Annotated in this window: 472 protein-coding genes, 10 tRNA genes, 1 pseudogene and 2 riboswitches (1 of these 485 running past the window's edge); of the genes and pseudogenes, 180 read left to right on the forward strand and 303 right to left on the reverse strand. The window is 60.6% G+C overall.

Annotation, left to right across the window (positions count from 1 at the left end):
- The first annotated feature begins 412 nt into the window (after positions 1-412).
- Positions 413-1597 carry a type III PLP-dependent enzyme domain-containing protein gene (locus VW35_RS00515; protein ID WP_046141085.1) on the forward strand — a complete coding sequence of 395 codons (1185 nt, stop codon included), beginning with the start codon at positions 413-415 and terminating at the stop codon, positions 1595-1597.
- A 277-nt stretch (positions 1598-1874) separates the two neighbouring features.
- On the forward strand, positions 1875-2426 hold the full coding sequence (locus VW35_RS00520) for a P-loop NTPase family protein (protein ID WP_046141086.1): 552 nt from the start codon (positions 1875-1877) through the stop codon (positions 2424-2426).
- Here the strand turns inward: VW35_RS00520 and VW35_RS00525 are convergent.
- From VW35_RS00525 to rpsL, 32 genes are all read right to left on the reverse strand, one after another.
- Positions 2401-3438, reverse strand: coding sequence for an NAD-dependent epimerase/dehydratase family protein (locus tag VW35_RS00525; protein ID WP_046141087.1), 1038 nt, complete (start codon positions 3436-3438; stop codon positions 2401-2403). The genes VW35_RS00520 and VW35_RS00525 overlap by 26 nt on opposite strands.
- A gap of 149 nt (positions 3439-3587) precedes the next feature.
- Positions 3588-4010 carry a 50S ribosomal protein L17 gene (gene rplQ / locus VW35_RS00530; RefSeq protein WP_046141088.1) on the reverse strand — a complete coding sequence of 141 codons (423 nt, stop codon included), beginning with the start codon at positions 4008-4010 and terminating at the stop codon, positions 3588-3590.
- 31 nt (positions 4011-4041) lie between these two features.
- Entirely contained in the window at positions 4042-5061 is a 1020-nt protein-coding gene (locus tag VW35_RS00535) for a DNA-directed RNA polymerase subunit alpha (protein WP_046141089.1), read from the reverse strand.
- Positions 5062-5161: 100 nt separating this feature from the next.
- Complete coding sequence (rpsK, locus tag VW35_RS00540; protein ID WP_046141090.1) at positions 5162-5554, reverse strand: 30S ribosomal protein S11; 393 nt, start codon at positions 5552-5554, stop codon at positions 5162-5164.
- Positions 5555-5680: 126 nt separating this feature from the next.
- On the reverse strand, positions 5681-6049 hold the full coding sequence (gene rpsM / locus VW35_RS00545) for a 30S ribosomal protein S13 (protein WP_046141091.1): 369 nt from the start codon (positions 6047-6049) through the stop codon (positions 5681-5683).
- 175 nt (positions 6050-6224) lie between these two features.
- Positions 6225-6788, reverse strand: a complete 564-nt coding sequence (locus tag VW35_RS00550; RefSeq protein ID WP_046141092.1) for an adenylate kinase — start codon at positions 6786-6788, stop codon at positions 6225-6227.
- A complete protein-coding gene (secY, locus tag VW35_RS00555) occupies positions 6785-8122 on the reverse strand; it encodes a preprotein translocase subunit SecY (RefSeq protein ID WP_046141093.1) in 1338 nt (445 codons plus the stop codon). The genes VW35_RS00550 and secY overlap by 4 nt, the downstream gene beginning before the upstream one ends.
- 228 nt (positions 8123-8350) lie before the next feature.
- Positions 8351-8854 (reverse strand): 50S ribosomal protein L15, encoded by a 504-nt coding sequence (gene rplO / locus VW35_RS00560; protein ID WP_046141094.1) that lies wholly within the window; start codon positions 8852-8854, stop codon positions 8351-8353.
- A 15-nt stretch (positions 8855-8869) separates the two neighbouring features.
- Positions 8870-9058 carry a 50S ribosomal protein L30 gene (gene rpmD, locus VW35_RS00565; protein WP_046141095.1) on the reverse strand — a complete coding sequence of 63 codons (189 nt, stop codon included), beginning with the start codon at positions 9056-9058 and terminating at the stop codon, positions 8870-8872.
- Positions 9059-9077: 19 nt separating this feature from the next.
- Positions 9078-9611, reverse strand: a complete 534-nt coding sequence (rpsE, locus tag VW35_RS00570; protein ID WP_046141096.1) for a 30S ribosomal protein S5 — start codon at positions 9609-9611, stop codon at positions 9078-9080.
- 21 nt (positions 9612-9632) lie between these two features.
- The gene (gene rplR / locus VW35_RS00575) at positions 9633-9995 is read right to left on the reverse strand and encodes a 50S ribosomal protein L18 (RefSeq protein WP_046141097.1); all 363 of its coding nucleotides are present in this window, start codon (positions 9993-9995) and stop codon (positions 9633-9635) included.
- A 12-nt stretch (positions 9996-10007) separates the two neighbouring features.
- Positions 10008-10541 carry a 50S ribosomal protein L6 gene (gene rplF / locus VW35_RS00580; RefSeq protein WP_046141098.1) on the reverse strand — a complete coding sequence of 178 codons (534 nt, stop codon included), beginning with the start codon at positions 10539-10541 and terminating at the stop codon, positions 10008-10010.
- A gap of 184 nt (positions 10542-10725) precedes the next feature.
- On the reverse strand, positions 10726-11124 hold the full coding sequence (gene rpsH, locus VW35_RS00585) for a 30S ribosomal protein S8 (RefSeq protein WP_046141099.1): 399 nt from the start codon (positions 11122-11124) through the stop codon (positions 10726-10728).
- 13 nt (positions 11125-11137) lie between these two features.
- Positions 11138-11443 carry a 30S ribosomal protein S14 gene (rpsN, locus tag VW35_RS00590; RefSeq protein WP_046141100.1) on the reverse strand — a complete coding sequence of 102 codons (306 nt, stop codon included), beginning with the start codon at positions 11441-11443 and terminating at the stop codon, positions 11138-11140.
- A 30-nt stretch (positions 11444-11473) separates the two neighbouring features.
- The gene (gene rplE, locus VW35_RS00595) at positions 11474-12031 is read right to left on the reverse strand and encodes a 50S ribosomal protein L5 (RefSeq protein WP_046141101.1); all 558 of its coding nucleotides are present in this window, start codon (positions 12029-12031) and stop codon (positions 11474-11476) included.
- A complete protein-coding gene (gene rplX, locus VW35_RS00600; protein WP_046141102.1) occupies positions 12024-12335 on the reverse strand; it encodes a 50S ribosomal protein L24 in 312 nt (103 codons plus the stop codon). Before rplX ends, rplE begins: the two co-directional genes overlap by 8 nt.
- Positions 12335-12703 (reverse strand): 50S ribosomal protein L14, encoded by a 369-nt coding sequence (rplN, locus tag VW35_RS00605; protein ID WP_035080843.1) that lies wholly within the window; start codon positions 12701-12703, stop codon positions 12335-12337. Before rplN ends, rplX begins: the two co-directional genes overlap by 1 nt.
- A gap of 67 nt (positions 12704-12770) precedes the next feature.
- Positions 12771-13004 carry a 30S ribosomal protein S17 gene (gene rpsQ / locus VW35_RS00610; protein WP_035080842.1) on the reverse strand — a complete coding sequence of 78 codons (234 nt, stop codon included), beginning with the start codon at positions 13002-13004 and terminating at the stop codon, positions 12771-12773.
- A 12-nt stretch (positions 13005-13016) separates the two neighbouring features.
- Positions 13017-13211: a 50S ribosomal protein L29 gene (gene rpmC, locus VW35_RS00615; protein WP_046141103.1), complete on the reverse strand. Its 195-nt coding sequence runs from the start codon at positions 13209-13211 to the stop codon at positions 13017-13019.
- Positions 13212-13222: 11 nt separating this feature from the next.
- Entirely contained in the window at positions 13223-13636 is a 414-nt protein-coding gene (gene rplP, locus VW35_RS00620; RefSeq protein WP_046141104.1) for a 50S ribosomal protein L16, read from the reverse strand.
- A gap of 15 nt (positions 13637-13651) precedes the next feature.
- Positions 13652-14398, reverse strand: a complete 747-nt coding sequence (gene rpsC / locus VW35_RS00625) for a 30S ribosomal protein S3 (RefSeq protein WP_046141105.1) — start codon at positions 14396-14398, stop codon at positions 13652-13654.
- Entirely contained in the window at positions 14398-14778 is a 381-nt protein-coding gene (gene rplV, locus VW35_RS00630; protein WP_046141106.1) for a 50S ribosomal protein L22, read from the reverse strand. The genes rpsC and rplV overlap by 1 nt, the downstream gene beginning before the upstream one ends.
- Before the next feature lies 1 nt (position 14779).
- Entirely contained in the window at positions 14780-15058 is a 279-nt protein-coding gene (gene rpsS / locus VW35_RS00635) for a 30S ribosomal protein S19 (protein WP_046141107.1), read from the reverse strand.
- Positions 15059-15062: 4 nt separating this feature from the next.
- Entirely contained in the window at positions 15063-15902 is an 840-nt protein-coding gene (rplB, locus tag VW35_RS00640) for a 50S ribosomal protein L2 (protein ID WP_046141108.1), read from the reverse strand.
- A gap of 18 nt (positions 15903-15920) precedes the next feature.
- Positions 15921-16214: a 50S ribosomal protein L23 gene (locus tag VW35_RS00645; protein WP_046141109.1), complete on the reverse strand. Its 294-nt coding sequence runs from the start codon at positions 16212-16214 to the stop codon at positions 15921-15923.
- Positions 16211-16831, reverse strand: a complete 621-nt coding sequence (gene rplD / locus VW35_RS00650) for a 50S ribosomal protein L4 (protein WP_046141110.1) — start codon at positions 16829-16831, stop codon at positions 16211-16213. Before rplD ends, VW35_RS00645 begins: the two co-directional genes overlap by 4 nt.
- Entirely contained in the window at positions 16832-17527 is a 696-nt protein-coding gene (gene rplC, locus VW35_RS00655) for a 50S ribosomal protein L3 (RefSeq protein WP_046141626.1), read from the reverse strand.
- A gap of 82 nt (positions 17528-17609) precedes the next feature.
- Complete coding sequence (gene rpsJ, locus VW35_RS00660; RefSeq protein WP_035080820.1) at positions 17610-17918, reverse strand: 30S ribosomal protein S10; 309 nt, start codon at positions 17916-17918, stop codon at positions 17610-17612.
- A 69-nt stretch (positions 17919-17987) separates the two neighbouring features.
- Entirely contained in the window at positions 17988-19178 is a 1191-nt protein-coding gene (gene tuf / locus VW35_RS00665) for an elongation factor Tu (protein WP_046141111.1), read from the reverse strand.
- Between the two features lie 67 nt (positions 19179-19245).
- Positions 19246-21336 (reverse strand): elongation factor G, encoded by a 2091-nt coding sequence (gene fusA, locus VW35_RS00670; RefSeq protein ID WP_046141112.1) that lies wholly within the window; start codon positions 21334-21336, stop codon positions 19246-19248.
- A gap of 12 nt (positions 21337-21348) precedes the next feature.
- Positions 21349-21819 carry a 30S ribosomal protein S7 gene (gene rpsG, locus VW35_RS00675; RefSeq protein ID WP_046141113.1) on the reverse strand — a complete coding sequence of 157 codons (471 nt, stop codon included), beginning with the start codon at positions 21817-21819 and terminating at the stop codon, positions 21349-21351.
- A gap of 14 nt (positions 21820-21833) precedes the next feature.
- Positions 21834-22205, reverse strand: coding sequence for a 30S ribosomal protein S12 (gene rpsL, locus VW35_RS00680; RefSeq protein WP_035080811.1), 372 nt, complete (start codon positions 22203-22205; stop codon positions 21834-21836).
- Between the two features lie 497 nt (positions 22206-22702).
- Between rpsL and VW35_RS00685 the strand changes: the two genes are divergently transcribed.
- Positions 22703-23824 carry an NAD(P)-binding domain-containing protein gene (locus VW35_RS00685; protein WP_342016357.1) on the forward strand — a complete coding sequence of 374 codons (1122 nt, stop codon included), beginning with the start codon at positions 22703-22705 and terminating at the stop codon, positions 23822-23824.
- Between the two features lie 93 nt (positions 23825-23917).
- On the forward strand, positions 23918-24760 hold the full coding sequence (locus tag VW35_RS00690; protein ID WP_046141115.1) for an aldo/keto reductase: 843 nt from the start codon (positions 23918-23920) through the stop codon (positions 24758-24760).
- Positions 24761-24826: 66 nt separating this feature from the next.
- On the opposite strand, the gene rpoC is transcribed toward VW35_RS00690, so the two are convergent.
- From rpoC to secE, 8 genes are all read right to left on the reverse strand, one after another.
- Complete coding sequence (rpoC, locus tag VW35_RS00695; protein WP_046141116.1) at positions 24827-29011, reverse strand: DNA-directed RNA polymerase subunit beta'; 4185 nt, start codon at positions 29009-29011, stop codon at positions 24827-24829.
- A 79-nt stretch (positions 29012-29090) separates the two neighbouring features.
- On the reverse strand, positions 29091-33224 hold the full coding sequence (gene rpoB, locus VW35_RS00700; RefSeq protein ID WP_046141117.1) for a DNA-directed RNA polymerase subunit beta: 4134 nt from the start codon (positions 33222-33224) through the stop codon (positions 29091-29093).
- A gap of 419 nt (positions 33225-33643) precedes the next feature.
- Positions 33644-34021 (reverse strand): 50S ribosomal protein L7/L12, encoded by a 378-nt coding sequence (gene rplL, locus VW35_RS00705; protein ID WP_046141118.1) that lies wholly within the window; start codon positions 34019-34021, stop codon positions 33644-33646.
- 57 nt (positions 34022-34078) lie between these two features.
- Positions 34079-34597 carry a 50S ribosomal protein L10 gene (gene rplJ, locus VW35_RS00710; protein ID WP_046141119.1) on the reverse strand — a complete coding sequence of 173 codons (519 nt, stop codon included), beginning with the start codon at positions 34595-34597 and terminating at the stop codon, positions 34079-34081.
- 298 nt (positions 34598-34895) lie between these two features.
- Positions 34896-35588: a 50S ribosomal protein L1 gene (gene rplA / locus VW35_RS00715; RefSeq protein ID WP_046141120.1), complete on the reverse strand. Its 693-nt coding sequence runs from the start codon at positions 35586-35588 to the stop codon at positions 34896-34898.
- Positions 35589-35593: 5 nt separating this feature from the next.
- Positions 35594-36022 carry a 50S ribosomal protein L11 gene (rplK, locus tag VW35_RS00720; RefSeq protein ID WP_046141121.1) on the reverse strand — a complete coding sequence of 143 codons (429 nt, stop codon included), beginning with the start codon at positions 36020-36022 and terminating at the stop codon, positions 35594-35596.
- A 111-nt stretch (positions 36023-36133) separates the two neighbouring features.
- The gene (nusG, locus tag VW35_RS00725; protein ID WP_035080778.1) at positions 36134-36664 is read right to left on the reverse strand and encodes a transcription termination/antitermination protein NusG; all 531 of its coding nucleotides are present in this window, start codon (positions 36662-36664) and stop codon (positions 36134-36136) included.
- A gap of 36 nt (positions 36665-36700) precedes the next feature.
- Positions 36701-36895, reverse strand: coding sequence for a preprotein translocase subunit SecE (gene secE / locus VW35_RS00730; protein ID WP_046141122.1), 195 nt, complete (start codon positions 36893-36895; stop codon positions 36701-36703).
- 220 nt (positions 36896-37115) lie between these two features.
- Here secE and VW35_RS00735 point away from each other — a divergent pair, with 220 nt between their 5' ends.
- Together VW35_RS00735 and VW35_RS00740 are read left to right on the forward strand one after the other, a co-directional pair.
- Positions 37116-37418: a hypothetical protein gene (locus tag VW35_RS00735; protein ID WP_152662422.1), complete on the forward strand. Its 303-nt coding sequence runs from the start codon at positions 37116-37118 to the stop codon at positions 37416-37418.
- A gap of 77 nt (positions 37419-37495) precedes the next feature.
- A tRNA-Trp gene (locus VW35_RS00740) sits at positions 37496-37571 on the forward strand.
- A gap of 471 nt (positions 37572-38042) precedes the next feature.
- Here VW35_RS00740 and VW35_RS00745 read toward each other — a convergent pair.
- From VW35_RS00745 to VW35_RS00760, 5 genes are read right to left on the reverse strand one after another with little or no spacing between them, the layout of a single operon-like run.
- Positions 38043-38432 (reverse strand): hypothetical protein, encoded by a 390-nt coding sequence (locus VW35_RS00745; protein ID WP_046141124.1) that lies wholly within the window; start codon positions 38430-38432, stop codon positions 38043-38045.
- On the reverse strand, positions 38425-38601 hold the full coding sequence (locus VW35_RS21450) for a hypothetical protein (protein ID WP_161796832.1): 177 nt from the start codon (positions 38599-38601) through the stop codon (positions 38425-38427). The genes VW35_RS00745 and VW35_RS21450 overlap by 8 nt, the downstream gene beginning before the upstream one ends.
- Position 38602: 1 nt before the next feature.
- Positions 38603-38869 carry a hypothetical protein gene (locus VW35_RS00750; protein WP_046141125.1) on the reverse strand — a complete coding sequence of 89 codons (267 nt, stop codon included), beginning with the start codon at positions 38867-38869 and terminating at the stop codon, positions 38603-38605.
- Positions 38870-38875: 6 nt separating this feature from the next.
- Positions 38876-39406 carry a hypothetical protein gene (locus tag VW35_RS00755; RefSeq protein WP_046141126.1) on the reverse strand — a complete coding sequence of 177 codons (531 nt, stop codon included), beginning with the start codon at positions 39404-39406 and terminating at the stop codon, positions 38876-38878.
- Positions 39403-40332, reverse strand: a complete 930-nt coding sequence (locus tag VW35_RS00760; RefSeq protein WP_052954045.1) for a glycoside hydrolase family protein — start codon at positions 40330-40332, stop codon at positions 39403-39405. Before VW35_RS00760 ends, VW35_RS00755 begins: the two co-directional genes overlap by 4 nt.
- Before the next feature lie 114 nt (positions 40333-40446).
- Here VW35_RS00760 and VW35_RS00765 point away from each other — a divergent pair, with 114 nt between their 5' ends.
- Positions 40447-42474 (forward strand): acyltransferase family protein, encoded by a 2028-nt coding sequence (locus tag VW35_RS00765; RefSeq protein WP_052954044.1) that lies wholly within the window; start codon positions 40447-40449, stop codon positions 42472-42474.
- Here the strand turns inward: VW35_RS00765 and VW35_RS00770 are convergent.
- From VW35_RS00770 to VW35_RS00840, 15 genes are all read right to left on the reverse strand, one after another.
- On the reverse strand, positions 42427-43647 hold the full coding sequence (locus VW35_RS00770) for a hypothetical protein (RefSeq protein ID WP_046141127.1): 1221 nt from the start codon (positions 43645-43647) through the stop codon (positions 42427-42429). The genes VW35_RS00765 and VW35_RS00770 overlap by 48 nt on opposite strands.
- Before the next feature lie 24 nt (positions 43648-43671).
- A complete protein-coding gene (locus VW35_RS00775; protein ID WP_046141128.1) occupies positions 43672-45726 on the reverse strand; it encodes a phage tail protein in 2055 nt (684 codons plus the stop codon).
- On the reverse strand, positions 45727-46224 hold the full coding sequence (locus VW35_RS00780; RefSeq protein WP_161796833.1) for a DUF6950 family protein: 498 nt from the start codon (positions 46222-46224) through the stop codon (positions 45727-45729).
- A gap of 32 nt (positions 46225-46256) precedes the next feature.
- The gene (locus VW35_RS00785; RefSeq protein WP_046141129.1) at positions 46257-46826 is read right to left on the reverse strand and encodes a hypothetical protein; all 570 of its coding nucleotides are present in this window, start codon (positions 46824-46826) and stop codon (positions 46257-46259) included.
- Positions 46826-47539, reverse strand: coding sequence for a hypothetical protein (locus VW35_RS00790; protein WP_046141130.1), 714 nt, complete (start codon positions 47537-47539; stop codon positions 46826-46828). The genes VW35_RS00785 and VW35_RS00790 overlap by 1 nt, the downstream gene beginning before the upstream one ends.
- Complete coding sequence (locus tag VW35_RS20325; RefSeq protein WP_244465816.1) at positions 47532-49205, reverse strand: phage tail length tape measure family protein; 1674 nt, start codon at positions 49203-49205, stop codon at positions 47532-47534. Before VW35_RS20325 ends, VW35_RS00790 begins: the two co-directional genes overlap by 8 nt.
- Before the next feature lie 41 nt (positions 49206-49246).
- Positions 49247-49654: a phage tail assembly chaperone gene (locus VW35_RS22235; protein ID WP_425283732.1), complete on the reverse strand. Its 408-nt coding sequence runs from the start codon at positions 49652-49654 to the stop codon at positions 49247-49249.
- Positions 49594-49977: a hypothetical protein gene (locus VW35_RS00805; RefSeq protein WP_046141132.1), complete on the reverse strand. Its 384-nt coding sequence runs from the start codon at positions 49975-49977 to the stop codon at positions 49594-49596. Before VW35_RS00805 ends, VW35_RS22235 begins: the two co-directional genes overlap by 61 nt.
- Before the next feature lie 3 nt (positions 49978-49980).
- Positions 49981-50163, reverse strand: coding sequence for a hypothetical protein (locus VW35_RS00810; protein WP_046141133.1), 183 nt, complete (start codon positions 50161-50163; stop codon positions 49981-49983).
- Between the two features lie 9 nt (positions 50164-50172).
- Positions 50173-50904 carry a hypothetical protein gene (locus VW35_RS00815; RefSeq protein ID WP_046141134.1) on the reverse strand — a complete coding sequence of 244 codons (732 nt, stop codon included), beginning with the start codon at positions 50902-50904 and terminating at the stop codon, positions 50173-50175.
- Between the two features lie 23 nt (positions 50905-50927).
- Positions 50928-51353: a phage tail terminator-like protein gene (locus VW35_RS00820; RefSeq protein WP_046141135.1), complete on the reverse strand. Its 426-nt coding sequence runs from the start codon at positions 51351-51353 to the stop codon at positions 50928-50930.
- A gap of 185 nt (positions 51354-51538) precedes the next feature.
- Positions 51539-51994, reverse strand: coding sequence for a hypothetical protein (locus VW35_RS00825; RefSeq protein WP_046141136.1), 456 nt, complete (start codon positions 51992-51994; stop codon positions 51539-51541).
- Positions 51991-53043: a hypothetical protein gene (locus VW35_RS00830; RefSeq protein ID WP_046141137.1), complete on the reverse strand. Its 1053-nt coding sequence runs from the start codon at positions 53041-53043 to the stop codon at positions 51991-51993. The genes VW35_RS00825 and VW35_RS00830 overlap by 4 nt, the downstream gene beginning before the upstream one ends.
- On the reverse strand, positions 53043-53468 hold the full coding sequence (locus VW35_RS00835) for a hypothetical protein (RefSeq protein ID WP_046141138.1): 426 nt from the start codon (positions 53466-53468) through the stop codon (positions 53043-53045). Before VW35_RS00835 ends, VW35_RS00830 begins: the two co-directional genes overlap by 1 nt.
- Entirely contained in the window at positions 53468-53929 is a 462-nt protein-coding gene (locus VW35_RS00840) for a hypothetical protein (protein WP_152662423.1), read from the reverse strand. Before VW35_RS00840 ends, VW35_RS00835 begins: the two co-directional genes overlap by 1 nt.
- A 156-nt stretch (positions 53930-54085) precedes the next feature.
- Here VW35_RS00840 and VW35_RS00845 point away from each other — a divergent pair, with 156 nt between their 5' ends.
- Positions 54086-54952, forward strand: a complete 867-nt coding sequence (locus VW35_RS00845) for a tyrosine-type recombinase/integrase (protein ID WP_052951406.1) — start codon at positions 54086-54088, stop codon at positions 54950-54952.
- 57 nt (positions 54953-55009) lie between these two features.
- Here the strand turns inward: VW35_RS00845 and VW35_RS00850 are convergent, their stop codons facing one another.
- From VW35_RS00850 to VW35_RS00975, 24 genes are all read right to left on the reverse strand, one after another.
- Entirely contained in the window at positions 55010-56341 is a 1332-nt protein-coding gene (locus VW35_RS00850) for a hypothetical protein (RefSeq protein WP_046141140.1), read from the reverse strand.
- 5 nt (positions 56342-56346) lie between these two features.
- Positions 56347-57843, reverse strand: coding sequence for a heparin lyase I family protein (locus VW35_RS00855; protein WP_046141141.1), 1497 nt, complete (start codon positions 57841-57843; stop codon positions 56347-56349).
- The gene (locus tag VW35_RS00860; RefSeq protein ID WP_046141142.1) at positions 57840-58145 is read right to left on the reverse strand and encodes a hypothetical protein; all 306 of its coding nucleotides are present in this window, start codon (positions 58143-58145) and stop codon (positions 57840-57842) included. Before VW35_RS00860 ends, VW35_RS00855 begins: the two co-directional genes overlap by 4 nt.
- 15 nt (positions 58146-58160) lie before the next feature.
- Complete coding sequence (locus VW35_RS00865; protein ID WP_046141143.1) at positions 58161-59735, reverse strand: terminase family protein; 1575 nt, start codon at positions 59733-59735, stop codon at positions 58161-58163.
- Complete coding sequence (locus VW35_RS00870; protein ID WP_046141144.1) at positions 59735-60217, reverse strand: terminase small subunit-like protein; 483 nt, start codon at positions 60215-60217, stop codon at positions 59735-59737. Before VW35_RS00870 ends, VW35_RS00865 begins: the two co-directional genes overlap by 1 nt.
- Positions 60217-60489: a hypothetical protein gene (locus VW35_RS00875; RefSeq protein WP_046141145.1), complete on the reverse strand. Its 273-nt coding sequence runs from the start codon at positions 60487-60489 to the stop codon at positions 60217-60219. Before VW35_RS00875 ends, VW35_RS00870 begins: the two co-directional genes overlap by 1 nt.
- The gene (locus tag VW35_RS00880; protein WP_046141146.1) at positions 60479-61222 is read right to left on the reverse strand and encodes a Rieske (2Fe-2S) protein; all 744 of its coding nucleotides are present in this window, start codon (positions 61220-61222) and stop codon (positions 60479-60481) included. The genes VW35_RS00875 and VW35_RS00880 overlap by 11 nt, the downstream gene beginning before the upstream one ends.
- A 2-nt stretch (positions 61223-61224) precedes the next feature.
- A complete protein-coding gene (locus VW35_RS00885) occupies positions 61225-61737 on the reverse strand; it encodes a hypothetical protein (RefSeq protein WP_046141147.1) in 513 nt (170 codons plus the stop codon).
- A 71-nt stretch (positions 61738-61808) separates the two neighbouring features.
- Positions 61809-62021 carry a hypothetical protein gene (locus tag VW35_RS00890; RefSeq protein ID WP_046141148.1) on the reverse strand — a complete coding sequence of 71 codons (213 nt, stop codon included), beginning with the start codon at positions 62019-62021 and terminating at the stop codon, positions 61809-61811.
- A gap of 438 nt (positions 62022-62459) precedes the next feature.
- Positions 62460-62972: a hypothetical protein gene (locus VW35_RS00895; RefSeq protein WP_046141149.1), complete on the reverse strand. Its 513-nt coding sequence runs from the start codon at positions 62970-62972 to the stop codon at positions 62460-62462.
- 666 nt (positions 62973-63638) lie between these two features.
- Positions 63639-63959, reverse strand: coding sequence for a hypothetical protein (locus tag VW35_RS00905; protein WP_046141151.1), 321 nt, complete (start codon positions 63957-63959; stop codon positions 63639-63641).
- Entirely contained in the window at positions 63956-64144 is a 189-nt protein-coding gene (locus VW35_RS00910; RefSeq protein WP_046141152.1) for a hypothetical protein, read from the reverse strand. Before VW35_RS00910 ends, VW35_RS00905 begins: the two co-directional genes overlap by 4 nt.
- Positions 64141-64686, reverse strand: coding sequence for a hypothetical protein (locus tag VW35_RS00915; protein WP_046141153.1), 546 nt, complete (start codon positions 64684-64686; stop codon positions 64141-64143). The genes VW35_RS00910 and VW35_RS00915 overlap by 4 nt, the downstream gene beginning before the upstream one ends.
- 576 nt (positions 64687-65262) lie before the next feature.
- Positions 65263-65646, reverse strand: coding sequence for a hypothetical protein (locus tag VW35_RS00920; RefSeq protein ID WP_046141154.1), 384 nt, complete (start codon positions 65644-65646; stop codon positions 65263-65265).
- Positions 65643-65837, reverse strand: coding sequence for a hypothetical protein (locus VW35_RS00925; RefSeq protein ID WP_046141155.1), 195 nt, complete (start codon positions 65835-65837; stop codon positions 65643-65645). Before VW35_RS00925 ends, VW35_RS00920 begins: the two co-directional genes overlap by 4 nt.
- Positions 65834-66043, reverse strand: coding sequence for a helix-turn-helix domain-containing protein (locus VW35_RS00930; protein ID WP_046141156.1), 210 nt, complete (start codon positions 66041-66043; stop codon positions 65834-65836). Before VW35_RS00930 ends, VW35_RS00925 begins: the two co-directional genes overlap by 4 nt.
- A gap of 100 nt (positions 66044-66143) precedes the next feature.
- Positions 66144-67130 (reverse strand): DNA-methyltransferase, encoded by a 987-nt coding sequence (locus VW35_RS00935; RefSeq protein ID WP_046141157.1) that lies wholly within the window; start codon positions 67128-67130, stop codon positions 66144-66146.
- Positions 67127-68512: a DEAD/DEAH box helicase gene (locus tag VW35_RS00940; protein WP_046141158.1), complete on the reverse strand. Its 1386-nt coding sequence runs from the start codon at positions 68510-68512 to the stop codon at positions 67127-67129. Before VW35_RS00940 ends, VW35_RS00935 begins: the two co-directional genes overlap by 4 nt.
- A 362-nt stretch (positions 68513-68874) precedes the next feature.
- Positions 68875-69318, reverse strand: a complete 444-nt coding sequence (locus VW35_RS00950; protein ID WP_046870499.1) for a hypothetical protein — start codon at positions 69316-69318, stop codon at positions 68875-68877.
- Between the two features lie 492 nt (positions 69319-69810).
- A complete protein-coding gene (locus tag VW35_RS00960) occupies positions 69811-70137 on the reverse strand; it encodes a hypothetical protein (RefSeq protein ID WP_046141162.1) in 327 nt (108 codons plus the stop codon).
- Positions 70134-70262 carry a hypothetical protein gene (locus VW35_RS22095; protein WP_280136750.1) on the reverse strand — a complete coding sequence of 43 codons (129 nt, stop codon included), beginning with the start codon at positions 70260-70262 and terminating at the stop codon, positions 70134-70136. Before VW35_RS22095 ends, VW35_RS00960 begins: the two co-directional genes overlap by 4 nt.
- The gene (locus VW35_RS00965) at positions 70259-70516 is read right to left on the reverse strand and encodes a DUF2312 domain-containing protein (protein ID WP_046141163.1); all 258 of its coding nucleotides are present in this window, start codon (positions 70514-70516) and stop codon (positions 70259-70261) included. The genes VW35_RS22095 and VW35_RS00965 overlap by 4 nt, the downstream gene beginning before the upstream one ends.
- A complete protein-coding gene (locus VW35_RS00970) occupies positions 70517-70801 on the reverse strand; it encodes a hypothetical protein (protein ID WP_046141164.1) in 285 nt (94 codons plus the stop codon).
- Positions 70798-70998 (reverse strand): hypothetical protein, encoded by a 201-nt coding sequence (locus VW35_RS00975; protein WP_046141165.1) that lies wholly within the window; start codon positions 70996-70998, stop codon positions 70798-70800. Before VW35_RS00975 ends, VW35_RS00970 begins: the two co-directional genes overlap by 4 nt.
- Before the next feature lie 169 nt (positions 70999-71167).
- Here VW35_RS00975 and VW35_RS00980 point away from each other — a divergent pair, with 169 nt between their 5' ends.
- Positions 71168-71749 carry a S24 family peptidase gene (locus VW35_RS00980; protein WP_161796835.1) on the forward strand — a complete coding sequence of 194 codons (582 nt, stop codon included), beginning with the start codon at positions 71168-71170 and terminating at the stop codon, positions 71747-71749.
- Here VW35_RS00980 and VW35_RS00985 read toward each other — a convergent pair.
- Entirely contained in the window at positions 71746-72144 is a 399-nt protein-coding gene (locus tag VW35_RS00985) for a hypothetical protein (RefSeq protein WP_152662426.1), read from the reverse strand. The genes VW35_RS00980 and VW35_RS00985 overlap by 4 nt on opposite strands.
- A gap of 46 nt (positions 72145-72190) precedes the next feature.
- Between VW35_RS00985 and VW35_RS00990 the strand changes: the two genes are divergently transcribed.
- The 16 genes from VW35_RS00990 (at position 72191) to VW35_RS01075 (ending at position 80549) form a co-directional block, all read left to right on the forward strand.
- Complete coding sequence (locus tag VW35_RS00990; RefSeq protein WP_046141167.1) at positions 72191-72598, forward strand: hypothetical protein; 408 nt, start codon at positions 72191-72193, stop codon at positions 72596-72598.
- The gene (locus VW35_RS00995) at positions 72595-72798 is read left to right on the forward strand and encodes a hypothetical protein (protein ID WP_046141168.1); all 204 of its coding nucleotides are present in this window, start codon (positions 72595-72597) and stop codon (positions 72796-72798) included. The genes VW35_RS00990 and VW35_RS00995 overlap by 4 nt, the downstream gene beginning before the upstream one ends.
- A gap of 103 nt (positions 72799-72901) precedes the next feature.
- The gene (locus tag VW35_RS01000; protein WP_046141169.1) at positions 72902-73213 is read left to right on the forward strand and encodes a hypothetical protein; all 312 of its coding nucleotides are present in this window, start codon (positions 72902-72904) and stop codon (positions 73211-73213) included.
- Positions 73214-73312: 99 nt separating this feature from the next.
- Positions 73313-74035, forward strand: coding sequence for an ERF family protein (locus tag VW35_RS01005; RefSeq protein ID WP_052951408.1), 723 nt, complete (start codon positions 73313-73315; stop codon positions 74033-74035).
- Positions 74032-74673, forward strand: a complete 642-nt coding sequence (locus tag VW35_RS01010; RefSeq protein WP_046141170.1) for a lambda exonuclease family protein — start codon at positions 74032-74034, stop codon at positions 74671-74673. The genes VW35_RS01005 and VW35_RS01010 overlap by 4 nt, the downstream gene beginning before the upstream one ends.
- A gap of 454 nt (positions 74674-75127) precedes the next feature.
- Positions 75128-75337 carry a hypothetical protein gene (locus tag VW35_RS01020; protein ID WP_046141172.1) on the forward strand — a complete coding sequence of 70 codons (210 nt, stop codon included), beginning with the start codon at positions 75128-75130 and terminating at the stop codon, positions 75335-75337.
- Positions 75337-75780: a recombination protein NinB gene (locus tag VW35_RS01025; RefSeq protein ID WP_046141173.1), complete on the forward strand. Its 444-nt coding sequence runs from the start codon at positions 75337-75339 to the stop codon at positions 75778-75780. The genes VW35_RS01020 and VW35_RS01025 overlap by 1 nt, the downstream gene beginning before the upstream one ends.
- On the forward strand, positions 75780-76040 hold the full coding sequence (locus VW35_RS01030; RefSeq protein ID WP_046141174.1) for a hypothetical protein: 261 nt from the start codon (positions 75780-75782) through the stop codon (positions 76038-76040). Before VW35_RS01025 ends, VW35_RS01030 begins: the two co-directional genes overlap by 1 nt.
- On the forward strand, positions 76037-76696 hold the full coding sequence (locus tag VW35_RS01035) for an HNH endonuclease (RefSeq protein ID WP_046141175.1): 660 nt from the start codon (positions 76037-76039) through the stop codon (positions 76694-76696). The genes VW35_RS01030 and VW35_RS01035 overlap by 4 nt, the downstream gene beginning before the upstream one ends.
- 201 nt (positions 76697-76897) lie before the next feature.
- Positions 76898-77122: a hypothetical protein gene (locus tag VW35_RS01045; RefSeq protein WP_046141177.1), complete on the forward strand. Its 225-nt coding sequence runs from the start codon at positions 76898-76900 to the stop codon at positions 77120-77122.
- Complete coding sequence (locus VW35_RS01050) at positions 77109-77510, forward strand: HNH endonuclease (protein ID WP_046141178.1); 402 nt, start codon at positions 77109-77111, stop codon at positions 77508-77510. The genes VW35_RS01045 and VW35_RS01050 overlap by 14 nt, the downstream gene beginning before the upstream one ends.
- Before the next feature lie 20 nt (positions 77511-77530).
- Positions 77531-78331 (forward strand): hypothetical protein, encoded by an 801-nt coding sequence (locus tag VW35_RS01055; RefSeq protein WP_046141179.1) that lies wholly within the window; start codon positions 77531-77533, stop codon positions 78329-78331.
- Positions 78332-78334: 3 nt separating this feature from the next.
- On the forward strand, positions 78335-78571 hold the full coding sequence (locus VW35_RS01060) for a hypothetical protein (protein WP_046141180.1): 237 nt from the start codon (positions 78335-78337) through the stop codon (positions 78569-78571).
- Positions 78564-79322 carry a hypothetical protein gene (locus VW35_RS01065; protein ID WP_046141181.1) on the forward strand — a complete coding sequence of 253 codons (759 nt, stop codon included), beginning with the start codon at positions 78564-78566 and terminating at the stop codon, positions 79320-79322. The genes VW35_RS01060 and VW35_RS01065 overlap by 8 nt, the downstream gene beginning before the upstream one ends.
- Complete coding sequence (locus VW35_RS21200) at positions 79319-79531, forward strand: hypothetical protein (protein WP_046141182.1); 213 nt, start codon at positions 79319-79321, stop codon at positions 79529-79531. Before VW35_RS01065 ends, VW35_RS21200 begins: the two co-directional genes overlap by 4 nt.
- Entirely contained in the window at positions 79494-80549 is a 1056-nt protein-coding gene (locus VW35_RS01075; protein WP_046141183.1) for a tyrosine-type recombinase/integrase, read from the forward strand. The genes VW35_RS21200 and VW35_RS01075 overlap by 38 nt, the downstream gene beginning before the upstream one ends.
- A 65-nt stretch (positions 80550-80614) precedes the next feature.
- Here VW35_RS01075 and VW35_RS01080 read toward each other — a convergent pair.
- From VW35_RS01080 to VW35_RS01120, 10 genes are all read right to left on the reverse strand, one after another.
- Positions 80615-80699: transfer RNA gene (locus VW35_RS01080), tRNA-Tyr, on the reverse strand.
- Positions 80700-80920: 221 nt separating this feature from the next.
- Positions 80921-81124: a hypothetical protein gene (locus VW35_RS01085; protein WP_046141184.1), complete on the reverse strand. Its 204-nt coding sequence runs from the start codon at positions 81122-81124 to the stop codon at positions 80921-80923.
- Between the two features lie 160 nt (positions 81125-81284).
- Positions 81285-82754, reverse strand: coding sequence for a DUF6600 domain-containing protein (locus VW35_RS21455; protein ID WP_052951409.1), 1470 nt, complete (start codon positions 82752-82754; stop codon positions 81285-81287).
- Between the two features lie 61 nt (positions 82755-82815).
- On the reverse strand, positions 82816-83262 hold the full coding sequence (locus VW35_RS01100) for a DUF1236 domain-containing protein (RefSeq protein ID WP_052951410.1): 447 nt from the start codon (positions 83260-83262) through the stop codon (positions 82816-82818).
- 130 nt (positions 83263-83392) lie between these two features.
- Positions 83393-84730: a sensor histidine kinase gene (locus VW35_RS01105; RefSeq protein WP_046141185.1), complete on the reverse strand. Its 1338-nt coding sequence runs from the start codon at positions 84728-84730 to the stop codon at positions 83393-83395.
- The gene (locus VW35_RS01110; protein WP_046141186.1) at positions 84727-85389 is read right to left on the reverse strand and encodes a response regulator transcription factor; all 663 of its coding nucleotides are present in this window, start codon (positions 85387-85389) and stop codon (positions 84727-84729) included. The genes VW35_RS01105 and VW35_RS01110 overlap by 4 nt, the downstream gene beginning before the upstream one ends.
- Positions 85386-86129, reverse strand: a complete 744-nt coding sequence (locus VW35_RS20335) for a PepSY domain-containing protein (protein WP_152662427.1) — start codon at positions 86127-86129, stop codon at positions 85386-85388. Before VW35_RS20335 ends, VW35_RS01110 begins: the two co-directional genes overlap by 4 nt.
- 228 nt (positions 86130-86357) lie before the next feature.
- Positions 86358-86480: a hypothetical protein gene (locus VW35_RS22100; RefSeq protein WP_280136751.1), complete on the reverse strand. Its 123-nt coding sequence runs from the start codon at positions 86478-86480 to the stop codon at positions 86358-86360.
- 12 nt (positions 86481-86492) lie between these two features.
- Positions 86493-86651: a DUF3309 family protein gene (locus VW35_RS20850; protein ID WP_083982287.1), complete on the reverse strand. Its 159-nt coding sequence runs from the start codon at positions 86649-86651 to the stop codon at positions 86493-86495.
- 55 nt (positions 86652-86706) lie between these two features.
- Complete coding sequence (locus VW35_RS01120; RefSeq protein ID WP_052951412.1) at positions 86707-87318, reverse strand: DUF1236 domain-containing protein; 612 nt, start codon at positions 87316-87318, stop codon at positions 86707-86709.
- A gap of 283 nt (positions 87319-87601) precedes the next feature.
- On the opposite strand from VW35_RS01120, the gene VW35_RS01125 reads away from it, so the two are divergent.
- The 4 genes from VW35_RS01125 (at position 87602) to VW35_RS01140 (ending at position 89637) form a co-directional block, all read left to right on the forward strand.
- A tRNA-Gly gene (locus VW35_RS01125) sits at positions 87602-87675 on the forward strand.
- 23 nt (positions 87676-87698) lie between these two features.
- The gene (locus VW35_RS01130; protein WP_046141187.1) at positions 87699-88445 is read left to right on the forward strand and encodes a DUF72 domain-containing protein; all 747 of its coding nucleotides are present in this window, start codon (positions 87699-87701) and stop codon (positions 88443-88445) included.
- A gap of 47 nt (positions 88446-88492) precedes the next feature.
- Positions 88493-89248, forward strand: a complete 756-nt coding sequence (gene rlmB / locus VW35_RS01135) for a 23S rRNA (guanosine(2251)-2'-O)-methyltransferase RlmB (RefSeq protein ID WP_046141188.1) — start codon at positions 88493-88495, stop codon at positions 89246-89248.
- Positions 89245-89637 carry a hypothetical protein gene (locus VW35_RS01140; protein ID WP_046141189.1) on the forward strand — a complete coding sequence of 131 codons (393 nt, stop codon included), beginning with the start codon at positions 89245-89247 and terminating at the stop codon, positions 89635-89637. Before rlmB ends, VW35_RS01140 begins: the two co-directional genes overlap by 4 nt.
- Positions 89638-89875: 238 nt before the next feature.
- Here the strand turns inward: VW35_RS01140 and VW35_RS01145 are convergent, their stop codons facing one another.
- Genes VW35_RS01145 through VW35_RS01155 form a run of 3 tightly spaced genes read right to left on the reverse strand, consistent with a single transcriptional unit; the run spans position 89876 to position 93080 of the window.
- A complete protein-coding gene (locus VW35_RS01145) occupies positions 89876-90916 on the reverse strand; it encodes a response regulator (protein ID WP_046141190.1) in 1041 nt (346 codons plus the stop codon).
- The gene (locus tag VW35_RS01150) at positions 90913-92574 is read right to left on the reverse strand and encodes a sensor histidine kinase (RefSeq protein ID WP_046141191.1); all 1662 of its coding nucleotides are present in this window, start codon (positions 92572-92574) and stop codon (positions 90913-90915) included. The genes VW35_RS01145 and VW35_RS01150 overlap by 4 nt, the downstream gene beginning before the upstream one ends.
- A complete protein-coding gene (locus VW35_RS01155; RefSeq protein WP_161796837.1) occupies positions 92571-93080 on the reverse strand; it encodes a putative pterin-binding protein in 510 nt (169 codons plus the stop codon). Before VW35_RS01155 ends, VW35_RS01150 begins: the two co-directional genes overlap by 4 nt.
- Before the next feature lie 323 nt (positions 93081-93403).
- On the opposite strand from VW35_RS01155, the gene VW35_RS01160 reads away from it, so the two are divergent.
- The 3 genes from VW35_RS01160 (at position 93404) to VW35_RS01170 (ending at position 99351) form a co-directional block, all read left to right on the forward strand.
- Positions 93404-97246 carry an autotransporter domain-containing protein gene (locus tag VW35_RS01160; RefSeq protein WP_046141192.1) on the forward strand — a complete coding sequence of 1281 codons (3843 nt, stop codon included), beginning with the start codon at positions 93404-93406 and terminating at the stop codon, positions 97244-97246.
- A 54-nt stretch (positions 97247-97300) separates the two neighbouring features.
- Positions 97301-97669 (forward strand): DoxX family protein, encoded by a 369-nt coding sequence (locus VW35_RS01165; RefSeq protein WP_046141193.1) that lies wholly within the window; start codon positions 97301-97303, stop codon positions 97667-97669.
- 83 nt (positions 97670-97752) lie between these two features.
- Positions 97753-99351 (forward strand): peptide ABC transporter substrate-binding protein, encoded by a 1599-nt coding sequence (locus VW35_RS01170; protein ID WP_046141194.1) that lies wholly within the window; start codon positions 97753-97755, stop codon positions 99349-99351.
- 222 nt (positions 99352-99573) lie between these two features.
- Here the strand turns inward: VW35_RS01170 and VW35_RS01175 are convergent, their stop codons facing one another.
- Complete coding sequence (locus VW35_RS01175; RefSeq protein ID WP_046141195.1) at positions 99574-101340, reverse strand: SLC13 family permease; 1767 nt, start codon at positions 101338-101340, stop codon at positions 99574-99576.
- A gap of 153 nt (positions 101341-101493) precedes the next feature.
- Here VW35_RS01175 and VW35_RS01180 point away from each other — a divergent pair, with 153 nt between their 5' ends.
- Complete coding sequence (locus tag VW35_RS01180) at positions 101494-102063, forward strand: TetR/AcrR family transcriptional regulator (RefSeq protein WP_046141196.1); 570 nt, start codon at positions 101494-101496, stop codon at positions 102061-102063.
- A 19-nt stretch (positions 102064-102082) separates the two neighbouring features.
- Entirely contained in the window at positions 102083-103120 is a 1038-nt protein-coding gene (locus VW35_RS01185) for an NAD-dependent epimerase/dehydratase family protein (protein WP_083982291.1), read from the forward strand.
- Here the strand turns inward: VW35_RS01185 and VW35_RS01190 are convergent.
- Positions 103107-104459 carry an aminotransferase class I/II-fold pyridoxal phosphate-dependent enzyme gene (locus VW35_RS01190; protein ID WP_210165908.1) on the reverse strand — a complete coding sequence of 451 codons (1353 nt, stop codon included), beginning with the start codon at positions 104457-104459 and terminating at the stop codon, positions 103107-103109. The genes VW35_RS01185 and VW35_RS01190 overlap by 14 nt on opposite strands.
- 159 nt (positions 104460-104618) lie before the next feature.
- Here VW35_RS01190 and VW35_RS01195 point away from each other — a divergent pair, with 159 nt between their 5' ends.
- The 5 genes from VW35_RS01195 (at position 104619) to VW35_RS01215 (ending at position 111799) form a co-directional block, all read left to right on the forward strand.
- The gene (locus VW35_RS01195) at positions 104619-106265 is read left to right on the forward strand and encodes an ABC transporter family substrate-binding protein (RefSeq protein ID WP_046141198.1); all 1647 of its coding nucleotides are present in this window, start codon (positions 104619-104621) and stop codon (positions 106263-106265) included.
- 61 nt (positions 106266-106326) lie between these two features.
- Positions 106327-107820 carry an ABC transporter substrate-binding protein gene (locus tag VW35_RS01200; protein WP_046141199.1) on the forward strand — a complete coding sequence of 498 codons (1494 nt, stop codon included), beginning with the start codon at positions 106327-106329 and terminating at the stop codon, positions 107818-107820.
- A 28-nt stretch (positions 107821-107848) separates the two neighbouring features.
- Entirely contained in the window at positions 107849-108835 is a 987-nt protein-coding gene (locus VW35_RS01205) for an ABC transporter permease (protein ID WP_046141200.1), read from the forward strand.
- Positions 108822-111446: an ABC transporter ATP-binding protein/permease gene (locus VW35_RS01210; RefSeq protein WP_052951414.1), complete on the forward strand. Its 2625-nt coding sequence runs from the start codon at positions 108822-108824 to the stop codon at positions 111444-111446. Before VW35_RS01205 ends, VW35_RS01210 begins: the two co-directional genes overlap by 14 nt.
- Positions 111443-111799 (forward strand): RidA family protein, encoded by a 357-nt coding sequence (locus VW35_RS01215; protein ID WP_046141201.1) that lies wholly within the window; start codon positions 111443-111445, stop codon positions 111797-111799. The genes VW35_RS01210 and VW35_RS01215 overlap by 4 nt, the downstream gene beginning before the upstream one ends.
- 5 nt (positions 111800-111804) lie before the next feature.
- Here the strand turns inward: VW35_RS01215 and VW35_RS01220 are convergent, their stop codons facing one another.
- The 7 genes from VW35_RS01220 to VW35_RS01250 all read right to left on the reverse strand — a co-directional run bounded on the left by VW35_RS01220 (position 111805) and on the right by VW35_RS01250 (position 118698).
- Positions 111805-112743, reverse strand: a complete 939-nt coding sequence (locus VW35_RS01220) for an N-acetylglucosamine kinase (protein ID WP_046141202.1) — start codon at positions 112741-112743, stop codon at positions 111805-111807.
- Positions 112740-113411, reverse strand: a complete 672-nt coding sequence (locus VW35_RS01225) for an N-acetylmannosamine-6-phosphate 2-epimerase (RefSeq protein ID WP_046141203.1) — start codon at positions 113409-113411, stop codon at positions 112740-112742. Before VW35_RS01225 ends, VW35_RS01220 begins: the two co-directional genes overlap by 4 nt.
- Positions 113408-114271, reverse strand: coding sequence for a carbohydrate ABC transporter permease (locus tag VW35_RS01230; protein ID WP_046141204.1), 864 nt, complete (start codon positions 114269-114271; stop codon positions 113408-113410). The genes VW35_RS01225 and VW35_RS01230 overlap by 4 nt, the downstream gene beginning before the upstream one ends.
- Positions 114268-115188: a carbohydrate ABC transporter permease gene (locus VW35_RS01235; protein WP_046141205.1), complete on the reverse strand. Its 921-nt coding sequence runs from the start codon at positions 115186-115188 to the stop codon at positions 114268-114270. Before VW35_RS01235 ends, VW35_RS01230 begins: the two co-directional genes overlap by 4 nt.
- Positions 115189-115378: 190 nt before the next feature.
- Positions 115379-116620 carry an extracellular solute-binding protein gene (locus tag VW35_RS01240; protein ID WP_046141206.1) on the reverse strand — a complete coding sequence of 414 codons (1242 nt, stop codon included), beginning with the start codon at positions 116618-116620 and terminating at the stop codon, positions 115379-115381.
- Positions 116621-116668: 48 nt separating this feature from the next.
- Positions 116669-117733 carry an ABC transporter ATP-binding protein gene (locus VW35_RS01245; RefSeq protein ID WP_046141207.1) on the reverse strand — a complete coding sequence of 355 codons (1065 nt, stop codon included), beginning with the start codon at positions 117731-117733 and terminating at the stop codon, positions 116669-116671.
- A gap of 116 nt (positions 117734-117849) precedes the next feature.
- The gene (locus VW35_RS01250; protein WP_046141208.1) at positions 117850-118698 is read right to left on the reverse strand and encodes a MurR/RpiR family transcriptional regulator; all 849 of its coding nucleotides are present in this window, start codon (positions 118696-118698) and stop codon (positions 117850-117852) included.
- Between the two features lie 108 nt (positions 118699-118806).
- Between VW35_RS01250 and murQ the strand changes: the two genes are divergently transcribed.
- Both murQ and VW35_RS01260 read left to right on the forward strand, forming a co-directional pair.
- Positions 118807-119742, forward strand: coding sequence for an N-acetylmuramic acid 6-phosphate etherase (murQ, locus tag VW35_RS01255; protein ID WP_046141209.1), 936 nt, complete (start codon positions 118807-118809; stop codon positions 119740-119742).
- Between the two features lie 3 nt (positions 119743-119745).
- Positions 119746-120762 carry a serine hydrolase domain-containing protein gene (locus VW35_RS01260; RefSeq protein WP_046141210.1) on the forward strand — a complete coding sequence of 339 codons (1017 nt, stop codon included), beginning with the start codon at positions 119746-119748 and terminating at the stop codon, positions 120760-120762.
- Between the two features lie 19 nt (positions 120763-120781).
- Here the strand turns inward: VW35_RS01260 and VW35_RS01265 are convergent, their stop codons facing one another.
- The 15 genes from VW35_RS01265 to VW35_RS01335 all read right to left on the reverse strand — a co-directional run bounded on the left by VW35_RS01265 (position 120782) and on the right by VW35_RS01335 (position 136257).
- Positions 120782-121846 carry a Gfo/Idh/MocA family protein gene (locus tag VW35_RS01265; RefSeq protein ID WP_046141211.1) on the reverse strand — a complete coding sequence of 355 codons (1065 nt, stop codon included), beginning with the start codon at positions 121844-121846 and terminating at the stop codon, positions 120782-120784.
- A gap of 21 nt (positions 121847-121867) precedes the next feature.
- Positions 121868-122791, reverse strand: a complete 924-nt coding sequence (locus VW35_RS01270) for an ABC transporter permease (protein ID WP_046141212.1) — start codon at positions 122789-122791, stop codon at positions 121868-121870.
- A 9-nt stretch (positions 122792-122800) separates the two neighbouring features.
- Positions 122801-123775 (reverse strand): ABC transporter permease, encoded by a 975-nt coding sequence (locus VW35_RS01275; protein WP_046141213.1) that lies wholly within the window; start codon positions 123773-123775, stop codon positions 122801-122803.
- 67 nt (positions 123776-123842) lie between these two features.
- Positions 123843-125399 (reverse strand): ABC transporter substrate-binding protein, encoded by a 1557-nt coding sequence (locus tag VW35_RS01280; RefSeq protein WP_046141214.1) that lies wholly within the window; start codon positions 125397-125399, stop codon positions 123843-123845.
- A 102-nt stretch (positions 125400-125501) separates the two neighbouring features.
- Positions 125502-127061, reverse strand: a complete 1560-nt coding sequence (locus VW35_RS01285; protein WP_046141215.1) for an ABC transporter substrate-binding protein — start codon at positions 127059-127061, stop codon at positions 125502-125504.
- A complete protein-coding gene (locus tag VW35_RS01290) occupies positions 127058-128134 on the reverse strand; it encodes a Gfo/Idh/MocA family protein (protein ID WP_046141216.1) in 1077 nt (358 codons plus the stop codon). The genes VW35_RS01285 and VW35_RS01290 overlap by 4 nt, the downstream gene beginning before the upstream one ends.
- Positions 128131-129036 (reverse strand): NAD-dependent epimerase/dehydratase family protein, encoded by a 906-nt coding sequence (locus VW35_RS01295; protein ID WP_046141217.1) that lies wholly within the window; start codon positions 129034-129036, stop codon positions 128131-128133. The genes VW35_RS01290 and VW35_RS01295 overlap by 4 nt, the downstream gene beginning before the upstream one ends.
- Complete coding sequence (locus VW35_RS01300; RefSeq protein ID WP_046141218.1) at positions 129033-129710, reverse strand: GntR family transcriptional regulator; 678 nt, start codon at positions 129708-129710, stop codon at positions 129033-129035. The genes VW35_RS01295 and VW35_RS01300 overlap by 4 nt, the downstream gene beginning before the upstream one ends.
- Positions 129707-130606 (reverse strand): dihydrodipicolinate synthase family protein, encoded by a 900-nt coding sequence (locus tag VW35_RS01305; RefSeq protein ID WP_046141219.1) that lies wholly within the window; start codon positions 130604-130606, stop codon positions 129707-129709. The genes VW35_RS01300 and VW35_RS01305 overlap by 4 nt, the downstream gene beginning before the upstream one ends.
- Positions 130603-131085, reverse strand: a complete 483-nt coding sequence (locus VW35_RS01310) for an ureidoglycolate lyase (RefSeq protein WP_052951415.1) — start codon at positions 131083-131085, stop codon at positions 130603-130605. The genes VW35_RS01305 and VW35_RS01310 overlap by 4 nt, the downstream gene beginning before the upstream one ends.
- The gene (locus VW35_RS01315) at positions 131085-131993 is read right to left on the reverse strand and encodes a polysaccharide deacetylase family protein (protein WP_046141220.1); all 909 of its coding nucleotides are present in this window, start codon (positions 131991-131993) and stop codon (positions 131085-131087) included. Before VW35_RS01315 ends, VW35_RS01310 begins: the two co-directional genes overlap by 1 nt.
- A 24-nt stretch (positions 131994-132017) precedes the next feature.
- Complete coding sequence (locus VW35_RS01320) at positions 132018-133019, reverse strand: succinylglutamate desuccinylase/aspartoacylase family protein (RefSeq protein ID WP_046141221.1); 1002 nt, start codon at positions 133017-133019, stop codon at positions 132018-132020.
- Between the two features lie 5 nt (positions 133020-133024).
- Positions 133025-133510: a VOC family protein gene (locus VW35_RS01325; RefSeq protein WP_046141643.1), complete on the reverse strand. Its 486-nt coding sequence runs from the start codon at positions 133508-133510 to the stop codon at positions 133025-133027.
- A gap of 9 nt (positions 133511-133519) precedes the next feature.
- Positions 133520-134725 carry a pyridoxal phosphate-dependent aminotransferase gene (locus VW35_RS01330; RefSeq protein WP_052951416.1) on the reverse strand — a complete coding sequence of 402 codons (1206 nt, stop codon included), beginning with the start codon at positions 134723-134725 and terminating at the stop codon, positions 133520-133522.
- A gap of 11 nt (positions 134726-134736) precedes the next feature.
- Complete coding sequence (locus VW35_RS01335; protein ID WP_046141222.1) at positions 134737-136257, reverse strand: carboxypeptidase M32; 1521 nt, start codon at positions 136255-136257, stop codon at positions 134737-134739.
- 191 nt (positions 136258-136448) lie between these two features.
- Here VW35_RS01335 and VW35_RS01340 point away from each other — a divergent pair, with 191 nt between their 5' ends.
- The 11 genes from VW35_RS01340 to VW35_RS01390 are packed head-to-tail and all read left to right on the forward strand — an operon-like array spanning position 136449 to position 149475.
- On the forward strand, positions 136449-137330 hold the full coding sequence (locus tag VW35_RS01340; RefSeq protein WP_046141223.1) for a DUF4438 domain-containing protein: 882 nt from the start codon (positions 136449-136451) through the stop codon (positions 137328-137330).
- Positions 137327-138205: a DUF4438 domain-containing protein gene (locus tag VW35_RS01345; protein ID WP_046141224.1), complete on the forward strand. Its 879-nt coding sequence runs from the start codon at positions 137327-137329 to the stop codon at positions 138203-138205. Before VW35_RS01340 ends, VW35_RS01345 begins: the two co-directional genes overlap by 4 nt.
- 2 nt (positions 138206-138207) lie before the next feature.
- Positions 138208-139290 (forward strand): Ldh family oxidoreductase, encoded by a 1083-nt coding sequence (locus VW35_RS01350; protein WP_046141225.1) that lies wholly within the window; start codon positions 138208-138210, stop codon positions 139288-139290.
- A gap of 59 nt (positions 139291-139349) precedes the next feature.
- Positions 139350-140468, forward strand: a complete 1119-nt coding sequence (locus VW35_RS01355; protein WP_244465803.1) for a M24 family metallopeptidase — start codon at positions 139350-139352, stop codon at positions 140466-140468.
- 9 nt (positions 140469-140477) lie between these two features.
- Positions 140478-141707: an amidohydrolase family protein gene (locus VW35_RS01360; protein WP_046141227.1), complete on the forward strand. Its 1230-nt coding sequence runs from the start codon at positions 140478-140480 to the stop codon at positions 141705-141707.
- The gene (locus tag VW35_RS01365) at positions 141707-142888 is read left to right on the forward strand and encodes a pyridoxal phosphate-dependent aminotransferase (RefSeq protein ID WP_046141228.1); all 1182 of its coding nucleotides are present in this window, start codon (positions 141707-141709) and stop codon (positions 142886-142888) included. The genes VW35_RS01360 and VW35_RS01365 overlap by 1 nt, the downstream gene beginning before the upstream one ends.
- The gene (locus VW35_RS01370) at positions 142885-144312 is read left to right on the forward strand and encodes a hypothetical protein (RefSeq protein ID WP_046141229.1); all 1428 of its coding nucleotides are present in this window, start codon (positions 142885-142887) and stop codon (positions 144310-144312) included. The genes VW35_RS01365 and VW35_RS01370 overlap by 4 nt, the downstream gene beginning before the upstream one ends.
- Complete coding sequence (locus VW35_RS01375) at positions 144312-145715, forward strand: dihydroorotase (protein ID WP_046141230.1); 1404 nt, start codon at positions 144312-144314, stop codon at positions 145713-145715. Before VW35_RS01370 ends, VW35_RS01375 begins: the two co-directional genes overlap by 1 nt.
- Positions 145716-145718: 3 nt before the next feature.
- A complete protein-coding gene (locus VW35_RS01380; protein WP_046141231.1) occupies positions 145719-146765 on the forward strand; it encodes an ABC transporter ATP-binding protein in 1047 nt (348 codons plus the stop codon).
- Positions 146762-147805: an ABC transporter ATP-binding protein gene (locus VW35_RS01385; protein WP_046141232.1), complete on the forward strand. Its 1044-nt coding sequence runs from the start codon at positions 146762-146764 to the stop codon at positions 147803-147805. Before VW35_RS01380 ends, VW35_RS01385 begins: the two co-directional genes overlap by 4 nt.
- Positions 147802-149475, forward strand: a complete 1674-nt coding sequence (locus VW35_RS01390) for a M14 family metallopeptidase (protein ID WP_046141233.1) — start codon at positions 147802-147804, stop codon at positions 149473-149475. Before VW35_RS01385 ends, VW35_RS01390 begins: the two co-directional genes overlap by 4 nt.
- 47 nt (positions 149476-149522) lie before the next feature.
- Here VW35_RS01390 and VW35_RS01395 read toward each other — a convergent pair whose 3' ends face one another.
- Both VW35_RS01395 and VW35_RS01400 read right to left on the reverse strand, forming a co-directional pair.
- On the reverse strand, positions 149523-150248 hold the full coding sequence (locus tag VW35_RS01395; protein ID WP_046141234.1) for an SDR family NAD(P)-dependent oxidoreductase: 726 nt from the start codon (positions 150246-150248) through the stop codon (positions 149523-149525).
- Entirely contained in the window at positions 150245-151009 is a 765-nt protein-coding gene (locus tag VW35_RS01400) for an SDR family NAD(P)-dependent oxidoreductase (RefSeq protein ID WP_152662428.1), read from the reverse strand. Before VW35_RS01400 ends, VW35_RS01395 begins: the two co-directional genes overlap by 4 nt.
- 91 nt (positions 151010-151100) lie before the next feature.
- On the opposite strand from VW35_RS01400, the gene VW35_RS01405 reads away from it, so the two are divergent.
- Positions 151101-151493, forward strand: a complete 393-nt coding sequence (locus tag VW35_RS01405; RefSeq protein WP_161796838.1) for a RidA family protein — start codon at positions 151101-151103, stop codon at positions 151491-151493.
- 3 nt (positions 151494-151496) lie between these two features.
- Here VW35_RS01405 and VW35_RS01410 read toward each other — a convergent pair whose 3' ends face one another.
- The 4 genes from VW35_RS01410 to VW35_RS01425 all read right to left on the reverse strand — a co-directional run bounded on the left by VW35_RS01410 (position 151497) and on the right by VW35_RS01425 (position 157113).
- Positions 151497-153212: a hydantoinase B/oxoprolinase family protein gene (locus tag VW35_RS01410; protein ID WP_046141236.1), complete on the reverse strand. Its 1716-nt coding sequence runs from the start codon at positions 153210-153212 to the stop codon at positions 151497-151499.
- Complete coding sequence (locus VW35_RS01415; protein ID WP_046141237.1) at positions 153209-155254, reverse strand: hydantoinase/oxoprolinase family protein; 2046 nt, start codon at positions 155252-155254, stop codon at positions 153209-153211. Before VW35_RS01415 ends, VW35_RS01410 begins: the two co-directional genes overlap by 4 nt.
- Before the next feature lie 92 nt (positions 155255-155346).
- Positions 155347-156054, reverse strand: a complete 708-nt coding sequence (locus VW35_RS01420) for a GntR family transcriptional regulator (protein ID WP_046141238.1) — start codon at positions 156052-156054, stop codon at positions 155347-155349.
- A gap of 120 nt (positions 156055-156174) precedes the next feature.
- Positions 156175-157113 (reverse strand): isoaspartyl peptidase/L-asparaginase family protein, encoded by a 939-nt coding sequence (locus VW35_RS01425; protein WP_425283734.1) that lies wholly within the window; start codon positions 157111-157113, stop codon positions 156175-156177.
- Positions 157114-157230: 117 nt separating this feature from the next.
- Between VW35_RS01425 and VW35_RS01430 the strand changes: the two genes are divergently transcribed.
- Both VW35_RS01430 and VW35_RS01435 read left to right on the forward strand, forming a co-directional pair.
- Complete coding sequence (locus VW35_RS01430) at positions 157231-157932, forward strand: creatininase family protein (protein ID WP_046141239.1); 702 nt, start codon at positions 157231-157233, stop codon at positions 157930-157932.
- Positions 157933-157936: 4 nt separating this feature from the next.
- A complete protein-coding gene (locus VW35_RS01435; RefSeq protein ID WP_046141240.1) occupies positions 157937-158692 on the forward strand; it encodes an SDR family NAD(P)-dependent oxidoreductase in 756 nt (251 codons plus the stop codon).
- Between the two features lie 15 nt (positions 158693-158707).
- On the opposite strand, the gene VW35_RS01440 is transcribed toward VW35_RS01435, so the two are convergent.
- Together VW35_RS01440 and VW35_RS01445 are read right to left on the reverse strand one after the other, a co-directional pair.
- A complete protein-coding gene (locus tag VW35_RS01440) occupies positions 158708-160060 on the reverse strand; it encodes a sigma-54-dependent transcriptional regulator (RefSeq protein WP_280136753.1) in 1353 nt (450 codons plus the stop codon).
- Positions 160053-161912 (reverse strand): ATP-binding protein, encoded by a 1860-nt coding sequence (locus VW35_RS01445; protein ID WP_046141241.1) that lies wholly within the window; start codon positions 161910-161912, stop codon positions 160053-160055. The genes VW35_RS01440 and VW35_RS01445 overlap by 8 nt, the downstream gene beginning before the upstream one ends.
- Before the next feature lie 184 nt (positions 161913-162096).
- On the opposite strand from VW35_RS01445, the gene VW35_RS01450 reads away from it, so the two are divergent.
- The 3 genes from VW35_RS01450 to VW35_RS01460 all read left to right on the forward strand — a co-directional run bounded on the left by VW35_RS01450 (position 162097) and on the right by VW35_RS01460 (position 165115).
- A complete protein-coding gene (locus VW35_RS01450; RefSeq protein WP_046141242.1) occupies positions 162097-163065 on the forward strand; it encodes a tripartite tricarboxylate transporter substrate-binding protein in 969 nt (322 codons plus the stop codon).
- A gap of 73 nt (positions 163066-163138) precedes the next feature.
- Positions 163139-163600, forward strand: coding sequence for a tripartite tricarboxylate transporter TctB family protein (locus VW35_RS01455; RefSeq protein WP_046141243.1), 462 nt, complete (start codon positions 163139-163141; stop codon positions 163598-163600).
- 9 nt (positions 163601-163609) lie between these two features.
- Positions 163610-165115, forward strand: a complete 1506-nt coding sequence (locus VW35_RS01460; RefSeq protein WP_046141244.1) for a tripartite tricarboxylate transporter permease — start codon at positions 163610-163612, stop codon at positions 165113-165115.
- Positions 165116-165264: 149 nt separating this feature from the next.
- On the opposite strand, the gene VW35_RS01465 is transcribed toward VW35_RS01460, so the two are convergent.
- Positions 165265-165951, reverse strand: coding sequence for a polysaccharide deacetylase family protein (locus VW35_RS01465; RefSeq protein WP_244465804.1), 687 nt, complete (start codon positions 165949-165951; stop codon positions 165265-165267).
- Positions 165952-166353: 402 nt separating this feature from the next.
- Between VW35_RS01465 and VW35_RS01470 the strand changes: the two genes are divergently transcribed.
- From VW35_RS01470 to VW35_RS01500, 7 genes are all read left to right on the forward strand, one after another.
- Complete coding sequence (locus VW35_RS01470) at positions 166354-167550, forward strand: benzoate/H(+) symporter BenE family transporter (RefSeq protein WP_046141649.1); 1197 nt, start codon at positions 166354-166356, stop codon at positions 167548-167550.
- The gene (gene mobA, locus VW35_RS20340; protein ID WP_161796839.1) at positions 167547-168161 is read left to right on the forward strand and encodes a molybdenum cofactor guanylyltransferase; all 615 of its coding nucleotides are present in this window, start codon (positions 167547-167549) and stop codon (positions 168159-168161) included. The genes VW35_RS01470 and mobA overlap by 4 nt, the downstream gene beginning before the upstream one ends.
- Positions 168162-168257: 96 nt before the next feature.
- A tRNA-Asn gene (locus VW35_RS01480) sits at positions 168258-168333 on the forward strand.
- A 112-nt stretch (positions 168334-168445) separates the two neighbouring features.
- Positions 168446-169675 (forward strand): MFS transporter, encoded by a 1230-nt coding sequence (locus VW35_RS01485; RefSeq protein ID WP_046141245.1) that lies wholly within the window; start codon positions 168446-168448, stop codon positions 169673-169675.
- On the forward strand, positions 169672-170133 hold the full coding sequence (locus VW35_RS01490) for an SRPBCC family protein (RefSeq protein WP_046141246.1): 462 nt from the start codon (positions 169672-169674) through the stop codon (positions 170131-170133). The genes VW35_RS01485 and VW35_RS01490 overlap by 4 nt, the downstream gene beginning before the upstream one ends.
- A 49-nt stretch (positions 170134-170182) precedes the next feature.
- A complete protein-coding gene (locus VW35_RS01495; protein WP_046141247.1) occupies positions 170183-171595 on the forward strand; it encodes a cryptochrome/photolyase family protein in 1413 nt (470 codons plus the stop codon).
- 148 nt (positions 171596-171743) lie between these two features.
- A complete protein-coding gene (locus VW35_RS01500) occupies positions 171744-172793 on the forward strand; it encodes a cysteine synthase A (RefSeq protein ID WP_046141248.1) in 1050 nt (349 codons plus the stop codon).
- A 14-nt stretch (positions 172794-172807) separates the two neighbouring features.
- Here VW35_RS01500 and VW35_RS21895 read toward each other — a convergent pair whose 3' ends face one another.
- Complete coding sequence (locus tag VW35_RS21895) at positions 172808-173497, reverse strand: glyoxalase superfamily protein (RefSeq protein WP_052951420.1); 690 nt, start codon at positions 173495-173497, stop codon at positions 172808-172810.
- A 234-nt stretch (positions 173498-173731) separates the two neighbouring features.
- Between VW35_RS21895 and cls the strand changes: the two genes are divergently transcribed.
- Positions 173732-175183: a cardiolipin synthase gene (cls, locus tag VW35_RS01510; RefSeq protein ID WP_244465805.1), complete on the forward strand. Its 1452-nt coding sequence runs from the start codon at positions 173732-173734 to the stop codon at positions 175181-175183.
- An 11-nt stretch (positions 175184-175194) separates the two neighbouring features.
- The gene (locus tag VW35_RS01515; protein WP_046141250.1) at positions 175195-175908 is read left to right on the forward strand and encodes an alanyl-tRNA editing protein; all 714 of its coding nucleotides are present in this window, start codon (positions 175195-175197) and stop codon (positions 175906-175908) included.
- Here VW35_RS01515 and VW35_RS01520 read toward each other — a convergent pair.
- From VW35_RS01520 to VW35_RS01540, 5 genes are all read right to left on the reverse strand, one after another.
- Positions 175905-176927: an amino acid ABC transporter substrate-binding protein gene (locus VW35_RS01520; RefSeq protein ID WP_161796840.1), complete on the reverse strand. Its 1023-nt coding sequence runs from the start codon at positions 176925-176927 to the stop codon at positions 175905-175907. The genes VW35_RS01515 and VW35_RS01520 overlap by 4 nt on opposite strands.
- Positions 176928-177017: 90 nt before the next feature.
- Positions 177018-177767, reverse strand: a complete 750-nt coding sequence (locus VW35_RS01525; protein WP_046141251.1) for an amino acid ABC transporter ATP-binding protein — start codon at positions 177765-177767, stop codon at positions 177018-177020.
- Positions 177768-177823: 56 nt separating this feature from the next.
- A complete protein-coding gene (locus VW35_RS01530; RefSeq protein ID WP_046141252.1) occupies positions 177824-178951 on the reverse strand; it encodes an amino acid ABC transporter permease in 1128 nt (375 codons plus the stop codon).
- A gap of 9 nt (positions 178952-178960) precedes the next feature.
- The gene (locus tag VW35_RS01535) at positions 178961-180151 is read right to left on the reverse strand and encodes an amino acid ABC transporter permease (RefSeq protein ID WP_046141253.1); all 1191 of its coding nucleotides are present in this window, start codon (positions 180149-180151) and stop codon (positions 178961-178963) included.
- 111 nt (positions 180152-180262) lie between these two features.
- Positions 180263-181279, reverse strand: a complete 1017-nt coding sequence (locus tag VW35_RS01540) for an amino acid ABC transporter substrate-binding protein (protein ID WP_046141254.1) — start codon at positions 181277-181279, stop codon at positions 180263-180265.
- A gap of 225 nt (positions 181280-181504) precedes the next feature.
- On the opposite strand from VW35_RS01540, the gene metC reads away from it, so the two are divergent.
- Positions 181505-182683: a cystathionine beta-lyase gene (gene metC, locus VW35_RS01545; RefSeq protein WP_046141255.1), complete on the forward strand. Its 1179-nt coding sequence runs from the start codon at positions 181505-181507 to the stop codon at positions 182681-182683.
- Here metC and VW35_RS20345 read toward each other — a convergent pair.
- Positions 182665-183408, reverse strand: coding sequence for a phosphatase PAP2 family protein (locus VW35_RS20345; protein WP_052951422.1), 744 nt, complete (start codon positions 183406-183408; stop codon positions 182665-182667). The genes metC and VW35_RS20345 overlap by 19 nt on opposite strands.
- A 100-nt stretch (positions 183409-183508) precedes the next feature.
- Here VW35_RS20345 and VW35_RS01555 point away from each other — a divergent pair.
- The 3 genes from VW35_RS01555 (at position 183509) to VW35_RS01565 (ending at position 184906) form a co-directional block, all read left to right on the forward strand.
- Positions 183509-183585 (forward strand) — tRNA-Pro (locus VW35_RS01555).
- A gap of 27 nt (positions 183586-183612) precedes the next feature.
- Positions 183613-183918, forward strand: coding sequence for an ETC complex I subunit (locus tag VW35_RS01560; RefSeq protein WP_046141256.1), 306 nt, complete (start codon positions 183613-183615; stop codon positions 183916-183918).
- Positions 183919-184039: 121 nt separating this feature from the next.
- On the forward strand, positions 184040-184906 hold the full coding sequence (locus VW35_RS01565; RefSeq protein ID WP_161796841.1) for a TraB/GumN family protein: 867 nt from the start codon (positions 184040-184042) through the stop codon (positions 184904-184906).
- 33 nt (positions 184907-184939) lie between these two features.
- Here the strand turns inward: VW35_RS01565 and VW35_RS01570 are convergent, their stop codons facing one another.
- From VW35_RS01570 to VW35_RS01605, 8 genes are all read right to left on the reverse strand, one after another.
- A complete protein-coding gene (locus VW35_RS01570) occupies positions 184940-186091 on the reverse strand; it encodes a Gfo/Idh/MocA family protein (protein WP_046141258.1) in 1152 nt (383 codons plus the stop codon).
- A gap of 79 nt (positions 186092-186170) precedes the next feature.
- The gene (locus VW35_RS01575) at positions 186171-187229 is read right to left on the reverse strand and encodes a sugar phosphate isomerase/epimerase family protein (RefSeq protein ID WP_046141259.1); all 1059 of its coding nucleotides are present in this window, start codon (positions 187227-187229) and stop codon (positions 186171-186173) included.
- A gap of 268 nt (positions 187230-187497) precedes the next feature.
- Positions 187498-188640, reverse strand: a complete 1143-nt coding sequence (locus tag VW35_RS01580; RefSeq protein ID WP_046141260.1) for a Gfo/Idh/MocA family protein — start codon at positions 188638-188640, stop codon at positions 187498-187500.
- Between the two features lies 1 nt (position 188641).
- The gene (locus VW35_RS01585; protein ID WP_046141261.1) at positions 188642-189391 is read right to left on the reverse strand and encodes a sugar phosphate isomerase/epimerase family protein; all 750 of its coding nucleotides are present in this window, start codon (positions 189389-189391) and stop codon (positions 188642-188644) included.
- A 158-nt stretch (positions 189392-189549) separates the two neighbouring features.
- A complete protein-coding gene (locus VW35_RS01590; RefSeq protein ID WP_046141262.1) occupies positions 189550-190632 on the reverse strand; it encodes an ABC transporter ATP-binding protein in 1083 nt (360 codons plus the stop codon).
- Between the two features lie 4 nt (positions 190633-190636).
- Positions 190637-191554 carry a carbohydrate ABC transporter permease gene (locus VW35_RS01595; RefSeq protein ID WP_046141654.1) on the reverse strand — a complete coding sequence of 306 codons (918 nt, stop codon included), beginning with the start codon at positions 191552-191554 and terminating at the stop codon, positions 190637-190639.
- 14 nt (positions 191555-191568) lie between these two features.
- The gene (locus VW35_RS01600; protein ID WP_083982305.1) at positions 191569-192507 is read right to left on the reverse strand and encodes a carbohydrate ABC transporter permease; all 939 of its coding nucleotides are present in this window, start codon (positions 192505-192507) and stop codon (positions 191569-191571) included.
- 109 nt (positions 192508-192616) lie between these two features.
- Positions 192617-193858 (reverse strand): ABC transporter substrate-binding protein, encoded by a 1242-nt coding sequence (locus tag VW35_RS01605; RefSeq protein ID WP_046141264.1) that lies wholly within the window; start codon positions 193856-193858, stop codon positions 192617-192619.
- A 228-nt stretch (positions 193859-194086) separates the two neighbouring features.
- On the opposite strand from VW35_RS01605, the gene VW35_RS01610 reads away from it, so the two are divergent.
- Both VW35_RS01610 and VW35_RS01615 read left to right on the forward strand, forming a co-directional pair.
- Positions 194087-195166: a LacI family DNA-binding transcriptional regulator gene (locus VW35_RS01610; protein WP_083982307.1), complete on the forward strand. Its 1080-nt coding sequence runs from the start codon at positions 194087-194089 to the stop codon at positions 195164-195166.
- A gap of 43 nt (positions 195167-195209) precedes the next feature.
- Positions 195210-195286, forward strand: a tRNA-Arg gene (locus tag VW35_RS01615).
- Positions 195287-195316: 30 nt separating this feature from the next.
- On the opposite strand, the gene VW35_RS01620 is transcribed toward VW35_RS01615, so the two are convergent.
- A complete protein-coding gene (locus VW35_RS01620; protein ID WP_046141656.1) occupies positions 195317-195859 on the reverse strand; it encodes a cytochrome b in 543 nt (180 codons plus the stop codon).
- 143 nt (positions 195860-196002) lie between these two features.
- Here VW35_RS01620 and VW35_RS01625 point away from each other — a divergent pair, with 143 nt between their 5' ends.
- Genes VW35_RS01625 through VW35_RS01655 form a run of 7 tightly spaced genes read left to right on the forward strand, consistent with a single transcriptional unit; the run spans position 196003 to position 203654 of the window.
- Positions 196003-196713: a CDP-alcohol phosphatidyltransferase family protein gene (locus tag VW35_RS01625; RefSeq protein ID WP_083982309.1), complete on the forward strand. Its 711-nt coding sequence runs from the start codon at positions 196003-196005 to the stop codon at positions 196711-196713.
- Positions 196710-198335 carry a sulfatase-like hydrolase/transferase gene (locus tag VW35_RS01630; RefSeq protein WP_210165909.1) on the forward strand — a complete coding sequence of 542 codons (1626 nt, stop codon included), beginning with the start codon at positions 196710-196712 and terminating at the stop codon, positions 198333-198335. The genes VW35_RS01625 and VW35_RS01630 overlap by 4 nt, the downstream gene beginning before the upstream one ends.
- On the forward strand, positions 198332-199288 hold the full coding sequence (locus VW35_RS01635; RefSeq protein WP_083982311.1) for a lysylphosphatidylglycerol synthase transmembrane domain-containing protein: 957 nt from the start codon (positions 198332-198334) through the stop codon (positions 199286-199288). The genes VW35_RS01630 and VW35_RS01635 overlap by 4 nt, the downstream gene beginning before the upstream one ends.
- Positions 199285-200277: an ABC transporter substrate-binding protein gene (locus VW35_RS01640; RefSeq protein WP_046141265.1), complete on the forward strand. Its 993-nt coding sequence runs from the start codon at positions 199285-199287 to the stop codon at positions 200275-200277. Before VW35_RS01635 ends, VW35_RS01640 begins: the two co-directional genes overlap by 4 nt.
- Positions 200270-201040: an ABC transporter ATP-binding protein gene (locus VW35_RS01645; protein ID WP_052951425.1), complete on the forward strand. Its 771-nt coding sequence runs from the start codon at positions 200270-200272 to the stop codon at positions 201038-201040. Before VW35_RS01640 ends, VW35_RS01645 begins: the two co-directional genes overlap by 8 nt.
- On the forward strand, positions 201037-202599 hold the full coding sequence (locus tag VW35_RS01650) for an ABC transporter permease (protein WP_200896854.1): 1563 nt from the start codon (positions 201037-201039) through the stop codon (positions 202597-202599). Before VW35_RS01645 ends, VW35_RS01650 begins: the two co-directional genes overlap by 4 nt.
- The gene (locus VW35_RS01655; RefSeq protein WP_046141266.1) at positions 202596-203654 is read left to right on the forward strand and encodes a glycosyltransferase family 4 protein; all 1059 of its coding nucleotides are present in this window, start codon (positions 202596-202598) and stop codon (positions 203652-203654) included. The genes VW35_RS01650 and VW35_RS01655 overlap by 4 nt, the downstream gene beginning before the upstream one ends.
- A gap of 3 nt (positions 203655-203657) precedes the next feature.
- Here the strand turns inward: VW35_RS01655 and VW35_RS01660 are convergent, their stop codons facing one another.
- The 11 genes from VW35_RS01660 to VW35_RS01710 are packed head-to-tail and all read right to left on the reverse strand — an operon-like array spanning position 203658 to position 214701.
- On the reverse strand, positions 203658-204371 hold the full coding sequence (locus VW35_RS01660; RefSeq protein WP_046141267.1) for an LrgB family protein: 714 nt from the start codon (positions 204369-204371) through the stop codon (positions 203658-203660).
- The gene (locus VW35_RS01665; protein ID WP_046141268.1) at positions 204368-204775 is read right to left on the reverse strand and encodes a CidA/LrgA family protein; all 408 of its coding nucleotides are present in this window, start codon (positions 204773-204775) and stop codon (positions 204368-204370) included. Before VW35_RS01665 ends, VW35_RS01660 begins: the two co-directional genes overlap by 4 nt.
- A 26-nt stretch (positions 204776-204801) precedes the next feature.
- Entirely contained in the window at positions 204802-206037 is a 1236-nt protein-coding gene (locus VW35_RS01670) for a metal-dependent hydrolase family protein (RefSeq protein WP_046141269.1), read from the reverse strand.
- A 9-nt stretch (positions 206038-206046) separates the two neighbouring features.
- Positions 206047-207021 (reverse strand): ABC transporter ATP-binding protein, encoded by a 975-nt coding sequence (locus tag VW35_RS01675; RefSeq protein ID WP_046141270.1) that lies wholly within the window; start codon positions 207019-207021, stop codon positions 206047-206049.
- Positions 207011-208015: an ABC transporter ATP-binding protein gene (locus VW35_RS01680; protein WP_425283735.1), complete on the reverse strand. Its 1005-nt coding sequence runs from the start codon at positions 208013-208015 to the stop codon at positions 207011-207013. The genes VW35_RS01675 and VW35_RS01680 overlap by 11 nt, the downstream gene beginning before the upstream one ends.
- 53 nt (positions 208016-208068) lie before the next feature.
- Positions 208069-209013: a succinylglutamate desuccinylase/aspartoacylase family protein gene (locus VW35_RS01685; RefSeq protein WP_046141271.1), complete on the reverse strand. Its 945-nt coding sequence runs from the start codon at positions 209011-209013 to the stop codon at positions 208069-208071.
- Between the two features lie 16 nt (positions 209014-209029).
- Entirely contained in the window at positions 209030-209884 is an 855-nt protein-coding gene (locus VW35_RS01690; RefSeq protein ID WP_052951481.1) for an ABC transporter permease, read from the reverse strand.
- A gap of 5 nt (positions 209885-209889) precedes the next feature.
- Entirely contained in the window at positions 209890-210870 is a 981-nt protein-coding gene (locus VW35_RS01695; RefSeq protein ID WP_046141273.1) for an ABC transporter permease, read from the reverse strand.
- 30 nt (positions 210871-210900) lie between these two features.
- Positions 210901-212073: a M24 family metallopeptidase gene (locus VW35_RS01700; RefSeq protein WP_046141663.1), complete on the reverse strand. Its 1173-nt coding sequence runs from the start codon at positions 212071-212073 to the stop codon at positions 210901-210903.
- Between the two features lie 60 nt (positions 212074-212133).
- Complete coding sequence (locus tag VW35_RS01705; protein WP_046141274.1) at positions 212134-213672, reverse strand: ABC transporter substrate-binding protein; 1539 nt, start codon at positions 213670-213672, stop codon at positions 212134-212136.
- Positions 213673-213696: 24 nt separating this feature from the next.
- The gene (locus VW35_RS01710; RefSeq protein WP_046141275.1) at positions 213697-214701 is read right to left on the reverse strand and encodes a GntR family transcriptional regulator; all 1005 of its coding nucleotides are present in this window, start codon (positions 214699-214701) and stop codon (positions 213697-213699) included.
- A gap of 192 nt (positions 214702-214893) precedes the next feature.
- Between VW35_RS01710 and VW35_RS01715 the strand changes: the two genes are divergently transcribed.
- Both VW35_RS01715 and VW35_RS01720 read left to right on the forward strand, forming a co-directional pair.
- On the forward strand, positions 214894-215865 hold the full coding sequence (locus VW35_RS01715) for an aldo/keto reductase (protein WP_046141276.1): 972 nt from the start codon (positions 214894-214896) through the stop codon (positions 215863-215865).
- Between the two features lie 10 nt (positions 215866-215875).
- Positions 215876-217045 carry a hypothetical protein gene (locus VW35_RS01720; protein ID WP_046141277.1) on the forward strand — a complete coding sequence of 390 codons (1170 nt, stop codon included), beginning with the start codon at positions 215876-215878 and terminating at the stop codon, positions 217043-217045.
- Positions 217046-217255: 210 nt separating this feature from the next.
- Here VW35_RS01720 and VW35_RS01725 read toward each other — a convergent pair whose 3' ends face one another.
- The 4 genes from VW35_RS01725 to VW35_RS01740 form a co-directional block, all read right to left on the reverse strand.
- On the reverse strand, positions 217256-220324 hold the full coding sequence (locus VW35_RS01725; RefSeq protein ID WP_046141278.1) for an efflux RND transporter permease subunit: 3069 nt from the start codon (positions 220322-220324) through the stop codon (positions 217256-217258).
- Complete coding sequence (locus VW35_RS01730) at positions 220321-221394, reverse strand: efflux RND transporter periplasmic adaptor subunit (protein ID WP_046141279.1); 1074 nt, start codon at positions 221392-221394, stop codon at positions 220321-220323. The genes VW35_RS01725 and VW35_RS01730 overlap by 4 nt, the downstream gene beginning before the upstream one ends.
- Positions 221394-222476, reverse strand: coding sequence for an efflux RND transporter periplasmic adaptor subunit (locus VW35_RS01735; protein ID WP_046141664.1), 1083 nt, complete (start codon positions 222474-222476; stop codon positions 221394-221396). Before VW35_RS01735 ends, VW35_RS01730 begins: the two co-directional genes overlap by 1 nt.
- Positions 222477-222629: 153 nt before the next feature.
- On the reverse strand, positions 222630-223106 hold the full coding sequence (locus VW35_RS01740; RefSeq protein WP_046141280.1) for an Lrp/AsnC family transcriptional regulator: 477 nt from the start codon (positions 223104-223106) through the stop codon (positions 222630-222632).
- 188 nt (positions 223107-223294) lie between these two features.
- Between VW35_RS01740 and VW35_RS01745 the strand changes: the two genes are divergently transcribed.
- From VW35_RS01745 to VW35_RS01780, 8 genes are all read left to right on the forward strand, one after another.
- Positions 223295-225592 (forward strand): transketolase-like TK C-terminal-containing protein, encoded by a 2298-nt coding sequence (locus tag VW35_RS01745; protein ID WP_244465819.1) that lies wholly within the window; start codon positions 223295-223297, stop codon positions 225590-225592.
- A 228-nt stretch (positions 225593-225820) separates the two neighbouring features.
- Positions 225821-227425, forward strand: coding sequence for a peptide ABC transporter substrate-binding protein (locus tag VW35_RS01750; protein ID WP_046141282.1), 1605 nt, complete (start codon positions 225821-225823; stop codon positions 227423-227425).
- Positions 227426-227486: 61 nt separating this feature from the next.
- Positions 227487-229244 carry an ABC transporter ATP-binding protein gene (locus VW35_RS01755; RefSeq protein WP_046141283.1) on the forward strand — a complete coding sequence of 586 codons (1758 nt, stop codon included), beginning with the start codon at positions 227487-227489 and terminating at the stop codon, positions 229242-229244.
- Positions 229245-229254: 10 nt separating this feature from the next.
- Positions 229255-230184, forward strand: a complete 930-nt coding sequence (locus VW35_RS01760) for an ABC transporter permease (RefSeq protein ID WP_046141284.1) — start codon at positions 229255-229257, stop codon at positions 230182-230184.
- The gene (locus VW35_RS01765; protein ID WP_052951427.1) at positions 230181-231065 is read left to right on the forward strand and encodes an ABC transporter permease; all 885 of its coding nucleotides are present in this window, start codon (positions 230181-230183) and stop codon (positions 231063-231065) included. Before VW35_RS01760 ends, VW35_RS01765 begins: the two co-directional genes overlap by 4 nt.
- Before the next feature lie 2 nt (positions 231066-231067).
- Positions 231068-232273: an aminotransferase class V-fold PLP-dependent enzyme gene (locus VW35_RS01770; RefSeq protein WP_046141285.1), complete on the forward strand. Its 1206-nt coding sequence runs from the start codon at positions 231068-231070 to the stop codon at positions 232271-232273.
- A gap of 56 nt (positions 232274-232329) precedes the next feature.
- Positions 232330-233055 (forward strand): FadR/GntR family transcriptional regulator, encoded by a 726-nt coding sequence (locus VW35_RS01775; RefSeq protein ID WP_046141286.1) that lies wholly within the window; start codon positions 232330-232332, stop codon positions 233053-233055.
- A 107-nt stretch (positions 233056-233162) separates the two neighbouring features.
- Positions 233163-233399 (forward strand): DUF6894 family protein, encoded by a 237-nt coding sequence (locus tag VW35_RS01780; RefSeq protein WP_046141287.1) that lies wholly within the window; start codon positions 233163-233165, stop codon positions 233397-233399.
- On the opposite strand, the gene VW35_RS01785 is transcribed toward VW35_RS01780, so the two are convergent.
- The gene (locus VW35_RS01785) at positions 233396-235192 is read right to left on the reverse strand and encodes a diguanylate cyclase (RefSeq protein WP_046141288.1); all 1797 of its coding nucleotides are present in this window, start codon (positions 235190-235192) and stop codon (positions 233396-233398) included. The two genes, VW35_RS01780 and VW35_RS01785, sit on opposite strands and share 4 nt — an antisense overlap.
- A gap of 389 nt (positions 235193-235581) precedes the next feature.
- Between VW35_RS01785 and VW35_RS01790 the strand changes: the two genes are divergently transcribed.
- Complete coding sequence (locus VW35_RS01790; RefSeq protein ID WP_161796842.1) at positions 235582-236277, forward strand: HAD-IA family hydrolase; 696 nt, start codon at positions 235582-235584, stop codon at positions 236275-236277.
- On the opposite strand, the gene VW35_RS01795 is transcribed toward VW35_RS01790, so the two are convergent.
- On the reverse strand, positions 236274-236696 hold the full coding sequence (locus VW35_RS01795; protein WP_046141289.1) for an ArsR/SmtB family transcription factor: 423 nt from the start codon (positions 236694-236696) through the stop codon (positions 236274-236276). The genes VW35_RS01790 and VW35_RS01795 overlap by 4 nt on opposite strands.
- 161 nt (positions 236697-236857) lie before the next feature.
- On the opposite strand from VW35_RS01795, the gene trhA reads away from it, so the two are divergent.
- On the forward strand, positions 236858-237547 hold the full coding sequence (gene trhA / locus VW35_RS01800; protein ID WP_046141290.1) for a PAQR family membrane homeostasis protein TrhA: 690 nt from the start codon (positions 236858-236860) through the stop codon (positions 237545-237547).
- 1 nt (position 237548) lies between these two features.
- On the opposite strand, the gene VW35_RS01805 is transcribed toward trhA, so the two are convergent.
- Complete coding sequence (locus VW35_RS01805) at positions 237549-238007, reverse strand: DUF192 domain-containing protein (RefSeq protein WP_046141291.1); 459 nt, start codon at positions 238005-238007, stop codon at positions 237549-237551.
- A 38-nt stretch (positions 238008-238045) separates the two neighbouring features.
- The gene (locus VW35_RS01810) at positions 238046-238666 is read right to left on the reverse strand and encodes a cold-shock protein (protein WP_152662429.1); all 621 of its coding nucleotides are present in this window, start codon (positions 238664-238666) and stop codon (positions 238046-238048) included.
- Between the two features lie 191 nt (positions 238667-238857).
- On the opposite strand from VW35_RS01810, the gene VW35_RS01815 reads away from it, so the two are divergent.
- The 5 genes from VW35_RS01815 to VW35_RS01835 all read left to right on the forward strand — a co-directional run bounded on the left by VW35_RS01815 (position 238858) and on the right by VW35_RS01835 (position 241209).
- Complete coding sequence (locus VW35_RS01815; protein ID WP_046141292.1) at positions 238858-239274, forward strand: VOC family protein; 417 nt, start codon at positions 238858-238860, stop codon at positions 239272-239274.
- 130 nt (positions 239275-239404) lie between these two features.
- Positions 239405-239881 carry a YcbK family protein gene (locus VW35_RS01820; RefSeq protein ID WP_046141293.1) on the forward strand — a complete coding sequence of 159 codons (477 nt, stop codon included), beginning with the start codon at positions 239405-239407 and terminating at the stop codon, positions 239879-239881.
- A 91-nt stretch (positions 239882-239972) separates the two neighbouring features.
- A tRNA-Glu gene (locus VW35_RS01825) sits at positions 239973-240047 on the forward strand.
- A gap of 55 nt (positions 240048-240102) precedes the next feature.
- A tRNA-Glu gene (locus VW35_RS01830) sits at positions 240103-240177 on the forward strand.
- Positions 240178-240402: 225 nt separating this feature from the next.
- Positions 240403-241209 (forward strand): alpha/beta hydrolase, encoded by an 807-nt coding sequence (locus tag VW35_RS01835; protein ID WP_046141294.1) that lies wholly within the window; start codon positions 240403-240405, stop codon positions 241207-241209.
- Between the two features lie 84 nt (positions 241210-241293).
- On the opposite strand, the gene VW35_RS01840 is transcribed toward VW35_RS01835, so the two are convergent.
- From VW35_RS01840 to VW35_RS01880, 9 genes are all read right to left on the reverse strand, one after another.
- Complete coding sequence (locus tag VW35_RS01840) at positions 241294-242148, reverse strand: 2-hydroxy-3-oxopropionate reductase (protein ID WP_046141295.1); 855 nt, start codon at positions 242146-242148, stop codon at positions 241294-241296.
- Positions 242145-242930, reverse strand: a complete 786-nt coding sequence (otnI, locus tag VW35_RS01845; RefSeq protein WP_046141296.1) for a 2-oxo-tetronate isomerase — start codon at positions 242928-242930, stop codon at positions 242145-242147. The genes VW35_RS01840 and otnI overlap by 4 nt, the downstream gene beginning before the upstream one ends.
- 3 nt (positions 242931-242933) lie before the next feature.
- On the reverse strand, positions 242934-243848 hold the full coding sequence (locus VW35_RS01850; RefSeq protein WP_046141297.1) for a sugar phosphate isomerase/epimerase family protein: 915 nt from the start codon (positions 243846-243848) through the stop codon (positions 242934-242936).
- A gap of 10 nt (positions 243849-243858) precedes the next feature.
- Positions 243859-244890 carry a Gfo/Idh/MocA family protein gene (locus VW35_RS01855; RefSeq protein WP_046141298.1) on the reverse strand — a complete coding sequence of 344 codons (1032 nt, stop codon included), beginning with the start codon at positions 244888-244890 and terminating at the stop codon, positions 243859-243861.
- Between the two features lie 10 nt (positions 244891-244900).
- On the reverse strand, positions 244901-246604 hold the full coding sequence (locus VW35_RS01860; protein WP_083982323.1) for an ABC transporter ATP-binding protein: 1704 nt from the start codon (positions 246602-246604) through the stop codon (positions 244901-244903).
- Positions 246605-246617: 13 nt separating this feature from the next.
- Positions 246618-247784 (reverse strand): ABC transporter permease, encoded by a 1167-nt coding sequence (locus tag VW35_RS01865; RefSeq protein ID WP_046141299.1) that lies wholly within the window; start codon positions 247782-247784, stop codon positions 246618-246620.
- Between the two features lie 9 nt (positions 247785-247793).
- Positions 247794-248780, reverse strand: a complete 987-nt coding sequence (locus tag VW35_RS01870) for an ABC transporter permease (protein ID WP_046141300.1) — start codon at positions 248778-248780, stop codon at positions 247794-247796.
- A 197-nt stretch (positions 248781-248977) separates the two neighbouring features.
- Positions 248978-251089: a family 10 glycosylhydrolase gene (locus VW35_RS01875; RefSeq protein ID WP_046141301.1), complete on the reverse strand. Its 2112-nt coding sequence runs from the start codon at positions 251087-251089 to the stop codon at positions 248978-248980.
- Positions 251090-251170: 81 nt separating this feature from the next.
- Positions 251171-253099, reverse strand: a complete 1929-nt coding sequence (locus tag VW35_RS01880) for an ABC transporter substrate-binding protein (RefSeq protein ID WP_046141302.1) — start codon at positions 253097-253099, stop codon at positions 251171-251173.
- A gap of 128 nt (positions 253100-253227) precedes the next feature.
- On the opposite strand from VW35_RS01880, the gene VW35_RS01885 reads away from it, so the two are divergent.
- Positions 253228-254343, forward strand: a complete 1116-nt coding sequence (locus VW35_RS01885; protein ID WP_244465806.1) for a LacI family DNA-binding transcriptional regulator — start codon at positions 253228-253230, stop codon at positions 254341-254343.
- An 11-nt stretch (positions 254344-254354) separates the two neighbouring features.
- Here the strand turns inward: VW35_RS01885 and VW35_RS01890 are convergent, their stop codons facing one another.
- From VW35_RS01890 to VW35_RS01920, 6 genes are all read right to left on the reverse strand, one after another.
- Entirely contained in the window at positions 254355-254798 is a 444-nt protein-coding gene (locus VW35_RS01890; protein ID WP_046141303.1) for a BLUF domain-containing protein, read from the reverse strand.
- Positions 254791-256395 carry a sensor domain-containing protein gene (locus VW35_RS01895; RefSeq protein ID WP_052951429.1) on the reverse strand — a complete coding sequence of 535 codons (1605 nt, stop codon included), beginning with the start codon at positions 256393-256395 and terminating at the stop codon, positions 254791-254793. The genes VW35_RS01890 and VW35_RS01895 overlap by 8 nt, the downstream gene beginning before the upstream one ends.
- Before the next feature lie 165 nt (positions 256396-256560).
- Positions 256561-256635, reverse strand: a tRNA-Gln gene (locus VW35_RS01900).
- 89 nt (positions 256636-256724) lie between these two features.
- The gene (locus tag VW35_RS01905; protein WP_052951430.1) at positions 256725-257078 is read right to left on the reverse strand and encodes a PRC-barrel domain-containing protein; all 354 of its coding nucleotides are present in this window, start codon (positions 257076-257078) and stop codon (positions 256725-256727) included.
- 185 nt (positions 257079-257263) lie between these two features.
- The gene (gene treZ / locus VW35_RS01915) at positions 257264-259102 is read right to left on the reverse strand and encodes a malto-oligosyltrehalose trehalohydrolase (RefSeq protein ID WP_046141306.1); all 1839 of its coding nucleotides are present in this window, start codon (positions 259100-259102) and stop codon (positions 257264-257266) included.
- 11 nt (positions 259103-259113) lie between these two features.
- On the reverse strand, positions 259114-259785 hold the full coding sequence (locus VW35_RS01920; RefSeq protein WP_046141307.1) for a DUF6766 family protein: 672 nt from the start codon (positions 259783-259785) through the stop codon (positions 259114-259116).
- Positions 259786-259999: 214 nt separating this feature from the next.
- Between VW35_RS01920 and xth the strand changes: the two genes are divergently transcribed.
- Positions 260000-260779: an exodeoxyribonuclease III gene (gene xth / locus VW35_RS01925; protein ID WP_046141308.1), complete on the forward strand. Its 780-nt coding sequence runs from the start codon at positions 260000-260002 to the stop codon at positions 260777-260779.
- Here the strand turns inward: xth and VW35_RS01930 are convergent.
- Positions 260776-261015 carry a hypothetical protein gene (locus VW35_RS01930; protein ID WP_046141309.1) on the reverse strand — a complete coding sequence of 80 codons (240 nt, stop codon included), beginning with the start codon at positions 261013-261015 and terminating at the stop codon, positions 260776-260778. The genes xth and VW35_RS01930 overlap by 4 nt on opposite strands.
- A gap of 138 nt (positions 261016-261153) precedes the next feature.
- Here VW35_RS01930 and VW35_RS01935 point away from each other — a divergent pair, with 138 nt between their 5' ends.
- The 3 genes from VW35_RS01935 to VW35_RS01945 all read left to right on the forward strand — a co-directional run bounded on the left by VW35_RS01935 (position 261154) and on the right by VW35_RS01945 (position 262942).
- The gene (locus tag VW35_RS01935) at positions 261154-261336 is read left to right on the forward strand and encodes a DUF3606 domain-containing protein (protein WP_046141310.1); all 183 of its coding nucleotides are present in this window, start codon (positions 261154-261156) and stop codon (positions 261334-261336) included.
- A 54-nt stretch (positions 261337-261390) separates the two neighbouring features.
- Complete coding sequence (locus VW35_RS01940; protein WP_083982327.1) at positions 261391-261630, forward strand: DUF2934 domain-containing protein; 240 nt, start codon at positions 261391-261393, stop codon at positions 261628-261630.
- Between the two features lie 160 nt (positions 261631-261790).
- Positions 261791-262942: a M20 aminoacylase family protein gene (locus VW35_RS01945; protein WP_046141312.1), complete on the forward strand. Its 1152-nt coding sequence runs from the start codon at positions 261791-261793 to the stop codon at positions 262940-262942.
- On the opposite strand, the gene VW35_RS01950 is transcribed toward VW35_RS01945, so the two are convergent.
- Genes VW35_RS01950 through VW35_RS01960 form a run of 3 tightly spaced genes read right to left on the reverse strand, consistent with a single transcriptional unit; the run spans position 262939 to position 265353 of the window.
- Positions 262939-263694 (reverse strand): amino acid ABC transporter ATP-binding protein, encoded by a 756-nt coding sequence (locus VW35_RS01950; protein ID WP_046141313.1) that lies wholly within the window; start codon positions 263692-263694, stop codon positions 262939-262941. The genes VW35_RS01945 and VW35_RS01950 overlap by 4 nt on opposite strands.
- 1 nt (position 263695) lies before the next feature.
- Complete coding sequence (locus VW35_RS01955; protein WP_046141314.1) at positions 263696-264532, reverse strand: amino acid ABC transporter permease; 837 nt, start codon at positions 264530-264532, stop codon at positions 263696-263698.
- Positions 264529-265353 carry an ABC transporter substrate-binding protein gene (locus VW35_RS01960; protein WP_046141315.1) on the reverse strand — a complete coding sequence of 275 codons (825 nt, stop codon included), beginning with the start codon at positions 265351-265353 and terminating at the stop codon, positions 264529-264531. Before VW35_RS01960 ends, VW35_RS01955 begins: the two co-directional genes overlap by 4 nt.
- 368 nt (positions 265354-265721) lie before the next feature.
- Between VW35_RS01960 and VW35_RS01965 the strand changes: the two genes are divergently transcribed.
- The 6 genes from VW35_RS01965 to VW35_RS01990 are packed head-to-tail and all read left to right on the forward strand — an operon-like array spanning position 265722 to position 271806.
- Complete coding sequence (locus tag VW35_RS01965; protein ID WP_046141671.1) at positions 265722-266678, forward strand: Bug family tripartite tricarboxylate transporter substrate binding protein; 957 nt, start codon at positions 265722-265724, stop codon at positions 266676-266678.
- Complete coding sequence (locus tag VW35_RS01970; RefSeq protein WP_083982329.1) at positions 266668-267192, forward strand: tripartite tricarboxylate transporter TctB family protein; 525 nt, start codon at positions 266668-266670, stop codon at positions 267190-267192. Before VW35_RS01965 ends, VW35_RS01970 begins: the two co-directional genes overlap by 11 nt.
- 3 nt (positions 267193-267195) lie before the next feature.
- Positions 267196-268683: a tripartite tricarboxylate transporter permease gene (locus VW35_RS01975; RefSeq protein ID WP_046141316.1), complete on the forward strand. Its 1488-nt coding sequence runs from the start codon at positions 267196-267198 to the stop codon at positions 268681-268683.
- A gap of 26 nt (positions 268684-268709) precedes the next feature.
- Positions 268710-270233 carry an MmgE/PrpD family protein gene (locus VW35_RS01980; protein ID WP_046141317.1) on the forward strand — a complete coding sequence of 508 codons (1524 nt, stop codon included), beginning with the start codon at positions 268710-268712 and terminating at the stop codon, positions 270231-270233.
- A gap of 6 nt (positions 270234-270239) precedes the next feature.
- Complete coding sequence (locus VW35_RS01985) at positions 270240-271118, forward strand: isocitrate lyase/PEP mutase family protein (protein ID WP_046141318.1); 879 nt, start codon at positions 270240-270242, stop codon at positions 271116-271118.
- Position 271119: 1 nt separating this feature from the next.
- Positions 271120-271806 (forward strand): GntR family transcriptional regulator, encoded by a 687-nt coding sequence (locus VW35_RS01990; protein WP_046141319.1) that lies wholly within the window; start codon positions 271120-271122, stop codon positions 271804-271806.
- Here the strand turns inward: VW35_RS01990 and VW35_RS01995 are convergent.
- The 8 genes from VW35_RS01995 to VW35_RS02030 all read right to left on the reverse strand — a co-directional run bounded on the left by VW35_RS01995 (position 271803) and on the right by VW35_RS02030 (position 281662).
- Positions 271803-273914, reverse strand: coding sequence for a putative bifunctional diguanylate cyclase/phosphodiesterase (locus VW35_RS01995; RefSeq protein WP_052951431.1), 2112 nt, complete (start codon positions 273912-273914; stop codon positions 271803-271805). The two genes, VW35_RS01990 and VW35_RS01995, sit on opposite strands and share 4 nt — an antisense overlap.
- Positions 273915-274115: 201 nt before the next feature.
- A complete protein-coding gene (locus tag VW35_RS02000) occupies positions 274116-274637 on the reverse strand; it encodes a peptidylprolyl isomerase (RefSeq protein WP_046141320.1) in 522 nt (173 codons plus the stop codon).
- A 160-nt stretch (positions 274638-274797) separates the two neighbouring features.
- Positions 274798-275658 carry an SMP-30/gluconolactonase/LRE family protein gene (locus VW35_RS02005; RefSeq protein WP_046141321.1) on the reverse strand — a complete coding sequence of 287 codons (861 nt, stop codon included), beginning with the start codon at positions 275656-275658 and terminating at the stop codon, positions 274798-274800.
- Positions 275658-277721 carry an ATP-dependent helicase gene (locus VW35_RS02010; RefSeq protein ID WP_046141322.1) on the reverse strand — a complete coding sequence of 688 codons (2064 nt, stop codon included), beginning with the start codon at positions 277719-277721 and terminating at the stop codon, positions 275658-275660. Before VW35_RS02010 ends, VW35_RS02005 begins: the two co-directional genes overlap by 1 nt.
- Positions 277722-277802: 81 nt before the next feature.
- Positions 277803-278615: an ABC transporter ATP-binding protein gene (locus tag VW35_RS02015; protein ID WP_046141674.1), complete on the reverse strand. Its 813-nt coding sequence runs from the start codon at positions 278613-278615 to the stop codon at positions 277803-277805.
- Between the two features lie 13 nt (positions 278616-278628).
- Positions 278629-279678, reverse strand: coding sequence for a FecCD family ABC transporter permease (locus VW35_RS21210; RefSeq protein ID WP_052951432.1), 1050 nt, complete (start codon positions 279676-279678; stop codon positions 278629-278631).
- Positions 279678-280709, reverse strand: coding sequence for a FecCD family ABC transporter permease (locus VW35_RS02025; RefSeq protein WP_046141323.1), 1032 nt, complete (start codon positions 280707-280709; stop codon positions 279678-279680). The genes VW35_RS21210 and VW35_RS02025 overlap by 1 nt, the downstream gene beginning before the upstream one ends.
- Positions 280709-281662, reverse strand: a complete 954-nt coding sequence (locus VW35_RS02030) for an ABC transporter substrate-binding protein (RefSeq protein ID WP_046141324.1) — start codon at positions 281660-281662, stop codon at positions 280709-280711. The genes VW35_RS02025 and VW35_RS02030 overlap by 1 nt, the downstream gene beginning before the upstream one ends.
- A gap of 123 nt (positions 281663-281785) precedes the next feature.
- On the opposite strand from VW35_RS02030, the gene VW35_RS02035 reads away from it, so the two are divergent.
- Genes VW35_RS02035 through VW35_RS02045 form a run of 3 tightly spaced genes read left to right on the forward strand, consistent with a single transcriptional unit; the run spans position 281786 to position 283779 of the window.
- Positions 281786-282385, forward strand: coding sequence for a sigma-70 family RNA polymerase sigma factor (locus tag VW35_RS02035; protein WP_052951433.1), 600 nt, complete (start codon positions 281786-281788; stop codon positions 282383-282385).
- Positions 282382-283023, forward strand: a complete 642-nt coding sequence (locus VW35_RS02040; RefSeq protein WP_046141325.1) for a ChrR family anti-sigma-E factor — start codon at positions 282382-282384, stop codon at positions 283021-283023. Before VW35_RS02035 ends, VW35_RS02040 begins: the two co-directional genes overlap by 4 nt.
- A gap of 3 nt (positions 283024-283026) precedes the next feature.
- Complete coding sequence (locus VW35_RS02045; RefSeq protein ID WP_046141326.1) at positions 283027-283779, forward strand: SDR family NAD(P)-dependent oxidoreductase; 753 nt, start codon at positions 283027-283029, stop codon at positions 283777-283779.
- An 83-nt stretch (positions 283780-283862) separates the two neighbouring features.
- Here VW35_RS02045 and VW35_RS02050 read toward each other — a convergent pair whose 3' ends face one another.
- From VW35_RS02050 to VW35_RS02100, 10 genes are all read right to left on the reverse strand, one after another.
- Positions 283863-285098: an SAM-dependent methyltransferase gene (locus VW35_RS02050; RefSeq protein ID WP_083982335.1), complete on the reverse strand. Its 1236-nt coding sequence runs from the start codon at positions 285096-285098 to the stop codon at positions 283863-283865.
- A 16-nt stretch (positions 285099-285114) separates the two neighbouring features.
- Entirely contained in the window at positions 285115-285891 is a 777-nt protein-coding gene (locus tag VW35_RS02055) for a DUF1365 domain-containing protein (protein ID WP_052951434.1), read from the reverse strand.
- A complete protein-coding gene (locus tag VW35_RS02060; RefSeq protein WP_046141327.1) occupies positions 285891-287225 on the reverse strand; it encodes an NAD(P)/FAD-dependent oxidoreductase in 1335 nt (444 codons plus the stop codon). The genes VW35_RS02055 and VW35_RS02060 overlap by 1 nt, the downstream gene beginning before the upstream one ends.
- A gap of 74 nt (positions 287226-287299) precedes the next feature.
- Positions 287300-289090, reverse strand: coding sequence for a single-stranded-DNA-specific exonuclease RecJ (recJ, locus tag VW35_RS02065; protein ID WP_046141328.1), 1791 nt, complete (start codon positions 289088-289090; stop codon positions 287300-287302).
- 494 nt (positions 289091-289584) lie between these two features.
- Positions 289585-289959: a VOC family protein gene (locus VW35_RS02075; protein WP_046141330.1), complete on the reverse strand. Its 375-nt coding sequence runs from the start codon at positions 289957-289959 to the stop codon at positions 289585-289587.
- A gap of 36 nt (positions 289960-289995) precedes the next feature.
- Positions 289996-290982 (reverse strand): class II fructose-bisphosphatase, encoded by a 987-nt coding sequence (gene glpX / locus VW35_RS02080; RefSeq protein ID WP_046141331.1) that lies wholly within the window; start codon positions 290980-290982, stop codon positions 289996-289998.
- 24 nt (positions 290983-291006) lie between these two features.
- Positions 291007-292347, reverse strand: a complete 1341-nt coding sequence (locus tag VW35_RS02085; RefSeq protein ID WP_046141679.1) for a homoserine dehydrogenase — start codon at positions 292345-292347, stop codon at positions 291007-291009.
- A gap of 239 nt (positions 292348-292586) precedes the next feature.
- Positions 292587-293564, reverse strand: a complete 978-nt coding sequence (locus tag VW35_RS02090; protein ID WP_046141332.1) for an ABC transporter substrate-binding protein — start codon at positions 293562-293564, stop codon at positions 292587-292589.
- A gap of 55 nt (positions 293565-293619) precedes the next feature.
- Entirely contained in the window at positions 293620-294786 is a 1167-nt protein-coding gene (locus VW35_RS02095) for a methyltransferase domain-containing protein (protein WP_200896855.1), read from the reverse strand.
- Between the two features lie 149 nt (positions 294787-294935).
- Positions 294936-296159, reverse strand: coding sequence for an LL-diaminopimelate aminotransferase (locus tag VW35_RS02100; protein ID WP_046141334.1), 1224 nt, complete (start codon positions 296157-296159; stop codon positions 294936-294938).
- 413 nt (positions 296160-296572) lie between these two features.
- Here VW35_RS02100 and VW35_RS02105 point away from each other — a divergent pair, with 413 nt between their 5' ends.
- Positions 296573-297898, forward strand: a complete 1326-nt coding sequence (locus VW35_RS02105; RefSeq protein WP_052951435.1) for a glycosyltransferase — start codon at positions 296573-296575, stop codon at positions 297896-297898.
- A 1-nt stretch (position 297899) separates the two neighbouring features.
- Here VW35_RS02105 and VW35_RS02110 read toward each other — a convergent pair whose 3' ends face one another.
- The 5 genes from VW35_RS02110 to VW35_RS02130 form a co-directional block, all read right to left on the reverse strand.
- The gene (locus VW35_RS02110) at positions 297900-298259 is read right to left on the reverse strand and encodes a hypothetical protein (protein WP_046141335.1); all 360 of its coding nucleotides are present in this window, start codon (positions 298257-298259) and stop codon (positions 297900-297902) included.
- A gap of 148 nt (positions 298260-298407) precedes the next feature.
- Complete coding sequence (locus VW35_RS02115) at positions 298408-299046, reverse strand: SdpI family protein (protein ID WP_046141336.1); 639 nt, start codon at positions 299044-299046, stop codon at positions 298408-298410.
- 80 nt (positions 299047-299126) lie between these two features.
- Positions 299127-299609, reverse strand: a complete 483-nt coding sequence (gene rpsI, locus VW35_RS02120) for a 30S ribosomal protein S9 (RefSeq protein ID WP_046141337.1) — start codon at positions 299607-299609, stop codon at positions 299127-299129.
- A gap of 1 nt (position 299610) precedes the next feature.
- Positions 299611-300075 (reverse strand): 50S ribosomal protein L13, encoded by a 465-nt coding sequence (gene rplM, locus VW35_RS02125; protein WP_046141338.1) that lies wholly within the window; start codon positions 300073-300075, stop codon positions 299611-299613.
- A 174-nt stretch (positions 300076-300249) separates the two neighbouring features.
- Positions 300250-301311, reverse strand: coding sequence for a COX15/CtaA family protein (locus VW35_RS02130; protein WP_046141339.1), 1062 nt, complete (start codon positions 301309-301311; stop codon positions 300250-300252).
- A gap of 78 nt (positions 301312-301389) precedes the next feature.
- On the opposite strand from VW35_RS02130, the gene VW35_RS02135 reads away from it, so the two are divergent.
- A complete protein-coding gene (locus VW35_RS02135; protein WP_046141681.1) occupies positions 301390-301602 on the forward strand; it encodes a DUF2842 domain-containing protein in 213 nt (70 codons plus the stop codon).
- 3 nt (positions 301603-301605) lie between these two features.
- On the opposite strand, the gene VW35_RS02140 is transcribed toward VW35_RS02135, so the two are convergent.
- Together VW35_RS02140 and VW35_RS02145 are read right to left on the reverse strand one after the other, a co-directional pair.
- A complete protein-coding gene (locus VW35_RS02140; protein WP_046141340.1) occupies positions 301606-302646 on the reverse strand; it encodes a polysaccharide deacetylase family protein in 1041 nt (346 codons plus the stop codon).
- A gap of 18 nt (positions 302647-302664) precedes the next feature.
- Complete coding sequence (locus VW35_RS02145) at positions 302665-305028, reverse strand: GumC family protein (RefSeq protein WP_152662431.1); 2364 nt, start codon at positions 305026-305028, stop codon at positions 302665-302667.
- 150 nt (positions 305029-305178) lie between these two features.
- On the opposite strand from VW35_RS02145, the gene VW35_RS02150 reads away from it, so the two are divergent.
- The 6 genes from VW35_RS02150 to VW35_RS02175 all read left to right on the forward strand — a co-directional run bounded on the left by VW35_RS02150 (position 305179) and on the right by VW35_RS02175 (position 310285).
- Positions 305179-305730, forward strand: coding sequence for a polysaccharide biosynthesis/export family protein (locus VW35_RS02150; RefSeq protein ID WP_046141342.1), 552 nt, complete (start codon positions 305179-305181; stop codon positions 305728-305730).
- 5 nt (positions 305731-305735) lie between these two features.
- A complete protein-coding gene (locus VW35_RS02155; protein ID WP_046141343.1) occupies positions 305736-306863 on the forward strand; it encodes a glycosyltransferase family 4 protein in 1128 nt (375 codons plus the stop codon).
- Positions 306864-306940: 77 nt separating this feature from the next.
- Positions 306941-308464, forward strand: a complete 1524-nt coding sequence (locus VW35_RS02160) for an undecaprenyl-phosphate glucose phosphotransferase (protein ID WP_046141344.1) — start codon at positions 306941-306943, stop codon at positions 308462-308464.
- Entirely contained in the window at positions 308461-309741 is a 1281-nt protein-coding gene (locus VW35_RS02165) for an O-antigen ligase family protein (protein ID WP_046141345.1), read from the forward strand. Before VW35_RS02160 ends, VW35_RS02165 begins: the two co-directional genes overlap by 4 nt.
- 86 nt (positions 309742-309827) lie before the next feature.
- Positions 309828-309904: transfer RNA gene (locus VW35_RS02170), tRNA-Pro, on the forward strand.
- Positions 309905-310057: 153 nt separating this feature from the next.
- Entirely contained in the window at positions 310058-310285 is a 228-nt protein-coding gene (locus tag VW35_RS02175) for a hypothetical protein (RefSeq protein ID WP_152662432.1), read from the forward strand.
- Between the two features lie 122 nt (positions 310286-310407).
- Here VW35_RS02175 and VW35_RS21840 read toward each other — a convergent pair whose 3' ends face one another.
- Positions 310408-310641, reverse strand: coding sequence for a hypothetical protein (locus VW35_RS21840; RefSeq protein WP_152662433.1), 234 nt, complete (start codon positions 310639-310641; stop codon positions 310408-310410).
- A 43-nt stretch (positions 310642-310684) separates the two neighbouring features.
- Here VW35_RS21840 and VW35_RS02180 point away from each other — a divergent pair, with 43 nt between their 5' ends.
- From VW35_RS02180 to VW35_RS02190, 3 genes are all read left to right on the forward strand, one after another.
- Positions 310685-311014 (forward strand): hypothetical protein, encoded by a 330-nt coding sequence (locus VW35_RS02180; protein ID WP_046141347.1) that lies wholly within the window; start codon positions 310685-310687, stop codon positions 311012-311014.
- A complete protein-coding gene (locus VW35_RS02185) occupies positions 311014-311697 on the forward strand; it encodes an SOS response-associated peptidase (protein WP_046141348.1) in 684 nt (227 codons plus the stop codon). The genes VW35_RS02180 and VW35_RS02185 overlap by 1 nt, the downstream gene beginning before the upstream one ends.
- A 316-nt stretch (positions 311698-312013) precedes the next feature.
- Entirely contained in the window at positions 312014-312781 is a 768-nt protein-coding gene (locus VW35_RS02190; protein ID WP_046141349.1) for a KilA-N domain-containing protein, read from the forward strand.
- 47 nt (positions 312782-312828) lie between these two features.
- On the opposite strand, the gene VW35_RS02195 is transcribed toward VW35_RS02190, so the two are convergent.
- Genes VW35_RS02195 through VW35_RS02210 form a run of 4 tightly spaced genes read right to left on the reverse strand, consistent with a single transcriptional unit; the run spans position 312829 to position 314774 of the window.
- Positions 312829-313314, reverse strand: coding sequence for a hypothetical protein (locus VW35_RS02195; protein WP_046141350.1), 486 nt, complete (start codon positions 313312-313314; stop codon positions 312829-312831).
- Positions 313311-313589, reverse strand: coding sequence for a hypothetical protein (locus tag VW35_RS02200; RefSeq protein ID WP_046141351.1), 279 nt, complete (start codon positions 313587-313589; stop codon positions 313311-313313). The genes VW35_RS02195 and VW35_RS02200 overlap by 4 nt, the downstream gene beginning before the upstream one ends.
- A gap of 27 nt (positions 313590-313616) precedes the next feature.
- Positions 313617-313970, reverse strand: a complete 354-nt coding sequence (locus tag VW35_RS02205; protein WP_046141352.1) for a hypothetical protein — start codon at positions 313968-313970, stop codon at positions 313617-313619.
- Positions 313971-313973: 3 nt separating this feature from the next.
- A complete protein-coding gene (locus VW35_RS02210; protein WP_152662434.1) occupies positions 313974-314774 on the reverse strand; it encodes a phage tail tip lysozyme in 801 nt (266 codons plus the stop codon).
- A 687-nt stretch (positions 314775-315461) separates the two neighbouring features.
- On the opposite strand from VW35_RS02210, the gene VW35_RS21460 reads away from it, so the two are divergent.
- Complete coding sequence (locus VW35_RS21460) at positions 315462-316373, forward strand: hypothetical protein (RefSeq protein ID WP_046141354.1); 912 nt, start codon at positions 315462-315464, stop codon at positions 316371-316373.
- A gap of 18 nt (positions 316374-316391) precedes the next feature.
- Here VW35_RS21460 and VW35_RS02225 read toward each other — a convergent pair whose 3' ends face one another.
- The 25 genes from VW35_RS02225 to VW35_RS02345 form a co-directional block, all read right to left on the reverse strand.
- Positions 316392-317687, reverse strand: coding sequence for a hypothetical protein (locus VW35_RS02225; RefSeq protein ID WP_046141355.1), 1296 nt, complete (start codon positions 317685-317687; stop codon positions 316392-316394).
- Positions 317688-317839: 152 nt separating this feature from the next.
- Complete coding sequence (locus VW35_RS02230; protein ID WP_046141356.1) at positions 317840-319153, reverse strand: SEL1-like repeat protein; 1314 nt, start codon at positions 319151-319153, stop codon at positions 317840-317842.
- Positions 319154-319427: 274 nt separating this feature from the next.
- Positions 319428-322151: a hypothetical protein gene (locus VW35_RS02235; protein WP_046141357.1), complete on the reverse strand. Its 2724-nt coding sequence runs from the start codon at positions 322149-322151 to the stop codon at positions 319428-319430.
- Positions 322152-322216: 65 nt separating this feature from the next.
- On the reverse strand, positions 322217-322714 hold the full coding sequence (locus tag VW35_RS02240) for a hypothetical protein (protein WP_046141358.1): 498 nt from the start codon (positions 322712-322714) through the stop codon (positions 322217-322219).
- Positions 322714-324807 carry a phage tail protein gene (locus VW35_RS02245; protein ID WP_046141359.1) on the reverse strand — a complete coding sequence of 698 codons (2094 nt, stop codon included), beginning with the start codon at positions 324805-324807 and terminating at the stop codon, positions 322714-322716. Before VW35_RS02245 ends, VW35_RS02240 begins: the two co-directional genes overlap by 1 nt.
- A complete protein-coding gene (locus VW35_RS02250) occupies positions 324807-325229 on the reverse strand; it encodes a GNAT family N-acetyltransferase (RefSeq protein ID WP_046141360.1) in 423 nt (140 codons plus the stop codon). The genes VW35_RS02245 and VW35_RS02250 overlap by 1 nt, the downstream gene beginning before the upstream one ends.
- Positions 325230-325820 carry a hypothetical protein gene (locus VW35_RS20350; protein ID WP_052951439.1) on the reverse strand — a complete coding sequence of 197 codons (591 nt, stop codon included), beginning with the start codon at positions 325818-325820 and terminating at the stop codon, positions 325230-325232.
- Positions 325820-326497 (reverse strand): hypothetical protein, encoded by a 678-nt coding sequence (locus VW35_RS02260; protein ID WP_210165910.1) that lies wholly within the window; start codon positions 326495-326497, stop codon positions 325820-325822. Before VW35_RS02260 ends, VW35_RS20350 begins: the two co-directional genes overlap by 1 nt.
- A gap of 26 nt (positions 326498-326523) precedes the next feature.
- Complete coding sequence (locus VW35_RS02265; RefSeq protein WP_046141362.1) at positions 326524-328794, reverse strand: tape measure protein; 2271 nt, start codon at positions 328792-328794, stop codon at positions 326524-326526.
- 1 nt (position 328795) lies between these two features.
- Entirely contained in the window at positions 328796-329041 is a 246-nt protein-coding gene (locus VW35_RS21740) for a hypothetical protein (protein ID WP_046141363.1), read from the reverse strand.
- Between the two features lie 20 nt (positions 329042-329061).
- The gene (locus VW35_RS02275) at positions 329062-329457 is read right to left on the reverse strand and encodes a gene transfer agent family protein (protein WP_046141364.1); all 396 of its coding nucleotides are present in this window, start codon (positions 329455-329457) and stop codon (positions 329062-329064) included.
- On the reverse strand, positions 329457-329906 hold the full coding sequence (locus VW35_RS02280; protein ID WP_046141365.1) for a phage tail tube protein: 450 nt from the start codon (positions 329904-329906) through the stop codon (positions 329457-329459). Before VW35_RS02280 ends, VW35_RS02275 begins: the two co-directional genes overlap by 1 nt.
- A 13-nt stretch (positions 329907-329919) precedes the next feature.
- Positions 329920-330360, reverse strand: a complete 441-nt coding sequence (locus tag VW35_RS02285) for a DUF3168 domain-containing protein (RefSeq protein ID WP_046141366.1) — start codon at positions 330358-330360, stop codon at positions 329920-329922.
- 1 nt (position 330361) lies between these two features.
- Positions 330362-330829, reverse strand: coding sequence for an HK97-gp10 family putative phage morphogenesis protein (locus VW35_RS02290; protein WP_046141367.1), 468 nt, complete (start codon positions 330827-330829; stop codon positions 330362-330364).
- Positions 330830-331192, reverse strand: coding sequence for a head-tail adaptor protein (locus VW35_RS02295; protein WP_046141368.1), 363 nt, complete (start codon positions 331190-331192; stop codon positions 330830-330832).
- Positions 331185-331391, reverse strand: a complete 207-nt coding sequence (locus tag VW35_RS02300) for a hypothetical protein (protein ID WP_046141369.1) — start codon at positions 331389-331391, stop codon at positions 331185-331187. Before VW35_RS02300 ends, VW35_RS02295 begins: the two co-directional genes overlap by 8 nt.
- A gap of 11 nt (positions 331392-331402) precedes the next feature.
- Positions 331403-331705, reverse strand: coding sequence for a head-tail connector protein (locus VW35_RS02305; RefSeq protein WP_046141370.1), 303 nt, complete (start codon positions 331703-331705; stop codon positions 331403-331405).
- Between the two features lie 4 nt (positions 331706-331709).
- On the reverse strand, positions 331710-332060 hold the full coding sequence (locus VW35_RS02310; RefSeq protein WP_052951440.1) for a hypothetical protein: 351 nt from the start codon (positions 332058-332060) through the stop codon (positions 331710-331712).
- Between the two features lie 67 nt (positions 332061-332127).
- Positions 332128-333405 carry a phage major capsid protein gene (locus tag VW35_RS02315; RefSeq protein ID WP_046141371.1) on the reverse strand — a complete coding sequence of 426 codons (1278 nt, stop codon included), beginning with the start codon at positions 333403-333405 and terminating at the stop codon, positions 332128-332130.
- Positions 333406-333415: 10 nt separating this feature from the next.
- A complete protein-coding gene (locus tag VW35_RS02320) occupies positions 333416-334294 on the reverse strand; it encodes a head maturation protease, ClpP-related (protein ID WP_052951441.1) in 879 nt (292 codons plus the stop codon).
- The gene (locus tag VW35_RS02325) at positions 334284-334556 is read right to left on the reverse strand and encodes a hypothetical protein (protein WP_046141372.1); all 273 of its coding nucleotides are present in this window, start codon (positions 334554-334556) and stop codon (positions 334284-334286) included. The genes VW35_RS02320 and VW35_RS02325 overlap by 11 nt, the downstream gene beginning before the upstream one ends.
- Positions 334553-335821 (reverse strand): phage portal protein, encoded by a 1269-nt coding sequence (locus VW35_RS02330; protein ID WP_046141373.1) that lies wholly within the window; start codon positions 335819-335821, stop codon positions 334553-334555. Before VW35_RS02330 ends, VW35_RS02325 begins: the two co-directional genes overlap by 4 nt.
- A 3-nt stretch (positions 335822-335824) precedes the next feature.
- Positions 335825-337519 (reverse strand): terminase large subunit, encoded by a 1695-nt coding sequence (locus VW35_RS02335; protein WP_046141374.1) that lies wholly within the window; start codon positions 337517-337519, stop codon positions 335825-335827.
- Entirely contained in the window at positions 337516-338085 is a 570-nt protein-coding gene (locus VW35_RS20355) for a hypothetical protein (protein ID WP_052951442.1), read from the reverse strand. The genes VW35_RS02335 and VW35_RS20355 overlap by 4 nt, the downstream gene beginning before the upstream one ends.
- A 345-nt stretch (positions 338086-338430) precedes the next feature.
- A complete protein-coding gene (locus VW35_RS02345; protein WP_244465807.1) occupies positions 338431-338682 on the reverse strand; it encodes an HNH endonuclease in 252 nt (83 codons plus the stop codon).
- 115 nt (positions 338683-338797) lie between these two features.
- On the opposite strand from VW35_RS02345, the gene VW35_RS02350 reads away from it, so the two are divergent.
- The gene (locus tag VW35_RS02350; protein ID WP_046141376.1) at positions 338798-339067 is read left to right on the forward strand and encodes a hypothetical protein; all 270 of its coding nucleotides are present in this window, start codon (positions 338798-338800) and stop codon (positions 339065-339067) included.
- Positions 339068-339147: 80 nt separating this feature from the next.
- Here VW35_RS02350 and VW35_RS02355 read toward each other — a convergent pair whose 3' ends face one another.
- Positions 339148-339735, reverse strand: coding sequence for a hypothetical protein (locus VW35_RS02355; protein WP_152662436.1), 588 nt, complete (start codon positions 339733-339735; stop codon positions 339148-339150).
- An 80-nt stretch (positions 339736-339815) separates the two neighbouring features.
- On the opposite strand from VW35_RS02355, the gene VW35_RS22240 reads away from it, so the two are divergent.
- Positions 339816-340067, forward strand: a complete 252-nt coding sequence (locus VW35_RS22240) for an adenylyl-sulfate kinase (RefSeq protein ID WP_425283737.1) — start codon at positions 339816-339818, stop codon at positions 340065-340067.
- Positions 340068-340092: 25 nt separating this feature from the next.
- On the opposite strand, the gene VW35_RS20855 is transcribed toward VW35_RS22240, so the two are convergent.
- The 7 genes from VW35_RS20855 to VW35_RS02395 form a co-directional block, all read right to left on the reverse strand.
- Complete coding sequence (locus VW35_RS20855) at positions 340093-340965, reverse strand: helix-turn-helix domain-containing protein (protein ID WP_083982342.1); 873 nt, start codon at positions 340963-340965, stop codon at positions 340093-340095.
- Entirely contained in the window at positions 340962-341651 is a 690-nt protein-coding gene (locus tag VW35_RS20860; protein ID WP_083982344.1) for a helix-turn-helix domain-containing protein, read from the reverse strand. The genes VW35_RS20855 and VW35_RS20860 overlap by 4 nt, the downstream gene beginning before the upstream one ends.
- Positions 341648-341872 (reverse strand): helix-turn-helix domain-containing protein, encoded by a 225-nt coding sequence (locus tag VW35_RS02375; RefSeq protein WP_046141380.1) that lies wholly within the window; start codon positions 341870-341872, stop codon positions 341648-341650. The genes VW35_RS20860 and VW35_RS02375 overlap by 4 nt, the downstream gene beginning before the upstream one ends.
- A 106-nt stretch (positions 341873-341978) precedes the next feature.
- Positions 341979-342974, reverse strand: coding sequence for a DNA-methyltransferase (locus VW35_RS02380; RefSeq protein WP_046141381.1), 996 nt, complete (start codon positions 342972-342974; stop codon positions 341979-341981).
- Complete coding sequence (locus VW35_RS02385; protein ID WP_046141382.1) at positions 342971-344353, reverse strand: DEAD/DEAH box helicase; 1383 nt, start codon at positions 344351-344353, stop codon at positions 342971-342973. The genes VW35_RS02380 and VW35_RS02385 overlap by 4 nt, the downstream gene beginning before the upstream one ends.
- Positions 344350-344571 carry a hypothetical protein gene (locus tag VW35_RS02390; protein WP_046141383.1) on the reverse strand — a complete coding sequence of 74 codons (222 nt, stop codon included), beginning with the start codon at positions 344569-344571 and terminating at the stop codon, positions 344350-344352. Before VW35_RS02390 ends, VW35_RS02385 begins: the two co-directional genes overlap by 4 nt.
- A 212-nt stretch (positions 344572-344783) precedes the next feature.
- Positions 344784-345212, reverse strand: a complete 429-nt coding sequence (locus tag VW35_RS02395) for a hypothetical protein (protein ID WP_152662437.1) — start codon at positions 345210-345212, stop codon at positions 344784-344786.
- On the opposite strand from VW35_RS02395, the gene VW35_RS21225 reads away from it, so the two are divergent.
- The gene (locus VW35_RS21225; protein WP_152662438.1) at positions 345196-345600 is read left to right on the forward strand and encodes a hypothetical protein; all 405 of its coding nucleotides are present in this window, start codon (positions 345196-345198) and stop codon (positions 345598-345600) included. The genes VW35_RS02395 and VW35_RS21225 overlap by 17 nt on opposite strands.
- Before the next feature lie 2 nt (positions 345601-345602).
- On the opposite strand, the gene VW35_RS02405 is transcribed toward VW35_RS21225, so the two are convergent.
- Genes VW35_RS02405 through VW35_RS02420 form a run of 4 tightly spaced genes read right to left on the reverse strand, consistent with a single transcriptional unit; the run spans position 345603 to position 347460 of the window.
- Positions 345603-345794 carry a hypothetical protein gene (locus VW35_RS02405; RefSeq protein WP_046141386.1) on the reverse strand — a complete coding sequence of 64 codons (192 nt, stop codon included), beginning with the start codon at positions 345792-345794 and terminating at the stop codon, positions 345603-345605.
- A complete protein-coding gene (locus VW35_RS20865; protein ID WP_083982346.1) occupies positions 345791-346906 on the reverse strand; it encodes a DUF2312 domain-containing protein in 1116 nt (371 codons plus the stop codon). Before VW35_RS20865 ends, VW35_RS02405 begins: the two co-directional genes overlap by 4 nt.
- Positions 346907-346909: 3 nt before the next feature.
- Complete coding sequence (locus VW35_RS02415) at positions 346910-347263, reverse strand: LexA family protein (RefSeq protein ID WP_046141387.1); 354 nt, start codon at positions 347261-347263, stop codon at positions 346910-346912.
- A complete protein-coding gene (locus tag VW35_RS02420; protein ID WP_046141388.1) occupies positions 347260-347460 on the reverse strand; it encodes a helix-turn-helix domain-containing protein in 201 nt (66 codons plus the stop codon). Before VW35_RS02420 ends, VW35_RS02415 begins: the two co-directional genes overlap by 4 nt.
- Before the next feature lie 94 nt (positions 347461-347554).
- On the opposite strand from VW35_RS02420, the gene VW35_RS02425 reads away from it, so the two are divergent.
- From VW35_RS02425 to VW35_RS02440, 4 genes are all read left to right on the forward strand, one after another.
- Complete coding sequence (locus VW35_RS02425; protein ID WP_046141389.1) at positions 347555-348277, forward strand: LexA family protein; 723 nt, start codon at positions 347555-347557, stop codon at positions 348275-348277.
- A gap of 148 nt (positions 348278-348425) precedes the next feature.
- Complete coding sequence (locus VW35_RS02430; protein WP_046141390.1) at positions 348426-348860, forward strand: hypothetical protein; 435 nt, start codon at positions 348426-348428, stop codon at positions 348858-348860.
- A complete protein-coding gene (locus tag VW35_RS02435; protein WP_152662439.1) occupies positions 348826-349269 on the forward strand; it encodes a helix-turn-helix domain-containing protein in 444 nt (147 codons plus the stop codon). The genes VW35_RS02430 and VW35_RS02435 overlap by 35 nt, the downstream gene beginning before the upstream one ends.
- A complete protein-coding gene (locus tag VW35_RS02440; RefSeq protein ID WP_046141392.1) occupies positions 349266-349658 on the forward strand; it encodes a DUF6941 family protein in 393 nt (130 codons plus the stop codon). The genes VW35_RS02435 and VW35_RS02440 overlap by 4 nt, the downstream gene beginning before the upstream one ends.
- Before the next feature lie 30 nt (positions 349659-349688).
- On the opposite strand, the gene VW35_RS22105 is transcribed toward VW35_RS02440, so the two are convergent.
- Entirely contained in the window at positions 349689-349817 is a 129-nt protein-coding gene (locus VW35_RS22105) for a hypothetical protein (RefSeq protein WP_280136754.1), read from the reverse strand.
- 127 nt (positions 349818-349944) lie between these two features.
- Positions 349945-350256, reverse strand: coding sequence for a hypothetical protein (locus VW35_RS02450; RefSeq protein WP_152662440.1), 312 nt, complete (start codon positions 350254-350256; stop codon positions 349945-349947).
- Positions 350257-350660: 404 nt separating this feature from the next.
- Between VW35_RS02450 and VW35_RS02455 the strand changes: the two genes are divergently transcribed.
- The 13 genes from VW35_RS02455 (at position 350661) to VW35_RS02510 (ending at position 358635) form a co-directional block, all read left to right on the forward strand.
- Complete coding sequence (locus tag VW35_RS02455) at positions 350661-350963, forward strand: hypothetical protein (protein ID WP_152662441.1); 303 nt, start codon at positions 350661-350663, stop codon at positions 350961-350963.
- A 56-nt stretch (positions 350964-351019) separates the two neighbouring features.
- Positions 351020-351289: a hypothetical protein gene (locus VW35_RS02460; protein WP_152662442.1), complete on the forward strand. Its 270-nt coding sequence runs from the start codon at positions 351020-351022 to the stop codon at positions 351287-351289.
- A gap of 100 nt (positions 351290-351389) precedes the next feature.
- Complete coding sequence (locus tag VW35_RS02465; RefSeq protein WP_046141396.1) at positions 351390-351941, forward strand: DUF1281 family ferredoxin-like fold protein; 552 nt, start codon at positions 351390-351392, stop codon at positions 351939-351941.
- 169 nt (positions 351942-352110) lie between these two features.
- Positions 352111-352413, forward strand: coding sequence for a hypothetical protein (locus VW35_RS02470; RefSeq protein WP_152662443.1), 303 nt, complete (start codon positions 352111-352113; stop codon positions 352411-352413).
- A 136-nt stretch (positions 352414-352549) separates the two neighbouring features.
- On the forward strand, positions 352550-353155 hold the full coding sequence (locus VW35_RS02475; protein WP_046141398.1) for a DUF1643 domain-containing protein: 606 nt from the start codon (positions 352550-352552) through the stop codon (positions 353153-353155).
- 201 nt (positions 353156-353356) lie between these two features.
- Positions 353357-353581 carry a hypothetical protein gene (locus VW35_RS02485; RefSeq protein WP_046141400.1) on the forward strand — a complete coding sequence of 75 codons (225 nt, stop codon included), beginning with the start codon at positions 353357-353359 and terminating at the stop codon, positions 353579-353581.
- Positions 353568-353969 carry an HNH endonuclease gene (locus VW35_RS02490; protein WP_046141401.1) on the forward strand — a complete coding sequence of 134 codons (402 nt, stop codon included), beginning with the start codon at positions 353568-353570 and terminating at the stop codon, positions 353967-353969. The genes VW35_RS02485 and VW35_RS02490 overlap by 14 nt, the downstream gene beginning before the upstream one ends.
- Before the next feature lie 20 nt (positions 353970-353989).
- Positions 353990-354634, forward strand: a complete 645-nt coding sequence (locus VW35_RS02495; protein ID WP_046141402.1) for a hypothetical protein — start codon at positions 353990-353992, stop codon at positions 354632-354634.
- Between the two features lie 3 nt (positions 354635-354637).
- Positions 354638-355090, forward strand: a complete 453-nt coding sequence (locus VW35_RS02500) for a hypothetical protein (protein ID WP_046141403.1) — start codon at positions 354638-354640, stop codon at positions 355088-355090.
- Entirely contained in the window at positions 355087-355326 is a 240-nt protein-coding gene (locus VW35_RS21230; RefSeq protein WP_152662444.1) for a hypothetical protein, read from the forward strand. The genes VW35_RS02500 and VW35_RS21230 overlap by 4 nt, the downstream gene beginning before the upstream one ends.
- 88 nt (positions 355327-355414) lie before the next feature.
- Positions 355415-355708, forward strand: a complete 294-nt coding sequence (locus VW35_RS22245) for a helix-turn-helix domain-containing protein (RefSeq protein ID WP_083982397.1) — start codon at positions 355415-355417, stop codon at positions 355706-355708.
- On the forward strand, positions 355594-356754 hold the full coding sequence (locus VW35_RS02505) for a tyrosine-type recombinase/integrase (RefSeq protein ID WP_052951445.1): 1161 nt from the start codon (positions 355594-355596) through the stop codon (positions 356752-356754). Before VW35_RS22245 ends, VW35_RS02505 begins: the two co-directional genes overlap by 115 nt.
- Before the next feature lie 246 nt (positions 356755-357000).
- On the forward strand, positions 357001-358635 hold the full coding sequence (locus VW35_RS02510; protein WP_244465808.1) for an ATP-binding protein: 1635 nt from the start codon (positions 357001-357003) through the stop codon (positions 358633-358635).
- On the opposite strand, the gene dinB is transcribed toward VW35_RS02510, so the two are convergent.
- From dinB to VW35_RS02525, 3 genes are all read right to left on the reverse strand, one after another.
- Positions 358632-359888 (reverse strand): DNA polymerase IV, encoded by a 1257-nt coding sequence (gene dinB / locus VW35_RS02515; protein WP_046141404.1) that lies wholly within the window; start codon positions 359886-359888, stop codon positions 358632-358634. The two genes, VW35_RS02510 and dinB, sit on opposite strands and share 4 nt — an antisense overlap.
- Positions 359889-360035: 147 nt before the next feature.
- Entirely contained in the window at positions 360036-360377 is a 342-nt protein-coding gene (locus VW35_RS02520) for a nucleotidyl cyclase domain-containing protein (protein ID WP_046141405.1), read from the reverse strand.
- A gap of 60 nt (positions 360378-360437) precedes the next feature.
- Positions 360438-361352: a helix-turn-helix domain-containing protein gene (locus tag VW35_RS02525; RefSeq protein ID WP_046141692.1), complete on the reverse strand. Its 915-nt coding sequence runs from the start codon at positions 361350-361352 to the stop codon at positions 360438-360440.
- A 214-nt stretch (positions 361353-361566) separates the two neighbouring features.
- Between VW35_RS02525 and VW35_RS02530 the strand changes: the two genes are divergently transcribed.
- The 8 genes from VW35_RS02530 (at position 361567) to iolB (ending at position 372212) form a co-directional block, all read left to right on the forward strand.
- Positions 361567-363570 carry an aldo/keto reductase gene (locus VW35_RS02530; protein ID WP_046141406.1) on the forward strand — a complete coding sequence of 668 codons (2004 nt, stop codon included), beginning with the start codon at positions 361567-361569 and terminating at the stop codon, positions 363568-363570.
- Between the two features lie 284 nt (positions 363571-363854).
- Positions 363855-364001: riboswitch (FMN riboswitch) on the forward strand.
- A gap of 96 nt (positions 364002-364097) precedes the next feature.
- A complete protein-coding gene (locus tag VW35_RS02535) occupies positions 364098-365069 on the forward strand; it encodes a DMT family transporter (protein ID WP_046141407.1) in 972 nt (323 codons plus the stop codon).
- Between the two features lie 80 nt (positions 365070-365149).
- Complete coding sequence (locus VW35_RS02540) at positions 365150-365989, forward strand: MurR/RpiR family transcriptional regulator (protein WP_046141408.1); 840 nt, start codon at positions 365150-365152, stop codon at positions 365987-365989.
- Between the two features lie 92 nt (positions 365990-366081).
- Positions 366082-367980: a bifunctional 5-dehydro-2-deoxygluconokinase/5-dehydro-2-deoxyphosphogluconate aldolase gene (locus VW35_RS02545; RefSeq protein ID WP_244465809.1), complete on the forward strand. Its 1899-nt coding sequence runs from the start codon at positions 366082-366084 to the stop codon at positions 367978-367980.
- Between the two features lie 220 nt (positions 367981-368200).
- The gene (gene iolD, locus VW35_RS02550; protein ID WP_046141409.1) at positions 368201-370048 is read left to right on the forward strand and encodes a 3D-(3,5/4)-trihydroxycyclohexane-1,2-dione acylhydrolase (decyclizing); all 1848 of its coding nucleotides are present in this window, start codon (positions 368201-368203) and stop codon (positions 370046-370048) included.
- A gap of 210 nt (positions 370049-370258) precedes the next feature.
- Entirely contained in the window at positions 370259-371176 is a 918-nt protein-coding gene (gene iolE, locus VW35_RS02555; protein WP_046141410.1) for a myo-inosose-2 dehydratase, read from the forward strand.
- Between the two features lie 39 nt (positions 371177-371215).
- The gene (locus VW35_RS02560) at positions 371216-371467 is read left to right on the forward strand and encodes a hypothetical protein (protein WP_046141411.1); all 252 of its coding nucleotides are present in this window, start codon (positions 371216-371218) and stop codon (positions 371465-371467) included.
- Positions 371412-372212: a 5-deoxy-glucuronate isomerase gene (iolB, locus tag VW35_RS02565; RefSeq protein ID WP_046141412.1), complete on the forward strand. Its 801-nt coding sequence runs from the start codon at positions 371412-371414 to the stop codon at positions 372210-372212. Before VW35_RS02560 ends, iolB begins: the two co-directional genes overlap by 56 nt.
- 128 nt (positions 372213-372340) lie before the next feature.
- Here iolB and VW35_RS02570 read toward each other — a convergent pair whose 3' ends face one another.
- The 8 genes from VW35_RS02570 to VW35_RS02605 form a co-directional block, all read right to left on the reverse strand.
- Positions 372341-372808: a hypothetical protein gene (locus VW35_RS02570; RefSeq protein ID WP_046141413.1), complete on the reverse strand. Its 468-nt coding sequence runs from the start codon at positions 372806-372808 to the stop codon at positions 372341-372343.
- 157 nt (positions 372809-372965) lie between these two features.
- On the reverse strand, positions 372966-374003 hold the full coding sequence (iolG, locus tag VW35_RS02575; protein WP_046141414.1) for an inositol 2-dehydrogenase: 1038 nt from the start codon (positions 374001-374003) through the stop codon (positions 372966-372968).
- Positions 374004-374267: 264 nt separating this feature from the next.
- A complete protein-coding gene (locus VW35_RS02580; RefSeq protein ID WP_046141415.1) occupies positions 374268-374723 on the reverse strand; it encodes a MerR family transcriptional regulator in 456 nt (151 codons plus the stop codon).
- Between the two features lie 27 nt (positions 374724-374750).
- Positions 374751-375062 (reverse strand): integration host factor subunit alpha, encoded by a 312-nt coding sequence (locus VW35_RS02585; RefSeq protein ID WP_046141416.1) that lies wholly within the window; start codon positions 375060-375062, stop codon positions 374751-374753.
- Positions 375063-375269: 207 nt separating this feature from the next.
- On the reverse strand, positions 375270-376247 hold the full coding sequence (locus tag VW35_RS02590) for a beta-ketoacyl-ACP synthase III (protein ID WP_046141417.1): 978 nt from the start codon (positions 376245-376247) through the stop codon (positions 375270-375272).
- Positions 376244-377314, reverse strand: a complete 1071-nt coding sequence (gene plsX / locus VW35_RS02595) for a phosphate acyltransferase PlsX (protein ID WP_046141694.1) — start codon at positions 377312-377314, stop codon at positions 376244-376246. The genes VW35_RS02590 and plsX overlap by 4 nt, the downstream gene beginning before the upstream one ends.
- 82 nt (positions 377315-377396) lie before the next feature.
- Complete coding sequence (locus VW35_RS02600; protein WP_046141418.1) at positions 377397-377942, reverse strand: YceD family protein; 546 nt, start codon at positions 377940-377942, stop codon at positions 377397-377399.
- Positions 377939-378502 carry a ubiquinol-cytochrome C chaperone family protein gene (locus tag VW35_RS02605; protein WP_152662445.1) on the reverse strand — a complete coding sequence of 188 codons (564 nt, stop codon included), beginning with the start codon at positions 378500-378502 and terminating at the stop codon, positions 377939-377941. Before VW35_RS02605 ends, VW35_RS02600 begins: the two co-directional genes overlap by 4 nt.
- Before the next feature lie 125 nt (positions 378503-378627).
- On the opposite strand from VW35_RS02605, the gene VW35_RS02610 reads away from it, so the two are divergent.
- Entirely contained in the window at positions 378628-379077 is a 450-nt protein-coding gene (locus VW35_RS02610) for an outer membrane protein assembly factor BamE (protein WP_046141419.1), read from the forward strand.
- 179 nt (positions 379078-379256) lie between these two features.
- Positions 379257-379574 carry a hypothetical protein gene (locus VW35_RS02615; RefSeq protein WP_046141420.1) on the forward strand — a complete coding sequence of 106 codons (318 nt, stop codon included), beginning with the start codon at positions 379257-379259 and terminating at the stop codon, positions 379572-379574.
- Positions 379575-379619: 45 nt separating this feature from the next.
- Here VW35_RS02615 and nusB read toward each other — a convergent pair whose 3' ends face one another.
- From nusB to glyA, 4 genes are all read right to left on the reverse strand, one after another.
- Positions 379620-380114: a transcription antitermination factor NusB gene (gene nusB / locus VW35_RS02620; RefSeq protein WP_046141421.1), complete on the reverse strand. Its 495-nt coding sequence runs from the start codon at positions 380112-380114 to the stop codon at positions 379620-379622.
- Positions 380115-380588 (reverse strand): 6,7-dimethyl-8-ribityllumazine synthase, encoded by a 474-nt coding sequence (gene ribH, locus VW35_RS02625; RefSeq protein WP_046141696.1) that lies wholly within the window; start codon positions 380586-380588, stop codon positions 380115-380117.
- Between the two features lie 116 nt (positions 380589-380704).
- On the reverse strand, positions 380705-381184 hold the full coding sequence (gene nrdR, locus VW35_RS02630) for a transcriptional regulator NrdR (protein ID WP_046141422.1): 480 nt from the start codon (positions 381182-381184) through the stop codon (positions 380705-380707).
- 14 nt (positions 381185-381198) lie between these two features.
- Positions 381199-382497, reverse strand: a complete 1299-nt coding sequence (gene glyA / locus VW35_RS02635; RefSeq protein WP_046141423.1) for a serine hydroxymethyltransferase — start codon at positions 382495-382497, stop codon at positions 381199-381201.
- 120 nt (positions 382498-382617) lie between these two features.
- Positions 382618-382701, reverse strand: a riboswitch (ZMP/ZTP riboswitch).
- A gap of 114 nt (positions 382702-382815) precedes the next feature.
- Here glyA and VW35_RS20360 point away from each other — a divergent pair.
- Complete coding sequence (locus tag VW35_RS20360; RefSeq protein ID WP_052951446.1) at positions 382816-383268, forward strand: BA14K family protein; 453 nt, start codon at positions 382816-382818, stop codon at positions 383266-383268.
- Here VW35_RS20360 and VW35_RS02650 read toward each other — a convergent pair.
- The 4 genes from VW35_RS02650 to VW35_RS02665 all read right to left on the reverse strand — a co-directional run bounded on the left by VW35_RS02650 (position 383265) and on the right by VW35_RS02665 (position 386369).
- Positions 383265-383477 (reverse strand): DUF6898 family protein, encoded by a 213-nt coding sequence (locus VW35_RS02650; RefSeq protein ID WP_046141425.1) that lies wholly within the window; start codon positions 383475-383477, stop codon positions 383265-383267. The two genes, VW35_RS20360 and VW35_RS02650, sit on opposite strands and share 4 nt — an antisense overlap.
- A 190-nt stretch (positions 383478-383667) precedes the next feature.
- A complete protein-coding gene (locus tag VW35_RS02655; protein WP_161796845.1) occupies positions 383668-384981 on the reverse strand; it encodes a L,D-transpeptidase family protein in 1314 nt (437 codons plus the stop codon).
- A gap of 267 nt (positions 384982-385248) precedes the next feature.
- Complete coding sequence (gene ldtR / locus VW35_RS02660) at positions 385249-385758, reverse strand: transcriptional regulator LdtR (protein ID WP_046141426.1); 510 nt, start codon at positions 385756-385758, stop codon at positions 385249-385251.
- 224 nt (positions 385759-385982) lie between these two features.
- Positions 385983-386369, reverse strand: coding sequence for a DUF6163 family protein (locus tag VW35_RS02665; RefSeq protein WP_046141427.1), 387 nt, complete (start codon positions 386367-386369; stop codon positions 385983-385985).
- A 173-nt stretch (positions 386370-386542) separates the two neighbouring features.
- On the opposite strand from VW35_RS02665, the gene hemB reads away from it, so the two are divergent.
- Positions 386543-387556 carry a porphobilinogen synthase gene (gene hemB / locus VW35_RS02670; RefSeq protein WP_046141428.1) on the forward strand — a complete coding sequence of 338 codons (1014 nt, stop codon included), beginning with the start codon at positions 386543-386545 and terminating at the stop codon, positions 387554-387556.
- Here the strand turns inward: hemB and VW35_RS02675 are convergent.
- Both VW35_RS02675 and VW35_RS02680 read right to left on the reverse strand, forming a co-directional pair.
- Complete coding sequence (locus tag VW35_RS02675) at positions 387553-388491, reverse strand: DMT family transporter (RefSeq protein WP_046141699.1); 939 nt, start codon at positions 388489-388491, stop codon at positions 387553-387555. The two genes, hemB and VW35_RS02675, sit on opposite strands and share 4 nt — an antisense overlap.
- A gap of 104 nt (positions 388492-388595) precedes the next feature.
- Positions 388596-389393: pseudogene (locus VW35_RS02680) on the reverse strand (class I SAM-dependent methyltransferase).
- A gap of 94 nt (positions 389394-389487) precedes the next feature.
- Here VW35_RS02680 and VW35_RS02685 point away from each other — a divergent pair.
- Together VW35_RS02685 and VW35_RS02690 are read left to right on the forward strand one after the other, a co-directional pair.
- Entirely contained in the window at positions 389488-390033 is a 546-nt protein-coding gene (locus VW35_RS02685; RefSeq protein WP_052951447.1) for an RDD family protein, read from the forward strand.
- A 59-nt stretch (positions 390034-390092) separates the two neighbouring features.
- Complete coding sequence (locus VW35_RS02690) at positions 390093-390824, forward strand: arginyltransferase (protein WP_046141429.1); 732 nt, start codon at positions 390093-390095, stop codon at positions 390822-390824.
- Positions 390825-390843: 19 nt separating this feature from the next.
- On the opposite strand, the gene VW35_RS02695 is transcribed toward VW35_RS02690, so the two are convergent.
- The 11 genes from VW35_RS02695 to rpoZ all read right to left on the reverse strand — a co-directional run bounded on the left by VW35_RS02695 (position 390844) and on the right by rpoZ (position 401459).
- A complete protein-coding gene (locus VW35_RS02695; RefSeq protein WP_046141430.1) occupies positions 390844-391152 on the reverse strand; it encodes a Dabb family protein in 309 nt (102 codons plus the stop codon).
- A gap of 219 nt (positions 391153-391371) precedes the next feature.
- On the reverse strand, positions 391372-393672 hold the full coding sequence (gene parC, locus VW35_RS02700) for a DNA topoisomerase IV subunit A (protein WP_046141431.1): 2301 nt from the start codon (positions 393670-393672) through the stop codon (positions 391372-391374).
- 97 nt (positions 393673-393769) lie between these two features.
- Entirely contained in the window at positions 393770-394480 is a 711-nt protein-coding gene (gene recO, locus VW35_RS02705) for a DNA repair protein RecO (RefSeq protein ID WP_046141432.1), read from the reverse strand.
- A gap of 3 nt (positions 394481-394483) precedes the next feature.
- Positions 394484-394864 (reverse strand): YkvA family protein, encoded by a 381-nt coding sequence (locus VW35_RS02710; protein ID WP_046141433.1) that lies wholly within the window; start codon positions 394862-394864, stop codon positions 394484-394486.
- Complete coding sequence (gene era / locus VW35_RS02715) at positions 394861-395793, reverse strand: GTPase Era (protein ID WP_046141434.1); 933 nt, start codon at positions 395791-395793, stop codon at positions 394861-394863. Before era ends, VW35_RS02710 begins: the two co-directional genes overlap by 4 nt.
- The gene (gene rnc / locus VW35_RS02720) at positions 395790-396497 is read right to left on the reverse strand and encodes a ribonuclease III (protein ID WP_046141435.1); all 708 of its coding nucleotides are present in this window, start codon (positions 396495-396497) and stop codon (positions 395790-395792) included. Before rnc ends, era begins: the two co-directional genes overlap by 4 nt.
- Positions 396494-397318 (reverse strand): signal peptidase I, encoded by an 825-nt coding sequence (lepB, locus tag VW35_RS02725; RefSeq protein WP_046141436.1) that lies wholly within the window; start codon positions 397316-397318, stop codon positions 396494-396496. The genes rnc and lepB overlap by 4 nt, the downstream gene beginning before the upstream one ends.
- Positions 397319-397348: 30 nt before the next feature.
- Positions 397349-397768 (reverse strand): holo-ACP synthase, encoded by a 420-nt coding sequence (gene acpS / locus VW35_RS02730; protein ID WP_046141437.1) that lies wholly within the window; start codon positions 397766-397768, stop codon positions 397349-397351.
- Between the two features lie 140 nt (positions 397769-397908).
- Positions 397909-398499, reverse strand: coding sequence for an orotate phosphoribosyltransferase (pyrE, locus tag VW35_RS02735; protein WP_046141701.1), 591 nt, complete (start codon positions 398497-398499; stop codon positions 397909-397911).
- The gene (locus tag VW35_RS02740) at positions 398489-400771 is read right to left on the reverse strand and encodes a RelA/SpoT family protein (protein WP_046141438.1); all 2283 of its coding nucleotides are present in this window, start codon (positions 400769-400771) and stop codon (positions 398489-398491) included. Before VW35_RS02740 ends, pyrE begins: the two co-directional genes overlap by 11 nt.
- A 319-nt stretch (positions 400772-401090) precedes the next feature.
- Positions 401091-401459 carry a DNA-directed RNA polymerase subunit omega gene (rpoZ, locus tag VW35_RS02745; protein WP_046141702.1) on the reverse strand — a complete coding sequence of 123 codons (369 nt, stop codon included), beginning with the start codon at positions 401457-401459 and terminating at the stop codon, positions 401091-401093.
- A 231-nt stretch (positions 401460-401690) separates the two neighbouring features.
- Between rpoZ and VW35_RS02750 the strand changes: the two genes are divergently transcribed.
- Entirely contained in the window at positions 401691-402242 is a 552-nt protein-coding gene (locus tag VW35_RS02750; RefSeq protein ID WP_046141439.1) for a LabA-like NYN domain-containing protein, read from the forward strand.
- Positions 402243-402445: 203 nt separating this feature from the next.
- On the opposite strand, the gene smpB is transcribed toward VW35_RS02750, so the two are convergent.
- Together smpB and dapA are read right to left on the reverse strand one after the other, a co-directional pair.
- Positions 402446-402946, reverse strand: a complete 501-nt coding sequence (smpB, locus tag VW35_RS02755) for an SsrA-binding protein SmpB (protein WP_046141440.1) — start codon at positions 402944-402946, stop codon at positions 402446-402448.
- A gap of 5 nt (positions 402947-402951) precedes the next feature.
- Positions 402952-403827, reverse strand: a complete 876-nt coding sequence (gene dapA, locus VW35_RS02760) for a 4-hydroxy-tetrahydrodipicolinate synthase (protein WP_046141441.1) — start codon at positions 403825-403827, stop codon at positions 402952-402954.
- A 189-nt stretch (positions 403828-404016) separates the two neighbouring features.
- Between dapA and VW35_RS02765 the strand changes: the two genes are divergently transcribed.
- The gene (locus VW35_RS02765; protein ID WP_152662446.1) at positions 404017-404958 is read left to right on the forward strand and encodes an alpha/beta fold hydrolase; all 942 of its coding nucleotides are present in this window, start codon (positions 404017-404019) and stop codon (positions 404956-404958) included.
- Here the strand turns inward: VW35_RS02765 and VW35_RS20365 are convergent, their stop codons facing one another.
- The gene (locus VW35_RS20365; RefSeq protein WP_083982354.1) at positions 404959-406791 is read right to left on the reverse strand and encodes an OmpA family protein; all 1833 of its coding nucleotides are present in this window, start codon (positions 406789-406791) and stop codon (positions 404959-404961) included.
- A gap of 142 nt (positions 406792-406933) precedes the next feature.
- Complete coding sequence (locus VW35_RS02775; RefSeq protein ID WP_046141443.1) at positions 406934-408361, reverse strand: hypothetical protein; 1428 nt, start codon at positions 408359-408361, stop codon at positions 406934-406936.
- A gap of 402 nt (positions 408362-408763) precedes the next feature.
- Between VW35_RS02775 and VW35_RS02780 the strand changes: the two genes are divergently transcribed.
- A complete protein-coding gene (locus VW35_RS02780) occupies positions 408764-409504 on the forward strand; it encodes an SDR family oxidoreductase (protein ID WP_046141444.1) in 741 nt (246 codons plus the stop codon).
- On the opposite strand, the gene nagA is transcribed toward VW35_RS02780, so the two are convergent.
- The 3 genes from nagA to VW35_RS02795 are packed head-to-tail and all read right to left on the reverse strand — an operon-like array spanning position 409486 to position 412477.
- A complete protein-coding gene (gene nagA, locus VW35_RS02785; RefSeq protein WP_046141445.1) occupies positions 409486-410667 on the reverse strand; it encodes an N-acetylglucosamine-6-phosphate deacetylase in 1182 nt (393 codons plus the stop codon). The two genes, VW35_RS02780 and nagA, sit on opposite strands and share 19 nt — an antisense overlap.
- Positions 410664-411692 (reverse strand): SIS domain-containing protein, encoded by a 1029-nt coding sequence (locus VW35_RS02790; RefSeq protein ID WP_046141446.1) that lies wholly within the window; start codon positions 411690-411692, stop codon positions 410664-410666. Before VW35_RS02790 ends, nagA begins: the two co-directional genes overlap by 4 nt.
- Positions 411689-412477, reverse strand: a complete 789-nt coding sequence (locus tag VW35_RS02795) for a GntR family transcriptional regulator (RefSeq protein ID WP_046141447.1) — start codon at positions 412475-412477, stop codon at positions 411689-411691. Before VW35_RS02795 ends, VW35_RS02790 begins: the two co-directional genes overlap by 4 nt.
- 230 nt (positions 412478-412707) lie before the next feature.
- Between VW35_RS02795 and VW35_RS02800 the strand changes: the two genes are divergently transcribed.
- Both VW35_RS02800 and VW35_RS02805 read left to right on the forward strand, forming a co-directional pair.
- A complete protein-coding gene (locus VW35_RS02800; protein WP_046141704.1) occupies positions 412708-413604 on the forward strand; it encodes an N-acetylmuramic acid 6-phosphate etherase in 897 nt (298 codons plus the stop codon).
- A gap of 94 nt (positions 413605-413698) precedes the next feature.
- Positions 413699-414175 (forward strand): SRPBCC family protein, encoded by a 477-nt coding sequence (locus tag VW35_RS02805; RefSeq protein ID WP_046141448.1) that lies wholly within the window; start codon positions 413699-413701, stop codon positions 414173-414175.
- A gap of 148 nt (positions 414176-414323) precedes the next feature.
- On the opposite strand, the gene VW35_RS02810 is transcribed toward VW35_RS02805, so the two are convergent.
- From VW35_RS02810 to VW35_RS02820, 3 genes are all read right to left on the reverse strand, one after another.
- The gene (locus VW35_RS02810; protein ID WP_046141705.1) at positions 414324-415424 is read right to left on the reverse strand and encodes a M24 family metallopeptidase; all 1101 of its coding nucleotides are present in this window, start codon (positions 415422-415424) and stop codon (positions 414324-414326) included.
- Positions 415425-415653: 229 nt separating this feature from the next.
- Positions 415654-417237, reverse strand: coding sequence for an ABC transporter substrate-binding protein (locus tag VW35_RS02815; protein WP_046141449.1), 1584 nt, complete (start codon positions 417235-417237; stop codon positions 415654-415656).
- A complete protein-coding gene (locus VW35_RS02820; protein ID WP_046141450.1) occupies positions 417234-417908 on the reverse strand; it encodes a helix-turn-helix domain-containing protein in 675 nt (224 codons plus the stop codon). Before VW35_RS02820 ends, VW35_RS02815 begins: the two co-directional genes overlap by 4 nt.
- Positions 417909-418112: 204 nt before the next feature.
- Between VW35_RS02820 and VW35_RS02825 the strand changes: the two genes are divergently transcribed.
- Genes VW35_RS02825 through VW35_RS02845 form a run of 5 tightly spaced genes read left to right on the forward strand, consistent with a single transcriptional unit; the run spans position 418113 to position 422093 of the window.
- Positions 418113-419111 carry an ABC transporter permease gene (locus VW35_RS02825; RefSeq protein WP_244465822.1) on the forward strand — a complete coding sequence of 333 codons (999 nt, stop codon included), beginning with the start codon at positions 418113-418115 and terminating at the stop codon, positions 419109-419111.
- Complete coding sequence (locus VW35_RS02830) at positions 419111-420013, forward strand: ABC transporter permease (RefSeq protein ID WP_200896856.1); 903 nt, start codon at positions 419111-419113, stop codon at positions 420011-420013. The genes VW35_RS02825 and VW35_RS02830 overlap by 1 nt, the downstream gene beginning before the upstream one ends.
- Positions 420010-420846 carry an ABC transporter ATP-binding protein gene (locus VW35_RS02835; RefSeq protein ID WP_046141453.1) on the forward strand — a complete coding sequence of 279 codons (837 nt, stop codon included), beginning with the start codon at positions 420010-420012 and terminating at the stop codon, positions 420844-420846. Before VW35_RS02830 ends, VW35_RS02835 begins: the two co-directional genes overlap by 4 nt.
- On the forward strand, positions 420843-421574 hold the full coding sequence (locus VW35_RS02840; protein WP_046141706.1) for an ABC transporter ATP-binding protein: 732 nt from the start codon (positions 420843-420845) through the stop codon (positions 421572-421574). Before VW35_RS02835 ends, VW35_RS02840 begins: the two co-directional genes overlap by 4 nt.
- Positions 421575-421601: 27 nt before the next feature.
- A complete protein-coding gene (locus VW35_RS02845; RefSeq protein WP_046141454.1) occupies positions 421602-422093 on the forward strand; it encodes a GAF domain-containing protein in 492 nt (163 codons plus the stop codon).
- Between the two features lie 59 nt (positions 422094-422152).
- Here VW35_RS02845 and putA read toward each other — a convergent pair whose 3' ends face one another.
- Positions 422153-425524, reverse strand: a complete 3372-nt coding sequence (putA, locus tag VW35_RS02850) for a bifunctional proline dehydrogenase/L-glutamate gamma-semialdehyde dehydrogenase PutA (RefSeq protein WP_046141455.1) — start codon at positions 425522-425524, stop codon at positions 422153-422155.
- Positions 425525-425644: 120 nt separating this feature from the next.
- On the opposite strand from putA, the gene VW35_RS02855 reads away from it, so the two are divergent.
- The 7 genes from VW35_RS02855 to VW35_RS02885 all read left to right on the forward strand — a co-directional run bounded on the left by VW35_RS02855 (position 425645) and on the right by VW35_RS02885 (position 432603).
- Positions 425645-426112: an Lrp/AsnC family transcriptional regulator gene (locus VW35_RS02855; RefSeq protein ID WP_046141456.1), complete on the forward strand. Its 468-nt coding sequence runs from the start codon at positions 425645-425647 to the stop codon at positions 426110-426112.
- Positions 426113-426229: 117 nt separating this feature from the next.
- A complete protein-coding gene (locus VW35_RS02860) occupies positions 426230-427264 on the forward strand; it encodes an ABC transporter substrate-binding protein (protein ID WP_046141457.1) in 1035 nt (344 codons plus the stop codon).
- Between the two features lie 152 nt (positions 427265-427416).
- A complete protein-coding gene (locus VW35_RS02865; protein WP_046141458.1) occupies positions 427417-428241 on the forward strand; it encodes an ABC transporter permease in 825 nt (274 codons plus the stop codon).
- Positions 428238-429029, forward strand: a complete 792-nt coding sequence (locus tag VW35_RS02870; protein ID WP_046141459.1) for an ABC transporter permease — start codon at positions 428238-428240, stop codon at positions 429027-429029. The genes VW35_RS02865 and VW35_RS02870 overlap by 4 nt, the downstream gene beginning before the upstream one ends.
- 7 nt (positions 429030-429036) lie before the next feature.
- Entirely contained in the window at positions 429037-430098 is a 1062-nt protein-coding gene (locus VW35_RS02875) for an ABC transporter ATP-binding protein (protein ID WP_046141460.1), read from the forward strand.
- 208 nt (positions 430099-430306) lie between these two features.
- Positions 430307-431626 carry an amidohydrolase family protein gene (locus tag VW35_RS02880; RefSeq protein ID WP_046141461.1) on the forward strand — a complete coding sequence of 440 codons (1320 nt, stop codon included), beginning with the start codon at positions 430307-430309 and terminating at the stop codon, positions 431624-431626.
- Between the two features lie 77 nt (positions 431627-431703).
- Positions 431704-432603, forward strand: coding sequence for a nucleoside hydrolase (locus VW35_RS02885; RefSeq protein WP_152662448.1), 900 nt, complete (start codon positions 431704-431706; stop codon positions 432601-432603).
- On the opposite strand, the gene VW35_RS02890 is transcribed toward VW35_RS02885, so the two are convergent.
- Positions 432604-433773, reverse strand: coding sequence for a M20 aminoacylase family protein (locus tag VW35_RS02890; protein ID WP_046141463.1), 1170 nt, complete (start codon positions 433771-433773; stop codon positions 432604-432606). It abuts the gene before it with no gap.
- A 43-nt stretch (positions 433774-433816) separates the two neighbouring features.
- On the opposite strand from VW35_RS02890, the gene VW35_RS02895 reads away from it, so the two are divergent.
- The 6 genes from VW35_RS02895 (at position 433817) to VW35_RS02920 (ending at position 440716) form a co-directional block, all read left to right on the forward strand.
- Positions 433817-434530, forward strand: coding sequence for a phosphoribosyltransferase (locus VW35_RS02895; RefSeq protein WP_046141464.1), 714 nt, complete (start codon positions 433817-433819; stop codon positions 434528-434530).
- 108 nt (positions 434531-434638) lie between these two features.
- On the forward strand, positions 434639-435634 hold the full coding sequence (locus VW35_RS02900; RefSeq protein ID WP_046141465.1) for a BMP family protein: 996 nt from the start codon (positions 434639-434641) through the stop codon (positions 435632-435634).
- A 122-nt stretch (positions 435635-435756) separates the two neighbouring features.
- Positions 435757-437298 carry an ABC transporter ATP-binding protein gene (locus VW35_RS02905; RefSeq protein WP_046141707.1) on the forward strand — a complete coding sequence of 514 codons (1542 nt, stop codon included), beginning with the start codon at positions 435757-435759 and terminating at the stop codon, positions 437296-437298.
- A complete protein-coding gene (locus VW35_RS02910) occupies positions 437295-438368 on the forward strand; it encodes an ABC transporter permease (RefSeq protein WP_046141466.1) in 1074 nt (357 codons plus the stop codon). The genes VW35_RS02905 and VW35_RS02910 overlap by 4 nt, the downstream gene beginning before the upstream one ends.
- Before the next feature lies 1 nt (position 438369).
- Positions 438370-439317: an ABC transporter permease gene (locus VW35_RS02915; RefSeq protein ID WP_046141467.1), complete on the forward strand. Its 948-nt coding sequence runs from the start codon at positions 438370-438372 to the stop codon at positions 439315-439317.
- Positions 439318-439420: 103 nt separating this feature from the next.
- Positions 439421-440716, forward strand: coding sequence for an amidohydrolase family protein (locus VW35_RS02920; RefSeq protein WP_046141468.1), 1296 nt, complete (start codon positions 439421-439423; stop codon positions 440714-440716).
- An 8-nt stretch (positions 440717-440724) separates the two neighbouring features.
- On the opposite strand, the gene VW35_RS02925 is transcribed toward VW35_RS02920, so the two are convergent.
- The 5 genes from VW35_RS02925 to VW35_RS02945 form a co-directional block, all read right to left on the reverse strand.
- Positions 440725-441534, reverse strand: coding sequence for an inositol monophosphatase family protein (locus VW35_RS02925; RefSeq protein WP_046141469.1), 810 nt, complete (start codon positions 441532-441534; stop codon positions 440725-440727).
- A complete protein-coding gene (locus VW35_RS02930; protein ID WP_046141470.1) occupies positions 441531-442367 on the reverse strand; it encodes a glycerophosphodiester phosphodiesterase in 837 nt (278 codons plus the stop codon). The genes VW35_RS02925 and VW35_RS02930 overlap by 4 nt, the downstream gene beginning before the upstream one ends.
- Positions 442364-443404, reverse strand: coding sequence for an ABC transporter ATP-binding protein (locus VW35_RS02935; protein WP_046141471.1), 1041 nt, complete (start codon positions 443402-443404; stop codon positions 442364-442366). The genes VW35_RS02930 and VW35_RS02935 overlap by 4 nt, the downstream gene beginning before the upstream one ends.
- Before the next feature lie 308 nt (positions 443405-443712).
- The gene (locus VW35_RS02940) at positions 443713-444540 is read right to left on the reverse strand and encodes an ABC transporter permease (RefSeq protein WP_046141472.1); all 828 of its coding nucleotides are present in this window, start codon (positions 444538-444540) and stop codon (positions 443713-443715) included.
- A 1-nt stretch (position 444541) separates the two neighbouring features.
- On the reverse strand, positions 444542-444950 hold the 3' end of the coding sequence (locus VW35_RS02945) for an ABC transporter permease (protein ID WP_046141473.1). 470 nt of this gene lie beyond the right edge of the window; the window shows 409 of its 879 coding nt (coding positions 471-879); its start codon lies off the right edge, out of view; the stop codon is at positions 444542-444544.

Here is a 444950-nt window from a genome sequence, read left to right on the forward strand (position 1 = left end):
GGGCGGTGTCCGGGATCGCGTCGGTCGCGGGGGGCGGCGTGGCGGCTTGTGCCTCAAGCTGTTGAACCTGCGCCTGCCCCGGAGCGTTCCAAGGGGAGAAGGCAAGTGTGCCGCCGATGGCGATGACCGCCACGGCGAGACCCGAAAAAACGAGCGATCGCAAAGACATGGGTAAACCTTCAGCTGCGGATTTCTGGCCCGCTGGCCTTCCGCTTGCACAGCGACGAAAGCGCCGGGATTCTGTCATGAAAATGACGCGGCAACATTGTTGTTTCGCAAGGCAAATAAACGTTTGCGCGAGGGGTCACACGGCCCTATATGCAGCGCTCGATTTCGCGATGTTTACGAAACGGAAACACTTGAGCACCGCGAATTTCCCTGACCTCTCCAGCCCCGAAAGGCCTGTTGTCCAATGACTGACGAGCCGAAGACCGTTTACGCCAATACGTCCGCCCTGATCGCGGCCGAGGCGCCGGACTTTCCTTCCTTCCTTTTCTCGGAAAAGGAATTCCATAGGGCTGTTAAGGTCTTCAGGAAGGGTTTTGACGGGCTTCTTACATATGCCGTGAAATGCAACCCCTCGCCGCACATCATTGCGCAGCTGCACCGCGAAGGTCTCAAGGCGTTTGACGTCGCGTCGAACACCGAAATGGAACTGGTGCGCGACCATGCGCCGGGCGCGGTGATGCACTACAACAACCCGATCAAGAACAAGCGCGAAATCGAGCGCGCTTATGAAGAGTTCGGCGTTCGCTCCTTCACCATCGACCACCCGCAGCAGCTCGACCAGCTCGCCGCCGTCGTCTCGCCGTCGCGCGATGTGGAAGTCACGACGCGCTTCAAGGCGGGCAAGGCGCTCAAGAGCTATGATTTCGGCATCAAGTTCGGCGTGATGGAACAGGGTGCAGCGGAAATCGTGCAGGCCGTCGAGAAGATGGGCTATACTCCGAGCCTCTGCTTCCACGTCGGTTCGCAGTGCGAAGACGCCTATGCCTATGAGCGGCATATCGCGGCAGCGGCACGTATCGTCGAGGAATCGGGGATCGAGCTCAAGCGCCTCAATATCGGAGGAGGCTATCCGGCCCCCTACCCGACCAGCGAAGCGCCGCCGATGGACTATTATTTCGAGACCATCAGCCAGGCAGTTTCCGACCATTTCGGCGACAAGAACAAGCCCGAGCTGATCATCGAACCAGGGCGCGCGCTCGTGACCTCGTCGACCTCGCTGCTGCTGCGCGTCAAGCACCAGCGCGGTGGGCAGTCGGTCTATGTGAATGACGGCGCTTATGGTTCGCTGATGGAAGTCAAGTTCATGCACTTCACCCCGCCGGTGCGCGTCTGGCGCGGGCCGCGCGTGCACGACAACGATCAGGAATTTTCCGAATTCACCATCTGGGGCCCGACGTGCGACAGCTACGACGTGCTGCCGCAGGTGTTCACCCTGCCGGCCGATATCGATGAAGACGACTGGATCGAGTTCGGCCTGATGGGTGCTTACACCCAGGCCTCGCTGACGCCGTTCAATGGCTTTGATCGCCGCGACCAGTATTGGGTCGATGAGGTTTATACGGGCAAGGACATGGCGCCGGCCGAGTAACGCTTTGAGGTTTTGATAAACCCGCCCCGGCAGATGCTTGGGCGGGTCTTTTTTTTGGCAAGGGTAGGCTGCGAAGGTTTCACATCCCCTTGGCTTCCCCCGGACTTGATTCGAGGGTCAGCACGTGAGCCACAAACTTCGCGGGCCCAGGAAGTGACCCTCGGGTCAAACCAGAGGGAAGCGCGGTGGGGGTTAGAAATTCGAGGTACGCCGAAATAAGTTGAGTAGCTAAGGGCGCTTAGTGGCGTTCGTTCCACATTTGATTCAGGGGGAGTTGATGGCAGCGATACCGGACATTTCCATTTTCGGCCAACGGATCCTGATCCTAGGGCCGAGCAATGCGGGGAAGTCGACGCTGGCGGTGGCGCTCGGGGAGCGACTTGGGGTGCCGGTGGTGCATCTTGATCGGCTGCGCCATTTGCCCAATACCAATTGGGAAGTGCGGAATGATGACGACTTCGCGCAACTCCATGACGAGGCGATCCTGCCGCCGGGCTGGGTGATCGAAGGGAATTACTCTCACCTCCTGCCGCAGCGGTTCAGGCGGGCGACAGGTGCGCTGGTAATCAGCGATGGACTGGTGAAGCGCTATCGGCGGTATTTTCAGCGGACGCTGTTTCAGCGCCAGCGTGCCGGCGCGCTCGAAGGTGGGCAGGACAGGGTCAACCGCATGATGCTCGGCTGGCTCTGGAAGACGCGGCATTCGGTCGGGAAGTACCAGGCGCTGGTTCTGGAGGCCGGTCTGCCACATCTCTTCGTCAATGATCAGCGAGCGCTGGACGGGCTCTATAACGCCTGGGCGCTCAGCCTGCCCGCTTCCCTGGCTTGACGAGACCGAAGCGGATGAGGCTTTCGGCGGCGCTGAGGACGGCATCCTCGTTGCTGTGATAGGGCCGGCCGAGCAGCCGCTCGCCCTTCGAGCCGTCGAAGTGCTTTTGATTGCCGATATCGTTGATGATCTGCCGGACTGGTCCGCCCATCAGCGCGACGCCACGCATGATCCAATCCGGAACGCTTTTGAGGGTGATTGGGTAATCCGGATAGTGCCGGCGTAGAACGGCGGCGAGGTCTTCGAAAGTCATGTAGGGCCCGGTGCAGAGATAGCGCTGCCCGATGCTTTCCGGGTCTTTCAGGGCGGCGAGGTGCATGGCGGCGACATCGCGCACGTCGCTGATGGCAAAGCCGATACGCGGCATGGCTGGCGTTGAGCCATCGAGAAGCCCGCCGACAAGGCCGAGGGAGATGCTGGTTTCGGGATCTGTGGCGGGGCCGAGAATGGCGCCGGGGTGTATTGTGGTCAGCTGCATGCTCTGGCCGCTGGCAAGGGCCCAGGCGGCCTGCTCGGCGCGCGTCTTACCGATGCAATAGGCCCAGGGACGGCGCATGTTTGTGAGGTCCGTGAAATCGGCCTCGGTATATGTGCGTGGGCCTTTGTCGTGACCATGGCCATAGCCGACCGTGGCGATCGACGATGTCATGATGACGCGCTCGATGCCCTCTGCGTGGGCAAAGCGCAGGACGCGCTCGGTGCCTTCGACGGCGGGACGGATGACGACGGACGGATCTTTGGGTTCTTCGGCAACGATGGCGGCGGCAACATGGATGACCGCCTGGACGTCATGCGTGGCGGCGGCCCAGCCAGTATCATCGAGCAGATCAGCTTCGACGATTTCGAGGCGGGTTTCAAAGCCGGATGCCAGAAGATTCATCGCAGCTTGGACGCTGCGCAGCTTTACACGGTTTCGGAGCGTGCCGCGGACGATGTAGCCGGCCCGAAGGAGCTCGCCGATGACATGCTTGGCAACGAAACCCGATGCTCCGGTGACGAGAATACGGTCCATATTTGCTCCCCGCGTTGCACCCTGCCCTACACGCTCGTATCTACGCGCGGAAGAGGATTTTATAGCGTGTGGAGCAATGACATCCGCAGCAGCCGAAAACAGAAAGGGCGACCCGGAGGCCGCCCTTTCGATAAACTGCTGAAGCGCTCTTACGCGGCTTCGGCTTCGTTTTCGTCGTACTGGACCGGACCCGAATCCTGACCCTTGGCATCGACGTCGCGATCGACGAATTCGATTACGGCCAGCGGGGCGTTGTCGCCATAGCGGAAGCCGGCCTTAAGAATACGGATGTAGCCGCCCTGACGTTCAGCATAGCGCGGGCCGAGCACGGCGAAGAGCTTTGCAACTTGGGCTTCGTCGCGGATCTGCGCAATAGCCTGGCGGCGAGCGTGCAGGTCGCCGCGCTTGCCGAGGGTGATGAGCTTCTCAACGATCGGACGGAGGTCCTTGGCCTTGGGAAGGGTGGTGACGATCTGTTCGTGCTTGATCAGCGCGGCGGACATGTTGGCGAACATGGCCTTGCGGTGAGAAGCGGTACGGCTGAGTTTGCGGCCGCGATTACCGTGTCGCATGGGTATCTCCTAAAATCTTGGCAGCGCCGGATCAGTAATGATCTTCGTAGCGCTTGGCGAGGTCATCGATATTCTCGGGCGGCCAATTGGCCACGTCCATCCCGAGATGAAGCCCCATCTGTGCCAGGACTTCCTTGATTTCATTAAGCGACTTGCGGCCGAAGTTCGGGGTCCGCAGCATCTCGGCTTCCGTCTTCTGGATGAGGTCGCCGATGTAGACGATGTTGTCGTTCTTGAGGCAGTTGGCCGAACGCACGGACAGTTCGAGCTCGTCGACCTTCTTGAGCAGCGCAGGGTTGAAGGCGAGTTCCGGAACGGAGTCCTGGGCCTTTTCCTTGGTGGGCTCTTCGAAGTTGACGAAAACCGACAGCTGGTCCTGGAGAATACGCGCTGCATAAGCCACGGCATCTTCCGGCGACACGCCGCCATTGGTTTCGACTGACAGGGTCAGCTTGTCCTTGTCGAGGCTTTCACCGGCACGGGTCGCATCAACCTTGTAGCTGACGCGGCGCACTGGCGAGAACAGGGCGTCGACGGGAATGTACCCGATGGGGGCATCTTCCGGACGGTTCTTGTCGGCCGGGACATAGCCCTTGCCGGAATTGACGGTGAACTCGATGTTGATCTCGGCGCCATCGTCGAGGTGGCAGATCACGAGTTCGGGGTTCAGGACTTCGATATCGCCGGAGACCTTGATGTCACCAGCGGTCACGGCACCCGGACCCTGCTTGGAGAGAGTAAGACGCTTCGGGCCTTCGCCACCCATCTTGATGGCGATTTCCTTGACGTTCAGCACGAGGTCGGTGATGTCTTCCCGAACGCCGGGAAGCGACGAGAATTCGTGCAGAATGCCGTCGATCTGGATAGCGGTTACTGCTGCGCCCTGGAGCGAAGACAGCAAGACGCGACGCAGGGCATTGCCCAGGGTAAGGCCGTAGCCGCGTTCAAGCGGCTCGGCAATAACCGAGGCGTGACGCGAGTCAGCGCCATCCGAAACAATCTCCAGCTTGGTCGGCTTGATGAGTTCCTGCCAGTTCCTCTGGATCGTCACGGTATTGTCCTTTCAAATTCGCGGCTCCGAGAGCCGCACCGCCGCAAACACAATAGAACCCCTGGCCCCGCGGCCAGGAGTTTACCAAGTGGTCTAGTCTTTAGACGCGGCGCCGCTTGCGCGGACGGCAACCGTTGTGCGGGATCGAAGTCACGTCGCGGATGGAGGTGACGTTGAAGCCAGCAGCCTGAAGAGCGCGGAGCGCAGATTCACGGCCCGAACCGGGACCACGCACTTCGACCTCGAGGGTCTTCATGCCATGTTCCTGAGCCTTCTTGGCGGCATCTTCGGCAGCAACCTGGGCGGCATAGGGTGTCGACTTGCGCGAGCCCTTGAAGCCCATAACGCCAGACGAGGACCACGAAATCGTGTTGCCCTGCATGTCGGCGATGGTGATCATGGTGTTGTTGAAGGAGGCGTTCACGTGTGCAACGCCCGAAGTGATATTCTTGCGCTCCTTGCGGCGGACGCGCGTCGTGTCAGTCTTAGCCATTCAGGTCCTCTAGGGTATCGGCGCTGCCGTAGTTCCAGCAGCTCCACCATGGAAGAGACGGGTCAGGCCCGAGAGCCTGCCCGCCTTCCAATCAAACAACTGCCCCGCAAGATCGCGGGCGCAGAATTACTTCTTCTTGCCGGCGATCGGCTTGGCCGGACCCTTGCGGGTGCGGGCATTGGTGTGGGTGCGCTGACCGCGGACCGGAAGGCCACGACGGTGGCGCAGGCCACGATAGTTGCCGAGGTCCATCAAGCGCTTGATGTTCATCGCAACGTTACGGCGAAGATCGCCTTCGACGACATAGTCCTTGTCGATCGCTTCACGGATCTGGATAACTTCCGCGTCGGTCAGTTCATTGACGCGACGATCAGCCGGAATACCGACCTTGGTCGTGATATCATTGGCGAACTTTTCGCCGATCCCGTGAATGTACTGCAGCGCGATAACCACGCGCTTGTTCGTCGGGATATTGACGCCAGCAATACGAGCCACGTCTGCTCTCCTTCATTCAACACGCGCCATCGCGGCGGATGTCTTTAAACAACAAGGGACCGGATTTCGACCCCCAACCACTGTGGAGAACCGAATCCAGCCCAATAATCCATGAGACTGGTGCGGTTCTTTAAGGATTCGAAGGGACAGAGTCAACAGTCTCCGCCCATCCAAATTATTTGCCGAGCGCCGTCTTGATGGCGGACGTCACGCTCTCGACCGGCGCCATGCCGTCCACCGTCTTCACCAGACCCTGCTGACCGTAGTAATCGACCAGAGGTGCGGTGCTGGTGGTGTAGACATCCAGCCGTTTGCGGATCACGTCCGGATTGTCATCGGGACGATTGCTATCCTTGGAACGCTGAATCACCCGGCGCACGAGTTCGTCGGCATCTGCCGTGAGCTCGATGACGGCGTCAAGCTTGAGACCCTTCTCGGCCAGCATTTTGTCGAGGGCCTGGGCCTGCGCGATGGTGCGCGGGAAGCCATCGAGGATGAAGCCGGGCCGGCAATCCTCGGCATCGATGCGCTCAGAGACGATGCCGTTGACGATGGCGTCGGAGACGAGGTCGCCCCGGTCCATGATCGCCTTGGCTTCGAGCCCAAGCGGGGTCTGGTCGGCGATGGCGGCCCGCAGGATGTCGCCGGTGGACAATTGCGGGATGCCGAAGGCCTCAACCAAAATCTTAGCCTGCGTCCCCTTCCCCGCCCCCGGCGGTCCCAACAGGATTAACCTCATCGACGCTTGCCCCCTCCAAGGCGGGATTTCTTCAACAGGCCCTCATATTGCTGAGCGACCAGGTGGCTCTGGATCTGGCTGACCGTATCAAGGGTCACCGTGACCATGATCAGCAGCGAGGTGCCGCCGATAAACTGTGCAACCGCAAGCTGGCTAAACATCAGTTCCGGGATCAGCGCAATCACCGTGAGGTAGAGGGCACCGATGACGGTGATGCGCGTCAACACATAGTCGATGTGCTGGGCAGTGCGCTCACCCGGACGGATACCAGGAATGAAGCCGCCGGAGCGCTTGAGATTGTCTGCCGTCTCGGTCGGATTGAAGACAATGGCCGTATAGAAGAAGGCAAAGAAGATGATGAAGAAGGCAAACAGCACCATGTGCAGCGGCTGGCCGCGGCCAAGCAGCGCCGTAACGGTAGTGAGCCAGCCCATGCCGCTGTTTTGCGCGGCAAAGGACGCGATCGTTGCTGGCAAGAGCAACAGCGAAGAGCCGAAGATCACCGGGATGACACCAGAAGTATTGAGCTTGAGCGGCAGATGCGAGCTTTCGCCTTGGAACATCTTATTGCCGACCTGCCGCTTCGGATACTGGATCAGAAGACGGCGCTGGGCGCGCTCGAAGAAGACGATGATGGCAATAACGACGAGCGCCAGGGCGATCATGCCGAAGCCGGCAAAGGCAGGAATTGCGCCCGTGCGGCTCAATTCAAGCGTCTGGACGACGGTCGAGGGCAGATTGGCTACGATGCCGGCGAAAATGATCAGCGAGATGCCGTTGCCGACGCCGCGCGAGGTAATCTGTTCACCCAGCCACATCAGGAACATGGTGCCGCCGACGAGCGTGATCACGGTCGAGAGGCGGAAGAACCAGCCTGGATTGAGCACGACGCCCTGACTGCCTTCGAGACCAACCGCGATGCCATAGGCCTGGACGGCACAGAACACGACCGCCAGATAACGCGTATACTGGTTCATCTTGCGGCGGCCGGCCTCACCCTCCTTCTTGAGGGCTTCAAGCCGCGGCGAAGCCGTGGCGATCACCTGCACGACGATCGAGGCCGTGATGTAGGGAATGAGGTTGAGAGCAAAGATGGCCATACGTTCCACGGCGCCACCGGAGAACATGTTGAACATGCCGATGATGCCCTGCTGGCTCTGCTCGAAGGTCGCGCGAAACGCATCGGGGTCGATGCCCGGGACCGGAATGAAGGTGCCCAAACGATAAACAAGCAGCGCGCCCAGAGTGAACCAGATGCGCTGCTGAAGGGCTTTTGCCTTTGAAAAGGTCGAGAAACTGAGATTGCGAGCAAGTTGCTCGGCTGCGGACGCCATACTTCGCTCCCTAGAGCCGTGGGCAATGGACCAAAGACGGCATTGCTGACTCTAAAATTTGTTGTCGCAAGGCACGATGCGGAAAACCGCTGCGCACTTTTCCGCGCCCTGCTCTATGGCTGCAAGCCACAGGCGCTCGAAGCGCCAGGGGAGCATATAGGAGTGCAGCCCCGGCGCAACAAACCAAAAAAGCGCACCCGAGCACAAGCCGGGTGCGCCGATGCCAAACTACTTGGCGGCGTACGGGGTCTTCTTCCAGGTTTCCTTGACCTCGATGAGGTCTACCTTACCGCCGGCAGCTTCAATCGCTGCGGCAGCACCCTTGGAAACATGATCCACCTTGAAGGTCACCTTCTTGGCGGTGAAGCCTTCGGCACCGATCAGGCGGACGCCATCCTTGGGACGACGGATGACGCCTGCAGCAACGAGCGCTGCAGCATCCACGACGCCCTTAGCATCGAGCTTGCCCGAGTCGATATAGGCCTGGATGCGGTCGATGCGGACCTGGTTCCAATCCTTGGGGTTCCAAGCATTGAAGCCACGCTTCGGCATACGCATGTGAAGGGGCATCTGGCCGCCTTCGAAGCCGTTGATCGCGACACCGGCGCGAGCCGTCTGGCCCTTGCCGCCGCGGCCGCCGGTCTTGCCAACGCCGGAGCCGATACCACGGCCCACGCGAACGCGAGTCTTGTTGGCGCCGTCGTTGTCGCGAAGTTCGTTCAAACGAGTCATCTGTCGAGCTCCCTATTACTCGCCGACAACGCGGACGAGGTGCGGGACCTTGTTGATCATGCCACGGACTTCGGGCGTATCAATCAGCTCGCGCTCTTTGTTCATCTTGTTCAGCCCGAGACCGATCAGGGTCGCGCGCTGGCTCTTTTCGCGGCGGATCGGCGAACCGATCTGCTTGACGGTGATGGTTTTCTGTTCAGCCATTTTGCTCAGTCCTTACGGATCAGGCTTCGACTGCAGTCTCGCCGCGGCGAGCTTGCAGTTCGGAGACCTTGAGGCCACGGCGGGACGCCACGGCACGGGGGCTGTCGACGCGCTTGAGCGCATCGAAGGTGGCACGGACCATGTTGTATGGGTTCGAGGTGCCCGTCGACTTGGCAACGATGTCGTTGATGCCAAGCGTTTCGAAGACGGCGCGCATCGGACCACCGGCGATGATACCGGTACCCGGGACGGCTGCACGCAGCACAACCTTGCCGGCGCCATGGCGGCCGGTGATGTCGTGGTGAAGCGTACGGGCATCGCGCAGCGGCACGCGGATCATCTGGCGCTTGGCCTGTTCCGTTGCCTTGCGGATTGCCTCGGGAACCTCACGGGCCTTGCCGTGACCGAAACCGACGCGACCCTTCTGGTCACCCACAACGACGAGGGCTGCGAAACCGAAGCGCTTGCCGCCCTTCACAACCTTGGCCACACGGTTGATGTGGACCAGGCGATCGACGAACTCGCTTTCGCGCTCTTGAACGTCTCTGCTCATAATGTTCTTTCCTCGCCGCTGTTAGAACTGCAGACCGCCCTCACGGGCAGCATCTGCAAGGGCCTTAACACGGCCGTGATAGAGATAGGAGCCGCGGTCGAAAATGACCTCGGCGACGCCAGCCTTCACACCGCGCTCGGCGATCAGCTTGCCGATGGCAGCTGCCGCTTCGGAGGTCGCGCCGTTCTTGAGGGAAGCGCGTACGTCCTTTTCGAGGGTGGAAGCCGCAGCCAGCGTACGACCGTTGGCGTCGTCGATGATCTGGGCGTAGATGTTCTTGTCCGAGCGGAACACGCTGAGACGGGCGCGACCGAAGGCACGAGCCTTGAGCGCCTTGCGGATACGAGCCTTGCGGCGGTCCGCACCTTTTGCACTGATAGCCATAGGTGGCGCTCCTTACTTCTTCTTGCCTTCTTTGCGGAAGACCTGCTCGTTGGCGTAACGCACGCCCTTGCCCTTGTAGGGCTCGGGGGGACGCCAGCCGCGGATCTCAGCCGCAACTTGGCCGACCTGCTGCTTGTCGATGCCCGTAACGACGATCTCGGTCGGGGTCGGCACGGCAAGGGTGATGCCCTTGGGGGCCGCGTAGATCACTTCGTGGCTGAAACCGAGCGAGAGCTTGACGTCCTTGCCCTGCATGGCGGCGCGGTAACCCACGCCCTGGATGCCCAGCTTCTTCTCAAAACCGGCGCTCACCCCGGTGACCATGTTCTGGATCAGCGCGCGGGTGGTGCCCCAGGCTGCACGAGCCTCACGGGTGTCGTTTGCCGGGGTGATGACAATGCCATCCGAACCCTGCTCGACGTTGACGATATCCATGAGCGTGAGGCTCAGTTCGCCCTTCGGGCCCTTGGCGGAAACGTCACGACCATTGATCGTGACCGTAACGCCATTAACCGGGGCCACCGGTTTCTTGCCAGTACGTGACATTCTATATCCTTGAGTAATCGTCTTGCCGCGCATCCAATGCGCTTGAAGGTGCTCGAAAACGGAGCCGATCAGCGTTTCCGAGAAACGTTGACCGCGCTCCTATCAGTTTTTGCAGCACTTACAACCGGAAAGTGGAAACCACTTTGCCCAAAGTGCCTCACTGCGCTTTCGAGACCGACACGCCTTAGAAGACGCGGCAGAGTACCTCGCCACCAACATTGGCAGCCTTGGCTTCGTGATCGGCCATCACACCCTTGGGGGTGGAGAGGATCGAAACACCCAGGCCATTGGCCACCTGAGGAATATTCTTGACCGACGCGTAAACGCGGCGGCCGGGACGGGAAACGCGCTCGATGGTGCGGATCACGCCCTGGTTGTCCGAATACTTGAGTTCGATTTCGTATTCGGCAGCGCCGTTTTCGAACTTCGTTTCCGAGTAGCCGCGGATGAAACCCTCGGACTGGAGAACGTCGAGCACGCGACCGCGAAGGGTCGAGGCCGGAGTCGAAACGGTATTCTTGCGACGCTCCTGAGCGTTGCGGATGCGAGTCAGCATATCGCCGATGGGATCGGAAAAGCTCATCTTATGTCTCTCCTTACCAGCTCGACTTCACCAGACCCGGGATCTGACCCAGGTTGCCCAACTGACGCAGGGCGATACGGCTCATCTTGAGCTTGCGATAGTAGCCACGCGGACGGCCCGACACTTCGCAACGGTTGCGAACGCGAACCTTAGCCGAGTTGCGCGGCAGTTCGGCCAGCTTGAGGGTGGCCTTGAAGCGCTCTTCGATCGACAAGGTCTGATCCTTGACGGTCGCCTTGAGAGCAGTACGCTTCTCGGCATACTGCTTGGCGAGCTTGGCGCGCTTGTTGTTCTTCTCGATGGAACTGGTCTTTGCCATGTTCTGATCCTTTATCCCTTCCCTGCCCGCTTACTGGCGGAACGGGAAGTTGAAAGCGCGCAGCAGTGCCCGAGCTTCATCATCCGACTTGGCCGTCGTGGCAATCACGATATCCATACCCCAGACCTGATCGATCTGATCATAGTTGATCTCGGGGAAAATGATGTGTTCCTTGATGCCCATGGCATAGTTGCCACGACCATCGAAGGCGTTCGGGTTGAGGCCACGGAAGTCGCGGACACGCGGCAGTGCGATATTCACCAGGCGATCCAGGAATTCGTACATACGCGTCTTGCGCAGGGTGACCTTGACGCCGAGCGGCATCTCTTCACGGACCTTGAAGCCGGCGATCGACTTGCGGGCATGGGTGATGACCGGCTTCTGGCCAGCGATCTTTTCCATTTCCGCAGCAGCCGACTTCACCTTCTTGGTGTCGTTGACAGCTTCACCGACGCCCATGTTCAGGACGATCTTGTCGAGGCGCGGCAGCTCCATGACGTTCTTGTAGTTGAACTGCTTGTTCAGTTCAGCCTTGACGGTCTCGTCATAGAAGGTGCGCAGACGCGGCACATAAACGGTCTCAGCCATCGATCTGGCCTCCGGTCGTCTTGGCGACGCGAGTCTTCACGCCGTCCTTGATCTGGAACCCGACACGGGTGGGCTTGCCATTTGCGTCGGCGACGGCCAGGTTGGACAGGTGGATCGGCGCTTCCTTGGTGAAGATGCCGGCGTCCTGCGAGGCAGTCTGCTTCTGGTGCTTGCGGACCAGGTTAATACCCTGGACGACAGCTTTGGTTTCGGCGGGGATGACCGACAGGACCTGACCGGTCTTGCCCTTGTCCTTGCCAGCCAGGACGACGACTTTATCGCCCTTCTTGATCTTGGAGGCCATTACAGCACCTCTGGGGCGAGCGAGATGATCTTCATGTGGTTACGGGCGCGGAGTTCGCGCGGAACCGGTCCGAAGATACGGGTGCCGATCGGCTCTTTCTGATTGTTGATCAGAACCGCGGCGTTCTTGTCAAAACGAATGACGGTGCCATCGGGGCGACGGATGTCAGTCGCGGTGCGAACCACCACGGCCTTCATTACCTGGCCCTTCTTAACGCGACCACGCGGAATAGCGTCCTTGACCGAAACGACGATGATGTCGCCGACCGAGGCGTATTTGCGATGAGAGCCGCCCAGCACCTTGATGCACATGACACGACGAGCGCCGGAATTATCCGCGACGTCGAGATTGGACTGCATCTGGATCATAACTGGATGCCTTCTAGTTAACCGGCTCTACCGTCATCCGGCTCGCCGACCTAATTCAAAAATTCTCTTACGCAGACGGAACAAGCGTCCAGCGCTTGTTCTTGCTGATCGGCGCGGTCTCTTCGATCCACACCACGTCACCGACCTTTGCCACATTGGCTTCATCGTGAGCGTGGTACTTCTTGGAGCGACGCACTGTCTTCTTCAGAAGGGGGTGCGTAAAACGGCGCTCGACGCGGACGACAATCGTCTTTTCGTTAGCGTCGGAGACAACAGTCCCCTGCAAAACGCGCTTTGGCATGGGTTTTATTCCTTACTTAGCTGCGTTCTTTTCGCCGAGGATCGTCTTGATCCGCGCGATATCGCGGCGGACCTGTTTGACCTGGGCGGGCTTTTCCAACTGCTGGGTAGCGCGCTGGAAACGCAGATTGAACTGTTCTTTCTTGAGGTCGACGAGCTGATCTTTCAGTTCGTCTGCGGTTTTGCTCCGCACATCACTGGCTTTCATGCTCGTGGTCCTTAGTCGACAATGCGCGTAACGATGCGCGTGGTGATCGGCAACTTCATTGCTCCGAGGCGAAGGGCCTCCTTTGCAACGTCTTCGGGCACGCCGTCAATCTCAAAAACGATGCGACCCGGCTTTACGCGCGCTGCCCAGTATTCCACGGAGCCCTTACCCTTACCCATACGGACTTCGGTCGGCTTCTTGGAGACGGGGAGATCCGGGAAAATCCGGATCCAGACACGGCCCTGACGCTTCATTTCACGCGTGATCGCGCGGCGGGCCGCTTCGATCTGGCGGGCAGTGACGCGTTCGGGCTCGGTGGCCTTGAGAGCGTACTGGCCGAATGCCAGATCGGTACCACCCTTGGCCAGGCCATGGATGCGGCCCTTGTGGGCCTTGCGGAACTTAGTACGTTTCGGTTGCAGCATAGTCGTTCAACCTTCTTATGCGCGTTCGCGGTCGCGGTCGCCGCGCTCACGGCGCGGTTCGCGTTCGCCACGTTCGCTACGCTGACCACCTTCGCTACCTTCGGTAGCGCGGCGCTCGTGAGCGGACGGATCGTGCTCAAGGACTTCGCCCTTGAAGACCCAGACCTTGATGCCGATGATACCGTAGGTGGTTTCGGCTTCAGCCGTACCATAGTCGATATCGGCGCGCAGGGTGTGCAGCGGCACGCGGCCTTCGCGATACCATTCGGTACGAGCGATATCGGCACCACCGAGACGACCACCAACGTTGACGCGGATGCCGCCGGCGCCCATGCGGATTGCAGTCTGGACTGCACGCTTCATGGCACGACGGAAGGCAACGCGGCGTTCGAGCTGCTGGGCAATGCCCTGGGCAACGAGGGTCGCATCGGTTTCGGGCTTGCGCACTTCAACGATGTTGATGTGCACTTCGGAGTCGGTGAACTTCTTGACCTTGGCGCGGATCTTGTCGATGTCAGCGCCCTTCTTGCCGATCACGATGCCCGGACGAGCAGTGTGGATCGACACGCGGCACTTGCGGTGCGGACGCTCGATGACAATCTTGGAGACCGCAGCAGCCTTGAGATCCTTCATCAGCATGGTGCGGATCTTGAGGTCTTCCTGGAGCAGCGTGCCGTATTCGCCCTTGTTGGCGAACCAGCGGCTGTCCCAGGTGCGGTTGATGCCCAGGCGGAAGCCAATGGGATTGATCTTCTGGCCCATTATGCGGCCTCCTCAACTTGCCGGACGACGATCGTCAGATGCGAGAACGGCTTCTCGACGCGAGCCGAACGGCCGCGACCGCGAGCGGTAAAGCGCTTCATGACGAGCGAGTTGCCCACATAGGCTTCGGCAACGACGAGAGCGTCGGTATCGAGACCATGGTTGTTTTCGGCATTGGCGATGGCGCTCTCGAGCACCTTCTTCACCTGGCCAGAGATGCGCTTGTGGCTGAATTCGAGATCGGCCAGGGCCTTCTCCACCTTCTTGCCACGGATCAACTGCGCGACGAGGTTCAGCTTCTGAGGGCTGATGCGCAGCATGCGCAGCACAGCCTTAGCCTCGTTATCCTTGAGAGCGCGCTCAGTCTTCGGCTTGCTCATCTTACTTCCTCTTGGCCTTCTTGTCGGCCGCGTGACCGTAATAGGTACGGGTCGGGGCGAACTCGCCAAACTTATGACCGATCATGTCTTCGGTGACGTTCACCGGAACATGCTTCTGGCCGTTGTGCACGCCGAACGTGATGCCGACAAACTGCGGCAGGATGGTCGAGCGACGCGACCAGATCTTGACCACATCGTTGCGGCCAGAGGTCTGGGCCTTCTCGGCCTTCTTGAGCAGATAGCCGTCGACGAACGGCCCCTTCCAAACTGAACGGGTCATGTGTTTACCTGCCCTTCTTCACGTGGCGGCTGCGAACGATGAACTGGTCCGTAGCCTTGTTAGAACGCGTACGCTTGCCCTTGGTCGGCTTGCCCCACGGGGAAACCGGGTGACGGCCACCAGAGGTACGGCCTTCACCACCACCATGGGGGTGGTCGACCGGGTTCATGGTCACACCGCGGTTGACCGGCTTCTTGCCGAGCCAGCGGTTGCGACCGGCCTTACCGAGCGAGGTATTGGCGTGGTCCTGGTTGGACACTGCACCCACGGTAGCAAGACAGGTGCCGTGGACGCGGCGCTGTTCACCCGAGTTGAGGCGAAGGATCGCCCAACCGGAGTCACGACCGACATATTGGGCATAGGCGCCTGCAGAACGCGCGATCTGGCCACCCTTGCGGGGCTTGAGTTCGACGTTGTGCACAATGGTGCCGACCGGCATGCGCTCAAGCGGCATGGCATTGCCCGGCTTTACGTCGACAGTGTTCATCGAGGAGATGACCTTGTCGCCAGCGCCAAGACGCTGCGGAGCAACGATATAGGCCTGCTCGCCGTCTTCATATTTCACGAGAGCGATCCAGGCGGTGCGGTTCGGATCGTATTCGAGACGTTCGATCGTCCCGACCACGTCGAACTTCACGCGCTTGAAGTCGATCATGCGGTAAGAGCGCTTGTGACCGCCACCACGGTGGTAGGCAGTGATGCGGCCGGTATTGTTGCGGCCGCCGCTCTTGTTGAGGCCTTCGGTCAACGCCTTGACCGGCTTGCCCTTCCAGAGTTCCGAACGGTCGGTCGTAACGAGGGTACGACGGCCTTCGGAGGTCGGATTGTAAGTCTTTAGAGCCATTTTGCTGTCTCTTATCCCTTAGAGGCCGGTCGAAATATCGATCGACTGGCCGTCGACGAGGGTCACGATGGCCTTCTTGACGTCGTTGCGGACACCAATCTTGCCACGGAAGCGCTTCACCTTGCCCTTGCGGACGAGGGTATTCACTGCCTTGACCTTGACCGAAAAGAGCTGCTCGACGGCGGCCTTGATCTCGGTCTTGCTGGCATCAATCGCCACGTCGAAAACGACCTGGTTGTATTCCGAAGCCATCGTCGACTTTTCGGTCACGACGGGGTTACGGACGATATCGTAAGCGGCAAGCTTGTTCATGCGAACCTCGCTTCGAGCGCTTCGAGCGCTGCCTTGGTCAGGACGAGCTTGTCGCGCTTCAGGATCGAAACAACGTTGATCCCCTGGATCGGCAGCACGTCGATGTTCGGGATATTGCGGGCGGCCAGAGCGAAGTTCTGGTCGACTGCGGCGCCATCAATGATCAGCGCGCTTGCCCATTCGAGCTTACCAAAGGTGGTGCGCAGCGCAGCGGTCTTGGCTTCAGCCTGGGCAACGCTGTCGATGACGATCAGCGAACCAGTCTTGGCCTTGGACGAGAGAGCATGCTTGAGCGCGAGAACCCGAACCTTCTTGGGAAGGTCGATGGCATGGCTGCGCGGGGTCGGACCGAATGCACGGCCACCACCACGGAACTGGGGAGCCTTGCGATCGCCGTGACGAGCGCCGCCCGAACCCTTCTGCTTCACGAACTTCTTGCCCGTGCGTACGCCTTCCGACCGGTTCTTCACGTCATGCGTGCCGGCCATGGCCTTGAGCTGCTGGTAGCGAACCATGCGGTGGAGAATGTCCGGACGGACTTCAAGACCGAACACATCGTCCTTGAGATCGACCGTACCGGCGGACTTACCGTCGAGAGTGGTTACGTTCAGTTCCATTTACTTCGCTTCTCCCGCAGCAGCGGCCTCGAACGAGCCCGGCAGGGCAACATTCGCGGGAGCCGGCTTCTTGACGGCATCCTTGACCATGATCCAGGCGCCCTTGGCACCCGGGACCGAGCCCTGGATGAGGATCAGACCGCGCTCGACGTCGGTCTTGACGACCTTGACGTTCTGCGTGGTGATGCGACGGTCACCCATGTGGCCAGGCATCTTCTTGTTCTTGAAGGTCTTACCCGGGTCCTGACGGCCACCGGTGGAACCGATGGAACGGTGGGACACAGACACACCGTGGGAAGCACGCAGACCACCGAAGTTCCAGCGCTTCATACCACCGGCAAAACCCTTACCGATCGACGTACCCGTGACGTCGACAAGCTGGCCCTCGGCGAAGTGGTCCGCCTTGAGGGTGGCGCCAACCTCGATGAGGTTATCGGCATCGACGCGGAACTCAGCCACGTGACGCTTCGGCTCGACCTTGGCGACGGCGTACTGGCCGCGCTCAGCTTTCGAGACATTCTTGGCCTTGGCCTGGCCTGCGCCAAGCTGCAGAGCAACATAGCCGTCCTTCTCGACGGTACGCTGACCCACGACCTGGCAATTCTGCAGAGCCAGCACCGTGACCGGAACGTGCGAGCCGTCCTCGGCGAAGATGCGGGTCATCCCCAGCTTCTGTGCGATCAATCCAGAACGCATCGGTTTTACCTTCTTGTTGGCGCTCTGCCGGGTCATGGTTTCAGAGGACCCTTTTGGCGGCAGGCGCGGAATCTTTGTTTTCTTAGAGCTTGATTTCGACGTCGACGCCGGCGGCGAGATCGAGCTTCATCAGCGCATCAACCGTCTGAGGAGTCGGGTCCACAATGTCGAGGAGACGCTTGTGAGTCCGGATCTCGAACTGCTCACGCGCCTTCTTGTCGATGTGCGGCGAGCGGTTGACGGTGAACTTGTCGATGCGGGTCGGCAGCGGGATCGGACCGCGAACCTGAGCACCCGTGCGCTTGGCGGTATTGACGATTTCGCGGGTCGAGGTGTCGAGCACGCGATGGTCAAACGCCTTGAGGCGGATGCGAATATTCTGACCGTTCATCTTCTCAAATCCTGACGGAAAAAGATCGCGGCGCGCTTAATCGCGCGCCGCGAATTGTCTCGAATAGACTTACTTCAGGATCGTGGCGACGACGCCCGAACCAACCGTACGGCCGCCTTCGCGGATAGCGAAGCGGAGCTTTTCTTCCATGGCGATCGGCACGATCAGCTGAACGTTGATGTTCAGGTTGTCGCCCGGCATTACCATTTCAGTGCCTTCCGGCAGCGACACGATACCGGTCACGTCGGTGGTGCGGAAGTAGAACTGCGGACGGTAGTTGCCGAAGAACGGGGTGTGACGGCCACCTTCTTCCTTGGTGAGGATGTAAACCTCAGCCGTGAAGTCGGTGTGCGGGGTCACGGAACCGGGCTTGCAGAGAACCTGGCCGCGTTCCACCTGGGTGCGGTCGATACCACGGATCAGAGCGCCGATGTTGTCGCCAGCTTCACCCGAATCGAGCAGCTTGCGGAACATTTCGACACCGGTAACGGTGGTCTTCTGGGTTGCCTTGATGCCGACGATTTCGACTTCTTCGCCAACCTTGACGATACCGCGTTCGACACGGCCGGTGACCACGGTACCACGACCCGAGATCGAGAACACGTCTTCGATCGGCATCAGGAAGGGCTGGTCAACCGGACGTTCCGGCTGCGGGATGTATTCGTCAACGGCAGCCATCAGCTCGAGGATGGCGTCGTGGCCGAGCTTCTGGTCAGAGTTTTCGAGAGCGGCAAGAGCCGAGCCCTTGATGATCGGAATGTCGTCGCCCGGGAATTCGTACGAAGACAGAAGTTCACGAACTTCGAGTTCGACGAGCTCGAGCAGTTCCGGATCGTCGACCATGTCGCACTTGTTCAGGAACACGACGAGAGCCGGCACACCGACCTGACGAGCGAGCAGGATGTGCTCACGGGTCTGCGGCATCGGGCCGTCAGCAGCCGACACGACGAGGATCGCGCCGTCCATCTGGGCAGCACCGGTGATCATGTTCTTCACATAGTCAGCGTGGCCGGGGCAGTCGACGTGAGCGTAGTGACGCTTGGAGGTCTCGTACTCGACGTGGGCGGTGTTGATGGTGATGCCGCGGGCCTTTTCTTCAGGGGCCGCGTCGATCTGATCGTACGCCTTGAAGGTCGCGCCGCCGGTCTCAGCCAGCACCTTGGTGATCGCTGCGGTCAGCGAGGTCTTGCCATGGTCAACGTGACCGATGGTGCCGATGTTGCAGTGCGGCTTGGAGCGGGAAAATTTTTCCTTACCCATAGCTTTTCTCCAATTTGGTCAGCGCAAAGGCCGACATTCGTTAGGTTTATTACTAGCTTGCGCTGGTTTAGGCGTACTTGGCCTGGACTTCGTCGGCGACAGCCTGCGGGACCTGTTCGTAGTGATCGAACACCATGGAGTACTGTGCACGACCCTGGCTCATGGAGCGCAGCGAGTTCACGTATCCGAACATGTTTGCAAGCGGCACGAACGCATTCACGACCTGGACCACACCACGGCTTTCAGTGCCCTGGATCTGTCCACGACGCGAGTTGAGGTCGCCGATGACGTCGCCCATGTAATCTTCCGGCGTGACAACTTCAACCTTCATGATCGGTTCGAGGATCTTCGGACCAGCTTCACGCAGGGCTTCACGGAAGCCTGCACGGCCGGCGATTTCGAACGCGAGCACAGAGGAGTCAACGTCGTGGTAGGCGCCGTCGGTCAGAGTGACCTTCACGTCAACCACGGGGAAGCCGATCAACGGGCCTGCGCCCATGACCGATTCGACACCCTTGAGAACGCCAGGGACGTATTCGCGAGGAACAGCGCCGCCGACGATGGCATTGACGAATTCGAGGCCCTTGCCGACTTCGCCGGGTTCGACCGTGATCTTGATGCGCGCGAACTGACCCGAACCACCCGACTGCTTCTTGTGGGTATAGTCCTTCTCGGTCTTGCGCGTGATCGTCTCGCGGTAGGCCACCTGCGGCTGGCCGATATTGGCTTCGACCTTGAACTCGCGACGCATGCGGTCGACGATGATGTCGAGGTGAAGTTCGCCCATGCCCGAGATGATGGTCTGGCCCGATTCTTCGTCGGTCTTGACGCGGAACGACGGATCTTCGGCAGCAAGGCGATTGAGCGCGAGGCCCATCTTTTCCTGGTCGGCCTTGGACTTCGGTTCGACCGAGATGTCGATAACCGGATCCGGGAAGATCATGCGCTCGAGGATAACCTGCGAGTTGGCCGGAGCAAGCGTGTCACCGGTCGTGGTATCCTTGAGGCCGACGATGGCGACGATGTCACCGGCGAAGGCTTCAGTGATTTGCTCGCGCGAGTTGGCGTGCATCTGGAACATGCGGCCAACGCGTTCGCGCTTGCCCTTGACGGTATTTTCGAGGCTGACGCCAGCTTCGAGGTGACCCGAATAGATGCGGCAGAAGGTCAGCGAGCCCATGTGCGGGTCGTTGGCAATCTTGAAGGCCAGCATCGAGAGCGGTTCGCTGTCATCGGCATGACGTTCGATCGGCTGCTCGGTCTTTGCGTCGATGCCCTGGATAGCCGGGACGTCGATCGGGGACGGCAGGAAGTCGATAACGCCATCGAGCAGGGGCTGCACGCCCTTGTTCTTGAACGCCGAGCCAGCAAAGACCAGGAAGAACTTCGCGCCAATGGCACCAATGCGGAGCAGACGACGGATGGTGTCGTTGTTCGGCACTTCGCCGTTGAGGTACGATTCCATCGCAGCGTCGTCCATTTCGACGGCAGCTTCGATCATGGCTTCGCGGTACTTGGCGGCCTTGTCCTTGAGATCGGCAGGGATCTCGACGACGTCCCACTGGGCACCGAGTTCTTCGTTGCGCCAGACCAGAGCGTTCATCTCGATCAGGTCGACGATGCCCTTGAACTCGTTCTCAGCGCCGATCGGCAGCTGGACGGGAACGGCACGGGCGCCGAGGCGCGAACCGATCATCTCGACGCAGCGGTAGAAGTCAGCGCCGGTCTTGTCCATCTTGTTGACGAAGATGAGACGCGGAACGTGATACTTGTCAGCCTGACGCCACACGGTTTCGGTCTGCGGTTCAACGCCAGCGTTGGCGTCGAGCAGAGCGACGGCACCGTCGAGCACGCGGAGCGAACGTTCGACTTCGATGGTGAAGTCCACGTGGCCGGGCGTGTCGATGATGTTGAAGCGGTGCTGGGTACCGTTACGGTCCTTCCAGAACGTGGTCGTAGCGGCCGACGTAATGGTGATGCCGCGTTCCTGTTCCTGCTCCATCCAGTCCATGGTCGCGGCGCCGTCGTGGACTTCGCCGATCTTGTGGGACTTGCCGGTGTAGTAAAGGATACGTTCGGTCGTGGTCGTCTTGCCAGCATCGATGTGAGCCATGATGCCGAAGTTACGATAGAGATTAATCGGGTATTCGCGTGCCATGGGGCGCTCCTACTACCAGCGGTAGTGCGAGAAGGCACGGTTGGCATCAGCCATACGGTGCGTGTCTTCGCGTTTCTTGACGGCCTGGCCGCGACCATTCATGGCGTCCATGAGTTCGCCCGAAAGGCGTTCACGCATGGTGTTCTCACCGCGCTTGCGAGCGGATTCGATCAGCCAACGGATGGCGAGAGCCTGCTGACGGTCGGTGCGGACTTCGACCGGAACCTGGTACGTGGCACCACCAACGCGGCGCGAACGGACTTCAACGGCCGGACGGATGTTGTCCAGGGCGTTGTGGAACACGGTGATCGGGTCCTGCTTGGTCTTGGATTCGACGATGTCGAAGGCACCATAGACGATGGACTCGGCGACGGACTTCTTGCCGTCTTCCATGAGCGAGTTCATGAACTTGGAAACGACGATATCACCGAACTTGGGATCGGGAATAACGTCTCGTTTTTCGGCGCGGTGGCGACGGGACATGACTCAAATTCTCCTTACTTCGGACGCTTCGCGCCGTACTTGGACCGGCGTTGCTTGCGGTCCTTCACGCTCTGCGTGTCGAGCACGCCGCGCAGCACGTGGTAGCGAACGCCCGGCAAGTCGCGCACGCGACCGCCACGGATGAGCACAACAGAGTGCTCCTGCAGATTGTGACCTTCACCAGGGATGTAGGAGATCACTTCGCGCTGGTTGGTCAGGCGAACCTTGGCCACCTTACGCAGAGCCGAGTTCGGCTTCTTCGGGGTCGTCGTGTACACACGGGAGCAAACGCCACGCTTCTGCGGGTTGGCTTCCATGGCGGGAACTTTGTTCCGCTTTGGCTTGCTGGCGCGTGGTTTGCGGATCAGCTGATTAATGGTGGGCATTGCGCTCTTTCCATCGTCCAAAAATTCTAGTTCGGTCTACACAAGCAAACCAAAGTGGCGCTCATCCGAACCCTTCCGGGAATCGGCGGCGCCCCAATTTGCAGCGGACCATCCCATCGAAATGGGCAGTCATGCGCACAGGAATTGCTTCGTCTAGTTACCCGACAGTGTGTTTGATCGTCATGGATTCCCGCGCTAGGCGGCAGGGACCCGGTGTGACAATCACGACCGACCGCTAAGGTAGGCGCTGTTTAGAACCGTTGACTCGCCCCGTCAAGGATTCTTTCGTGAAAATATCTGCGAGGAAGCTATGCATTCCGGGAGGTTCGGCCCTCCCAGCCCCTCACGAGGCGACGGGACGATTTGGCGTAAAGCCGTACGGCATAGGTTAACAGAGTCTCATTTTGAGTCACGCAGGGCACCCCTGCCCGCTGTCCGGCGCTTGTTCGCGACAATGGCGGAACATAGGTATGGGCGAGCCATCGGAGTTTGATCAAGTGACCGAAGAGACGCTGCGCGCCGCACTCAAAGTCGACATCGTCATCATCGGCGCGGGACAGGCCGGATTAAGTTCGGCCTATCATCTCAAGTCACTCGGACTTACCCCTGGCCGCGGTTTCGTCGTGCTGGACCAGGCTCCGCAGCCTGGCGGCGCCTGGCAATATCGATGGCCGTCGCTGACCTTGAGTACGGTCAACAGGGTCCACGATCTGCCGGGGCTCGGCTTTGCAGAATATGCGGGAGGCGATGCGAGCGTGAAAGCGTCCGTCGCCGTGCCGCATTATTTTGCAGAATATGAGGAGCATTTCGGTCTTCAGGTCATACGGCCGGCGCGTGTGAGTGTCGTATGCCCTCGTGGCGAACGTCTTCGAGTGGAGAGCGATCGCGGGCTTTTTTCCGCGCGCGGCATCATCAACGCCACTGGAACGTGGGAGAAGCCCTATATCCCAGATTATCCCGGAGCCGAGAGTTTTGGCGGACAGCAGCTCCATACGCGGGATTATCGGACTGCCGAACAGTTTGCCGGAAAGCATGTGCTCGTCGTGGGTGGCGGCATTTCCGCTATCCAGCTACTGGATGAAATCTCCAAGGTAACCAGAACCACCTGGGTGACGAGGACGCCGCCGCGGTTTCGCGAAGGCCCGTTCGATGAAGATGCAGGACGCAAGGCTGTGGCCATGGTGGAAGAACGCGTGCGGGCCGGACTGCCGCCGCGGGCCGTCGTATCGGTGACGGGGCTGCCCGTCACGCCAGCAATCGAGGCGATGCGCCAGCGGGGCGTCCTCGATCGGCAGCCGATGTTTTCCGAGATTACCTCTACCGGCGTGCACTGGGACGATGGCCGGACCCTCGATGTCGATGTTATCCTCTGGTGCACGGGGTTCAGAAGCGCGCTCGATCATCTGGCGCCGCTGCAGCTGCGCGAGGAGAGCGGCGGGATAATCATGACGGGGCGTCTCGCGACGCAAGTGGAGAAAGATCCGCGCGTGCATCTGGTTGGCTATGGGCCATCGGCTTCCACCATTGGGGCGAACAGGGCCGGAGGCGCGGCAGCACGGGAGCTGATGGCTTACCTCGGCCTTGAAGAGAAACGACGCTCCGGCCAGGCGAAGGGGTAACGTTTCATGCCGGCATGAGGTGCCTGCGGCTTGTGAGGGAGCCACTCGGGTGCTGGCCCGTTAGGCAGCAAACCCTATACGAGGAGCAAAGACGTGCACGAAACCCCTGCCCTTCCCCTCAACGACGGCAATCGAATTCCCCAAATCGGCTTCGGCGTCTGGCGGCTCGAAGAAGACAAGGCACCAGAGGTCGTTGGCGCAGCGATTAAGGCCGGCTATCGGCATATCGACACGGCCCAGGGCTATGAGAATGAAGCTGGCGTTGGTGAGGCGATCGCTCAGGCAAGCATCGACCGCGGCGAGCTTTTCATTACCTCCAAGCTGCGCAACGGGCACCAAGGATATGACAGCGCGTTGCGTTCGCTCGATGAATCGCTCGCACGGCTCAAGCTCGATCATCTCGATCTTTTCCTCATCCACTGGCCCGCGCCGGCGCATGATCGATATGTCGATACCTGGAAGGCGCTGGTTGAAGCGCAAAAGAATGGGAAGGTGAAATCGATCGGCGTCTCGAACTTCCTGCCCGAACATATTCAGCGGATCGTCGACGCCACGGGTGTCGTTCCCGCGGTCAACCAGATCGAGCTGCACGCCGCTTACCAGCAGCGCGCTATCCGCGAATGGTTGCAGGAGCATGAGATCCAGATCGAATGCTATTCCCCGCTTGGCGGCCAGGGAAGCCAGCTGCTTGAAGACGATGCCATCAAGGACATCGCCGAGGCGCATGGGAAATCGCCGGCGCAGGTGATCATTCGCTGGCATTTGCAGCAGAACCTGATCGTATTGCCCAAGAGCAGCAAGCCAGAGCGCGCCAGGGATAATTTCGATGTCTGGGATTTCACCCTGACCCGCGAGGACCTTGACCGGATCGATGCGCTCGATCGTCCGGATGGCAAGACGCTGCCCGAGCCGAACGAGAATAATGAGATGTTCTGATCGATCTCTCTGCCAACAAAAAAAGGGGCCCTTGCGGGCCCCTTTTCGTATCTGGCGATCTCGACCTTACTCGGCCGCAGGCGCAGAGAGGCGGGTCGTTTCGGCTTGGCGGCGGCGTTCCTCGAGGATGAGGTCGTCGCGCTTGGCCGCGATGAGCTTAGCCTTGGTCTGGCCCGCACCGGTACCGGCCGGGATGAGACGGCCGACGATGACGTTTTCCTTGAGGCCTTCGAGAAGGTCAGCCTTGCCGGAGACGGCAGCTTCGGTAAGGACGCGCGTGGTTTCCTGGAAGGAAGCCGCGGACACGAAGGAGCGGGTCTGCAGCGACGCCTTGGTAATGCCGAGCAGGACCGGGTTAGCGGTTGCAGGCTTCTTGCCTTCGGCGACGAGCGCGTCGTTGAGTTCGTCGAAGTCGAGCTTATCCAGCTGCTCGTCCTTGAGCAGGCCAGAGTCACCGGGTTCCACGATTTCGACCTTCTGCAGCATCTGGCGAACGATCACCTCGATGTGCTTGTCGTTAATCAACACGCCCTGCAGACGGTAAACTTCCTGGATCTCGTTGACGAGATAGCGTGCCAGTTCCTCGACACCCTTGATGGCAAGGATGTCGTGCGGAGCGGGATTGCCGTCCAGGATGTATTCGCCCTTCTCGATGGTGTCGCCTTCCTGGAGGTGGAACGGCTTGCCCTTCGGGATCAGGTATTCGACCGGATCTGCACCAGCTTCAGTCGGCTCGATGATGACGCGACGCTTGTTCTTGTAGTCGCGGCCGAAGCGGATGGTACCATCGATCTCAGCGATGATGGCATGATCCTTCGGACGACGCGCTTCGAAGAGTTCAGCAACACGCGGCAGACCGCCGGTGATGTCCTTGGTCTTGGCACTTTCGAGCGGGATACGCGCGAGAATGTCACCAGGAACGACCTTCTCGCCCGGCTCGACGTTGATAACCGCGTCGACGGAGAGCAGGTACCGGGCGTCGCCACCACGATCGACCTTGGCAACCGTACCGCCGCGGGCAATGGCGAGTGCGGGCTTGAGGCCCTCACCACGCTGGTTGCCGCGCCAGTCGATGACCACGCGCTTGGTGAAGCCGGTGGCTTCGTCGGTGTTTTCCGCAACGGAAGCACCGTCGACCAGATCCTCGAACAGGACCTCGCCTTCGACTTCGGCCAGGATCGGACGGGTGTACGGATCCCATTCGGCCAGACGCTGGCCACGGCGAACGGTATCGCCTGCCTTGACGAGCAGCTTGGAGCCGTAGGTCACCTTATGCGTCGCGCGCTCCTTGCCTTCGCCATCGAGAATGGCGAGCGACACGTTACGGGCCATGACGACCTGCTTGCCGTCTTCGATGTTGGCAAGGTTGGGGTTGCGAACTTCGATCTTGCCTTCGGCACCGGCTTCGAGGAACGAGGAGTCGACCACCTGAGCCGTGCCACCGATGTGGAACGTACGCATGGTGAGCTGGGTACCGGGTTCACCGATCGACTGAGCGGCGATAACGCCGACAGCTTCACCGATATTGACCGGAGTACCACGAGCAAGGTCGCGACCATAGCACGCGGCGCAGCAGCCCTGGCGGAGATCGCAGGTGAGCGGCGAACGGATGCGGATCGACTGGATGCGCGCTTCCTCGATGACGTCGACATGCTTCTCTTCGAGCAGCGTGCCCTTGGGGGCGATCAAGTCGCCAGTCAGCGGATGGAAGACGTCATCGGCAGTGGTGCGGCCAAGAACGCGCTGGCCGAGCGAAGCCACGATCTGTCCAGCGTCGACGATCGGTTCCATGGTCAGGCCACGATCGGTACCGCAATCATTTTCGATGATGATCGCATCCTGAGCGACGTCGACGAGACGACGGGTCAGGTAGCCCGAGTTAGCGGTCTTCAGAGCGGTATCGGCCAGACCCTTACGGGCACCGTGCGTCGAGTTGAAGTACTCGAGAACGTTGAGGCCTTCCTTGAAGTTCGCGGTGATCGGCGTTTCGATGATCGAGCCGTCGGGCTTGGCCATAAGGCCGCGCATGCCGGCGAGCTGCTTCATCTGGGCCGGTGAACCACGAGCACCGGAGTGGCTCATCATATAGACCGAGTTGATCGGCTTCTGACGACCCGTTTCCTTGTCGAACTGAACGGCAGCGATGCCCTTCATCATTTCTTCGGCGATCTTGTCACCGCACTTGGCCCAGGCGTCGACGACCTTATTGTACTTTTCGCCCTGAGTGATCAGGCCGTCATTGTACTGCTGTTCGAACTCTTCGACCTGCTTACGGGTCTGTTCGACAATCGTGTACTTGGACTGCGGAATGACCATGTCATCCTTGCCGAACGAGATGCCGGCGTCGCAAGCGTTCTTGAAGCCAAGCTGCATGACGCGGTCACAGAAAATGACCGTCTCCTTCTGACCGCAACCGCGATAAACGGTGTCGATCATCTTGGAGATCATCTTCTTGGTCATGAGCTGGTTCGCGGTGGCGAACGGCACAGCCGGATTCTTGGGCAGAATCTGGCCAATCAGCATGCGGCCCGGCGTCGTGTCGACGATCTGGGTCGTTTCCTTGCCATTCTCATCCCAAGCCGGCACGCGGGCCTTAATCTTGGTGTGGAGCGTGACGACCTTAGTGTCGAGCGCGTGTTCGAGCTCGGCATAGGACCCAAAGGCCATGCCTTCGCCCGGCTCACCCTCTGCCACGATCGACAGATAGTAGAGACCGAGAACGATGTCCTGGCTCGGCACGATGATCGGCTGACCGTTCGCGGGATGCAGGATGTTGTTGGTCGACATCATCAGGACGCGCGCCTCGAGCTGCGCTTCGAGCGACAGCGGCACGTGAACCGCCATCTGGTCACCGTCGAAGTCGGCATTGAACGCCGAGCAGACGAGCGGGTGCAGACGGATGGCCTTGCCTTCGATGAGGATCGGTTCGAAAGCCTGGATACCGAGACGGTGCAGCGTGGGCGCACGGTTCAGCAGAACCGGGTGCTCGCGAATGACTTCGTCGAGGATATCCCAGACCTCGGGCTTTTCTTTTTCAACCAGCTTCTTGGCCTGCTTGACGGTCGAGGACAGACCCTTGGCTTCAAGGCGCGAATAGATGAACGGCTTGAAGAGCTCGAGCGCCATCTTCTTGGGAAGACCGCACTGATGCAGCTTGAGGTAGGGGCCAACGGTGATGACCGAACGGCCGGAATAGTCGACGCGCTTGCCGAGAAGGTTCTGACGGAAGCGGCCCTGCTTGCCCTTGAGCATATCGGACAGCGACTTGAGCGGACGCTTGTTGGCACCGGTGATGGTGCGGCCACGGCGGCCGTTATCGAAGAGCGCGTCCACAGCTTCCTGCAGCATGCGCTTTTCGTTGCGGATGATGATGTCCGGGGCGCGGAGCTCGATCAGGCGCTTGAGGCGGTTGTTACGGTTGATCACACGACGATAGAGGTCGTTGAGATCGGACGTCGCGAAGCGGCCGCCGTCCAGCGGGACGAGCGGTCGGAGTTCGGGCGGAATGACCGGGATGACGGTCATGATCATCCATTCGGGCTTGTTGCCCGAAACAATGAACTGCTCGACGATCTTGAGGCGCTTGGCCAGCTTCTTGGGCTTCAGCTCGGTGGTCGACTCGGCGATTTCGACGCGCAGGTCAGCCGCAATCTTCTCGAGATCGAGGTTGAGCAGGATATCGCGAATGGCTTCGGCGCCGATCTTGGCGGTGAAGCTGTCCGCACCGTACTCGTCCTGTGCATCCAGATACTGTTCTTCAGTAAGAAGTTCGTTCTGAGTGAACGGGGTCAGACCGGGATCGAGAACGACGTAGTTCTCAAAATAGAGGATGCGCTCGATATCCTTGAGGGTCATGTCGAGCAGCAAGGCGATACGGCTCGGCAGCGACTTCAGGAACCAGATGTGAGCGACGGGAGCGGCCAGTTCGATGTGGCCCATGCGCTCGCGGCGAACGCGGCTGAGGGTAACTTCAACACCGCACTTTTCGCAGATGACGCCCTTGAACTTCATGCGCTTGTACTTGCCGCAAAGACATTCGTAGTCCTTCACGGGGCCAAAGATACGCGCGCAGAAGAGACCGTCACGCTCAGGCTTGAACGTACGGTAGTTGATGGTCTCGGGCTTTTTGATTTCGCCATAGGACCAGGACAGGATCTTTTCCGGCGAGGCGATGGAGATCTTCATCTGGTCGAAGGTCTGCACCGGGAGGGCCGGGTTGAACGGGTCCATGACGTGGGAATGATGGTTCATCAATTCTCTCCTCTATCCGCCCCGACCGCAGCCAAGCTGACGGTCGGTTTGGAAGGTGAATGGGGGTGGAAGTGCCGGATTATTCCGCCGCTTCCTGAGGAGGTGCGAGCTCCGCCTGATTGGGGTCTTCCACTTCGCGCATGTCGAGTTCGACATTGAGACCGAGCGAACGGATTTCCTTGACCAGAACGTTAAAGCTCTCGGGGATGCCCGCTTCGAAGGTATCGTCGCCACGGACGATCGCTTCGTAGACCTTGGTACGACCTGCCACGTCGTCCGACTTGATGGTGAGCATTTCCTGCAGCGTATAGGCGGCGCCATACGCTTCGAGGGCCCACACTTCCATCTCGCCGAAACGCTGACCGCCGAACTGCGCCTTGCCACCGAGCGGCTGCTGGGTAACGAGCGAGTAAGGACCGATCGAACGGGCGTGGATCTTGTTGTCCACGAGGTGGTCGAGCTTGAGCATGTAGATATAGCCAACCGTCACCTGACGATCGAACTGCTCACCGGTACGGCCGTCATAAACGGTCGACTGGCCCGAAGCCTTGAGGCCTGCCTTTTCGAGCAGAACCACGATGTCGGCTTCCTTGGCACCGTCGAAAACCGGCGTCGCGATCGGAACACCCTTGGAGAGGTGCTCGCCAAGACGCACCATGCCATCGTCATCGAGATCGGTGATGGCGGTATCGCCAGCAAAGAGCTCCTGAACTTCAGTCCGCAGCGGCTTCAAATCGCCGTTGCGCTGATAGGCGCGGACCATCTGGTCGATCTTCTTGCCCATGCCGGCGCAGGCCCAACCCAAGTGGGTTTCAAGGATCTGGCCAACATTCATGCGCGATGGCACGCCGAGCGGGTTGAGCACGATGTCCACCGAAGTACCGTCTTCGAGATACGGCATGTCTTCGACGGGAACGATGCGGGAAACCACACCCTTGTTGCCGTGACGGCCGGCCATCTTGTCGCCTGGCTGGATCTTGCGCTTGGTGGCGATGAAGACCTTGACCATCTTCATCACGCCCGGCGGAAGTTCGTCACCACGCTGGAGCTTGTCGACCTTATCGATGAAGCGCTGTTCGAGGAGACGCCGGCTTTCTTCATACTGAGCATGAAGGGCTTCCATCTCGGTCATGACCTTGTCGTCTTCGACCGCGAACTGCCACCACTTGGAACGCGGCTGCGCTTCGAAGATGGAGTCGTTGAGCTTAGTGCCGACGACGTAGCCCTTCGGACCTGCGGTTGCGGCCTTGCCGAACAGCATTTCCTTGAGACGGGCATAGACGTTACGGTCGAGGATCGACTGTTCGTCGTCACGGTCCTTGGCGAGACGCTCGATTTCTTCGCGCTCGATGGCCATGGCGCGCTCGTCCTTGTCGATGCCGTGGCGATTGAAAACGCGCACTTCAACAACGGTACCAGCATCGCCCGGCGGAACGCGGAGCGAGGTATCGCGAACGTCCGAAGCCTTTTCACCGAAGATGGCGCGGAGGAGCTTTTCTTCCGGCGTCATCGGGCTTTCGCCCTTGGGGGTAATCTTGCCGACGAGGATATCGCCCGGCTGCACTTCGGCACCGATGTGAACGATACCGGCTTCGTCGAGGTTCTTCAGCGCTTCTTCCGAAACGTTCGGAATGTCACGCGTGATTTCTTCAGGACCAAGCTTGGTGTCGCGGGCCATCACTTCATATTCCTCGATGTGGATCGAGGTGAAGACGTCCTGCATCGCGATCTTCTCGCTCAGCAGGATGGAGTCTTCGAAGTTGTACCCGTTCCAGGGCATGAAGGCGACGAGCACGTTTCGGCCGAGGGCGAGATCGCCCAGTTCGGTCGATGGACCGTCAGCAATGATGTCGCCGGCGTTGACGTGGTCACCCACAACGACCAGCGGGCGCTGATTGATACAAGTGGACTGGTTCGAACGCTGGAACTTCATCAGGTTATAGATGTCGACACCCGACTTCGACGCATCGGTTTCTTCCGTTGCGCGAATAACGATACGGGTCGCGTCCACCTGGTCGACGACACCCTTGCGCTTGGCAACGATGGCAGCGCCGGAGTCACGGGCCACGACTGGCTCCATGCCGGTGCCCACGAACGGGGCTTCGGCGCGCAGCAACGGCACAGCCTGACGCTGCATGTTCGAGCCCATGAGGGCACGGTTGGCGTCGTCGTTTTCGAGGAACGGGATCAGCGAAGCGGCGACCGACACCATCTGCTTGGGGGAAACGTCCATGAGGTCGACGTTTTCCTTGGGCGTCAGGCCGTTGTCACCGGCGTGGCGAGCCACGACCAGATCATCGGTCAGCGTGCCGTCGGCGTTCATCTTGACGTTGGCCTGGGCAACGTAGTGCTTGGCCTCTTCCATGGCGGAGAGGTAGACGACTTCGTCAGTCACCTTGCCATCGACAATCTTGCGGTACGGAGTTTCGATGAAACCGTACTTGTTGACGCGGGCGAAGGTGGAGAGCGAATTGATCAGACCGATGTTCGGGCCTTCCGGCGTCTCGATCGGGCAGATACGGCCGTAGTGGGTCGGATGCACGTCGCGGACTTCAAAGCCTGCGCGCTCGCGGGTGAGACCGCCCGGCCCAAGAGCCGAAAGACGGCGCTTGTGGGTGATTTCGGAGAGCGGGTTGGTCTGGTCCATGAACTGCGAAAGCTGGGACGAGCCGAAGAACTCGCGCACAGCGGCGGCAGCCGGCTTGGCATTGATCAGATCCTGCGGCATGACCGTGTCGATTTCGACCGAGCTCATGCGCTCCTTGATGGCGCGCTCCATGCGGAGCAGGCCAAGGCGATAGGAGTTTTCCATGAGTTCGCCGACGGAGCGAACGCGGCGGTTGCCGAGATTGTCGATGTCGTCGACTTCGCCACGACCGTCGCGCAGGTTGACCAGCGTGCGGACGACTTCGACGATGTCTTCCTTGCGCAGGGTGCGCATGGTGTCCGGCGCATCGAGTTCGAGACGCATGTTCATCTTGACGCGGCCGACGGCGGACAGGTCATAGCGCTCGCTGTCGAAGAACAGCGACTGGAACATGGCTTCGGCGGTTTCGACGGTCGGCGGTTCACCCGGACGCATCACGCGGTAGATATCGAAAAGCGCGTCTTCACGGCTTTCGTTCTTGTCCACGGCGAGCGTGTTGCGGATGTAGGGCCCGATGGTGATGTGGTCGATGTCGAGGATCGGCAGCTCGTCAAAGCCGAGGTCGACCAGCTTGGTCAGCAGCTTTTCGTCGAGCTCGTCGCCGGCTTCGGCGTAGATCTCACCGGTCTTGAGGTTGACGATGTCCTCGGCGATGTAGGCGCCGAAGAGATCAGCATCGGTCGCAAGCAGGTGCGTCAGACCGTTTTCAGCCAACTTCTTGGCCTGGCGGGCCGAAAGCTTCTTGCCACCTTCATGGACGACGTCGCCGGTCTTGGCGTCGATGAGGTCGTGGCTTGGCTTCGCGCCCTTCCACTTTTCCGCATCGTAGGGCACGCGCCAGCCGTTGTCGGTCTTTTCGTAGTTCAGCGTCGTGTAGTAGGTGTCGAGGATTTCCTCGGCATCCATGCCCAGCGCCTTGAGGAGCGAGGTGACCGGAATCTTGCGGCGACGGTCGATACGCGCATAGACGATGTCCTTGGCGTCGAATTCGATATCGAGCCAGGATCCGCGGTACGGGATGATGCGGCCAGCGAACAGGAGCTTGCCCGAGGAGTGGGTCTTGCCCTTGTCGTGATCGAAGAACACGCCCGGAGAGCGGTGCATCTGCGAGACGATGACACGCTCGGTGCCGTTGACGATGAAGGTGCCGTTCGACGTCATGAAGGGCATGTCGCCCATGTAGACGTCCTGCTCCTTGATGTCCTTGACCGAACGGGCGCCGGTTTCTTCGTCCACTTCGAACACGATCAGGCGCAGCGTGACCTTGAGCGGGGCAGCGAAGGTGATATCGCGCGCGCGGCACTCGTCGATGTCATACTTGGGCTGTTCGAATTCGTAGCGCACGAATTCAAGCGAAGCGGTGTTGGAGAAGTCGGTGATCGGGAACACCGACCGGAAGACGGACTGAAGCCCTTCATCGGCACGACCGCCCTTGGGCTCGTCGACCATGAGGAACTGATCATATGAAGCCTTCTGGACTTCGATCAGGTTGGGCATCTCCGTGACTTCGCGGATGGAACCGAAGGACTTGCGTACCTTACGGCGGCCGTTGAACGTGGTAGCCATGAAGCTCCTACTTTCTTTTGTCGCGCTTTCGACGCCGGAAGGGCAACCTTCCTCTAAGCGCTCCGTTTCTTGCTTTGTCTCGGAGGCAGATATCCAAAGACCCGACTATCAGCCGTCGGCGCTCGGGATATATGCCTGGTAGTCATTACACTGGTCCGGACGATGCCGTTTTCATCGTATCCGCGAACCACCGGACACGATCACAGGTGCGTGTTAAGCGGCTAAAGCCTCGCGTCGGGCCGTGCCCAAGGCGAGGTCAACATAGGCTTTCGCGTGCCTGCGACATCAAAAATCGTCATCAATTTCCGCAAATTGGCGCCAGACCCATCCAATCGGCCCGACGAATCGTCCTGTAGAAAACAGAACAGCGAGATGGCACATATAGCGCCACCTCGCCGATTTCAAGTGCTAAAGCGAACTTACTTGAGTTCGACCTTGGCGCCAGCGTCTTCAAGCTTCTTCTTGATGTCTTCAGCTTCAGCCTTCGAAGCGCCTTCCTTGACGGCCTTCGGAGCGCCTTCAACGAGAGCCTTGGCTTCGCCGAGACCCAGACCGGTGATGGCACGGACTTCCTTGATGACGTTGATCTTGTTGTCGCCGAAGGAGGCGAGGATCACGTCGAATTCAGTCTTTTCTTCAGCGGCCGGAGCGGCAGCACCGCCACCAGCGGCAGCAGCGACAGCAACCGGAGCGGCGGCGGAAACGCCCCACTTTTCTTCCAGCATCTTGGACAGTTCGGAAGCTTCCAGAACGGTCAGGGCAGAGAGATCATCAACGAGCTTGGCGAGATCGGCCATTTTATACTCTTTCCAGATAGGGTTTCAGTTCGAACAGGTTTGTTTGGTCGGAACGGCTTATGCCGCTTCGCTCTTTTCGGCGTGCGCTGCGAGGACGCGAGCAATGCCCGCACCCGGCTGCACGAGAATGGAAGCGATGTTCTGTGCCGGCTGCTTGACCAGACCTGCGAGCTTGGCGCGCAGTTCGTCGAGCGAGGGCAGAGTTGCCAGGGTCTTGACGCCGTCGACGTCAAGCGCAGTCGCACCCATTGCGCCACCGAGAATGACGAACTTTTGGTTCTTCTCGGCAAAAGCCGCTGCGATTTTCGGCGCAACGATCGGGTCTTCAGCGTAGGCAATCACGGTCGGGCCGGTGAACAGGCCCGAGATGTCCGCGACATCGGTTTCCTTCAGAGCGAGCTTGGCAAGGCGGTTCTTGGCGACCTTGACCTTGCCGCCTGCCTTCTTGACCTGCACGCGCAGATCAGTGAACGCAGCAACGGAAAGACCAACGTTCTGCGCGATGACGATCGATCCAGCGCCCGCGAGGGCTTCCTGGAGCGAAGCGACGACTTCGCGCTTTTCCGCTTTTTCCATGCTAGTCTCCAATTAGACTAGGCCCAGTATGCCTGAAGGCATGCAGGGACCATTGCCATTTGCTGCCTCATCCCCTTGCGGAGCGGAGAGCAACGGTTAGGTGCCTGCCAACCGAGCGCCCGGACGGGCCACTGGTTTAGGTTCGAACCGAAATCGAAATTTCGGTGTCTCACCCCGTCTATTGCTGGCTCCGGATGGAATTAACGACCCAAAGGATCGACCGGCAGTCTCGGACAGGACTTCTGCCCCTCTATTCGAGAGGCGACACCGGGCGGCGTGAACCGCCCGGAATTCTTTATTAGAGCGCGGTACCCGGCTCGACGTGGACGCCAGCGCCCATAGTCGAGGAAACGGCAACCTTCTTGACGTAGGTGCCCTTGGCGCCAGCCGGCTTGGACTTCACGACAGCGTCGGTGAAGGCCTTGATGTTCTGGAGAAGCGCTTCTTCCGAGAACGAAACCTTGCCGATACCGGCGTGGATAATGCCGGCCTTTTCGACGCGGTACTCGACAGCGCCGCCCTTGGCAGCGCCGACAGCGCCCTTGACGTCCATAGTAACGGTGCCGACCTTGGGGTTCGGCATCAGGTTGCGCGGCCCGAGGATCTTACCGAGACGGCCGACGAGCGGCATCATGTCCGGGGTGGCGATGCAGCGATCGAAATCGAGCTTGCCGCCCTGGATGGTTTCGAGAAGATCTTCCGCACCGACGATGTCAGCGCCGGCAGCCTTGGCCTCGTCAGCCTTGGCGCCACGGGCGAACACGGCGACGCGAACGGTCTTGCCGGTGCCGTTGGGAAGATTGACGACGCCACGAACCATCTGGTCGGCGTGACGCGGGTCGACGCCCAGGTTCATCGCGATCTCGACGGTTTCGTCGAACTTGGCCGAAGCCTTCGACTTGACGAACTTCACCGCTTCTTCGAGCGAGTAGAGCTTGGTGCGGTCCAGGCCTTCACGACCAGCGGCGACCTTCTTTGCGATCTTTGCCATTGTTATCAGCCCTCGACCTGGATGCCCATGGAACGGGCGGAGCCGGCGATCATCGAGATTGCAGCCTCGACGTTGTCGGCGTTGAGATCAACCATCTTCTTCTCGGCGATTTCACGCAGCTGAGCCGTCGTGATCGTGCCAGCCGAATCCTTGCCCGGAAGCTTGGAACCGGACTTTAGGTTCACGGCCTTCTTGATGAAGTAGGTCACCGGCGGCTGCTTCATCACGAAGGTGAAGCTCTTGTCGGCATAAGCGGTGATCACGACCGGAATCGGAGCACCCTTTTCGATCTCCTGCGTGGCCGCGTTGAAGGCCTTGCAGAATTCCATGATGTTAAGGCCGCGCTGACCGAGCGCGGGGCCGATCGGCGGGGATGGGGTTGCCGAACCAGCGGCAACCTGCAGCTTTAAGTAGCCAACGACTTTCTTCGCCATTTTCTATCCTCTTAGTGCCGAAGCCGGCAGTTGAGCCGTGGTGCGGTTTCCTGACGCCGGCAAGCGCCATCCCCTTCCACGGGTTTTACGCAGCCGAAGCTACGTAGGGGGTCAGACCTTTTCGACCTGACCGTATTCGAGCTCCACAGGTGTGGGGCGCCCGAAAATCGAAACTTCCACCTTGAGGCGGGAGCGCTCTTCGTCGACTTCTTCCACGATGCCATTGAAGCTGGCAAAGGGACCGTCGGACACGCGAACGCTTTCGCCAACCTCGAAGCTGACGGAAGGCTTTGGATGCTCGACGCCTTCCTGCACTTGCTGCAGGATCGACATGGCTTCCTTTTCGGAGATCGGCATGGGCTTGTTATCAGCACCCAAAAAGCCGGTCACCTTCGGCGTATTTTTGATCAGATGGAAAGTCTGATCGGTCAGATCCATCTTCACGAGCACGTAGCCCGGGAAAAACTTGCGTTCCGTATCGACCTTGCGGCCACGACGGATCTCGACGACCTTTTCGGTCGGCACGATGACGTCGTCGAACAGATGCTCGAGCTTGGTCTGGGCGACCTTTTCCTTGATCGCGTCAGCCACTTTGCGCTCGAAGTTCGAGTACGCCTGAACAATGTACCAGCGCTTGGCCATGCCGCCTCGCCGCTCCTCGTTAGTCGCCCGGTCCGCTTAGCGGATCGAAAGCATCAAAGACACCAGCCACGAGATCACCTGATCGGCGACCAGGAAGAAGATGCTCGCAAAGATCACCAGAACCAAAACCATAATGGTCGAAATGATAACTTCATTCCGTCCCGGCCAAGTGACCTTCGATACTTCCGTGCGAACCTGCTGGAAGAAGGTGATCGGATTGGTACGGGCCATTGGTGGTCGATTCCGGTTGTCTTGGTGCAAAACCAAAGGCCGCGCAGGACTCCCGCACGGCCGGATTGGGGCTATCTAATTAATCTTGGGTGCAATTGCAACCGCCAATCGCGCCGCCCCTCGCGAGAGGGACGACGCAAAGCTACAACAGCCGTAAAGCATAGTTGCAGAAAACTGTGGAAGTCTCTTGCGTCCGGCAATGCTTTGGAATTGGATCAAAATGCGGCCAAAAGGTGGCATCGAGGGATACGCCGTCATGTCGTTCGAGATCAAGTCCTGTCAGCTTCTGCACTTCGGGCCGCACACCGCGATTCCCGGTCGCGTCACGGGCGTCGTGCGTGTGCGCATCAGCGAGGAATTTCTCGCGACACGCACCGAATATACCCTCGACCTCAAGGTGAAGGCCGATATCGGCGCGGCGAGCTCGGAAACGGTGCGGCACGCCCTCCTCGCGCATGCGGCCCGCCAACTGAACAAGCTCAAGACGCGGCATCAGCAGCGTGTCACCGTGGCGGCTGAATAGAGCTCGAAGTTTTGTGCAACTTGGCCACGACCCACTTGCGCGTGGCCGTCTTTGCCGTTAGACACTGCCTCGCCTGAAGGGGTTTAGCTCAGTTGGTAGAGCATCGGTCTCCAAAACCGAGGGTCGTGGGTTCGAGTCCCCCAGCCCCTGCCAGGCATAAGTAACTGAAACCGTTGAGATTTTCTCCGGTCGACATTCAGAACAGAATGGAACAGGTAGACACCTTTCACCGAAGGGTAGTCACTTCTGTTCCTGCTTCGCTCCATCGTCGCGACTGTAAATCTGCTCCCGCCACTTCCACACAGTGAGCGCCGAGGGCCGGCATATCATCTAGCCAGTATGCGGAAAGCCATAGCCATGCCGAGTCGGGCGCCCGCATTTCGAGCATGTCGTGAATAGCCGGTGCGGGCTCGCGCTATCGCCATAGACCTTCGCCAGATCCGCCGCGAGAAACGTCCTGGTGCGCCAACATGAATTGCACCGGACGATCAGCGTTCGATTGTCGATCGCCATTCCACCAAGGGTCATTGCCTCGATGGTGCGACGACTCGGTGTCATGGACATGGTGGGCCTCGATATGCACGAGGGGCCGAGTCCTATAACGGGAACGTAAGCGGAACAAGATCAATCCCGATCACCTTTGGTGGCGGCCACGAGAAGGGTCACGGCACACAGCAAAAGGTACATGAAGAATGGCGACCAGTAGCTGTCCACGAGCCACTGCGGACGATCAAGCTGCCGGAACACGATCCCATAGACCCGGCCAGCAAAGATGCTCACAAGCACCAGACATAGGCCAAGAATGCCCCAATCTTCCGTCCGTTGAGCGCCGCGCCAGAACACTCGCCAGCCTGTTGGCGCCCAGCGCCAGAGGCCGGCGACGCAGGCGGCAATCATGACGACGGCTGTCGCGTCCGCCATCTGGTCGGGCGTGAAAAAGAGCGTGGAGACGCCAAACACTGCCGCCCCACCCAGACCAACAAGGAGAGCCCAATTCTTCAGGAAGTCAGGCATTCCGCTCCTCCAGCATGCGACGCATCAGGTGTTCGATATTGTTGCGCCGATGATCAAGCGCGTTGATGCCGGCCTGGAGCTCGGCGCGTTCGAGCCGCCGCAATTGCTCTGCCTCTATCCGCTGCCGACGGCGATCCATGTGTTTGGTCAAGTTAAGCCAGCCGAACATCTCAGCGCCTCCCTTGGTCCATGACAAAGGCTTCGGCTTTCTCCAGCGCGGCGACTGCCGTCGTGACGCTGACAAGCGAAGTCCGGAGGTCATCGCGCCATCCCTTCTCGAGCTCAGCTATGCGCTTGTCCTTGCCATCGATGACACGCCAGCCAAAAATTACGACTGCGACGAGTGTGAGAGCTAGTGCGACCACCGTCGCGCCAAGCGTGCCGGATTGAAGGAACGGCTCTGCGGTCTTGGCCGCGAGATCGGTGGCGGTCTCCATTTGGGCTTAGCTCACCCCCGCTTTCTTTTCTTCGCTCCGCTGGTAGATCTGGACACCAAGAACGGCACAGCCCGCGATAAACATGAAGGTGAGGAATGTGGTCACTTCGCCCAGCTGCTGCAGTGTACCAAGTTGCCGCGTCCACATAAGCCAGCAGATCGTGACGCCGACCATGCCAAACATCACCGTAAAGACGATGGCGAAAAGCGGACGCCACAGCTTCGACAGGATGCCTTCTTGGTTCGCGTCAAGCATAAGCACCTGATGATAGCTCACCATGGCATCTCGGTTCGCCTCGGCAATACGCGCCATGTCCTGGACGAATTGTTGTTCAACACGCTGAACGACGACTGCCGACGACGGATCGGCATCAATCTTCTCGGCGATCGCTTCGCCAGTCGCCTCGGTGCCGAGCGCTTCGGCCAAGCTATCGATGGCGGCGCCGGCGATCTTTCCGCCAACACCGCCGATCTGCTGCTCGACGACAGATTTAAGAACGGGCGCGCCGGCCCGAATGAGAGCGTCAGTCCAGCTCATGCGAGCCTCCGAAGTGTTGCATTGATTTCGTCGCGGTAGCGCCAGGCGAGCCAGATCAAGCCGATGACGACGATCGACACGCCGCCCCACAGCAGCCAGTCGCCAACGCCGTCGGGCACGTTCTGCAGGCCATCAGCGGCGCCAGTAGCGTTCTCGGTAGCACCGGCACCGGCAGTCGTGCCGCCGGCCGCCACGGTTCCGCCGGCCTTCTTGCGAAGATCGATCGTGCGCTGGAGCGCCGCTAGCGTCGCAGGCCCAATGACGCCATCGACCTTTAGGGCGCCGTGATCTTGCTGGAAACGAAGCGTTGCGGCCTTGGTTCGCTGTCCAGGCACGCCGTCTGCCGGCCCCGGCTCATAACCTAGCGCCTTCAGCCAAAGCTGAGCCTGACGAACATTCTCTGATGGCGTATGCGTCGCCGGCGCGACATCACCCTGCCCCAGCCACGACGGCCAGCGATTGAACTCAGCAATGTCGGCTTCTTCGTTCCGGCGTCGCGCGATGCCCGGAAGCCACTTGCCCTTGGCAGTGACAGCCGTCTTGCGCCACAGGGCAGCGGCGCCCTTGATATCGCCGCGGATGAGCGCTTGAAACCACTTCCATTTTAGCGACCCGGCGCCGGCGTTGTAGACCATCGAGTAGGACGCATCGCGGACATTCGCCTTGGCAGATGCAATCTTGGCATCCACCGGCGGCGCGGCCTCGGTCTCGATGATCAGCTTCAGGATGCTATGGGCGTCTGCCTGGCTGATGGTATCGCCCCGTTGGAACTTGCGACCATAGCGGGTCTGCCACCAGTTGCGGAAAACCGCAGAGCCCCAAGTGAAGCCGTAGCCGATCGTCGGCACATGTACCGGGTCGAGATAGTAGGTGGACACGAAACCTTCATGGCCGCCGATGAACTGGGTGATCTTAGTGGATGCCATGATCAACCTCGCAGACGTGCAGAAGCGCGCGGTCAAAGCCGCGTTCATTGGCCATAAAGGCCTCCTGTGGTGATTGGTGTTGAAGGAGGGTTAGAGCCGTGGCAATGAGCGGCTATGAGCACAAAGCCAGCCTATCGCCCTGATATCGACGGACTTCGCGCGGTCGCGGTACTTTCGGTTGTCCTTTACCACTACGGGGCGACTTGGTTGCCCGGTGGATTTACCGGCGTTGATATGTTCTTCGTCATCAGCGGCTTCGTCATAACTGCGAAGCTCAGAAAAGATATTGCTGCCGGCGAGTTCTCCATCCTCGGCTTCTATGACGGCCGAGTGCGCCGCATATTCCCTGCTTTACTAACGATGCTTGCCGTCACCATGGCGGCTGGCTGGTTCATCCTAGCTCCGGGTGATTATGCCGATCTCGGTGAGAGCGCCGCTTACGCTGCATTCGGTCTCGGCAACCTGTTCTTTTTCTGGAACACTGGATACTTCGACCAGGCATCTGAGCTGCAGCCCTTGCTCCACACCTGGTCGCTCGGTGTCGAAGAGCAGTTCTATGTCGTGTGGCCCGCCGTTCTTTGGCTGGCGATGTCGTTTGTTCGCTCACGACTGGCACTTGCTGCCGTGTTCGTGGTCATTGTGGCGGCCGGGCTCGTCTATGCCCAGGCTCTGCTCGGCACCGACCCCAAGGCAGCCTTCTACCTCCCACACCCGCGCGCATGGGAATTGGCCATTGGCGCAGTATTAGTTTTCCTCCCTGCAATTACGAGTCGTGTCATCAGCCAACTTATGGCAGCAATCGGCGTTGCGCTGATCGGCTACAGCCTTCTCGCCATCCACGCCCAGGATGCCTTTCCGGGCTTGAATGCCGCTTACGGCTGCATAGGCGCTGCACTTCTGATCTGGCCCAAGGAACATTCCTTTTTCGCGGCGGGACTATCGCTGCGGCCCGTCGTGTTCATCGGACTGATCAGCTACAGCTTATATCTCTGGCACTGGCCGGTGCTGGTGCTGTATCGGCACTATCTGAATGGGGCAATGCCTAGCCCCGCGGAATCAATCTCGCTCGGGGTGCTATCCTTGGCAATCGCGTGTGGTTCCTGGCGCTGGATTGAAAGGCCGTTTAGGCGGCCATCCATCGCCGTCGTTCGCTGGAGAATGGTTTCCGCTGGCATGCTGTCTTCAGCAGTGGTTGCCTTGACAGGATATTTCATCCTCGCGAACGACGGTGCCACATTGCGCATTCCAGATAAGGCAATGCAATTGAGCGGGCTTGACAGGATGTGGCATTGGGATTGCCCCGAGACTATCACTCTGCCAGGTTTATCGTTTCCTAGCTGCGTGCTCGGCCGTCCGTGGGAGACATCGACGCGGAAGGCCATCCTGTGGGGAGATAGCCACGCGGAACACCTTGCGCCGTACATGCATCAAACTGCGCTTGCAGAAGATAGTTCAGTCCTTCTGGTGAAAGAAACTCTCGCAGCGGGATGCCCCGCAATTCTCGATGGCGCAACGGTTCTACGCGATAACCCAGACGACCCAAACTATGACGCGAACTGCATGGCCCAGAACAAATCTGTTAGGGCATGGCTCAGAACGAATAGAGATGTGCGTCTGGTTATCCTGTCCAGCTCATGGCCTAACTTGAGCAGGGTTATTCACAGCCCCGGATCGTCCCAAACAAATGGCCCACAGCTGATTGGCGAAGGGATAAGCCGATTGGCCGCTGAGTTTCCCGACCGTCAGTTCGTATTGCTAAGTGACGTTCCCCAGTGGCGGCAAGATCCCACACCGTGTGCATTTGCCAGGGCAGCAGGCCTTCTCCGAACCGACTGTGACATCGATGAACTACAGGTTTCTATGCTAACCGAGGCCCAGTTCACCACCACCGCTGCAATCAAATCTGCTGCGGCAGCGGCTCCCAATGCCCACTTCGTTGATGTAATTGATCGATGGTGTTCTTCTGGGGAGTGCCCAGCATTCGTTTTGGGAGACTTTCTCTTCCGCGATGACGGACATCTTAGGCGTAACGTCAGTGATGCAGTTGCGTCCGAGGCGGCTTACCTAATGAGCCTTGAGAAGGCATTTCAGCCGCTAGACAATTTGGTTCGTGGCGTTGCCGCTGTTGTTGATCGGCGATAGGCCGCCAGCTACAATGTTGCCGATAACTTTACAGTACTGCGCTCCAGCGCCGAGCGTTAGCCCTGCAGCACAATGGTTGAGAGCAAAAGTGTGCTCGATACCGAATATCAGCGTGCCAGCTGGATCAGCGTTTCGACAATTTGTGATTTTGGTGCGACCTGTGGTCGTATTTCCGAAATTTATCCCAGCAAATACGCATCCATCAAGTATCGTATAGTCCCCGTTTCGAAGATCGATAAATGGCGTCCCGCCCGTGTGGACACCTGTGAAATGTCGGTATCCGGTGGTGGTGGCTTCCGTCGCCGGCATGCGCACGGCGTATCCGGATGCACTTTGGATTAGGCCCCCATTCATATGGAAACGAATACCTTTGCCGCCGGTCGGGAACTCCAGGCAATAACTTGCCATGTCGATCATATAGGGGTCGTCAATAACTTGATCGGACCCTGTATCAATCACGACCCCCCGCCCTGACCAATTTGCTGAATTGCCTCTCAACGCAGGGCTGACGAGCTTGGCGCCGTCGCCCATGATTATCATGTCGCCGTTGAACACCTTGTCCAGGATCCGGTCGTTTGAGGCATAGCCTCGCTTCGCCCATTCCACAGTAACAAAATCAGGGACCACCAGACCTGAGGTTAGCAAATGGCCCGCAGCGATGTAGCCTTTTGTAGCCTTGGCACCGCAATAATTCAGCATAGCCTGGATGGCAGCTGTCTGCTGGGCATTGGTTCGCGACGCCACCCCGCCAAACATGAGCTCGTTTGGAAATGCCTCATCCACATCCCACCAGCCGCCATTCGATCCATCCGTTGAACCATTGGGAAGGAACCGATCGATCGAGCGGATGCCGGCGCCATGGGTCGGTGCTGACGCGACGCGTTTCCACTGAGCCGAGCCGCCGTCACCAGGAACGGCATAGCCAGCCACTCGCAAAACCTTGGTACCAGCCCGGATTGTCGCGGCCTGCACCGTGGCAGTGCTGAGATAAACTGGGACAAAGCTATCGCTAAGAGCGTTGAGGTCAACTAGGCCATCGGCGAGACCTCCGGCCGACCCAAACAACTGGCTCAGCAGCTGGATCACCTCGTCTTTATCAACCTGATGCTTACCGCTGTCCGGCACGCCATCAGTCTCATAGCGGCGGAAGACCTGCGCAGGGGTCAGGGTCATGACGTTCCTCGATCTTTGGAAATATTAGGAGACCGTGACGGCTCCAGTGGGAACTGGCGTCGCTTCGACACCAGATCCATTAATGGCAACGACAAAGCCGTAATAGGTATCGGCAGCGAGACCGGTTACAGTTCGCCCATCGGCCGAGCTGGGTGCGCCAAACTCCGTGGCACGCAGAGTCGCCCCGGTCATCGTGTTGGTGGTATTGGTGTAGAGCCGCGACCCGACATAGTTGGCGCTGTTCGGCGCGGTCCATGAGAAGGCGATTTGGCCTGTCCCGCCGGTGGCAGCTACCCCCGTAACGGCGCCTGGCGCGACCGGATCAGCAGTTGTCGTAAGAACCTGGTAATCAGTCCACGCCGACGAGGCGCCGACCGACCAGGTCCGAGACCGGAACTTGTATTGCACACCATCAGCTAGATATCCGGTTCGCACGGTTGTCGCCCCGGCAGCGCCCATCACGCTCTGCGTCGTGCCTCCCGCAGTTGGCACCCATTGCAGCTCATATTGGAACGTTGAGCTCTGCCCCGTGAAAGTTGCCCTGGCATAGGCGGCACTTGCCCCGCCGCCGACATCTTCGGTCTGGATCGTGACGTCAAAGCCCAGCGGCAGCGGCACCTCCTGCCGTTCCACCGGAACGATATTAGATCCTGGCACACCCTCCTGCGTCGCAGAATTAAACGCATAGAGCAGCTCGCCGGGGATGACGATTCCCTCGAATTCATAGGTCAGGGCACGCAACGACAGAACCGGGCGGCCAGTAATCTCGACTACGGCTTCCGTCATCTTGGGAGGATAATGCACGGTTACAAACCGGCGATACGGCACATCGCGCGCAGGCTCATAATGGGCCACGATTTTTACACGCGGCGCATTGGCCCGGATGTAGGCGATGGCTTGCAGCCGAGCCATATGATTGTGCGACTGCACCGCCTGGTTCTCAACCGTCTTGGTGCGCTCGTCATCGCTGGGATACGGTACGCCATAGATTGCAGCATCGGCTGTGTTGTAACCCTTGGCCGGGTCGGTATAGCGGCCGCGCACGGCTAGCACATTTGTCGACCGGCGCTTGTTGGGATCAAAGTTGACCGAAATCAGATCGTCGGCCGTCAAGCGCACATCGGGCGCGACGAATGTCCCGGCGTGAACGCCAACCTTTCCGTCTGGGCGCTCGTAAAGCACCAGCTCCGCCGCCTGGTCCATGAGCCGACCAATCTGCACCGGATCATTATTAGCGCGGAACCATAGCCCCCCATGGTAACGCTTTTCCGTGCCCCCTGAGCGGTTGACCACGGTCTGGTCGCAGACGTCGGCGGCATGTGCCCAATCAGGGGTGTAAAGATCGTCACGTGTCAGTTTGCCACCAACAGGGTGGGTCAGGTGCCAGTAGCGGAAAATAGCGAGGTTGGTGCTATAGCCGGCCAGGCCGGTGCGCGGGTCGATTAGCCTGTCGTGACCGTCGATGATCGCTTGCAGTTGCGGCATGCCAGAAGGGTAGACGCGCTGAAGGTCTTCAGCAGGAACCGACTCGACCCGCAAGAATGTGGTGGCCAACCCATCGCCCCGATGATCCGGACCCCAGATTGCTGGAAAATAGGCGATGATGTTGGGATAAGCCGTCGACGCGTTGTCACCAAGCCGGGTCTCGATAGCGACATTGTCTTCGAAATGGCTTGGCGAGGTTACGATCCCGCTGCTGACCGTGACTGCTTCGTCGTGCAGAAAATGCTGCACGTAACCTTTGATGTGGTGGGCCGCCTGAACCGTGACGTGAAACGCCACGCCCTGCGTTTCTTCGAGGAAGGCATAGTCTCCCGCCTTCTTGACCCTACCCAGCACATAGACCAGCGGCGGGACGCTCTGCTTCAGGTTGAACTTGCCGTCTTCGGGCTTCGGTGCTTCCGGCTTCTGCGGCGCAAACGCCTGCGACACCAGGAAAGCGGCGCCGGCTAGCAATAGGTAGGAAGCCCCCAGCGCGATCGTGCCGACCGCGGCGCCAAAGGCCAGGCTTGGAAGGCCGATAGCGATCAAGGTGTTGGAAATCCAAGGAACCAGCACCGTTGCAAGAGCTTGAGGCATCTAGACCCGCCATAAGGAAAGAGGTTTTGCCGCGAATAGGGCCCAGGTTGGGCGACCGTCCTTGGCCAGCCAGCGCACAAGCCATTTGTGGCCCTGCCAGATCGCGCCCCATTGTCTTGCCGAGTTAGTCGCCGAGCCGATGACCGCTACAGCACCAAATTCGGGCTCGTGCAGAGGCTTGAGACCAATGGATGCGGCACATGCCTGGACAACATTGGGAAGACCTCCAGCGGCCGCTAGAATCGCCCGGCATCCATCTTCGGTGTCATATTGCCCGCGAAGATGAGGTGCCGGATCCGAATGGCCGCAAGCAATCGCCCAATCGGCTAACAAAAGAGCGCAATCGGTCTGGCCCCAGACGAAGCCTACGGTCTGCTGATCAATGAATCCCTCGAACCGAGCCATCCGCTCGACAAGGTTAGGTTCGCCATGATGGCGACGGATCGCCTTTACCGCGCCGATGGATACGCACGGCTTCTCGCCCGCTGCCTCGATCAAGGCGCGGGTATCGTAACGGGTCCAGTTAGTCATCAGCTAAACCGCGGCCAGACGATCTGTTTGTCGACCAGGCCGGGGATGCGCTCGGCGAAACGATCGGCTGGCGCCCCAGGGTTCAAAACCTTCGACCGAGCTCGTTGGTCCACATCCGACAGCACTGCACCACTGACCAGTGTGCGCAAGTCAAACCGATTGCGCACCTCGAGCACGAGGGTCGAAACCACTTGGTCGCCACTCACCGAATCGTCGCTGGGCATGTTGTCCACGAAGCCGGTGAACTTGACTTCTGGATCACCCACCGGCTGGTCCCACTCATCACAGGGCTGGATCAGCAGCTGCACTTTGGCGTCGATGACTTCACCTGCCTCCATATCCTCGTAGGCGAGATCGGAGACGGCTTGGTCAACGCCAGACATGGAAAGCATCAGCGTGGATGCCTCCCCGTTCATGGCGCTCTCGATCTGGTCGAGACCTTCAGTCAGCCGCGCACCCACCCAAATGTCCCCATTGGCGTCTAGGTATGGCCCAGCCCCGTCCCACATGCGAAAAGTCTTGGACGGGAACTCAATGCGGCAAAGAACGCGCAGGCTCTTGATTGCCATCACGCCACTCCGAGCGCCAAGTCGTTCCAATAATCCACCGCTTCGACAAATTCGACCGAAGCGACGTCGATCTCAGTGTTGTTCAGAGGCAGGTCCATGCCTCGATCGTCAGACAAATGGCAGAGGCAGGTGGGAGCATCGCATTCGAGCTGCGCCCCTGCAGGAATGGCCTGGCGAATGGCCGGAAACACCGGCACTTGGAACGTCGTCTCACTCGGCTGAGCCAGTACCCGTCCGGTCTGGTAGAGCGCGTCCTGATAGCTGAAGCGAATGCCCGCTGCGGCGGCGGCGTTGATAAGTCGAACGGTGATCACCGTTGCCCCCAGCGGGGCATAGGTGGCCATCTCGACATTGATTGATCCTTGGATGAACGCGGAGTCGTCATCGAAGCCGGTGTCATCGTCGAACGTCACTAACGCTTCCCGCTCGCGCTCGCCTGAAGGGTATGGAGCACTATCGAACGCCCAAACCGGAACGGCCACTAGACCCGCCTTCCCGGCAAGGTCGGTGGCGATGGTATTCCAAACCCGCCGCATGGCGCGTGTCCGAACAGATACGTCCGTCATCGACACACGCCAGAATCCTCGATCGGTGCGGATGTTGCGCTCGATCCCGCCCAGCGACTTGCCGCCGCCTCGCGAGAACGCGACCTGAGAAGCCATGGCACGGGCGGGAACAAGCAGCTTTGCTGGCCAGCGGATGATATTAGCCAAGGCGGTAATCCGATCCTGCTTGCTGGACTTGGTAGCGAGACATGGCTGACGGTGCGTCTTTTGCTGCGCCAGCTCTCGCCGTGGCAACAATGGACGGCGCCGCCTGTGTGACGGTGGACTGCGATACGCTTTGGACGAACGGCAGAATGTTGCCGTTCCCATCAGCAGCAACACCGACAGTGACGTGCACAGACTGCTGGTCTTGATTTGCGGCGGAGACGCCGAGCCGTCCATCAGGCCCGCGGCGCAGCGGCATGATGGCTTCCGGCCCAGCCTCACCCATCAGCCCTGCCCCGCTTGCCATGGGGAAAAGTGTCGGTCGAGAAACGATGCCGCCGTTGGCGAATGGCTGCACATGGCCACCACTGAAGACTCCGCCATTCGCGAAGCCGCCGCCAAACAGTCCGGAGAGGATGCTGCCGAGGAAGCCGAAACCTCCCCCCATGCCGCCGAAGATGCTGGATGCCTGCTGGAGCGCGTACTGGGCCACATTGCCAAGGACATCCAGCATCACTTGGCCGAAGTCCTTGGCGCCGCTGATCAGATCCTTTAGCGCCCCGCCGATCGACTTGCCGAGATTGTTGGCGAACTCCTGAGCGCGTTCAGCAGCAGCCTTCAGACCATCGTTTGCTAGGTTCTTGACGTTGTCGTTTGCCGCCGAGGCGGCCCCGCCTAGCGCTTCCGTTTCCTTGCGCGTGCGGGCAATGTCCTGGGCTCGCTTGGACCAAGCGTCTCCAAGTCCGCCGAGATAGTCTGTCCCGAAAGCGTTCGCCCCTGCATCACCAATGTTCGAGCCGAGTTGGCCCGCTGCTCCAGCAAACGGATTATCGAAGCCACTGATCTGTGGCATTCCGAAGGTTGGGATGTTCAGTCCGAATTGCCCAAGTCCATCGTTGGCCGTCGTGATGAGGCTGTTGATGAGCTCGGTCGCGCGTTGAATTGACCACTCGATGCCTTTGATGACGATGTTGGCGGTCTGGATCGTAACGTCGCCGATGGCCGCCGGCAGACCAGACCACAGTGCGCCTATGGCCTGCACGGCAAAAGAGAACGAGCCGATGATCGTGTTTGCCATACCCTTGATGATGGGCGCGATCTGATCCCAGACCCACTGCAGCGCAGAGACGATGCCGCCCCAGACCGGAGCCAGGATCGAGCCGATCATCTCGGCGAACATCTGCCAGCCGGCCAAAGCCACGTCGAAAAAGCTAACCTGCACGTCGGCGGTTTTGTTGAACTCGTAGGTGAGCCCGCCGATGGCGGCGGCAACGACGCCGATAACAGCGGCCAGCGGCCAGAATTTCGCAATCAGGCCTGTTGTCAGGTCCGAGATCGTGCGAAGTGCGGGAGCAAAACCGCCCTGGAATATCTGCGATCCCTGCTGAATGGCCACCATCGCGGGGTTCATGCCCGACGCAAGCGAAACGACCACGTCATTGAGCTGGTAGATCATCATCGTGCGTTGCTGCATCGAGGAACGGATGATGCCGTTCTGAGCCATCAGAGCAGCGTTGTGGGCTTGGGCTGCAGCAGTAGCCGCCTTCTGCCCTGCCGCTTCAGCCTGTGAGGCCCCAGCAAGCCGCTGGGCGGCCGCAGAAGCCTGCCCCGCCGCCCCTGTAAGCTGATGGAGCGAGACCGTGCCCTTCTCGACCTGCGAGGAGTCCACGGCCAAGCCGAGGCGAGCAACATCGGGCATAGGTCACCTCATCAGAAAATGGCGTCAAAGAGTTCCGGCGTCATGGTGCGCTCGGAGATTGTGTTTGGATTGCCGCCTTCAGCTTGCTCGCGACCGGCGACTTCACGGCAGACAGCTAGATAGGCCGTGTCCATGGCACGGAGGGCTCGCCATTCCATTGTGGAGGGCGCAGAGCCGGTCAGGGACGCCCATTCCGCCATTTCCCGCCATGACAGCGCCTGTGGCCCGGAAAAGCCGTCCTGACGCCCCTGATGGAGTTCTATGAACCAGTGCCAGAGGTATTCCTGCCCCCATGGTATGTCTGGCTCATAGCTCGGCGCGAGAACAGCCGAGCGAACGATCTGACAGAAATCGTCCGTCAGCTCTTGGTAAAATTTGCGATCTTGCGCGCGGCCTCCACGACCTGCGCATAAAGCCATGTTTCTTTGGTTAGGATGGCCTTGATCGTTGCGGGATCGCTGCTGGGTACAGCGCCGTCATAGGTGTTGCCACCCCAATCCCAAGAGGCAACATAGGAAACGGCCTGATCGATTTCGTTTTGCTCAACTGTGTCTGCATCGATCAGCTTGCGCTTCTGCTGCTTGGCAAGGATGGCATCGGTCTGCTTTCGCACAACCGCCATTGCCGCTTCCGAGCCAGCCGAGCGCACCATGATCTTGATGCCCATCGGCTCGCCGGTCGCAGGGTGCTCGACGTCGAGTTCGAACAGCTGCTCGGTTGAAACGAGGCCAGAGATTTCCATCCGCTATTCCTTCGACTTGGGAGCAGGCTTGGCGGGTTCGCCGGTGACTTCGAAGCCCAGGCCTTCGAAAGCCTTGGCCTCGTCCTTGGTCAGCTCGACATCAAGAGCGGAGCCGGGGAGCAACGGCACGTCGATGCCGTCGCGGGAAATGGTGCGGGCATCCTGCCCAATGTTCTTGATCTGCATGATAGCTCCTTAGCCGAGCGGCGCGACGCGCACGGTATTGCTGTTCACTTCGACAGTGCATTGCAGCTGCCGCACATTGTTTGGGCCGCCAAAGCCTTCAGTGGCGCCGGCAACGAGTCCCACGAAATATCGCTTTGATGGGACGGGCACGGTCGATGCCGTATGCACGCCCGACTGTGTGCCGGTGGTGGTGATCGCCGCGCCGCCTGGCGTTGCTGAAACACTGAAAGCGCCTGTGGTGAGCCCAGCAGCTGCCACATAGTAGGTGGTGCCGGCAGTGAGGCCGGTGGGCAGGGCTCCAGTGGTCGTGAACTTGATCGGCGTACCGGCTGAAAGACCGTGATTTGCCCAAGTGATGACGCCGGGCGCTGCGATCGTCATTGTCACGACCGACGACTTGACGATGGGGTCATCGTTTAGGTCGACGCGGAATGGGTAGTTGTAATCGGTGCGCTCAGCTGCCAGCATCGCAATCTGGCCGGCGTCCGTTGCGGAAACGGCAAAATTGTCCTGTCGAGAAGGCGCATTGCGCGTGCCCTTCTGCTTGACGTCACGGCCGCGATCAATAAGGGGCGTGGTGATCAGCGCAGCAGCATCGCCGAGCGATCCTGCTTCCATGTAATTCTTGACCTCAGTCCAGACGACCGAGGCAAAATCTGCTTCCGTGACATCGACGTCGGGAAGCTCCATGGCAGGGCCGATATAATACCGGCATCCGGCTACTGGATAGAGCGTGGCCATGTGGCCCTCCTATGGTTGAATGATCAGGCCCAACATTCGAAGGGCACTAGGACAGGCACGAGCACGCCAGGAGGCGTCGTCTCGACCAGCATTGAGCCGACTTCGGCGTCTGCTGTGATGCGGACGATGAGCCCGAGAGCGTGGCTAAGCTTCAAATCGGCATGGAAATGCGCAGCGACAGCGCCTGCGATGTCGGTGATGCGCGTGCCCTTGTTCAGCCCGTCGCGCACATTGACCTGCAGAAAGCCGATGCGCTGGTGTGGGCCATCGCTATCGATCAGCACGCGGTTGGCCGCATTCGGAGCGAAGATCGCCTCGAGATAGCGATTGTCGTTTGGCTTGGTGAAATTTAGGTTCGGCCAAGCGACAGGGTGGGCCGGCGAGAGAACCAGTGTCGCGAGCCGCGCCAAAAGCGCCTCTTCGATAGCACCTTCCGTGGTCGTGGCCATTGTGCGATACCTCTGGCCCATGGCCGATGATTTAAGCAACGAACAGGTCTGGAACCGCATTCAGGTCGCCAGAGATGCCCTTGGGCAGGAGAAAGGCGCGTCCGTGGCCGGGAACACAGCCATTGAGGCTGCGCGCCGCTCCCTGCTCTTGCTGCAGATGGGCGTGCTGAAAGCGTCTGAGGACGCTAAAGACCGAGCCGAGCCCTCACCCGAGCCGCGACCTGATCCACGATCATAGGCCAGCGTTGACCTGCCATGGTTACCCATGGACGGCCCGCCTCACCATTCGCTGAATAGTGGACATACCCCGCATAATTGGCCGTGTAGCCAAGGTAGATCGTCTCACCGAGATCACTGCCGCTGATCACCAGCATGACATCGCCGAGATCAGCAGGAACCGGCACGCCGGGATTGTCCCTGGTCAGCAGCGGCATGGCCGTCTGCGATGCCACCAGCGAAGCCCGTAGAAAGCCTGTTCGCTTGTAGCCGCTCGGCGCCGGTGGAGCGTCATAGACCGTCTGCACCAGCAGCAGATCCATTTGCTCGACCAGTTCTTGCACGCTCTCCCGGAATACCACCTCGAGCGCGCCTTCGACCGACTGCGCCCAGTCTGCGACCTGCGCTTCGAAAGAGAGGGTCATGCCAACTGCCGGCGACGGATCAGCGCGGCGGTGTAGTCGATCTTGTACGTCACTGGGCAGTTACACCCGACTGTGTGCCGAGCAGGAAGGCCGGGCGCATGCGGATACGGGATCAGCGTACCGTCAGGAGCCACAAAAGGCTGGTCGTATGGCACAGTTTGCCCCACCATGGCCTTGTGCTGCGACCGCGGATGCTCGCTGATGGTGCGCCCCCAGGTCTTTGTCACGTCGCGCGGATCGATCTTGCCGCTCTCGATGCCCTGGCGAATGCCCTCGTTCTTTGCCATGGCCAATGCGGCGCGCGTCTCGTTGAGCGCGATGACATCGGCGCGGAACTTCAGCTGCTTGTCATTTAGGCGGCCGACGATGCGATCGACATCCTGACGAAACAGCGCTTTTCCTTCGCTGATCGCTTTCGCCACCATCCGGTCGAACCGTTTGTCGCGCTGCTTGAGCTGCAGATAATCTCGCATGCCCTCTGGATCGCCAGAAATGAGCGAGGAGCGGGCTTTAGCCTGCGTCCGCTCCTGAGGCCCGCTAAGACCGATATAGCCGCCCTCGCGTTTCCCTGTGGCTCTATTGACCCTGCCGACTGCCTCTAGCGCCGTCTTGGTCGGATTGTCGCCACGTGCCAAGCCTTCGGTGAGCGCAATGCGGAGCAACTGCTTGGCCTGCTCTGTCTCGCGCGTCACGAGTTGCGCACTGAGATCGCGAAGCAGCGCCTCGGCGATCAGGTTGCGGACACCGAACGAGAGGGCGACGCGTGTGCCGGCTGGATCGCGCACGATGACATCTGCCGCCATGGCTATGCCGCCACGATTGAATGCATCCGCAATGGCGAGGTCGAGGCCGCCGAATGCTGCTCGATCGATGCCCAGAAGATCGATAGCCGCTTCGATGTTGCCGCGATCGATCTCAGCCACGATCCTCTTGAGCATGGCAGGTGTCACGCCGGCCTTGATGCGATCATAGGCTTCCAGGAACGCGGCGCGCACCTCCGGCGAGAACTTATCGACGAGCTGATCGAACGGTGTCCGGTTGGAAGCCATCAGAGAGCAAGGTCCAGGTCATAGAGAACAGCGATTCCAGCCGGCGAGAGAGCCCGCACGGCCTGTATTTCTTCCCAGGCATGTGTGGCATCGTCCGCCGCATCCGCGAACGTCAGCGCCTCGCCCAAGAGGATGGTATCATCATCTGTCGGGGCTATGCCCGCAGCGCCGGAGATCGTCACCGTGCGTTTGGTCATGCCGATCAACGTGCCGTTTATGTCTCGCAGTTCCTTGTCGGACTGCAGGGCAATGACAGGGGTGTAGGTGATCGTTGGCTCGGTAGGAATCCATGGGGTCGATGGATCAGGCGTGCCGGGAACGACGCGGCGGATCGTGGCCGGATAGCCGTTGGGCTGGGACACGTCGCCGATAGAGGCGAGAGCGGCTTCGACTTCCTGAGCGACTTTCGACCAATCCTCGGCCATCAGATGTTCTCCGAGATCGGCCCGATGGAGCCAAAGAAAAAGCCCATGGCGTTGCGGTCAAGAATATAGGGCTCGAACAGCGCCTCGATCAGTGTGCTCACCGGCATAGCGGCATAGATGCCAGAGGCGTTTCCTGTGACCTGCCAGCGGATTTTGTCGACCTGCACAAGGCTCTTCTGCTCGCTTGCGGTGTAGGTCTTGCTGAAGAACCCGGGGGTCGTTAGCTCGATATAGGCGGCGATGTAGGCCGCTTCAGTCGTCAAGGGCAGGTCTGCCTCATCTGGGGTGAAATCGACGCTGTAGCCCGCCGCCAAGAGGTTTGGCGCGTATCTCATCCGAACCATGTCTGACGCTCTGGTCAGGGCAGCAGTTGCAGCCTGATCCGTTGCTTCTGTCGGAGCTTGATCGCCTCGAACGCTGGCATACTGACGCCAGCCGTCTATCGTGCCGTATGTGGCCATGGTGGCGCCTCATGAAAAAGCCCCGCGGATGCGAGGCTGTTAATCTTGATTGCCAGCAACGCTATGCCGGCGCTTGGCCTGATGTTCAAATGCGAACGCGCCGTGGCCCTGGCAGGCCACGACGCGCTCTAACCAACCGAACCTCAGGAGTTCAGGATGGCTCAGGCTGTCACATCATTTTTCCCGCGCGCCCGCAATGGGCAAACCTTCGAAGCAGCAGCGGCGAGCTATATTCGCCATGGCGGCTCTAATCGATTCCTCGACCGCGTGATGCCGCACCTCGGCAGCATTCCCGTCGACGAGATTGTGCCATTCGACATCAAGAGCTTGGCGCAAACATTGCTGCCCGACCAAGGAGGAGCGACACGCAATCGCCAGGTCATCACTCCGATCCGCGCCGTCCTTCTGCACGCCTATGAGCGCGGCTGGTGCGCGCCCATTCGCCTGCGACGCTTCAAAGAGGACCCGCCGGCAAAGAAAAGCCCTGCCTCGCCGATCTGGCTGCATCTGTTCGTGCGCCAGTGCGATCAAGACGGCGGGCTCGATCACCTTGCCGCCCTGGTCATGTTCATGAGCCACACAGGCGCGCGAGTTACCGAATCCATCAATCTTCGCGTCGGCGATGTTGACCTAGCGGGTCGTCGCGCAATGTTGGTTCGGACGAAAACCGACCGCCATTCAGAGCGCGCCCTCACCGATGCCCTGGCAAGGCGCATGGCACCGCTTCTACTGGGCAGAGACGGCGATGAGCGGGTTTTCCGCTATGTCTCCCGCTTCGGCGTTAATGACAGGATCGAGGCGGTGTGTCGCCGCGCAGGGATCGAATACAAGTCGTCCCATGCATGCGGCCGCCACTCGTTTGCCACGAACGCCATCGCCATGGGCGCAGACGTCAAGAGCACCATGGTCGCAGGCGGATGGAAAACGACGTCGATTTTTCTGAACACCTATGTGCACCGAAAGGACGCCGGCCGCCTGGTCGCCGATCGCTTCAATTCCTTTCAATATTCCACCGAGGTTTGACGCTTAGGGTGTCGAGCGATGCTCGGCACCCCCTCCGTTGATGTGAGGGTGTGTGGGTTAGGACGGGAACTCAGGGATCAGCGAAGTAGCACTCACACCCAGATTTGCGGCGAGCCATACTGTCGTCAACTGTGATGGATGGGTGAAGTCAACCGTTGAGGCACCACCAACCAGCGTGTCCAGATCGCTGCGCCATTTCCATGTGTCCACTGGATCACGCAGAACAGCATTGGCATCAATCACTGACGCGCAGCCCCACGTCGCCACAGCGCTGGTGCGCACCCGCGCGGCCCAGTCTACGATCATATCGGACTTGGCGTGCTTGGTTTGGACAGCCAGGGTGCTGGTAGAGTCTGCGATGGGAAACGGCGTTACCGCATGAACACGGATGCCGATGCCCTTGAGCTTGTTGACGAAGGCGCGGAACAGGACTTCGTATTGATCCACAGTGATCGTGCCGAAGTCATTCACCTCAAGCTGCACGATGGCATCGGTAAAGCCGAGGGACAACAAGGCGAAGCGTTGCGCTGCGTAGTTAGCCGCAAGAGCATTGGCGTTGTTTACACCCATCCACGTGCGCAGCTCGTCGCCCGGTATGGTAAAGGCGCTGAACGGTCGTTGCGATGCGATCCAACGCTCAATCCAACCGATATTCCCGTCATTGTCTCCAGTATCGCGACTGAGCAGCCCGCCACCTGAAACCTGACCGTAGGCAATGGAGTGGCCAATGATCGCCACGGACGAGCGCCGAATGCCGTCTGCTGTGCGGCCAAGAATTACAGCTGGGACAATACAAGCGCGGGCATTGCTGTCATTCGCCGGCCAGCCTGACTGCACCAGCGAAAGGTCGCTAGTGGATGCGTATAGGCGAGCGAACTCTTCGCCCCATGTCTTAGAGCGGGCGGTTTCTCGGCTCCCGGCCAAGGGGTTTGTTGTTGAACCTACAGCATAGAACTGCAGGCCGATGGCCGTCCCGGCCGCGATATCAACTCCGATGGGATCGCATACGGAGAACTCGCCCGCAGGGATCGTCATGTTGAACTTGCCCTGCCGAGTAACGCGGCGGATGGCATTCACATCGTAAGCGTTGCCAGCAGCCGCGCCCCAGGCAGGGGCTAATCCGACATGGACACCGGAGAAGCCAGCACTTTCCTGTTCGGCCAAAGCCCCATGCCCGCCCACATACACTGGAGCGATCTGGCTCGCGCCGTAGGGCAACACATGGCGACTGCGGCTCAAATAGGCCGGGAGAGCATCTGTGGTGATGTTCCGGTTGTAGTTGTAGCCAGCACGGCACCCAATCGGAAACATCGACTTGTCGGCGCTATCGCGTAGCGCACGCAGGGCGGCCAAATTGGCAGATGCACGGTTTGCGAGGTTATTTGCCATGGCCCTTATGCCCTATATTCATAAGCTGTATCGCCAAAGGTGTAGGGCGAACCATTGAAGGTGAAGGTATTCGCATAGGAGTCGGGAACTGTGATTTCCGGGGTCCGATACCGAACAGCCAATGTTTCAGCCGCTGCCTTGCGGTAGATGCCGTATTTGAAATAGCTGGGGTTCTGATCGTTGTTCCCGATAGCGGTGGCCTGGTCATACTTGACGTCACCATCAAGTACGAACTTCAGGTACCCAGCCGAAGGGCCATGCCGCAGGTCGATCGCGACATCATGGTAAACACCACGAGTAATTGGGGACGGAGAAGTCCAAGCCACGTTTATCGGCGCTGTGCCGTCTGATATGGCATTCGGGTCAGCAATAATGTTCAGTTCTAGTCGCTCATCGGGGCGCATATTGACCGCCAACCAGGGACGCTGGTGGCTTTCACCTGCATCTTCCGTCTGGTGTATCTGGCCAAGGATAGCGAAGGCGCTCGTGAGCGGAGCGCCGGCCTCAACTAGGAACGACCAGCGCAACTGAACCAAGCTTCCGTCCACGGCGATAGGCGACATCGAAGCAGGTATGGACAGTTCAGAACGTTCGTTGCCGTTGGTTACGTCTGCGCTCAGAGGCTGATCGCCCGAACGAACCTCAAACCGCTGTTCAGAGCGATTGTTTAGGTTTTGGAACGAGTAATCGTTGCCGCGCACGTAATGGCGCTCATATTGGCGCCAGCGCAGGTTCTCCAGATAGCGGCGTAGTTGGGCGGCCTTCCCGCCCGACAGCGGCTTAGTCACAAGAATGCAGAGTATCTTGCCGCGCCAAAATTCAGTTGGGGTTGATGCCGAACTCGCCCCAATGCGAGACCGTGTTGTTGCCGTTGCCGGGACCGCTGCACTTGGCGTGGACGCAATACCCTCAATCTCAGAATACATGTTCGCTCCGTCAAATATCGAGCGCACCACGTGACAATCATTGAATTTGGTGTCGGTCTGGTAGTTCGTCAGTCCTGTGGTCCCGTTTCCGGCCAACGACTGGTAGCGATTAAGGCCCGATAGCTGGGCGCGGGCTAAACGCCTGGACGTAGACGACGCGTTACCATACATCATCAGGGTGCCGTTCACGGCGTCGGTCGTCGGCTTGTCCTGCTGCACAACTGCCCAGACTTCGCTTGGCGCCGAGCCAGATGGGAACGGCACCGACGACAGCAGAAGGCAATCGTCTACGCCGTCGAAATAGAGGCAGTCTAGCCCGTCAAAGCCGCCCGCCTTGAACGTTGGGCGGGATGCAGCCGTAGCTTGCGCCATGTCATAGCCGGCAATGACATCGCGGAAACTCGACACCGCGCCGCTGGAGGTTGTGATGGTCTCTGGGCGCCGCGCATCGAAGTAACCAACCAAATCTGTGCCCAGGCCTTTGACCGGCTCCCACCCCCCGCCCTTTGTTGGGGCGAGCGCTCCCAGCTTCAGCGTGCCGAGCTGGCGGATAGAGCCAAGGCCAAGCTGGCTCATGCCGTAACCCACGAAATAGTGGCCTTGCTCGGGATGAAGATGTCGATCGGCGTATCAGCCGCGAGATAGCCGCGAGGATTGGTATTGGCCGCCTTATTGACCGCATAGAAGCCCGCCTCGGACGAATGAAGGTGCGCCACGAGCGTTCCGTTCACAGCATTGCCGCCGGGGCCGGGTTCAGTCTGCTGGCCATTCGTGATGGTCTGCGACTGGACAGGCTCGCCCTTGAGCGCACTGGTCACGCGTTCATCGCCAGGACCAACGGCGTAACTGAATTCAACATGGAGACCGGAAAGGGCCATCTGGATTTCCTTCTGCTACGCCCTGCGGCGTGACTTCATACTGGCATGCCCAAGATTGACCTTGGGACCACCGTTGCGACTGCGGCTGCTTGCCGTTCGAATGCGGGCGCTCACAGAGCTCTCGCCGTATGACCAGGCATTGATCACGGCGTCGCCCTTGTCCGGCGATCGACCGAGGCGTTTCTTGATGTCGGTCTTTTCCTCGATGAGGATGCCCCGCGGCGTGAGCTTCCATGTCACGGCCGCAAGATCTGCAGCCAATTCAGGATCTGGTGGCAAGGCAACCGGCTCGCCCAAATTAGGCTCCAGTGCCTCGCGAAACTTCCAGTGAACCTCTGCCCGCTTGTTGGCGAACTTGAGCTTGCCGTCTCGCGTCCGCTTGCTCGATTTCTCAGCGCCATTGTGCGCGTGAAGCGTCAGGCCTTGGACGTTGTTCTTCAGGTGCGAATAGACGCCGGATCCATAGCCGCCGCCCATATCGATGACGATCTCTGCACCGTCTCGCATTGTGGCGACAACCTTGGCAGCAAGATCGAGCGGATCGACCTTGCCCTTCAGCGTCTCCGACTTAACCTCGTCGTACCAGTGGCCATACCGAGCGGCCAATGTGTTCGCATCGCCGCCGCCAAGCGCCACGTCATTGGAGAGCACCGACATGCCGACGCCTTCTGGCCGAGTTGGAGTCCATCGCGCCTGCGCGGCCTTGATCCATTCGGTTGGAAAGGCCTGAAACTCGTTGTCCTTGACCTCGGCATCGAAGCGCCCGTCGCGAAGACGGATGCGAAGCTCTTCCGGCATGGCCTCGAGCACCGAAGCATAGCCCGTTGCCATCAGGTCCGGATTGTCTTCCAGCTTGGCCGGAATAAACGTCCGCGATCGCGGCTGCACCATGCGGCCATTGACTTCGACTTGATCTGGCCCTTCACACTCGACATCTTCGCCGTTGATCGTCGTGAACCAGCGAAGCTCGCCGGGCTTTGCCGGGTTCGGATGCTTTGGATCGAGCCAAGGCGCCCAATACTTGACCACCCAATAGCCTTCCGGCGTAACCGGCGGGTTGCCGGTTGCGATAACCCGGCTGCGCTGCCCCGGCGTTGTTGAGCGGTTCCAACCGATCAGGAAGCGGTACATCGCCTCGCTGAAGTGGGTGATCTCGTCAAAGCCCTTCAGCGCATGTGGGCGACCCTGATACTTCTCGACGTCGCTCTCGTGCGGGACTGAGCCGAACTCAAGGATGTTGCCGTTCGGCAGGCGCCAGAGCTTGTCCTGCGAGTTATATCCCTGCCGGCCACCGATCAGCCCGGCAACCTCGTCCTCAAGCCCCTTGATCTGCGGATACTCGCGGCGGAAAATGATCGAGCGATCGAAGTCATCGACCGCAGTGCCGCAGAGAAGCGCCGACTTGCCGCCGCCCGCCGAGCCACCGAAGAACGTTTCATCCGCCAGGCTTTGCAGGCAGTCCGTTTGCGGGCCGGGATTTGGGATGAAGTAGCGGCCCTTTGTAGCCTCTATCGCATCCTTCTTGATTTGCTCCTGTGTTTCCTTTGGCAGCGCTTCGAAGCGGGCCAGGATGTCGTCAAGCAGACCCATTATTTCCCGCCGGACAGGGCGAAGGCAATCTTTCGAGCCAAGTCATAGCTACCCAGATCTTCTATCTGCACCGGGCCTTCACCATCCGCGCCGGTCAGTTGCGTCTTCTCGCCATACTTCTTCGGCGCCAGCTTGCCGGCCATCCACTTCCGCGCCTCGACGCGAAGCTGCGAGCGGCGCAATGCTTCACCATTCTCGCGCCAGCCAATATTCTCGCCGTCGCTGTTGGTGCGCTCTATCCAATCGTTCGAGCCATCGTCGGCAATTTCGAGGATGTCATCGAAGATCGCATCCGCCTGCGCCGTTCGAGCGCGCGCGTATTGGTCCGAAAAGCCAGCGCTCTCACCCAACCATTTGAACACCGACGATCGCGCTGGCATGCCGTCTTCGGAACAAATCGTGCGCAGACTCTCGCCATCTGCCAGGCGTTCACAGATCTTGTCGGCAAGCTCTTGCGTGAAGATCGTTGGACGACCAGTCATCAGTACTGCCCATCACAGAGAACAATCGCAACTGGCTCGCCCTGCCCTATTTCCTTGAGGGTGTAAGGCTCATTGGGGTTGAGGCCGTGGGCGCGAAGCTCCGCATCCAGAAGACCGCGCGCTTGCTCTTCGGAGAGGGCGACGACAACCGATGCGCAACCTACAGGCCAATGGCTCGCATGATCAGTCGAGACAAAGACCCTCTTTCCATCTGGCAGAATGCCCGGCGCTGGCGGCGGGGTATAGAACGGCTGGCGCTTCTCATCGGTCATAGACGTACCCCAGAGCGTAGAGCATGAGATTGCCAGAAAGGACGGCGCCGAGAATGTTGCCCAGAAGGCCGGCGCTGGTGAGGATCAATGTGAGTTGCTGCGTATCGGTCAGCATCACATCGCCAATGGGACAGGCGTTCGGGCCCGCCATGATCTGAAAGTTCGATGCGCTTGGCGCGGGCATGCCGGGCCGGGAAATGAAGGCAATTCGGTTGGAGAGATTGGCAACCTGGATGATTGCCTGCTTTGCCGTCACCGGAATGATTGGATTGAGCGATACCGTTTGAACCGTTGCGGCGGTCAAGGCGCTGAGAAGCGTATTGGGCGCGCTGCCGGCAATGCTCGTGGCGTCGAATAGAATGCGGTTGCCGACATCGCCTGTGACGATATGGCGGAATGGTCGGATCTTCCCGTCTGTCCCGACATACATTGAACCCAGATAGCGCCGGCTGGCGTCGCCCGTCTTGGTTCTTGCCGTGCCTTGGTAGGGTGTGTCGGGCGCAGTGGTGACAACCTCGAGCCCGAGATCGCCATTGGCCTTCTGATACCCGTAGGCATGATACCAGGTGCTCACCGTTGGATTGGAGAGCGCGACGGTTTCCGTGCCGTCGCTGATCAGCCGGCCCGTGTTGGGCACATAGCAGACGCCGGGTCCAACTGAGACCGTGAGGCCATCGAGCGCAACAGCAAGCTGCAGCCGGCGAATGATGCTATTGCCAGGGTTTTGCGCCATGGCTAGTTCGCTATGCTTCGGTCAGAGATGCGGCGCCAGTTGGTTCCGTCGCTGAAACAGAACTCCGCGCCGCCATTGAGATCGCTGACATAGATAAACGATCGGGCATAGGTTGAGACACTTGGCAATGCCGCCTTGAGATAGGTCGGCATGACCAAAGGCCCCGTCATCGTATCGCCGGCCTTGGCGACCTTCGCTGCCGCGACGTCGGACAACCCCTGCAATGCAGAGGAAAGCCCGGTGATGTCATTGATCGAATGCCCATGAACCAGCGCCGCCTTCATTGCGAGGGCAGCGGTAATGGTTTGGTTCAATGCCGAGATGGCCGATGCAATTGCCGCGGCCTGCGCTGTGCTGACCGGCTTATTCTGATCGCTGGTGTTGTTGACATTGCCGAGACCGACATCGGCTGGCGTCAGACTTTCCATGCTTCGGCGCTGGCGGCGTTCCGCAAGCGAAACTTCAAGCGCCGTATTCAATCGATCGACGCGGCTTACTGATTGGCTATTGGCCATTCAAGCCTCCGATCTATTACCCGGCTTTCCACCAGGATCGGCGTGAGAGAACCGCGCGCTACGGAAAGGGGTTAGGCTGAGGCCTCTGAAGCGACAGCCTGGGCAAGGTTAGCCCAATCATCTGGTGGCAGAACGATTTCCTCGGTGCCACTGGTGCCGTTCGGCCAAATCGCGCCGCGCACGACCACACGCACCGCGCCATCTGGCATACGGGAAATGTTGATGTAAGGCGGCGCATCTGCACCAGGCAGAGTGAACGCGTGAATGAGCTTGTTCTCTGGCATTCTACTCTCCGATGAAAGGGTACGAGCGGGCGATCTATGGTGCAATGAAGCGATGAGGGTGTGTATCGCCGCGCTCGATGGGAATGTCAGCCGGCCCCCATACGATGAACCTTTGGATATCCGCCGCCAATTCGAGGCAATGCGGAGCTGACTTGGAGCGATAAACGCTCGATGGGGATTGAGGCGCGAGCTAACCGAGCAGAGGATCAAACGCCACCGGGCTTGTCTTAATCCGCACCCTCGCGCAGTACGGAAGCATTCGCAGTAACCTGACCCGCACACCGCCTGCGACTGCAGGAATGCGGCAAGAGTTTCGAGGCGACTGCATCTCAGCAGCACCGGAACGCCTCTGAATCAAAAAGGGCCGCCGAAGCGAGCCCTAAAATCCAGCGCGATATGCGCTAGCATATCGACTTGTGCCTGATCCGTGCCCCGCCGTCAAGCGGCTCGTTTTGTTGTCAGCTTGAAATACACAGCCAGGTCATCAAGGGCGGCGAAAAGCTCGTCCTTCGCTCGTGATCGAGCTCGCGCACCCATGCCACGGTGCGTCAGGCTCTGGTCGTGGCACACAACGCGCTCAACGATCGAGGAGCGCATCATGCCAAGGCAGCGTACCGCCTGCTTGTAGTTCTCCAGATCATCCACCATGCGTCCGCTGAGCACGTCCTCGCGCGGGCCCGACGTGTCCACCTTGACCGCGGCATAGTCCACTGCCCGAGCGCCGCCGATCTGCGCACGGTCATAGGCCATGCGATACTTTGCGGCCGCCATGATCTGCATTTCGCTTGCGCCCTGAAGCCGCGATAGGCCCCCGACATACTCCACCATGTTCATGGCGACATAGACCTTGCCGACATGAGGGCCGGATTTGGTCTGGCGCTGGTGGTAATATTCCGCATCGGTGATGCCGGGATCCTGCACCAGGCGATGTTCGATGATCCGCTTTGTCATATCAGGCTTCCTTGCGGGAACGGATGGCGGCTTGTTTGTGATGTTCTGCGTGGTGCATCTTGCAAAGCCATCGCACTTCAAGCGGCTTTGAATAGTCGTCATGGTGCGCTTCGGCCGGCAGCTCCCCGCATACCTCACAGGGATTCTGAACCAGAGTGCCGTTCAAGATCGCTTTCCACGTCTTGTTGCGCGCCCTCCGCTTGTGAGGGTCTTTAGCATCGTTGCGCCTTGTCATTTCAGTAGAAATGCCAGGGTGCGCCGCGCGATATTTGCGGTTGGCAACACGAGCCTCTTCTCGATGCGCGGATCGATACTGAGCCTTCGCCGCCTTTGCCTCTGGGGTTTTTGCCCTCTCGCGAGCTCGAAGATTATAACATGCTCGGCACGGCTGTCGGACGCCGCCACGCCGGTGGTCTTGATTGAAGGCGCTCGCTGGTAAGGTTTCGGAGCATGCACAGCAGACGATATCTTCTGGCTTTGTCATGGTGCTGTTCTCTGGGGGTTAGGAGGATCGGCGGGGCTGGTTCGCAGGCGGCGACAGTTCCTTGCCGCAGCGTTTGCAGATGGCCACGGCGCACATGCCGCGCTTCATGTGCCCCGTCATCTTGAAGCGATGGTTGAGAAAGAAGCGAACCTGCACATCATGACCGAATAGGCATCGAAGGCTCATTTCGTCTTCCCATTCATCTCGTGTTCAAAGGCCGGGGAGTGGTGGTTTATGTCCACGGTAACCGTCGTGTCGTCGCCACTGATCAGCATCGATGTCAGCTTGGCCGCTGTGTGCTCTGTGGCCTTCGCCTCGGCACGTGCTGCCGCCAGGTCGAGCCCCCATGCGAAGCAGAGACCGGCAATGACCATGGCAGCTATCCCGCCGAGTTCATCATGAGCCATTAGGACAAGCCCGCCGACGAAACACACGAGGAACGGATATAGGCTGCGCAGATACGCATGGAGCCACTTCGGCACGTCTTGGATGACCTTGATCACCGCGCTCTCTCCATCTGCTCGATCTCGTGTTCAAAGGCTTGATAGGCGTAGAGGCTGATCACAATCGCCTCTCGGGCATGGAGCCTGGGCAGTATCTCCGGCTTGTCCTTGACCATCTCTGCTGCCTGATCTCGGTTTCGTTCTGCTTCTGCTATTTGGTCTGAGAGAGGGATGCGGAGGGTCATGCCACCCTCTCGCCTCCCATGTCGTGATTGTCGTCGTCGGCCGCGTTGAAGGTCTTGGCTCCAACGAGCGCTCCGACACGCACAGCGTTGACCTGCATCTGAGCTTCAGAAACAGGAGGCGGCAGTGCGACAAGCCTAGCCTCGGCAACCTTCGCATTTGGGAGCCACCAGCCTTCTTTTCCGCTGCTGCTGGACACCGGCGGTTCGCGGCCATCCATGAGTGCAACCTGGCGCCAAAGATCCGAGCCGACGGGCACGAATGTATTGGCCTGCTGAAACTGCTCCCAGGCTAAGGCGTCATTGAAGCCCTTGACCACTTGAGCAAGTTTGGCGGTCGAAGGGGCGAAGTCGGGGTTATGTCCCTCTACCTGTCCGCGTACGAAAGCGCGGCAAGCGCGGCGAACAGCCTCCAGCGAGAACTCTTCGACGGCGAAGGCGTAGACCCTAGGCGTTTCGGCGGTAATGCTCGATGCTGAGGACGGGAACGCCCGCAACATCATCCCAATCGCCTTGATTGCCTCTGCTGTTTCCTGCTCGTCCATGTCTCAGTTCCTCAGCGAAATTGTCGAAGTGGTCGGCGCCTTTGGGTTGCTGCCTTTGGCTCGGTGGAGACTGCGCCCGCTTCGGCAGTTTTTCGGCAGCGCCCTTGGCCCAATTGCGCCAAGCCGCACGCCAGTTGAGCTTTGCGCCGCTCGGAGCCGACAGTGACCAATCCCGCATCCGTTCGGCTTCCGAGGCGATGCGGTCCTCCGGCAATCCAGCGTTGATCGCATCCTGACGCCACTCGAACGGCAAAACCCAATCAGCCGGCAGGCGCGAAGCGCGTGTTTTTGAGGAACCGTTAGGTTCCGTGCTGGAAGGGGTAGTTTTTTCTTTAGGGGGTGTGGGGGAGTTTTCTTTTTTAGGGGAAACCGCTGCGTTACCGTCATGTGACGGTGGCGTGTCTGTAACGTTACCGTCACGCTTGGCTCTGCTGCGGCGAGTACGATCGCGCTGAGCGGCCTTGCGCGCTTCCTCAACTTCCTGTTGCTCGGCAAGAAGCTCCAACACCCCGGCCATTTGGTCAGGGTCCAAACGAAGCTCAGCAAGCTTTCGAAGGGTCGAGGAAGATACGGACACTAAACCTGCCCCTTCTGAAAATCGCGGAACGACCGAATGCCAATCGTGACCGTGGCGTGATCCACGCCGAAAATGCGGGCGATGTTGGCAACCGGATGCCCCCCATCGAGCATCACAGTCCAAAGCATGTGCCTGGCCGCTACGGCCGCGCTATAAGTGCTGTTGAGGATCTGATCTGGCGTGACCTGCTGATCTTCGCAGACGAGACGCATCGCATAGACAAAATCGACTGCAGGGCGCTCAGTGCGCCGGAATTGTGCTGTACCGTTGCGCGGCATGTTGGCGCCAGGGCGAGCGCCGGGCCGTCCCCAGAGGCGGTTTCTAGCGGCAACACCGATCTCATGCTGCCGGCGAAGCTCCGGGCCTATCGATGGCATGTTCATCTGGCCACCACATCGAAATAGAGCGATTGCTGGACGACGGAGACAGGCACTTCCAAAGCTTGCGCAATCTCGCGCATGGTACGCTCTTTCCGCTGTAGCAAACGGGCGTCCTCGCACTCCATCCGTGTCAGGCGTACAGCCTGGCGGAAGCTTCGATAGACCTGCGCGGCCTCCTGATGGATTGTGCTCATTTATCCACCCTTGGCTTTGGCGCGTTCTTCTCCATCATCCGCTGAAGCGTGCGACGATGAATGCCCATGCGGCGAGCCGCGGCAGAGATGGATCCCTTCTCCGCAGCCAGAACAGCGCGTGCATAGTGGAACTGGACGGCCTGAGGCGGCATGTTCATCGAGGCAATGCCAGCCTGCAGTTGTTCAAGGTGAGACAGAGGTTTCATTTACCCTTGCCCTTCTTCTTTGCGATTTCACGAAGGATGGATTTCTGAGAGGGAGCCGGCTTGTGGCCTTCCCATACTCGGGGAGTCTTGGAGGTGGATTTCATGCGACTTCCTCGTGGAAGAGGCTGTCGGTCTTGGCGCGCTCGAGGTCTTCGAGATTGCGCACCGCCTGCCGGAAGTACGAGGCCTTGAGCTCGAAGCCGATGCCCTTGCGACCCATTTCGACCGCGCTGAAAACCTCGCTGCCGATGCCCAAGAACGGTGTCAGGACCGTTTCATTGGGCAATGACCACAGATCAATGCAGCGCTCGATCACGTCGAGCTGGAGCGGCGAGATATGAACCTCGTCCTTCTCGTCACGGGCGTTGCGATATTGGAGCGTGCGCGTCTGGTTGATATCCATCCACACCGGCGAGGCGTAGCGCTGCCAAACCAGAATGGACTTCCACTTGTCATAAGGCCATGGCTCACGGCCTTCAGCGCGGAACGCGGCTGCCTCTCGATCGTATGCCTCGCGGCTCACGTCCACCTCGGTGCCAATATAGCGATCGAACGGCCCACTCACGGGCTCGGCGTTTTCGCCGGGCTTGCGAAAGGTGACGATGTAATCCGCAAGCCCCTGCCCGCTGATCGTGCTGTCCTTGAGGATTTGAGCATGGAGCAGGCGAATGGATTTGGTGCGCTGCTGCGCCACTACGGGGTCCTTCCAAATGCAGACCTCGGAATGGAAAATCCAGCCTGCATCGACATAGGCGCTAATCACCTCACCCCTGAAGTCGCGCATGCCAATGAAGCCGTCGCGCGTCTTGCTGGTCGGCAACTGCATGCAATGCACCGAGTGCAGCCGGCCGGGCTTGGTGACGCGCAAAAGCTCCTGGATCAGGAATGCGTAGTGCGTCCAGAATCCCTGCTTGTCATTGTTAGAAATGTCGCGGTCAGAGTTGCTGAACCGGTACAACCCTTCGAACGGCGGGGAGTGGATGCCGAAGTCGATGCTGTCACCAGGCACGGCGCGAATGAGTTCGCAACTGTCGCCCTGATAGATGGCATATCGCTCGGTAACGACCTGTTCGATCGCGTTGATCATGCTGCGGCTCCGATCCAGTTTGGGAGCGTCATGGGCACCGTCGGCGCGTAGTCTGCACGGGTGCGGGCCATGCCGCGAATGTTCTCAGCCGATAGGTCGGCCATGTGCTCTACGAGCGCCGCGGCCATGCGCTCGGCGTCGGCTTCTTTTCGGCGGAGGTTCGCCACAACAGCACCCTCAGTCTCGGCGCTGATGAAATGGACGGTGACGGGCTTGTTCTGCCCGAAGCGCCAGAACCGGCGCTCCGCCTGGTAAATCTGCTCGAAGCTGTCATTGAGCCCGACAAAGCCGGTGTCGGCGCAGTGCTGCCAGTTCATGCCGAAACCGGCTATCGATGGCTTGGTGATCAGGACGCGGATTTCGCCGGCTGTGAACGCCTTGAGCTTCTGTTCCTTGGTGTCGTCGCTGTCGGCACCGGAAACCTGCACAGCGCCTTCTATGGCGGACCCAAGGGCCTCGCTCTCGCTGTTGAGATTGCACCACCAGACGAAAGGGCGATCTTTCGGGGTGATGGACGCTGCCAATTCGACGCGTTCGGCAACCGTGTCCCGGCGGGCAGATATGCGCTCCTGCATGGTGCGCGCTTCCATCGGGAACAGGAGCCCTGTGTCCATGCTCGGAGCATATTCGGCAGAGACTACGTGCTGTTGTCGCTTCAATGGCGGAAGGTCATAGCCTTCGTCTGAATAACCCAGGTCGGAAGGCTTGCGGAGCATCACGGCCCACGACGCCATCCACTTCCAGAACTCGTTTTCAGCATGGCCCTTGAGGCGCCACTTCTGCGTGTCGCCGCCGTCATGCGTGAAGAACGTCGCCAGCATGTCGGTATAGGACATGGCGCCGATGAACTCGGCATGGTTGCCCAATTCCATGAAATCGTTCGGAGCCGGGGTCGCGGTCGCTGCTAGACGGAAAGGCACGTCGCGGCAATCGTTGATCAGCTTCGTGCGATACTTGCCGTCCGTGCTCTTGAGGATTGAGCTTTCATCGAGGGCAACGCCGCCCAGCTCACGAAGAGCGAAGCGATCGAGCTTCTGATAGTTGGTGACTTCGATCACACCATCTGACTGCGCCGAAACAACGCGTGCCGGAATGCCGAAGCTGCCAGCCTCCCGTTCGTGCTGATGCGAAACGGCCAACGGCGCCAGCAAGAGCACCGGCTTGCGGGTATAGCGCGAGACCTCATGCGCCCATACGAGCTCCATGAGCGTCTTGCCGAGGCCCGTGCCAGCGAAGATAGCGGCGCGGCCGCGGCGCAATGACCACTGCGTAATGTCAGCCTGGTGAGGGAACAGATAGGACGGGAGCTCGACGCGTTCCGTGATCCCTGTTTCGGGGTCCATCATCTGCTTGCTGGCGATGAAGTCGGTGTATTGCATCATCCCTTCACGCTCCCCAGTTCCTTCGCCTTCTTGAGAGAGGCAATTAGGGATGCATTGGTCTTGGCGGACTTCGTAGGAAGCCGGGTTGTCATGTAACCAGGCTTGGGAGTGACGAGCTTCTGAAGCATCTGTTCGGAGAGGGTCATTTCCGCGCCTTTGCTTCTCGGCGCTCGCGAGCCCGGCGAACCTGCCGGCTCTCCACAACAGGCTCTTCAGGCTGGGCAGCGACGGTGATGGCGGACTGTTCTTTGCGTTCGTCCAGCATGGCGGCCAAGACGCGACCTTGGATCAAAGACAGGCCTGCTATTGATGCGATCATCTTATGACTCGGGATCATTCAGTCCTCCACACGCGGGATTGGGTTAGTGGCCCCAGTCCGTGGACTGGTCGGCTCGCTCGTCGGCGTCTGTGAAGGCGGCATCGGGATTTCCCAGGGGGCGATCCAGTACGCCAATTCGAGAGAGGACGCGCTCAACCGCAGCAAGGTCCGCGCGATCCATGTCCGAACCGGCTTCTTCGGCTTGGCTCCGAATGCTTTGAAGCCATGCGACGTGCTGCAGGGCCTGTCGTTCGCGCTCAAGGCGCTTGAGTTCTTGGAGCTTTGCTCGTGCAAGATCCTTCTCCCATGAGTCGATGCGGCGTGCCTTGCCTTTCAAAAATTCAAACGCTCTGTTCCAAGTCACTTTGGCCTTAAGTGCCTCGTAGATCGCCGTGACGCGATCCTTGTCCGAAGATGAAGTCGCGAGCCGCCCTGCGATCTGCTCGCAAAGGCTCTTCATCTCGTAAATGTCGTCAGCAGCCGACATTGGGGAATTCTCCCTTCGATCTGTGGAGTTCTCCGTAGGGATTGGGGACACGTCCATTTCCTTTCGCGCCATGTTGGGGCATCGACGCGATGGAATTTGAAAGGACTTGTTTATGGAGCGCATTGGCAGCAGACTTTACGAGACGCTGATGCGCAGTGGTGTGCAGGCAGGGACGGCGGGAACCGTTCGAGCCAGCGGAAAGAAAAAGCGGCCGGCGGCTATGGAAAGCGCCGGGCCGCAGTTGCTGCCGCGAGGGGAGGTCTTTCGGCAGGGTAAGGGTGCCGAGCGCGCACAGGGAGAAGAAGCGCGCCCGGCTTGCAGTCCAGAGGGGGACGACAGACTGCAAATGCTTATGAAAATAGGGCGTGTGGTGCGAACACGTCCTATTCTGATCAGCATTCGAGGTGGCAAAGCGTGAGCGGCACGTATCCTTGGCCTTGGAAAAGGCCGATGCCGTCTCGCCAGAACTGGTTTGAACAGGTGCGGATACCATCACGCCGCCGCCTCGGTGGGAATGATGGTGGCCAGCCGATAGCCGACAGTCTTGCGGCTGAAAATGCGATAGCCGAACGGGGCAATCTTGGCATTGGTTTTGGTCATGATGACCGCAATGACGGCGCGCGGATCGTCAGGCCCGCCGTTCGGGTCGAGCCCATACAAGGCGTTCACGACGACTTCCCGAAGCACGGATCCGCCGAAGCCATTCGCAACGGTGAGGAATAGCTCGCGCTCTTTCATCGAAAGGCTGGCTTCGTCCGCAACCTGCTCAAAGGCGCTGATAAGCGGACGGTGGCAGCAAGGGCAAACATTGACGCTCATGGCTGCACACCCATGACAAGCACGATTGCCGCCAAAGCGCAGTACGCAGCAAACACAAGCGACCAGCCTGCAAAGGCATAGACGGCTATGATGACAAGGCGCGGATATGTGTGAACCTTGGTCATTCGTCTTCACCCGGCGGCAACATACCCAGATGGGACATGTAGAGGTCGAGAAGAGCGTCTTGCTCCATGCGCTCGTTCTCATCCATGCGGCGCAGACGCAGGATCATGTTGATGATCCGAACATCAAACCCGCGAGATTTGGCTTCAGCCTTCACTTCCTTGATGTCGTCGGAGATTGCCTTCCGCTCCTCATCAAGTCGCTCGCATCTCTCAATGAATTGGCGCAGTTCCTCGCCTGCGACGTTGTCGCTCATTCAAGCCTCGCGATTTTTGGAATTGTAAGCAGCGTTCACTTCGGTCTTGCGAGAGCGGGTTTTGGCAGCCTTGCGCCGGCCCTCTTCGCGACGAGCAAGATTGGCTTCGCGCTCGGCACGATGCTTTTCCCATTCAGCAAGTGCAGCGTCGGAGGCGGCGTCTTCGGTCGCGCCCTGGAAGCGAACTGGCAGGTATTCGCCGTTCGGCATGGTAAGGAAGGCGATCCATTCCTTGCCGGCGTCAGCATTGGTGCTCTGGTACGTGACGACGCGAATGTCGGTCATGCTGCCACCCGCGCCGGTTTACGCTTCATAAAGGCGGTGACCTTGTGAAGCGTCTTGAGCTGAATGGTTTTTCCTGCACGGAGCCGGGCGACGAACTTGCCGTCATTGACGGCGCGAAGACCAAATGTGGTCTCCTCGATCTCGTGTCGCTGGCAGTAGGCTTCGATCTGTTTGAGAAGGGCGCTAATTTCAACCATGCGCCAATACTGGTGGGCTTCTGCCCATTTGTCAATGGGCTATTACCCAAGTGCTATGGGCTGCCCATTCTGAAATGCTGCGCCCATGGCAAGTGAGCATATCGAACGCGTGAAAACGCTTGTGACAGAGCACAAACTCAACATGAAAGCCGTCTCATTGGCGGCTGGATTGGGCGAGACGTTTGTGCGCGATATGATCAAGCGTGAGCGTGAGCCATCGAAAGAGAACTTCGATAAGGTCATGGATGCCATTGCCAGGATCATCGGACGCATTCCGCTCGATCCCGTCCGCGAGGTGTCGCCGGCGGACGTTGACCCGATCAACCGCCCTACCCTTGCCCGCGATATAGACGTTGTTGCAGCGGTTGCCGGCTCGGATCATGGCCGCGGTTCGTTCAAATTCTCAATGGATCCGATCGACAAAGTGGCCCGGCCGCCTGGGCTAGTTGGCGTGAAGGGCGTCTATTCCGCCTATGTCGAAAACGACAGCATGTCCCCGATGTACAATTCGGGCGACCTAGTCTTTGTGTCGAGCATTCGCCCTCCGCGGCCGGGTGACGCTGTGGTCATTCAGAACCCCGGGGATGTTGAGGGTGACGAGCCAGCAGGCTTTATCAAAATCCTCGTGCGCCGCAGCGCCGAGTGGATTGAATGCAAGCAGTTCAACCCGCCGGGCCCAATCAAATTCCGCAACCGGCCCGATCTGATCATGCACCGCGTCTACACGAATAACGAGCTGTTCGGAATTTAGTGCAGGGTCTGCCCTGGGGCGAAAGCCTCAAGGACCATCTTGATCTCTGCCAGCACGACTAGGTCGGGAATCTCGAGATCTACATCATCGCCCGTTGATCCGACCACTGGCACAACCACAAAATCCATTCCCTCGCTTTCGCGCACAGCTAGGCTGAACTTGCAGCTGGGGAAATAGCTGGCCAGGTACGCACGCAGCTCTGCGCGAAGTCGCACCAGATTGTCATGTACTAATGGACCGCTCAGGATCACGTACTCTGCAACGCCAGCCATCTCGTTCCCTTTCTGTTCTTGCCATTGATTCCAGAGAACGCCCGAAGAGTCGAGTCGGTCGTTAATATTTTGCCTGCCCATTTTGTTGGTCAGTTGCCCATTGACTGATGGGCAGAAGCCCATTATGGTACCTTCATCAACGACGCACCGCGTCAGATGGAGCCGACAGATGTCAGACCCGATCACCGCCCACCACAAGAGCCGCATCAGCGCCCTGATCGAAGCCACCAACACCTATGGCTGGGAAGATGATGCGATTGCCAATCTGAAGGCTCGCAAGCCTGCCTTCTGGTCGATGTGCGGCAACTCCAACCAGTTCGATGGCCTGCTTTTCAGCGCTGCCAATCGGCATGGTGCGATCGAGGCGGCGCAGGACGAATACGAAGGCATCTTCTCTCGTCGCAACATGGACGTGCGTGGTGAGAAGCATCTCGACAAGCTTCTGCCTCTGAACCACGCGGCGGTCATGGACCTTATGCGCGCCTATCAGGCGGTCGGCACTTTCCGCACTCCGGAAGAACTCTATGCGCGGACTGAGCGGTTTGAGCGCTCGGAAGCGATGGAGGCGGCGGAATGAACGACACCCGCAAGATCGTGACAAGCTATGTCAACCCGCCCATTCCGACGCGGCAGTTCGACTGGTGCGCTCACTACGATGGAGATGAAGAAGCTGGCGGGTACGGCTACGGCGCGACTGAGGTCGAAGCCATCCAGGATTTCATCGACAACCGCGACGAGGGCGACGCCCTATCCAACTCCGAAAGGACGGATGGATGAGTAACTTCCTCTCCCACCACCCTGCCCTGTCCTTCTGGACCCTATCCCTAATCCTATGTGCGGCAATCGTGGTGTTGCTGCCTGAAAACGGAGGCGCATTCTGATGACGACCGTGAAGGAGCGCGAATGGCATGTCGTTGACGCCGTGCCGGAAGAGATAACGGGGGTTCGTCGCGAGCTTCTGGAAATGCTTCTGCTGAGCACTACGCGCAAGACAGCGCAGTGGTCCGGACCAAGCCCGCGCCGGTGGAAATTCGTGTTCCCCGACAGCGGAGGTTGGTCAACGGTTGAGGAAATACGCCAAGACCAGATCACGCCAAGTAGGGTCGCGGCTATCTTGAGCGGGGAAGCCTTCGCTGCTGAAAAGTACGAAGCCGAGGTGCTGAACGTACTTCGACGGTTGGTGTCGAGATGACCAAGTGGACCATCATTGACGGCGCCTGGACCCAAATCCCCGCCCCTCCCAAAGACCTCCCCTACTTCACTCGCCCGACCGCAAAGAAGGAACAGACGAATGAGCGCGCTTGAAAAGCACCAGGACAATCCGGCGCCGGTCGCCATTGCCCAGACTTCCAATCCAGTCATGGACATGATCCGCCAGGCTGTTGCCGCCGGCCAGCCGCTCGACGTGATCCGCGAGCTGAAGAACATGGCAACTGAGCTTGCCGCCGAAGAAGCGCAACGGGCTTTCGACAAGGCCATTGCTGCAGCGAAAGCGGAGATCAAGCCGGTTGTGCGCACCGAGAAGGGTCACAACGGGAAGTATGCGGACCTTGCTGCGATTGCCGATGCGGTCGATCCAATCCTCTCGCGCCATGGCCTCAACTACCGGCACCGGACGGCGCAGGCCAATGGCGCCATTACGATCACCTGCATTCTGTCCCACGAGCTGGGGCACCGCGAGGAAACGTCCATCACGGCCGGCGCCGATACGTCTGGCAACAAGAACAGCATCCAAGCGCTCGGGTCCACCCAAACCTATCTGATGCGCTACACGCTGGTTGCCGCACTTGGCCTGTCCACGACGAAGGACGACGATGGCAATGCCGGCGGTGCTGGCGAATTGGTCAGCATCGAGCAGATCGAGCAGCTACAGGCCCTTTTGACCGAGACCAATTCGGACGTTGCCAAGTTCTGCCAGGTCATGCGGGTCGAAAGCCTTGCTGGCATTCCAGCAAAGCGCTTCTCCGACGCCGTTGCCAAGCTCAACGCCAAGAAGGCGAGGGCTGCAGCATGAGCGATTTCGAACAAGGATCGGCGGACTGGTTCGCAGCCCGCCTTGGCAAGGTGACTGCGTCCCGCGTGGCCGATGTCATTGCCAAGACCAAGACCGGCTATTCAACGTCGCGCGCCAACTACGCGGCCCAGCTCATTGCTGAGCGACTGACAGGCACTGTTGCGGAAAGCTATTCGAATGCGGCCATGCAGTGGGGCACCGAGCAGGAACCAGAAGCTCGGCTCGCGTATGAGTTCGGTCACGACGCCGATGTCGTCCAGGTCGCCTTTGTTGAGCACCCGACCATTGGAATGAGCGGTGCGAGCCCTGATGGCCTTATTGGCGATGACGGCTTGGTCGAGATCAAGTGCCCTATCACCGCGACCCACTTGGACACGCTGCGGGACGAAAAAATCCCCGGCAAATACGAGACGCAGATGCTCTGGCAAATGGCGTGCACTGGCCGGCAGTGGTGCGACTTTGTCTCGTTCGATCCGCGTCTGCCCGAGAACATGCGTCTGTTCGTGAAGCGCTTGCATCGCGACGACGCGCGGATCGCTGAACTGGAAGCCGAAGTGTCGGAGTTCCTCACCGAAATTGATGCCACGGTTGCCGAGCTGATCCGCAAATACGGACTGCCCGGCGCCTTGGCCGCCTAATTCCCAACCTGACAGGGACCCCGGTTGCTCATCTGAGCACGCAAGTCGCAAGAGCCGGGAGCAGTTCAATGACCACACCAGTTTCGCAGATGACAGCATGGCAGGGCGGGAAGTGCCGCGTCCCAATGTGGATGGGAGGATCGCCCTCGGGCCATTGCGACAACATAGCTTTTGGTCCGCAGTACCCACGCGAATATCTGGCGGAACTTAACGTCCGCTACCTGCTCGACAGGCCTGCCTACTGCTTTGGACCGTGCTGTCCAAACCATGGAGGCCCAGCCGAAGGCGCGGCGATCATCTTCCAGGACGGTTACACGGAGCAAGGGCGACCGATGTACTGCGCGGTCATGCCTGATTTCATCAATCTGCAGGAGAGCCCAGCGGGGTTCAGCGGAGATGCGCGAAGGGCGGTTGCGAACCTGAAGACGGCACTTGCTGCCGCAGCAGGTGCAGCATGACCATTGAAGCCCAAGCCGACTTCATCACCGAAGTGCAGCGCGCCTGCCGAAAGGCAAAGGACAGCCGCAAGGAAAACGACCTGCGTCTGGCAAAGAACCTCATCGATGATCCCCGCTTCTCTGCCCTTGGCGAAAGCGAGCAAGAAGATCTGATGGAGGCTTATGGCCGCGCGCATCTGTTCGTATCGGGCGGAGGGATTGGCTAGTGGCGCGCTATTTTACGATCCGCAATCCGGCCATCCTGCGCAACTGCTTCGAAGCGATCCGCGAAATGGGCCTCAACGCCCGCGTGACAATCGCACCAGAGCAGCGCAGCAGCGATCAGAACGCGTTCTTTCATTCGATCTGCAGCGACCTTGCCAAATCGGAATTGAAGTTCGCCGGCAAGCGCCGATCGCTCGAGGAATGGAAAGTGCTGCTGGTGTCCGGCCATGCCGTTGCTACCGGCACTCAGGGCGAGGTCATACCCGGCATTGAGGGTGAGTTTGTAGCCATCCGCGAGAGCACCGCCAAGATGAGCGTGGCCCGCGCGTCGAGCCTCATCGAGTACGCCTTGGCCTATTGCGCCATGAACGGCGTGGAAATCACGGAAACACGAAAGGGCGGCTTTCTTTCTGACCGTGCTGTTGAACCGAGAAAGGCAGCGTGATGAAAAACAAGCTCTCCGATTTGAACGATCACCTGTTTGCCCAGCTTGAGCGCCTGTCCGATGAAGATTTGACGCCCGAGCAGATCGAAGTCGAATCCAAGCGCGGCGAAGCCTTGGTCAACGTCGCTGACCAGATCATTCGCAACGCCGAGCTGACCTTCAAGGCATCCACCTTTGTCGCCCAGCATGGCGACCGCTTCCGCCCTGCGCTGTCTGGGCTGATCGGAAAGTCCGTAACGGTGGAGACAAGCGACGAATGAAGGGGCAACAACTCAAATACAGCGCCGAGGAGTTGGCTTGGATCGAAGCCAGAGCGAAAACGCCTCGTAAGGAGCTCCACGCGCAGTTTGTGGAGGCGTTCGGGCGGGGTGATGTGTCAGCGGATAACTTCAAGGCTCTTTGTACTCGCAAAGGCTGGAAGACCGGACGGACTGGTTGCTTTGTCAAAGGAGCCGCACCGGTCAACAAGGGAGTGCCCTGCCCTCCTGGCAAAGGCGGCAGACATCCGAATGCCAGAAAAACGCAATTCAAAAAGGGCAGCGTCTCGCACACGTATCGCGGCCATGGACATGAGCGCATCGACAGCAAGGATGGCTATGTCGTCATGATCGTCGAGGAGACGAATCCATGGACCGGGGCCAAGACTAGGCCAGTGCATAAGCATGTCTATCTCTGGGAGAAGGCCAACGGCCCGGTGCCCGAGGGCTTCTGCCTGAAATGCGTGGACAGCAACAAGCTGAACACCGATCCGTCGAATTGGGAGTTGATCCCGCGCAGCATCCTCCCTCGCCTCAATGGCGGTAAGGCCTCCCGAACAATCGCCTATGACAGCGCCCCGGCAGAGTTGAAGCCCGCGATCCTGGCAGTGGCGAAGATCGATCACGCCATCAGGCAGAAGCGAAAGTCGGCGGTATGAGAAAGCTCACCGACCAAGAGCGCCAGCTATTGCAGCTCATCTCCAGCGCCGGCGGGTCCATCTGCCCGGGCATCGATGTTTCCATCCCTCGTGAAGGCCACAAGTCTCTTCGTAGGATGGAAAGGGCTGGGCTGCTGAGGGTGGAAGAGACGGATGATGGGCCGAGGTTTCATCTGACATCGAGTGGGATGGAGGAAGCCAATGGCTGAGAAGTTTGCCCTGTTGGCCATCCGCAAAGGCGAAGTGCGTGGCATGTGCGGGATTGTCGAGGACGCCGCGTTGAAAGAATGTGTGTCCGAATGGGCGCTCGACCCAACCGTTGACTGCATGATCCGCGTGCCGATCGAAATTGCGAGGAAGAGCTTCGACGCGACCGAACAACAGGTTCGGGAATGGCTTAAGGAGATGGCCGATGCCCCGGCATAACTTCTCCACCAAGGTGAAACGACAGGCTCGGGAGCGCTCCGGCGGCTTCTGCGAGGCCGTTGGTGAAGTCTACGGCTTGGAGCCCGGCCAGCGCTGCAATGCGCCTCTGACAGGCAAGCGCGTCGAGATAGACCACTATCCAATTCCCGCGACGGACGAAGGCAGCGATATGCTCGAAAATGCCGTCACCTGCTGCACCGACTGCCACGGTTTTAAGACCCGGACCTACGACGTGCCGATGCAGGCGAAGGGTAAGCGGGTAGCCGCGCGCAATCTCGGTATTTCTCAGCCAGGTACCCTGCCCGGCGCCCGCATCAAGTATTCCCGAGCTCGAGGTGTCTGGATCGACCGCGCCACCGGCCAAATCGTGGAGAACCCTACGACATGACCTCCCCAACGAGCGTACCAATGTCCAGTGAAACAGTGAGCAATGAGCGGCTGGCAGAGATGCTTGAAGCGTTCACCGAGCCTGCAAAACGGTTCGGTGCAAATAACCCCGAGTACGATCTCGCACTCGCCCTCCGCGAGCTTCAATCCCTCCGCTCCAAGCCTGTGGCAAGCGGGGTAGAGGTGAAGCCGCTGGAATGGGAGCAGGTAGGGCGGCGCGGAAAGCGCGTATATCGAGCGGAAACCGCTTTCGCTGATTACCAAGTTGATTGTTACGAGGATAGCGACGGCCCTGGCTGGGAAGCCTTTTATGGTGACGTCCATGAGCTTGGCTGTTTCGCAACTGAACAGGAAGCCAAAGCCGCCGCCGAAGCCGACTACCGCAACCGCATTATGTCGGTGCTCGAACCAGCCACAGCGCCAGTGGGGTGGCAACCGCGTCGAAAGCAGGCTGTCCGCCTTGCGATGCCTACCGCCAGTGAGTTTGTTTTCGCTCTTCACCCTACTGAAGACGATGCGCTTATGGACGCTGATGAGTGTCGTCCTCTCTACGCCTCTCCCCAGCCCCAGCCAAAGGCGGTGACAGATGGGTGGCAAACGATGGACACCGCCCCACTCGACGGGAAACATTGTATTTTGGCCGTGAAAGAGCCGGGAGGGTTTGTTTACTCCGTGCAGGGTGCCTTCCAAGCAGGGCAATGGAGCGCCGTCCATCGCGATAACGTCGATCCGATTTTCTGGAAACCGAACGTTCGGCTCCCGGAAGGATGGGAGAGCGCAAAGCCGTTTTCCGCTCTCGAAGCCGCCATGAAGGAGGCTTGAGGAATGGCAACGCAGTACGGGCGTCCAGCCATCATTGAGAAGCATGGCCGCTGCGGCACATGTCTTTTTGCCGATCTGGAGAACGCTGGCACGGTGGAATGCCGGCGCTTCCCGCCCGCCCCATATTTTGAACCGACAGGCAGGGTTTCGAACATACGACCGCGCGTCGGCGCCTATTACTGGTGCGGCGAATTCACGCTGGACGAAGATAAAGCCGCCCTGGAGCCCAGCAATGGTTGAGCCGCTGAACACGAAGGCTTGGGTGATGGTGCCGGTAGAGCCGACACAAGCGATGGTGACCGCTGCAACGCAAATTGACTTCGATAACGAGGATGAGGCTGGAATGGCCATCAACCTCTGGCAAGCCATGGTCTCAACCTCTCCTGCTCTCCCTGCAGTTGATGGAGGGGAAATAGTGGAGCGCCTGCTCGAACCATGTCGAGACTACACCGGCGAAATGATCGTTCGTCACAGCACGCCTCGATACGAGGTCCACTGCGAAGTTCTCTACGACGCCGCCACCCTCATCAGCACCCAGCAGCAGGAGATCGAGAGGCTTCGTGGGCTTCAGCCAGAATTTCCGCCTTACCCACCAGAGGGTGACGGATTGCCCCGTTTCGGGCTTCGTTGGAATGGACCTTCGCAACCATTGACGGTTCCGATGGAGGACGGGTACTGGACACCTTATCACCTCGCATCCCTCTACCGCAGCCATGTCAACGCTGCTGAACGGGAGCTTTCCGAAGTTTCCAGAGCGATCGGTTCCGTCCGATGGATGGACCCGCCAGATGGTGGCGACGTATCTCTGGGCGAACAAGTCAGCCGTATGCGTGCAGATCTCGAAGCCGCAGAATCCCGCGTCCAATCCCTAGAGGAAGAGGTGAAGAGGCTTAGGGAATCCCTCACGAAGATCTCGTCGCCGTCGCAATCTGACGGCCTCCTCTGGTGGCAAATTGAAACCCGCGCCGCTCTCAAGGAGAACGGGCAATGACCAAGGCAGCGATGTTCACTCAGGGCGATATTTCAAAGCTGCTGAAGGGCGCTAAGGCGGCCGGCATGACGGTGAAGCGCGTCGTTATCGATCGATCCGGCAGGATTGTTGCAGACTTAGGCGGTGAAGCAGATGATGCCCCGCCATCGAACGAATGGGACGTGGTTTTCAATGCCCAAGAAAAGCGGCCTACCAAAGGGCGTCACTGAGTTCAAAGATCGCCATGATAAATGGCATCTGCGCTATCGCGCCAAGGGCAAGGCCACCTACTATTTCAAAACGCGCCCTGGGCAAGACGGCTGGCGAGAGGAGCTTGAGCAGGCACGTGAAGGCGCGGTCGACGCTCCTAAGGTCCGCACCAGCCTTCGCACCAAGCCAGGCAGCATTTCGGCGCTGATCGCTGTCTATTATGGCACCCCTGAATTCACGGGCCTGGCGACGAGCTCGCAGAAAACCTATCGCAATATGCTTGAGCGCTTCCGCGACGCGCATGGCGACAAACAGGTCGCCACGCTGACCCGAGCCCATATCAAAGCCTTGATAGGCAGCATGCACGCGACGCCGGCCGCCGCCAACAATCTGCTCGATCGCCTGCGCGTTCTCATGAAGATCGCGATCGATGATGAATGGCGGCATGACGACCCGACTTACCGCGTCAAAGGCTTCGACATCGAGGGAAGCGGTTTCCACACTTGGACAGACGAGGAAATCGAGAAGTTCGAAGAGCGGCATCCGGCGGGATCAAAGCCGCGCCGCGCGCTCTATCTGCTCCTCTACACGACCCAGCGCCGCGGCGACGTCGTTGGGCTTGGAAAGCAGCATCGCACCGGCGATCGATTTGACTTGGTTCAGCAGAAAACAGGCGTCTCTTTGTCGCTGCCTATCCATCCTGATTTGGCGGCAGAGCTCGATTTGGCGCCAGAAGGCGACATGCTCTACCTCACGACCGAACACGGAAAGCCATATACCAGCGCCGGATTCGGCAATTGGTTTCGCCGGCAGTGCGATGCTGCCGGGCTTCCTCAATGCAGCGCCCACGGCCTGCGAAAGGCCGCCGCTCGCCGTATGGCAGAGGGCGGAAAGTCTCATGCGGAGATTAAGTCGGTCACGGGTCATGTCACGGATAAAGAGGTGACCAGGTACACGAGAGCGGCGGACCAAAGGCGGCTCTCGGACAGAGCAATAGACGCTCTGAGCGGCACGAAGCCGAAACATAAGAATGGCTAACCTCGAAATCGGTTAGCCAAAAACAGGCAAATTATTTTGATAAATCAATGGCCATCAGGGCCGGGTGGTGGAGGGGACTGGATTCGAACCAGTGTAGCCTAAGGCGTCAGATTTACAGTCTGATGGATTTAACCACTCTCCCACCCCTCCACATCTATTCGGGTGAGAAACGATCCGCTTTGCGTTTCGTCGGGGCGGGTTATGGTCGGCTGTCGCAAGAGTGTCAACACCCTTCCTGAACGGCGGCCAAGAAATCTTCTGATAGATGAATTTTCCCCAGCTATCCCACGACAAGCGCTTGCCTTGTGGCGAAAAGCAAAAGGGACCGGCCAGAGCCGATCCCGCTTCGTCGACCATCAGGAAACAGTCGATCAGTTGCTAACCGTCACATTGGGCAGGTCGACATTGACGCTGTCGCCACTGGTCGAAATGCCGCCATTGACGAGCCAGACGATCAGGAGCACGGCGACAACCGCTGCAATGATGCCAGCGATGATGCCGAAGGGGCTGCCGCCACCGGTAACGATGGTTTCGCTGGCAGGACGTTCGATGATGGTTTCGCGTTCGATTGGCATGTTTGCCTCCAGATTTTGATGAAGACCAAACGCTTGGCGCGTGACCCAGTTTCAACAACGCATTGATTTTATTATGATAATGACATTTCACCTGATGTAAGCGAAATGTCAGTTTGCTGATGAGCGAGAGGGGCGGTTCTGACCGTCCCTCTTTCAAGCGCTATTGTGCTGCAGGCGGGCACTTGCCGTCGACCTGCACCTCAGGCGGGCATGGCAGCTGATTCTGCTGCTGCCCTTCAGGGGCTGGTGCAGCTTCTTCTGCTGGTGCTTCCGGAGCAGGAGCGGTCTCTGGAGCGGGAGCAGCTTCCGGAGCGGGAGCGGCTTCCGGCGCCGGGGCGGCCTCGTGAGCAGGCTCGGCAGGTGCAGCTTCCGGAGCGGGGGCAGCAGGCTCTTCAGCAGGCGCTGCGTCCGGAGCCGGGGCCGGCTCTTCGGCAGGCGCCGCCTCGGGGGCAGCAGCAGGTTCAGCGGGTTGCTCGGCAGGGGCTGCAGCAGGCGCCGGCGGTTCGGCAGGTGCCGGAGCGGCGTCAGCTGGCTGTTCGGCTTCCGAAGCCGGCGGGGCCTCGGGGGCAACGGGCGGCTCGGTCGCATCAGCCGGTGCAGGCTGTGCCTCAGGGGCAGGCGTGGCGTCCGGTGCTGGCGCAGCGGCATCAGCGGCCGGGGCGGCAGCGTCTGGAGCCGGTACAGCCTCGCCTTCTGCGGTGGGAGCTGCGGGCTGATCTTCGCCGGCGGCAGGCTGAACATCGGCTTCCGCAGCGATTTCAGCGGTCGCCCCGGCAGTGCCGCCAGCCGCTTCGATCGCTTGGGGCGCTTCAGCCTCGTCCACGGCTTCCGGCGGAGCTGCTTCGGTATCGGGCGCAGCGATATCCTGATCGAACACCGCTATGGCCTGGGTCTCGACAGCAACCGACTGATCGGCCGGGCTCGCAGCTTCCTGCGGCTGATAGACGATCACCTGCTGGTTGATGTTCTGCTCGATATAGGTCACGTCGATGACGTTGTTGACGACGACGTCGCCTTCCACCACCACAGGTCCAAGGAACTGGGTCTGGGTGTAATATTCGGGCTGCTGCGTGCCGATGACGATGTTGACCGATAGGTCGGGCTCGATGAAGCGCTCGGTGGGCACGTAAACCCAGTAGCCTTGAGGAAGATCGCGCTCACGCACCACCACGCTGACAGCAAAGCCATCTTCTTCAGGCGGGAGCGGAGCCCAACCGACGACATTGTCGCTGCGGCGCCAGCTTACCCATGCGGGAGCCCACTTGGTGCCAGGAACCCAGCACCAGCCGAGGTCGCGATCAGGAAACCAGCGGCCATAGTGATAGGTAGCCCAGGCAAAGGGTTCGTCGGACGCGAAATACCAGCCGCGACCTTCGACATAAAGCCAACGGCCCTCGGTATATGGCCGCCAGCTGGCATCGACGCCAGTGGGACAGAAAACATATTGATACTTTGCGTGCCGAACCCAGACGCCATGCGGCTGAAGCTGATCAAAGAAAAGCTGGAAGCTGACACTAGCACTCTGGGCATGGGCGGCCGTGGCCGAAAGCGGCAAGCCGGGCGCGAGCGTGACGAGGGGCAGGCTCAGCACGGCAAGGGCAACGCCGGCGAGCAAACGCGACTTAAGCATGGTCGTCCTCTTGAAATGAATGGAGTGGCAGCGGCCACCCGAAGATGGCCGCCATGCTCAATCAGTTTGCCTGGACGGCAACGACGGTGCCGGGCGAATAGACGACAGTGCGATTGGAAAGATCGACGAAGTAGGCGCGGTCGTTGGTGTAGAAATAGCCATATTTGCTATCGCCATCGATCGTGTGCAGTTCGACCGTGTCTGGCACGACATAGCCAACATCGACCGAGCCATCGATGACGACTGGGTCTGTTGGGTTGAGGCGAACGTAATCGACGGAAGAAGCTTCGACACCGCCAGCCGCGCCAATGGTAGCGCCGGTGAAGCCGCCGATAGCTGCGCCGATCGGGCCAAAGATGAGCCCGCCAACGATTGCGCCGGTAGCACCGCCGGCAGCGCCGCCAACGGCGGCATTGGCGTCGGTATCGCTCTTGATGATCTGGGCATGGGCAACGGCCGGCATGCCGAGAAGGGCAACTGCGATGACGCCGGAAATGATCTTCTTCATCTTATCCTCACTCAATTGATGGAGATGCGGATAAAACTCGATACCTCGTCAACCGTTCCAGGAAAGATTAATAAATTCAATACCTTACGATGCACTAACGGGGTGCGTAATCGTCTTGTAAGGCGCCGAACTAGCGCCGGGCGAGCGGCAGGCGCAGGGTAACCGCCAGCCCACCGCGCGGCGCTTCCGCATAGGTGATGCTTCCCGCATTAAGATCGAGAATTTCGGTGGCGATGGCAAGGCCAAGGCCTGTGCCAGGAACATTTTCATCGAGGCGCGCACCCCGTCGGCCGAGCTTCTGGATTTCCTTTGGCGGAATGCCCGGTCCATCGTCGATGATCTTGAGGAGAGCCACGTCTGCTTCCCGGAATATCTGCACGACGACTGCGCTGCGGGCCCATTTGCAAGCGTTTTCAAGCGTGACGCCTACCAGTTCCATCAGGTCCTGGCGGTGGATATCGACATGGACTTCGTCTCCGAGCTCCACCATCCAATGCAGCTGCTCGCCGCTTTCGGTCTTTCGCAAAACGGTGACTGTGCGCAGGATAGCGGTGTTGAGCGAGCTGCTTTCGTGGTGTTCGCCCGTACGCGTGCGCAGCGAGGCGAGACGCATCTGGTAGTCGACGCGGCTCGACATTTCGAGGGCAAGCTCGTCGATCGAAGTCGCCTCCGCCTCGTCCCCCCGATCACGGAGACGCATGGCGATGCCATGCAAGGCAGCCAACGGCGTTTTGAGGCCATGCGCGAGATCTGAGGCGCGCCGGCGGCCGCGCTGGGCCAAGGTCTCGCGTTCGGCGAGAAGACCGTTCACCTCGTCCACCAGCGGTTCGATCTCGGACGGAAACTTGCCTTCCAGACGCGCTACCTCGCCGCGGCGGACATCGTCGACCGCGTTGCGGAGGCGATCAAGCGGACGGAGGACGAGGCGCAACTGGGCCCAGGCGGCGCCTACGATGACAATGCCGAGAAGGCTGAAGAGCTTTGCGATGTCCCAGCCATATTGCATCCCGGCCTGGTGAATACGGTCGTGATCTTCGCCGACAGTGACGCGAAAACGTTTATTCACAATCTCGACAGTACGGCTGACGAGAATGAGATGAAGGCCTTCGCCGTTGATCCAGTGAAAGGCGTTGCCATCAGGCGCTTGCGCCGTGTCGATCTGCTGATCGAACAAAGAGCGGGAACGGGCAACGCCTTCGCCATCGAGCGCTTCGATCTGCCAATAGCGGCCACCCATGGGGACTTCGTAACGTGGGTCCGGCAATGGCGCGAGAATGGTCGGATCGGCGCGATCCGGATCGATCAAGGCAACGAGACGCGTCAACGCGGCGTCGAGGTCGTTGCGGACACTGCGCTCTAGATTATCGACGAACAGGGTCTGCAGGATGACCCCAGCCATGATCAGCGAGATGGTGACCATGATAAACGCCAGACCCATCAGGCGCAGGCCCAGCGAATTGGTTTTCAATAATCGTCTCCAAGCGTATAGCCGAAGCCCCGGCGGGTCTTGACGACGTCATGGCCGAGACGCTTTCGCAGGCGCGCGACGAGAACCTCGACGGCGTTGGAATCGCGCTCAAAATCCTGTCGGTAAATGTGCTCGGTGATTTCAAGCTGCGAAACAGTCCGGCCGCGATTGTGCAGCAGATAGGCCATCAGCCGGAATTCCTGCGGCGTCAAATCCATCGGAATACCGTCTTCGGTAACCTGCATGGTGCGCATATCAAGCTCGTACTTGCCGAAAGTAATGCGCGGCGACGCAACGCCCTTCGACCGGCGGATGAGAGCGCGGATGCGTGCCACGATTTCGAGCGCGTGAAACGGCTTGACGACATAATCGTCGGCGCCTGCCTCGATGCCTTCGACGCGCTCTTCCCATTGTCCACGCGCGGTCAGGATGAGCACGGGCGTTGCCAGTCCGCCGCGCCGCCAGCGCTTCAGTACCGTCAGGCCATCCATTTGCGGGAGCCCAAGATCGAGAATGATAGCGTCGAAATCCTCCGTGTCGGCGCGATACCAGGCGGTTTCGCCATCCTGCTCGCGATGGACTTCGAAGCCGGAGCGGCTAAGGGCCGAATCGAGAACCTCGGCGATACGGTCATCGTCCTCGGCGACCAGTATCTTCATGGCTCGCTCCCGATAAAGCGTCCCGATTGGGCGTAGTAATATTCAAGTGTCACGCGACCATCCGCGCGCAAGACCTTGACGGCATAAACCAATATGCTTTGCACACGTAGTAGCTCCGCGTCGATGACATTGCCAACGACACGCTGCTGGATGTCGGGCAAGAGGCTCGCAAGGCTGACCGCCCTGCCCGCGTTTACCGCGTCGCGCGCGTCATCCTGCGAATAGTGCACAGTGCCATTGGCGTCCGTTACCGGCGATGCTGCGGCATCAGGCCGTCCGATACTGCCGTTGCCCGGCGCGCCCTGCCCGTTTGCGGACGGGGTGGATTGGCTGTTGCCCGAATTGCTGCCTTGGCTGGCGCCAGAGTTGCCGCCCTCGTTGGCGCCAGAGCTGTTGCCGCCGCTCTGGCCATTACCGGAGCTGTCCGCACCAGTGCCGGAGTTGGCGGAGGCGTTGTTGCCCGTGCTCCCGCTGCGCTGACCACTGTTGGAAGAACTGGACCCGCCATTGCCATTGCTGGAAGAATTGCCTCCCGCATTGCCATTGCTCGAGCCGCCACTGTTGCCGTTGCCGTTGTTGGAACCGCTGTCGCCGGAGTTGCCGTTCCCGTTGCCTTGGCCGCCGCCGCTATTGCCGTTCCCGTTGCCGCCGCCATTGTCCTGGCCATTGGCGTTGCCGTTTTCCTGGCCATTGCCATTACCGTTGCCTTGGGCAAGGGCGGGCGAAATGGCCAGAAGCAAGATTGGCACTATGAGAAACGAAAACCGCATGGATCAGACATAACCCGATCAAGCTGACAAAACCCTTACAGCCGGGCTCATGGATGCGTCACCGCCCCTGTGCCAAGCTCTCAATTGTTGACGCCGTCCCATGCTGGCATGCCGTCAAACCTGTCGCCGGAGGCCGGTCGAGGTTCGCCCGCCCCCCAAACTTGACGGCCGGATCGGCCTTCGGCGCATTTTCCCCGATCAGACCGCAGTTTCCTGCGACGGCGCCGTGACCTGCGGTTCGACGCCTTCGGCGCTGGCAATGAGGCCAGCCGCTGCCGCGCATGCGACGAAAATGATGCCGATGAACATCAATACAACCATCTCGGCTTCCTCCTAGACGCGACCGCTGAGCATCAGAATGATGACGACAATCAGCAAAACGCCGAGAATGCCGGATGGAAAGTAACCGAACCCGCGCGAATAGTTCCATGTCGGCAAAGCGCCGAGCAGCAGCAGGATCAATAAGATGATCAGAATGGTACCCAAGCCCATCAATATTCTCCGTAATTAACTAGCTTTGGGCCCGGACCTGCCGGGCCCAGAGTGTTTAGGCGTTGATGATCAGGACGATCTGCAGGCTGTTCGGGTCAACAATGACGATGCGGCCGTCATTGAGCTTGAAGAACATGTAGCCCTGGTACTGTGGAACGACCTCGACGACACGAACCGGGAGCGGCTTGAGCACGATGGTCTTCGGCACGGCGACACCGACGGTGACATCGAAATCGATATCGGCGCTGGCGACCGGATCGGCGTCGACCTCGGTCACGAAGGTGCGGATTTCAGCTTGCTGCTCGGTCGAAACTTCGACCTTGGCACTGGCTTCCCCACTTGCCGTCGCGGCAGAAGTGTCGGTCGCGGCGGTGCCGCCGGCCTGAGTACCGGAATTGGTCTCCGTTCCGGTCGTGGCGCCAGTGCTGCCATCGGTCGACGTGCCGGTGCTGCCATCACTGGTCGTCGCGCCACCCGAGGCATCAGTCGAAACCTCGCCGCCCGCTGTGGCGGAGCCATCGGTCGTCGTCGTGCCGCCAGAAGTGGTGGCAGAGCCATCGGCGCTGGCACCAGCCCCTGCGGTGGTACCGGTGCTGGTCGTCTGGGCCATAACGCTCGGCACGCCGAGAGCCAGGATGAGAGCTAAAGCAGTGGAAAGTTTGGTCATGTCGTTGCGGCCTGTTTCAGGTCGCCTCCTCATTAATCCAACGCTCGCACAACTGACACCAGCGCTTTCCGTTCCCATATAAGTCATTGATTTATATATGAAATTATCTTTTCTCGTCGTGTCAGGTCGCTGTAATGTTGTAAAAACCGGATGGTCGAGAAGACCGGGCGCCGTCGCAAAAAAGAGCGAATGCGCGCGCCCTGCTCTGAAGCTGAGCATGCGGGTCTTGCGATGTCGCGCGGCCCGTAGTATCTCGCAAATGGCTACGGTGATCCTGGCGCAAGCGGGTATAGCTCAATGGTAGAGCAGCAGCCTTCCAAGCTGAATACGCGGGTTCGATTCCCGCTACCCGCTCCATTTCTCCCCTCGCATCTTTAGATATGACCGGTCGCACGCCGACTCTGCGCGTCGGTACGGCGGGCTGGAGCATCGCTCGCGGTCTCGCCGATCACTTCGCGCCGGACGGAACCGCGCTCGAGCGCTACGCCTCGACCTTCGATTGCGTCGAGATCAATTCGAGCTTCTATCGGCCACACAAGCCCGAGACGTATGCGCGTTGGGCAGCGTCAGTGCCAAAGACGTTTCGCTTCTCGGTCAAACTGCCCAAGATCATTTCGCATGAGACAAAGCTCGCGCTCGAGGACGGTGAACTGCAGCGCTTTGCCGAGGCCATTGGCATGCTGGGCGAGACGCTGGGGGCCGTGCTTGTGCAACTGGCGCCAAACCATGCTTTTGCGCCAACGATCGCCGAGCCGTTCTTGGCTGCGTGTAAGGCGCATTGGCGGGCGCACACCGCAATCGAGCCACGGCATGCATCCTGGTTCGAGAGCGATGCCCGCGCTCTGCTGGCAAAATACGATATCGCTGTGGTCGGAGCCGACCCTGCCCGGCCGCTGGCGGCGAGCCAGCCTCTCGCGAGCAACGGACTTGGCTATTGGCGCCTCCATGGTTCGCCGAAAATCTACTATTCGGACTACGATGACGCGACGATCGCCGACTATGCAGCACGCATGCGGAACCTGGTCGCAGAGGAAGTCTGGTGCATCTTCGACAATACGGCCGCTGGGGCGGCGCTGAAAAATGCGCTGACATTGCAAAAGCTTCTGCAAGGGAAGACAGTTCGATGAACAGGCCTGCGCTTGCGGCCCGATCAGAAAGGCGCTAGGCGCATTCCATGAGCCGCAACAAATTTCCGCCCAAACCCAAATACGATCCTGATACAGGACCGGTTTATCTTTATGGCATTCATACGGTGCGCGCGGCGCTCGATAATCCGCGCCGCCTGAAGAAGGAGCTGTTGGCAACGCCAAACGGGCTTAATCGCCTCAAGGAAGCGGGCGACATCGGCAAAGTCAGCGTCAAGGAAACGACGCCGAAGGACCTTGACCGGTTGCTTGGCGGCGAGGCAGTGCACCAGGGCGTCGCGCTGGAAGTCGACCCCGTGAGCCGCTTCGGTCTGTCGGATATCGAACCATTGCGCCTTGTCGTGGTGCTCGATCAACTGACCGATCCTCATAATGTCGGGGCCATCCTGCGCACCGCCTGTGCCTTTGGGGCCGATGCCGTCATCACCACCGCCCGTCATTCGCCGCGGGAAACCGGCGTCATGGCGAAATCGGCTTCGGGCGCTCTCGACCTCGTCCCGATGATTGAAGTCCGAAACCTTGCCGACGCGCTCGAAACGCTCAAGGAGCGGGGTTTGACCGTGCTTGGTTTTGACTCCGAGGCCCCTGCCCCGTTGCGTCCGCGCACCGATGACCGGCCAATGGCTGTCGTACTCGGCGCCGAGGGCAAAGGCCTGCGCCAGCGTACGCGCGAACTGTGCGACGAAATGGTGCGGCTCGACATGCCGGGGCCGATCAAGTCGCTCAACGTGTCCAACGCGGCGGCTATCGCCCTTTTTGCCGCCACTGCGGGAAGAAGCGCATGAGCACCTTCGAGCCTTTTGCCGTAGTTCTGCGTTTGTCCGGCCTGACAATCCCGCAAAACGAAGCGGAAACAGCGCTCAAGCAATTGCTTGTACGCCACGAGCCCGAGGATGCCGAAGGCAGTTTCTATGGCCAGATCGACGTGCCGGTCAGCAATCCCATTCGCGCTATTCTGGATCTCGCAGATCGATCCGGCCCCACGATCGAAGCCATGCTGTCCGACCGCCGCCTCGGCCGCGCCGTCCTCGACATCGCCTTCGATTATCCTGAGCACGGCGAATCCATGTCCGCCCGCATCCCCGCCCACGCAGCAGCCGCCATCGCCAAGCATGGCATCGATATCGAGTTTTCGGTGTACCTGACCGATGTCGAGGATGACGACGACTACTGAGGTCGAGTGTAGCGAGCAAATCGGATTTGGGGCTCAGGAGCGCGCCGCGGTCCAGTTTGTTGGCAAATCTGCTGGATTCGACGTGCCGAATAGTGTTGAACCGTTTTGGCACGCTCGCCAGACTCAGAAGCCAGAAGACTGGTTTGGGAAGCTTTCAAGAGTAGGCTCGGGCTGCTGATGCAGACTTGGTCAATGGTTGAACCGTAAGTGTTTCTGGCCCGTGGCCAATATGGCTCTGTTAGCTGGGCGCCTTGCCGAGCAGCGCGCTGCGAAAGATCAGAGCCATCAGATCCTGCTGGCGGCCGACGCCGGCCTTGCGGAAGATGTTGCGCATATGGAAGGCGAGCGTGGTCGCCGTTACGCCCATGTCCGCGGCGATTTCCTCAGTGCGAAGGCCGCGAGCAATGGCGGCCGCGACACGGGCTTCCGTAGGTGTAAGGGCAAAAAGCTTCGCGGCAAGTTGCTCCGAAATGGCTGGCGGCGCCTCGGTATCGAGAAGCAACATGGCGGCCCGCGCGCCACTTCCCCGCGCCAGCGCGACGAACTGGACAAGGAGCGGGTGGCGACCCTCTTGGTTGACCGCGATGAGTTCGGAATTTTCACCCCGCTCGATCGCGTCGTCGAGCGCTGCCCGCAACTGGCTGGAAACCTGGGCATTTTGAGCCGACAGCCGGCCATTGGCATGGGAGATGAGATCGCCCAGCACTGCCTCGGCCTCGCCATTCCTGCGCAGGATTTCGCGCCTGGAATCAAACAGCACGGCGCCGAGCGTAACGTGGTCGAGCGTGCGCGCCAGATCATCGAGGCTCCGCTCGGCGGCAGCATCGAGCGCGGCCCGGCGCTGCAGGTCGGCACTGGCGCTCAGGCCTGCTTCGATCCGCACCACTTGGTCGAGGCGGGCACGGATGGTCGCGAGCATCAGGTCGAAGTCGATCGGCTTGGCGAGATAATCGTCCGCGCCTGCCGTCTTGCCCTCGATGACTGCCAGCCGGTCAGAAAGGGCCGTGAGAAAGACGAATGGCACGCTGGCCATTGGAGAACCAGACGCACGCACCGACCGGAGCAGCTCAAAGCCGCCCATGCGCGGCATGGTGATGTCGCAAAGGATCAAGTCCGGCATTTGATCGGCAAGCAAGGCCAGCGCCGCTACCCCGTCTTCGGCGCCGATAGCGCGAAAACCGGCATCGAGGATTTCCTCGACTATATTGCCCAACAGGCTCGGTTCGTCCTCGACGCAGAGGATCAGAAACTCTTGGGGATGGCTCAGGGCGCGGCTCATCGTGCCTCCATCTGCTTTGGTAGGCTCATGGTGAAGGTCGTTTCGCCGGGGCTTGAAGCGACGGTAATGTCGCCGCCATGGAGCCGCGCGATCTGCCGGGCGGTATAAAGCCCGATACCGCTGCCCTTGACTGTCGTCGCATTGCTCGCGCGGAAGAACCGCTCGAAGACGCGCCCCTGCTCGGAAACTGGAATGCCGACGCCATAGTCGGTTACGGCGATGCTCACAGTCCGGTCGTTCTCGCTGATGCGGATGCTGACGGATTTCTCGGGCGGGGAGTATTTGAGTGCATTGCCGAGGAGGTTACCCAGCGCCTGATCGAGCAGCACCTGGTCGCATGAAAGCAGCGCCAACCCGTCGGCCTCAAGCGTAATCGTGCGCTCCGGCGCAAGGTCCACGAAACGCGCGCGGATGTCCGACAGAAGCTGCATCAGGTCGGTTTCGCGCAGCCTGAGCTCCATCTGTCCCGCATCGATGCGCTCGGCCGTCAGGGTGCTGTCCATCAGCCGCGAAAGCCCCGAGACAGCGCCCCGGATGGTCATCGCACGGGTGTTGATTTCGGGCCCATCCATCAACGCGCCGCGCCGCATCATCCGGTGAACGGTTGAATCGATCACGGCCAGCGGCGTACGGAACTGATGCGAGACCATGGTGACGAAATCGCGGTAGACTTCCCGCAATTGCCGCTCGCGCTGGGCGTTGTGCCGCTCGGTAACGTCACGCAACACGAGGATGCCGCCAGTGATCGATCCGTTGTGGCGGATGGGAAACGCGAGATGCTCGAGATAGCGACCTTCCTCCCTCGCGTCCGGCACGGCGTAGACTTCTTCGCCGAGAAGAACACGCCGAAGCGTCGTCTCATCAAAGAGCGGGTCGAGCGCCGGCAGCTTCCGGCCCAGCCGCTCGCCGGCTGAAACGCCGAGCAACTCGGTCATCCGCTCGTTCCAATGGGTACAGACCAAAGCGCGATCGAAAGCCGCTATCCCCTCACCGCTCGCGTTCATCACACGGTCGAGGAAGCTTTTTTCCTGCCGGACCTGAGCTTCCGCTGCTGCTGCGTCCCCAAGGCTGCGCACAAGGCGAAAAATCAGGAAGCCGCCGGTGACCATGATGCCGAGGATCGAGACGATAACCTGCACGATGCTGGCATTGTAGCTGCTGCGCCGTTCACCCTCGGCGACGCGGTTTGCGATCATCAGGTCGTTGGCAATGGTGCCGAGAGGCTCGAGGAACTGCCCCATGGTGCGTGAGAGGCGGGCGCTGTAGCGCGCGACATCGGGTCCCGAACCTGCGATCAGCGGTTCTAGCTGCAGCAAGGCGGTACGCGCCCGGGTGATGACGCTCGCGCGGCCGGCAGCGGCAAGCTGAGCCGCCATCGGGCCGTTTTCGAGAAGATCGAGACGGCTTAAGACAACGTCGAACCGAAGCGAAATCTCCTCCGCGCTCGCCGGCCGGCTCAATGTCGTGGCGAGAATCAACCTATGGATCTCATATTGAGCCTGGCTCAGCGCCCAGATGATGCCCTCGCCCGAGCTTGCATGCGTGTTGCGCTCGATCTCAACAAGCCGGGCCAGAGAAAAAGTCAGGAGAACGACGAAGGCGAGGACGGCAATGCCGACCGCGATAACCTCGCGCCGGTATCCGCCTGGCGTCTTCAAGGGAAAATAAGCCGGTTGAGCTGCCACACCCAGCGGTTCTCGTATCGCTCTTCGCGCAATTGCGGCACCGCGTCGCGCGGGTAAACGATCCAAAGCGGCCCTTTGTCTCGCCGCGTCAGCATCTGTCCGTTCATACTCCAGGCGAAAATCACGTCGAACTCGTGGAAATCGCTGAGTGGGATATCGGTGCGATAGTCATTGAGCGCCAGCGCCGTAACCCGGTCGGAACCGATTGGGCCCAGGGTGTCTATGACGGTGCGGGCGAGCACGCCTTCGAATTCAGGCGTCCCGTCCGTCCAGGCCGTGCTGGTGACGAGCCGCGTCGCGCCCAGCGCCTGAAGATCGGCCAGGGTAAAGGTACGGCTGGCTTTGAGCTGGCCGCTGACTTCGAGCACGGCACGGTCCGATTGCGCAAGAATCGGGTGCGACAGAGCGGACCCGGCCACGGCAGCGGCCACTTTCAAGAAATGCCGCCGCTCCATCGCCTGGTCCACCCTGTCGCTCAATCGCGCTGCGCTCATCAATAGCCAAGCCACATGGCGACGGGCAACGCTGAACCAGCCTAATGGGCAAAAAATCGGGCCGCCCCGTTTGCTTAGACGGGGCGCCGTCTTTGCGCTCCGCCTAATCGTTTGCCTGCCGAAGAGGGAGGGACATCCGTCGCGGCACGAGGCGGCTCGCATCTGCAGGGCGAGCTGCCTTCAAGGCCAAACGCGCACAACCTCGGGGCGTCGACGGCCACACACCGAAATTCTTTGACCGTTCGGATGCCCTGCGCATCCGTCGCCGGCAACGCTTTGCGTGCGGCTGGCTTTGCTTGGAGACAGACATGGCGCAACGCCCATTCGGCCAACTTTATTCCACCCTGCACCAGCGGCGGCGACGCACGAAGACTTGGCTGCTCCTCGGCGCTTCCGCTGCGGTTCTCGCCATGGTCCTGCCAGCGCGCGCCCAGGTTGACACCGTCACCTACACCGACGGAGAAACGCGTAGCACGTCGATCGTCATGACCCGCCAAACGGTGGGCACTGTCGCGACAGACGAATTTGCGACGCAGTCAGGCGCCATTTCAGGCGCCTACAAATTCAGCAAGGCGGGCTATGGTATTCTGAGGCTATCCGGCAGCAACTCCTTCTCTGGCGGGCTCGACGTCAATATGGGAACTATCGCGCTAGCCAACGCCAATGCGGCCGGCACGGGGCCGATTTCGATGCTGGACGGTACCCGGCTGCGTTTCGACATCGATAACTTCGTCCTCGCCAACCAGGTCAACATCACGGGTGCCGCAGAATTCGGCGGCAACCAGCGCGTGCGGCATACCGGGCTCCTCTCCGGCGACGGACGGCTGGTGGTCAATGCCAGCCTGACGCTCGAAGGCGATAACACTTATTCGGGCGGGACCGACCTCGTCTCAGGCTCCCTGACACCGCTCCACGAGAATGCTCTCGGCGCCGGCGCCGTCACCATGAGCAGCTATACCTATTTCAACAGTCCGCTCGGCCGTGCGCTCGCGCTTGAGAACGATTTTGTGCTCTTTGGCAGCTCGGGCAATCAGTATTTCCAGATCTACAACGACCTGACGCTCAATGGCCTCATCTCGGGCGCGGGCGAGATTATCAAGACCGGCGCCGGCACGCTGACCCTGACCAATGCCAATACTTTTGCGGGCGGGATTGCCCTCCAAAACGGCGTCATCGTCGCGCTCGACAACGCCGCTCTGGGTTTTGGCGATGTCTACTTCCAAGGCGGCACTTTGCGATTAGGCGATGGGGTCACGCTCGCCAACACATTGCAGACGGGCAGCGGAAGCTCGTCGGTGGTCGATGTCGCAGGCGGAAGCGCCACGCTGTCGGGCAATATTGCGGGGTCGTCGTTTGGTGGCGGCTACACCAAGACGGGCGCTGGCGAGCTGATCGTCTCCGGCTATGCCGGCTATGGCGGCAATACCAACATCGTCGGCGGCACCCTGACGGCGGACATGGAGAATGCGTTGGCGCAGAATTCTCTGCACATCCTCAATGCCAATACCCGCCTTAATATCTTCGCTGACCAGCAGATCGCCGGACTTTCGGCCAACAGCACGAGCACCACTGCCCTAAACGATTACACCTTGACGCTCAACCCGCAGGCAACGACGTCGACGTTCCAGGGCCAGCTCACAGGCTCAGCCGATTCTGGGATCGTGATGATCGGCTCGCGCCTCCTGACCCTCGATGGCGATAATGAGGGTTATGGTGGCACCCTTCGCATCGAGAGCGGTCCGGTCCGCGTCGCCAATGATTTCGGCAGCATGCGCACCATTCTCAATGGCGGTACACTGGCTGGTGATGGCCGCTTGGGCGATGTCACCGTCAATGGCGGAACATTAGCTGGCTACGATGGAACCCGTCTGACCATGAGCAATCTTGTCCTCGGCGCCGATGCCCGCATCCTAGCCGAATTCGGCGCCCTGAGCACTGACGAACTGTTCTATGTCCGGGACGATCTAACGCTCGATGGAACGCTCGATATCGTCGATGTCGGCGGCTTCGATCCTGGTATCTATCGTCTCTTCAGCTATGGCGGCACCCTGATCGACAACGGGCTCGATATCGGCAGCCTCCCAGCCGGCTTCGGACCTGGCGATCTCGACATCCAGACAAGCGTGGCAGGTCAGGTCAATGTTACCCGTCACGTCGCGGCGGCAGGCGACACGCTCTTCTGGGACGGCAGCGATGCTGCGCTGTGGGAGAATGGCACCATCGACGGCGGCAATGGCGTTTGGGGGGCGACTACTGAAAGCTTCACCAGCGCCGATGGTCTCACCAACGGGCCGCAATCGCCAACGCCAGGCTTCGTTGTCTTTACAGGAAATGCCGGCGAGGTGGAGGTTGACGGCACGGTCGCCGTCACCGGCATGCAGTTTGCGACGAGTGGTTATGACATCCATGGCGGGAGGATCGAACTGGTCGACGGAGACCGGATCGTCCGCGTTGGCGACGGAACTGCTGCCGGCGAAGACCACGTTGCCTTTATCGACTCGAACCTCACCGGCTCCGGGCGACTTGTCAAAACCGACAGGGGAATGTTGGTGCTCAATAGCCATGGCAACAGCCATGGCGGTGGCACCGAAGTGCGCGGCGGTACCCTTGAGGTCAACGGCATTATCGGGAGTGTCACCGTCAGCGAGGACGGACGGCTTCAGGGCTCAGGCGCTATCGGCAACGCCGACGTCGCCGGCACTATAGCCGCCGGTAGCGCCTTCCCGCTTCCCGAAACGCGGGCTGCATCGAGCTTTGGTCGACTCTCAATCGCGGGCGATCTTTACATGCTCGACACCGCCACGATGGAGATCAAGGTCGACGACCAAGGCAATTCCGATCTTTTCGAGGTCGACGGCACCGCCCATCTCGGTGGCGAGGTGGTGGCGCTGGCAAGCGGCGGCGATTATTCTGCCGGCGTCGAATATACCTTCCTCCGTGCCGAAGGTGGCGTTGACGGGCAATTCGACGGCGTCAGCGCCAACCTTGCGTTTCTTGAAGCAAGCCTGGCGTACAATGCCAACGACGTGCGCCTTCTCCTGACGCGCAATCAGGTCCAGTTTGCCGATATCGCCAGCACCGCCAATCAGCGCGCCAGTGCCGGTGCTCTCGATACGCTTGGGCCAGGCAATTTGCTTTACGATCGCGTCCTTACCCTTGGCGCCGACGACGCTCGCGCAAGCTTCGATCAGCTTTCGGGCGAGGTATATGCTTCGACGCAAAGCGCCCTCCTCGCCGCCGGACAGGACGTTGGCGCGGCGATGGAAGACCGCGTCGCTGCAGCCTTTCCCCAGCTTGGCGCAGCCAAAACCAATGATAAGGCTGTCGGCATAAACCTCTGGAGCCGTGCGAGCGGTCACCTCGGCGTGCTCGACGCCAACGGCAATGCAGCGCGCACCGGCTTCAGCGCAGGCAATCTGTTCGTCGGCGCCGACGCAACCTTCAACCAGGATTGGATGCTGGGCGCCATGCTCGGTTTCGGTCAGTCGGGTGTCAATGTGGGCGATCGCGGATCGACAGCCACGGCGAACAATTACCACGCCGGTATTTACGGCGGCGGAGAGATCGACAATCTGACACTCAAGTTCGGTGCAGCTTATTCACAGCACGAGATAAAAACCAACCGTACCGTCTCAATTCCCGGTTTCACCGACGCTCTCTTCAGCTCCCGCCTTGGCGGCACCGGGCAGGTCTTCGGCGAGATCGGCTACAAGTTCGAATTCGACAGCGGGCTGATCGTCGAGCCATTCGTCAATCTGGCGCATGCAAGCCTCTACACCGGTGGATTTGCCGAACAAGGCGGCCCGGCAGCGCTTTCCGGCGGCAGCGCCTATGCCAGCACGACGCACCTGACGTTGGGTCTGCGCGGCGAGACCAGCTTCGCGATCGGTGAAATGCAGGCCACAGCCCATGGAATGATCGGCTGGCGCCATGAACTGGGGGGCGTCGACCCCAACTCGACCCACGCATTCGGCACAGGCTCGTCTTTCACCGTCGCCGGCAGCTCGCCAGCTTCAGACGCCGCCGTTATCGAAGCCGGTCTGGATTTCAACATCAGCCCAAATGTCGATCTCGGCTTTTCCTACGGCGGCCATTTGAGCCCGAGCCTGCAGCAGCATGGCGTCAAGGCGAACCTCGCCGTTCAGTTCTGATCCCTCCGCGGCGGGACAACCCGCCGCACACTCTCCTCTTCACTAGGTCTTGTCATGATTTTCGGTTTTCACTGGGCACTCATACTTGTCGGCGTGCTGTCCATCTTCTTTATCGGCGATGCTGTCGTTAGCGCCATCGGCCCCAAGCCCATGCGCGAAAGCTTTGTGAAATGGGGCTTTCCGGGCTGGTGGCATCTCGTCAATGCCGCGGTCTGCCTCGCGGTGGGCCTGCTGCTTCTCGTCCCTACCCTGCGTCCCTTCGGGCTGCTTCTGGGAGCGCTCGAATGCCTTGCGATCTTTGCAACGCTCATTCGTGCCCGGGAGCCCGGTCATCTTCCGCCGAGCGTCTTTCTGCTTGGGCTCATCTGCGTTGCCTATTGGGGCCTTTATGGTTTTGCCCTGCCCAGCGTTGCAGCAATCTGAAATGCCGCAAAGTCCTTCCCTTGCTGGAGAAAATAGGAAACAACTGGTTCTGGGAACAGAAAACAGACCGGCGGTAAGCTGCATTGACCTCTTTAGTCCGGGCCGCACTGCTCGCCCTGGGATGCTTCAGCTCAGCCGCTGATCCCGCGCTTGCCGTCTCGCTGACCCTAGCGCACACGCCCGAAACCATCTCCGTTTATCCAACGGCCTTCGGACCCATCGACCCGCTTGCCCTGGTCGATTGCTTCGAGGGCCTGGTCGCATCCGACGCTCGCGGCGAAGCCATCCCCGGCCAGGCCGCATCCTGGACAATTTCGCCCGATGGCACCGTCTATACCTTCACGCTGCGCGACGAGGCCCGATGGTCCGATGGCAGCCCGGTGATTGCCGACGATTTTCTTGCCGCCTTTCAATGGCTTTTCGATCCGGCCAACGCCTTCGAGTTTGCCTATCTCCAGTTTCCCATCCGCCATGCAGCGGCGATTGCGGCGGGCACCATGCCAATGGCCGATCTCGGCGTCCGGGTGCTGGGCGAGAAGCGCGTCGAGATCACGCTTGAGCACGCCGCTCCGTTCTTCCTCCAGACGCTGACGCATTCGACCGCCTATCCCGTGCCCAGCGCGGTTCTCGCCGCCCGCGGCCGTGCCGGTCTCAAGCCGGAGGACCTTCGCTGCAACGGCCCATTTACGATCACAAAACGCGAAGGCGAACGGACCACTGCGGTCAAATCCGAGCACTACTATGCAAGCGCCGATGTCGCAGTCGAAGAGGTGAACTATCTTGCCGTCAGCGACGTGCCGTCGGCCTTGGAGCAATTCAAGAATGGCGAGATCGACATGTTCTACGATCTACCTGTCAGCGCCAATGCCTGGATCGATGCCAATGCGGCCGTTCAAAGCCAGGTCGTGCCTTTCCTTGGCCTTGCCTATCTTGCGCTCAATCTCGACAAGCCGCCCTTTGATCAAAAAGCACTGCGCCGGGCGCTATCCATGGCCATTGATCGCGGAGCGCTCGACCCGCAAGGGGTCCATTCCCCGCGCACTGCCGCCTACGGCATCGTGCCTGAAGGCACTGCGAACTATGAGGGTGTGGAGCCTTTCAGACCCGAGTGGGCAGACTGGCCGCTTGAGCGCCGCGTGGTCGAGGCAAGTACGACGATGGCTTCGCTCGGATATACGGTTGATAAGCCGCTTAACGTTCAAATCCGCTACATCGGCACATCGAGCGACGTGCACCAGAAGGTTGCCCAGCAGATTGCCGAGATGTGGTGTCCGATCGGGGTGGATGTCGAACTCTTCAGCGCCTCCGCCGACGATCACTATAGGGCGCTAAAAGCTGGCGACTTCGATATTGGACGCCTCTCCTGGATTCTCGATGTCTCCGACCCGGCCAATATTCTGGAGCTGATGAGCAGCACGTCCGAATTCAATTCTGGGCGCTACAGCGACGGTGGAGTCGATGCGCTGCTCGCCGAAGCCAATGGGCAAACTGATTTTGCAGAACGCGCTCGCATTCTGGCGCGCGTTGAAGCCCGTCTCGTCGATGACACTGCCATCATTCCACTTCACTGGATCGTCGTGCGCAATCTCGTCGGCCCGGGCCTGTCGGGCATCGAGGATAACGCGAAAAACATTCACCCCACCCGTTGGGTCAGCAAAGCGCCTGCCCACGCCTCCAATTGATCGCGCGCCGTGCTCATGACCCGGTGTCCACCCCCCTACATGCGCACCGTTTTCGGGATGACGCCAACTTAGGACTCTATCGAAGCGCCGATGCATCACCGATGCCGAGTTTGTTATGTCATCCAAGGCTGCGTTCCAGCACGCAGCTTCGAGCTTACACGAGGGCCGCCTGTCCGCCGATGCAATCGATCGCAATGAACGAAAATTGAGGTAGTCGTCCGCCTAAAGAGCCCAGACAAGCAACAGCATGGGCACAGAGACTATGATGACGATCAGGGATAGCGGCAGACCCAGACGCCAATAGTCTCCAAAACGATAGCCCCCCGGTCCCATCACCAGCGTGTTGCACTGGTGCCCGATGGGCGTGAGGAAGTCAGACCCGGCCCCGATCGCTACGGCCATAAGGAAGGCTTCGGGCTGATAACCGAGATCCGCTGCGAAAGTCGCCGCGATCGGCGCCATCACGAGAACCGTCGCCGCATTGTTGAGGAAGGGTGTCACTGCCATTGCAACGACCAGGATCAGCGCCAGCGCCCCATAGGCAGGCAGGCCCGCGGCTGTACCAGAAAGCCAGTTCGCGATCAGATCCGTTGCGCCTGTGGTTCTGAGGGAATCGCTGACCGGAATGAGCGCTGCCAACATGACGAGGATCGGCGCGTCGATGTGATTATAGACATCACGCAGTGGAACGGTGCGGGTCACGACCATGGCGACGGCCGCTGCAAAGAAGGCGATGGGTACGGAGACAAGACCAAGCGCCGTGCTTCCCATTGCGAGAATGAGGATCAACACCGGGATCAATCCGTTGCGGATGGTGCCGATGGTAAGATTCCGCTCGACAAGCGGGAGGCAATCCCACTCCCGGAGGCGCTCGGGCAGTGTATCGAGATCACCCTGCAGCACCAGCACGTCGCCTGTCTTGAACCGGATGTCGCCAAGCCGCTCTGTCAGCCTTTTTTGGCGCCGGCTGACAGCAAGGAGGTTGAGGCCTTCCGTATCGAACAGCGCCAGTTCCTTGGCGCTGCGGCCAACGAGCGACGAATTGTCACCGACGACGGCTTCGACGACACCGACCTCGCGCGTCGAGGCGGCCTGGTCGCGCCTTTCGGAAAAGGCAAGCTTGCCTTGCGAGACAATGCGATCGAGCGCTTCAGGCTCACCTTCGACGATCAGCAGTTCGCCGGCATGAACGATGGAATCGGGCAAGGGCAAGCGGCGCTTTCCATTGGCGGCTATAATGCCGGTAATCATGGCCTGGCCACCGCCAAGACGCTGGATAGCGCCCACTGTCTCGCCGATGCTGGGCGATTCAGCCGGTACGCGCACTTCGGTCGTGTAATTTTTTATGACGATCGCCTGCTCCATCGAACTCGTGGCCGGCGCACGTTCGGGCAGCAGGCGATAGCAGAGGGCGAGAAAGATGACACCGACCACAGCCAGCGTCGCGCCGACCGGGGTGAAATCGAACATATGAAACGGGGTACCCGTCAGCTCTTCACGAACGCGGGAAACGATGACGTTGGGCGAAGTGCCGATCTGCGTCATCAGGCCACCAAGGAGCGAACCAAACGACATCGGCATCAGAAAGAGCGAGGGCGACACGCCGGATTTTCGCGCCATCTGAAAGGCGATCGGCATCATGATGGCGAGGGCGCCGATATTCTTGATGAAGGCCGAGAGCAAAGTAACGGTCAGCACGAGCACGATGAGCTGGACCCGGGGCGAACCCAGATTCGGCGCAAAGCGCCTCACCGCCACCTCCATGACGCCGGAGCGCGCTACTGCCGCGCTGACGACCAGAGCGCTGCCGACGATCACGACGATATCGTCCGATAGTCCCGAAAACGCATCTTCGGGCGCGACGATGCCGACGGCGACCGAAGCTAGCAGAGCGCCGACTGCGACGAGATCATAACGCCACCTGCCCCAGACGAAGGCCCCCATCATCAGAACGATGACGGAGAAGGCGAAAATCTGCGGCATGGACATCGAATGTGCTCCTAGAGATGGCGCAACGGACGGAGAGCCTTTTAGTCGATGGCCCCGTGATAATTTTTCCTAGCGGGCAAAAGTGATGCTTCGGTTGACAACATCGCGGGCAGCTATTTATAACCGAATGGTCGGAAATAAATTGGTGCAGTGATGGGTAGACGGCGCGCAATTGACCAGGACGGGGTTCTCGATGCGGCAGAGCGGGTTGTCGCCCGAAATGGCGCGGCCAATCTTACCGTTGAAGCGGTAGCAAAAGAGGCGGGCATCACCAAAGCCAGTGTCCTTTACGACCACAAGTCTAAGCAGGCCCTGATCGAAGCTGTTGTCGATCGCGCCTTTCGCCGCGATGACGCACTCCATGCACAGTGCGAGGCAACGGTTGAGAGCGAGGCCGACCTCGCGATCAAAGGCCGGCTCCTGGCTGCTGCCGAACCACCGGCGGAAGAATTCCGCGCAGCCGCCCTCAATCTCAGTGCGGCTTTGACGCTCGATCCCTCGCTGCGTAAGAAAATGCAGGAGAGCCAGGCATCGGTCGTTTCACGCTTGCTGGAAACCTCGACATCGCCGCGCGGTGCTCTCCTTGCTTATCTGGCGCTGGAGGGCCTCAAGTTTCTTGAGCATCTCGATTTCCACCACTTCCCCCTCGAGGAGCGCTCACGGCTCCTGCGGGAAATCCATGGCTTGAGCCAAACCCTGCCGAGGGAAGTCGAACTCCCCTAAACCTCTTTCAGGATTATCCATGCATCGCCAACCTATCGCCGCCAACGGAGCGGCCACCCTCTCGCACGCGCAGATTGAGCGTGTTTTCATCACCGGTGCTGCTGGCTATGTGGGCAGAAATCTTGCGCGGCATTTCCTCGAAAACGGCGTCGCGGTCGTGGCCATGGTGCGCTCCGAGACCTCGGCAGAGAGATTGAAACAATTGGGTGCCGAGATCTTCGTCGGCGATATCCTTCACGCCGAGATGGCTGGGGCGATGTCCGGCTGCGATGGACTCGTGCACGCGGCAGCCGACACCGATCATGGGGTGGCCACCGCCCGCCAGACCGCGATCAATGTCGAAGGTACCCGTCGCGTCATCGCCGCGGCGCGCCAAGCCAGCGTCCGCCGTGTCGTGCATCTGAGCAGCGACTCTGTCCTCGCCGATGGCAGTCCGCTCATCAATGTCGACGAGACAATTCCCATGCCCCGCCGGCCCGCGGGCCATTATTCCCGAACAAAGGCACAAGCCGAAACAATCGCTCTCTCGGCCGCCACTTCCGATTTTGCCGTGATAGCCCTAAGGCCGCGAATGGTCTGGGGGCGCGATGACACAACTGGTCTTCGCATGCTGGTCGACATGGCCCAATTGGGAAAGCTGGCCTGGATCGGTGGCGGGACCTATTTGACCTCGACAACTCATATCGCCAATCTCTGCCACGCAGTCGAATATGCGCTTCGCCGCGGGACCAGCGCCGAGGTCTATTTCGTCAGTGACGGGGCGCCCGTCCAGTTTCGCGCCTTTGTTTCGGCCCTGCTCGAAACCCAAGGCATTGCGCCGCCGACAAAAACTGTCCCGCGCGCCATCATTCGTACCATGGCCGTGACTGGGGAGTTGCTCCACACCGCAACCGCGGGTCGGATTGCTCCACCGCTGACCCTGCAGGCATTTGCCGCGTCAGCCATCGAAAACACCGTAAACATCCGCAAGGCCGAAAGGGACTTGGCTTACCGCCCGATAGTGTCTCGAGAAGAAGGTTTGGCGGAACTTCGAGCGCTGACATTCAGAGGTCAATAATCTCGGAAGAACGTCGGAACATACCTGAAATAATCGACCCGATAGCCTCCGCCACCATGTCATGACCGCCGCCCAACGCCGCGCCATTGATGAGGACATGATCGGAGGCAAGCGGAGCGGGCGAAAAATAGCTGCCCGGATGAACGACGATGCCTCGGCTCGAGAGCTGGTTGGTCACCACATATTCGTCGGGGACCGGCAGCCAGATCGTCGGTCCGTCGGTCCTCGGCAGAGTGAACCCAACGCGTCCAAGGCTATCGAGCATAGTGCCGTGGCGCTGGCGACAGGTTTCGACATAGGTGCGCAGTGAATTCAGAGCGCCCGGATCGGTTAGTTGGAACGCCAGTGCGTTTTGCAGGATTCGGCTAACCCAACCGGATGAGAAGGTCAGCTTCTGCCACATCCGATCGATGTAGTAATCGCTGCCGCCCACTACACCGACTCGCAGATCGGTGCCCGTAAAGAAGTTATACGCGTGTACGTGGACCACGATCCGCGGCAATCGTGTGCCCAGCGACAGCCACGGTTGGGCATGCATCAAAGGCGCCTGGACGAGTTCGATGATGGGCATATGCGCCTCAGCCAGCAGATCGGCAGCCTGCCTGATCCAATCGGGCGTCACCGACCATCCCGTCGGATGATTGCCGACCGGCTGATAGACAAAGGCAGCCGGCCGCATCGCGAGGGCCTTCCTAAGTTCGCCCAAATCTGGACCACCCTCCCGATAGGTCACCGGCACAGCGCGTGCACCAAGCGATTCAAGGATGTCGAGTATCCGCGACACGGTCGGGGAATCGACGATGACACGATCGCCAGGACGCACCGAAGTCTGTAAGGCCAGCTCCGCTGCAGCTATCCCCCCATGGGTTGCCATCATGAAACCAGGCTGGAAAGGCCAGTTCGGCTCGACGGCTTCGCGTAGCATTTCGCTGATCGGCGCGGGGGCTGCGTCATGGACGCGCGCATCCCTAAGTGCTGCGGCAAAAGCGCGATCGAGGGGGGGCAGAATGGATTTGTCCGGCGTCAGGTGTCCGAGGTTGAGCGGAATGCCTTCGGAGGCTTTCATCATCACATCGTAGCGTGTCGCGCGCCGCGGCAACGCTGGCCCCAACACTGTCGTACCGCCGCGCCGTTTCGTTTCGAGGACGCGCCAATCCACGAGCTCGCGCCACGCTGCCGCGACACCCGCGGGGCTCATGCCGAGAGCCCCCGCGACCTCACGCACAGTCGGCATGCGCATGCCCTGCGACAGCTCGCCCTCGGCAACCATCTCCATGATAGTTCGGCTCAGGGCCCTCGGGTTGCGCATGGGTACACGCTTGACGATCCGTTCCAGCATATCCCCACCTTCGTCAGACATTTATGTTTATGAACATAGTTATATTGACCAAAACAAAAGCGCGGGTCTAGCCTCAATTCGCGCTGAGGGGCCGAGGATTGCGGCCTTGAGCCGCCTGTTCCACTGCATTTCCCAGCCTTCTGGGGAAAGGAAGCTCCGTTGTCGTATGCCCGTTCAACCTGCTCGCTGGCTGTCTTGACGCTGGCTCTGGCGGCTCTTGCCACACCGGCATCTGCTCAGCCGGTCGCCGTATCCGACGGCGGTGAGTTCATAATCGCCTCGACCAATTCTCCGCCGAACTGGAACCCCGTTTCTGCGACTGGTGATATCACTACCAATCGCCAGCAGCAGTGGCCGCTCTATCCACATCCGTTTCTGACCGCGACTGACGCGAGTGTCACGCTCAATAGCCAGTTCCTGGTTTCGGCCGACGTGGTCAGCACCGATCCGATGGTCGTGGAATATGTGATCCGTGACGAAGCTGTCTGGTCGGACGGCACGCCGATCACGGTAGAGGATTTCCGCTACACTCAGCAGGTGCAGGATCCGCGTGCTTGTGCCGATTGCTCGGCGGCTTTCACCCAGGGTTATGACCTCGTCTCCTCGATCGAGAGCAATGACAGCGGCAAGCTCGTTCGCGTCACGTTCGAGACGCCCTTCGCACCGTGGAAGACACTTTTTCCCTTTATTCTTCCGGCGCATGTCGCCAAGACCTACGGGGATTTGGCAACCTCGTTCAATGTCGGGCTTTCGGAAAACGTGCCAACCGTTTCAGGCGGTCCTTATATGGTTGAGAGCTATGAGGACGGGGTGGTGATGAACCTCGTCAAGAACCCGGCCTGGTATGGCAATCCCACACATCTCGATACCATCCGCTTCCGCTATATTTCGACCATCGGCGAGCAGATCACTGCGCTCGAAAACGGCGAAATCAACGCAGTCTATGGGGGTGCGACACTCGACACGGTCGAGCAGGTCAACCAGATGTTTGGCGTCAATGTCGAGATCGGACCCACGCTGACCTACTACCATTTCAGCTTGAAGGCCGATGGCGATGTCATGGCCGATAAGGTCTTGCGACAGGCGATGACCAAAGCGCTCGATATTGCCGACATGACCAACCGTACGGTGGGCCAATTTGTCGATGGTGCCGTGCCGATGACCAGCTCGGCCTATATTCCGGGGCAAGCTGAACTCGAAGATAATACGGGCGCCACTGGCGTAGGCACGGGCGACATCGAGGGTGCAATGGGATTGCTTGAAGGTGCCGGCTACACCCTTATAGATGGCAAGCTGACAAAGCCCGATGGCACGCCGCTGCGCGACCTCGAAATCCTCACCTATTCGACGGACCCGATCCGCGTGCAGCTCGCAGAGCTCGCGCAGTCCCAGCTTGCCAAGCTCGGCATCACGGCAACGATCGATGCTGCGGATCGCTCGCGCTACACACCGGAAGCACAGGCTGGCAACTTCGACATCTACACGACGGCCACGGCGCTCGACCTCGGGGCCCTGTCTCTTGCTCAATGGTATCAAACGGGCGCCGCACGCAATTACTTCGGCTATTCCTCTGAAACGGTGGATGACCTGATCAAGCAGATCTCGGTCACCCTCGACGACACCGAAACGGCGCGTCTTACAAACGAACTCGACCGTGCCCTTCTGGCCGACGGTATCGTCGTGCCGCTCTTTCCGATCACCAACATGGCCGTCTTTTCCGACAGCTATGCCAATATCTTCGTCAATCCCTCCAAGTACGGCACGACGATGAATATCGAGGAATGGGGCCTAAAGGCCGCCAACTAATCCTGACCTGGGAGCGGGCATAGTCCTGCTCCCACTTTTTCCCTCAGTCCATGAGCTTTCAATGACCATCGACTTCGTCGTGGCGACGCCCCATGACGCCGTGCATTTCAATGACGTGCACCGCAACTACACCGCCACCGCCGGCTACCTCGTCTGCAACAACATCTATAATCGTATGGTGCTGACCGAGTGGTACAACTTCAACGGCTCCTATCCCGACCTCGCGACCCATTGGGAAATGCTCGACGGCGCCCGCCGCTGGCGCTTCCATCTCAATCAGGCCGCGCGCTGGCAGGATGGCGTGCCGATGACAGCGCATGACGTGGTCTATACCCACCTCCATGCCAAGAAGATGGGCTATACCGGCGCCATGTTCCTCACCGACGTTGAGGACATCGTGGCCGTAAATGACTACACGGTAGATTATCACCTGACGGGACCGAACTCCGGGTTCCTGGTCCAGCTCGGCAACTTCATCTTCTCCCACATCCTGCCCCGCCACCTTTATGAGGGCACGGATTGGGACACCAATCCATATAATCTCAAGCCCGTCGGGTCAGGTCCCTTCCGCCTCGTTGAATGGGAGAAGGGCAAGCAGATCATCCTTGAAAAGGTGAAGAACCACTGGGGTCCTCAGCCCGAGATCGACCGACTGATCCTCAAGATCGAGCCCGATCGCGACGAATGCGTGAAAATGGTGGTGCGCGGCGAAGCCGACTTCTTCCCGCAAGATACCCTCACCTTTGATCGCCTGCACCTCGTCGAGGGCGCCGACAATGTCGAAGTCATGAAGGGCAAGGGCCCCGGCATGGCTCTCCTCGACTTCAACCATGGCAGCGAACTCTGGGCCGACCAGCGTCGCCGCGAGGCCATTGCGCGCGCCGTCAACCGCGCAGATATCGCCAAGATCACCGATCCCGGCGTCAGCTTCGCATGGGATCACTATCTTCTGGGCAGCGTCGAATGGGCCTTTAACCCGAACGCCAAGGCCCCGGGGCATGACCTCGCTGAAGCCAATCGCCTGCTCGATGAAAGCGGCCTCAAGCGCGACGCAACCGGCTCACGCGGTACCCTGCGCATGTTCTACATGGACACGTTCTACGGTCACAAGAAGCTGGCCGAAATCGTCAGCAACAACCTCGCAGAAGTCGGTTTTGCGGTCGAATATGCAGGGCTTTCCTCCATCGAATGGTCCAAGCGCATTCGCCGCGAGCATGACTTCGACCTCTATATCGTTGGTGGCACCATGTCCCCGGACATCGAGATCACGGCAACGAAATACTCGTCGACTGGGCTCAACAATATGGGCCTCCATCACAATAAGGATGTCGACGCAGCCTATGAACAGGGCCGCACGGCGCTGACCCGCGAAGATCGTGGCGCAGCCTACAAGGAACTGCAGGCCATTTGGCAGCGTGACTGTGAGTTCGTGCCGCTGCTGTGGTACGGCACCTACTATGCCCGCTCCAAGCGCTTCTTCGGTTGGGCCGACCAGCTCGATTACTCCATCCCGTGGTGGCATTGGGGCCGCATCCGCCCGATCGAAGCCGTCTGACACAAGACCCGATGACGAGGAGACAAAAATGCTTGCCCTGATCGGCCGAAGGCTCGTCAACAGCCTGGCCATTCTCCTCGTCTCGACCTTCGTGGTTTTTACGCTGGTCGCCCTGGCGGGCGACCCGCTGGGCGAACTCCGCGACCGGCAGCCGCCGGTTCCGGACAACGTCATCGCCGCCGAAGAGGCGCGTCTCGGCCTCGACCAGCCCATTCCCGTGCGCTATCTCACCTGGCTGACCGGCGTGGTCCAGGGCGACTTCGGACCTTCGGTAAAGCCAAACCAGAATATTGGCGCCGAACTGGCGCCGCGGGTTGGCGTGACGCTGCGCCTCGTCACCACTGCCATCGTGATCGCGACGCTTCTCGCGCTCATCGCCGGCACGGTTGCCGCCCTCTACCGCAATCGCAGCGCCGACCACCTGATCTCGACTTCAGCCTTTATCCTCATCGCCCTGCCCTCCTTCTGGCTCGCGGTTCTCCTCAAGCAGGGAGGCATCGTGCTCAACAAGACGGCCAATGCGCGCATCCTCTTCACCGTGGGGGACGTCTCCGTGCCCGCGCCAAAGGAGTTTCTGCCGCTGATGCTGGACATGGCGGGGCACCTGATCCTGCCAACCATCGTCCTGACCATGATTCACTTTGCCAGCTGGAGCCGTTATCAACGCACGGCGGTGGTTGAATCGCTTTCGAGCGATCATGTCCGCTTTGCCGTGCTTCGCGGGCTATCCCGCAATCGGATCGTCGGCGCTCATGTCATGCGGCCGGCGCTCATTCCGATCGTCACCGTGGTGGCGCTAGACCTACCGGCCCTCCTTTCGGGCGCGGTCATCACCGAAACGGTGTTTCAGTGGCGCGGGATGGGCGGGTTCCTCCTTGAATCCATTGCCAATCGCGATGCCAATGCGGTCATGGCCTGGCTGCTCGTCGCGGCCGTCGCTGTGGTTTTCTTCAATCTCCTGGCGGACATCGTCTATGCCGTCATCGATCCAAGGGTGCGCTATGGCCAAGCCTGAAACTGCGCCCCGCTCGCGTTCGCGTTTTGCCATGGCGTTGCGCCGCTTTCGCGCCAATCCCATGGCCATGATCGGGCTTACCGTTCTCCTGGCCTTGGTCGCGGTCGCGATTTTCGGCCCGATGCTCTGGGTCTATGGCTATGCCGAGATCACGCCCGATCTCTCCCAGCCGCCATCCTGGGCGCATCCGCTTGGCACAGACACGCTGGGGCGCGACATGCTGGCCATGGCCATGCGCGGTCTGCAGCAGTCCCTTCTTATTGCGGGAACGGTCGCCTTGATCGCGAGCCTGATCGGCACCGTCCTGGGTGTGATCTCCGGCTATATCGGTGGCCTCGTCGACGCCTCGATCATGCGGCTTGTCGATCTGGTGCTGACCATTCCCACCATCGCGCTAGCTGCCTTCCTCGGCAATGCCATGAGCAATTCCGGCGTCTCATGGCTCGGTCTATCGCTCGTTTTGGGCGCTCTGTTCTGGACCTCGGTGGCGCGCCTCGTTCGCGGAGTTTCCCTCTCGCTGCGTGAAATGCCGTTCATCAAGGCAGCCAAGGTGATGGGCGCGGGACCCGTTCGCATCATGGCGCGCCACATGATCCCCAATGTTGCCGACCACATCATCGTCTCGACGGCTTTGCTGGTTGGCGTCGCGATCCTTTCGGAAACCGGGCTTTCCTTCCTCGGCTTCGGCGTCAGGCCCCCGGATACATCGCTTGGCCTTCTGATTTCCAATGCCCAGACGGCTGTGCTAACCCGCCCGTGGCTCTTTTATGCGCCGGGCGTGTTGATCATCCTCATTGTCCTTTCCATCAACTATCTTGGTGAAGGCCTCCGCGATTCCTTCAACCCCAAGGCGGCGCCAACCAATCCGCTGGTCGCTCACCGCACGAGGCTGCGCCATGTGGCGGCTCCGGTGGCAGAACACCCTGGCGCCGTGGTCGAGCTTTCAGATTTTCGGGTCACCTTCCCGAATGCGGACCGCCCCGCCGTCGATGGCATCGATCTTCACGTTGGGCGTGGCGAAGTGCTTGCGCTCGTCGGGGAGTCAGGCTCGGGCAAATCCCTGACCTCGCTTGCCATTGCAGGGCTCCTGCCCGTGGGTGCCAAAGCAAGTGGCTCGGTGCTGATCAATGGAAAGGACGTAACCGGGCTCAATTTCGCGGAATGGCGCCACTATCGCGGCCGCCGCATTGCCACTATCCTGCAAGACCCGTCGACGAGCCTCAATCCGGTCCTGACCATCGGCGCCCAGTTTCAAGAGACCATGGCTGTCGCGGGTCCTATCACACGCGCCGAAAGCCGTCGGAGAGCGATCGAACTGATGGCCCTGATGGCCATTCGCGATCCGGAAAGCCGCCTCGACCAGTATCCGCACCAGATGTCGGGCGGCATTCGTCAGCGCGTCGTCATCGCCATGGCCATGATCCACAAGCCCGAGCTGATCATCGCCGACGAGCCGACCACCGCGCTGGACGTCACCGTCCAGGCTCAGGTCCTTGATAGCCTACGTGTCGCTCGGGAGCAGACGGGCGCCGCCATGCTCTTCATCACGCATGACTTGGCGCTCGTTGCGGGCGTGGCTGACCGGGTCGTCGTCATGCGCGAGGGTCGGGTCGTGGAGCAGAAGCTGGTCGGCGCGCTTTTTGCAGCACCCGAGCATGATTATACCAAGCGCTTGCTCAGCCTTGCCCCGCGGCTCGATCAAGTCGCCAAGAAGGATGAGCCTTTCCTTCGAGAAGGCGAGCCGCTCCTGCGCCTTGAGGGCCTGTCTCGCCACTTCCTCCGTCCCCGCAGCAAGACGCTCTCGGAAAGCGAGCGCGTCATCCACGCGCTCTGCAACGTTTCCTTTGATCTCATGCCTGGCGAGACGCTGGGGATCGTAGGCGAGTCGGGTTCGGGTAAGACCACACTGCTCAACACGGTTCTTGGCCTTCTGACGCCAAGCGCCGGCCGCGTGATTTTCGAGGGCCAGGATCTTGAGACGCCCAAAGCAAGGTTGAGGGCCAGCCGCGACATGTCGGTCGTCTTCCAGGATCCGTATGCCTCACTCGACCCACGCATGACGGTGAGCGAGCTTTTGGCCGAACCGGCCCAAATTCATGGCGGGCGCGACGTCGCCCAGCGCGCGCGCCGCGTGCTTGATCAGGTCCGGCTTCCGGCATCGTCGCTCGACCGCTTTCCGCATGAATTTTCGGGCGGGCAGCGCCAGCGTATCGCGATCGCCCGGGCTCTGATGCTCGAGCCGCGGCTGGTGGTGCTCGACGAGCCGGTTTCGGCGCTCGATGTCTCCATCCAGCGCGACATCATGGCCCTGCTTGGTGAGCTGAAGCGAGAGCTTCGCGTCGCCTATCTTCTGGTCGCCCACGATATCGCCGTGGTTGCTGAACTCAGCGACCGTATCGGCGTCATGTATGGCGGCCAGATGCTCGAATTGGGCGAGACCGCACAGGTGATCGGCGCGCCGCGCCACGCCTATACCAAGGTTCTCCTCGACGCCGTCCCGGTTCCGGACCCCATTGCAGAACGTGCGCGTCGCGACCGTGGCCGCGTGGCGCGCTGGCCGACCCCATCCGATCCCCTTCCCGCCTGCACCGTTTCAGGAATTCACAAATGAGTATTCAACGCATTCATTCCGGCCCTCGCATGAGCGACATCGTCATCAACGGCAACAATGTCCACCTCTCGGGCATGACCGCAGCCAAGCGCGAAGGACGCTCCGTCGCCGATCAGACCAGCGATATCCTCAAGCGCATCGATGAGCTCTTGGCGGATGCCGGGACAAGCAAGGAACACCTCATCCAAGTCAATATCTGGCTCAGCGACATCACGACCTTCAATGAAATGAACGAAGTCTGGGATGCCTGGGTGCTGCCCGGTCATACCCCTGCCCGCGCCACGGTAGAGGCTCGCCTGGCGCTGCCGGATATTAAAGTGGAGATTCAAGTTTTGGCGGCATTGCCTGGCTAGAGCAGCTATTTGAGACCGCGATTGTTCTTAAGGACCGCGAGCCAGTCTTCCTTTTGTCCGGTCTGCATTTGTGCAGCAGCAAGGGCGGCGTCGGTTTGAGGGAAGCGAAGGTCTTTTCCGGGCAAGGCGGCTTCGATGGCCGGGCGGATACGAGAGAGCATCAAAACCCCGCCGATGAATCCCACAGGTTTTGGACCGACGCGGTTGGTCAAGGCTTCGGCCATCCGAACCAGTTCCCGGCCAGCGTCTTCCAGGATCGACGCCGCAGTCGGATCGCCCCGATCGGCCGCTTTGCCCACTGCCGTCGAGAGCGTGCCGATGCGTCCGCGATCGCCGCCATAGACGAATTCGCGGACGACATGCCAATCGATACCGCCGAGCATTTTGGAAAGTTCATCGGCCAGAATGCTGACGCCGTCGATCGAACCATTGTGATCGAGATGGCGGAAGAGCGTGTCGAGCGCTTTGAGCGCGATCCAACTGCCGGATCCGGCGTCGTCGATTAGAATGCCTCGGCCACCGACGCGGACATAGGTGTCGCCATGGCCTATATGGAGGCCGATCGATCCAGTGCCGGACGAGATGAGGTGCCCCTCTCCCGGCGCGAAGATCGAAGCGTAAGCCAGTGTCATGTCATCGACGGTGATGCAGTCGGCTCGTGACACGGCATACGCGTCGCCAAGCAAATCTAGCAGGGTATTGGCGACGACAGAGCCAAAGCCTGTGAGGCCAGTTGTGACGGTTTTGGGCACAAGGTCCTGGGCAAGGAGGTTGTGGCCGATGTTGGCGAGCGAAAGCTTGAGCCGATCCTTTTCCGCAGGATTGAAAAGGTGGCCCGTGGCGCCAGAGGTGGAACCGCGCGCCACGATAATCCCCGCATCGTTGCAAGCGACCCAGCGGCTGGCCGTGCCACCCACGTCGATGCCGAGATGGATCGCAGTCATGCCCGAACGCCGTTCTGCACGAACATGCGGGTGATCTCGCGGGGATTGGTGATCATCGTCCCTACGACGATGGCGTGAGCGCCAGCGTCAAACCCTCGCCGAATCCAGTCGGGGGTATTGAAACGCCCCTCACCTACGACCGGGACGCTCAGGCGCGTGGAGAGCGCTTCCAAGAGCGCCAGATCAGGGTGATCGGGTTTCGGCTCCGTATATTCGGTGTAGCCCGAAAGCGTCGTCGCGACATAGGTCGCGCCCCAGTCGGCGGCAGCTAGCCCTTCGTCGAGGGTCGAGATGTCGGCGAAGACCTCGGCATGGAGTTCGTCAAGAATACGCCGAATGAGTATCTGGGGATGTTCGCCTCGACGCGGGCGCGGGGTGCAATCGAGGGCGACGATAGCGGCTCCGGCCTCGACGATGGCGGCAGCCGCGTCAAAGTCGGGGGTTATGTAGACGGGGTGCTCGTCCGAAAAAACCTTATGGATGCCGATGACCGGCAAGCCGGCCGCAGCGACCGCACGGATATCCTCGGGACTATTGGCCCGAATGCCCCTGGCGCCGCCGTCCCGTGCTGCAAGCGCCATGGCGCCCATGAACATTGGTCCATGAAGAGGATTGTCGGCCCGCGCTTGGCACGACACGATAAGGCCCTTGGGCAGCGCCTGGGTCATTTGACGGCTCCCGAAGTCATGCCCGCGATGAACTGCTTGGAGAGCAGGATATAGATCAGAATGATCGGAGCCGCTGACAGGGTGAGCCCCGAGAAGAGAACGCCCCAATCGGTGGTGTACTCGCCCATGAAGGTCGTCAGGCCTTGCGGCAGGGTTTTCAGGCTATCGTTCTGAATAAAGACCAAGGGGAAAAAGAAGTCATTCCAGATCGGCACGACGTTCTGGATGCCGGCGATCACGAGCGCGGGTCGCACCAGCGGAAGCATGATGGACCACATGATGCGCGCTTCGCTCGCGCCATCCATACGGGCGGCATCTTCGAGTTCATTGGGCAGGCTGCGTATGAAGCCGGTCATTATGAAGACCGTCGTGGGCAGGCCCATGGCGGTATAGACGAAGATCAGCGAGAGCTGATTGTTGAGGATCGACAAATCCCGCATCAGCATGAAGAGCGGAATGATGGCGAGCTTGAGCGGCAGCGTCAGCCCGGCCAGGAAGAACATCAGGATGAAGTTGGCTCCGGTGAAGGCATAGCGTCCGATGGCATAGGCGGCCATGGTGCCGAGCGTCAGGATCAGGACCATCGAGGCCCCAGTGACGACGAAGGAATTAAGCAGATAACGCAGGAAGTTAGTTTCGCTCCAGATGCGCGCAAAGTTGGCCCATTGGGTGAAATCGGGGATGGCGAAGGGCGCTTTGAAGATTTCTGGCGTCGTCTTGAAGGCCGAAAAGACCATGATGACGATGGGCGTCAGCATCAAGATGGTGTTGGCGATCAGGATGATCTGGAGCAGGCCATCGCGACCCAGCGTCGCGAGAATGCCCTTGCGATCGTAGTAGCTGTTTGCCGCAAGACTCATAGCTGAATCTCCCGGGCGCGAAGGCGCGTGGTGATGACGCCAGCAACGAGTGCGATGAAGATAAAGATCAGCACCGCCAGCGCAGAACCCAAGCCGAAATCCTGCTGGCCGGATGAAACATTGCCGAAAGCAGTGCGATAGAAATAGAGGCCGAGCACGTCGGTGGAGCCGAAGGGCGAACCATCGAGACCGCCCATAATGTAGGGCAGTTCAAACCAGTTGAAAGCGCCGACAAACAGCAGCGTGAAAACGATGGTGGCGCTGGGCGCGACGAGCGGCCAGACAATCTTGGTGATTTTCACCCACTCGCTCTCGGTTTCCATGCGCACGGCGTCGAGGATTTCGCCTGGGATGCGCTGCATGCCGGCGAGGAAGACCAAAGTCGGGAAGCCGACCATGTGCCAGGCCTGAGCAACGATGATGCTCCACAGCGCCGTGCCGCTCTGGCCGAGCCATGGTTGCGCGAGAAACCCGAGGCCGAGGCCCTTAAGGCTGATGTTCACGACGCCAAAAAGCGGATGATAGAAGAGCTTGAACAGGTAGGCCACGATGATGGTGGACAACACCACCGGCAGGAAGACCGCGATGCGGTGGAAGCGCGCGCCGGGCAGCTCGCGCCAGAGCGCATAGGCGAGAATGAAGCCGAGGCCGTTTTGCAGCACCATCAGCGCGAAAAAGACGATGACATTGTTCTTGAAGGCATTGAGCGTCCAGCTCCGATAGGGCTCGACGAACAGGACCGTATGGAAGTTTTCGAGCCCGACGAAGTCGAGGCGCCGCAGGCCCTGCCAATCGAAAAAGGCATAAGCGAAGGCTGAAACGATCGGATAGACGATGAACAGCGCCACGAAAGCCAGTGGCGGTACGATGAGCGCGGTGATCCAGAGGCCGCGGCCTGTCATCCTGAGGTGTGGCATTTTCTCAAGGCTTTCGGGCTAGAAGCTGGCAACTGAGTCAACAGCCGCATTGGGGCGCGCAAATACTTCTTGCGCCGTAATTGCCCGGCTAGGCTAGGCAATCCATCTCGCCTTCGCCTAGGCCACCCGGACAAGCCGGGTGGTGACGACAGCGGATATCGAGGAGATTGGGGCCCGGCCCCAAACCGGCTTACTTCTTGAACGGCTCGTACCAGGCGGCAAGACCGGTGGTGAGCGCTTCGCCGATAGCTTCCGGCGTGGTTTCGCCTGCGAACAGCTTTTGCATCTCAGCCTGGATCATCACCGAGCCCGATGGTTCGCCGTATCGGAAGTGAGCGAGCATCAGATAGGGGATCGAGGACTTATTGAGGTCGTTGACCTCGGCAAGAAGTGGGTCGTTGAAGGTCACGCCGGGAATGGTCGAGATATTGCTCAGCGTATCGGCAAAAGCTTGGCCGAATTCCTTGCTCGCCAGATAGTTCAGGAACTTAATGGAGGCTTCCTTGTTGGCGCCAGCTGCGTTGGCCGCATAGCCGCCGTCGAAGTAAAGCGCCACAAGCTTGGCATCGTCAGCGTTTTCGCCTGGAGCAGCAAAGACGCCCATTTCGATGTCGAGGTTCTGCGCCTTGAAAGTCGCCAGCTCATAAGAGCCGCCGATGAACATGCCGGCCATGCCCGAGGAAAAGAGTTGCTGGGCTGATGGGTAATCGAGACCGATAAAGCCATCGGGGAAATATTCCGCCGCGACTTCCGCGACCTGGCCGAGCGCTCCAGTAAAGCGGGTATCGGTGAAGTCGGTCGTGCCGGCCATTAGTTCGTCGTAGAAATCCTTGCCCATCAGCGACGAGCCGAGCCCGAAGGTCACGGTTTCATTCTGCCAGGCAGTCGCAGTGCCGTTGGCAAATGGAATGACGCCAGCGTCCTTGAGCTTCTGAGCTGCAGCTTTCAGCTCTTCCCACGTCTGTGGCTCTTCGATGCCGTTCGCATCGAAAAGGGCCTTGTTGTAGATGACGAGCTGGGTCTGGCTGGCGAAGGGAACGGCGTAAATCGCGCCATCGGACCGCATGCTTTCGGCCGCAATGGCCGGCGCGGCAAAGTCGGCAAGGGCGGGCACCGTCTCGGTCGTCAGCGGCTCGAGATATCCGGCCGCGGCGACGTTTTCCAAGCCACCATAGGCGCGGACCATCATGACGTCAGGCCCGGTGCCGCCGGCGAGAGCGGTCGAGAGAATGGTATTGTAATTGGCGGCTTCGAAGGTTTCGAAGGTTACCGTGATGCCCGGATTGGCGGCCTCGAATGTCTCGATGAATTTTTCATAGGCGGCGCGGTCTTCCTGGCGCCAGCTCCAGAACGTCAGATCCTGGGCGAATGCCGGAGCGGCTACGAGCACGCCTGCCAGCACGGCGCCGGTACGGATGATGGACTTCCTCATTATGTTCCCTTCCCTTGTTACTTCTTCAGAATGGAGTGTGCCGGTGCCCTAAAGCGCCAGCCGCCGACCATCCTCGGCGGAAAAATAGTGCGCCGAGCTGGGCTCGACCGTCACGGTCACGGCCTCGTCCGGCGCATAAAGATCGTTCGGCGTGGTGCGGGCAGCCAGCAGTGTTCCGTCCGCGAGACGCGAATAGACGTAAGCGTTATCGCCAAGATATTCGGTGTAAACGACCGTGGCCCAGAGCCCATCCTCGAAGTGTCCGCGCGTCAGGCGTACGGCATCCGGACGCAGTCCGAGCTTGAGGCTCGGGGCGCTTGGCAGGGGTCCGGTTGCGACGCTGCCGCCATTGGCCAACGAAAGCCGTGCGCCATCTGAAGCGACATCGATCAGCGTCATCCGTGGAGAACCGATAAATGTCGCGACGAACGTATTCGCCGGAGTCTCGTAGAGTTCACGGGGCGAGCCAACCTGCTCGATGCGGCCTGCGTTCATGACGACGATCTTGTCGGCGAGCGTCATGGCTTCGACCTGATCATGAGTCACATAGACCATGGTGCCGCCGATATCGCGATGGAGCTTGGCGATCTCGAGACGAACCTCCGAGCGCAGAGCAGCGTCGAGATTGGACAGCGGCTCGTCGAGGAGAAAAACTTCCGGCTTGCGGACCAGCGCGCGGCCGATCGCGACCCGCTGGCGCTGACCCCCGGACAATTCCCGCGGCTTGCGCTTGAGCAGCGCTTCAAGCCGAAGCATGCGCGCGGTGTCGGCGATGCGGCCTTCGACTTCCTGCTTGCTCAACCCCATGAGCCTGGCGCCGAAAGCCATGTTTTCGTAAACGTCCATATGCGGATAGAGCGCATAGGACTGAAACACCATGGCGATGCCGCGCCGCGAAGGCGGCACGTCGTTCATGCGCTGATCGTTGAGGAAGAATTCGCCCTCGGTAATTGGGTCGAGACCGGCGATGAGGCGTAGTAGCGTGGATTTTCCGCAGCCGGATGGGCCGACGAAAACGGCAAATTCCCGGTCACCGATTTCGAGATCGATGCCATGCAGCACATCGGCGGTCCGGAAGCGCTTCTTGATGCCGCGCAGCGATAGTCGAGCCACTGGAGGTTCTCCGCCTGTTCCAGCAACACTCCCCTCGCGAGTGCCGCAGCTTGGAATACTAAATTCCTACTTTTTGTTGTGTCAAGAATATAAAATTACACAGCTCAGTAAGGCCATCACACTTTGAGCACGGTGACGGCCGTCTCGCTGCGATGGATATAATCATAGGCGTCAGCCTGGCGGCGCAGCAGCAGGATGAAAAGCATGTCCATCAGCATGAGCTGGGCGTCGCGCGAGGTGATGGCGGACGAGCGCACGCGCTCTTCGTCGGCGACCGTGAAAAGGCTGATATCGGCAAGCTCGAGCAGCGGGTTTGGCTGCAATCCGGTCACAGACAGGAGCTTCGCCCCGCGCGCCTTGGCGATCTCTGCAATGCGCAGCGTTTCGACGCTCCGGCCCGAATGCGACAGCGCGACGATGAGATCCTCTCCATTGAGCGCCGACGCGTTGGAGATTTGGATATGGCTGTCGCTGTCGACCAATACCGTGCGGCCGAGCTTGAGCAGCTTATAGGAGAAATCTCGCGCAACGAGTGAAGACGCCCCTACGCCTGCCAGCTGTATCCGGCGAGCGCTCATCAGCGCGTCGAGGGCGAGGTCGATCTTCTCCTCGGTATTGACCGCAGTTGTCTCGCGCATGGAGAGGAGTTTTGAGCCGATCAGCTTCTGCAGGATTGTCAGGTAGCTGTCGCTCGCGTCTATGCTGCCGTGGATAACACCGGCCGGTGCGTGAAATTCCTGCGCCTTGGCCTTGTTCACATCGAGCTTGAGCTGCTGATACCCTTCGTAGCCGAGCTTCTGACTGAACTTGACGACACTCGATTGGCTACGACCCGTTGCTTCGGCCAGAGCCGCGGATGACATCGTCAGCATTTGTTCGGGATGGTCGAGGATGAAGCGGGCGATTTGTTGATCGGCCTGCGTCATCGCGTCGATCTTGGCGCTCAAAATCTTGAGGATGGACAAGCTCGGCTCCTCCGCTCGACATTTTCATGATTGGAATATTCTATTCCTCGTTTCGTTGACAAGTGGAATATTCGCTCCTAGCATTTGGCCAAATGCAAGGTGAGACGCATGGCAAAACGCGCCCTGATGGCTGAACTCGAAACGCTGGTTTCGGAAGCGCGCAACCCGAACACGGTCGATATCGACCTGATGTCGACGCGCGAAATCCTCTTCTCCATGAACCGCGAGGACCAGAACGCGCCCCTGGCGGTCCAGAAGGTGATCCCTGAAATCGCGCAGGCCGTTGACCGCATTGTCGATGCCTTTCGCATGGGTGGCAGATTGATTTATTTCGGCGCGGGAACCAGCGGCCGGCTCGGCGTGCTCGACGCGTCCGAGTGTCCACCCACATTTGGCGTGCCTCCAGAGATGGTGGTCGGTATCATTGCCGGCGGGGATCGTGCCCTTCGCCACCCGATCGAAGGGGCAGAAGACTCGCCCGAAGAGGGTCGCAGGGACCTTGAGCGCGTTAATCTCGAGGCGCGCGATGTGGCAGTCGGCATAGCCGTCAGCGGACGCACGCCCTACGTGATCGGTGGGTTGGATTATGCAAAGTCGATTGGCGCAACGACGGTGGCGCTGTCCTGCAATCCAGATTCGACCATCGCGCGGCAAGCCGATATCGCCATTTCGCCAGTGGTAGGGCCAGAGGCCGTGACCGGATCGACGCGTCTTAAGTCCGGGACAGCGCAAAAGCTCGTCCTCAACATGCTGACCACTGCCAGCATGATCCGGATAGGCAAGACCTTTCAAAACCTGATGGTTGACCTCTCGGTCTCAAACCAGAAGCTCGAAGCGCGCGCCGTTCGTATTCTTGTCGAAGTATCCGGATGCACGCCCGAAGACGCCGAGCGCTATCTTGCGGCGAGCGGCAACAGCGTCAAGCTCGCCATTCTGATGGCACTGACCGGAATGGATAAGGGCGCGGCGGAGCGGTCCTTGGCAGGGGCAAATGGTTTCCTTCGACGCGCTGCCAATCTGGACGTGCCGCGCGCGGCGGGTTGATCGATGGCAACCGAGGCGCCAGATCCGGCGCTCGATCAGGTTTTCGAAACCGCCTTTTCTCCGGTGCGCCGGGCGATTGAGGATAAGCGCATCCCGGGCGCCGTGTTCGGCGTGGTGGACCTGAAACGGGGCCGGCGCGCTTCAGCGGCAGGCCTTGCGCAGATCGTACCCGATAAGCGAGAAATGACGCTCGACACCTGGTTTGACCTCGCGTCGCTGACCAAGGTATTGTTCACAACGCCCCGCATTCTCCAATTGGCGGAAGAGGGTCGGATCGATCTCGATGCGCCGCTTACCTCTGTCATTCCAGATTTTCGCCAGTATGAACCCGGCGCCTGGGAACGAAAGGTGACTTTCCGTCAGTGCCTGGGACATCAGACGGCGTTTCCGGCATCGGTGCCGATCTTCACCTATGGAGACAATCCAAAGCTGCTTCGGCATTTCGTGCTACAGCATCCATGGATTGCGGGCCCGTCGGCCTATTCGGATATCAATTTCATCCTTTTGGGCATTGCCCTGGAGCGGCTCGAGGGCAGGTCTATCCGCGAGATGGATGCTGGTGAAGGTTTTGCCTTCGCCGGTCCTCGGGACCGGACCGCTGCAACCGAGAATTGTCCTTGGCGCGGCCGCGTCCTGGTAGGCGAAGTTCACGACGAAAACTGTTTTGCGCTGGAAGGGGCCGGCAATGCCGGACTATTCGGCACAGCTACTGCCCTGTTGGACCGCGCATTAGAGCTTTTGGAAACGAAGAATCAGCCGGTGGTCCAGCTGATGCGGACGCGGCTCGCCGCGCACCGCACTCATGGCTGGGAGTGCGCCAACCTGGGCTGGTCGGGCGGAGACACGGCAAACGCCGAGACGATCGGGCATACGGGCTTTACGGGCACGGGCCTGTGGATCGATTTTGCACGCGACCGGGCTTGGACCCTTCTCACCAATCGCGTGCATCCGAGCCGGTGGAAAGACAGCGGTATTTTTGCGCTGCGCCGCCAGGTGGCCGATATCATCAACGCAGCCTGAGTTTCCCTGAGCCTCAGGCTCAGGGCAGATCGACCCAGGCTCGCGTTTGCGTTGACGTCTTTACCGCATCAAGCACCTGTTGGTTTTTGAGGCCATCGTGGAAGGTTGCGCCACGACCAAGGGCCCTGCCCTCGCGAATAGCTGCCGTCAGTTCGCGCAGCGCCGCGACGACTGACACATTCCATATTCCCTTGTTGAGGCCTGGAAGTTGCGCATTGGGATCATCGACGGTGATGTCCTTGAAACTTTCCCCTGCCTTGGCAAACATCAGGCGTTCGGTGTCATTGTCGAGCAAGATCGTGCCCTTAGAGCCGAAAACCTGCGTCAGGTTGCCGATATTGTTTGCAGCGACGCCGGACATGAAGACCTGCGCCAGCGCGCCGTTTGCCATCTCGAGGGTGAAATAGGCGAGATCGTCCGCAGTTGCCGTCCACGCCTCGCCGGTTTTTTTGTCAATGCGATCCGGGATGACCGTCAGCGCCTGGCCAACGACCGATCGCACAGGGCCGAGCCACCAGCGCAGCATGTCGACCTGATGGCTGCCATTCGCGCCTAGCCGGCCACCACCCTGTTCGGCAAGGCTCCACCAGTCCCCTTTCGGTCGGCTGGCAGGATTGGCCCAGGATGCGCCGATATTGGCAATGTTGACGTGACGGACATCGCCGAGTTCGCCCGAGGCTATGAGCTCGGCAACGCGAGCGCGATTAGGGTTGAAACGCAGCTCGTGGTCGATCATGTGGACGCGGCCAAGCGCCTCGGCCTTTTCGAGCATGGTCTTGGCTTCTGTTGCGTCCATGGCCGTCGGCTTCTCGCAGAGCACATGAGCGCCGCGCTCGAGTGCGGCCAGCGTGATGGGCGCATGCAGGTCGGTGGGCGTTGCGATCAGGACGAGGTCGAGCTGGTGGTTGTCGAGCATCGTCTGCCAGTCGTCATAAGCAGCGCCGACGCCGAATTCGGACGCAGCCGATTGGGCGCTTTCGAGGCGGCTGGAGGCAATGGCGACGACTTCCGTCCCCTCAACATGGCGTAGGGCGGGCAAGTAGGCAGCGCGGGCAAAGCTTGCCCCGACAATTCCGATTTTCATTTTGTCTTTCCGGTTTCGGGGTCAGGCCATCGTCTTGAGGCGCGGATCGAGGAAATCGCGCAGCCAATCGCCGAGTATGTTGAAGGACAGCACGGTCAGGACAATCGCCATGCCGGGGAAGAAGGCTAGCCACCACTTATTGGCCATCAGCTGATCGCGGCTATCGGCAAGCATCGCGCCCCAGGTCGGCACATCGGGCGGAACGCCGAGACCGAGGAAGGAGAGTGAGGCTTCCGAGAGGATCACCGAAGCGACGTTGAACGAGGCGATGACGGTGAGTGGGGCGATGATATTGGGCAGGATGGTGCGGAAGATGATGAGGAAGGTCGGATCGCCCAGGGCACGAGCGGCCTCCACATACTCCTTCTCGCGGATGGAGAGCGTCTGGGCTCGGACGATGCGGGCATAAGTGACCCATTGGCCGACACCCAGCACGATAATGATGTTCATCACGCCCGGCCCGAGGATCACGAGGAACATGATGGCGAGGAGGATGAAAGGGAAAGCGAGCTGAATGTCGCCTAGACGCATGATGACGTCATCGATCCAGCCGCCGAAATAGCCGGCGAGAAGGCCGGCGATGACGCCGATGGTGCCGCCTACGAGAATTGCGCAGATGCCGACGAGGAGCGAAACGCGGGCGCCATAAAGGAGGCGTGAGAGCACATCACGGCCAAGACCGTCCGTACCAAGGAGGAAAAAGGCGTTGCGCCGGCCCTCGGTCAGCGGATCGGCAAGCCGCATCATGATGTCCTGCCGATTGGGATCGAGTGGCGAAATCCACGGCCCGAAGATGGCGGCGATGGCAACACAGATGAGGATGAGCGCAGCCACGACCGGCCATTTGGCTTGGACCATGGAGCGGATGGCGCGGCGGAATTCGCGCCGCCGATGCGACATGGGTCGCGTAACGATGACGGGGCGCCCTGCAGTTTCGACCGACATTGGGGCCTCCTAGAGTTTCACGCGGGGGTCGATCCGGGCATAGACCAGATCGACGATGAGATTGAGAGCAATAAACACCAGCGCCAGCGTAACGACGGCGGCCTGAACCACGGGAATGTCGCGCTGATTGATGGCGTTGAAGACGAGCCGGCCGATGCCGGGCCAGGAAAAGACCATTTCCACCACGACAACGCCGCCGATCAGGAAGCCGAATTCGAGGCCGATCATGGTGACGACGGGAAGCCAGGCATTGCGCAGGGCGTGGCGGATAACCACGGCGCGCTCGCTGATGCCCTTGGAGCGCGCGGTGCGGACAAAATCCTGTCCCAGCACTTCGAGCATGGAGGAGCGCACAAGTCGCGCATTGCGCGAGATCGAATAAAACGCCACCGCGAAGCCGGGCATGATCAGGTAGTAGAGCGTCTGCGGCAGGTTGGTGAAAGCGCGAACGAAGTCACCCTGGATCAGCGGCATGATGAAGGGCACATGCCCGGAGATCGGCAAGATGCGCAACTGCAGGCCGAAGAACATGATCATCATGATGCCGAGCCAGAAACTCGGGATCGACTGACCCAGCATGCCCATGGTCATGATCGAGCCATCCACAGCACTTCCGCGATTGAGCGAGGCCAGAACCCCGAGCGGGATTGCGACCACGATCGCCAGGAACATGGCAAACAGCGTCAGTTCCAGCGTTGCCGGCAGGGCCTCCATCACCGCTTCGATGGCGGGGCGCTTGTACGACAAGGAATTGCCGAAATCGCCACGGGCGAGATTGCCGAGGAAATTGATATATTGCTCAGGCAAGGACTTATCGAAGCCCAGCGCCTCTCGGGTGCGCTGGATTTCAGCTTCGGTCGCGCGTTCGCTGACATAGAGATAAGTGGGATCGCCGCTCATCTGCAGGGCGGTGAAGGTAATCAGCGTTACCCCGATGATGACGATGGCGCTTTGCAAAAGCCGCCTGACGATAAATGTCCACATACGCGGTCAACCGATCTTGGAGAGGCAGGGGATGCGCCGCGCTTCGGCGCATCCGGTTGGTTTGAGGCTACTGCTTGAGTGCCGCGGCAAAAAGCTCGATTTCTTCATCGCGCCGGGGCGTCCAGTCGATGCGATTGGAGACGCCGTAGAAGTCGGGCTGGAAGTAAAGCTGCAGCCATGGGCCTTCGTCGTAAAAGAGCTTGAGCATGCGATTGATGATCGGCCGCGCCTCTTCCACCGTGTCGGCGGCAAGAGCCAATTTCCAGTCATCGAACCAGCGCGGGTCCTTCCAGCTCTGGTAGTTCGTGGCGGCGTCAGGCGTCGAAAAGAGGCTCATGTCGTAGAGCGGGTTCCAGGTGACACCACCCTGCCCGAGGAAAAAGAGCGGTCCCATCTCCTTGGTGCGGAGGAGCGGTGAATAGACCGAAGCCCATTCGAGGAGTTCTACCTCGGTCTCGACCCCGATATCACTGAGATACTGGCCGATGGCCTGGACGACATTGGCGTCGTTGAGATACCGGCCGCGCGGCCCCTGAAGGCGAATGTTGAAGCGAACGCCGTTCTCGCCGCGAGGATAGCCAGCCTCATCGAGGAGCTTTTCGGCCATGTCCGGATCGTAGGGGACAGGCTTGAGGTCCGGATTGCCATTGGGCGGATTGACGAGGCTCGTCATGCGCTCGCATTCGGTGCCGAGAAGCTGGGTGCAGATGCTCGGAACATCGACGGCATATTGCAGCGCCCAGCGAACCTTTGGGTCCTGGATTTCCTTGGCGCCCGGCATGCCGGCAACGCCTTCGCCGAGGTTGAACCCAACCTGCATGCGGCGTGTACCGCTGACCTTCTCGACAACAGCCGTGCCCGAGGCATCGATTGCCTCGATCTGATCCGGCGCGACATTGGTGATGATATCGACATTGCCAGCGATCAGTTCGGCGGTGCGGGTCGACGCTTCGGGGATAACGCGCCAGACAATGGTATCGAAGGTGCCTGGGTCCTTGACCTTTTCAAGCACGATCTGCGAGCCGCGATCCCAGGACGCCAGGCGATAGGAACCCGAGCCGATGGGGTTTGCCGCCGCTTCCTCGAGCGTCATCTTCTCGTAGCTGTCTTTGCAGTGGATATAGACCTGCGCCATCATCCCCAGAGCGAGCGTCGTCTTGGCACTGAGATTGATCTTGACGTCGAGATCGTCGACGACCTCAGCGGATTTGAACCCTAGCGTCGTATAGACAAAGCCTGGCGTATTGCCGGTGAAGGCATTGGCCGGATCAGCTGCCCGATTGAACGAATAGGCGACGTCTTCCGCGGTCAGCGGTTCGCCATCGTCGCAGGTGAGGCCATCCTTGATCTTGAATGTATAGGCGAGCCCGTCGTCGCTGACCTTGGTATCCTCAACGAGGTAAGGCTCGACTTCGCCCTCGAAGGTGACGCGGAACAGCGTCGCGAAAATATGCTTGGCGATATTGGAATTGTCGCGGCTCGAAATCTGGGCCGGATCGAAAGTGGACGCGTCGGCGCTCAATCCCACGACAATCGTATTGTCGGGGGGAGCCGCCAAGGCTGTGGTCGAAAGCGCGGCGCCCAACAAGGCGGCGACGGCACCAAAGCGAAACAGTGTTCTCATTGTCATTCCCTCATTGACCTCCCGGATGCGCGTTCACGCCGGCTATGCTGCCGACCTGTGCCGGCACGCAGGGCTTCTCCTGACCCTGCGTGCCGAAATGCGTCACTGTGCGAGAGCGGTGTCGAACAGGTAGACCTTTTCGTCGCGGCGCGGTTCGAAGGTGACCCGCTTGGACACGCCGTAGAAGTCCGGCTGGAAGTAGAGCATCAGCCACGGCGGATCGTTGTAGAAGACCTCGAGCATGCGATCGATAACGGCGCGCTGCTCTTCGTCGGTCTTTGCTGCGGCGATTTCCGGCCAGCCATCGAACCAGGCCGGGTTCTTCCATTCGGTATAGTTGGTGCCCGCATCGACAGCCGAAAGGTCGGCCATGTCATAAAGGGCGCTCCAGGTGCCGCCACCCGAACCGAGGAGGAACATCGGGCCGACATCATGCTTCTGGATCAGCGGCACATAGACCGAGGCCCATTCCATCAGCTCGACATTGGTCTTGACGCCGATGTCATTGAGATACTGGCCGATGGCGAGAGCGACGTTGGCGTCGTTGAGATAGCGGCCGCGGGGCGCCTGGAAGGTGATTTCAAAGCGCGTACCGTCTTCACCGCGCGGATAGCCGGCGGCATCGAGCAGTTCTTCAGCCTTGTCCGGATCATAGGGATAAGGCGTGAGGCTCTTGTTGTCGTTGGGTGGATTGACGAGGCCAGTGGCACGCGTGCATTCGAAATTGAGGAGCTGCTTGCAGATGGCTTCGACGTCGACGGCATATTGCAGCGCCACGCGCACATCGGTCTTCTGGATAGCTTCACCGCCCGGCGAACCGGTGGCGAACGAATCCTTCATGTTGAAGCCGACATAGATACGGCGCGTGCCCTGGACGGATTTGACTTCCGCCGTACCGGAATTGTTGACGGCGTCGATCTGGTCGGGGGCGACATTGGTGATGATGTCGACATTGCCCGCGATCAGTTCGGCTGAGCGGGTCGAGGCTTCCGGAATGATGCGCCAGACGATGTTCTGGAAGCTGCCCGGATCCTTGATCTTTTCAAGAACGACCTGCGAGCCGCGGTCCCAGGAAGCGAGACGATAGGACCCCGAAGCGATCGGCTTGGCCGCCGCGTCTTCAAGGCTCATCTTCTCGTAGCTGTCCTTGCAGTGGATGAACACTTCCGCGATGAGCCCGAACGAAACGGGGTTCTTCTTGTCGAGGTTGATCTTGACCTCACGGTCGCTGACCACCTCGGCGCCGGCAAAGCCGATAGAGGAATAAACAAAGCCCGGGGTATTGCCGGTAAACGCATTGGCCGGATCAGCAGCGCGATTGAACGAATAGGCGACGTCTTCCGCAGTCAGTGCTTCGCCGTCTTCGCAGGTCAGGTCAGGCTTGAGCGTATAGGTGTAGCTTTTGCCATCTTCTGATTCCACGTACGATTCCGCCATCTGCGGGACGATCTGGCCTTCAGGGTCCACTTCGTAAAGGGTCCCGAAGATGTGCTTGGCGATATTGGAGTTGTCGCGGCTCGAAATATTGGCCGGATCGAAGGTCGAGGCATCTGCGGAGATGCCCACGACCAGGGTATCTGCAGGTGGGGCGGCATGGGCGGAAGCAAACGGCAGAATAAGCGCCGCCGTGCCTGCCATGAGAAGATATCTCACGGTGTTCATTGGGACGTCCTTTGCTGGAGTGCAGAGTGGTGAGTGGAGTGACCGATCTCTCGCTTCGCATTCGTATCGAGATCGGCCGGATTGATCGCTTGGCCCTGTTGTGAGGAGAGGATGCAGGCTTGAACCATGCGAAGCGAATTGAGGTGGTCGCGCCCGGTGCACGGCAGATCAGCCGTACCGCGCATGGCGGCGACGAAAGCGGCGAGGAGGGATTTGGCGTCGTTGATCCACTGCTCATATGGCGGGAGCGTAACCGGCGTTAGCTCGCTGTCGGCGTGGAGCGCATAGTTGAGCTCGCCGAACTGATCGTTTTGGACGACGACCCCGTTCCTGCACTCGCTGCGCCACTGAAAGCCCGGCTTTTGCCAATTGGACTGCCAGAGACCCTGATAATTGACCTCTACGCCGTTGGCGAAGCGGATGAGCGCGCTGACATTGGCGTCGTCGCGATACATCGACCAGCTCGGGTTGAAGGTCGAGCCGAAGACTGACACGGGTTCCGAGCGATAGACGTAGCGCATCAGGTCGAAGTGGTGGATCGACTGTTCCCAGAGCATGGGCTGATCCATGGTCAGGGGATATTTGTTGAAGTTTGGCCGCCAGCCATCGCGCCAGCGCTCATAGGTGAAGCGGCCGAATTCCGGCGCACCCACCGTCTCGTCAAAAAGGCGCAGCGTCTCCTGGGTGACGGGCAGGAAGCGGAAATTGAGCCCAACGGCGAGCGGCACGCCGGCATCTTCGGCCATCTCGACATAGCGCGCGGCGAGTTCAACGCTGTCGGCTAATGGCTTTTCCGCGAGAATGGCAATGCCGGCTTTGCATGCCAGCTCCATCTGCCTTTCTCGCCCACCAGGCGGGGTGGCGAGTAGCACGAAATCGGCATCCACCGTCGTGATGAGATCGAGGTCGGCGCTGGCAGCGGCTTCAGGCCATTGAGCAAGGGCGCGGGTCCGGGCCTCGTCCGAAGGATCGATCAGGCCGACGATGGTGCAGTCCGGATTTTCGCGAATGACGCGCATCCAGAATTGGGCCCGGGCACCAAGACCGACGAGGATGATGCGGAGCGGGCTCATGTGCGAGCCTCCGCAGCAAGAATCCGTGCAAGACCAGTGGGCAAAGCCGTCCACTCATAGAGCGCCGCAAGATCGAGCCGATCGCTACCCATGGGGAGGCGTTCAATGCGCGTGGTGTCGCCGATAACGATCTGCGCTTCGGGAATGAGGTCAGCAATCATCCGGGCAAGGTCGATATTGGCGATCGACTGGCCCGAAGTGAGATGAAAGACGCCGCGAAGAGGCGGTTGCTGACGCAACAGGGCGTCGAGCGCAAATGGGAGATCGGGAGCGAAAGTCCAGTCGCGGCGCTCGGCGGGCATGTCGACGATGATAGGTTCGTCCGAAAGCGCCATATTGAGCCAACGCCTCATGGGCGAAACCACGGTGCGGGTGTCACGGGGGCGTTCGTCCGGTCCGTAGATCGGTCCGAGGCGAATGGAGATCGCGCGCAGTTCGGTTGCGGCGGCAACGACGTCTTCCCCGGCGCGCTTCGCATTTGCATAAGGCAGGTCAGCGGTTGCGGCCGTGCTTTCAAGGTGAACGCCATCCCCATCCGTCGCGCTGAAGACACCTGACGAGGAGATGAAGACGAAGTCTTTGGCACCGCTCTCGCTTGCGTGGCGGAGGACCCGGTTCGTCAACGCGGTATTGGTAGAAAGAAGCACGTGCTCGGCTGCTGTACCGCCCTTCGCCGGAGTGGTGATCGCCGCACCGTGAATGACGAGGTCTGCGGGTGGCAGAGCCATTTCGTCAGAAAGGAGATCGCCCTCAATTAGGTCGATGTCCGCCAGGCGTTGACGCGTAGTTGGATCGAACAGCCGATCGACGGCAAACACTGCGTCGCCCAATGCCTTGAAACCTGCGGCGAGGTGCGAGCCGACAAAGCCACCAGCCCCAGTGATCAAGACGCGCCGCGTCATGGTGCGATCCCCAGTTCTTCCGGAGCGATCTGGGAGGCAGAACGGGTGTGATCCGAAATCAACGAAATGGCGCGGATCATGTCGCGGTTTTCGATCGCCTCGATGATCGGCGGATGATTGCGCGCGACCGCGCGAAGATCGCGATTGGCGCTGTTGCGAAGGGCCATGATCTGGCGGATACGGAGATAGAGATTGTCCCAGAAGCCGAGCATCAGGTCGTGGTCGGCGAGCCGGATCAGCGTGCGGTGGAAGGCTTCGTCGGCAGTATTGAGGGCCGCGAAATCACCACGCTCGGCTGCTTCGAACATCGCATCTGAGTGACGGCGCAATTCGGAAACATCGACCTGCCGTTCGACGATCCGACGAATGGCAAAGGCTTCGAACTGTTCTCGAAGACTGTAGAGCTCTTCTACCTCCTTGAGCGTGAGCGGTTTGACCCGCTTGCCCTTATAGGGCTCGCTTTCGATGAGGCCATCGGCCTCGAGGATCTGGATCGCCTCGCGCACGGGCGCACGGGAAACCTGCAACTGCTCGGCCAGCGCCATTTCGACGACGGGTGTGCCGGGCTTCATCGTGCCATTGAGGATGGCTTGGCGGATGATGTCGGCGACCGAAACGCGAAGCGGCACGTTCTCGATGCGGCTGATGTCGCCATTCGGTTCTGCCATAATCATGCTGCCTCGCCCTGTGCGATGGCTACAGCGCGGCTCAACGCCTCATTGTGCTCGACGCCGAGACGGACAAAGGGCGGCCGAACGACCGCATAGGCCTCGTCGCCATGGCGCAGGGCCGTGGCGGCCTTGATCGCCGGAATAAGCGGCAGGCTTTCGAAGATCTTGCGGACCGCCGTGACACCTCTCGCAATCTCGGCTTCTTCGGGTGTTCCGAGGGCGTGCATCAGGGCGACGATATTGCGCGCATTGACGTTTGCGGAGGCGCTGATGCAGCCAGCGCCTCCGGCCGCGACGTTTTGCGGGATCAGCGCTTCGGAAGCGGAATAGCTTTCAAGCTCTGGAAAAGCCTCGATCGCCGACCGGGTGTTTTCCCAATTGCCCGAGGAGTCCTTCAAGCCGACAAAAATGCCGGGATGCTTCTTGAGCAGCATCTCGATCAGGTTGAGCGTGATCGGCACGCCGGTCATCTGCGGGATATGGTAGAGGTAGATGCGGAGCGCGCTATTCGCCACACCATCTATGATCGCAGAATAGCTGTCGATCAGGCCCTGGTCCGTCACGCCCTTATAGTAGAACGGGGGCAGCATGAGCGTCCCAAGGCAACCGCGCCCAGTGGCGTGGCGCGTCAGCGCAATCGTATCGGTCAAAGCTGAGCAGCCCGTTCCTGGGATGAGGCGCTTGGGGTCGATGCCGCCTTCGATCAGGGCATCAAGCGCGTCGATGCGCTCGGAGACACTCATGGAATTGGCTTCGCTGGTCGTGCCGAAAGGTGCGAGCCCATCAGCGCCGTCTTCGAGCAAGGCCTTGGAATTGGTCACGAAGCGGGCAACGTCGACTTGAAGGTCGGCGGCAAAGGGCGTGATGGCGGGAACGTAGAGTTTTGGGGTCCGGGTCAAGCCTGAACCTCCTCGGATACGAGTTGAAGCGGAGAGATTTCGGTAAAGACGTCGTCATCATTGGCGCCGCGCCACATCAGGACGGCGAAGGCCCCTTCCCGGTCGATGACGCTGATGCCGGCATGCCAAACGCCCGGCGCATAGATAACGCCCAGGGTACCGGGAACGATAAAGGTCTCGACCTGATCCAGATCGGGCGTGCCATCGGCCAGCGAGGGCGCGACAGTGACGAGATAGCGGCTGACATCGAGCGGCACGAAGCACTGTGCGGCATGCGGGTGCCGCTCCAGCCGATCGACCACCGCCGGCACAGCAGTCATCGGCACCTTGTTGACGTGGAAGACTGGCGCAAGGCCATCCCCGCCAAGCCAGCGAGAATAAAAGGCGCGTTCGCCGAACTGAGCGGGGCGATCGATGATGGCGCCATAAGCAGCAAAACGATCGTGAGAAATGCTCGGTTGGATGGCGACCGACTGCATTACGCCACCTTCCCTTCCGGCGGCATGACGGCGCGCCAGTGATCGGCAATGTCGGCCCGACGGGCAATCCAGACGTCCTGGCTGGCAGCGACATGATCGAGAAATTTGACAAGGCCGGCAAAACGGCCGGGATGGCCGACCACGCGGGGATGAAGACCGATCGACATCATGCGCGGGGTCTGGCGACCTTCGGCGCGCAGCACCTCAAACGTGTCGATCAGGAACTGCGCATAATCGCCCGCCGTTTCGATGCCACCGCCCGCCAGGAGCTTGGCGTCATTGGTCACGAGCGAATAGGGCAGGACCAGATGCTGCTTACCCTCGACGCTGAGCCAATAGGGTACTTCGTCGTTGTAGGCGTCGCTATCATAGCTATAGCCGCCATGCTCGACGACGAGGCGCCTTGTGTGCGCACTTGGGCTATAACGGCAATACCAACCCTCCGGCGCTCGTCCGACCGAGTTAAGAATGCTGGCATGAGCCTTTGCGATGTGCTGGCGCTCGGTCGCCTCATCGAGATTGTAGTGCTCGATCCAGCGATATCCGTGCGCGACAATGTCCCAATCGGTCTCGGCGATGGCCTTGGCGACATCGCCATTGCGCTCGAGCGCGAGAGCTGCCGCGAAAATGGTCAGCGGCAGGTTGCGTTCGCGGAACAGGCGGTAGACGCGCCAGAAGCCAACGCGTGCACCATATTCATACATGCTTTCAGACGCGAAATCGCGGTCGCCGGTCTTGACCCGAACGGCATTGACCTCGATGAGCGCCCCTTCGGACCGCCCATCGCCGTCACCGAGGGAATATTCCGACCCTTCTTCGTAATTGAGCACGAAGTTGACCGCTACGCCGGCATTGCCGGGCCATCTTACGGTCGGTGGTCGATTGGCGTAACCGATGAAGTCGCGCATGCTGATGCCCCCTGCCCGGCCGCCTCAAGGCGTCCAGTCGCGCGGTCCTTCGACCTTGTTGAAGAAGCAGCACCAGTCGCCGGTGTTGACGTTCGGCAAAGCCCGCAATCCGAAGAACATGCCGTCCGCCGGAGCGACGAGATGGGCCAGTTCGTCGCCAAAGATGTTGATGATCTTGGCGAGACTATCGCCCTTCTTCATCGGCTTGAGGAAATCGACGCCCGGCGTCGGCACGAAAATGCCGGAGGCAGGCGCCAGGAGCGCTTCTTGCTGGCCCCTGGTTGCATCCGTCGGGTACGTCGCCTGGCCCGGATACATCTTATAATGCCGCAGGATGTTGATGATCGAATTGGCCAGGTGCCGCGAGATTTCGGCAAATTTCTCAGGCGAGGTCGCCGAGCGGCCACCGAGCTCTACCGTGATCCCGGTCTTGCCGATTTCCTTCATCTGCGCCATCGGCGAACCCTTGGGCAGGAAGTTGGACATGATGCAGCCCCAGCCCTCGCCCATCGCCATGGCGAGCTCGACAGAAGCCGGCGTCTCATCGACGAAAATGGCCTTGGCGAGGAACGAATGCGCGCCGCCCGAATGGATGGAAATCTCGAAATCAGCGACCTTGCTCATCCATTCCGAATGCGCCCAGGCGACACGTTCGCTGAGATAGCCATTGGCCTTGCCCGGATAGATGCGGTTCATGTCGAACGAGAAGGTATCGAGCGGATTGCCGCGATTGGCATTCTCGAAGGCCATGACGTTCATCACGGGCACCATGACGAGCGTGCCGGAAAGCTGGGCCGGATCGACTTCGCGCAGCGCAATCGCACAGGCCATCGGGCCTTCGGGCTCATCGCCATGGATGGCGCCATCGACCCAGAAGACCGGGCCGGGCTTGGTGCCATTGACGATCACCAATGGGATCTCAACCTTTGTGCCGCCGGCCAGCTCGGTGACCGGGATGACGCCGCGGACAACTTCACCGGGCTTGGCAACTGCAGTGCCGACTGTGATGGTTTTTGCTTCGGACACGGTCGTCAGATTCCCTTGAAGGCGTTGTACTTTTCGAGTTCTTCAGGCGTGTAGACCTGCATGAATTCGATCTCGATGCCGCCGGCATCATTGTCGAGGAAGGCCACGAAACCCTCCGGATGCGGGTGGCTGCCATAGACGCCGCAGGCCTGGCAGATGCGCAGTTCCGCGCCCTGCGCCTTGGCGTGATCGAGCGCTTTGTCGATATTATCGACGGCATAGCAGATGTGATGGAGCCCTTCGGCGCCACCGCGCTGCTTCATCCAGGCATCAAACCGCCCGCCCTCTTCAAGCGACTGGCAAAGCTGATATTCGATGCCGCCCAACTGGAAGAGCGCAACGCGGTTCTTGGATTTGGGATAGTCGATGATCGCCGTATCGGTCGGCACGTCGAGAAACTTCGAATACGCGTCGAGCGCCTTTTTCGCATCCTTGACGCCAAAAGCCATGTGCTTGATCGAGAGAACGTTTGGATTGGTAGAAACGGACATATTCACTCCTTAGGCTGCCGGCGCTTTGCGCTCGGCGCGGATGGTGTCGACCACGGCCTTCATGCGGCCGATGGCTTCCTCGATGCGGGGGACGGGCTGGGTCAGGGACATGCGGACATAGTCGTCGACATAGTCGCCATAGATGGTGCCCGGGTAGATCATCACCTTGCCCTCGGCGAGCAGGCGCTCGCAGAACTGGCTGGCGGGAATGCCGGTCGCGGCAGCGACATCGGCATAGACATAGAACGCGCCCTGCGGCTCGGCATAGCGAATGCCCATGGCATCGAGCCCTGCGCACAACGCCTTGCGCCGCTCGTCATAGGTCTTTCGCATCTCTTCCACACACTCCTGCGGCCCGGTGAGCGCGGCCAGCGCGGCGTGCTGGCTGACCGAGGCGACGGAAATGGCAAAGGCATGGTTGACCTCGGCCATGGCGACGATCAGCTCACGAGGCCCGGCAAAGTAGCCGACGCGCCAACCGGTCATCGCATAGGCTTTCGAGAAGCCCGACAGAGTAATCGTCCGCTCACGCATGCCGGGCAGCGACGCCACTGGCTGGATGCGCTGATTACCATAAGTCAGACGCGCGTATATTTCGTCGGAGATAACGATCAGATCGTGCTCGATGGCAAGTTTGGCGATCTTTTCCACCTCATCCGGCGCAGTGACCGTACCGGTGGGATTGTTGGGATTGATCAGCACCAAGACGCGCGATTTCGGCGTAATATGCTTGGCGACCATCTCGGCAGTGAGCGTGAAATTGGTTTCCATGCTCATGCGCACCGGAACCACCGTCGCGTCCGACAGCTCCGCCGCCTGCGAATAGGGATTGTACCCGGGGCACGGTACGATGATCTCATCGCCCGGATTAAGCAGTGACAGCGCAATCACGAACATCGCATGCTGACCGCCGGGGGTGACGACAATCTCATCCGGCGAATAGTCGGCGCCGCCATGCGCCTTGATGTTTTCCGCAATCGCCTTGCGCAGGGCCGGCAGGCCAAGTGGGTGCCCGTAATGGGTCTCGCCACGCCCCAGCGCATCCTGCCCCGCCTTGACGATATGGGCGGGCGTGTCGAGGTCGGGGTCGCCGCGGCCGAGCTTGATGACGTCGGTCAGCCCTTCCGCAATATTGGCCATCCGCGTGATGATATGCTCATCCTTGAGCTTGATGCGGTTTGCCAGGCGATTGGCGTGGAGTTCGCTCATCTGCATGGTTCCCTCCCTCAGAGACCGTAGAGTTCGCTATATTTGCTGGTGAGGTGCGCGATGTAGGGCTCGGGATCGAGACGGCGTCCGGTTGCTTTGATCAGCAGTTCGTCGCGCCCATAGCGGCGGCCATGCTGGTGGATGTTTTCCACCATGAAGAGACGCAGTGGCTCATAGTCGCCACGCGCCAAGCCATCGGCGATGTTACCATCCTGCTTGGCCGTCTCGAACAACTGCCCGGCCATGACATTGCCGATGGTGTAGTTGCAGAAGGTGCCGATCTGGCCTGAGGACCAGTGCACGTCCTGCAGCACTCCCTGCGCATCATTCGGCACGTCGAGGCCGAGATATTCCTTTATTTTTGCGTTCCAGGCTTCCGGCAGGTCCTTGACGGCCAGCGAACCATCGATCAGCGCCGCCTCGATATCGGTGCGCAGCATGACGTGGAAATCATAGGTCAGCTCGTCGGCTTCGACGCGAATGAAGCCTGGCTTGCAGCGGTTGACGGCGCGGAAGAATTCTTCCGCGGTCACATCGGCCAGCTGCTCGGGATAAAAATTCTGCGCTTCGGCAAAATTGACCTGCCAGAATTCCCGGCTGCGGCCGACATGGTTTTCCCAAAGACGCGATTGCGACTCGTGCGCACCAAAGCTGACGCCGCCGACAGCATAAAGCCCAACGAGGTCGGTCGCGAACGGGGTGCGCGTATAGGCCGGATCGACGCCCTGCTCGTAAAGCCCGTGGCCGGCTTCATGCAGCGCGCCAAAGAGGCTCGCGGCCATGTAATTGGGATTGAAGCGCGTGGTGATACGGACATCGTTGCGAGTAAAGGACACCTCGAACGGGTGCAGCGTCGTATCGAGCCGGCCGCGATGCAGATCGTAGCCAACCTTTTGCGCCATGGCCAAGGCAAAGGCGTGCTGCTTTTCGACCGGATAGTGTCGTTCGAGAAAGTCGAAACGTGGCTGCTGCTTTTCACCGATCGCCTTGACCAGAGGCTGCAGCCCTTCGCGAAGGCGGTTGAAGAGCGGCTTGAGCGTGGCAACGGTTTCACCAGGCTCGAAGCGATACATCAGCGCGTCATAGGGGTGTTCGGAATAGCCGATCGCCTCGGCCATTTCGCGATTGAGCGCCACCGTCTGCTCGAGGATCGGAGCAAACTGCTTGAAATCGCTTTCGGCGCGCGCCTTGGCCCAGACGGCATGGCCCAGCGACCCGAGTTCGGCACGACGGCGTGTTAGGTCCGCGGGAATGGCGAGATGGTAATCGATGGCTTCGCGCACCTGCGCCACCATGACTTTTTCCACAGACCCATCGGCAAAGTTGGCTACTTCGGCTTCTGCCGCGTCGAGTCGGCGGCGCGTTTCGGCTGAAACCAAGAGGTCGCGCGTCAACACCGACAGCGTTGCCAACTGTTTGCCACGCGTTTCATGCCCGCCTTCGGGCATCATCGTACGCGCATCCCAATTGAGGATGGACTGCGTGTTTAGCAGGTCGTTCACCTGCCCCATGGCTTCCATAAGCTGCGCGTAACCCATTGCCCCGCCTGACTAATCTTTTGATCGCAGCATTTTTGCTGCTTTTCTGATCGAACGCTTGACGACGCCCGATCTGTGTGCACTTCTTTGATCGTCTGATTGTCGACAATCTGATGATCTAATGGTGGACAGGGTTTCGACGGGTTGTCAAGCGATGCAAATAAGCCAGCGAAAAAATGTGGAGAGACAGCATGAGTGCTGAACTCGGAGGGCTCACCTCCAATGCGGAAAGCCTCGTAGCCATGGCCGTCTGCGGCTATGTCTCAAGCCCCTCGCTCCGCCCCGGCCACTACACGCACTATCCAGATGGCAAGGGTGTCATCCTGCCCGGCATGTTCGGGGTGACCTATAATGCGTCCGTCGGAGACCGGGCTTTCGGCTGGGCCGGCGACCATGTCGAACCCGGCGTGTCGATCGCCCACCCCGACGAAAAGAGCGACATGGCGCTCCATTATTTGAGCTGCGTCGGCAATGAAGCGACCGTCATGTCCGGCCTGGCCAAGGGCGCCAAGGGCACGGTTACCGGCGAGCACGCTCGCCTCCTCGTCGCCTTCCCTGACGAGGTCAACGATCTCCTCAATATCGGCGACCAGATCCAGATCGAGGCTATCGGCCGTGGGATCGCGCTCAACGAGTTCCCCAAGATCGAATTCAAGAAAACGAGCCCGAAGCTGCTCGCCTCTCTGGGCCTAACCCGCGCCGGCAATGGCGCGCTCAAACTGCCGGTCGCCATCGAATTGCCCATCGAGATCATGGGCTCGGGCGCCGAACTGAATTCCGAATATGTCGACCAGGACCTGATGAGCGGTGATCGCACGCTTATGGCCGATCTCGGGATCGACCAGATGCGGTTGGGCGACATCATCGCCATCCGCCACGCCGACCACCATTTCGGCCGCTCCTATCGCGAAGGCGCCGTCTCCATCGCCATCTGTATCCATGGCGACTCGATCATGACCGGCCATGGCCCCGGCATCATGACGCTGATGACCTGCCACGAGGGTGGCATCGAATTCGAAGTCGATCCGTCCGCCAACATCGCCAACTATTTCCGCATTGGAGCCGGCAAATGACCGTCACCTTCAACGAAGCCGACCTCGTTGCCGTCTCGGTTGGCGGCGTGATCGCCCATCCCGGTTTCCCCGGCCTTCCCGCCGAGCCCTATCGCCTCGCCGCGGACGGCACGCCGTTCCTGCTGCCCGCTTGGGGCGGCATCGTCTACAACGTTTCGGTGGGCGACAAGGCTTTCGGATGGGCCGCCGACTGCATTCATCCCGGCGTTTCCATCCGCGGCACCGATGACGGACGCAATCGCGGCCTCAACGTCTTTTCCTGCCTCGGCAACACCGCCACCGTCATGACCGGCCAGGCCCAGGGTTCCAAGGGTGTCGTCACCGGCAAGTCCGGCCGCTTTTCCGAGCAGGTCATCATCCACTTCCCCAAGGAAGTGCGTAAAAAAATGGCCGTCGGCGACCAGATTCTCGTCAAGTCCTACGGCACCGGCATCGTCATCGAGGGCCACGAGAACATCGCCTGCAAGGGCCTCTCGCCGGACCTGCTGAAGGTCCTGCCGAGCAAAGTCGAAGACGGCATCCTCAAGTTCGGTACTGTCGCCACCGTTCCGGCCTTCCTGGTCGGTGCAGGTGCAGGTCTCACCAGCGAAGGCGGCAGCCTTCACATGCAGTCGACCGATAAGGCCGCGCTCGCCGAAGCGGGTCTTGACCAGCTCAAGCTCGGCGATGTCGTCGCCATCGAAAACACCGATAGCCGCTATAATCACGGTTATCTGCGCGGCGCCATGAGCATCGGCGTCGTCGGCCAGACCGATGGCCCGCGCTCCGGCTACGGCCCCGGCATGACTGTGATCATGACCGCGCCAAAAGGCGAACTCGGCACCTATCGCGATGCCTCCGCCAACATCGCCTCGCTTCTCAAACTCGAGGCCTGACCGTGTCGATCACTCTCACCAGCGTCGACAAGCCGAGCCTCGAGCGCTTTATGGCCGAGGGGTTCGAAGCGCTCGGGCTGACGCCTGAAGACGCCCGCATCTTTGCCGATGCGCTGATCTTTTCTGAACTGCGCTTCCACCCCGGCCACGGCCAGGGCGTTCGCCGCCTCCGTCGCTATCAGGAACGGATCGGCGAAAAGCTCGTCGACCCTCGCGCGCCTTGGCAGCTGGTCAAGGAAAGCCCGGCCCTCGCCCTCGTCGATGCTCACAACGGCATCGGCACCGTCGCAGCTGCCAAGGCAATGAAGCTCGCGATCGAGAAGGCAAAAGTCTGCGGCGTCGGCCAGGTCATCGTCCGCAATTCGACCCACTATGGCTCCTCCGCCGTCCATGCCTGCCAGGCCATGGAAGCCGGTTGCATCGGCATCGCCTATACCAATGCCGGCCCTGAAATGGCGCCCTGGGGCGCACGCGAAGGCGCCGTCGGCACCAATCCCTGGGGCATTGCTGCCCCGACCAATCTCGGCTTCCCCGCCGTCATGGATTTTGCCCTGACCACCGCCGGCAAGGGCATGATGCAGTGGCATTCGCGCGAGGGCAAAAAGATGCCGCTCGACTGGGCCCTGACACCTGCGGGCGAAGTCACCGACGATCCCGATGCCGCCATGAAGGGCCCCCTCCTCGCGATCGGCGAATACAAAGGCTATGGCCTTGCCTTCATGACCGATGTTTTGACCGGCGTCATTGGCGGCGGCGGCTTTGGCCTTAAGCCCTATGCCGACCCGGCCAAACTCGACGTCTCGCATAGCCTCACGGCCATCGATATCGAATGGTTCATGCCGCTCGACGAGTTCAAGGCGCGCATGGGCGAGTTCGCCCAAATGGTCAAGTCCCGCCAGACCCGCCCCGGCTTTTCCGAGGTCCTCATCCCAGGCGAGCAGGAAGCACGCCGCGTCGCGAAGAAATCCCAGGCCGGCGTCCCGCTCGACGATGAAGTGCTGGCCGATCTCGTCGCTCTCGGCAAGGAACTCGGCCTCAAATCCGAAATCCAGGCGATTGGCCCCTACAACGAGGCCCGACTGTGAACCTGCAGGCGCCCCCCATTAAACCAGTCCAACCACTTGGCCAGGCCTTCCGGCAGGACGTGCAGGCCCGCCTTCGTGTCGCCGCTGAGTGGCGCGGCGTCGATGGCGTGCTGCTGCTCTCGCCGGCCAATGTCTTTTATGCCTGCGGCTTCAACTTCTCGGTCAACGAACGCCCGATCGGGCTCTATGTGCCCGTCGATGGCCCGGTGCTTCTCTTCGTGCCCTTGCTCGAACTTGAAAATGCCGAGCCAGTCGAAGGCGTGGAACTCGCGACATACGAAGAATTCCCCGGCCTCGTTCATCCGATCGCCTGGATGCTCTGCCAATCCAAGGCCCGTCGTATCGCCATCGACACTCTAGACGCCCGCCTTCTCGCAACGCTCAATACCCTTGCCGACGCGATTGTCCTCGAAGACCTCGCCGCTCCGCTGCGCTTCATCAAGACGGCCGAAGAACTCGAACTCACCCGCATCGCCGCAGGCTATGCCGACCTCTGCCTCTTCCGCCTTGCCAGCGAAGCCGGCACCATAATCCGCAATGGCGGCAGCGAACTCGATCTCCTCGCCGACTGCACCGGCTTTGCCCTCGCGGCCCTGAAGCGCGACTACGGCGCCGCCTTTGCCGGCACCAAGCTCGGCATTACCGCCTCGGTCCATTCCGGCCCCCGCGCCGCCTTGCCCCATGGCTCGACCAGCCACCGCGTCCCCGAATATGGCGACACGATCATCTCCGGCATCGGCGCCAGTCTCGGCGGCTATCATGCCGAAAGTGGCATCACGCTCGTCGTCGGCGAAATGAGCGCCGACCAGCGCCATGTCATGACCGCCATGGCCAACTGCAATGATGCCGCCGTTTCGGCGCTAAAGCCGGGTCAACGTTGCCAGGATGTTAACGAAGCCGCCCTCGATGCGCTCAAATCGGCAGGGCTTGGAGACACCATCCGCCATCGCATCGGTCACGGCATGGGGCTCGAAGGCCACGAGGCGCCCTGGCTCGCACCGGGCGATATGACCACCATCGAAACCGGGATGGTCTTCTCCAACGAACCCGGCGTCTACCGCCCCGGCCGCGACGGCTACCGCACCATCAACACCATGATTGTCCACGACAATCACGTCGAAATCCCCTCGCGCCTGCTCGCGACCCTTCCCATCGACCAGCGCGTCATTCCGCTTTGAGGACCTGAAATGCCCGAACCCGCCTCCTGGCATTACACCAAAATCACCAAGCCCATGTTCGACCTCAAGCCGGTCGATCAGGTGCTGAAGGGCCGCATCATCACCGCTGTCGGCGACGAAATCATCGAAGACGGTTTCGTCGAAATCCGCGGCGGCAAAATCACCCGCGTCGGCACGGCTTCCGAGCTCGGCAACACCGATCTCGCAGTCGTCGACACTGGCGGCAAGACGATCATGCCCGGCCTGATCCAGTCCCACGGCCACCTGTCCTGGGATGGTGTGCATGAGCTGTCCTTCCAGTCCATGTACGATAGTCCCGAAATCCGCGCCTATAAGGCCGCCGGCAACATGCTGAAATCGCTCCGCGCCGGCGTGACGCTGGTGCGCGATCTTGGCGTCCACAATGCCAATCTCTTTGCCAAACAGGCCGTCGCCCAAGGCTTTTTCCCCGGGCCGCGCCTGCTTGTTTCGGGTGAGTCAATCATCCAGACCGGCGGCCATACCTATTGGGTGTGCCGCGAAGCCTCGGGCGCCGATGAAATGCGCCGCGCCGTGCGCGATCAGGTCAAAGGCGGCGCCGATCTCATAAAAATCATGGCCTGCCACGACACGCTGGAATTCACCGATGCCGAACTCGAAGCCGTTATCGACGAAGCCCATCGCAACCGCTTGCCGATCACGGCGCATGCCACCTATGACGCCTGTATCCGTCGCGTCGCCGAATTTGGCGTCGATTGCGTCGAGCATGGCGGCTCGATGAGCGACGAGACGATCCAGATCCTCCTCGACAAGAAGATTCCGATCGTCACCACCTTCTCGGCCCTCGTCATGCAGGCCAAGCCCGACATTGCCAAGGCTTTCGGCATTCCCGAGTGGAAAGTGCTCGAGCGCCAGAAGGCGGTCGGCGACAAGACGCGTTTCGATGGCCTCGTGCGCGCCGCCAAGGCCGGTGTGCCGATCGTCTTCGGCACAGATGCCGGCAGCCCCGCTGTCGAGCACGATGTCATCGCGCCGGAACTCGCCTTCATGGTCGAGGTCGGCGTCTGCCCCAACAATCTCGACGCGTTGCGCGCCATCACCATTCGAGGCGCGCAACTTTCGAAAATGGACAAGAAGATCGGCACTGTCGAAGTCGGCAAGGAAGCCGATCTCATCGTCGTCGACGGAAAACCCGACGAGGATCTCTATGCGCTCGAACGCGTCGAGATGACCTTGATCGCCGGCAAGAGGATGCACTGATGAGCTTTCTGAACGACCATATGGCCACACGCATCACCGAGGACGACGGCTCGTTCCGGACCAAGATGCTCGCCATTGCCGCCGGCATGACCAATGTCATCGCCATGGGTCGCGGCGATCCCGATTTCCATACGCCAGCCCATATCGTCGAAGCCGGCAAGAAGGCACTCGACGAAAACCAGCATCACTATACCGGTCCGCACGGCATCCCCCCGCTCCGCGACGCTATCGCCAAGCATCTCAACGCGGAATATGGCCTCGACTATGCCGCCGACGACATCGCCGTGACAGCAGGCGTCCAGGAATCCATCACCCTGATCATGCTAGCTTTGATCCAGCCTGGCGACGAGGTGCTGATCACCTCCCCGCGCTTCACCACCTATGACATGGCGGTGAACCTTGCAGGCGGTGTGCCGGTGCCGGTGCCGACCTTCCAGAAGGACGACTTCGCACTCGACCTCACCGAGATCGAAAAGCGCATCACGCCGAAAACCAAGATGTTCGTGCTGGTCTCGCCCAACAATCCGACCGGCGCCGTCACTCCGCCCAACGTCATCCGCGGCATCGCCGATCTCGCGATCAAGCATGACCTCGTCATCGTTTCCGACGAGATCTACGCCAAGATCATCTACGACGGCTACGAGCACCTTTCCATTGCCTCGATCAAGGGCATGAAGGACCGCACCATCACGCTCAACGGCTTCTCCAAGACCTATGCGATGACCGGCTGGCGCGTCGGCTACATGGCCGCCCCTGCCGACTTCATCTCGCGCATCACCGACACCCGCCACACGCTCTCGATCAACACCTCGACCATCAGCCAATATGCAGCCCTCGCCGCCCTGACCGGCCCGCAGGAGCCAATTGATGCGATGATCGAGGAATACAAGGCGCGCCGCGATTATCTCCTGCCCGCGCTCGACGAAATGGGCCTCACCTACGGCAAGCCCGGCGGCGCCTTCTACGTCTATATCAACGTTGCTGGCACTGGCATGTCGACGCCCGAATTCTGCGAAAAGCTCTTGCGCGAAACCGGCGTCATGCTCTTCCCAGGCACCATGTTCGGCGATCATGACCCGAGCTATATCCGCATGTCGTTCCTGCAGCCGCTCGACAAGATCAAGGATGCGGTCGAGCGCATGAAGGGCTTCATCGCCAAGCACGCGAAAGCCGCCGCATGACCGAAAAGCCCAATCCCGCCGAAAAATTCGTCGGCATCCAGGTTAGCCCGATCAACTTCATCGACGAGGGCGTCGAAAACCTCCTAGACATCCTTAAGGACCGCGTTGGCGTCAACGTGCTGATGCTGGGCACCGTGTCCTGGCTTGGCCTCAAGACTGGCCGCTCCATCTCGCACAAGCTCGATGGCTGGCCCGACCATGGCGTGCCCGAACCCTTCGCCATGAAGGGCGGCGCCTATTTCGAGCCCGATCCGGCCTATTACAGCGGCACCTTCATCAAGGATTACCGCGCCAAAGACCCAGAGTTCGAAGGCAAGGACATTCTCGACATGGTCATTGCACCCGCGCATGAGCGGGGAATGAAGGTGTTCATCGAGTTGATGGAGCCGTTCTTCAAATATACCGGTCACGGTTCGACCAATACCGTCGATATCCCCAACCTCGCCCAGGCCATGGAAGTCGACATTTTCGGCCGCCTCGGCAGCGATCCCTCGACCAGCCATCCAGACTATCGCAACTGGATCCTCTCGATGATCGAGGACCAGGTTCGCAATTACGACATCGACGGGGTCATGTGGTGCAACGAGCGCAATTCGCCACTCGATACCCTGATCCAGGGCGGCGCCCCTGGCGATTTCTCAACCCACGCCCGTCGCGAAGCCATGGAACGCGGCATCGATGTCGAAGCGTGCCGCCGCGCTCTCATCAATCTCTACGATTTCGTGCAGGAAGCCGCCTCTGGCAAGGAATTTGCCGATGGCGCCTTCATCACATTTATCCGTACGCTGTTGGCCAATCCCGAAGCGCTGATCTGGGAAAAGTTCTGGCTCGAGCGCAACAAGGACCTCGACCGCGAGCTTTATGGCCTCGTGAAATGGTGTAAGCCCGGCCTCAGCTTTGGGCTTAACGTCTGGAACCGCAACCATTTCAATATCTTCCGCCGCGCCCAATGGCCGTGGGAAGAGCAGACCATGTATGCAGATTGGGTGAAGCCCATCACCTACCAGCATCAGGCTGGCGAAGTGTTCACCAAGGAACTAGGCTTCTTCCAGAAGACCATTCTGCGTGACTTTTCGCCCGATGAAGCGACGGCGGTGCTCTACCGCATTCTCGGTCTCAACGAGGCTCCCTATGCCAATGTCATCGCTGCAGGCATGGACCCGGACACCTATGTCTTTGGCCAGTGCGCCGATGCGGTAAAGGGCGTAAATGGCAAGGCCAAGGTTTTCATGGGCCTCGGCGTCGATGCCCCGCGCACCAAGCCCGAAACCGCCAAAATGACCCCCGACATCGCCTACCGGTCGGTTATGGCGACCTATCGTGCTGGCGGCCATGGGGTGGTGCTGGCCCCAAATTATGCCAGCATGCACCTGACTAATCTTGATGGCGTGGCCAAGGCCCTGACAGAACTGGGGCTCAAGTAGTGGCGGCCTACGACACCATCATCCGCAATGCGGACGTGCTGACAAACAGCGGGCTGAAAACCATCGACGTTGCCATCGCAGGCGGAAAGATCGCGGCGCTTTTGCCGACGGGGACCGGCGAAGCCATCGGGACCATCGATGGCGCTGGGCAAACTCTTCTGCCCGGCGTCATCGACATCCATTTCCACATTCGGGCCCCGGCTTATCCGGATCGTGGCACGGTCGAGAGCGAAACCAAGGCAGCGGCAGCTGGTGGCATTACAACCCTTTTCGAAATGCCGATCAGCAAGCCGTGCTGCAATTCCGCAGAACGCATCGAGATGCGTAAAGCGCATTTTGCCGAACATGCCCGGATCAATTTCGGCATCTTTGGCGCGCCGGGCGACCTGACGCCTGAAGCGGTTGGAGGAATGGCGAATGCTGGCGCGATTGCCTTCAAGATCTTTACGACCGAAGCACCTCCCGGCCGAGACGACGAGTTCTTTGGCTTGTCGTTTCCCGACGAGGGGGATCAGATGCGCGCGCTCAAGGCAGTTGCAGCAGCTGGTATTCCGATCGTGGTCCATGCCGAAAGCGCCCAGCTGATCGCAATGTTTGAGACGGCCGCGCAATCGCTCGATCTTGCCAATGCCGATACGCACCTCGCGGCGCGTCCGGCCCTTTGCGAGGCCGTTGCGGTTGCCAAGCTTCTCACCATGAACATGGAGGCACGGGCCAAGCTGCACATCGCCCATGTCACGAGTGCCCTGACGGTGGACGTCCTGCGCCGGTACAAGGGCACGTCCGACTTTTCGGCCGAAACCTGCCCCCACTATCTCTTCCGCACTCATGACGATGTGCGCAAGGCGGGGGTCTTCGCAAAGATCAATCCGCCGGTCCGGCTCCAGGCCGATCAGGATGCATTGTGGTCCGCGCTGGCAGACGGCACTATCGAGCACGTCACGACCGACCACGCGGCTTTTTCCCACGCCGAAAAGCTGGCAAGCGCCAAGGATTTCCTGCGCGCGCCTCCAGGTTCGCCGGGATCGGAAATTCTCCTCCCATCCATGCTGGACGCCGTCGCCAAGGGCCGCATATCGCTCGACAAAGCGATGGCACTTCTCAGCAGCAATGCGGCAGAGCGCTTTGGCCTGGCGAGCAAGGGCCGTATCGAAGTTGGCGCGGATGCCGATATGATCCTCGTTGATTTCGATGGCACAACCGAGATTTCCAGGGACAATCTCCACACCTTCGCTCGCGATGTCGCGCATCTTTATTACGGCGCGAAATTTTCGGGACGAGTGACGCGAACAATTGTTGGCGGCAAGACCGTTTTTGATGGCGAAGTTGTCGGCAAAGCGGGAGACGGCCACTTCGTCGCTCCAGACCGGACGATCCGACCCGACACCAGATTGAGGGCCTGACCCATGAGTGACGCATTCGCCTCTTCGCCTACGGCACGGACCAACGAACCGCCTCTCCTCGAGGTTGAAGACCTGCAGACTTCTTTCATCGTCGGCGAGGGACAGGATGTTCGCGCCGTCGACGGCGTCAGCTTCGTCGTCAAAGGTGGTGAAACACTGGCCATCGTCGGAGAGTCCGGCTCGGGCAAATCCGTGACCAGCCTCTCCATCATGCGGCTTCTGCCCAAGAAGATCGGCCGCATCTCGCGCGGTACCATCCGCCTCCGCGGCAAGGATCTGGTGGGCTTGCCTGAAGGAGAGATGCGCGCCATTCGCGGCAACGATATCGGCATGATTTTCCAGGAGCCGATGACAAGCCTCAACCCGGTCCACACCATCGGCACCCAGATCGCCGAAGTGGTGATGCAACATTCCAAGCTGGGCAAGAAGCAGGCGCATCAGCGCGCTATCGAAATGCTCGAACTCGTCGGCATTCCCGAGCCCGTTCGCCGCGCCAGCCAATATCCGCATGAAATGTCGGGTGGCATGCGGCAGCGTGCCATGATCGCCATGGCGCTTTCATGCGAACCAAGCGTGCTGATTGCCGACGAGCCGACCACGGCACTCGATGTGACGATCCAGGCGCAAATCCTCGATCTGATGCGCAATCTTCAAGCCAAGATGGGTATGGCGATCGTTTTCATTACCCACGATCTCGGCGTCGTCGCCGAAATGGCCGATCGAGTGGTGGTGATGTATGCCGGCCAGGTCGTCGAAACCGGGACGGTCGCCGAAATCTTCACCAAGCCGCTGATGCCCTACACATCGGGGCTCATGCAGTCGATTCCGCGCATGGGTGAATATGAAGAAAAGACCAGGCTCCAGACCATTCCTGGCTATGTGCCGCTGTTGACCAAATTGCCTGGCGGGTGCCGCTTCCGCACACGCTGCGCCTTTGCCGAAGACCGCTGCGCAGCGGCCGAACCGCCGCTCGAAGTGCTCGACAGCGGCCGATCCGTGCGCTGCGTGCGCTGGCGCGAACTCGATCTCAAGACCAAGGCGACGGCATGACCGAGACATCCTTTCCAACGCCAGTCGCGCCGAGCGATGCACTGCTCGATGTGCGGCATCTCAAGAAATATTTCCCGATACGCGGCGGCGTCCTGAGCCGCGTCGTCACTAATGTGAAAGCGGTCGACGACGTTTCGTTTTCGATCCGCCGCGGCGAAGTCGTCGGGCTCGTCGGAGAGTCCGGATCAGGCAAGACCACTGTAGGCCGGACCATCCTGCGATTAGGCGAGCCGACCTCGGGCGTCATAGACTTCGATGGCGCCGATATCAGCAAGCTCTCCAAACCTGCCATGCGGCGATACCGCAAGCGGATGCAGATCGTTTTCCAGGACCCCTACGCCAGTCTCAATCCGCGCGAAAAAATCCGTACCGTTCTCGGTCACGCGCTCGCCGTCCACAATATCGGCACCTCGGCAGATCGCGAAGACCGCATCGTCGCCATGCTTGAGCAGGTCGGATTGAGCGGGGACTACCTTGACCGCTTTCCGCATGAGTTCTCTGGGGGCCAGCGTCAGCGCATCGGTATTGCGCGCGCACTCGCTGTCGAACCCGACTTCATCGTCGCTGACGAGCCGGTTTCGGCCCTCGACGTGTCGATCCAGGCGCAGGTTGTAAACCTACTTGAAGATCTCAAGGACAAGTTCAGCTTGACCATGCTGTTCATTGCCCACGATCTCGCGGTCGTCGAGCATATCAGCGACCGGGTCATCGTGATGTATCTCGGGCGGATCATGGAGATCGCGCCGACGCGAACACTTTATCGCAATCCCAACCACCCCTACACCAAGGCCCTGCTCTCCGCGGTGCCTAACCCCGACATCACGGCGCGTAAAGACCGGATCATTCTCAAGGGCGATATTCCGAGCCCGATCAACCCACCCTCCGGTTGTGTCTTCCGCACCCGCTGTCCCATCGCGATCGCCGATTGCGCCAAGGTCGTGCCGGTGCCGGTCGAGGTTTCGCCCGCGCATTTCAGCGCCTGCATTCGCACCGCCCCACAACCCGCCTACGGCCAACTTGCCGCCCAGGATATGCCATGACCGATCTCGATGTGAAATTCGACCGCTACTACACCTATGACGAGATGACGGAGCGCCTGCGACGGCTGGTCGCTGCTTATCCCGACCTGGCCACGATGACCTCGCTCGCCAAGAGCTTCCAGGGTCGCGACGTCTGGCTGATCGAGATCACCAATCCCAAGACCGGCCCGGCAGCTGAAAAGCCCGGCTACTATATCGATGGCCAGATTCATGCCGAGGAGCACGCAACCTCGGCAGCGGCGCTTTATGCTGTCTATCACCTGCTGACGAAGTACGGCACCGACGAAGAAGCGACGCGCCTTGTCGACACTCAGGTGTTCTATATCCTCCCCCGCATCAATCCCGATGGAGCAGAGCTTTCGCTGGTGCCGCCTTACTACAATTGGTGCGGTAACGGCCGCTTCATGCCGGGCGCCGATCGGCTCGAAGGCCTGATCCCTGAAGATATCGACGGCGACGGCTATCTCGTCTGGATGCGCGTACCCGATCCCAAGGGTGAGTGGAAAAAGAGCGCCAGCAATCCCGACATCATGGTGCAGCGCACGCCTGGCGAGGAAGGCGGCGAATACTATCGCATGTATCCTGAAGGTACCGTCCGCAACTATGACGGGGTGAATGTTCCGGTCGAAAAGCCATTCGATGGCAATATGAACCGCAACTTCCCGACGCATTGGTCACCGCAGGAATATGGCGCTGGCATTCATCCGCTGTCCGAGCCGGAAGCGTTCGGCATGGCCAAATTCATCCTCGACCATCCCAATATCTGCGGCATGTGCGCCTATCACACCCATGGCGGCATTATCCTCAGGCCATCTATGACCAAGCCCGATAGCGCCATGAGCGCGCGGGATATCAATCTCTATAAGGAGATCGGCAAGGTCGGCACGGCGCTGACCGGCTACCCGACCGTCTCGATCTACGAAGAATTCACGCCGGACAAATCCGTCGTCCGCCGCGGCGGCCTGATGGATTGGACCTATGAGGAGATGGGCATCATCTCCTTCGGCACTGAGCTTTGGGACCTTGAGCGCACCGCCGGCGTTCCGAAGGAAGGCTACTACAACCTCTACCCGCGCAATGAAGAGGTCCAGCAAAAGGTCTACGACTACGTTAAGGCCAACATGGCCGAAAAAGGTTGGCGCGACTGGAAGCCGTTCGATCATCCGCAGCTCGGCAAGATCGAGATCGGCGGCATGGTCAATATCTGGAGCTACCGCAATCCGCCGGGCAATCTGCTCGAAGAGATGGTTCGCCAAAACGTCCTCTTCAATCTCAAGCACGCTGCGGCAGCCCCGCAGGTCAAGGTCGAGGATGTGAGCATCACCGCCGTCGGCAGCGATCTCTATAAGGTGCGCGCGGTCATCAGCAATTTCGGCTATCTGCCGACCAATCTCTCGGACGTTGCCATCGCCAATAAGGTGGCAAAGCCCGTCACTGCCTCGATCAGCGTCGACGGCGGTGAGTTGGTGATGAACCCGGAAACGGCCGATCTCGGCAATCTCGCTGGCCGCAACGAGCGCCTTTATCCATGGTCGCCTTGGGGCCAGCAATGGACCGCCAATGGTCGCCCGACCGAGTGGCTGGTCCGAGCTAGGCCCGGCTCATCAGTAACCGTCACGAGCCGCTCCGAAAAAGGCGGCACGCATCGGGTCACAACGACAGTCAACTGAGTTCCTGTCCCAACTGGCTCCGGTCCTTCCTGGGACCGGAGTATTTTTTAGCGGGCAGCTATTTCCTGCACCAGATCCCAGGCCTTAATGCGCTGGTCGTTAAGACCGCTGGCGTCCTGAACGGCCAGATGCACGAAGGCTGGTGCAAGCTCGATCGGGTCCTTCCAGATTTTCCGCAGTTCCGGCGAATATGTCGTTTCGCTCATCGGTGTGTGCATGGCATGGCCGGGGGTCACAATGTTGACCGAGACATTGTAGGGCGCGAACTCTTTTGCCAGAGCGCGCGACAGACCTTCGATACCAAACTTCGATGCGCAATAGGTGCTTTCGTCGACATCGCCGACAATGCCGGCATTGCTGGAAACATTGATGATGGCGCCGGCTCTTTGGGCTTTCATCCCTGGTGCGACGGCTTTGACGCACAGGAAGGCGCCCTTGAGGTTTACGCCCATCAGACGATCCCAATCCGCGATGGTGACGGCCTCGACCGGCTTGAAGAATATGATGCCGGCATTGTTGATCAGTATGTCGATCCGACCCGCCTCAGCTTCGATGGCTTTCAAAGTTGGTTCAATACTTTCGGCGTCGGTGAGATCGAGCTTGCGCGGTCGAATGTCGCCGGGCAGTTTGGCAATGCCCTGAAGCTCATCCTCCAAGACGTCAAGGGCATAAACGGTAGCGCCTTCCGCACCGTAAAGCTGGGCGATGGCGCGGCCAAGGCCGCGTGCTGCGCCAGTGACGATGGCAATCTTGCCGTCCAGTTTGCCGCTCATGTCGCGATCCTTCCGCCGTCGATAACAAGCCCAATTCCGGTGACGAAGGAAGACTGTTTTGAAGCAAGGAACAGCACCGCTTCGCCGATTTCGTCACCCGTGCCCATGCGGCCGAGCGGCGTAATGGACCGCCATTTTTGTTCTAACGCATCGGGGTCTGCGGCCTTCTCCAGATTTCTCCGGTTCATGCCCGTGTCGATAACGCCCGGATTGATGGCGTTGCAGCGAATGTTGCGGGTCGCATATTCAATGGCGATGACGCGCGTCATCGACATGATGCCGCCCTTGGATGCCGCATAGCTGAGATTGCCACCGACATTGGCAAAGGCGCTGACGGAGGAGTTGTTGACGATGGTACCGCCACCATTGCGCAACAGCGCCGGGATGGCGTGTTTGCAACCGAAAAAGGTGCCCTTGAGGTTGATGTCGATCACGCGCTCGAACAGGGCTTCAGTGACATCCTCGGAGGGCGTCACCGGCTGTTCAATGCCGGCATTGTTGAAGATGGTATCGAGCCTGCCGTGATCCTTTTCCGCCCGTGCAACCAGCGCGGCGACCTGGTCTTCTTGAGACACGTCTGTGTGCTGAAAGACAATCGCGAGGCCAGCCGCTTTCGCCTCATCGGCCAAACGCGCGCCCTCTGCGTCATCGACATCCCCGACGACGACTTTAGCGCCTTCGCGGGCAAAGAGCATCGCAGTCGATCGCCCCATTCCGCTCGCGCCGCCGGTGATCACGGCAACCATGCCTTCTAGTCTCACATCTACCCCCAGATTTGGTTTCCAAATCCTACATTATTGTATGCTTGTAATACAAACTCAAAGTCGTAGATTTGGGCAAACGGAGCATGTGATGAGCCATTCGATTACCCTATCCAGCCCTAGAGATATCTACGCCCCTGCCAGCTATGAGCATGTGGCCCAAGCAGGCGATTTTGCTTATGTTGCCGGACAGGTGTCGCGTGATGTCGCCGGTAACCTGGTTGGGCCGGGCAACGCCACCGAACAGGCGGCGCAGGTTTATCGCAACATCGACGCTATCTTGCGCCATATCGGTGCGAAGCGCGACCAAGTTGTAAAAATCACCACCTATCTCGTGGACCCGGCCGATTCCGCCGCCGCTGCGGCACAAAGGAAGGCGTTCTTCGGTGCGCACCGCCCGCCCCATACCGGTCTGATCGTCGCGGCGCTGGGCGGACCCGAGGTCAAGCTCGAGGTTGAACTTGTCGTCTACACCCCGCGCTAGGCTTCAACCCAGCGCGAGGGCCTCTGCGACACGGCCTGCGCCATAATCGCGCTCGGCCGCTGCGCGGGTGATCTTTTCCTCGCGCAGGTCGGCGGCCAAGGCGGCAAGCGGACGCTCGCCTGGATCGCCAAAGCCGCCACCGCCCAGCGTTTCGACGCGGATCACTTCGCCGGCTGCTAGGACCAGTCCGGAGGCTTTAGAATGCAGGTTTTCTTCCTGCGCCGTGCCCGGATTGCGCCGGATGCGCGTCACATTTGACGCCTTGCCTCCGGCCACACCAGGCGCCGGGATGATGTGGGCATCCGAGCGAGCGGAGAAGGTGGTGTTGTCCTCACGAATTCGGATCTGCCGGGCCATGCCCATACCGCCGCGGTGCAGCCCTGCCCCGCCGGAATCCGGCACGAGGCAATATTCGTCTAGCAATAGCGGATATTCGAGTTCCAGCGCTTCAGCCGGCAGATTGGTGGAATTGACCGTGTGCACATGGACGGCATCCATGCCGTCGCGGTCGGCAAAGGCGCCTGCCCCACCGCCCATGCTTTCGGGATAGACATAGGTCGCCTGGCGGCCTTCATGCCAGCCAGAGATGGAGACGGCCGATGTCGAGTCATTGCACGATGCCATGACCTTATCTTCTGGCATGGCTTGGTAGAGTGCGCCGAATACGGCGCCGCAAAGACGGTTTGAAGTCACAGCGCGACCGGCGACAGCGGCGGGCGCCTTCGGGTTGACGATCGTGCCCGGCGGCGCGGAGATGCCGATGGGGTCGATAATCCCCTGATTGGGCATCAGGCCGGGATCAAGCACCGCTTTGACGCAATAGTAGATCGAGGCTTTTAGGGCACTGTCCGGCAGGTTGATGGCGCCGCGCGCCTGCGGACCTGAACCGGCAAAATCGAAAGAGAGCTTGTCCCCTGCAATGGTCGCCGTGCAGACGATCGGCACCGGTTCGCCCGGAAACCCATCATCATCCATGGCGCGTTCGAAGCGATAGACGCCATCGGGCAAAGCGGCCACGCGATTGCGCAAGCGACGGCGCGTATAGGTCAGGATATCTTCGATGGCTTGCGACACCGCCGCCCAGCCCATGCGATCGACCAGTTGCACCAGCATCGCACCGCCTCGAACATTGGTGCCGATCTGTGTCCGCAGGTCGAGCAGGCGCTCTTCGGGATCGCGCGTGTTGTGTGCGATGAGTTCGAGGAGATCCTCGTCGATCTCACCGCCCCGCGCGATGCGGATGATCGGAAGGCGAATGCCCTCCTCAAAAATCGAACGGGATGTACCCGATGTCGATCCCGGCGTCTTGCCACCAACGTCGGCATGGTGCGCGATGTTGCCTGCGAAGAAGCGGACCTCGCCATCATGATGCACCGGCGTGATGATCGAGATGTCCGGCAAGTGACTGCCGCCTGCAAGATAGGGATCGTTGGCGATGAAAGCGTCGCCAGGCTTCATTGCCGATAAGGGATAGCGCGCCAGCATTGCTTCCACGGCACCGATCATGGCGCCGAGGTGAATGGGAATGTGGTCGGCCTGGGTGACAAGCCGTCCCTGGGCATCAAAGATCGCTGTCGAGCAATCGCGCCGTTCCTTGATGTTGGACGAGAATGACGAGCGAATGAGGATAGATCCCATATCCTCGGCGATAGCGAGCAACCGGTTGGAGAACACCTCCATCTGGATGGCATCGGCGATGTGATCGTTGTCCTGGCTCATAGGTTCGTCTCCACGATCAGATTGCCCCAGCGGTCGGCGATAACAGTTTGTCCCGGCAGGATCAGGCTCGTCGCGCTCATCTCATTGATGATGGCCGGGCCGGAAATCGGCACACCGGACGGCAAGTCGCCACGATGATAGATGGGTGTCTCGAGCCAGCCACGAGTGGCATCATAATAGACAGGCCGCGAGCCGGTCCGAGCGGCCTCAAGACTGTTTCCGCCTTGCACTTCAGCCTGCGGCGCCTTTTCGACCGCACCGATCGCCTGCACGCGGGCCGAGACGAACTGGATCGCCCGGTGCCTGATATCGTAGCCATATTCCTTGACGTGGGCGGCGTGGAACCGCTCCTCGAGCTCCTTGAGATTGCCGGCGCCGAGGCCGCTGCAATCGACCTTGACCTCAAAATTCTGGCCACGATAGCGGGCGTCGAGCACGCGATTGAAGCGGCGGTCACCGCTGGCGACGCCGTCATTGTCGAGCCAGGCTGCACCCTCGGCCTCCATGGCGTCGAAAAGGTCGAGCACATGGGCCCAGTTCTCTGCGGTGCAATCCGAGAAGAAACTGCGCACATAGTCAGAGCTGAGATCAGTCAGGAGCATGCCGCGGGCACAGAGCGTGCCCGGCTCGCGGGGAATGAGAATACGCGGCAGGCCGCATTCGACCGCGACTTCCGCCGCATGAAGCGGTCCAGCGCCGCCGAATGCGCAGAGGGCAAAATCGCCCATGGCGTAGCCTTTTTCCACCGACACCGACCGGATCGCGCGGCTCATATTGGCATTGGCGATCTGGATGATGCCGAGGGCGGCAGCTTCAAGCGAAATGCCAAGCGGCTCGGCAATAGCCTCGCGAATGACCCGGCGTGCCGCGTCGAGATCGATCTGCATGCGCCCCCCCAAGAGGGTCGTCGCGTCCAATCGGCCTAGGCACAAGTTGGCATCGGTAATCGTGGGCTCGGTGCCACCGCGCCCATAGGCGACAGGACCCGGCGCTGCGCCAGCCGATCGTGGACCGACCTTCATCGAACCAGCATCATCGATCGCGGCAATGGAGCCGCCCCCGGCCCCGATGACGTGAATGTCGAGCATCGGCGTCTTGACGGGATAGCCAGCGACGAGCCGCGCACTGGTAAAAAGCGGTGTGCAATTGTCGATGAGGGAAACGTCGGTCGAGGTGCCGCCGACATCGAAGGTGATGAGATTGGGCAGTCCCGCCACGCGCCCGATCTCTGCTGCGCCCACCACACCGGCTGCCGGCCCGGATACGCAGGTGCGCACCGGGCTCGCATAGACCGTGTCTATCGACATCAGCCCGCCATTCGAATGGATCGTATAAGGCGCGGCGGGAATGCCGACATCGGCGACGCGCTTGCGGAAGCGCTGCAGATAGCTGCCCATGCGCGGCCCAACAAAGGCATTGACCGCGACCGTCGACATGCGCTCGAACTCGCGGAATTCCGGCAGGATTTCCGAGGAAAGGCTCACATAGGCATCGGGCAGAAGCTCGCGCACAACCTCCTTGGCACGCGCCTCGTGCTCCGGCCGGCGATAAGAATGGAGGAAGCAGATGGCAACGCTTTCGACACCGATAGCCGCCAATCTGGCGACTGCTTCACGTAGCGAGTCTTCGTCGATTTCCTGCAGCACTTCGCCATCCGGTCCAATCCGCTCGAGCACCTCGACGCGGCGGTCGCGTGGGATCAGAACGGGTGGCTTCTCAACGCGATAGTCGTAGATCGACGGCCGCGCTTGCCGGCCGAGTTCAAGCACATCGCGAAATCCCTTGGTCGTCACAAGCCCGGTCCGCGCGCCGCGCCGCTCGATGACGATATTGGTCGCAACAGTCGTGCCATGCGCCAGATAGATTACGTCCGAAGGCGCAAAACCCAGCTCGCCGAGCATATCTCGCAAGCCATTTTCGATAGCCTCGGACGGATCGTGCGGTGTCGAGGGTGTCTTGAAGAAATGGACATCGCCCGAACGGTCATCGAGTAAGGTGAAGTCCGTGAACGTGCCGCCGACGTCGACGCCAATGCGATACATGTATGGAAAAACCAGGTTGAGAAGAGGCCATCTATCCCGACCTTGTCATACAGTATACAATCGATCAACCGACTTTCTGGCGGGCCACTGCCCTAGCGGCTGATGGAAACGTCGCCAGTTTTCTTGCGCGCGATCAAGAGCATGTGGTCTTCCAACGCCTCCTGGATGGCTTTGAACGGCGTCGATGGCTTGGCAACCTGATCCACGATCCAGTCTCGGAACTGCTCATGCTGCCGAGCGCTTGCCTCGAGGTCTTCATCGCGGAAGCGCTCGAAATTGAAGATGATGAGGACATGCCGTGCGATCGTATCCCAAAGCGTACCGACGATCGGATTGTGCGCGGCCTGACGGATCGCGCGGTGAAATTCGAGATCGGCAATCAGCGAGTTGCGCAGACTGCCGCCTTTGGCCGATGCGATCATCAATTCGATCGGCGGTTGCAGAACCGCTGGGCTACCCTGCCCCTTGCGCCAATTCTCGATGGCATCACGCAGCATGAACGTCTCTAGGCTGAGGCGCACTTCCATGATCTGCTGGGTAATGCCTGGTTCGAAGGCAGCGACGCGATAACCCTTGTGACCACCGCCACTGATGATGCCCTGTGCGTGAAGAACTTTCAGAGCTTCACGGATGGGAACGCGGCTGACTCCGAGTTTTTCGACGAGCGTCGTCTCGACAATCCTCTCATTGGGCATAATGATCCGGGTCGCAATAGCCTCCGCGATCGTATCGGCAACGCTCTCGGACAGCGAAATCCGCTTGGGTTGCGGCAATTCGACAAGACTAGCTTCGCCGGGCATCTGGGTCTTTACCTCGCTCGCCGGGGGCAGTTCCTAGCCCTCTACGCAAAGGCGCTTCTAACACCCGACCTAAGTCGCGACAACATTGGGTTACAATTATACAATCTCTGAGACAGCTGCTTAGGCAGGACCAAAGTCGTCGGCGTAGATTCCGAGCTCCAGCACACCGTCCGGCGAAATTCTGCCGCGATACATGCCTTCTGTATTATGGACGAGCGACACCGAACCGGCAGCATCAATGGCAATCAGCCCCGCGCCTGCGCCGTCGTCTTTGAGTTGGTTGATCGCATGCTTCGTTGCCTCGTCGAGCGAAACACCGAGGTAGGCTATGCGCGCCGCGATGTCATGGGACGTACATCGACGGATAAAATATTCGCCGAGGCCGGTGCATGATACGGCCACCACGCCGTTCTGCGCATAGGTCCCGGCGCCGATAATCGGTGTATCACCGACGCGGCCCGCTCGCTTGTAGGTGTAACCGCCGGTTGATGTCGCTGCCGCAAGATTGCCGAAATCATCCAGCGCGACGGCGCCAACCGTGCCGTGCTTCTCCGCTTCGGTGCGCGCACGTGTGAGTTTCCCGGCGCGCTCATCGTCCGCCCTTTGCCAGTGTTGTTGGCGAAGTGGCGTCGTGAAGTAACCCTGCCCGACTATGTCGAGCCCTTGCTGTCGGGCGAAGTCATCCGCACCAGCGCCTGAAAGCAGAAGGCACGAGCCATCATCAAGAATCCGGCGCGCTGCAAGTATGGGATTGCGGATGTGGCGAGCCGAAGCGATGGCACCCGCTGCACCCGTGCGACCATCCATGATCGCGGCATCGAGCTCGTGCTCCTGTCGTTCGTTTAAGACGGCGCCATGTCCGGCGTTGAAGCTCGGATGATTTTCGAGCGCGACGACCGCAGCCTCGACTGCATCTAATGCCAGCCCACCCTTTCCGAGCACCTCCCATCCTGCAACAAGCGAGCTTCGCAGCCCGTCGCGCGCCGCACGATAAGCCTCATCGGTCATCGAACCGCGCGGGATCGTTCCGGCGCCGCCGTGGATAGCCAGTGTCGCCAATTGATCGGTCCCCTCTAGATTGCCGCTTGATCGGCGCCGCCTTGTGGTCAACCCTGAAGCGAGTTGCGCCGGGGGTCAATCGGTGACCCACCGCAGGATCGCGTCAGGACGTTGGCTGTGAAAATTTCCGACATGAATTGGTTTGCCGTTGAAGATTATCTGCGCCACGACGATCGAGCGATAATACCGCTCGGCTCGACTGAACAGCACGCCTATCTGTCGAATAGCGTTGATTCGATCCTCGCAGAGAAGGTGGCTGTCGAGGCTGCGGAGACGACCGGTGTCCTGGTCTTTCCCGTTCTTGCCTATGGCATCACTCCCTATTTCACGGCCTATCCCGGCAGCGTCTCCCTGCGCCTTGAAACCTATGGCCGGATCATCACCGATGTCCTCGACAGCCTTGCCGGACAGGGCTTTCGGCGCTTCCTGTTCGTCAATGGCCACGGCGGCAACAGCCCGGGCCAGACGACGGCGCTCGAATGGCTGAATAGTCATGCCGATTGCCGGGTGCGCTGGCATAATTGGTGGAATGCGCCCAAAACCTTCGCAAAGGTTCAAGCGATCGATCCCGTCGCGAGCCACGCCTCCTGGATGGAAAATTTCCCGTGGACGCGACTGCCCAATATCGGCATGCCCAGCGAACAAAAACCGATGAGTGATCTCGACAGACTCAAGACCATGGGGAGCCCGGCCGTGAAAGACTATCTCGGCGACGGCAATTTCGGCGGCTTTTACCAGCGCGCAGACGAAGACATGCATGCCATCTGGGATGTTGCGATCGAAGAAACGCGCAGCTTGATCGAAAACGACTGGAGTTAAGTCGGTGTCCGTTTCATTCGATTTTTCCGGCAAATCCGTCATCGTCACCGGGGCCGCGCAGGGTATTGGGCGGCAGATCGCGCAGAGCTTTTTCGATGCTGGTGCAAGGGTGGCGGCTTTCGACATCGATCGCGCCGGGATGGCAGCGCTCGAGAATTCCGCGCTTCTTGTCGATGTCGATCTTTCCGACCAGCAAGCGGTCGCCACGGCGGTTGAGACTGTCGTTGCCAAATTCGGTGGTATCGACATTCTTGTCACGGCGGCGGGGGGCGTCAGGGGTCAGGTGGGCGGCCCGATCGAGGCCGTGACGCAAGAAAACTGGCAGCGGCTGTTCGCTGCCAATGTCGAAAGCGCGCTTTGGTGCGCGCAGGCTGTCGCTCCGCACATGAAGAGGAGGAGCGCTGGGCGGATCGTCACGATTTCATCGGGCGCGGGTCTCCGTCCGAGCCTGACTGGCATTCAGGCTTATTCCGCTGCCAAGCACGCCCTGGTCGGCTTGACCAAGCAGCTTGCACTCGAACTCGGCCCTTCCGGCATCACCGTGAACAGCGTAGCGCCGGGATTTGTCCTTTCCAATCCTAACACCCAGCGACAATGGGATAGCTATTCGGCTGACCAACAAGATCGACTCGTTGCTTCGACCTTCATGCGGCGCCTTGGCACGCCAGAGGACATTGCCGCGGCAGCGCTCTTTCTAGCTTCAGAGGAAACATCCTGGATTTCCGGACAGATTCTTAGCGTCGACGGTGGCCGTGCCTAACCCTGAATTTTTAGCCTAGCGCTCGACACCCAGTCTCGACATCTTTTCGCTCAGGGTTCGACGCGGCACCTGCAGTGCCTCCGCCGCGGCAGCGATAGAATTGTTATGGCGCGTCAATTCGGCCTCGATCAGACGCCGTTCGTAGGCGGCCACACGTTCGGCTAGCCCACCCTGGACAGCAGGCGCATCGGCCACATCGAGACCGATGATCGCTTTGAGCGACCGGCCGGTCGCATCGAGGCCAATGGCAAAGCGATCCGCCGCGGCCTTCAACTCGCGCACATTGCCGGGCCATCTATGATGCAGCAGGGCCTGGATGTCAGCGGGATGCAGGGTTGGAACCGGACGACCGAAACGCTTGGCCGCCTCCCCAAGGAAATGGTGGAAGAGGAAAACGCAGTCGTCTCCGCGATCACGCAGTGGCGCGAGAGGCAACGTAGCGAGGTTGAGCCTATAATAGAGATCCGCGCGGAATCGGCCCTCGCGGCTTTCCTTGGCAAGATCAACTTTCGAGGCCGCAATAATGCGAAGGTCGAGCGGAATTTGCTTGTTGGAGCCCACACGCTCCACTACGCGCTCCTGGATGACGCGCAGGACTTTGGCTTGAGCCAGGAGCGGCATGGACTCGATTTCATCGAGCAGGAGCGTTCCGCCATTGGCATATTCGAACTTGCCGATGCGCTGCGCACCCGCACCCGTAAAGGCACCTGCCTCGTGGCCGAAGAGTTCGCTTTCGATCAAATCGGCCGGAATGGCAGCACAATTGACCGCGACGAATGCGCCTTTGGCGCGCGGCGAAAAATCATGAAGGCAACGGGCAACGACCTCCTTTCCCGTTCCGGTTTCACCCAAAATGATCAGGTCTGTGGGAATATGAGCCAGTTCAAGGACTGCTTGCCGAAGCCGCTCCATCGGGGGCGAATTGCCGACCAGCCGATTGGCCAGTTCGGCCTCACCGCCATCCAGGCGTCTCCGCAAACTGGCAATTTCGCGTTTGAGAGCAGACTGCTCAGCGGCCTTCTTCAAGCTTGAGACGAGTTCATCCGGCACATAGGGCTTCTGGATGAAGTCGAAGGCACCCTGCCGCATTGCTTCCACGGCCATTGGCACATCGCCGTGGCCAGTGATCAGAATGACTTCCGCCGGCACGGTTCGCTCTCGCACCTTGCGCAACAGATCGAGACCCGACAGGCCGGGCATGCGTACGTCACTCAGGATGACATGAGGCTTGACCTCGTCGAGCCGGGCGAGCGCCGAGCTGGCGTCGGTCGCGACGTGCGTTTCAAACCCTGATAACCGCAGCCATTGTTCGAGCGCAGTGCGGATCATTTCCTCATCGTCGACGATAAGCACGCTTTGGTCAGGCAATCTGTTCTCTTTCGGCTTTGACAACCATTGGAAGGGTCAGCGTGAAGCTGGCTCCATGGCCGGCTGGGCTTTTGACGGCAAGGGTACCGCCCATGTCGCGCACAAGGCCATAGGAGATCGATAGGCCAAGGCCCAGCCCCTCTCCTGGTCCCTTGGTGGAATAGAAGGGGTCGAAGATATTGGTCAGCGTTTCGGCCGGAATGCCGGTCCCCGTGTCGCTGACGGTGAAACCTGCGTGACCTTCAATTTCGACGTCGACACCGATCGAGAGAACGCGGACGCTCTGGCCAGCCATGGCATCGGCGGCGTTGGTGAAGAGATTGATCAGCACCTGTTCGATATGGACAGGATTGCCCGCCACTCTGATCGGCGCGCGCGGACGGCGGTATTCTACCTCGATGCCGAAGGCTCGCAGCTTGTGATCGACGAGCTCGAGCGCATTGGCAATAACGGCAGCTGCATCGGCTTCCATGGGCGCGCCGCTTTGCTTGCGGGCAAAGGTTTTGAGATGGCCGGTCAATGCAGCCAGGCGATCGACGATGCGGTCGATATGGCCGAGGACACTGGTGATGTCGTCATCCTGGCGGCGCGCGGCCAGAAGTTTGGCGCTGGCAAGGTGGGTCGTCAGCGCCGCAACGGGTTGGCTGACTTCATGGGCAACCCCCGCCAGTGCCTGGCCGAGGCTGGCAAGTTTGGCGGCTTGAACAAGATGACCCTGAACCGCCCGCTCGGCGGCCTCGGCCCGGATGCGTTCAGCGATCTCGGCCCGGAGGGCCTCATTGGTCACGTAGAGATCTTCGGTGCGCTCGGCTACGCGCTGTTCCAGCTTTTCATGATCGGCAAGGCGCTGGGCCAGCATGCGGCGGCGCTGGAGGAGGAGTGCGGCGATAAGGCAGAGCGCGGCTACGGCGAGCGCAGCGGCAAGGGCGGCGATCCAGGCATCGCGGAAGAGCGGCCAGGCGGGCGTGAAGGAAATGATACGCCACTGATGGACCGGCAGGCGCATCTCGTCAACGATGAAGATGCCGCTCGTATCGGTATCTTCGTCGGCGATATAGGCGAAATCTACGCCGCGCGAGGGCCAGATATCGACGGCGACTGGTTGATCGCTGGCGCCTTGCGCGCCATAGCGCAATTGCGGGGCGATCATCGCATAGGTGCTGGCAGGAAGCGGCGAGATCGGGCGATAGCGCCAATCAGGGCGGGTCGAAAGGATGGTGATATTGTTGATATCGACGATGCCTATCAGCTCGCCCGAGCGCCACCAATTGGCTTCTATCTCCCCGAGATTGACCTTGGTGACGGCAACGCCGAGCGGGCCATTTGCGCCGTCAATGCGGCGGGCGAGGAAATAACCGGCAACCCCGGTGACCGAACCGACGGCGTAGAATTTCGCATCGCCATCGAACATGGCTTCTTCGAAATAGGGGCGATAGGCGAGATTTTCGCCGACGAAACTGTCATATGCCCACCAATTGGAGGCAGCGACGACATGGCCATCGCGCGCGAGAACGAAAAGTTCGCCGGCGCCTGCCGTGTCATTGAGGCGGGAGAGGAAGGCATTGGCGGCGTCGCGGCGGTCCGTATCCTGCGGGTCGGCGAGAACGTCGCGGACTTCGGCGGCCAGCGCGATGCTCGAGGGGAGATAATGGAAGCGCTCGATGATTGCTTCGAGCGTACGATCAAAGAGCGCGAGGCGCCGATCGGCCTGATCGCCGGCATTGCGGAGGCCAGCCGAAAGCGTCCATTCAAACGCTACCCAGCCTGTGCCGAGGATGGCGAGAGCCGCCAAGGCGAAAGCGAGCAGCGTGCGCCGAGAGCGTATTCCGCGATGTACCGAACTCCTGGCCATGGTCCTCGCTGGCAAGAATTTGCCACCCTTCTGGGATGTTCTGGCAAGTTTCTGCCACATTGACCAGAACGGATTGCGAAAAACGCAGGTCTGGCTTGCATTTTTGAGTTGGCATACGGTTTGCAACACGAATTGCGAGACCGGCGGAGGAGCCGGCTAACAGATTATTTCCGGGAGGAAACCAATGAAGAAGACTTTTGCCGTCGCCACGCTGCTTGCCTTTGCCTTGTCCGGCACTGCCTTTGCGCAGGACTATCCAACCAAGCCGATTACGGTCGTCGTGCCCTTCTCGGCTGGCGGCCCGACCGACACCGTGGCGCGCCTCGTTGCGGAGGCGATGAGCCAGGACCTCGGCCAGCAGGTCGTGGTGCAAAACGTCGGCGGCGCGGGCGGTACGCTCGGAGCTGGCCAGGTCGCAACGGCACCCAACGACGGCTATACGCTGCTTCTCCACCATATCGGCATGTCCACCGCGCCGACCCTTTACCGCAGCCTGCCTTACGATCCGCTGACCGACTTCGCGACCATCGGTCTCATCACTTCGGTGCCGATGACGTTGGTCGCGCGTAAGGATTTTGAACCCAACACGCTCGAGGAACTGCTGACCTACATCAAGGAGAACGGCGAGAATGTCACCTATGCCCATGCCGGTATCGGTTCGGCAAGCCAGCTCTGCGGCATGCTGCTCATGGAGCAGACCGAAACCGTCATGACCACCGTGCCCTATCAGGGTGCCGGTCCGGCGATGACCGATATCATCGGCGGCCAGATTGACATGATCTGCGATCAGACCACCAACACAACGACCCAGATCCAGGCCGGTGAAGTCAAGGCTTATGCCGTTACCTCGCCTGAGCGTCTGACCAACCTCCCGGATTTGCCGACCACCAAAGAAGCCGGACTCGATCTCGAAATCGGCGTGTGGCACGGACTTTATGCGCCGGCGGGCACTGATCCGGCGATCATCGAGCGCCTTGAAGGTTCGCTCCAGAAGGCTCTGACCAACGAAACGGTCGTCGCCCGCTTTGCCGAACTCGGTACGACGCCGGTAACGGCTGCCGAAGCCACTCCCGAAGCCCTGACCGAAACGTTGACCAGCCAGATCGAACTCTGGCGCGGCGTGATCGAAGCGGCCGGCGTCTACGCCGAATAAGCCAACAGCAAAGCGGCCCGCGTCCGTGCGGGCCGCGCCGGCACACAACCAACAGGTCTTTGGGGAGGCGGCCATGCTGGCCAAGTTTTCACTCCGCGAACTACTCGCGGGCGGCATCTTCGTGCTCGCCGGCGCTTATTTCGCGCTCGAAGCACTCAATTATGAGGTGGGAACCGCTTTCCGCATGGGTCCAGGCTTCATGCCGCTGCTGCTCGGCGCCGTGCTCGCCATGCTGGGCATCGGTGTTGCCGCTAGTGGCTGGCAGAAGCCGGACATCGAGAAGCCGCTGCCGCCATCCTGGCGCGGCATTGCGTTGATCATCGGCGTCGTCATCTTTTTTGGCGCGACCATTCGCGGGCTGGGCTTCGTACCGGTCGTATTCATCGGCGCCTTCGGTTCGGCCATGGCCAGCCGGCTCAATTCGCCGCTCTTTGCCGCGCTTTTGGCGGCCGGGCTCACCGTTCTCTGCACCGCCATCTTCGTCATCGGCCTCGGCATGACCGTGCCGTGGTTCGGACCCTGGCTCGGTCAATAGGAGCGATCAATGGATATCATCGGCTATCTCGGCCTCGGCTTTTCCGTCGCCCTCGACCCCATCAACATTCTCTACTGTTTTATCGGCGTGCTGCTCGGCACCCTGGTCGGCGTCCTCCCCGGCATCGGGCCGACGGCGACAATCGCCATGCTCTTGCCGATCACATTCTCCCTCTCGCCAGCCGCCGCGCTGATCATGCTCGCCGGCATTTATTACGGCGCCCAATATGGTGGCTCGACTACCGCGATCCTGATCAACCTGCCGGGTGAAAGTTCGTCGGCGGTGACGGCAATCGACGGCTACCAGATGGCCAAGAAAGGCCGCGCCGGACATGCGCTCGCGACTGCGGCTCTCGGCTCGTTCTTTGCCGGCACGGTCGGGACGCTGCTTCTAGCCTTCTTCGCCCCGCCCCTGGCGCGAGCGGCGCTCAATTTTGGGGCGCCGGAATATTTCGCGCTGATCGTTCTTGGGCTTCTGGTCTCGATCGCTCTGGCCCATGGCTCGATCCTGAAAGCGCTGGCGATGATCGTTCTGGGTCTCCTCCTCGGGATGGTGGGCCAGGACATCTATACTGGCACGCCGCGCTTCACGCTGGGCATACGCGAGCTCTATTCAGGCCTCAACTTCGTCTCCGTGGCCGTCGGCATCTTTGGCGTCGCCGAAATCCTGCGCAATCTCGAAAACGAGAAGGGCCGCGATGTCATGGTCAAATCCGTCAAGGGACTGTGGCTCGGCAAGGAAGAACTCAAGCGCATCGTCGCTCCGGTGGTGCGCGGGACGGCACTCGGCTCCATCCTCGGCATCCTGCCGGGCGGGGGACATATCCTTGCGTCATTCGCCTCCTATTCGGCGGAAAAGCGGCTTTCCAAGCACCCGGAGGAATTCGGCCATGGTGCTATCGAAGGCGTGGCGGGTCCTGAATCGGCGAATAATGCGGCGGCGCAGACCTCGTTCATTCCGCTGATGACCCTCGGCATTCCGGCCCATCCTGTGATGGCGCTAATGGTTGGTGCCTTCATTCTCCAGGGCATTACACCCGGCCCGAACGTGATCAACGACCAGCCGGCACTCTTCTGGGGCATCATCGCGTCGATGTGGATCGGCAACCTCTTGCTGGTGCTTTTGAACCTGCCGCTGATCGGGCTCTGGGTGAAGATGCTCTCCATCCCCTATCGCGCGCTGTTCCCGGCCATAGTGCTCTTTGCCTGCATCGGCTGCTATTCGATCAACCAGAACATTTTTGACGTCTTCGCCATCGGCTTCTTCGGCATCCTTGGCTATGTGCTGATCCGCCTTGGCTGCGAACCGGCACCACTCCTTCTCGGCTTCGTCCTGGGGCCGCTCCTCGAAGAACACTTGCGCCGCGCCATGATCATCTCGCGCGGTGACCCGATGGTTTTCCTCGAACGCCCGATCTCGGCAACGCTGCTGGGTTTGGCCTTGCTCGCGGTGATCATTGCGGTGCTTCCCTCGATCCGGAAGAAGCGCAAGGAAGTGTTTGTCGAAGAGGACTGAGACGACTCTGCCCAAAATCATCGGCCGCCGGAAAGCGGCCGATTTCTTTGCAGCATTGGAGCGCATCGCTTGCCGGATAATGGTCCCATCCAGCCGGGACTGCTGGTTTTACCTAATGCCCGCGTTCACGATCCCTGACCTCCGGATCGCTACTGAGTGACGGTGCCGCCCTCAGTGGCGAGATCATCTAGACCCGCGGTGATCAAGTCTCGGCCGAAAATCGAATTGTCGCGCGGGACAAGACGGACGACCGAATAACCGCGCTTGGCGAGTTGATCGAGAAAGATCGGGAGCATGTCGACGGTGCGCTGGTGGATGTCGTGGAACAGCACTATGCCGCTTCCACGTGCATCAAGGCGTGCCAAGGTGCGCGCTGCCACAGCTTCGGGCGTGTCCTTGTAATAGTCCTTGCTATCGATATCGACGTCGAGCACGACGGCCCCACTATGCAACAACCCCGTCCGCAGAAAGCCGGTCTGCGCCAGATAAGGAAAGCGGAAGAACGGCGATAGTTTTTGTCCGCCACCCGCCAAGGCAGCCGACACTGCGTCCTCGCCCTTGACGATCTCAGCGATCGCCTCCTGACGGGTAAGGTGTGAAAGGTCGACATGCCCATAGGTATGGCTGCCGACCGTGTGCCCGGCGATGGCCACGCGTTGAGCCAGTCGCGGATTGGCCTGGGCGGAGGCACCAAGCATCAGGAAGGTCGCTTTGACATTGTAGTCGGCCAGCAACTGCAGGATGGCATCAGTCTTGCCGGCTCTCGGGCCATCGTCAAAGGTAAGCACGACTTCGCCAGGCTTGAGCGCGATATCGGCTGTTGTTGCGACTGCCAAGGTCCGCCCGCCGAGATTCGACGGGGAGAATATCTCTCTCGGCAAAGGTTGGCTCGATTGGCTAAGCGAGGCTAGCACGGCTATGGCCCCCGTATTGACCATATCCACCTTTGCGGTGGCGCTCAGCCTTGGCTGTGTACTCGGCGCCTTCGCGCATCCGCCTAGTAAAGCGCCAAAGACCAGGAGGCAAAACAGAAGGCGGGACGGCGGCACGACGGACACTCGATTTCACATGAACATGTCCGCGAGATTTTGCGATTATGGTTAATTTTCCACTCGTGAGAAATTAAGGAGATATTACAGGTCAATTGGTTAAGCGCATTTAACCAATTTCCGATGCTGCTTGCGCGCTGGACCTGTTCAAAAAAAGCATTAGCGTTGAAGCCTCTGGAGGGAATCGTCATGAGCGCAGAGAGCACCTTGGCAGCGCCTGGCGGACGGCAGGAATATTTTCAGCCGATCATGGCTGGCGCCTTGGCGGCAACGGTCGGTTATGCCAGCACCTTCACGGTGGTACTCGCCGCATTGACAGCCGCGGGCGCTTCACCTCAGCAGGCTGGGTCTGGGCTCCTCTCCGTCTGCCTCGCTTTGGGTTTCCTCAACATCATCGTCGCTTGGCGCGTAAGAACGCCAATCAGCTTTGCTTGGACGACCCCCGGCGCGGCCTTTCTGTTGACTGTAGGCGAACCGGTTGGAGGCTTTCCGGCAGTCGCAGGCGCGTTTCTCGTTGCCGCCGCACTGATCCTCCTTACAGGCCTCGTCAAGCCGCTGGCGCGTTTGATCGCTGCCATCCCAGCACCGATCGCCAATGCCATGCTGGCGGGTATGCTTTTGACGCTTTGCCTCGCGCCAATTACCGCATTGGGCGAAGTTCCCCTCTTTGTTCTGCCCATTCTGCTGGCCTGGGCTCTGGGGCTTCGTTTTGCGCGCCGTTACGCGGTGCCGATTGCTGTACTCGTCACTGGTCTGGTGCTGGCTTTCACCACTCACTTGCCGCCCGGCGCGCTTGATGGCACCTGGCCAGTTCTGCTTCCCGTGATGCCTGTTTTCACCTGGGACGCAATCGTCCGCATTGGATTGCCCGTCTATGTCGTGACCATGGCGTCCCAGAACCTGCCCGGCATTGCGGTCATGAAAGCAAATGGCTTTGACCTTCGCCCTTCCCCGATTTTTGTTCTGACGGGTATTGGAAGCGCAATCACCGCCTTGTTCGGAGGGCACGCGATCAATCTTGCCGCGATCACCGCCGCTATCTGTGCCGGGCCGGAAGCGCATCCTGACCCTGACAAACGCTGGCCTGCACCGGTCGCGGCTGGCGTCATGTATCTGCTGCTGGGCCTTGCCGCGAGTCTCGCCGCCGCATTCATCGCCGCCTCGCCGCCGATTCTCATCCAGGCCGTCGCAGGTTTGGCGCTTCTTTCAAGCCTCGCTTCGGCGCTGTCAGGCGCATTGGCGCAGGAAGACGTGCGCTTGCCTGCCATTTTGACTTTTGTTGCTACAGCGTCGGGCATCACTATTTTCGGTGTCAGCGCTCCGTTCTGGGGGCTCGTCGGCGGCATTGCGCTTCTTTTCCTGCTCAAGCCGCGGCAAGTTGCGTGACAAAAACGTTTGGCGTGATCCTCGCCGGAGGATCAGGAACACGCCTAGGCGGTGTTCGAAAAGCAGACATCCGAATTGGTGGTCAGCGCCTCCTTGACAGGGTCCTCATGGTTTTCGACGGCCAAGTCGATCATCTGATCGTGTCGACAGGAGGTTTCGACCTTGCTACGCCGAAAGCGGTTCAGGTTGTTGCCGACCGCGGGGGCAGCGGGCCGCTGGAAGGAATGCGCGCAGCGTGTGAAACACTAGGCCCAGAGGCAGCGGAAATCGTGGTCTTTGCGGCTGTCGACGCTCCTTTCCTACCATCGGATTACGTTCGACGGATCGCATCGACTGCCGGAGATCGTGGCGCGGCCTTTGCTGCCTACGGCGAATCTTTTTATCCCACCAACAGTGCCTGGCGTCTCGAGACGCTGCGCAAGCAACTAGCCGCATGTAAGCCAGATGACGGCCCTAAGGTCCTGCTCCGGAAAGCCAGTGCCTCGCGGCTCGATTGGAAGGATCAAAGTGGTCATGATCCTTTCGCTAACCTCAACACGCTTGCCGACCTGATCGCCTTGCAACGCCGGGCACCCGACCCTTTTGGTAACCAAAGCGCACCCGCGCTGTGACAGATTTATTCACAGGCGGCGCAACGAAGGGCTTGGCAAACCAAATCAAGTTGGGTACACGGACCTCGCCTTCGCAAGAAGGCCTTACCGAAGTGTTCCGCGATAGCTCAGTTGGTAGAGCGTTCGACTGTTAATCGAATGGTCGCTGGTTCGAGTCCAGCTCGCGGAGCCATCGGGGTTTACCCTCCCCTCTCAATCACATCGCTCTGCTCAATTTTTGAGCAATGAGCGTTGTACTCTCGAGCTTGTCAGGCTAGGAGAGGCTTCATCCTGGAATGCCTCTCATGACGACCTCGACCAGCAGCCCCGCCTCATTGGCCGGCCAGCAAACTGCTCTGAGCATCATTTTTGCTGTTAGCGGCGCCCATCTTCTCAATGACTTGCTGCAGTTTCTGCTCCCGGCGCTTTATCCCCTGCTAAAGGTCAATTACGAGCTTAATTATCTGCAGATCGGGCTTTTGACGCTGGGGCAACAGATCACCGCCTGCTTCCTGCAGCCGGTGTTCGGCCTGCGTGGGGACTTGAAGCCGAAGCCCTATAGCCTCGCGATTTCGCTGGTGATCGTCACGGTCGGCGTCTTGGGACTCGCCCTGGCACCAAGCTATATCTGGCTCTTTGTCGCCTCCGTCGTCATGGGTATCGGCTCGGCGATCTTTCACCCCGAAGCATCGCGCGTGGCGCGAATGGCGTCGGGCGGCAAGCTCGGGTTTGCACAATCGCTGTTTCAGGTCGGAGGCAATATCGGCACTGCGCTAGGCCCCCTGGCCGCCGCTATGATTCTATTGCCGCTCGGGCAGGTAACAACCAGCTGGTTCCTGATCGCGGGCCTTCTCGGCATCGCCCTCCTCGCTCATGTGGGAGGTTGGTTCGTCGAACATCAGCGCCAGGCAGCTGCCCGCCCAGCCGTCGTGCTCTCGAGGCCCAGCCTCGCTCGGGGTCGGCTCATCGTCGCCTTTGCGGTGATCGGCGCGCTACTCTTCAGCAAGTTCATCTATATCGAGGGGATGAAGAGCTATTACGCTTTCTTCCTCATCGAAAAATTCGGCCTTTCGGCGCAGGAATCGCAGATTTATCTCTTCCTTTTCCTCGGCGCAGTGGCCGCGGGAACATTTATCGGTGGTCCGGTCGGCGACCGGTATGGACGGCTATCGGTCATCTGGATTTCGATTTTGGGAGCCCTGCCCTTTACCCTGGCCCTGCCCTATCTCGACCTTTATGGCACGGCGGCCATGAGCATCATGACTGGGCTGATCCTATCTTCAGCGTTCTCGGCGATGGTGGTCTATGCGCAGGAGTTGGTGCCGGGAAAAGTTGGGATGATCGCTGGCTTCGTCTTCGGCTTTGCCTTCGGCATTGGCGCGCTCGGCGCTGCGGCGATGGGCGCGCTCGCAGACAAGATCGGCATCGTCCAGGTCTTTCAGATTTGCGGTTTCCTGCCCATCTTGGGTATCCTTACCATCTTCCTGCCGCGTACGGCAGAATTACACCCGCCGGCCAAGGAGCAAGTCGCATGAGTGAAGGCATCGACCTCGACAATGAAAGCCAGATCACGCTGACGCGGAAGATCGGCGCCAATGTCAGCGACGTCTTTTCAGCCTGGACCGATCCTGCCCTGATCGAACAGTGGCAAGTGGATGAAGCCGAGTTCGAGCCCTTGAAAGGTGGCGAGTATCGCTTTGTCACCTTTGGCGATGAAGACGAGGCTGACCATGAAGTGACCGGCGAAATCCTCGACATCGTCGAAGACGAGAAGCTCGTGATGTCCTGGGTTCACCGCGACGAGGAAGCTGACGAAGAGCTGTTGTTCGTCCTCGACATCAGCTTCCGCGCCATCGACGATGACAACACCGAAATCACGGTCATTGAACGGGGATTGCCGCACGCTGACCCGCAGACACGCATATTTTCGATGGAAGCTTGGAGTTCCGCTCTCGAGCAACTCGCCGAGGTGATGGAAGAAGTGATCGACTGAACCGGAGCGCTGTCCAAAGCGTAGTAACGGAAAGCACCGGAGCTTCGCCTTGGATCGACCGACCTGCCTTGTCTGGCTGCGCAACGACCTGCGCCTCGCCGACAATCCCGCCCTAACTGCGGCCTGTGCCTCGGATATGAGAGTTGTGGCGCTCTATATCCACGAAGCTGACGACGGCGTTCGCGGCCCAGGCAGCGCGGCCAGGTGGTGGCTTCACCACAGTCTCGTTTCCCTGGCTGCTGACCTCGGCAAGATCGGCATTCCGCTCTTCGTTGAAGCTGGGAAGGCGGCTCTCGTTCTGGAGCGGGCTACAAATGACCACGGCATCCAGGCAGTGCATTGGAATCGTCGTTACGCGCCAGCCGAGCGGGAAGTCGACCACACCATTAAAGAACATCTGCGCTCTCGGGGCATCGCGGTGGCCTCGCATGTCGGCAATGTGCTGGCGGAGCCGTGGACGATACAGACGGGCCAAGGCAAACCGTATTCAGTCTATTCCCCCTTTTGGCGCACCCTGAAGGACCGCGCCATCGACGAGCCTCAGCAGGCACCCAAGAAGCACGGTGAGCCCCTCAAGCCTAAAGGCATAGACGACACTTACAAGGCGCCGAAATGGTCCACAAAGTTCGACGGACTATGGACCATTGGCGAGGCGGGTGCGCGCAAGGCCCTGCATGACTTTCTCGATGAGCGGCTCGACATCTATCCCGAAGGCCGCGACTTTCCGGGCCGGGATGCGACGTCGAGGCTCTCCCCGCATCTTCGCTTCGGTGAAATTACCGCCCGTCAGATCTGGCATTCGGTGCACGCCCTGATCGAGGCCGAGCCAGAGCGGGCCGAGGCCGGCTATAAATTTCTGTCCGAGCTGGCCTGGCGCGATTTCAGCTATCATCAGCTCTATCATCGCCAGGATATCGCTAGCGTCCCGATGCAGGAAAAATACGCTGGCATGCGCTGGCGCGATGACGCAAAGGCGGAAAAAGCCTGGCAGGCGGGCCAAACGGGCATTCCTATCGTTGATGCCGGGATGCGCGAACTCTGGGCGACAGGCTATATGCAGAATCGCGTTCGCATGCTGGTCGCGTCCCTTCTCACCAAAAATCTCCTGATCGATTGGAAAAACGGAGAGCGGTGGTTCTGGGACTGTCTTGTCGACTGCGACATCGCCAACAACCCGGCAAGCTGGCAATGGGTGGCAGGCAGCGGACTTGATGCCGCGCCTTACTTTCGCATCTTCAATCCCGTTACCCAAGGCGAGCGCTTCGATGCTGGCGGCGACTATGTACGTCGCTGGGTGCCAGAATTGGCTAAGCTCGACGATAGGTGGCTCCATGATCCTGCCTCCGCACCGAAGGACGTCCTGGAAAAGGCGGGCATCAAGATCGGAGAAACCTATCCGGCACCCATCGTTGATCTTAAATCCTCACGCGAGCGCGCGCTTGATCGGCAAAAGGAACTCTAGAAAAAGAAACTGCATTGATCGCCCGGGCGGGGCGCACAGTTCTGCCAGTGGCCCGGCGACCGGAAAGTCGTGCCATTTCCGATGTTTGAGGCTTGTTCGACGGGGGACTGGCCCCTACCATCCTTCATAAACAACCACTAGAGCGATCATGGCCAAGCACGACGATCTCATCTCCGCCATCGGCAACACGCCCCTCATTCGCCTCAGCCGGGTTTCGGCGCTGACGGGTTGCGAGATTTGGGGCAAGGCAGAATTTCTCAATCCCGGCCAGTCCGTAAAGGATCGCGCAGCCCTCTTCATCATCCACGACCTCGTCAAATCAGGCGCGCTAAAGCCTGGCGGTACGATTGTGGAAGGCACCGCGGGTAACACCGGAATTGGGCTGACCCTGGTTGCCAATTCTCTGGGCTTCAAGTCCGTGATCGTCATTCCTGAAACTCAGAGCCAGGAAAAGAAGGACGCACTGCGCCTTTATGGTGCCGAACTCATCGAAGTGCCGGCCAAGCCCTACAAGAACCCGAACAATTACATCAAGCTGTCGGGGCGCCTCGCGGAAAAACTCAATCGTGAACTCCCGGAGGGAGCGGTCTGGGCCAATCAGTTCGACAACGTGTCGAACAAGCGTGCTCATATCGAAACCACCGGACCGGAAATCTGGCACCAGACCAATGGCCGTATCGATGGCTTCATCTGCGCAGTCGGTTCAGGTGGCACTTTGGCCGGCGTTGCCGAAGCGCTCCGGTCACGTAATTCCGACATAAAGATCGGCCTGGCCGATCCCGAAGGCGCCGCGCTTTATGAATATTACGCGCACGGCACGCTCAAATCCTCGGGCAACTCGATCACCGAAGGCATCGGTCAGGGCCGCATCACGGCCAATCTTGAAGGCCTGACGATCGACCATCCTTACCAGATTTCAGACGCCGAGGCCCTGCCCTACATCTTCGACCTCCTCGAGCACGAAGGCCTTTGCCTCGGCGGCTCGAGCGCCATCAACATCGCTGGCGCGGTGCGCATGGCGCGCGACCTCGGCCCCGGCAAGACGATCGTCACCATCCTCTGCGACTACGGCAACCGATATGCCAGCAAGATCTTCAATCCCGATTTCCTGCGCGGAAAAAATCTTCCCGTTCCCCCGTGGATGGAAGCCCGCATCCCGATCGATATCTCGGACATTATCGAAGAAGAGCCGGCGTGACGCCGGCTCTAAAACTAGGCGCTGAAGTCCAGATTAGTTGGCTTCCGCAGCACGCCGCTGTCCGGCATGTTCAACGGGATTGAGTTGGATACTTCTGTCAGTTCTATCGCTCGCGCAAGCCCGCGTCCGGATCCTTTAAGGTAGAATCCGAAATTCAGCGCCACAGCGTCCTCGGGCACATCGAAAACGATTGTGCGGATTGTCCAATCGGTATTGCCGTTGATTGGACCAGCAATTTGAGACCGTTCCAAGTTTTCAAAGCGCGATGACCCAGCTGGTCCATCGACCCTGAACCACGGGGTAACCCCACCTGAAACGCCTACAGATTTGATCTGACACCTTAGTCTTGTTCGCTTGCCACGATAATCCGATGCGTCAATGGCTTGCATCAAAGTGCAAAAATCCGCTTCCGAAAGGTAGGCTTCAGCGCCGGGCTTGCTTTCGATAACCGCCGCATGGTCTGTCTGATCGACATTGATACGATAGGCGCTAGGATTATTCCCCGATTTGCTCCATGCCTTGGGCACGAGTTCATGAGCTATACCGTACGCTTCGATCTTGGCGCTCAGAATATTCCAATTGGCGACGCCGAACTGCCTGGCCAGCAGTTCAAGACTATCGCTATGAGACAGTTCAATATTCCGTTCCGCCAATGCCTGCCGCAGCAGTTTAGCCATGAGCTTTGCGTCCATGAACGTATGCATGGTCTGATCCTCTCGGGCGGACTTGTAGCGGCCAGTGCTCGCGTTGCTGACGGTTCGTCCGCCATCTAGGGGTCAAACCTAAGCATTTGTCATGCATTCACCAGCCCTTACGGGTGCGAGCGGCGGGCTGCATGAGCCTACGGTCAATGCTAGCGCAGTGCATCCTCGTGTCAACGGGATTGTCCAGCGGCTGCTGGCTGATAGAGTGCGCGGCAAATTGGAGAACCCCCAGCCTTGTTCGGCATCGACGACATTCTGCGCGCCATAGTTGCGGACCTGCATCTGGTGGCCGCGATCATGGGCGCCATTTATCTCCTCGCGTTCATCTGTGCGGTCCGCGAGATCTATAATTCCCGGACTTCGCAGGGGTCGATCGCCTGGCTTCTGTCCCTGGCGCTGCTCCCATTTCCGACGGTGTTCGTCTATCTCGTCTTCGGCTGGAAGTTCTTCGATGACTACGCCACCGATCGAATCAAGAACGGTCGCGCGGATCGGCCCCTGCGCGCCAAGGACCTCGCGCTGATCGATCGAGACACCGATGCCAAATGGCCGGTGCAGGTTGCCGTTTCGGAATTGCCTTTTCTCAAAGGCAATGACGTCGAGCTACTCGTCGATGGCCAGGCAACGTTCGAATCCATCTTTGCCGGGATCGAGGCGGCAGAACACTATCTGCTGGTGCAATTCTATATCGTACGGGACGACGCGCTCGGCCAGCAGCTTGCGGAACGGCTGATCGCCAAGGCAAAGTCTGGCGTCGAAGTCCGCTTGCTTTACGACGATATCGGCAGCACCGGCATGCCAAAGCGTTTCCGCACACAGATGCGCGATGCCGGCATCAAGGTCGCGGGCTTCAACCAGCGCCACAAGTTCATGCGGTTTTACGGTCCGACCCGGATCAATTACCGCAACCATCGCAAGATCGTCGTCGCCGACGGCAAGCATGCCTGGGTCGGCGGACACAATGTCGGCGTGGAATATCTCGGCGAGAACCCCAAGTTCGGCCGTTGGCGCGATACGCATGTTCGTGTCTCGGGGCCAGCCGCTCTCGGTTGCGCTCTTCTCTTCCGCGAGGATTGGGAATGGGCGACCGGCGAGCGCTTGCCGGCAACCCCACCAAAGGAACTGGAAACGCCGGGCGATCAGTCCGTTCTAGTCATGGGCAGCGGGCCTGCCGATCAGCTCGAGGAATGCGCTATCGCCTATGTCGACCTCATAGGGCGGGCGCGCGAAAGACTTTGGATCGTCAGCCCCTATTTCGTGCCGGATACCGATATCCGCACGGCACTCTTTGCCGCGCGGCTGCGGGGCGTCGACGTCCGGATCATGCTGCCTGACAATCCTGATCACTTGATGGTTTGGCTCGCGAGCATCGCGCATGCCGATGCCATGGTTCAGCATGATATCGGCGTCTATCGCTATACCGACGGGTTCCTGCACCAGAAGGTTGTGCTGATGGACGACGAGATTGCCACCGTCGGTAGCGTCAATTTCGACAATCGGTCATTCGCGATCAATTTCGAGATCACCCTCTGGTTCACCGATCCGCAGGCCATTCGCGACGTCGAGGAAATGCTGGAAGCCGATTTCCTGCTTTGCCGCCAAGTGAGCACGGCCGAAGTCTCGACGCGGCCAATGGTGCTCTACTTCCTGACGCAGGCCGCGCGCCTATTGTCGCCCGTGCTTTAAGGACCCTTTCGATGACGAACATGCTCTTTCGCGATGATGCCTATCGCCGTTCGACTGAAGCAGTCGTGACTGAAATTACGCCCGACGGCGGCATTGTGCTGGATCAAACTGTTTTCTACGCCACATCCGGCGGGCAGCCTGGAGATAGCGGCATCATAACGGCGGAAGACGGCACGGTGGTGATGATCGGCAGTGCCATCCACCCCGATGGCGACAAGACACGCATCCTTCACGTATCGGCCGAGGGGCAACCCGGCCTTGGCGTCGGGACCAAGGTCATCGCTACTTTGGATTGGGAGCGGCGGTACAAGCTCATGCGCATGCACACCGCGCTTCATCTGCTTTCGGTGGCGCTGCCCTTTCCGGTTACTGGCGGATCCATCGGAGAGGACAAGGGCCGGCTCGATTTCAGCATGCCTGAAGCTCCGGAAGACGTCGGGGCGCTCGACGCGGCACTCAACGCCATGGTCGACGCCGATCATGCAGTGACGACCGAGTGGATCAGCGACGAGGAAATGCTGGCCAAGGCCGACCTGATCAAGACCATGAAGGTCAAGCCGCCCATGGGTCAGGGCCGTGTCCGGCTTGTTCGCATCGGCGACATTGATCTGCAGCCCTGTGGCGGCACCCACGTCGTGCGCACCGGAGAAATCGGGACGCTCGCGATTGGAAAAATCGAGAACAAGGGCAAGCAGAACCGCCGCGTGAACCTGCTGTTCGCCTAGCGGATTGGCGGCGCGTAAAGCAGCCCGCCATTGCTCCAGAGCGCATTCTGGCCGCGGAGCATGGCAGCACCGGTCTGCGGCCCGAAATGGCGATCGAAGAGCTCGGCATAATTGCCGACCGCCCTAATGGCATCTGTCATGAAGCTCGCGCGAAGGCCCAAGGCTGCGCCATAGTCGCCCTCAACCCCGAGCAGACGCCGCACATCGGCCGAACGCGCCGCCGAGAGCGAGTCGATATTAAGGCTTGTGACGCCCACCTCTTCTGCGGTGATCAAGGCAAAGATGGTCCAACGGACAATCTCGAACCACTGGTCATCTCCGCCTTGTACGACTGGACCAAGGGTTTCCTTTGAGATGCGCTCGGGCAAGATACGGTGTTGCGATGGATCCTCGAGTTCGCGACGGATGGCCTGCAATTGGCGGCCGGAAGCAGAGATGACGTCGCAAAGACTGGCCCGGTAGGCAACGATCAGATCGGCAATGTCTTCGTAGACAATGTCAGTATATCTCGTCTGGTTGGTGAAGAAGAAGTCATCGAGCGCTTCAACCGCACCTGAACCGTCGACGACGCAAATCCTGACATTGTCCAGTTCATAAGCGGAGACGACGCTCATCGACTGAGGAACGAGAAACCCCTGACCATCGAAGAAGCTCGGCGTTACGTATCGCGCCCCGTAGCGGAGGTCGCGGCCGGCCGTCCATGCTCCGTTGCGCATGATCACATCAACTGCGCCGGTCTGGAGCGGAGCGAAGCGCGCTTCGCCACGGAAAGCCCGGAATTCGATGAGATCGGGATTGCCGAAGATGGCAGCCGCCAAGGCACGGCAGAGATCGACATCGAAGCCGGACCACCGACCATTGGCGTCTTGCTGGGCAAATCCCGCCAATGGGTTGCTGGAGCCGCAGACCAGGAAGCCACGCTCGCGGACTGTGTCGAGCGTTGCCGCATGAGCTCCGCTTATCCAGCTGATCCAACCAATGGCCAGCACGAGCAGCAATGGCTTGATGCGAGAAATCAAAATGCCGGCCTTTTTCCAACGAGCGGACATTGTGGCAGGCGGATGCCACGGGTCAAGCCGGTGACGGCGGTGACCCGTGGATATCGGCGTTCAGTGCAGGATCTGGCTGAGGAACAGCTTGGTTCGCTCATGCTGCGGGTTCGAGAAGAAGGCTTCAGGCTCGTTCTGTTCGATGATCTGGCCCTGGTCCATGAAGATCACGCGATTGGCCACCTGACGTGCAAAGCCCATTTCGTGGGTCACGCAGATCATGGTCATGCCGTCTTCAGCAAGCCCGATCATGACTTCGAGCACTTCCTTGACCATTTCCGGATCGAGCGCCGAGGTCGGTTCGTCAAAGAGCATAATCTTGGGCTGCATGCAGAGCGAGCGCGCAATGGCGACGCGCTGCTGCTGGCCGCCGGAAAGCTGGCCCGGATATTTGTTGGCCTGCTCCGGGATCTTCACTCGCTCGAGATAGTGCATGGCTGTCGCCTCGGCTTCAGCCTTGGGAATGCCGCGAACCCAGATCGGCGCAAGCGTAAGGTTCTGGAGGATCGTCAGATGGGGGAAAAGATTGAAGTGCTGAAACACCATACCGACCTCCCGGCGCACTTCGTCGATGCGCTTGAGATCGGCGGTGAGCTCCGTGCCATTGACGATGATCTGTCCTTCCTGGTGCTCCTCCAGGCGATTGATGCAGCGGATGAGCGTCGACTTCCCCGAGCCCGAAGGCCCGGCGATGACGATACGCTCGCCCTTCATCACCCGCAGATTGATGTCCCGCAGCACGTGGAAATCGGAATACCATTTGTGCATGTTGATGACATCGATGGCCACTTCGGTCTTGGAGACCTGCATGTGGCTGGTATCGATTTGACGAGCGACGGTTGTTTCGGAAACCTGAGACAATCGAGCTACCTCTTGTAGCCAGTGTTGAGACGACGCTCCATGTAGATGGAGTAGCGAGACATGCCGAAGCAGAACACCCAGAAGACCATGGCTGCAAAGAGATAACCGGTGGTCGCGGTGTTGGCCGATTGCCACTCGAGGGCAGTGTCGTTCTTGGTTTTGACAGCCTCGAGTAGGTCTTTCATGCCGACGATGTAGACGAGCGACGTGTCCTTGAAGAGCGAGATGAAGTTGTTCACGATCCCCGGAATGACGTGCTTGAGAGCCTGGGGCAGGATGATGAACCACATCCGCTTCCAGTAGCCGAGGCCCAGGGCGGAAGCAGCTTCATATTGTCCGCGCGGAATGGCCTGGAGGCCGCCGCGCACCACCTCGGCCATATAGGCGGAGGTGAAGAGCGTCACACCGACAAGCGCCCGCAGGAACTTATCAACTGTCGTGCCTTGCGGCATGAACAACGGCAACATGATCGAGGCCATAAAGAGAATGGTGATCAACGGCACGGCGCGGACAAGTTCGATGAACCCAACGCAGACCGTCTTGATGATCGGCATCTTCGACTGCCGGCCCAGGGCAAGGATAATGCCAAGGGGGAAGGAGAGCGTGATGCCAACCACCGACAGGATCAGGGTGACGAGCAACCCGCCCCACTTTTCCGTCGGGATAGGCTTCAGCCCAAAAACTCCGCCCGCCAGCAGGAAGTAGGTGACGATCGGATAGACCAGAAGAAAGAGGACCGCGTTCGTCCGCTTGAACGGGGCCTTGGGTATAAGCAGAGGGATCAGCAACGCCGCGCCCAGTGCAAAGACGATGTTCGGACGCCATTGTTCGGGGATGTCGTAGAAGCCGTAAATGAAGAATTCCATTTCGGCAGCGATATAAGCCCAACAGGCGCCGGCATTGTCGAGCCGGCACTGTTCGACTGTTCCATTGGGCTCGACGGCGTTGCCGAAGAAGAACCCATAGAGCGGCGGCAGGATCCAGGCGAGAAACAGCAGCCCCAAAATGGTGAGGACAGTATCGAGGGGGGTGGAGAAGAGGTTCTTCTGTGCCCAGGCGATAGCGCCGCTGGTGCGGACCGGCGCCGGGCGGGGCTCCACCAGGTTCGAGCGGACGAATCCAATATCTGTCATCAGATCCTCCTACCGTTCAACCAGCTTAACCCGGGCGTTGTACCAGTTCATGATCGCCGAGGTGATTAGGGAGAAGCAGAGATAGACGAGCATGGTGATCGCGATACACTCGATCGCGCGGCCGGTCTGGTTAAGTGATGTGCCTGCAAAGACGTTCACCAGCTCGGGATAGCCGATCGCAGCGCCGAGCGAAGAGTTCTTCGTCAGGTTGAGGTACTGGCTGGTGAGCGGTGGCACGATAACGCGCATGGCCTGTGGCACGATGACGAGGCGCAGCCTGTCATTGTCTTTGAGACCGAGCGATTGCGCTGCCTCGGTCTGACCGCGGCTGACCGATTGGATACCGCCGCGTACGGTTTCAGCGATAAAGGCCGCGGTATAGATGGTAAGGCCGAAAACCAGTGCTGCAAATTCTGGCGGCAAGGCGAGGCCGCCCTTGAAGTTGAAGCGTTCGAGAACCGGCGGTTCGAAAGTCACGCTCGCCCCGCTGATGAACCATAAAAGACCGGTGACGCCGAGGAGGATGACGACCGAGGTCAGAAAGACGGGGAAGCGCTGTCCGGTCGCTTCGAGACGCTTTTTTGCCCATTGCCGCAAGAAGACGACGGCCGCGATAGCGAGGGCGAGACCGATCCAGACGAAACCGAACTGATCATCCGGGATAGGCCGTGGCACGAAGATGCCGCGCTGGTTGATGAAGGAGTCGAGCGGCAGCGCAATCGAATTGCGCACGGCCGGCATCGCCTTCAGAACGGCGAAATACCAGAAAAAGAGCTGCAAGAGCAGCGGGATATTGCGGATCAGCTCGACATAGACCGTGGCCAAGCTCGAAATGATGAAATTGCTGCTGAGCCGGGCGATACCGATGGTGAATCCGAGGATGGTGGCGAAGATGATGCCGATAAAGGCCACCAGCAACGTATTAATCAGGCCGACAAGAAAGGCTTCCCAATAATAGGAGCCGCGCGACCAGGGCAGCAGCGTGAAGCTGATGTCAAAGCCTGCTGTCTTCCAAAGGAAATCAAAGCCTGTCGTCTTGTTTTGTGCTGCCAGATTGGCAGCTGTGTTGCCGATGATCCAGAAGATGAAGCCGACCAGGATGGCCACGACAACGACCTGGTAGATGATCCCTCGGATCACCGGATCGTTGAAAAAGCTAACCCGGGGGGCAGCGTTGTGCCCCAGTTCGCGAGTTGTCATAGAATACTGTCCCTTGGCCGCAAGAACCGCTACGCGCCGAGAGCGGCGCCGTAGGTGACAGAACAAAGTGACCGGCGCCCACCTTGGGGGCGCCGGCACAATTCGTTCAGATTAGCGGATCGGCGGGGCGTACTGGATGCCGCCGTCTTTCCAGAGGGCGTTCAGGCCGCGCTCAAGACCAATCGGGGTGCTCGGGCCGACATTGCGATCATAGGTTTCGGCATAGTTGCCGACGAGTTTGATGATCTGGTAGGCCCAGTCCTTGGTCACGCCGAGCGGAGTGCCGAAGTCGCCTTCCACGCCGAGGAGACGCTTGATGGCCGGATTGTCCGAACCGAGCATTTCATCGACATTGGCCGAAGTGACGCCGAGTTCTTCAGCTTCGAGCAGGGCGAAATAGGTCCAGCGAGCGATGTTGAACCACTGCGTATCACCAGCGCGAACCACGGGGCCAAGGGGTTCCTTGGAGATGATTTCGGGCAGGATGATGTGGTCGTCCGGATTGGCGAACTTGGAACGTTCGGCAGCCAGGGCCGATGAGTCGGTGGTGTAAACGTCGCAACGGCCGTCTTCGTAAGCCTTCACCACTTCGTCCTGGTCGACGAAGACGACGGTATTGAATTCCATGTTGTTGGCGGCGAAGTAGTCGGCGGCGTTGAGTTCGGTGGTGGTGCCGGACTCGATACAGATGGCGGCGCCGCTCAGATCGAGCGCGGACGCGATGCCATCGGCCTTGCGGACCATGAAGCCCTGGCCGTCATAGAACATGGTGCCGACGAAGCTGATGCCGAGCTGGGTATCGCGGCTCATCGTCCAGGTGGTGGTGCGCGAAAGCACGTCGATTTCGCCTGCGGAAAGAGCGGTAAAGCGCTCCTGGCTGGTCAGCGAAGTGTAGCGGACGGCGTCGGCATCGTTGAAGATGGCTGCGGCCATGGCACGGCAGAAATCGACTTCGATACCCGTCCAAACGTTGTTGGCGTCCGGTGCAGAGAAGCCGGGCACACCGCCGGTGACGCCACACTGCACGTATCCCTTGGCCTTGACGTCATCCAGAATGGCGGCCTGAGCCGACACAGCCGTGAGACCCAATATCGCCGTTGCTGCAAGCGCTACGAGCTTTGTTTGCATATTATTGCCCTTTGTTTCCTGACCCTCGTGTCCCGGAGTTTCTTGTCCCAATTTGCCTTGGGCGCCTCCGGCGGCACCACCGCCTTTGTGTAGCGGTTACGATGCTGTTAAGCATGCAAGCCTCTCTCGACGCTAACGTCAAGGGCAGAAGCTAGATTGGGACAGCTATTCTGTCTCTTTTTTAGCCAAGTAGTGAATTTGATCCGATTTTGAGCATCGTGCACAATGAGTGACTTTTCTTTGCCCAACGCCTCTGTCGAAACGCTGTTGACTCATGCTGGACGCGATCCCGATAGCCAGTTCGGCTTCGTCAACACGCCGGTGTATCGAGGCTCGACTGTCCTCTTCAAGACCCTCGATGATATCGAGGCGCAGGCACAGAAATACCTCTATGGACGAGCTGGAAACCCGACGACCGATGGGGTCGAGACGGTCGTTACCGCGCTTGAAGGCGCCTACCGCACCAAGCTCGTGCCGTCCGGTCTGGCTGCGATAACCGTGGCGATGCTGGCTTGCGTCAAGGCTGGCGACGATATCCTGATCAGCGACAGCGCATATGAGCCCGGGCGCAAGTTTGCCGATGGCTTCCTCGCGCAAATGGGTGTGTCGGCGCGCTACTACGATCCAAGGACCGGCGCTGACCTTGCGGCGTTGATGCTGCCTAATACGCGGGCAGTGCTGGCGGAAAGCCCTGGCTCTCTGACGTTCGAAGTGCAGGACATTCCCGCGATCGCGCAGGTGGCGCATGCTCACAATGCAAGACTGATTGTGGACAATAGCTGGGCGAGCCCCCTCTACCACAAGCCTTTGCAGCTTGGTGCCGATATCGTCGTGCATGCCGGGACGAAAATGTTCGTCGGGCATTCAGATGCCTTTGCTGGCACTATTTCCACAACCGAATCAGCGTGGGCCGACGTCGAACGCGTGCGAAGCCTTCTTGGCTTTTTTACCTCCGGGGACGACGCTTATCTCGTCTCGCGCGGCCTGAAGACCCTGTCGCTCCGCATGGCTGCGCACCAGCAACGTGCTCTCGACATCGCCAGGTGGCTGGAAGCGCAGAGCGAGGTCGCCGAGGTGCTTCACCCTGCCCTGCCGAGCCATCCCGACCACGTCATCTGGAAGCGCGATTTTACCGGTTCTGGCAGCCTTTTCGGCTTTGTGCTGAAGCCTGCGCCGCGTGCCTCCGTGGCCGCGTTCGTCGACCATATGCAGATTTTCTCGATGGGCTATTCCTGGGGCGGGTATGAAAGTCTCTGTTTGCCCGTCGTGATCAAGAAGAATCGCACAGCCGTGCCGTGGACGAAGGCAGGCAACCTCTTCCGCGTCCATATTGGTTTCGAAGGGATCGAAGACCTCAAGGCCGACCTCGCAGCCGGCCTCGAGCGCTACGCCAAGGCGCGCTGAAAAAGGCGCCGCAGAGCGGGCACGCCGCGATAGCGCACGTGCCCGTCGGGCGTTGTCTCGAAAAGCCAGCGCCGGCGCGCGAAGAGATTGCGCACAAGATAGGTGCCGAGCGCACCGATCACGAAGCCAACCAGCACATCAGTCGGGTAATGGTCGCCGACGACGACGCGCGACATGCCGGTGACAAAAGCGATGACGAGCACCAGGCGGAAAAACCGCGGGGCGACGAAGCCAACAACGACGGCCGTGGCCATGGCCGTGGTGGAATGGCCGGAGGGAAAGCTCTGGAATGTCCAATCGTTAAAAACATGCTCGAAGCTGAAGGCGCCGAAGTCATCAAAAACTTGCGGCCGGCCGCGCCCGAAGAGACGTTTCGCCAGATTGGTGAATAGCCCGGTGCCGGCGACCGAGACGAAGATGAAGCCGGATAGGACGGACGCTTCATAAAGCGCGCGACGCCAGCGCGAGCTGCGTTTCCAGAAGCGGAAAATCGCAAAACTGACCAGAAACACCAGTCCGCTTGGAATCAGCACCCAATCGGAGAGCCCGAAGTGGGTAACGAACTGAAAAGGCTGGCGCCATTCGACGGGCCAGGCGATGGCACTGCGCGAGATATAAGCGTCGAAAAAGAGCAGAATGAACAGCGTCAGGATGAAAATAGCCAGGTAATCTGGCCAGTTGCGCCGATTGAGCCCAAAGGGCCAGGGTTTGCTGAGGTCACTCATGCGCCTATTTGGTCGGATGGATTTGCCCAGTCAATAGTGCCCTATCGTGCAATGCCGCCTTGCCCTTTCGCTTTGAACGCGCTAACGGAATGCGCGACGTCGGAGTGTAGCTCAGCCTGGTAGAGCACCGGTTTTGGGAACCGGGGGTCCAAAGTTCGAATCTTTGTACTCCGACCATCGCGCGCATCGTGTTGAGGACTTTGCATGACCGCCCGTATCTACCGCCCTGCCCGCAACGCCATGCAGTCGGGCAAAGGCAAATCCAAGCAGTGGGTGTTGGTGCACGAACCGGTTGCGGCTCGCAAGATCGAGCCACTGATGGGCTATACGAGCAGCTCCGACATGCGCCAGCAGATCAAGCTCTCATTCCCGACCCTTGAAGACGCCGAAGCCTACGCCAAGCGCAACGGGATCGAATATACGGTGCAGCCCGCCCACGAGCCCACGCCGAAGCGGGTCAGCTATCCGGACAACTTCAAAGCTGATCGCAAGACGCCCTGGACACACTGATCGTTTTTGAAACTGAATCGGTAAAGCGCTGCAAGCAATTGCGGCGCTTTAGTTTTTTGGTCGCCTCGTCTCAAACTTCACGCTATCTTGCCGACTAATGCCAGACTTGCTGGAGCAGAATATGCATTGTCGCCGAAGCTTGCTTGCCCTTGCCATTTTGCTGGCCTTCAGCAACGCCGCAACGGCTGCTCCGGCAATCTGGAAGGTAAGCGACGAGGACAGCTCGATCTGGCTATTCGGCTCCATCCATATGCTTCCGGCGGATACCGACTGGCGAACCGAAACGCTCGATAGGCTGATCCAAGACGCCGATAGGGTCTATTTCGAAACCGATCTCGGCCCCGAGGCACACGCAGAGATCGTCACCCTCACAATGTCGCGCGGGTTTGCCAGCGATGGAGTTCTGCTCAATCGCCGGATCGGTACAAAGCTGATGGGCAAGGTCCGGACGGCGGCCGAGAAATATGATCTGCCTGTGCCTTCACTTCTCGCCATGCAGCCCTGGATGGCGGCGATGACGATCGCGACGGCGGCGGTCAGTGGCCTTGGCTATGACCCGACAAAAGGCGTCGAGGCAGTCCTCACGGCAGAAATTCCGCGCGACAAGCAAGGCTTTCTCGAAACGGCCGCACAGCAGATTGAGGCAATTGCCGGCGGGAGCGAAGCCGACCAGATCCAGATGCTGACCGCGACGATCGCCGAAGCCCAGTGGTCGGCCGGCAGGATCGAGGATATGAAAAATGCCTGGATCGCCGGGACACCGGAAACAGTTGGCGATATTTTTCTCGCCGACATGGGCGCTTACGGCGACGCCTTCATGGACCGGTTGATCGTGCAGCGGAACAAGAATTGGGCCCAGCAGATTACGGAAATGCTCGACCAGGATGAAGCGGCCGTGCTCGTCGTCGGCGCCGGCCATCTGATTGGCGATTATAGTGTCGTGACGCTGCTCGAGGAAAAAGGGTTCACCGGCGAGCGTGTGCAATGAGGCCGCCCGGCGTAACCGGACGGCCTTAGGCTACTAGACGTCCGCGAGCCGGGTCCAGCGGCTATCGTTCTGGCTGGACTTCACCGAAGCGGTGATGAACTGCATGCCTTCGACGCCGTCGGCCATGGTCGGAAGCAGGCGTTCAAAGTCGCTACCCTCCCCGCGAATGACAGCAGCGAATTGGCTGTAAAGCGTCGCAAAGGCTTCGAGATAGCCTTCGGGGTGGCCTGAAGGAATGCGGACGTTCATCGAGGCGGCAGGCGGGACGGAGATCGAACCGCCGCGCGTGAGCAGCTGGCGCGGCTTGCCGAATTCGGTGAACCACATGTAGTTCGGGTTCTCCTGGCTCCATTCGAGCCCGCCCTTGTCGCCGTATATGCGCAATTGCAGTCCGTTCTCCTTGCCCACGGCCACCTGGCTCGCCCACAACATGCCCTTTGCGCCGCCTTCGAAGCGCAGCATGACATGCACATTATCATCAAGCTGACGACCGGGGACAAATGCGGTTAAGTCCGCTGAAACTGCTTCGGTTTTGAGGCCTGTGACAAAGCGCAGCAGGTTGTAGGCGTGGGTGCCGATATCGCCGATTGCGCCGCCGGCGCCGGAGCGAGCGGGGTCGGTGCGCCAGGCAGCCTGCTTGTTGTCATCGCCGGCAGCTTCGGTCAGCCAGTCCTGGGCATACTCGGCCTGGACGACGCGGAGCTTGCCGAGAGCGCCGGAGGCAACGAGTTCGCGGGCCTGACGGATCAGCGGATAGCCAGTATAATTATGCGTCAGCAGAAATTTCGCGCCGTTTTTCGGCTGAATTTCCAAGAGCTTACGGGCATCTTCGATGGTGGCTGTGATCGGCTTATCGCAGATGACATGAATGCCGGCTTCGAGGAAGGCCTTGGCGGGGCCGAAGTGCATGTGATTGGGCGTGACGATCGAAACAGCCTGAATACCGTCCGGACGGGCAGCTTCGGCGCGGGCCATTTCTTCGTAGGAGGTGTAGATGCGGTCCTCGGAGAGACCGAGGTTTTTGCCGGATTCCTTGGCCACTTCGGGGCGTGATGAGAGGGCGCCAGCGACCAGATCGTAGTCGCCATCGAGGCGGGCGGCGATGCGGTGGACGTAGCCGATGAAGGCTCCGGTGCCGCCGCCAACCATGCCGAGGCGGATGCGTTTTGCGCCGTTTTCAGCCATTTTTCGTGTCTCTTCTGTTAGCAACAGGTTAACATTGAGCGGCCGCCAACGTCCAAACGTTAGCGGCCCGCAATTTGGCTCAGCTCAGGCCCAGCATCTTGCGATTGGCAGCCTGATCGGAGCCGCCGGACGCGAAGTCGTCGAAGGCATGTTCGGTGACGCGGATGATGTAGCTCTTGATGAGCTCGGCGCCTTCACGTGCACCATCTTCGGGATGCTTGAGCGCGCATTCCCATTCGAGGACGGCCCAGCCTTTAAAATCGTTGGCAGCCATCTTGGCGAAGATCGCGGGGAAATCGACCTGGCCATCGCCGATCGAACGGAAGCGCCCTGCCCGGTCGATCCAGGACTGGAAGCCGCCATAGACGCCTTGACGGCCGGTCGGGTTGAATTCGGCGTCCTTCACGTGGAAGGCCTTGATGCGATCCTTGTAGATGTCGATGTAGTCGAGATAATCGAGCTGCTGCAGGACGAAGTGGCTCGGATCATAGAGAAGATTGGCGCGCGGGTGGTTCTTCACGCGGTCGAGGAACATTTCGTAGGAAATGCCGTCGTGCAAATCTTCGCCGGGATGGATTTCGTAGCAGACGTCGACGCCGGCTTCATCGAAGGCGTTGAGGATCGGGGTCCAGCGGCGAGCAAGTTCGTCGAAGGCTTCTTCAACGAGGCCTGCCGGGCGCTGCGGCCACGGATAGAGGTAGGGCCAGGCAAGCGCGCCTGAGAAGGTCGCGTGGGCGTTGAGGCCGAGGTTTTTGGAGGCCTTGGCTGCGTGCATCATGGTCTGGACGGCCCATTCCTGACGAGCCTTGGGATTGCCATGGACGGAGGCCGGGGCGAAGCCATCGAAGGCCGCGTCGTAAGCGGGATGTACGGCGACGAGCTGGCCCTGAAGGTGGGTCGAGAGTTCGGTGATCTCGAGGCCGTGGCTGTTCACGGTGCCCTTGATCTCGTCGGCATAGGTCTTGGAATTGGCGGCCTTTTCGAGATCGATGAAGCTCGAGACCCAGGTCGGGATCTGGACGCCCTTATAGCCGAGGTCAGCCGCCCATTTGCAGATATTGTCGAGCGTATCGAAGGGGGCCTTATCGCCAGCGAACTGGGCGAGAAAGATTGCCGGGCCCTTGATGGTGGTGGCCATAACTTTTCTCCTCTGATGGCTCCCCAAACGCCTCGTCAGGAGCCCATTATTGACGATGCCGGGCGGTCTATGCCGCTGCCCTGACATGTTAGTTTTCAGTTTTGACCGGCATACGGAGCCTGTCAATGAGGTACGCTCATCAATGAGGATTTGTGGCTTGGTGATGGCGTTTCAGGATGGGTGGTGCCGAGCCCCCAGCCTCCCCCAATAAGGGGGAGGTGTCTATAGTGGGTAGATAGGCGGCCGAGATTGAGCCGCCGTGTTGTCGTTAAGCCTTGAGCAGCGCCTGGGCGGCTTCGATGCCGAGGGCGCGGGGGCGTTCGCAGGTGGTCTGGAGGGTGAGGACCTGGCCGGTTTCGCCGGCTTTGAGGAGACCCGTCATGACTTCGACCACGTGGAGAGCGACATCGAGCCCGCAGCGCGGCGTTTCGCCGGTTTCGTGCGAGAGCATCATGTCGGCCAGGCCGGCGCAGCGATAGTTGGAGCGCGGGATGGCCTTGTCGAGGTCCTGGTTTGGCTTGCCGAAGGGGTGAGCCCACGGGGTGACCGGCGTGCGGGTGCCGTCGAGCGAAGCGGTGACGAGATCGCCGCCGAAGAAGTTCGGATCGGGCACGAAGATCGAGCCGTCGGTGCCGTAGAGCTCGATATTGTGGTGGCCGTGGGCCGCGACGTCCCAGCTGGCGCCGATAGTGACGATGGCGCCGTTGTGGAATTCGAGAATGCCGTGGATCGTCGTCGGCGTGCCGACCTTGATGAAGGTGCCCTTATAGGGGCCTTCCGCGGTCACTTCGCGCTCGGCGCGCGCCATGTTGGTGAAGGCCGAGAGCTTCTTGACCGGGCCAAGCAGGTGAACGAGGTCAGTGATGTAATAGGGACCGAGATCGAGGATCGGGCCGCCGCCGGGCTGGAAGAAGAAGTCCGGGTTCGGATGCCAGTGTTCCATGCCGCGGCTCATGACGTGGGTGGTGCCGCTCATGATCTTGCCGAGCTTGCCACTGTCGATGATTTCGCGCGCCTGCTGATGGGCGCCGCCGAGGAAGGTATCGGGGGCGGAGCCGACCTTGAGGCCACGTTCATCAGCAGCCTTCTTGAGGGCAAGCCCCTCTTCGACCGAGAGAACGAAGGGCTTTTCGGAATAGGCGTGCTTGCCGGCCGAGATGATGTCCGAGGAGACCTTGTAATGGGTCGAGGGGATCGTGAGGTTCACGATCACATCGACTTCGCTATTCTTGAGCAACTCATCCGGGGTCTGCGCGGCGACGCCGAATTCGGTCGCCCGCTTCTGGGCGGCTTCCGGAATGATATCGGCCACGGCGCGCACTTCGAGCCCCTTGAAGAGGTGCGCGAGGCGGAGATAGGCGGCAGAGATATTGCCGGCACCCATGATGCCGACGCCATAGGTCTTGGCCATTTTAGACTCCAAAGCCCTTGAGAGTGGTCATGGAATTGCGCGCGAAGCGGATCGCGTCGAGTGGCTTGTCGTGTTCGAGGACGAAATACTTGGCCTGGGTCTTTGCCTTGACGTCAGCGATCAGGGTCTTCCAATCGAGCGTGCCGTGGCCGACATCGGCCCAGCCGTCTTCGTCCGTCTTTTCGCCGGCGGGTGCAATGTCCTTGACGTGGACGGCGGTGATGCGGCTGCCGAGCTTGCTGAGCCAGGCCTGCGGATCTTCATTGGCCTTGACGACCCAAGCGAGGTCCATTTCCCACTGCGTGTCGGGGGATGCATCCAGGATCAGTTCCATCGGGGTCTTGCCGTTGGCGTCCTTGGTGAATTCCCAGTGGTGGTTGTGGTAGCCGAAGCCCTTGCCGGCCGCCTTGAAGGCAGCGGCGATCTTGGCAAGACCCTGGGCGAATTCGGACCAGTTGCCGGTACCGTTGCGATAGGCTTCGGACGGAGGCGCGGGGCAGTAAACGGTCTGGATGCCGACGGTATCGACGATCTTGAGGGCAGCGTCGGTGTCTTCGAGCTGGGCGTAGCCCATGTGCGCCGTCGGCATGGTGAGACCGGCGTTTTTCAGGCTTTGGGCGAGCGCGGCGGGATCGGCAAACTGGCCGCCCCAGCCTTCGACCTGCTTGTAGCCAAGGCCGGCGAGCGTCTTGAGGGTTTCATCGAGCGACGCTTCGTTGCGTGCGCTGTAAAGCTGGTAGGAGAAGTCCATTTCGGCCTCGTCTTTTCGGTTGAATGCGGCTCCGCATGGCGATGGGGGTACTCCCCCGAGCGGGTGCATGTCGCACTGCTTCGTCAGATGCAATGCCGCAAAAGTAAGGTGTGTTTCGGGCGGGCCCGAAGTGGCGCCCCGCAGGACGCCACGAAGGCTTAGAGCCGGTTTTCCGACTTGGCGTCGAAGAGCGAACCACGCGCGATGTCGAAACCAACCGTCACCTTATCGCCGGCATGGAGCGGAATATCGCTCGAGCAGCGGAATGTGACAGGGATGCCGGCGACCTTGGTCCAGGCCAAGGTTTCCGAGCCCATGGGCTCGACGATTTCGATTTCGGCCTGGGTCTGGAACGGCATGCCCTGGGCGGCGTCGCCCAGAAGGATGTGTTCCGGACGCACGCCGAGAACCGCCTTGGACGCACCAGTGCGCTGGGCGGCGAAGTCGTAGGCGCCAACCGGAATCTTGGTGCCATCGTCGGCGGTGAAAGTCGCGCCATCGAGCGAGCCAGAGATGAAGTTCATCGAGGGCGAGCCGATGAAGCCGGCAACATAGAGATTGACCGGTTTGTTGTAGATGGTGTGCGGATCGGCCAACTGCTGGATGACGCCATTTTTCATGATGGCGATGCGGTCGGCGAGCGTCAGAGCCTCGATCTGGTCGTGGGTCACGTAGATCATGGTGTTCTTCAGGCGCGCATGGAGGCGCTTGATTTCGACGCGAAGATCCGAACGCAGCTTGGCGTCGAGGTTGGACAGCGGCTCGTCGAAGAGGAACACGTCCACGTCACGCACGAGGGCGCGGCCGATGGCGACGCGCTGGCGCTGACCGCCTGAGAGATTTGCCGGCTTGCGGTTGAGCAGCGGCTGGATCTGCAGGATTTCCGCAGCGCGGGCAACGCGGCGGTTGATCTCGTCCTTGGGCATGCCGGCGACGCGGAGGCCGAAGGAGAGATTCCGCTCGACGGTCATCTGCGGATAGAGCGCGTAGGACTGGAACACCATGCCGATGCCGCGGTCCTTGGGCTCTTCCCAAGTGACGTTCTTGCCATTGATGAAGATCTGCCCATCGGACACATCGAGGAGACCCGCGATGCAGTTGAGCAGGGTCGACTTGCCGCAACCCGAGGGCCCGAGGAGGACGATGAACTCGCCCTGGGCAATATCGAGATTGAGACGGTCGAGAACCTTCACATTACCGAAATTCAGCGAGAGGTCTTTGATGGAAACGCTTGGCTGCATTTCTTTATCCCTTCACGGCGCCGGCGGCGACGCCGCGTACGAACAGCTTGCCGGACACAAAGTAGATGATGAGTGGCACGAGACCGGTCAGCACGGTGGCAGCCATGTTGACGTTATATTCGGGCGTGCCCTGGGCCGAGTTGACGATATTATTGAGCTGGACCGTCATGGGGTAGTTCTGCGGGCCGGCAAAGACGACGCCGAAGAGGAAGTCGTTCCAGATGCCGGTGATCTGCAGGATCAGGGCCACGACGAAGATCGGCAGCGACATGGGGAGCATGATCTCGAAGAAAATGCGCCAGAACCCTGCCCCATCGACACGTGCTGCCTTGAAGAGTTCCTGGGGCAGTGAGGCGAAGTAATTGCGGAACAGCAGCGTCAGGATCGGCATGCCGAAAATAGTGTGGATGACGATGACGGCCTGGAGCGTGCCGAAAATACCCATAGAGCGGGTGAGGATCACCAGCGGATAGAGCATCACCTGATAGGGGATGAACGAGCCGAAGATCAGGACCGCAAAGAAGATTTCCGAGCCCTTGAAGCGCCAGTTGACCAGAGCATAGCCGTTTACCGCGGCGATGAAGATCGAGACGATGGTCGAGGGAATGGTGATCTTGACCGAGTTCCAGAACCCGGGGGAAAGGCCATTACAGGTCAGACCCGTGCAGGCACTGGTCCAGGCCTTGACCCAGGCGTCGAAGCTCGGCGCGGACGGCAGCGCGAAGATATTGCCGAAGCGGATTTCCGGCATGGTCTTCAATGAAGTGACGACCATGACGTAGAGCGGGAAGAGGAAGTAGAGCGTGAAGAAGACCAGGGTCGTATAGATCATGATCTTCTTGGGCGTGAAAAACGGCTTGGGGCGGGGACCGCGTGGGTCCGTGGCCGTGTTGCCGCCAGTTGCCGGCGCGGAGCCGGTCATAGTCGCGGTCTGGCTCATTTGCGCCCCTTTCCGCCAAATTCGAGATAGGCCCACGGGACCATTATGATCAGAACCGTGAGGAGCATCATGGTGGCAGCAGCCAGGCCCTGGCCGATATTGCCGCCCGAGAACATGTAATTGTAGACGTATTTGGCAGGCACTTCGGACGAGATGCCCGGGCCGCCATTGGTGAGCGCGACCACAAGATCATAAAGGCGAACGATGCCCGAGCCGATGAGCACCACGGCGGTGACGAGCACGCCGCGCATCATGGGCAGAACCACCGAGATATAGGTGCGCCAGGTGGGAATGCCGTCGACGCGCGCGGCCTTCCAGATTTCTTCATCTACGCCGCGAAGGCCGGCCAGCATGAGCACCATGCAGAAGCCGACGCCCTGCCAGAGGCCCGCAATGAGCAGCGCGAAGAGCACCATGCGCGGATTGGCGATCCAATCGAAGGTGAAATTGGTCCATCCCAGGTTCCGCATCGTGCCCTGAAGGCCGAGAGTCGGGTTCATGATCCACTGCCAGACAAGGCCGGTGACGATGAAGGACAGCGCGAAGGGATAGAGCATGATGGTGCGGAAGGCGCTTTCGAAGCGGATCTTCTGGTCCATCAGAACGGCGAGCAGGAAGCCCAGCCCAAGGGTCAGCACAAGCGACATGGCGCCGTACATCAAGAGGTTGATGACCGACACATTCCAGCGCGAGGTGGCGAACAGGCGCTCGTACTGATCGAAGCCGACAAACTTGCCCGTCGGCAGCAGTTTTGAGTTCGTGAACGAGTAGTAGATCGTCCAGATGGTGCAGCCGATGAAAACGACGAGAACCGTCGCGACCATCGGAATTGCCGCGACCTTGGCGGACAGGTTGTGAAGGAAGAATTTTTTCAAGGCGCTGGGCCGGCTGGAAGATCCAGCCACCGGCGCGGATTGTACGGTAGTGTCCGCCATCAGTGTCTCTCCATACGACAGTGGCCGACCTTGTCGATCCAAGGCCGACCACCGCTGTTCAGTGATAGGAAGCCAGGGCGCACCCTGGCCTCACGTATAGAACCGACGCTTAGTCAGCGGACTCGATGATCGAAGCGTAGCGTTCGATGTAGTCGTCCACAGTGATGCTGTCGTCATCGAGGAACTCGGTGTTGAGGTCCTGCATCTGCTGCTGGGTGTCGCTGGAGAGCGCAAAGTCACCCGAGGGGAGCAGACCGTTCTTGAGAAGACCAAGAGCCTTCTGCATGCACGGATTGGCCTGCGAGAGGTCGATGTCCGTACGGATCGGCATGGAGCCCTTCTTCAGATTGAAGGCGAGCTGGGCTTCCGGCGAGATGAGCGTGCGCGCAAGCTGGGCCTGAGCTTCGATGACAGCCGGATCGGTGCCTTCGGGAAGAACCGGGAAGTAGAACGAGTCGCCGCCGCCGGTCAGCTGGGTGCCGAGACCGAGAGCCGGGAGACATTCATAGTCCTTGCCGGGAACGGCGCCAGCAACCTGGAGGTCGCCCTGGAGCCAGTCGCCGTGGATGTTGCCAGCCGCGGTGCCTTCGATCAGCTGCGTGCCGACGTCGCCGAAGGACGGAACCATGGTTTCAGGCGAAACGACCTTGCGCAGGGCGTCGAGAGCTTCGGCAACCTTGCGGAATTCCGGGCTGCGAACGGCTTCGGCATCCTTATCGCGGTTGATCTTGAGGACGAGATCGGACCCGCCGATGCCCGACATCAGAACGCCCGGGATACCCGAGAACGGCCAGCCAGTGGCAAGACCGAATGGCAGGATGCCGGCTTCCTGGAGCTTGGGCCAGGAGGCAACGTATTCGTTCCAATCCTTGGGAACCGGCTGACCGATCTTTTCATAGGCCTTGGTCGACAGCCACAGCCAATCCCACGAGTGGATGTTGACGGGCAGACAGTAGAGACCGCCGTCGATCTTGCACGGCTCGAGCAGCGACTGGTCGACATAGAAGGAGTCGATGTCCATGTCGGCAACGACGTCGGTCAGGTCGCGGATGAGGCCGGCCTGGATGAGTTCTTCGGCGTCGCGGCCGGTGTTCATCTGGGTGGCACCCATCGGGTCGCCGCCGATGATGCGGCTGATGATGACCGGGTTTGCACCGGTGCCGGAACCGGCCAGGGCGCTATCGATCCACTTGTTGCCGGTTTCTTCTTCGAAGACACGGGCAAACTCGGCGACCGCAGCCGCTTCACCGGCGGAGGTCCACCAGTGGGTCACTTCGAGATCGGCTGCGTACGAAGACGTAGAGCCGAGCAGCGCGGTTGCCATCATGGCAACCACTGCAAATTTCTTCATAGGAATGTCCTCCCAACGAACACGAGGAGCGTATGCCCCCATTCATGCCACCAGCCCGCGGGTCCCCGTTCCTCCAGACACCCCGACCGGCCGCGTGTAATCGATTGCATAAACCATATGAAACAGGTTGTGCAATCGATTTCAGGAGTTTCATACAAGCCTTGCGGACCTGTCAAGATCGATTTAGACAGATTGGGCTACTGACAGCGAGAGGGGGCGCTGCCAGACGTGAGTTTGGACCGAAAAACACCGACGATTCAAGACGTTGCGCGCTTTGCCAACGTCTCTACCGCTACTGTGAGCCGTGCTCTGTCGGCACCTGAGAAGGTGAGCGAGGGGACGCGGGCACGTGTGGCCGAAGCTATTCGTGTAACCGGTTACACGCTTAATCAGGCCGGCCGGTCGCTGCGGCAGCGCTCGGCAAAAACCATTCTCGTGGCGATCCCCGATATTCGCAATCCGTTCTTCTCTTCCATCCTCGATGCCATCGAACGGGAGGCAGCGACGCGGGGCTATGGCGTCCTCGTTCTCAACCTCTACTTCGGGCGCGAAACCATTCGCCGCCTTCAGGATTTTCTTCTCTCCAACCGGGCCGACGGACTGCTGCTGCTCGATGGTTCGGTCGATACGGACCTGTTGCGCGCCGTATCGCAACAGGCCGGCGAAATCCCGATCGTGGTGGCGTGCGAGGAAATCCCCAATGCCGGTTTCCACACTGTCTTGACCGACAATGTCGAGGCGGCCGAACGAGCGACGCGACACCTCATCGACCTGGGGCATCGGCGGATCGGACACATCATGGGGCCCGAGCACAATGTCGTTTCGCGCGAGCGTATCACTGGCTACGGGCGCGCCCTTGCCGATGCCGGGCTGACGCCACAGCCGGAATGGCAGTTTCGCGGCAATTTCGACATGGAAAGCGGGTTTGCCGCAGCTGCGCGGTTTCTTTCGCTCAACGACCGGCCGAGCGCGGTCTTCGCCGCCAATGACGAATCGGCCATCGGCTTTCTGTCGGGGCTGCGGCAGCGCGGCATCCTGTGCCCGCGCGACATTTCCATGGTTGGCTTCGACGATCTTGCGGTCGCTTCGCACTATGTGCCGCCGCTCACCACCATGCGCCAGCCGCGCGAGGCGATGGGCCGGATGGCAGCAGAAGCGCTGATCGATCTCATCGAAGACCCCGAAGCGCTCGCTATTCCATTGCGGATCGTTCTTCGCTCGGAGCTCGTCGTCCGCGAAAGCACCGGGCGACTTGCGAGCGTCGGTCGGCCGTCGTTGGAAGTCGACATGAGCCCAGCACGGATCTAGGCCATTTCATTTTTTTGCCAATGCGCTAAAGGAAAGCGCGTGCGGTCCCGTAGCTCAGCTGGATAGAGCAGCAGCCTTCTAAGCTGAAGGTCACAGGTTCGAGTCCTGTCGGGATCGCCAGACCCTCTTCCCCCCTGTTCTTTCCCAGTTCTACCTTGCGCCGGGCAGCATGCGCTGGAAGACGCCGTCGCGCTTGATGATGGCGTGTTGCAGCGCGGCTGCGATGTGGAGGATGATGAGGGCGATAAGGGGATAGCGCAGGGTCGCGTGGATGGCCTTGGCGGTTTCAGCGAGGCTGTCGGAGCGGGGCACGGGGCGCGGCAAGCCAATGCGATCGAACACTTCGAGCGGGAAGCCGCCGGCAGTGACGCGGATATAGCCCGAGAGGGCCATGGCGAGCAAAAGGGCGTAAAGCAGCCAATGGGTAATCGCGGCGGCGTGCCGCTGCCAGGCGGGGACGCTGGCGGGAAGCGGAGGGGGCGGATTGACCGACCGATAGGCAAGGCGCAGCGCCACGAGCACGAAAATCACCACGCCGATATTTTTGTGGAAGAGAAAGAGCGGATCCTGAAGCGAACGTTCGATGCCCGGGGTCAGCATGATGAAGGCTGCTGGAATGGTCAGGAGCACCAGCAGCGCGGTGAGCCAGTGAAAAGCTTTGGCGAGCGGCTTGTAGGTCAAATTGCTGGTCATCTCATTTTCCCCCTGAAGCCGGTGAACCATGCTTTCCTGCACGCCGTAGCATGACATAAGTGTCATAGGTGGGCATCAGCAATGATCGGGCAGGCATGAAGGAGGCACAATCGGCAGAGCGAGCGTCCGCAGGGCGGTTTTTGATGCTACGGGCTGTTACCGGGCGCTATGCGCTTGCCTCTTTGATCCTTTGTGTTCCGGTGATTGCCTTCGGCTTTTACCTGACCGGCACCCCGCTCGGCGCCGCCATCGGATTGTTGGCTTTTCTCGTGATGGCAGGCACAGCGGGCTGGGGACTAGCCCAGCATTATCCGCATGATCGGCTCGGGGTCGCCAATCTCGTGACGCTTGGGCGCACCGGCATCATCGCCGCACTGTTCAGCCTGTTGACGGCGCCCGGGCTGCTGGTCACCGACACCAGTCTCGCCTGGACCGTACTCGGCATCACCATATTTTCCTTGTGCCTGGACGGCGTCGATGGGTTTTTTGCGCGGCGGCAAAGGCTCAGTTCGGGCTTTGGGGCACGGTTCGACATGGAGGTCGATTCGGTTTTTGCGCTGCTACTGGCCTTGTTGTCCTGGCAATCGGGCAAGGCGGGCATTTGGGTGCTGCTCCTTGGCACCATGCGCTATCTCTTTCTCGCGGCTGCGATCGTCTGGCCGTGGTTGATGGGGCCGCTGCCCGAACGTTTCAGCCGCAAGCTCATCTGCGTAATCCAGATCGCGATCCTGATTGCGCTGCTGGCGCCGATCATCACCGGGCCACTTTCCTGGACCACCGCGGCGATCGGAACTCTGCTTCTCGCCTATTCTTTTGGCCGCGACATCGTCTGGCTTGCAAGGCACCGGCCTTGAGACGCGGACGCTCAGGCATTTTGACTACGCTCCTGGCTGGCCTTGCCGTCTATGCCGTGTTGGTGCAGCCCAATCATCCGGACGCGCTCAATGGATGGGCTTTACTGCAACTGCCGCTCGAATGGTTTGCCGTGGTCGGTGTGCTGGTGCTGCTGCCGGCTGGACGTGCCTTCACCTACGCAGTCCGGGCCATGCTGACGCTGGCGCTGACGCTGGTGTCGTTGCTGAAATGTGCGGACCTCGCGACGTTCACTGCTTTCAACCGCTCCTTCAATCCGCTCATGGATTTGCCGCTGGCGGAAGCCGCCCTGCGGCTCGCGGGCGGGTCGGTCGGGTGGCCCCTGGCAATAATGATCGCTGTGCTGATCGGCCTACTGCCTTTCGGTCTTGCCGCAATGCTCTGGTGGAGCACCGGGAGGATCAACCGATTGACGATCGGCCTGCCAATGCGCTGGATCGCCGGCATGGTGGGTGCTGTTGCCATGGTCCTGGCAGTGGCGCAGGTGGGCGCTGCGCGCGAAGCCTGGACACTGCCCATACCGGTTCCGGGGGAAGCGTTTTCAACGCAATTGGCGATCGAGCGGACGACGACGTTCCGGGCGCTCTATGCCGATCTTGCTGCGTTCGAGACTGAAGCTGAGACCGATCCGTTTTCGGGGCAGAGCGGTTTGTTTGATCGCCTCGATGGCCGCGATGTCTTCGTGATCTTCATCGAGAGCTATGGGCAGACGGCATTGCGCAATCCGCTTTATGCGCCGACGCATCGGGCGCGGCTCGAAGAAGCGGAAAAGAAGCTTGCCGCAGCGGGCCTGTCGATGCGCTCGGCCTTGCTGACCTCGCCGGTCGCAGGCGGACAAAGCTGGCTCGCCCATGCCACTATCGCCTCGGGCCTTTCGATCGATAACCAGGCGCGCTATCGGGCCATGCTCGCAAGCACCCGGCCCTCGCTCTATCATCTGGCGCAGACGGCGGGCTATCGCACGACGGTGATCATGCCGGCGATCACCCTCCCCTGGCCCGAGTCGCAGTTCATGGGATTTAACGACATCTACGAAGCCAAGGACCTGGATTATCAGGGGGAAGCGTTTAATTGGACCACCATGCCCGACCAATATACGCTCAGCACGGTCGACCGCATCCTGCCCGAAGGCGGGCAGCCCGACTTTGCCATGACGGCGCTGCTCTCGTCCCACGCGCCCTGGACACCCGTGCCCAAGGTGGTGGATTGGGATGCGGTGGGCGATGGCGCGATCTTCGACGAAAGCCAGCATGTCGGCCCGCCTGGAGGTGAGGTTTGGCCCAACCCAGACTTGATGCGCGAGCAATATCGGCTGGCGCTCGACTATTCGCTGGACATTGTGTTCGACTTTGCCGCGCGTCACGCTGGGCGGGATTGGCTCCTGGTAATCCTTGGCGATCATCCGCCGGCCCAGACTGTGTCGCAGATCGAGGGGCAAGATGTGCCCATCCATCTCATCGGGTCGGCGGCTGCGCTCGCGGCATTCGACGCCTGGGGGTTTACCGACGGGCTTATTCCCGATGAAACGTCCCCGGTATGGCCGATGAGTTCGTTTCGCGACCGGTTTATCGCTGCTCTCTCGTCGGGAGCCACGGCGCTATGACTTCGGAAACTCTCACGATTCGGGAAGACGAAGCGCCACGGTCGCGTTGGCGCATCCTGTTCCGGCTGGTCCCGCCGGTCATCATCATCGGTCTTCTCTGGAGCCTGGCCGATGGGCCCAGAGCGTTGGCCTTATTGGCGGGCGCCGATTGGCGATATCTTGCCCTCGCTTTCCTTGCCGTCAATCTGCAGACCATCGCCTCTGCCTGGCGATGGCATCGCGTTGCGGCGCGGCTTGGGCAGGCGATTGCGCCTTCGCGTGCGATTGCCGAATATTACCTTTCGCAGCTCGTCAATCAGTCCTTGCCGGGTGGCGTTCTCGGCGACGCGGCGCGAGCGGTCCGCGCACGGCATGAGGCCGGCCTCGGGATAGCAGCCAAGTCCGTCGTCATCGAGCGGCTGGCTGGGCAGATCGCAATGTTCGGACTACTGGCCGTGGCGGGCACATGGGCGATATGGACGCCTGGCGGGCTGGCTTTATCGATGGACAAGGCGCAGTTGTTGGTCGTCGCATTGGTGATTTGCACGGTCTTGTTGGTCGTTGCCTCGCTGTTGCGGCTCGTTCGGAAAAAATGGTCGTTGCGACTCGGTCGATCGATCAGGATCGCCTTGGTGAACGACGGCGCCTGGATCGAGCAGACGGGGCTGAGCGGGTTGATCTTGGCGCTCAATCTTGCAAGCTTTTCGCTCTGTGCTTTGGCGACGGGGACCAGCCTCAATGCCGAAGCGATATTGGTGCTCGTGCCGCTGATCCTCTGCGCGATGCTGGTTCCCGCGACCGTTGCCGGCTGGGGATTTCGCGAGGGTGCAGCGGCGGGCCTTTTTCCCCTCGCCGGCGCCAGCGCCGCAGCAGGCTTTGCTGCCAGTCTCGCCTTCGGGCTCGTCATTCTCGCTGCCAGCCTGCCTGGCCTTTTCGTTCTGTTTCGCCCCAGAAAAATCAGGAGACCGTCGTGACCTCGTTCAAACTCTCTCGCCGTTCCTTTGTCGGTGCCGGGCTCGGCACGCTTGGCCTTGCGGCCTTATCGCCGAGGCTTCTCGCGCAGGAGACCAAGGATGTCGCCTTACAGCTCAGCTGGCTCCACTCGGTGCAGTTCGGCGGCAGCTATATCGCCAAATCCAAGGGATATTGGAGCGAAGCCGGACTGAATGTGGCGCTGAACCCAGGCGGCCCCAACGCGCCGGTCGACCCAGCAGTGGTAACGGGGCAAGCGCTGATCGGCATCTCGGCAGCAGACTACGCTTCGGCTTCGGTCGAACAGGGTGCGCCATTCAAGATCATCGGCGTCGCGATGCAGAAAAATCCCTTCGTCATCGCCTCGCTGCCGGACAATCCGGTCAACACCCCGGCCGATCTTGTCGGCAAGAAGATCGGCATGGCGCTTGCCAATACCCCCGTGCTGCAGGCGCTCTGCACCATCAACAATGTCGATATCAACCAGATCGAAATCGTGCCGACCCAGTACGATGCAGCGCCGCTTGTTGCCAAGCAGGTCGATTGCCTCCTCTGCTGGCAGACCGATTTGCCGGTCGCCATGGCGATCCAGGGCGTCGAAAGCGTGACCATGCTGATGGCCGACCACGGCTATGCGGTTCACTCGCAGACCTATATCGCGACGGAAGACAGCCTCGCCAATCGCCGGGCCGATCTCGTCGCCATGATGCGGGGCGAAGTGCGCGGTTGGAACGACTACAAAGCCGATCCCAAGGCCGCTGCTGCGCTGACGCTGGAGATGTATCCGGACCAGGGGCTCGACCTGCCGACGCAGGAATTGCAGGCCGAACGGCAGGTACCGCTCATGTTCTCGGAACTGACAGAGGCCAATGGATTTGGCTGGTTCACCGACGAAACGGTGGCGCAAAATGTCGAGACGCTCGGGCTGCTTGGCCGATCGGTGACGCCGGACCTCTGGGACCGGTCCATTCTTGAGGAAGTGCATGCCTGATCCTCTGGCATCCCGTCCGCCGCGTGTAAGCTGTGACGGCGTCGAAAAGACCTTTTGGCTCGGTGGCGATGCCATTGCCGCCGTCGGTCCGCTCGATGTTGTTTTCGAACCCGGCAAGACGACTGCGCTGGTCGGACCTTCAGGATGCGGCAAGTCGACCCTCCTCCGGCTGATTGCGGGGATCGAGACGCCGAGCGAGGGTGCGATAACGATCGGTGGCGCGACACCTGCGGAGGTGACGAAAGCGGCGGGCCTGGCCTTCGCGTTCCAGGACGCGGCGCTGCTGCCCTGGCTGACGGTGCGCCAGAATGTAGCGCTGGCGTTCAAACTGGCGCGGCGGGCGCCGGATGCCCGCCGGGTCAGCGACCTCATCGATCTGGTCGGTCTCAAGCAGTTCGCCGACGCGAGACCGGCCGAGCTTTCTGGCGGCATGCGGCAGCGGGCGGCGATCGCGCGCTGTCTCGTGACGGAGCCGGGCCTACTCTTGCTCGACGAGCCGTTTGGGGCGGTGGACGAACTGACCCGCACCCGGCTTAATGCCGAACTGCCGGCACTGTGGCAGGAGCGCGGCACGACTACGTTGCTGGTCACCCACTCGATTGCCGAGGCCGCGGCCCTCAGCGACCGCATCCTCGTGTTTTCGCCACGGCCGGCGCGGATCGTCGGAGATTTCGCCGGGGCGCGCCATGATCCTCGCGCGCGGGCGGGACTGATCGAGGCTGTTGCGAAGGCGCTGGCGAGCGAGGCTGAACTCGTCTCGTGACCGCCCGCAGCGTTGCCCTTCCATCAAACATCTGGCCGCCGCTGATTGCCGCGCTGCTGCTTGTCGGAATGTGGCAGGGGCTCGCGAGCCTAACCGAGGGTATGTTCGTTTTTGCCGGGCCAGTTGAAGTGCTTGGCGCGATTGCTGGCGAGGGATCGCTGCTGCTGCGTTCGGCCGGGGTGACGCTGCAATCGGCTGCGCTGGGCTTTGCAATCGGCAATGGCATGGCGGTGGTGCTGGCCGGTCTCGCACTGGCGCTACCGCGGCTCGAAAGGCTGATCTCGGGTCTGGCGCTGGTTTTCTTTTGCCTGCCGTTCGTCGCAACCGGACCAGTGCTCCGCGTGATCTTCGGCGTTGGCGAAGGTCCACAGGTGACACTTGCGGCGCTCGCAACCTATTACACGACCTATCTCTGCCTGCTCGTCGGACTGCGCGCGACGCCAGCGAGTTGGCTTGACCTCGTGCGCAGCTATGGTCGGGGGCGGTTCAGCGAACTGATCCATGTCCGCGCTTCGGCCTCCCTGCCCTATTTTATCGCCGGCCTTCAGATCGGCGCGCCGGCGGCTTTCCTTGGCGCCATGGTCGGCGAATTCACGGGGGCCGAACGCGGGCTGGGGGTTCTCAGCATAAGGGCGATGCGCGGGCTCGAGGTAGATATGACCTGGGCGATCGCGACCATTGCGGCGGCCATATCGGCAGTGGCGTTCTGGTTTTTCGGCTGGCTCGGACGCAGGCTCGGCGCGGGCCCGCCGCCCTTGCTGCTGTCGCCGCGGCGCGAAGAGCGAAAGAGTCTTGGCTTCGGCGCCCTCGATCTCACCCTCGTCGTCATTGCCGTATTGGGGCTCTGGATCGGCTTGATGCAGGCGTTCAACCTGTCGCCGTTTTTTGCCAAACGGCCGCAGGATGTGCTCTCGTTTCTTGTAGCCGATGCTGCCAATCGAGACGTTCTGCTCGATGCCTTTTGGCAGACGATGTCATTGACCGTGCCGGGCTATCTCGCGGGGCTCGCCCTGGGGGCAGGACTTGCCGTCGTTCTCGTGACCCAGCCGCGGCTTGCTGCCGCTGCTTTGCCCCTCGCCATCGCGCTGCGTTCCATTCCTATCGTAACGACCGCGCCGCTCTTCGTATTGGCGCTCGGGCGCGGGCCGGCGGGAACGATCACCATTGTCGCGGTCATGATCTTTTTCCCGACTTTGGCGGCGTGTCTCGAAGGCATGCGGCGGACACCCAAGGCGGTGCTCGATCTTTTTGCCACTTATGCGGCTTCCCCTATGCAGAGGTTGATACACGCTCAGCTTCCAGCCATGGCGCCTGCGTTTCTTGCTTCGACGCGCATGGCGGTCCCGAGTGCGCTGCTTGCTGCCACGACAGCGGAATGGCTCGCGACCGGCACCGGCATGGGGAGCCTCATGGCGCTGACCGCATCGACGTCCAATTACAATCTGCTTTGGAGCGCCATCATGGTCCTCGCCGTGACGGCAAGCCTGCTTTACGCGCTGGTCCGATTGCTGGAGCGGCATGTCCTTAAAACCTTTGCCAGCGAGCAACTTGCAACATGACGAACACGACCACCCGCCGGCCCGCTGCCTTTGCCATTCCGGGCGATGCGACGCAGAAAACCGGCGGCTACATCTATGAATGGGAGCTGTTACAGGGCTTGCGCCGCAATGGCCGTGCCGTCGACCATATCGAACTTGCGAGCGGCTTTCCCGATCCATCGCCGGCTGAAACCCGCACGGCGATCGAGACCATGGCGGCACTCCCCGCAGATGTGCCGCTCATCATCGATGGTCTGGTCTTCGGTTCGATCGACACCGCAGGTCTCGAAACGGTCAGGGCGCCGATCGTTGCGATGATCCATCACCCGCTCGGTCTCGAGACCGGCCTCTCCGCAGAGCGCTCGGCGCATCTGCTGGGGCGAGAGGCGGACAACCTCAAGCTCGCTCGGGCCGTGCTGGTGCCGAGCCCGCATACGGCCCGGATACTGGTCGGGCAGTTCGGAGTGGCGGAAGACAAGATCACCATCGCCCTGCCCGGCTTCCGGCCTGCCGATCCCGTCAAGAAACTGAGCACGCCACCGCTGATCCTGTCCGTGGGGTTGCTCGCAGAGCGCAAGGGACACGATGTGCTAGTCGCGGCATTCGGCAAGCTACGCGATCTGGAGTGGCAGGCGCAGATCGTCGGCAAGACTCATGACGCGGCCGTGGAAGCCAGGCTTCGCGGGCAGATCGAAGCGCTTGGCTTGGGCGAGCGGGTGGTGCTCACCGGCCTTCTCGACGATGCGGAGGTCATCGAACGGTATCGGGCGGCCAGCATTTTTGCGCTGGCGACGCGTTACGAGGGCTATGGCATCGTTCTTGGCGAGGCGCTGCTCCATGGCTTGCCAATCGTCACCTGCCGGACCGGCGCCGTGCCCGACACCGTTCCCGAAGGCGCTGGCTTGCTGGTGCCCGTCGACGATGCAGAAGCCATCGCCAAAGCGCTGCGGATGCTTCTAACCGACCATGACGCCCGGCAAAAGATGGCCGAGGTTTCGCGCCAGGCTGGCGAGCGCCTGCCGAGCTGGGATGATACGGAGCGTATCGTCAGCGGCGTGCTTGATCGGGTCTACTGAGTCTTAGTGCAGAAGGACGAACCCGGCGACCAGCAAAGCCGTAAAAGCGCCGTTGAGCGCCATGGCAATGCCAGCGAAAGCGCCGGCGGTGTCGTTGACCTGAAGAGCGCGGGCCGTACCAATGCCATGTGACGCAATGCCGACGGCAAAGCCGCGCGCCGCGTAGTTTTGGATGCCCAAGGCGTTCATCAGCGGCGTGACGATCACGGCGCCAGTAATGCCCGTCAGGATGACCAGCACGGCGGCCAGCGAGGGTACGCCGCCGAGCCCCTTGGCCAATTCCATGGCGATAGGTGCGCTGACGGATTTTGGCGCGATCGAGGCAAGCACGTCGGAGGGCGCACCGAAGGCCGCCGCGATGCCAAGGGCGCTACCCATTGCCGTCAGCGAGCCTGCAATCAGAGCCGCCACGATCGGCAGGATGGAGCGGCGGACCGCAGCAAGATTGCGAAAGAGCGGCACCGCCAGGGAGACTGTCGCAGGCCCCAGCAGGAAGTGCACGAACTGCGCGCCTTCGAAGTATCTCGGATACGAGGTGCGGGTGAAAAGCAGCAGCGGGATGACCATTGCCGCCGTGAGGAGAACGCTGTTGGCGAGGGGCGAACTGCCAAGCGCAACCGCGATGCGGAGGGCAAGGATATAGGCGGCAAGCGTCACGCCGAGCCAGGTTAGCGGCGAAGCGGCGAGATAGACCCAGATGGTGCCAAGACCGCTCATCCCCGCCTCCGCGCGAGCCAGGCGTCGGTGGCGAGAAAGACGCCCACGGTGACGAGAAGCGTGAGTACGGTCGAGCCGAGGACGGCCAGTAACAAGGGGCCGCCCCATGCCAGAATGACATCGCCATATTGCATGATGCCGACGGCGGACGGAACGAAGAGCAGCGACAAAAGACCCAGCAATCCATCGGCCGAGGCGATGATCGGCCGGGCGCGATTGCCGATGCGGGTCAGGATGAGCAGCAGCAGCAACATCCCTGCGACCGGCCCTGGAAAGACGCAGCCGGGCAAGACCAGACGGAGCAATTGCACCAAGGTTTCTCCGGCAAGCTGACAGAGGATCAGCACAGTGAAACCACCCAGCCACTCGGCTGGCCGCAGGGGCTTGGCGGGAATTTCAGTCATGGAAAGGGACTCGGTCGCTTGCGCCCTTAATGGAGCACGTTTTTGACCACGCGCCCATTCGCCATGATCAGCGGCATGTAAGCGCCATCGCCCTGGAGCAGGGAAATGTCGGAGAGCGGATTGCCGTCGACGACCAGAAGATCGGCAAAGGCGCCTTCGGCGATGACACCGACTTGGCCTTCGAGCCGGCAAAGTCGTGCGCCGACGACGGTTGCCGACTGGATGATCTCGTGCGGGGTCAGCACCTTGGCGAGAAGCTCGAATTCCATGCAGTGATATTTGCGAAGCTGGCCCAGAAGATCGGACCCGAACGCCATGGGCAGGCCCGCATCGCGCATGATTTCGAGCGAACGCAGGCCGCCATTGCGGACGATGTCGATCTTGGCAAATTCTGACGCGCCGAGACCGAGGGCCTCGCCTTCGAGCGCCAGCGCGTCATAGGCGACGAGCGTCGGCACGGCGATGCAGCCTTTTTCGGCGGCCATTCTGGCGGTTTCGGGCTCGATGAGGTTGCAGTGTTCAAGCGAGTGGACACCCAGTTCGACGCAACGGGCGATCGAGCGGTCGGTATAGACGTGAGCGGCGACATAGAGGCCGGCATTTTCGGCCTCCTCCACCGTGGCCGCGATCTCGTCTCGCGAATATTGGATGGAGTGGATCGGATCGTTGGGCGATGAGACCCCGCCATTGGCCATGACCTTGATGAAGTTGGCGCCTTCCTTGATCATGGTGCGGCAGGCGGCGCGGACATTGTCGACGCCATCGACAATGAGGCCCATGGAGCCGAGACGATCCGAGAAAAGACCCGGACGGTCGTCGGTGCGATTGCGCAGGTCGGCATGGCCGCCGGTCGTCGTCAGGCCCTTGCCGCAGATGACAAGACGGGGTCCACGGATGAGGCCTTCATTGACCGCGCGAACGAGGCCGTAATCGGCGCCGCCGAGATCGCGCAGGGTGGTGAATCCGCGCTGCAGCGCTTCGTCCATGACGCGGGCAGCGCGCAGGGCTGCGAGAGAAGCCGGAGCGACCATATTGGCCCAGAGGTCGAGCGTTTCGGCAACGATGTGGACATGGCAATCGATGAGGCCCGGCATGACTGTTTTGCCGGCAAGATCGACAACCTCGACGCCCTCGGGCTTGGCCAGGTTTGCGCCGATGGCTGTGATCCGCTGCCCTTCCACCAGGACATCGAGCCCGGATTTGAGAACGCCGGCCTCGGCGTCGAGCACGTGGCCGCCGGTGAAGAGATAGGAGGGAGTCATGGGGTCAACTCATCGATTGTGACAGGCAACGAGGCGGCCATCGTCGCGGGCCGTAAGGGCAGGCTCGGTGGTCTTGCAGACGGCGGTGACGAGCGGGCAGCGGGTATGGAATGGGCAGCCGCTCGGCTTTTTCGTCGCGCTGGGGATATCGTCGTTGCTGGCGCTGAAACTGTGGCGCTTACGCGGATCGCGCGAGGGCGCCGAGCGCATCAGCAATTCGGTATAGGGATGGCCAGGCGCAGCGAAGATTGCGGCCTTGGGGGCAATTTCAACGATCTTGCCCAGATACATCACCGCAACACGATGGGAGATGAATTCAACGACGCCGAGATCGTGGGAGATCGCGAGATAGGAGACGCCCAGATCGCGCTGCAGATCGCTGAGAAGATTGAGGATCTGCGCCTGCACCGACACGTCCAGCGCCGAAACCGGTTCGTCGCAGACGATGACATCCGGCTTGAGCGCGAGGGCACGGGCTATGCCGATGCGTTGGCGCTGGCCGCCCGAAAACTGGTGCGCAAAATTGTCGGCCTGATCCGGGCGGAGGCCGACGCGCTCCATCAGTTCGGAGACACGCGCCTCACGCTCGGCCGTGGTGCCGATATTGTGGATGTCGAGAGGCGCGCGGATGATGTCCTTTACCCGCTGGCGCGGATTGAGCGAAGAAAACGGATCCTGAAAGACGATCTGCATCCGCCGCCGGTAGCTCTTGAGCGCCGCCGGATTGAAGCCTCGGATTTCCTGGCCATCGAACTGCACGCGCCCGCCGGTCGGCTTGACGAGGCCCATGAGGGCAAGGCCGGTCGTTGACTTGCCGCAGCCGCTTTCCCCGACAAGGCTCAGTGTCTCGCCCCGATTGAGCGAAAAACTGACGCCATCGACGGCCTTGACCGCCCCCACCTGCCGCTGCAACACGCCGCCGCGGATCGGGAAATGAACTTCGAGATTATCGACGCTGAGCAAGGGGGTGCGATCAGGCTGCATCGTCGTGTTCCCAGCAGGCGGCCCAGTGTCCGGGGCGTTTTTCTTCAAATGGCGGTCGTTCTTCAAGGCAGCGAGCCGAGGCGCCGGGGCAACGCGGCGCGAAGGCGCATCCCTTGGGCAGGGCCCAGAGCGGCGGGACGGTACCCGGAATATCAGCCAAGCGATCCCCCGCTTCGCTCGATGCGCCCGCCCCGGGCACAGCGCCCATGAGGCCGATCGTATAGGGGTGGAACGGGCGATCGAAGAGATCGTAGATGCTTGCTTCCTCGACCTTGCGCCCCGCATACATGACGATGACGCGGTCGGCGACTTCCGAGACGACGCCGAGATCATGCGTAATCAGGATCTGCGCCGTGCCGAGGCGTTTTTGCAGGTCCGAGATCAGCCCAAGGATCTGGGCCTGGATGGTCACGTCAAGGGCAGTCGTGGGCTCATCGGCGATGATGATCTTGGGGTCGCAGGCGAGCGCCAGGGCGATCATGGCGCGCTGACGCATGCCGCCCGAAAGCTCGTGCGGAAACTGGCCCGCGCGACGCTCAGGGTCCGGCATCTGAACGAGACGGAGGACGTCGACGGCGCGTGTATCGGCCTCCCGGCGGCTGCATTTGCGATGCTGGCGCACGGCTTCGGCGATCTGCTCGCCGATGCGAAGCACCGGGTTCAGCGCCGTCAGCGGTTCCTGAAAGATCATAGCGATCTTTTCGCCGCGGAAATCTTCGACCTGGCGCTGGTTCATGGCGAGGAAATCTTCGCCGTCGATCAGCACCTTGCCTCTCGTGATCGCCGCCGCATCGGGCAGGAGGCGCAGCAGCGACAACGCGGTCATCGATTTGCCGCAGCCGCTTTCCCCGACGATGCAGAGTGTCTCCCCTGCCCTGACGGACAGATTCATGTCCGAGACGACGGCAAAAGCGCCATTGTCGCCCCGGATCTCGATGTCGAGATCCGAGACTTGCAGAACCGGGAGAGAGGTATCTGTGGTCATGTCGCTCATTGCCGTCGTCTCCACTGCCGGGTTGGTGGGACGCACCCGGCATGTCTGATGTGTTAGTCGGTCGCGCCGTCGAGATTGCCGACCATGAAGCCATAATCCCCGCTATGGACGAGGTTGCGCGTCAGGTGCTGCATGATCATCACGCCGTTGTCGAACGGGGTCGGAATCTCTTCGAGCACTTCGAACGTGTAGGGGCTGACAACGCGCCCGAGCAGCTGGCCGCCCTTGATGACTTCGCCATTGGCGGGAGCCAGTGGCTCGAGCCAGCCGCCCTGAGTCGGACGAATGCCGGCCAGTTCATTGACGACGATCTGCTTGGGATTGGTCCAGGGATCACCCTGGATGGCGCCGATGGTCTTGAGCATGTTGAGGACGCCATCGACCGTCTGCTTCACGTAAGGGGTCTGGTCGACGATACCGCCGCCGAGTTCGATCACCGCCACCGGGATATTGCGGGTGTCGATGGTCACCGACTTGGTGGTGCCGCCAAAGACCGTGCCCTGCTTGTTCTCGACCGGACGGTAGAGGAGCTTTGAGCCAAAGGCGCGCGACAGGCGCTCGTCGTTCCAGATGTAGACATAGTCGACGGTCGGGCGATCGGTGCCCGAATGAAGGTCGATATGGACGTCAATGACGTTGAGGAACTCGTTGGTCAGCGCATGGGCCAGCTGCTGGGAATAGGTGCCCTTGGGATTGCCAGGGAACTGGCGGTTAAGGTCGACCTTATCGATGGTCGCAAAGCGTTCGTTGACGGCGAAGGCATAGGGGTTGGCGACCGGCAACAGCAGAATGCGGCCTTTGAGCGGTTGGTCCTTCAGCGCGCGATAGAGGTCGAGCACGGCTTGGGAGCCGCTATTTTCATTGCCGTGGATCGAGGCGGAAATGCCGATGGTTGGGCCATCTTCCTCGCCGACCAGTTCATGGATGAAGAGCACGGCGTCGCTGCCATCGGCGTGGGTCGTAAACTTCGGTCGAAGCTGGTTGATGGACTTGACCATGAAAGAATTCCTTTAGTTACTTTGCCTTGGCGGACTTGCCGCCGCCGCGAGAGAGCTGGCGCGGGTCGAGCACATCGCGCAGACCATCGCCGAGTAGATTGAAGCCGAGCACGGTCACCATGATGGTCGCACCCGAAATGATGGAGAGCCACGGCGCGTCGCGCATGAAGCGGGTGCCATATGCCAGCGTCCATCCCCAGGTCGGGGCCGGCGGCGGCAGGCCGAAGCCGAGAAAACTCAGCGCCGATTCTGAAATGATCGCGGTGCCGAGGCCGAGCGAAGCCAGTACGATGATCGGCCCCAGCGCATTGGGCAGGATTTCCTTGAAGATGATGCGAGCCGGGCTCGCGCCAAGTGCCTTAGCCGCCTGCACGTAGTTCTGCTCGCGCAGCACCAGTGTCGTCGAGCGCACGACACGGGCATATTCGGTCCAGGCGACGACGATGATGGCGAGCGCGACATTGGTGATGCCGGGGCCAAGCACCGCGACGATGGCGAGCGCCAGAACGATGGCGGGGAAACCGAGAAAGATATCGGTGATCCGCATCAGGACCTGATCGACCCAGCCGCCGAAATACCCCGCAACCAGCCCGACGACCGTACCAATGGCAGCCGAGACCGCCACTGCGATGACCGCTATGGTCAGCGAGATGCGGGCGCCGAAGACGAGACGTGACCAGAGGTCGCGGCCGAAATTGTCGGTGCCGAGGATGTGCTCCACGGTCGGGCCGTCGAAGCGGTTGCGCATGTCCATCTGCTCGATGCCATGGGTCGCGACAAACGGCGCGAAGATGGCGAGGAGAATGATCGTCAGAGAGATCAGCGCGCCGACGACGAGCGAGACATTGGTGAAGGCTTTTGGCAAACGCATGGTCATCACCCGAGCCGAATGCGCGGGTCGACCGCGGCGTAAAGAAGATCCACCACGAGGTTCACGAGCGCGAAGACGATGGCGAAGGTGAGCACGATGCCCTGGATCAGCGGCAGGTCACGCTGCGAAATCGCGGCAATGGTGAGCTGCCCTAGGCCCGGCCAGGCAAAGATGGATTCGGTGAGAACCGCCCCGCCAAGCAGAGCGCCGAAGCGAAGGCCGATGACGCTCAGGACCGGCAGGAGCGCATTGCGCAGGGCATGGCGGATGACGACGCGACCCTTGCGGAGGCCCTTGGCATAGGCGGTTCGGACAAAATCTTCGCGCAGCACTTCGAGCATGGAGGCGCGCACGAGACGCGAGATGATGGCCGCCGAATTCGCCGCCAGCGCCAATGCTGGCAAGGCGATATGGCTGATGGAATCCCAGAGCACTTGCGGGCGTCCGGTCACGGCCGCCAGGAATGCTTCCGGCAGTGGCGCGCCGCGACCAATGGATGGCAGCCAGCCAAGCTGCACGGCAAAGAGCAGCATCAGCAACAGGCCAAGCCAATAGACCGGCATGGACACGCCAAGCTGGGCAAAGAGCATGGTGACGGTGTCGATCCAGGAACCCTGGCGAATGGCGGCGAGGACGCCCAGCGTCAGCCCGATCAGGGTCGCGAGCAGCAGCGCTACCAAGGCAAGCTCGATGGTCGCGCCGAGGCGCCCGAAGATAATCTCGGCGACCGGCTGGTTCTGGAAGATCGAGCGACCCATATCGCCTTGCAGCAGGGCGGCGAAATAGTCCCAAAGACGGATATACCAGGGGTCATTCAGACCCAACGTGTTCCGCAGGTTGGTGATGGCTTCCGGCGTTGCGTCCTGGCCGAGCAGCACGGCGGCCGGATCACCGGGGATGATGAGCAGGAGACCAAAGGTGACCACCACCATGCCGATGGCCATGGGGATCAGCAGCAGCAGCCGGCGGATGACATAGGCTAGCATTGGCGTTGCCCTTGCGTATCGGAGTTGCGCTCAGCCAAGGATTACCTCGTCGAGCTTGCGCGGAAACTTGGTGAGGCTATCGGGACCGCTTTCGGTGACGAGCACGGTGTCGGCGAGGCGGAACCCGCCGAGGCCAGGCACATAGAGGGCAGGTTCGGACGAGCACACCATATTGGGCACGAGCACGGTATCGTCGCCACCCTCAACCCAGGGCGGCTCATGGAACATCACGCCCATGCCGTGGCCGACGCGATGGAGGCAATATTGCCCGACGCCTTGCTCGCGGATGAAGCCGAGCGCACGGTCGTCAGCCGATGCACAGGTTGCGCCGGCGACAAGCCCAGCGGTGCCGATGGCCTGGGCCTGCTGCGCCAGATTGTAGGTGCGTTCCTGTTCCTTGCTGGGTTCGCCGAGGATAAAGGTGCGTTCGCTCTCGGCAGCTCGGCCCCCGACCCGGCAACCGAGGGAGAGGATCATGCTCTCGCCGCGCTGCGGGCGATGCCCGGTCGGCATGCCATGCGGAAAGGCCGAACGCAGGCCGGAATAGACGAGGCCGCCGGCGATACCCTGGACGAGCAAAATGTCATCGTGCTCGCGATACATCGTATCGAGCGCGTGGCGGATGATATGGGCTTCGATCTCGATTTCCGTCGGCATGGTCTTGCCGGTGCGAAGCGCATCATCGATCAGGGCAACGCCAGCACTGACCATGGAATCGGAGATGCGCGCGGCTTCGCGCTGCAGCACCAGCTCTTCAGGGCGCTTGATGAGGCGCATCTTTCCGACAATGCCGGATGCGGTCACCTTGGCATTAGGGAATGCACTTTCGAGCTGCCCCACGCGGGCCAACGAAATCCCTGGCGAATGCGCCACGGTGCCCTTGATGTCGCCGAGGGTGCGGGCAAGGACGGCGAACGGACGGTCGCGTCCCGGAAATTCGAAATAGACGACGAGTTCGGCGGCGGTCTTCTGGTCGAGCGCATGGTGTCGCTCGAGTTCGGGGATCAGCAGATAGGCATCGGTCTGCGTTAGCGCGAAGACGACGGGGCGTTCGGTCGTGTAGTGGGAAAAGCCAGTCGTATAGATGACGTCGTCATTGGAATCGAGCAGCAGCACGTCGACGCCGTCTTCGGCCATGCGCGCGCGGATGTCGCGGTGCACAGAGGCGTAATAATCGGCGCTGAGGCGCTGGGAGAAAGCCATGGCGAGGTCCTCGATTGGGGCCGGGTCCGGCCGACGCAAGGCGCCGGCCGGAGGACGGGATCAGTCGGTAAAGCCGATCAGGCCGCGAAGATTGCCGCGCGGCGTTGCCTGCACTTCGACGGGCAGGTCCTTGGCGTAGAACAGCTGATAGCCCTGGGCCGAGATGATGTAATAGGGCAGCTCTTCCGCCAGGATGGTCGCGGCCTTCTGATAGGCGGCAGCACGTCCAGCCTGATCGAGGGTCGAGCGGCCTTCCTGCAGCAGCGCGTCGACTTCCGGATTGGAATATCCGCCCCAATTGGTCGGGCCATCAGTCGAAAGCTGGGCAAACAGCAGGCGATCAGGATCGACGATATTGAGCCAGCCGAGAAGCGCGATCTGGTGCTTGCCCTGCTGCACATAATTGGTCGAGAACGAAGGCCAATCCGTGATCTGGGCCGTTGCCTTTACCCCTGCGGCTTCGAACATGGCCTGAAGGAATTCCACGGTCTGGACGCGGTTGGTGTCTTCGCTGTGGGTCGAAAGAACCACTTCGAGATCGTTGCCGTCCTTGTCGAGGATGCCGTCGCCATTGCTATCGGTCCAGCCAAGCTCGTTGAACTGGGCGATGGCGCCTTCCATGTCGAAGGTCGGCTGCGCAATGGTATCGGAATAGGCCCATGAGGACGGCAGGATGATCGAATGCGCTTCCTGGTCGACGCCCTGGTAGATGTCGTTGACGATGGTCGTTTGGTCGACGAGCTTGGCAAAGGCCTGGCGCATCTTCGGATCGGCGAGCAGCGGATCCTTGACGTTGAAGTTGAGGTAATTGACGCCGAGGCCGGCGGTGATGACGTTGCCGAAGCGGTCATCGGCCTTGAGGCGCTCGATATCCTGCGGGGCGAGCGGAGACTGGATGACGTCGAGATCGCCGGCTTCGAAAGCCTGCGAGCGGGCCGAATTGTCGCCGATGATCTTCAGCGTCACGTTCTCGATGGTCGGCGCACCGCGCCAGTAGTTTTCGTTGGCTTCGAGCACGATCTCGCTGCCACGATTCCACGACACGAGCTTCATTGGCCCGGCGCCGACGGGATTGAGCGCGATATCGGTGCCGCCTTCGACCAGCGCCTTGGGAATGATGCCGATATCGAGATAGGTTAGAAGCGGCGCATAGGGCGCCGAGAGCGTGAACTTGACCGTCTGCGGATCGACGGCTTCGACGGCCGAGATCGGCGCATAGAGCGCGCGGCTCGGGGCATTGAGCTCGGGGTCGATCAGCGTCGTATAGGTGAAGACCACGTCATCGGCGGTCAGCGGGCTGCCGTCGGAAAACTTGAGGTCCGGGCGGAGCTTGAAGATGAAGGTCTGCGGATCGGGCGTTTCCCAGCTCTCGGCGAGGTCCGGCACCGGCTCGAGGTTCGGCGTGATGTGGACGAGCCCGGAATAGATGAGGTCAGCGGTGCGCGAGGCGGTCGTATCGCGCATCAGACGCGGGTCGAGCGTACCGGCGTCCACGTCCATCCCCACGATGAGCGTGTCCTGGTCCTGCGCGAAACCGGTCTGGACCGGCATGATGCTCAGCGCCACCAAGGCGCTGGTCGTCAACAAAAATTTCTTCATTCCCTGTTCCCTTGATCTGACTAATTATGCGGATAGTCGGCCCGCGAACTGACCACCCTTGGCGCGCCGAAGATCGGCAAGCCGCGGCGCCAGAATGGTGTCGAGCGCGCCCGGATCGGGCGCGTGGCGATATTCGAAACACTGGACGCCGGACCGTACGAGCTGGGCCACATGGTCGGCGCCAGAGGCATAGACCACCGCATCAGACGCCTCGATGATCTCGCCGAGATCCGGCGCCGAAGACCAGGTGACGCGAATGTCCGAGATATGCGGAGCGAACTCGCGCACGCTGGGGCGCATGATCGCGATGTATTCCTTGAAGTGGGTGATGGCGGCGACGCGGGCGCGGGAGTCCAGACCGGCAAGGCTCTGCCGAGTGCGCTGGGACGGAATGAATCGCAGCCCGAGCACCTCCCCGCCATCGACCAGCGCGCGCACTTCCGCCTCCCTGTGGCCGAAGGTCAGGACAATATCTGCAGCCGCACAGGCGCGACGCTGCGGTCCGTCCTCGCGGATGCTGTCGAGCGTAACGAGTTCGATCTGATCGTTGCTTGCGAGCGTCGGGCGGATTTCCTCGACATAGTCGCGCCCAGGCCCCTCGAAGATGCAGACGAATACGATGGATAGCCCTGTGGCCGGCCGGCGCATCTGGGCTCCGGCATTGATCATGGAAACCAGGGCCATCGACGACACGCCGAGCGCTTCGGCCTTGGCAAGGATCGCTTCGATATCGCCGCGCAGCGCGTTGATCGGCTGCCCAGACGCTGCGGCCGCCAACGGATCGCGCGCCGTAAAGGCGCCAAGCCCCGCCCGCATCTCGATCAAGCCCTCATCGCGCAGCTGCTGATAGACCTGGCTGACCGTCATCGGCGCAATGCCGATCTCGCTTGCCAGCTGCCGCACCGACTGGAGCTTCGTGCCATAGGGCATGTCGCTGAAGGCCAGCATGTAGCTCAAGAGACCATGCAGCTGCGTCCCGACAGGAACGGGAAGCGACTTGTCGATGCTGGACGCGTCTATCGTGAACATGTGTTCTACCACGTTGATACACCGACCGTACCGATGAGTTCTCATGACCGCAATAGGTCATGCAATTTTTTTGCACACCGTTTGATTTCGCCGCTTGAATGTGCACAGATGCACGAAATCGCGCTAAAAACCGGCGTTGCTTTCTGGATAGCTGGTGCGTTCCTGACTAAGACTGCTCTCAGAGGTGTACTAATGGATTATAGCAACCTGGGCCGCACGGGCCTGAAAGTCTCGCGACTAGCGCTCGGGTGCATGACCTTTGGTTCGCCGACATGGGCACCCTGGGTGCTCGATGAAGCCGCATCCCGACCGATCATCGACAAGGCGGTCGACCTCGGCATCAACCTTTTCGACCTTGCGGACATTTATTCGCTGGGCGCCAGCGAGGAGGTCGTCGGCAGGGTTCTATCTGCTCAGAAACGGCAGAAGCTTGTTCTCGCGACCAAGCTCTATAATCCCATGAGCCAGGACCCCAACGATCGGGGCCTGTCGCGCAAGCACATTTTCGAGGCGGTCGATGGCAGCCTCAAGCGGTTGGGGACCGATTACATCGATCTCTACCAGCTTCACCGCTTCGACTATGAAACGCCGCTCGAAGAGACGCTCGACGCCCTCAACGACGTTGTCCGCGCCGGCAAGGTGCGCTATCTCGGCGCGTCGTCCATGCATGCCTGGCAGTTCATGAAGGCGCTCGGCCTGCAGCGGGCCAATGGCTGGGCACCGTTCGTCTCGATGCAACCCCATTACAACCTGATCTATCGCGAAGAAGAGCGCGAAATGCTGCCACTTTGCCGATCCGAAGGCATCGGCGTCATCCCCTGGAGCCCCCTCGCCCGCGGACGTCTCGCCGCCCGTACCGAGACCGAAACGACCCGCTCGCAGACCGACAAGACCGCTTCGGCGCTTTACGACCGTTCGCGCGAACAGGATGACGCCGTGGTGGCTGCCGTGCGCCAGGTGGCCGAGCGCCATGGCCGCCCGCCGGCCCAGATCGCCTATGCCTGGGTCGCGACACGTCCCGGGATCACGGCGCCGATCGTCGGCATTTCCAAGCTCCATCAGTTCGACGACGCCGTTGCCGCGCTCGAGGTCAAACTCAGCGACGAAGACGTGGCTCTACTCGAAGCCCCCTACCATCCCAAGCCGGTTGCCGGTCACCAATAGGACGTTCTTCATGCTGATCGGCAATGAACTCGCAGGCCTGACGGCCGGCATCGACGCGCTCTATCGCAAGACGCCTCGCAGCGATGGCTTCCTCGACAAGGAAGGGCTCATTCCTGTCGCCATGGCCAAGGTCGAGCCCGCTCCGCTCCGCGACTACATCGAGGCGCGCGAAAAGCTCGAGGCGCTCGCAACCCGCAACGCCGGCGAGGCAGAAACGCAGCTGCGTCACGACTATGTCGCCGAGATGATCGATTCGCTCCTGGCGCTCGTCACCACCTTTGAAGAAAAGCCGATCAGCTTTGCCGACCGTGTCGCCCGGCAAATCAGGGTAAAAACGCAATTGGTTCCGGATGCGGAACTGGACGTCTATCGACAGACAATTCGTGAAAAACTCGATGAACTCGGCTATGCTGGCGGCAGTCTCACCGACGATTTCAACCGCTGGGAAGCCCAGGCCCGTGTGCCCAAGGAGGCGGTGCTCGCGGAACTCAAAGGCTTGATCCGCGAAGGCCGCGAGCGCGTCAGCGCCAGCATGTATCCGTTTGCGCATGAATGGATGGAGCCCGAAGGCGTCACCGCCGTGCCCTTTTCGGCCTATTGCGATTATCCGACGCGTAAAGTGCTGCTCAACCTCGATTTCCCCTACACGCGCTTTTCGCTCAAGCACCTGGCGACGCACGAAGTATTTCCCGGCCATCTCGTGCACATGAACCTGCGTGAACGCGCCGTTGCCGAAGGCAAGATGCCGCTCGATGGCGCCCAGGTGGTGACGAGCTCGGCGAGCAGCGCGCTGTTCGAAGGCATTGCCGATAACGGCATGTTCTTCCTCGACTGGGTCGTTGGACCCGAGGACGAACTCGGCGTGGCGCTCCAGCGCCTTCGGAGCGCGATGCGCTGCAATGCGGCGTGGATGATGCACGCTCAAGGCATGAGCCTGGATGAGATCGTACCGATCGTGGCCGACAAGGCCCTGCAGGATCCGGTGACCGCCCGATCGCGCCTCGCCTTCCTCAACCACAATCTGCGCGCGCCTTTCGTCTTTGCCTACTATGGCGGTGACATGGCTGTGCACGACGTCTGGAAAGCCGTGACGCCGGACGAACGTCAGGCGTTCTGGTCTTTTCTTTATGACCACATGCACACGCCCGCGACGCTCAAGAAATACTGGTCGCAACGCTGAGCAATGGTTTTGATGCGCCAGTCGCCGGGGCCAACCGGTTCCCCGACAGTCAGCGGCTCGCCGTTCCTGGGAAGCCTGTGCCTTCCAACACCACTGCCGCATGGATGTGGAGGCCGGAGCGCTGGATCGTCGGATCAGCCCGGCTTACCCGTTCCGCTGCCCCTGGACAGGCCGAACACTCAATATCCACCTTCTCTGAAGGGTGCCAGATCAACCGGCCGGCACCTCTTCTTTCGGGGTCTCAGGTGGACGGATGCCGAACCAGGTGACGTAGAGTGCGGGCAGGAAAATCAGCGTCAGCACCGTGCCGACGATGATGCCGCCCATCATTGCATAGGCCATGGGACCCCAGAAGATTTCCCCCGCAATGGGAATAAGACCCAGGCTGGCCGCCAGGGCGGTGAGGAGAATGGGGCGTAGGCGATGCTGGGTGGCTTCGACCACCGCGCCCCAGGCGGCTATGCCTTCGGATCGCAGATGTTCGATCTGAACGATAAGGATCACCGAATTTCGGATCAAAATCCCGACCAGCGCCAGAACCCCGAGGATGGCGACAAAGCCAAGGGGTTTGCCCGTGGCGAGGAGCGCTATGACGACGCCGATCAAGGCGAGCGGGGCGACAGCGACGACAAGGAAAAGCCGCGCAAAACTCTGGAGCTGGATCATCAGCACCGTCGCCATGACAAAGAGCATCAGCGGGACGACGGCCAGAATGGGCGCGGTCGATTCCGCGCTGCTTTCGACAGTTCCGCCAACGGCAATCGAATAACCAAGCGGCAGGCTCTCGCGCACGCTTTCGACAATGGGCTCAAGCTCGCTGGCCACAGTTGCCGGTTGAATGGTGCCAAGAACGGCGGCGCTAATGGTCAATGTCGGGATGCGATCGCGCCGGACAATCATCGGCTGTTCCTGCCCGTAGCCGAAAGTGGCAACCGCAGCGAGGGGAATGGAGCGGCCGTCTCCTGTTGAAAGCTGCAGGTTCTGCAGCGTTTCGATAGAACCGCGCTCCGTCGCATCGGCACGGCCAACGACGTTGACGAGATAGATGCCGTCCTGGATCTGGGTGATCGTGGTGCCGACGGTAATGCCGTTGAGCGCCGAGGCGATATCGGAATTGGTGATCCCGAGTTGCCGGGCCTTGTCCTGAAGGACGTTAACCTCAACGACCCTAGAGGTTTCCATCCAGTCGTAGCGCACATCGCCCAAACTGGGGTTCTGCTTGATGGCGGAGGCCAATGCGTGCGCCTGATCCCTCAACTCGCCGATATCGGGCCCACTCAGGCGATACTGGATCGGTCGGCCGACTGGAGGCCCGAGCGAAAGCGTCGTGATATAGGCATCGGTGCCCGGAAAAGTACGGCGCAGATAGTCGCTGAGTTCGGCGCTGACGCGATCGCGGACGTCGAGTCCCTTGGTGACGACGACTGTCTGGCCGGTCGAGGGCATGGCAGTCGGCGAGTCAAAGGCCAGAACGAAGCGCGGCGCACCCTGACCAATATAGCTCGACCAATGATCGACGTCGTCATTTCCAGAGAGCGCTTCAGCCTCGAACTTGGCGATCTGCGCACTGGTTTCGGTGATGGAGCTATTTTGGGGCAGCTGCCAGTTGACGACCAGTTCAGGACGGTCCGATGAGGGAAAGAACTGCTGCTGGACGTGAGTGAGGCCAAAGATCGAGGCCGCGAAAATAGCGACGGTTATGGCAATCGTCAGCCAACGCAAACGCATGGCGGTTTCGAGAAAGCGCGTGAACGCCCTGCTGAGACGACCTGGTCCCTTGCTTTTGTGCTTGAGCTGCTTGGGCAGAACGCTGACGCCGATCAGCGGCGTGAACAGCACGGCTACAATCCACGAAACAAGGAGCGAGACGGCCAGCACCACGAAGAGCGTGAAGGTGAATTCGCCGGCAGAACTGGGATTGAGCCCGATGGGAATGAAGCCGGCCACGGTGACAAGCGTGCCCGTCAACATGGGAAAGGCTGTGGAGGTGTAAACGGCGGTGGCGGCCTTGGTCAGCGTATCGCCGGCCTCAAGGCGCGAGACCATCATTTCCACCGCGATCATGGCATCATCGACGAGGAGGCCCAGGGCGATGATGAGCGCACCGAGCGAGACACGCTGGAGGGAAATACCGAGATAGGACATGGCGAGGAAGGTGATGGCGAGCACGATCGGGATCGAGAGCGCGACGACAAGCCCTGCCCTGAGGCCGAGGCTGACGAAACTGACGATCAGCACGATGCCGATGGCTTCGAAAAGCGCGCTGGTAAAGCCGTTGACGGCTTCTTCGACCACGCGCGGCTGATCGGAAACGAGGTGGACCTCGACGCCAATCGGCAGATCGGAAACGATCCGCTCGAGTTGGGCGTCGAGCGCTTTGCCGAATTCGAGGAGATTGCCGCCAGAGCGCATGCCGATGGCAAGGCCGATGGCCTGCTGGCCGTTGTAACGGAAGAGCGAAGACGGCGGATCGGCATAACCGCGGCTGATCGTGGCGACATCGGCGAGCCGGAAGAAGCGATCTCCGACGCGCAGGTTGATCTCGCGCAGACTTTCTTCGGAGGTGAATTGCCCGCCAAGGCGGACCGCTACCCGCTCGGGGCCCGCCGCGATCACGCCGGACGGCGAAACGGCATTCTGGTCCTGAAGGGTAGCAATCACCTGCTGGGCGCTGATGCCGAGGGAGGCCAGTTGGCGGGTCGAAAATTCGAGAAAGATGACCTCGTTCTGTGCGCCGACGAGCTCGACGCTACCGGTTTCGTCGAGCGCCAGCAGTTGAGAGCGCGCATCTTCCACATAATCGCGCAATTGGCGCTGAGTGAGGCCGTCGCCCGTGAAGGCGTAGATGTTGCCATAGACATCGCCAAACCTGTCGTTGAAGAAGGGGCCGCGAACGCCTTGGGGGAATGAAGAGGTGATATCGCCGACCATCTGGCGCACCTGTAGCCAGATGGTAGGGACTTGGGCGCTGGGCGCGCTGTTGTCGAGCGTGACATAGACGGTGGTTTGACCGGCCGTGGTGATTGACCGCGTATAGTCGAGGGTTTCGAGATCCTGCAGTTGGCGCTCGATCCGCTCCGTAACCTGTTCGGTGACTTCTTCTGCCGTGGCGCCGGGCCACTGCGCGACGATCACCATGGTGCGGATGGTGAAAGCGGGGTCTTCCTCGCGGCCGAGGTTCAGGTAGGCCAGCGCGCCGGCAATCACCGAAACAAGCATGAAATACCAGACGATGGAGCGGTGCTCGAGTGCCCAATCGGAAAGGTTGAAGCCCTTCATTGCTGTTCCTTCCCGCCGAGCCGGACCTTTTGACCCTCGGTCAAACTGTTGACGCCCGCGACGGCGATGCGCTCGCCGGCTTTCAGGCCATCTTCAACCGGCACAAGGCCGTTCAGTGCTTCGCCAATCTTGACCGGGCGGAGGCTGACGGTTTGTGCGGCTTCGTCTATGACCCAGACTGCCGTCTCGTCGCCATCGTAGCGAATGGAGGATTGGGGCACGCTCAGGGCCGTGCCATCGGAGGCTTTGAGCGATGCAGTGGCGGTGGTGCCGAGCCAAAAACTTGCTGGCGGGGAATCAAGGGCGATATGGACGCGCCAGGTGCGTGTGACCGGGTCGGCCTGGGGCGCGATTTCCCGGACGCTCCCAGCTATGGCCGCGGCAGGATCGAGCTGGGGCATGACATCGAAGATCGTGCCGACCGCAATGCCGTCGACAAAATCGCCGGGCACATCGATGACGAGATCGCGCTGGTTCGGGTCCGCAAGTGTCAGGACCGGGGTGCCAGCGGCGATTACCTCGCCAGGCTCGGCACCCACGTCGGTGACGACGCCATCGCTTGGCGCGGTAAGGCGCGCGTAACTGAGCTGCTCTTCGGCCTGGCTGACGGCGGCTTGTGCCTGGACGACACCAGCCTCGGCGGCCTGTGTTTGCTGCCGGGACTGGTCGAGATCGGCCTGGGCGGCATTATTGGTTTCGACCAGCGATTCCAGCCGTGTCTGCGACGATGCCGCATTGGCGGCCTGGGCCTGGGCGGAAGCAAGATTGGCTTGGGCGTTACGCAGGGCCAGTTGAAGCGTCGTGCTGTCGAGGGTTGCTAAAACCTCGTCCTTGAGGACGCGAGCGCCGACTTCGACCTCGCGGCTGACGAGCGTACCGCTGGTCCGGAAGGCGAGGCTGGTGGTGACCCTTGGTTCGACCGTGCCGACGAAGGTTGAACTGGACACTGGGCGGGCTTCGACCACCAGCGAGAGGATAGGCCGCACGACGGCTGTCTCTGGCTGTTCCGGCGCCTGGCCGCAGGCGGATACGAGCAAAGGCAATAGCATGATCGAGGCAAGATGGCGCATCAGGGAGCATCCTCGATCTGGACGGTTTCACCGGGCGTCAGGAGCTTTGTTCCTTCGGTGACGACGCGCTGGCCGGGGGTGAGGCCATCGGCGATGACGACGACGCCGGTGCCATAGGCAAGAACGGAAACGGGGGTGACCGAGACGGTTTCGTCTTCTCCCACGGTCCAGACAGCCGGCTTTCCATCCTCTGACCAGAGGGCACTCCAGGGAAGGACGATGCGATCGCTGACGCTCGAGCTGACGGTGCCGACCACTGCGGCGCCAAGGGTCATGGATGCGGGCGGCTCGGCAATGGCGATGGTGACTTCGACCGTACCGGTCTGCGGATCGACGGTGGGCGAGACTTCATGCACCGTTCCGGAAACGGCTACATTGGGGTCCGCGACAAGGGCAACCTGCACCGGCGTTTCTGCGGAACGGCCGATGAGGGCAGTTTCCTGGACGTTGAACACCGCATCGCGCGGGCCATCTTCGGCCAGGACATAAACCGGCGAACCGGCCTGCACGACTTCGCCCACTTCGAGGCGGCGCTCGGTGATGATTCCGGCGGCATTGGCGCGCAATTCGGTGTAGCCGAGGCCTTGGCGGGCGGTTTCGAGCTGGGCTTGGGCGCTGTCGAGGCTGTTTTGGGCGGTGGTCAGGGCAGTTTGTGCGGTTTCGAATCCGCTTCTGGTCGTAAGGCCCTGGTTGAGAAGGGAGTTTTGCCGATCAAAGGTGGTTTGCGCCTGTGTGAGCTGGGCATTCGCGGCGGCGACGGAGGCTTCGGCAGCGGTGACATTGGCCTGTTGTTCGGCGCTGCTGAGGCGGCCGATCAGTTGCCCTTCCGTTACCCTTTGGCCGATCTCGGCGGACAATTCGGTAATCTGCCCGCTGATCTGGAAAGCCAGCGGGGTTTCGGCGCGGGCGCGGATCGATCCGGTCAAGGTCAGCGTCGGCGTGTAGGGTACGAGCGCGACCGTCTCGGCTTTGACGAAAGCTGCGGGTTGCTCCGGCGGGGCAGCGGACTGCTGGCATCCTGCGATCGAGATGGCAAAAAGAGCAAGACCTGCGGCGCGGGCCAATCCGGTACTGTCAAGCACGCAATCACCCTTGCAACGCTCAGCCCGGGCGACGGACATGAGACGAGATTCATTCGCTTCGTTTTACGACGAATGTTTGCGGGGTGGAACACGTGACCTGCGGGCGCCTATCGATTTCAATCCTGAGCGGATCAAAGGACAACTCGCCAAGAATCAAATCGGCAGGACGCGGCTGACTTTCACAGTGCCGAGCGAGAAGCTCGATTCGATCGAGGCGACGCCCTCGACCTGGGTCAGTTTCTCGCGAAGAAAATGCTCATAGGTTTCGAGATCCGCGCAGACGACGCGCAGGAGGAAATCGAACTGGCCGGTCATGAGATAGGCCTCCATCACTTCCGGCCAGCGCGAGATCGCCGCGCCGAAGGCGTCGAGTTCGCGCGCACGCTGGCGTTCCAGCTTGATCGAGATGAAGACCGACACGGGAAGGCCCGCAGCCTTCTGATCCAGCGTGGCGCTATAACCGGTGATGAGGCCGGCGCGCTCCATCTGGCGGATCCGGCGCAGGCACGGTGACGGCGATAGCCCGACTTGATCGGCTATGGCTTGGATCGTCATGCGGCCATCCTCCTGCAAGGCACGGAGGATTTTACGATCGACAACACTGAGCTCGGTTTTAGAAGATTCTGCCATTCTGCGATCCGAAACGGATGAAATCCTGCGCCAGGAGGTGCTTTACGGGTCAAATTAGACGAGAACCAGCGATCGACAAGGCGCAAAGTGATCGGGAGGGAAGAGGAGATCGCACTTTGGCCGAGGACCGCGCGCGCATCGGGCATATCGAGGCGTTGACGAGGAAAGCACTATGGCTTTCCAACTGGATGATCCACCATGCCAACCACATCCGGCCCAATGTCGACGGGGTCAAGGTGGGTGGGCATCAGGCAAGTTCCGCCTCGATGGCGGCGATGATGAGCGCGCTCTATTTCGGCGTGCTGCGGCCCGAGGATCGGGTAGCGGTCAAGCCGCATGCGGCGCCGGTGTTTCATGCCATCCAATATCTCCTTGGCAAGCAGACACGGGAAAAGCTGATCGATTTCCGGGCCTTTGGCGGGGCGCAATCTTATCCCAGCCGCACCAAGGACACAGACGACGTGGACATTTCGACGGGCTCGGTCGGGCTCGGCGTCGCTTTCACCGCCTTCGCATCGCTGATCCAGGATTATGTGCGCGCCAAACCCTGGGCCGACCGATCGCGGCCGGAGGGGCGGATGGTGGCGCTGGTGGGCGACGCCGAACTCGATGAAGGCAACGTCTATGAGTGCCTCCTCGAAGGCTGGAAACATGGGCTGAGAAATACCTGGTGGGTGATCGACTACAATCGCCAGAGCCTCGATGGCGTCGTGCGCGAAGGGCTCTACGATCGGATCGAAGCGATCTTCCGGGCCTTCGACTGGAATATCGTGACGCTCAAATATGGAGCGCTGCAGCGCGCTGCGTTTGCCGAACCGGGCGGAGACCGGCTCAAGCTCTGGATCGATGCGGCGCCTAATGCCGTCTATTCGGCGCTGATGTTTCGGGGCGGCGCGGCATGGCGCGAGCGGCTGACGGATGAGATCGGCGATCAGGGCCCGGTCAGTGCCCTCATCGCGCGACGCAGCGACGAGGAGCTCGCCACACTGATGGCCAATCTCGGCGGACATTGCGTGCCGAGCCTCATCGAGCAATTCGAGGCGGCGGGAAGCGACAAGCCGACAGTATTCATCGCCTATACGGTCAAGGGTTGGGCGACGCCGCTGGCGGGACACAAGGACAATCATGCGGGGCAGATGACCGGCGCGCAGATCGAACAGTTGCGCGCGGCAATGAAGGTACGCGAGGGCCACGAATGGGAGCCGTTCGAGGGCATGAACGATGCCGAGGGCGTGCGAAAATTTCTGGAACAGGTCCCGTTCAACGCCGGAGGTTCACGCCGTCTGACGTCGCCGCAGGTTGAGACGCTCGGCCCGCAGTTCGTGGGCACCGGACCAACTTCGACCCAGGCAGCTTTTGGCCGAATTCTCGATGCCATAGCTAAAACCGACAGTGACCTCGCGCGGCGCATCGTCACCACTTCGCCAGACGTGACGGTTTCGACCAATCTCGGGCCATGGGTCAACCGGCGCAATCTCTTCGCGCGGAGTGAAATGGCCGATGTATTCCAGAAGGAAGCTATTCCATCGACGCAGAAATGGCGGTTTACGCCTGAGGGTCAGCATCTCGAACTTGGCATTGCCGAGATGAACCTTTTTCTGATGCTCGGCGCTGCTGGGCTCAGCCATTCGCTATTCGGCGAGCGCTTGCTGCCCATCGGCACGCTTTATGACCCATTCATTTCCCGCGGCCTCGATGCGCTCAACTATGCCTGCTACCAGGATGCGCGCTTCCTGCTGGTCGCAACGCCATCGGGTGTGTCGCTGGCCGGCGAAGGCGGGGCGCATCAATCGATCGCTTCGCCGCTTATCGGCATGGCGCAGGATGGCCTCGCGAGTTTCGAGCCCGCTTTCGCCGACGAGCTTTCGATAATCATGGACTGGGCGTTCGACTACATGCAGCGCCAGGGCGATGCGCGGCCCGACCTCGCCGATTGGCCGCGCGATGTGACAGGCGGCTCAGTCTATCTCAGGCTTTCGACCCGAACCATCGAGCAACCCTCGCGCCCTGTCGACAAGCCATTGACCGATGGCATCATCCGCGGCGCCTATTGGCTCAAGCCGCCGACCCCGCAATGCGAGGTGGTGATCGCCTATCAAGGCGTGCTCGCCCAGGAGGCGATTGAGGCGGCTGCCCGCATCGGCGGCGATCGACGCAATGTTGCGGTATTGGCCGTCACGTCCGCCGATCGTCTCAATGCCGGCTGGCATGGCGCGCAGCGCGCGCGGCTTCACGGCGACGGAGACGCACGCAGCCATATCGAGAATCTGCTGGCCGACGCCCCCCGCCATGCAGGGCTGATCACCGCTATCGATGGGCATCCGGCAACGCTGGGTTGGCTCGGTAGCGTACTCGGCCACCGCACGATCACGCTGGGGGTCGAACATTTCGGGCAGACCGGGACGGTGTACGATCTATACCGCCATTTCGGGATTGACGCCGACGCCATGGTCGCGGCGGCACGCAGTCTGATGCCAGGCTGGTGACCGGCTGAAGAAAGCTCATGCACAGCCACCGATTCACGCCTTGCCAAGCGCGAACGTATTTGTCAGACATATGTCATTAGGCCTTTCGAGAGGGAAATTCGAATGGCTGCCGCGTCGGGCCTGAGGGGGTTGCGGCGTAAAGAGAGTGACCGCTTCGGCAGGCCAAGACCTGCACGAAGCGGCGCATGAGGGAACGTCCATCGGCTCTGGATCAAGGAGGGAGCTTTTATGAATGCTTTTGTGAGACTGGCCGGCGTATTGGTCGCTGCCACGGCGCTGTCAGCGCCGGTTCTGGCGCAGACGACCGTCGTCGCGCCAAGCGGCAGCACCGCCGGCACCTATATGGACTACATGAAGACGGTCTATGATCGTGGTACCGGCTCGGAACTGCTGCAGATCCCGATCGCGACCTTCGACAAGGAATTCGAGCTGACCCCGATGGCAGCGGAAAGCTGGACCCAATCGGAAGACGGGCTCACCTGGACATTCAAGCTGCGCTCAGGCCTCGTCTGGTCCGATGGCGAACCGCTGACGGCCGAAGATTTCGTTTTCGCGCTGCAGCGTGCTGCGACCTCGGGCTATGACTTTGCCTGGTATTGGGACTTTGCCGGCGGCATCAAGGGCTGGAAGGAAGTGACCGAAGGGACGGCCGACGTCTCGACGCTCGGCCTCAAGGCGGTCGACGACCTGACCATCGAAGTCACGACGGTTGCGCCAAAACCCTATTTCCCCTCGGTCACCAGCCTCTGGTACCCTGTGCCCAAGCATAAGGTGGATGAGCTCGGCGACGATTGGGCGCTCGATGTCTCGACGATCGTCTCTTCCGGTCCATTCGAAATCGAAAGCTGGGAAAAGTCGAACAACTCGGTGGTTCTCACCAAATCCGATACCTATACGGGCCCCTGGTCGCCGATGATCGACCGGCTCGAACTCGACCCGACGCTCAATGCGCCGGAAGTCGGCCTTCCGGCATTCCTCGCCGGCGACGCGGATTATTCGTTCCTCAACACCGGACAGGTGCCGGTCGCGACGGCGCGTTATCCTGATGGCATCCGCAAGAATGCGGTGTTTGCGACCTCGTACATCTCATACGATCTGGACGCGGCGCCGTTCAACGACGTCAATGTCCGCCGCGCCTTCTACTATGCAGTCGATCGCGACGAGCTGACCTCGACCGTTCTCAAGGACATCGCCATTCCGGCCGGCTCGATCTTGCCGCCCGGCTATCCTGGCTACAATCCGGATATCGCGGCAGAAGCCGTGTTCGATCCTGAAAAGGCCAAGCAGTTCCTCGCCGATGCGGGCTTCCCCAATGGCGAAGGCTTCCCGGACGTCGAAATCTGGTACCGCGAAGAGGGCGGCTATAACGGCGCTATCGTTCCGGCCATGGCGCAGTATCTGCAGGCCGAATTCAAGGAAGTGCTGGGCATTTCCCTCAACATCCGCGCTCTGCCGGGTCCGGAATGGATGGACGGCCTCCGCGGCAAGAAGAACAACATCTTCATTGCGCCTTACGAATACGACTATCTCGATCCGTCAAACTTCTACGGTATCTTCTACAATGGTGGCCGCCACGGCTATTTCGTGCCGGAATATGACGAGATCATCGCCAAGGCCGATAGCGAAAGCGACTGGGACACCCGCTACAAGCTCTATGGCGAAGCTGAACAGCTGATGATCGACCAGGGCCTGATTGTGCCGCTCGTTCATCCGGTGACCATTGCAGTTGTGTCGGACCAGCTGACCGGCGACGGCGTGCAGCCGAACTCGCTCGGCTTCACCCAGCTCGATCGCCTCGGCCACTACTTCTTCACCCACATCACGAAGCAGTAGCTTTTACGCGAATGCGTCTCCCGGCTCCGGCCGGGAGACAGCATCTACCAAGGGCCAATCTATGCCTCTCGTCGAAATCGAAGGCCTGCGCGTCAGCTTTCGCCAATATGGCGGGCGGGTCGATGCGGTGCGCAATGTCAGCTTCAGCGTCAATGAAGGCGAGAGTGTCGGCATTGTCGGGGAATCCGGCTCCGGCAAGTCGGTGAGCTGCTCCGCACTGTTGCGGCTCCTCCCCGCGACGGCAGAAATCGAGGCGGCCAAGCTGCGGCTCGATGGCGTCGATGTCCTCAAGGCCAACAAGGAAGACCTGGCGCGGCTACGCGGCCGTTCTGCGGCGATGATCTTTCAGGATCCGATGACCGCCTTCGATCCGGTCTTCACCATCGGCCACCAGATTGCCGAAACCATTCAGGCGCATCGCAAGATCGGCAAGCGCGAGGCCCTGGCAGAAGCGGAGCAATTGCTGCTTCGCGTCGAGATCAAGAATGCTGCCGATGTGCTCGGCTATTACCCGCACCAGCTTTCCGGCGGCATGCTGCAGCGCGCCATGATCGCCATGGCGCTTTCCTGCCGCCCGAAAATCCTCATCGCCGACGAGCCGACGACGGCGCTCGACGTCACCATCCAGGCGCAGATCCTGCAGCTGATCAAGAAGGTGCAGGCCGAGTTCGGCATGGCGCTGATCATGATTACGCATGACCTCGGCGTCATCGCCGAAACGGTCGACCGGGTCGTCGTCATGTATGGCGGCGAGATCATGGAAGAGGGGCCGGTCACCGAGATTTTCGAGGCGCCGAAGCACGATTATACAAAAGCGCTCCTCGCAAGCCTTCATTCGCGCTTCGAGCCGTCCAAGGGCGATCCTGATGCGCTGGCGCCGGCGCTCGAACTACGGGGGCTGGCCAAATCGTATTCGACGCGGCGACGCCGCGGCTTTCGGGTTACCCACGGCGAATTCCAGGCGGTGCAGGCGGTCGACGTCGTCCTGCCGCGCAATCGCATCGTGGCGCTGGTCGGGGAATCGGGATCGGGCAAGACGACGACGGGTTTGATGGCCATGCGGCTGACTGAGCCGAGCAAGGGCCAGATCATTGTCGACGGCACCGATATTTCGCGGCTCGATACTGCAGCGCTGATCCCGTTCCGGAAGCGCATGCAAATCGTCTTCCAGGACAGCTATTCCGCGCTCGATCCGATGATGACACTGACCCAGATCATCGCCGAGCCGCTCCATATCCATGGCATCGGCACGCCGCGGGAACAGTCCGAGAAGGCGCTCAAATGGCTCGAGCGCGTGGGGCTTGCCCGTTCGTTCGGCAGCCGCTATCCGCATGAACTTTCAGGCGGCCAGCGGCAGCGCGTGGCCATCGCGCGGGCGCTGATCCTCGAACCAACGGTACTCGTCGCCGACGAGCCGACTTCGGCGCTCGACGTGACGGTCAAAGCGCAGATCATCAATCTGCTCAAGGACTTGCAGGCCGAACTTGGGCTTTCGATTCTGTTTATCAGCCATGACCTGTCGACCGTTAAATCGCTGACCGACAGCGTCGTCGTCATGTATCGCGGGCGAGTGATCGAGGAAGCGCCGACCGAGCGCCTGTTCGCCGATCCGCGGCATCCCTATACCCGCGCCCTGCTCGATGCGATCCCGGCGACCAATCCGCGGGAAAAGCGGGAGCGCACGTTCCTGTCGGCCGACGATATCCGCGCCAGGACGCCGCGCTATACCGTCATCCAAACAGGCAGTGCTCCCAGTCCCGATCCGCAGCTTGTCACCGTCGCCCCGGGCCACCGGGTCGAGGCGATCGTGACGACGTGAGGAGATAGCCATGTTCGCCCACATCCTCCGCCGCATCCTCTCGGTCGCCTTCACCTTCATCGTGGTCTCGATCATCATCTTTTCGATGATGCACGCGGTGCCCGGCGGACCGTTCGATGCCAATGACATGCCGGTGTCCGAGGCCGTGCGCGCCAAGATGATGGCGCAGTGGGGGCTCGATCAGCCGCTGCATGTTCAATATCTCAACTACATGTGGGGTGTGCTGCATCTCGATTTCGGGGTGCCGTTCCAGAGCCCGGGCGAGACGGTGGTCGAGCTCATTTCGCGCGCCTGGGTGCCGAGCCTGATCCTGGGCGGTTCGGGGGTGCTGATTGGGGCGCCACTCGGCATTCTGCTCGGCATGGCGGCCGCGCTCAATCGCAACACCTGGATCGACTATTTCGCCTCGACCCTCGCTACGTTCGGGCTCACCATTCCCGTATTCGTCACCTCCATGCTGCTGATCCTGATCTTTGCGGTCTGGCTCAACTGGCTTCCGGCGAGCGGCTGGCCGCAGCCCAATCGCTGGATCCTGCCTATTGCGTGCTATGCCGCGATCCCGCTCGCGACCTATGCGCGCTATACGCGCTCGGCGGTGCTCGACACGCTCAACCGGCCTTTCGTTACGGTGTTGCGTGCCAAGGGGCTGAGCGAGCGGCGGATCATCTTCCAGCACGTCATGCGCAATTCGGCCATTCCGCTCGTCACGGTGTTTTTGCCGATGTTCATCGGTACGGCCACCGGCTCAATCTTCGTTGAAGCCATGTTCCGCGTGCCGGGGCTCGGCGCCTATTTCGTCTCGTCCATCGAGGTGCGCGACTATACGCTGCAAATGGCGCTGATGCTGCTCATCACCTTCATGTATTGCCTTGCCTATCTTCTCTCCGACATCGCCTATGCGCTGCTCAATCCGCGTATTCGCGTGGGAGGCGCCGAATGACCGACATTGCCGTCCCGGCCCCTGCGGCCCGCATGCGTAGTCCGCTTTGGTTCGCCTGGCGCCGGTTTTTGTCCAACAAGGCGGCCGTGGTCGGCGGCGCGGTGCTGGCGATTCTGATCCTGATGGCGATCTTCGCTCCGCTGATCACGCCCTATAATCCCGAGGCGCAGAGCTTCCTGACCGAGGCGCTGGCCTTTCCCTCGGCGGAGCACTGGTTCGGCGTCGATAATCTCGGGCGCGATTTCTATTCGCGCATCGTTTATGGCTCGCGCGTTTCGCTAACTATTGGGTTCACGGCGGCGCTGTTCAGCGTGATCATCGGCATTCCGCTCGGCGCGCTCGCCGGCTATTTTGGGGGCCGTATCGACTGGGTGATCATGCGCATCATCGAAGTGTTCTCGGTGGTGCCACCCCTGCTCGCGGCGCTGCTTCTCGGCGCGATCACCCGCGGCGGTTATGGTACCATCGTCTTCATCGCTGCGCTGTTCGGCTGGGTGCAGGTCTGTCTTCTCGTTCGCGCGCAGATAAAGGCCTTCCGCGAGAAGGAGTTCGTGCGCGCGGCGCAGGCGCTTGGGGCCTCGCCCTGGTACATTATCCGGCGCCACCTGATCCCCAACTCGATCAGCCCGATCATCATCGGTTTCGTGTTGTCCATTCCCCTCGCCATGATGCTCGAAGCCTCGCTCAGTTTCCTTGGCGTCGGCGTTCCGCCGCCCACGCCCACCTGGGGGCAGATGATCAATGAGGGCATCGATTTCATGTTCTTCTACTGGCACCTGGCCGTCTTCCCGACTGCCGCGCTCGCCATCACCGTGCTCGCGACCTCGCTCTTTGGCGACGGGTTGCGCGATGCGCTCGATCCGACCCTGAAAGGCCGCTAAACGTGTCCGACAATCTCGCCCGTCAGTTTCTCCTCCGCGAGGACGTGACCTTCCTCAACCACGGATCGTTCGGCGCCTGCCCCCGCCCGGTATTCGAGACCTATCAGGCCTTCCAGCTCGAACTTGAGAGCGAGCCGGTCGAGTTTCTGGGCCGGCGCCTCAATGACATGATGCGCATCCCGCGCGAGGCTGTTGCCGCCGAAATCGGCGCGGCGCCGACCAATATCGCCGCGGTCATCAATGCAACGAGCGGGCTCAACATCGTCGCGCAGTCCCTGCCGCTGCAGCCCGGCGACCAGATCCTGACTACGGACCACGAATATTCGGCGCTCGAAAAGACCTGGGCCTATGTCTGCCGCAAGACCGGCGCGGAGGTTGTGGTCGTCAAGGTGCCGATGCCGCTGATCTCCGAAGAGGCCTTCACCGACACCATCATCGCCGGCATGACCGAGCGCACGAAGGTGCTGTTCCTCAGCCATATCACTTCGCCGACGGCGCTGGTTTTTCCGATCGAACGATCCATCGCCGAAGCGCGCAAGCGCGGCATCTGGTCGGTGATCGACGGTGCGCATACGCCGGGTCATATCCCGCTCGCGCTCGATGCGCTGGGCGCCGATTTTTATTCCGGCAATTGCCACAAGTGGATGATGACGCCTAAGGGCTCTGCCTTCCTTCATGCGCGCCCCGAAGTGCAGGGGCTGCTCGACCCCCTGGTCATCAGCCACGGCTGGACCAAGGAATCGAAAGACCCCGGAGCGCTCGGCGCCTTCGGCAATTCGCCGTTTATCGATGGCATCGAAGTCCAGGGCACGCGCGATCCGTCCGCCTGGCTCACCGTGCCGGCGGCCATCCAATATCGCCGGGAAAATGACTGGGCATCGGTGCAGGATCACTGCCGGCAATTGGCGCAGGACACGGCGCGCCGTCTGCGGGAACTAACTGGTCTTGAGCCGCTCAGCAGCCCGGAATTTTCCGCCCCGCAGATGGTCGCCATGCCGATCCCCGAATGCGACACGGCGGAAATCCACAAGCTGCTTTTTGAGCGCTATCGCGTGGAAATCCCGGTCTTCAAGTGGCAGGACCACCATATCGCGCGGCTGTCCGTGCAGGGGTACAATTCCCGCCCGCAGATGGATCGTTTGCTCGACGCCCTTTCCGAATTACTCGACCTGCGACCGTCGCGGAGACGTGCGGGCGGGGAGGGCTGACAAGGCAAGCAAACTGTGGTGAAAGGTGGCCCGCGCCAATGGAGAGGTAAGACGCCGTGAGCCAGGCTGTCCTCGACTATCTCGAGCCGCTCGAAACCCGCACGCGTGGCGTTGCGGTGCTCGACGCCTTGGCCGATATGGTGGAGCGCTCCGGGCTCAAGATCGGCGATCGCCTGCCGCCGGAAGTCTCGCTTGCTGCCACTCTTGGGGTGGGTCGCTCCACAATCCGCGAGGCTCTCAATCGCTGGGAAGGTCTGGGCATCATTCGCCGCCGCCGCGGCGATGGCACCTATCTCTCCGCGCGCGTGCAGACTTCGCGTGGCCTCGTGCCGACCATGGTGCGCCTCGAAGGCGAGGCCCTGCTCCGTCTTCTCGAAATCCGTCGTACGCTCGAGAACGACGTCGTCCGCAAGGCAACGATGAAGGCGACGCGAGCCCAGCGCGTCGAGATAGCGCGCCTCTGCGACATTCTCCTCAATGAGGTCGCGGCGGGCCGGCCCTGGCGCAAGGCCGACCATGCGTTTCATGGGGCCATTTACGACGCCTCGGGCAATCCGATGTATGGCCAGCTTCTGGTCAACCTCGACAATGCGCTCGAACGCGGCGGCAAGTCGCCGTTTTCCGCAGACGCTTTCGGCCTCGACTCCTTCCCAATCCACAAGGATCTTGCAGATGCCATGTTGGTGGAGGACACAGAGGGTGCCGTCGGCGCCATCGGCCGCATCATCGACGTGGTTGAGCGCGAGGTACAGGCAATCATAGATGGCAAGACTGTCGGCTAGCGTCCCTCCCCTTTTCCATCACGTCTAGCGAATGTGACGAAACATTCTGGTTCCTCAGCCAGTTAAGCACTGGGGCCAGATGGAGGCCTCACTCGGACGAGGAGGCTATGCCCAAATTCTTTTTCGATCATTTTGAAGACGGGTCACAGGTCGCGTCGGACGCGGTGGGCGTGGAGCTCGCCAGTCTCGAAGCTGCGCGGATGGAAGCAGACATGGCGCTTGCCGAAATGGCGGTCGAACAACTTCATCAAGGCAGCGAATCGAACCGATCCATCCGGGTGCGCGACGAAGAAGGAAAGACCGTGCTGTTGTGCTCGCTCGGCGTTACCAGTCACACGCTTTAGGCGATGCGCGTTTGCGGAGCCGGAAGCCAGTCGGTGACCGTAGCGTTGCGGCCGCCGGATTTGGCGCGCAGCAATGCGGCATCGGCGCGCTGCATGAGCGTTGCGGCTGATTGGCTATCTTCGGTGGAGGCAAGGCCAATCGAGACAGTTACGGTGCCCAACGGCTGACCTTGATAGGTGACGGGCGTGGTCTCGACCGCGTGGCGGATGGCTTCGGCCATATCGAGCGCAATGTGCTTTTCTGCGCCTTTCAAGACCACCGCGAACTCTTCCCCACCGTAGCGATGGACTATGCCCGAGGTCTTTGCAGCATCGGTCATGATCGCAGCGACCTGGGTCATCACATGATCGCCGGCATCATGGCCGAACTCGTCATTGAAGCGCTTGAAATGATCGATATCGATCATCATCAGCGCAGCAGGGAGATCGGTTTCCTCGCGGCGGACACGCAGCAGGTTTTCGTCGAGCGACCGGCGATTGAGAAGGCCGGTCAGCGGATCGCGTATAGCGAGGTTTGCCAGGCGATCGCGCAACTGGAGATTGGCTATGGCGAGCGCCAGATTCTCCGCGATCAGTTCGATATAGACGCGGGCTTCTGCGAGGGCCGTGCCTTCGCCGGGTGCTTCGAAATAAAGCATGCCGACCGTGTCACCGCGGGCTGCCAGCGGAACGCAGAGGCCAGCCTCGGCCGCGTTGGTCGAGAGATGCTGGCAGCGGACATCCGCATCGCTTCGATCACTGAAATGAGCCTTGCCGCGGCGAATGCCCCAGCACTCGAGGCTCGCGAACTCCTGGCGCGAAGCGCTCGGTGCGCCCCAGGTGCTGCGGGCTGTCAGGGCAGTACGGCCATCGTTCATGATAAAGAGATGGCCTGAAAGCGCAGGAAAGAGCTGGGCTGCAAATAGCGAGACGATGGGGGCCAGTTCGCTCTCCTGCCGGCAGGCTTGAAGCCGGTGCATCAATTGCAGGATGCGATCCTTGGTTTCCTGGTCCTTTCGCCGTTCGGCATCGAGCCGCGCACGCTCAAGGCCATTGTCCCGGAAAATCTGGATCGCCTCGTTCATGTCGCCAATTTCATCGCGCCGGCCATCGCGCACGAGCTGAACATCGTAATCCTGGTGGGCGAGGCGCCGGACAATGCCGCTCATCTGATGCAGCGGGCGCGCGACGCGGCGCATGAGGACGAAATAGAGCACGCTCAAAAAGACCAGAGCCGTCAGCGCGAGCAGCGACTTGGCGATCGTGCCCCAGAGGTCGGCCGCGGCCCGGGCTGCGTCGAGCTGATCCTGCGTGCGGGTGGCGACGAGATCGGCAAAATGTCCGACGGCGGCAAGAAGATCGGCTTGCGCGGCTTCGTGCTGGGGGGAAAACACAGCGGCGCGCGCGACGTCTGCGGCGCCATTCTCGAAATCAGCCACGGCCTGCTCCTCGATGGCGTCGAGCATTTCTGCATCGGCTTCAAGTGCATGGAGGGCGCTGATTTCCGCAGGCGGCAGCCCCGCCTCGCCCAACGCGCGAACAGCGGCTTCGCGGGTTCGCTCCGCGCCGACATCGGCGCGAAAAGCTGCAAGAAACTGCGCCTCGCCTTTCATCACGTAAAGCCGCGCCGCTTCGGTTGTCTCCTCCGCGCCGCGCTCAAGAGCTTCGACGGCGGCATCCAGGCGCCATGCGGTTTCAACGGCATCGCGTTCGCGATCGGCATATTGCGTGGCAAGAATAAAGGCGCCGCCGGACAGGAGCGTCAGCCCGACCGTGATGGCATATGCCCAATTGGTGATCGTGCTGATCTTCATCGCGGTCCTCACTGACTTGAGGACGAGCTTAGATCAATTCGTTAAAAATCGGTTTAATGCGACTGTTCGACTGCAACGGGGAAGTATCTCGCTCCGACTCGCAAAGGGCGGCAGGCAGCGACTGAGAACGCGACGCTTTCCGTTGGCTGAGCGCCTCACAGGGAGATGATGCGCTGCCGGACTGCATAAAACTCGGCTCAAAAGCTGTTGATACGGCCGGGGATTTTCGGATGGAGCGGGGCTGCTGTTGAGGCCATCGACCCTCGCTTTAGAGCCCCGTTTCGGTGGGCTTGGCACAGGCGGGGTTGTGCGCGTGGTTAAAATGCGGCAAATTCGACAGCACTTTGGGGGAATGCAGCCTGGACTCAAATCTGACGGCACCGACCATCGTGCTCTTCGACCTCGATGGAACATTGGTTCATCACGTCAATCCACGCGTCTTGCAGATGCTGGAGTTTCTTGACGATTGCTCGCATCGCGCAGCGCGGCTCGTCGCGCGATTCCGCCTGCGGAGGCGGCAGCGAACCACTGAACAGTGCAAGGCGCCGAAGCTTTTGATGCACCGCGCCATTCATCGCGTGCGTCGCAAGTCCGTCGAGGAAATGCTGGTGCCCTGCGAAACGTTGCGCAGCGTCCTGCAAAATCTACGCGACCAGGGTGTGATCCTCGGCGTCGTCAGCAACGGCCTCGGCCGCGGCTATGGTCACGACGTGCTCGAGGCCTTCGATCTCAAGAAGTATTTTTCCGCCTGCGTCTTTCGCGAGGATGTCGGGCGGGGCAAGCCCTGGCCCGATTCGATCCTTGCGGCACTCAAGAGCATTGGCCGGGATGTTCGAGCGCGAGACGTGGTCTGGTATGTGGGCGACCAGCGCAAGGATATCGACGCGGCGCTCGCGGCATCCGCCGCCCTGCCGCAGCCGATAGTCCCCGTGGCGCTGGGCGCAAGAGCGGCGCTGCGCGCTGTGGAAGGCAATTGCCCCAACTTGCAGATCGCCTGGACGGCGCACGATCTCGAACGCCTCCTGGCAAGCCTTTTCGAGCCGGATGCCGATCTCGAATTCGTCGGCCCCGTGGTCGCCGCCTAAAAGTCAAAACCCATTTGATTGGCCGCTGGCACGGCAGGCGCCGCAGACGGCCTGGGCTGATCGACTGGAGCAGGTTCCGCTCGTTTCGGCTGGCTCTTGGTGATGCGGATCGTCTTGGTGGGCTTGGCCTCGACGATTGCGCTCGCAGCAGTCATGCCCTCGATCCATCCCCTGCCCGCTTCGAGCTTGGCTGGCTTGAAGGCATAGAGATTTTCGCGTCCCTTTTTCACCTCGGCGACAAGGCCCGCCGTCTTGAGAACGCGAAGGTGGCGGGAGATGGCCGGGCGGCTGATGGAAAAGGCTTCGGTGAGCACATGCACCGGCATTGGCCCCGCGCGCAAAAGCTCGAGAATGCGGCAGCGGGTGGCATCGGCCAGGGCCGAATAAAGGGCGATCGGGGGCTTGGGCTTTTTGCTCATAGCCTGAGGCCTAAGTAACATGGCCGTTACAGGTCAAGCGCCGCCACCTTTTCTTCACCAGAAACGTTGTGGTCTCGTTGAGCATGACATCGGATTGCCGCATGGCGGCAATAGTTTCGTCATTCCCCGTACCGCATCGTGATGGCGAGGAGAATTTTTGCATGATGGGAATCGAAGGCCAGAAGGCCTATTCCTGGTGGAGCCGGGAACAGCGGCCATATAGCCTCGCCGAACTTATCGTCGATGCCGTGGTTCATATCCTGGGCCTGATCGTGGCGGTTGCCGCAGGCTCGGTACTGCTGACGCTGACGGCGCTTCATACGGCCCCCGAGGCCTTTCCAGCTCTCCTGACCTATGTTTCGACCCTGATCGTGGTTCTCGGTGTGTCGCTGGCCTACAATATGTGGCCGGTTTCGCCGATCAAACAGCACCTCGCGCGGCTCGATCAGGCGGCGATTTTCCTTTTCATCGCCGGCTCTTACACGCCTTTTCTCGCTGTAATCGGCGGCACCAAGACGGGTGCGGTGATGATGAGCCTCGTCTGGGGGGCTTCGCTGATCGGCGTGGCGCTCAAGCTGATCGTGCCGGAACGGTTCGGACGCATGGCGATCGCGCTTTATCTTGCGATCGGCTGGAGCGGCGTGGCTGTCTTCCAGGCGCTATCGCAGGAGCTGCCGAGCTCGACGCTGTGGCTGCTTCTTGCCGGCGGCGTCACCTACTCGACCGGCATCGTTTTTCACCTGTGGGAAAAACTGAAGTTCCAGAATGCGCTATGGCATGTTTTCGTTGTGGCGGGCGCGAGCCTGCACCTCTGGGCGGTGCTCGACTGCATGGTAATCCACCGCCTCTAGGCTACTTGGCGGCTTCGATGCGCTCGTGCGTGACGGTGTCGCCAGCATCGATCCCCAGCTCGACGCTGCGGCCGCCGGGAATTTCGAGGACAAACTGAACCGGGCCATCGGACGGAATGCCCGTCGGATCATGCGGTCGCGCGTTGACATGAACGTTCTTCACGACGCCATCGCCGGTGATGAAAATCATGTCGAGCGGAATGAAGGTGTTCCGCATCCAAAACGAGACCGGCCGATCCTCGAAGAAATCAAAGAGCATGCCGGCGTCCGGCGCCAATTCCTGCCGGTACATCAAGCCCTTGGCCCGGCTTTCGGGCGTATCGACGACTTCCACCTTGAACGTGTGGTCGCCGTTGGCGCTGTGAATGGTCAGGGTTGAATCATCGCTGCATGCGGCGAGCGGCAAGCTGACGCCGACAATAACCGCTACCGCGGCAAGCGCCCGAAACTGGTGGAACATCGAAGGGCCCTTGCTCAATGTGATTGGCGCCGAGACGATCAGTGGGACGACGGAGCCTCGCCCCAGCCATCGGGGCGAATTTCGGCGACCATAAGGCCTTTCGGGCCATTGCCGTAGCGGACGAGCACAAATTGTCCGGGCCGCAATTCGGTGATGCCGAAACGGCGCAGGGTTTCCATGTGAACGAAAACGTCGGGTGTACCCTCGCCCGCAGACAGGAAGCCGAAGCCGCGGATGCGGTTGAACCATTTGACCTCAAGCCGAACCATCGAGGAAGACGGCTCGACGACGACATGGGTGCGTGGGCTTTGCATTTGCGCGGGATGGCGCGCGGTCGATTCGTCCATGGAGACGATTCGGAAGGCTTGCAGACCACCGGGCCGATTGAGCGCCTCGACGACGATGCGTGCGCCTTCATAGGCGGTCTGATAGCCATCACGACGAAGGCAGGTCACATGGAGAAGGACATCGGCCATGCCGTTGTCGGGGACTATGAAGCCAAATCCCTTGCCCGCATCAAACCACTTGATGCTGCCGGAAATCTCGATCGTATCGAGCCCCAAACCGTCCTGACGCGCGGACTGGTCCTCGTGCCCTTCACTCTCGGACTGCGACGGATTCGCGGGATTCCCGCTGTCACCGTTCAGATTGACCCCCATACCCCAACGCCTCTTTGCAACTCCCCGCATCAAGCGGGTACTCCGACACCACAGCTGCACTCTGGCCGATTCAGGCTCAAAAGTTAAGAAGGTGTTGCGAAATAGTTGTAGTTCGATGTGTTTGACGCCGTTGCGGGACAGTGGCGCGCTTGTTAGGCCAAGGACATGTCCGTGCGAAAAGGAAAATCTCTATGAAGTATCTGCACACGATGGTGCGCGTCACCAATGTCGACGAGAGCCTCCGGTTCTATTGCCAGGGCCTCGGGCTTGAAGAAGTGCGCCGCACCGAAAACGAAAAAGGCCGCTTCACCCTGATTTTCCTTCGCGCACCCGGCGATCAGGGCGGCGAAGTGGAACTGACCTATAACTGGGACCCTGAAACCTATACCGGCGGGCGTAATTTCGGCCACCTGGCCTACCGCGTTCAGGACATTTATGCGCTCTGCAAGCACCTGCAGGATATGGGCGTCGTCATCAACCGGCCGCCACGCGATGGACATATGGCCTTCGTCCGCTCGCCCGATGGCATCTCGATCGAACTTATCCAGGACGGTACCCTGCCCCCGCAGGAACCGTGGGCGTCGATGCCCAACACCGGCGCCTGGTAACAGCGTTTACGTTTCGCTAACCGTGACGCTTAGCGCGCGGTTAGCGAAACAATTCTAATTTTAGCGACCAACCGTTCAGCCCATTGCCTGTGGCGCTTCTGCCACAGGCGGCTAACCGGGAAGGTCGCCCATGATTCGCTTCTTCCGCTCAATTCTTGCCTTTGCCTGCGTCGCAGCTGCGCTTGCGGCCTGCATGCCCATGGCCATGTTCGCCAGCGGCAGCGGGCCGGCCTATTCCGGGCTGCGGTCGGATTGGGGAACCTATGTCTCGTCGAATTCGGTCAACGCCTTCTGCCTGACGCCCAAGCTGCGTTTTCTGATCTGGGAGTTCGAGGGGCGTTTCGGCAAGAAGGTGGTGATGCAATCCGGCTATCGCGACCCGAGCCACAACTCGGCGGCCGGCGGCACGGACAATTCCTTCCACATGAAGTGCATGGCCGCGGACTTCTACATTCCCGGCGTCGACAAGAAGCACCTCATCGAGTTTGCGATGCGCAGCAACAGCGTGGGCGGGCTAGGCTGCTATCCCGGCCGGAACTTCATTCATGTCGACGTGCGCGATCGTCCCCGTGGCTACAATCGGCCGGTTACCTTCTCAGGCTGTTGATAACTTTGCCCTTTTTGAAAAAGATGCGAAATCTCGAACGAGGGGGTTGCGCGGCACAAAAGCTCCCTCTATACGACACCCAGCGTTGAGCGCGCCCTTCGTCTATCGGTTAGGACGGCACCCTTTCACGGTGCAGAGAGGGGTTCGATTCCCCTAGGGCGTACCACGCTTCTCCCACCTTAGCTGGGAAAGCGGGTTGGCTCAGGCGCTCATCGACTTAGGCGCCCATCGTCTAGCGGTCAGGACGACGCCCTCTCACGGCGTAAACAGGGGTTCGATTCCCCTTGGGCGTACCAGCCAAGATCAGTTTCTTCCTATGTTTGTGCGACAGCCTTCGACGGACAAGGCTGGACTGTCGGTCGCTTCGTTTCGCCGAAAGTGCCAGACGCGGCATTTCGAGCAGACCAAGCGAATCTGACGCCGAGGGAGCATAAGCAAAATAGGGGCACCGGTGCGCGAAAGGCTGAAACAAACTCGTGCCAGCCCACGTTGCTTGGGTCGTCTATAGAGTGTGAGTTCTCGTGGTTTCCTTGCTTCAGGTGTTTAATGCCCTCACTCCCAAGGATGCCGCTTCGCGCAAAGTCGCGCGCAATATCGCTTTCGGCGATCACGCGCGGCAACGGCTAGATATCTATGCTCCGCGAAAAGCCGCTGGCCCGCTGCCCGTGGTGTTCTTCATCTATGGTGGGTCGTGGAGCGACGGGGACCGGCGCAACTACGACTTTGCGGGCCGCGCAATCGCCGCTCTTGGCTACGTGACGGTAATTGCCGATTATCGGCTGGTGCCGGCGGTCGACTATCCCGTGTTTCTCCAAGACGGCCTCCTGGCGGTCAAATGGGTGGCGCAGAATGTTTCGCCGTATGGCGGCGACCCGACGCGAATGGCTCTGATGGGACATTCGGCCGGCGCCTATAACGCAACCATGCTGGCTCTGCACCCGGACTATCTGCCTGCGGAGGGAATATTGAAAAACGTGCGGTGCGTCGTTGGACTGTCTGGGCCCTATGACTTCTATCCGTTCGATAGCCCGATCACCGTGCGGACATTTGGTGCGGTCACCGAGCCCGAGGATACCCAGCCCATCGAGCACGTGGCGCAATTCGCGCCGCCGATGTTTTTAGGCACAGGAGACGCGGATAGGCTCGTCTATCCGCGTAACACCGTTGCTCTGTCAAACCGACTGCGCCAAGCGGGTGTGGCCGTAAAGGAAGCGCACTATCCGGGGCTCGGCCACCCGCAGACCCTTTTGGCGCTGAGCCGGCCAGCAAGACGTATCGCGCCGGTTCTGGATGACGTGAGCAACTTCCTGGCCGCACATCTAAACTAGAAGTTTACTCTGCCGCACGGGCCGGTGACCGTGCACGCACTTACCGGACCAGTTGTGACGCCAGGGTAGCCTCTGTTGCCCCGATCAGCTCAGCGCCTTGATCAAGGCCGAGTGGTCCTTATCCCCGAGACCATCGGCCAGCGCCTTATTCATCAGCTGCTGCAGGCTGGCTGAGTGGGGCAGATAAAGTTCGAGGGCCTTGGCCGCTTCCATCGCAAGGCCGATATCCTTGCGGTGGAGCCGGATGCGGAAGCCGGGATCGAAGGTTTCCTTGATCATCCGCTCGCCATGGACTTCGAGAATGCGCGAGGAGGCAAAGCCGCCCATGAGGGCTTCGCGGACCTTGGCCGGATCGGCGCCGGCGGCCTTGGCGAGGCTCAGGCCTTCTGCGACGGCTTCGATTGTCAGGCCGACGATGACCTGATTGACCACCTTGGCCGTTTGACCATCGCCAACGTCACCGATGCGGGTGATATTCTGGCCCATGAGCTGGAAAAGGGGCAGCGCGCGCTCGAAGTCAGTCTCTGACGCACCGACCATGATGGTGAGCGAGCCGGCCTTGGCGCCGACCTCCCCTCCGGACACGGGGGCGTCGACATATGACGCGCCGAGTTTGCCAATGCGTTGGGCAAAGTTCTTTGTCGCGACGGGAGAGATCGAGCTCATGTCGATGACGAGTTTCTTTTCGCTCAGGCCAGACGCAACCCCCTCTTCACCGAAAAGTACCGCTTCGACATCCGGTGTATCGGGCAACATCAGGATGATGATCTCGGACGTTTCCGCGACTGCCTTGGCGCTTTCGAGGGCCTTACCGCCTGCATCCACGAGATGCTGCGAAACGTCTTTCACGCGGTGCAGGAAGAGCTCGTGCCCGGCGGCGATGAGGTGGTTGGCCATGGGGCGCCCCATGACGCCAAGCCCGATGAAACCAATCTTCATGGCGATACCTTCCAGTCGTTAAACCAGCTCAAACCCTGGCTGGTGCCCGCCTTGGGCTTGTATTCCGCGCCAACCCAGCCGGTGTATCCGGCCTCATCCAATGCTCTGAAAATGTTGGGATAATTGATTTCACCCGTTCCCGGCTCGTTGCGGCCGGGATTGTCGGCAATCTGCACATGGGCGATGCGCGGCTGCAGGGCGAGGAAGGTCGGGATCAAGTCACCTTGTACCACCTGCATGTGATAGAAATCGTATTGCAGGTAGAGATTATCGTGCTTCACCGCGGAGGCGATCCGCTCGTAATCACTGGTAGAATTGACCAGAAAGCCGGGAATGTCGCGGGTATTGATCGGTTCGAGCAGAAGCTTGATGCCGGCGTCGGCAAAGCGCGGCGCCGCATAGCGCAGGTTGTCGATCAGGACCAGTTCGAGCGCGGTGCGATCATAGCCTTGCGGCGCGATCCCGGCGAGGCAGTTGACCTGGTCGCAGCCGGTCGCCTTGGCGTATTCGACAGCCCGCCCGATACCTTGACGAAACTCCGGTATCCGGTCGGGATGGCAGGCAATGCCCCTTTCGCCCGCTGCCCAATTGCCGGCGGGCATATTGAAGAGCGCCTGGGTTAAGGCGTGCTCGTCGAGCAGAGCCTTGAGCGCCGCAGGGTCTTGGTCATAGGCGCCGACATATTCCACCGCCTTGAAGCCGTCGGCTGCGGCTGCTGCGAACCGTTCCATAAAGGGCAGCTCGGGATAAAGCATTGAGATGTTGGCAGAAAAACGCGGCATGGATCAGGCTCCCTTGAGCGGGCCGGGATAGGCGATAAAGTCGCCGCCACGCGCCGCCTTGAGGTAATTGAGCGCGTGGACCTGGCCGACCATTTCCAGCTCTTCACGATAGACCGGATCGTGCCAGCCTTCGATGTCGATGGAGCCGGACCAGCCGGCGAGGCGCAACTCGGAGATGACGTCGAACCAGTTGGTATCGCCAAAACCGGGGGTGCGCATCCAGACGGCTTTCTCCTTGCCGCCATAGCCCTGGGACTTGATGACATCCCAGCGGATGGTCGCGTCCTTGCCGTGGACGTGGAAGAACTTGTGCGCCCATTTGCGGATTTGCGGAATGGGATCAATGAGATAGACCATCTGGTGGCAAGGCTCCCATTCGAGCCCGAGATTGTCTTCCGGGACCTCGTTGAACATCATTTCCCAGGCGTCGGGATTGTGGGCAATGTTCCAGTCGCCGGTTTCCCAATTGCCGCGCATGGAGCAGTTTTCGAAGGCGATTTTTACGCCCTTGTCGGCGGCGCGCTTGGAGAGTTCGGTCCAGACCTTCTTGAACTGCGGCAGGCTTTCGGGGAGCGGACGATTGCGGATACGGCCGGTAAAACCGGCGACGCAGGTGGCACCAAAATGGTGGGCGTTGTCGATCAACGCCTCCCAGCCGCGCAGGGTCTCAATGTCTTTTGGCTGTTCTTCCAACGGGTTACCGAACATGCCGAGGGTGGACATGGTGACGTCGCGGTCGCCGATAACATCCTTGAGGCGCTTGGCGAGTTCGGGGAGATCCTTGTTCACGGTCTGCCAGAAATAGGGCTCGATGCTCTCAAAACCGTGCGGCAGGATTTTTTCGAGGTAGCCGACGGGATCGGGCTCGTGGCCGCGGATCATGGTGCCGATGCGAATGGCTTTGGGGTCTATCGCCATGAAATAACTCCTAAATTATGATTTCGACGCGCCGGCCGGCGGTAGAGCTGTCAATGGCTCCGAGGACCATGGCGAGGCTTTTGATGTTTTCGCGGCTGACCGTTTCTGGCGTGGGTCCGCCACGGGTCGCCATCAGAAAATCGGTGATGACGCCGAGGTGGCCGCCAATGCGGTCGGCTGGATCGAGTGCAGGAATTTCAAGGACTTGCGTATCCGGAAGCAGCTTTCCGGCGACATGAGGCTGAGCGCGTTCGGCGCGGATGTCGTCGGCGCCGTCCCAGAGGATCGAGCCCTCCGTGCCGGTGATGCGCCAGGTGCTTTCCCAGGAGGTGCGGAGGCCCGGCGCGGCCCAGGATCCGCGGTAAGTCATTACGGCGCCTTGCGAAAATCGGAAACTGGCGAAGGCGGAGGCATCGCGTTCGTACCAGGAGCCGGCGGGGTTCCACTCTTCGGCATAGACCGAGGTGGCGGCATCGTCGATGACGAAGCGGGCGGCGTCGAAGGTGTGGACGGCCATGTCCAAAAGGAGGACGTGGGGCATCTGTTCGCGGAAGCCGCCGAAGTGCGGATCGAGGAAGAAATCGCAGTGGACGCCGGTGATACCCCCGATGGCGCCGGAGGCGACGAGACGGCGGATGCGCCGGAGTTGGGCGAGGTAGCGGCGGTTCTGGATGACGACGTGGAGACGCCCTGCGGCTTCGGCGCGGGCGACCAAATCGCGTGCTTGATCAAGGGTTTCGGCCATGGGCTTTTCGGACAGCACATGGGCGCCAGCGGACAAGGCGGTCGCGACAATGCCATGGCGGACCGCGGGGATGGCGACGTCGAAGACGATCTCGGGAGACAATCTATCCAACATCGCTTTGAGATCGGTGCCGATCTCGGGATTGATGTTTTGCTCGGCCGCGCGGGCCTCGGCATTGGCCGGATTGATGTCGACAATTCCGACGATATCGACGCCGCCGACGGTCTTTATGGCGTCGAGCCACTTGCGGCTCATCGCGCCAGCGCCGGTGAGAACGGCACGCTGATTGGTGGTCATTTGGGTAGCATCACGTTGACGTTGAGAGGGCCGAAAAGCGTGTTCGGTGCAACATCCGCTTATTGCGGGGGTCAGGATTGGGGACGGCCGAGATCAGGGCGCGGGTGTAGTCTTCACTCGGGCTCGTGCAGATCGTTTCGGCAGGACCGATCTCGACCAGTTTGCCCCGATGCATGACGGCGACGCGATCGCAGAAATAGCGGACGACGGAGATGTCATGGGAGATGAAGATGAAGGACAGATCGAGGCGGCTTTGGATCTCGAGGAGGAGGTCGAGAATCTGGCTGCGGATCGACACATCGAGAGCGGAAGTCGCTTCATCGGCGATGATGATGCGGGGATCGAGCGCAAGGGCGCGGGCGATGCCGATGCGCTGGCGCTGGCCGCCGGAGAATGCGTGGGGATAGCGCTCCATGACATCGGGCGAGAGACCGACGAGGCGGAGAAGTTCGGCGACTTTTTCCTCAATCTCCTTGCCCTTGAGCTTGCCCTCGACGACCAGGGGATCGCCGATGATCTGGCGGATGGTCATGCGGGGGTTGAGCGAGGCAAAGGGGTCCTGGAAGATCAGGCGGACGTCGGCGTGGAATTTGCGCAGGTCGGATTTCGAGAGCGCGGTGACGTCGATCTCCGTGCCATCCTTCTGCCGATAGAGGACCTGGCCGGTCGTCGGTTCGACGATGCGGAGGATGAGACGCCCGAGAGTAGTTTTGCCGGAACCTGACTCACCGACGACGCCGAGATTTTCGCCGGCATGGAGGACGAGGCTGACATCATCCACGGCCTTGAGGGCGAATTTCTTGGTGCCGAGAAAGCCCTTGGCGCCGCCGTAGACCTTGGTGAGGCCTTTTACCGTCAGGAGTGGTTGGGGCGTGATGACGGCTTCGGCGCGGGCATCGGCGGGTTGCTCGAGTTTGAGGGTCGAGGCGAGGAGGCGCTGGGTATAGGCGTGCTGAGGGGCGTGGAAGATGGCGTCGACTGTGCCGGTCTCGACAATGCGGCCGAAACGCATGACGGCGACATCATCAGCAACTTCGGCGACGACGCCCATATCGTGGGTGATGAGCAGCACGGCCATGCCGCGTTCGGTCTGCAGGCGCTTGATGAGATCGAGGATCTCGGCCTGGGTCGTGACGTCGAGCGCCGTGGTCGGTTCATCGGCGATGAGGATGTCGGGATTGACGGCGAGGGCCATGGCGATCATGGCGCGTTGGCGCATGCCGCCGGAGAACTCGAAAGTGTAGCGATCGGCCATTTCGGCGGGGTTGGGAATTTCAACCTGCCCGAGCAGTTCGACGGTGCGGGCGCGGGCGGCGCGTTTGTCCATCCCCGAATGAAGGCGGATCACTTCATCGATCTGGCTGCCGATGGTGTGGACCGGCGAGAGCGAGGACATTGGCTCCTGAAAGATGAGACCAATGCGGGCGCCGCGGACGGCGCGGACCTCGGGACTGTTGGAGGCGAGTTGAGCGAGATCGACTTCACGACCCTGGGTGCGGAGGATGATCCGGCCGCCAACCATGACGCCTGGCTTATCGACGATGCGCATAAGCGAGCGAGCGGTAACGGATTTGCCGGAGCCGCTTTCCCCGACGAGCGCGAGGGTGCGGCCGCGATGGAGGTCAAAACTCACATCGCGGACGGCGTGGAGAATGTGCGTGCGGAGGTGAAAATCGAGCGAGAGATTTTCGACGCTGAGGACTGGCTTTTCCATTGTTTTTAGCTCCTCAGGTTTCGTAGGGATCGGCGGCATCGCGGAGGCCATCGCCGAAGAAATTGAAGGAGAGAACCGCGATCACAACGGCAAGGCTGGGCCAGATGAGGAGCCAGGGCGCGGTCGAGATGGAGCGGATGTTTTGCGCATCCTGCAGCAGCACGCCCCAGGAAACGACCGGCGCCTTGAGGCCTACACCGAGGAAGGAGAGCGAGGTTTCGGCGATGATCATCGAGGGCACGGCAAGCGTGACGACGGCGAGGATATGGCTCGTCAGCGAGGGCAGAATATGCCGGAAGATGACGCGGCGTTCGGAGGAGCCATCGAGCTTGGCGGCCGTCACGAAATCTTCGTTGCGGAGGGAGAAGAAGCGACCGCGCACTTCCCGGGCGAGGCCGGTCCAACCCAGCAACGAGACAATGATGGTGATGACGAAATAGACGTTCAGGGGCGACCAGGTGAGCGGGATGGCGGCGGCTAGGCCGAGCCAGAGCGGAATGGTCGGCATGGCGCTGACGACTTCGATGATGCGCTGGATGACCGTGTCGACCCACCCGCCGAAATAGCCCGAGATCGAGCCGAGTACGACACCAAGAAAGAGCGACATGCAGACGCCGATGAGGCCGATCGACATGGAAATGCGGGTGCCATAGATCAGGCGGCTCAAGAGATCGCGACCGAGGCGATCAGCGCCCAGCAGGTACATGGTCTGGGTCGGATCGAGCGGGCCGATGAGGTGGCGGTTGGTATCGAAGACGCCCCAGAACTTATAGGCCGAACCTTCGACGAAAAGGCCGACGGGGACGATTACGCTGTCATCGACGACGAAGGTACGACGGAGCGCGGCCCTGTCGATCTCGACTTTATAGCCCTTCACATGCAGTTGGAACTGACCATCGGGGGTGAAAAAGCCGATGCTTTGCGGCGGCGCGTATGTGTATTGAGCGCGGCTGGTATCGGGCAGGCCCGGCGCCAGAAACTCGGCAAAGGCACCGATGAGATAGAGGGCCAAGATAACGCCGCCGCAGAAAAGGGCGACTTTCTGCTTGAGGAATTTGCGCCAGATCAGCGTCCATTGACCGGCGGCAGCATCGGAGATCGGGTCCATGCCGGGTTTGAGGCCGGAAATGGCGGGACCGTCTTCGGCGAGCTTGGCATCGAGGATGGGCGTAAGGGTCATCGCATCACCTCAATTGTATCGAATGCGCGGATCGAGCAGCGCAAGCAGGATGTCGGACACGAGCATGCCGACGAGGGTCAGCACGCTCAGGAGCAGAATGAAGCTGCCGGCGAGATACATGTCCTGCGCGACGAGCGCCCGGAGGAGCAGCGGGCCGGCGGTCGGCAGGTTGAGGACGATGGCGGTGATGGTGACGCCGGAGACGAGTTCTGGCAGCACCCAGCCAATGGCCGAGACGAAGGGATTGAGCGCAATCCGCACCGGGTATTTCACGATGACCTTGTATTCCGGCAGGCCCTTGGCGCGGGCGGTCGTCACATAGGGTTTTGAAAGCTCATCGGTGAGATTGGCGCGGAGAATGCGGATCATCGCGGCCGTGCCGGACATGCCGATGACGAGGATGGGAATCCAGAGGTGGAGGATCAGATCCCAGAGTTTTTCGAGGCTCCATGGCGCGTCGACATATTCGGGCGAGAAGAGGCCGCCGACGGACTGGCCGAAGACGCGGAAGGACACGTACATCAGCGTCAGCGCCAGGATGAAGTTTGGCACGGCAAGGCCGATGAAGCCAAAAAATGTAAAGACGTGGTCGCCGATCGAATTACGGCGGACGGCGGAATAGATGCCGATGGGAAGCGACACGGCCCAGACGAGGAGCAATGCTGCGAAGGAAATGGCGAGGGTCGAGCCCATGCGCGACCAGATGACTTCGGAGACCGGCTGGTTCCACTCGAAGGAAAAGCCGAAATCGCCGCGGGTAAGAATGCCCAGCATCCACTTGCCGTATTGAATCCAGATCGGCTGATCCAAGCCATATTGCGAGCGGAGGCGCTCGACCGTCGCGGGATCGATCGGAGCGCCGCCATCGGCGAGCGTCGAGAGCAGCGAGGTCAGATAATCGCCCGGTGGCAGCTGGATGATGGCGAACGAAATGATCGACATGCCGATCAGGGTCGGGATCATGTAGACCAGTCGCTTCAAGATATAGTTCAGCATTGCCGCTCCTCTTTCGGCTTTGCGGGATGGTCCGGCGGGAGTGCCGTCGGGCCGGGTGGTTTGGTGGCTCCCGCAAGACCCCCACCTAGCCTCCCCCTGGGAGGGGGAGGGATGGCGGCAGTGGTTCGGGAGATGTCGAGTTAGGCTTCATGTGCCCCTCCCCATTCCAGGGGAAGGTTGGGTGGAAGTATTTCCGCTCACTCCCAAGCCAGATGGACCACCTCCATGGTCTCGATCTGGCTGATGTCGACCGTTACACGGTCATCCGAGATTCGGAATGGGACGGCTTCATCCGCGACCAAAAGATTGACGGATTTCAGTTTTTTCCCCTTGGGGATTTCGAGCGTGGCGGTGAGCGGGCCGACGGGCCATGTGTCGCGCAGGGGGCCCTTCATCATCATGGGATTGGTGAGATTGAGGAGGCATAGCGCCCTGCCCTTCTCATCCTCGTGGAGGCCGACGTCGAAAACGCCTCGGCCTTCAACGGTGACTTCAGGCGTCTTGCCGAGCGCCCATTTGACGGCGTTGGCGATGAGACGGCCCTGATCCTCGGCCATGTAGGTCCAGAACACCTCGCCGATGTTCCAGGGAATGTAGACGACGCGGCCGCCGGCTTCGGTTGTGCGGGCAGCGACACCGACGCCCTGGGGCGGCTGGCGGGGATAGACTTCTTCCATCGGCAGATCGGGGAAATCCGGGATCTTGAGGAATGGCGTTTCCAGTGAGGTGGTTGGTTCCACGGCTACGTCCTCGGTGCCGCCGATGATGCGCTGGGCTGTGCCGAAACCTGCATTGATCGGGTGGCTGCCGTTGAGTGCAACGTAGGAATTGCGGACATTGGCGCGCGGGGCCGAGGTCATTTTCACGCCGAAGACATCGGCGAGACCGAAGTCAGCGCGGGCGGCGCCCTTTTCGTCGTAAAGCGAGGTCTGGTGCGCGGCGACGACAGAACCACCTTCGACGACGAAGTCACGCAGCGCCTGACACTGAGCATCGGAGAGATACGTGGCGTTGGCGAGGATAACGAGCTTGTAGCGGCGCAACTCCTCGACCGTCATGATCTGGTCAGAGAGGAATTCGAAGGGCAGACGGGCTTCGACAAGGGCGTGGTAAAATCCCATGTCGTTGAGTTCGGCGAGATGGCGTTTGTCGGGGTCCCAATGGCGGAGGGTGGTTGCCGGATCGATGATGGCGATCTCGGCCTTGGGCAGCATGGAGCCGATGACGGGCTCGACCTTGGCGTGAAGCTTGAAGGCGTTTGCCGTCGGCTGGACCCAGCGATCATCGGGAATGCAGGCGTTGAACTTAGTGAACCAGGGGAAAAGACCCTGGGTGATGCCGGCATGGATCCATTGCTCAATTTCGGGGCCGGTCTGCACCGAATCTTTCCAGCGCGGGATTTCCTCAGGGCCGATGGAGGTAATGAGCCCGACTGGCCGATCGCGGAAGGTGGCGCGGATGCGCTTGCCGTTGCGGCCGGCGGACCAAGCAGGCTCGACATTGCGGCGGCCCTGATGGTCGACGAACAGAATGGGGCAATGCTTCTTGATGACCGAGAGGTCGAATTCCATGAGCGAGGAACCGCTCATATTGGGAATGAAGCTGGCGTGCGGTTTTACCTTTTTGACCTCGGTGTCCCAATGGGCAACGAGCTTGGTGAGCGTCGTGCGGCGCCACGCGGCCCAGGCTTGCCAGACGGGGTCGGAGGCGGTGGTCGTTTGGGGAAGATCGAAGCCGCTCGCATCGCGGAAATTTTCTTCGCAGGCCTTGCAGTAGCAGACGCCGTGGCCCTGCCAGCGATTACCGAAGAGGGCGTCGATGTCGTACTTCTGGGCGATCTCGACGATGACCTTGGTCATGAAGTCGAAATTGTAGCTCGAATAGGCGCAGGTGACGAAAATGCCGGGCATGGCCCAGTGTTCGCGTGGGCGGCGATCGGCTGTGAGCGAGACCCATTCGGGATGTGCTTCAGCGGCATCGGCATGGATGGCGTGGGGATCGACGCGGGCCATGACGTGCATATCGAGTCTGCGCGCTTCGGCGACGAGCGTGCCGAAGGGGTCAGTGTCGCCGATGAATTTTGAGACGTAGTGGAGCGGGATTTCGCTCGGATAGTAGGCGATATAGCCGCCGGCCGAGAGGCAGATGGCATTGGACTGGGTGCGCTTGAACACCTCGACCCAGAAGGCAGGGTCATAGCGCTGTGGATCGTCCTCGACGAAAGTAAGCTGGGTCCAGCGCGTGGCCGTCTTGTACCAATCAGGCGTGCGGAGAGTAGACGCAGCTGGGCTGTCTTCGATTTTGAGCATCGGACGATCCGGTTCTTTTGGGCTTTGGGAGGCGCACCGGCGGGACAAAGCCGCCGGTGCCTAAGCTGACGTTGGGAGGGGTCAGCTGATGTAATATTGCTCGGGATTGGTCGGCGCGGGCGTCGGGTAACCCCAGGAATTGGGCATGGTCGGTTGCACGTTCTTGAGGCGATGGGCGACGATGCCATAGCCATCGAGCGGCAGGGTGATGCCGAAGACGTAGAACTCGTCGGCGGCGATCTGGAGGATTTCGGCCATTAGCTCGTTCTGGCGGACCGGGTCGCTCGATTGGCGCAACTCGTTATAGGCTTCGAACTGGCGCTTGGTGGCTTCCGGCGGCTCCACGGCATCGACGGAGTCCTTGTCGTTGTACCAGATCTGCCAGCCCTTGGCGTACATGGCTTCGGTGGTGTTGGGGAAGAAGTAGCGCGGATCGAGAATGGCGACGATGCCGCCATTGCCGCCGAACTTGTGCACGGTGGCGTCATATTCGCCGCCCTGGCGGACGCGGACTTCCCAGAGCGAGCGGTCCATCGTGCGCATCTGCGCATCGATGCCGACCGCGCGGAGCATGGGGAGAACGAGCTGGAAGCTATCGACGAAGGTCTGGCGGACCTGGTCGATCTCGAAAATAATGGTCACGCGCTTGCCGGTCTCGTCGAGGCGCATGCCTTCGCCGTCCTTGTTGGGGATGATGGCATCGAGCAGCTCATTGGCCTTGGCGGTGTCGTAGGCGGTGAACTGGGTCGCCAGCTGCTCGTTGTAGAGCGGGTCTTCGGGACGGATCGAAGGCTGGGCCGGAGCGCCTTGGCCGATGAAGACGGTGTCGATGACTGCCTGGCGGTCGATGGCGTGGCTGAGGGCGGCGCGGAAATCCTTATTTTGATAAAGGGCGCGCTTGGCCGGATCGGGATGGGTCAGGTTGAGCTGGAACACCATCTCGTTCGGCTCGGTCGAGGTGGTGGTGTAGAACCCGTATTGGCCGGTTTCCTGCCCGTCATAGAGCACGGCGCGGTTGGCCGGGGTGCAGATCCACTGGTCGAGCAGGTCGATCTCGCCCTGCAGCGCCTTGAGCAGCAGCACTTCGTTGTCGGCGGCGACGGCATAGGTGATGCGGTCGATATAGGGCAGCTGGTTCCCCTCGGTATCGACCTTGAAATAGTAGGGGTTGCGCTCGGAAATCGAGAACTCGGCGGACTCGCCGATGGGCTGGGTGACGCGCCAGCCGTAGAGCGTCGGCACGTCCTTGTTCTTGAAGATTTCGCCATCGACGGCGATGCCGCTCTTGATCTGGAAGAGCTGAACCCAGCCGGTCATGCCCTGATCGGTCGCGAGCTTGTCGGCATCGGGATTATACTTGATGTGGAACTGCTCAAGATAATGGCGCGGCGTGCGCGTGGTGCGGTCGTCATTGGCCCAGGCGAGGCGCAGCGGCAGCAGGCCGTTGGGCTGGTTGAAGACGATGCGGAAGGTCAGATCGTCGATCTTCTCGAATTTTGCCGTGCTGCCATCGGTCGAGCGCAACGGGGTCGGCGGGGACTGGGCCAGTTCCTCGTTGAGGAGAATATCCTCGTAGAAGAACATCACGTCATCGGTGGTGAAGGGCGTGCCGTCGGACCATTTATGGCCTTCGCGCAGCTTGAAGGTGTAGGCCGTCGCGTCTTCGTTGGCTTCGAAGCTTTCCGCGACATTGGGAATGACGCCGCCGAAATCAGGCGTATAGCGCACGAGCGGCTCATAGCCCTGATATCGGTGCATCATGTTGAGCGAACCGCCGCCGACAAGCGCGGCGCGGAGGTCCCCGCCATATTGACCGACGCTTTCGAACGGCTGCACCACCATGGGATTGACCGGCAGGCGCTCAGCCAGCGGCGGAAGGGTGCCGGCGGCCACGGCTTCTGCAAGCGCCGGGGCTTCCTTGAGTGGAGCCTGTGCAAAGGCCGGGATGGCCGGCAGCACGAGTAGGGCGCCGGTCGCGGCCAGAAATGTTCTACGGGAAATGTTGGTCATCGATGCCTCCTCCGCCCGGGCAGCTAACACGCCGCTCTTCAAGCTAACACAAGCCAATCAACACCAAACCGTTAGGTCAATATCCTGATTTTGGTTTTCTGACAGAAAATTCCTTACGCTCTATAACGTTGATTCTGAAGCGTTTTATAGGGTTCAAAACACAAAACTTGCGCAAAACAAAGCATGTGTTAGAACCTAACAAAAGCGCGAAAGGTGGGCGATTGAAAAAAATCACGCTGCAGGAAATCGCCGACGAGTTGGCCATTTCGAAGTTCGCCGTTTCGCGCGCCCTGGCGGGCAAGGATGGGGTGAGCGAAGAGACCCGCACTCGCGTCAACGCCAAGGCGCTGGAGATGGGATACCTCCGCGCGGCGGAGGTCGCAGCGACACGCGCTGCTGTCCATATCGTTTTCAACGACCACGACCCGGTCAACAGCGAACTCTGGATGCAGATGCAGAACGGCATGCAGCGCGAAGCCGCGGAGTCTGGCTACCAGGTGCAGATTCACTGGACGGCGGATGCCGCCAGCGTCGAGAACATCGCGCGCGCCAGCGCCGGCGTCGTGCTGGTGGGCCAGCATGATGGTGCGACGCTGCAGGTCTTGAAGGCGGCCGGAAAGCCGATCGTCCGGTTGGGCTGGGTCTTGCCGCTCGAAGAGGTCGACCAAGTCACCGGCGCCGACCACGAGGCGGGAAATGCCATCGGCCAATATCTGCTCGAGCGCGGCCATCGCCGCATCGGCTTCGTTCATGGCAGCCGGGTGCTGCGCGGGCGCATGGAACGTCTTTTCGGGCTGCGTGAAGCGCTGCTCAGCCAGGACGATGCGAGCGTGAGCGAGATTCAGTTCGGCGAGGACGGATTTGCCGGCGCTTTTCTCGATCTCAAGATCGAAGGCGACATGCCAACGGCGCTCTTTTGCGCCCACGACGCGCTGGGCGTGCATGTCGTGTCGGAACTTCACCGGATGGGGCTGCGCGTGCCGGACGACATCTCTGTCGTCGGCTATGGCGATTTCGCTGCCGCCACCCAGATCTCCCCTCCCCTAACGACGGTTCGCCTGCCGGGTTCGGATATGGGGATAGCTGCGTTCAGACTGCTGCTCGACCGGATGAACAGCACCGGCTATCGGCTGCCGCCGCAACGGGTGATGTTGGTTCCACGGCTCGTCGAGCGCGCTTCCGTTCGTTCACTGGATACGGACAAAGCGCCAGGATCGGCAGAGCGCCGATCGAAAGCGATCTAAGGGGCCGAGGTTCAGGCCGCGGCGCTTTCTTCCTCGACGGCAAGGTCGCGCAGAATCCGGTGGATTTCTTCGCTGCCCAGAAGGCTGAGATCGAAACCGCTACCCTGACCGATAGCGGAGAAGCTGGCGGCCTGGGCTGCAGATGAGCCGACATAGCCCATGGCCCAGTTAGGGAATGAGCGGGTTTCGATAGGGCTCAGGGCAAGAAGCGAGACTTCACCGTGGCGCTCATCCTGCTGGATGCGCTCGAATGCGGCTTCGACGACGCCGAGCGGGCCTTCGAGCACCTGGGCAAAGCAGCCGTTGTTGAACAGGAGCGCGCCAGTGATGCCGTCGCGGACATTGTTGCGGCGGCTGGCTGCCAAGATGTTTTCGACATTGGCTGTAAAGGCCGCCTGGTCGCCGGCAATATGGTTTCGGCTGTAATAGACCAACTGATAAAGTGCGTCAGGCATTAGTGTTCTTTCTCATTTGCGACTGCAGCAAATCGGCGACGGCGGCGTCGTTCATCGGCCGGCCGGTAAAATAGCCCTGTACATGCGTGCAGTTCTGGCTGCGGATATGTTCGAGCTGATCAGAAGTCTCGACGCCTTCGGCGGTGATGGCGATGCCCAGACTCGAACCGAGGCCGGCGACGGCCTTGAGGATCGCCTGGCTATCCGAGCTTTCGCCCACGACGAAGGAGCGGTCGATCTTGATCTTGTCGAACGGGAATTTCTGCAGATAGCTCAGCGACGAGTAGCCTGTGCCGAAATCGTCCATGGAGATTTTGACGCCGAGGCCGCGCAGCGCGTGGAGCGTTGCGAGCACATTTTCGGTGTCGTCGAGAAGGGCGCTCTCGGTGATTTCGAGTTCGAGACGGTTGGCTGCAAGGCCGGTCTCCTTGAGCGTCGCCTCGACAGTATCTAGCAGATTGTCGGACTTGAACTGGAGCGGCGACACGTTGACTGCGATGGTGAGATTTTCCGGCCAAGAGACAGCGGCTTCGCAGGCGGTGCGCAAGACCCACTCGCCGATCTTGACGATGAGCCCGGTTTCTTCGGCCATCGGGATGAAGTCGAGCGGCGGTACATTGCCGCGCACCGGATGCTGCCACCGCAGGAGCGCCTCGAAGCCGCGGATATTGTTGCCCTCAAGTTCGACGAATGGCTGATAGTTGAGGCGGAACTGGCGCAGGGCCAAGGCGCGGCGCAGGTCTATTTCGAGTTCGCGCCGTTCGCGCAGGGAAACCTGCATGTCCGGCTCGAAGACGCGGAAGCGGCCCTTGCCGGCGCGCTTGGCTTCGTAAAGCGCCAGATCAGCATCCCGAAGAAGATCGCGGGCCTGCTGACGCTCTTCGCGCAGGGCCACGCCGACGCTGGCGCCGATATTGATGGTGTGGCCCGAAAGGACATAGGTCCGCCCGACGAGGTCGACGATGCGGGCAGAAAGACGCTCGGCTTCTTCGCTCGACGGCACATCGCGCTGGAGGATGACGAATTCGTCGCCGCCGAGACGCGCTACCATGTCGCCGGCGCGGCAAGCCGATTTCAGGCGATCGGCGACTTTCTGGAGCAGCAAATCCCCTACCCCGTGGCCGAGCGTGTCGTTGATGACCTTGAAGCGGTCGAGGTCGATGCAATGGACGGCAAACTGGCGCGCACCCGCGAGTTCGCCATCGATGGCGCGCATCAACGCGTTGCGCTTGGCCGCGCCGGTCAGCTCATCGACGTCATCGCGGGTCAAGCTGGTCGATTGCGGGGCGCGCGCCGTCAGGATGATGAAATTCGCATCGAGACGGGTGAGCGTCGCTTCGAACTTCTGATGGCCGGATTCGAGCTGGAGATGAACGGGCGCGGTGACGGCCGGCAGGCTTTGGGTCAGTCTTGGAAAGATCGCGCTAACGGGCAGCGAAGGATCGACCTGTTCGAACGCCCTATTGGCAGCAGTATTGCACCAGAGAATAGCGCCCTGTGCTTCGAGCAACAGGACCGGGTCGGGGAGCGAATCGAGAATCGCGTCAAACCCCGGCAAGTCCGGGGATACCCATACGTTTTTTGCCAGACCAGTCATTTCGCCTCACAGCTATACCGCTCCAACTTCTAGGGAATTTCCTAATGAATAGCTGTGCGGCCCGGCCGATCGGACGAGGGTTTGTACTTAGGCTAAATGGTTGGTGAACGGCGCGGGAGAAGGTGTCGGACCGCGATCAAACCTAACCGCCGATGGAAGCGAAACTGGCTGGGGTGCTAGGATTCGAACCTAGGAATGCCGGTACCAAAAACCGGTGCCTTACCGCTTGGCGACACCCCAACTGTGGCGGGTTCCTACACGGTTTGAGATGGGTGCGCAACATGGATGGCAGGGGTTGGGCACAGGGGTTTTCGTTATGGTGCGGCGCCCTATTGTTCCCATTTGGGTAACGCTGAGAACTCGTCGGCACTCAGGGCGGTGGTGATCCGGTTGTTGATGAGTTCGGTATTGGCGAGGTCAAGGATGACGATGCCGGCCGAGGTCTCGATGGCGAGGGCAGTCGGCGTATCCTGATCGTCTCCCAACACGCGGTTAACCGAGCCGAGCTCCTGTCCGTCGACGTCGTAGATGGTTTTGCCGACGGTCTGCTCGACGGTGAGGCCAAGAACACCCAGGGAGGCGTTAGCGTCGGTGAGTATGACGGTATCGGCACCGAACTCCTGTGCGGCGGCAGGGGTCGTGGCAACGAGCACGGCCAGAAGAACGGCAAGGGACTTGTGCATGGTTAACTCCGTCATTGCCCCGTAACCGCGCGGAGGCGCTGGTGGTTCCGAAAGGGCGGCGAAGTGTGTTGCTCCGATCGGGGCGGATTGCTTCAAGGTCTGGCCCGCTGCGAACAACTCCATAGCGTGGGGCGGGAGCAGCGGGCCTTAATCGAGATGGCGCAGCGCCATCGCTTCGAAATTGGCTAGATCTCGATGGTCCAGAGGACCGACCAAGGGCCGAGCACGGCCTCTTCGATAAAGCCCTGGAGATAGATGCGCCGGCCGATGATGGCCGGGACATCGGATTGAGTGTCGTCGGAGAGGTTGGCGTAGAGGCGAATTTTGGAGCCATCGCCCATGCGCCAGGAGACCAGCACCGCCTTTGGGCCGAGCGCTTCATATTCGGATGCGAAACCCTCCTGGCCGACCAGACGCGGAATGATCTCCATCTTTCGAACGTCGATCAGCGAACGATAATGCAGCAGCCAATCGGCGTGCGGCTGGGCGCGGAGGTTTTTCCAATCGAGCTTGGCGGACTGGAACGTCTCCAGGCTTGTCGGATCCACCGCCTCTTCGACATTGGGCTTGCTCGGATCGTCGTGTTCAGGAGTCGACTTCAGTTCTTCCTGACGACCTTTGCGAACGATGTCGCGCAGCTCGGCCGGAACATCGGAGAAGAACGGGAAAGGCCGCTCTGTTGCCCATTCCTCGCCCATAAAGAGCATGGGGATCTGCGGCAGAAGAAGATAGACCGCCGTCAGCGCTTTGACCGCGTCAATATGGGCTAGCTGGTTGATGCGATCGCCGCGGACACGATTGCCCACCTGATCGTGGTCCTGCATGTAGGCGACAAAGGATGTGGCGGGGAGGCCGCTGCTCGGTTCGCCGCGCTTGACGCCTTCGTGGATCTTGAGTTCGCCCTGATAGGCAAAGCCTTCTGCGAGGGCGCGCCCGAGCTTATCGCAGCGTTCCTCGAGATTATCGAAATCGGCGTAATAGCCGGTGTTCTCGCCGGTGGCGGCCGAATGGAGGAGGTGGTGAACGTCGTCATTCCACTGAGCTGTGAAATGAACCGGCTCCGACCCGCTGTTGCGCCGCAGCCAGCGCTCCTGGTTTTCGGAGTTTTCAATGATGAGGTGGGTATAGCGGTGCGGCCGGGCCGAGCGCAGCCGAGCGGCAAGAAGCTCCAGAATATGGGTCGAGCTATCGTCGGTTATGGCATGGACCGCGTCGAAGCGCAGGCCATCGAGATTGAATTCGCTGGTCCAATAAAGCGCGCTTTCGACGACGAGCTCGCGGATGACCTTGGAGTCCTTGCCGTCGAAATTGATGGCCTCGCCCCATGGGCTCTCGTGCGCCTTGGTGAAGATGGGTGCAATCGGGACGAGATAATTGCCCTGCGAGCCAAGGTGATTGTAGACGACATCGAGAAAGACCATCAGCGAGCGCGCGTGAGCGGCATTGATGAAGGCCTTGAGGTCCCCGGGGCGGCCATAGCTGGAATCGGGGGCGAACCACATCGCGCCGTCATAACCCCAATTGAATTTGCCGTAGAATTCGGCAATCGGCATGATCTGGATGGCCGTCACGCCGAGTTTGACGAGATGGTCGAGCTTGCCGATAGCGGCCGAAAACGTGCCTTCATCGGTAAAGGTGCCGATATGCAGCTCGTAGATGATGGCCTCTTCCCAAGGGCGGCCGATCCACTCGACGTCAGTCCAGGCAAACGAGCGCGGGTCGATGACTTCGCTATAGCCATGGATGTCGTCGGGCTGAAAGCGGGACGTGGGGTCTGGAATTTCGGAGCCATCGGGCAAGACGTATTTGTAGAGCGTACCCGCGCCGACATCTTCGACGACGGCACGATGCCAGCCGTCGTCGCGAGGGTTGAGATCGACCAGCGTGCGCTTGCCTTTGAACTTGAGTTTCACCGAGGACACTTTTGGCGCCCAGATGCGGAAGCGGGTGCCGTCGTCGCGCACTTCGGCGCCGAAGCGCATCTTGTGGCTGCGGGGAATAGAGGTTGGTTTCGGCCGTCTCATCGAGTGCCTTTTCAATGACCTGTTTTGGAATGGGGATCGGCTACGGGCTTGGACTCGGGAGAACCACGATGCCGGAGCATGATCGAAAGGACGACCAGGACGGCCGTCGATAGAAATTCGGATTGCCAGTTTTGAAAGGATTCAAACCAGAGCTGGGCATCGGCGAGATAATGCAGCAGCGTTTGCTGCGGCAGACCGTGCATCCCCGCCTCCTCGTTGGCCGAGGCGGCGCTGCCGAGCCAATGGAGAATGAAGGACGCGAGGAAGAGCGCAAGAAGCGCCAGGCCCAGGGAGTATGAGTAAATAAAGGACCAAAGACCCCCTGCCCTTACGGGCCATGGCGTCTTTTGGTCGTGACGCTTTTTGGCAGGGTCTTCGTCTTCGGGATTGTTGCCATCGGGATCCTTGGATTCGGCGGAGCCGCGCTGAAAGAGGAAGGCCGTCATGATCACATAGGCCGACATCTGGAGAAATTCGCTCTCCCAGTTTTCAAACAAGGCTGACTGGAAGGACGAACTCAAAAAGTATGCGAGAAGCGACAGGGTGGGCCTATCATGGGCAAGAAGATCCTGGTTCTCGGAAATCCATCCAGCCCAGACCATGCCGCCCAGGCACAAGAGGAAGACACCGACCAGAGCAATGGTGAGACCGTTATCACGCAAGAACCGCGTGGCTTTCGACATCAAAACCTCCCAAGCACCGCATGGCTGCAATGGACGGATTGGGTAAGCGTTCCCGCACAATGATGCATGATTTTCGTGCTGATCCAGGGCGGGGTGAAGGCCGTATTTAGCTGCTTGGGTCCAGGGATTTGGGGGGCGGAATCTGCGGCCTGGACCTGCTGACAACCTGGCAGACACAGACGGATCATTCTGCCAGGCGCCGAGTTAATCCGGCATGCGTATCGCAAGCTACAATATCAATGGGATCAACGGGCGGTTGGGCATCTTGATCGACTGGCTCGATGAGACGCAGCCGGACGCTGTCTGCCTGCAGGAACTCAAGTGCGACGACGGCAAATTTCCGGCATCGGCGCTGGAAAAGGCCGGATATGCAGCGATCTGGCAGGGGCAGAAAAGCTGGAACGGCGTCGCGATCCTGAGCCGCGGGCGCGAGCCGGTCGAAACGCAGCGCGGACTGGCAGGTGAGGCGGAAGACGGGCAATCGCGCTATATCGAGGCGGCGGTCAATGGCGTTCTGATTGGCTGCCTTTATCTGCCCAATGGCAATCCGGCGCCTGGGCCGAAGTTCGATTACAAATTGCGCTGGTTCGAGCGGCTGCGCGAGCGGGGCAAGGCGCTGCTAGCGAGCGAGGCGCCAGTGGCGCTGGTTGGCGACTTCAACGTGATGCCGACGGAGCGAGACGTCTATGCCCCGGACCGGTGGCGGGACGATGCCCTGTTCCGGCCTGAGGTGCGCAAGGCCTTTGGGGAGATGATCAAGGATGGATGGACCGACGCGGTGCGGAACCTGCATCCGGACGAGAATATCTATACCTTCTGGAAATATTGGCGGCAGAGTTTCGAACGGGACGCCGGTTTGAGGATCGACCATTTTCTCTTGAGCCCGACCTTGCTGCCGCGGCTGACCGAAAGTGGCGTCGACCGCCACATCCGGGCCCTAGAGGGTACGAGCGACCATGCGCCCGTTTGGATCGAGATCGCCGACGCCGGCTAATGCCAGCGGGTGGCGTCGCGCGGCTGACGGCGCTCCATCTCGCGATCGTAAATCTCGACGGCGAGCGGGGTTTCCAAAATTGCCCTCAAGCGTACGAAGAGTTCCCGTTCGGCTTCATCGAAGGCTTCGTGGTCGTATAGGGCATCCATCAATAGAACCACGATATCATCGGCAGTAACGGGAAGCCGGCCCAATCTATGCGATATCGGGACCATGTCATTGGTGAGCTGCGGCATGAGTTTCTCCGGTTATTCGGCAGGACGAACGCACAACAGGCGGCGGGGCTCCCGCATCGTCTGAAAACGTGAGATCACAAAATGAACTCACGGAGTCGACGCGCGTTTGCCCCTTACCGGAAACTATAGGAGGGCCCGATGGCCAATACTGAGCACAGCACCCGCGGCCGCAATCAGGATCGTGCACGCGTCGCCGGCGGACAGGACCATGAAGTCAAGTATGAGGCCGGCAAGACCGGCAAAAGCAAGGACGCGGTGAAAGCCGCCATAGACGATGTCGGCAACTCCCGCGACAAGGTCGAAAAGAAGCTCAAGCACTAGCAGCCATGCTTCCGCGGCCACTTGTGTTTGGCCACGGATCATTCAGCATGCCTGATGCGTTATGACGCCAAAGGAGCGTTGGGCATGTACGAAAATACTGAAAAGTTCGTCGATCTGGACTTCGAGCAAAATGTCCGGAAGGCCGCCTATCATCTTTGGGAAGATGACGGGCGGCCTTTTGGCGAAGAGACCAAGTATTGGTTCAAGGCGCTGGAACAACTGCTTGCGCTTCGCGGCGCAAACGGCGAAACCACGAACGGTTCGGCTGCGGACAAGAGCAAGCCGGCTGCTTGAGCGCGCGATAAGTTGAACACAGGACAGCTGGAAATGCGCGTTCCTGCGCGCGTTTTCCCGGCGGGTCGAATGCGCGCCCTCGGCATCCTTATGCCGACGACATGCTGGGCAAGCGTAACGTTTATTGTGATATAGGCGTGCTTTCTGAAAGGCATGCTGCATGTCCCTCCCACAAACCATCGACGATTTCGTCGCGCTTCGACATCGCCTCCATGCTGCTCCGGAACTTGGGCAGCAGGAGGCGATGACGAGTGCGCTCGTGGCGGAGTTGCTTTCAGCCTGGGGCTATGAGGTGGCGACGGGACTTGGCGTGACGGGCGTGGTGGGGACCTTGCGCAACGGGCCGGGCGAGAAAGCCATCGGGTTACGCGCCGATATGGATGCGCTGCCGATCGCCGAGGCGACGGGCGCCGATTATGCAAGCAAAAATCCGGGCGTGATGCATGCCTGCGGGCATGATGGACATACGACGATCCTCCTTCGGGCGGCCAAGGCGCTGGCGGAGCGGCGGAATTTTTCGGGTACGGTACGCGTGATCTTTCAGCCGGCCGAGGAAACGGGCGGCGCGGTGCAGATGATCGAGGACGGGCTTTTCGATCGCTTTCCGGTCGACGCGATCTTCGGGCTGCACAATTGGCCGGGAGTGCCGGCGGGCGAATTGCGCTTTATTTCGGGTCCGGCAATGGCTTCGGTGGATCTGGTCATCATCACCATCAAGGGCAAGGGTGGGCACGGCGCCCTGCCCCATGAGGCGGTCGACCCGATCCTCGCGGCCTCTTCACTGGTGATGGCGCTGCAATCGATCGTTTCACGCAATATCGACCCGCTCGAGACGGCGGTCATCACCGTGGGCATGATCCATGGCGGGACAATGCCCAATGTCATTCCCGACAGCGTCGAGCTGCAGATTACGACGCGGGCCTTCAGCGATGCGGTCCGCGATCGGGTGCGGGAACGGATCAAGGTGTTGGCGGAGGGGCAGGCGGCAAGCTATGGCGCCATGGCCGAGGTGTTTCATCCACCTGGATTTCCAGCCCTCCATAACGATGCGGAAGAGACCGAATTTGCCCGGCAGGTGGCGGTGCGGCATTTCGGAGAAGACAAGGTCGGCACGCTCAAGCCATTGCTGGTGAGCGAGGATTTTGCCTTCATGCTCGAAAAGCAGAGGGGCAGTTATCTCTTTGTCGGCAACGGGCCCAGCGCGGACCTGCATAGCCCGCGCTACGATTTCAACGATGCCATCATCGAACCGGCGGCGCGCTATTGGGTGGCGCTCGCCGAAGAATTTCTGAGCGCCAACCGGCCGGGCTAGCCGAGTTCGGCGAGACGGCCCGACGCGATGATGCGCTCGAGGAATTTCTGGGTGCGCGGATTTTCCGGGCGCGAGAAGAGACGCCGCGGCTCGCCCTGCTCGATGATGCGGCCACCATCGAGAAAGCAGACGCGATCGGCCACATCGCGGGCAAAGGCCATTTCGTGCGTCACGATCACCATGGTCATGCCCTGGGTTTTGAGGTCGCGGATGATCTTGAGCACTTCGCCGATGAGTTCGGGATCGAGCGCGGCAGTGACTTCGTCGAGCAGCAGCACTTCGGGGTCGGTCGCGAGCGAACGGATAACGGCCACGCGCTGCTGCTGGCCGCCCGAAAGTTGCTCGGGATAGGCCTTGGCATATTGGCCGAGGCCGAAGAGATCGAGCAGGCGCCTCGCCGCATCTTCCGCTTCGGCGCGCTGGCGGCCGTGAACGCGGACCGGCGCGAGAGTAATGTTGTCGAGCACGGTCAGGTGGGGAAAGAGGTTGTAGGCCTGGAAGACGATGCCGATGCGCTTGTAAAGCCCCGTTCGGCCGAAGCTTTCGTCATAGATGTCGGTGCCGTCGAGCTTGACGGTGCCATCGTCGAATTCGGTGAGGCCATTAATGCAGCGCAGCAACGTCGATTTGCCGGAGCCGGAGGCGCCGATCAGGCAGACGACTTCGTGCGTTGCTACCGACAGGTCGATGGCATCCAGCACCAGGCGCTCGCCGTAGAACTTGGTGAGCTTGTCGATCTCGATGCGGTTCATGCTAGAGGGCACTCTGGAGGCGGCGCTGGCGATCGCGGCGGGCGAGATGATCCGTGAGGCGCGCCAAGGGAATGGTGGCCAAGAGGAACAGGATCGCGGCAACGACGAGGGAGGAATAGTTGAAAGTGCGGGCGGTATAGATCTGCGCTTCGCGCACCGCGTCGCGGACGCCGAGGACGGAGAGCAGCGCCACGTCCTTTTGGAGGGCGACGACGAGATTGAGCATGGCCGGAACCACATTGCGGAGCGCTTGCGGCAGGATGGCGTAGCGCAGGGTTTGCCACTGGGTGAGGCCCAGGGCCTTGGCCGCCATGCCCTGCCCTTCATGCACAGCCTCGATGCCGGAGCGATAGACTTCAGTGGCATAGGCTGAATAGCTGAGGACTAGGGCTACACCGCCCCAGAACAGGCCATTGTTGGGAAGGCCCGGCAGGTTGAGCGCGGGAATGCCGAAGCCGAAGAGCAGCACCAGCAGCAGCGCCGGCAGGCCGCGGAAAAGATCGACATAGAGAATGGCGAAGATACGCAGCGGCGCGAAGAACGGCCCGCTCATGGCGCGGAAAATGGCGAGCACCAGCGCCCAGATGCCGATGCAGACGAGACTGATGACCCAGATCTGCAGGCTGACGAGGAAGCCCCGGGCAACGCTGGGCGCTGCCTCGATCATGGCATCGAGGCTGAAGAACTGGCTCTGAATGCGCGGCCATTGTTCGGCAGAGCCGACAAAATAGGCGATGGCGCCGAAGACGATGATGACGCTGACCAAACTAATAAGGACCGGCGTGAGCCGATCCTTGAGTGCGATCGTCCGGCGTCCCTTGCCGGGTCGTCGTGTCATTCGCTGATCACCGGAATGTTAGGGTCGGCGACGAGATACTTCTGCACGAGCTCGTCGATGGTACCGTTGTCGCGAATGGCGGCAAGACCTTCGTTGATCCAGGGCACGATCGGATTGCCCGACGCAAAGAGCAAGGCGAGGCCCTCGTCCTTTGGATCCTTAGGGAGCAGTGCGGTGATCTTGGCTTCCGGCACCTGGACGGCGGTTGCATAAAGGGCAGTAGGGAGCGCGGCGATGGTCGCATCGATCTGGCCGCCTTGCAGGGCTTGGAACACGCCAGCCTGATCGTCGTAGACGGCGGCATTGTCGATGCCGAGGACGTTGGTCACATAGTCAAAGTCGGTCGTGCCGACGGCAACGCCCCAGCGGGCCTGCTTGAGGTCCGCAAAGGACTTGGCGCTGGCCACGGCTGAATCCGGCAGCGCGATGACGGCCTTGTCGGACTGATAATAAACGTCTGAGAAGGTCGCGACCTTGGCGCGCTCCGGGGTGACTGAAATCTGCTGGATCGAGAAATCGTAATTCTTCGGGCCCGGAGCGATGGCGCCATCGAAGGTCACATCGACCCAGACAACGTCTTCGCGCTTGAAGCCGAGCTGTTCGGCCAGCGCATAGACGAGCGCAGCCTCGAAACCCTCGCCGGATTCGGGATTATTATCGAGCACCCAAGGCGGATAGCTCGGCTCGGAGGTGCTGACGGTCAACTTGCCGGGGGTGAAAAGCCGCGGATCGTTGGGCGTATTTTCCTGCGCGAGGGCAGGCATAACCATAGCGATTGCAGCCAGGAGCGCGGCGACAATCACATTATGCTTCTGAGCCATTGTCTACTCTCATCGGGTAGTGTTTCGCCCGGCGACATCAGAGAACGCCAAGCCCCGCATCGAAATCTAGCGGGAAACTGACGGCGCGCCAGCTACATAATTGCAAATTTGTGAAGCGCGTGGGTTGTTCGTTGCCAGGTTTGGCAAGTTGGGAAAAAGGCGCACAGGCGATCGTGGCTGGCTACCGGAGGACTGGTTTGAGCCCGTCGCGGATGCCCACAAAGCAATTCTGTCAGCAGAAAGTTGGATATTGACACGAAAGGTGAGAAATGGTGACCTTTCTGCGCATTTCTGTCGACAATTTTGAGCAGGCAGGCAGAAGCCGCCGAACCCAATGGCGGCACGATAATCTGCTCGGGAGGATAATGATGAAACTATCGAAGACGCTGGCCGCGTTGACCATGACGGCCGTTCTGGGCACTGGCGCTGCCATGGCGCAGGTCAATGTCATGCTGCCGGCCAATCCCGGCGGCGGCTGGGATAGCCTTGGGCGCCAGGCGTTCCAGGCCATGAACGATGCCGGCATCTATACTGGCGGCGTCAATTTCACCAATACGGGCGGCGCAGGCGGCACCGTGGGCCTCGCCGAATTCCTTGGCACGTCGAGCGGCCAGCCCGATGCCCTCGCCGTCTTCGGCGCCATCACCGTTGGCGCCATTGCCCTCAACAATTCGCCGATCAACCTCGCCGAATTTCGCCCGGTCGCCCGCATGACTGCGGAATATCTGGTGATCGCGGTGGCTGCAGATTCGCCCTACAACACGCTTGCCGAGCTCGTTGAAGGCATCAAGGCCGATCCAGGCGCCGCAGCACTCGGTGGTGGCTCGGCCGGTGGCGTCGACCACATCTCGCTCGCTTTGCTCGCTCAGGCCGGCGACATCCCGGTCGCCGATCTCAACTACATTCCGCAGACTTCGGGCGCCGAAACCGTGACGGCAATCGTCAACGGCACGCTGGTGGCTGGCGTTTCGGGCACGTCCGAATTCGCCCAGTTCGCCGAACAGGGTCGCATCAAGCTCCTCGCCGTGACATCGGCCGAACGCCGCCCGAACCTGCCTGATGTGCCGACCTTCAAGGAAGCCGGCTACGACGTCGAGATCGCCAATTGGCGCGGCATTCTCGCAGCTCCCGGCGCGCCGGACGACAACTATGCCATGTGGGTCGACAACTTCACCAAGCTTTCGCAGAGCGATGCGTGGAAGAAGGTGCTCGAAGCCCAGGGCTGGGAAGACTATTTCCTCGCCGGCGAAGAATTCGGTGCCTTCATCGCCGAAGAAACCGAGCGCCAGGGCCAGATCCTGAAGGACGCCGGCCTTGTCAACTGACGAGCGCAACACGACCGGAGGCAGCCCCACGGCTGCCTCCACCACGCCAAAGCCCTATTGGATCGGCCTTGGCCTCATGGTCATGGGCGCCGTCTGGCTCTACAACGCCTTCGGCCTGCCGCAAGGCGCCCGCTATGCCGCCGTCGGCCCCGGCCTTTTCGTCACTGTCGCGGGCGGTGCCCTGCTCGTCCTCGGCGCCTTGCTGATGGTGCAGATCTGGCGCGGCGAAACGTTTGAGGCGCAAGACGCCGAAGACGCTGATGGTGCGACCAAAATGGACAAGCGCGCCTTTTTGACCGCGCTCGTAGCTGTTGCGCTCCCGATCGTCACCATGGGTCCACTCGGCATGCCCTTCACGGCCACCCTCTCCTTCGTCCTCGTCGCCAATGCCTTCGGCTCGCGCCGCTGGTATCTCGACCTCGTTTATGGCGCCGTGCTCGCTTCTGGCAGCTGGTTTTTGTTCAACCAGCTCGGCCTGCAGCTGGGTCGCTTCTTCCCGCCCTTGGGAGTGTGAGTTTTGGGAACTTTTGAACTCCTCCTTCACGGCTTTGGCGTTGCCCTGCAGCCGACCAACCTCATGTGGGCCCTTGTCGGCTCCGTGTTGGGGACGGCCATCGGCATCCTGCCGGGTATCGGCCCGGCGCTGACCATTGCGCTTCTCCTGCCGGTGACCACCGCCCTCGCGCCGACCTCGGCCTTCATCATGTTTGCCGGCATTCTTTATGGTGCGATGTATGGCGGCTCGACGACGTCGATCCTCCTCAATACGCCCGGCGAAGCCGGCTCGATGATGACTGCGCTCGAGGGGAACAAGATGGCTCGCGCCGGGCGTGGCGCTGCGGCGCTGGCCACCGCCGCCATCGGCTCCTTCGTTGCCGGCACTATCGCAACGCTCTGCCTGACCTTCGCCGCGCCCGCCGTTGCCGAACTCGCTTTCTATTTCAAGCCCACCGATTACTTTGCCATCACCGCGCTAGCCTTCTGCTCGGTGGCCGTCGTCATGGGCACCTCGCGCACCCGCGGCTTCATCTCACTCTTTCTCGGTATTGCCATCGGCGTCATCGGCATCGACTCTATGACCGGCCAAGCGCGCCTCACCTTCGGCAATATGCAGCTCCTCCGCGGGATTGCGCTGACCGTGGTGCTGGTTTCGCTCTTTGCCGTCGGCGAAATCCTCTATGTCGCGAGCCGCTATCGCTCGACCCCCGGCGTCATGGCCCCCATCAAGGGCCAACTCTGGATGACCAGGCAGGATTTTGCCCGCTCCTGGAAGCCATGGCTGCGCGGCACCGCCATAGGCTTTCCCATGGGCGCCCTGCCCGGCAGCGGCTCGGAAATCCCGACCATGCTGAGCTACACGCTCGAACGCAAACTCACCAAATACCCGGAAGAATTCGGCAAGGGCGCCATCGAAGGCGTCGCCGGCCCTGAAGCTGCCAACAATGCCGCCGCCGCCGGCATTCTCGTGCCCCTCTTGACGCTCGGGCTGCCCACCTCGGCCACCGCCGCCGTGTTGCTCGCCGCCTTCCAGAACTACGGCCTTCAGCCCGGCCCCTTCCTTTTCACCTCGAACCCCGCGCTGATCTGGGGCCTCATCGCCTCGCTCTATGTCGGCAATGTCATGCTGCTCGTGCTCAACCTGCCGCTCGTCGGCATCTGGGTACAGCTCCTTCGCATTCCCCGGCCACAGCTCTATGCCGGCATTCTCGTCTTCGCCATGATCGGCGTCTGGGGCCTTGCCGGCTCATGGGTGGACCTGACCATCATGCTTGTCGTCGGCCTCGCCGGCTATATCATGCGCGTCTATGATTTCCCCATCGCGCCGGTGCTGATCGGCCTCATCCTCGGCCCCATGGCCGAAACCCAGCTCCGCACAGCCCTCGCCGCGGGCCAGGGCAATCCGATGGTCTTGGTTTCGACGCCACTCTCGGCCATCCTCATCACGCTCGCCGTGCTGCTTCTGGCACTACCCATTCTCCTCAAGCGCCTCCGCGCTACCGCCTGAAACCTTCCAGGGACTCTCGCTCGACCATGAAGACCTACGACGTCAAAGTTCATCCTTCCGCCGCCAATCTCAAGCGCGAGGACCAGCTCGCCTGGCACATCGCCGAGTTCGCCGCCAATTGCGGCCCGCTCGATGACGACGTCGTCGAAATGATTGCCTGCCGTATCGTCGACAATGCCAGCGTTGGTCTTGCGGCCATCAATCGCGCCCCTGTCGCTGCCGCCCGCGCCATGGCGCTCGCCCATCCGCGCAAGGGCGGCTCGACCCTTTATGGTCTCGGCAGCGGCACCCGCGTCGATGCCGAATGGGCCGCCTGGGCCAATGCCACCGCTGTCCGCGAACTCGATTTCCACGACACGTTCCTCGCCGCCGATTATTCCCACCCCGGCGACGCCATCTCCCCGCTGATCGCCGTCGCCCAGCAATTGGGCATCGACGGCAAGGCCCTCGCCCGCGGCATCGCCGTCACCTACGAAGTCCATGTGGCTCTCGTGAAAGCCATCTCGCTTCACAAGTACAAGAAAGACCATGTCGCCCACCTCGCCCCTGCGACCACGGCTGCCATCGGCGCCATGCTGGGCCTGCCCACCGAAATCATCTTCCAGGCCGTCAACCAGGCCGTGCATCTGAGCTTTTCCACCCGCCAATCCCGCAAGGGCGAAATCTCGTCGTGGAAAGCCTATGTTCCCGGCTTCTCGGGCAAGCTCGCCATCGAATGCGTCGATCGCGCCATGCGCGGCGAGGCCTCGCCCTCGCCCATCTATGAAGGCGAAGACTCCGTGCTTGCCTATATGCTCGGCGGCAAGAACGACGCCTATCAGGTCTCCATCCCCGCCCCCGGCGAGAGCCCGCGCGGCATCATGGAAACGTATACCAAGGCCCACTCAGCCGAATATCAGGCCCAGGCCCTGATCGATCTCGCCATCGACCTCTCGAAGGAAATCGGCGACCTCACAAAGGTCAAAGACATCCTCCTCGAAACCAGCCATCACACGCACAATGTCATCGGCACCGGCGCCAATGATCCGCAGAAGATGGACCCGGAAGCCTCGCGCGAAACGCTCGACCATTCGATCATGTATATCCTCGCCGTCGCGCTGGAAGACCGCAAATGGCACCATGTGGATTCCTATACCCGTGAGCGCGCCCGCACGCCGTCCACGGTTGCCCTCTGGCACAAGATCCGCACCGTTGAGGAACCGTCCTGGACCACGCGCTACCTCGATCCCAACCCGGACAAGCGCGCTTTTGGCGGCAAGATCATCGTCACCCTCGAAGATGGCCGCGTGATCACCGGCGAGCGCGGCGTGGCCGACGCCCACCCCAATGGCAACCACCCCTGGACCTGGCCCGACTATGCCGGCAAGTTCGAAACCCTCACCAAGGGCGAACTGGCTGACGCCGATCGCAAGGCCTTCCTCGATGCCGCCAAGGGCTTTGCCAATCTTTCCGCAGGACAGCTCGACGTGCTGATCCCGGCATTGCCGCAGGGCAGCGTGACCCCGTCGAAGCCCACCGGCCAGGGCATTTTCGATCACGGGCTGGAGTAAGCGCCGATGCTCAACCATGAGATCAATCGGCAGTTTCGTGCCCGATTGGCCGAGGATCGCGCCCTCTTGCTGCCGGGCGCGGCCAATGCGCTCGCGGCGCGGATCATCGCCGATATGGGCTTTGAGGCCATCTACCTTTCGGGGGCCGGGCTGACCAATACCTATCTCGGCATGCCCGACCTTGGCTTTGTCGGCCTGCCCGAGATCGCTCAGCATACCTCGACCATTCGCGACGCGACCGATCTGCCGATCATTGTCGACGCCGATACCGGCTTTGGCAATGTGCTCAACGTGCGGCACACGATCCGCACGCTCGAACGCGCCGGCGCCAGCGCCATCCAGATCGAAGATCAAGTCAACCCCAAGCGCTGCGGACATTTTTCGGGTAAGGACGTGGTCGGCCTCGACGAGGCGCGTAGCCGGATCAAGGCGGCGGCGGATGCACGGCAGGATTCCAATCTGCTGATCGTGGCGCGCACGGATGCGCGTTCGACGCTTGGGCCAGAAGCCGCGATCGAGCGGGCGCAGGCTTTTATCGAGGATGGTGCTGATATCACCTTTGTCGAAGCGCCCGAAAGCGTCGATGAATTGCGTGCTATCCCCCAGCGTCTTGCCGGCACGCCGCAATTGGTCAATCTCGTCGTCGGCGGGCGCACGCCGATCATGCCGCTCGACGAACTGGGCCAGATGGGTTTCAAGCTGATCTTATATGCGAACGTCGCCCTGCAGGGCGCCGTTCTCGGCATGCAGAATGCGCTCGGTCAGCTCAAGGCCAAGGGCAGTCTCGACGAAAGCGGACCCGTGGCGAGCTTCAAGGAGCGGCAGCGCCTCGTGAACAAGCCATTCTATGACGAACTGGAAAAGCGCTACGCCACACGCGATTGACATGGACCAGGATGGCGAGCGCGTGGAAGAGGCCGACGACCGGCTGCTGACGGATCAGTTGTTCGAGCAACTGAGCGAGGCGATCGTTCTCGGCACCTTTGCGCCGGGCAGCAAGCTCAGCGAACCCCGGCTCGCCGCCCAATATGGCGTCAGCCGCGGGCCGCTGCGCGAAGCCATCCGGCGTCTCGAGGAACGAAAACTGGTGACGCGCGCCCCCCGCCAGGGCGTGCGCGTGGTCGTCACTTCCCCCAATGATGCGCTTGAACTGTTCACGATCCGCGAAGTTCTCGAGGGCCTTGCCGCGCGCCATGCAGCCGAGCATGCGACGGACGGCGAAATCGACGCGCTGCGCACCATGCTGGCGCGTCATCGCGAAGCGCTGTCGCAGCCCGACGCCATGGTCTATTGGCAGGCGACGGCCAACTCGGACTTTCATTTCATGATTGCGCGGGTGGGCCGAAACCAGCACCTCTTCGACGTGCTCTGCGGCGAGTATTACACGCTTTTCCGCCTCTACCGGATGCAGCATCGTATCGTGCCCGGACGCGCCCAGCGCGCGCTGATGGAACATGAGCGGATCGTCGAGGCGATCTCGGACCGTGACGCGGAACTGGCGGAAATGCTGATGCGGCGGCACATCGCGTCGGCGCGGACGGGGCTCGTGGCGCAAACAGGCGGCGCGGATTAGCCGTGGGCGCGGCGCGGATGGTTTCCGCGGTCGAGCATATCCTGCATCTGTTCGGCTGAGAGCGGGCGGCTCAGGAGATAGCCCTGGAGATAGGTGCAGCCCATGGCCGCCAGGGCCTTTTGCTGCTCAACATCCTCGACGCCTTCCGCCGTCACGACCATCCCCAGCGCATGAGCCGTGCCGATGATGAGGCGCACGATCTCGCCGACAGCGGCATCGGTCGAGACCAGCCGTGTATAGGATTGATCGATCTTGAGTTTATCGACCTGATAGTTACGCAGGTAGCTGATCGAGGCATAGCCCGTGCCGAAATCGTCGAGGGCGATACTGACGCCCGCTTCGCGCAAAGTCTTGAGAAGGCGCTGCACCTGCTGGGAATTCTTAAGCAACATGCCTTCGGTAATTTCGACTTCCAGCCGCTCAGGCGAAAGCCCTTCCTCAGCAATGGCTGCGAGGACGTCCTCGGCGAGACGCTCGTTCTTGAACTGGACGGGAGAGAAGTTGACGGCGATGCGCGAGAGACCTGTCTTGACGGCGAAGCGGGCCGCCTGGCGCAGGACGAACATGCCCAATTGGTCGATAATGCCGCAATCTTCGGCAAGACCGATGAACATATCGGGCGGCAGCAGGCCGCGCATGGGGTGGGTCCAGCGAACCAGCGCTTCGGCTGCCGCGACGCCATGGGTCTTGGTCGAATAGATGGGCTGATAGACGACTTGCAGGCCTTCCCCTGTCAGTATGGCGTTGCGCAATTCTATCTCGAGACGCCGGCGGTCGCGCTTTTCCTGATCCATTGCCGGCTCATACATGGCCATGCCATCGCGGCCCGCAACTTTGGCAGCGTAAAGCGCGACGTCGGCACGGCGCATCATCTCTTCGGGCGTCACGTCTTCGGCGCGCTCCAGGGCCGCGCCGATGCTAAGGCTGACCGAGAGGGCTTCCTGCCCGATCTGGAACGGCGTGCGGGCACATTGAACGAGACGATGGCAGATCCAGCGCGCCTGGCCGTCGCCGACGATGCCGGGATGGACGATGGCGAATTCATCGCCGCCGAGACGGGCGATGGTGGCGTCCTCGGGCATTTCGAGCTGGAGGCGCTTGGCGACTTCCTTGAGCAGTTCGTCGCCCGCGGCGTGACCCCAAGTGTCGTTGATCTGCTTGAAATGATCGACGTCGATCGAGATCAGAAGGACTTTTGTTTCGGCCAGGTATTCATAGCCACCCGCTTCGCGAAGCTTGGTGTCGAACAGGGTGCGATTGGCGGCACCGGTCAACGGATCATGAAGCGCAAAATAGGTCGCGTGCGCCTGGCTCGCTTCGAGGCGGAGCGAAGTCTGGCGCAACCAGGCAAGAATGATCGCCATCAAGGCGCCGCCGAAGATCATCATCAGCGCCAAGGCGGGCGCTGCTTCGAGGAGGAGACCGCGGGCCGGCCGCGACGGATTCCAGACCAGATAGGTCAGGACATTACCGTTTGGCCCAAGGATCGGCAGGGACGCATCGGCGACGGGACGGCTGGCTCGGGCGAGACCCGTTATGCCTATATGCTCGCTCATTTCGGCGAGGACGGCCGGCGTGACGATCTTGATTGAAACGAGGAGATATTCGTTCCCGGTCACTGGCGGCGCATCGAGCGGGGGATCGATAGGCCGGACGCCGAGCAATCCAATATCGCCATTGGTGAAAGCCACCTTTTCGACAGCGCGGAGACCTATGGCGCCATCGACGCCGAGGCCAGGGTCATCGAACTGGACGGAGGCAATCTTGAGGCGGAGCCGTTCGACGATCGGCTTGACGACGGCACCATCACCCTGCTGATAGGCCCGGCCAGCATAGCGGCCACGCTCGGAGGCGCGGAGGACGGCGCCGTCCGGACCAACAAGATAAGTGCGATCGTGCCCGAGGTCGGTCGTCAGGTTGCGGTCGATGCCGGAATTGCGATCTTCGCCGATGAAATAGCCGCCCTCAAGGACGATATCCTGATCGGCAGCGAACCGTTCGGCGGCCTGGACAAGCGCGGAACGAACGGCAGTGCGCTGCTGGGCTTGGGCGAGCGCATCGATGCGGCCCGCGGCCCAGGAGGCCGAGAAGCCGCAAACAATCGCCATACATGTGCCCAGCACAATCGTGGTCCAGACAATCTGTCCGGACACACGATGACTGGTACTGGATGACGATAGCGCCATTGTGCTGTGCCTCTTTGCCGCAGACAGTAGAGACACGGAATGACGAAATAGTTAGCCGCCTGCGTCAGTTATAAGCAAAGACGACAGAACTTCGGCATTGGATGAGAGAAGGTGAACGGGCCGTTAAGCGCGTCTTGCGCTCGTGAATTTGACTGGGTTTTTTACCTTTTCAGTCGCTTCGGCGCGGGCGAAGATGCGGCGGACCGTGTCTTCACCTTCGGTGACCGTGCCGAATGCGGCAAAGCCGAGACCATCGGGATTACGATGTCCGCCAAAATCCAATTCCGGTTCGTCGCCGATGCAGATGAAAAATTCCGAGCCGGCAGAACCGGGGGCGAAGCGCGCCATCGACACCGTCATGTTCTTGTGACGGAGGCCAGTCACTTCGGTGGTTTCGTGCGGAATAGGCGGGAATGGGGCCGGACGCTCGTCGGAGGCGCCGAAACCCCACTGCACCACTTCGATCTTGATCGGCTTATCGGCCGGCTGATTGTCCAGGGTGACGATGCGATAGGCGGTCGCGTCATCGAGATGACCGCCATCGACATAGGCGAGAAAATTGGCGGCAGTAATGGGTGCGTTCTGCGCATCGACAGCAATGGTGAAGCTGCCGAGTTCGGTCTCAAGAATAACGGGGATGGTCAAGATATTCGTCCAATATATTTGTCGGCGCAGGCTTGGGCAAAATGCCAAGGGACCGTGTTGCGGTCGGCCGGCGCCATTTCAGGAGATTTGCTCCCCGGCCATTGCACCATCAAAAGCGTCGCAACTCAATCGGTAGGCTCTGATTTTTGCGCAACAACCATCACGGTAGGCAGGCTGGGGTTTTGGGCATACCCTGAAAGGGAAGCTCGACCACATACACATCGCCACCGGCACCATTCCTGGAGCGCAGGGAGGTGATGAAGCCCGTTCGCAGGTCGTTGCCGCCGAAACAGAGCTTGGTGGGATTGGGCACCGGGACGATGACCTCTGCGTCGATCTTGCCCTCGGGCGTGAGCCGCAGAATTTTTCCGGCATCCGTCGCGGCAATCCAATAGCAGCCATCGGTATCCATGCTGGCGCCATCGGGGCGGCCCGGAAGGTCGCTTGAAAAGACGCGGCGATTGGAGGGGCTGCCGTCCTGGAAATCCAGAGCCCAGATGGTGCGAACGGTCGGGTGGGAATCCGAGACATACATTGTGCGGCCATCCGGGCTCCAGGCGAGGCCATTTTGTGTGATGAAGCCATCAAGATGCGCGCTCACCTGGCCGTCATCCGAAAGGCAATAGAGCGTGCCGCCAGGATCGGCGGGGTTTGCTTGAAGACGCATGGTGCCGGCCCAGAAGCGGCCGTCGCGATCGCAGGCACCGCCATTGAAGCGCTTGCCGGAGTCTTTTAGGAGAATATCGGCGATCGGGTCGAGCTGTGCTTGAGAACCATCGAGGGTCAGCCGGGCAAATCCCCGTTCGGTAGCAGCGATCAACTTGCCGGTGCGGTCGAGAACGATCGACCCGATCATCATCGGGGCCGTCCAGCGGTGCACAACACCATCAGCGGTACGGCGCTGGATCCGGCCGTTCGGAATATCGAGCCAATAAAGGCTCTCGCTCGCGGCATCCCAAACCGGGCTTTCGCCAACGTCATTGCCTGCCGCAACGAGAGGTTCGGCCTTGAAACCGGGCATCACCACATGCCTCGCATACGGGCTGCCATGTCGACGACGGCGGGTTGAGCGGGCCGCACATCGGCCCTTATGGGTGCGACCGGTGGCCAGAGGATATCTTCAAAGAGCGTCGTCATCACGCGCGGAATGAAGCGGGTGCGCTGGGCGTAAAGATGCCGATCGCCGTTGCGGGTCTGCTGGGTGACATAGAAGCGTTGCGGCACGAGGAGATGCAATTCGTCCTTGGCACGCGTCATGGCGACGTAGAGCAGACGCCGCTCTTCCTCAAGTTCATGGGTGGTTCCGGTGCCGAGATCGGACGGAATGCAGCCGTCGACGACATTGAGAACATGGACGGACTTCCACTCCTGTCCCTTGGCCGAGTGGATGGTCGAGAGAATGAGATAGTCCTCATCGCGCAGCGGGACGCCGGGCTGATCGCTGGTAGCGTCGGGCGGATCGAGCGTCAGTTCGGTGAGGAAGCGGTTGCGGCTCGGATAGCCGCCAGCAATCTGTTCGAGCTGGACAATATCGGCCACGCGAATAGAGGCATCTTCATAGCCGTGCTCGAGAAGCGGTTCATACCACTGGCGGACATAGCCGAGTTCCAGCGGCCATGCGGTTTCGCGCGAAGCAAGGCGGCCAACCATCGTGACAAGATCGGGCCAATGCTGCCCGGCCTTGAGCGGCGGGGGAACCTCGCCCAGGGCCCAGGCCGGATCGGTGCTGTTGCCAATCGCATCGAGGACACGGCCTGCCGTGCCCGGCCCAATGCCAGGCATGAGCTGGAGCACGCGAAAGCCGGCGACGCGATCCTTCGGATTTTCAGCCCAGCGGAGGACGGCGAGCACATCCTTGATGTGGGCGGCATCGAGAAATTTGAGGCCGCCGAATTTGACGAAGGGGATGTTACGGCGGGTCAGTTCGATTTCGAGAGGCCCTGAATGGCTCGCGGTGCGAAAGAGTACCGCCTGTTGCTTGAGCGGCGTGCCGAGCTCTCGCGCTTCCAATACGGACTTAGCAATGTAGCCGACCTGATCGGCTTCGTCCTTCACCGTCACCAGGAGCGGCTTGGCTTCCGAGACCCGTTCAGACCAAAGATTTTTGGTGAAGCGCTCCGTCGCCTCGCCGATGACGGCATTGGCGGCGGCGAGAATGGGCTGAGTGGAACGGTAGTTCCGATCGAGCGTAACGATCTCTGCCGGCGGCGTGAAGGCACCGGGGAAATCGAGGATGTTGCGGACGGTGGCGGCGCGGAAGGAATAGATCGACTGGGCGTCATCCCCCACGACCGTCATACCGCGACCATCGGGACGAAGCGCCAGAAGAATGGCGGATTGAAGCCGGTTGGTATCCTGGTATTCGTCGACGAGAATATGGTCGAAGAGCGCCGAAACCTGTGCCGCGATCGTGGGTTCGCCCATCATGCCAGCCCAATAAAGCAGCAGGTCATCGTAATCGAGCACGTTCTGGGCCTGCTTGGCCGCAACATAGGCGCCAAACAGCGTGCGCAATTCGGCTGACCACATGGCGCACCAGGGAAAGACCGTCTTCAGCACCTCATCGAGATCGGCCTGGGCATTGACGGCGCGGGAGTAGATGGCGAGGCACGTCCCCTTGGTGGGAAAGCGGGTGGTTGTCTCGCTGAACTTGAGCTCATGGCGGACGAGGTTCATGAGATCTGCGGAGTCTTCGCGGTCGTGGATCGTGAAGGCCGGATCAAGGCCGATCAGGTGCGCATGCTCGCGGAGGAGGCGCGCGCCGATGCCGTGGAATGTGCCGGACCAGGTCAGGGCATCGGTGACCGCGCCTGAGCCCAGACCCAGGACTTTGCCGGCGATGCGCTCGACTCTGCGGGCCATTTCGGCGGCAGCGCGACGGGAAAAAGTCAGCAAGAGCATACGGCGCGGATCGGCACCGTTGACGATGAGATGGGCAACCCGATGGGCCAGGGTGTTGGTTTTTCCCGAGCCTGCGCCGGCTATGACGAGGAGCGGCTTGGGATCAGGATGGCCCACGCCATGCTCGACAGCGAGGCGCTGATTGGCGTTGAGCGCTTCGAGGTAGTCGGTCTTGGCAGGCACGAATCGATCCTTGGTCGAGAAAGGTCCATGGGACCGTATTCTCTTTTTGTTCGCAAGCGCGCGACCGCTGAATTGATGAGCCTATGCTTTTTCGGCGGCTTCGACGTGATGGCGGCCGATGGGGACGATCATGGGGGTGTTGGACACGGGATCGAGGACGATGCGGGAGGACATGTTGAAGACGTCATGGACGACTTTTTCGGTCATGACATCGACGGGTTTGCCTTCGACGATGATCTTTCCCGACTTCATGGCGACGATGTGGTCGGCATAGCGGCAGGCGAGGTTGAGGTCGTGGAGGACGACGACGACGGTGCGGCCGCGGGATTTGACGAGATCGGTAAGGAGATCGAGGACCTCGACCTGGTGGTTGATGTCTAAAAAGGTCGTGGGCTCGTCGAGGAGGAGAAGATCGGTCTCCTGGGCGAGGGCCATGGCGATCCAGACGCGCTGGCGCTGGCCGCCTGAGAGTTCATCGACTGGGCGGGCGGCGAGATCGGCCATGTCGGTGGCACCGAGGGCTTCGGCGACGGCGGCATCGTCTTCGGGGGTCCAGCGGCGGAACCAGCCTTGGTGCGGATAGCGGCCGCGGCCGACGAGATCGGCGACGGTGATGGCATCGGGCGCAATGGGGGACTGGGGAAGGACGCCGAGGAGGGTCGCGACTTCGCGCGTGGGCATCTGGTGGATGGGTTTGCCATCGAGATAGACGGCGCCCTTGCTGGGCGAAAGCAGGCGCGCGAGGCCGCGGAGAAGCGTGGACTTGCCGCAGGCATTCGCGCCGACGATGACCGTCAACTCGCCGGCGGGAATGGTGAGATTGAGGTCGGAGACGATCTCACGGTCGGCATAGCCGAGGTGGAGGCCGGCGGCCATGAGCTGGTGGTTGCGCATGCGGGACCCCATTTCAGTTAACGCGCCCCGAGCGGCCGGAGACGACCAAGAGCCAGAGGAGGAATGTGGCGCCGAAGGCACCCGTGACGACGCCTGTGGGCAATTGCGTGCTGGGGAGCGCGTGTTGGGCGACGAGATCGGACACCAGCATGACGAGCGCCCCAACGAGGGCCGCCTGCGGGAAGCCGCGCCCTGCCCCACCCATGAGGCGGCGGGCGATGGGGCCGGAGACGAAGGCCACGAAACCGACCGGGCCGACGGCAGCAGTTGCGAAGGCGGCGAGCGCGACGGCGACCAGCATGAGGCCCAAGCGGGTGTGCTCGACATGGGTGCCGAGGGCATGGGCGGTGTCATCGCCGAGTTCGAGGCCATCGAGACCGCGGACGAGGACGAAGAGCGCGGGCAGGATGACGACCATGGTGATGGCGAGGACGATGGAGTCCGCGGGCTGGGCGGCATTGAGACTGCCGACGAGCCAGGCCATGGCCTGTTGCACCTCGTTGAGGCGGGCGCGGGTGAAAAGATAGGAGATGACGGCGCTGAGCATGGCGGCGGCGCCGATGCCGATAAGGACGACGCGATAGGCGGTGACACCATTGCGCCAGGCGAGGAGATAAATGGCGATTGCCGTGAGGACGGCGCCGGCGAAGGCACCGAGCGAGACCGAAAGGCCACCCCAGCCGAGGACGATGATGCAGAAGACGGCGGCGGCGCTGGCGCCATGGGCGATGCCGATAATGTCGGGGCTGGCCAAGGGGTTACGCAGCAGTGTTTGGAAAATGATTCCGGAGAGACCGAAGGCGGCGCCGGAGAGCAGCGCGAGGACGAGGCGCGGCAAGCGGACCTGAAGGACAATGAAATCGACGCCCTTATTGGCGATGCCGGTCAGCGGGGAGAACAGCGACTGAAGGACAGTTTCGGGCGGGACGGCAAAATCGCCGAGGAGCATGGCGGCGATGGCGGCGGCGAGGAGCGCGGCGAGGAGGCCGAAGGTGACGCGGGTGGCGTGGCTCTGACGCGAGCGGCGGACGGCGGCGATGGTTGTGGCTTGAACTATGGTCATCAGAGCGCGGCCAGTTTGCGGCGGCGGACGAGCGCGATGAAGAATGGCGCGCCGATGAAAGCGGTGACGATGCCAACCTGGACTTCGCCGGGTGGGGCGATGACGCGGCCGATGATGTCCGCGCCAAGGAGCAGGATCGGTGCCATCAGCATGGAATAGGGCAGGATCCAGCGATAGCCGGGGCCAGTGATGGCGCGGGCGACGTGGGGGATGGTTAGGCCAACGAAGGCGATGGGACCGGCAGCGGCGACTGCGGCACCAGCGAGGATAACGGCGGCAAGACCGGCGAGCGCCCGGGAAAGGCCGATGCGTTGCCCGAGGGCGCGGGCCACATCGTCGCCCATGCTGAGCCCATCGAGGAGGCGCGCGCTCATGAGGGCGAGGGCGGCACCGATGGCGATGAAGGGGCTGACCTGGAGCGCGATGTCCATGGAGCGGCCGGCGAGCGAGCCGACTTGCCAGAAGCGGACTTCGTCGAGGGTGCGGGGGCTGGTGAGGAGGATGGCATTGATGACGGCGAGCATGATGGCCGTCATGGCGGCGCCGGCCAGCGCGAGCTTGATGGGGGTGGCGCCCTCGCGGCCAAGGGAGGCGACGGAATAAACCACCAGCATGGCAACGCCGGCGCCGATGAAGGCAAGCCAGACATAGAAGCCAAGCTGGGTGATGCCGAAAACGGAGACGCCGAGGACGACAAAAAGCGCGGCACCCGAATTGATGCCGAGAATGGATGGATCGGCCAGAGGATTGCGCGTGGCGCCCTGGAGGACGGCGCCGGAGAGGCCGAGGGCGAGGCCGACGAGGACGCCGACGAGGGTGCGCGGGAGTCGCAAATCCCAGACGATGCGGTGTTCGGTGGAATTGGGATCGAAGGCGGTGAGCGCGGACCAGACCATGTCCACCGGGATGGCGCGGGCGCCGGTGGCCATGGAGAGTAGAATGACGGCGATCAGGGCGGCGGCGAGCAGCAGAAGGCCAAGGCCGAGCGCGGCGGCACGGCTGGCGCGCGCCTCGACGACGGATGCCTCCATCAGGGGGTCAGATCCGGATCAGCCGCGTTGATGGCGGCGGTGAGATCGGTAAGTGCGCCAGCATAGGCCTTATAGTTGCGCAGCCAGAAGGCGGGCCATTCGGCGACCTGGCCGGCTTCGGCAGCTTTCATCAGCGTCCAGGTGGGCTGGGCAAGCGCGGTTGCCATTGTGCTTTCGGCGCGATTGTCGACGAGGATGAGATCGGCCTGGTAGCGATCGGCATTTTCCCAGCTGACGGTCTCGAAATAATTGTTGCCGGTGGCATCGACGCCTTGGGGTTTCACGATATCGAGGCCCCAGGATTGCATATCGAGAAGCTCGGCGGCGCCGGCGGGATCGGCAACGTAAAGGGCGTCGTCGCCGGCATAAACGGCGAGTGCTGTGAGGCCGGGTTTGGACGCGACGGCTGCCTTGAAATCGGCCACGGCAGTCTCGAAGGCGGTCTTGTTTTGCGCGATAGCGGGGGCCGCGAGATCGGCACCAAGGCTTTGGGCGAGAACTTCGTAATCCTCGATCATGCCGACGATCGAATCGCCTGCGGAAACGCCGGTGATCGGGGCGATCTGGCTCAATGTGGCAACGACATTTTCTCCGCCGGACCACACGGCGTTGCGGTTCCACCATTCGGCGATTATGAGATCGGGTTCGAGCGCTGCGGCCTTTTCGATATCCACTTCGCCCCAGGCTTGGCCGATAATTTCAATGCCGGCAAGGTCTAGCCCCTCGAGGGCCTTGGCTTCGGCGACAGGGCTATCGGCATAGATGCCGACCGGGCGGATGCCCAGCGGGATGAGGCCGGCTGCAGCATCTTGGCTCGCAATGATGCGCTGGGGCACGGCGTCGAGCGTGACGGTCTGGCCCGAGCCATCTGTATAGGTCCAGGACTCGGCCTGGGCAGCAGCGACTACGGCGCCGGAGAAAGCCGCGGCAATGGCGAGGGTGCGCAAGACCATGTTCGTCCCCTTGTTACATCGCGCGATTCCTTGCCGCCATAATACTGATCGGTCAAGTCATGTTTTCGAGTGATCCAATTGAAAGGGCGGTTCGTAGACAGGCTGACAAAGGTGGATAGACCGATGTATTCCATAGGCATGTCGGACAATAAACTTGAAGCCGGGTCTGGCTTCCCTCTCAATGATGACCCCGAAACGCTTCTGCTCCGGGTTGCGGGTGCGCGCGACCGCGAGGCCTTGGCGCGGCTCTTTTCGCTTTTCGGCCCACGCGTTAAATCGATGATGCTCAAGCTCGGTGCGAACGACGCCATTGCCGAAGACATGGTCCAGGAGACCTTTCTTTCGGTGTGGCGGAAGGCGCATCTCTATTCGATCGAGCGCGGCGCGGCGGTGAGCTGGATTTTTACGATCGCGCGCAATCTGCGGATCGACCAGTTCCGCCGCCAATCCAACAAGCCCTATGAGGATCTCGAGACCGTCACGATCGAAAGCGCCGAGCCGAGCGGCAGCATGATGATCGAACAGAAGCAGGTGATCGACCGCGTCACGCTTGCGCTCAAGAGCCTTTCGCCCGAACAGCAAGAAGTGGTTCGCCTCAGTTTCCTGCACGATATGCCCCATGCGCAGATCGCCGAGAAGGTCGGCATCCCGCTGGGGACCGTGAAATCCCGGCTTCGCCTTGCTTATGAACGGCTCCGGCCCATGCTGGAGGACTTGCAATGACCATCACCCATCACCCAGATATCGCAACACTCATGGCTTTCAGCGCTGGTGCGCTCGAAGAGCCTTATGCCGCCGTTATCGCAACCCATCTCGCCATGTCGGAAGGCGGCCGAGAGACGGTGCGTCACATGACAACTATTGGCGGCGCCCTGCTCAACGACGAGCCGAACGCCAAGCTGTCCGACAAGGCGCTTGAACGCCTGATGGGCAAGCTCGGCGACGAGCGCATCGAGGTGCCCTCGCATACGCCAAGCGACGTCCCCCTGCCCCTGCAGAAATACCTGCCCAGGGGCCTCGATGGGGTTCGCTGGAAATGGACGGGTCCCGGAGTGGCAACGGCCGATCTCGCCTGGGGCCGGGATGGCCGTTCGCGGCTGATGCTGCTGCGGGTCGCGGCCGGACGACGCGTGCCCGAACACGGCCATGGTGGGCAGGAACTGACCCTGATCCTTCAGGGCGCCTACAAGGATCGCTTCGGCGTTTTTGCCAAGGGTGACATTGCCGACCACGACGAGGATGTCGAGCACCAGCCGATTGCAGAGCCGGGCGACGATTGCATCTGTCTTGTGGCTGTCGACGCCAAGCTCACATTCCAGGGCCGGTTGATGCGGGCGCTGCAGCCGCTCTTCGGGATCTAAGTCATGAAACCCGGTATTGCGTGGATCATCGGGGGCGGCTCCGGAATTGGAGCCGCGGTCACCAAGCAATTGGCCGCGCTCGGCTGGACGGTCGCGATTTCTGGCCGTCGTGAGGACAAGCTCGCAGCGGTCGCGGCAGCCTCTCCAAATATCCGCCCCTACCCGCTCGATGTGACGGATGGCGCAGCGGTCGACGCAACGGCTGCAAAGATCGCCGTGGACCTAGGTGGCATCGATCTCTTCATTTTCGGAGCCGCGGCCTGGGAACCGATGAAGGTTGGCGACTACAGCTTTGAAAAGTTCAAAACCATCGTCGACACCAACTATTTGGGGCTCATCCGGCTTGCCAATCCGGTCATCGCGCAGATGCGCAACCAGGGAAGCGGGCATTTTGCCGTGATCGCATCGGTGGCAGGCTATTTCGGTCTGCCGCGGTCCGCTGCCTATTCTTCGACGAAGGCCGGTCTCATCAACCTGCTCGAAACGATGCGGACAGAACTTGCACCGAGCAATATAAAGGTGCGGATGATCGCGCCGGGTTTCGTCAAATCGGAGCTAACGGACAAAAACGACTTTCCGATGCCGTTCCTGATGGAAACCGAGGACGCCGCGACGCGGATCGTCGAGGGTTTGACCACATCGGACAGGTTCGAAATCGCCTTTCCGCGGCGAATGGTGTGGCTGATGAAGACCATCCGCTTCCTGCCCTACCCCGTTTTCTTCCGGCTGATGAAGCGGCTACTTCCTAAAAAGTAGAAGATGAACGGCAAGGTTCTTGATGCGCTTCGGAGAAGCACGCGGGATGCGGCTTTTCCGAAGCTCTCATTGTTGAGAAGATGTCAGTTCGGACGGCGGTATTGATAGATGCCGACGTCGATCGAGCCATTCGCGAAGCCAGCCTCGCAATAGCTCAGATAATAGACCCACTTGCGCTTGAACACTTCGTCGTAGCCAAGCGGTGCGATGACCGGCCAGCGTTCAAGGAAACGCTCGCGCCAAAGTCTCAGGGTCTTGGCATAAGAAAGGCCGAAGTTCTCGACGTTTTCCAGCACCAAGCCGTATTTTTCGCCGAACTCTCGCATCACGGTTTTCGTTAGCAGCATGCCGCCGGGGAAGATGTAGCGCTGGATGAAATCCGGCCCGGAGCGATAGCCTTCGAAGTCAGCCTCGTTGATGGTGATCGCCTGGATGGCGGCCGTGCCGCCTGGCTTGAGGCGATCATGCACGGTCTTGAAGTAGCTGGGCCAATTTTCCTCGCCCACCGCCTCGATCATCTCGATGGAGCCGATGTGGTCGAACTGCCCCTCGGTGTGGCGATAGTCTTCGAACACCAGCTTGGCGAATTCATCGAGTCCCTGCCGTGCGAGACGCTCCTGGCCGTATTTGAGCTGTTCGGCCGAGAGGGTAATGCCGCGCAGATTGGCCTTATAGTCACGGCCGACGGTTTCGGCGAAGCCGCCCCAACCGCAGCCGATTTCAAGGACTGACGAGCCGGGCGTGATGCCGGCCATGTCGGCGACGCGGTGATATTTGGCGCGCTGGGCTTCCTCAAGAGTCTGATCGCCCAACGTGAAGATCGCCGACGAATAGGTCATCGAGGGGTCGAGCCATTGCCCGTAGAATTCGTTGCCGAGGTCATAGTGTTCGGCAATGTTCTTCTTCGAACCTTCGAGCGTGTTGCGGCGCGAGAGATGATAATGAAGATCGGCGGCGGCGCGGCGGAAGAAGCCATTGCCGGCGCTTTCAAACATTTTCCGGTTTTGGAGGAAGAAGCGGAACAGCGCCGTGAGGTCATCGACTTCGATGTCGCCATTCATATAGGCGGCAGCAAAACCAACCGTGCCGCGGCGCATGGCCTCTCTGATCACCTTGAAATTGTTGAGCCGGAGGACCGAATGCTCGCCGGTCTTGGTATTGCCAATGGTGCGCGCGCGACCATTGGGCAGGATCACCGTCACCGCGCCGTATTTGGGGTTGCCGATCAGCGAAACGCCGATCCGTTCGACAATCCGGGAAACGAGACGGGTCCAGAGGGTGGCGCCCGTTTGGGTGTGTTCGACTGCAGATTTACTCATTGCGCCGCTATACCTACTATCGCGAGGCTGGCCGGCGCGTTGCATGCGGCTTGCGCAGCTTGAGCGTCGGAGGCACCCCCTTAAGCCAAAGCTGCAACGCTTCCCAGTGGATGCCTACCAATACTTTAACGGTCATTAAGGGATATGCAAGCAGCAGTTTGAAGAGAGTGCCATCGCTCAGCGGACGATGCTTTCCTTCAAAGTAAGCGGTTAGCAACGCGCCCTCGCTGGTGGTCAGCGTGATGCCCAAAAACACGTCTTCGCGCGGCGGGCGAATGGCGAAGCGGTAGTTTCCTTCGAGCGTGTTGAAGGGGGAAACATAAAGCGCCTTGGCGTTCTCGTGGTGAACCCTGCCCGCCTGCTCTTCGACTGCCGCGGGATAAAAATGATGCTCGCCAAAGGTGTTGGACACTTCATGGAGCATGAAGACGATCTTGCCTTCGGCATTGGCGCAGAAATAGACCGCAATGGGGTTGAACGCGTAACCGAGAATGCGCGGATAGGCGAGCATGCGGATGCTAGCGACGTCGCGCACGCCAGCCGCTTCCGCCTTGCGGCGAACGAACGTTGCCAGATCTGTGCCGTCGCGCGGACCGAAATCGCGCAGGAACAGCGAGACGAGGTTGAAGCGATTGAGGGAAAAGAGTTTCAAGCGCTCATCGAGCCCGACGAGACGCTCGACATCGACCAGCATCGAAAAGACACGATAGCGCAAATGATGGCGCTTGGGGCGAACGCGCTTGTGGACGACATCGCCCACATAAATGGCGCCGTCTTCACCCAACCAGGTCATTATTCGGCTGCCCTGATCTGGCTGTCGCCGTCGACCCAATTGTGCTCGATGCGATAACGATGGTTGGGAACGCTCCAGGGACGGGCGACCGGCCCGATGCGCTCGGCGACTTCGAGGCCGGACTGCAGGCCATCCTCATGAAAACCGTAGCCCATCCAGGCCCCGGCGAACCACGTGCGGTTCTGTCCCTGAATCTGCCAGAGATCGCGCTGCGCGGCGATGGCGGCAGCGTCAAAGAGCGGATGCTCGTAGTCGATCACCTGCTGAACCGTGCCCGGCGCAAACTCGGCATGGGGATTAAGCGTGACGAAAAGGTTCGTCGTGGTCGGCAGGGGCTGGAGCTTGTTCATCCAATAGGTGAGGCTCAACGAGTCTTCGCCGCGCTTGCTGCGGAGGTAATTCCAGGCCGACCAGAGGTGCCGGCGCTTGGGCATGAAGCGCGTGTCGGTGTGCAGCACGGCGCGATTGTTGGTGAAGCGGAAATTCGAAAGGACGGCGCGCTCGGCGTCGCTCGGCTCGGCAAGGAGCGAGAGGGCCTGATCGGCATGGCAGGCGAGCACCACATGATCGAAATGCCGGTGCGATCCATCTGCGAAATAGATTTCCGCGCCTTGGGCATGACGGCGAATGGTGGTGATGCCGGCGCTTGTGACCGTTTCAAATGCGCTATCGGCAAGGAGGCGCGAAATATATTGGCGCGAGCCGCCCGTGACCGTGCGCCAGATGGGACGGCCAGCGACCTGCAGCAGCGAATGATTGGAGAAAAAGCCGATAAAGGTGCGGGCGGGAAAATCGAGCATGCCGCGCGAAGGGGTCGACCAGATGGCGGCAGATACCGGCAGGATGTGGTCATCGATAAAGGCCTGCGAATAGCCAAAGCGAACGAGAAATTCGCCGATCGATAAATCATCATCGCAATCCCCGATCTGCTTTTCGGCGTCACGGAAGAAGCGCATGATATCGGCAACGAGCTGCCAATGGCGCGGACGCGCGATGTTGCGCGCCTGGCCGAAAAGGCCGCGAAGGAGCTTGCCGGAATATTCCATTTCCCCCGCGCCGACAGAAACCGCGAAGCTCATGTACGATCGGGACGTTTCGACGCCGAGATGATCGAAGAGCGCAGTGAGATTGGGATAATTCTGCGCGTTGTAGACGATAAAGCCGGTATCGACCGGGACCCGGCCATTGGCGGTTTCGGCGAGGACCGTATTGGTATGGCCACCGAGGCGGTCGGCCTTTTCGAACAGGGTGACCTTTTGACTGCGGGAGAGAAGCCAGGCGGCTGATAGACCCGAAATGCCCGATCCGATAACGGCGATGGACGAGGAAGTCATGTTCGGGTCAGTCTCCGTGTAGTCAATCAAAACTACGAACGAAGCTACGTATTGGATCAGCCGCAAGTTTCGGGCTAGCGCGGTAATCGCGCGATATCGATCAAGCGAAACTGCACCTGTTCGCGGCCCTGATAGTGATCGATCGCGAGGCTTCCGGCGAAATGGAGGCTCTGTTCGCCATCGCGCAAGAGCATGTCGCCCAAAGGCGTGCCTGCGGCCCGGAAGGCGATGGCTTTCAGGCGGGCGCCGTCTTCGGAGGTGAGCGAAAAACTGACATGGCCCCCTTTTCCAACCACCTGCGCAAAGCGCGCACGATGGGCGGGAAAGGCGAACACCGGCGCCGGATTGCCGGAGCCGAACGGGCCGGCGCGCTCGATGGTGTGGAGGAGATCAACCGTCGCGCCGCGGGCCGTCAGCGCTGCGTCTATCTTGAGCGCAGACGCGGCGCGGGCTGTGGCAACGCTCTGACTTAATTGATCGGCGATGAAAGAGCGGAACGGGCCGAGATCGCCGGGGCGCAGGGTGACGCCAGCCGCCATGGCATGGCCACCGCCCTTGGGGATGAGGCCGGTTTCGACGGCGGCGATGACGGCGCTGCCGAGGTCGACGCCGGGCATGGAGCGGCCGGAGCCTGTGCCCGTACCATCGGGATGCAGGGCAATGGCGAAGGCGGGGCGCTCGAAGCGCTCCTTGAGACGCGCGGCGATGAGGCCGACGACCCCCGGATGCCAATTGGCGGAGGCGAGGACGAGGACCGGCGGCCCCTCCCCGCTGACGATTTCGGCGGCGGCGACAGCAGTGGCTTCTTCGACGGCTTCGACCTCGATGCGCTGGCGCTCGGTATTGAGTTCATCGAGCTTGGCGGCGATGACGAGAGCTTGGTGCTCATCGTCGAGCGAGAGAAGCTGAGTGCCGAGGGCGGCATTGCCGATGCGGCCGCCGGCATTGATGCGCGGGCCGATGAGAAAGCCCAGATGATATGGATTGAGCGGACCGCTGACGCGGGAAGCGAGCGCGAGAGCCGACATGCCGCGATTGTCGCCGCGACGCGCGACTTCGAGGCCGCGGATGACGAAGGCGCGGTTGAGACCAACGAGCGGGACGACATCGCAGACAGTGCCGAGGGCAACGATGTCGAGCAAGCGCAGCAGATCGGGAAGCCCGGTATCTCCGCGCTGGCGGAGAGCACGATTGACGGCGACGAGGACCATGAAGGTAACGCCGGCGGCACAGAGATAGCCTAGGCCTGAAATGTCGTCCGGGCGGTTGGGATTGACCAGGGCCGTTGCGGGCGGGAGGTCGTGATCGGAAAGGTGGTGATCGATGACGAGGACATCGACGCCGCGATTGCGGGCGTGAGCGATGGGGCCATCGCTGGTGGTGCCGCAATCGAGCGTGATGATGAGCGTGGCGCCGGCATCGATCAGCTTGTCCATGGCCGCGATATTGGGGCCGTAGCCTTCAAAAATGCGATCGGGAATATGGACCTGTGGCGTGAGGCCGAAATGGGCGAGATATCGCACCATGAGGGCGCAGGAACTCGCGCCATCGACGTCGTAATCGCCGAAAAGGGCGATGGATTCATTGTCGGCAACGGCCTGGGCCAGGCGGGTCGCGAGGTCGTCCATCTGCGTCAGGGTCGACGGGTCCGGCATGAGATTGCGGATCGTCGGCTCGAGGTAGGCTTCGGCCGCATCGAGCTCGACGCCACGACCAGCCAGGATGCGCGCGACGATGTCGGAAATGCCGGTGCGCTGGGAAATGGCGGTGGCGAGGCGGCTGCCGGCGATATCGAGACGGTCGACCCAGGCGCGGCCGAGGACCGACTGGCTGACATCGAGAAAATTTCGGCGCGTTTCCAGCATGGGCTGGTGTTAGGCGATTTGAGGCGGGGGTGGAAGGGGTTGCGGGATGGTTAGAGGCAGATCGCCGGGACGATCGGGGATGTTGGTCGAACAGATATTCGTGAAGCAGCTAATCCCGCAACGTCCGCCCGCTCCAAGTGTCTCTGAGGCGATCGCGAGCTTCCTTTAGCAGCAGAGGATAATCGGCTTGGAAGGGCGCGCTCAATTGCGTTTCCAATTCCGCCAGCAATCCGTGGAGGACCCCGATTTCTGCGGGGCTTTCGAAACACGCCTCGTCTGGCGTGCTGGCGCCCTCGTCACTGGACCAGCGAGAAAGAAGCTCGAAGAGCACAAGCGCCGCGTCCGGCGAAAGCCGGATTTGCGCGCTTCCCGGATCAGGGTTCAGATCGTGTGTCATTGCGTAAATCTACAAGCTCAGAAGAGGTTCGCAATCAACGCAATCGCCACCGGGGTTGAAACCCGGCCACCTTTCGGATCACCGAGGTCGATGGGGCTTATTTTGGCGGGCGCGTGCGGGCGCAGAGTTTGTTGCCGTCGGGGTCGCGGAGATAGGCGACGAAGACGCCGATGGGGCGCAGATTGGGTGGGGTTTCGGCGGAGGTGCCGCCGTTTTCAGTACCGGCGCTGTGCCAGGCGCGAACGTGGTCTGCGGATTCGGCGAAAATGCCGATGGTGCCCCCATTGGCGGCGGTGGCTGGTTGGCCGTTGATGGGTGTAGTCACCATGAGACGGCTGCCTTCGTGGGCATAGACCAATCGGCCGCCCGCATCCATTTCGCCCGGCTTGCCGCCGAGGGCGACGAAGGTGGCGTCATAGAATTCCTTGGATCGGGCGAGGTCGTTGCTGCCGATCATGACGTGGGAGAACATGGTTTTACTCCAAGAAAGGGTGCACGAATCAAAAGCTCAGCGCGCGTGGCGGGCCTTGATCCAGCGGGTGGTCTGGCTCCACGAGCGCATGACGACGGTATTGGTTTCGACCCAATGACGGCGGAGCTTTACGCCTTCGACGAGAGAGCCGTCGGTGATGCCGGTGGCGGAAAAGAGGACGTCGCCGGCGGCAAGTTCGCTGACATCGTAGATGCGGTTGGGATCGGTAATGCCCATTTCGCGCGCGCGGGCGCGCTTGTCGGGCGTATCGAGGATCAGTTTGCCCTGCATCTGGCCGCCGATGCAGCGGAGGGCGGCGGCGGCAAGAACGCCTTCGGGGGCACCGCCGGAGCCGAGATAGATATCGACACCGGTGTCTTCGGTATTGACCGCGTGGATGACGCCGGCAATGTCGCCATCGCTGAGGAGTTTTACGGAAACACCGGCGGTGCGCAGCTCTTCGAGGAGGCCGGCGTGGCGGGGGCGATCGAGGACGATGGCGGTGATTTCGGAGACCGGAACGCCCTTGGCCTTGGCGAGCGCCTTGACGTTTTCGGTGGCGGACCACTCGATATGCACGGTTTCGGGCGCGTATTCGGCGCCGATGGCGATCTTGTGCATGTAGACGTTGCGGGCAACGTTGAGCAGACCACCGCGCTCGGCCATGGCAAGCACCACCAGGGAATCCGGCTGATTCTTGGCGCAGAGGGTGACGCCTTCAAGAGGATCGACGGCTATATCGACTTCGGGACCTTCATCGGCGCCGACAGTTTCGCCGACATAGAGGTGGTCGCATTCGTATTGCTCGCCCTCGCCGATGACGATGCGGCCAGCGACGGAAACGCGCTCCAATTCCTTTGACATTGCGGCGACGGAAGCATCGTCCGCGGCCTTTTCATCGCCCTTGCCGCGCCACTCGGCTGCGGCGACGGCGGCGCGTTCGGTGACGCGGACCATTTCGAGGGTCAGGGTGCGATGAAGATTGGCCGGGCTGCGGGCGTCGTCGGCCTTGCTGAGCTTCATTTTGTCCCCTCGCCCCCGAAATGATCAGAGCATTTCGATGCGGATCAATTGTGGTTCGCCAACGATAAAGCCGTCTGCGGCGATTTGCGCAAGCGCGTCCCGCACCGACGACTCCATGGTCTTCTGGGTAATCATTACGACGGTCCGGGCCGGCGTGCCATCGGGTGCGACAGCTTTGGCTGCGAGATCAGACCTTTGGATGACGGAGTCGATGGAAATCGCCTTTTCGCCCATGCGCGTGGTGATCGCTGCGAGCGCGCCGGGGACGTCCTTGGCGCTGAGGCGGATGTAGAAGCCGCCTTCATGGGCCCGGGAGGGCGCTTCGCGATAAGGGAGCAGTTCGTCGCTCGGCACGCCGAGCGGAGGCACGCGGGTGCCACGGGCAATGTCGAGGATATCGGAGAGGACGGAAGACGCCGTCGGTGGGCCACCGGCGCCGGGACCGGCGAGAAGTAGTTCGTGGACGTGGTCGGTTTCGAGGGCCACCGCATTCATGACACCATCGACGCCGGCAATGGCCGAGCCCTTGGGCACGAAGGTCGGGTGGACGCGCTGCTCGATGCCATTTTCGGTGCGCTCGGCGATACCGAGGAGCTTGATCTTGTAGCCGAGGTCGGCAGCAACCTGGATATCGTGCTGGGTTATGCGGGAAATGCCTTCGACGCGCATCTTGTCGGGCGCGATTTCGTAGCCAAAGCAGAGCGTGGCGAGGATCGAGAGCTTGTGGGCGGTATCGAACCCTTCGACATCGAAGGTGGGATCCGCTTCGGCATAGCCGAGCGCCTGCGCATCCTTGAGGCAATCGGCGAAGGAAATGCCTTCATTGCCCATGCGGGTGAGGATGTAATTGCAGGTGCCGTTCATGATTCCAAAGACCTTGGCGATGCGGGCAGAACCGAGGCCTTCGCGGAGGGTCTTGATGACGGGGATGCCGCCGGCAACTGCAGCTTCGAAGCCGAGTTGGGCGCCGGATTCTTCGGCGAGTTTGGCGAGGGTCACGCCGTGTTTGGCGAGGAGCGCCTTGTTGGCCGTGACGACGGGGCGGCCGATTTCGAGGGCGGATTTGACGGCGGCAAAAGCCGGGCCATCTTCGCCGCCGATCAGTTCGACGAAGAGATCGATGCTGTCGGATTTGGCGAGGGCAACCGGATCATCGAACCATTCGACGCCGGAAATATCGATGCCGCGATCGCGCGAGCGAGAGCGCGCGGCGACGGCTGTCACCTGCAGCTGGCGGCCGAGCTTCTTGTTGAGTTCAGCCCCATCCTTTTGAAGGATACGGACCAGCGTCGCGCCGACATTGCCGAGACCGGCCACACCGATGCGGAGCGGCGAGAGCGTCTCGGTCTCGCCGAATTCAGCCATGGCCTTGAGGATGCGCGATCGGGTTTCGCTGCGTGGTTCGCGGCCATCGCGGAGATCGAAGACGAAGAGCGGATCGCCCGCGACGATGCGGCCGAAACGGGTAGGTGTCCAACCGCGCGCGGAAATGAAAGACTCAACGGATTGGCGGAAAGACTGGATATCGCTCATGGTGGCGACATCTGCATAGGAACTTGCCTAGCCGTCAATAGGATATTTGGCGGCCAGGCGTTGAGCGTCGTTTATTCCGCTTTTGCCGCCATTGCGGCGCGGCCGACTTCTTCGGCAACCTGCGGAAAACCCCAGCGCAGCGAAATCGGCGTCACCGCGCCACTGACGGCCATGGTGAGTTCCTCGCCGATCAGTTTCGTGTAGGCGCCCTTGGACACAAGCGGCGAGAGCTTGATGAGATCCAGGGCGAAAAAGTCATCGGCCGACTTCTGATCATTGAAGAAGATGAGCAGCATTTCGCCGGGGATCTTGTCGAAGTTCTCGTAGCTCACGGCATAGGCGATGCCGGTGTCATTGATCGCCGCGTCCTTCGGGGCTTCTGATGGCACGAGGCCGATATCAGCGAAAAGCTGAACGCGGGGATCGCCCTCGAGGCGAACCGACACCTGGCCGTCGTTGCGGTTGACCACATTGGCAAAAACGGTCCCCGGCGCGTCGGGGTATTTGGCGAGTTCGGCCTTGAGGAAGGTTTCCGTATCGGCCACGAGCTTTTCTGCCTCGGCAGAGCGGCCGAGTGCTTCGCCAGTCATGGTCACGACCTGCTGCCAGCTCGCGAACCACGGCTTTTCGGGATAAGCGACGACAGGGGCGATGTTGCTGAGGAGAGCATATTCGTCCGGCGTCAGGCCCGAATAGGGCGCGAGGATGACATCGGGCGCCAAGGCGGCGATGGCTTCGATGGGCGGTTCGGTGACATTGGGGAGGATGGCCGGCATGTCCATGCCACGCTCTGCTATGGCGGCTTCCGTCCACGGCAAAATGCCGTCTTCGCCACCGCCATAGGCAAAGAACGGCATGCCGACAGGCGCAACGCCGAGATCGATCGTCACATCTTGAGCAGACCAGCCCCAGGTCACGACGCGCTCAGGCTGGGCTTCGATCGTGGTCGACCCCAGGGCATGCTCGATTGTGACGGGGAAGGACTGCGCTTGCGCGGCGGCAACGAAAACCGTGGCCGCAACGAAGGCTAAGAGGGTCTGGCGGAACATAATGGGCCATCCTTTGCATAGAGATCACTCTCCATACGAAAGGTGACTTAGCGTGTCATGTATTTTTTGGACGAGTGGCCTGACGGCGCTGCAGGAGGACCATCACTTCGTAATGGTCCGTCTGGGGGAACATATCGAACAGACGGAAGACGGTGGGACCATAAGCGGGCATTGCGCCGAGGTCTTTGGCGAGCGTGGCCGCGTTGCAGCTGGAATAGATGATGGTGCCGGCCGCAGAGGATTCGAGGGTCTGGCAGAGCTTGTCACCGAGGCCGCGGCGGGGCGGGTTGACAATGATGGCGTCTGGCACTTCAGCCGCCACAAAGGCGGTGGCGTCGCCGACGGAGAAGGTGACATCGGTGAGGCCGGCTTCGGTGGCGCTGAGACGAGCGGATTCGACCGCAGGGGCGCTGAGTTCAATGCCGTGGACGCGGCGGCCGGGGGCGGCGACGTGGAGGGCAAAGCCCCCTACCCCGCAATAGAGGTCCAGGATGGATTTCGCGCCGGCTTGATCGATCCAGTCACGGGCCTGGAGATAGAGACCCTTGGCGATTTCAGTATTGGTTTGGAAGAAGCTGGCGGGGCGTAGGTGGAGGACGCGGTCGCCAAGGCGCATTTCGAGCGTCTCGTTGCCGCTAAGCCGGATTTCTTCCGCGCCTTCGAGGACGGCCTTGTGCTCGGGGAGAAGATTGGCAGTGACGACGGCGAGTTGGGGGAGCGCTGTGAGCAGGCTCGGCAGGTGCTTTTGTACGCGGCTGAGCGCTTCGGTCGAGCGAAGCACGAAGCGGAGCATCAGCTCGCCAGCAGCGGATTCGGTCAGGAGGACGTGCTTGAGCTCGCCCCGGCGCGTGGGCACATCATAGGGGGCAATGCGGGCGAGAGTGATGAAGGATTTGATGGGATAGAACGCGAAGCGTAGGCCCGGCGTGAGGATGCCGCAGCCGGTGAGATCGACGCCATGTTGGGCGGCGTCGAGAATGCCCAGCGTGGGGGCATCGGGCGTGCCGCCGACGACCATCTTGGCCTTGTTGCGAAAAGCGTCGGGGCGGCTGGCCATGGGGGAAAGCCATTCGGCATCGGGCCAGGCAGCGAGTAAAGTGCGGGCATTGGCGAGCTTGGCTTCGAGCTGAATTCCGTAAGGCGTGCCCATGCGTGTGCAGGAGCGGCAAACGCCTCTATCGAAATAGCCGCAATGCATGGCGGCGGTCAGATCTGCATCCACGCGGGTTTCTCACGGCGCGCTACGGCGCTTACTGCCTACACACCGAATGTCATCCTGGGCCTGAGCCGGGATCCATCTTGATATGTCAGGATAGGCCCCGGCCGTCGCCGGGGCGACAACCGAGTTGGTCACAAGTGACTTGCATTACTTTACTTCGTCGCCGCGGCCAGCGGGACGATATTGCTCTGGTCGCCCTTGGTGCCGAGCAGCTTCTTGATGTTGCGGGCGGCTTGGCGGATGCGCTGTTCGTTTTCGACGAAGGCGAGGCGGATATATTGATCGCCATATTCGCCGAAGCCGACGCCGGGAGCGACGGCGACGCCGGTTTCCTGCACGAGGAGCTTGGCGAATTCGAGCGAGCCTAGATGGGCGAACTGAGCCGGAATCGGCGCCCAGGCGAACATGGTGGCCTTTGGCACAGGGATATCCCAGCCTGAGCGACCGAAGCTTTCGACCATGACGTCGCGGCGGTGTTTGTAGACCTTGCGGACCTCTTCGATGACATCATCGGAGCCATTGAGCGCGGCAACGGCGGCGACCTGAATAGGCGTGAAGGCACCGTAGTCGAGATAGGATTTGACGCGGGCGAGCGCCGCGATCAGGCGTTCGTTGCCGACGGCGAAGCCGACACGCCAGCCGGGCATGGAATAGGTTTTCGACATGGAGGTGAACTCCACCGAAATATCCATGGCGCCGGGGATCTGGAGGATCGAGGGCGGCGGATCCTTCTCGTCGAAATAGATCTCGGAATAGGCGAGATCGGAGAGGATGAAGATGTCGTGCTGCTTACAATATTTGACGACCTCGGCGTAAAAATCGAGATCGGCAGTGTAGGCCGTGGGGTTGGCCGGGTAGTTGAGAACCAGCGCGATGGGCTTCGGGATCGAGTGGCGCACACCGCGATCGAGCGCGCGCATGAAATCCTCCCCCGGCTCGGCAGGCATGGAGCGGACCACACCGCCCGACATGATGAAGCCGAAAGAGTGGATCGGATAGGTCGGGTTCGGCACCAGCACCACATCGCCCGGGGCGGTGATGGCCGAAGCCATATTGGCAAAACCTTCCTTGGACCCGAGGGTCGCGACGACCTGGGTGTCGGGATTGAGTTTTACGCCGAAGCGGCGGCCATAATAGCTCGCCTGAGCCTTGCGAAGGCCGGGAATGCCACGGGAAGTGGAATAGCGATGGGTGCGCGGGTCTTTCACCGTTTCCTGGAGCTTCGAGACGATGTGCTCTGGAGTTGGCATATCGGGGTTGCCCATGCCCAGGTCGATGATGTCGACGCCTTCGGCGCGCGCCTTGGCCTTGATCGGATCGATATGGGCAAAAACATAGGGCGGCAGGCGGCGGATGCGATGGAAGACTTCGCTCATGTGATTCCTCGGCAGGTCTTTGGAAGACCCTGGACTGATCGCGACGCGCAGAGCGCAGGCGGCTCAAGAGAGACGCGGATTATCGCGGAATTATGGTTTTAGATGGGTTAAAGAGCCCCTTGCGGGACCGACACGATCTATTCGGCTCTTCCCGGCCAGCAGGTGGCCACGCGGGAAGAGCTATCGGGCGCTTGCCGCCGCAACCGCGGCCGGAATAGCGATCACCATGCCGGCGAGCGGTGCTCGAACCAATGCAACAGTGAATGGAGACACCATGTCTCTTGCCCTTCGAAGGTCGTTTTTGTAAGGAATGCAACAATCGACAGGCCGTTCATAATTCCTTCGCGGGGTCTTGTAAATGGCTCGAAGGGCAACAACCTTCGGGTTCAGCGGCGGATGAAGAGGTTGAAAACTTGAAGCGCATTGCCCTGGTGACCATCGGCACGCAAGGCGACGTTCAACCCTACCTTGCGCTGTCTCTGGCGCTGCAGGAACGTGGCTATGGCGTCGTGCTCGGCGCAACCGAGGAGTTCGAAGGCCTCGTCAAGGGCTACGGAATTGAGTTCCATTCGCTCGGGCCTTCCATCCAGTCTTTCCTCAAGGAAACCCGCTTTGAAAACGCAATGAGCAGCAGCGCCATGCTCATCAACGGACCCTGGATGCTCAAGCAGGGCCAGCAGATCATCGACACTGCGGCGCGTGCGGCCTGGCGGATGAGCCAGGGCTCCGATGCCATCATCGTCAACATGAACACCAGCTTCGGCATCGATATCGCGGAAGCGCTCAAGGTGCCGGCGATCATGACCGCGCTGCAGCCGCTCAATTCGACCAGCGAATTCCCGCTCTCGATGTATTACGTGGCAGACGATCTCGGCCCGACGCTGAACAAGCTTTCCTATACTGCCGCCACCATGCAGCAGGCCTATTGGAACCTGCCGCGCAATCGTCTGCGCCGGGAACTCATGGGGCTTGAGGCGCGGAACATGGGCGGCGTTTTCACCAATACCGACGGCTCGCCCCTGACGACCCTTTACGCCTATTCAGCCGCAGTGAGCCCGCGTCCACGCGACTGGCCGCGCACGGCACTGGTCACGGGCTACTGGAACCTGCGCGACCGGAGCAGCTGGGAGCCGACGCCGGAGTTCGAAGCCTTTCTCTCGGCTGGCGAGGCCCCCGTCTATATCGGCTTTGGATCTATGCCGTTCGGCGCCGAGCGCAACACCCGTATCCTGAAGGAAGCCGTTGCGCTCTGGGGCGGCCGCGCAGTCGTCGCGCGCGGCTGGGGCGGCATCGATCCACGGGACCTGCCGGATACGATCTTCCCGATCGAGAAGGCGCCGCACGATCGGCTCTTCCGCTATGTCAGCGCGGTTGTGCACCACGGTGGCGCCGGGACCACTTCCGCGGGTCTGCATCTGGGCCGGCCGACATTCGTCGTGCCACAGGCCATGGATCAACCCTATTGGGGCCGCCGGGTCTTCGAGCTCGGCTGCGGGCCAAAGCCGATCCGCCTTCGTAAGCTCACGGCGGAATCGCTGGCCGAAGCGCTGGCGGACCTCAACAGCAACGAATCCTATCGCCGTAACGCGGCTACGCTCGCCGAAACACTCCGGAGCGAGGACGGCACCGATAAGGCCATCAAGGTCATCGAGCGCGTGATGGCCAATTTCGTGCCGCGCGCAACCAAGGCAGCGCGCAAATCCAAGGCCAAGAAGCTTTCGCTAAAGAAAGCGGTTTAGTTCAGGCGCTGGCGCGGAGCTGAGCCAGTTCGGCTTCGAGTTGATTGACGCGATCGACCAGGGCCTTGTGACGTGCGGTCATGCGGTTTTCGAGCGTATTGAGCTGATGGGCAGCGTCATCATGCGACGATTGGGTCGGGCGCCGTTCGGCCAGCGCCAGTATGATCGTGCCCTTGGCAACAAAGACGCCCCCTACCCCGGCAAGGATGAGCGCCCATTGGGTGAGATCCGCCCCGGACGATGTCGTCAGCCATGCGGCGATCGCAGCGCCCGCAGCGGCCAGTGCACCAACGGCATTTGAAAAAATGCCCAGAGAAATTGCTCGACGTCGGCCGTCCCAGGCGCCCAACCGTTGCACCATAAAGCTGCACTCCAATCCTGTTGCGGCGGCGTTTTATCCATTGATAGCGACCACATAAAGGAAAAGGCGAGGCGCCGTCTCCCCTTTTAAGACTTTTAGAGCAGCCTCACTGCGCCGGGATGGAAACGCCTTCAGCAAACGAACTTCGTCATACCTGTCGAGCGATCAGCGTCACGGCGCCAGCGACGATCGGGAGCACAGCCAGAGTCAGCGCAAAGGACATCACAAGAATGCCCGGCCCGACATCGAACCAGGCGAGCGCAGCCAGCACGATTGCGGCGAGGATCGAGGCTATTCCGCTGAGCCGATGAACGAGCGTCCAGGCACGATCGGAAGGGATCGGCCAGGGCATGCGGAGGCCGGCATAGCTGTGGCGTTCAGCCGTGAAGAGGACGAGACCCAAAAGTGCCAGCGTTGCGGCAAGTCCGATAGCCACGCCGCGGAAGAGATCCAGATCCGACCCGATGCCAATGAAGAGCAAGGCGAGCTGGCAGGCTGCCGGAACGACCAGAAGCAGGCTCAGGGCCGGATCAAGAATATGCCGAACCTTGGCCAGATGGTTGGGAGTCAAGAGCCAGTCGAGGCCATGAAAGGCTCCCATCAGCGTCAGCTGGACGATCGGAGCTATCGTTAGGGCCGGGTCTCGCGGCCAGAGCCAATCGGCGCCGGAGCCATGCCAATGGGCCGGGAAAGCAAAGTCCTCGGGAATGCGAAAAAGGCAGACCGCCGTGATCGACAGCGTCACGGCAAAGATCAGCAGGTGAAATCGGGTGACGAGGCTGGACATGGCGGCAAGGATGTAAGGCTGAAGCAATAAAAGAAAAGGGCCGGTTTCCCGGCCCTTTGCAAAGATGATGTTCGAGACGCTTAGCGCTTCGAGAACTGGAAGGAGCGGCGGGCCTTGGCCTTACCGTACTTCTTACGTTCAACAACACGGCTATCGCGGGTCAGGAAGCCACCCTTCTTCAGGGTCGGGCGCAAAGCCGGCTCGAAGTAGTTGAGGGCCTTGGAGATGCCGTGACGCACGGCACCGGCCTGACCGGACAAACCACCACCGGCGACCGTGACGGTGACGTCATACTGGTCGAGACGCTCGGTGGCGACGATCGGCTGCTTGACGATGAGCTGCAGAACCGGGCGGGCAAAGTAAGCGGCGAATTCACGGCCGTTCACGGTGACCTTGCCCTTGCCGGGCTTGATCCAGACGCGGGCAACGGCGTTCTTGCGCTTGCCGGTGGCATAGGCGCGGCCGAGGGAGTCGAGCTTCTGCACGTGGACCGGCGCGGTATTGGCGGCGGGTGCAGCAGCGGAAGTGCCCAGGGCTTCGAGGGAGTTGATGGTTTCAGCCATATTACTTCACCCGGACGTTCTTGGAGTTCATTGCGCCGACGTCGAGCTTGCTCGGGCTCTGCGCTTCATGGGGGTGCTCGGAACCGGCATAGACGCGCAGGTTCTTGAGCTGGGCGCGTGTCAGCGGGCCACCCGGCATCATGCGGCGCACGGCGTTTTCGAGAACGCGGCCGGGGAAACGGCCTTCGAGCAGCTCGCGAGCGGTGCGGTCCTTGATGCCACCGGGATAGCCGGTGTGCCAGTAGAAGCGGTGCTGATCGAGCTTGCGGCCGGTGAGCTTCACCTTGTCGGCATTGATGACGATGATGTTGTCACCCATGTCCATATGCGGCGTGAAGGTCGGCTTGTGCTTGCCACGGAGACGCGAAGCGATGATCGAAGCAAGACGGCCCACGACAAGCCCTTCGGCGTCGATCAGGACCCACTTCTTTTCGATCTCGCTCGGTTTTGCCGAGTAAGTGGTCATTGTTGGAATTCCCTAGAAAAAGCTGGGATGCAGCCCCTTCAAACGAAGGAGAACCGCATGTTCGGCGGCTCGTGTATGGGGGAATCTGCCGCGCGTCAATAGCCCTCTTTTCTATCAATGAATTCAATGACTTATGATTGCGGTATTATGTTACCGTATTTCCTACCTGGCTGTCTATTTCACCCGACGCATGTCGGCGATGTAGGCAGAGACGGCGCCGGCCAGCATGAAGGCGAGCGACTGGTGGCCGACGGCCAGGGAAATCGGGACGCTGGCGAGGAGCGTCGCGATGCCGAGGCATACTTGCAGCAGCACCAAAACGCCGATGCGCGGCAGCCAGCCGTGGACGCCACCGAAGCCGCCATCCTTGTTGCGACGCCAAATAAGGAAGGCGACGTAGCCCGTTATAACATAGGCGATGGTGCGGTGGATAAATTGGACCGTCAGGGCGTTTTCGAAGAAGTTGCGCCAGGCGGGGTCCATGGCGAAAAGTCCGCCGGGAACAAGGGCACCATCCATGAGCGGCCAGGTGTTGTAGCCCATGCCAGCATCCAGCCCGGCAACGAAGGCCCCTGCCCCGATCTGGATAATCAGCAGGATTCCCAAGACGATAGCGGTAACCAGATGCCACGGACGGACGCGCCCAAGCGCCCGGCCGGGCTCGATGCTGCGGGCGACGTAGATCAGGGCGACGAAGAGCAGCGAGGCGGCCGTCAGGTGGGCGGCAAGTCTATATTGAGAAACGGAGGTCAATTCTGACAATCCCGACGAGACCATCCACCACCCGAGGAAGCCCTGAAAGCCACCAAGCACGAAAAGGATAAATAATGGCATTGCCAGATGACGCGGCAGGCGCTTCTGGAACAGGAATACTGCGAAAGGCACGATGAAGATCAGCCCGAGCGTGCGCGCCAGAAGGCGATGCAGCCATTCCCAGAAGAAGATGTACTTGAAATCATCAAGCGACATCCAGGAGTTGAGAACGGAATATTGCGGGATCTGCTTATAGGCGTCGAATTCGGCCTGCCACTGCGCATCGTTGAGCGGCGGAATAGTCCCCGAGATCGGTTTCCAGCTCGTTATCGAAAGACCCGATTCCGTTAACCTCGTGATACCGCCGACAACAACGATCAGCAGAACGAAGGCTGCGAGGCTATAAAGCCAGATGCGGACGGGCCGCAAGCGATCGCTCGCGTAGCTGATCTGTCCCAGTGCGGCATTCTGGTCGGTGGTCACGGTAACATTCCGGTATCGATGAGGCTGGCGGAGTGGTAATCCCGGCAACAGTCCGTCGCAACAGCGTAGATGCCGCAGATGACCCAACGTACTCGCAAATTGATCGGCGCCCTCGCCTGTGTCGCCTCGATCTTCGTTTGGGCCAGTCTGGCGACGTCGATCTACCTCGCCTTCCCGCCGGAGCTGCCCTGGTTCGTGCTGATCGCGTACTTCATCATTGCCGGTATGGGATGGATGCTTCCGGCCATGGCGATCATCAGGTGGATGGCGCGGCCCGATCCGCAACCGTGACGGTCAACCGGTCACTTTGCCGAGCATGGTGAAAAGGCCGCCACTGGCGAATACGTCGACATAGCGGCGCTGCTGGAAATAGCCATTGAGAGATACGCGCGGCAAAGCTTGCAGGCTCTCTAGATGTTTTGGGTAAAGGCCGCCGGGGCGCGTGGTCACGGCCGTCGTAAAGCCGAGGTCGCGGGCAAAGCCGAATTCGCGCGGACCACAGGAAAGCGGGCCGCCCAATGGATAGGAAAAGTGTGTCGGCCGGATGCCGAACTGGGCCTGGATCACGTCCACCGATTGAGCCATTTCGCGACGCGCTTCGTCGGAGGGGAGCTTGGCCAGCTCATAGTGGTGAACGGTGTGCGCGCCAATGGTACAGAGCGGTTCACCGGCAAAGAGACGCAGCTCCTGCCAGCTCATGATCAGGTCGCGGCACTGTCTTTCGAGATCATAGCCGTATTTGTCGGTGAAATCCGTGAGAAGCGCGCGGCGCTCGATCTCGGGGAGTTTCCGCATGTGCCAATAGAGGCGATTGAAGGCGTCGTTCTTTTGAGCGGTGGTGTCCGTATCGACATATTCGACATCGTCGCCATCGGTGAAGGCGACGGCCTTCTGACGAGCGATGATGTCTTCGATCGCCTGCCACCACAGTTCACCGACACCGTCGACGAGGGCGGTCGGCACATAAAGGGTGAAGGGCGCTTCATGCTGCCGGAGAATCGGCAGCGCATATTGCAGATTGTCGCGATAGGCGTCGTCGAAGGTGAGTACGACGAAGGGACGCGTTTTCTGCGGCGCCGCGAGGCGTTCGATCGCTTCGTCGAGCGTGACGATGTCGATGCCGGTGTCACGCATCCGCTCGATGACATAGTCGAGAAAATCCGGCCGCACCTGCAGGATGGCGTTGGGCGAAAAATCCGGCGGGTCGGTCGGCAGGACGCGATGGAGCGTAAAGATGACGCCGCGCGAGGCCGACAGAAGTCGCGAAAGGCGCGGCAATCCGGACAGCCAGAGAAGCTCGAAGGCCGTCCGGATCGCCGTATATTTCAAAGACATGGCGGCGCCTTTCCGTGGTCAGGCGGCAACCGCATCATCAAGGGCAGAAATTTCGACGCGTTCGAGTCCGGCTTCGATCAGCTGGCCGCGGACATTTTCGGCGGAGTCTGGATCTTCGGCGCCTGACGTGACCAGCACGACGCGGCCACCCAGCTCGGCAAAGATCGGCAGGCTCGACCGGCCACCGACACGGCCGGTCAGCACGACGACGACTTCATAGATATCGCCGAGCGCTTCAACCAAGGTCACCGGCTTGGAGGAGGTGCGATCGATGGTTTCGCCCCTGCCCCAGGCGACTTCGGCAAAACTCTGATCGGCCGATTTTTGGACGACATCACCGAAGCCGGCTTCGTTGGTGCTGAGATCGGAAAGACCAGGCTCATCGCCCTGGTGACCACTGCCCCCGTCAACCAATACAACGCTGAGACCCTTGGACAGCGCGTCGGAGACCAAGGCGTCTGCCATGCGGCGGCCGGGTTCATCGCGGCCATGGTCGGCGAGCAGCAGGAGATGGGTCTTGCCGAGCACGAGATCGGCTGCAAGGTCCGCGTAGCGAACGAAGCCGGCTACTGTGCGTGGTGCCTTGGCGACCATGGGCGTGACCGTCTCGGCATCTTCTTCCGACGCATCTTCGAGGGCAGCGCGAGCAGCTTCGCGCTGGGCGCGGCGCTCAGCCAGTTCCTGGAGAAGCATGCGCGCGCTTTCCGAGGCAGCGGGGGCATGCTGGAAATCCACAAGCCGAGTTGGCGCGGGGGCCGGCGAAGGCGGCACCGGCACAGTTGTATCGACTTCCTCGTAAACCGAATCGGCTTCGAGGACCGGCTCGGGTTCGTAGATGGGTGCAGCTTCAGGCACGTATTCGGGTTCGACAACTTCCTCGACCGCAACAGACGAGACGTGCGTTTCGTGACCGACATCGTCTTCATAGACTTCTTCGACGGTTTCGCGACGGGTGGTGGCGCGGACCGGCATGTAGGGCTCGATGGGGCGGAGAGCACGGCCAGACATCAATTCGCCGAAGACGACGGCGCCGAACTGAATGACGAACGTGACGATGCCGACGCCGGCGAGGATCAGCGCACTCTTGGGAAAGGCCGGCGTGACGGAAGGCGCGGCTTCGGTGACGACGCGAACGTCCGGCAAGGCGGAGCCGGCTTCACCGCGCGACGAGGCTTCGGTGTAGCGCAGGAGATAGGCTTCGAGCAGGTCGCGCTGGGCCTTGGCTTCACGCTGGAGGCTATCGAGCGTGACGGTATCCTGCGTTGCCGTGGAAGCGGTCTGCTTGAAGCGGCTGAGATCGGCCTGCAGCGAGGCTTCAAGATCGGCTTCGACCTGGGCTTCGGCTTCCAGCGCTTCGGCGACGCGGTAACCTTCCTGGTTGATGCGGCCATCGAGCTCGGAAATCTGGGCGTTGAGGGCGCGAATATTGGGGTGGCTCGACAGCAGCGTCGCCGAAAGCTGGGCAAGCTGGCCCTGGAGCCGCGCCTTTTCCTGGCTGAGCTGCTGGATCACTGCGGAATTGCGCGCGTCGGCAATGCTTTCGATCGGCTGGCCGCGCGACAGAAGGCCACGAATGACGGCGGCGCGGGACTGCGCGGTGTTCTTGCGCTCCTGGGCGGCTGTGATCTGCGAGGAGATGGTCGAAAGCTGCTGATCGAGCAGGCTCGTATTGTTGGTGCCGACGACGAAAAGATCGTTGTCGACGCGATATTTGGCAACGGCCGATTCTGCTTCCTGGACGGAAACGCGGAGGCGCGCGATTTCATCGCTAAGCCAGCTGGACGCCTCGGCCGTATCGGAGAGGGTCAGCTGCGCCCGCCGTTCGACGTGGGCCTGGGCGACGGCGTTGGCGATCTCAGCGGCAAGTTCGGGATCGACCGAGCGAACCAGGATGGTGATGATGCGGGAATCACGCTCCTGGATGACCGTCATGCGCTCGTAAAGCGTATTGATGACGCGCTCGTCGACGCTGACCGGCGTAGCGCTGCGGCCGATGAGCTGCATGATGACGCCGAGCGGGGAAAAGCCGGACTGGCTACCGTTGAATTCGGGCTTGGAGCGCAGATCGAGCTTGTCGATGACGCCGAGAAGCGTGTCGCGGGACTTGATCAGTTCGATCTGGCTCGAAACGACACTGGCGTCGCTCGCCACGCTCGATGGCGCCTGTTCGTTGGCGGCGCGCGTATAGGCATTGGCGCGCGGCTCGACCAGGATGGAGGCCGATGACTCATAAAGCCTCGGCATCATCATCAAGATGAGGAAGGTGACGGCCAGCACCACCAAAGTAACAATGATTATCCGCGGCAGACGGCGGCCAACTGCAGCGAAAACTGCAGCAACATCAATTCGCGCATCGCGCATCGTCGGGGCGTATTCGCTCACGATAGCTCCTCATCATGGAGCCAAGCATGTGCCATCGTAGTCAAAATTCAGTTAACCCCATCAGGATACTGCAGCAAGTGATCGCGCCATAAGCAAAATCTTAACCATAACAGCGAAACACTGAGGGCCACTCAAACGCGCGGATCAAACATGCGCTGGCTGCCCATTCTCGCTCTGACACTGATGGTGCCTCTTGCAGGCTGCGCCACGACGCGCCCTGCTTCCTATTTCGTGGAACCAACAGGACCCTATACGCTCGACACCGGCGATCTGGTGCGCGTCACCGTCTATGGTGACCAGGAGTTGAGCAATACCTATCGCGTTGCCGATAGCGGCGCGATCGCCTTCCCGCTCGTCGGTCAGGTGCAGGTGCGCGGGCAGACAACTGCCGCCGCGGCCTCCCGCCTTGCCGGTGCGCTCGCCAATGGCTATCTGCGCAACCCCAATGTTGCGGTAGAAGTGGCCGAATACCGGCCGTTCTTCATCCAGGGCGCGGTACGGACCTCGGGGCAGTTCTCCTATGTGCCCTATATGACGGTACGCGCTGCCATCAGCACAGCCGGCGGCTATACGGACACGGCAGATCGCGGCCAGGTGACGGTCTATCGCCGTCAGGGCAACGAAATGGTCCGGGGCAGTGTCGACCTCGACTTCCCGATCTATCCCGGCGACACCGTGGTCGTTTCCGAACGCTGGTTCTGACCGGCATGGACAGACCCCTGCGCATCCTGCAGGTGATGCGGGCTCCCGTCGGGGGGCTCTTTCGCCATGTCGCAGATCTGACGCGGGCGCTGAGCAAGAAAGGCCATAGCGTTGGCCTCGTCGTCGATTCCCTGGCGAGCGACGCGCAGACCGAACAACGGCTGGCAGCGCTCGCCGAATTTGCCGAGCTCGGCATTCACCCCATGCCGATGCCGCGGGTGCTCGGCAAAGGCGACCTGACGACGCCGCTTGCCGTGCGCAAGCTTGCCGGATCGCTTTCCATCGACATTCTACACGGCCACGGCGCGAAAGGCGGATTCTACGTCAGGCTCGCGCATTTGGGACGCAGGCGGCCTTCGGCCCTCTACACACCCCATGGCGGCGTCCTCCATTTTTCGCCCAGCTCGCGAAGCGGGCAGCTCTTTCACTGGCTTGAACGAAAGCTCCTGAGCCAGACCGGGGCGATCATCTTCGAAAGCGGTTTTGCGCGCGACACCTATAGCCGGTTGATCACCCCGCCTACCTGCCGGACGGAGATCATCTATAATGGGCTCGGGACGGCAGAATTCGAGCCGATCGCACCAGAGGACAGGTCGGCCGACTTCGTTTTTGTCGGCGAATTGCGCGAACTCAAGGGGATCTTCCCGCTGGTCGAAGCTCTTGCCGGGGTGAAGCGGCACGATGGCCTGCCCGCAAGCCTTGTCATGGCCGGAGACGGTCCGCAAAGGCTGGAGCTGGAAGAGCGGATCTCTGCGCTTGGTCTTGCCGACCGCGTGAAGCTGGTCGGTTCCCAACCGGCACGCGACGTCTTTGCGCAGGGCAAGATCGCGGTGATTCCGTCGCTGGCCGAATCCATGCCCTATGTCGTGCTCGAAGCTACGGCCGCCGGATTGCCGGTCATCACTACCAAGGTCGGCGGCATTCCGGAGATTTTTGCGGGCACGACCGATACGCTGGTGGCGCCGGGGGATGCAGCGGCACTCCGGGCCGCCATGCAATCGGCCATGGACCATCCGGACGCGCTCGAGGCAGAACTCGCCCTGCGGCGAAGGCGGGTGGCAGAGGCGTTTTCGCTCGAAGCGATGGTGGGGCAGATCGAGGCGCTCTATCGCGATGTGTTGGGACAAAGCTAAAAACCCGCTTCACCGAGTTTAAACGCATTGGGGCGCACTATCCGGCCGGGAATTGAGTAACGAGTACCCGGTAGCCGATGTTTCGCGTCGATCCTAAGCAGGCCATTGCGGATCATGCCGCGCGGGAGCCCGAGGGGCTTGCCGAAGCGCGCAGCCTTTCGGCTGCTGCTGCCGAGATCGCCGCGCGTCCTGTCGAACGCACCTATTCCGGCGCCATCATCGTCGGCGTTGCCCAGGCGATGGAAGCCTTCGCGCTGGCCGTGCTCGGCTATGGCATTCACGCGGCCTATGTGCCGAGCGGACAGGAGGGCTTTTATCTCCTCGTCGTCCTCGGCGCAGTGCTCGCCACCAATATCGGGCTCAACCTACTGCGCGCCCATCGGGTCACCACCTATCGCCGTGTCGTCGGGCAGTTCGGCCGCGTGCTGGCGGTGTGGCTTTGCGTGATCATCGTCGCAACGGCGGGGATTTTCTTCTTCAAGGCGGGCGACATGGTTTCGCGCGTCTGGCTCCTCAGCTGGTTCCTTTCGGGCGCCGTGTTCCTCATCCTTTATCGGCTGCTGCTGCGCTTTCTCGTGCTACGCTGGACCGATCTCGGGCGCCTCAAGCGCCGGACGGTGATCGTCGGCGGCGGGCATGACGCGGAAATCCTCATCGAGCAGATCCGCAACGGCGCCGATAAGGACCTCGAACTGCTCGGGCTGTTCGACGACCGCTATGACGCGCGCTCGCCGGATTCGGTGGCAGGCCTCGCCAAGCTCGGCAAGGTCGCGAGCCTGATCGAATTTGCGCGGCTGACGCCGGTCGATCTCGTCATCGTCTCGATGCCGCTTTCGGCCGAAAAGCGCGTGCTCGACATGCTGACCCAGCTTTGGGTTCTGCCCGTCGATATTCGCCTTTCGGCCCATATGAGCAAGCTCAAGTTCACCGACAGGGCCTACTCCTATGTCGGCGGCGTGCCCGTGCTCGACATGGCGGACCGGCCGATCTCGGACTGGAACCTCGTTTTCAAGTGGCTGTTCGACAAGTTCGTCGCCATCACCGCGCTGGTGCTGCTGTCGCCGGTGATGCTGGTGACGGCGATCGCCATCAAGCTCGAGAGCAAGGGGCCGGTGTTCTTCGTGCAGAACCGGCATGGCTTTAATAACCAGCTGATCCGCATCTATAAATTCCGCTCGATGCGGACGGATATGCTCGATGCTGGCGCGACGAAGCTCGTGACCAAGGGCGATCCGCGCGTGACCCGGGTCGGCCGGTTCATTCGGAAGACCTCGATCGACGAGCTGCCGCAGCTTTTCAATGTGCTCCTCGGCGAACTCTCGGTGGTGGGGCCGCGGCCGCATGCGCTACAAGCCAAGGCCGACAACAAGCTCTATTACGAGGCGGTCGAAGGCTATTTCGCCCGCCATCGCGTCAAGCCGGGCATGACCGGATGGGCTCAGATCCATGGCTGGCGCGGGGAAACCGACACGATCGACAAGATCATGCAGCGCGTGAACCACGATCTCTACTATATCGAGAACTGGAGCCTGCTGCTCGATCTATACATCGTGCTGATGACGCCGGTTTCGCTGATCGCCAAGAATGAGAACGCGTATTGACCGTCACCGGCTCATTCGATCCTGCGCTCGCCGGTTCGAGATGGCCCGGCGCCGATTTCATCCGCCAGCGGGCGATGAAACTGCTCGACGGGGTCGTGGCGCTCTGGATTTTTGCCGGCGGCATCGTCCTCATCGAGCCTTCGCCCTATGAGGTGATGTTTCTCCTCGTGCTGCCGGTCGCGATCGTGGCCGGGCTCGGGCTTTATCGTTCGACCTTCGGGCTACTCGCCATCCTGATGTGCTTTACGCCCTTTGCGCTGATTGCGTGCCTGCAAGTGCGGATCGCGCCGCTCAACGACGCGCTGATCTTTACGGCAGTGACGATCTTTTTGCTGCTAACGTCGTATTTCGTCGCCAATTACGTTGCCGAAGCCACCGAGAAGCGGTTCCGCGTCATCATGGGCGCCTATACGGTGATCGCGGTGATCCTCTCGATCATCGGTACCCTCGCCTATCTCCGCATCATGCCCGGCGCGGATTTCTTTCTGCGCTATGATCGTGCCAAGGCAACGTTCAAGGATCCGAACGTTTACGCGCCCTTCCTCGTCTTGCCCGCGATGTTTGCGCTGCAACGTGTCCTGCTGGGACGGGCCTGGCAGGCGGTCTTTGCGGCGGGTGTCTATCTCGTGCTGTTCGTCGGGGTGTTCGTGAGTTTCTCGCGCGGCGGCTGGGGGCATTTTGCAGCTTCCTCGATCATCACGCTGGCGCTGGTTTTCATGCTCGAGTCCAATGCGCGGGATAAGGTGCGCATCCTGATGATGACGCTGATCGGCGCCGGCCTTCTGGTCGTCGCGCTTGGCGGTCTCCTCTCGATGCCGCAGGTGGGGCGCTTTTTCGAGCAGCGGGCGTCTTCGCAGAATTATGACACTGGCGAGACCGGGCGCTTCGGCCGACAGGGCTATGCGCTGGAATTGGCGATAGACCATCCGCTCGGCATCGGGCCGGGCGAATTCAGCCGCATGCGCATCGTCGAGGAGCCGCACAACGTCTATATGTCGGTGCTGCACGTCTACGGCTGGGGCGGCGGGCTGATGTATTACATCCTCGTTGCGCTGACACTCTGGAAAGGGGTCGGCACTGTGCTTCGCCCCTCTCCCTACCGGCTCATGGCGATACCGGTTCTTGCGACGTTTTCGATGGTCGTCGCGGAATCGGCGATCATCGATTCCGACCACTGGCGGCACTTTTACCTGCTGATCGGCCTCATCTGGGGGCTCTCGACCGCCATCCGGAACGACCCGAGAGCGGCGACCTATCGCAACCACATGCTGATCTGACAGGGAAGTTTTCCCTGCAGTTTGATCCTTGGGCGCAAAAATCAGGGTTGCACCAAGACCCCTGTTTGCGTATGTCTCCGCGCAGTCGGGGCGTAGCGCAGCCTGGTAGCGCATTTGTCTGGGGGACAAAGGGTCGTCGGTTCAAATCCGGCCGCTCCGACCATTAAACTCTTTGAATCGAAAGAGTTTTCCGCCTCACCCCTCAGGCGCTCTCCATTAGAACAAACAGAGATTTCCGCACGAATTTGCATCGTGCGGGACAAAGAATCCCACCGAACTCCCACGCGGGGTTCGCGATCTGTTCATGGAGATGAGTATGGCTTGGGCGTGTGAAGCCTGGCTTAGGCCTCTTGCAAACACTGATCTGCATCACGAGCGGTTCGCCAAGGCCATGATGAAGTGTCAGCATGCAGGCGGATTTTGCGCAGCAGACGGATTTTGCCACTTTGACGGAGCTTGCTTCAAAACCGCAGAACCGAAGATTGAAGCCAGAATTGAAAAACTTGAGCGCGAGCTGGCCGAGCTGAAGGCTCTTCGTTCATAGGTGGCAGTCCTGTCGGGATCGCCATTCCATTTTTGGGCCTTTGAAATTGCTCAGCAATCCGGCCCTATTCGTCCCACCTTTTCAGGCCTCCAAAAAGTGGGACACTTCTGTTCGGGAAGAGTTCACCAGGGGGCAGACGGCGGCACAGCCAGCCCAGCGCCTTCAGGCTTGCCCTTGCCGACGCAAACCGGCCGGAATCCATCCCAGCCACAATAGCTCAGCCGGCCTTCGGCGCGAGGCATGCCGAAGCCGGCGTTTGGTGCGCCACACTCCTCGCAATAGTAGACCGGGAATTTATGGGTAGCGTCAGCGCTCGGCGTGATAGCGCCGCTCTCGGATTGGAATTTGGTGGGCATAGTCTCAGGTGGAATCGGTGGCGAGTTGTGCCATTGTCTGACGATGCCCAGAACCTATCAATGGACCACAGATGACGACGAGGTCGCATTCGATGCGATCATGGTCGGCATTGGCGGGACAGATACGACGATGATCGCTGCCGGCCTCAGCTACGTCGAGCCGCAGGCTAATATCTATTGGGCAACGCAGGTTACCGATCGCGGCGTGTTTGCTGCCGGCGAAATGATAGGTTGGCCCGTGGGTGAGGCGCTCGATCGCGCCGAAGAGTTGCGCGCCATGATGGGCGTCCGTCGCGTTGTCATCACGCTGCAGGAGCGCGGCATGTGGCGAGACGAATGGGGTAAGTTGGCCGATACGGAGGGCTATGACTGATGTGCGGGCGCTTCACCAATGAGATGACCTGGGCGGAAATTCACGCCCTTTACAGCATTCACGACGCGCCGCCGGCTAAGACAAACTCGCAACCGCGGTTCAACATCGCGCCAACTCAAGAGGTCGACTTCGTTCACCTCGACAAGGCCGGGAATATGGAGCTCGATCGCGGCCGCTGGTGGCTGGTGCCGTTCTACGCCAAAGAGCTGCCGAAGAACGCGATGTTCAATGCCAGGATCGAAGGCGTCGATACGTCGGGCGCATTCCGTGAAGGCTTTAAGTCGCGCCGCTGCTTGATCCCCGCCGATGGCTACTTCGAGTGGACCAAGAACATGGAGGACGGCGGCAAGGATCCTTGGCTTCTGCAGCTTCCCAATGGTGCGCCGTTCAGCTTTGCCGGCATCTGGGCTCACAACGACAATCTCGGCGTAACGAGCTGCACCATCATCACCGCGCCGGCCGTGCCTGAGATTTCGCGCATTCATAACCGCATGCCGATCATCTTGCCGCCCGAGGCTTACAGCACATGGCTGAATACCGAAATCCAAGGCAAGGACGCAAAGGCCCTTTTGCTCGACGCTCAGATCGATAGCCAGCTCGAATTCCATCGCGTCAGCCGCGAGGTCAATTCCAGCCGCTACGAGGGCACCGACACCAAGAAGCCACTGATCAACTCGCTCTAATAGAACTCGTTTTTCCATAGCCGGATCGTGCGCGTGCCAAGCGCGGTTGAGCAAGCAACCGATGCGTACTGGCGGCAGACGGCGAAGGCTAAGATTCGCGCTTAAAAACCTGACAAAAACAGATTGGTCTGTTGCTAAAACGTTCTGGCTCCTTGACCCAAAACCTGAATCGAAGCCAAATACAAAACGCCCGTCTCCTTGGGGGAGCGGGCGTTTTCTGTAACCGCCTTTTGGGCGACCGTTTTGCAAGTGCACCTTCTATCGAAAATGACGGTGCGGTCAAGTCCAAAAGGCACTGATATATAGGTGTCTTTATATGGCTGAAGTGCCAGATTTAATTGTCCGCGATCAGGTCGTCAGGTTCACCACGGATGGCCTAGCCAGGCTCAACGATGTTTGGGCGGCAGCAGGATCACCCAAGAATCGCCTTCCGGCGGATTGGATGAGGCTGCCATCGACCCGCCGGTTCATTTCCGCGCTGCTCGAAAAGATCACGGGAAAATCCCATAGCTGGTCAGATTCTGAAATAAGATCAGTGCATTACGTCAAGAACGGCATCGGCACCTTTGCTGACGTCCGCATGGCGTTAGCCTATGCAGAGTATCTCGACGCCAAACTGGCAATTGAGGTCCGCGAGGTATTCCTACGGTTCAAATCGGCAGACCCTCTACTTGCTGATGAAGTTTTGAGCCGTGCAAATGCTGAGGCAAATGAATGGGTGGCGCGGCGCGCAATGAGCCGCGTCGTAAGATCGCAGTTTACTAACGAGCTCAATGCACGTGGTGTGAGCAAGGGCATTGAGTATGCCATCTGCACCAACGTCACATATGAACGCGTCTTAGGCGGGCCAGCCAAGGCTCTGAAGGCCGCTCGTCGCCTTCCTGCCAAAGCGAACTTGCGGGATAACCTGAACGTCCGGGAACTGGCATTCATCGCCGCGGCCGAAGCTTTGTCGGTCGAGCGAATGGAAGAGGAAGATAGTCATGGCTTCGTTCAGTGTCATGCCGCGACAAATGCCAGCGCCACTGTGATTGGCCGCGCGATTGCGGCTGACCGTCTTGCGCGGAAAAGTCAGCAGAAATAACACACCCAATCAGCAAAAGCCCTGCCATCCGGTAGGGCTTTTGTCCTTTATGGCGCAGCGATCACTTCCAAATCTTCTGTCTCGACGAGCAGCGTTTTTGAAATCTGCGTCCCCGGCTCCGTCATAAGGAAGCTTAGACGAACGCGGTATCGTCCCGGCGGAAACTGGCATGAATCGAGACCGGCCAGCCGAGAGAGCTGACTATCGACGGTAACTGGCACCCCGCCCTCATAGAGCACGGTTGGGCCGCCGCCAGAGCAGACGACATTGCCTGTAGTGGTTTCCCGCGGCGAGACAGCAACCCGGATCAGCAAGTCGAGTGTGGGAGTGCCAACGAAGCGCAGCTTCGGTTCATCAGGAAGAACGGCGTCACGGACCTGGAAGGAACTGAGCTCGAGCCAGTCGCCGGGCGACGCCTGTTGCATCTCAGCGAATGCCGCAGCCGCCCGCAGGTTCTGAAACCAGTCAGCTCCCGCCATCACGCCAACCGCTAAAGCGCCGCCGACAACGGCCGAGATAATCGTCCGTCTCATTTTGCCACCCCGTGAAGGCCGAGAAAGTCGAGCACCCCAAGCCGCAGGGCGGCCAAGAAAGCCAATGCCCCACCAAAGAACAGGATAACCTGGCGGAGGCTCGCACCCCATCGGCCGAGCGTCTTCCACGCGATCATGAACCTTGCCCATTCCTTCAATACCTCCGCTTCATCGCGGTTGAAGACGACGACATCATCTGCCTTTTCCTCTCCAAGGGCTTCGGCAAGGCGGGCCATTACCTGGCGCTCCGCATCCGTCAGAGTTTCTTTGGTCACTGCGCATAGCCCTTAGAGAGGGGTTGGTTACTTGCCGCGGAGGCGATCCCAGAGCGTCCGTGGCTTTGGCGCCACTGCAGCCTTGGCCTCAATCTCACTGGCTGCTCGGGTGTCGGGCTTGATAGGGATTTGCTTCGCGTCAGCGGTTACAACCTGCGGACGCTTGGTCGAAAGGAAAGACCAGATATAGCCCCAGAGCGCGATGCCGATCGGCACGAGGGCGCCAAGCGTGACTTCCTGCCAGCGGCCAGTGAAAAGCCGCTCAATCGCGTCCTGAGAGGCTGGCGACAGGTTGGAGTAAATCGTCCAGAGGACACCGAAGATGCCGCCCAGTTCGAGCGCGCGACGGGCGAACCAGCCGACAATGACGTTTTGAAACATGGTCTAGAACCTCACAAAGAAAAAGGCCCCCACAAGGAGGGCCAGGAAGATGATTGCGACGATGACGCCGGCGGGCTTGATGCCGCCGGTCTTTGGCGGCGGCAGCGGGTCGACGGGTATGGGCGCAGGCTTTGGATCGGCCGGCGCAGTGCGATCGGCTTCCCATGCTGCCAGCGCGATCTTTGCCCAGCGGATGCGGCTGTCGTAGTGCTTCACGCCTGCGCGAAGAAACGCCTGCTCGAAAGCCTTCACTTTCGCCTCAAGCCCGATAGCAGCTTGGGTCTTGCCAATTGCGGCACCTTCGGTTCCCTCAATGCCTTTGAGTTCGAGGTAGAGCCAGGCGTAGTTGGCCTCGTCGCTGGCAGGGTCTTTGCCGGTGCGCATGCAGTACGCTTCGAACGCGCGGCGCCGCGGGCCGGTCCACTGCATCCACCCCCAACCCCCGCGAGATCCTACGACGGTTGGCTTAATCTCCTGCAAGGCGGTGAAGCCAAGGCTCTCGTGACCGGCGTTGCCGACGATCGCCGCAGCTGCCTGTATTTCGATTGGAAAGTCATCAAGGAGCTTGGCCATTATGCCAGGCGCCTTCGCGCGGAAATTCGCTTCCGCGTTTGCATTGGCCATATCGGCCTCCTGTGATGAAGGAAAAGAAAAGGCCCAGCAGATGCCGGGCCTATTGGGTGGTTGCGTCAGGGGTGCTGACGCACAGATAATGTTGAAATCTTTCGTGCCGAAACGGCAGTCAAGGTGGTAGGGACGAACTGCCGAAAACCGAATACGTTGCAGTAACCGGTGGCGCCGCATACTATATATAGCGTTCAGCAGCGCCTGACCTAAGCAAGTTACCTGAATGATAAACTATTGCGCCACGACCCTTGCCCGGGCCGTAATCGCTTAGTGCTGCGCGGTAAAACGATCACCCACAAAGCCAAGAAAGGCTACATGTGTCTCAAGAATACATCGTTCTTATGGTTCTATACCTGCAGCTCGCTGAAGCTGGCATAGCGCTCCTTCGTCAGCTTCTAGACGAATAAGTTGCAGGCCGAGGCTGCCCGAACAGCCTCGGCCCACCCACAATCGGTGTGAGGGCGTGAGGGCGTCCTCTGCATTTGCAGTGGGCGCTATAAACTGCATAAATGTTCAACTTAATCGGCCAAGCGGAGATCTACACCGTGACTAGTCCATACGATGGTAAATCCTTGAAGGAGTTACTAGCAGAGTACCGAGCATCAGAGAAAACCGGACTGGATCGGTTTACAGTAAAGGGGATTTCCGATGAATTCCGGCAGGCTTTGATAACTGCGTATTTCAACGAGAAACCGTCTAAGTTCGTAGACAGCTATATCGATGCTAATGCCCCAGGCCCCGTATTAATAAACCACCTGGAAGCGTTCTTAGCTGGAGAGCGTTAGAACGTGGGGATTGCCGCCCATTGGGAAGATTCCCGAAAGCTCCTCGATGTGGGAGCCGACTTAACCCAGCAATCTACTGATGCATTACCAAAAACGTCAGGGGGTGCTCTTGGTGAGCCATTTAATCTCCGCCAAAGCCAAGTTAAGGCGAGCTGACACGCATATTGCGGACCTTGACCGAGCACTAGGTGCCTTCTTAGAAACCCGCCCCTTTACAACTAGAAGCGACATTATAGCGAACGTCGGCCAAGTCTGGCGTTTTGTACCCACCGCCATTCCACTGGAGATCGAGTCAATCGTGGCGGACGCCGTCCACAACCTTCGCACGCCTTTAGACAAAATGCTTACGGCCTATGCAGATCATATTGCTGACGTTTCCAGAAAAGGACATCGCCACAAGGGAATTGGGTTTCCGACTGGAGCGAATGTTAACGCTTTTGAGCGATCGCTAGCGGATCAAAAGAAGCACTTTCCAGCTGCGGTCATCGACTTTTTGAAAGATGCCGAACCTTACCGAGGGGGTAAAGGCGCCCTCATCTTCGCCATGCATGACCTGGATATCGGTGAAAAGCATCACCCCCTTTTGATGCCAATCATTTTGGGCAGCCGTAAGAAACAGTTGGGCACGATGAAAACATCGCAGGGGTTCCCGCTAAGGTGGGGTAGCCGAAGTGGGTCCCACATGGTTCCTGCCAGTCATGCCAGACCGGGGCAGTGGGACATGGTAGTTCCCGATGGCGTGTTGAAACCGGTCTATCGTACCGGGCCAAGTGGTGAAAGATTTCTAGAGTTCTCGACCCCATACGACGACATGGAATTTCTGACCACCACACCTGGCACCGTTGTCGACATGGATTTTCAACCCAATCTAAGTGTCGGCTTCTACGACATTCCCGATTTTGAAGGACAGCCAATCGTAGACGTTCTCAAGCTGGCAAGAAGTATGGTCGAGGAAATCCTCGCATCTTTTGAATGTCGCTTCTTAATCTGACTAAGTTCAGGGGCGGTGCTAGGGTGTGGGCACGAGCGCTTGCTTACGGCCTCGGTCTAAACCAGTGAGCAGAAGAAGAACGAGCGCACCAAGGCCAAACGCGGCTGGCGAGAAAGCCTCTTCCTGAAATGCGGCATTCACGATCATCACCACAAATGCAGACGTCAGAAACGCGCGATAAATCGGCCGGAACGGCTCGACGGCTTTGGTGTATCGCTTCCAGACCCAGTAGCAGAGCGGCAAGCAAACAATGCCCAATTGGTAGGCCATGACCCCAATCGCGCTTTCTACGGGGCGTGCTGCGCCTGAGGCGATCGCCTGAGCATTCTTAACCGCCAGTACCTCACCACTTAAGTTTCCGCCAAGCCCTAAACCATGCCCCCACGGCGTGGTCAAAAGCGATTGTAGCCCAGCGATCAGGCCATAAACGTGCACGTCGCTACTATAGAGCCCATACGCGATAACGACCGCAGCATAAGAAAGGCCGAAAAGGTAGGGCGCCGTTCGCCGGAACAGCCCCAGCCGCACCAAATAGACGGTGGCAACGGGCGCTGCAAAAAGTACAAGTGGCCCCTTCGCGGAAATCAGGATCAGGGCGACGAAACATCCGGCAGTGAGGACGTAGCGCCGGAAATAAAACATCGACAGCCCTAGTGTAGCGACTATGTACGCCGTGCTTATTGGATGCACAGAGGGGCCGTAGATATTCGGAACAAAGATGTCCAACCGGAAGGCGCCAGTTAGGTTGAACAAAGAACGTTGGCTGCCAACAATGAAGCTCTCGACATCATCGATCGAGAAGCTACCTGGTCTCTTGAGGGCTTGGAAATCAACCGTGCCAGCAAAAGAGTGATAAATGGCAGGAGCGAGAACCTCGACCAGCAGGAGCGAAAGGACAATGATCGTAAAGACCATCAGAAAGCGCCGAAGGTCTTCCCCGTTTACTCGATCACGCAGATAAAAACCCAAACACACTGAGATCAGAGGAACGGTGAAAAGCCGAAAATACGACGCTGCACTAACAAAGTCTGATCGTGCACCACCGTAAGCTGCGTACACAGCAACAATAAGAACGCCGCCGACAAACAACATGTTGTCCTTCTTCAGGATCTGCATGCTTGCGACCATCAGCATCATGAAGACAAGAGCCATCACGATGTAATTTGCCCCCTGCGCCAACGAGAAATCGCCGGCACGTTCCAACAATGCTGGCGCAAAGATCGAGAGGCTCAGATTTTGAAAAATGATCGCGAAGACGATCAAACCAAGCGTCGGCAAGGGCTTTCCATAGGCGAAGAAAACTGCGGCTGCCAAGACTCCAAAGCCGGCACCTACACCGAAAAGTACGGTGGCGGCTGCGAACGTCGCGATTGTGCCGGCTCCTAGCAATACAGCGAGTAACGTCGCTTCCCGACGCTTTGTGCGCGTCGGGATTGATTGAACGGTTGGAGCTTCACCGATGGCTGTCAGAGTACTTTCCCCAAAGCATCCGCCACCGGACCGGCTAGTGGCCCTCTGACACATACAGTCAAGTTGTTTTCAGCGCAAAATGCATTCACAGCACGAATTGTGGAACCGGTTAATTGACCGGTTGCCGTCCCCTGAAAAACACCTCGTTCACCGAGCGCCGACTGCAACAAATAAACGTAGCTATTCTCGTTCAGGCGCTTGATACGAGGTAGAGCAGAAGCCTTCTGCGATTGGTCGAGCAGAGTGAATTGGCTGTAGGCACTTTGGAAAGCCGTCCTATCAGCCGCGAGCGCAGATTGCAGTATAGCGCCTTCATAGGTTTTGGCCCGGTCTGGCAGGAAACCCGCAGACGCCTCAAACACGGCGTTCGCGCGCCGAGCGTTCGGCTGCAATTCCGGTTTGGCGCCATCGAGGTAGAGCGCAATCAACCTGCGGGCTGAAGCGGCGTCTTCCTTGGCAACACCGGCGTCCAAGATAGAAATGCCCTTCTGGACACTGCGCTTAACGCCCTGCCCGCTAATGTAGGCGTCAGCAAGCGCGACGGCTGCCCCAGGAACATCTTCCAAAATTCCCTTTTCTAATAGAGCAACGCCTTCGCTAACTCTGCCCACATGGCCATCCAAACGAAGCTGCGCCAATCTGGTCAGCCCTTTTTCGGCCCCGAGATCGGCGGCCTGTTGGAAAAGTTCATCTGCGCGCTCATAATCCGGAGCATGGATGCGGTTCAGCCGGAAGATATCACCGAGAGGAACGTACGCCGCCTTTTCGCCAATTGCGATTGCCTTCTCGTACGCAGCGATCGCGCCCTCGGCATCCCTTGCCTTTGTATAATAGTCGCCGAGATACATGAGCGCAGGGCCCCAGCCCGCGTCTCCTGACTGTGTATAGTAGCTGAGCGACTTCGCCTCGTCGGGTAAGAGCGGTGTGTCTGCTCGATAGAGCTCGCCGAGTCGAGCAAGCGCTTTCCCGTCTCCTGCCTTTGCACCGATCTCAAAAAATCTCTTTGCGCTCGCAGGATCTGGCTCGCCGAACACCCCGCTACGATATAGGTCGCCGAGGGCCACTGAGGCAACAGCGTCACCGCTTTCGGCGAGCTCTGTAAGCTCCGAGCGAGCTTCTTCGAAGCCAGTTGCCGCATCTCCCTGCCGTAGGATTTCAAGCAGTTCCTGAACGGTCCGTGTTGCAACAACCTCGACCTGAACCGGAGGAGAGTCCGTCGAAACCGCTGCGTCTTGTGCGTTGGCTGCGGCAAGCGCTCCAGACGAAATACACAACATCATCCCCGCTAGGATGCTTACGTGAGTTTTCATGATATGCCCCTGTAGTTGCCTCCCGAGGCATAAAGCTAGAATGAACCGGCCGTTTAGACAACCGCATGCCGGCCAATTAGACTTCGGTTAGCTTGGTGAGCCAGATGAGACAAGAAAACTACTACATCATTATGATCTTGCTCATCATTTTTGCGGCGATGTACATCTACGTCAGCACTGACCGAGATGTGAGCTACCACGTTGATCGCCAAATGGAGATGATAGCGGCTAATCCAAATTGCTCGCAAATCAACTGGGATGGAAGCTGCGCCAACTAGGGCGCAACTGACTTTTTGATGCCGACGCGATATGTTGCCGAGCCGGGCGTTACGCTGCCCGCCCCTGCGTTGCGGACCTTCACCCTCACAGTGTCGGGAGCGCTGACCCGAGCGCTAATATCAATATCGTCTCCGAAATCGACTGATGCACTCACGTAGCGTACCCAGTCTCCAATGACGGCCCCTGGAACAGAAACGTTCAGATAGGCCGATGTCCCTGCGGGGATAGCCCCCAACGTTGCCGACTGACTCGCCGCTAGTTCCAAGGCGCCCAGTTGAGCACCGTATGCAACACCCGCCGACACAGGCGAGGGAAGAACTCTCGTCACCGCCTCAAAGACGTTCTCGCCCATGATCAGATAGCCGCCGCTACCTACCGTCAGGGCACTCTGGTCGATGCGCAGACCGCCGCCGCTGAAGGAAACTTCACTCAACTTGAAACCAAGAACCGCCCCAGGGGTCACTGCAGTAATGTGCCTTGCGCCATTGGACAGGGATTTCCCGCCCCGCCAATGCGTTAGCAATGAACCTGCAGGCTTCGCAATTTCGAGCATCGCTAGCGTAGCTGGCCGGCCACCCCAAGAGATATCGACATCGAGCATCTTTAGATGCTGCTCCGCCGTGGAGGTGAACTTGAGATTCGCGCCCGTCCATGAACCGCGGATAATCTGCAAAGACCGCAGCCCGCAGCTGATTGGAGTGCCGCTTGTGGCAGTGCATGTCACTTCGCAATCTTCAAATACTAGTGCAGCGTACGCGCTAAAAGCATTCGCGAAATTTAGATTCGGTATTTTGCAGCAACGGAACAGCATCTCCACATCGACGCCAGCGTCAAAAAACGCATTTCCGCCCAAGGTAATCAAACTGTTGTCGGCTAGGTTTTTCCGGTCCGAAAGTGCCGTGGATTTTTTAAAAGTTACCTGGTTACCCAAGTAGCTATCACGGAGCACCAGACCGTCGGCATTTAGATCGGCAATTGAAGAAAAGCGCGAGGATTCAATGGTGAGATCTACCACACCCGAACGCGCAATAATCTGATTTCCATTGTGCCCACTAACGAGGATGTTTCTTGCGCGATTACCGAAGGCATCACCTGATCCAGCGAACTGCAAATGGCCGGCACAGCCCTCGTAGATCAGGTTGTGCTCATACTTCCCGTGGGTGGTAAAAGTTGCGTTCTGCGTTTCCCCTTCGGAACAGCCTACCACTTTGGCAAAAGCCGATCCGGTGAAATCGACAACGTGCCTGTCACGCAACCCCCGAAGCCTTTCGGCATACGCGTAGAGAACACCATAGAATCCAGCTGTATAGCCTTCCCGGTTTGGCGTAGCTGTCCGCTTAACTTCGCACCTGATTGCACTGGCGTCGTTGCACAAGTAAAATTGGACGGTCCTTTTGGGCGCATTTGCATAAGTGATCCCTTCAGCTTTGCAGCCCACAGCAAATTTGAAAGTCACGCCGCTTGATGCGGCCAGACGCCCTGCCGCATCGTCTGTATACGTGCGGCCATAGACGATATTGAGGTTACTGACCTCAACATTTCGGACGGGTGTTACGTGTGTGAAGCGTACTACTGCACCTGCAGGCACATTCCACCCGCGCCTGTAGTCAAAGTAAACCTGTCCGGTTTCTGTACGGACGCATCTAGCCAGCAAATCCACAATGTGGTCTGCTTCGATATTGCTGCCAGGGGCGACCTGTATCCAATAATAATCGTCTACTACAAAGCTGGCGGAACTATTTACCGACCAAGCATTCTGCCCAGCGGGATGATCAGCTGCGAGAGTTTGGTCGTAGAAGCTGTCTTGTGTGCCGAAAAACGAGAGTGCGCCATATACCACATCGAACTCAGCCCCATCCGTACGAGCCGCATCAACGATGAGCGTCGAACCTGACCAGTCAATTTTGCAATTACCTATATCTGCCGGCGTGAGAGTCAGCAGCCGGTTTAGGGTGTAATTCCCTTTTGGAATAATGAGCCGTGCGTTCTTGCTTGCTTTAATCGCCGCCTCGAGTTTATCGGCGAAGGTTGCTCCTACGAACGAACTGAAGAGAGGGGCAGTTGGAGCTAAGCTGGTATTGATTGTGGCCCGCGTCCGCTCCTGTGTGTTGACTTTGAGGACGAGCGACCCACCAACTTTACGATAAAAGGTTTGATCGCCACCAGCTGTCTCATCAGCAAAAACCCCAATGACGTCGCCGTTGGCATAGCTTGCAAAAGAGGCATCCGCAGCGGACTTCGAATCAGCCCAATGGTCAACACCGCTCCCTTCAGCTGCCGCAAGCGCTGCCTCTTTCGCTGCAAGGGCTATGTCTCTCGCATCCTCTGTGTCCTCAAGGATTTCCGCTCCTTGTTGGACGACGTTGCCCAGCTCGATCAGCGCGTTTGCACGGGCGGTAGCAAGGTCGGAAAGTGCAGTTACGAGATCGGATGAGATGGCACCTAACGCTTGCGACCTAGCATCGGCGAGCGCGGCCAAAGCAGCATCTCTGGCGGCCGAGATCGCAGGGATTGCGCCGTTGACCAGCGCAATGCCATCGAGCAGCTGCTGAGCGAGACCGCCGAGCGCGAGGCGCAGGTTCGCCTTTTTCGGGTTCCACGGGCCAGACTGCGGATCGCCTACAGGAAGCGGAGCATTCGTTGGCTCGCCCGGCAAGCCGTCGCCGCTGTAGCGCCTGAATTCTCTAAATTCGCGCAGGATGTCGTCGACTACAGTCATGTGGGCCTCAAAGCGAAAAGGCCCGCCGCGAGGCAGGCTGAAGAAACTGGGATAGGTTCGAAGGGCTAGGTGAGCGGTACGGCTCGCAGAGCCATGACGCCGAAGGTGACAATGCGGGCCGGCGTGCCGACGGCGAGGCCAGATGGAATAGCGATGCGAATTTCGACTTGGCCGGCGTTCCGGCAGACCAGCTGTGGCAGCGACCAGCCATCGGGCAGGTATTCCGACATGATGGGCTGCAGGAAGTCGCCGGGCCGAATGCCCGCCAGAGGCTTCACCGCTCTCTGTGTTGCCTGAAGCGTGATGCCCAGCGTCACTGCCGGGATCGTAATGCTCGTATCGCCGAGCAGCGTCGGCTTCATCGTCTTGGCTAGGTCATCGATGATCAGTTGCTGCTTGCTGATCAGCTGGCCTTGGGTTTTGACGAGGGCGGCAAGGTCTGCCGTCATCGCCGTCATCTGCTGTGTGACCGCCTGTTGAAAGGCGCCGAACTGTTCCCGTAGAGCTTTGTCAATCAGCGCTTGAGCACGCTGCTGTCTGCGGAAATCAGTGATCGAATTCATCACACCACCTCTGCTGTCACAGGCCCTGCAGGTGTTGAGCGATTGCCATTGGCGTCTTCAGCCGTGACGAAGTAGGACCAGTCACCATCTGCCGGCGTATCATCGTAGAAGAGTACCCCGTTCGGCGCTCCGTACTGCAAGTTGATCTGAGCGCCCGGGTCAAACGGCATGCCCTCGGGCACCCGGTAGACACGAGCCGCGTAGAACTGCGCGAAGTTTGGATTGCGCCAGGACACAGAGACCGTCTCGCCGTCGACATCGACCATAAGCTCTGATGGCGGCGGTACCGGCACCGAAGTGTCGAGCGTCGCGTAAGGGAAGCTCCATTCGCCGACGACATTCTGCGGGCCGACCCACCGGGACGTTGCCTGATACTGGCCAGGCGCAGCGGGTTCGAAGATCGCCGAGACATTGTCGTCTTGGGTCTGCATGTTCTGCCAGGTGCTGCCGGCGCCGCGGCGGATCTGAACCTGAAGCTCAAGCCCATCGCGCGTTGCTGGCGTCACGGCAGCCTCGATCGTATCGCCATCGACGGCGGAGAGCGTCAGGTTCTGCGGTACCGGGAAAGTCAGGTCCGGCGCCGTGTCCTCTGGAATGGCGGGATTATCGCCCTCTTCCGTTGCCGGATTCCACTGATAGGCTGCTTCGCTGAAGGTCAGAACCTCCATATCGATACGGCTGAGATCCGTCTCAATACGGAAACCGCCGAGATAGAAGGCGCTGTCGATTTCAAGCTCGGGAATAACAAGCCGGGTAGAGCGCTCATTGATTGCCCGCAGCCCCGAAAGATTGGTGCTGACCGAGCCTTTCCACTCGGGATTGTGCTTCGCCCGGTGGATCTTCGCCAGCCGGCGCGCCTGAGACGGCGACGGAACGAAGTCCAGATCAAGTTCGGCAGGGATAGGCCCGCGATCGTCCTGGTCGGCGAGATCGATCCAAGGAGTGGCCTCGATCGTCTGATAGTCGTGAGCCGCCGAGGTATACATGATCTTGAGCTCATTGAAGGCGGCGAACTTATCGCTTCCCTGCTCGAGATTGTGAGCAATGATATCTTGCCCGGTGATAGTGACGGTCGGCGCTTCCCACTTGCCGCCGCGGATAGCGATCTTGCCCTGCGCATTCTGGTAAAGCTCGGCGTCACACGTCGCCTTCATCTTCGTCAGAATGGCTTCAGGATCGTCCGTGAGCTGGTAGACGCCCCAAAGCCGATATCGAGGCTCATACCCACCAGCTTTCAGCGGCACAGCCTCGTCGCAGAGGTTCGCGAAAGCAATGAAACTGGCAATGTCTATGTCGCTAAGCGACTTACGAAACCCGTCCGGATGCGTCAGATAGTCGAGAATGCATAGACCGGAGTTGTCCGACCAGCCCGTCGTGTTCGATCGCGGATCCCATACTTCCGACAGCCGACACACTGCGCGCAGCGGCGTGTTGTAGCCGTCGGGAAAGATCCGCTGAAATTCCTCTTGAGGCGGAGAGCGAAACCGGGCCGCCAAGTAGGCAATGCCGCGCAGCCGATGCTCTGAAGTCCAAACGCCGGGAAAGGCGCCTGCAATCATCGGATCGGCCGTCTGTGACGTCGTACCCAAATACTGGTATATTCGAATTGCGTACTGGGTCTCGCCGCCGAAACGGCCGTTGATGAACCAATTGAAGCCGTCGGTAACAACGTCACCGTTTCCGTCCAAGGTGACGGTCTTGTCCCCTACCCTGATGCTCTCGATCGCGCTGATATAGCCCGAGTGCATCATGACGATCTGATAGAGCGAACCGTTCGTGCTGTCGAAGAAGGCGCGCGTTCCTCCCAAAAGTGCACGCCCATATCCCCGCAGACGCGGCCCGACAGTCTGATTGATGACCGATTGTGCCTGTGGCGTCGTCATCACGGGAGGTTTCGGTGCGAAGAGGCTGTAGAGGCCCAACAGCGCCGCGCCAATGGCAATATTTGCCACGGCACCTGCGACGGTCGCGCTGAGGCCAATGCCAACCAGCGCCGTCGTCAGATAGCCAGCGATCGCTGTGAATATGGCAAACTGACGCCGAGGTGTGGGAGCTTCCCAACCTCTTGGCGGCCACCGGGACCAATCGCTCATTAGAGAACCTTCACCCACGCGACTTCGGCTTCAAGGAAGCCGAACCGCTTTAGAATTTCAGCTGCACGCTCGTTATGCGGCGGCGTCGACATGCGGGCCGCAAAGCAGCCGCAGGACTTTGCCCAGCCAATATATCGCCTCAGCAGCTGCAAGCCGCCGCCCTGCTCAGCCCACCACCCGTGCTCGATCGCAATCGGTAGCATCGAGATCGACGCCGTCCCGATCGATGCAGCCAGAAACCCAGTCGCCTTCGACGGAGCGTCAACGACCCAGACAGATGCCAAAGGACTTGCAAGAAGTCCTCCAACAAAGCGGGCAGTTACGAGATCGTCGACCTCGATTGGCGACTGCACCGAAGCGCGCAGCCGGCCGGTCATCGCGACAATTGCCGCGATGTCGTCTTTCCTTGCCTGCCTGATCATTCAGAACACGGGCCACCGGATCACTTTTTGAACGAGATCAGGCAGTTGCTCTAGACCCCGATCTCCAGGAAAGCGGCCCTGCTGGTCCCGGTCCGTCAGCCGCCCAAAGGCCGGCTTTCGGCGTGATGTCCAAATGCTCTCGGCAGTGAGTGAGACCGAACGTTTGTCGGCCCCCTGTGCGCCGTAAGACATCTGATCCATGGTAAGCGAAGCGATCACGTAGGGCTGATCTAGCGGCGCCCATGGTTGCACGGCACCATCGTTCGGCGCGATTTCAAAGAATTGCAGAAAGATCGTGCAGGGCCGGTCTTTCACGCGATCGCTGGCATTGCGCGCCAGATTGACGATAGTCGCATCAACGCCCGAGAGCGTGAACGTCGTCCGTGGCGCCGTCGTACCGATAGGCTGTTCCAGCCCATCGATTTGGATCATCTCGCCTGTGCCCTGCCAAGTCTGGCCACCAGCGAGCAGATCGCCGAAGCCCATCCACCACCGACGGGGCGTGTCTTTGAAATCCATATGCACCAAGATCGAGGCAGCAACCTGCCGACCGGCAAGATACGACTGAACCGTCTGGCTGAAGAAAGCCATCAGATCGCCTCGACCAATTCCAGAGCCAACGAACCCGAGCCACGACGACTGAGCATGTCACTGCCCTGGTCGTCGGTCGCAAAGCGCATCAAGCAAACAGGCTTATCGAGGATAATTGGCTCGCCGCTTGCAGCCGTTGCCCTGAGCCGGGGCCAGAAACGAACCTTAGTCGGGCCTCCCACCGTCTCCTGCCAAACGTGCGAAGCGAGATAGACCCGCGAACCGATGCCGAAGTAATGTCCTGGCCGCGGCCCCTCACCATCATTGATCGTGATGCTAATTTCCGTCGTGCCCGATACAGCCAAGGCCGACAGTTGAGCCGCCGGCATTTCGTTCTGACCAAAGCCAGACCAGTCAAAATTGAAAACCCCGCCATCATGCGGGGTATTATCGTCATAGCCGACGGCATGGACCTGCGAGAGCTTTCGTCCATTGGCGTTGACCGGCCGAAACAGATCCCACTTCGGCACCAAGACAGTCCCGGCGCGCCCCGACATCTGAGCAAGGAATGCTCGCAAGGCGAGGTTAGAGCTTTCGCCTCGGAGCGCCAAAACCACCTTCGCCTGCCACCGGCCGGCGTCGGAGACAATGACCTGCTCCGATCCATTTAATGACAGCCCGCCTGTTCTAGACTGAACCGCTGGCGTCAAATGCACTTGGCGCGGCAAGATCGGCACCGGCCACTGCATACCGTTAGCAGCCATCAGCCGTACCTCTGGTTTGCGTCACGCATGATGGACGGAAGCTGCTTATTGTTGCGCTTGATCTGCTGACCTGCGACCTGCCCCGACACCTGGGTGATGAGCGGGACCAAATTCCCGTCCACAACCTGGAAATCGGCTGAAACAGTGATCTGCCCGCCGCCCGATCCGCTTTGCTGCGAAGACATGCCCGCGATGTTCGGGATTTTCGGGATGATCGTTCCGCTTCTTCCGGGGACGAACAACTCGGGACGCTTTTCGCCGACTAGGTAGGCCTTGCCGGCTTGGACCGATCCGCCAGTTTCCTTTTTCCCGCCAAACAGCGTTCCAAAAAGGCCCGCGAATAGTCCACCGCCGCCACCCCCACCTAATCCACTCAGGATTCCATCGAGCCCGATCTTCAGTAGGCTTTTGCCAAGCTCTTGGAGCGTATTATTGAGGATCTCGCCAGCATCACGACCTTCGAGAAAGCCATCGATGATGCTGTCGAGCGCTCGCTTGCCTGCGGCAGCTAAGTCGTCAGCGGTCTGCCGTGCCTTATCCTGAGCCTCTGCCAGCTTGGCAGCCTCAGCGGTCGCTTGGGCATATCCACTGGCTAGTTCTTCGATTTTCTGTCGGCGCTGATCGTCCAGCGGAAGACCCGCTTCCTTGGCAGCATTTTCGAGCTCCATCTGAGCCCGCAGACGTTCCATCGCCAAGCCGTAGTCATTGACCAGCGGATTGAGGCCGCGCTGAAGCTCGGTCTCGCGGTTCATCAAGTCGATGCGTCGCTGATAGTCAGCCAGCTTGTCACCGAACCGGTCGGCACCAGACTTCTTTGAGCCACCTCCGCCTTTGCCACCAGCCGCAACTGGCGGCGCGTAATCGGAGATCGAGACTGGTTTCACGACAGGCTTCGGCTGATTACCAAGCTGCTCAGCTCGTTGATCCGCAATGTTCGTAGTCGAACTCTGTCCGGCAGCGGCAGCAGCGACCGCCGCCGCCGTTGCTACAGCCTCGCCGCGGACAGCAAAAAGCTGATCGACCAATCCACCAAGCTGCTCGATAAGCGGACCAAAATCGCCAGCGTCACCAATTGCCTGAATCGCTTCAGCTGCGCTTTCGGCTGTTCCCTTGCCTTCCAGAAGCTGCTGGATGAAGTCTTTGACAACCGGCTCAAGCTCACCAAAGCCATTCGATGCGTTCAGTGAGAATGTTGCAAGCGCTTGTTCTGCCTGGGCCGTTGCGAGCTCCGCATCTGATAAAGAAGCCCCATATCTGTCAAAGCCAGCCGCGACAGCATCCACGGCGCCTGCGATCGCCTGCAGCTCCCTTTCTGTCCCAGCAAAAACCGAGTTGCTAAAGGTATCCGCGGCGCCGCCAATGAAATTCAGGAAGCGATCAATTGCAGGACCGTTTTCTTCCGCGACATTGCCGATCCGAACGATATAGTTTGCGAGCTGATCGAGGCCGGTCGCTAATCTCGAAGACCCGTTAGTGGCATTGTCGAACTTACCCGCTGTATCGATCAGGACGTTTTGAAGCCTGATGAAGCCTTGGCTGATGGTTAGCTCAGAGCTAGCCACCTTATCACGCAAGACGACCGAGCCTGCTTCAAAAGCGCGAAAGAATGCCTCGCTGCTGAGCTTGCCATCGATGACGAGGCCACGAAGCTTCGCCACCGATCCGCCTGCCTCTTCCAATCCGGCCGCGACCGCCTGCAGAACAGGCAGAGCGCCTTCCTGGATCGAATTGAATTCTTCCGCACGTACGGTTCCTGCGCCAAGGGCCTGCGAAAGTTGCAGAAGTGCGCCAGATGCGGTTTGTGCATCCGTCCCCGCCACGCGCAACGCCACGGCGACATTGTCTGTGAACCCCAAGAGCTCTTGCGTCGTGACGCCCAGCTCTTTTTGAACGATCGATGCGCGACCGAAGAGTGTAACTAGGCTCTCTACCGGAGCGGCATTGCGCTGCGCCGATGCAAAGAGTTTGTCGTATACGTTGGACAGATCCTCTCCTGATAAGCCCGCTACCTTCAGCGAGTTTTCGATCCGAGTGCTGGCATCGATAAGCTGCTGAGCGCCTCGCAGCGCTGCGGCCCCCGCGAACGCACTGGCGATGCCACGGTTCAGAGATAGATAGCTCGTCTCGATCCGCTTGCTCATCCCGTCAAAGCGCCGCTCGATCTTGCGGGCGCTCTGATCGGCCACGCCATTGGCCTTGTTCATGGCTCGCTCAAAGCCACGAATGGAAGCCTCGAGCGAGACGACAAGTTTCTCGACGTCTGTCGCCATGCTACAAAACCTCGAAAGTCACTATCGCCGCTGGCACCAACCGCAGGCCATCGAGCGTGTAAGTCTGCGTAGAGAGTTGGCCGGGCGGCGTTGCGTCCAGCTCCTGCATCCGTTCCCAGATGCGGTCTTTTTCGTCTTCGCTAAGCTTGCCGCTTTGCTTTGGCGTATTGGCTTCGACGTATCCCTGCCAGGCCGAGAAGAATTCCCAGACCGAGGATCGTTTGACCGCGTGGACGTCCCAACCCATCGCAGCGCCCAGGCCGTAGATCAGGCCGAAGCGCCACTTTCCGTTTGCGAGACCGTCGAGCTTTTCGCCCTCCGTCTCGCCCGAGGTTTTTTTAGCGGTTCATCTGGAGCCCCCTGCACTCCAGCCGACACGATGGCATAGGCCAGCATGACGTTTTCCATTGGAGGGCGGCTTTCGACATAAGCCTCCACAAGAGAAAGGGCTTTGGCTGGCTCAGCGCCTCCGCCAATCAACGCAAGCCTGATCGTGCTGCTGATGTCGCCAATGCGCCAGTGCTTGCCGCCAAGCCGTTCGAGCAGGAAGTATGGGCCGCAGTCTGTGGCTTCTTGGAGTAGAGCAAGCTCGCCCCATCCCAGCCGAAAGGTATATTTGCCATCAGCCCACGACAACGGGCCGATGGATGCGTCGCGCGCCATTAGCTGGTCGCCGCTGACGTACGGACCATCTCGCCATCAGACTGCAGCGAGAAATTGCCCGTGACACGTCCGGTGTTACTGGCGGCGCCCAGCTCGGCCGATTCAACATGCATGGCGCCGGTCCACGTCCATGTCGTCGTGGGGAATTCCAGCTCGACCTTGACGGGAACCGGATCGGCGCTTTCTACGGCATCGAGCCAAGCTTCGACGCTTGCCTGAGCAAGAACGCCCTCGCCCGACACCGACATGCTCAGCGAAACGGCATCGCGGCCCAGCCATTCCATAGCTGTCGGGTCATCGCAGTCAGGGATGCTGACTTCTTCCAGGCCTTTGCTGATAGTCAGCGATTTCGAAGTCAGGCCGCACGGCGCTGCATAGACGATTGGGCCCGCTCCGCTTCCGAGAAGAATGCGCATCATGCCGCCCTTAGTGGTGACTGGTTTGGCCATGAGGCCCTCCTATTTAGTGGGTTTCGACCAAGGCTTCGAACTGGATCAGGCCATGGTTCGTGACGCCGTCGCTCTCGCGAAGGATCCGGGTGATGCCTGCCTCGATCGAGACAAGCGCATTGGTGGTCATGGGTAGATCGGCGCGATGCAAAGCCTTGCGGACTTCACCGATGATCTTCCGCGTTTGCACGCTGCCGTAGGCTTCGCCTGAACCCCACGACCAAACGTCGATCTGGAATGTGATGCTGAGCCCGTCGATGCAGTCAGCATCTTCAGTGTCGACGATGACAGCGCCGAACGAAATGTAGGGGCTCGTGACATCAGGCACGAGCACGCCGCCGGCGGTGCGCTCGGGTACCCGGTCATAAATCTTGGTACCGACAAGCGCGACGAGCGCCGTCGACTGCCGGAGCTTATTCAGCGCCGCCAACTGCAATTCATACGTCGGTTCCATGTCAGCCCCCGGCTGCTACTCGCTTGGCGGCTTTGTTGACGGCGCGCGTTACGCGGCCTCTGGCCCGTTTCCGGCTCGCTCGATAGGCAGGATAAAAGAATGGTTGCGCCGCAGTGCCAGGGTTCTTTGAACCAGCAAAGCGACCGCCGTTCAGATGGGGCGCTGTACCGAACTCTATGAAGCGTGCGTAGTAGGCATCTGGACCACCTGCGAATACGGTGATGCGCAAGTTGCCCGAGCTACTCGACTTGACCTTCCCGAGAATGATGGCGCCTTGAGGAGCGTCGCCATAGGTCCAGGCAATGCTGTTGCGCAGATCGCCGCTGTCTGTCGGTACTAGCGATTTCGCGAGCGCCACGATCTCATTCGCGCTTTGCTCGATCGCCGCCTTAATCTCAGCTTCGACGACAGCGGGAAATCGCTTTAGCTTCCGCTTAAGGCGATCGAGGCCGAAGACCTTGGTGGCCACTTACTGCCCGCCCTCGACAGCAAGAAATTCCAGCCACTGGTTCTTGCCATCCGGATCGGCCGGAGGAGAGGTAATGGCGAAGATCCGGTTTTCATTGCGGGCGTCGACCAGGCGCCAGGCCGTAGTGATCTGGCGCGTCTGCGAGGTATTTCGTACAGTGACGACAAACGGCTGAGTGCCGCCGAGCCGGGCAGCGTCGACGCCTTCGCCGCCGGTGCGCGGCTTCAAGCCGGCGCTGATGGTGAACTTCGTCACGAAGGCACCGGCGCCCGGGAGCGGAGTACCCCAGCCATCATCCTGCGGCTCTGCCATCTGGCAGTGAACGCGCTCCCGCAGCGCCCCTGCCCGGCGGTTATCAGGCATCGGCCTTCGGCTTTGCTTGGGCGCCGACCTTCTCGCCCTTCTTAGCGGCGAGAGCGGCCTCTACGACGGCGTTGGTGATCTTGCCAGACGCCGCAGCGCCGGTGACGATCTCGCCTTCGTCGCCCTTCTTGAAAGCCACGGTCACTTGGCTCGTGGGCTTGTAGTCGAAGTCAGCGGTAAAGCGGAAACGTTCGGTCATGGCGATGCTCCTTAGACGCGCAGCCAGCGATAGGGGTTGATGAGGTTCTTCGACGAGGCCGGCAGCGACACTTCGCCCTCGCCTGCCCGATTGTCGTACATGGCGGTGATCGCCATTAACGCGGCGACCTTGAACGTCGCTTCCTTCCCAAACGGGACCAGGGAGATGTTGCAGTACTGGAGCACCTGCTGCTCGGCAGCATCCATCATGGCCTCGATGAGCGTGTCGTCATCGTTTCCCTCGACGCGCAGGTGCAGCTTGACCTCGTCAAGATCATAGAGCGGGCCGAGAGTGGCGATGACGACATTGCCCATGGTCTTAGTCCTCGGACTTGCTGTCGGTGGACTTTCCGTCGGCGACTTCGATGCCCTGCTCGCGCAGGTTTTCGGCGACAGCTTCAGCGCCGGTCTTGGTGGGATCGTTGAAGTCGATCCGGTTCTGGTCGACCGTGGTACCAGCGCGCGGGTTGCTGTCGACAGCTGGATGGCTCGGATCAACGTCGGCGACGGTCTGCACCGGTGCACCCGACGAATTGAATTCAGTGGCATCGGCGATATTCGCCGGACCGCCGCCATCGTTTTGCGAGGCATCGCCGCTATTGCGGATCTCGACCGTTTCTGTCGTGTGGTTGGATGCACCTGTCGGCACATCGGTTTTCTTGGTTGCCATGATAGCCTCCTGGAAAGCGTTGAAGCAGCGGGCCGGGATGGTCCGCTGTCAGTGCTTGATCAGCGCCTTAGCTGTTCGCCGCGACTTTGAGGGCGCGCATCGTTTCGGGATTGTCGACGCCGCCACCGACACGCTTCGTGGTGTAGAAGTGCACGAAGGGCTTGTTGGTGAACGGGTCGCGCAGGACACGGATACCGACGCGATCAACGACCATGTACGTCTGGTACATATCGCCATAGAGCGCTGCGATATTGCCCGCGGCGACGGCCGGCATGTCCGGGATGTCGACGATCTGCTCACCCGCCAGGGTAGCCGGCTGGCCTGCCTGGAAAGAGGGCTGCCAGAGATAGTTGTTCTGACCATCCTTGAGCTTGCGCATCGCTGCCTGCGAACCGCGCGCCGTGAAGAGCTTCGCATTGGCGCGGAACTCGCTGGGCAGGCTGTAGAACAGGTCGATGAAGCCATCGGCGGTGAGAGCTGCGGCAGCACCGCTGTTCACGACCGGGATCGCACCCCACGGATGGCGAGCGGCGTTTGCAGCGCCTTCGACATAAGTGAGAATGCCGTGCGGCTTGTTCACACCGTTGCCGGAGAGAAAAGCGATGCCTTCCTGACGGGCAAATTCGGTGTCGACTTCATCGCCCAGCCACGCTTCCAGGTCGATCGCTGCGTCGTCCAGCATCTGCTGCGAAATCGCCGGGTTGGCGTAGATTTCGCCGAGCGGGAAGTCGAGCGAGCCGAACTGCGGCGTGCTGGTAGCGGGGCGCGAGGCGGTTTCACCCACCCAGCCCGAACCAACGGCGCGATCGGTGTAGAGCCGCTTGAAGCCGGCCACAGTCGTGGAGATGACACGAGCGTGGGCACGGATCGGCGAGACCAGCTTAAGCTTACCGGTGATGCTGCGGTCCCATTCAACCGGGGCCAGGTAGCCGCCGTCGGCGTCGGTGCCCTTTGTCATGGCGGCGTTGACTTCGGCGCCGGCATTGTCGCCCTTGCGCATGTGAGCCTTGAAGGCGTTCACATACTCCGGGTCAGCCGGGAGATCGCCGATCACACCATTTCCGACACGGGCAGCAGCAATCTTGGCGTTCAGGTCGTCAACGACGGTCTGAAAGTTGCCGACAGCAGCATCAATGCGGGCGACCTTTTCGTCGAGCACGACGTCGGCCTTCGAATTCAGCTTTTCGTCGTTCGAGCGCTTGAACTCTTCGAACGCGCTCTTCAGCTCGGCAATGACGGCTTTCGGGTCGGAGGCATCTGCGCGGAGGCGCATGCCGGTGACGGCGCGAGGCATGGCAAGCGCAGTCGAGCCCGCAAACATGGCGGGCGTGGTAAAGTGCTTCATGGTGAAGCTCCTATGACTTGAGGAATGCAGCCAGACCCAGAAGGTCTGTCAGGTGTTCGCCAGCGCCCGGCGTGGCATCATCAACGGCAGCGCCTGGCGTGCCCTTGATTTTGTTGATGCGGGCCCGCGCATCGGTGCGCGTGTGACCCGCAGAAACCAATTCAAGCTCGAGCGCGCGGAGATCATTGACCTCTCGGTCTTGCGCCTTTGCTTTCTCATCGACTTTGACCGCATCAGCATCGAGAAGCGCATCGGCGAACCCGCGCTCGATTGCCATGGATCCCGACATGAACGTTTCGTCGTCCATCCACTTGGCGATCTTCTTGGCGTCGCTGCCAGACCGCTGCGCATAGACGTCGACCATGGCCTGATCAAACGGCTCTAGGAACTCGGCCGTTTCGCGCATGTCGTGGCGGTTGCCCATCGCCAAAACCCAACAATTGTGGATCATGATGAAGGAAGCGGCGCCAATTTCGATGTTGTCGCCCGCCATGGCAATGATCGAAGCGGCTGAGGCCGCCATGCCCATGACTTGGACGGTGATGGGCTGCGGATGCTCGCGCAGCACGTTGTAAATCGCGATGCCTTCGAACATGTCACCGCCGGGCGAGTTGATCTGGCAAGTGACCGGCCGATCGCCGATGGCGCGAAGCTGCGATGCGACCTTCTTCGCGGTGATCCCGCCGCCAGACCAGAAGTCCTCGCCGACTACATCGAACATGGTGATGACATTGTCGCCCTGCTCAAGAGCATTCGGTCGGAGGCCGGCCGCGTCGGCTGACCACTTCTCGAAAACCTGCGGCTTGGTCAGCGCAGAAACGTCACGGCTGGCAGGCATTGGCATTGCGCCTGGGCGGGCCTTGGCAAATACGCGGCGATTATAGTTCATCTGCGTTCTCCTGAACCGGGACAGGCACCGGCGCGATTGTCACGGCAACTGGGGGATGACCGCCGCCGAGAACGTGAAGCCAAATCGGCGCGCCATTCATCAGCCTCTCAAGCTCTTCAGCCGATGGCCGCCACTGTGAGACAAACCCCTTCTCATGCCGAATGCATGGGAGCCCCAAGACTTCAGTGCCTTCGCGCTCGGCATCCCAACCAATGGGGGCGCCAAGGTTGGCGTTGGCTCCTGGGATGACTTCAATCTTCATTCTGGATTCCCCGGGTTAGCAGGCTTGGCGTCCATCGCGCCCTTGCTGACGGTGTTGCCATCCGCCGTTTCCGGCATGTCGTTGATGTTCCGGACTTCGTTCTGCGACATCCAGCCAGGCGCGCCGCCGGCGCCGAGAGCTTTAGCGAAGAAGTCGGCCTGATCCTTGGTGGACCCGCGCAGCAAAGCGGCCGGATTAAACTTCACCGAGAACATATCCTTCTCGTCGCCGACCAGAAGCGACCGCTCTGCGGCCTGCTGCCAGGCTTCAAACCACGGGCCCAAAGCATACTGGACGAAGAAGCGACCGAGGGCTTCGATACCTGAGCCCCAGCTAGTTTCGTCGACCATAAGCAACGGCCGCGGCACTCCGGTAACGCGGGCGATTTCCTCGACCTGCATTTTGCGGAACTCGGTCAGCTGCGCATCGCGCGCGTTCTGCCCAATGGATACCCACTCCAAGCCTTCTTCGCCGATCAGCGTCTTGCCGGCGTTTTCTGCGCCTTCCTTCTCGGCCATGCTCTGCTTGAGGCGCTCAAAGGCAGGATCGGAAAGCTTTCCCGGGTGCTTGAGCATGCCGCCAACAAAGGCGCCGTTTTTGAAGAGTCTCCCCGCGGCAAGCTCGGCACTGATCGACAAGCCAATGGCGTCGCGAGCTTGTTTCACCAGCGATAGCCCGGTGATCCCGTCGAGCGAGAGGCCGCGCAGGTGAAAAATCTCGTCAGCTTTGTAAACGCGCGCCGCGCCCTTCCCCGGCTGATATTTGTAGTTGATGGACCAGTCGTCGTTTTGGGTGAGCGTGACCTTGTCAGGATCGAGCGGCACGAGACGCACAATCTTTTTCCGACCGGACCGAACGTCCATTGATCGGATGATCAGCGCATACGCGTTGCCCTTCACCAGGGCCCGCAGCTGCATCAGCGTCCGGAAGTCAAACGCGGTCTGATAATTATTCGGCTCCCGATGGAGTAGCCGATAGAGCGGATGCTCGGTCGCCTTCTCCTTGGTCTCTTCGTTGATGACCTGCAACGGCAGCATGCCGATCGCGTAAGAAATCAGCGACACCGCGCGAAACAGCGAAGTGTTCCGCATGGCGCTTTCGACATTCACCGTCGCGCCTGACGCCGAGGCATTGCCATCGCGCATCAGCTCGATCAGCCGCGGGTCATCCATCGAAATAAAGACACCGCCCTGCCCTACATCAGCGCGAGGCTCGTGCCGAGACGCAGCAACGGCATCGCGGCGGAAGAAATCGAAGATGCCCATGCGCTAGATCATCCTCATTCCGCGCTCTTCGTAGACAGACGGGCCGCCTTGAGCTTCGGGGTTTCTGACCATCACGGTCACTGCGTTAAAGAGCGCCATCATCGGGTCGATCTTGGCGTCGCCAGCGGTTTGTTTCGTCGCCCTGATGGCCGTCGCCGTCGCTTCGATCTTCAAATTCGTCACGCACCAAGCCATCATCGGCGAAACAGCGTGCTTAAAAGTGCCATTTGCCAGCCGACGCTCTGTCGTCTTGATGGCGTTCATCATCATGATGCCTTGCGGCGCCGCGACGATCAGACCAGCCTCTTGCGTGATGCCGATTTCGTCGAGCGCTTCGACCATTTCGCCGAGGCCGGCAGCGTCAGCCGCCACACAGGCCAAAAGGCCGCGCTCTTTGACGTCACGAATGATCTCGACGATCGCCGAGATATCTTCGAGCTCGTCACTGACGATTGTCAGCTCGCCACCCTTCTTGAAGTCCAAAAGCCGGGGCGCGATGCTCTTGCGCCGTTCCAAAACACCCTCATGAGCCCAAGCATGGGTCCACGAGATCCATTCCTTCGTTTCCTTGTGCCGACCGACCAATGTCAGGCCGTACAAGTCATCAAGGCCGCCACCGTCAAGGCCGGGCACAACGACCTCGCACATGTCGAGGAATGCGCCTAAATCGGCGAGAGTGCGACCAATCTCGGCCGTCTCCCCCTTTTTCCAATAGTCAGCACCAGGCCAGCGGTTTGCCCGCAGGTTCATGCCGATTTCGACGTTCAGATGCTTAGCGAGAAACACGCGCCGAGCGTCAGGATCAGCCGCCTTCTTCAGTTCGTCTTCAAGCCACTCCTGATCGACTGATCGGCCCATGTTCGGGTTGGTGACATAGAAGTTTTCCGGCTCCAGATAAGCCTCTGAGGCCAGCATCTTCGGCGGGAACTCATAGAGAAGGCCGAAGCTCTTTCGGTCCTCGATCTTGCCGTCGCGAATGTCGCGGTAATAGTCCAGCTTCGCCTTGAACACGCCAGCCGGCGGCTCATCGCTCTGCGTCGAAAGGTAGATCACGAAGCCTTCCGGCCTCGACACCAGCCCGCCCGTCGCCTCTCGCAGCATCGCATCAGCATGGGGACGCTTGCCGAAGACCCAAAGCTCGTCGACGAGCACCCTGCCCGCCTTTTTGCCAGACACCGTGTCCGTGTCGGCAGCGACGACCTTCAGCGCCGCCTTGTTCACCCTATGCGTAATTGTCCGCAGGTGATCCTGGACGTGAAGCAGCGCCTCGAGATCCGGATCAGCGCGCACCATGGCGGCTGCCGGCTTGAAACTGTTCTGCGCCACCTCAATCGTCGGCGCCAAGATCAGCAGCTCTTCTGAATGCCGCCAGTTGAGCAGCAGCGCTGTCACCATGATGCCGGCGGCGATCGTCGACTTTGAATTCTTCTTGCTGATGAGCAGGAAGAACTCGCGGATCATCTGCCGGCCAGTCTCGGCATCGTAGGCGCCGAAGATGGCGGCGACGAAATCGAAAACCCATTGCTCGCAGGCATCGCCGAATGTCGGGCTGCCAGCAGCGTCGACGATCCGCAGCTCTTTGAAGATGCGAACCGCTTCTTCAGCCTCGTCCGGAAACAGCGGCTTGAAGGGCACCAAGCTCCGGCCGGTGACGATGCGTCGCTCCCAGTCGGGCAGTCCCGTCGTCCATTCCTTCATTTCGTGTTGTCAGCGACCAATCGGGGCGGCTGACGAGTGCCGAACTTGTTCGCGGCCGTCTCAGCGTTGCGCTGCGCCTCTTCCTTCTTCCCGCCTGCCGGCGCTCCGGCCTCGTTCAACGTCTTCATGGTCAAGGCGATGTCCTTCATCGTCTTCGCCCGCTCGCCGAGTGAGATCGCTTTCAGCAGTGCTTGCCGCCGGCGCGGATCGCCCTCTTCCTGGCAGATCATATCTTCCAGCTCGCCAGCGTGCGAGGTGACGGTCTCGAGCTCTTCCATCAGCCTACCGGCCAGGAGCCGACCACGGTCGGTCAAAGCTTCAGGCTTGATCGAGGGAGGAGGCAGAATCTCGCCCTGCATTGGCGCCGAGCGCTGAGACCTGGCTTCCTGAAATGGGCTTTCGACCTTCGGCTTGCGCTCCCAGCCCTGCTCTTTCGACTTCTTGTTGATGGCCGTGTGCGAGACCCCGTACCAACGGGCGATCTCGCGGACTGTCATCACACCAGCACGGTAATCGCGCTCGATGCCAGCCCAGTCTATGGGCTTGTCTTCTTTGCGCTTTTTCATGTGGTTTCCAGGTTAGTTTCCAGTTGGAAACTTCCAGTAGAGGCAAATTCTCTGCGTGAGGGGGACGCGGGTGCGGAAGGCGAGGGCCTTCCAGACTTTCGACACCCCCCCCCGGTCACTTCCGGGGCGCGGGCGGGCGCCCCATGTCGGGGGTCGGGAATACCGACGTCCAACCGCGAGCAGCATCGTGCCACGGGTCACCACGGCCGCTGTACTCACGCCATGGACCTGCGACACCACATCGGCACTGCAAGTGAACCAAGTTGCTGAAAATGCCCTTGAACTTGACGTCCGGGTCAGACCCACACTTGGGGCAATCAGCGATGACGTATCGGGGGCAGTAGCTCATTGCGCTCTACGCTCTTCCCTCTGCGCCTCGCTATCGTGCCATTCCTTCGACACGGCTTCGAGGTTGTTGATGTCCCAGAACAGTTGCTCATCGCCCTTGTGCGGCACCTTGTGGTGGACGACAGGACTGGTTGGCGCCGGCGCCTTGCCGGTGAGGATGATGCCAGTGTGCTGGCACGTGTAGAGATCGCGCTCTAGGACAGCCTGCCTGAGCTTCTGCCAACGGGCCGAATGGTACCAGCCGCGCACCGTTGCGTCTGGGCTGTACCGGGTATCTCGGATTTCTCTCGGAGTGGATAAGCGCGGCGGAAGCTTAGCCAGCCTGGGCTTGAGAGTGGTAAGCTTGGGCATTCAGGAGGTAACCATGGCTTACACAGAATTCACGGGCAATGAAGCTCACGAGGTGATCTGCATCCGCGTTCGCAAAAACGAAAAAGGGGATACTGTTGCTTCGCTCCACAGAAGCGGACCAGTGAAAGAAGCAGGCGAATACCTGTTTTTACCTGAGGGCGAGTTTTCGGTGCCTGAAGCGATCATTCGCGCAGAGCCTTTAGGCATCAAGCACAACGCGCCGATAGTCATCAAAGTCGAAGAGGGCGCTGAATGGGAAGGCCGCTGGGGCGAACTACAATAAAAAAGCCCGCACTGGGCGGGCTCTGTTTTCGGCGGATTACGCCTTAGCGTAAAAACCATGACACTGATTTGGGCCGTTCGTCAAGCGGCCTTCATCTTGTCACCGATGCGATAGTGCCGAGCGAGGGCATTAAGCCCCTCTCGCAGCCAACCGATCAGGTGATGGAGCTCCTGATCTTCAAGCACGCAATACTGAAGGGCTGCGTATAAGGCGCCAGAGCCTTTCAACTGGTTCTGACGGTCTTGGATGGCCGCAGTTGCGGCCCGCCACGCTGAGAGAGCGGCTACGTTCTTCGGCACGTTCTCATAGTCGCCGCTGCCGCCTTTGGTGGCGTTCAGATCGATAGCGCCAGGCTGACGGGGAGAGCGAACAGCAATAGCCATTTCATGGTACTGCTCGAGATAGACCTTGGCCGCTTCATACTGCTGGGGCGTGATTTCGCCAGTCATGGCAAGCCGACCGACGAAAGATCCTGCCCTCACGTCGCGGCAGTCTTCCGGCTTGAGGCCGTGCATCTTGTTTCGAGCCTCAACACCCGTCCGGAGCATTTCCCGTTCGTCCTGGTCAAGCTGACCGGTCAGCCGCTTGGTGACATCGTTTTTCTTGCGGGAAAGGCGGCCATTGGTTTCGCGAGTGCCGTACTGCGCTTTAGGTCCACGTTTGCCCATGGTCATTGCCTCTTGTTGGATGGGATGGATGGGAATTTCATGTGCAGCTCGCCCTTATGGCCACTAATGCGCATCCTGAGATGGTCTGGATCGTCCGATGTAGCGGGGCGGCTAAGACCGAGTTCTGTCATCAGTGCCATGCTCGGTTTCATAAGGTTGGTGTAGAACTCGAAGTCCTCGAGGGTGAGCAGGTCCGAGCCGCACTTAGGGCAAGGCTTGCCGATCATGTCGCCAGTGATTTCCGCCACATCCTCGATATGGTCGCAGCCCTCAGCATCGCATTTCAGGAACTTGCTCATTTCAGCCTCAGTCGGTTGGATTGGATGGATTGAGATGCACGTTGATCGAGAGCGGCTGTCATGCTGATGCCCGCGCTTGCTCGATTTCCTCAATGCGGAATGTTGCGCTACCGGATTTCCCAAGGATCACCGGTCGTCCGCGCATCTTCTCGACAGCCTTGAAGTCCGGATGATCGGGTTTGAGGACGACGAGGCCATTGTCCGCCGGCGGCACTGGGTCGGATCTCAGCGGCAGATGCAGAAAATCGACCCATGCACCAGTTCGAATCCACTTCCCGAGACCAGGGCGGAATTTCAGTTGGGCGTTCGGATCGACTTTGCGTGCCTCGCTGTCTTCCAGGTGCCACTGGGTGAACCGCTTGACGGCGATGACAAGACGATTGGTCTCTTCATCCGTCAGTCGCGAGAATTCACGCTTGGCCTCTGTCCGGTTGGCGCCGGGCCGCTGAGGAAACCAGCTCCAAACATCGTCAAACGAAACTCGCTCGCACGCTTCCGAGCGAAGCGAGGTATTGGAAGGATGATCTGGAAGTATAGTAGGAACGTGGTTCCTCACCTTAGCGGAACCTGGTTCCGCACCTTCGCCAAAACGTGCGGAACGTAGTTCCTCACCTTCATCAACATCTTGATATTGCTCGCCTAGATGTTGTGTCGGCCATGATGCTTCATACTCGTGGTTCCGCCACTTTTGGCCACGAAATCCATGCTCTCGCTTGACGAGCCACCCCGCTTCAACAGCAGCGTCGATGTGCTTCCGAACCGCTCGGTCGGAAAGCCCGCTTGCTTCGGCCAGCTGCTCTTGGGTCGGGTAGCATCCGCCGCCGACGTCGTTCATGAAGCAGGAGATGGTCAGTAGCACGTGCCTGGTCGTCGGAGGCAAATCCGACTTCAGGACAGCATGACGCCATGACCAGGAGCGTGTTTCCGTCATCCAGCGCCACCGTCGAGCGGCTTGCGCCGAAGCCCTAGACGGTGGGCCATGACGTTTACTGCATTGCTGGTTGTACCTAACTCCTCCACCAGAACCCGAGTGGGCACGCCGTTCTTGTAGGCGCGCGCCACGGCCTTTTGCAGGGCAGTTCGTGGCGTATGTGGGTCGTCGACCCTCAGCGGAAGCTTTCGGCCACTGTTCGGGCGCAGCAGAGCGCGCGTGCCCTCAAACAAGTCTACAAGCTTGCCGCGAGCGTTGTACTTGTTCATCGCATAGCAGACGGTGCTATGGTCTTTACCGAAGAGGCGGCCAATCGCAGGCAGGCTTGCCTGGGTATGCTGGTATGTCAGCACGAGGGCGTGGTGTCGGGCATCGACAACTTCTCGCGTCCGGTTGCTTCCGAGAATATCCGAAGCATCGACACCACCGGCCAAGGCAGCGTACTCCACCAAGAACCGCCACGAGCACGCCCGCAGCATGTTCAGCGGCACACCATTGCTATCCGTTTCGCTGATCGCTTCAGGAAGCGCGACAATCGGCTGTTTAGGGGATTCTCGGCGCAGCCTTTCTCGAACACTAGCACTATGGGCTAGCATTTCTTGCGCTGATGAAAAGGTGCGGTCTACAGGCGCCTTCGGATGATGGCTGTGCTGCGTTCTGATTAAGGGCAGATACGAGACCGTCATTTTTCGATCCGGGCCTTCGGGCCGCGCTTGTCGAGCATGCGCTGAAGGGTTCGACGGTGCAGGCCCATCCGTCGCGCTGCCGTAGTCACGCAGCCACCCTCAGCGGCAAGGACTGCCCTGACGTAATGGAACTGCACCTCACTAGGCGAAAGGCTGAGCGACGAAATGCCAGCATGTAGGCGCTGGGCATGACTCTGCTGGGATTGGATGACGGAGGTCATTTTCCCCTACCCTTCTTCTTTGCAAGTGTTTTGATGATGGATTTGGATGAGGGCTTGGACTTGTGGCCTTGCCAGGTTTGTTTGGGCTTCTGGGAGAGGCGGAGTGTCATGCGACGGCATCCGCGAACAGATGCTCGGTCTGCGAGCGTTCCAAATCCGCGATGTTCTTGACCGCCTGGCGGAAATAGCTGGACTTGAGCTCGAACCCTAAGCCCTTCCGGCCCATTTCGACGGCGCTGTAGACCTCGCTGCCGATGCCGAGGAAAGGCGTAAGAACCGTCTCCCCGGGAAGGCTCCACAGGTCGATGCACCGCTCGATTACGTCGAGCTGCAGCGGCGAGATATGGACTTCATCCTTTTCATCGCGTGCATTGCGATACTGCAGCGTGCGGGTCTGGCTGATATCCATCCATACCGGCGAGGCGTAGCGCTGCCAGACAAGAACCGAACGCCACATGTCGCGGGGCCACGGCTTCCAAGTCTGGCCGGCGTCGGCGGGCGGGTTTGCGCAATAGCGTTCATAGGCAGCATCGGACACATCGAGACCTTCGCCGACGAAGCGTTCAAACATGCCAACGACAGGGTCAGCATTCTCGCCGGGCTTCCGGAACGTGACGATGTAATCGGCGAGCCCCTGCCCGCTGATGGTGCTGTCTTTCGTCACCTGCTTGTGCAGGAGGCGAATGGACTTGGTGCGCTGCTGGGCAACGACGGGGTCTTTCCAGATGCAGACCTCGGAATGGAAGATCCAGCCTGCATCGCAATAGGCTTGGACAACCTCGCCGCGGAAGTCGCGCATGCCAATGAAGCCATCGCGGGCCTTGCTCGTCGGCAACTGCATACAGTGAACCGAATGCAGTCTGCCCGGCTTAGTGACGCGCAGAAGCTCCTGGATCAGGAAGGCGTAATGCGTCCAGAAGCCCTCTTTGTCGTTGTTCGAGATATCCCGATCGGAATTGCTGAAGCGGTACAGGCCTTCGAACGGTGGCGAGTGGATGCCGAAGTCGATGCTGTCACCAGGTACGGCGCGAATTAGCTCGCAGCTGTCGCCCTGATAAATCGCATAGCGGTCAGTGATGACCTGTTCGATCGCATTGATCATGCTGCGTTTCCGATCCAGTTGGGGAGCGTCATGGGCACGGCCGGCGAATAGTCGGCGCGCGTGCGGGCCATGCCGCGAATGTTTTCGGCTGATAGGTCGGCCATATGCTCGACCATGGCGGCGGCCATGCGCTCAGCGTCCGCTTCTTTGCGGCGCAGGTTTGCCACCACGGCGCCCTCAGTTTCTGCGCTGATGAAATGAACGGTAACTGGCTTCTGCTGTCCGAAGCGCCAGAACCGGCGCTCTGCCTGATAAATCTGCTCGAAACTGTCGTTGAGCCCGACGAATCCGGTGTCAGCGCAGTGCTGCCAGTTCATGCCGAAACCGGCGATGCTCGGCTTAGTGATCAGGACGCGGATATTGCCGTCAGTGAAGGCGTTAAGCTTGGCTTCTTTGGCGTCGTCCGAATCCGAACCAGCGACTTCCACAGCGCCGGGGATCGATAAGCGCAGTGCCTCGCTCTCTGCGTTCAGGTTGCACCACCAGACGAAAGGTCGGCCTCCTGGCGTGATCGAAGCGGCGAGCTCGACGCGCTGCGCAACGGTATCGCGGCGCGCGGCAATGCGCTCTTGCATGGTGCGGGCTTCCATAGGGAATAGGAGCCCGGTGTCCATGCTAGGGGCATATTCGGCGGCAACGACGTGCTGATGCCGTTTTATGGGCGGCAGATCATAGCCTTCATCGGAATATCCAAGGTCGGAAGGCTTGCGCAGCATGACGGCCCACGAGGCCATCCACTTCCAAAACTCAGTTTCGGCATGGCCCTTGAGGCGCCACTTCTGCGTATCGCCACCGTCATGGGTGAAGAACGTCGCGAGCATGTCGGTGTAAGACATGGCACCAATGAACTCGGCATGATTGCCAAGCTCCATGAAATCGTTCGGCGCCGGTGTCGCTGTCGCCGCAAGGCGGAAAGGAACATCGCGGCAGTCATTGATCAGCTTTGTTCGATATTTGCCGTCGGTGCTCTTAAGGATCGAGCTTTCATCGAGAGCTACGCCCCCGAGCTCGCCAAGCGCAAAGCGATCGAGCTTCTGATAGTTGGTGACCTCGATCACGCCGTCAGACTGCGCTGTGACCACTCGGGCAGGCACGCCGAAACGATCCGCCTCGCGCTCATGCTGATGCGACACAGCCAGTGGGGCGAGCAGTAACACCGGCTTGCGGGTATAGCGCGAGACCTCATGCGCCCAGACAAGCTCCATAAGCGTCTTGCCCAAGCCCGTGCCGGCGAACAGCGCTGCGCGACCGCGGCGCAGTGCCCACTGCGTTATGTCGCGCTGATGCGGGAACATAAAGCTGGGAAGCTCGATCCGTTCGGTGATGCCGGTCTCTGGATCACTGATCTGCTTTTGGGCAAGGAAGTCGGCGTAGCTCATTCCCCACCACCCTGCAGCCGCTCCACCATGGCTTTGGCGCGACGGTTTTCGAGGCTTTGCCGTGCGATCTCACTGAGACCTGATGGGCGTCCGCTTGCTGCTGCTTGGATTGCCTGCTTCCGAGCCTTTTCACTGCGACCGGCCTTTGACCTGACGAAGCTTGCAAGCTCCCGCTGCCGAGCATTGAATTCGCGGGTCCAGTTGCGGGTGTTGCCCATGATCAGAACTCCAGTTCGATCGCCGGCGGAGGAGGCTTAGGACGCCCCATTCGCTTCGGCTTGTTTCCTAGGTGGAACTGTCCGCAGTGCGGGCAGCGGTAAGCCTCAAGGGCATGCATGCGCTGACGGGGTTCGGTCGCTTCCCGATACGTCGCGAAGGCGCGCTTCCCTTGGCATTGCGTGAGTGCGGAACGGCGGACTGTCTTCATGTCTCACCTGCCCCAGCCTCGCGATTGATCGGCGCGCTCGTCGGCGTCGGTGAAGCGAGCTCCGGGCAGATCCAATCCGCCAAAGCGTTGGACCTCCTCAAAATCCACTTCGCCAAGTTCGCTCGCCGCCGCAGAGGCAATGATCGCATCAAGGCGTTCCTGACGAGCTTTGAGATGTTGCCTTTCACGGCGGGCCTCCTCGACAGCGATCGCCGTCAGATCCTGAATTTCGTAATGGTCGACACGTCGCGCTTCCTTCTTCCAAAGGGCGCGCACTCGACGTTCAGTCCACTGGCGGTTTCGCTCTCTGAGGACTTCTCGGGGCAAGCTGCGTTCGTGCGCCTTGAGCGCTTCGAAGATTTCATAAATGGCAGTGCCGACGTTTCTGCCCGGTCCAACCGGGAAGGCGTCCTGCATGATCGATGCGGCCATACGCACGTCAGTCATGATGCGTCCTGCCTTGGCCGATTTGGCCAAGCTCTTGGCTGACAATTCCACGTCCTTGTTCCTGTCTGCTGGCATGTTGGGAGCCAGGACAGGACGCAGACGAGGAAAGGCGACGAAGACGATGGATCGACCGGTCAGCGAAGAATTGAGAGCCTTGCTGCGCCGGCAGGAAATGCGCGGATCGACGGCGGGAACCGTCAAACCGCACGCGATGCGTTGGGCGAATGACCTCCTCGATAGGGAGGAGGGTTTCGAAAGAGATCATTCGCCCGCCGGCGGGAGGGAACGTCGCCGGTATGGGAATTACAAAGCCAGGGTGCGCATCATCAGAGCGCGTCCGTTCTTGGCGATAATTGATGGCGGGAAGAGCTGACATCAGTCGTCGCCCCGCGCCTTACGCTCGAGCGCGCCGAACACGAGCAGCGCAACCGGCAGCGAAATCACAATACAGCCCAGCAGCAGGCCGGCGCCTCGCGCGATCAGTAGGCAAAAGCCAAGAGCCGCAGCGAACACCCAGAGGGCAAATGCAAAGTCCGACAGAAAGCGAGCTGTGTGGCGCGAGGTCATACCGCAAGCTCCGCAACTGCTTTGATGATCTCGCGCTTGCGCTCTGGCGCCAGCACAGAAAGCCGCTGAACAACAAGCTGCTTTTCGCGATCGGTCATGATCCGGCCGGCCATATTCCAGCGGATGCAGTCCATCAGCGGATCGCTGCCGTCATACTGGACGACCTGGTATTCCGTGGAGTGACCGTCGAGCCCGATGGCGCCGCGCGCCGTCATATACCGGGCCCAGCCATCGAGGATCGAATTGCCGATCTTGACGATCGGGGCCGCCTTGGCGCCGGCGATGTCATCGGCGATGACGACGATGTCCTGCCCCAGCGTGCCGAAGGCAGTGGAATAGGGATGGCGCTCTACACCTTCAGGCGGAGTGCTTTCCCATACGACGACGCCAGGGGCAGCATAGAGGGAGGCCGGAGCGGCAGAGGCCGAAGCCTCCACCGACTTACCCGCAACGTCGGCATTATCGCAGAGCGCCGACTGTCCCTGCCCTTCCGGGGTTTCTGCCCGGTGCGATTCCTGAATTTCTGCGTCAAGACCGGCGCCGACGCTCGCCCTACTCGCATCTGCCGTCACACCGTCGGCAGGCGTCTCAATGTCCTGCTCAGTCGTGCCGCCGTCTGTGGATGCTTTCGCTTCGGGATTTGGTGCGACCTGATCGTTGCTTGGGGACGAGTGCACGACCAGGTCGCTTCCAGCCGCTTTGGTCGGCTGGTTTTTGGTGAGATCATTTTGCTTGTTCGACAAGTCGCTCTTTGGAGCGATGTTGGCGGCCTCGACGATGGCGAGGGCTGGATTCGATCGAAGTGTCGCCACGGTCGTCTTGGCGGGAAATTCTTCAATGTTTTCTACGCGTGCGTGCGCGGAGCTTTTTTCGGAGGCATGAACGGCATCCCAATACAGGTCAAAGACCGTGTCCTGCTCCTCGCGCTCGTCAGCGGGAAGGCGGCGCTTCTGGATGACCTTGCGCAGTTGCTTGGTGTCGAACCCGGAAGATTTTGCTTCCTTGTAGACTTCAGACTTGTCCGCGTTGAGCGCAACGATCTCGTCTTCGAGGCTTTCGATGCGGCGAACGAAATCCTTCAGTTTGTCCTGAGCAAGGTTTGTGTCGGCCATGGCCTATCTCCCCACTACAGCGAGAGATTGATTGCGGCCCTTGATTTTCCGCATGGCGCCGCGAGCTACGAGCTGATGGACGCCCCGATGAACGGCCGACTTACTGGACAAGCCAAGCCCGGCGCCGATCTGGTCATAAGTCGGGGAATAACCATGCTCGTCGATGAAGGCTTCGACGAAGGCCAGCATCTTGGATTGGCTCTCGTTGAGGCCATAACCTTGAACCTTCTGCTCGGCTTCCACGGCCATGATGATCCTGGCCGTGTATTCGAGATCGTCGCGAACGTTGCGGTGCGCATCCATGAGGATAGCAGCACGCTCGGCAATGCTGGCGGGGATATCGGAAGGAAGGGTCATGCTGCGGCTCCCTCAGACTTTGAGGCGAAATCCGCAAACGTGACCTGGCCTTCAGTGGCCTTCTCGATTTCAGCAATGACGGAGAGCGTCAGATGATCGCCATTCATGTAGCGATGCACCTGCTGGCGGCTCTTTTTGATCCGCTTTGCGAAGTCGGTTACGGTGGTGTGTTGCCGGATATACGCTTCAAGCTGCATGTAACAATTTCTGCTACAACTTGGAGCGCACGTCAAGCACTATGTAACATTTTTTGGCATAGATGCGACATTCGCCATGCTGGATAGATGTCGCATGGCAAACTGGCTTGAACCGTTCATCAAAAATTCGCCCGTCGCTTCGCAGGAAGCGCTTGCGGATCTGCTCGGTGTTTCCCGCGCCACGGTGAACCGGCTAGCCAATGATCACAGCAAGCTCAAGCGCGACCGCGCGGAACTGATGGCGCCACACCTGGGCGTGACAGCTGAGGATCTGATGCTGAACCGGCTGCCTTGGGAGGCGAAGACAAGTGCGCCACCTGATGGCGAGCACATCAGGCGCGGCCTTCCGCTGGGCTCAGCGATCGTCGTGGCCACGGTAGAGGCCGGCGCCTGGCGCGAGGTTGATGAGTTCGACCAGTCAGACCCGGAATGGGTAGCGGTCCCGCCAGATGACAAATACCCCGACGCCACCCAGGACGTTTACAACGTAGCCGGCGACAGCATGAATGCGCTGCAGCCTCATCCGATCACGCCCGGGTCGCGCGTCGTTGCGATCCGCTATGATGAGATCGCTTCTCGCGCGCCGCTGCGCGACGGTCTAGTGGTTGTGGTGCAGCGCTCGAGGAACGGCGGTCAGGAGCGCGAGCTCACCGTGAAGCAAGTGGCCTGGTTCGATGACCGGATTGAGTTCCAACCCAGGTCCACCAATCCTAAGCACAAGCCCATCGTTGTTGAGCATGACAGCTGGGAAGACAATGGGGTCGAGGTCGCCATCGTGGGGCTGGTGAGGGATATTATCCATAGGTTGCCGGGATGACCGGACGCGTGAATCAGGCAAGTTTACCGAACCTTAACTTGCTCGACAGATGGTGTTGACATATATGTCCACACGTGACGTCATTCGAGAGTGTGTAGATGCCGGAGAACTGTACCGAATAACCCCTCGATTGCCAGGGACACCAGTGATGCGGGAGGTGTTTGCTACCCCGGACGTATACAGGTTCCTGAATGGTAAGACTGACAACGTCCGCCGGGAACTTGCGAAACGAGCTGCGGATTCGCGCGTAGCGATCGACCGGTTCATTGCCGGAGCAAGCGTCACTGTTGGGATGGACCCCTTTGACAAAGCTGCGCGTTGTCAACTTGCCAGAAATTACCCGCCCAACGATGGGATATGGGATTTCAGAATACGCGACCCCAAACCACATGTCCGCATTTTTGGCGGGTTTGCGGAGCGCGACGTGTTTGTGGCTCTCGATTATCGAAATCGGGATGCATTGGATTTTGACGGCGCTGTCGCCACCATGGTGCTTCTCTGGAAGGACATGTTCGACAGCTATCAACCAGTAACGGGAGACAACATTAATGCTTACCTATCAGATAAGTGGACCCCTGTCTGAGCCGGAGGGCAATGATCCCGTAGATCCGTTTGACATTCATTATATGGGCGCCAACTCCCGTCACCTTGCTCATGAACTGATCGTAGCGGCTTTCAAGAAAAGCGGACTTACGAAAGCTGAAGTAGCTAAGCGACTGGGGTGGAAAGATCGTTCGCGGATTAGCAAGCTTCTGAACGTGCCTGCCAATATTACCGTGGAGACGCTAGGGGAGCTTCTGTTTGTTATAGACGGGAGTGAGCCCAACTATTCCCAAAACTGGCCCTGCCGAGCGCAACACGGCAACGGTGGCCACCCGGAATGGCTAAAAGTGCCCGGAGCAACCACGACGACGTCAACTAGCCCAGCGAAAGTATTTTACTCCCAGGAAGCGAAAGCGAAAATCACCCGCACCTCAGAGGCGGCACTGTGAAGCCAAAGTACACTGTCGTCTTCTGTGATGACATCCGTCAGGAGACTTCTGGTAAGAACATTCTGATCGGGGTGTATAGTGGCGACTTATTGCCTGCAGTTGTTCCAGGCAGCTTCCCGCTGTCAGTGTACATCAAAGTACAAGGGCTCTCCGGCCATCACCGTTTTCGGATGAAACTCACCTCGCCAAACGGCCACATCGCTATGGAAATCGAAGATGAAGTTGAATTCGTGCCGGAATCTGACAGCCTCCCCTTGTCATTCCAGAATGCAGTCATCCAGGTAGAATCTGCAGGCAAAATAACGGTAGAATTTACGCTCGACGACAATGATCCCGAGATTATTGGCGAGCTGGCCGTGCACATACCTCAGACATCTCCCGCTGCTTAATGTTGCTCCCCCGGGGCCGGGTTAGAATTGCTATTCAAACGTCCGTACATCGCCATGCGTCGCCAGTACGACCGGATCATCGAAGTCGCCGGTATCAGCGTCCCCAGTGCGAGAAAAGCGATGACCGCTTGTCGCCTTGCCGCCGTTGACTGCGCCCATCGAAGGCACTCCGCTTCCGAAGTAGCCACCCTCGCCTCATCTGCCACCAGGCTCTTGCCCATCTTCCTGTAACTCTGCACCACGTAATGGGTGACGCGGCTGTTGTGGTCTATGCGAGCGACTTGCATCAGTGGCTCCTGGTCTTGTCTGGATCGAATGTTCGAAGCGCTTGCTGGATCCGCGGGACGGTTTCGGGCTTGAGGTTGCACATGATCATCATGTCGTCGTGCGACGCTTCGCCCGGCTCTGCTGGCCGGTTCATGATCGGAATAACCGTGAACTCATCGTCATCGGCGAAGGGTCCGAACGGCTCAATGCGGAAGCGATAGCCGGGGAACTCATCGCCAAGATAGGTTAGAAGCCGGGCTTCGGCCCACTCAACCGCCTTGCCCAGCCCGGCCGGCGCAATGACGATAAACTCGTTCACTTCACGCTGCACGGTTCGCCTCCGACGTCTTGAATGCCACGATCTCGGCGCCCTCCGCTTCGCACTTCGGGCAGCGGAAAGGCAGGTCGCGGATTTCGGGATGCTCCATCAATTCATCTCCATCGACAGGCATGGGCCGCCCCGGCGGGAGAGCCACGGTTTTTTGGTAAAGCTTCGCGCATCCGCCACAGCGGACGTGCAGCAAGATCGATGCTCCGTCACACATAACAGTCACTCGCGTTCACGTTCTGTTCTTATTAAGCATCCACCCCGAGAAAGAGTCGAGTCGCAAAACGGGTAAAATGCACACGTTCAATCGTGTTACACTTTTTGCTACATCTATGTTGACACTGTAGCAGAAACTGTTACAGTTATTTCCATCAGATCACCGAGGCGATGCCTCTAGGGAGATGGAAATGGCTCTGGATCACGGCGCGCTTAACATTCCGCTCAACAAGCGTGGGAACATCGATGCCCAGCTCGATCGCTATAAGGCGACTGAAGCGAAGAAGGCTCGCGCCGACCGAAAAGAGCAGTCCGCATCTACCGCAAAGCTTCGCATTCAGGCCAAGCAGCTCTTCGCTCACGTGACCGACGAACGCATCGCTGAACTGGCCACCAAGTGCCAAGTCACGCCCGCCGCCATCCGCAAGCAGATCAAGTCGGACGCTCACTGGCAGCCGGGCCTTGTCATCCTTCTGCTGGCGCCGCGCGCCTAACCCTTTCCCTCCCAGGAGCGGCGGGTATGCGGATAATGCACCCGCCGATTTATTCAATGGCCAGGACGCCAGGACTTCGGAAGATCACGCCAGGCTGGAAAGACGACAGCCTTTATCGCCGGCGCCGCCCTGTTACCACCCCGCCAGTGCCTCGCTCTGCCGAGCAGATCGAACGCAGCACGCAAGCCTTTCTCGACGCAATGAACGAGCGGCTGAAGTCTTACGGCCAGAAGTCCCTCGAGAAGATCGTCGACCAGGAAGCCCGCATTGCTATCGAGGGCGATACGGCAATGGATGATGTTCCGTTTGGGGAGACGGGGGAATGAACCGGTTCATTGAGCCGTTGGTCTACGTGCTGCTGCCGCCCCTCTGCTTCTCCTTCACCTTCTGGCTGCGCTTTGACGTTCCGATCTGGAGTGCCTTCTGATGCCAAACCACGTCATTACCCAAATCGTCTTTCGCAATGTCGATGCAGCAGCACAGGCTGAGATTCTATCGAAGGTGAGCAGCAAGAAGGCGGAGATCGACTTCGAGGTTCTGCTGCCCATTCCTCTCAACATTTGGCTTGGCAACGTCGGCACAAAGCACGAGGAAACTTTTCGCGCAGGCAATGCACTAGAATGGTGCAGTGAGAACTGGGGCACAAAGTGGAACGCCTATGGCCTGTCCGAAGGCGCGGGGCCTCGCTACAGCACAATTGCCCAGACCGATGACACCCTCACCCTAACTTTTCAGACGGCATGGTCTACGCCTTACGGCTGGCTGGTCGCGCTTCAGAACAGCATTGGCCGACGCTTCGAATATCGCTGGCTGAGCGAAGGCCAACATGACGCCTTTGCTGGCTATTTCGAACCGGTCACAGACGACTGGAAACGGGAGCCTTGGAGCGAGTACATCGCTGACGAGCAAATGCGGCGCCATCTCCATTTACTGAAATGGGGCGTCGAAGAATTCCCCGACGAAGATGGTGCAGCGTGATGGCACACCCCGTCATAGAGCTCGTCCGCTTCCTCGTGAACCGTCCCGGCTGGATCTTCTGCGGCCTCGACGATCCACCGCATCCTCCTCCTGGCTTCTCTCTAGAGACCAAGGATGACGGCTTCCTTGGATATGTAACCCACTATCGTTTTGTGCCGGAGGTGAAGGGATGAACCACCGTGCAACAGGTCCAATCAGCCCCGAGCAAATGCGCCAGCTTGCCGACGCTCCATATGGCAAAGCCGCTGAGGTGCTCCGACTTCACGATCCGCTCTTCGGCAAGAAGGAGGGCGACAAGATTAAGTGGCGCGTCGAGGTCGAAACCGAAGCTCGAATGGTGGCTACGACGATCGTCGAAGCGGCATCAAAAGAGGAAGCCGAGGCGATCGTATCGAAACGCGATGCCAACAGCTTCGATTGGGACTGTTACGACGCCAATGACTTCAACGTCGAAAGCGTGGAGCCAGCATGAAAGCCACCTACCTCATAGGCTCTGGCCGCCCTCTGTTTGAGCTTCCTGAAGGAAAGTTCTTCGGGGCCTTCACTCAACGTCTTGTTCCTATTCCTTCCCCTTCTGACCGTGCTGTTGAACCGAGAAAGGCAGCGTGATGGCGAACAATTACACTTCGGCCGGCGCGCGCATCTCTGCTGATGGTCGGTATCGATACCATCTTTGGCGCGAGTGGAGACTTTGGCCAGAAGCGGCGCATTGGGGATGGTGGAAAGACCCTGATACGGGCGAGCAAATTGTAGACGGCGCCGGTGAGCCGATCGGCTGGCCGAAGTCTGTTCTGTTCGTAATGCTGAATCCGTCGACCGCCGATGGAGAGACTGACGACCCAACTATCCGGCGCTGCGTCGGATTTGCGCGGTCGTGGGGCTATGATCGCATGGATGTGGTGAACTTGTTCGCATATCGCGCGACCGATCCCGCTGCACTACTGGCGCTGAACCATTTTGACGATCCTGTCGGACCCGACAATTGCCGCATCGTCAGTCAGCTCATCGCGGAACGTGAGGAGTTCGGCGCAATAGCGATCGACAAGGTGGTCTGCGCCTGGGGCAATCACGGGGCACACCTCGGACAAGACGAGACCATGCTGGGATGGCTGGGTGATTGCCCGCGCTACGTTCTCAAGGTCTCGAAGGATGGCCATCCCGGCCATCCGCTTTACCTGCCCAAGACATCGCCGTTGGTGGAGTTTCGCTCATGAGAAAGCTTTCCGACCAAGAGCGCCAGCTACTGCAGCTCATCTCCAACGCCGGCGGTTCGATCTGCCCAGGCATCGATGTTTCCATCCCTCGTGAAGGCCACAAGTCTCTTCGTAGGATGGAGAGGGCTGGGCTGCTGAGGGTGGAAGAGACCGATGATGGGCCAAGGTTTCATCTGACATCGCTTGGGATGGAGGAAGCCAATGGCTGAGAAGTTTGCCCTGTTGGCCATCCGCAAAGGCGAAGTGCGTGGCATGTGCGGGATTATCGAGGACGCCGCGTTGAAAGAATGTGTGTCCGAATGGGCGCTCGACCCAACCGTTGACTGCATGATCCGCGTGCCGATCGAAATTGCGAGGAAGAGCTTCGACGCGACCGAACAACAGGTTCGGGAATGGCTTAAGGAGATGGCCGATGCCCCGGCATAACTTCTCCACCAAGGTGAAACGACAGGCTCGGGAGCGCTCCGGCGGCTTCTGCGAGGCCGTTGGTGAAGTCTACGGCTTGGAGCCCGGCCAGCGCTGCAATGCGCCTCTGACAGGCAAGCGCGTCGAGATAGACCACTATCCAATTCCAGCGACGGATGAAGGCAGCGACGTGCTCGAAAATGCTGTCGCCTGCTGCGTCAAATGCCATTCCCACAAGACTGCCACTTACGACGTGCCGATGCAGGCAAAGGGCAAGCGGGTAGCCGCGCGCAATCTCGGCATTTCTCAGCCAGGCACCCTGCCCGGCGCCCGCATCAAGTATTCCCGAGCCCGAGGTGTCTGGATCGACCGCGCCACCGGCCAAATCGTGGAGAATCCTACGACATGACCTCCCCAACGAGCGTACCAATGTCCAGTGAAACAGTGAGCGATCGCCTCGATCAGCTTGAAGCCATCATCCATGAACTGGCCGACGAAGTAGCGCCAGGCGGCCCAGAAGACCGCGCATGGGCAATCATCAATGAACTCCGCTCCAAGCCTGTGGCAAGCGGGGTAGAGGTGAAGCCGCTGGATTGGACCTGCATTGCCGGTCATGACGGCCATTTCTGGCGCGCACCGAACCCATTCGGTGGCTTGCCGTTGGAATCTCAAACTGGCGAACAGAAGGCACGCCACGAAGCCGACTACCGCAACCGTATCCTGTCAGCGCTCGAACCAGCCACAGCGCCAGTGGTGAGTGAGCCGGTGGCGCAAATGCGTGATACATGGGACATGGAGGGTGACCCCATTATCTGGCTTGAAGGGTGCGAAACTCTAAAAGTTGGTGACTACCTCTACGCCTCTCCCCAGCCCCAGCCAAAGGCGGTGACAGAAGATATGGTGGAGCGCTTGGCCGTCAGTGTATTCGATCAGACAAGCGACAACGACACAGTGCCATGGGAGCGACAGCCGGGGCGAGTGCGAAACCAAACCCGAAAGCAAGTTCGGCAGGTGCTTACCGCTTTGCGCATCCACGCCCCCGCCGCCCTCGAAGCAGCCATGAAGGAGGCTTGAGGAATGTCCTACGAGAAGCAGGGCACTGCCCACGATCCGCATGCCGCCGGGTTCGCTCTTCAGGGCCGAGCCAAGCCTCCTGCTCTCCCTGCAGTTGATGGAGGGGAAATAGTGGAGCGCCTGCTCGAACCATGTCGAGACTACACCGGCGAAATGATCGTTCGTCACAGCACGCCTCGATACGAGGTCCACTGCGAAGTTCTCTACGACGCCGCCACCCTCATCACCACCCAGCAGCAGGAGATCGAGAGGCTGACGAAGGAGCGGGACGAATGGCAAGATCGCGCTAACCGTCAGCAGGTCCGCGCATCCGCTGCAGAATCCCGCGTCCAATCCCTAGAGGAAGAGGTGAAGGTATTGCGGGAGGCGTTGAAGCCGTTTGCCCTAGCTCCTGACGAATGGACCGTGGAAACGGTGAACGCAGCCCGCGCCGCTCTCAAGGAGAACGGGCAATGAGGCTAACTCAACGACAGTTGGAAATACTGCGCTACAACGAAACGCTTTCTGTCTCGACCATCACTCAAAACGTATGGGGTCATATCGGAAACTCCGCAGTAAAGGTTAACCGCAAAACATTCGATGCTTTGATAAAGGCGGGGATGTATCTGCCGCATGCCCAAAGTCAGCTAACGGTCGTCTATTCTCGCACGATCGCCGGTCGCGCCGCCCTCTCCCAAGGAGAGAAGCCATGACCCTAGCAACCGCAAAGATCCTTGGCCTGGTGCTTATTGCTCTGGCGGCACTGGCGCTTATTGCCGGCCATCAGGCGGGGTGGTGGTGATGGGCCTCCTTACCCCCAAACAAGTCCGAGAGATGCTCAACATCTCAGATCGCCAGCTCCGTGACTTGACGGAAGACGGAGCAATCCCTTTCATTGATATCGGACGCGGCGCCCGTCGCGCGGCTCGGTACGATCGTGCAGACATCGAAGCCTTTATGGCTCAACGCAAGAGGCTGCTATGTCGGTCTTCAAACGACCAGGCGCCGATACCTACTCCTACGACTTCTATGTCAAAGGTCATAGATTTTCGGGCGCCCTATCGACCAGCAACAAGCGCGAGGCAGAAAGCCTAGAGTCGAAAATCAAGGCTCAGGCTCGAGCAGAGATTGCCGCCTCCGCGGCTTTCCGCGCAGATCGAATGACCTGGGACATTGCCGCCTCACGCTACTGGCAAGAGGTCGGGCAGCATCACAAGAATGCTGGAACGACGTGGAAGTCGTTGGGCTGGCTCACCGAGGCCATAGGCCCCAAGACGCCGATCGAGACGATAGGCGACAATCTCGTTGCCGAGCTCGTGGCGCGCCGTCGCGCCGAAGCGAAGCCATCGAACCGAAAAAGCGGGTTGAAGAAGGCTCCAAAGCTTATCGGCCCCGCAACGGTCAATCGAACCATGACGCAGGTTCTGCGCAAGGTGATCAACCGGGCGGCGAAAGTCTGGAAGGTCAAGATAGGCGACATCACCTGGCGCCAGCACATGCTTAAGGAGCCCAAGGAACGAGTGCGCGAGGCGACGGCCTATGAAGAGGCAGCGATCATGGATGGCCTTGACCGCGGCTATGATGACGCCGTGTCATTTGCTTTCGCATCGGGCTGCCGTCGCATGGAGATAGTGGGGCTGGTTTGGGAGCGGGTGGACTTCGGGAACAAGCAGTTCACCGTGGTCGGAAAAGGCAATAAGGCCAGGGTCATTCCCATGACGCGGGCGCTGTTCCTAATCCTATGGCGTCAACAGGGGAACCACCCCGAGGCAGTATTCACCTATGCCGCTGCGCGCGTGAGCAAGCGCGAAGGCGCGGAACGCATTCGGGGCGCCCGCTATCCGATCACCGACGCAGGGTTGCGGACGGCAATGCGACGAGCGGTTGATGCCGCCGGGGTTACAGCGTTCCGGTTTCATGACACCCGCCATACCATGGCAACACGAACCTTGCGCGCCTCGAATATGAAAGTGGTGCAGAACTTGTTGGGCCATGAGCGCATCACCACAACCGAGAAATATGCTCACGTTATGGTCGAAGACGTTCGTGCTGCGATGGAAGCAGCAACTCCCACCAAAAGTCCCACCGACGAGGATATTGATGGAACTAAGACGCTGAAAATGGTACAAAAACGAGACTAGGAGAGCATGTCTGGGGGACAAAGGGTCGTCGGTTCAAATCCGGCCGCTCCGACCATTCACCTTCATCTTCGATCGCGGCGCCGCCGGACCTGATCACGGTCCGCGCACTTTTACGCATGTTTGAGCGGTCCGCACGCAACGCCTTGCTATGTCATAAGTTAATCGGCTTGGATTAATCCCGATAAAGGGTTCGTCGTGCGTAGTGGTGATTTAGAGAGTTTGTCGCGCGCGGAACTCGAGGATGAAGTGCACCGCCTGAGGGCGGTGGCGCAGGCCGTGCAGCAGAACGATGCCGAGGTCCGGTATCGGGCCTTGTTCGAGGCTATCGACGACGGTTTTTGCATCATCGAGTTCTTCGATGGTCCGGATGGGCCGCTTAGCGACTATATGCATATCGAGGCCAATTCCGGCTACGAACGGCATACGGGGATCAAGAATATCATCGGCAAGACCTTGCGGCAGATTGCGCCCGACGAGGTCGATGGATGGCTCGAGCTTTATGGCGGAGTGCTCGCAACCGGTAAGCCGATCCGGTTCGAGCGGCATTTCGTGGCGGTCAGCCGATATATCGAGGTGTCTGCCTCGCGCGTCGAGCCGGCCAGCCTCAATCAGGTTTCGGTGCTCTTTCGCGACGTGACTTCCCGCAAGAAAGCGGAGGCAGCCCTTGTTGCCAATGAAGCGGCGCTCGAGCAGCGGGTGGCCGAGCGGACTTCGGAGCTGATGCGCGCCGAGGAGCAATTGCGCCATGCCCAAAAGATGGAGGCCGTGGGGCAACTGACGGGCGGCATCGCCCATGACTTCAACAATCTCCTGGCCGGCATTTCGGGTTCGCTCGAAATGATGCAGGCGCGTATCGCGCAAGGGCGGACCGGCGAGCTCGATCGCTATGTGACTGGCGCACAGGGGGCCGCCAAGCGCGCGGCGGCGCTAACGCAACGTCTGCTCGCCTTTTCGCGCCGGCAGACGCTGGACCCGAAACCGGCCGATATCAATCGTCTTGCCATGGGCATGCAGGAGCTGATCACGCGCAGTGTCGGCCCGATGATCGACGTTGAGACCGCGCTGGCAGGCGGGCTTTGGGCTTGCTTCGTCGATGTGGGACAACTGGAAAACGCGCTGCTTAACCTCTGTATCAACGCGCGCGATGCCATGCCCCATGGTGGCAAGCTGACGATCGAAACCGCCAATCGCTGGTTTGATGAACGCGCGGCGCGGCAGCGGGGCCTGTCGGCGGGGCAATATGTGTCCCTCTGCGTGAGCGATACCGGCGTCGGCATGGCACCAGAGGTGGTCGAACGCGCGTTCGATCCCTTTTATACGACCAAACCGACAGGCGCCGGAACCGGGCTCGGGCTTTCGATGGTGCATGGCTTTGCCGGCCAATCGGGCGGCACGGCGCGGATCTATTCGGAGGTGGGCCAGGGAACGATGGTCTGCATCTATCTGCCCCGGCATCTGGGCAACGCAGAGACGGACGATATCGCCCCGGACCCCCAAGCCGTCCAACCCGCTCTCGGCTCGGAGACGGTGCTGGTCGTCGATGATGAACCGCTCGTGCGGATGATTGCCGTCGAAATCCTTGAAGACCTCGGCTATCACGTGGTTGAGGCGGGCGATGGACCCGAGGCCATGCGGCACCTGAACTCCGACCAGCGCGTCGACCTTCTGGTGACCGATGTCGGCCTGCCAGGCGGGATGAACGGACGGCAGCTTGCCGATGCGGCGCGCGGCGTGCGACCGGAGCTCGGCATCCTGTTCATCACCGGCTATGCCGAGAATGCCGTGCTCAATCACGGCCATCTCGAACATGGCATGCAGGTGATGACCAAGCCATTCCGCGCTGAGGATTTCGTCCGGCGCATAAGGGACCTCTTGCCCTAGGCGTCTGGCAGAAGGTTCTTTTCGGCTAGCTCACGAAAGGCATCCGGAACGGTTTGGCGGCGGTCAAAATGGACGGCGGCATAACCCACAGCCTCACGCCCGAAGCGCTCACGCACCGCGTCCATCGCGCGGTCTGCTGACCAACGTGCAATGCCTTGACGGGCACCTGGCCGGCGCTTTTCGTCAGGCAGGCCCAAAGGCAGCTCGAGCTGAATATCGGCCTGTTCGCTGATATGCGACACGGAAACGGCGAGAAGACTGATGGTCTTTTCGCGTGGGTGATCGGCAAGGGCTGCCCGGACGAGCTCTTCGGCGATTTCGGCGACCATGACCGTTGCGGAAATGGGTGCGTCGAGCGTCATGGAGCGGGTCACGGCGCGCATGTCCGAAAAACGCACGCGCACAGTGATGGTCCGGCCAGCGAGAGACTTGGCCCGCAGCCGGGTGCTGACCCGATCGGCGAGGTGGCGGAGCGCCGGCTTGAACACGGCTTCGGTCGCGGGGCGGCGACCGAGGGCGGATTGAGCGCCGGCCGATCGGGCGCGACGCTCGGTGACAATCGCGCGCGGGTCACGATTCCAGGCGAGATCGGAAAGCTTGTCTCCGGCCGCCGTACCGAGAAGACCGCGCAGCGAACGGCCTGGCGTTGCTGCCAACTGGCCGATGGTGAAAATGCCCTCATCCTTGAGCTTGGCCTCGGTGACCGGGCCGACGCCCCACATGAGACCGACCGGTAGATCGTGGAGGAATTCACGCTCGCTGCCGGGATCGACGATAACGAGTCCGTCGGGTTTGGCGACCTGCGAGGCGATCTTGGCGAGGTGCTTGGTGCGCGCGACGCCGACGGAAATCGGCAAACCCAACTCTTCGCGGACGCGGCGGCGGATGGTGGCGGCGATCTCGCCGGGTGTGCCGAAAAGATGCGTGCAGCCGGAGACATCGGCAAAGGCTTCGTCAATCGAAATACGCTCGACCGCCGGGGTGAAATCCTCGAGCACGGCAATCGCGAGATCGCCGAGACGCTGATATTGCTCGAAAGTGCCGCGGACGAAATGCAGGTGGGGGCAAAGTTCGCGGGCCTTGCGGCCGGACATGCCACCGCGCACGCCAAAGGCCTTGGCCTCATAGGATGCGGCCAGGACCACACCGCCCCCAACCGCGATCGGCTTGCCGCGCAGCTCAGGATTGAGCAGTTGTTCGACGGAGGCATAGAAAGCATCGAGATCGGCGTGGAGAATATTGGCCTGCTGCATGCGCGCCTCGGCGGTTTTTGTTCCTTATTTGTTCCCTTTGACGAACACGAGTCAAGAGGCCTTTGGCGTGGCAGATCAGGCAGAAAGGGCAGCCGTTATCGGCGCGGCAGCGTCGCGGAAATGGGCCATGTCACGGCGAATAGCACTCTAGAAACGGACGAGGTCAGGGTCGACCTGCGGCGCAAGGCTTTGGCAGCGGGCAAGGGCCTCCTCGTCGAGGATGCCGGACGCAAGGCACGCAAGGAGCGTAGCGTGGCTGGCTTCAAGGGCTTGAAAGGCGGAGGCCGCACGCAAGGTCTCGTCGCCGATCAGGAGGAAAACGGCCTCGCGTCCGCTCCTACCCTTGAGCTCCATCGAACCGGCTGGGAGCGTAGCAAGCGCGTGTGCCTTTTCGACCATCGCGGCGGAGACGAGGATGCTGTAGCCGACGGTTTTGCAGGCGCCCTCGATGCGGCTCGCGACATTGACGGTGTCGCCTGGGATGGTCACGTCGTTGAGGCGGAGCGCCTCGATGGTGCGCCAGAAACCGCCTGCCCGTCGCCCCTACCCCTAGTTGTAAGGCGCGCGGGCTGTGACCCTTGTCGGCAGCGCCGAATTGGGCCGGGAACGCAGATCACGGCGGAAATCGCTTGGCGACATGCCGGCGATCTTGCGGAAGAGCTTGTTAAACGCGCTGAGCGAACCGAAGCCGCTCTCCATGGCGACCTGGAGGACATTGGCCTCGTCGCGCATAAGCAGCGCCTGGGCGTAAGACAGCCGGATCAGGTTGACATAGTGATTAAGCGTCATGCCGGTGCATTTCTTGAAAACCGTCATGGCGTATTTCGGGTGGACGTCGGCAGCCACTGCGATATCGACGGAATCGATGTCCTCGCGAAAATTATCGGCGATGAAATCGCAGATACGGACGACGATGGGAGAAATGTGCTGGTCGTTTCCCTGAGCGCCGGTTTTGGTCTCGTGGCCGGACAAAAGCTCGTATGGCGCAAAGCGGATGCGCTCGATGCGCAAAAGCAGTTCGTCGATCGCCATGCTGACGCGGAGCGGATCGCCGGAGCGGACATAGTCGTTCCAGCGGGCGAAATTGACCGGGTCGGACGGGTCAGTGGCGCGCGTCAGGAGGGTTGCGCCCTGCATCAGGCCGGCCTGCACATCCTGCGGCAGGCGCAGGCGGAAGAAATGGACGAGCGGCAGATGGCCGCCGGCATAGATAAGATCGTCCGAGGCGTCGTCGAGCCGATGCGGCTGGCCACCCCAGAACAGCGCCAGATCCCCTGCACCGAAGCGCACTTCGTAGCCGCTCATCGCATAATGGGCCCAACCGCGGACGATGAAATTGACTTCGACCTGGGCGTGCCAATGGGACGAGCGCATCAGGAGCGGAGAGGCATGGAACATATTGAGTTCGGTGGGCAGGCGCTCGACGCCATCGAGGGCCGGCTCGTAGTAGCCGCGCGCTGTCATCTTACTTTCCGCCAATTCCAAATACCCGATAAGCGCGACGGCCAAACGTGACGCGATAGCTTAGGTTTGGCTCGGCACAAGAGCAAGGGAGGAGAAGGCGCGGGGATCGCAAGATCGAACGCGCCTTGCTGCGTCCGGACTTCCGGGCGCCCCATAGCGGTGCCGACTTCAAACGAACAAGCCGCCGGACCGGCAGGCTTTGCGAGGACTGACCATGACTGACAAGAAGATTCGCTGGGGCATCATCGGCCCGGGCAGCATCGCCAAGGCATTTCGCGGCGGCGTGAACGGTTCGGAGCACGGGGTGCTGGCGGCTATCGCGACGCGCGACCCGAGCAAGCCGAATCTCGCGACGGATTTTCCGGGCGTTCGTGTCGTTCATGGCTATGACGCGCTCTTGGCCGATCCCGAGATCGACGCCGTCTATATTGCCGTGCCGCATACAGGGCACGCTGAATGGGCGATCAAGGCGGCGGAAGCCGGCAAGCACGTGCTGGTCGAAAAGCCACTGGCGCTGTCGGCCCATGAAATCGACGCGGTTTTCCATGCGCACAAGAAGGCGGGCACCTTCGCCGGCGAAGCCTTCATGTATCGCCTCCATCCGCAGGTGAAGCAGCTCATCGAGCTCATCACGTCCGGTGCCATCGGCGAAGTCCGGATGATCCAGTCGAGCTTCGGCTTCTCGATGGGCAAGTTCCAGCCGCAGCACCGGCTTTTTGCTTCGGCACTGGCCGGCGGCGGCATTCTGGATGTTGGCGGGTATCCTGTTTCGATGGCGCGACTCATCGCCGGCGCGGCTATGGGCAAACCGTTTGCCGATCCAGTGAAAGTTGCAGGCACGGCAAAGCTCAATGATGAAGGGACGGACGATTGGGCAGCGGCCATCCTGACCTTCGAGAACGGCATCGTGGCGCAGGTGTCCTGCGCAGTGATGACCAACCTCGACAATGTGCTGCGCATCCATGGCTCCGAGGGCCGGATCGAGGTGCCTGATTTCTGGTTTGCCAATGGCAATCGCGACCAGGGGCTTGGCCGCATCGACATCATCAAGGGCGGCAAGACCGAGACGGTTTCGGTCAATGAAACGGCTCACGTCTATTCGTTCGAGGCCGATGCCGCCTCGCTCGCCATTCTCCAAGGCAAGCAGGAATTCCCGGCGCCCGGCATGACCTGGGCCGATAGCCTGGGCAATGCGCGCGTGCTCGACCAGTGGCGCAAGGATGCGGGGATCGAATATTCGGTAGAGAAATCGACCAATCGCATCAACACCATCGATAACCGCAAGCTCGGCCCGAATACCGGTGTCATTCCGAAGCGGTCGATCCCGGGCCTCAACAAGCCGGCGTCGGCCGTTGCCATGGGCTTTGAGGATTTCCGCACTTTCTCGTCGGGCGCGATCCTGCTCGATGCCTTCTGGGAACGCGGCGGCAATATCTTTGACACGGCCTTCATCTATGCGGGCGGCTATACCGAAAAGCTTTTCGGCGAATGGCAGAAGAGCCGCGGCGTGCGCGAAGAGGCCGTGGTGATCGGCAAGGGCGCGCACTCTCCGCTCGTTTATCCCGACGTCATCTCCAAGCAGCTGACGCAATCGCTCGATCGCCTGCAGACGGACTATGTCGACGTCTATTTCATGCACCGCGACAATACCGACGTACCGGTCGGTGAGTTCGTCGATGCCATGGATGCCGAGGTGAAGGCCGGGCGTATTCGCGGGCCGTTCGGCGGCTCGAACTGGACCAAGGAGCGCATGGACGAGGCGATCGCCTATGCCGAGCGCACCGGCAAGACCAAGCCGCAGGCGCTGTCCAACAATTTTGCCCTCGCCGAAATGCTCGATCCGATCTGGGCCGGTTGCGTGACCGCTTCGACCCCAGACTTCAAGCAGTGGCTGATCGACCGGCAGGTCACCAATTTCTCATGGTCGAGCCAGGCGCGCGGGTTCTTTACGGATCTTGCTGGCCGCGACAAGCGAGACAATGAGGAACTGGTTCGTGTCTGGTACAACGAGCAGAACTTTGGCCGCCGCGATCGGGCGATCGAGTTGGCCAAGCAGCTCGGGCATAATCCGATCCATGTGGCGCTGGCCTATGTGCTGGCCCAGCCCTTCCCCAGCGTGCCACTGATCGGGCCGCGTCGTCTGGTCGAACTCGAAGACAGCCTCAAGGCGTTCGAGATCAAGCTGACGCCGGAACAGGTGAAGTGGCTCGAAGGCTAACTGTCCGCATACCCTTGGTGCTGCACCCTCCCCTTGACGGGGAGGGTTGGGGAGCGGTGGTCACGAACTCGATTATCGTGGCTCCCGCACCCCCTCCCATCCTCCCCTATCAAGGGGGAGGTGTCGCGGCGGTGCTTGCCTCTTCATCCGGGAAAACTATTTCTCATCGCTTCGAAGAGAATTCATCCGCGCTGTTCAGCCAAAGAAGACAGTTTGTACCGGCTGACGTGGTTGCCAGGTCAGATGCCCTACCCTATCTTATTCATCGTGAGATTACGATCTCACGCTGTTCTCAGGGCGGGGTGAAACTCCCCACCGGCGGTAAGGCGGCAACGCCAAGCCCGCGAGCGCTTCCAGCTTGAGTTGGAAGGTCAGCAGATCCGGTGTGATTCCGGAGCCGACGGTTATAGTCCGGATGAAAGAGAAAGAGTTGGTAAGCGCTTGACGGCGCTCGCGTTTTGTCGCGAGCATGTCTCGTGGTCGCCTTCTCGTAACCCTGAGGAAACTGGTTACGGAAAGGACGACACATGAACCAGATTTCCTCGTCTACACACTCTGGTGCCGCTTCGGGCGCCGTTTTCATGCTCGCCGCAAGCCTCGCCTTTGCAGGCTCCAACACATTGCAAGCGGTTCTGCCGACGCCGATCGAATATGGCGGGTTCGGCATGAGTTCGACCGGTATGGCGTTCTGGCAATATGTCATCGCCTCGATCCTGGCATTGCCCATCATCATGCGCATTGGCCTGAGGAATTTGCGCACCAGCCATCCTATCGCGCACGAAATCCGCGCCTTTGCGTCGGCGCTGGGCGTGCACGTCTTCGTTTATGGCTTCGCTTCGGGAGTGCCGATATGGCAGATGGTGACCCTGCTCGCCACGGGGCCGTTGTTCATCATCCTCGGTTCTACCCTGTTTCTGGGCGAAAGAGCCTCGAGTGCTCGGATCGGCGCGGCGCTGACGGGCTTTGCCGGCGCGATCATCGTTTCGGGCGTGGGTGCTGAAGGGTTCACCTGGCAGACCTTCGTGCCGATTCTGGCGGCCGCACTTTGGGCAACGACGGACATCCTGACCAAATATCTGACGCGACAGGGAGAGAGCCCGGAAACGCTCACCATTTCGCTGCTCGTCTTGATTACGCCCAATCACCTCGCAATCCTATTGCTGGCTACGGCCTTTGCGTGGGCTCTGCCGGCGGGCGCGGCGCCGGGCTTCCCGTTTGCATTGCCTTCGGGCACTGGCCTCGTACTGCTCTTGCTGCTGGGGGCTTTGACGGGTGCAGCGCAGTATCTCCTGAGTTTTGCCTATCGCGCGGCCGATGCCACGTTCCTGCAACCGTTTGGCGATTTGAAGGTGCCTCTCGGAGCGATCGTGGGCTGGATCGTGCTAGGGCAGGTCCCGTCGATCTGGTTCTGGCCCGGCGCTGCGCTGATTATCCTCGCGTCGCTTTTCCTCTATCTCGTGGAAGGCCGCGATCGTCCGCCTCACTTTGCGGCAGCCTAGCGTTCCAACGCTAGAATAATTCTTCCAAATTTAGCGCCGGCAATGCGATATTGCCGGCGTTGCTATTTTGGGGGACGCGAATGGAGCGGGGAGAGATTTCAGCGGCGCCGAAGAATTTCGAGGTGTTGCGGGAGCTTATCCTCGAGCGGCGGCGCGAGCTGCCGAAGCGCCTGGCGCAGGTAGCGGCCTTTGCGCTCGATCATCCCGATGAGATCGCCTTTGGCACGGCGGCAAGCATTGCGGGCGCCGCAGAAGTGCAGCCATCAACGCTGGTCCGGTTTTCGCAAGCCTTTGGTTTCGATGGCTTTTCGGCGCTGCAAACGGTGTTTCGGGCGCGGTTGCGGGAGCGCAATTCGAGCTATGAAGACCGGTTGGCGGAGCTCGAAAGCGGGGACGCGGCGCCGGCGGGATCAGCTGCAATCCTGGGGTCCTTCATTGCCGCCGCGCATCGCAGCCTCGACAATCTGGGCACTGCAATCGACCCCAAACGCTTCGAATCCGCTACCATTACGTTAGCATCGGCGCGCACAATTCACCTTATTGCACGCCGGCGTAGCTATCCGATCGCGACCTACATGGCCTATGCGCTGTCGCAGCTCAAAATCCGCTGCCAGATCGCGGGGACGGCCTCGGGGATCGATGATGATCTGCTCGCCATGGCCGATCCGGGTGATGCAGCTTTTGCGATCAGCTTTTCATCCTATGCACCGGAGACGATCGCACAGGCTTCGGCGCTTGCGGCGCGGGGCATTCCTGTCGTGTCGTTGACCGACTCGGCATTTTCGCCATTGGCGGAATGTTCGACCGTTTGGTTCGAGCTAGTCGAAGCCGACCATGCCGGGTTCCGGTCACTCTCTGCGAGCATGGCTTTTGCAATGGCTCTGGCCGTCGCTATCGCGGAGGAACGGCGGCGGGGATGATTTTTGTAATGGAACAGAAATTCTATATTTGAACCGATTTGGAAGATGTGTTTCAATTCCTCCAACGATCAGCCGTTGCGGGAGGAATTTTGGTGACCACACAACAGACGCTCGATGTGATCACCATTGGCCGGGCCTCAGTGGATCTTTACGGCCAGCAGATCGGTACGCGGCTTGAGGATGTCGGCAGCTTCGCTAAATCCGTCGGCGGGTGCCCGACCAATATTTCTGTCGGCACGGCGCGGCTGGGGCTGAAATCGGCGCTGATCACGCGGGTCGGCAATGAGCAGATGGGCCGGTTTATTCGCGAGCAGTTGCAGCGCGAGGGGGTTGAAACTAAGGGCGTCGTGACCGACCTGGATCGGCTGACGGCGCTGGTGCTGCTTTCGGTCGAGAACGACAAATCATTCCCGCTGATTTTTTATCGCGACAACTGCGCCGATGCGGCGCTGGATGAAGGCGATATCGACGAGGATTTCATCCGCTCGGCCAAAGCCGTGCTGGTGACCGGCACGCACTTTGCCAAGCCCAACAGCGACGCGGCGCAGCGCAAGGCGATGCGGATCGCCAAGGCGAATGGCGGCAAGGTGGTTTTCGATATCGATTATCGGCCGAACCTTTGGGGACTGGCGGGCCATGATGCGGGCGATAGCCGCTATATCGCTTCGGACGAGGTGTCCAAGCACCTGCAAACGGTGCTGGCCGATTGTGACCTGATCGTCGGGACCGAGGAAGAGGTGCTGATTGCCTCGGGCGAAAGCGATCTGACCGCGGCGCTGAAGACTATCCGGTCCTATTCGAGCGGTACGATCGTGCTCAAGCGCGGGCCGATGGGATGCATCGTTTATGACGGGGAAATTCCGGACGATCTTGAAGACGGGATTGTCGGAAGGGGCTTTCCGATTGAAGTCTATAACGTGCTCGGGGCCGGCGACGCGTTCATGAGCGGGTTTTTGCGCGGATGGTTGCGCGGCGAGCCGCATGAGACGAGCGCGACCTGGGCCAATGCCTGCGGCGCTTTTGCGGTGAGCCGGCTGCTGTGTGCGCCGGAAATTCCGACATGGACGGAGCTCAACTATTTCCTCGAGCATGGCAGCAAGGAACGGGCGCTGCGCAAGGACGAGGCGATCAATCACGTGCATTGGGCGACGACGCGGCGGCGCGAGATTCCGAGCCTGCGGGCGCTGGCCATCGACCACCGGCTGCAGCTGGAAGACATGGCGGCGGGCGATGCGCAGAAGCTGGCGCGGATACCGGAGCTAAAAGTGTTGGCCGTAAGGGCGGCGGCGCAGGTGGCCGGCGGGCGCGATGGCTTTGGCATGCTGCTCGACGACAAATATGGGCGCGATGCGCTTTATGCGGCGAGTGTTATCCCGAATTTCTGGGTGGCCAAGCCCATCGAGCTGCCGGGATCGCGGCCGCTGCAGTTTGAGTTTACGCAGGATCTGGGGTCGCGGCTGGTCGAGTGGCCGGTGGATCACTGCATCAAGGTGCTGTGCTTCTATCATCCGGACGATACGGCCGAGTTGCGGCAGATGCAGATTGCGAAGCTACGCTCGGCATTCGATGCGGCGCGTAAGGTTGGGCGCGAATTGCTGGTCGAGATAATCGCGGGCAAGCATGGCGAGATCGATGATCGCACCGTGGCCCGGGCGATGAGCGATATCTATGCCGCCGGGATCAAGCCGGACTGGTGGAAGCTCGAAAGCCAGGATGAGAAGGCCTGGCGGCAGATCGACGCGACGATCGACGCCAATGACCCTTATTGCCGCGGTGTGGTTCTTCTCGGGCTCGATGCGCCGCAGGAGGAACTGATGGCTGGCTTCAAGGCGGCCAAGGGGGCAAAGTGGGTCAAGGGGTTTGCCGTAGGGCGGACGATTTTCGGCGATGCCGCGCGGGCGTGGCTCGATGGGCGGGTCGGCGACGACGAGGCCGTGGCGATGATGGCGGAGCGGTTTGGTGGGCTGGTTGCTGCTTGGGATGGGGTTTGAGGCGTACCCCCACCTAGCCTCCCCCTGGTAGGGCGAGGGACCTGCCGGTGGCGTACATGTTCGCGGCAAGAGCCGATGCGTCCCTCCCCCTCGCAGGGGGAGGATAGGTGGGGGTTGGGTAAGTGCCCCGCCCTCGTGGTTCGAGGCTACGCTGCGCTGCGCACCTCACCATGAGGGATACTGAATAGGTCTGCAAAGACCAAAAGAATGAGGAGTGGCCATGAGCCAGACGACTGTTCGATTGACGATGGCTCAGGCCGTGGCGCGGTTTCTTACCGCTCAAAAGACGGTGATTGCGGGCGAGACGGTGCCGATTTTTGGCGGGGTTTTTGCGATTTTTGGTCACGGCAACGTGGCCGGGGTGGGCGAGGCGCTATATGGCGTCAAGGAGGCGCTGCCGACCTATCGCGGGCAGAACGAGCAGAGCATGGCGCATGCGGCTATTGCTTATTCCAAAGCCAATTTCCGCCGCCGGTTCATGGCGGTGACGAGTTCGATCGGGCCCGGCGCGCTTAACATGGTGACGGCGGCAGCGCTGGCGCATGTGAACCGTATTCCCGTGCTGCTGCTGCCGGGCGATGTGTTCGCCAATCGGCTTCCGGACCCGGTGCTGCAGCAGGTCGAAAACTGGGCCGACGGCACGGTTTCGGCCAATGACTGTTTCCGCCCAGTGAGCCGCTATTTCGATCGAGTCACGCGGCCCGAGCAGATCATTCCGGCGCTCCGGCGCGCGATGCAGGTGCTGACGGACCCGGCTGAATGCGGGCCGGTGACGCTGAGCCTTTGCCAGGATACGCAGGCGGAAGCCTATGATTATCCCGAGAGCTTTTTTGCGGAAAAGGTCTGGATGCCGCGGCGGATCATGCCGGATGCGGACGAATTCGCGACCGCAGCGGCCGCGCTGAAGCTGGCGAAGAAGCCGGTGATCATCGCGGGCGGCGGCGTGCTTTACTCGGAAGCGACGGAAAGCCTTGCGGCTTTTGCCGAAGAGCACGGCATTCCGGTGATGGAGACGCAGGCGGGCAAGAGCGCCCTGCCCCATGACCATGAACTCAATATGGGCTCGGTCGGCGTGACGGGTTCGTCGGCATCCAACATCCTGGCTGAAGAGGCCGATGTGGTGCTGGCGGTCGGCACGCGCCTGCAGGATTTTACCACGGGCTCGTGGGCGCTTTTCAAGAACGAGAATGTGCGGGTAATCGGTCTCAACGTGCAGCCGTTCGACGCGCACAAGCACAATGCGCTGCCGCTTGTGGCGGATGCTCGTGTGGGACTTGAAGCGCTGGATGCCGCACTGATGGGTTGGCAGGTTGATCCCGATTGGACGTATAAAGCCTTGCGCGGCAAGGAAGATTGGATCAAGGACGCCGATGCGGCGCGCGCGGCGACCAATGCCGAACTGCCGTCGGACGCGCAGGTGATCGGCGCCGTGCAGCGTGGGCGGACCAAGGCGACGCTGGTCTGCGCCTCGGGCGGTCTACCGGGCGAATTGCACAAGCTGTGGCGCGCCGATGCGCCGGGCAGCTATCATCTCGATTATGGTTTTTCGACCATGGGCTATGAAATTGCCGGTGGGCTCGGCGTCAAGTTGGCGCGGCCGGAGGACGATGTCGTCGTCATGGTCGGGGACGGCTCGTACCTGATGATGAATTCGGAGATCGTCAGCGCAGTGATGATGGGTGTGTCGCTGACCATCGTGCTGCTCGACAATTCAGGCTTTGGCTGCATCAACCGGCTGCAGATGGCGACCGGCGGGGCGAACTTCAACAACCTCTTCCGCGACACTTATCATGTCGAAATGCCGAACGTAGACTTTGCGGCGCATGCGGCATCCATGGGCGCTGTGGCAAAGAAGGTGGGTTCGGTGGCGGAGCTTGAGGCCGAGCTGGCGGCGAGCGAAGGCCAGGGCGGCGTGCGGGTGTTTGTCATTGATACCGATCCGCTGATCACCACGGATGCCGGGGGGCATTGGTGGGATGTGGCGGTGCCGGAGGTGAGCGATCGGCCGACGGTAAATGCGGCGCGCGAGGGATATGTGAAGGCGCTCGCGGCGCAGCGGATTGGGTAGTCACTAGCCTATAGTGGTCGTCACCACCGGGCTTGTCCCGGTGGTCGATGCGGAGGCGAGATGCATTGCCCAGACAGGCCGGGCAATGACGATGAAATGAGAGAATCGAGCGCGGGGAGAGATACCCCTCACCCTGATTTTCGCTGAAAGCGAAAAATCTGTCCCTCTCCCGCGAGGGGCGAGGGAGGTGCGGTGGATGAGGAGACAAGAATGAAAGCCAAGCTTGGGATGTCGCCGATCGCGTGGTGGAACGATGATCTGGTGGAGCTCAGCGATGATGTGTCGCTTGAAGAATGCCTGCGCCAGTCGCGGTCGGCGGGATTTACCGGCATGGAGAAAGGGCGGCGGTTTCCGGATGATCCGGAGGTGATGCTGCCGATACTGCGCGCTGCCGACGTGACGCTCTGTGGCGGGTGGTTCTCGGGGACGCTGATTGAGGAAGAGCTGACGGCAAACAAGGACCGCATTCTGCCGATGATCGAATTGTTCAAGGCGGTCGATGCGCCTTGCATCGTTTATGGCGAAGTGGGGCGGTCGATCCAGGGCAAGCGGAATGTGCCGCTGGCGCAGAAGCCGAAGCTTTCGGACGACGAGATGAAGGCCTATGGGCGCAAGGTGACGCAATTTGGTGAATGGTGCGCCGAGCAGGGCATGCCGCTGAGCTATCATCATCATATGGCGGCCGTGGTTGAGACCGAGCCGGAGTTGGATGCGTTCATGGCAGCTTCAGGAGAAGGCATTCCGCTGTTGCTTGATGCGGGGCACCTTGCTTTTGCAGGCGGCGATCCGCTGCGCGCGATCGACAAGCACCATACACGCATCAACCACGTGCATGTGAAGGATATTCGCCGCGCCGTGGTCGATGGGCTGGATCGGACCCAGCAGAGCTTTTTGGACGCCGTGGCGCTGGGGGCATTCACCGTGCCGGGGGATGGCTCGCTCGACTTTGGCGCGATTGTGCAGCGGCTGGCCGATCACGGCTATGAGGGCTGGTTTGTCGTCGAGGCCGAGCAGGATCCGAAGAAGAACCCGCCGCTCAAAATGGCGCAGGTGGGGCATAAGGAGCTGATGCGGGTGATGACGGCGGCGGGCTACACCGTCGAGACGCAAGGTTTTCCCAACGCGTGACATTTGCTAAGGCATGCGCCAGCTCGGAAGGATTGGCGCATGGCTCTCAAGGAAAACGATCTGAACTGGTTCCGACCACTCTGGCGGCGTGTTGCCATCGTGGTGTTCCTGACGGCCTGGCTGATCTGGGAGGTGGTCTGGACCAAGGAAACGCTGTGGATGGTGCTGGTGGGCGCGGCCCTTGCCTATTCACTCTGGAATTTCTTCTATGCCTTCCCCAAGGAGGAGCCAAAGAATGAGCAAATCCCCCCTGCTGGTCCGATCGACGGCGACGAGCGGCAAGATCCATGATGTGACGCCGGCTTCGGCCGGCTGGACGCATGTCGGGTTTGGGCTGCACAAGCTGAAACCGGGCGAGGCCTATGGCGAGGCGACGGGCGAGCGCGAGGTATGCCTGGTGCTGGTTTCCGGCAAGGGGCGCTTTGCCGTCGACGGCGAGGATTTTGGCGAGCTCGGCGAGCGGATGAGCCCGTTCGAGGGCGCGCCTTGGGCGCTTTATGTGCCGGCGGGGCGAGACTGGGCTGTCGATGCGACGACGGACCTGGAACTCGCAGTGTGTTCGGCGCCGGGCGGCGGGAATTTTCATGCCAAGGTCATTCCGCCGGGGACGCATCCGCGGATTTCTCGCGGCAAGGGCGCTAATGTCAGGCATGTCTACAACATCATGCCGGAGGACGATGGCTCGGCCAATGCGCTCCTGGTCGTTGAAGTGATTACGCCGCAAGGCAATACTTCGTCCTATCCGCCGCATAAGCATGATCAGGACAATCTTCCGCACGAGAGTTTTCTCGAAGAGACCTATTATCATCGCATGAACCCGCCGCAGGGGTTCGCCTTCCAGCGCGTGTTCACCGATGACCGGAGCCTCGATGAAGCGATGGCGATCGAGGATGGGGATGTCACCCTGGTGCCGCGGGGATACCACCCGGTGGCGACGACGGCGGGGTATGATCTTTATTATCTCAACGTCATGGCTGGGCCGAAGCGGGTGTGGAAGTTTTACAATGCGCCCGAACATGAGTGGATGTTGAAGTAGGGCTTCTATCCCAGACTCCGTCATTGCCCGGTTTATCCGGGCAATCCAGTTCGCGATGGCATGGACCACCGAGACAAGCCCGGTGGTGACGGTGGCAGTGAGGCGTTCGAGCTTGACGCCGCGAAGTGCTAATCGAGCATATTTTCCGGAGCTGTGCCGTCGGTGAGGAAGGAGAAGGTGTAAGTTGTGCCTTTGGTGTCGGTTGCCTCGCAGGTGTATTGTGCGGGGCCGGCGGTGGGATCTCCGGCGAGGAGGCACTTTCCCAAGGCTTTTCGGTCGACATTGTTGTTGCCACTGCCGTCTTCGCCTTTGGTGATTTGATCAACAGCGAGTGCGAGATTGCCGTTTTCGGCGCTGGCTGGCCCGCTGAGGACGAAGAAGCGGCCGTTTGGATCGTCGGTCCAGATGGAGAGGTCCATGCGGCTATCGGTATAGACCACCTGCATGACTTCGCCCGAGCAGAGGCTGGTCAGGTTTTCGTTGCCGACAAGAAAGCTCTGACAGGTGCCGCGGAGGGTGAAGACCGAATGGGGTTCGGCGCTTTGGGCGGTGGGGGACATCAGCAGGAGGCCGGTCACTAGGGGCAGGAATTTCATGGGCTCACAGGGCTTTGGGCCCGTCAATTGTCCAAATGAAAAAGGGCGCTGTGGTGGCGCCCTTCTTGTTTCCAAGTTTGCCGGCTCCCGATGATGGATTGCCGGGACAAGCCCGGCGATGACGACGGGGAGGATGGATGGAAGCTGCCCGCTTGCGTCAGCGGCCCTGGAACACGCTCTTGTCGGCCATGACGCCGGTGATCTCGCTCACTTTGACCGCCCTGCCCTCTTTCACCGATTTCAGCGCGGCATCGGCCAATGCAAGCGCTATGAGACCATCGGTGCCGCTGGGGGATGCCGGGGATTTGGATTCGACAAAATCGATGAAGCTCGAGATTTCGCGGGCATAGGCTTCGGTGTAGCGGGTCATGAAGAAGTCGTGGAGCGGCGGGCGGGTATAGCCCGAGGCATTGGCGACTTCGATCGAGACGGGGCGCTGGTTTTCGATGGCGACGGCGCCCTTGGAGCCATGCACTTCGACGCGCTGATCATAGCCATAAGTGGCGCGGCGGGAATTGGAGATGGTCGCGTGCTTGCCCGAGGCCGTCGAGAGCATGACTGAAACGCTGTCATAATCGCCGGCGGCGCCGATGGCCGGGTCGACGAGGACAGAGCCCTGGGCGGTAACGGTTTCGATCTCTTCGCCCAGCATGAAGCGGGCAATGTCGAAGTCGTGGATGGTCATATCGCGGAAAATGCCGCCCGAGCGCTTGATGTAGTCGACGCCCGGCGCGCCGGGATCGCGCGAGGTGATGGTCACCATTTCGACGGCGCCGACCTGGCCTTCCTCGATCGCCTGCTTGACGGCCTGGAAGTGCGGATCGAAGCGGCGGTTGAAGCCGACCATTAGGGTCGCGCCGGTTTCGTCGACGACGCGGAGACAGGCTTTGACGCGCTCGACATCGAGGTCGACTGGTTTTTCGCAGAAGATCGCCTTGCCGGCGCGGGCGAAGCGCTCGATCAGATCGGCATGGGTGTCAGTGGGGGTACAGATGACCACGGCGTCGATATCGGCGGCGGATTCTATGGCTTCAATGGTGCGGACTTCGGCGCCGTACTGGGTTGCAATGGCATTGGCCGCATCAGCCATTGGGTCGGCGACGGCGGCGAGCTTTGCCTTGGGATTGGAGCCAATGGCCTTGGCGTGAACCTTGCCAATGCGGCCGGCGCCGAGAAGGCCAAAACGAACGGTCATAGGGGTACCTCCACCCGAAATTGCTGTGGAATGAATAGGCGATTTTTCAAGCGGATGGAATGAGAATTCTACCTAATCGAGCGGGGGTTCTGCATCCGTTTGACCGGCCCCTGCGCTCTTCATTGCGGGGGCGTGTCCGGCGATCCATCGCGCCGCCACATAGACTACCCGGACAAGCTAGGTAGTGACGAAAGAGCGGATAGGTCGGCATCGCGCTGCGTATGCATCTGGCTATGAGACCTCTTCGGGGTCTCCTCTGTGCTCTTAGTTTTCCCGCGCCCGCTCAAGGATACGCTTGCATTCGAGGAGTTCGCGGAGAACTTCGGAGAGCTTGTTGCGCGAGTCTTCATCGAGCGCCGGATCGGCGGTCATCACGGCTTCTTCGATCTCGGCTTCGTCGGCGGCGGCCTGGGCTTCCTCGATGAGGGGGATAATCTCGTCGAGGCCTTTGCCTTCGCCGACGGCGATGACATAGCGCGGGCCCTGATCCTTGAGGATCTTTTGCACGCCCTTGATGGTAAAGCCTTGATCGTAAAGCAGATGCCGGATGCCGCGGAGCAGCATCACGTCTTCGGGGCGATAATAGCGGCGCCCGCCCCCACGCTTCAGGGGGCGAATGGTCGCGAAGCGGGTTTCCCAGAATCGGAGCACGTGCTGAGGAAGATCAAGTTCCTCGGCGGCCTCAGAAATTGTCCGGAAGGCGTCTGGCGACTTGTCCAAACCGCTGTGCCCCTCAGTAAGAAAGCCTTACTTTTCAGCGGCAACCATAGACTTGTTGATTTTGGACTTCAACACGTTGCTGGGTTTGAACACAAGAACCTGGCGGGGAGAGATCGGGACTTCCTCGCCGGTCTTTGGATTGCGCCCGATGCGCTCGTTTTTCGAGCGGACCTGGAACGATCCGAAGGAGGAAAGTTTCACATTGGCCCCGGTAATCAGCGCCTCCGTGATGAGTTCGAGAACGCGCTCGACCAATTCGGCCGACTCGGTTCGCGATAGACCCACAGTTCCGTAAACCGCTTCCGCAAGGTCGGCCCGCGTTACCGTCTTCTGCGTCATTCGCACCCCCGTGGTTAGGACTGACTTTCCAAGCCAGCGTGATATTTTTTCTTGCGCTGTTGCCGCCCTGACGATGCAGATTGGCAGGAAAACCTTCCTTCGATCGACGTAGCCACGGCAGCTCCGTGCCAGGCTTCAACGCCGGGTTCCTCCGCCCGGAGGAACACTAACCCCCTGAAACGCTTGAGGTCAATCGGCTCAGTTGCCTTACCAACGAATGAGCGAGGCCCCCCAGGTAAAGCCGCCACCCATAGCTTCGAGCATGACCAGATCACCCTGCTTGATACGTCCGTCGCCCACCGCCACGCTCAAGGCAAGCGGCACGGAAGCGGCGGAGGTATTGGCGTGGATATCAACGGTCATGACGACTTTTTCGGGCGGCAGGCCAAGCTTCTGCCCTGCCCCATCGATGATGCGCTTGTTGGCCTGGTGCGGGACGAACCAATCGAGGTCGTCGACCGTGTGGCCGCTCTGCTCGAGCGTCTTGTAGACGACATCGGTGATCTTGCCGACCGCGTGGCGGAAGACTTCTGGGCCCTGCATGTGAACATGGCCCGCCGTACCGGTCGAGGACGGGCCGCCATCGACATAGAGCTTATCCCAATGATGCCCATCGGAACGGAGCGCCGAAGCGATGATGCCGCGTTCGGGTTCGCCGTCGGCCAGCTCGACACGCTCGAGAATCATGGCGCCCGCGCCATCGCCGAAAAGCACGCAGGTGGTGCGGTCGGTCCAATCGAGGAGGCGGGTGAAGGTCTCGGCGCCGATAACCAGCGCGCGTTTGGCAAGACCGTTCTTGAGATAGGAATCGGCGGTGGTAACGCCATAGACAAAACCGGAGCACACCGCCTGCACGTCGAAGGCAAAGCCATGGTGCATGCCGAGCTTCATCTGCACGAGCGTTGCAGCGGCGGGAAAGGTGTAATCAGGGGTGGTCGTCGCAACGATGATCAGGTCGATATCGTCGGGCGTCAGGCCGGCATTATCGAGCGCAGCCCTCGCGGCGGCTGTCGCGAGGTCGGAGGTGAACTCACCCTCGGCCGCGACGTGCCGCTCCTTGATGCCGACGCGCTGCTGAATCCACTCATCGGACGTATCGACCGTCTTGGCCAATTCCGCGTTGGTGACGATCTTCTGGGGCAGGTAGCTTCCGACCCCACGCACAATGGAACGAACTCTGGTCACGCCGACTTGGCCTCGGAATCAGACGGCAGCTCCGGAGGTGCCGTGTTGACAGGAAAACGCTGCATGGTATCGCCGATCTTGTCGATCAGACGGCTGCGCGCCATTTCATAGGCCAAGCCCAGGGCACTCTTGTAGCCCACTTCGTCCGTGCCGCCATGCGATTTTATAACGATGCCATTCAGACCCATGAACACCCCGCCATTGACGGTGCGCGGGTCCATCTTGCGGCGCAGGGCATTGAGGGCGGAACTGGCAAAGAAGGCGCCGAGCATGCTGACCCAGTTCGCCTTGAGCGCGGTGCGCAGATAAGACGCGACCTGGCGGGCCGTGCCCTCGGCGGTCTTGAGCGCGATGTTGCCGACAAAGCCTTCGGTGACGACGACGTCGACCGTGCCCTTGCCGATATCATCGCCTTCGACGAAGCCATGATAGGTGAAGCCGGCGCCCGAGGCCTGTTGCAGGATTTTCCCCGCTTCCTTGATGTAGTCGAGGCCCTTCACTTCCTCGGTGCCGACATTGAGAAGGCCGACCGTGGGCGACTCGGCGTCGAAGAGCGAACGGGCAAGCGCCGATCCGAGAATGGCATAATCGACAAGCTGGCGCGCGTCGGCGCCGATGGTCGCGCCCATATCGAGAACGATGATATCCGAGCGTAAGGTCGGCCAGATGGCGGCGATGCCGGGCCGGGAAATGCCTTCCATGGGGCGGAGGCAGAAAGTTGCCATGGCCATGAGCGCGCCGGTATTGCCGCCGGAAATGGCGACATCGGCCTCCCCATCCTTGACCGCCTGGATCGCCATCCACATGGAGGAAACGTTCTTGCCCTTGCGCAGCGCCTGGCTCGGCTTTTCGTCCATGGCGATCACGGCCTCGCAATGACGAACCGTGCTGGCGGGCTTGAGCTTGGGAAACTCGTCGAGCAGCGGGTCAATCTGCTCTTTGCGGCCATGGAAGATGAAGCGGATATTCTTCCGCTCGCGCAAGGCGAGATCTGCCCCGTGGATGACTGCGCGCGGGGCGTGGTCGCCGCCCATGGCATCCACGGAAATCGTTATGGAATCGGTCATTTCAGCCCGTTTTTCGGCCCGCGTGGGCAGGCATGCCAACATATCCCATCAAGGGTCGGGTGCAAGCCCCGACCGGGATGGCTCACTCTTGGTTCTTCGGCTTCAACCGCGCGAGCGCGGCGAAGGGCCCGGTGCCCGGATCGATCGCCTGGGGTGCAACCGTGCTCAAATCTTCCGCCGGGAGACGGGGATAGGGGTCGATGGCGAGCGCCAGAGTCTCGACCACCAGTGCGCTAAGATCGACCTCAGCGCCATCGATGTGATCGGGGAAATCGTCGTCTTCGAGGTCGACGAACACTTCGGAGCCTGGCGCCGGGGCGTCGTCCATGGCCGAAGCCGGAAGGAAGACGCGATCGATTTCTTCGTGGATATCCTGGGTGACCGGCTCGAAGCTGACAACCGAGGGTTGGGTGATGCTGGCTTCGAGCGTGCCCTGAGCCCTCAGACCACCGCGCAGGGGCACGACCGTGAGCGTCGCGACAAAGCGCTCGACGCTGGTGATCTTCATGATTTCGGCGATCTTTTCGCGCGTGGGCGCGTCGGCGTCGACGCTCACCGAGCGTCCGCCGGCCGGCAATTTGTCGATGCGCACGATGGCGTCGAAGAGAGGTTCGGTGTGGTCACTCATGCAGCAGGTCCGAAAGTCACTGTTCCAGCCGTAATGGTTTCAACCGGCTGGGCCGCAAGGGCGGCATCCTGGGCAAAGACATAATCGGCAAGGCGCTGAGCCTCTTCGATATTGTGCCCATCATAGATATTGCGCGAAAGCACGGCGGCAAGGGCTTCGCGATCACGGCGATCCATAGCGTCATTGATGGCAGCAAGAAGGCCGAAGAAGAGATTGCCCATCTTCTGGATCTTCTTGGGCACGCCGAGATCCCCTGCCCCCATTTCCCGCAAGGAGCGATCCATGTCCTTGAAAAAGAGATCGAAAACCGCCTGGCTGAAATCCTTGCCGGCGCCGGTATTGGCGCGGAGGCGGCGGAAGACGAGGGCCATGTGGAGGCTAATCATGTCGAAGCGCCCGGTGACCGTATCGGGCACGCCCCACTCGGCGTAAAAGACCGGTTGCCGGGATTGCGCCACAATGGCCCGATAGACGCCGTAAACAGCGTCGGTCGCGGTGTTTTTGCGGAACAGAGACAGGATCATGGGATTGCGCTCAGCCTCGGGATGGGTCAAACACATGCATTGTTTGCCGGCCAATGCCAACTTGTCAGCGCAGTCTTCTGACAGCTAAACATTTCGGCGACCAACGGGCACGCGCCTTGTTGTCACGCCTTTAGTCGAGAGCCATCGGGAAAGTCAAATTCATGCCCATGCGTATTGCTTCCGCTCCCATCGCGCCGTTCGCTGCTGCAGCCCTGCTGGCTGTGGCGCTGGCAGCCTGTACGAGCAGCACCTCGCTCGTGACCAAGCGCACCCAGGGCTATGAAATTTCCGACAGCGCGATGCAGCAGATCCGCGTGGGCCAGAGCGAGCAGCTCGTGACCCTCGTGCTCGGTTCGCCGCAATCGACCAATACTTTCGGCGACCAGACCGCCTGGTATTATGTGCAGACCAAGGTGCAGCAGACCTCGTTCGGCATGACGACCGCGATGGACCGGACGGTGCTCGCCATCTATTTCGACAAGAACAAGAAGGTCATCGACAAGGCCGTCTATTCGGCAGCCGACGGCAAGACCGTCACCATCGAGAGCCGTCGCACACCATCCTTCGGCGAAGACCGCACATTTATCGACCAGATCCTGCAGTCGTTCTGAGTTTTATTCCATCAGGCATGGGAAGCTCCGGTGGATGCCGGGGCTTTTTTTGCTTTTTGGGGCTCATACGAGACGGTCGAGACGAAATCCACCAGCGACGCAGCGACAATTTAGGCACAAAGCAACGCAATCGCGGGATTGGCATTGTGAAAGTATTCATTAACCAATGGAGTTGATCAATGCTTCGTACAGTTGCCGCTGCGGTTGCCATGGCCGGCATTTTCGCTGCACTCCCCGTCCAGGCCCAGACCACCATCGGTGGCATTACCGTGCCTGCCGAACAGTCCGCCGCTCTCGATGAGTATTGCCGTTCGCTCGTTCGCGAAGCTGATCCCGGGGCTGGCGATACCGGCGCCACTGCAGCCGACCCCACCAACACTGATGGCACCGTGACCACCGGCGCCCCGATGGCCGGCGATATCGATCTCTCCCAGATCACGGTGAGCGATTGCCGCGACGCCGGCTACTATACGACGCCGCAGACGGGCTCCAACTGATCTAAGTCTGACGTCCGGCGCGGACAGGCTGCGCCGGACTTTTCTTCAGGCCTTGTCGCCGAGATCGGCGCCGGCTGTCCGCGCAATGCTATCCAATGCGCCATTGACCATGCCCGTTGCGTCGTCTTCAAAGAAGGCGCGGGCAACATCCACATATTCGGTGATGACCACGCGGGGCGGAATGTCCTGGCGATGCAGGAGCTCGAAGGCTGCGGCACGCAGGATGGCGCGCAGGGTGGCGTCGACACGTTCCATCGGCCAGTCTTCGGCGAGGGCCTTGTCGATCGCCGGATCGATATTGAGCTGCTGCTTGGTGACGCCGCGTACGATCTGGCGGAAAAAATCGGCATCGGCGGGGAGGTATTGCTCGCCTTCGATCTCGCGGCCGAGGTGAAAGGCGCCGAACTGGGCGAGCGTATCTTCGAGCGTCGTGCGGCCCACATCCATCTGGTAGAGCGCCTGAACGGCGGCGAGGCGGGCAGCGCCGCGCTGATTGGCCGGACGGGAGCCGGCGGGGTCGCGTTTGGGAATATCAGTCATCTATGCGTTCAACTTTGCCTTGAGGGCAGCAAGGGCTAATGCGGCGCGCGCAGCATCGCCGCCGCGGTCGCCTTCGGTTTTACGGGCGCGGGTCCAGGCCTGGCCTTCGTTCTCGACAGTGAGAATGCCGATGCCGAGCGGCAAGGCATCGACCACGGCCAATTCGGCGAGCGCGCGAATGCTTTCGTTGGCGACGGCGACATAGTGATTGGACTGGCCGCGGATGACGCAGCCGAGGGCCACGAAGCCGTCGTAGGCGTCGGTATCGAGCGCCATGGCGATGCCGACAGGAACTTCCATGGCTCCAGGAACGGGGATGGTTTCGTAAGTCGCGCCAGCAGCCTCGAGCGCAGCAATGGCGCCGGCCTTCATTTCATCGGCGATAGCCGGATAGGCCCGGCCTTCGACGATCAGGAAATGCAACCCCTGGGCGGAATTGGCTTCGATCGGGAAGCGCTCGCCATATGAATCCATAGCCATCATCCTCAACTCAAGCCGCACCGGCTCGCCTGCTTCGCAAAGCAGGCCGAAGCTCACCAAACCCTTAGTATCCCCGGCGAGTCAGCGCAACTGTGGGCAAGAGGCGCGGATCAATCATCCTCGGGAAGCGGCGGGGTGGCCTGGGCATCGAGCTCGGTCAGAAAGGCCCGGAAATCATTGGCCGCGGAGAAATTCTTGTAGACCGAAGCGAAGCGGACAAAGGCGACGTCATCAAGACCCTTGAGGCCTTCCATCACATATTCACCGATCTGGTCGGAGGTGATTTCGACATCGCCGAGGCTTTCGAGCTGGCGCACGATGCCGGAGATCATACGCTCGACGCGCTCGGGATCGACCGACCGCTTGCGCAGCGCCGTGTTGATGGAGCGCGTGAGCTTTTCGCGATCGAACGGGACCTTGCGGCCCGATTTCTTGACCACCATGAGATCGCGAAGCTGCACGCGCTCGAAGGTGGTGAAGCGGCCGCCGCAGGCATTGCACACGCGGCGGCGGCGGATAGCACCCGAATCTTCGGTCGGGCGGCTATCCTTCACCTGGGTATCGTCATTGCCACAATAGGGGCAGCGCATCGATTGCCTTTATCTTAGCCGTAAATAGGGAAGCGGTCGGTCAGCGTCTTGACCTTGGCACGGACAGCGGCTTCGACGGCGCCGTTGTTGTCATCGCCATTGGTCTTGAGGCCATCGAGCACTTCGATGATGAGTTCCCCGATGGTCTGGAATTCGGCCGTGCCGAAGCCGCGCGTGGTGCCCGCCGGCGTGCCGAGGCGAACGCCGGAGGTGATCGCCGGCTTTTCCGGATCGAACGGCACGGCGTTCTTGTTGCAGGTGATGTGCGCACGGCCGAGCGCGGTCTCGGTCGCCTTGCCGGTCAGGCCCTTGGGACGGAGATCGACCAGCATCAGGTGATTGTCGGTGCCGCCCGAGACGATATCGACGCCGCCCTTGACGAGGGTTTCGGCCAGGATTTTGGCATTGGCGACAACCTGGGCCGCGTATTGCTTGAATTCGGGTTGCAGCGCTTCCTTGAAGGCGACCGCCTTGGCCGCAATGACATGCATCAGCGGCCCCCCCTGGATGCCGGGGAAAATGGCCGAGTTGATCTTCTTGGCGATGTCCTCGTCATTGGTGAGGATCAGGCCGCCGCGCGGACCGCGAAGGGTCTTGTGGGTCGTCGTCGTCGCCACATGGGCATGGGGGAATGGGCTCGGATAGACGCCACCGGCAACGAGGCCGGCCACGTGCGCCATATCGACGAACAGAATGGCACCGACTTCATCGGCGATCTGGCGGAATTCCGCCCAATCGACAATGCGGGAATAGGCCGAGAAGCCCGCAACGATCATCTTGGGCTTGTGCTCGCGGGCGAGCTGGCGCACCTGGTCCATGTCCATGCGGCCATCCTGCTTGCGCAGGCCATACTGGATGGCATTGAACCACTTGCCGGACTGGTTGGGCTTGGCGCCATGAGTCAGGTGACCGCCGGCATCGAGCGACATGCCGAGGATGGTGTCGCCCGGCTGGATCAGCGCCTGATAGACGCCTTGATTGGCCTGCGAGCCGGAATTGGGCTGGACGTTGGCGAAGCCGACGCCAAAAAGCTGCTTGGCGCGCTCGATGGCAAGCGTTTCGGCCACGTCAACAAACTGGCAGCCGCCATAGTAGCGCTTGCCCGGATAGCCTTCGGCATATTTGTTGGTGAGAACCGAGCCCTGGGCTTCGAGGACTGCCTGGGAAACGATGTTTTCCGAAGCGATCAGCTCGATTTCGCTCTGCTGGCGGCCAAGCTCATCCTGAATGGCCTGGGCGATTTCCGGATCGGTTTCGGCAACCGCGGCGGAAAAGAAATGCGGAAAGAGCGGAGTAGACGTGGCAGCGCTCATGCGAAGGTTTCCTCATGAAGGATCGGGGTGACCGGCACGGCGGTGCCTTTATCACGGCGGATAGCGCGAATCCACGGACGATACAGCTGTATTGAATCCATGGGGCTCCCCTGATCGTGGATGGGTTGCCCAGGCGAGCGGCTCTCGTGACGTTCGCGTTCCCCGATGGTTCCCCATCTTTTCTCGCCAGTTGCGCGAACGCGCTCCTTATGCCGCAAAAGCGCAGTGAGGAAAAGAGCTAATGCCGCGCAACCCTTGGCCGCCGGCAACATTGAATCGGCAATCGGCATAGCGGGCCTCTGGCCCAGGAGTTTTGAAATGAACAAATTCGCCTCCGTTGTCGGCGCGCTGACCCTTGGCAGCATGGCTGCCCTGACCGCCCTCCCCGCCCAGGCGCAGAACGTCACTCTCAGCTTCGGCCAAAAATATCAGGTCGTTGAAACCTATTGCGATCGCTACCCGTCGGATCCGGATTGCGACAGCTTCTATCGCGGCAGCTGGCGCGATCGCGACTATCAGCGCTTCTACAGCACCCGCCGCGCACCGATCGACAATATCGCCTCGGGCCTTTTCGGCTTTACCTTTGGCGCGGCCCTTGGCTCGATCATCGCCAACAGCAATGCCAATGCGCGCAGCGGCGATGTCGTTGTTTCCAACAGCCGCAGCTACGATGCCCATGTGCAGGCTTGCTACAACCGCTATCGTTCCTACGACGAAGAAACCAATACGTTCATGGGTTATGACGGCGTCCGCCGTCAGTGCCAGCTCTAAGCGTATTTCCCAGGCTTTTTCGGCTCGGCGACCGGTTCCGGTTCGCCGAGCTTTTTCATGAGCTTGGCATGGGCAAGCCGCTGCATGTGCAGGCGGCTGGCATTGACTGGCGTGATAACGAAGACTTCCGTGCCGGTCACTTCGTCGATCGCGGCGACGCGCATGACCTGCCCCATCTGCACGAATTCGAACAACACCTCGCCCGGCATTGGACCTCCATTGGTACAAAGAGCTTAGCAGGGATTCGGGGAAGGCGGCCACTGGGGTAGCGCGGCCTAAAGGAAAATCCCCGCGGCTGCGGGGATTTTGCGGGTCGGTGTGTTCGTCCCATTCGAGCGTAGTCTTATGGCCTTGATCTCTCAAGATGCTCCACCGGAGCATTTGCCATAACGGATGAGATCAAGCGTCGAAGCTGACCTTGCCCTGCTCGTCGAACTTGTAAACGTCGTCACGGAAGCTGACGGTGCCTTTGCGGTTGGCCCAGGCCGTGATGTAGGTCGTGTGGATCGGCACGCGGGCCTTGCACTCGACGTCGAGGCGCTGGAGCGAGTCAAAGGTCGAGTCGACCTTCTGCTGATCCCAATCGCCATTGTCGCGCAGGAGCCAATTGACCAGCTGGTTGACGCCATCGACGCGGACGCAGCCCGAGGAGTGGAAGCGGGCGTTTTCGCCGAACAGCGCCTTGGTCGGAGTGTCGTGCAGGTAGCAATCGTAGGGATTATAGAAGTTGATCTTGCAGTGGCCCATGGAGTTGGCGGCGCCGGGCTCCTGGCGATACATGTAATTGACTTCGGCGTCGCTGATATTGGACCAGTTGATGGTCGAAGGATCAACCTTGTTACCCGAACCGTCGTAGATGAAGATATTCTGCTCGGTCAGGTAGTTCGGGTTTTCCATCATGTACTTGGTCAGGTCCTGGCGAACCAGCGACTTGGGCACATGCCAATAAGGGTTGAAGTTGATCTGGCTGATCTTGCTGGCCATGATCGGGGTGGCGCGCTCGACGCGACCGACAACGGCGGTATGTCGCTGCTCGACCATACCGTCATTGACCGCCTCGATGGTGGCGGCCGGGATGTTGACCACGACATAGCGCGGGTTGAGGTTCGCGGCCATGTTCTGGACGCGGGTGTAATTGAGATAGAGCTGCTGCAGGCGCGTCTGGGCCGGGACCGCCATGGCATACCAGGTGGCTTCATCGACCTGGCCATTGACGACGAGGCCGTGACGGGCCTGGAAGGCGCGAACGCCGGCGTCGGTCGCAGCATCGAAGACATCGTTGACGTTTTCGACGAGCGCCATGTCGCCCGAGGAAATCAGCCTGCGCTTGAGCGCCACGACCGCGCGCGAGGACTTGCCGAGGTTGAGCCCATAGGCTTCCTGCGGGATTTCCTCCCAGCCGCCGGCGGCGACGAAGGGCTCATACTGTGAAATGGCGAGCTGGAGGTTGTAGACCGTATCGTAGGACAGGATCGGCTCATTGGTGGAAATGAGCGCTTCGGCAGCGGCAGTGGCGCCGCCCTGATCCGCATCGCGCAGCACACGATTGCGCGCGAACATGTCCCAGATCGACTCTCCCTCCTGCGCCCGGGCCATGGTCGGCAACAGCGCGGTGCTGGCACCGGCGATGGCCATGGTCTGGATAAAGGAACGTCGATTTATCCGCATATCGTCACCCAAGATTCGCTTCGCCTCGATTTCGGGCGATACCATTGCCAAACCCTGCTCCACAACGGCGGTCAACGCCTTGTGAACCATGGTGGCACGTCCGTCCATAAAACGAGAAATGGTTTAAAACTCGGTAATCCGGCTGCGCCCCATTTGCGGCACAAATAAGAAACGCCGGCCATTGGCCGGCGTCTCCGCAATGAGTGTGGCGTGGAGGCAACACGTGCCCACACCCGCTCGCTATGTTCCATCCGGCCTGCGCACGGCAGGCCGATGATGCTGTCGAGGCTGACCCGCAGGCCGGCGCTTCGCCTAGAGCTTATAAAGGATCTGATCGACCCAGAAGCGCTCGAGGCGTGCGAGAGCCTTGTTGAGGTTGTCGAACTCGTCATCGCCCAGACCGCCGACCTTATCGATCGACTTGAGGTGACGATCATAGAGTTCGTCGATGACTTCCGCGACTTCTTCGCCCTTGGGGGTGAGGCGAATGCGGACCGAACGACGATCGGTGCGCGAGCGCTCCTGGAAGATGTAGCCGGTTTCGACGAGCTTCTTGAGATTGTAGGAGACGTTGGAGCCGAGATAGTAACCACGCGAACGCAGTTCGCCGGCGGTCAGTTCGCTATCGCCGATGTTGAACATCAGCAGCGCCTGGACAGGGTTGATATCGTCCCAACCCATGCGGTCGAACTCATCCTTGATCAGGTCGAGCAGGCGACGGTGCAGGCGCTCCACGCGGGAGACAGCTTCGAGATAGAGGGGCTTGAGACCTTCCGGACGGTTTGGAGAAAGTGCCTCAGCTGCGTTCGATTTGATTGCCATAGTGTGCCTCACTGTTTTTCTCTGCGTGCGATTTTTCGCATCTCATGAGGCCAAACTACGACGGCCGGACTAAGATCACCCTAAACAGCACGCTTAATGGCATCTTACTGGAAAGCAATGAGAATTTGGCTTAACGGTTCGTCACACCGGTGCATAAACTTGTAACCTTTCCGGGGTGTAAACGGGGCGAGCCCCCTCACCTCGTCATCCGGAGGCGGGCAAAGTCAGTCCGCGGCCTGCTGCCGGGTGAAGCGGAAGCTCAGCGCAAAGATGACCGAAATAGCCGCGAGCAGCACGATGCGCACGGCAAAGCCCAGGGCCGACATGCGAACGTCGGGACTGCCGGCGACATAGAGCGCGAGTTCGGCGCCGGTCGAGCCGACCAGCAGCACCGCACCCCAGCTCGCCTTGAGCCAGAGGCCGACGCCGGCGAAAAGCCGCGATAGCGAGAAGATGCCGAGGAGAATGAAGCCGGTGGGGCCCATGACGGCGAGCGGGCTGGTTTCGCCGAGATTGATGCCGAGCAGCCGACCGGCATCGCTGAGCCCCAGCGCGAGACTGAGAAGGGCGACAATGCGAATATAAAGACCGAGCTGGGGCGACTTGAACATGGCTCTTTAGTAGCGAGCGCAGGCATCTGCGACAAGCGGCGGCTTGGACATGCGCGACGCCCCTGATAAGACCCCATCAGCCAACGTGGGCACGGCCCCGCCGCCTTCCGCATCTCCGCTGCGGATCGCGCATCGCCGGCAGGCACCAAGACCACGCAGCAAGGAATAATACGATGAGCGAAAGCTGGCCAAAGCACGACATGTCCTTCCTCCAGGGCCGCAGGCCGCGCCGGTTGCGACGGACGGAGTGGAGCCGGAACATGGTGCGCGAGACCGAACTCTTGCCGCGCGACCTGATCTGGCCGCTCTTCGTCATCGAGGGGCAGAACGAGCGGACACAGATCAAGACGATGCCCGGCGTCGAGCGGCTTACGATCGATCTTTTGGTTGAGGCGGCGAAGGCGGCCCGCGATGCCGGCATTCCGGCGCTAGCGCTTTTCCCGAATACGCCGGACCATTTACGCAGCGAAGACGGGGCCGAAGCATATAACCCGGACAATTTGATGTGCCGGGCGCTGGCCGCTATCAAATCGGCAGTGCCCGAGATCGGGCTGATCGCCGACGTGGCGCTCGACGAATATTCGAGCGACGGGCAGGACGGGCTTGTAAGGGATGGTCATATCCTCAATGACGAGACTGTAGCGGCCATGGTCAGATCGGCCCTCGTGCAGGCCAAGGCTGGCGCAGACATCATCGCCCCCTCTGACATGATGGATGGGCGGGTGGCGGCGATCCGTCATGCGCTCGATGCCGACGGGTTCGAGCACGTGCAGATTATGTCCTACGCGGCCAAGTATGCGTCCTGCTATTATGGTCCGTTCCGCGAGGCGGTCGGTTCGGGCAGCCGGCTGCGCGGCGACAAGCGCACCTATCAGATGGATTACGCCAATTCGGACGAGGCGCTGCGTGAGATCGAGCAGGATATCGCGGAGGGCGCGGACAGCGTGATGATCAAGCCGGGCATGCCCTATCTCGACATCGTGCGCCGCGCCAAGGACGCCTTCAACGTGCCGATCTATGTTTATCAGGTGAGCGGGGAATATGCGATGATCGAGCTCGCCGGGGCAGCCGGCGCGATCAACCGCGATGCAGCTGTGCTCGAAAGCCTCTGGGCCTTCAAGCGCGCCGGCGCCAATGGCATCCTGACCTATTACGCGCTCGAAATGGCGCGGAAGCTCGGGCGCTAGACCGTTTCTTCCGGCGCTGCTGCAACCTCTTCCCTGGCGCGCGCTCTGCGGCGGCGCGCCATGGTTGCGCTGACGATACCTCCGCTGGCGACCAAGGCTATGCCGATGATCGCGATGGCGTCGGGCGCATGGCCGAAAATGACCCAGCCAAAAAGCGCGGCCCAGCCGAGGTGGAGATAGTTCATGGGCGCGAGAATCGCGGCGGGCGCATAGCGATAAGACTGGGTCAGAAGATAGTGCCCGAGCCCGGCCGAGACGCCGAGGCTAAGAAACAAGACGACCTGAAGTGCAGTCGGCGTTTGGCCATAGAGCGTCCAAGGCAGCATGATGCCAAAGATAATGGCGCCGAAAAGGGCCGTGTAGAAGAGGAGTGTCAAGGTGCGCTCGGTGCGTGCAAGCACGCGCGACAGGAGATTATAGCCCGTCGCAAAGACCACATTGCCGAGTGTCAGCGCTACACCCAGGGGATCGAGGCCGCCACCCGGGCGAGCGATCAACAAGACGCCGCCAAATCCAAGACCTGCGGCAAACCAGGCGGCCGGGCTGACAGCTTCGTTCAGCAGAGAGCCGGAGAGCAGGATCACGAGGACTGGCGAGAGATAGGCAATGGCGGTCGCCTCGGCGAGCGGCATCCGCTGGAGCGCCAGGCCCATGAGCAAAGACCCGAGTGCCAGACTACCACCGCGCACAATGACAAGCGCCGGGCGCGTCATCTGGATCATCCGCCGCCCCTGAAAGGGAGCGACGACAGCGATCATCAGCAGGGCATGGGTGATATAGCGGACGGCCATGACCAGCGGCACATTGTAGTCGGTGACCAGGAGCTTGTTGGCGGTGTCGGTATAGGCGAATAACAGCGTCGCCCCGACAATCAGGGCAAGGCCGCGCAATGGCTGATCGGTCAGCGGCGCGGGGGGCGCGGAAGTGGTCGACATGGGTTGGGTCCGGGGCAGCGAGCGGCAGGGCGACTCGCGAAGGGCGGGATTGGAGCGACAATAGGCGCCAAGGCCCGCCAAGCCTAGCGGAAACGCCTCAATCGCTACGCGGCTTTGCGGCTGACGACCAAGCCGACTTCCTTGGTAACATCGATGGCGCCGTTGCCGGCTTTGAACGCGGATTGAATTGCAGCGCGGAAGGCGGCCTGTTGATCGGGCGGCGCGGTATCGCCGGGTGGGTACGAGGTGAGGGCAAGATAGACGACCTCAGGATCGGTGACGCGCATGGTGGCGGGGTGGATCTTGAGTTCAGCATTGCCGAACTGTGTCTTGAGCAAGTCCCGTGCGCGGTCGAGGCCGAAGGCTTCGCCAGCAGGATCGCGTGGGGCGCTGCCGAAGACGGTGGTCAGGGCATAGAGTTCGGCCATGTTGTTGCGGCCGTTTGTCGTGACCAGAAGCGTGCCGCCGGGCCCTAGCACGCGGTGGAATTCGGCGATGGCGGCGGCCTGATCGGCCATATGGTAGAGCACGTGCATGGCGATGACGGCATCGAAGCTGGCATCTTCAAAGGGAAGATTTGCAGCATCGGCAACCCGCGTCGCGATGTTGGCGAAAGACAGCGGACGGCAGCGGGTTTCGGCTTCCGCGACCATGCCGGGTGACTGATCCAGAAGCGTCAGATCGAGGCCTTAAGGAAGCACTGGCACTGCGTCCTCCCAGAACCAGGCGGGACCACGCCCGACATCGAGTATGTTGGCGCCTGCCGCTGTGGGAAGATGCCGCGCGACCCAGGTGAACCAGGGAACGTCGGCGATTGTGAACCCACCGGAGAGTCGCGCGCGGGCCGCCAGTTTTTCGCTATCGGAATATTGGCGATCCATGCCTTCCGTTATCCGGCTCATCGCGTCCTCCCTGCTCGGGGAAGGATAGGACGGAAGGGCGAACAAGTCATCCGTCCTGGCACGGCTGTTCCATTTCTCGGCCTTGGGTCTTGCATTGCGGCGCGGTCGTGACAATTTCTCGATCATGACCCAGGATTACGCCGACGCCCGCCCTTACCTTCCCGATCCATCGACAGCGCCTGAGCTGTTCGAAGGCGTGTTGACGCGACGCGTCATCGCGCATCTGATCGATCTTGCCGTCATCGGGGCACTGCTGATGGCAGTGTCGGTCGTCGGGCTGATTCTCGGCTTCCTGACCTTCGGCCTCGCTTGGGCGGCGATGTTTCTCGTCGTGCCGGGCGTTATTGTCCTTTATTATGGGGCCACGTTGGGCTCGACGCGGCGCGCCACGATCGGCATGCAGATGATGGATATCGTCCTGACCCCGACGCGCGGACAGCCGCTCGATGGCTGGATGGCCATTCTCCATGCGGGGCTGTTTTGGGTAACCTTCTGGATTTCCTGGCCGATTTCGCTGCTCTTCGCGCTCTTCACACCGCGTCGTCAGATGATCCACGATCTTGTGGTCGGCACGCTGATGATCCGCCGGTCGCCGATGACCCGGCACTGGCAGAATACGCCCCGCACCGCATTTTACTGAAATATTGCGGCAAAAGGGCTTGAGGGGTAAACTCGTTCGATCGCAGCAACGGGTCTTCGATGACCGACCAGACTCCAGAAGCCACGCAACTGTTTCTTACGGCGGCCATGCCATGTCCCTATTTGCCGGGGCACATGGAGCGCAAGCTGTTCACGCACCTGAGCGGCCGCCGCGCTTCGGCACTGCACCATGTTCTGAGCGACAATGGATTTCGCCGTAGCCAGAACCTGATCTACCGGCCCGCCTGCGAGGGCTGCAATGCGTGCCAATCGGTGCGCATCGTTGCCGGGGAATTTGCGGCTTCCGGCCGTTTCCGCCGGGTGCTGCGCAACAATGCGGATCTCTCGATTTCGGTGCGCCCGACGACGGCCACCGCCGAGCAGTACGACCTGTTCAAGCGCTATCTCGAATCCCGCCACGCCGGCGGCGGCATGACGCAGATGTCGTATCAGGACTACGAATATATGGTCGAAGATACGCCGGTACAGTCGGTGCTGGTGGAATACCGGCTGCGTGACCATCCCGACGAACCGCTCGTTGCCGTGGCGCTGACCGATGTGATGCCCGACGGGCTTTCGATGGTCTATTCCTTCTACGATCCAGATCTCGCCCACCGAAGCCTTGGGACATTCCTGATCCTCGACCATATCGCGCAGGTACGCTCTGCCGGTCTGCGCTATGTCTATCTCGGCTATTGGGTGAAGGATTCGCCCAAGATGGCCTATAAGGCGCAGTACCGTCCGCTCGAAGTCCAGCGCGGCCACGCCGGCTGGGTGCGGGTAGAGGACTGATGCGACTGGCGTCTGCCGGTCACACCACCATATCAAACACGATCAGACCATCGCGGCCGCCTTCGAGCGCGGCAACGAGTTTGCTGCCCGCGGCCTTATGGTCCGGGTGGACGAGGTATGCATCGCGTGCGGCTTCGTCGACAAAATCCATGGTGAAGCCATCGACAAAGCCTTGGTGTGCGCCTTCGGGCGACACATTGGGGCCGGCATACATGGCGATGAAGCCGGGAACGACTTCACGCAATGATTCAAGTTCGCTGTAAAGCGCGGCGCGCTGCTCTTGCGTTACTTCAGCACGGAAACGGACGAGGACGCAGTGGCGGATCATTTTTGCGAGTCCTTGGAAGGGGTTGGAGTGAGAGTTTGAGTGGCCGAAATATATCAGTCGTCGTCACTCCCCGGTTTGTCCGGGTAGTCCATGCGGAGGCGAGATGGATTGCCGGGACGAGCCCGGCAATGACGATGTAAGGGAGATACGAAAGGCCCCTCCCCCGGCGCTATCCGCCGACCACTCCCCCAAAGGGAGAGATGAAGAAAGGGCGAGACCTCACCCAACGAATTTATTGTTCCTCGGGAAACCCGTCGGCGGCTGGCGGCCGGCAGTGGCGCGGTCGCTCAGCCAATCGGTGAGTTCTTCGGTGGGTTTGGAATAGGTGCGGCCGGAGCTGTCGGTCCAGGTGAGGCCATCCGCGGCATAGAAGGTCTTGATGTCGGAAACGCCGCCATCCTTATAGCGCTGGAGGCGGACGCCCTTGCCGCGGGTCATGGTTGCAAGCTGGGCCATGGGGAAGACAAGGAGCTTGCGGTTTTCGCCGATGGTGGCGACGCGGTCGCCGTCGCAAGGGACGATGAGGCGCGCTTCCTCGGGCAGTGAGACATTGAGGATCTGCTTGCCCTTGCGGGTATTGGCGATGAGATCGTCTTCGGGGACGATGAAGCCATAGCCGGCCGAGGAGGCAATAATACGCTTGGCGCCGGGCTTATAGACAAAGAGCGCGACGATATCCTGGCCCTCTTCCATATCGACCATGATGCGGACAGGCTCCCCCTGGCCGCGGCCGCCGGGGAGCTTGTCGGCGCCGAGCGTATAGACCTTGCCGCCCGTCGTCAGCATCAGGAGCTTATCGGTGGTCTCGCAGTTGAGCGCCAGTTTCAGGCGATCGCCGGCCTTGAACCCCTTTTCGTCGATCGGCGCATTGTGGCCCTTGGGCGCGCGGATCCAGCCCTTTTCCGAGAGGATGACGGTAATCGGCTCGCGCTCGATAAAGGCCTCGGTGATTTCGGCGGCGTCGGCTGTCGGCGCATCGAAATAAACGGTGCGGCGGGCGCCGAGGGCATGCGGGGTGACGCCATCGGCCTCAAAGAGCGGATATGCCTTTTTCAACGCTTCGACCTGCTTGGCGATCTCGCCCCACTGCTTCTTTTCTGAAGCCAGCAGCGCCTGGAGCTTGCCTTGCTCGGTGGTTAGGTTTTCGTGTTCCTTGCGAAGTTCGATTTCCTCGAGTTTGCGCAGGGAACGCAGACGCATGTTGAGGATGGCTTCCGCCTGATTATCTGTCAGGTCGAAGGTCGCCATCAGGCTTTTTTTCGCATCATCCTCCTCGCGGATGATGCGGATCACCTCGTCTAGATTGAGATAGGCGACAATATAGCCTTCGAGCACTTCGAGGCGATTGGCGATCTGTTCGAGCCGGTGCTCGGAGCGGCGGACCAAAACGATCTTGCGGTGATCGAGCCAGGCGCGCAGCGCATCGGCAAGGCTCATGACCTTAGGCGTCGTGCCCTTGTCGAGCACGTTGAGATTGAGCGGGAAGCGCAGTTCAAGCTCGGTGAGCTTAAAGAGCTGTTCCATGAGGATGACCGCGTCAACCGTGCCAGCGCGCGGCTCGAGGACGAGGCGGATATCGTCGGCGCTTTCGTCGCGTACGTCTTTGAGGAGCGGCAGTTTCTTGGCGAGCAGCAGCTCGGCGATCTTTTCGACGAGACGCGATTTCTGCACGCCATAGGGAATCTGGGTGACGACGATCTGATAAACGCCCCTGCCCTTTTCTTCCTTGTGCCAGACGGCACGGTGACGGAAGGCGCCGCGGCCGGTTTCGTAGGAAAGGACGATGGAGGAGCGGGATTCGACGAGGTGACCGCCCGTCGGGAAATCGGGGCCGCGGACGAGGTCGTCCATACTGGGCGGAGCGGAGAGATCGGCGTGGATCAGCTCTTCGGTCGTGGCGCTGGGATTATGGATGAGCTTGAGCGCAGCATTGCAGAGTTCGACGACGTTATGCGGCGGCACCGAGGTCGCCATGCCAACGGCGATGCCGGTCGAGCCATTGGCGAGAAGGTTAGGGAAATTCGAGGGGAGGACGACGGGCTCTTCGTCTTCGCCGTCATAGGTGGGGCGGAAGTCGATGGCGTTTTCGGTGATGCCTTCAAGAAGCCGCATCGAGACTTCGGTCATGCGGGATTCGGTGTAGCGCATGGCCGCGGCGCTATCGCCGTCGATATTGCCGAAATTGCCCTGGCCGTCGACGAGGGGATAGCGGAGGGCAAAGTCCTGTGCGAGGCGCACGAGTGCGTCGTAGATCGATTGGTCGCCGTGGGGGTGGAATTTACCGATGACGTCGCCGACGATACGGGCGGATTTTTTATAACCCTGGCCGGGATCGAGGCGCAGGAGGCGCATGGCGTGGATGATGCGTCGATGGACCGGTTTCAGGCCATCGCGGGCGTCCGGCAAGGCACGCTGGGTGATCGTCGAGAGGGCGTAGCTCAGATACCGTTCTTCGAGCGCCTGCTTGAGATCGACGATGCGCTGATCGTCGGCGGGTGGCAGGGTATCGGCGTCGGACATGCGGTGCTCATGCTCAGGGAGAACGAATCAGGAAGGCAGTATAGCGCCCGCCGCAGAAAGCGACAGGAAAGCCGCGGATTTCTTGGGGATTGCGCGCCTAGTGATGCTCGCGACTGAGAAGATCGACGAGCGCATCGCGAATGGTGGGCTGGTCGATCTGGCGGGCGGACCAGACGTAGCGATCAAGGAAGTGGCCGGTAAGCTTGAAGGCGTCGCGGATGTCGTGGGGCGAGGCATTGCCGCGCTCGTGGAGAAAACTCGGCAGCGGCAGGAGGCGATCGCGATAGGGTTCGGCGGCGGCGCGGGAGACGGCGCGTCCGGATTTTGGGGAGACGTGGGTCAAGTCGGTGGTAACGCCGGTCGAGGCGCAGCTCGTGAGGTCAAGCCCGAAGCCGAGTTCGTCGAGAAGGGAGAGTTCGAAGCGGGCGAGCGCGGCACCGTCGGGCGCGTGGTCGAGGAGGTTGAGAGCCTGGCCGAGAAGGCGATCATGGGGATCGCGCTCGGGGAGAAGGCGCAGGTGCTCAGTGACCAGCTGGGTCAGGTAGAGGCGCGTGCGATCGGCCATGAGATCGGCGGCGCGGCTCTGCATGAGTTCTACGGTGAAGGTACCGAGATGGTCTTCAAGGCGAGCGCGCCATGTAAGGTGAATGGTGTTGCCGACCTGGAGCGTGGCGGCGAGCCTAGGAGACCGTCCGCCCCGCACAAGACCGGCATAGCGGCCGCGACCGGCAACCATGGCCTCGGCGATGAGACTGGTCTCGCCGTGGCGTCGGACGCCTATCAGCAGGGCTTCACCGGTCCATTCCATGACTCAGATGATATCGTTGAGCCAGGCGAAGAGCGCAAGAGCGGCGAGTAGCCAGAGGGCGAGGATGACGAGCAAGCCGGCACGGCTCGTGGGCTTGGCAGCCATCGTTGCGGCATGGATCCGAAAATCGGCAAGCAGGGTGTCGGGGATCAGCTTCATCACGAGGACGATGCCCAACGGGACGATAAGCAGGTCATCGAGATAGCCAAGGACAGGTACGAAATCGGGAATAAGATCAACCGGCGATAGCGCATAAGCGGCAACGCATGCTGCAAGAATGCGCGCCGACCATGGCGTGCGGGGGTCGCGCGCAGCGATCCAAAGCGTCAGCACGTCCCGCTTGATGGCGCGCGCCCAAGTCTTGGCGCGCTCGATAAAAGTCACTTCTTCTCATGCGGAAATTCGAGGCCCATTTCCTGGTAGCGCTCGGGATCGTCGGCCCACTTTTCGCGGACTTTGACGAAGAGGAAAAGGTGGATCGGCACCTCGTACATCGCCATCAGTTCCTTGCGCGATTCCGCGCCGATCGCCTTGATGGTCTGGCCGCCGGCGCCGAGCACAATCTTCTTGTGGCTTTCTCGGGCGAGGTAGATCACCTGGTCGATCTTGTAGGAGCCGTCCTTCTGGATCTTGAAACTCTCGGTCTCTACCGTCGAGGTATAGGGGATTTCGTCGTGAACGCGGAGGAAGAGCTTTTCGCGCGTCACTTCGGCGGCAGTAATGGCCATGGTGAGATCGGTGAGGTGATCTTCCGGGAAATGCCAGGGACCGGGGGGAACGTGCTTTACGCACCAGTCGATGAAATCGGTGACGCCATCACCCTTCAGGGCCGAGAGCATGAAGGTCGATTCAAAACGCAGCCGGCCGTTGAGATCCTGCGCTAGTTCGAGCAGCTTTTCGCGCTTTACCTGGTCGATCTTGTTGAGGATCAAAACTTTTGGGTGCGGAATGTTCTCGAGGCCTTCGATCAGAAGTTCGATATCGGGCGTGATGCCGCGGTCGGCGTCGATCAGGAAGGCGACGATATCGGCATCCCCTGCCCCGCCCCAGGCACTATCGACCATGGCGCGATCGAGCCGGCGCTTGGGGGTAAAGACGCCGGGGGTATCGACGAAGACGAGCTGGGTCTGATCGAGGGTGAGGACGCCGCGCACCTGGCTGCGGGTGGTCTGCGCCTTATGGGTGACGATGGAAACCTTGGTGCCGACCAGCGAATTGAGCAGTGTCGACTTGCCGGCATTGGGCGCACCGACGAGAGCGATGAAGCCGCAGGCGGTATTGGCGAGATCGACGGGCGCGATCGGGTCGGTCATGAGCGGTCCTTCCAAACATTCTGGCGCTTGAGGAAATCCTCGGCAGCCTTGTGTTCGGCTATTTTCTTGGAGGGGCCAGTCGCCGAGATACGCTCGAAACCAGCGAGATCGATGGCGATGGTGAATTCGGGAGCATGGTCGGGGCCGGTGCGCTCGACGAGTGCATAGGTCGGCGGTTCGAGGCCACGCGCCTGCGCCCATTCCTGCAGCGTCGTCTTGGCATCGGCGCGGTGGGTCTGGCCGTCGGCGATGAATTCTTCGAAATGCTTGCGGACGAATTCGGCGGCGGGTTCGAGGCCTCCGTCGAGAAAGATCGCGCCGATAATGGCTTCGGTGACGTCGCCGAGAATGGCTTCCTTATCCGCGCCGCCGGTGCGGGCTTCGCTGTCTCCCAGGATCATTTCGGGTCCGAGGCCAAGCTGGCGGGCGATGATGGCGCAGGTTTCCTTACGCACGAGCGTATTGAGCGTGCGGCTCAATTCGCCCTCATTAGCCTTGGGGAAGCGGGCATAAAGCATGTCCGCCACGACGAGGCCGAGGACGCGATCGCCCAGGAATTCGAGCCGCTGATAGGAGCGCTCGACGCGCTTGCCCGGAGAGACGGCGCTCGAATGGGTCAAGGCGCGCGAGAGAAGATCCGGATCGGCGAAATGATGGCCGAGACGGTTCTGAAGCTGGTCGTGGCTTTTGTCGCGCCGGCTCACGGGGCAGCCGTCGTGTCATATGGCGGGTTGCCATAGACGGATTCGAACATGCGATCCCAGCGGACATTGGCCGGCCACTGCCAGATCTGCCACGGCGGCAGGTTATCCTTGATCGAGAAGAAGCGCGCTTCGGCCTTGGCGATCAGGTTGACGGCGGGCACATAGCCGACCTGAGAGAGAACGCGGCTATCGGCGGAGCGGTCGCGGTTGTCGCCCATCATGAAATAATGGCCGGCGGGCACGACATATTCCGGCGTGTTATCCAGCGGCGCGTTGTCCGAGATTTCCTGGATGATGTGGGTCGTGCCTTCGGGGAACGTTTCGCGATAGACTTGGACCTCGCGGGCATCGCCATTGCTGTCGGTATCGGTCGTCGTGCCGACCAGTTCGCGCTCGATCATAACGTCGTTGATGTAGAGACGCCCTTCCCTCATTTGAATGCGATCGCCCGGCAGACCGACGACGCGCTTGATATATTCCTGGGTCTGCGGGACCGGACGGAAGACGGCGATGTCGCCGCGGTTCGGTTCGCGCCCAAGGATGCGGTTGGAAATCGGCAGCTCGAAATCGAGCAGGCTGAAATCGCCGTAGCGGCCGAGCGAGAAGGAATGCTTGCCGTAGCCCCAGACGAACTTGTTGGCGACGAAGTAATCGCCGATCATCAGGGTCTGCTGCATGGACGCCGTCGGGATCGAAAACGGCTGATAGAGGAAAAAGCGCAGCACGATGGCGATCAGCAGCGCTTCGACAATGACCACGAAAGTATCCCACCATTCGCTGGCGGCGGATTTCTTGACTGACTTGTTGGCAGGTTGGGTCATTGCAGTTCCAGGATAGCGCTGAGGAGAGCGTTAGACGCTTGCCCGCGAGGGGTCAACCGGCAGCGCTTCGATGATGACGAAAGCCTGCGCAAGGCCGGCATCGTCGGTGATGGTGAGGTGAATATGGGGCTCGTGGCCGGGGGGCATGAGACGCTCGAGCGCGCGCAGAGCGCCATTGGTCAGTTTCATCGTAGGCTTGCCCGACGGCAGGTTCACGACGCCCATGTCGCGCCAATAAACGCCAAAACTAAGGCCGGTGCCGAGCGCCTTGGAACACGCTTCCTTAGCGGCGAAACGCTTGGCATAGGACGCCGCCCGCTGGGCCCGGCGATCGGACTTCTTCCGCTCGATCTCGGTAAAGCAGCGATTGGTGAAGCGCTCGCCATAACGCTCGATCGTGTTAGCGATGCGATGGATCTGGATAAGGTCGGAGCCGAGGCCGATGATCATTCTTTTTATTCCTTGAAGGACCCCCACCTAGCCTCCCACTGGGAGGGGGAGGAATTGCGGCAGTGTTTGCCTCGATCTGCTGCCAACCACCACAGCGCCCCTCCCCCTCTCAGGGGGGGGCTGGGTGGGGGTGGACTTCGCTACTTCACGCCCTGAAGACCACGGCTCCCCGGCTTCACCGCTGGAATAGCGGCGAGCTCCGGCGGCAGTTGATCGGCCGGATAGGCGGGGACCTTGAACTCGATCAGCGATACGAGCGGCACGCCCATATCGGCTTCGCCGCCGGAGCGGTCGATGAGGCAGGCGGCGGCGACGACATTGGCGCCGATGGCACGCAGGGCCGCGACGCATTCGCGGATGGAAAGGCCAGTCGAGACGATGTCTTCGACGACGATCACCTTGTCATCGGGCGCAATCTCGAAACCGCGGCGGAGCTCGAACTGACCCTCGACACGTTCCGTATAGAGCGCGGGGAGACCAAGCTGGCGGGCGGTTTCATAGCCGGGAATTATGCCGCCGATTGCTGGGGAAACGACCTTGGTGACGCCTGGAACTTCGGCCTTGATCTTATCGGCCAGCGCCTTGCACAGCTTTTCGGTCTCGGCCGCGTATTGAAAGACCTTTGCCTTTTGCAGGAACAGCGGCGAGCGCAGGCCCGAAGAGAGAATGAAGTGGCCCTCGAGCAGCGCCCCGCACTTGCGGAAAATATCCAGCACTTCCTCAGTCTTCACGGCGCGCACTCCTGTCGATCTTGCCATCCCATTCGAGAGTCGAAATCATGCTCGCCTCGCGAATACCAGCCCGCTGGACGGCAGAAAGGCCCGGGCTGCGCTTGAGCGTTGCCAGAACATCGGTCAATTGCGCAAGATCGCGGACTTCGATTTCGAAAATCATCTGGTGGAAGTCAGGCGAAATCATCCGCATGACGAGATTGTTGATGTTGGCGTCGCAAGAGGCGATGGCCGAGGAAATCTGGGCGAGAGAGCCGGGCTTGTTCACCGATTCCATTGATATGACGGTGGGATAGAGCTGATCCCGCGTCGCCGACACGTCCCAGCGCACATCGACCCAGGCGACGTCGCCATCGTGCTTTTCGATCAAGGCATCCGAGTGGATGGGATAGACCGTGATCGGCGCATTGGGCTCAAGAATGCCCACCAGCCGATCGCCGGGTACCACGCCCTCGCCGGACAGAATGACCGGAGTATGGAAATCGAGCTGGGCCAGCGCCGCCTTGGCTGCCGGGCCCGCATTCTGGCCGCCGGGCACGCGGAACTTGAACTGATTGGTGGCGCGCAGGGCGAACCAGCCGTCGGCGGTGTCGGCCACGGGCAGATCGAGCTTCCGGCGGCGCTTGCGGATACCTTTGACCTTGGCCAGCGCATTGCCGAGGTCCTCGCTGCCAACCTTGCCTTCACCGACTGCGATCAACATTTCCCGGCGCCCCGGATGGCCCAGTTCGTCGGCCAGCGTCTTGGTTTCGGCGTCGTCGAGCATGACGCCTTCGCGCTCGAGCATCATGTTCAGCACGTGTTCGCCGAGCGCCAGCGCGCGCTGCATCGACGACTGACGCACGGCTCGCCGAATGGCGGCCCGCGCCTTGCCTGTAGCGGCAATGCCGATCCAGTTGCTGGGCGGGCGATGGTTCTGGTCGCGCAGGATTTCGACTTCATCGCCCGAGCGCAGCTGGGTAACGAGCGGCAGGATGAGACCGTTGATCTTGGCGCCGACGCAGGTATCCCCGATGTCGGTATGGAGCGCATAGGCAAAGTCGATCGGCGTCGCCCCGCGCGGCAGGGCGATCAGGCGCCCCCGCGGGGTGAAGCAGAAGACCTGATCCTGAAACAGTTCGAGCTTGGTATATTCGAGGAAATCTTCCGCCGAAATGCCCGAGGTCAGGTGGCTGATCGATTGGCGCAGCGAGCCATATGCCTGGGATTCGTTCTCGATGCGCGAGAGGTTGGCCGAAGCGCCGTCCTTATAGAGCGCATGGGCGGCGATGCCGAATTCGGCGATGCGGTCCATTTCCTCGGTGCGGATCTGCAGTTCGACACGCTGGCGGCTTGGGCCGACGATCGTCGTGTGGATCGAGCGATAGTCGTTGTGCTTGGGGACCGAGATATAGTCCTTGAAACGCCCCGGCACGACTTTCCATGTCGTGTGGATGAGGCCAACCGTGCGGTAGCATTCTTCGAGCGAACCAACGATGACGCGAAAACCGATCATGTCCGAAAGCTGCTCGAGCGCGATCGACTTGCGCTGGATCTTCGAGAAGATCGAATAGGGCGACTTCACGCGGGCCTTGACGCGGGCAGTGATGCCCTCGGCGCCAAGCCGCTCGGTGAGCTCGCGCGTGATGGTGTCGATCGTTTCCTTGTTTTCGGCTTGCAGCTGCTCGAGCCGCTCGATGATTGCCTTGTAGTGGTCGGGCTGGAGAATGCGGAAAGAGAGGTCTTCAAGCTCGTTGCGCATATCCTGCATACCCATGCGGCCCGCAAGCGGGGCATAGATATCCATGGTTTCCTGCGCGATGCGCTGCTGCTTGTCCGCGCGCATATATTGCAGGGTGCGCATATTGTGCAGGCGGTCGGCGAGCTTGACGAGGAGGACGCGGACATCCTGGCTGATGGCAAGAAGCAGCTTGCGCAGGTTTTCCGCCTGCGCTTCCTCGCGGCTCATGAGATTGAGCCGTTCGATCTTGGTCAGGCCATCGACGATGGTGGCAATTTCACCGCCAAAGATCTGGTCGATCTCGGCACGCGTGGCGTCGGTGTCCTCAACCGTGTCATGGAGCAAGCCGACAGCGATCGAAGCGTCGTCGAGCTTGAGCTCGGTGAGAATGGCTGCAACTTCGAGAGGGTGGTTGAAGTAAGGGTCGCCGGAGGCGCGCTTTTGCGAGCCATGTTTTTGCATGGCGTAGACATAGGCCTTATTCAACAACTGCTCGTCGGCGTTCGGGTTATAGGCCTGAACGCGTTCAACGAGCTCATACTGACGCATCATGGAAGTCGCCGCTCTCGGAACAGTCCATACTTAGCGCGTTGATGGGAAATGGGAAGGGCGGGGATGGACGGTTTCAGTCCGGGTTGCAAAAAACCCGCGAGGCCGACGGCGAGAGCGGCTCAAGCTCGTAATCTATCGCGCACTATTTTCGGCCGTCACCACGAGGCTTGTCCAGGTGGTCCATGCGAAGGCGAGGTGGATTGCCGGGACAAGCCCGGCAATAGATTGAGGGAAGGTTTTAAACCTCAAGTTCGGCGTCCGAAACAAAACACCCCCGGTTTTCGCCGAGGGTGTCTCAAACTCGCAAAGCCAGGACGACTTAGTCGTCGCGGCGCTCCGGCGGAGCCAGGCTTTCGATGCCGCGAAGAAGCTCTTCTTCGCTGATGGTATCGAAGTTGATCGAATCGTCGTCGCCGGCGCTTTCGATCAGTGGAGCTGCATGGCTTTCCGGCTCGTCGACTTCCACATACTTCTGCAGCGAGTGGATGAGGTCTTCATGCAGGTCATCCGGCGAGATGGTGCCGTCGCCGATTTCGCGCAGGGCCACGACAGGGTTCTTGTCGTTGTCGCGCGGGACGGTGATCTGGGCGCCGGAGGAAATCATGCGCGCACGATGAGCGGCCATGAGCACGAGGTCGAAGCGATTGTCGACCTTTTCGATGCAGTCTTCAACGGTGACGCGGGCCACGAACGTCTCCAAATTTGGGGGAGAAAGACCTTGCCATATACTGCATGACCAGCTTTGGCAACCCATTGATAACCGATGGCGCCACTTGCCTACCCGGTGCGCGCAAAATATACGGAAACCGAACTTAAGCCGATTGCGGCACGGTGAGATTTGTTCACCGCCTGCCTGCTTGCTTGAGAACGGCAAACTGATATTACTTTGTGTTATTTCATTGGAGACTTTTCAAAACCCATGTCTGTAGATCCCCGGGAAAAGATTGCCCTCTTCATTGATGGCGCCAACCTCTATGCGACATCGAAAGCTATCGGCATCGATATCGATTACCGCAAGCTATTGACCGAATTCAGCGGCAAGGCCTATCTGCTGCGCGCTAATTATTACACCGCCCTCGTCGAGGACCAGGAATATTCTTCCATCCGCCCCTTGATCGATTGGCTGGACTACAACGGCTACACCGTCGTCACCAAGCCTGCCAAGGAGTTTACCGACACGCTTGGCCGGCGGAAGATCAAGGGCAATATGGATATCGAGCTTTGCGTCGATGCGCTCGAGCTCTCGCCCTATTTCGATCATCTGATCCTTTTTTCCGGCGACGGGGACTTCACCGCGCTTGTCGCGGCGCTGCAGCGCAAGGGCAAGCGCGTCACGGTCGTTTCGACTTTGACGACCTCGACGCCTATGATTTCGGATGATCTTCGCCGGCAGGCGGACTTTTTCCTCGATGTCGCTGAATTGGCAAAGACGGTGGGCCGTCCGCAGGTGCAGAGGCCGACCGAGGCCTGAGCTGCCAGACCCAAGCACTCCTCACCCTCGGGCTTGACCCGGGGGCGCGGATGTCCTGGCGGCATCTTTATTGAAATCTCCCCGGCTCACGCCCGAGGATGGCGTCTGGGGGTGGCGGAAGCGCGCCGCCATCCGAATATAGCGCTTTGCTGCCTCAACCCTGGATCACGCCACTGCAGTGATCTTGCCCGAGCGGCCTTGGGCTAACCCCGGCCGCCCTCTTTCATGATGCGCGCCTTATCGCGGTTCCAGTCGCGATCGCGGCTCGTGGCGCGCTTGTCATAATTCTTTTTGCCCTTGCCAAGGCCGATCAGCAGCTTGGCCCGGCCCTGATCGTTGAAGAACAGTTTGAGCGGCACGATGGTGTTGCCGGCGCGCGAAACTTCCTGATCGAGGCGGGCGAGCTGCTTCTTGCTCACCAGCAGTTTGCGCGGGCGCTTTTCGACATGATTGAAGCGGTTGGCCTGCAGATATTCCGGAATATGGGCGTTGATCAGCCAGAGCTCGCCTTTTTCCGGGGAGGCATAGGATTCGGCGATCTGCGCCTTGCCGAGGCGCAATGACTTGACCTCGGTACCGGTCAGGACAATACCGGCCTCGAGAGTTTCGCCGATTTCATAATCAAAGCGCGCGCGTCGGTTTTCAGCCACGAGGCCGTGACTGATCCATCCATTCTTGTTCTTGTCGTTTTTCGGAGTTGCCATAAGCTTTAGATAAGGCCCGCATGGACCAATGCAAAGTCCACCGCTTCTTCCGTCGCCTTGGCACCAGGGACCAGCGGCAGACGCAGCTCATTGGCGCAAAGCCCAAGGCGGCTCGCAGCATATTTGACGGCGGTTGGATTGGGCTCGAGGAAGAGGTTCTTGTGGAGGTGGACGAGCTTGTCCTGAACGGCAAGCGCACCGGCATAATCGCCCGCCAGGGACTTGTCCTGCATCTCCGCGCAAAGCCGCGGCGCCACATTGGATGTCACCGAAATGCAGCCATGGCCGCCATGGGCATTGAAGCCGAGCGCAGTCATGTCCTCGCCCGAGAGCAAGATGAAATCGTCGCCCAACTTGGCGCGCTGCAGGCTCGCCCGGCCCATATCGGCCGTCGCATCCTTGACGCCGATGATATTGGAATGGGCATCGCGAAGGCGGGCGATGGTGTCGATGGTCAAATCGACCACCGTGCGTCCCGGGACGCTGTAGAGAACAACAGGAATGCCGATCGCTTTGGCGACAGCCGAGAAATGCTGGAAGAGGCCTTCCTGGTTCGGCTTGTTGTAGTAGGGCACGACGGAGAGAACTGCGTCTGCCCCGCACTTTTCGGCGAAGCGGGCGAGATCGACCGCTTCAGCGGTGGAATTGGAGCCGGCGCCAGCGATCACAGGAACGCGCTTATTGGCAACTTCGACGCAGATTTCGACGACGCGCCGATGCTCTTCGTGGCTGACGGTGGGGCTTTCTCCGGTCGTGCCGACAGGCACCAGACCGTGCGTGCCTTCTGCAATCTGCCAATCGACAAAGCTGGCGAAGGCTTTCTCATCCACGGCCCCGTCGCGCAGGGGAGTGATGAGTGCCGTAATCGAACCACGCAGCATTTTGCCGATATTCCCTATTTGGCCCGGATTTCCGGGCATGCGATGTGAGTGAGCGGCCCGCGCGCGGGGCCATTGGAGACCGGCACCATACTTTCAACCGGCGCCTGCGACAAGGCGAATGGCAATTGTCGGCAAGGGCTTGATCGATAGCGCCGTCCGTGGGCAAAAGAACGGCGAGGGAGACCGCAATTGCCCAGCAAGCGCTTCGTGCCGCCAGACCATAAAGCCTTCGCGCCCTTCCCCATCGCGCGGATCGAAACGCGCAATCCTACTGTTTGCGCGGCTGTGCATGTGACCGCTCCATTGGGACGTGGCCCCCTGCCGCTCGTCTGTCTGGCGGGCCTTCATCGCAACATGGCCGATTTCACCGATTTCGTCGCCTATTTCGGCCGCATCACCGGCGGACAGCGACCGACCATCCTGATCGATCTTCCGGGGCGCGGACGGGCAGACGATCGGACCAAGGCGAGTGACTACAGCACACTCAACGATGCACGGGATGTTGCCGACATACTTGCAGCGCTCGGCGTTACCCGCGCTGTTGTATTGGGGCAAGGCCATGGTGGGCAGGTCGCCATGGCACTCGCAGCCCATCACCCTTTGCTGCTGAGCGGAACAGTTCTTCTCGATGCAGGCCCCGTCGTCGATTCGCGCGGTATCGTGCGCCTGCGCAACAACCTCGCGCATATCCACTCGCTGCGCGGCCAGAAGCGCGTAACTGCAGGCTTCCGCCGCATGCTGGCCGGCGATTATCCCGAATTGGGCGAAGAAGCGCTCGATGCCTTGGCGGCGCGCAGTCACATCATCGACAAACGCGGCCGCGCAAAGGGGCTTTTCGACGAGCGCCTCCTCGCGCCGCTGGCCGATATCGGCTTTGACGATGTTCTGACTCCACAATGGGCGCTTTTCGACGCCTTGCGCCCCATCCCGCTTATGATCCTTCGCACGCAGCTGACCGATCAGCTGCGGCGGGAAACCTATGAGGAGATGGTTCGCCGCCGCCCCGATGCAGATGCCCTGACCATTGCCGGCCAGGGCTCCCCTGCCCTTTTCGATCAGCTGGACGAGATCGAAGCGGTCGCCAACTTCATGGCCACGCTCGAAAGCAAGTCCAGGAGCCGGGCTGCCTGATCAGTCGGCGTGGACCGATACGACGATGCGCCGATTTTGTGCCTTGCCGGCTGGCGTGCCGTTATCGGCGACGGGCTGGGATTCGCCGAAGCCGACGGCATAGAGCCGTTCAGTCGCAACACCGAGGCCGACAAGCGCGGTGACGACCGCCTCGGCGCGCGCCACGGACAACGCCAGATTGGCCGCCGCCTCGCCATCGGCATCGGTATGGCCGGCCACGTCGATCGCTACGCCGGGACATTGCGCCACGGCCGTCGCAACCGCCTGCAAGGCCGGCCCGGTCCCTTCAGCCAAAATGGCCGCGCCCGAACGGAAAAGGATGGCATTCTGCGCAGACAGATCCGCCAGCGTTGCGCGGCAGCGCTCGATCGCGGCAGCATCGGTCGTGGCAACCTGCGGCGCCGGTTGTGGCGCCGCCGCATCGGAAGCACTGTTCTCGGCGGTGACTTCGGACGTGTCGCCGTTTGCCGGAAGGTCGGACACGTGGTCTTCCGTGGCCATCCCAGGCACTGCTCCCTCTGAAGTCACCTCGGGCACTTGGTCCCCAGCAGTCACCGCGCTCGGTTCGTCCTCAGCTGCAGCTGCTGCCGACTCTGGCAATGCGGGGTCAGCAGGATTTGCAACCTGAGCGGACGTCTCTTGCTCGTTGGCTACCGATGCCACTGCCGGAGCTGCGGGCTCATCAACTGTTACGGTCCAGGCATCCGCCGGCGCCGCCAGGTTCTGCCGGATGACTTCCGTCGCCCCTGCCGCCTCACCGTCACCTTCGACATACCACTTTGCTCCATCGAATCCGACAGAGCCAGTCTCCAGAAGATTGAGGGCATCGACGGCGGAAAGGGCGTGCGTGATGAAGCCGTCGGGGGCGGACGGCGCGATCGTCGTCCGGTCGGAGAGGCCATCGCCGAGCCGTGCAGCCAAAACGCGTTGCATTGCCTCCGTAGGTAAGCTCCCGGTTAACGTAACGTTACCCGAAGCCGCCTTTTCCGCCTTCCAGACGTAGGGTTGCGCATCGGCCTGCCGTGGCTCCGAAAGTGCCAGGCTCCACCCCGATTCCGCCAGATGATTGCTGGTAAAAGCCGCCTCGATCGAGCGCGCATTCGACGCCGTCGCGGGCTCGCCAGACAGCGTCCACCGGCCGTTTTCCAGCTTGATCTCGCCCTCTGCAAGAAGCGCCAGAAGCGGCATGGTCGTATCGAGCATAGCCTCAAAATTCAGCGGTTCTCCCGAGGCAAACCGCAACATAGAGCTCGATCGCGTGCCAGCCATGGACAGGATGCGCTGTTCGATTTCAGGATCAGGAATTGAGCCGGAAAGGATAGTGTTTCCATTGGGTTGTCGCCTTGCCGAGAAGGTATAGCGATCAACCCTTGGCGCCTGAATTTCAGCCTTCGCGAGAATAATGCCTGCCGGCAATTTGCCCGCCAAACTCGACCGGAGAGCAATGAAATCAGCCTGTGATGCGGCTACACCGCTGATCGTCAAAACCGACCCGCGAAGCGCGAAACGACTCTCCGAAAGGCGCTGGATGGCTTCGAGACCAAATGAAACAGCCGCGGCGTATTCCGCCGGCGCGCCGCTTCCGAGCTTGAGCCAATTGATATCAGCATTGGACGTTTGGGCAAAACTGTCGCGAGTTTTTGCGTCCGGCGCAAACCCGTCAAAGACCAGGACGCCGCCTTCCTGGCGCGTCACGCTGACCCAATAATCGCTGACTTTTGGCGGCGGAACGTCAATGACTGACGAAACAGCCAGTGCTGGCAGCGCGAATCCGGCGCTCAAGACCAGGGCAGAAACGCTCGTTAATGCCAGTGCACGTAGGTCAAGTTTCATAGATCAGTCCTGGAGTTGCCGCTTTGGCCAATAGCTTAGGTGATTTGACCTGCTGAAAAAAGGCGAAGGCCTTTTTCCAAATCATAAAAGCAGAAAGGCCCGGCTTGCGCCGGGCCTTTCCAATTGGAAACCAAAGCTTCGATTATTCGAAGGACTTGGCAGCCTTGAAGGTGACCTTGTAGGCGTTCTCGGAGTTGACTTCGCCCTTGAGGGACGAGGTGAAACCACCGCCCGGAGCCCAAGCGAGTTCGGCAGCACCGTAGAACACGGAGTCGTTGGCGAATGCCGGGTTGTCGGCAATTGCGTTACCGAAGTAGCCGCCGATTTCACCAGTCATCTTGATAGTTTCGGTGACCGCTGCGACGAGCTGAGCAGCAACCTGCCAGGTCGACTTGTCGCCACCGATGACGGTGTTGGTGTCGTCGAAGAAGTAACGAGCACCGAGGTTGATAGCAACGCCTTCGGTGACGTTGACGCCGATGGAGCCGCCGAAGCCGTAGTCGGTGTAATCACCAACGTTACCGGTGTCAGCGTTTGCCGGAGCATTGCGGACGTTAGCAACTTCACCCGACAGAGCGATCTTGAAGAGGTCGAAGGTGCCCTCAACGCTGGCGAGACCATTGAGGATGTCAGCAGTAGTGCCCTTAAAGTTTTCGCGGTACGCAATAGCACCACGAACCTTGAAGGCGTCGAAGGTGCCGGTGGCACCAGCGTGCAGTGCCCATTCCTGGACGTTGCCATCGAGGATGCCGAAGGCAGCGCCGGTCAGGTGAGCAGTGATGCCTTCACCAGCGTAGGAGACCACGCCAACGAGGGTACCAGCGCGAGCGGCGTTAGCAGCAGTGTAACCATTCTGGAAACCAGTTGCACCGGCATTCGGGGTTTCGTCGTTGAGATTTTCAAGACCAACACCGACGTTCACGCCGTTTCCGAGATCGGAAACAACCTGGATGACGTGACCGCCGAGGCGGGTGTCGTCACCATCGATACCAACACCCTTGCCGTCGATGGCATCGGAGTTGAAGAGGCCGAGGTAGTTGAATGGTTCGTCGTCGCCGAGGTTGGCGATCGAGCCCTTCTTACCAGCCATGATCACGGTTGTGTCACCAACCGAAACATAAGCTTCGTCGATGTAGAGACCAACGCGCTCACCGTCGTTGTCAAACACCGGGCCGAGAGCAGCAGTGTTGTTGACACGGTTCAGGTCGACTTCCTTGATCTTGATCACTGCCTTGGCAGGACCGAAATCGGAGTCAGCGGTGCCAACGGCCTTGAGCCAGGCTTCGACCTTGGTGGCCCAGTCAGCACCGGCGTTGTCAATCGGGATGTTGCGGTTGCCATCAAAGGTACCGGCAACAGCACCTTCGGTGCGGTAGTCGCCGATGGCGAATTCATACGAAACGCCGCCCGAGAGCTGCAGGCAGTTGGTGTCGGACGAGATGGTCAGACCCGAAAGACCGAGAGCGTCGCAGACGTCCAGCGAGGTAAGAACACCGAGATCGGCAGCATAACCAGCGGTCGAGAGACCAGCGGCGGCAACAGAACCGAGGATAAGGCTCTTGAGTTTCATTAGTTGACCTCCAAAGTCAGTCATTTGGTGCCGGTTACCCAGCGGTTTGTCGAAACGCGACCACACTATTCGTGGTGCAGTGTGTTGCCGTCGCGTTGCGACCGACAAACGATCCCATGCATGGATTCGCAAGACCCACTCTACGCATGCCGAACGAGGACGCAATCACGCAAATCCGGATTTGGGCGCGCCACAATATGGTTGCGTTTCGGATGTTGCAGATTCAGCACACAGATGGAAACCTCCTGTTAAGAGGTCTGAAGAAGCCCTTAAAAATCCCGGTTTGCCGGGCCTTTTGATATCATGGGGAAAGCAGATGGCTTGGGAACCCAACTCATTTGACAGCGAGATGCGCTTGCCCGACACATGGCGCAAGCGTGACCATCTTGTGGAGGAACCGACGTGGAAAGTACCAGAATCGCACTTGTGACGGGTGGCACGTCTGGCATCGGAAAGGCCGTCGCCCTTGGTTTGGCAGAAGCGGGCTGGGCGGTCACCATCTGCGGGAGACGGGCAGACCTCGTCGCTGAAATGTCTCGCAGCCACGGCATTGATGGGGTCGTCTGCGACGTGACCGATCCGAATTCGGTCGAGAATCTTTTTGCCCTGATACGCTCAAGATACGGACGTCTCGATCTTGCCTTCAACAATGCCGGCCGTTTTGCGCCAGCTCGGCCGTTCGGTGACATCGACGTCTCGGTTTGGCGGGAAATGATGGACACCAACCTCAACGGCGCCTTCTATGTGGCGCGCGAAGCCTTTCGGCTCATGCGCAAACAAAGCCCACAAGGCGGCCGGATCATCAATAATGGCTCGATTTCGGCCTATGTGCCGCGCCCGCAGGCTGCCTCTTATACAACGTCGAAGCATGCAATCACGGGTTTGACCAAGGCGATCTCACTCGATGGCCGAGCCTACAATATCGCCTGCGGGCAGATCGACATCGGGAACGCAGCGACGGATATGACCAGCCAGATGAACTCCGGCTCGCTGCAGGCCAATGGGACGATGATGCCGGAGCCGACATTCGATGTGGCCCATGTTGTCGATGCGGTCAGATACATGGCTGCGCTGCCGCTTTCGGCCAATGTGCAGTTCATGACCGTCATGGCAACCAACATGCCCTATATCGGTCGTGGCTGAGCCCCGGCGCGGTAAACTTCCACGCCATCGATCCAGGTCGCCTGCACTGCCCGGTCTTCAGATAAGTGAACGAAACTGGCGCGGGCGCCGGAGTGCAGATGGCCGTAGGTGTCGCTCAACCCCATTGCCTCTGCGGGATAGAGCGACGCCATGCGGACGCTTTCGTCGATCGAGAGCTCCATGACGTCGACCATGAAGTTGACGGCATCGATCATGTCGAGGTCTGCCCCGGCAAGGGTTCCGTCCGCCAGTCTCAGCGCACCGTCGGCACGCGTGATGAGGCGGCCATTGAGCGTCAGCGTCTGAATATCGGTTCCTGTTTGCGACATGGCATCAGTCACGAGAAACACCCTCCCGTCCCCGCGCTTGGCTCTTAACGCCACACCGATACTGGCCGGATGGACGTGGATGCCATCGGCAATCAGACCTGCATAGACATGGGGATGGTCAAGCACTGCGCCCACGACTCCAGGCTCGCGATTGCCTATCTGGCTCATGGCGTTGAAGAGATGAGTGGCCATAGTCGCGCCTGCAGCGAACGCTTCGCTCACATCGCTATAATTGGCATCCGAGTGACCAATGCTGACGATCGCGCCAGCTTCGGACAGTCTCGCGATCTGTTCAGGCGATACCGTTTCGGCCGCGACCGTGCAGAGGAGGTTCGGCAAGTTGGCTGCCGCTTCGATGAGGCGGTCGAGATCGCTCTCGTCCATCGGGCGAATAAGGGCTGCGTCGTGCGTGCCCTTGCGAGCGAGGGAAAGGTGTGGTCCCTCCAGATGTAGCCCGATGAAACCGGGCACTTGCGCAGTTGATGCTGCGACACCCGCAGCGATAGCGGCAATGTTGACGGCCACAGTGTCGGTAATCAGGGTCGGCAAGAGTGCCGTGGTGCCGAACTGGGCGTGCGCTGAACAAATGGTGCGGATGGTGTGGAGCGAGGGGTCGTTGTTGAACAAGACCCCGCCACCGCCATTGACCTGAAGGTCGATGAAGCCAGGGACTATCATCCCGCCCTCGAGATCGACCCGCGTGGCATGGGCGGGAATATCGCTTTGGCGGACGATGCCGGCGACCTCGCCGAATTCGATCAGGAGGGCTGCATCGTCGTGCCAGGCTTGGCTGTCGAAAATGCGCGCGCCGAAAACCGCCAGCAGATCGCTCATACCGTTTCCGTAACCTTCTTGAGCGCTGGCGGCACGTCCGGGTTCAGGCCGCGATGTCGCGACAAGGCTTCGACGAAGCCATAGAAGGAGACGATCAACGCCAGCGGGTCGGTGATAGGGTGACCCGTTGCAGCGAAGGCGAGCGGCTTGGCCGCGCCTGGGCGATCGCTGGTAAGGAATGCCAGGGCACCCTGTCCTGCAAGCTTATGCGCCATATCAGCAACCGATGCTTCTGCCGCATCGCGAGCGGCGAGGCCGAGCACCGGGTAGCCCGGCGTCACGATCGCTACCGGGCCGTGCATCACCTCGGCGGCACTGTATGACTCGGCCTGGATATTGCAGGTTTCCTTGAATTTGAGCGCGGCTTCATTGGCGATGGCAAAGCCCGGGCCGCGTCCGAGGACGTAAAGCGCGTTGTGTCCATCGAGCGCATTGATCATCTCAGACCAATCGCAGCCCACCGCCTTAACGAGATTTTCAGGCAGGGCTTCGATAGCACGCGTCAAACCGGCGTCGCCGCTCCATCGCGCCAGAAGCGCGAGACCGGCAACGACGGAAGCCACGAAGGTCTTTGTCGCGGCAACGCTCTTTTCCGGACCGGCATGGAGATCGATGGTGAAATCGCTGGCCTCGGCAAGCGGTGAATCGGCGGTGTTGGTGATGGCGATTGTCGTAGCCCCGGAGCGGCGCGCCGATTGCGCCATGCCGACGATGTCCGGACTTTTCCCGGATTGGGAAATGGCGATCGATGCCGCTTTCCCGAGACGCAAGTCCTTGCCGTAGATCGAGGCGACGGACGGACCGATGGAAGCGACCGGAACACCCACGGTGAGCTCGATCGCATATTTCAGATACGAACAGGCATGATCGGAAGACCCGCGCGCGACAGTTGCAATAAGGGCCGGGTCGAGTTGGCGCAGGCGCGCAGCGGCGGCGTCGAGCGATGGAGCCGACTGGGTCAAAAAGCGTGCGATGACTTCGGGAATCTCATCCACTTCGCGGCGCATGTGGGTCTGGTCAATCATGGCTTTGCTGCTCCGTTGGCGGAAGCTTCGCCCAGCCGAAGTTCGGCGACGAAGTCGTACATATCGCCCCGATAAATGGAGCGGGTGAATTCAATGACGCGGCCCGAGGCCAGGTAGGATGTGCGCTCGATGTTGAGGCCGGCCGATCCGACGGGCACCTGAAGGAGGCGCGCATCATCTTCGGCAAGATTGGCGGCGCGAATGCGCTGGATGGCGCGGATCGGGCGATTGCCTGACAGGTCGAGGTGCTTATAGAGCGAGTCGCCAATTCCTTGCGGATCAGGGAGAATGACGCCTGATAAGGCAGCGCGTTCGATGGCCAGCGGCATATCGCCAGTCAGGCGCAGGCGAGAGATGCGCGCCACTTTCTCCCCGGCGGAAAGCCCGAGAATGACGGTTTCTTCCGGGGAGGGAACGTAAAGGCCGCGATCAAGCCATTCCGCCCGCACTGCCATGCCGCGGCGCGCCATATCTTCGGTAAAGGACGTGAGCTGGGACAGCGACTGCTCGACGCGGTGCGTTTCCGGCGCAACAAACGTGCCCGAGCCGTGACGCTGAACGAGAACACCTTCCTGCACGAGTTGTGCAACGGCCTTTCGAACCGTCACCCGCGACACATCGACCTTGGTCGCAAGATCGCGTTCTGATGGCAAAGCGTCGCCAGCGTTGATTGCGCCATTTTTTATGGCATCTTCTATCCAGCGTTTGAGCTGGAGGTAGAGTGGGCCTCCAGTCGGCAGGCTGACAGGTCTATCGGAAAAGAACGTTTCGGACGTCTCAGCCACGCTTGCTCTCCCCCTTCTGACGTCATCTCAAACCGACCCATATATGCGATTGGGCCCGAGAAAATACAATACCAATAAAATACCATTCGCAAAGTCGAATTTTCAGCACCTCAACAGTTTGGACTGGAAATGCTGGGCTGACTTCGACAAACCTCAGGACGGCTTATGGCGCGCGGTCCGCTGCTGGACAAGTGGTATTTTTTTGGCATTATCCGGCCAAGGAGTTTTCCATGGCCGAAAGACAGACTGAGAAGCGCCACCATGCAGCGGATGGCCTCGAATTGCGCGCACCGACCGATATCCTGTCATTGCTCGCAAAAGGTCAAGCGGAGGCAGCGGCAAGCGTCGCGTTGGCCGTGGACGAAATTGCGCGCGCAAGCGAGATGAGCGCGAACGCGATCAGGTCCGGCGGGCGGCTGATCTATGCAGCGGCTGGCAGCTCAGGCCTGATGGCCTTGGCTGACGCGCTCGAACTGCCCGGGACATATGGCATCCGCCGGGAACAGATCGTCGTCATCCTAGCAGGGGGGATGGAATCTCTCGTCAACATGATCGGCGGCCCGGAAGATGACGGCGATGCTGCGAAGAAGGCCATTGAAGATCTGTCGCCCAGCGATAGGGATTGCGTGATCGGCATCACCGCGAGCGGAGAGACGCCCTTCCCCGTTGCTGCCCTTCAGGCGGCGCGCAGAGCCGGCGCAAAAACGGTCGGATTATCCAATAATTCCGGCGCCGCCATTCTCGAAACTGCCGACGTTGGGATATGCCTTCCGACACCCCCGGAAGTCATTGCAGGATCGACGCGCATGGGGGCAGGAACAGCGCAAAAGATCGCGCTCAACATGCTCTCGACGCTGATGGCGATACATCTTGGGCATGTGCACGACGGCTTCATGGTTAACGTGATTGCGGACAATCTTAAGCTGCAGCAACGGGCGCGGGGCATTGTCGCTGCCATTGCACATACGGGGGAAGATAAGGCGGCCGAAGCGCTGGCGAAAAGCCAGGGTGATGTCAAACCAGCCGTTTTGATCGCGGCAGGGGCACGCGACTTAACTGAGGCTCAAGCGATGCTAAAAGCGCATGACGGGCATTTGCGTCCTGCCCTGCGCGCGCTGCAACGCTAGAAAGCCTTTCGGCAAACAAAAATATCGATTGGAAATGTCGAACCGGCCGTGATCCTTTCGTCGTGAGTGCAGACGCCAACAATCGAGGACGAAAATGAGCATTGACAACACGATAGACAGCGAACGCGACCTGGTTCTTACCCGGCTGATCGATGCTCCACCCGAAGCGGTTTATCGCTGCTGGACCGAGCCGGTATTGATGACGCAGTGGTTTGCGCCCAAGCCGTGGTCAACGCCAAGAGCGACACTTGATCTGCGCGTTGGCGGCGGTACTGAAGTGGTAATGGCTGATGAACAGGGCAACGAATACCCAAATCCGGGTCAATATCTGGAAGTGATCCCCAACAAGAAGCTAGTTTTCACCGACGCCTATGTCGGGGATTGGAAGCCATCGGGAAAGCCGTTCTTCACCTGCACGCTGACATTCGAGAATGAAGGCGGCAAGACACGATATACGGCAGTCGCGCGGCACTGGACCAAGGAAGACAAAGAAGCCCACGAAAAGATGGGGTTCCACGAGGGCTGGGGCATGGTTGCTGCGCAGCTTGAGGACGTCGCGAAGGGGCTCTGAGCGCCTCACGCTAAATCGTGGCTCACTCACCCACTTCAATCCTCCCCCACCAAAGGGGGAGGTGTGGATCGAGTTGGGGGAACTATTTCGTCACGATCACCATCCGGCGCCTCCCGCTTGGAAGGGGTGGATGAGAGGGGCTGACAGCTTACCCAGCAGCCACCGCCGTGCGGGGCATCTCAGAAAAAATCTCGGCCTTACCGTTGCGGATGATGACGATTTCCTCGAGACGCACGCCGAACTGGCCCTGGAGATAGATGCCGGGCTCGATGGAGAAGACCATGCCTTCGTCGAGCACGGTTTCGCTGGTGCCGGTGATATAGGGCGCTTCGTGGACGTCGATGCCGAGGCCGTGGCCGGTACGGTGCAGGAAATTAGGGCCGTAGCCGGCAGCGGTGATCACATCGCGCGCGGCCTTGTCGACTTCGCTGGCGACGACACCGGGTTTTGCGGCGGCAATGGCGGCTTCCACGGCGCGGTCGATGATCGAGTGGATCTGACCGTAGCCTTCGGGCGGCGCCTCAAAATAGCCCATGCGGGTCATGTCCGACGGATAGCCATCGAGGCGGCAACCGGTATCTATCAGCACGGCATCGCCGGATTTGAGCTGGGTCGCGCCGGTGTGGTGATGGGGGAAGGCGCCATTCGGGCCGAAACAGACCGAGCAGAATTCGGTGGTGGCGCCGTTGGCCTTGTAGAAATCGCCGATGTAGGCGGCGACCTCGAGCTCGGTCATCCCAGGTTTGAGCGCGGCAAAAGCGGCCTCGACGGCGCGGTCGTTGAGGAGATGCGCGGCCTTTAGGCGCTTGTATTCGTCTTCGTCCTTGCGCGAACGCAGATAGCCGACCGTATCCTGGGTGAAGCGACGCTTGGCGCCCGGAAGCGCATCGAGCAGCAACAGGGAAAAGTCGGTGCGCATTGTTTCGTCAAGGACGATCGACGGGTTTTCGCGCGAAATGCCTGTAGCGTCGATCAGTTGTTCGAGCGCGGCGCTCGGGCCATCGGCATCGGCCCAGGGAAAGAACGGCAGGTCTGTGTGCTGGCGCGAGCTATCGACGTTGAGCGCCGGCATCAGGAAGCCGGCATAGGTCTGGCTCACGAGCAACATGACCGGGCGCTCATCGCCGTGGGGCGAGAGATCGGCCAGCCAGCGCATGTGGCTCGAGGGGCCGATAGCAACGAGATCGGTCGAGGTCTCGGCCATGCGGCGGCGGAGATTGGCCATGCGGGTGGTGAGCGTGGGATTCATGACGGGCTCGCGGAATTGGGAATGGTGGGCGGAGCCGGACGGGAGGAGGATGCCCGGCTCCGCAGGCGGCGGCACGAGGGACTTGTCGCCGCCAAGGATGGTCGCGGAGTGGGCTCCGCAAAATGACTTCCCGTTTATCGTCATTGCCGGGCTTGTCCCGGCAATCCATCCTGCCTCGCTATGGACCACCGGGACAAGCCCGGTGGTGACGATTGGGGGTAAGGTCGACCTAGTTCTTGGTCACGAGGCGGTAGTAGACGAAGTCCGAGGTCGCGCCGTTGACATAGCCTTCCACGTTGTTCGCCATGGCAATCGTGAGGGCAGCCTGGAACATGATGACGATCGGGCTTTCGGCCTGAACCTTCTTCTGCAGGTCGATATAGAGCTCGTTGCGCTTTGCCTGATCGGGCTCGGCGAGAGCGGCATTGACCTCGTCGTTCATTTCAGCCGGCACGGCCCAAGCGTTACGCCAGGTCGTGGTTGCCTGATAGTTGGCATCTGAATTGTCGGAATTGTACGCGAAGGCCTTGGCATTCGAATGCGGGTCCATGAAGTCCGGGCCCCAATAGAGCAGCATGGCCTGGTGGGTACGCTCGCGATACTTTGTGATCACCTGGGCGCCGGTGCCGGGCAGGATTTCGAAGTTGATGCCGGCTTCCGCAAAGCCAGCCTGCAGGGACTGGGCTATGTCGGTGAACGGGGTCGAGTTGATCACGTCGAGGGTGACGTTGATCGGGGTTTCGACACCGGCGTCAGCCAGGATCTGCTTGGCCTTTTCGACGTCATAGGTGAACGGGGTTTCGTCATAGGAACCCGGAAACCCCTTGGGCCAGAAAGCCTGATGCTTTTCCATCTGGCCTTTTAGGAAAGTCTCGGTCATTCCGTCATAGTCGACGAGGTAACGCGCGGCTTCCCAGACGGCCGGATTGGTCAGCGAGTCGGTCTTCTGGTTGAACGACAGGAAGTGGACGGCGGCCTGCGGGTATGTCTCGACCTTAACGTTGTCGCCCAGGCCCGAGATCTGGTCCGGGGTCAGGTTCTTGGCGATGTCGACGTCGCCCGAGGTCAGCAGAAGCTGCTGGGTGGCGGCTTCGGCAACGTGGCGGATGAGGATCTGCTTCATGGCGGGCACGCCACGGAAGTAATTCTCGTTGGCGGTGAGGCGCACGAGTTCAGCCGGACGGTAGTCGGTCATCACGAACGGGCCGGAACCGGCCGAGTTGGTATTGAGCCAGGCATTGCCCCAATCTTCGCCTTCGACATGCTGGGAGACCAGCACTTCGTCAACGATCGAGGCCGGGCGGGCGGCAAGCACGTTGAGCACGAAGGCAGAAGCGAAATCGCCATCCCACTTCACGGTGACGGTGTTGCCGTCAACGGTCACCATCTCGTCGATGTTTTCCGGGGTCCAGCCGAGTTGAGTCAGGATGAAGGCCGGGGTCAGGTTGAGCGTGACGACGCGCTTGAAGGAATAAAGCACGTCTTCGGCGCGGACCGGATTGCCCGAGGCAAACTTGGCATCGCGGATGGTAAAAGTGATCGACTTATTGGCGTCGTCAGCTTCCCAGCTTTCGGCAATGCCGCCGACGAGCTTGGAGGTATCTTCGGCTTCGTACTGGACGAGGCGGTCATAGACATTGGTGTTGATCTCGCCGGCCGAGAATTCATAGGCCTGGGCGGGGTCGAGCGCGACGATATCGTCGATGTTCTGGGCAATAACCAGGGCATCGGCCGGGGTGGCGGCATAGGCGGCGCCCGCTGCCAGCGGCAGGCTGAGCGCAGTCGCCAACAGGGCGGCGCGGAAGAGCTTCATGTGCGTTTCTCCTTTGAATTGACTTTTTTGCGAACCGGCTTGTTAGCGCCGGTTTTTGGTTTCGCTGCCAGCTGGCGTGCCGGGCGGGCGCTGGAGCGGAAAAGGGCGAGCGTGCCTGTCCACAAGAGACGGGCCGGCTGATCGGTGGGGTTGGACCAGGAATGGGGGCGGTTGCCGCGGAAATGCAGGCTATCGCCCGCATGCATGACCATCTCCTCGCCATCGAGACGCTGGGTGATGGCGCCCTCGAGAACGTAGAGAATTTCTTCGCCCTCATGAGACACTGTCTCCGAGCGATAGCCGGGCGGCACGACCATGACGAAACTCGAAAGCTGGTTGCCCGGGAATTCGGCGCCGAGACGCTCATAAACGATGGAGGAGCCATTGATCGAGAAGCGGTTGCGCTCGCCTGCCCGCGTCAGCGCATTGTGCGGCGCGGGGGTTGCGACGAAATAGTCGATGGAAACGCCAAGCGCCCGCGAAATCTGGGCGAGCGTGCCGAGCGATGGCGTGGCATGGTCGCGCTCGACCTGGCTGAGATAGCCGACCGAAACTTCGGCGGCAGCACCCAATTCCATCAGCGTCATCTGCTGCTGGCGGCGACGGGCACGAATGAGCGCACCCACTTTCGGGTGCCCCTCATCCTCTTTTGCCAAAGCGTTTTGCGCCATGCGTGCCACCAAAATTTTTTTGATATAAGCAAAGTTTCTTGTATGGTGGAAGTGAAATGTGAAGGTTTTGCAATCTGCAGGAGAGTCAGCCTGCGGATCTAAAATCTTGTTATTGCGAGAGGATTTCGCATGACAACTGACCAGTCGGCGTTACCCTCGCCTGCGCCTGGAAATTTTGCCGGCAGACGCGCTCGCCGCCGCGCCATGGCCGTTGGCGGATTTCTGATTACGCTTTTCCTCACCTTTTTGGGGCTGCTCGCTATAACCTTCTTCATCGGCCGGGTGATCCCGATCGATCCGGTGCTCGCGGTGGTGGGGGACCGGGCGACGCAGGCGCAATACGACGCTGCTAAGATCGCCATGGGACTCGACCGGCCGCTCTACGAGCAGTTTTTCACCTATGTGGTGAACGTCTTTTCTGGCGATCTCGGGCGCTCTGTTTCGACGGGCCGGGCGGTTGCGGATGATCTCAGCCGGTTCTTTCCAGCCACCTTTGAAATGGCCACCCTCGGCATTCTGATTGGCGTTGCGCTCGGCGTGCCGCTCGGTGTCACTGCCGCGGCGCGGCAGGGGTCTTGGCTTGATCAGGCCATCCGTGTCGTGGGTCTTCTCGGATACTCCGTACCCGCCTTCTGGCTTGGACTCGTGGGGTTGGCGCTATTTTATGCGCGATTGCGCTGGGTTGGCGGACCGGGGCGGCTCGACATTTTCTATGATGGGCTCGTGTCGCCCGTCACCGGCATGATCCTGATAGACAGCCTGCTGGCCGGCGAGATCGACATCTTCTGGAACGCCGTGTGGCACATTATCCTGCCCGCGTCGGTGCTGGGCTTTTTCAGCCTCGCCTATATTGCGCGCATGACGCGCAGCTTCATGCTCGATCAGCTAAGCCAGGAGTTCGTCACGACCGCACGCGTCAAAGGCGTGCCGGAACAGGTCGTGATCTGGCGTCACGCTTTCAACCCGATCCGCGTGCCGCTGATCACCGTTATCGGGCTCTCCTATGCAGGGCTCCTCGAAGGCTCTGTGATGATCGAGACGGTCTTTTCCTGGCCCGGCATCGGCAATTACCTGACGACGGCGCTGCTCAATGCCGACATGAACGCGGTTCTTGGATCGACATTGGTCATCGGCGCGGTGTTCATCGTCATCAATAAAGTTTCGGACGTGCTTTACCGCGTCCTCGATCCGAGGGCTCGCTGATGACGACGCGTGACTGGCTTCTTGCCGATTCCCCGACCTCACGCTGGCAGGCCAATGCCGGGCGCGCCTATCGGGTGTTTACCGCCCTGCTCCGCAATCCGCTTTCGGTGTTGGGCGGTGTCATTATCTTGGTCCTTTTGCTGACAGCCTTGTTCGCACCTTGGATCGCGCCGTTTTCGCCGACCGGACAAAGCTTGGCCGACCGGTTGTTGCCGCCATCGGGCGAACACTGGATGGGAACGGATGAACTCGGGCGCGATATTTTCTCCCGAGTGGTCTGGGGTTCGCAGATCACGCTGACAATCGTGCTGCTGGTGGCGCTGATCTCAGCCCCGCTTGGCCTCCTGATCGGGGCGATCTCAGGCTATTTCGGGGGCTGGGTCGACAAAATCCTAATGGGCTTTACCGACATCTTCCTGTCGCTGCCGAAACTTATCCTCGCACTGGCGTTCGTGGCGGCGCTCGGGCCGGGCATCAACAATGCCATCATCGCCATCGCCATCACCTCGTGGCCGGCCTATGCGCGTATTGCACGAGCGGAAACGCTGACCATTCGTAATGCCGAGTACATTTCAGCCGTGCAATTGGCCGGGGCGGGCCCGATCCGCGTCATCGTCCAGCACATCCTGCCGCTTTGTACGTCCTCCATGATCATCCGCGTGACCCTCGACATGGCCGGCGTCATCCTGACCGCCGCAGGCCTGGGCTTCATCGGTCTCGGCGCACAGCCGCCGCTGCCGGAATGGGGCGCGATGATTTCGCGTGGCCGTACCTTCATTCTCGATCAGTGGTGGGTCGCGACCATGCCCGGCTTTGCCATCATCATCGTCTCGCTCGGCTTCTGCTTCCTTGGCGACGGTTTGCGCGACGTGCTCGATCCCAAGAGCGAGGGCAAGTCATGAGCACTCCCCTCCTCGAAGTCGAAAACCTGCGCGTTTCGTTTCCGACCCATTCCGGTCGCGTCGAAGTGGTGAAGGGACTCTCCTTCACCCTTGGTCGCGAGCGGTTGGGTATTGTGGGCGAGAGCGGGTCGGGCAAGTCGATGACGGGCCGCTCGATCCTGAAACTCATCCGCAAGCCGGGCGAAGTGACTGCGGACAAGTTGCGTTTTGAGGGGATCGACATCCTCGACCAGAACGAAAAGCAGATGCGCGCCATTCGCGGCGCTCGGATTTCCATGGTCATGCAGGACCCGAAATTCTCGCTCAATCCGGTGATGACCGTGGGCGAGCAGATTGCCGAAGCGTTGGTGACGCACCAGAAACTTGGGCGAAAGGAAGTGCAGCAGCGCATTCTCGACATGCTGACCGCCGTGCGCATCAACGATCCCGAGCGCGTGGCAAAGCTCTATCCGCACGAGGTTTCGGGCGGCATGGGGCAGCGCATCATGATCGCCATGATGCTGATCCCTGAGCCAGAATTGCTGATCGCCGACGAGCCGACTTCGGCGCTCGACGTTTCCGTGCAGGCGCAGGTGCTCGATATCATCGACGATCTCGTCACACGCAAAGGGATGGGCCTGATCCTCATCAGTCACGACCTGGCGCTCGTCAGCCGCTATTGCGACCGGATCTTGGTCATGAATGCCGGGCGCGTTGTGGAAGAGTGCGCGGCACGCGAACTCGATAAGGCGCAACACCCCTATACCCGAGGGCTCCTCGCAGCCATGCCGGTGATCGACGAAACACGCGACGAATTGCCGGTGCTCGACCGGACACAATGGGCGGGCACATGAGCGCACTTACCCTCAAGAACCTCGACATTTCCTATGGCGACACCAAGGTCGTGCATGGGGTGAATCTCGACGTGCCGGAAGGCGAGAGCTTTGCGCTCGTGGGCGAAAGCGGGTCGGGCAAATCGACGATTTTGCGCGCCATTGCCGGGCTGGCCCCGGAATGGACTGGCGAAATCTCGGTCCTCGGCAAGCCACGCACCCATGGCGTTGATCGCAACGTGTCGCGCCAAGTGCAGATGGTGTTCCAGGACCCTTATGGGTCGCTGCATCCCCGAAAAACCATCGACTCTGCGCTCTCCGAACCGCTGGCCATTCACGGCATCGGCAATCGCGGAGAGCGGGTTGAAGCGGTGCTCAAGCAGGTTGGGCTCGACCAGCGTTTTCGCTTCCGCTTCCCGCACCAGCTTTCGGGTGGGCAGCGCCAGCGTGTCGCCATTGCCCGGGCGCTGATGCTCGAGCCCAAGGTGTTGCTGCTCGATGAGCCGACTTCGGCGCTCGACGTTTCGGTGCAGGCGGAAATCCTCAATTTGCTGAAACGCCTGCGTCGTGAGCAGAACCTCACCTTCCTGATGGTGACGCATAACCTGCCCGTCGTGAGCTTCCTATGCGACCGCCTCGCCGTCATGCGGCATGGCCGGATCGTCGAGATTGCCGACGTCGCCCAGCTTAAGCAGGGCGACCTCAAAGAGCCCTATTCGCGCGAATTGCTCGCCGCGACGGCGGCATGAAGATTTTTTTGACCAAGGACTATTCCAATGACTGACCATTCCGCCGCCCTCGCCGCGTTCGATGCGGCTATCGCCAAGGCCAAGGGTGTCGAAGCCGCTTTCGCCGCGCTGCAGACGCTGACCGAAGCGACCGTGGGCGTGAAGCTCTTCACCTATATGACCGTCGACATGGAAAATGAACTGGCCCGCCGTGCCTATACGAGCGATGCCGCCAGCTACCCGACTTCGGGCACCAAGCCGATCCACTATGACGCGTGGTTCGACATCGTGCACAAGCAGCACGCCTATTTCGTCGCCAACACGATCGAAGACATCGCCAAGGTGTTTCCCGACTATGAGCTGATCAACTCGCTCGGCTGCCAGTCGGTGGTGAACATGCCGGTCATTCTCGGTGGCGAACTGGTTGGTACGGTCAATATGCTGCACGAGACGAATTTTTATACGCCAGAGCGCGTGGCAGAGATCAAGGCAGTGCTGTCGATCCCGGCGAAGCTCGCCGCGGCGGTCGCTGCGCGCTGAGCTTGAAGTTCATATAGAGATTCAAGAGGCCCGCGATGTTTATCGCGGGCCTCTTTGCTCTAGCTCGCCGTGGCGATCAGCGTGGCGTTGCCGCCGGCTGCGGTGGTGTCGATGCAGACGTGGCGTTCGTGCTGGAGGCGGCCGATGTCGTCGGTGCTGGTCAGCAGTGGCAGGATAGCGCCATCGCGGCAGGCGAGCGTCTTGCGGACCCGTGCAAGGGTGGCGTCATCGCCGAACCAGGCGATGGCGTCGAAATTGGTCGCGTTGGCGAGTTGGAAATTGTCCAGCGCGGCGACCATCGGGGTGCAGCGGGCTTGATCAGCCATAACCTTTTGCGCCGCAATATCGGCTTCATTGGGACCAAGACAGAGAAGTGTGCCGCGCGGCAGGACATGAAGGACGTTGCTCTCGCCTGTCGGACCCGGGAGGGTTTCAGCGCTTGCCTGGAGAGGCGCGTGGCTGTTGGTAAAGCGCGGGAGATAGCTCGGACCGCCAGCTTTGGGGCCGGTGCCAGAAAGACCTTCGCCGCCGAACGGCTGAGAGCCGACCACCGCACCGATCTGGTTGCGATTGATGTAGATATTGCCGGCGTGGACCGCGGCCGAGACCTTTTTCACCCGGCTCGAAATGCGGGTGTGCATGCCGAAGGTGAGGCCGTAACCGGAGGCGTTGATGGCGTCGATGACTCGGTCGATGTCTTCCGCCTTGAACGTTGCGACATGGAGGACGGGGCCGAAGATTTCCTCGGGAATGTCCTCGATGCCGCCGACGCGGATGACGGTGGGCGCGACGAAGGTGCCTGCAGCGGGCGCCTTCATGGCGTGGATGACCTTGGCGGCATGCACATCCACATAGGCCTGGATTTTCTTGCGAGCAGGCTCGTCGATGATCGGGCCGATGTCGGTGGCGAGATGCCAGGGATTGCCGATGGTAAGCTCCTCCATCGCGCCCTTGAGCATGTCGATGGTGCGCTCGGCGGCATCTTCCTGAACATAGAGGATGCGGAGGGCCGAGCAGCGCTGACCGGCTGACTGAAAGGCCGACGCGATGATGTCGCGGACGGCCTGCTCGGGGAGCGCGGTCGAATCGACGATCATGGCGTTGAGACCCCCGGTTTCTGCGATCAGCGGGGCCTTGGGATCGGCATGTTCGGCCATGGCGCGGTCGATACGGTGGGCGGTCGGCAGCGAGCCGGTAAATGCGACGCCGGCAATGCGGGGATCGGAGGTCAGCGCGGTGCCGACATCAGGACCACCTGGCATAAGCTGGATGGCTTCCTTCGGAATGCCGGCTTCGTGCATGAGTTGAACCGCGCGGGAGGCGATGAGCGGGGTTTGCGGCGCGGGTTTAGCCACCACAGGATTGCCGGCGACGAGCGCCGCAGCGATCTGGCCGGAGAATATGGCCAGCGGGAAATTCCACGGCGAGATGGCGACGAAGGGACCGCGGGCGGCGCCTAGCGGCCTGGCTTCTGCCTCGGCTGCGTAATAGCGGAGGAAGTCGACCGCTTCGCGGACTTCGGCGACCGCATCCGCCCACGACTTTCCGGCTTCGCGGGCCAGCAGCGCGAATAGCTCGGCGCGATTGGCTTCGTAGAGGTCGGCGGTCTTGCGCAGGAGTTCGGCGCGGGTGCCAACGGCGGTTTGAGGCCAGGTGCTGGCAATGGCGGCCGAAATCGCCGCTGTGACGCCTGCCGTGGATGCCGAGACGACCTGGCCGACAATGTCGGTGGGATCGGCCGGATTGACGACCAGGGTCGTTTCGTTGGCTGCGTCGGCAAGCGGCAGAGGCGTGGCGAGCCACTTCGTCTGCCGGAAGGCTTCGCGTGCAGCATCCACTTCGCCGAGGGCGACCCGGTCGGTCAGGTCGAGACCGGCCGAGTTGCGGCGCGCCCCGAAGATGGCATCGGGCTGTGGAATGTTCGGATTGGCAAAGCTGTCGACGGCCAGCAGTCTGGCGATTGGGTCTTCGGCGACCTTGGCGGCCGGGATATCTTCGTCAGCGATCTGATAGACAAAGGAGCCGTTGGCGCCATTTTCGAGAAGGCGGCGGACGAGATAGGCGAGCAAGTCCTTGTGGGGACCGACGGGGGCATAGATGCGCGTGCGGGTGCCGTGATTGGTGCGCAGCACTTCGTGGAGGCGCTCACCCATGCCATGGAGACGCTGGAATTCGAACGTGTCATTCATGCGGCCGGCTTCTGCTGCCAGATGCAGGACAGAAGCGGCTGTGTGGGCGTTGTGCGAGGCGAATTGGGGATAGATGCGCGACTTCGAGAGAAGCTTCCTGGCCGCAGCGATATAGCTGACATCGGTCGCGGCCTTGCGGGTGTAAACAGGAAAACCCGGCAGGCCGAGAACCTGGGCGCGCTTGATCTCGGCGTCCCAATAGGCGCCTTTGACAAGGCGCACCATGATATTGCGATCATATTTTTCGGCTGTGGCTTCGAGCCAGTCGATCAGCGGCAGCACACGCTTGCCATAGGCTTGGACGACGACGCCAAAGCCTTCCCAGCCGGCAAGTCCCGGCGTTGCGAGCACGGCTTCGATGATTTCCATCGAGAGATCGAGGCGGTCGGCTTCCTCGGCGTCGATGTTGAAGCCCATATTTGCGTCGCGTGCCGCGAGTGCCAGCTTGCGGGTGGCATCGACCAGTTCGGTGAGAACGCGGTCGCGCTGGGCATATTCGTAGCGCGGATGCAGCGCCGAAAGCTTTACGGAAATGCCGGGGTTGTCGCGCACGGCGGGAGAGGTGCAATGCGGGGCGAGTGTCGCAATAGCATCGGCATAGGCCTTGAAATAGCGTTGGGCGTCTTCCGAGGTGCGAGCGGCTTCGCCGAGCATATCGTAGGAATAGCGGTAGCCCAGCGCTTCGGGCTTTCTCGCATTGGTGACGGCTTCCTCGATGGTGCGGCCAAAGACGAACTGGCTGCCGAGGAGCCGCATGGCCTGGCCGACGGCTGTGCGGATGACCGGCTCGCCAAGGCGTGCAATGGCGCGATGGAGGGCGTTCTTGGGGCCGACTTCGGGATCGCCGAGCACGTCTGCAGTGAGGTTCAGGGCCCAGGATGAGAAATTGACCAGCGTGTTTGAAGAGCCGCCGAAATGGCTGGCCCAATCGGAGCCGCCGACCTTGTCGTGGATCAATGCGTCGACCGTTTCGGCGTCGGGCACGCGCAGCAGCGCTTCGGCAAGCGACATCAAGGCGACGCCTTCGTCGGTCGCCAAGCCATATTCGGCGAGGAAGCTTTCCATCAGACCAAGCTTGTTGCCCGAGCGAACCGCGGTCACCAGCTTTTCGGCATGCGCTGAGATAACCTTGCGCGTGGCGTCGTCGAGGCCGGTGGCTTCGATCAATTGCGGGACAAGGGTGTTTTCATCCGCATAGATGCGGGCGCGCATGGCATCGCGAAAGGCAGTGGTGTCGGTCATGGAGGTGCACTCAAAAGCGTTGGCTCAAAATGCCAGAACCGCGAAAGGCCTTTCGCCTATTTTTCTGGCCGCCTCGTGACTGTGATGGTAATTCAAGACCGTTAGGCAGGCGAATGAACCATGAAGACCGTCATTCTCGAAACTTTGGACCAGATCGACCGCCGAATACTCGATGAGCTGGCGCGCGATGGTCGTTTGAGCGTCGCAGAGCTCAGCCGAAGGGTCAATCTGTCGAAGACGCCTTGCCAGGCGCGCATCAAGCGACTGGAGACCGAGGGTTACATTCTCGGTTATAGGGCGGTTATCGATCCCGAGCGCTTGGGCCTGCCGCATGTCGCCTTTGTCGAGGTCAAACTTTCGGACACGCGCAAAGCCGCGTTGGCTGCATTCAACAAGGCCGTGCGGGCACTGCCCGAGGTCGAGCAGGCACACATGATCGCCTCAAGCTTCGATTACCTGCTCAAAGTGCGCACAAAGGACATTGCAGCCTATCGTGAGGTGCTCGGCGAGAAGATTTCCGCCTTGCCCCATGTGGCGCATACCAGCACGCATGTGTCGATGGAGGCAGTGAAGGACGATGCAGACTAAAGTTGTGTGCGAAGTGAACCCAAGCCTAAAAATTGGACTTGTGCAGCCTGCGCCACAAAAATAGGCTCGCGCGGCAATCACCAGAAGCCAGGAGCCCCGCCTGGCAAGGAACAAGACATGTCACGCACCATCAAAGCCGCCCTGCTCCTGGGCCTCGCTTCCGCCAGCCTTGCCACGCCAGCCTTCGCACAAGGCAAGACGCTCACCATTTCCTGGTGGGGTTTTAATGGCGAGAAGCTCGAAGAATTCGTCCTCGCGCCCTTCCGCGAGCAGTGCGGCTGCGAGATCCAGTTCGAAACCGGCAACAATGGCGAGCGCCTTAACAAGCTGCAGATCCGCAATGGTGCCGGCGTCGACGTCGCTTACTTCTCCGACAGTTTTTCGCAACAAGGCATCGAGCTTGGCCTCTTCCAGCAGCTGGATCGGAGCAAGCTGACGAACCTCGATGGCCTTTATGACCTCGCCAAGGATCCGCAGGGCGGCTATGGCCCGGCCTATACGATCGGCCGCGTCGGCATCGTGTATGACTCGGCCAAGGTGACGACGCCGATCACCTCGTGGAACGACCTGTGGCGCGAAGATCTTGCGTCGTCGCTTTCGCTGCCGGGCATCACGACCACTGCTGGTCCGATGGTTGTGGTCAAGGCCGGTGAGCATCAGGGCGTCGATGCCTTCGCCGATGCTGATGGCGCCTTTGCCGGCATCGAGGCGCTGAAGCCGAACGTGGTCAAGAACTACAATACCGGCTCCGAAATGATTAACCTCTTCTCGACCGGCGAAGTCACTGCCGCCGTCGCTCAAGACTTTACGCTCGGCCAAATCCAGGCCGCTGTGCCGTCTGTTGTGTGGGCTGATCTCTCGGAAGGCTCGATCGCGACGCTGAATACCGTCAATATTCCGAAGGGCGCTGCCGAGCCGGAGCTGGCCTATCAGTTCATCAACTTCATCCTTTCCCCTGAAATCCAGCAGAAGCTGGCTGAGGAAGGCGTCGACGCGCCGGTGGTGAAGTCGGTCGAGCTGACACCGGAACAGGCTTCGCTCTGGACCTATGGCGCCGACGTCATCGCGGGTCTGCAGAGCATTGATTCCGCCAAGCTCAACGCGGCCAAGGGCGGCTGGGTGGATCGCTGGAACGAAATCTTCGGCATGTAAGGTTTTTGGCGATCGGGGTGTGCAAAACATCCCGATCGCCATCCCACCATTTCCGCACGAGCGGGAATGCCATATGCACTGCAGAATAGAGATTCTCGCCAAGCGGGAATGAGCCGGTGGTTGAGGGACCATCGCAGCAAAGGCCAAGGCCAATGAAACGCATAGCAGGCTGGACGCTCGCGTCGCCCGCCACTCTCCTCGTGCTGCTCGGGCTCGTCGCCCCGGTGGCAGCCACGATCTACACGACTTTCGGGACGCCCGGCGGTCCCTTCTCGACCTACCAGGCCTTTTTCGCCAGCGGCTTTCGCCGCACCGTGCTTTTGCGCACCATCAATGTGTCGCTGATCGTCACCGTCATTGCTCTGGTGATCGGCTTTATCACCGCTTATGTCGTGTCTCGCGCGCCGGGCTGGCTGAAATCGATCCTCATCGTCGCGGCGGTGTTTCCGCTGCTGACGGGTGTCGTGGTGCGCTCGTTCGCCTGGCTCATCATTCTTGGCAAGAACGGCATTCTCAATTCCACTCTGATCAATCTCGGGATCATCACCGAACCGCTGCAGATGCTTTACACGCAGGGTTCCGTGATCGTCGCGATGGTCTATCTCTTCGTGCCGCTGATGGTGCTGACGCTCGTTGGCGTGCTGGAAGCCATTCCTGATGACCTGATCCAGGCTTCTGCATCGCTCGGCGCCAATTCGTGGGCGACATTCACGCAGGTCATCCTGCCACTGGCAGTGCCAGGGTTGATCGTTGGTGCCGTGTTGGTCTTTACCGGCAGCTTTACCTCTTACGCGACGCCACAGCTTCTGGGTGGCGAGCAGGTGATGATGATGGGCACGCTGATGTATCAGCAAGCCATGGTGACCTTCGATTGGGTCAGCGCTTCGACCATTGCCGCCATCATGGTGGTGATCACCATCGCCATCGTTGCCCTGATGAATGCCGCTGCGCGGCGCCTCAACCCGATGACCGTGTGATGCCGACAAAACTCCATCCTGCCCTGATCGGCTTTACCGTCATCGTCTTCTTTTTCCTCGTCGGCCCGCTCGTCATAGTCGTTGGCTCGGCGCTGAGCGACACGACTTATCTCACCTTCCCGCCGCAGGGGCTGAGCCTTCGGTGGTTTCAGAATATTTTTGAAATCGACGCGTTCCGACGCACTATTCTGACCAGTCTGCAAGTTGCGGTGATTTCGACCTTCGTCGCTCTGATCATTGGCATTCCGGCATCCTATGCGATGAGCCGCTATCGCATCCAGTTGCCGGGTTGGCTGTCTACGCTGTTCGTCTTGCCGGTGCTGGTGCCGGAACTGGTGCTGGGTTTTTCGCTGCTCAAGAACCTGGCTTTCCAGTTCAATGCACCGATCTACCTGTCGCTGATCATCGGGCACACGATCCTGATCCTGCCCTATGTGATCCGGGTGATTTCGGCCTCGCTGGCCTCGTTCGACTTTTCCATCGAGGAAGCTGCGATCAGTCTCGGGTCGCCACCGCTCAAGACGTTCTTCACCGTGCTTCTGCCCAATGTGCGCTCGGGCGTCATCGCGGCGTTTATCCTTGCGTTCATCACCTCGATCAACGACGTGTCGATCTCCATTTTCCTGACCGGGCCAGGCATTTCTACCCTGCCCATCCAGTTGCTCGCGCATATGGAGCAATTCTTCGATCCTACCGTGGCTTCGGTCTCGGTTATGCTCATGGTGCTCACCGTGGCCGTGATGGCCACTGTCGAGCGCACGCTGGGCCTCACCTTCCTTGCCAAATGAGTCTGCTGTGACCAAGCCGCTTTCCATCCGCAACATCACTGCGCACTACGGCCAGACCAAGGTGCTGGAAGACCTCTCGCTCGATATCGGCGAAGGCGAACTCGTGTCCCTTCTCGGCGCCTCGGGATGCGGCAAGACCACGACGCTGCGTCTTGTTGCCGGTTTCCTGCAGCCGACGTCGGGTACCATCACGCTCGGCGGCAAGGATTTGACGCGCCTGCCCGCGCATCAACGTGATATCGGCTTGGTGTTCCAGAACTATGCGCTCTTCCCTCACCTGAGCGTAGCCGACAATGTCGGCTTCGGCCTCAAGCAGCGCGGCGTTTCTGGCGAAGCAAAGACCAAACGCGTCAGCGCCATGCTCGAACGCGTGGGCCTGGCCCATCTGGCCGACCGTTTGCCGGGCGCGCTGTCGGGTGGTCAGAAGCAGCGCGTGGCGCTGGCGCGAGCGCTCGTCATCGAGCCCCCGTTGCTGATGTTCGACGAGCCGCTGTCGAACCTCGACGCCAAGCTCCGCGTCGACATGCGCGTCGAAATTCGCCAGCTGCAGCGCGCCAATGGCACGACTTCGGTCTATGTGACGCATGACCAGGAAGAGGCCTTCTCGATTTCGGATCGCGTGGCCATCATGCATGCTGGCAAGATCATGCAGCTCGATACGCCTGAAAACCTTTATCAGCGGCCGGCCAATGCTTTCGTGGCGCGCTTCGTCGGCTTTGAAAATCTGATCCCGATGAAGGTCGTCGGGCGCGATGGTGCTCAGATCACCGCCGAAGCCGCAGGTGGCGTCAAGCTGACGCTGGGCCTTGAGCATTTTGGTGCGATCCCAGACAACTTTGTCCTCGCCTGCCGGGCCGACGGCCTCGCTGTCACCGACAATATGGCCGTGGAGGGAATTCCGACCACGCTTGGCCTGCGGACGTATCTGGGTCGCGCTTATCAGTATCAGAGCGAGACGGCGGCAGGCACTTTGGTTGCCAATGGCCCTCTGTCGCGCCCGCTCGAGCCGGGGTCTCTGGCAAAGCTGGTTCCAGTGCCCGACCAGTGCACCATACTGTCTGTAGAGTAGTCATGTACACCGCGGACCACCCCCTCCCAGCCTACTCCCCTAAAATCGCTTCACTGGAGCGATTTGCCCTGCGGGACGGGTCGGGATCCATCGAGGGGGAGGTGACGATCCAGTTTGGGGCAGCATCGGTTTACGGCCACCGGCCAGACACCCCACCCTTGGTGGGGGAGGAAGGGAGGGGGCGGAGCCGCGGGCTCCAATCCCGTCCATGACAACCATCCTTACCAACGCCATCGTCGTCACCATGGACGACGCGCTCGCGGTTCATGAATTCGGCTGGGTCCGGGTGGATGGCACAACGATCACGGCCTTGGGCGCAGGCAGGCCGCCAGATGTGCCGGGCGCCGAGATCGTCGATTGCGCTGGCGATATTGTCATGCCGGGCATGGTCAATGCTCATTGCCACATGGCAATGTCGGTCTTTCGGGGCCTTGGCGAAGATGTCGATGATCGGCTTTATCGTTACATCCTCCCGCTGGAGAGAAAATTCGTCTCGCCGGAAATGGTGCGCGCGGGTTCGGCACTGTCGGCTCTGGAGATGATCCAGGGTGGCGTGACCACCGTTGCCGACATGTATTACTTCGAAACCGAAGTGGGTGACGTCTGCGCCGAAGCCGGCCTGCGCGCAATTGTCGGGCAAACCTTGGCCGACTTCGACCCGCCGGATCACCGCAATTTTGACGAGGGTTTCGGGCGCGTTGAAGAGCTGGTTGATCGATACAAGGATCATCCGCTCGTCACGCCTTCGATTGCGCCGCATGCGCCTTATTCCACGGGGCGAGATGTGATGGCGCGAATTGCGCAGTGGTCCGCCGATCATCCGCAGGTGCCGGTCCAAATGCATTTGGCCGAGAGCACGCTCGAGGTAAAATGGGCGCTCGATACACATGGCAAGTCGACGGTGACGGTGACGGCCGAGTCCGGGCTCCTCAAACCGAACCTGATCTGCGCGCATTGCCTGCAACTCGACGACAACGATATCCGCCTGATGTCGGAGCATCAGGTGTGCGTCGTCACCAATCCGCGCTCCAACGGAAAGGCTGGACGCGGCATTGCGCCGGTCGAGAAGATGCGCAATGCGGGGCTGCCTGCAGGAATTGGTAGCGACGGAGCAATGAGCGGCAATACGCTCGATCTCTTCAGCCAATTTGCGCCGGTCTCAATGTTCGCGAAACTGCTTGCCGGGTCGAGAAAGCCTTTGCCGGCGGTCGATGTCATCCGTATGGCGACGATCGAGGGCGCGCGCGCACTGAGCCTCAACCTCAAGACCGGATCGCTCGAGGTGGGCAAGCAAGCGGACCTGATCCGCATCAACCTGTCAGCGCCGCGGCTGCATCCGATGTATGACCCCTATTCAGCACTAGTTTTTGCGGCGATGCCATCTGATGTGACGGACACAATGGTCGCCGGCAGGTGGTTGATGCGCAATGGGCAGGTGCAAACGCTGGACGTTGGCAAGGCCGTGTCTGACGCCGTCGGCATCGCCGCGCAATTCAAGTCGGAAATGGCAAGAATCGACGGACAATAGCTTCGGCAATCGATACAAATGCTGCATAAGGCAAGGAAAGCCTCCTTGCGGCACAGCTATTCTGGAAAATCATGCCGATGAAAAGACGAGTCATAATCGACACCGATCCCGGTCTCGACGACGCGCTGGCCATACTTTTTGCGCTTGGCAGCGCTCGGTTCGATGTTCTCGGCGTAACGACCGTTGCCGGCAATATCGGTATTGAGCGGACAACGCGAAATGCTGGCGGTTTGCTTGCCGTCATGGGTCGATCGGACATTCCGGTCATTCGCGGGTCCGACATCCCGCTGACGCGCGAGCTTCAGGATATCGTTGCCATCATTCATGGATCAGACGGCCTGCGCGGCATTACGCTGCCCGAGCCTCTGAACCTACCGCTCGAGGATGCGTCAGGTTGGATCGCCAAAACCCTTGCTGCGGCCGAACCGGGCAGCGTCGACATTCTGGCTCTCGGCCCACTGACCAATATCGCCCGCGTCATAACCGAGCACCCAGAGGCCCTTAAGGGAATTGGCCAGATCATCGCGATGGGCGGAACGCTCAACGAGCCAGGCAATTCAGGTCCGCGTTCGGAGTTCAATTTTGCCTCGGACCCGGAAGCGGTTTCCGTGGTCATCGGCTGCGCTGCGCACCTGAAGGTGGTTCTGGTGCCGCTCGACGTGACGCGAAAAGTTCGGGCGCAACTGGATTTCGTCAATGGCCTGCCGGAAACGGCGCATGGTAATTTGGCTCGTGAAGTGCTGCAGGCCTACATGCTGGATGGACGGCAAAGCCGTGCGCTTCACGATCCATGCGTGATGCTCATGGCGCTGGAGCCGGGCCTTTTCCGGCTTGAGACCATCAGGCTCGACGTCGATCTCGGGATCGAGCCTGATGCCGGGAGCCTCTTGGTCGATGAGCGCGGAACGCCGGTCGCGGTTGCCATGGGGGTCGATACCGAAGGGGCCCTGGCTCTTCTTCGCAGCGGCTTTGTCTGATCAGGCAGACAGCTCCTGTTCGACCAAAGCAGTCCAGAAACGCGCGCCAGTCAGAATAGCGTCGTCATTGAAATCGTAGCGGCTGTTGTGATGCAGCGCGCCATCCACGGCTGGGCCATTACCCAGCCAGACATAAGCGCCGGGCATTTCGCCGCTGAAAAACGCGAAATCATCGCCGGCTGTGGATGGCGGAAAGTCGGTTACCACTGGCCGACCGGTCGCCGCCTGCGCCGCGCGAAGGGCACGTGCGGTGGCGTCGGCATTGTTGACGACGGGCGGGATGCGGCGCTGGAAATGGTATTCGGCCGCGACACCGAATGTCGCGGCGATGCCCTTGGCAATGGTGCCGATTTCGCGCTCGAGCTGATCGCGCACTTCAGGCGTATAGGCGCGGGCAGTGCCGCCGATGCGGACTTGATCGGGAATGACGTTGAGCGCCTTGAAGTCGCCTGCCTCGAGAGCACAAGCGCTAACCACCGCGGGCTGCAGCGGATCGACGACGCGGGCGACGATTGTGTGGATAGCGGCAAGGAAGTGGCCCGCGGCGGTGATAGCGTCGCGACCGAGATGGGGCTTGGCGCCGTGGGTTCCGATGCCGCGGAAGGTAACGGTCCAACTATCGGAAGACGCAAGCTGCGGACCCGGAACAACCGCCATTTCATCGGTGGCAAGACCGGGCATATTGTGCAGGCCATAAACAGCATCCACGGGAAATAGCCGCAGCAAGCCATCGTCGAGCATAGCTTTGGCACCACCTCTGCCCTCTTCGGCCGGCTGAAAGATGAAGTGAACTGTACCGGAGAAATTGCGCGTTTTCGCAAGGTGGCGCGCGGCGGCAAGGAGCATAACGGTGTGCCCGTCGTGCCCGCAGGCATGCATGGTGTTGGGCGTATTCGACCTATAATCGCGTTCCGCCAGTTCCGGCATGGCCAGGGCATCCATATCGGCGCGGAGGGCAATGCGGCGGGTGCCGGTGCCAACCCTGAGCGTGCCCACAATGCCGGTTTTGCCCAGGCCGCGATGAATCTCGATGCCTGCCTCCGTCAGCTTTTCGGCGACGATGGCACTGGTGCGCATTTCCTCAAAGCCCAGCTCAGGGTTGGCGTGAAGATCGCGGCGAAGCGCGGTCATGGCTTCGATTTCGAATGGATCATTGTTAGCCGATTGCATTGGCACGCCTGCCTTGCGATAGAGTTTTGCGCAACTTGCTTCTATGCCGCTTAGCAATCAAGGACTTGGCGTGAGTTTTGAGCCGCACGATTTCTGGCAGAGCTTCGCCGCGCCGGCGAGTTTTGAAGCCGACCCCGCCGAGGGGCATCTGGGCTTTTACCCGGCCAGGCTGGCTGACGGGCGGCAATTGCCCCTGCCCCTGCGCGTGCTGCCGGGAGACGGCAAAGCAGCGGTCGCTTCGCTGATCCTCAACCAAGCGAGTTTTGCGGTAGAGGATGGATTGGCCGCATCACTTGCAGGCATGCTGAGGGAAAAGGCGCCAGAGGTGCTCATCGGCGTGCCAACGCTCGGCCTGCCGCTCGCGTCTAACGTTGCGCGCCGGCTAGGGCATACGCGCATGGTGCCGCTCGGCACATCGCGAAAATTCTGGTATCGCGACGATCTTTCTGAGCCGATGAAATCGATCACCAGCCCGACGGCGGCGAAGACGCTTTACGTCGATCCTCGCATGTTGCCGCTTCTGCGCGGCAAGCGGGTAGCGGTAATCGACGATGTGATCAGTTCCGGCCAATCGATGGGTGCCGTGCTGCGACTGCTGACGAAGGCTGAGATCGAGCCCATCGCGATTGGCTGCGCCATGCTGCAAGGAGCGGCGTGGCAAGAGTCGTTGGCGGCTTGGCGCGATCAGATCGTCGCGCCACTCGCCTCGCCGCAGTTTTTCCTCAACGAGCTTGGGCGCTGGTCCCCTGTCACCTGACAAGACAGTCCGGTGAAAAACCTTATGCCGCGCTTGCCAACGGCGCGGATTTTGCCCACAGAATGGGCACGCGGGATGCCTGGGTTAGATTTTCGACACGAGGGACAAATGACTGAGAAATTCGTAGCCGGACGACGTGTGTTCGTTGGTGTTTTGGCCGCAGGCGTCGCCCTGGCGATGAGCGGTGTGAGCTTGGCGCAGGACCTGACCAAGGTTGCCGCGATCTGGACAGTACCGGTGGAGCAGCAGTGGGCAAGCCGGTTGCACAATGCGCTGACCGCAGCCGACGAGCGCGGCGAGATCGAGTATGTCTATTCGGAAAATATCTCCAACACGGACTATGAGCGCGTGATGCGTGAATATGCCGAGCAGGGCGTGAGCCTGATCGTCGGCGAGGCGTTCGGGGTCGAGCAGCCGGCGCGCGCTGTGGCTTCGGAATATCCCGAGATTTCGTTCCTGATGGGGTCGAGCCTGCCGCCGGCAGAGCCGAACTTTGCGACCTTCGACAACTTCATCCACGAGCCGAGCTACCTCACCGGTATTGTTGCGGGCATGAAGACCGAGAGCAACAAGATCGGCATGGTGGGTGGCTATGCCATTCCGGAAGTGAACCGGCTGATGAATGCCTTCAAAGCTGGTGCGCTCTCGGTCAATCCGGACGTGACCTTCTCGGTCAGCTTCATCAACTCCTGGTATGATCCGCCGAAAGCCAAGGAAGCCGCCTTCGCCATGGTCGATGCGGGCGCGGATATTCTTTATGCGGAGCGCTTCGGCGTTTCGGATGCGGCCAAGGAACGCGGCATTCTGGCGATCGGCAATGTGATCGATACGGCGGCGGATTATCCGGGCACGATCCTTGCGAGCGCGCTTTGGCATGGTGAGCCGATGATCGATAAGGCGATTGCCGATGTGAAGGCGGGTTCGTTCACCGCCTCGGATTACGGTATCTATGCCTTTATGGAATATGGCGGTTCGAGCGTCGTGATTGACGAGGCGCTGGCTGGGCCGGAAGCGGTTGCGGCGGCCAAGGCGAAGGAAGAAGAGATTTTGGCCAAGACGTTTACGGTCGAGATCGACGATAGCGAGCCGACTTCGTCGCAGTAAGCTTTTAAGGGAACAACCCCCACCTAGCCCCCCCCTGGTAGGGGGAGGAATAGCATCGAGTTTTGGGGCGGGCTTGGGCTCGCCTCAGGCTTATCTGGACGCCAATGCGGAGCACCCCGACCATGACCGACGCCCCAGTGCTCCTTTCGCTCCAGAACATCACCAAGCGGTTTGGCGCCTTGACGGCGAATGATGGGATTTCGCTCGATCTGCATCGCGGAGAAATCCTCGCGCTGCTGGGGGAGAATGGGGCGGGCAAGACAACGCTGATGAATATCCTTTTCGGGCACTATGTGCAGGACGAGGGGGATGTGCGGGTTTTGGGCGATGGTGGGCTGACCGCCCTGCCCCCCGGTTCGCCCGGCGCGGCGCTGAAGGCCGGGATAGGCATGGTGCATCAGCATTTTACGCTGGCGGAGAACCTTTCGGGGCTCGCCAATATTCGGCTCGGGACCGAGCCGCTTTTGTCGTTCGGGCGCGAGGGTGCGGCGCGGGCAAAAGTGCAGAAAATCATTGCTGAGAGTGGGCTGGACGTCGATCTCGATCGGCGCGTGGCCGATCTGACGGTGGGCGAAAAGCAGCGGATCGAGATTTTGAAGGCGCTTTATCGCGATGCGAAAGTGCTCATTCTCGATGAACCGACGGCCGTGTTGACACCGCAGGAGGCCGATGGGCTGTTTGTGGTCTTGCGGCGGCTGGCGGCCAATGGGCTCGGGGTGATTTTCATTTCGCATAAGCTCGGCGAGGTCCTGGCCGTGTCGCATCGCATTCTGGTGCTGCGCGGCGGCAAGAAGGCGGGCGAGCTGGTGACGGCGGATGCCGATCGGCGGGCGATTGCCGATTTGATGGTGGGCAAGGCTGTGGCCGCGGTGGTGCGGACGCCGGCGAGCCCGGGCGACGTGTTGTTGGCGCTGGAAAATGTGTCGCTGCATGGGGCGAGTGGCCGATCGCTGAGCGGGGTCGATCTCAAATTGCGCGCGGGCGAGGTCGTTGGACTCGCGGGCGTTTCGGGCAATGGACAATCGGGGATTGCAGGGCTGATTTCGGGGCTGGCGGTGCCGACGAGCGGGACCATGCGTCTCTATGGTGAGACGGTGACGCGGGCCGATCCGCGGGCGCTGGTGGCCAATGGTGTGGCGCGCATGCCGGAGGATCGCCAGCATGATGGCGTGGTGGGCACGATGAGCGTAGCCGACAATATCGCCATCGAAGAAGTGCGCAGCGCTGCCTTTTCCAAAATGGGTTTTCTCGATCGCAAGGCGATGCGCGAGCGGGCGACGGCGGCGATCGCGGGCTATGATGTGCGCTGCCAAGGGCCGGACGCAGAGGCACGGCTGCTGTCGGGCGGCAATGTGCAAAAGCTAATCCTGGCACGCGTGCTTGAGCGCGGACCGCGGGTGATCCTTGCCAATCAGCCGACGCGCGGGCTCGATGTCGGCGCGCAGGCAGAAGTGCATCGGCGCATTCTCGCGGCGCGGGATCGTGGCGCGGCGGTGCTGGTGATTTCGGAAGATCTGGACGAGCTTTTCGCGCTCGCCGACCGGTTTGTCGTGGTCCATGCGGGCGAGTTGCATGATGCGGGGCCGAGCGAAGGGCTCGATCGCGGCACGATCGGTTTGATGATGGCGGGGCAGAGCCACGCGCGGGCGGAGATGGCGTCATGACTATTCGGCTTGAACCGCGCGAGGATGCTGGGCTGGGTCTGAAAATCGGGGTGTCGCTGGCGGCGGGCCTCGTGGCACTGCTGCTGGTCGCCATTCCGGTGCTGTTTGCCGGCGGGTCGCCGCTGACGGCCTATGGTCTGATGATCCAGGGGGCCTTCGGCTCGATGTTCGCGTTCAGCGAGACGCTGAACAGGGCGACGCCGCTGATTTTGACGGGCCTTGCTTGTGCCGTCGCGTTTCGCGCCAAACTTTGGAATATCGGGGCCGAGGGGCAGCTTTATATTGGGGCGCTCGCGGCGGTCTGCATTGGCAGTGGGCTCCTGCAATTGCCCCCTGCCCTGATGATCCCGACAGTAATGATCGCCGGATTTTTGGCCGGCGGGCTGATGATGGTCATTCCGACCGTGATCAAGCAGCGGTTCGGGGCCGATGAAGTGGTCATCACGCTGCTGCTCAACTTCGTTGTCATTCTCTTCATTCAGATGCTCGTTGAGGGGCCGCTCAAGGACCCGCTCTCGATGGGCTGGCCGCAATCGGTGCCACTGCTTGCCGAGGCAAAACTGCCGAAACTTTTACCGCGGCTGCGGATGCATTGGGGGCTGATCGTTGGGCTCGTGGCGGCGCTGGTGCTTTGGCTGATGGTGCGCAAGACCGTGCTTGGCTTTGAAATCCGCGCGGTCGGCGAGAACAAGGCGGCGGCGCGGTTTGCCGGAATTCCTGTGGATGCAACCATGCTGAAGGTGGCGCTGATATCGGGTGGGCTCGCTGGGCTGGCGGGCGTCGGTGAAGTGGCCGGGGTGAAGGGCTATCTTTCGTCGGACCTGTCGCCGGGATTTGGCTATTCGGGGATTGTCGTTGCCATGCTCGCGGGGCTCTCACCCATCGGGACGGTGATTGCGGCGCTGTTTGTGGCGGCCGTTTTCGTGGGGGCGGATTCGATGAGCCGGGCGACGGGGATTTCGAGCTATATCGCCGATCTCGTCGTGGCGCTGTCGCTGCTCTGCGTGCTGGTTGGCAGTTTTTTCCTGCGGTTCCGCGTGAAGTGGGACCGCCAGAGCGTGGTGGCCTGAGATGGACGTTTTGTTCGACATTTTGGGCTCGGCCAATTTCTGGGCAGCCGCCATCCGCATCGCGACGCCGCTGATCTTTGGCGTTTTGGGCGCGCTGATCTGCGAGCGCGCGGGCGTGCTCAACCTTGGAATCGAAGGGATTTTCGTCGCCGGGGCCATGACGGGTTGGCTCGCGGTTTATCTCGGTGCAGGGCTGTGGGGCGGCGTGCTGATTGCGGCGTTTGCCGGAGCGCTGTTTGGGCTGCTGCATGCGTTTCTGACGGTCATCTTGGGGCTGTCGCAGCATGTGTCGGGGATCGGGATTACGCTTCTAGCGACAAGCGTCAGCTATTTCACCTATCGTACGGCCCTGCCAGATGTGAGTTCGCCGCCGCGGATTGCCGCCTTTCAGCCGGTGTCGATACCGGGGCTCTCGGACCTGCCGTTTATCGGGCCAGCGCTGTTTCAGCAGACGCCGCTGACGTTTTTGGCGCTGGTGTTTGTCGCACTGGTAGCACTTGTTCTCTATCGGACGCCGCTGGGGCTCGCCATTCGGGCAGTCGGGGACAATCCGGCTTCGGTCGAGGCGCAGGGGCTTTCTGTGGTGGGGCTGCGCGTCGGTGCGGTGGTTGTTGGCTCGGCGCTGATGGCGTTGGGTGGAGCGTTTCTCACCATGTCGGCGTTCGATGCGTTCTTCTTTGGCATGGTCAATGGGCGCGGCTGGATCTGTATCGCGCTCGTGGTGTTTGCGTCTTGGCAGCCGGGCAAGGCGCTGTTAGGCGCGCTGCTGTTTGGAGCGTTCGATGCGTTTCAGATCCGGTTGCAGGCGCAGATTGGGCAGGTGGTGCCGGGTCAGGTGTTCCTGATGATGCCGTATTTGCTCTCGATCGTGGCGCTGATCCTGGTGGCAAGACGGGCGGATTATCCGAGGGCACTGTTGCAGCCTTGGACGAAGGGACAGCGCCATTAGTGGCATCCATTCTGAAATTTCAGGATAGGCCCCGGCTTTCGCCGGGGTGACAATCGGATTTTGTTTTAGCATCACAGCTAGTACGCGACTTTAAGGACCAAAAATGTTCGAGCTGAAAATCACCAATGCGACGCTGACGGATGGGCGGAAGGGTGTCGATATCGGCGTCCGTGACGGCAAGATCGCAGCGATCGAAGCCAATCTTGGGGGCGAGGGCGGCGAGGTGATCGATGCGGATGGGCAATTGGTTTCGCCGCCCTTTGTCGACTGCCATTTTCATATGGATGCGACGCTGTCGCTGGGGCAGCCGCGGTTCAATGAAAGCGGGCGGCTGCTTGAGGGCATTCAGATCTGGGGAGAGCTAAAGCCGCTTCTTACTCATGAAGCCGTGGTCGACAGGGCTCTGGACTATTGCGACCTCGCGGTGGCGCAGGGGCTGCTGGCGATCCGGACGCATGTCGATATTTGCGATGATCGGTTGCTGGGCGTCGAGGCGCTGCTCGAGGTCAAGAAGCGCGTCGCGCCCTATATCGACCTGCAGCTCGTGGCCTTTCCGCAGGATGGGTATTATCGCTATCCGGGCGCGATCGAGCTGCTGGAGCGGGCGCTCGACATGGGCGTCGATGTCGTTGGCGGCATTCCGCATTTCGAGCGGACCATGGCGGATGGCGCGGCGAGCGTGAAGGCGCTGTGCGAGATTGCCGAGAAGCGCGGGCTCCTGGTCGACTTGCACTGCGATGAGACGGACGATCCGCTGAGCCGGCATATCGAGACGCTGACCTATGAGGCGCAGCGGCTGGGTCTACAGGGCCGGGTCAACGGCTCGCACCTGACCTCGATGCATTCGATGGACAATTATTATGTCTCAAAGCTCCTGCCGCTGATGGCGGAGGCAGACGTTTCGGCGACGGCGAACCCCAACATCAATATCGGCATTCAGGGGCGGCACGACACCTACCCCAAGCGGCGCGGGATGACGCGGATTCCGGAGATGCTGACCTATGGGATCACTTGCGCCTTTGGGCAGGATTGCATGATGGACCCCTGGTATTCGCTCGGGCAGGCGGACATGCTCGATGTCGCCTCGATGGGGCTGCATGTGGCGCAGATGACGAGCCGCGATGCGATGCGGCAGTGCTTCGAGGCGGTGACATCAGGGCCGGCCAAGGTGATGCATCTTGAAGGCTATGGCATCGAGGTCGGCAAAAAGGCGGATATGGTGCTGCTGCAGGCGACGGATACGATCGAGGCCATTCGGCTGCGGGCGACGCGGATTGCGGTGATCAAGGGCGGGCGGGTGATCGCGCGGACGGCGCCGCGGCAGACGGCATTGGCCCTTACGGACCGGCCGACGCGGCTCGATCCGGCGAGGGTCGGCCCCAGCGCCAATCAGGGTTAACCCACTGTTCAGGCGGGGTTCTTGGGCGGCGTGCCTCGAAGGTGTTCGAGAAGGTAAGCGTGGGTCGCAGGATTGGCGACGATGAGGCAACCGGTGCGTTCGAACACGTCCGGACCCCTGCCCCACCAGTCGGTAACGACGCCGCCCGCTTCTTCGACAAGGAGAATGCCGGCGGCGGTGTCGACGAAGCCGGTTTCCTCGAAATAGCCGGTGAGGCGACCGCAAGCGACCCAGGCGCAGGAATTGGCGGCGCTTCCGACGATGCGGACGGCGCCGATGGGTGCCCGGATGGCGTCGAGGCGGGCGTAAGCTCCTGGATGCAATGACAGATTAGGCGTCGGCAGGCCTGTGCCGACGCACATCATGGCGATGTCGGTAGAGCGGCTGACATGGAGACGCTCACCGTTAAGGAAGGCGCCGTGGCCTTTGACGGCCGTGAACATCTCATCGGCGACCGGATCGTAGACCAGCCCGCACATGGTTTCATTGCCCCGGCGAAGGGCGATGGTGATGGTATAATGCTGGCCATTCAAGAAGTTAGTGGTTCCATCGATGGGGTCGACAAGCCAGCGATGGGTCTGGTCGTCGCGCTCGGCGGGGGCGAATTCTTCGCCGGTCAGACCCCAGGGATAGCGCGACAAGAGGCGGTCGCGGATCAGGGTTTCGGATTCGCGGTCGGCGTCGGAGACAAAGTCGCCAGGGCCTTTGACGCCGATTTCCAGATCGCGGAAACGCTTGAAGTGCTTGAGGGTGAGCGCGCCGGCTTCGCGGGTTGTAGCGGCCATGTCTTCGAGGATGGCGTGATAATCGTAAGTCATTGTTTCAAAGCCGCTTTCAGGCGTTCCGGATCGTCTGTGGTGATCTGGTCGACCTTAAGATCGAGCAGGCGGTGAATGGACGGTATCGTGGTGTCGTCGACCGTTCGAATGGTCCAGGCGTCGATGCGTTTGCCGGCGGCGTGGATGGGGGCGACGATGTCGAAGCCGGCCTTGTCCGCAGCGAGGACGATGTCGTAGGCGAGGTAGATCATTTCCGCCTTCGGCGCAGTGGCGAGGGCTTCGGAAACGAAGGTTTGGTAGTCGCCGGTCGCTTGCAACCTGGCGAGGGATTCGCCGTAACAGGGGTCATAACCGCTGCGCAGTTTCGGAGCCGAATCCGTTAGCATTCCGATAGCATCGAAGTCGCCCCCGGAGAGAATAAGGTAATCGGCGACGGGCGCGACACTCGCGCCGAAATTGGCGACGACCGCGGGCGTGAGGGCCGCGTGGCTTTCCTTGAAGTCGAGTTGAAGGAGCGCGTTGGGATGCGGCGTCTCTTTGGCGAGCAGCGCGCAGAGGTCTTCGAGCAGCATGACCTTATCGGTGATCGGCTGGCCGTCGTTGCCGCGCAAGTTCAATTCACGAAGCACCGAGGCCGGTGTTTCGCGCACGAGGCCGGTGCCGGTCGTTTCGGCGTCGAGCTCGAAGTTGTGAAGGATAGCGCAGCCGTGGTCGGCGTGGATAACCAGGTCTACCTCGACGCTAGCGCCGAGGCGCATGGCTTCAAGAATGCGGCTGCCTGTGAACACAGGATCGGACGCCTTGCGGCGGCCGCGATGCCATTTGAGCCAGGTACGATGGCCGTCCCGCTCGATATAGAGAGGATCGCTCATGCAGCGCTCCGGAAGACCTGGATGTCGTTGCGATAGGCGGCGACGGCGCGGGGCATGAGATTGACACCCTGACCGGGCTGGAACTGGCTGGGCTGATTGACCATGGCTTTTAGGCGCTTGCCATCGGGCAGGTCGAAATCGACAAGGCCATGGGTGCCGTAATCAGTGACGCGATGGACTTTGCCAGCGCCGGGCTCGGCCGGGACGATATCGAGCGCTTCGGGGCGAACGGCGAGGGTGGCCGGACCGTCGCCGATAGCGAGGGGATGGGAGAAACCGGCGCGGGTGAACTGGCCGTTGCTGACCGTGCCTTCGATCAGGTTCATCGTGCCGATGAAGCCGGCGACGAATGGCGTCTGCGGATTGCGATAGACGACATCGGGGCGATCGATCTGCTCGGTGCGCCCATCGCGCATGACGACGATGCGATCGGCCATGGAAAGGGCTTCGTCCTGGCCGTGGGTGACAAAGAGCGTCGTGATGCCGACGCGCTGCTGGATGTCGCGGACTTCTTCGCGCAGCCGTTCGCGCAGGTGCTGGTCGAGACTGGCGAAAGGTTCGTCGAGAAGCAGGATTTTGGGTTCGAGCACGAGCGAGCGGGCGAGGGCAACGCGCTGCTGCTGGCCGCCTGAAAGCTGGGTGACGCGGCGCGAGCCATAGCCGCCGAGACCGACGAGTTCGAGCACGGCTTCGACGCGACGCTTGATCTCGTCTGCCGGCAGGCGACGGAGCTTTAGGCCGAAGGCGAGGTTTTTGGCGACATCCATATGGGTCCAAAGCGCGTGGCTCTGGAATACCATGCCGGTCGGGCGCTTTTCCGGCGGGGTGCGGGTGATATCTTCGCCGTCGATGGCGATGAGGCCTGAAGTCGGGGTTTCGAAGCCGCCGACCATGCGGAGGAGCGTCGACTTGCCAGAGCCCGATGGGCCAAGGAGGCAGACGAGTTCGCCGTCAGCGACTTCGAGGGAGAAGGAGTCGACAGCCTTGGTGCCGCCGGGGAAAAGCTTTGTGACGTCTTTTATGGTGAGGACGGACATTTTTTATTACTCCCGGTCCAGTTGGATCGGTTGGGAATTTACGGAGATCGCCGTTGCTGGGCCTGGTCCGGCAATCCACGGCAGGCGCGGCGGCATGGACCACCGGGACAAGCCCGGTGGTGACGATAGAGACGATGGGGAGGTGGCGCAGGAGTGAGCGGCCGGTGCTGGCCGCAAGGCCCCCCACCTAGCCTCCCCCTGGGAGGGGGACGGACGCATCGGGGATGCCGAACCGTTAATCGGCCACTGATAGACCCCTCCGCCTATCAGGGGGAGGTTGGGTGGGGGTGCTGCAAGGTCGAAAACCATCAAGCCCCGAACCCCTTGGCAAACGAGCCGGAATTGACCACTCGGCGGGCGAACAGCAGGGCAATGAAGCTTGGGACCCAGAGGAGGACCGAGAGCACGGCGCCGTATTGGATGACGGGCTGGTTGTTGATGAAGGAGATCATCAGGACCGGCAGGGTGCGGACTTGCGGGGCGCCGATGAGCCAGGCGCCTTCGGTTTCGTAGAAAGTGCCGACAAAGCTCAGGAGAATGGCAGCGGCGATGGTCGGGCCGGCCTGAGGCAGGGTGATCGACCAGAAGACACGCAAAGGCGAGGCGCCGACGTCTCGTGCGGCTTCCTCCATGCGCCGATCAACCGATTGGAAAGCGGCGACGGGGATCCAGATCATGAACAGCAGCGTGCCGACCAGCTGGATGAGGACGACGCCCCAGAACGTGCCGATGAGATTGAGCTGCAGGAAGATACCTGCGATCGCGACCAGAAGGCCGAACTTTGGAAAGGCGTGCCCGGCAAGGAATGAAAAGAACAATATATCGCGGCCGGGGAAGTCGAGGCGGGCAAAGGCGTAGGCCGCCGGAAGGCAGATGACGGCGGAAAGCACCGTCACCGTGGTGGCGAGCGTCAGGCTCATGGTGATCGAGGACCAGACATCGGCGCGGGCGAGGGTCTGGTACCAGAATTTCAGGCCAAATTCCTGCGGGATGACCGAGGGAAAGCGCCAGACATTGGTGAAGGCCCAGGTGCCGACGACGAGAAGCGGGGCGACGATGACGAGGGTCAGGACGACGGCAAAGAAGATGCCGGTCCAATCGATCGGCTCTCTGATTTTTACGGCTGTAGTGCTCATGTCAGGGCGTCCTGTTCTTGGCGACGGAGCGCACATAAAAGAGCCCGAAGACGATGCAGAAGCCGAAGGTGATCACCGCCTGGGTGATGGCATTGGTCGGATCGAAGAGATCGCGGAACGTGCGCTGCATGAAGGGGCCCATCATTTCCGGAGCGGCAGGACCAAGCACATAGGGTAAGGTAAAAGCCGAGAAGATGCCGAGGACGGCAAAGGAAATGGCGACGAGGATGGAATTGGAAATGCGCGGCAGGATGATGTGCCAGAGGAGGGCGAAGCGCCCGGCGCCGACATCGCGCGCGGCTTCGATCGCCTGGTTCGACACGTTGCCGAGGCCTGAAAGAAGTATGAGGACGGTCAGCGGGATATTGTCCCACACGAGGCCGATCACCGGCCCCCACGGGGTGAGGTAG

The sequence above is a fragment of the Devosia soli genome, from assembly GCF_000970455.1.
Taxonomy (GTDB): Bacteria; Pseudomonadota; Alphaproteobacteria; order Rhizobiales; family Devosiaceae; genus Devosia; species Devosia soli.

Excerpts from the sequence above, each read along its gene's own strand:
- VW35_RS01530 (WP_046141252.1), bottom strand. The coding sequence starts at position 178,951 with ATGACAGATATTGGATTCGTCCGCTCGAACCTGGTGGAGCCCCGCCCG.
- VW35_RS22240 (WP_425283737.1), top strand. The coding sequence starts at position 339,816 with ATGGTCTGGATCGTCCGATGTAGCGGGGCGGCTAAGACCGAGTTCTGT.
- VW35_RS01315 (WP_046141220.1), bottom strand. The coding sequence starts at position 131,993 with ATGCGCGACTTCATCGGTTACGCCAATCGACCACCGACCGTAAGATGG.
- VW35_RS02295 (WP_046141368.1), bottom strand. The coding sequence starts at position 331,192 with ATGCCTGATAACCGCCGGGCAGGGGCGCTGCGGGAGCGCGTTCACTGC.
- VW35_RS01390 (WP_046141233.1), top strand. The coding sequence starts at position 147,802 with ATGACCGATCTCGATGTGAAATTCGACCGCTACTACACCTATGACGAG.
- VW35_RS02885 (WP_152662448.1), top strand. The coding sequence starts at position 431,704 with ATGAAAAGACGAGTCATAATCGACACCGATCCCGGTCTCGACGACGCG.
- otnI (WP_046141296.1), bottom strand. The coding sequence starts at position 242,930 with ATGCCGCGTTTTTCTGCCAACATCTCAATGCTTTATCCCGAGCTGCCC.
- VW35_RS02585 (WP_046141416.1), bottom strand. The coding sequence starts at position 375,062 with ATGACGCAGAAGACGGTAACGCGGGCCGACCTTGCGGAAGCGGTTTAC.
- rplN (WP_035080843.1), bottom strand. The coding sequence starts at position 12,703 with ATGATCCAGATGCAGTCCAATCTCGACGTCGCGGATAATTCCGGCGCT.
- VW35_RS02035 (WP_052951433.1), top strand. The coding sequence starts at position 281,786 with ATGTATTCCATAGGCATGTCGGACAATAAACTTGAAGCCGGGTCTGGC.
- VW35_RS02210 (WP_152662434.1), bottom strand. The coding sequence starts at position 314,774 with ATGCGGCGCCACCGGTTACTGCAACGTATTCGGTTTTCGGCAGTTCGT.
- hemB (WP_046141428.1), top strand. The coding sequence starts at position 386,543 with ATGAGCGAAAGCTGGCCAAAGCACGACATGTCCTTCCTCCAGGGCCGC.
- VW35_RS02930 (WP_046141470.1), bottom strand. The coding sequence starts at position 442,367 with ATGAGCGATCCTCTCTATATCGAGCGGGACGGCCATCGTACCTGGCTC.
- glyA (WP_046141423.1), bottom strand. The coding sequence starts at position 382,497 with ATGAGCGCTGCCACGTCTACTCCGCTCTTTCCGCATTTCTTTTCCGCC.
- VW35_RS02860 (WP_046141457.1), top strand. The coding sequence starts at position 426,230 with ATGTCACGCACCATCAAAGCCGCCCTGCTCCTGGGCCTCGCTTCCGCC.
- VW35_RS02135 (WP_046141681.1), top strand. The coding sequence starts at position 301,390 with ATGACCCAACGTACTCGCAAATTGATCGGCGCCCTCGCCTGTGTCGCC.
- VW35_RS01205 (WP_046141200.1), top strand. The coding sequence starts at position 107,849 with ATGCTTGCCCTGATCGGCCGAAGGCTCGTCAACAGCCTGGCCATTCTC.
- VW35_RS02475 (WP_046141398.1), top strand. The coding sequence starts at position 352,550 with ATGGCGAACAATTACACTTCGGCCGGCGCGCGCATCTCTGCTGATGGT.
- VW35_RS01445 (WP_046141241.1), bottom strand. The coding sequence starts at position 161,912 with ATGGCCAGGAGTTCGGTACATCGCGGAATACGCTCTCGGCGCACGCTG.
- VW35_RS01595 (WP_046141654.1), bottom strand. The coding sequence starts at position 191,554 with ATGACCGGCTCCGCGCCGGCAACTGGCGGCAACACGGCCACGGACCCA.
- VW35_RS00810 (WP_046141133.1), bottom strand. The coding sequence starts at position 50,163 with ATGCAGATCAAGAACATTGGGCAGGATGCCCGCACCATTTCCCGCGAC.
- VW35_RS01750 (WP_046141282.1), top strand. The coding sequence starts at position 225,821 with ATGAATGCTTTTGTGAGACTGGCCGGCGTATTGGTCGCTGCCACGGCG.
- VW35_RS01180 (WP_046141196.1), top strand. The coding sequence starts at position 101,494 with ATGGGTAGACGGCGCGCAATTGACCAGGACGGGGTTCTCGATGCGGCA.
- VW35_RS02880 (WP_046141461.1), top strand. The coding sequence starts at position 430,307 with ATGACAACCATCCTTACCAACGCCATCGTCGTCACCATGGACGACGCG.
- VW35_RS02300 (WP_046141369.1), bottom strand. The coding sequence starts at position 331,391 with ATGACCGAACGTTTCCGCTTTACCGCTGACTTCGACTACAAGCCCACG.
- VW35_RS02805 (WP_046141448.1), top strand. The coding sequence starts at position 413,699 with ATGAGCATTGACAACACGATAGACAGCGAACGCGACCTGGTTCTTACC.
- VW35_RS01665 (WP_046141268.1), bottom strand. The coding sequence starts at position 204,775 with ATGACTGAAATTCCCGCCAAGCCCCTGCGGCCAGCCGAGTGGCTGGGT.
- metC (WP_046141255.1), top strand. The coding sequence starts at position 181,505 with ATGAGTGACTTTTCTTTGCCCAACGCCTCTGTCGAAACGCTGTTGACT.
- VW35_RS01700 (WP_046141663.1), bottom strand. The coding sequence starts at position 212,073 with ATGGCTTTCTCCCAGCGCCTCAGCGCCGATTATTACGCCTCTGTGCAC.
- VW35_RS02750 (WP_046141439.1), top strand. The coding sequence starts at position 401,691 with ATGTCTGTAGATCCCCGGGAAAAGATTGCCCTCTTCATTGATGGCGCC.
- VW35_RS02775 (WP_046141443.1), bottom strand. The coding sequence starts at position 408,361 with ATGAAACTCAAGAGCCTTATCCTCGGTTCTGTTGCCGCCGCTGGTCTC.
- VW35_RS20850 (WP_083982287.1), bottom strand. The coding sequence starts at position 86,651 with ATGGGCTTGGGTACCATTCTGATCATCTTATTGATCCTGCTGCTGCTC.
- VW35_RS21840 (WP_152662433.1), bottom strand. The coding sequence starts at position 310,641 with ATGCCCACCAAATTCCAATCCGAGAGCGGCGCTATCACGCCGAGCGCT.
- VW35_RS01940 (WP_083982327.1), top strand. The coding sequence starts at position 261,391 with ATGCGTTATGACGCCAAAGGAGCGTTGGGCATGTACGAAAATACTGAA.
- VW35_RS02390 (WP_046141383.1), bottom strand. The coding sequence starts at position 344,571 with ATGGGCAACACCCGCAACTGGACCCGCGAATTCAATGCTCGGCAGCGG.
- secE (WP_046141122.1), bottom strand. The coding sequence starts at position 36,895 with ATGGCCCGTACCAATCCGATCACCTTCTTCCAGCAGGTTCGCACGGAA.
- VW35_RS02895 (WP_046141464.1), top strand. The coding sequence starts at position 433,817 with ATGCCGCTTAGCAATCAAGGACTTGGCGTGAGTTTTGAGCCGCACGAT.
- VW35_RS02835 (WP_046141453.1), top strand. The coding sequence starts at position 420,010 with ATGAGCACTCCCCTCCTCGAAGTCGAAAACCTGCGCGTTTCGTTTCCG.
- VW35_RS21895 (WP_052951420.1), bottom strand. The coding sequence starts at position 173,497 with ATGCATACGTTCATGGACGCAAAGCTCATGGCTAAACTGCTGCGGCAG.
- VW35_RS02855 (WP_046141456.1), top strand. The coding sequence starts at position 425,645 with ATGAAGACCGTCATTCTCGAAACTTTGGACCAGATCGACCGCCGAATA.
- VW35_RS00960 (WP_046141162.1), bottom strand. The coding sequence starts at position 70,137 with ATGAGCGTCAATGTTTGCCCTTGCTGCCACCGTCCGCTTATCAGCGCC.
- VW35_RS01515 (WP_046141250.1), top strand. The coding sequence starts at position 175,195 with ATGACGAACATGCTCTTTCGCGATGATGCCTATCGCCGTTCGACTGAA.
- rpmC (WP_046141103.1), bottom strand. The coding sequence starts at position 13,211 with ATGAAAGCCAGTGATGTGCGGAGCAAAACCGCAGACGAACTGAAAGAT.
- VW35_RS01890 (WP_046141303.1), bottom strand. The coding sequence starts at position 254,798 with ATGCCTGACGCACTTTATCAGTTGGTCTATTACAGCCGAAACCATATT.
- VW35_RS21450 (WP_161796832.1), bottom strand. The coding sequence starts at position 38,601 with ATGTTCGGCTGGCTTAACTTGACCAAACACATGGATCGCCGTCGGCAG.
- rpoC (WP_046141116.1), bottom strand. The coding sequence starts at position 29,011 with ATGAACCATCATTCCCACGTCATGGACCCGTTCAACCCGGCCCTCCCG.
- VW35_RS01220 (WP_046141202.1), bottom strand. The coding sequence starts at position 112,743 with ATGACTGCGATCCATCTCGGCATCGACGTGGGTGGCACGGCCAGCCGC.
- parC (WP_046141431.1), bottom strand. The coding sequence starts at position 393,672 with ATGTCCGACGCCGATACCCTGCCACCCGCCGACGATCAGCGCATCGTC.
- VW35_RS00820 (WP_046141135.1), bottom strand. The coding sequence starts at position 51,353 with ATGGCCACGACCACGGAAGGTGCTATCGAAGAGGCGCTTTTGGCGCGG.
- rpoB (WP_046141117.1), bottom strand. The coding sequence starts at position 33,224 with ATGGCTACCACGTTCAACGGCCGCCGTAAGGTACGCAAGTCCTTCGGT.
- VW35_RS01620 (WP_046141656.1), bottom strand. The coding sequence starts at position 195,859 with ATGACCAGCAATTTGACCTACAAGCCGCTCGCCAAAGCTTTTCACTGG.
- VW35_RS00950 (WP_046870499.1), bottom strand. The coding sequence starts at position 69,318 with ATGTCGGCTGCTGACGACATTTACGAGATGAAGAGCCTTTGCGAGCAG.
- VW35_RS21740 (WP_046141363.1), bottom strand. The coding sequence starts at position 329,041 with ATGGGTTGGGACGTCCACGCGGTCAAACGATCCTCGGTCTGGGAATTC.
- VW35_RS01780 (WP_046141287.1), top strand. The coding sequence starts at position 233,163 with ATGCCCAAATTCTTTTTCGATCATTTTGAAGACGGGTCACAGGTCGCG.
- VW35_RS01995 (WP_052951431.1), bottom strand. The coding sequence starts at position 273,914 with ATGGCGATTGTTTGCGGCTTCTCGGCCTCCTGGGCCGCGGGCCGCATC.
- VW35_RS01365 (WP_046141228.1), top strand. The coding sequence starts at position 141,707 with ATGAGCTTTCTGAACGACCATATGGCCACACGCATCACCGAGGACGAC.
- VW35_RS02675 (WP_046141699.1), bottom strand. The coding sequence starts at position 388,491 with ATGTCGACCACTTCCGCGCCCCCCGCGCCGCTGACCGATCAGCCATTG.
- rplF (WP_046141098.1), bottom strand. The coding sequence starts at position 10,541 with ATGTCACGTACTGGCAAGAAACCGGTGGCCCCGGTTAATGGCGTTACG.
- VW35_RS02100 (WP_046141334.1), bottom strand. The coding sequence starts at position 296,159 with ATGAGCGAAGTCTTCCATCGCATCCGCCGCCTGCCGCCCTATGTTTTT.
- VW35_RS01085 (WP_046141184.1), bottom strand. The coding sequence starts at position 81,124 with ATGCCAATCGAACGCGAAACCATCATCGAACGTCCTGCCAGCGAAACC.
- VW35_RS00850 (WP_046141140.1), bottom strand. The coding sequence starts at position 56,341 with ATGGCAAATAACCTCGCAAACCGTGCATCTGCCAATTTGGCCGCCCTG.
- VW35_RS01450 (WP_046141242.1), top strand. The coding sequence starts at position 162,097 with ATGAAGAAGACTTTTGCCGTCGCCACGCTGCTTGCCTTTGCCTTGTCC.
- VW35_RS01295 (WP_046141217.1), bottom strand. The coding sequence starts at position 129,036 with ATGACGCGGCGCGTCTTGATCACTGGGGCTGGTGGCTTTGTCGGCTCG.
- VW35_RS02455 (WP_152662441.1), top strand. The coding sequence starts at position 350,661 with ATGGCTCTGGATCACGGCGCGCTTAACATTCCGCTCAACAAGCGTGGG.
- VW35_RS01275 (WP_046141213.1), bottom strand. The coding sequence starts at position 123,775 with ATGTGGACATTTATCGTCAGGCGGCTTTTGCAAAGCGCCATCGTCATC.
- VW35_RS01730 (WP_046141279.1), bottom strand. The coding sequence starts at position 221,394 with ATGCGCCATCTTGCCTCGATCATGCTATTGCCTTTGCTCGTATCCGCC.
- VW35_RS01960 (WP_046141315.1), bottom strand. The coding sequence starts at position 265,353 with ATGGCTCAGAAGCATAATGTGATTGTCGCCGCGCTCCTGGCTGCAATC.
- VW35_RS01850 (WP_046141297.1), bottom strand. The coding sequence starts at position 243,848 with ATGGCGATAGACCCCAAAGCCATTCGCATCGGCACCATGATCCGCGGC.
- VW35_RS01855 (WP_046141298.1), bottom strand. The coding sequence starts at position 244,890 with ATGACCACCAATCAGCGTGCCGTTCTCACCGGCGCTGGCGCGATGAGC.
- VW35_RS01290 (WP_046141216.1), bottom strand. The coding sequence starts at position 128,134 with ATGAGCCCGCTCCGCATCATCCTCGTCGGTCTTGGTGCCCGGGCCCAA.
- VW35_RS01215 (WP_046141201.1), top strand. The coding sequence starts at position 111,443 with ATGAGTATTCAACGCATTCATTCCGGCCCTCGCATGAGCGACATCGTC.
- VW35_RS01130 (WP_046141187.1), top strand. The coding sequence starts at position 87,699 with ATGACCGGTCGCACGCCGACTCTGCGCGTCGGTACGGCGGGCTGGAGC.
- rplO (WP_046141094.1), bottom strand. The coding sequence starts at position 8,854 with ATGACTCGTTTGAACGAACTTCGCGACAACGACGGCGCCAACAAGACT.
- VW35_RS02350 (WP_046141376.1), top strand. The coding sequence starts at position 338,798 with ATGGCTTACACAGAATTCACGGGCAATGAAGCTCACGAGGTGATCTGC.
- VW35_RS02610 (WP_046141419.1), top strand. The coding sequence starts at position 378,628 with ATGCCCATGCGTATTGCTTCCGCTCCCATCGCGCCGTTCGCTGCTGCA.
- VW35_RS00865 (WP_046141143.1), bottom strand. The coding sequence starts at position 59,735 with ATGGGTCTGCTTGACGACATCCTGGCCCGCTTCGAAGCGCTGCCAAAG.
- VW35_RS02505 (WP_052951445.1), top strand. The coding sequence starts at position 355,594 with ATGTCGGTCTTCAAACGACCAGGCGCCGATACCTACTCCTACGACTTC.
- rplB (WP_046141108.1), bottom strand. The coding sequence starts at position 15,902 with ATGGCTCTAAAGACTTACAATCCGACCTCCGAAGGCCGTCGTACCCTC.
- VW35_RS02110 (WP_046141335.1), bottom strand. The coding sequence starts at position 298,259 with ATGGTGCAACGGTTGGGCGCCTGGGACGGCCGACGTCGAGCAATTTCT.
- VW35_RS01540 (WP_046141254.1), bottom strand. The coding sequence starts at position 181,279 with ATGCAAACAAAGCTCGTAGCGCTTGCAGCAACGGCGATATTGGGTCTC.
- VW35_RS22105 (WP_280136754.1), bottom strand. The coding sequence starts at position 349,817 with ATGGGCGCAGTCAACGGCGGCAAGGCGACAAGCGGTCATCGCTTTTCT.
- rplJ (WP_046141119.1), bottom strand. The coding sequence starts at position 34,597 with ATGGAAAAAGCGGAAAAGCGCGAAGTCGTCGCTTCGCTCCAGGAAGCC.
- VW35_RS02925 (WP_046141469.1), bottom strand. The coding sequence starts at position 441,534 with ATGACTTACGATTATCACGCCATCCTCGAAGACATGGCCGCTACAACC.
- VW35_RS02265 (WP_046141362.1), bottom strand. The coding sequence starts at position 328,794 with ATGGCGACAGACGTCGAGAAACTTGTCGTCTCGCTCGAGGCTTCCATT.
- VW35_RS02055 (WP_052951434.1), bottom strand. The coding sequence starts at position 285,891 with ATGACCTGGTTGGGTGAAGACGGCGCCATTTATGTGGGCGATGTCGTC.
- rplM (WP_046141338.1), bottom strand. The coding sequence starts at position 300,075 with ATGACCACTTACTCGGCAAAACCGAGCGAGATCGAAAAGAAGTGGGTC.
- VW35_RS02815 (WP_046141449.1), bottom strand. The coding sequence starts at position 417,237 with ATGAAGCTCTTCCGCGCCGCCCTGTTGGCGACTGCGCTCAGCCTGCCG.
- rpsE (WP_046141096.1), bottom strand. The coding sequence starts at position 9,611 with ATGAGCAGAGACGTTCAAGAGCGCGAAAGCGAGTTCGTCGATCGCCTG.
- VW35_RS02075 (WP_046141330.1), bottom strand. The coding sequence starts at position 289,959 with ATGTTCTCCCACGTCATGATCGGCAGCAACGACCTCGCCCGATCCAAG.
- VW35_RS22245 (WP_083982397.1), top strand. The coding sequence starts at position 355,415 with ATGGGCCTCCTTACCCCCAAACAAGTCCGAGAGATGCTCAACATCTCA.
- VW35_RS01785 (WP_046141288.1), bottom strand. The coding sequence starts at position 235,192 with ATGAAGATCAGCACGATCACCAATTGGGCATATGCCATCACGGTCGGG.
- VW35_RS01300 (WP_046141218.1), bottom strand. The coding sequence starts at position 129,710 with ATGATTATGGCAGAACCGAATGGCGACATCAGCCGCATCGAGAACGTG.
- VW35_RS02320 (WP_052951441.1), bottom strand. The coding sequence starts at position 334,294 with ATGAACTATAATCGCCGCGTATTTGCCAAGGCCCGCCCAGGCGCAATG.
- dapA (WP_046141441.1), bottom strand. The coding sequence starts at position 403,827 with ATGCTGCGTGGTTCGATTACGGCACTCATCACTCCCCTGCGCGACGGG.
- VW35_RS00750 (WP_046141125.1), bottom strand. The coding sequence starts at position 38,869 with ATGGAGACCGCCACCGATCTCGCGGCCAAGACCGCAGAGCCGTTCCTT.
- VW35_RS01490 (WP_046141246.1), top strand. The coding sequence starts at position 169,672 with ATGAGTGAAGGCATCGACCTCGACAATGAAAGCCAGATCACGCTGACG.
- VW35_RS02155 (WP_046141343.1), top strand. The coding sequence starts at position 305,736 with ATGGACAGACCCCTGCGCATCCTGCAGGTGATGCGGGCTCCCGTCGGG.
- VW35_RS00975 (WP_046141165.1), bottom strand. The coding sequence starts at position 70,998 with ATGGTTGAAATTAGCGCCCTTCTCAAACAGATCGAAGCCTACTGCCAG.
- VW35_RS01580 (WP_046141260.1), bottom strand. The coding sequence starts at position 188,640 with ATGGCCAAGACCTATGGCGTCGGCATCATGGGTGCCGGCAATATCTCT.
- VW35_RS01310 (WP_052951415.1), bottom strand. The coding sequence starts at position 131,085 with ATGCAGTCGGTCGCCATCCAACCGAGCATTTCTCACGATCGTTTTGCT.
- iolD (WP_046141409.1), top strand. The coding sequence starts at position 368,201 with ATGAGCCAGACGACTGTTCGATTGACGATGGCTCAGGCCGTGGCGCGG.
- VW35_RS01385 (WP_046141232.1), top strand. The coding sequence starts at position 146,762 with ATGACCGAGACATCCTTTCCAACGCCAGTCGCGCCGAGCGATGCACTG.
- VW35_RS02560 (WP_046141411.1), top strand. The coding sequence starts at position 371,216 with ATGGCTCTCAAGGAAAACGATCTGAACTGGTTCCGACCACTCTGGCGG.
- VW35_RS02375 (WP_046141380.1), bottom strand. The coding sequence starts at position 341,872 with ATGACCTCCGTCATCCAATCCCAGCAGAGTCATGCCCAGCGCCTACAT.
- VW35_RS01680 (WP_425283735.1), bottom strand. The coding sequence starts at position 208,015 with ATGAGCGACATGACCACAGATACCTCTCTCCCGGTTCTGCAAGTCTCG.
- nusB (WP_046141421.1), bottom strand. The coding sequence starts at position 380,114 with ATGACTGATATTCCCAAACGCGACCCCGCCGGCTCCCGTCCGGCCAAT.
- VW35_RS01820 (WP_046141293.1), top strand. The coding sequence starts at position 239,405 with ATGATTCGCTTCTTCCGCTCAATTCTTGCCTTTGCCTGCGTCGCAGCT.
- VW35_RS02605 (WP_152662445.1), bottom strand. The coding sequence starts at position 378,502 with ATGTGTTTGACCCATCCCGAGGCTGAGCGCAATCCCATGATCCTGTCT.
- VW35_RS02285 (WP_046141366.1), bottom strand. The coding sequence starts at position 330,360 with ATGGAACCGACGTATGAATTGCAGTTGGCGGCGCTGAATAAGCTCCGG.
- VW35_RS01985 (WP_046141318.1), top strand. The coding sequence starts at position 270,240 with ATGCTCAACCATGAGATCAATCGGCAGTTTCGTGCCCGATTGGCCGAG.
- rpsL (WP_035080811.1), bottom strand. The coding sequence starts at position 22,205 with ATGCCCACCATTAATCAGCTGATCCGCAAACCACGCGCCAGCAAGCCA.
- rpsI (WP_046141337.1), bottom strand. The coding sequence starts at position 299,609 with ATGGCTGAAACCATCAACTCCCTCGAAGCCCTGGGCACTTCCGCTGCT.
- VW35_RS02915 (WP_046141467.1), top strand. The coding sequence starts at position 438,370 with ATGGACGTTTTGTTCGACATTTTGGGCTCGGCCAATTTCTGGGCAGCC.
- VW35_RS01030 (WP_046141174.1), top strand. The coding sequence starts at position 75,780 with ATGAAAAACAAGCTCTCCGATTTGAACGATCACCTGTTTGCCCAGCTT.
- VW35_RS22100 (WP_280136751.1), bottom strand. The coding sequence starts at position 86,480 with ATGGTTGTATTGATGTTCATCGGCATCATTTTCGTCGCATGCGCGGCA.
- VW35_RS02535 (WP_046141407.1), top strand. The coding sequence starts at position 364,098 with ATGAACCAGATTTCCTCGTCTACACACTCTGGTGCCGCTTCGGGCGCC.
- VW35_RS01075 (WP_046141183.1), top strand. The coding sequence starts at position 79,494 with ATGCCCAAGAAAAGCGGCCTACCAAAGGGCGTCACTGAGTTCAAAGAT.
- VW35_RS00965 (WP_046141163.1), bottom strand. The coding sequence starts at position 70,516 with ATGAGCGACAACGTCGCAGGCGAGGAACTGCGCCAATTCATTGAGAGA.
- VW35_RS00770 (WP_046141127.1), bottom strand. The coding sequence starts at position 43,647 with ATGACCCTGACCCCTGCGCAGGTCTTCCGCCGCTATGAGACTGATGGC.
- VW35_RS00920 (WP_046141154.1), bottom strand. The coding sequence starts at position 65,646 with ATGAACATGCCATCGATAGGCCCGGAGCTTCGCCGGCAGCATGAGATC.
- VW35_RS02415 (WP_046141387.1), bottom strand. The coding sequence starts at position 347,263 with ATGACCCTTCCTTCCGATATCCCCGCCAGCATTGCCGAGCGTGCTGCT.
- VW35_RS01010 (WP_046141170.1), top strand. The coding sequence starts at position 74,032 with ATGAGCGATTTCGAACAAGGATCGGCGGACTGGTTCGCAGCCCGCCTT.
- VW35_RS01760 (WP_046141284.1), top strand. The coding sequence starts at position 229,255 with ATGTTCGCCCACATCCTCCGCCGCATCCTCTCGGTCGCCTTCACCTTC.
- VW35_RS02600 (WP_046141418.1), bottom strand. The coding sequence starts at position 377,942 with ATGAGTGACCACACCGAACCTCTCTTCGACGCCATCGTGCGCATCGAC.
- VW35_RS02495 (WP_046141402.1), top strand. The coding sequence starts at position 353,990 with ATGTCCAGTGAAACAGTGAGCGATCGCCTCGATCAGCTTGAAGCCATC.
- VW35_RS01930 (WP_046141309.1), bottom strand. The coding sequence starts at position 261,015 with ATGCCGCAGCTCACCAATGACATGGTCCCGATATCGCATAGATTGGGC.
- VW35_RS02325 (WP_046141372.1), bottom strand. The coding sequence starts at position 334,556 with ATGAAGATTGAAGTCATCCCAGGAGCCAACGCCAACCTTGGCGCCCCC.
- VW35_RS00885 (WP_046141147.1), bottom strand. The coding sequence starts at position 61,737 with ATGGCCAATAGCCAATCAGTAAGCCGCGTCGATCGATTGAATACGGCG.
- rplR (WP_046141097.1), bottom strand. The coding sequence starts at position 9,995 with ATGGCTATCAGTGCAAAAGGTGCGGACCGCCGCAAGGCTCGTATCCGC.
- VW35_RS00915 (WP_046141153.1), bottom strand. The coding sequence starts at position 64,686 with ATGGACGAGCAGGAAACAGCAGAGGCAATCAAGGCGATTGGGATGATG.
- VW35_RS02280 (WP_046141365.1), bottom strand. The coding sequence starts at position 329,906 with ATGGCCAAACCAGTCACCACTAAGGGCGGCATGATGCGCATTCTTCTC.
- VW35_RS01840 (WP_046141295.1), bottom strand. The coding sequence starts at position 242,148 with ATGAAGATTGGTTTCATCGGGCTTGGCGTCATGGGGCGCCCCATGGCC.
- VW35_RS01420 (WP_046141238.1), bottom strand. The coding sequence starts at position 156,054 with ATGCCCGGCGAAGCTAGTCTTGTCGAATTGCCGCAACCCAAGCGGATT.
- VW35_RS01655 (WP_046141266.1), top strand. The coding sequence starts at position 202,596 with ATGACGAACACGACCACCCGCCGGCCCGCTGCCTTTGCCATTCCGGGC.
- VW35_RS01345 (WP_046141224.1), top strand. The coding sequence starts at position 137,327 with ATGACCGTCACCTTCAACGAAGCCGACCTCGTTGCCGTCTCGGTTGGC.
- VW35_RS02385 (WP_046141382.1), bottom strand. The coding sequence starts at position 344,353 with ATGAGCTACGCCGACTTCCTTGCCCAAAAGCAGATCAGTGATCCAGAG.
- VW35_RS01060 (WP_046141180.1), top strand. The coding sequence starts at position 78,335 with ATGGCAACGCAGTACGGGCGTCCAGCCATCATTGAGAAGCATGGCCGC.
- VW35_RS01670 (WP_046141269.1), bottom strand. The coding sequence starts at position 206,037 with ATGACTCCCTCCTATCTCTTCACCGGCGGCCACGTGCTCGACGCCGAG.
- VW35_RS01755 (WP_046141283.1), top strand. The coding sequence starts at position 227,487 with ATGCCTCTCGTCGAAATCGAAGGCCTGCGCGTCAGCTTTCGCCAATAT.
- xth (WP_046141308.1), top strand. The coding sequence starts at position 260,000 with ATGCGTATCGCAAGCTACAATATCAATGGGATCAACGGGCGGTTGGGC.
- VW35_RS20865 (WP_083982346.1), bottom strand. The coding sequence starts at position 346,906 with ATGGCCGACACAAACCTTGCTCAGGACAAACTGAAGGATTTCGTTCGC.
- VW35_RS02650 (WP_046141425.1), bottom strand. The coding sequence starts at position 383,477 with ATGCCGGGCGAGGTGTTGTTCGAATTCGTGCAGATGGGGCAGGTCATG.
- VW35_RS02150 (WP_046141342.1), top strand. The coding sequence starts at position 305,179 with ATGCGCTGGCTGCCCATTCTCGCTCTGACACTGATGGTGCCTCTTGCA.
- VW35_RS01100 (WP_052951410.1), bottom strand. The coding sequence starts at position 83,262 with ATGAAGAAGATCATTTCCGGCGTCATCGCAGTTGCCCTTCTCGGCATG.
- VW35_RS00765 (WP_052954044.1), top strand. The coding sequence starts at position 40,447 with ATGAGCACAAAGCCAGCCTATCGCCCTGATATCGACGGACTTCGCGCG.
- VW35_RS01175 (WP_046141195.1), bottom strand. The coding sequence starts at position 101,340 with ATGTCCATGCCGCAGATTTTCGCCTTCTCCGTCATCGTTCTGATGATG.
- VW35_RS01950 (WP_046141313.1), bottom strand. The coding sequence starts at position 263,694 with ATGAACCGCATCGAGATCGACAAGCTCACCAAGTTCTACGGCGAGCGC.
- VW35_RS00875 (WP_046141145.1), bottom strand. The coding sequence starts at position 60,489 with ATGACCGATGAGAAGCGCCAGCCGTTCTATACCCCGCCGCCAGCGCCG.
- VW35_RS02310 (WP_052951440.1), bottom strand. The coding sequence starts at position 332,060 with ATGGCAACCAAGAAAACCGATGTGCCGACAGGTGCATCCAACCACACG.
- iolB (WP_046141412.1), top strand. The coding sequence starts at position 371,412 with ATGAGCAAATCCCCCCTGCTGGTCCGATCGACGGCGACGAGCGGCAAG.
- VW35_RS00925 (WP_046141155.1), bottom strand. The coding sequence starts at position 65,837 with ATGAGCACAATCCATCAGGAGGCCGCGCAGGTCTATCGAAGCTTCCGC.
- VW35_RS01705 (WP_046141274.1), bottom strand. The coding sequence starts at position 213,672 with ATGAAGAAATTTTTGTTGACGACCAGCGCCTTGGTGGCGCTGAGCATC.
- VW35_RS01110 (WP_046141186.1), bottom strand. The coding sequence starts at position 85,389 with ATGAAGATACTGGTCGCCGAGGACGATGACCGTATCGCCGAGGTTCTC.
- VW35_RS21225 (WP_152662438.1), top strand. The coding sequence starts at position 345,196 with ATGATCGATGCGGCCATACGCACGTCAGTCATGATGCGTCCTGCCTTG.
- VW35_RS01265 (WP_046141211.1), bottom strand. The coding sequence starts at position 121,846 with ATGAAAATCGGAATTGTCGGGGCAAGCTTTGCCCGCGCTGCCTACTTG.
- VW35_RS01370 (WP_046141229.1), top strand. The coding sequence starts at position 142,885 with ATGACCGAAAAGCCCAATCCCGCCGAAAAATTCGTCGGCATCCAGGTT.
- rpsH (WP_046141099.1), bottom strand. The coding sequence starts at position 11,124 with ATGAGCTTTTCCGATCCCATCGGCGATATGCTGACTCGCATCCGCAAC.
- VW35_RS01140 (WP_046141189.1), top strand. The coding sequence starts at position 89,245 with ATGAGCACCTTCGAGCCTTTTGCCGTAGTTCTGCGTTTGTCCGGCCTG.
- putA (WP_046141455.1), bottom strand. The coding sequence starts at position 425,524 with ATGACCGACACCACTGCCTTTCGCGATGCCATGCGCGCCCGCATCTAT.
- VW35_RS01460 (WP_046141244.1), top strand. The coding sequence starts at position 163,610 with ATGGATATCATCGGCTATCTCGGCCTCGGCTTTTCCGTCGCCCTCGAC.
- VW35_RS01625 (WP_083982309.1), top strand. The coding sequence starts at position 196,003 with ATGCTACGGGCTGTTACCGGGCGCTATGCGCTTGCCTCTTTGATCCTT.
- VW35_RS00775 (WP_046141128.1), bottom strand. The coding sequence starts at position 45,726 with ATGCCTCAAGCTCTTGCAACGGTGCTGGTTCCTTGGATTTCCAACACC.
- VW35_RS01720 (WP_046141277.1), top strand. The coding sequence starts at position 215,876 with ATGCTGATCGGCAATGAACTCGCAGGCCTGACGGCCGGCATCGACGCG.
- VW35_RS01500 (WP_046141248.1), top strand. The coding sequence starts at position 171,744 with ATGGCCAAGCACGACGATCTCATCTCCGCCATCGGCAACACGCCCCTC.
- VW35_RS00995 (WP_046141168.1), top strand. The coding sequence starts at position 72,595 with ATGAACGACACCCGCAAGATCGTGACAAGCTATGTCAACCCGCCCATT.
- VW35_RS02045 (WP_046141326.1), top strand. The coding sequence starts at position 283,027 with ATGAAACCCGGTATTGCGTGGATCATCGGGGGCGGCTCCGGAATTGGA.
- VW35_RS01185 (WP_083982291.1), top strand. The coding sequence starts at position 102,083 with ATGCATCGCCAACCTATCGCCGCCAACGGAGCGGCCACCCTCTCGCAC.
- VW35_RS01765 (WP_052951427.1), top strand. The coding sequence starts at position 230,181 with ATGACCGACATTGCCGTCCCGGCCCCTGCGGCCCGCATGCGTAGTCCG.
- VW35_RS02030 (WP_046141324.1), bottom strand. The coding sequence starts at position 281,662 with ATGGTCTTGCGCACCCTCGCCATTGCCGCGGCTTTCTCCGGCGCCGTA.
- nusG (WP_035080778.1), bottom strand. The coding sequence starts at position 36,664 with ATGGCCAAGCGCTGGTACATTGTTCAGGCGTACTCGAACTTCGAGCGC.
- iolE (WP_046141410.1), top strand. The coding sequence starts at position 370,259 with ATGAAAGCCAAGCTTGGGATGTCGCCGATCGCGTGGTGGAACGATGAT.
- VW35_RS01535 (WP_046141253.1), bottom strand. The coding sequence starts at position 180,151 with ATGACAACTCGCGAACTGGGGCACAACGCTGCCCCCCGGGTTAGCTTT.
- VW35_RS01160 (WP_046141192.1), top strand. The coding sequence starts at position 93,404 with ATGGCGCAACGCCCATTCGGCCAACTTTATTCCACCCTGCACCAGCGG.
- VW35_RS01280 (WP_046141214.1), bottom strand. The coding sequence starts at position 125,399 with ATGAGAACACTGTTTCGCTTTGGTGCCGTCGCCGCCTTGTTGGGCGCC.
- VW35_RS02330 (WP_046141373.1), bottom strand. The coding sequence starts at position 335,821 with ATGGGCATCTTCGATTTCTTCCGCCGCGATGCCGTTGCTGCGTCTCGG.
- VW35_RS01870 (WP_046141300.1), bottom strand. The coding sequence starts at position 248,780 with ATGCTGAACTATATCTTGAAGCGACTGGTCTACATGATCCCGACCCTG.
- VW35_RS00735 (WP_152662422.1), top strand. The coding sequence starts at position 37,116 with ATGCGGCCAAAAGGTGGCATCGAGGGATACGCCGTCATGTCGTTCGAG.
- smpB (WP_046141440.1), bottom strand. The coding sequence starts at position 402,946 with ATGGCAACTCCGAAAAACGACAAGAACAAGAATGGATGGATCAGTCAC.
- VW35_RS00645 (WP_046141109.1), bottom strand. The coding sequence starts at position 16,214 with ATGAACAAGCTTGCCGCTTACGATATCGTCCGTAACCCCGTCGTGACC.
- fusA (WP_046141112.1), bottom strand. The coding sequence starts at position 21,336 with ATGGCACGCGAATACCCGATTAATCTCTATCGTAACTTCGGCATCATG.
- VW35_RS01895 (WP_052951429.1), bottom strand. The coding sequence starts at position 256,395 with ATGACTGGTCTGGCAAAAAACGTATGGGTATCCCCGGACTTGCCGGGG.
- VW35_RS01065 (WP_046141181.1), top strand. The coding sequence starts at position 78,564 with ATGGTTGAGCCGCTGAACACGAAGGCTTGGGTGATGGTGCCGGTAGAG.
- VW35_RS01690 (WP_052951481.1), bottom strand. The coding sequence starts at position 209,884 with ATGCGTTTGCCAAAAGCCTTCACCAATGTCTCGCTCGTCGTCGGCGCG.
- VW35_RS02235 (WP_046141357.1), bottom strand. The coding sequence starts at position 322,151 with ATGACTGTAGTCGACGACATCCTGCGCGAATTTAGAGAATTCAGGCGC.
- VW35_RS01325 (WP_046141643.1), bottom strand. The coding sequence starts at position 133,510 with ATGTCCGTTTCTACCAATCCAAACGTTCTCTCGATCAAGCACATGGCT.
- VW35_RS01260 (WP_046141210.1), top strand. The coding sequence starts at position 119,746 with ATGGCAACCGAGGCGCCAGATCCGGCGCTCGATCAGGTTTTCGAAACC.
- glpX (WP_046141331.1), bottom strand. The coding sequence starts at position 290,982 with ATGAAGCTCAGCAAGGCCGACGACGCCCGCAGCCCGGCCAATCTTCAT.
- VW35_RS01000 (WP_046141169.1), top strand. The coding sequence starts at position 72,902 with ATGACGACCGTGAAGGAGCGCGAATGGCATGTCGTTGACGCCGTGCCG.
- VW35_RS00895 (WP_046141149.1), bottom strand. The coding sequence starts at position 62,972 with ATGACAAAGCGGATCATCGAACATCGCCTGGTGCAGGATCCCGGCATC.
- VW35_RS01810 (WP_152662429.1), bottom strand. The coding sequence starts at position 238,666 with ATGGGGGTCAATCTGAACGGTGACAGCGGGAATCCCGCGAATCCGTCG.
- VW35_RS00825 (WP_046141136.1), bottom strand. The coding sequence starts at position 51,994 with ATGACCCTCTCTTTCGAAGCGCAGGTCGCAGACTGGGCGCAGTCGGTC.
- rpmD (WP_046141095.1), bottom strand. The coding sequence starts at position 9,058 with ATGGCTGAACAGAAAACCATCACCGTCAAGCAGATCGGTTCGCCGATC.
- dinB (WP_046141404.1), bottom strand. The coding sequence starts at position 359,888 with ATGCAGCAGGCCAATATTCTCCACGCCGATCTCGATGCTTTCTATGCC.
- VW35_RS02115 (WP_046141336.1), bottom strand. The coding sequence starts at position 299,046 with ATGTCCAGCCTCGTCACCCGATTTCACCTGCTGATCTTTGCCGTGACG.
- rplP (WP_046141104.1), bottom strand. The coding sequence starts at position 13,636 with ATGCTGCAACCGAAACGTACTAAGTTCCGCAAGGCCCACAAGGGCCGC.
- VW35_RS02695 (WP_046141430.1), bottom strand. The coding sequence starts at position 391,152 with ATGATCCGCCACTGCGTCCTCGTCCGTTTCCGTGCTGAAGTAACGCAA.
- VW35_RS20350 (WP_052951439.1), bottom strand. The coding sequence starts at position 325,820 with ATGGCTTTCTTCAGCCAGACGGTTCAGTCGTATCTTGCCGGTCGGCAG.
- VW35_RS01380 (WP_046141231.1), top strand. The coding sequence starts at position 145,719 with ATGAGTGACGCATTCGCCTCTTCGCCTACGGCACGGACCAACGAACCG.
- VW35_RS02470 (WP_152662443.1), top strand. The coding sequence starts at position 352,111 with ATGAACCACCGTGCAACAGGTCCAATCAGCCCCGAGCAAATGCGCCAG.
- VW35_RS01340 (WP_046141223.1), top strand. The coding sequence starts at position 136,449 with ATGAGTGCTGAACTCGGAGGGCTCACCTCCAATGCGGAAAGCCTCGTA.
- VW35_RS02820 (WP_046141450.1), bottom strand. The coding sequence starts at position 417,908 with ATGGCGCAAAACGCTTTGGCAAAAGAGGATGAGGGGCACCCGAAAGTG.
- rplA (WP_046141120.1), bottom strand. The coding sequence starts at position 35,588 with ATGGCAAAGATCGCAAAGAAGGTCGCCGCTGGTCGTGAAGGCCTGGAC.
- VW35_RS01600 (WP_083982305.1), bottom strand. The coding sequence starts at position 192,507 with ATGGCGGACACTACCGTACAATCCGCGCCGGTGGCTGGATCTTCCAGC.
- nagA (WP_046141445.1), bottom strand. The coding sequence starts at position 410,667 with ATGAGCGATCTGCTGGCGGTTTTCGGCGCGCGCATTTTCGACAGCCAA.
- VW35_RS02380 (WP_046141381.1), bottom strand. The coding sequence starts at position 342,974 with ATGATCAATGCGATCGAACAGGTCATCACTGACCGCTATGCGATTTAT.
- VW35_RS02935 (WP_046141471.1), bottom strand. The coding sequence starts at position 443,404 with ATGTCCGTCCTCACCATAAAAGACGTCACAAAGCTTTTCCCCGGCGGC.
- VW35_RS01270 (WP_046141212.1), bottom strand. The coding sequence starts at position 122,791 with ATGTCGGTCGAAACTGCAGGGCGCCCCGTCATCGTTACGCGACCCATG.
- VW35_RS02500 (WP_046141403.1), top strand. The coding sequence starts at position 354,638 with ATGTCCTACGAGAAGCAGGGCACTGCCCACGATCCGCATGCCGCCGGG.
- VW35_RS00930 (WP_046141156.1), bottom strand. The coding sequence starts at position 66,043 with ATGAAACCTCTGTCTCACCTTGAACAACTGCAGGCTGGCATTGCCTCG.
- ldtR (WP_046141426.1), bottom strand. The coding sequence starts at position 385,758 with ATGGCAATCAAATCGAACGCAGCTGAGGCACTTTCTCCAAACCGTCCG.
- VW35_RS01575 (WP_046141259.1), bottom strand. The coding sequence starts at position 187,229 with ATGGCCACCACCATCAAGGGCCCGGCAATCTTTCTCGCCCAGTTCGCT.
- VW35_RS02615 (WP_046141420.1), top strand. The coding sequence starts at position 379,257 with ATGCTTCGTACAGTTGCCGCTGCGGTTGCCATGGCCGGCATTTTCGCT.
- VW35_RS01920 (WP_046141307.1), bottom strand. The coding sequence starts at position 259,785 with ATGTCGAAAGCCACGCGGTTCTTGCGTGATAACGGTCTCACCATTGCT.
- VW35_RS01335 (WP_046141222.1), bottom strand. The coding sequence starts at position 136,257 with ATGGGTTACGCGCAGCTTATGGAAGCCATGGGGCAGGTGAACGACCTG.
- VW35_RS00935 (WP_046141157.1), bottom strand. The coding sequence starts at position 67,130 with ATGATCAACGCGATCGAACAGGTCGTTACCGAGCGATATGCCATCTAT.
- VW35_RS02690 (WP_046141429.1), top strand. The coding sequence starts at position 390,093 with ATGACCGACCAGACTCCAGAAGCCACGCAACTGTTTCTTACGGCGGCC.
- nrdR (WP_046141422.1), bottom strand. The coding sequence starts at position 381,184 with ATGCGCTGCCCCTATTGTGGCAATGACGATACCCAGGTGAAGGATAGC.
- VW35_RS01740 (WP_046141280.1), bottom strand. The coding sequence starts at position 223,106 with ATGGCAGAATCTTCTAAAACCGAGCTCAGTGTTGTCGATCGTAAAATC.
- rplQ (WP_046141088.1), bottom strand. The coding sequence starts at position 4,010 with ATGCGACACGGTAATCGCGGCCGCAAACTCAGCCGTACCGCTTCTCAC.
- VW35_RS02905 (WP_046141707.1), top strand. The coding sequence starts at position 435,757 with ATGACCGACGCCCCAGTGCTCCTTTCGCTCCAGAACATCACCAAGCGG.
- VW35_RS00855 (WP_046141141.1), bottom strand. The coding sequence starts at position 57,843 with ATGAGCCAGCTTGGCCTTGGCTCTATCCGCCAGCTCGGCACGCTGAAG.
- VW35_RS00840 (WP_152662423.1), bottom strand. The coding sequence starts at position 53,929 with ATGGCCACATACGGCACGATAGACGGCTGGCGTCAGTATGCCAGCGTT.
- VW35_RS01860 (WP_083982323.1), bottom strand. The coding sequence starts at position 246,604 with ATGGAAAAGCCAGTCCTCAGCGTCGAAAATCTCTCGCTCGATTTTCAC.
- VW35_RS00870 (WP_046141144.1), bottom strand. The coding sequence starts at position 60,217 with ATGACTGGTCGTCCAACGATCTTCACGCAAGAGCTTGCCGACAAGATC.
- VW35_RS02825 (WP_244465822.1), top strand. The coding sequence starts at position 418,113 with ATGGCCGTTGGCGGATTTCTGATTACGCTTTTCCTCACCTTTTTGGGG.
- VW35_RS02840 (WP_046141706.1), top strand. The coding sequence starts at position 420,843 with ATGAGCGCACTTACCCTCAAGAACCTCGACATTTCCTATGGCGACACC.
- VW35_RS00910 (WP_046141152.1), bottom strand. The coding sequence starts at position 64,144 with ATGACCCTCCGCATCCCTCTCTCAGACCAAATAGCAGAAGCAGAACGA.
- VW35_RS01395 (WP_046141234.1), bottom strand. The coding sequence starts at position 150,248 with ATGAGCGGCAAACTGGACGGCAAGATTGCCATCGTCACTGGCGCAGCA.
- VW35_RS02185 (WP_046141348.1), top strand. The coding sequence starts at position 311,014 with ATGTGCGGGCGCTTCACCAATGAGATGACCTGGGCGGAAATTCACGCC.
- VW35_RS02335 (WP_046141374.1), bottom strand. The coding sequence starts at position 337,519 with ATGAAGGAATGGACGACGGGACTGCCCGACTGGGAGCGACGCATCGTC.
- VW35_RS01715 (WP_046141276.1), top strand. The coding sequence starts at position 214,894 with ATGGATTATAGCAACCTGGGCCGCACGGGCCTGAAAGTCTCGCGACTA.
- VW35_RS02305 (WP_046141370.1), bottom strand. The coding sequence starts at position 331,705 with ATGGGCAATGTCGTCATCGCCACTCTCGGCCCGCTCTATGATCTTGAC.
- VW35_RS02525 (WP_046141692.1), bottom strand. The coding sequence starts at position 361,352 with ATGACAGCGCGCGGCTACTACGAGCCGGCCCTCGATGGCGTCGAGCGC.
- treZ (WP_046141306.1), bottom strand. The coding sequence starts at position 259,102 with ATGAGACGGCCGAAACCAACCTCTATTCCCCGCAGCCACAAGATGCGC.
- VW35_RS20355 (WP_052951442.1), bottom strand. The coding sequence starts at position 338,085 with ATGAAAAAGCGCAAAGAAGACAAGCCCATAGACTGGGCTGGCATCGAG.
- VW35_RS02025 (WP_046141323.1), bottom strand. The coding sequence starts at position 280,709 with ATGGAGGCATCCGTCGTCGAGGCGCGCGCCAGCCGTGCCGCCGCGCTC.
- VW35_RS02015 (WP_046141674.1), bottom strand. The coding sequence starts at position 278,615 with ATGCGCAACCACCAGCTCATGGCCGCCGGCCTCCACCTCGGCTATGCC.
- VW35_RS02800 (WP_046141704.1), top strand. The coding sequence starts at position 412,708 with ATGGCCGAAAGACAGACTGAGAAGCGCCACCATGCAGCGGATGGCCTC.
- VW35_RS02245 (WP_046141359.1), bottom strand. The coding sequence starts at position 324,807 with ATGAGCGATTGGTCCCGGTGGCCGCCAAGAGGTTGGGAAGCTCCCACA.
- rpsK (WP_046141090.1), bottom strand. The coding sequence starts at position 5,554 with ATGGCTAAGACTGACACGACGCGCGTCCGCCGCAAGGAGCGCAAGAAT.
- rplV (WP_046141106.1), bottom strand. The coding sequence starts at position 14,778 with ATGAGCAAGCCGAAGACTGAGCGCGCTCTCAAGGATAACGAGGCTAAG.
- VW35_RS01795 (WP_046141289.1), bottom strand. The coding sequence starts at position 236,696 with ATGAGCAAAAAGCCCAAGCCCCCGATCGCCCTTTATTCGGCCCTGGCC.
- VW35_RS00835 (WP_046141138.1), bottom strand. The coding sequence starts at position 53,468 with ATGGCCGAGGATTGGTCGAAAGTCGCTCAGGAAGTCGAAGCCGCTCTC.
- rlmB (WP_046141188.1), top strand. The coding sequence starts at position 88,493 with ATGAGCCGCAACAAATTTCCGCCCAAACCCAAATACGATCCTGATACA.
- rplX (WP_046141102.1), bottom strand. The coding sequence starts at position 12,335 with ATGGCCTCCAAGATCAAGAAGGGCGATAAAGTCGTCGTCCTGGCTGGC.
- VW35_RS01675 (WP_046141270.1), bottom strand. The coding sequence starts at position 207,021 with ATGCAGCCTGATCGCACCCCCTTGCTCAGCGTCGATAATCTCGAAGTT.
- VW35_RS00985 (WP_152662426.1), bottom strand. The coding sequence starts at position 72,144 with ATGGGCTTCTGCCCATCAGTCAATGGGCAACTGACCAACAAAATGGGC.
- VW35_RS21200 (WP_046141182.1), top strand. The coding sequence starts at position 79,319 with ATGACCAAGGCAGCGATGTTCACTCAGGGCGATATTTCAAAGCTGCTG.
- VW35_RS01990 (WP_046141319.1), top strand. The coding sequence starts at position 271,120 with ATGGACCAGGATGGCGAGCGCGTGGAAGAGGCCGACGACCGGCTGCTG.
- VW35_RS21210 (WP_052951432.1), bottom strand. The coding sequence starts at position 279,678 with ATGACCATAGTTCAAGCCACAACCATCGCCGCCGTCCGCCGCTCGCGT.
- VW35_RS02355 (WP_152662436.1), bottom strand. The coding sequence starts at position 339,735 with ATGGGCAAACGTGGACCTAAAGCGCAGTACGGCACTCGCGAAACCAAT.
- rplE (WP_046141101.1), bottom strand. The coding sequence starts at position 12,031 with ATGGCTGAGACCGTTTATGTGCCGCGTCTGCGCACCTTCTATGACGAG.
- VW35_RS02275 (WP_046141364.1), bottom strand. The coding sequence starts at position 329,457 with ATGGCGCGCGACGCATCCATCGGCCCGTTGTCGTGGGCTGATGGCAAA.
- VW35_RS22095 (WP_280136750.1), bottom strand. The coding sequence starts at position 70,262 with ATGACCAAGGTTCACACATATCCGCGCCTTGTCATCATAGCCGTCTAT.
- VW35_RS00785 (WP_046141129.1), bottom strand. The coding sequence starts at position 46,826 with ATGGCAATCAAGAGCCTGCGCGTTCTTTGCCGCATTGAGTTCCCGTCC.
- VW35_RS02460 (WP_152662442.1), top strand. The coding sequence starts at position 351,020 with ATGGCCAGGACGCCAGGACTTCGGAAGATCACGCCAGGCTGGAAAGAC.
- VW35_RS02920 (WP_046141468.1), top strand. The coding sequence starts at position 439,421 with ATGTTCGAGCTGAAAATCACCAATGCGACGCTGACGGATGGGCGGAAG.
- tuf (WP_046141111.1), bottom strand. The coding sequence starts at position 19,178 with ATGGGTAAGGAAAAATTTTCCCGCTCCAAGCCGCACTGCAACATCGGC.
- VW35_RS01585 (WP_046141261.1), bottom strand. The coding sequence starts at position 189,391 with ATGGACTTCTCCTACCAGCTTTACAGCGCACGCAACGAAGCGTCGCTC.
- VW35_RS02395 (WP_152662437.1), bottom strand. The coding sequence starts at position 345,212 with ATGGCCGCATCGATCATGCAGGACGCCTTCCCGGTTGGACCGGGCAGA.
- VW35_RS01410 (WP_046141236.1), bottom strand. The coding sequence starts at position 153,212 with ATGAGCCAGGACAACGATCACATCGCCGATGCCATCCAGATGGAGGTG.
- VW35_RS02315 (WP_046141371.1), bottom strand. The coding sequence starts at position 333,405 with ATGAAGCACTTTACCACGCCCGCCATGTTTGCGGGCTCGACTGCGCTT.
- VW35_RS20345 (WP_052951422.1), bottom strand. The coding sequence starts at position 183,408 with ATGAGTGACCTCAGCAAACCCTGGCCCTTTGGGCTCAATCGGCGCAAC.
- VW35_RS02180 (WP_046141347.1), top strand. The coding sequence starts at position 310,685 with ATGCCCAGAACCTATCAATGGACCACAGATGACGACGAGGTCGCATTC.
- VW35_RS02430 (WP_046141390.1), top strand. The coding sequence starts at position 348,426 with ATGCGGGAGGTGTTTGCTACCCCGGACGTATACAGGTTCCTGAATGGT.
- murQ (WP_046141209.1), top strand. The coding sequence starts at position 118,807 with ATGGCAAAACGCGCCCTGATGGCTGAACTCGAAACGCTGGTTTCGGAA.
- VW35_RS20855 (WP_083982342.1), bottom strand. The coding sequence starts at position 340,965 with ATGACGGAAACACGCTCCTGGTCATGGCGTCATGCTGTCCTGAAGTCG.
- VW35_RS01455 (WP_046141243.1), top strand. The coding sequence starts at position 163,139 with ATGCTGGCCAAGTTTTCACTCCGCGAACTACTCGCGGGCGGCATCTTC.
- VW35_RS02405 (WP_046141386.1), bottom strand. The coding sequence starts at position 345,794 with ATGACCTCGCGCCACACAGCTCGCTTTCTGTCGGACTTTGCATTTGCC.
- VW35_RS01165 (WP_046141193.1), top strand. The coding sequence starts at position 97,301 with ATGATTTTCGGTTTTCACTGGGCACTCATACTTGTCGGCGTGCTGTCC.
- VW35_RS02845 (WP_046141454.1), top strand. The coding sequence starts at position 421,602 with ATGACTGACCATTCCGCCGCCCTCGCCGCGTTCGATGCGGCTATCGCC.
- VW35_RS00860 (WP_046141142.1), bottom strand. The coding sequence starts at position 58,145 with ATGGCCCTTTCCGGTCTCCATGTTGAATTCAGTTACGCCGTTGGTCCT.
- VW35_RS20860 (WP_083982344.1), bottom strand. The coding sequence starts at position 341,651 with ATGACGGTCTCGTATCTGCCCTTAATCAGAACGCAGCACAGCCATCAT.
- VW35_RS00940 (WP_046141158.1), bottom strand. The coding sequence starts at position 68,512 with ATGATGCAATACACCGACTTCATCGCCAGCAAGCAGATGATGGACCCC.
- VW35_RS02465 (WP_046141396.1), top strand. The coding sequence starts at position 351,390 with ATGCCAAACCACGTCATTACCCAAATCGTCTTTCGCAATGTCGATGCA.
- VW35_RS01235 (WP_046141205.1), bottom strand. The coding sequence starts at position 115,188 with ATGCCACACCTCAGGATGACAGGCCGCGGCCTCTGGATCACCGCGCTC.
- trhA (WP_046141290.1), top strand. The coding sequence starts at position 236,858 with ATGATGGGAATCGAAGGCCAGAAGGCCTATTCCTGGTGGAGCCGGGAA.
- VW35_RS01560 (WP_046141256.1), top strand. The coding sequence starts at position 183,613 with ATGACCGCCCGTATCTACCGCCCTGCCCGCAACGCCATGCAGTCGGGC.
- VW35_RS02090 (WP_046141332.1), bottom strand. The coding sequence starts at position 293,564 with ATGTTCCGCCAGACCCTCTTAGCCTTCGTTGCGGCCACGGTTTTCGTT.
- VW35_RS01880 (WP_046141302.1), bottom strand. The coding sequence starts at position 253,099 with ATGACCAACATTTCCCGTAGAACATTTCTGGCCGCGACCGGCGCCCTA.
- VW35_RS00830 (WP_046141137.1), bottom strand. The coding sequence starts at position 53,043 with ATGGCTTCCAACCGGACACCGTTCGATCAGCTCGTCGATAAGTTCTCG.
- rplD (WP_046141110.1), bottom strand. The coding sequence starts at position 16,831 with ATGGAACTGAACGTAACCACTCTCGACGGTAAGTCCGCCGGTACGGTC.
- VW35_RS01965 (WP_046141671.1), top strand. The coding sequence starts at position 265,722 with ATGAAACTATCGAAGACGCTGGCCGCGTTGACCATGACGGCCGTTCTG.
- VW35_RS00815 (WP_046141134.1), bottom strand. The coding sequence starts at position 50,904 with ATGGCCACGCTCTATCCAGTAGCCGGATGCCGGTATTATATCGGCCCT.
- VW35_RS02420 (WP_046141388.1), bottom strand. The coding sequence starts at position 347,460 with ATGCAGCTTGAAGCGTATATCCGGCAACACACCACCGTAACCGACTTC.
- VW35_RS01865 (WP_046141299.1), bottom strand. The coding sequence starts at position 247,784 with ATGACCCTTACGCCCATCCTCGATGCCAAGCTCGCCGAAGACGGTCCC.
- VW35_RS02050 (WP_083982335.1), bottom strand. The coding sequence starts at position 285,098 with ATGAGTAAATCTGCAGTCGAACACACCCAAACGGGCGCCACCCTCTGG.
- VW35_RS01190 (WP_210165908.1), bottom strand. The coding sequence starts at position 104,459 with ATGCTGGAACGGATCGTCAAGCGTGTACCCATGCGCAACCCGAGGGCC.
- VW35_RS02140 (WP_046141340.1), bottom strand. The coding sequence starts at position 302,646 with ATGTCTTTGAAATATACGGCGATCCGGACGGCCTTCGAGCTTCTCTGG.
- VW35_RS01695 (WP_046141273.1), bottom strand. The coding sequence starts at position 210,870 with ATGCTAGCCTATGTCATCCGCCGGCTGCTGCTGCTGATCCCCATGGCC.
- VW35_RS01120 (WP_052951412.1), bottom strand. The coding sequence starts at position 87,318 with ATGACCAAACTTTCCACTGCTTTAGCTCTCATCCTGGCTCTCGGCGTG.
- VW35_RS02655 (WP_161796845.1), bottom strand. The coding sequence starts at position 384,981 with ATGGTATCGCCCGAAATCGAGGCGAAGCGAATCTTGGGTGACGATATG.
- VW35_RS02665 (WP_046141427.1), bottom strand. The coding sequence starts at position 386,369 with ATGTTCAAGTCGCCCCAGCTCGGTCTTTATATTCGCATTGTCGCCCTT.
- acpS (WP_046141437.1), bottom strand. The coding sequence starts at position 397,768 with ATGATCATCGGCCTCGGCTCCGACCTTATCCAGATCCATCGCATCGCT.
- VW35_RS01565 (WP_161796841.1), top strand. The coding sequence starts at position 184,040 with ATGCATTGTCGCCGAAGCTTGCTTGCCCTTGCCATTTTGCTGGCCTTC.
- VW35_RS02175 (WP_152662432.1), top strand. The coding sequence starts at position 310,058 with ATGGCTTGGGCGTGTGAAGCCTGGCTTAGGCCTCTTGCAAACACTGAT.
- VW35_RS02160 (WP_046141344.1), top strand. The coding sequence starts at position 306,941 with ATGTTTCGCGTCGATCCTAAGCAGGCCATTGCGGATCATGCCGCGCGG.
- VW35_RS21230 (WP_152662444.1), top strand. The coding sequence starts at position 355,087 with ATGAGGCTAACTCAACGACAGTTGGAAATACTGCGCTACAACGAAACG.
- VW35_RS01360 (WP_046141227.1), top strand. The coding sequence starts at position 140,478 with ATGCCCGAACCCGCCTCCTGGCATTACACCAAAATCACCAAGCCCATG.
- VW35_RS01005 (WP_052951408.1), top strand. The coding sequence starts at position 73,313 with ATGAGCGCGCTTGAAAAGCACCAGGACAATCCGGCGCCGGTCGCCATT.
- VW35_RS01200 (WP_046141199.1), top strand. The coding sequence starts at position 106,327 with ATGACCATCGACTTCGTCGTGGCGACGCCCCATGACGCCGTGCATTTC.
- VW35_RS01905 (WP_052951430.1), bottom strand. The coding sequence starts at position 257,078 with ATGCACAAGTCCCTTGCCGTTCTTCTGGCCGTGCTCGTTGCCACGACC.
- VW35_RS21455 (WP_052951409.1), bottom strand. The coding sequence starts at position 82,754 with ATGCTTAAGTCGCGTTTGCTCGCCGGCGTTGCCCTTGCCGTGCTGAGC.
- rplK (WP_046141121.1), bottom strand. The coding sequence starts at position 36,022 with ATGGCGAAGAAAGTCGTTGGCTACTTAAAGCTGCAGGTTGCCGCTGGT.
- VW35_RS02195 (WP_046141350.1), bottom strand. The coding sequence starts at position 313,314 with ATGAGACGGACGATTATCTCGGCCGTTGTCGGCGGCGCTTTAGCGGTT.
- VW35_RS02810 (WP_046141705.1), bottom strand. The coding sequence starts at position 415,424 with ATGAATCCCACGCTCACCACCCGCATGGCCAATCTCCGCCGCCGCATG.
- VW35_RS01570 (WP_046141258.1), bottom strand. The coding sequence starts at position 186,091 with ATGGCTGAAAACGGCGCAAAACGCATCCGCCTCGGCATGGTTGGCGGC.
- VW35_RS00990 (WP_046141167.1), top strand. The coding sequence starts at position 72,191 with ATGTCAGACCCGATCACCGCCCACCACAAGAGCCGCATCAGCGCCCTG.
- VW35_RS01660 (WP_046141267.1), bottom strand. The coding sequence starts at position 204,371 with ATGAGCGGTCTTGGCACCATCTGGGTCTATCTCGCCGCTTCGCCGCTA.
- VW35_RS00550 (WP_046141092.1), bottom strand. The coding sequence starts at position 6,788 with ATGAGGTTAATCCTGTTGGGACCGCCGGGGGCGGGGAAGGGGACGCAG.
- secY (WP_046141093.1), bottom strand. The coding sequence starts at position 8,122 with ATGGCGTCCGCAGCCGAGCAACTTGCTCGCAATCTCAGTTTCTCGACC.
- rpsN (WP_046141100.1), bottom strand. The coding sequence starts at position 11,443 with ATGGCAAAGACCAGTTCCATCGAGAAGAACAACAAGCGCGCCAAGCTC.
- VW35_RS01045 (WP_046141177.1), top strand. The coding sequence starts at position 76,898 with ATGGCTGAGAAGTTTGCCCTGTTGGCCATCCGCAAAGGCGAAGTGCGT.
- VW35_RS02485 (WP_046141400.1), top strand. The coding sequence starts at position 353,357 with ATGGCTGAGAAGTTTGCCCTGTTGGCCATCCGCAAAGGCGAAGTGCGT.
- VW35_RS01685 (WP_046141271.1), bottom strand. The coding sequence starts at position 209,013 with ATGGTCAAGTCCATCAACCAGCTTCGACCGAAGTTTACGACCCACGCC.
- recJ (WP_046141328.1), bottom strand. The coding sequence starts at position 289,090 with ATGCTGGAAACGCGCCGAAATTTTCTCGATGTCAGCCAGTCGGTCCTC.
- VW35_RS01055 (WP_046141179.1), top strand. The coding sequence starts at position 77,531 with ATGTCCAGTGAAACAGTGAGCAATGAGCGGCTGGCAGAGATGCTTGAA.
- VW35_RS02005 (WP_046141321.1), bottom strand. The coding sequence starts at position 275,658 with ATGCCCGGTTTCAAGGCCGAACCTCTCGTTGCGGCAGGCAATGACGTT.
- rpsQ (WP_035080842.1), bottom strand. The coding sequence starts at position 13,004 with ATGCCAAAGCGCGTTTTGCAGGGGACTGTTGTCTCCGACGCTAACGAA.
- VW35_RS02740 (WP_046141438.1), bottom strand. The coding sequence starts at position 400,771 with ATGATGCGTCAGTATGAGCTCGTTGAACGCGTTCAGGCCTATAACCCG.
- VW35_RS01590 (WP_046141262.1), bottom strand. The coding sequence starts at position 190,632 with ATGCAGCCAAGCGTTTCCATCAAAGACCTCTCGCTGAATTTCGGTAAT.
- VW35_RS02540 (WP_046141408.1), top strand. The coding sequence starts at position 365,150 with ATGGAGCGGGGAGAGATTTCAGCGGCGCCGAAGAATTTCGAGGTGTTG.
- VW35_RS21460 (WP_046141354.1), top strand. The coding sequence starts at position 315,462 with ATGCATTACCAAAAACGTCAGGGGGTGCTCTTGGTGAGCCATTTAATC.
- VW35_RS01230 (WP_046141204.1), bottom strand. The coding sequence starts at position 114,271 with ATGAGTCTTGCGGCAAACAGCTACTACGATCGCAAGGGCATTCTCGCG.
- VW35_RS01020 (WP_046141172.1), top strand. The coding sequence starts at position 75,128 with ATGACCATTGAAGCCCAAGCCGACTTCATCACCGAAGTGCAGCGCGCC.
- VW35_RS01415 (WP_046141237.1), bottom strand. The coding sequence starts at position 155,254 with ATGTATCGCATTGGCGTCGACGTCGGCGGCACGTTCACGGACTTCACC.
- VW35_RS22235 (WP_425283732.1), bottom strand. The coding sequence starts at position 49,654 with ATGGCTTTATGCGCAGGTCGTGGAGGCCGCGCGCAAGATCGCAAATTT.
- VW35_RS00880 (WP_046141146.1), bottom strand. The coding sequence starts at position 61,222 with ATGGCGCAAAACCCTGGCAATAGCATCATTCGCCGGCTGCAGCTTGCT.
- VW35_RS01875 (WP_046141301.1), bottom strand. The coding sequence starts at position 251,089 with ATGCTCAAAATCGAAGACAGCCCAGCTGCGTCTACTCTCCGCACGCCT.
- VW35_RS01405 (WP_161796838.1), top strand. The coding sequence starts at position 151,101 with ATGAGCCATTCGATTACCCTATCCAGCCCTAGAGATATCTACGCCCCT.
- VW35_RS00805 (WP_046141132.1), bottom strand. The coding sequence starts at position 49,977 with ATGGAAATCTCTGGCCTCGTTTCAACCGAGCAGCTGTTCGAACTCGAC.
- VW35_RS00515 (WP_046141085.1), top strand. The coding sequence starts at position 413 with ATGACTGACGAGCCGAAGACCGTTTACGCCAATACGTCCGCCCTGATC.
- VW35_RS00890 (WP_046141148.1), bottom strand. The coding sequence starts at position 62,021 with ATGCCAGAGAACAAGCTCATTCACGCGTTCACTCTGCCTGGTGCAGAT.
- VW35_RS00520 (WP_046141086.1), top strand. The coding sequence starts at position 1,875 with ATGGCAGCGATACCGGACATTTCCATTTTCGGCCAACGGATCCTGATC.
- VW35_RS01240 (WP_046141206.1), bottom strand. The coding sequence starts at position 116,620 with ATGAGGAAGTCCATCATCCGTACCGGCGCCGTGCTGGCAGGCGTGCTC.
- VW35_RS02240 (WP_046141358.1), bottom strand. The coding sequence starts at position 322,714 with ATGAATTCGATCACTGATTTCCGCAGACAGCAGCGTGCTCAAGCGCTG.
- VW35_RS02865 (WP_046141458.1), top strand. The coding sequence starts at position 427,417 with ATGAAACGCATAGCAGGCTGGACGCTCGCGTCGCCCGCCACTCTCCTC.
- VW35_RS01745 (WP_244465819.1), top strand. The coding sequence starts at position 223,295 with ATGATCCACCATGCCAACCACATCCGGCCCAATGTCGACGGGGTCAAG.
- VW35_RS02230 (WP_046141356.1), bottom strand. The coding sequence starts at position 319,153 with ATGAAAACTCACGTAAGCATCCTAGCGGGGATGATGTTGTGTATTTCG.
- VW35_RS02830 (WP_200896856.1), top strand. The coding sequence starts at position 419,111 with ATGACGACGCGTGACTGGCTTCTTGCCGATTCCCCGACCTCACGCTGG.
- ribH (WP_046141696.1), bottom strand. The coding sequence starts at position 380,588 with ATGGATTCATATGGCGAGCGCTTCCCGATCGAAGCCAATTCCGCCCAG.
- VW35_RS00970 (WP_046141164.1), bottom strand. The coding sequence starts at position 70,801 with ATGACCGACATTCGCGTCGTCACGTACCAGAGCACCAATGCTGACGCC.
- VW35_RS01225 (WP_046141203.1), bottom strand. The coding sequence starts at position 113,411 with ATGACCCAGGCGCTGCCCAAGGGCCTTATCGTGTCGTGCCAAGCGCGG.
- VW35_RS01210 (WP_052951414.1), top strand. The coding sequence starts at position 108,822 with ATGGCCAAGCCTGAAACTGCGCCCCGCTCGCGTTCGCGTTTTGCCATG.
- VW35_RS01035 (WP_046141175.1), top strand. The coding sequence starts at position 76,037 with ATGAAGGGGCAACAACTCAAATACAGCGCCGAGGAGTTGGCTTGGATC.
- VW35_RS02890 (WP_046141463.1), bottom strand. The coding sequence starts at position 433,773 with ATGCAATCGGCTAACAATGATCCATTCGAAATCGAAGCCATGACCGCG.
- VW35_RS01725 (WP_046141278.1), bottom strand. The coding sequence starts at position 220,324 with ATGAAGGGCTTCAACCTTTCCGATTGGGCACTCGAGCACCGCTCCATC.
- VW35_RS02490 (WP_046141401.1), top strand. The coding sequence starts at position 353,568 with ATGCCCCGGCATAACTTCTCCACCAAGGTGAAACGACAGGCTCGGGAG.
- VW35_RS01935 (WP_046141310.1), top strand. The coding sequence starts at position 261,154 with ATGGCCAATACTGAGCACAGCACCCGCGGCCGCAATCAGGATCGTGCA.
- VW35_RS01145 (WP_046141190.1), bottom strand. The coding sequence starts at position 90,916 with ATGAGCCGCGCCCTGAGCCATCCCCAAGAGTTTCTGATCCTCTGCGTC.
- era (WP_046141434.1), bottom strand. The coding sequence starts at position 395,793 with ATGACCGACCCGATCGCGCCCGTCGATCTCGCCAATACCGCCTGCGGC.
- VW35_RS02085 (WP_046141679.1), bottom strand. The coding sequence starts at position 292,347 with ATGGCTGAATTCGGCGAGACCGAGACGCTCTCGCCGCTCCGCATCGGT.
- VW35_RS02790 (WP_046141446.1), bottom strand. The coding sequence starts at position 411,692 with ATGATTGACCAGACCCACATGCGCCGCGAAGTGGATGAGATTCCCGAA.
- VW35_RS00745 (WP_046141124.1), bottom strand. The coding sequence starts at position 38,432 with ATGCCTGACTTCCTGAAGAATTGGGCTCTCCTTGTTGGTCTGGGTGGG.
- VW35_RS01285 (WP_046141215.1), bottom strand. The coding sequence starts at position 127,061 with ATGAACACCGTGAGATATCTTCTCATGGCAGGCACGGCGGCGCTTATT.
- iolG (WP_046141414.1), bottom strand. The coding sequence starts at position 374,003 with ATGACCGTTCGTTTTGGCCTTCTCGGCGCCGGCCGCATTGGCAAGGTT.
- VW35_RS00525 (WP_046141087.1), bottom strand. The coding sequence starts at position 3,438 with ATGGACCGTATTCTCGTCACCGGAGCATCGGGTTTCGTTGCCAAGCAT.
- VW35_RS02205 (WP_046141352.1), bottom strand. The coding sequence starts at position 313,970 with ATGTTTCAAAACGTCATTGTCGGCTGGTTCGCCCGTCGCGCGCTCGAA.
- recO (WP_046141432.1), bottom strand. The coding sequence starts at position 394,480 with ATGGAATGGACCGGTGAAGCCCTGCTGATAGGCGTCCGACGCCACGGC.
- lepB (WP_046141436.1), bottom strand. The coding sequence starts at position 397,318 with ATGACCCAACCTGCCAACAAGTCAGTCAAGAAATCCGCCGCCAGCGAA.
- VW35_RS01605 (WP_046141264.1), bottom strand. The coding sequence starts at position 193,858 with ATGAAGAAATTTGCAGTGGTTGCCATGATGGCAACCGCGCTGCTCGGC.
- VW35_RS02060 (WP_046141327.1), bottom strand. The coding sequence starts at position 287,225 with ATGACTTCCTCGTCCATCGCCGTTATCGGATCGGGCATTTCGGGTCTA.
- VW35_RS20360 (WP_052951446.1), top strand. The coding sequence starts at position 382,816 with ATGAACAAATTCGCCTCCGTTGTCGGCGCGCTGACCCTTGGCAGCATG.
- VW35_RS02910 (WP_046141466.1), top strand. The coding sequence starts at position 437,295 with ATGACTATTCGGCTTGAACCGCGCGAGGATGCTGGGCTGGGTCTGAAA.
- VW35_RS02250 (WP_046141360.1), bottom strand. The coding sequence starts at position 325,229 with ATGATCAGGCAGGCAAGGAAAGACGACATCGCGGCAATTGTCGCGATG.
- VW35_RS01945 (WP_046141312.1), top strand. The coding sequence starts at position 261,791 with ATGTCCCTCCCACAAACCATCGACGATTTCGTCGCGCTTCGACATCGC.
- VW35_RS02570 (WP_046141413.1), bottom strand. The coding sequence starts at position 372,808 with ATGAAATTCCTGCCCCTAGTGACCGGCCTCCTGCTGATGTCCCCCACC.
- VW35_RS01710 (WP_046141275.1), bottom strand. The coding sequence starts at position 214,701 with ATGTTCACGATAGACGCGTCCAGCATCGACAAGTCGCTTCCCGTTCCT.
- VW35_RS02425 (WP_046141389.1), top strand. The coding sequence starts at position 347,555 with ATGGCAAACTGGCTTGAACCGTTCATCAAAAATTCGCCCGTCGCTTCG.
- VW35_RS02040 (WP_046141325.1), top strand. The coding sequence starts at position 282,382 with ATGACCATCACCCATCACCCAGATATCGCAACACTCATGGCTTTCAGC.
- VW35_RS01805 (WP_046141291.1), bottom strand. The coding sequence starts at position 238,007 with ATGTTCCACCAGTTTCGGGCGCTTGCCGCGGTAGCGGTTATTGTCGGC.
- plsX (WP_046141694.1), bottom strand. The coding sequence starts at position 377,314 with ATGACCGATTCCATAACGATTTCCGTGGATGCCATGGGCGGCGACCAC.
- VW35_RS01470 (WP_046141649.1), top strand. The coding sequence starts at position 166,354 with ATGAGCGCAGAGAGCACCTTGGCAGCGCCTGGCGGACGGCAGGAATAT.
- VW35_RS02530 (WP_046141406.1), top strand. The coding sequence starts at position 361,567 with ATGACTGACAAGAAGATTCGCTGGGGCATCATCGGCCCGGGCAGCATC.
- VW35_RS02940 (WP_046141472.1), bottom strand. The coding sequence starts at position 444,540 with ATGAGCACTACAGCCGTAAAAATCAGAGAGCCGATCGATTGGACCGGC.
- VW35_RS01635 (WP_083982311.1), top strand. The coding sequence starts at position 198,332 with ATGACTTCGGAAACTCTCACGATTCGGGAAGACGAAGCGCCACGGTCG.
- VW35_RS02435 (WP_152662439.1), top strand. The coding sequence starts at position 348,826 with ATGCTTACCTATCAGATAAGTGGACCCCTGTCTGAGCCGGAGGGCAAT.
- VW35_RS01815 (WP_046141292.1), top strand. The coding sequence starts at position 238,858 with ATGAAGTATCTGCACACGATGGTGCGCGTCACCAATGTCGACGAGAGC.
- VW35_RS01050 (WP_046141178.1), top strand. The coding sequence starts at position 77,109 with ATGCCCCGGCATAACTTCTCCACCAAGGTGAAACGACAGGCTCGGGAG.
- VW35_RS01980 (WP_046141317.1), top strand. The coding sequence starts at position 268,710 with ATGAAGACCTACGACGTCAAAGTTCATCCTTCCGCCGCCAATCTCAAG.
- rplL (WP_046141118.1), bottom strand. The coding sequence starts at position 34,021 with ATGGCCGATCTCGCCAAGCTCGTTGATGATCTCTCTGCCCTGACCGTT.
- VW35_RS02190 (WP_046141349.1), top strand. The coding sequence starts at position 312,014 with ATGGCTGAAGTGCCAGATTTAATTGTCCGCGATCAGGTCGTCAGGTTC.
- rpsS (WP_046141107.1), bottom strand. The coding sequence starts at position 15,058 with ATGACCCGTTCAGTTTGGAAGGGGCCGTTCGTCGACGGCTATCTGCTC.
- rpsC (WP_046141105.1), bottom strand. The coding sequence starts at position 14,398 with ATGGGCCAGAAGATCAATCCCATTGGCTTCCGCCTGGGCATCAACCGC.
- rpsJ (WP_035080820.1), bottom strand. The coding sequence starts at position 17,918 with ATGAACGGTCAGAATATTCGCATCCGCCTCAAGGCGTTTGACCATCGC.
- VW35_RS01645 (WP_052951425.1), top strand. The coding sequence starts at position 200,270 with ATGCCTGATCCTCTGGCATCCCGTCCGCCGCGTGTAAGCTGTGACGGC.
- VW35_RS00755 (WP_046141126.1), bottom strand. The coding sequence starts at position 39,406 with ATGAGCTGGACTGACGCTCTCATTCGGGCCGGCGCGCCCGTTCTTAAA.
- VW35_RS00845 (WP_052951406.1), top strand. The coding sequence starts at position 54,086 with ATGGCTCAGGCTGTCACATCATTTTTCCCGCGCGCCCGCAATGGGCAA.
- VW35_RS01330 (WP_052951416.1), bottom strand. The coding sequence starts at position 134,725 with ATGCAGATGAGCGAACTCCACGCCAATCGCCTGGCAAACCGCATCAAG.
- rplC (WP_046141626.1), bottom strand. The coding sequence starts at position 17,527 with ATGCGTTCTGGATTGATCGCACAGAAGCTGGGGATGACCCGCATCTTC.
- VW35_RS00760 (WP_052954045.1), bottom strand. The coding sequence starts at position 40,332 with ATGGCATCCACTAAGATCACCCAGTTCATCGGCGGCCATGAAGGTTTC.
- VW35_RS01525 (WP_046141251.1), bottom strand. The coding sequence starts at position 177,767 with ATGCAGGTCTCCAAGACCGAAGTGGCCATCGATGTCATCAACATGCAC.
- VW35_RS01485 (WP_046141245.1), top strand. The coding sequence starts at position 168,446 with ATGACGACCTCGACCAGCAGCCCCGCCTCATTGGCCGGCCAGCAAACT.
- VW35_RS20365 (WP_083982354.1), bottom strand. The coding sequence starts at position 406,791 with ATGAAACTTGACCTACGTGCACTGGCATTAACGAGCGTTTCTGCCCTG.
- VW35_RS01955 (WP_046141314.1), bottom strand. The coding sequence starts at position 264,532 with ATGACACGACGACCCGGCAAGGGACGCCGGACGATCGCACTCAAGGAT.
- rpsG (WP_046141113.1), bottom strand. The coding sequence starts at position 21,819 with ATGTCCCGTCGCCACCGCGCCGAAAAACGAGACGTTATTCCCGATCCC.
- VW35_RS02900 (WP_046141465.1), top strand. The coding sequence starts at position 434,639 with ATGACTGAGAAATTCGTAGCCGGACGACGTGTGTTCGTTGGTGTTTTG.